Raw genomic sequence first — 449,673 nt, forward strand, 5'->3', positions numbered from 1 at the left:
TACCGCCGGGCGCGCGGCAAGCCCGCCGGCGGTGACAACGAGCAGGACCAGCTGGCCGCACTGCTGGGCGCGGTGCCGAAGTCGAAGACCGCGCAGAAGGTGATCGAGGAGACGGCCGGCTACCTCGGCGCCGGCATCGCCAACCTGATCAACCTGTTCAACCCGGAGCGCATCGTCGTCGGCGGCTGGGTCGGCCTGGCGCTGGGCGAGGACCTGCTGCCGCTGGTCCGCTCGACCGCGGCCGCCCACGCGCTGCGCCACCCCTTCGGCCAGACCACGATCCGGCTGGCCCAGCTCGGCCTGGACGCGGTGGCCACCGGCGCCGCCACCCTGCCGGTCGCCGATCTGCTGGAGCAGGGCGCCGACCCGCGGCTGCGGGCCAAGTCCGCGGACCGGACCGGCGTCGCCTGAGCCGCTCGTGAGTGTTCATGCCGGTTAGAACCGTCATCAACACTCACGAGCAGTGCCAGCGCGACGACCGGGGGTAACTCCCCAGCCTTAATTCGAGTTAAAAATTTTCGTCCAGCGGAGCATTGCCGCAAGTGGTCCGGACCATGCATACTTCTCTTACTTTGTTGGCCGCCACAACAAAGTAAGCCCTTGGTTGGTCCCCACCGACCGCCCGCCTGCGGTCCACCCCGAGTGGACACGAAGCGCCCGGCCGGAAACCGCCGCGGCCCGATCCCGGCCGCGAATCTCCTCCGCCCCGCCGCGTTTTCGTGCTGCGCGCGTGAAAGCGCGGTCCCCTCCTCAGACCGAGGTGACGATGATGTCCTTCACGCGCTCACTCAGACGTACCCGCTGGGCCGGGCTCTTCGCCGCGGCCGCCTTGCTGACCCTCGCGGTCCAAGTCGCGCCCGCCGCCATCGCCCCACCCGAAGCGTCGGCCGCGGCCAGCTTCACCGACGACTTCAACGGCCCGGCGGGCAGCCCCGCCGACCCCTCGAAGTGGAACTACGAAACCGGCGACAACGTCAACAACCACGAGCGGGAGTACTACACCTCCGGCACGAACAACGCCGCGCTCGACGGCCAGGGCCACCTGGTCATCACGGCCAAGAAAGAGAACCCCGGCAACTACAACTGCTGGTACGGCCGTTGCGAGTACACCTCCGCGCGCCTGAACACCTCGGGCAAGTTCAGCCAGGCCTACGGCCACTTCGAGACCCGCATGAAGCTGCCGCGCGGGCAGGGCATGTGGCCGGCGTTCTGGATGCTCGGCGGCGGGAACTGGCCGACCGACGGCGAGATCGACGTGATGGAGAACGTCGGCTTCGAGCCGAACACCGTGCACGGCACCATCCACGGCCCCGGCTACTCCGGCGCCAACGGCATCGGCGCGGCCTACAACGGCCCGAACTTCTCCGACGACTTCCACACCTACGCCGTGGACTGGTCGCCGAACAAGATCGTCTGGTCGGTCGACGGCAACGCCTACCAGACCCGCACCCCGGCCGATCTGAACGGCAACCGCTGGGTCTACGACCACAACTTCTTCGTCATCATGAACCTGGCGGTCGGCGGCTACTGGCCCGGCGACCCGAACAGCAGCACGCAGTTCCCGCAGCAGCTGGTCGTGGACTACGTGCACGTGACCACCGACAGCGGTGGCGGCACCCCGCCGTCCGGCCGCACCGGGACGATCACCGGCATCGGCGGCAAGTGCGTCGACGTCGCCGGCGCGAGCAGCGCCAACAACACGCCCATCCAGATCACCGACTGCAACGGCAACGCGGCCCAGAGCTGGACCGTCAGCACCGACGGCACCCTGCGCGCGCTGGGCAAGTGCATGGACGTCACGGGAGCGTCCACAGCGGACGGTGCACAGGTCCAGCTGTACGACTGCAACAACACCAGCGCCCAGCAATGGGTGGTCACCGCGGCCCACGACATCGTCAACCCGGCAGCCAACAAATGCTTGGACGCCACCGGAAACAGCTCCGCCAACGGCACCCGCCTCCAGATCTGGACCTGCGGCGGCGGGGCCAACCAGAAGTGGACCGCGCCCTGATCCCGCTTTGCCCGGCAAGGAGAACCTGATGAGACGAAGAGCCCTTCTGGCGATCGGCGGCCTGCTGGCCGCGACCGTCGTCACCCTGATCCCGGCCAGCGCGCAGGCCGCCACCGGCACGATCACCGGCATCGGCGGCAAGTGCGTCGACGTCGCCGGCGCCAGCAGCGCCAACGGCACCCCGATCCAGATCACCGACTGCAACGGCAATGCCGCGCAGCAGTGGAACGTCGGCAGCGACGGCACGATCCGCGCCCTCGGCAAGTGCATGGACGTCACGGGAGCGTCCACAGCGGACGGTGCACAAGTCCAGCTGTACGACTGCAACAACACCAGCGCCCAGCAATGGGTGGTCACCGCGGCCCACGACATCGTCAACCCGGCAGCCAACAAATGCTTGGACGCCACCGGAAACAGCTCCGCCAACGGCACCCGCCTCCAGATCTGGACCTGCGGCGGTGGCGCCAACCAGAAGTGGACCGCGCCCGGCGGCGGCACGACCCCGCCGCCGTCGTCCGGCGCCATGGCCGTCGCCCCGTACCTCTACAACGGCTGGGGCAGCCCGCCGAACCCGTCCACGATCACCAACGCGACCGGCGTCAAGTGGTTCACGCTCGCTTTTGTGCTGTCCAACGGTTACTGCAACCCGCAGTGGGACGGCGCGCGGGCGTTGACCGGCGGTGTGGACCAGGGCACGGTCAACACCGTGCGCGCCGGGGGCGGCGACATCATCCCGTCGTTCGGCGGTTACAGCGGCAACAAGCTGGAATCGTCCTGCGGCAGCGCGGGTGAGCTGGCCGGGGCGTACCAGAAGGTGATCAGCGCGTACGGCCTGAAGGCGATCGACATCGACATCGAGGCCGACGCCTACAGCAACCCGACCGTGCAGCAGCGCACCGTCGACGCGCTGAAGACCATCCGGGCCAGCAACTCCGGCATCAAGATCTACGTCACCTTCGGCACCGGGACCAACGGGCCGGACTCGAGCCTGGTCAACCGGGCCGCTTCATCCGGACTGACCGTGGACGGCTGGGTGATCATGCCGTTCGACTTCGGCGGCGCCGGGCAGAACATGGGCACGCTGACCACGCGCGCGGCGGAGGGGCTGAAGACGGTCGTCAAGAACGCCTACGGCTACACCGACGACAACGCGTACCGGCACATGGGCATCTCGTCCATGAACGGGGTCACGGACCAGAACGAAATCGTCACCGTGGCGGACTTCGGCACCATCCTGGGTTACGCGAACCAGCACCACCTGGCGCGCCTGACCTTCTGGTCCGCCAACCGCGACCGGCCCTGCACCGGCGGCCCGGCGGACAGCTGTTCCGGGGTGTCCCAGCAGGCTTGGGACTACACCAGGGCTTTCGCCTCGTACACCGGCTGAATCCCGAAGATCTGACTGTCCTGATCGGACGGTCGTAACGCAGACGGCGGACCGTGTGCTCCCCCCTGGCTCACGGTCCGCCGCTGCCCTCCACCATCTCCCTGGCCGCGAGGCGCCGGACCGCCCTGGGGCGACCAGGTGCGATCCGGCGCTTCGAGGTCCCGCGCCCCGGCTGGGGGCCCAGGGCCCGGGACGGCTTCGAATCACGCGACCTGCCGCCGACGGTAGCCAGCCCCGCCCCCCGCGGCAGGCACCCGGGCGCCGGACGACCCGATCGGACACCGGCGAATGCCCCTCCGTGCGGAGTTTCGCCAGGTGAAGCAACTTCACGCGGGGCCTCAGCGTTCCGCGTACGCCTCCACCAGCTGGGCCTCCGCGTCGGTGAGGTACTTCTCCAGCAGCTCCGCCGTGCGGGCCCCGTCCCCGGCCTCGAGCGGCACCAGGATCTCGTGGTTGCGCGGCAGGTAGCGCTCGTGGAACCGGCGCGGGTCGGCCATCACGTGGAAGACCAGCCGCAGCTCGGCGGCCAGGCCCTGCATCAGCTCGGCCACGCGCTCGCTGCCGGTGAGCGCCACCAGCTCGCGGTGGAACCGGATGTTGGCCGTGCCGAGGTCCTGCCAGCGCCCGTGCCGCGCGGCGAGGTCGCCGTCCGCCACGGTGCCCGCGATCTTGGCGTACGAGGCGGGCTTGGCCGTGATCCCGCGGACGGCGGCGCATTCGACGATCTTGCGCACCCGGTAGATGTCGCGCACGTCCTCGACCGTCGGCACACGGACGAACACCCCGCGGTTGAGCTCGTGGGTGAGCAGCCGCTCGTGGGTCAGCAGGCGGAACGCCTCGCGCAGCGTGTTGCGGGAGACGCCGAGCGCGTTGCCGATGTCCTGCTCGGAAAGCCGGCCGCCGGGCAGGAAGAAGCCCTCGGCGATGCGGGTGCGCAGCACTCCCGCGACCCGCTCCGCCGTGCTCGTGCGGCTGAGCAGTCCGCGGTCGGCTTCCAGGCCCAAGGGGGCGTCCTCGTTGACCACGGCACCAGCCTAGCCAGCTGGATGAGAACAATGCAATCAGAGTCTTGTGGGATTGTTGAACGATCCGTACGGTGGTGGCCATGTGACCCGTGCCACGATGAGTGCTCCCCTGCGAGGTTCCCCATGAACGTGACAGCCAGCTCCGCCACCACCCCGGCCCGGCCGTTCGACTGGTTCCATTCCCTTGGCCACAAGGGAAAACGCGCGTTCTTCGGCGCGTTCGGCGGCTACGGCCTCGACTCCTTCGACTACCAGACCCTGCCGTTCGGCCTGGCCGCGATCACCGCGTACTTCGGCATCTCCTCGGGCGAGGCCGGCCTGCTGGGCACGACCACACTGGTGGTGTCCGCGATCGGCGGCATCGGCGCCGGCGTGCTGGCCGACCGGATCGGCCGCGTCCGCACCCTTCAGCTGACGATCGCGATGTACACGATCTTCACCGTGCTCTGCGGCTTCGCGCCGAACTTCGAGACGCTGCTGGTCCTGCGCGGCCTGCAGGGCCTCGGCTTCGGCGGCGAGTGGGCGGTGGGCGCCGCGCTGGTCGCGGAGTACTGCCAGTCCCGTTACCGCGGCCGCACCGTCGCGTTCGTGCAGAGCGCTTGGGCCGTCGGCTGGGGCCTGCTGGTGATCGTCTACACGGTGCTGTTCAGCGTGCTCGACGAAGCCATCGCGTGGCGCGTGCTGTTCTGGGTCGGCGTGATCCCGGCACTGCTCGTGCTGTGGCTGAGGCGCAGCGTGGAGGACGCGCCGGCGGTCACGGAACGGCGGAAGAAGGCCCGGGTCCGCGGCTCGCTCGCCGGGATCTTCCGGCCGGGCCTGCTGCGCACGACGCTGTTCGCCGCGCTGCTCGCGACCGGCGTCCAGGGCGGCTACTACACGCTGTTCACCTGGATGCCGAACTACCTGAAGGTCAGCCGCGGCCTGTCCGTGGTCGGCACCGGCGGGTACTTCGCGCTGCTGATCCCGGGCGCGTTCGTCGGCTACGTCTGCGGTGGTTACCTCGCGGACCTGTTGGGGCGCAAGAAGACCTTCCTGCTCTTCTCGGTGCTCTCGGCGGTGCTGATCCTGCTGTTCGTGCAGCTGCCGTACGGCGCGAACGGGCTGATGCTGCTGATCAGCTTCCCGCTCGGCTTCTCGACGTCGGCGATCTTCAGTGGCTTCGGCGCCTACCTCGCGGAGCTGTACCCGAGCGAGCTGCGCGCCACCGGGCAGGGCTTCACGTACAACTTCGGCCGCGCGGTGGGCGCGGCGTTCCCGGCCGTGGTCGGGTTCATGGGGGCGGGCGGCGCGATCGCGCTCGGCGCCGTCGGCTACGTCATCGCGGCGCTCGCGCTGCTCGGGCTGCCCGAGACCCGCGGCACCGAACTGCCGGAAAGCGTTGTCGCACAGGAGGGATCATGACCACGTTCGAGAACCCGGCGACGCTCGCGCCGTCCGCCGCCCGCGCGCTGTTCCGCGCCGGCACCGAACAGCCGACCACCGGCTGGGCGTCCGGGTACACGCAGGCGAACCTGATCGCCGTCCCGCAGGACTGGGCCGAGGACGTGCAGCTGTTCTGCCACCGCAACCCGCAGGCCTGCCCGGTGCTCGACGTCAGCGCGCCCGGCGACCCGGCCACCCGGCTCGCGCCCGGCGCGGACCTGCGCACCGACCTGCCGCGTTACCGGATCTGGCACAACGGCGTGCTCACCGGCGAGGTGACGGACGCGACCGGCTTGTGGCGAAGCGACATGGTGGCGTTCTCGATCGGCTGCAGCTTCACGTTCGAGACGGCGCTGCGGGCCGGGGGTGTGCCGCTGCGGCACGTGGACCAGGGCCGCAACGTCGCGATGTACGTGACGAACCGGCAGTGCGAACCCGCGGGACGGCTGCACGGGCCGATGGTGGTGTCGATGCGGCAGATCCCGGCCGAGCGCGTGGCGGACGCGGTGCGGCTCACCGCCGTGATGCCCGCGGTGCACGGGGCGCCGGTGCACGTCGGGGATCCGGCGGAGCTGGGCATCGCGGACCTGCAGCGGCCGGACTTCGGTGAAAGTGTCACTGCTGCCCCTGGTGACGTGCCGGTGTTCTGGGCCTGCGGCGTCACCCCGCAGGCTGCGCTGATGGCCTCGCGGCCACCGTTCGCCATCACGCACGCGCCGGGGTACATGCTCGTGACGGACAAGTTGGACAGCGACTACCGGGTGGACTGACATGGATCTCAACAGCGACCTCGGAGAGGGCTTCGGCGCCTGGAAAATGGGCGACGACGAAGCCATGCTCGACATCGTGACCAGCGCGAACGTCGCGTGCGGCTTCCACGCGGGCGACCCGGGCGTGATGCGGCGGGTGTGCGAGCGCGCGGCCGAGCGCGGCGTGACGATCGGCGCGCACGTGGGCTACCGCGACCTGGCCGGCTTCGGCCGTCGCGCCCTCGACATCGCCCCGGAAGACCTGGCCGACGACGTGCTGTACCAAATCGGCGCCCTGGACGCGTTCGCGCGCGCCGTCGGAACCAGCGTCCGCTATGTGAAGGCGCACGGCGCGCTGTACAACACGGCCGCAGTGGACGCGGAGCAGGCGGCGGCGCTCGTCGAGGGCGTACGCCGGTACGGCTCGGACCTGGCGCTGCTGTGCCCACCGGACTCGGAGATGCTGCACGCAGCAGTGGCGGCAGGCGTGACCGGCCACGCCGAGGCTTTCGCCGACCGCGCGTACACCCCGTCCGGACGCCTGGTGTCCCGCAAGGAACCGGGCGCGGTCCTGCACGACGCGGCGGCGGTCGCCACGCGCGCCGTGACGATGGCGACGACGGGCGAGGTGCTCGACGCTGACGGCGGAAAGCTCACGATGCGCGCGGATTCCCTTTGTGTGCACGGGGATACACCCGGCGCGGTGGAGCTGGCGCGGCGGATCCGGGAGTCGCTGGAGGCGGCGGGCGTGACGCTGGCGCCGTTCGCATGACTGAGGTTCTGCGGTATGGCGCTTCCGCGGCGCTGGTGGAGACGTCGGACGTGCTGGGTTTCCAGGCGGCGCTGGAACTTTCGCATCCGGTGGGTGTGGTGGAGCTGGTTCCGGCGGCGGCAACCCTGCTGGTGCGTTACGACCCTTCTTTGACTTCGTGGGACGCTTTGGCTTCGTTCTTGGGTGCCGTGTCCTCTGTGGACTCTTCTGCTGGTTCTTCCGCTGTGGTGACACTGCCTGTGCGCTATGACGGCGCGGATCTGGACGCCGTGGCTGCTGCTTCTTCCCTGACCGCGGCGGAGGTGGTACGGCTTCATTCGTCGGCCACGTATGTTGCGGCTTTTTGTGGTTTCGCGCCGGGTTTCGCTTACTTGACGGGCTTGGACCCGGCGCTGTGTCTACCGCGCCGCTCCACCCCGCGCACCCGCGTCCCGGCCGGCGCCGTCGCCATCGCGGGCGAGTACACGGCGGTGTACCCCCACCCGTCACCCGGTGGGTGGCATCTGCTGGGGCGCACTGACGCCCGGGTCTGGGACGTCGAGCGAGCCCAGCCGAACCTGCTGGAGCCGGGGACCCGGGTGCGGTTCGAGGTGCGTCGCTGATGGCCGCGGTGACGGGGGCTGGTGTCGCAATGGACCCGTTGGCGACCACCGGCCACCCAGAACTCACGGCGACCGGACTCCTCGCGACACCTCGACCGCTCAGGACTGGTGGCGATCGGCGTCGGACCGGTTCACGAAGCCCTGTCATGAGCGGTGAAGCCGAAATCCTCACGACTGGACCCCTTGCGACCGTCCGACACCGCGATCGCCCAGGGCTCACGGCGATCGGCGTCGGACCGGGGCACGGAGTCACACCATGAGCGGCAAAGCCGAAATCGTCAGCACCGGCCCGTTCGCGACCGTCCAGGATCTCGGCCGCCCGGGGCTGGCGGCGATCGGGGTCGGGCGGTCGGGGGCGGCGGACCGGGGTTCGCTGCGGCTGGCGAACCGGCTCGTCGGGAATCCGGAGGGGCATGCGGTGCTGGAGGTGACGTTGGGCGGGTTGCAGCTGCGCGTGTCGGAGCACGCGACCGTCGCTGTCACCGGGGCGGAGGTTCACGTACGCGCGGGACGGCGAGCGGCCGCGCCGAACTCGCCGATCGCGTTACGTCCCGGCGAAGAGCTGACGCTGGGCACAGCCGACCGCGGCCTGCGCAGTTACGTGGCGGTGCGCGGCGGCTTCGACGTCCGGCCGGTGCTCGGCGCGCGGGCCACCGACACCATGGGCCGGCTCGGCCCGCCGATGCTGACGCCCGGCATGACGCTGCCCATCGGCGACGTCACCGGCCCGCCGCCCGCCGTCGACCTGGCGCCTCGGGGCCGTCTGCCCGAGGAGCCCACGCTCCGCGTCACCCCGGGCCCCCGGCTGGATTGGTTCACGGCGGCCGCACTGTCCACATTGGTCAGCACGCCGTACACGGTGACGGCCGAACTCGACCGCATCGGCATCCGCCTCGCCGGCACCGCCCTCACCCGCGCCCGCGCCAGCGAACTCCAGCCGGAGGCCTGTGTGCCGGGTGCCCTGCAGGTCCCCCCGTCGGGCGTGCCGATCCTGTTCCTGGCCGACCATCCCGTAACGGGCGGTTATCCCGTCCCCGCCGTCGTCGAGGAGCCGGACCTGGACCTCGCCGCCCAACTCCGACCAGGCCAACGCCTGCGATTCACCTTGGCTTGACCCACCCGGCGGCCGTTCACCCTCGCTTGTGCGCTGTGGCTGTGATTCGCCCTCATCTAAGGCCCGCAGCCAGAGCTCACCTCCGGCCGAGGCCCCGGCCCCCCGCTTCCCGACTGGGCTCGTGCGCCGCGACATCCCCACCTACCTGGGCAAACACGGGGAGGCCAACTCGACGAGCGTCGCGCAGGCGCTCGGCGAGAGCACCGGGACGACGAGTTACCACCTGCGTAAACTGGCGGAGCTCGGGCTGATCACGGAGGTCGCCGAGCGGTCGGCGGGGCGGGAGCGGTGGTGGCGGTCCCTGATGACCAACATCTACACCCCGCCGGGCATCCCGATGAGCCCCGACGAGCGCGAGGCCGCGCTGCAGATCGGCGTGCTGAAGATGAGCCACGACCTGAACCTCGTCGTGCGCGCGTACGCCGGGTACGACGAGGCCGAGGGCTGGAACCAGACCTACCGCAGCGGCCTCACCCTGACAAAGGAACAGGTCAAAGACTTCGTCGAGGACTACCGCGCACTGCTGTGGAAGTACCACAACTCCGACAGCCCCGACGCCCGCGACATGGCCATCCGCCTGGTCGTCCTGCCCGAGGAAGAACTCACAACCCAGAAACCCGCAAAGTCAGGTTGAGCCGCCCCGTCAGCCCCAGCTCCGGCTCGGCCGTGCCAGGCAGCGTCTTCGGCACGCCGTGGTACGCCAGCCGCGAAGGACCGCCGAAAACGAACAGATCGCCGGAGCGCAGTTCGATGTCGGTGTAAGGACGGTTGCGGTTCTCCGTGTTGCCGAAGCGGAACACACACGTGTCGCCGAGGCTGAGAGACACCACCGGGTCCAGCGCGCGCTCGTCCTTGTCCTGGTGCTGGCCCATTTTGGCGGCGGCGTCGTAGAAGTTCACCAGCGCGACGTCCGGGCGATAGTCGACGGCGGCGCCGTACGCGTCGGCCAGCGCGCGCTGGCCGAGGTCGGCCAGCCAGTCCGGGAACGGCAGCACGGGCGAGCCGTCGTCGACCGTGCGCGTGTACCGGTACGGGCTCCAATGCCAGCCGAGGCAGACCGTCCGCACCGACATCACGCCGCCGCCGGGCAGGCGCGTCGCGCGGTAACCGCGCCAGCCGCGGCAGGCCTCGACCAGCTCGCGCTGCGCTTCGGGGTCCAGCCAGTCCGGCACGTGGACCGCCCCCGGCGCGACCTCCCGCCGCGGGCGGGGCAGCAGCTCCATCAGGGGAACTCGACCACGGTGACGCCAGCCTGCGCCGGCACCGGATCGTTCATCGCCTCGAGCGCGGCGGGCACGTCGTCCAGCCCGATCCGCTTGCCGACGAGCGCCGCGAGGTTGATGCCCGAGGTCTCGACGACGCTCAGCAGCTCCGGGTACTCGTACGCCGGCAGCCCGTGGATCCCGACGATCTCCAGCTCCCCGCCGATCACCCGGTGCATCGGAATCGGCGCGACGCCCTGGCCCGGCGGCATCAGCCCCGCCTGCACGTGACGGCCGCGCTTGCGCAGGCTGCCGACCGACGCGGCGCACGTCTGCGGCGAGCCGAGACAATCGAGCGAAACGTGCACGCCACCGTCGGTCAGGGAGCGGACGTGCGCGGCCACCTCCTCCGGCCCGTCGAACGCGCCGGCGTCGACGCTCAGCACGGCGCCGGAGCGCTCGGCCAGCGCGCGGGCGTGCGGCGAGACGTCCACGGCGACGACCTTCGCGCCCGCAGCCGCCGCGAGCAGCACCGCGGAGATGCCGACGCCGCCGCAGCCGTACACCGCCACCCACTGCCCGGCGCGCACGCCACCCTGGCGCAGCACCGCGCGGAACGCCGTCCCGAAACGGCAGCCGAGCGCCGCCGCCTCCACCGCGGACAGGCCGTCCGGCAACGCCACCAGGTTCGCCTGCGCGTGCTCGATGGCGACCAGCTCGGCGAACGAGCCCCAATGCGTGGCGCCGGGCTGGAACTGGTCGTCGCAGATCTGCTGGTCACCGCGGGCACACTGGGCGCAACTGCCGCAAGCGCACACGAACGGGACGGTCACGCGCGCGCCGACCGCCCAGCCCCGCACCCCTTCGCCGACCGCCGCGATCCGTCCGGCCAGCTCGTGCCCGGCGACGTGCGGCAGCGAGACGTCCGGGTCGTGCCCCTGCCAGGTGTGCCAGTCACTGCGGCAGACGCCAGTCGCGTCCACCGCGATGACCACCCCGCCCGGCGGCGCCACCGGGTCCGGCACCTCGATCACCTGGGGCAGCTGCCCGAACTCCTCGATCACCACGGCACGCATGCGCCCGATCGTAAGTGCCCCGGCTCAATGCGCCCCAATGTGGCGTTGGTCGCGCTCAGCCGAGCGGCGGTGCCGGCTGGTGGTACTGCCCGCGGGACCGCGGCGGGCCCAGCAGTCTGCGCAGCGAACCCTCCGGTACGCGGAGGATCTCCTCCAGATATCCGAGCGCCTGCAACGATTCCGGTCGTTCCGGACGGCAGCGGCCGGACTGCCAATGGCTCAGCGTCGCCAGGCTCAACGAGGTCCCGCGGCCCCGTAAGCGGTATCTGATGCGCTCCAGGCCGAGGCCGCGGGCCCGGATGGCCGCCCGCAACGCCTCGGCGAACGGTCCCACTTCGAGCAGCCGCCCGAGTTCCCGCTCCGCTTGCTCCCCCCGGTCGACTGTCGGTGTCCGCTGACCGGTCATGGTTAACACGCTCCGAACCAAGTCGCTCGAAAACACAGGAGCGTAGGCCGGTTCCGGGCTTGATCGGAAGGGCACTCACCCAGGTGCACGCAGCGGCCGGGCGATCGCGGCGAAGGGTTCCGCATAGCCGGAATTGACCGTGACGTAGGAAATCCCCCACCGTTCGCGCCAGCGGAGAAGGGTTTCCCCTGCCGCAGCCACGTTTTCCGGCAGGACCGTGACCGCGCCGCCCGCGACCAGCTCGGGCACGTCCACCCCGGCGAAGCGCGCGATGTGCGGTGCCGGCCGGTCCCCGATGGCCATCAGGTTCATGGACAGTTCGATGTCCGACAATCGGTTACCGGCCAGTTCGCGAAATGTGTCCACAATGGAGTCCGCCTCGGCCTCGGTGGTCCGGGGCAGCCAGGAGAGGGTGACGATGTCCGCCTCGCGGGCGGCGAGCGCGAGCATCTTCGGCCCGCTGCCGGCCAGCAGCAGGCGCGGCCGGTCCGGGGTTTCCTTCAGGAACGCGACGGTGTCGGCCAGACGCGCGATCCGTTCCCCCGGCGAGCCGAACGCGCGGCCCAGCGCTTGGGCGCGCACACCGGCGTCGGGACGGCCGACGCCGAGGCCGAGTTCGAAGCGGCCGCCGGTGCTCTGGTGCAGCGTGCGCACCGCCCAGCCGAGCTGCCGGTGGTCGCGGAACGGGTCGGCCAGCACAAACGTGCCGAGCGTGAGCCCGCTGGTCACGGCCGCGGCGGCCGGCACGAGCGTGAGCGGGTCGAGGTCGCCGACGGGGTCGGTGGCGAGCATGGTGTCGAGGCCCAGCTCCTCGAACCGGCGGGCCTGGGCGGTCCAGGTGGCCAGATCGGGGGCGAACCCGGAGACGATGCCGAAGCGGAACGGCTTGGTGGTCATGGACATCATCCTGGGCCCGCGAGGGGTGCGCGCACATCCGTCCGGCGACGTCACCCCGGCGTACGTCCGGGAACGCAGTCTCAGCGCACTGCGACCGACAGCGCCTGCGCGATCTCCTTGCCGATGGCGTGGGTGGCGGCGTCCGGCGGCTGGCCGACCTTCACGACCATCGGGCCACCGAAGGGCTGGCGCTCGACCACCTCGATGCGCTCGCCGAGGCCGATCGCGTGCTCGGTCAGGTAGCGCAGCAGCTCGGGGTCGGTGTCCCAGACGCGCACGATCTCGCCGACGGCGCCCGGCGGGAGGTCGTCCAGGATGCGCATCGGCAGCTCCTCGACGCTGCCGTCCGGGGCCGGGATGGGGTCGCCGTGCGGGTCGCGGACGGGGTTGCCGAGCTTGGCCGCGATGCGCTCGACCAGGCAGTCGGAGACCGCGTGCTCGAGGGCGTCGGCCTCGGCGTGCACCTCGTCCCAGGTGTAGCCCAGCTCCGAGACCAGGTACGTCTCGATCAGCCGGTGCCGGCGCAGCACGGACCGCGCGAGCAGCCGCCCCTCGGCGGTCAGCTCGATGCCGCGGTACGGCACGTGCGCCACGAGGCCCAGCTGGGAAAGCTTCGTCACCATGCCCGAGGCCGACGACGGGCTGACCTCGAGCCGCCCCGCCAGCGACGCGTTCGTGACCGCTTCACCCCGCTCGACCAGCCCGTAGATCACCCGCACGTAGTCCTCGACCGACGACGACCTCCGGACGGAACCATCTCCCATGCCGCATACGATACGGGGCCGCCCCGACAGTCCTGCCGTGCGGCGCGAGGTGAGCGGCCCCGTCACGGCCGCCAGCGGTACCGGGTCCAGCCGGGCACGGGCTCGGCGCCCAGCTGCGCGTAGAAGGCCTCGGCCTTGGTGTTCCCGGCCTGCATCTCCCATTCGACGCGGCCGGTGGTGCGCTCGCGCAGTGCGTTCAGCAGCTCGCGGCCGAGGCCGTGGCGGCGGTGCTCCGGGCGGACGAACAGGTCGTCGAGCCAGATGCCGGGGCGGGCCTCCCAGGTGGAGAAGTTCCAGCTGCAGAAGGCGAAGCCCGCGACCAGGTCCGGCCGGCCGGGCGGGCTGGCGATCAGCACCCAGGCCTTCGGCTCCGGCCCGAACAGGTGCCCGCTCATCTCGGCGCGGTCCAGCTTCAGGTCGTGTTTGTCTTCGTAGACGGCGTGTTCTTCGATCAGCGCGCAGATTTCTTCGGCGTCTTCGAACACGGCTTCGCGGACGGGCATCGGTGAGCAGCCCCTTTCTGTCGGTGGTCGCGCGTTACTGATCCGACCGGAAGCAGGCGGATACGGTCTGCAGCCGGTCTGCTTGTAGGGACCCGTTTCCGCCGTAGCTGTAGTCGGATTGGTAACGAACGGCACAGTATCGTGCTGGCATGACTCCGCAGGAGCGGTTCGAGGACCTGATCGACGAGATGCTGGGCGCCGAAGGCGTCACCCCGCCCACGCCGGGGCGCGGGTTCGGTTCGCACGCCCTCCGGGTGGACAACCGGATCTTCGCCATGTTCGTCCGCGGGCACCTCGTGGTGAAACTGCCGCGGCACCGCGTCGACACGTTGGTCGGTGAGGGCCACGGGATCCGCTTCGACGCCAACAAAGGAACGCCGATGAAGGAGTGGTTCACCCTCGACACCGAATCTTCGTACCAGTGGGAAGCGCTCGCTCGCGAGGCGCTGACGTTTGTCGGCGGGAGGTGAGGAATGGCGGAGTGATTCATGGGGCGCCCAGTCATGAGGCCTCGTAACGCAGTTCGCCGTCGATTGCCGTGGCGAGGACGCGGAGATCGTCCATTCCGGACTCGTCCAGGGGATTGCCGGAGAGTACGGCGAAGTCGGCCAGCTTGCCGGGTTCCAGGGTGCCGAGGCGGTCTTCGGCGAAGGTCGCGTACGCCGAGCCGTACGTGTACGCGCGCAGGGCCTCCGCGGGGGTGATCGCTTCCTCCGGGGAGAACGGCGCGCCCGAAGAGGTCCGGCGGCGCACCATGTCGGCCAGGCCGAGCAGCGGGGCGCCGTTGACCACGGGGCGGTCGGAGCTGGCGGGCAGGACGACTCCGGCGTCGAGGACGCTGCGCAGCCGGTAGCACCACGGCACACGGTGCTCGCCGAGGGCTGCTCGCATGCCGTCGCCGAGTTCGTTCACGAAGCGGCCCTGAGGGGAGGCGATCAGGCCCAGGGAGGCCAGCCGCGTCAGCTCGGCGGGTTGAAGCACCGCGCAGTGCTCGATGCGGTGACGGTGGTCTGCGCGTGGCGAAGCGGCCAGGGCGGCTTCGTACGCGTCGAGCACCACTGTCACGGCGCGGTCGCCGATGGCGTGCGTCGCGATCTGCCAGCCGGCGTCGTGCGCGAGACGGATGGTGCGAGCCAGCTCGTCCTCGGGCACCTGGAAATAGCCGCGGTTCTGCGACTCGCCGACAGCCGAGCCAGCGCCCGCGGCAGCACCGGCAGCTGAGCCACCGCCCGAGGCAGCACCGGCAGCTGAGTCGGCACCGGCGAACGGCTCGTGCATCGCGCAGGTCCGCCCCACCAGCGACCCATCCGCGAAGAGCTTCATCGGCCCGACCCGCAGCCAGTCGTCGCCCAGACCGGTGCGCAGGCCCAGGTCCAGGCCGAAACCGGCGCCGTCAGGCAAGTCGTGCAGCACGCTCGCGGCCACCATCACCGTGCTCCGCACGCGCAGCACCCCACGCGAGCGCGCCAGCTGGTACGCCGCCAGCTCGGCCGGCGTCTCGCCGACCAGGCCGCCGCCGATTCCGGCCTCCTGCACGCTGGTGATGCCCTCGGACAGGTACTGCTGCCCCGCCCGGTCCAGGCCGCGGACCACGGACTCCACCGGCGTCGGATAGGTCAGCAGGCGCAGCAGCAGCTGGGCCTGCTCGCGCAGCAGCCCGGTCGGCGAGCCGGCGGGGTCCAGCACCACGTCGCCGCCCACCGGCACGTTCGCCAGGTCCAGCTGGTCGAGCACGGCCGAGTTGACCACGGTCATGTGCCCGGACGTGTGCTTGAGCCGGACCAGCATGCCGGGCGCGGCGCGGTCGAGGCCGTGCCGGTTGGGATGCCCGCCGGCCAGCTTGTTCTGGTCGTAGCCGCTGCCGATCACCCAGCTCCCGGCGGGCAGCCCGGCGGCCCGGCGCGCGACGGCGTCGTAGACCTCCTCGACGCTCCGGCAGTCGCTCAGCGGCACGTCGTCCAGGCCCATGCCGAACCAGGCCATGTGGTTGTGCGCGTCGTGGAAGCCGGGCACCACGTATGCGCCGCCGAGGTCGACCCGGCGGCGTGCGGAAAGCCCCTCGGCGTCCTCGCCCAGCGCCACCACCCGGCCGTTCAGCACGGCGAGCGCGCTTTCGCCGGTGATCAGGTGGGCGTTCTCGTAAACCGCGTCGACCCGCATGCGGCCGACACTATCGATCGATCGATCGAACGTCTAGGCTCGCCCTCATGAGCACCGTGGACCTGACCGTCGAAGGCGGCATCGCGCAGATCCGGCTGAACCGGCCCGAGCGGCTGAACGCCGTCGCCCCCGTGCTGGTGGACGACTTCCTCACCGCACTGGACGACGTCACGCGCAGCGACGCCCGGGTGGCCGTGCTGGCCGGCAACGGCCGGGCGTTCTGCGCCGGGCACGACCTCAAGGAGCCGGCGCCGGAAGGCGATTCGCGCGCCCGGCTCGACCGGCTCCAGGACGTCACCCGGCGGCTGCGCGCGCTGCCGCAGCCGGTGATCGCCGCCGTGCACGGCTACGCGATCGGCGCCGGCGCGGAGTTCGCACTGGGCTGCGACCTGGTGCTGGCCGCGGACGACGCCGTGTTCGCGTTCCCCGAGGTCTCGCTCGGGCTCAGCGTCACGGGCGCGGCCTCGCGGTTGCTGCCGCTGCTGGTCGGCCCGATGAAGGCGAAGGAGCTGCTGCTGCTCGGCGAGCGCTTCGACGGTCTTCGCGCCCACGACCTCGGCCTGGTCAACGCCGCCGTCCCGGCCGCCCAGCTGATGACGCTGGCCCAGGGCTGGGCCGAGAAGATCGCGCACCACCCCGCCGAAGCCGCCACCATGGCCAAGCGCGCGCTCGACGCCGGCATCGACCACGCCCTGGAATCGGCGCTGGAGCTGGAAGTCAGCCACGCGCTGGTGACCGAGCACTCGGCCGCCGTGCGCGCGTCCACCGAGGCGTTCCGGAGCCGATCGTGACGCCGCTCGCCCAGGCGGACACCCTCGTCAAGCTGGTCACTCGGGCCGCGCAGCTCTGGCCGGAGCGCACCGCGTGGGTCGTCGACGTGACCGGCGAGCGCTTCACCTTCGCGGACGTGGATTCCCGCAGCACCGCGTTCGCCGCCGCGCTGCAGGAGCTGGGCGTCCGCCCCGGCGACCGGGTCGCGGTGATGCTGCGCAACCAGCCCGAGTTCCCGTTGCTGTGGCTGGCGCTGGCGAAGCTCGGCGCGGTGCTTGTGCCGGTGAACACCAGCTATCGCGAGTTCGACGGCGCCCACGTGCTGCGTCACTCCGGCGCGCGGTTCGCCGTGGCGGCCGGGGAATTCGTCGAGCTGCTGCGGAAGATCGCGCCGGGCACCGCGCTGGAACGCGTGCTGACGCCGGACGAACTGCACGCGACCAATCCGTACGAGCCCGCGCCGGTGGTCGCCGAGCAGCCCGTGAACCTCCAGTACACCTCCGGCACCACCGGCGCACCGAAGGGCTGCGTGCTGCCGCACCGCTACTGGACCACGCTGGCGATCGGGCTGGCCGCGGACTTCCCGGCCGTCGGTGAGCAGGACGTGCTGCTCACGGCCCAGCCGTTCCACTACATCGATCCACAGTGGAACGTCGCGCTGGGGCTCGCGGGCGGCGCCACCCTCGTGGTGCTGGACCGGTTCCACCCGTCGACGTTCTGGGCGAAGGTCCGCGAGCACGGCGTCACCTGGTTCTACTGCCTCGGCCTGATGCCGACGCTCCTGCTGCGCCAGCCGCCGCACGAAGACGACCGGAACCACCGCGTGCGCGCGATCTGCGCGTCCGCCATCCCGCGCGAGCTGCACGCGGAGCTGGAAGAGCGCTGGGGTGCGCCGTGGTACGAGGCGTTCGGGATGACCGAGACCGGCGGCGACATCCGGGTGTCCGAAGCGGACCACGACGCCGCCGTCGGCACCGGCTGCATCGGCCGCCCGACCCACGACCGCGAGGTGATGATCGCCGGCGAGGACGGGAAGCCGCTGCCGCGTGGGGAAACCGGCGAGCTGCTCATCCGCGGCATCGGCCTGATGCACGGCTACCACGAAGATCCCGAAGCCACCGCGCGCGCGTTCGCGGGCGGCTGGTTCCACACCGGCGACCTGGCGAGCATGGACGCCGAAGGCCGGGTGTATTTCGTTGGCCGTACTAAGGACATGATCCGGCGCAGCGGCGAGAACGTCTCGGCCGACGAGGTGGAGCGCGCGTTGCTGCTCCATCCGGCGGTACGGCTCGCGGCCGTCATCGCGGTGCCGGACGAGCTGCGCGGCGAAGAGGTGAAGGCGTACGTCGTGTGCGAGGGCGAGCGACCGGAACCCGAAGCGCTGGCCGAGTTCTGCGCGGAGAAGCTGGCCTACTTCAAGGTGCCGCGCTTCTGGGCGTTCGCCGAAGACCTGCCGCTGACGCCTTCGGAGCGCGTCGCGAAGGGCGAGCTGCGCAAGACGTCGGACCTGCGCGCCGGAGCGTGGGACCGCAGCACCGGGGAGTGGTTGTGAGCAGTGGCGAGCGGGTGCGCGCGGCGGCGGTGAAACTGTTCGCCGCCAAGGGTTTCCACGGCACCGGCATCCGGGACCTGGCCCAGGAGGCGGAGCTGTCTTCGGCGAGCCTTTACCACTACATGGGCACGAAGGAGGACTTGCTCGTCGAGATCATGGCGACGTCGCTGCGGCGCCTGCTCGACGCCGCGGCGAAGGCCACCGCCGGGGCCGAAGATCCGGTGGCCCGGCTGCGCGCGCTGGTAGCGCTGCACGTGCTCGCGCACGCCGCCCAGCCGGCCGAAACCCGGGTGGTGGACAACGAAGTCGACGCGCTCTCGGACGCCGCCCGTGCCCGCGTCGTCGCGCTGCGGGACGAATACGAAGGGCTCTGGGCACAGGCCATCGAGGACGGTGCCGCCGCGGGCGTGTTCCACACCGCGCACCCGGCCGTGACCAGGCTGGCGCTGCTGGAGATGTGCAGTGGTGTCGCACGGTGGTATTCGCCCCGCGGCCCGCTGCCGCTGGACGGGCTCGCCGTGCATTACGCGGAATTGGCGCTGCGGGCGCTGGGGCACCCGGGCGAGGTGGCCGTGACCGATCTGCGACCCTGCCTCGAAGTGGTCGCCCAAGTGTGGGACGTGGGCGTTTAGCGGCGCTTTTAGGGGCGTACGCCTTGCTCGAACGGCGAACGTGGGGGACGCTCGAAGGGTGACTGAGCAAACGATCCAACTCGAACTGGACGACTCGGGTCTCGCACCAGGCCTGCCAGCCCCCACGCACCCCCGCGATCAGGTACAGGACGTGCCGTATCGCCCGGTCGAGTTTCGCGACGACGATCTGCCGACCGCACTGGAACGTTGTGCCGTGTGGCTACGTCAGGCTCAGGAGTGGCTCGGTGAACCGCTCGACGTGCTCGCGATCCACCTCGACTACGACGACCGCCAGGGCTCGCCTTACTACGACGTGAAGGTGCTCTGCAACGAGGAGGATCTGGCCGGCGTCCCGATCGCCATGCGCAACAAGACCGACTAGTGTTGTGTGATCCTGTTTCCTTGCGAGTTGCCGGGGAATCAGGTGGATGCATCGGGGTCGCGGCGGACCACCCGGTACCTCTGTTGTACCGGGTTGTTCGGCAAGGCCGCGAGGCGCCGCCTGAGCCCCGGCAAGCGCAAGACGAACAGGATCACGCGACACTAGCCCCCGAACCCGGAGCAGGCCCCCGTCGATGCGGACGGGGGCCTGTTTTCGTTCCGGGCCCCGGCTGGGGTTCCCCCCAGTACCTCGTAGGTCACCGTGACAACCGGCCCGCGGCCCGGGAGGATCAAAGCGTGGACGAGGAGGGTTCCTGGTGACGGAGATCGTGGTCCGCTGGTCGCGGCCGCTGCCCGAAGAAGACCGCTTCCTGCGGCTGCTCGACGACGTCGAACGCGGCCGGCACGAGGCGTACCGGCTGGAGCTGGACCAGCGCCGGTTCCTGACCGGCCGGGTGCTGGCGAAGACGCTCGCGGCCGAGCGGCTGGGGGTGCCGGTGGAGACCGTGGTCTTCGACGCCACCTGTGAGGACTGCGGCAAGCCCCACGGCCGCCCCCGGGTGCCGGGCGCGGACCTGGTGCTGTCGATCTCGCACTCGGGCGAGCTGATCGGCGTCGCCGCGACGGCCGGGGTGCCGGTGGGCCTCGACGTCGAGACCTCCAGCCGCCGCGCGGACGCGTCGCTGATCGAGTACGCGCTCAGCCCGGCCGAGCAGGCGGCGGTGGCGGGGCTGCCCGAAACCGAGCGTTCGGCGGCGTTTTTCGTCTACTGGACCCGGAAGGAGGCCGTCATGAAGGCCACCGGCAAGGGCCTGAAGATCCCGTTGCAGAGCATCACTTTCTCGCCGTACAACGAGCCCGCGGAGCTGGTCGCCTCGAGCGACCCGGCGCTGGACCCGGCCCGCACCCGGCTGGCGGACCTCAAGGCCGCCGACGGGCACCGCGCGGCCGTCGCCGCACTCACCTCGGACGACCTGGCCGTCACCGAGGAGAACTGGCTGCCTTGAACTGCTCGTGAGTGTTCATGACGGTTAGAACCGTCATAAACACTCACGAGTCAGTCGAGGCCCATCGCGCCCAGCAGGGTGCGGAGCTTGGCGACCGTCTCGTCGAACTCGGCCTGCGCGTCGGAGGCCGGCACGATGCCGCCGCCCGCGTAGAGCCGCATGGTCGACGACGCGATTTCGGCGCAGCGGACGGCGACGGCCCACTCGCCGTCGCCGGAGGCGTCGACCCAGCCGACGGTGCCGGCGTAGTAGCCGCGGTCGAACGGTTCCAGCTCCTGCACCAGATCGCGCGCGGCGGCGGTCGGCGTGCCGCAGATGGCGGGCGTCGGGTGCAGCGCGGCGGCGAGGTCCAGCGCCGTGACGTCGCGGTCGATGAGCCGGCCGGTGATGGCGGTGCGCAGGTGCCAGATGGCGGGCGTCGAGACCAGCTCGGGGGCGGCGGGCACGTCGAGCTGACGGCAGAACGGCCGCAGCGCCTCGACGACGTACTCGACCACCACCGCGTGCTCTTCCTGGTCCTTGCCCGACGCCAGCAGGGCCTCGCCGTTCGCGCGGTCGGCCTCGGGGTCGGCCGAGCGCGGCATGGACCCGGCGTGCGGGGTGGTGAAGACGGAATCGCCGGCGCGGGAGAGCAGCAGCTCCGGCGTCGCGCCGACGAGGGTGCGCCCGCCGGGCAATTCGGCGGCGTAGGTGAAGTGGCGTGGGTTGCCCGCAGCCAGGTTGCGCACGATCCGCTCGAGGAGGATGGGCTCGTCGAAATCGAGGTCCAAAGCCCGCGCGAGCACGGCTTTACGCAGGTCACGGTCACGCAGGGCGGCGACGGTGGCGAGCACGTTCGCCTTGTGGCCCGCCTCGGAGGGCACCTCGCGGGTGGCCGCGGGGGCGGGCAGGTCTTCCACGGGCGGTGACGCCGGCGTGGCCGCCTCGGCCTGGGCGCGGTGCACGGTCCGCGGCAGCACCAGGTGACCCGGCGTCGTGCTGTCCGGGCCGGTGTCGAAGGGCAGTGCGCCGACCGCCAGCGGCACGCCGGAGCGGTTCAGCTCCTCGGCCACCGAGCGGGCCAGCCGCCGCGGGTCGGTGTCCGTGACGGTCCCGACCGAGCCCTTGGCGAGCAGCGCGCGCCGGGCCGTCGCGAACAGGAAGTCGCCACGCTGGTAACGGGCGGTGGTTTCGACCGGGGTCGCCGGTGCGGTACTGGTCGTCACCACCCCAGCGTCCCAGGATCCGGGAGGTCCGCGGGGAAAGTGTTGCCAGAAGAACACCTTCGGTGCCCTGGGCGCACCTTCCCCGCGGTCGCCGGGATCGTGCTACTTGAGCGCGTCGATCAGCGCTTCCCGCTGACGCTCGCCGAGGCCCGCGGCCCGGCGGTCGGGGTCGATCCCCGCCTGCTCGAGCAGTGCGGCGACCTTGACCGCGCCAAGGCCGGGCACGGCCTTGAGCAGCTGGGTGACCTTCGTCTTCCCGATGGTCTTGTTCTCCTTGGCCTGCTTGAGCACCTTCTCGATGCTCTCCTTGCCGGACTTGATCGACGCGAGCAGCTCCGAACGCGCCTTACGTGCCTCTGCCGCCTTGGCGAGGGCGTCAGCGCGCTGCTCCGGAGTCAACGTGGGCAGAGCCAACGTAGTGTCCTTTCCTCTCAGGTCTCCGCTTGCGCGGCCGACGGCTTTTTCCCGTTGCTTGCAAGTGCAAGCGCTGGCCAGCCGTCTCTTACCACGGCCCCAGTAAACGCCACACCCTCGAAGAGCGCGCAACCGACACGCACTTATCACCCTCCGACCACCCGTGAGGCAAGCCACCGGAGCACCCCCGCGGCCTGCGGAAACGTCGGACGTCCCTCCTTTCCCGCCCCATTAGGTCACCCGAAAGTGCCACTATTTCGGCGCAGTTAACACAACACGTTTTGTTGCCCCGCAAGGAAAAGCGTTCCGCGAAGTTGATCTTGGGACGCCGGGGCCGCCACCCGATCGCGCGACGATCACGGGCGGCGGGCCGCCGAAGTTGACCATGCCCGCGCCACCCGATCCCGATTAGAGTCGGCCTCACCCCAGTTCACCGGCGAACGACCCCCGGGAGTACCCATGTTGAGCACGATGCAGGACGGGCAGCTGTCGTTGGCGAAGCTGCTGCGCCACGGGACCACGGTGCACGCGAAGTCCGAGGTGATCACCTGGACCGGTTCAGAAGGCCGTCGTGAGACCTACGCGGAACTCGGCAAGCACGCCGCGCGGCTCGCGAACGCGCTCCGGAGCCTGGGCATCACCGGCGACCAGCGCGTCGGCACGTTCATGTGGAACAACGCCGAGCACCTGGCCGCCTACCTCGCCGTCCCGGCGATGGGCGCGGTGCTGCACACCCTGAACATCCGGCTGTTCCCGGAGCAGCTGACGTTCGTGGCCAACCACGCCGAGGACCAGGTGGTGATCGTCGACGGCACCCTGGTCCCGCTGCTGGCGAAGCAGCTGCCCACCTTCACCACGGTCAAGCACGTGATCGTCGCGAACGGTGACGCCTCGACGCTGCAGGCTCCCGAGGGCATCACCGTGCACTCGTACGACGAGCTGCTGGCCGCCCAGTCCGACGAGTTCGACTGGCCGGAGGTGGACGAGCGCTGCGCGGCCGCGATGTGTTACACCTCGGGCACCACGGGTGACCCGAAGGGCGTCGTCTACTCGCACCGCTCCATCTGGCTGCACTCGATGCAGGTCTGCATGACCGACAGCATGCGGCTGGCGCAGGAGGACACCGCGCTGGCGATCGTGCCGATGTTCCACGCCATGTCGTGGGGCCTGCCGTACGCGGCGCTGATGGTCGGCGCGTCGCTGCTGATGCCGGACCGGTTCCTGCAGCCCGCCCCGATCGCCGCGCTGCTGGCCGCCGAGAAGCCGACCTTCGCCGCCGCGGTGCCGACCATCTGGCAGGGCCTGCTCGCCCACCTCGACGCGAACCCGCAGGACATCACCCACGTGCGGGAGGTCGTGGTCGGCGGCTCGGCGGCGCCGCCCTCGCTGATGCACGCGTTCGAAGAGCGTTACGGGGTGCCGATCCTGCACGCCTGGGGCATGACCGAGACCTCGCCGCTGGGCAGCGTGGCCCGCCCGCCGGGCTCGGCCACCGGCGAGGAGCGCTGGGCCTACCGCTACACCCAGGGCCGCTTCCCCGCGTCCGTCTCCGCCCGCCTGATCAGCGACGACGGCGAGGTGCTGCCGTGGGACAACGAGGCCGTCGGCGAGCTGGAGGTGCAGGGCCCGTGGATCGCCGGCGCCTACTACGGCGGTGAGGACGGCGCTCCCACCCCGGACCCGGAGAAGTTCCACGACGGCTGGCTGCGCACCGGTGACGTCGGCAAGATCAGCCCGGACGGGTTCCTCACCCTGACCGACCGCGCGAAGGACGTGATCAAGTCCGGCGGCGAGTGGATCTCCTCGGTCGACCTGGAGAACGCGGTGATGGGCCACCCCGCGGTGGCCGAGGCCGCCGTCGTCGGCATCCCCGACGAGAAGTGGGACGAGCGGCCACTGGTCGCGGTCGTGGTGAAGGAAGGCCAGAGCGTCACCGCCGAAGAGCTGCGGGAGTACCTCGCCGACAAGGTCGCGAAGTGGCAGCTGCCGGAGAACTGGACGTTCGTGGACGAAGTCCCCAAGACCAGCGTCGGCAAGTTCGACAAGAAGCGGATCCGCGCGTCCTACTCCGAGGGAAAGCTCGACATCTCCCAGTTCTAACGGGTAAATCTCCGGCGAGTCGTTCTCGCGGCGGGGGTCACCTTGAGAGAGCCTGTGGTTTCTCAAGGTGACCCCCAACGCACGTCGGAGGAGTTCTGGGGATGCAGCAGCGCAACAGGCGGTCGTTCCTGACGTTGGCGGGCATGGGCGCGGTCGGGGCCGTCGCGGCCGCGTGCGGGTCCAACACCGGGCGGGCGGGTGACCCGCCGCCGTCGACCGCGGCTTCGGCCGGGCCGCCGCCCACCACCAGCGCGCCGAAGGTGACGCTGCAGCAGTGGTACCACGCGTACGGCGAAGACGGCGTGCAGGACGCGGTGAAGAACTACGCCGCCTCGTACCCGAACTCGCTGGTCAAGGTCCAGTGGAACCCGGGCGACTACGACTCGAAGATCGTCACCGCGCTGCAGAACAGCGCCGTGCCGGACGTGTTCGAGGCGCAGGTGAAGATCGACTGGGTGCGGCAGAACCAGGTCGTCGCGCTGGACGACATCATCGCGCCGGTCAAGAACGACTTCAGCCCCGCCGTGCTCGCCGCGCAGACCGTGGAGGGCAAGGTCTACGGCATCCCGCAGGCCGTCGACACGCAGGTGCTGTTCTACCGCAAGAGCCTGCTGCAGGCGGCCGGCGTGCAGCCGCCGCAGACCGTCGACGAGCTGATCGACGCCGCCGGCAAGCTGTCCAAGGACGGCGTGAAGGGCCTGTTCGTCGGCAACGACGGCGGCGTCGCCACGCTGACCGGGCCGCTGCTGTGGTCGGCCGGGCTCGACTACCTGAAGAACAACAACCGCGAGGTCGGCTTCGACGACCCGCGCGCGGCCACCGCGTTCGGCAAGCTGCACACCTTGAACGCCAACGGTTCCCTGCTGCTCGGCGCGCCCGCGGACTGGTCCGATCCCGGCGCGTTCATCGACGGCCTCGCGGCCATGCAGTGGACCGGCCTGTGGAACGTGCCGAAGATCCGCGACGCGCTCGACGAGGACTTCGGCGTGCTCGCCTTCCCCAAGCTCGACAACGGCGGCGCGCCTTCGGTGCCGGTCGGCGCGTACGGCGCGATGGTGAACGCGAAGAGCGCCCACGTGGACGAGGCCAAGGCGTTCGTGAAGTGGCTCTGGATCGACCAGACGAACGACCAGCTGGAGTTCGCCACCCGCTTCGGCTTCCACCTGCCGGCCCGCCAGAGCCTGGTCGCCAAGGCCGGCAACCTGAGCTCCGGGGTGGGCGCCGACGTGGCGAGGTTCGTGCAGCAGAACAGCCACCTCGTCGGCGGTCCGGTGTGGACACAGCAGTCGAACACGGCGCTGTCCGACGCCGTCGCGAAGATCGCCAAGGAGGGCGCGGACCCGGTGGCGACCACGAAAACCGCGGTGGGCGTCGCGCAGGCCGAGCTGAAGCGCCTGTTCGGATGACGCTGTCCCGGAAGACCCGGGACACACTGTCGTTCTGGGGGTTCGTCGGCCCGTTCCTGATCGGGCTGGCCGTGTTCGCGTACCTGCCGATCGGCTGGAGCGTGTACCTGTCGTTCTTCGACGCGCGCAACACGGTGACGCCGAGTGTGTTCGTCGGGCTCGACAACTACGCGCACATGCTGACCGACGGGCCGTTCGTCAGCAGCCTGGGCACGTTCAGCGTGTTCGCGCTGTTCATCGTCCCGCTGACGTTCGTGCTGTCGCTGGCCCTGGCGGTCGGGGTGCACCAGCTGAAGTTCGCGCGCGCGTTCTTCCGCTCGGTGTTCTTCCTGCCGTTCGCCTGCTCGTACGTGGTGGCTTCGCTGATCTGGAAGACGTCGCTGTTCTCGGGTGTCCGATATGGACTGATGAACACCGTGCTCGGCCTGTTCGGCGTCGACCCGGTGGCCTGGACGGGCACGGTCCACCCGCCGCTGTACTGGATCGTGCTGGTGACCGCGCGGCTGTGGCTGCAGCTGGGCTTCTACATGATCCTGTTCCTGGCCGCGCTGCAGCGGATCCCGCAGCACCTCTACGAAGCCGCGTGGCTGGACGGCGCGAAACCCGGCTGGCCGGTGTTCCGGCACATCACGCTGCCGCAGCTGCGCGCGACGTCGGTGGCCGTGCTGCTGCTCAACCTGATCAACGCCTACCAGGCCTTCGACGAGTTCTACAACATCATGGGCGACTCGCGCGGCTACCCGCCGTTCGCGCGGCCGCCGCTGGTGTACCTCTACTACACGTCGCTGGGCTCGGGCGGGCAGGACCTGGGCCGCGGCAGCGCGGGCGCGGTGATCCTGGCGCTGATCATCGCCGTGGTGACTCTGGTGCAAGGCAGGCTGTTCCGCTTCGGCGGGAGCGAGGCATGAGGGCCGTGCTGCGCTGGACGGCGCTGATCGTCGCGGCGGTGCTGTTCCTGGTGCCGTTCTACCTGTTGCTGCGCAACGGCTTGGCGTCGCGCACGGAGATCACGTCGCCGAGCTGGACGCTGTTCCCGTCGAAGCTGCACTGGGAGAACTTCTCGAAGCTGTTCTCGCAGGAGGACGTCCCGTTCGCGCGCAGCCTGCTGAACTCGGTGATCGTGGCGGTGCTGCAGACCGTCGGCCTGCTGCTGGTCTGCTCGCTGGCCGGCTACGGCCTCGCGCGGATCCCGTACCGCCACTCGAAAGCCGTGCTGTACGCGGTGATCGCGACGCTGATGATCCCGACGTCGGTGACGTTCGTGCCGAGTTTTGTCGTCGTGTCGACCCTGGGCTGGCTCTCGGACTTCCGCGGGCTGGTGATCCCGGGCCTGTTCAGCGCGTTCAGCGTGTTCCTGTTCCGCCAGTACTTCCTGGACTTCCCGCGCGAGCTGGAGGAGGCGGGCCGGATCGACGGGTTGACCCGCTGGGGCGTGTTCCGGCGCATCGTGGTGCCCAACTCCCGCCCGTTCTTCGCGGCAATCGCGGTGATCACCGTGATCGGCAGCTGGAACGCGTTCCTGTGGCCGCTGATCATCGCGCAGTCCCCCGACTCGTGGACGGTGCAGGTCGCGCTGTCCGGTCTGCTGACCTCGCAGAACCCCCAGCTGAACCTGCTGTTCCTGGCCGCGGCGCTGTCGATCTTGCCGATTGTGCTGCTGTTCGCGTTCCTGCAGCGGTTCCTTGTGCGCGGGGTGACGGAATCGGGCTTGAAGGGCTGAGCCGGACGTAACGGCGCCCCCGCGCCCCGCGACCACCGGGGGGACCCCGCAGAACCAGGAGCTTCCCGATGACCGACCCGTACCAGCAGCAGCCCTACCCCGGCCAGGACCCGAACCAGCCCGGCCAAGCCTACCCGGGCTATCACCCTTCGGCGCCGCTTCCGGTGCCCTACAACGGAGGCCCGTACCCCTCGCCGTACCCGGGCTACGGCGTGCCGATGGTCCCGATGGTCCCGCTGCGCACGAGCGGGCTCGCGGTGGCCGGCATGGTGGTCGGGATCGTCGCGCTGATCAGCTTCTGGGTGCCGTTCTTCGACATCCTCGTGGCCGGCGCGGCGATCGGGCTGTCCTGGGCGGGAATGGTGCAGGGCCGCAAACCGGGCTGGACCGGCAGCGGCATGGGCATCGCGGGCCTGGTGTGCGGCATCCTCGCCGCCATCCCGGGGGTGATCGTGCTGGTGTTCTTCTTCGCCGCCGCGGCCGCCGGCACCACCAGTTGCGCCGCGTACTGCTGAGCCTCCGCCGGGAGAAGCGACCACGACCTTCGGCGGTATGCCGCTCCCGCCCGCCTGTGACAAAGTCCTCGACAATGTCACAATGAACATGAGTGGTCTTCACATTCAGCTCTTCCCTTGTTCATCGGGCCGCCACCGCCGTCCGGCAGCGTGCCGGGCGAGCCGACAACGGGGAGCGAAGATGGCCGAGCTGACCAGGCGGGCGTTCACTGCGGCGGGCGTCGCCGGCGCGGGACTGCTGCTGTGCACCCCGACCGCCAACGCGCTGGACCGGGCCCTGCGCCGCACCGCGACCCGGACCGTGCGCACGACAGGCACGACGCTGGAGCAGGTGGCGGCCCCCGTCAGCCCCGGGACCACGGCGTACACCCGGCTCACCGGCGGACCCGGCTGGCCGCTGGTCGTGCGCTCCGAGCTGGCCGCGCCACAGTCCGGCCGCGACGACCGGCGGCACGCGCTGGGCTCGTTCGTCCAGTTCACCGACCTGCACATCACCGACACCGAGTCGCCCGCGCGGTTCGAGTACCTGCACCCGTTCATCAGCTCGGCGCACCGGCCGCAGGAGGCGCTCGGCACGGTGGCCACGAGCGCGCTGGTGGAGCGGGTCAACAGCGTCGGCGCGGGGCCATTCACCGGGCGCCCGTTCGACTTCGTGGTCACCACCGGCGACAACAGCGACAACCACGAGCTGATCGAGCTGGACTGGTTCCTCACCACTCTCAACGGCGGCGCCGTCACCCCGAACTCCGGCGACCCGAGCCGTTACGAGGGCGTGCAGTCCTCCGGCAACAACGAGTTCTGGAACCCGGCCACGCCGCTCGACGACGACTATTCGAAGAAGGGCTTCCCGCAGCTGCCGGGCCTGCTGGACGCGGCCATCGCGCCGTTCACCGCGCCCGGGCTGGACGTGCCCTGGTACTGCACGTTCGGCAATCACGACGACAGCGTGGCCGGCACGCTGCCCGAGGGCACCCCGGGCATCGACGGCTGGTACACCGGCCGCTACAAGGTGATCGGCAAGGACGAGAGCACCCGCAAGAAGCTGGGCACGGCGATCGCGAACGGCTCCAGCGTCCCGCTCGGCGAGCTGTTCGGCGGCAGCGGCACGATCCGCGAGGTCACCCCGGACCCGCGCCGCCGCCCGTTCAGCACCGCGGAGTTCGTGCAGGCCCACCTCGCCGCGGCGAACACCGGCCCCGGCCCGCACGGGCACGGGTTCACCGACGACAACGCGGACGGCCGGAACGTCTACTACACCTTCCGCATCGCCCCCGGCGTCACCGGCATCAGCCTCGACACGACCACCCAGGGCGGCTTCGCGGACGGCTCGATCGGCCTCGGGCAGTTCACCTGGCTGGAGTCGACGCTCAAGCGCGGCACCTCGGTGTACTACGACTTCTTCGGCGGCAAGGTCACGCACTCGGTCACCGACGAGCTGTTCATCCTGTTCAGCCACCACACCAGCGACACCATGGGCAACCTCCTGCCCGACGGCCGGCACCTGCTGGAGCCGCGCCTGAACGGCGACGCGTTCGTCGGCCTGCTGCAGCGCTTCCCCAACGTGGTCGCCTGGGTGAACGGGCACACCCACCTGAACAAGATCACCCCGCACGTCGGCAAGACCCCGGCGCAGAGCTTCTGGGAGATCAACACCGCCTCCCACGTGGACTTCCCGCACCACGCGCGGATCATCGAACTCGCGGACAACGGCGACGGCACGCTGTCGCTGTTCACCACGCTGATCGAGGCCGATTCCCCTTATGCGGTGGACTATTCCGCGCGGACCCCGGCGGCGCTCGCGTCGCTGTACCGGGAGCTGGCGTACAACGACATCCACGTGAACCTGGGCCGGGTCGGCGCTGACGGGGACCACAACACGGAGCTGGTGCTCACCAACCCGCTCGGGTGAGTGGCTTGACCCTCGGGGTAATGGACCCCGAGCACCCGGACCGGGTTGACTGGGCCGCATGACCGACCCCGAGGGCACCCGCCTGTTCCACCAGACCATGCCGTTCAGCGAGCGGCTCGGCATCGAGGTGCTCGAGCACGGCAAGGAGCTCGTCCGCAGCCGCCTCGCCTGGGACGAGTCGCTCTGCACGATCGGCGGCGCGCTGCACGGCGGGGCGCTGATGGCGCTGGCCGACTCGACCGGCGCCGTCTGCGCGTTCCTCAACCTGCCCGAAGGCGCCCAGGCCACGAGCACGATCGAATCGAAGACGAACTTCCTGCGGAGCGTCCGTTCGGGCTACGCCGTTGCGTCGTCCAGACCACTGCACGCGGGGCGGCGGGTGGTCGTGGTCGAGACCGAGGTGACCGGCGACGACGGGAAGTTGGTCGCGAAAGTGACACGACCCAGGCCGTGCTCTAGCCACCTGTTTACTTAATCGCCGCGGCAGGCAAAAATCCCTGGCTAACAACCGAGCCTGGGGACGGAGCCGGAATGCGCGCACGCGGACTGGTCACGCTAATGTCGATCGCCATGTTGACCGCGGGGGCGACGCAGTACGCCGAAGCCGCGCCGGCACACCCGGCGAACGACGAAGCCATCAACTACCACGAGTGGTCCGGCCCGGCGTACGTCACCGGCCGCTTCGACGGGCTCGGGCTGGGCCCCGGCGGGCTGCGCATCACGCACCCGGCCGGCACGGTCGAGCACAGCGAGCCCGGCCTGGGCACCACGAAGACCTACGACTACGGCACCTGGACCTCCCCGGTTTTCCGGCCGGGCTTCGACGCCACGCAGCTGATCGCGTCGTGGAACGCGCAGACGCCGGCCAAGACCTGGCTGGAGGTCGAGGCCAAGGGCCGCACCTCCACCGGCGTCGAGACCACCTGGTACGTGATGGGCCGCTGGGCCAGCGGCGACAGCGACATCCAGCGCACCAGCGTCGACGGGCAGAGCGACGACAACGCGACGGTCGACGTCGACACGCTCGAGACCAAGACCGGCGTCACGCTGCGCTCGTACCAGCTGCGGGTCAGCCTCTACCGCGAGGCGGGCACCCGCGCCACCCCGACGCTGTCCACGCTCGGCGCGATGACCTCCAACGTGCCGGACCGGTTCGACGTGAAGACCACCAAGCCGGGCGTCGCCAGCGGCATCGAGCTGAAGGTCCCGGAGTACGCGCAGAACATCCACAAAGGACAGTTCCCGCAATACGGCGGGGGCGGCGAGGCCTGGTGCAGCCCGACCTCGACCGAGATGGTCGCCGAGTACTGGGGCAAGAAGCCGACCGCGCAGCAGATGAGCTGGATCCCGTCGGACTACGTCGACCCAGCGGTCGTGTACGCGGCCCGCAACACGTACGACTACGCCTACGACGGCACCGGCAACTGGCCGTTCAACACCGCGTACGCCGCTTCGCTCGGCCTGCGCGGCCACATCACCCGGCTGCACGACCTGAACGAGCTCGAAGGCTACATCGCGCGCGGCATCCCGGTGATCACCTCGCAGTCGTTCCTGTCCTCGGAGCTCGACGGCGCGGGTTACGGCACGTCCGGGCACATCATGGTGGTCGTCGGCTTCACCGCGGCCGGCGACGTGATCGTGAACGACCCGGCGTCCAGCTCCGACTCGCGGGTGCGCAACGTCTACAAGCGGGACCAGTTCGAAAAGATCTGGCAGCGCACCAAGCGCTACACCGACACCGGCAGTGTGGCGGGCGGGCCCGGAGGCGTGGTCTACATCGTCACCCCCGCCTGAAGGCTCGTGAGTGTTTATGACGGTTAGAACCGTCATAAACACTCACGAGTCCGATATGGCGACACGCGCATGATCCGTGATTAGCTGCCCGGGAGAGCAACGGTGCCGGGAAAGGGTGTGCGCATGCCGTACGAGGTCCAGGGAGTCGTGTCGCGGGCGAAGGGCGAGCCGGTCACGCTGGAGACTGTGGTGGTGCCCGACCCGGGCCCGGGCGAGGCGGTCGTTTCGGTCCAGGCGTGCGGGGTCTGCCACACCGACCTGCACTACCGCGAGGGCGGCATCAACGACGAGTTCCCGTTCCTGCTCGGCCACGAGGCCGCGGGCCGGGTGGACAAGGTCGGCGCGGGCGTCACCGACCTCGCGCCGGGCGACTACGTGATCCTGAACTGGCGCGCGGTCTGCGGCACCTGCCGGGCGTGCAAGCGCGGCAAGCCGTGGTACTGCTTCTCCACGTTCAACGCCGAGCAGCCGATGACGCTCACCGACGGCACCAAGCTTTCGCCGGCGCTGGGCATCGGCGCGTTCCTGGAGAAGACACTCGTCCACAGTGGACAATGCACGAAGGTGAACCCGGAGGCCGAGCCCGCGGTGGCCGGCCTGCTCGGCTGCGGCGTGATGGCCGGGCTGGGCGCGGCGATCAACACCGGCGCCGTCGGCCGCGGGGACTCGGTGGCCGTGATCGGCTGCGGCGGGGTCGGCGACGCCGCCATCGCGGGCGCCAGCCTGGCCGGCGCGACCACGATCATCGCGATCGACACCGACGACCGGAAACTGGAGTGGGCCAAGGGTTTCGGCGCCACGCACACCGTGAACAGCAAGGGCCTGAGCGAGGACGCGGTGGTCACCGCGATGCAGGACGCGACCCGCTCGTTCGGCCCGGACGTGGTGATCGACGCCGTCGGGCGGCCGGAGACCTGGCGCCAGGCGTTCTACGGCCGCGACCTGGCGGGCACCGTGGTGCTGGTCGGCGTCCCGACGCCGGAGATGCGGCTGAACGACCTGCCGCTGATCGACTTCTTCGCCCGCGGCGGCTCGCTCAAGTCGTCCTGGTACGGCGACTGCCTGCCCTCGCGCGACTTCCCCATGCTGGTGGACCTCTACCTGCAGGGCCGCCTGCCGCTGGACAAGTTCGTCACCGAGCGGATCGGCCTGGACGGCGTCGAGGCGGCCTTCGAGCACATGCACCACGGCGACGTCCTGCGCAGCGTGGTGGAGTTCTGAGCCTGTTCACCGACGCCGAGTACCCGGCCGACCCGTACCCCGGGACGCGGCCGGACTGCTCGTACGTCCACTTCGACGGCGCTGGCCACGACCTCGTGACGGCGCCGCCGGGGTGGCGCGAGCGCACGCCCGTGCTCGCGTACGGCTCCAACGCGTGCCCGTCGAAGATCACCTGGCTGCGCGAGCACCTCGGGCTGACCGGCCCGGTGGTCGTGCTGAAGGCGCGCAGCACCGGGCTCGCCGCGGTCTGGGCGGCGGGCCTGCGCAAACGTGACGGCCAGCGCCCGGCCACGCTCGCGGCGATGCCCGGCGTCGTCGAGGAGCACGCGGTCTGGTTCGCCACGCCGGACCAGCTCGCGGTCCTGGACGTCTGCGAGGGCCGCGGCAACCGCTACGACCTCGCGCGGCTGACCGCCGCCGACATCCGCCTCGAAGACGGCACCCGGCTCGACGGCGTGCACGCCTACGTTGCGAATTCCGACATCCGTCGCCCCCTGCTCGTCGACGGGCGGCCGGTGCGGGTCGCGGAGGTCGGGCAGGCCCGCGCTGCTGCGCTCACCGGTGTTCCGGCACCTGGCCACGGGGTGCCTTGCGAGGTACTGACGCCGACGCAGACGTTCAGCTGACGCGGGGATCCGGCACAACGCGTAAGGCGAGGAATCCCTTCGGCTGCTGGGTCACCCGCTCGTACCGGACCGGGTCGACGCGCTCGGCCTCGGGCAGCGGCCGCGGCTCGACCAGCCGCTCGATGAGGAATCCGGCCGCGCGCAGTTCCTCGCAGGTTTGCTCCAGCGGGGCCAGCCAGTAGCGGACCTGCCAGCCCTGGCGAAACGTCTCCTCGACCAGGCGCACGTCGAAGTAGTTGCCGCCGTGGCGCAGCCAGTCGCCGGTGGGGTGCAGGCGGGAAAGCACCAGCGCGCCGTCCGGGCGCAGCACCGGCGCAATTCACGCAGCACGGCCACGCGGTCGTCGGCGTACTCCAGCGCCGGCGCGAACAAGACCAGGTCCACCGACGCGTCCGGCAGCCAGTCGAGGCGCTCGGCCAGGTCGTGCACGCGGAACTCGCCTTCGGGGACGCGCTCCCGGGCCAGCTCGATCATGCGCGGGCTCTGGTCGAACCCGGTCACGCTCGCGCCCCGCGCCACCAGCTCCTCGGCGTAGAGGCCCGGGCCGCATGCCGCGTCGAGGACGCGGCGGCCATCGACGTCGCCGAGCAATTCCAGGCAGGCTGGACGGTCATAAAGCGCCTTGACTGTGCCAATAGATACCAAACCGACCGGACGCAAGCAGTCGGTGCAGGTCCGTCACCTTTCCCGGTCGGCTTGCTTCCGGCCTTTTTGGTATGGGCCTTCGCGCGCGTGGTCCAGGAACTCGTCGGCGAACGCGTCGTACTGCGGGGCCGGGCCAACGGTGTCGGTCATCGCCCCAGTTTGCCGCGCCGGCGCGGCTCAGCCGATCAGTTTTCCGGGGTTGAGGATGCCGGTCGGGTCGACCGCGTGTTTGGCCGCGCGCAGCACGTCCACGCCCAGCGCGCCGATCTCCGCCGGCAGGTACGGCGCGTGGTCGACGCCCACGGCGTGGTGGTGCGAGATCGTGCCGAGACCGACGATGGCCTCCGACGCGGCCCGCTTCGCGCGCTGCCACTGGCTGACCGGATCGGCGTCGTCGCGCGAGGTCAGCACGGTGAAGTACAGCGAAGCGCCCGTCTCGTACGCGTGCGAGACGTGGCACATCACGATCGCGCGGCCGAGCGAGGCGGTCAGCGCCGCGCGGACCGCGTCGTGCAGGTCGTCGAGCTTCGACCAGTACGCCGCCGTCTCCAGCGTCTCGACGCAGACGCCGAGGCCCATCAACGCGTCCCGCTGCCGGGGGCCGTTGAACCGGCCGTGGCGCCAGGTCTCGCCGAGCGCGCGGCCGATCCGGAGCGCGCCCGCGCGCCGCAGCACCGCGGCCGTCCGGCGCCGCTTTGCCTGGACGTCACCCTCCCAGCCGACGATCAGCAGGCACGGGTGCTTGATCCCGCGGGCGGCCAGATAACCGCGTAGCAGAGCCGTTTTCCACCCGCCACTCAGCGCGAAAGACACCGCCGTTTCGTCCACATCGGACAGCCGGGTGACGTCCGCCAGCACGTGCTGCTGCGCCAGTTGCCGGACGGCTTCGGCGCCGGCCGCCCAGCCGTCCACGACGTAACCCTCGTAACGGCGCTCCCGAGGCACTGGCCGGACGCGCAGCGCCACCTCGGTGATCACGCCGAGCGTGCCCTCACTGCCGACGGCGAGCTGGCGCAGGTCCGGCCCGGCCGCCGACGCGGGCGCGACCCCGAGCCGCCACTCGCCGCGCGGGGTCGCCAGCCGGACGCCGGCCACCATGTCCTCGAACCGGCCGTACCCGGACGACGCTTGCCCGGCCGAGCGCGTCGCCGCGAAGCCGCCGATGGTCGCCCGCTCGAACGACTGCGGCACGTGACCGAGGGTGAACCCGTGCTCACCCAGCAGCCGCTCGGCCTCGGGCCCGCGCACGCCGGCCTGCAGCACGGCGAGGTGCGAAACCGGGTCGAGCGAAACCAGCTGGTCGAGCCGGGCGAGATCGAGTGCGATCACCGCGGTTTTGTCCCCGCGCAGCGCGGCGACGCCGCCGACCACCGAGGTGCCACCGCCGAACGGGACCACGCCCACGTCGTGGCTCACGCAGGCCTCGAGCACGGCCTGGACCTGCTCCGGGTCGCCCGGCAGCACCACGGCGTCGGGCACCGGCAGGGAATCCTGGTTTTGCGGGTGCTGCCGCCGCAGCAGGTCCAGATAGGACAGACCACTGGCGCGGGCGAGCCGCTCCGGGCCGTCCACCAGCACGTTCTCCACCCCGACCACGGCCGCGAGCGCTTTCAGAGCGGGCTCGGCAAGCGTCGAATCGGTCAATTTCGGGACAGGGTGCTCGTTATGCCCTCGATCCGCCCCCACCCGGCCGATACGCTGGCCGAGCCACCGGACGGCCCGATCGGGCAGCGCGGCGGTGCCAGCGCCGTCGCCGGCCCACGAGTCCCGGATACGGTGGTTAATGAGATCGTTCACGACTATAGTGTGACACATGGACGTGAAACGTCACTCGCAGTCGGAAGACGCTTCTTCCGCGCTCGCGGGCACCCGCAGCCGCCAGACCTCGGCGCGCGTCTCCGACGACGTGCTGCTCGACGCCGCCCGGGAGTGCGTGCTCGCGGTCGGCGTCCGGCGGACCACGCTCGCCGAGATCGCCCGCACCGCGCACGTCAGCCGGATGACGGTGTACCGGCGGTTCCCCGACGTCCGCAGTGTGCTCGCCGCACTGATGACCCGCGAGTTCAGCGGCCTGCTGAAACAGGCGAACCACGCCGGCGACGAGGCGGTGCACGTCCGGGACCGCCTGGTGCGCATCGCTTCGGCCGCGGTCACCGCGCTGTCCGCCGACCCACTGTTCCGCACGCTGCTGGACGTCGACCCGGAGCTGGTGCTGCCGTACATCGTGGAGCGGCTCGGCGCCACGCAGAACTTCGCCGAGCAGGTGCTGCGGCACCTGCTGGAGTCCGGTCACCAGGACGGCTCCATCCGGCAAGCCGAGGTCGTCACGCAGGCGCGCTCGATCCTGCTTGTGGTGCAGTCGTTCGCGTTCTCGCTGCGGCCCGCCACAGCGGACGTCGACGAGCAGGCGCTGCTCGCAGAGTTCCGGCACGTGCTCGACGCTTCGCTGCGGCCGTGAGCAGCGGTTCGCTCAATGCCCGTCGTCGTGAACGTGAGCTGGACCGGCTGACCGGTGGTGAGCGGGTCGACGTGATCGTGGTCGGCGGTGGGGTCACCGGGGCCGGGATCGCGCTGGACGCGGCCGCGCGAGGGCTGTCGGTCGCGGTGGTCGAGGCGCACGACCTGGCGTTCGGCACGTCGCGGTGGTCGAGCAAGCTCGTGCACGGCGGCCTGCGGTACCTGGCCAAGGGCGAGCTGGGGCTGGCGCACGAGAGCGCTGTCGAGCGCGGCATCCTGATGATGCGCACCGCGCCGCACCTGACGCGGGCGATGCCGCAGCTGTTTCCCTTGTACCCCGGCACTTCCCGGGCTCAGCAGGCGGTGATCGCCGCCGGGTTGCACGCGGGTGACGCCCTGCGCCGGGTGGCGCGTACGCCCGCGTCGATCCTGCCCCGGCCGCGGCCGGTCCCGGTGGCCGAGGCGCTCGCGCTGTCCCCCGGGCTCGCGCCGAGCGGCCTGCGCGGCGGACTGCTGGCGTACGACGGCGCGCTGGTGGACGACGCCCGACTGGTGGTGAGCCTCGCGCGGACGGCCGCCTTGCTGGGCGCGCGAATCCTGACGGGGGTGGAGGCGCTTTCGCTGGCCGCGGATCGCGTTCGCGTCCGCGAGGGTTCGGTGGAGTACGACTTGCGCGCCCGCCAGGTGATCAACGCGACCGGAGTCTGGGCGGACACGCTCACGGACTCCGTGCGCCTGCGCCCTTCGCGCGGCTCGCACCTGGTGCTGGCGCCGGGCTCGGTGTCGGTCGGCGCGACTTCGGTGAACGTGCCGGTGCCCGGCGAGACCAACCGTTTTGTGTTCCTGCTGCCCCAGCCCGACGGCCGCGTCTACTTGGGACTGACGGACGAGCCGCTGGACGGCGAGGTCCCGCCCGTGCCGTCGGTGCCGGAGTCCGATGTGGACTTCCTGCTCACGGTCGCCTCCTCGGTGTTGGCGCGGCCACTGACCCGCGCGGACGTGATCGGCTCGTTCGCCGGCCTGCGCCCGCTGATCGCGGGCTCCGGCGGCCGCAGCGCGGACCTCTCGCGCAAGCACGCGGTGGTCACCGGCGCCGACGGGGTCCTGACCGTGGTCGGCGGCAAGCTCACCACGTACCGCCGAATGGCCGAAGACGCCGTCGACGCGGCCCTGACGCACGCGAACCTCCACGCCGGCCCGTCCCGCACCGCCCGCCTGCCCTTGCTGGGCGCCGCACCGCGCGATCGGCTGTCCCTTGTGGACGCCCCCGCGCGCCTGGTGGCCAAGTACGGCACGGAGGCCCCGCGCGTCGCCGCCCTGGGCCAGGTCGAGCCGGAGTTCGCCGCGCCCCTGTTCGACGGCACGGAAATCACCGCGGCCGAAGTGGTCTGGGCCGTCCGCCACGAGGGCGCCCTGACGGCCGAAGACGTCCTCGCCCGCCGCACCCGCCTCTCCCTGGTCCCCGCCGACGCGGCCGCGGCCCGGGCCCGAGTCCAGGAACTGGTCGCGAAAGCGCTCGCCGGGCTCTCCTGAGCGACGGCGCAGCCAGGCGGCACCGCCGGACCGTCCTGAGTGGGCACCGCCTCCGGCAGGCTCCGCGGACGCCTGTCCACGACCAGGTGGATCTTGGTACTCAGCCCGCCGCGGGACCGCCCGAGTCCTTCGCCGTCGAGCACGACGGGTAACGATCGGGCAGGTCCCGCCATCGCGCGCCGGTACGCAGTTTCACAGGGATCGCGTTGATCCCCTGACGGTGATCACGCCACCACCAGCCCTGCGGCACCCGGTCAGAGGTGACAGGTGTTGCGCCTGGGTCTTCGCAGGGGATCGCCGCCGCCGAGGAATACCCGTACGTCGCTTTCACTCCCTCCGACTCCACCTTCGTTATCGCAGCGCCGACCAGCGCGTCGCACTGGTTCGACACCTGGATCAGCAACCGCACCCACTCGGCAAGCTCCGCCCGATCGGCACGCCGGATGTCGGCGAGACCGGGGAGGTGGATCGCAGTAGTGGACACCCCTCAAGATTACCTCGAATTCGAACACATATTCGATACACGATCGGGCTAATCCCACCGCCACGAGACCCACCCAGTCACCCACGGCGTTCACCAGACTTGACGAGTCGTTGGGTTTTTGCAACAGTACGTTGCATGAGCCCGGTAAGACGTGGCAAGGAGCTGCCGATCCACAACCGGCTGCCTGTCCTTCGGGCCGAGCGGGGGCTGAGCCGGGCGGCGCTGGCCGAAGCGGTGGAAGTCAATCCGCAGACGATCGGGGCGCTGGAGCGCGGGGATCACTACCCGAGCCTCGACCTGGCGTTCCGCATTTGCGCGGTGTTCGACCTGCCGGTGGAGGCGGTGTTCAGCCGCGAGCCGTTCGCGCCGCTGTCCACGCAGGTTTATCGAGAGGGGGGAGCATGACGACGATACGGGGGCGCCTCGCCGCCTTCTGGGAACGACAGCTCGACAAGGCCGAGGAGCAGGAAGCCAAGCGGGCGCTGAAACTGCCCACCTGGCGCACCCAGCAGCGAAGGCGTCAGCTCGTCCGCGTGACCTTCGCCGGGGACCTGGTCCTGATCGGCGCGGCGGCGACGATCTCGTTCGTCCCGATCTGGTTGTTCCCGGTGCTGTGGGTCGTGGGGTTCGTGGTCATCGGGGCCGGCTTCGTGCCGCAGCGCATCGTCACCGGCAAGATGAGCGACAGCTTCTCGCGGGTGCTCGACGAGCGGGAGCGCGAATGGCGCCACCGCACCACTTTCCTCGCCTACCAGGTGATGGTCTACCTGATGCTGATCGCGCTGTTCTACGGGCTGGCCATGATGCGCCAGCCGGACGGCGCGGTCCGCGGCGTGACGATGCTGGCCGCGCTGCTGGTCACCGGCTCCACCCTGCCGTCGATGATCCTCGGCTGGACGCTGCCGGACGACGATCCCGAAGACTGGCTCGACGGACAGGGGGAACCGGCATGACCGGGCCGGCACTCGAGATCGACCGGATCTCCAAGCGGTACGGGAAAAAGGTCGCGCTCGACGAGGTCTCGTTCGACGTGCGCGCCGGTGAGCTGTTCGGGTTCGTCGGCGGCAACGGGGCGGGCAAGACCACCACCATGCGGATCGCGCTGGGGGTGCTGGCCGCCGACGCCGGGGAGGTCCGGTTCGGCGGGCAGCCGATCACGCACGAGACGCGCACGAGCATCGGCTACATGCCCGAGGAGCGCGGCCTGTACCCGAAGATGAAGGTGCTCGACCAGCTCGTCTACCTGGCCGAGCTGCACGGGCTCAGCACCAACGAAGCGCACCGCGGCGCCGAGCTGTGGCTGGCCCGGCTCGGCCTCGGCGAGCGGCGCAAGGACGAGGTGCAGAAGCTCAGCCTCGGCAACCAGCAGCGCGTGCAGCTCGCCGCCGCGCTGGTGCACGACCCGGCCGTGCTGGTGCTCGACGAGCCGTTCTCCGGCCTCGACCCGCTGGCGGTCGACGTGATGAGCGGGGTGCTGCGCGAGAAGGCCGCGAACGGCGTGCCCGTGGTGTTCTCCAGCCACCAGCTGGAACTCGTAGAGCGGCTGTGCGACCGCGTCGGGATCATCCGGAATGGACGGATGGCCGCCGTCGGCACGGTGCCCGAGCTGACCCGCGGCGCGAGCAGCCGGCTGCTCGTCACGGCGCCGGGCACCCGGCCCGGCTGGGCTTCGACGGTGCCGGGCGTGCGCGTCCTCGAAGAACGCGGGCCGACCACCGTGCTGGAGCTGACCGCGGGCGCGGACGATCAGGCCGTGCTGGCTGCCGCGCTGGCGACCGGGCCGGTCACGGAGTTCAGCCGGCAGCGCCGTTCGCTCACCGAGCTGTTCCGCGACGGCGACGCGACGAAGCAAGGAGACGCGGCATGAACCGCATCAGCCCCGCGCGCGCCGTCCGGCTGGTCGCCAAGCGGGAACTGAACATCCGGCTGCGGACGCGCTCGTTCGTCGTGAGCACCGCGGTGCTGCTGGTACTGCTGTGCGGTTACGTTGCGCTGCAAGCGTTCCTCGCCAGCTCCTCCAGCACGACGACGATCGCCCTCACCGGCCAGGCGCAGGGCATCGCCCAGGAATTGCAGGCGGCCGGCGCACAGGCCGGGGACAAGTTCGAGACCGTCACCGCGGCGTCCGAAGAGGACGGACAGGCCCAGGTCCGCTCCGGCGATGCGGACGCGCTCGTGTCCGGCAGCGCATCCCGGCTCCGGGTCACCGTCAAGTCCACACTGGACACCAAACTGCAGGCCGTGCTCGACGGAATCGTGCAGCAGCAAGTGCTCGACGCGCAGCTGTCCGCCGCCCACCTCGACCCGGTTCAGGTGCGTCAGACGGTCTCGGCAGCGCACGTCGACGTCGCGCCGCCGCTGGAGCCGCGCGACTCGGACCACGGGCAGCGGCTCGTGATCGGCATCGTCGTCGCGATCCTGCTGTACATGAGCATCATCACCTACGGGATGCTGGTCGCCCAGGGCGTGGTGGAGGAGAAGTCCAGCCGCGTGGTGGAGATCCTGCTGTCCACCGTGCGGCCGTGGCATCTGCTGCTGGGCAAGGTGATCGGGCTCGGCCTGGTCGGGCTGGCCCAGCTCGGCATCCTCGCCGTGGTGGGACTGGCCGTGGCCACCGGGACCGGCGTGCTGTCGTTGTCCGGCGTCGCGGCGGGGGCCGCCGTCTGGGGCCTCGTCTGGTACCTGCTGGGATTCCTGTTGTACGCCATGCTCTACGGCGCCGCGGGCTCGCTCGTCTCGCGGCAGGAGGACACCCAGACGGTGGTGGGGCCGGTGAACATCGCGCTGATCATCGGGTTCATCGTGGGGATCAACCTGCTCACGCAGTCGCCGGACGGCACGGCGACGCGGGTCGTCTCGCTGATCCCGCTGCTTTCGCCGGTCCTGATGCCGGCGCGGATCGCCACCGGCGCGGCGGCGCCGTGGGAGATCGTGACGTCGCTGGTGCTGACGATCGCCACGATCGCGCTGGTCACCTGGCTGGGCGCGCGGATCTACCAGAACGGCGTGCTGCGCGTCGGCAGCCGTGTGAAGCTGGCCGACGCCCTCCGCCGCTGACCCGGACTCGTGAGTGTTTATGACGGTTAGAACCGTCATAAACACTCACGAGTCCTTACCCCTAGGTGGCCGGCCCCGGGTATCTCCCCGATGGCGAACCGGACGGGAGCCGAAAGACTCGTTGGCATGAAAAGAAATCCGCTGATCCGCGGGCTCGCGGCGACGTTGGCCGCCGCCACCCTGCTGTCCGTCACGGCCGCGCCGGCCGCGTTCGCCGCCACCTCCGGGGCGGTGTCACAGCCCGCGACCGGCGCGAGGACCCCGCTCCCGCCGTTGAACCCCGCGGCCCTGCAAGCCGCCATCGCCGGGTTGCCGAACGCCGACGAGACCGGCGCGCTGTTGCAGGTCCGCGGCTCGGCGGGGGCCTGGACCGGGACCTCCGGGACGGCTGACCTGAAGACCGGGGCGCCCGTCCCGGCCGACGCGCACTTCCGGATCGGCAGCATCACCAAGACGTTCACCGCGGTACTGGTGCTGCAGCTGGCAGCGGAGCACCGCGTCGATCTCGACGCGCCGGTGCAGCGGTACCTGCCGGGGCTGCTGCCCGCGGGCTACCCGCCGATCACCGTCGCCCAGTTGCTGAACCACACCAGCGGGCTGCCCGGCGTCGACCTGCCGCCTGGCGATCCACAGTGGATGGTCGACCACCGGTACACCGTGTTCACGCCGGAGCAGGTGCTGGCCACGGCGTTCCGGCACGCGATCGTCTTCGCCCCGGGCAGCGCGCAGCAGTACACGAACACGAGCTACCTGGTCGCGGGCCTGCTGGTGGAGAAGCTCACCGGCCGCCCGTACGGCGAGGTGATGCGCGACCGCGTGATCCGGCCGCTGGGCCTGCGCGAGACCTCCGTGCCGGACAACAACCCGGACCTGCCCGCCCCGTACTCGCACGGCTACGTGACCGTGAACGGGCAGCTGGTCGACCTGACCCGGATGAACCAGTCGATCCCGTGGGCGGCGGGCTCGATGATCTCCACCGCGGGCGACCTGGACACCTTCCTCACCGCGCTCTTCCGCGGGCGGCTGGTGCCGCGGCCGGAGCTGGCGCGGATGTTCACCGTGCCGTCCGTGAAGATCTTCGGCTCCGACCAGGACGCCTACTACAGCCAGGGCCTGATGACCTCCACGCTCAACGGCGTCACCGTCTGGGGCAAGACCGGTACCCGTTACGGCTACACCAACGGCCTCTGGGCCACGCGCGACCTGAAGCGGCGCGCCGTCTATTCCGTCAACTCCACGACCAAGGACACCGACGGCCCGCCGCCGATCGTGCTGAAGATCGCGGACGCGATCACCCGGTGAGGCTCAGGAGCCGGTGATGGCCCCGTACCGCGACAACGCCACCTGGCGTTCGTGGGCGTGCTCCACCATCGGCTCCGGGTAGCCGGCCGGGCGCGGCTCCGGCCGGTGCACGGCCTTGCCCTCGATCCCGCGCAGCTCGGGCACGTACTTGCGCACGTAATCGCCCACGGGGTCGAACTTTTCGCCCTGGGTAAGGGGATTGAAGACGCGGAAGTACGGCGCGGCGTCGGTGCCGGAGCCCGCGACCCACTGCCAGTTGAGCTGGTTGGAGGCGAGGTCGCCGTCCACCAGGTGGCGCATGAAGTGCCGCGCGCCCCACAACCACGGCAGGTGCAGGTCCTTCACCAGGAAACTCGCGACGACCATCCGGATCCGGTTGTGCATCCAGCCCTCGGCGAGCAGCTGCCGCATGCCCGCGTCCACCACCGGGTAGCCGGTGCGGCCCTCGCACCACTGGTCAAACGCTTTCCGCGCCGCCGCACCGGTTTCGCACACCATCCGGTCGAAACGGGGGTCGTAGTTCTCGCGCGCGGTTTCGGGGCGGTGCCACAGGACGTCGGCGTGGAACTCGCGCCAGCACAGTTCCGCGCGCAGCGAATTCGCGCCCGCACGCTCGTCTCCGGCCAGGTCCGCGAGCATCGTGCGCGGGTGGATGACGCCCCAGCGCAGGTACGGCGAGAGCCGCGTGGTGCCCTCGCGATCGGGCCGGTCGCGGTCGGTGGCATAGGTCTCGATGCCGGTTTCGAGGAACGTGTGCCACGCGTCCAGCGCCGCTTCCTCACCCGGCGCGGGCAGTCGTTTGTCCCCCAGCGCGGACGATTTTGGCAGTTTCGCGGGCTTCCCCGGCTTCAGCCAGTCCACAAGGGACGGTCCGGTGTCCGCGGGCCGCGGCCAGCCGTGCCGTGCCCACGCGCGGTGGAACGGCGTGAAGACCCGGTACGGATCACCGTCCGGCTTCGTGACTCGCCCCGGCGTGACAGCGTACGGCGAGCCCGTCTCGACCCACTCGATGTTGTTGTCTGCCAACGCTTTCGCCACCGCGGCGTCCCGTCGGCGGCCGTACGGCCCGGCGTCGGAGCTGACGTGCACGGCCGAGGCGCCGATGTCACGGGCCGCCCGCACGACCTCGCGCACCGGGTCGCCGGTGACTACCATCAGCCGCCCGCCCACCGCGCTGTCCAGCTCCCGCAGGCAGCCCAGCAGGAAGGCCATCCGTGGCGCGCCCGAAGGCTTGATGAGCGCCTCGTCGAGAACGTACAGCGCCAGCACGTGTTTGCTGTGCTTCGCCGCCTCGTGCAGCGCGGCGTGGTCACCGAGCCGCAGATCCCGGCGGAACCAGAGCAGCACCGGCGCTTCCATCGTCATGGCACACAACGCTAAACGCCCCGCCGTGCGGCTGCACAGCGGGGCGTTCAACGGAAGCGAGGAGGCTCAGCGCTCCGACATCGGCACGTAGTCACGCGAGGCGTGGCCGGTGTAGATCTGCCGCGGGCGGCCGATCTTGGTCTGTGGGTCGCTGATCATCTCGCGCCAGTGCGCGATCCAGCCGGGGAGCCGGCCGAGCGCGAACAGCACGGTGAAGTACTTCGTCGGGAACCCGAGCGCCCGGTAGATCAGGCCGGTGTAGAAGTCCACGTTCGGGTACAGCTTGCGCTCGATGAAGTACTCGTCGGAAAGCGCGGTCTCTTCGAGCTTCTTGGCGATCTCGAGCAGCTGGTCGCCGCCCTTGAGCTTGCCCAGGATGTCGTCGGCGGTGGCCTTGACGAGCTTCGCGCGCGGGTCGTAGTTCTTGTAGACCCGGTGCCCGAAGCCCATGAGCTTCACACCCTTTTCCTTGTTCTTCACCCGGTTCACGAAGTGGGCGACGTCGCCGCCGTCATCGCGAATGCCCTCGAGCATGTCGAGGACCGCGGCGTTCGCGCCGCCGTGCAGCGGGCCGAACAGCGCGTTGATGCCCGCCGAGATGCTGGCGAACAGGTTCGCCTCCGAGGAGCCGACCAGGCGCACCGTCGAGGTCGAGCAGTTCTGCTCGTGGTCGGCGTGCAGGATGAACAGCAGGTCGAGCGCCTTGGCGACCTCGGGGTCGACCTCGTACGGCTCCGCGGGGAAGCCGAAGGTCATCCGGAGGAAGTTCTCCACCAGGCCGAGCGAGTTGTCCGGGTACAGCAGCGGCTGTCCGACGGACTTCTTGTACGCGTACGCCGCCAGCGTCGGGACCTTCGCCAGCAAGCGGATGGTCGAGAGCTCGACATTGGGTTCGTCGAACGGGTTCAGCGAGTCCTGGTAGAAGGTGGACAGCGCCGAGACCGCGCTGGAGAGCACCGGCATCGGGTGCGCGTCGCGCGGGAAGCCCGAGAAGAAGGCCTTCAGGTCCTCGTGCAGCAGGGTGTGCCGCTGGATCTTCTCGGTGAAGTCGGCCAGCTGGGCCTCGGTCGGCAGTTCCCCGTAGATCAGCAGGTAGGACACCTCGATGAAGGTGGACTTCCCGGCGAGCTGCTCGATCGGGTACCCGCGGTAGCGCAGGATGCCGGCGTCACCGTCGATGTAGGTGATGGCCGAAGACGCGGCACCGGTGTTGACGAATCCGGGGTCGTAGGTGATGTACCCGGTCGACGCCAGCAGCTTGCCCAGCTCGATTCCCGGTGCACCCTCCACCGGGCGGACAACCTTGAATTCGTGCTCGCCACTCGGCAGGCGCAGCGTCGCGGATTCGCCGCCGGACTGCCCCGCATCTGTCGCGTCGGACATGCAGGTCCCTCTCACGTTGGGCACGGGCCGGCGGCGCCTGTAGATCTCACAGGTAGCCACGTGTTCACGCGAGGAAACACGCGCCTCGCTGCACACCGCCCCGCTGGGGTATGAATTCGACCCCTACGTTAGTCGAGGTAAGGACCCCCGCGCACTCGATGCGTTGCCTTGAGTGGCCCCTTTGGGACCAGGTTCACACGGTGGATGCCATCTCCGCGGCCGTCGGCGGCTCCGCGCCACTGCGCGAAACGGTGATGGAAGCCGCTTTCGCCGCGAAGGAAAGGGCCTCGCGCCACGCGCCCGCGTCCAGTGCGGCCAGGTCACGCACCTCGTGCGTGTGCAGCCAGGCGAGCAGCGCGCCCTGGACGGTGTCGCCGGCGCCGATCGTGTCGACCACTTCCACCCGCCGCGAGGGCACGTGGGCCAGCTCACCTGCGGCGGTGATCACCGAGATGCCGTCGGCGCCACGGGTGAGCACCACGGCGTCCACTCCGGACTCGACCCACGCCTTCGCGGCGGCCACCGGCTCGGCGCCCTCGGTGAGCCACGCGGCGTCGTCGTCGGAGATCTTCAGCAACCGGACATCGGGCAGCCACGACGCGAACCGCTCCCGGTACGCGCCCGGCTCGGCGATCAGCGCTTCGCGGATGTTCGGGTCCAGCACGGTCATCGTGCCGCGCGCGGACTCGCGGCGCAGCATGGCTTCGTACGCGCTCGCGCCCGGTTCCAGCACCATGCCGAGCGTGCCGAGGGAGAGCGCGGTGGCTTCGTCGGGCAGGGTCCCGGGGTCGCGCACCAGCCTGTCGGCCGTGCCCTCGACGTAGAACGTGTACCGCGCGGCGCCCTTCTGGTCGAGCGCGACGACGGCGAGCGTGGTCGGCTCATCCCCGCGCTGTACCAGCGAAGTGTCAACACCGGAGTCCACCAGCCGCTCGACGAGCGCGCCGCCGAAGCGGTCGGTGGAAACCCGGGACAGGAACGACGTCGGCACGCCGAGCCGCCCGGCCGCCAGCGCGACGTTGTACGGCCCGCCGCCCAGGCGGGGCAGCAGCGCGCGCAGCCCACCGTCCACTGTGGAATTAGACACAGGGGAATCCAACGGTTCACCAGGAACGAGGTCGACCAGCGCCTCTCCACCCACCACGATCACGAGCGCGAGTGTAGAGGACGAGCCGCTGACAATTCGTGTCCACGACCGGACAACCGGCGTCAGTGGTCTTTCGTCAAGCCGCCGAGCAGCAATTCCCCCAGCGCCGTGAATGCCTCGGCGTCGGAAACGTCGGTGCGGCGGCCGAGCACGCCGGTCTGGATGCCCTCCACGATCAGCCCGGTCATCTCGGCGACCAGCCGGGCGTGCACGTCGCGGAAGACGCCGTCGGCCACGCCCTTGTCGATGAACGCGCGGATGCGGCGGGCGGCGGCGCGGCTGTTGAGCTGATAGGTGTCGCGGGCAGGCGCGAACTCGCCGATGTCGGTCATGAACGCGGCCGACGCGCGGTTCAGGTGGGCCGAGACACCGGCCAGGTACTCCCCGATCAGCTTGCGCGCATCGTCGATCCCGTCGATCCGCTCCTCGATCCGCTCGGCGGCGCCGCGGAAGAAGTGGGCCACGACCTTGACCGCGAGCTGCTCCTTGCTGGGGGCGAGCGCGTACAGCGTCGACTTGGAGCAGCGAAGGCGGGCGGCCAGGTCGTCGAGCGTGAAACCGGCGAAGCCCTCCGCGAGGAACAGCGTCTCGAGCTCGGCCAGCAGCACCTGCTGGCGAGCGGTCGGACGGCGGCGAGCTTCGAGTGCGGACATCGGACCACTATCTCTCACGAGTTGGGGACAACCCCGGCGTCCTTACGGTACTCTCATTCAGCCCACAGTACTGTTTTCAGTACAGCCTGGAGGAACGATGCCGGCCGAACGACTGCTGCCCACGCCCGAGGCGGAGGACCTGCTCGCGCTGGTCACCGAGATCGCCCGTGACGAGCTGAAGCCCCGGGCGTCCGCGGACGAGGAGGCCGAGAACTTCCCCCGCGACCTGTTCACCCTGATCGGCAAGTCGGGCCTGCTCGGGCTGCCGTACGCCGAGCGCTGGGGCGGCGCGGACCTGCCGTACGAGGTGTACCTGCAGGCGCTGGAGGAGATCGCGTCCGCGTGGATGACCGTCGGCGTCGGGCTGTCGGTGCACACGATGTCCTGTTACGCGCTGGCGCACTACGGCACGGACGAACAGCGCGACCGCTGGCTGCCGGACATGCTGGGCGGCGAGCTGCTGGGCGCGTACGCGCTGTCGGAAACGCAGGCGGGCTCCGACGCCGCCGCGCTGACCACCCGAGCCCGGCTGACCGGTGACGAGTACCAGGTCAACGGCACCAAGGCGTGGATCACGCACGCCGGCGTCGCGGATTTCTACACGACCATGGTCCGCACCGGCGAAGGCAGCCACGGCGTCTCGTGCCTGCTGGTCGACTCGTCGGCCCCGGGCCTTTCGGCAGCCCCCCGCGAACGCAAGATGGGCCTCACCGGCTCCCCGACCGCGCAGCTGATCTTCGACAACGCCGCGGTCCCGGCTGATCGTTTGATCGGCGAAGAGGGCGCGGGCCTGCGCATCGCCTTGTCGTCACTCAGCTCGGGCCGGCTGGGCATCGCGGCTTGCGCGGTAGGCCTGGCGCAGGCCGCCCTGGACGAGGCCGTCGAGTACGCGAAGGGCCGCACCCAGTTCGGCCGCCCGATCATCGAGTTCCAGGGCCTGGAATTCCTGCTCGCCGACATGGCCGCGACCGTCGAATCGGCCCGCGCGACCTACCTGGACGCCGCCCGCCGCCGCGACCGCGGCCTGGACTTCCAGCGCCAGTCGTCGATCGCGAAACTCATCGCGACGGACGGGGCGATGAAGGTGACCACGGACGCGGTCCAGGTGCTGGGTGGTGCCGGGTATACGCGCGACTTTCCGGTGGAGCGGTACATGCGGGAGGCGAAGGTGCCGCAGATCTTCGAGGGGACGAATCAGATCCAGCGGATGCTGATCGCCCGGTCGTTGAAGGGTGCCTGACAAGGACTCGTGAGTGTTCATGACGGTTAGAACCGGCATAAACACTCACGAGTCCTTGAAGGCGAGGCGTCAGCGGCCCTCGCGGTACCGCCGGTCCTCGACCACGCCCTCACCAGCCGCGTCGTCGAACCGGTAGACCTCGCGCCCCCGGACGAAAACGCGCGTCGCGCGGTTCATCACGTCCAGCGGGTCGCCCGACCAGAGCACCACGTCGGCGTCCAGGCCCGGGGTCAGGGTGCCCACGCGGTCGTCCAGGCCGAGCATCTGGGCCGGGTGCTGGGTCAGCGCCTTGAGCGCCGTCTCCGGGTCCAGGCCGTCCTTCACGGCGAGGGCGGCCTGGTAGACCAGGAAGTTGATCGGCACCACCGGGTGGTCGGTGGTGATCGCGATCTTCACGCCCGCGCGCGCCAGGATGCCGGGCGAGCGCAGGGAACGGTGGCGCAGCTCGACCTTCGACTTGGTGGTGAACAGCGGGCCCAGGATGACCGGGACGTCGCGCTCGGCCAGCAGGTCCGCGATCAGGTGGCCCTCGGTGCCGTGGTTGATCACCAGCTTGTAGCCGAACTCGTCGGCCAGCCGGATGGCCGTGACCATGTCGTCGGCGCGGTGCACGTGCTGGTCCCAGTACAGCTCGCCGTCCAGGACCTTCGCCAGCGTCTCGTTGGTCAGGTCGACCTCGAACGGCTTGCCCTCGCCGACGGTGTGCTCGCGCTTGGCCTGGTAGTTGCGGGCCTTCGTGAACGCCTCCCGCAGGATCGCGGCCACACCGAGCCGGGTGGACGGCGTCTGCTTCTTCTCGCCGTACACGCGCTTCGGGTTCTCGCCCAGCGCGCTCTTCACGCTGACGTGCTCGGCGAACACCATGTCCAGGATGCTGTGGCCCCAGGTCTTGACGCCGATCGTCTGCCCGCCGATCGGGTTGCCCGAGCCCGGCTTGATCACCACGCTCGTGACGCCGCCGGACAGCGCGTCGTCGAAGCCCGGCTCGTACGGGTCGATGCCGTCGATCGCGCGGAAGCGGGCGCCGTTCGGGTCGGTCATCTCGTTGGTGTCGTTGCCGGCCCAGCCCTCGCCGTCCTCGTGGACGCCCAGATGCGCGTGCGCGTCGATGAAGCCCGGCAGCACCCAGCTGCCGGACGCGTCGACCAGCTCGGCGTCCTCGGGGATGTCGATGTCGGCCTCGGGGCCGACCGCGATGATCTTGCCGTCTTCGATGAGCACGGTGCCGCCGTCGATGGGGGCAGCCCCGACGGGGACGACGTAGCCCCCCACAATCGCCTTATCAGCCATAGTTTGACACGCTAACGAATTGCCGCGCGGCCGTCAGCACGGGGCTTTTCCAAGTGGACGAGCTGGTAGTCCGCCTCCGGGCTGCGGTGGGTCTCGCGGTAGCCGAGTTTCGCGTACAGGTGCAGGGGCCCGGCCGAGCGTTCGCCTGTACAGAGCCGAAATCGCGTGACGCCCGCGGGCGCGGCCGCCTCGGCCGCGAGCAGCAGCGCCCGGCCGAGGCCTTCACCCTGGCGATCCGGGGCGACGGCCAGCCGGACGACCTCCCCGACGTCGCCGGCCACCCGGAGCCGCACCGTCGCCACGAGCCGCCCGGCGTCACGCACTCCCCACACCGGACACTCCGGGTCCGTCAGCGCCGCGCGCACCTGCTCCAGCGTCTCCATCAACGGCGGGAGCTCGAGGTTGCGGTGCGCGCGGGCTTCGACGAGGAACGCGGCGCGCTGCAGCGTCAGCAGCTCGCCGGCGGCGGACTCGTCCAGCAGCAACGGCGTCACGGGACGCGGATGCCCCAGCTGCCCGACCACGAGGTGGCCGGCTCCAGCTCGATCAGGTCGGTGCCGGTGTTGAGCGCGTCGGCCGGGCAGGTCATCGGCTCGATCGCGACGGCCCGGCCGCGGCCGACCAGCTCGTCCGGCGTGAACACCTGTGCCCAGTGGAAGTCCGGCCCGGTCCAGACCAGCAGCCGCTGCTCGCCGTGGGACAGCTCGAAGTGGTGGGTGCCATCCTCGGCCGGCGTCAGCCCGCCGAACGCGGTGTCCAGGTCGACGCCCTTGAGCAGCCGCCCGCCGCGGAAGTCGTACTCCGTGCCCTCGACGTCCTGCTCCTCGGCGTACGGCATCTGCTCGTCGGCGAGGTACGGGCGCACGCGCGCGGCCGGCAGCGTCAGGGTGAGCTCATCGGTGGGCGCGTCGCCGATCCGGAAGTACGGGTGCGTGCCGAGGCCGACGCCGATCGGCTGCTCGCCCTCGTTGCGGATCTCGTGGGTGATGGTCAGCTCGCGCGGCGCCAGCTCGTAGGTGATCGTGGCGCGCAGCGGCACCGGCCAGCCGGGCTGCACCTCGACGTCCACGGCGAGGGTGATCGACGATTCGGCGTGCTCCACCAGCTCCCACTCCAGGTGCCGGGTCAGGCCGTGGATCGCGTTGCCGCGCGCCTCTTCGGTGATCTCCAGCTGCTGCGGCTCGCCCTCGAACTCCCACAGCCCGCCCTTGGTCCGGTTCGGCCACGGGAGCAGCACCTGGCCGAGGCCCTTCGGCGACTCCTCGTCCGCCTCGAACTCCTCGACGTAGGGCACGCCGCCGACCTCGAACACACGCAGCCCGGCCCCGATTTCGGTGACGACGGCGCGGGCGTTGCCGCGGGTGATCTCGAACTGCTCTCCGGTGGGATTCGCCATGGCGCAGAGATTACCGGCGCCCCGGACCTGAGCCGAAACCGTAGCCGCGTGCCCTGAAGGCCACCATGAGGGTCGTAGACGCCCTCATGGTGGCCTTCAGGGCAGTTCGAAAATAACTAGACCGGTCGTCATAGTTTGAGCTAGGGTTCAGCCATGGTCCGACGCACCGACACCCGCCAGCGCCTGCTCGACTCGGCCGCCGAGCTGTTCCAGTCGCAGGGTTACCACGCCACCGGCCTCAACCAGCTCACCTCCGCCGGCGGCGCCCCGAAAGGCTCGCTGTACTTCCATTTCCCCGGCGGCAAAGAACAATTGGCCGCCGAAGCCGTGCGCCAGTCCGGCGAGCGGCTGTGCGAAGCCCTGCGCACGCTGGCCACCACCGCGCCGGACCCCGCGACGGCGGTCGACCGGGTCGTCGACGCGCTCGCGGCTTCGCTCACCGAATCGGACTTCGAGCGCGGGTGTCCACTCGCGACAATCGCGCTGGACGCCGCCGGCGAAAGCGACGTCATCCGCTCGGCCTGCGAAGACGGGTACGGCTCGTGGCAGGACGTGCTCGCCGGCTACTTCACGCAGCAGGGCTTGCCCACCGCCCGCGCTGCCTCACTCGCGACGGTGGTGCTCACCTCGATCGAGGGCGCGCTGCTGTTCGCCAAGATCCGCCGCGACGTCACGCCGTTGCGCGACATCGCCGCCCACCTCCGCACCACTGTCGAACGGGAGTTCTCCTGATGCGCGTCCACCACCTCAACTGCGGGACCATGCGGCCGGTCGGCGGCCGCCTCGTCGACGGCCGGCCGGGGTTGTTCCGGCGGGCCACGATGGTGTGCCACTGTCTGCTGCTGGAAACGGACACCGGCCTCGTGCTGATCGAAACGGGCATGGGCTCGCCCGCCGTCACCGATCCGGCGCGCTGGCTGGGCCCGTGGTTCCTGCGGCAGTCGAACCCGCTCAACCGCCCGGAGGAAACGGCGTCGGCGCAGATCCGGGCGCTGGGGCTGGACCCCGCCGACGTGCGCGACATCGTGCTCACCCACCTCGACCTGGACCACGCCGGCGGGCTGGTCGACTTCCCCGGCGCGCGGGTGCACGTCCACGCCACCGAGCTGGCCGCGCTCGAGGCCGGCAACCGGCGGTACCGGCCGGTGCAGTTCAGCCACGGTCCACAGTGGATCAGCCACGCCGACGCCGGCGACTCGTGGTTCGGCTTCCAGGCGGTGCGCGAGCTGCCCGGGGTGCCGGACGTCGCGCTGGTCCCGCTGGCCGGGCACACGCACGGGCACTCCGGGGTGGCCGTCGACACGGGCAGCGGCTGGCTGCTCAACGCGGGCGACTCGTACTTCTTCCACAGCGAGATCGACGAACCGCCGTCCATCCCGGCCGGATTGGCTATCTTCGAGAGGCACGTGCAGACCTTGCGCGGCCCGCGGCTGGAGAACCAGCGCCGGCTGCGCGAGCTGCGCGGTGAGCACGGCGGCGAGGTGACCATCTTCGCCGCGCACGACCTGACCGACTTCGAGCGGTTGAGCCAGAGGAGCAGGGCATGAAGGTGCACCATCTGAACTGCGGCCTGATGCGGCCCTGGGGCGGGCGGCTGTTCGACGAGCAGCCCGGCGTGGCCCGGCGCAGTTCGATGGTGGCGCACTGTCTGCTTGTGGAAACACCCGATTCACTGGTGCTGGTGGACACCGGCTTCGGCACGCGCGGCGCGACGGACCCGGACGGCTGGCTCGGCCGCGGCTTCCGGGCGATGGTGGGCGCGAAGCCCACACCCGACGAGTCGGCGGTCGCGCAGATCCGGGCGCTGGGCCTCGACCCGGCCGACGTGCGGCACATCGTGATGACACACCTGGACGTCGACCACGCGGGCGGGCTGGCGGACTTCCCGCAGGCGGTGGTGCACGTGAGTGAAGAGGAACGCAAGGCGGCGGCGGGACCGCGCGGCTTCGCGGAGAAGACGCGGTACCGGGCAGCGCAGTTCGCCCACAGTCCACTGTGGAGCAGCTACCCGGACGCGGGCGAGCAGTGGTTCGGCTTCGACGCGGTGCGCCCGCTGCGCGGGGTGGCGCCGGAGATCCTGCTCGTCCCGCTGGCCGGGCACACGGTCGGCCACTCCGGCGTCGCCGTCGACACCGGCGAGGGCTGGCTGCTGCACGCGGGCGACTCGTACTTCTTCCACGGCCAGCTCAACCCGGTCCGCCCGCACTGCCCGCCGGCCCTGCGGCTGCTCCAGCGCGTCAACGAGACGGACCGCCGCCTGCGACTGTCCAATGAGGACCGGCTGCGGACGCTGACCCGGGACCACCCCGACGAGGTGACCGTGTTCAGCGCGCACTGCCCGGTCGAGCTGCGGGCCCTGCTCCGGTGATTCGGCAGGTCAGGCGGCGGTGACCGCGGTCTTCACCAGCGGCACCATCATCTGCTGGGTCATCTTGACCGGGCCGGTGTAGTTGACCAGCGTCGGCACGCCGCCGGAGATCTTGGCGGCGGCCAGCGTCGCGGTCTTCTGCTCGTCGAGGTAGAAGACGGCGCCGTCCGGGAAACCGGGGACGTCGACCGCGCCGGGCTTGGCCTTCTTGATCGCCGCGATCATGTCCGCGGGCTTGGCCTCGCGGCCCTCGTAGCGGGTGACCGCGAGCGCGCCGGCCTGCTTGCCGCCCACCAGGTACTCACAGCTGGTCGCCGTGCCGCCGCTGGCCGCGTTGGTCTGGTCCGGGCCCTTCTGGGAGGTGACGCCCGGGATCTTGATCGCCTGGCCGACCTCGCTCGCGGACAGGAGTGTGCACGGCTCCTGCTTCTGCTTCGCTTGCGAGGACGGCGAAGCAGGCTTCGAAGGCGCGGAGGACGGCGCCGCGGCCTGCTGGTCTCCCGACGAGCAGGCAGTCAGCACAGCGGCGGCGGCGAGCAACAGGGCAACCGGGTAAGCACGCATGCCCGGCACACTAGTCCGAACGGCCTAACCGGTCGGCGCCCGGGCCTGGCTCCGATGCAGCGAATGACGCTTTCCCCTCGCTCAGAGCGGGGGAAGCGTCATTCGCCGCGTTCGAGGTGCGTCGGCGCCCGGTACCGCCAGAAGCCCGGGAGCAGCAGCATCGACGCCAGTACCAGCACGATCACCAGCAGGCCGCCGCCGGTCGCGGCGGCCTTGGTGCCCCACAGCGCGGCGGCCCAGCCGTGGGTCAGGTCGGCGATCCGCGGGCCGCCCGCGACGACCACGGTGAACACGCCCTGCAGGCGCCCGCGCATCTCGTCGGTGGTGGCCGTCTGCAGGATCGCCTGGCGGTACACGGAGCTGACCATGTCGGCGCCGCCGGCCACGGCCATGAAGATCACCGCGAGCCACAGGGAATGCGCGAGCCCGAACGCCGCGATGGCCGCGCCCCACGCGCAGATCGAGATCACCACGGCGAAGCCCTGCCGGTGCACCCGGTGCAGCCAGCCGGAGAACAGGCCGATCAGCATCGCGCCCGCGGGCAGCGCCGCATAGAGGAAGCCGAGCGCGGGGCCGCCGCCGGGCGGGTCGCCGAAAGTCCGCTCCGCCATCTCCGGGATCAGCGCGCGCGGCATGCCCGCGACCATCGCGATGATGTCCACCACGAACGACGCCAGCAGCACCTTCTGCTTGGCCAGGTACCGGAATCCGTCGACGACGTCACTGAACCCGGCGCGCCGCGAGGGCCCGTTCAACGGCGGGATCGAAGGCAGCCGCCAGACCGCGATCAGCGTGATCATCAGCGCGCAGACGTCCACCAGGTACAGCGTGGACAGGCCGATCACCGGGATCAGCGCGCCGCCGAACAGCGGCCCGAAGACCGCGCCGAAGGTGGACATCGTGGTGTTGAGCGCGTTCGCCGACGGCAGCAGCTCGGGAGGCACCAGCCGCGCGACGACGGCGCCGCGGGTGGGCATGTTGATCGCGAAGAACGCCTGGTTCGCCGCCAGCAGCACCAGCACCAGCCACACCGAGCGGAAGTTCGCGAAGGCCTGGAGCCACAACAGGGCCGAGGTGATGGCGACGCCGACGTTCGTGACCAGCAGCAGCTTGCGCCGGTCGACGGCGTCCGCGATCGCGCCGCCCCACAGGCCGAACACCAGCAGCGGCACGAGCGCGACGGCGCCGGTCAGTCCGACGTAACCGGAGGAGCCGGTGAGGTCGAAGATCTGCTTCGGCACCGCGACGGCGGTCAGCTGGGAGCCGACCGCGGTGACGGCGGTGGACATCCAGAGCCGGCGGAACGCCGGGATCTTGAGCGGCCGGGTGTCGACGACGATGCGGCCGAGGATCTTCCGTGCCCCAGTGCGGGGCGGCAGCGTCCCCGGGTCAGAACTCACAACGGACTACTTTAGCTGTGCTAACTATTCCGGCGCGCGTGATTTTGGTCGCCGGTCACCTTCCGTCCGATACGCCCCAATGTGGTGTTCGGTGCGTTGAACGCACCGAACGCCACATTGGGGCGCAAACGGCGGTCAGGGAGCGAGCCGCTCGACGTGCCAGCCGTCGTCGGTGCGGTGGAAGCGGAGCCGGTCGTGCATGCGGTCCTCGCGGCCCTGCCAGAACTCGACGAAGTCCGGCCGGATCCGCCAGCCGCCCCAGTGCGGGGGCGCCGGGATCTGCTCGACGTCCGCGAAGCGGCGCTCGATGCCGCGCAGCGCGTTGTCGAGGGCGCGCCGGCCGTCGACGATCCGCGACTGCGGTGACGCCCACGCGCCGAGCTGCGAGCCGCGCGGCCGCTGGGCCCAGTACGCGGCCGTCTCGGCCGAGCCGACCTTCTCCACCTCGCCACGGACAGTGACCTGCCGGTGGAGCCCGTACCAGGGGAAGGTGACCGACGCGTAGCGCGTGGCCGTGAGGTCGTGGCTCTTCTCCGAGGTGTAGTTCGTGTAGAAGACCACGCCGCGCTCGTCGAGCCCCTTGCACAGGACCGTGCGAGAGGACGGCCTGCCGTCGGTGTCCGCGGTGGCCAGCACCATCGCGTTGGGCTCGGCGATCCCCTCGGAAACCGCCTGGCCCAGCCAGTTCTGGAGCTGCTCGGTCCAGGTCCCGGCCAGCGCGGTCTCGTCGAACGGGGCGCCGTCGTAGGCCACCCGCATCCCGGGCAGCCGCACGACCGCGTCCGCTACGTCGGCCACCTCGTCGATCTCCGGCATCATGCGCCAACCTCCGTGCCCGCGGGCGTTCGACTTTCGGGGTGTTCCGCCGACGGTATTGGCTCTTCAGCTGCGGCGAAACCCACCGAACGGTGACTCCTGCCACGCCGCCGGCGCTCATCAACCCGTAACCGCCGGACCGCGAACCGTAACCCCCGGTTTACCTCGCGGACCCGAATCGATAAAGCCGGGTCCTACGGTCTGGCTGCCCCGGTGCCCGTTCCCCACCGACCACGGAGGCAGGCCATGACCGAAATCCTGTCCGATTCCGGCGAAGAGACCACCAATCCACCACAACGCCGGTACGCCGCGCTCGCGGCCAACGAGAACCGCGAAGACTATTCACTGCGCTACGCCGCCCAGTCGTTCCGCAAGTGGTCACCCTTCGTGGTCGCGACGACGGCGCTGGGCGGCATCGCCTACCTCGCCGACTTCGCGATCGGCGCGAGCATCGTGCTCTCGTACGGCTTCACTTCCGGCGTGCTGGCGATCCTCGCCGCGGCGGTCGTGATCTTCGTGACCGGCGTGCCCATCGCGCGCGCCTGCGCGACATACGGAGTGGACATGGACCTCCTGACCCGGGGCGCCGGCTTCGGCTACTTCGGGTCGACGCTGACTTCGCTCGTCTACGCGAGCTTCACCGTCATCTTCTTCTCGCTCGAGGGCTCGATCATGGGCCAGGCGTTCCAGCTCGCCCTCGGTATCCCGCTGCCGATCGGCTACCTGCTGGCGACGCTGATCGTGCTGCCCTTCGCGCTGTACGGCATGGGCGCGGTGGCGAAGATGCAGACCTGGACGCAGCCGCTGTGGATCGCGGGGCTGGTACTGCCGTTCATCGTCGTGCTGGTGCGCGAGCCGGGCCGGTTCGCCGACTTCGCCGCGTTCGGCGGCACCGAGGGTGCGGGGTCCGGATTCTCGGCCGTCGGGTTCGGCTTCGGCATGGGCGTCGCGCTGTCGTTGATCGGCCAGATCGGCGAGCAGGCCGACTACCTCCGGTTCATGCCGGAGAAGACGGCGTCGAACAAGCGCTCCTGGTGGGCCGCGGTGCTGGCGGCCGGTCCGGGCTGGGTGGTGCTCGGCGCGGCGAAGCAGATCGGCGGGGCGCTGCTGGCGTTCCTGGCGCTCGGCGCCGTCGGCAAGACGGCCGCGCTGGAGCCGATCGCGCCGTACCTGGATGCGGTGAAGCCCGCGCTGGGCCCGGTGGCGCTGACGTTCGCCGCGCTGTTCGTGGTCGTGTCGCAGATCAAGATCAACACCACCAACGCGTACTCCGGCTCGCTGTCGTTCGCCAACTTCTTCTCCCGTGTGCTGCACAAGCACCCGGGCCGCGCCTGGTACGTGCTGGTCAACTGCGGGATCGCGCTGGCGCTGATGGAGTTCGGCGCGTTCGCCTTCCTGAACAAGATCCTGGGCTTCTACTCGAACGTCGCCATCGCGTGGATCGGCGCGGTCTGCGCGGACCTGGTGATCGCCAAGCCGCTGGGCCTTTCGCCGCGGTACATCGAGTTCAAGCGCGCGTACCTGCACAAGGTCAACCCGGTGGGCTTCGGCTCGATGCTGATCGCCTCGGTGGTTTCGATCGTGGCGTACTTCGGCGCGTTCGGACCGGTGCTCGCCGCCTTCAGCCCGCTGCTGGCGGTGGTGATCGCGGTGGTGCTGGTGCCGACGCTCGCCATCGCCACCCGCGGCAAGTACTACCTGGTGCGCCCCAACACCGTCAGCGGGCCGGGGGTCGAGGCGGACCTGCGGGCCACGCACGTGTGCTCGGTCTGCGGCGACCCGTACGAGCTGCCGGACATCGCGGACTGCGCCAAGCAGGGCGGTGCGATCTGCTCCCTGTGCTGCACGCTCGACAGCACCTGCCACGACATGTGCCGCGAAGCCGGGCCGGTCGCGCTGCCGGAGCCGACGTTCCACACCAGCTGATCCGGACGGGGCCCCTCTCGATCACGGGAGGGGTCCCGGCGCGGGGCCCTACCTTCAGGCCGACCGAGCCGGAGGGGTGGGGACATGGGGTTCATCAGCGCGATCCGCAGTGTGTACCGAAACGTTCCAGAGGGCGTGAGCCGGGCGCCGCGCAGTGAGTACTGGTGGTTCGCGCTCTTCTCGTTCCTGGCCTACATCCCCGCCATCGTGCTGATCGGCCTCACTCAGACGGCGTGGCCGCTGCTGGGCTGGTTCCTGCTGGTGGGTCTGCCGACGGTGTCGGCGAGTGTGCGGCGGCTGCACGACACCGACCGCCGCGGCTGGTGGATGTTGCTCGGCTTCATCCCGTTCGGCGGCTTCGTGCTGATCGTTTTCTACTGCCTGCCCAGCCGGCCGGGTCCGAACCGCTTCGGCCCGCAGCCCGGCGTCCGGTACCAGGAGAGCTTCACTCGGCGCGCGTGATCGCCGACATCATCACGCCGCGGAGTTCCTTCCCGATGTCCTCCACCGGCAACGGCGGCTCGTGCGCCTGCCATTCGCGCAGCAGGCCGGTCGCGGCGCCGACGAGCGCGATCGCGGTGAGGCGGTAGTTCCGGTCGGGCGCGGCGCCCGCTTCGGCGGCGCGCCGGGCCTCCTCCTCGATGAAGGTGGCCCAGCGGTCGACCCAGACCTGGTGCTGCAGTTCCAGCTCCGGGCTGACGCCCACGGCCTCGACGTAGTTCAGCCGCGGCATCCGGGGGTCGAGGGTGACCGTGGAGACGAAGACGTCCAGCAGCCGCGCGATCCGGGTCATCGCGTCGGCCTCCCGGACCTCTTCGAGGGCGGCGGCGACGTGCCGGAGCGCGAGCGAGTTGATCTGGTCGTGCAGGGTGCGCAGGACCTCCTCCTTGCTGCCGAACTCCTCGTAGAAGTTCCGCGTGGAGACGCCCGCCCGGGTGCACAGCTGAGTGATCTTCGCCTGCCGGAAGCCGACCGAGGTGAAGAGCTCCAGCGCCGCCGTCAGCAGGCGCTCCCGGCGTTCAGCCCGTCTCTGCTCCGGCGGGACACCACCGTAGGTGCGGGCCACCGGCCCCTCCCTTCCCTACCTTGCGAAAAAGCCGATTACCGAATCAACGCCGGGCAAACGGTCCCACCGGGTCCCGATGGCACCGCGCTCGTCGATTTGCCTCCTCGCGCGGGCAGACATTAGCGAGAGCGGGAACACCACGTGCGCCCAGGCCCCTTTCCCTGCGGTGAACGGTTCTGCTCGGCGCGCCAAAGTCCTTGGCACGTCAGGGAAACACCGCAAATCGGTCGCGTTTTCCCGGCCCGGCGCGGTGTTCGGCAAACGCACGTGCAGCCGCACGCGTGCCGGTGTGGCACAGTCGCCGAACCGAGGGACGAAGTATTAGCAGTCCAGGCCTTTCAAGGCAACAACGGCGTCCGCGGCCAGCGAAGTCGTCATAGTCGCCCCGGCCGCCAGCGGCACCCTCGACCACCATTCGCCGGAAGCCGCGGGCCGCGGCTCGCCGCCGACCTCGAGATCAGTCGCGAGCACACGCCGTCCCGCGAGGACCGCAAGGCTCGCGTCGAGCGCCGGGTCCCCGATGGACTGGGTCTGGCGCAGCACCGGGAGGTCACCGCGAGTCACCGCGACGGTCGTGGTGAGCCGGCCCGGGCGTTCCCCGGCGCGGCCCAGCACCAGCACCTCGCGGGTGCGGAAATAGGAGTTCTCCGCGAGCGCCGCGCGCAGCACCGCGGTGTGGTTCGCCCGCGCGGTGACGACGGTCGGCTCCGGCCGGTACTCCAGCGAGCCGCCGTCCGCCACCTCGATGTCCACAATGGACGTACTCGGCTCGCCGTGGAGCCCGGGCAGCGCAAGCGTTGCCGCGACGCCGGAGAGGTGCAGCGTCGCACCGGGCCCGACCCGGATGTCCAGCAGCAGCTCGTCCCCGCCCAACGGCGCGGTGGCCGAGCTGACGAGGTGCACCACGGCGTCACGGCCGGTGTGGCGGCGGGGAAACAGCGTCAGCGGCGCCATCGAACGCAGCTCACGCAAGATCGTGCGCCCGCCTTCGAAACACGCGACGACCCGGGCGTGTGCCTTCACGCCCTCAGTGCCGCGGGCAGCAGCGAGCGGACCCAGTCCGCGACCGCGGGCGCGTCCGGAGTGTCCACAAGCGACTGCGTGATCACCGGCAGGTCGCCCCGCATCCGGTGCGCGTCCGAGGTCATCACGTCCAGGTCGGCGCCGACCAGGTGCGCGATGTCGATCTTGTTGATCACCAGCAGGTCCGCGGTGGTCACCCCGGGCCCGCCCTTGCGCGGCACTTTGTCGCCGCCCGCGACGTCGACCACGAACACCTGGCTGTCGGCCAGGCCCCGGCTGAACACCGCGGTCAGGTTGTCACCGCCGCTTTCGATGATCACCAGTTCCAGCCCGGGGAACCGCTCTTCGAGGCTTTCCACCGCGTCGAGGTTCGCCGTGATGTCGTCGCGGATCGCGGTGTGCGGGCAGGCGCCGGTCTGCACGGCCTCGATCCGCGCCGGGTCGAGCACCCCGGCCTTGCGCAGGAAGTCGGCGTCCTCGGTGGTGTAGATGTCGTTGGTGACCACGGCGAGGTTCACCTCGTCGCCGAGCGCGCGGCAGAGCGCGGCGGTCAGCGCGGTCTTGCCGCTGCCGACCGGGCCGCCGATGCCGATCCGGTACGCGCGCCCGGCCGTCGGGGCGGCGTCGTAGTGATCGGGCTCCGCGGCGGTCGGGTCGAAGTTGACCGGGTGGACGTGGCCGTGGCCATGGCCCTTCTGCTCAGCTGGCAAAGAGACGCACCTCTTCCTCGTGGTGCCGGGCGTGGGCCTCGGCGAACAGGTCCAGCGCGGGTGATCCCGGCGCCGGGAGCTCCGCCGGGTCGAGCCCTGCGACGCCGGCGGCGTGTTCGGACACCCGCCGCACTTCGTCACCGAGCCGCGCGACCACGGCGTTGACCGCGAAGGGATCCAGGCCCAGCAACCGGACGGCGGCACTGGCCGGACCGCTGACCGCCAGGTACGCGACCGCCATCGCGGCGTCGGACGGCGATCCCCCCGCCACCCCGACCAGCGCGCCGAGGACGATCGGGTGATGCGGCCGCGGTGTCTCGGCGAGCAGCGTGGTGAGCACCGGCGACGGCCACGCGACCCGGCCCGCACGGGCGGTGCCGCGGCCCTGCGCCCGTGACGCCTGACGCTGCGCGGGCGAGGGCGTGCGGGCGTCCAGCTCGACGTCCAGCCGTCGCCAGTGTCCACCTTGGACTCCACGGGCGGCGGCATGCGTTGCCGCGGCGGCGAAAACTGCCGCGATCAACCCTGCCGTACGCAATCGTCCGAAAAGGAATCCCGGCAGGTCCCGTTCGGAGGTCACGAGCTTGCGGCTCACGGCTTCCTCGAGCCCGCCCGAGTGAACGTGCCCGCCGCCGGGGAAGCGCGAGTCGGCGAGGATCAGCGTGGACAGGTCCATCAGAACAAGAAGTACCGTTGGGCCATCGGCAGTTCCGTGACCGGCTGCGGCTCGATCAGCTCGCCGTCCACGTGCACGGCGAAGCTGTCCGGCTCCACGCGCACGTCCGGCGTCGCGTCGTTGAGCACCATGTCCGCCTTGGTCCGCGCGCGGGTGTTGGCCACGGCGACCAGCGGGCGGCGGATGCCGAACCGCTCAGCCAGGCCCGAGCCCAGCGCCTCGGGCGCCACGAAGTGCAGGCTCGACGCGGCCGCCACGGGCGGGGCGGCGCCGAACATCGGACGCGCCAGCACCGGCTGCGGCGTGGGGATCGAGGCGTTCGCGTCGCCCATCGCCGCCCACGCCGGGAAGCCGCCCTTGAGCACGACGTGCGGCCGGACGCCGAAGAACTTCGGCTCCCACAGCACCAGGTCGGCGAGCTTGCCGACCTCCACCGAGCCGATCTCCGACTCCATCCCGTGCGCGATGGCCGGGTTGATCGTGTACTTCGCGACGTAACGGCGGGCGCGCAGGTTGTCGGCCGCGCCGTCGCCGGGCAGCGCGCCGCGGCGGCGTTTCATGACGTGCGCGGTCTGCCAGGTGCGGATGACCACCTCGCCGATCCGGCCCATCGCCTGCGCGTCCGAGCTCATCATCGAGATCGCGCCCAGGTCGTGCAGCACGTCCTCGGCGGCGATGGTGGTCGGCCGGATGCGGCTCTCGGCGAACGCGAGGTCCTCGGGCACCGACGGGTTCAGGTGGTGGCAGACCATCAGCATGTCGAGGTGCTCGTCGAGGGTGTTCGCGGTGTGCGGGCGGGTCGGGTTGGTCGAGGACGGCAGGATGTTCGGCAGCCCGACCACCTCGATGATGTCCGGCGCGTGCCCGCCGCCGGCCCCCTCGGTGTGGTACGCGTTGATCGACCGGCCGCCGATGGCGTCCACAGTGGACTCCAGGAAGCCGGCCTCGTTGAGCGTGTCGGTGTGGATCGCGACCTGGACGCCGGACTCGTCGGCCACGGTCAGGCAGGCGTCGATGGCGGCCGGGGTGGTGCCCCAGTCCTCGTGCAGCTTGAACCCGCCCGCGCCGGCGGCCAGCTGCTCGCGCAGCGCCTCGTGCCGGACGGTGTTCCCCTTGCCCAGCAACAGCACGTTCACCGGGTAACCGTCCATGGCGGACAGCATCCGGCCGAGGTTCCACGCGCCGGGCGTGACGGTGGTGGCCTTGGTGCCCTCGTTCGGGCCGGTGCCGCCGCCGACCAGCGTGGTCAGCCCGGCGGCCAGCGCGGTGTCCACCAGCTGCGGGCAGATGAAGTGCACGTGGCAGTCGATGCCGCCCGCGGTGAGGATCTTCCCGTTGCCGGACAGCACCTCCGTGGACGGGCCGATCACCAGCGCCGGGTCGACGCCGTCCATGGTGTCCGGGTTGCCCGCCTTGCCGATGCCGGCGATCCGGCCGTCGCGCACCCCGACGTCGGCCTTCACGATGCCCCAGTGGTCGAGGATCACGGCGCCGGTGATGACCAGGTCCGGCGCGCCCTCGGCCCGGGTGGCCATGCCCTGGCCCATCGACTCGCGGATCACTTTTCCGCCGCCGAAGAGCACCTCGTCGCCCGAGCCGTCCGGGCCCATCGAGCGGTCTTCGGTCACCTCGATCAGCAAGTCGGTGTCGGCGAGCCGGATGCGGTCGCCGGTGGTCGGCCCGAACAACTCGGCGTAACGGGCGCGGTCGATCTGCGGCATCGGCTAGAACTCCCCAGCGTGTTCGGAGCGTAATCCCGGCACCCGCCGGCTGCCCCGGAGCGGAACGAGGTCCACTTCGCGTTCGATGCCCGGTTCGAAGCGCACGGACGTGCCGGCGGGCACGTCGAGCCGGTGCCCTCGCGCGGCGTCGCGGTCGAACTCCAGGCCGGGGTTCACCGCCGCGAAGTGGTAGTGCGAACCGACCTGAACGGGCCGGTCGCCGAGGTTGCGCACGATCAGCCGGACCCGCTCGCGTCCCGGGTTCAGCTCCACCGGGCCGTCGCCGGGGATGATCTCTCCTGGCCGCACTCGCGCGCCTCCTAGACGATCGGGTCGTGCACGGTGACGAGCTTCGTGCCGTCCGGGAAAGTGGCCTCCACCTGCACGGAGTCGACCATCTCCGGCACCCCGCCGAGCACCTGCGCGCGAGCGAGCACAGTGCGCCCGCTCGCCACCAGCTCGCTCACCGTGCGGCCGTCGCGGGCGCCTTCGAGCACGTGGTCGGTGATCAGCGCGACGGCCTCGGGGTAGTTGAGGAGCACGCCGCGCTCGAGCCGCCGGCGGGCCACATCAGCCGCGACGTGGACCAACAGCTTGTCGCGCTCCTGGGGGCTGAGGTGCATGGGCTAGGTCTATCACCGGGCGGGCACACGCGCCCGTTTCCGAAACACAGGATTTACCTGCAGTCCACCCCGTCGATCACAGCCTGTTGCCGGAGAACTTCCCGCAAGCGGGCTGCCTGGACTGAATCGTTCTCGTAATCGTGACCGAAACCACCACATCTTTCATTGCCCGGGGGCCTTCGGAGGAGCAAGGTTTGTCCAACCGTGCGATGAGGCGCGCCACCGCCAGCGTGTATCCCGTCCGCGCGAGTACGACCAAGCCGGGGAAATGCGCATCGAAAGGTTTTGCGAGAGTGACAACCTCCACTATCAGCAAGACGGGTTCCGACCAAGCCGACGACGGGTTCCGACCGGGCCTTGAGGGCGTGGTCGCTTTCCGCACCGAAATCGCCGAACCGGACCGGGACGGCGGGGCGCTGCGTTATCGCGGCGTCGACATCGAGGACCTCGCCGGCAAGGTGACCTTCGGTGACGTATGGGCGCTTCTGGTCGACGGCCGCTTCGGCCACAGCCTCCCGCCGGCCGAGCCGTTCCCGCTGCCGGTGCACACCGGTGACGTGCGCGTCGACGTCCAGTCCGCGCTCGCCATGCTGGCCCCGATCTGGGGCTACCGCCCACTGCTCGACATCACCGACGCCGAAGCCCGCGAGCAGCTCGCGCGCGCTTCGGTGATGGCGCTGTCGTACGTCGCCCAGTCCGCGCGCGGCATCAGCCAGCCGGCCGTCCCGCAGGCGCGGGTCGACGAGGCCGCCTCCATCACCGAGCGGTTCATGATCCGCTGGCGCGGCGAGCCGGACCCGGCCCACGTCCGCGCGCTGGACGCCTACTGGGTTTCCGCCGCCGAGCACGGCCTCAACGCCTCCACCTTTACCGCGCGCGTGATCGCGTCGACCGGCGCGGACGTCGCGGCCGCGATGTCGGGCGCGATCGGCGCGATGTCCGGGCCGCTGCACGGCGGCGCCCCGGCGCGCGTGCTGCCGATGATCGAAGAGGTCGAGCGGACCGGTGACGCCCGTGGTCTGGTCAAGGGCATCCTCGACCGCAAGGAACGGCTGATGGGCTTCGGCCACCGCGTGTACCGCGCGGAGGACCCGCGGGCGCGCGTGCTTCGCCGTACCTGCAAGGAACTCGGCGCCGAGCGCTACGAGGTGGCGGCCTCGCTGGAGCAGGCGGCGCTGGCCGAGCTGCGCGAGCGGCGCCCGGATCACCCCATCGAGACCAACGTGGAGTTCTGGGCCGCGGTGATCCTGGACTTCGCCCAGGTGCCGCCGCACATGATGCCGGCGATGTTCTCCTCCGCCCGGACCGCGGGCTGGGCCGCGCACATCCTGGAGCAGAAGCAGACCGGGCGGCTCGTGCGCCCGTCCGCCAAGTACGTCGGCCCCGAGCCGCGCAAGCCCGAGGACGTCGAGGGCTGGGACAGCGTCACCAAGCACTGACCCCCGTTGGCCCTGAAGGCCACCATGAGGGTCGTTCATGCCCTCATGGTGGCCTTCAGGGCATCTCAGGCCTTCACGGCGTCAGGGCCACGGGCACGGTGGGGTCGTGGGCCGCGGTGGCCGAGAGCATCGCGGTGAGCTGGTCGACGAGCCAGCCGTCGAGCGATTCCCGGGGCACCGTGCGCTCCTGCAGCCAGCTCAGCAACGCGCCTTCGACGACCGCCGTCCAGCAGCGCAAGGTCAGCAGCAGCAAGGGCGACGGCTCGGTGACGGCGAGCGCGTCCAGGATCAGCTCCACCGCGCGGTTGCGGACCTCGTCGATCGCCGCGTCGGTCTCGGACGTCGCGATCACGGAACCGCTGCGCAGCAACGCGACGTAGCCCGCGCGGTAGTGGTCGGCGACGTCCACCAGCCCGCGCACCGCGGCGCGCAGCCGTTCCCGCGGCGGCCCCTCCTCCAGTCCGGCCAGGCCGTCGACGAGGCCGACGGTCACCGTCCGCAGCGCCTCGACCTGCAGCTCGCGCAGGCTGGAGAAGTACCGGTAGAACAACGGCCGCGACACCATGGCGCGCCCGATGATGTCGTCCACCGTCACCAGCTCCGGCGCGCGGCTGCCGAACAGGTCCAGCGCCGCCGCGATCAGCTCGTCGCGCCGGGCCTGCGGGGACATCCGGCGCGGCCGGCTCACGGGGTCAGGTCCAGCTTCGCCGCCGCGCGCAGCAAACCGGGCGTCAGCCGCGAAAGCACCAGCGCCGCCTTGGCTTCCGGAGTGGACGGCTGGATCGCGACGTCCTTCTCCACCGCGCGCAGGATGTCGCGCGCCACCTTCTCCGGCCCGAACCCGCGCCGTGCGTAAAGCTTCGTGGACGCCTTCTGCCGACGGCTTTCCTCCGCCGCGTCGACCCCGACGAACCGCGTGGTGTTGGTGATGTTCGTCTGCACCAGCCCCGGGCAGATCGCGGTGACCCCGATGCCATCGGCGGCCAGCTCGGCGCGCAGCCCGATGCTCAGGGTGAGCACCGCGGACTTCGTCGTGGCGTACGCGGTGAGGATCTTCGACGGCAGGTACGCCGCGGCCGAGGCGAGGTTGACGATCTGGCCGCCCTCCGCGCGCTCCTTCAGCATCGGCGCGAACGCGCGGCAGCCGTGGATCACGCCCCACAGGTTGACGTCGATCACCTTCTCCCAGTCGCGCAGCGAGGTGTCGAGGAACGGCCCGGACATGCCGATGCCCGCGTTGTTCACCACGATGTCCGGCACGCCGAACTCCGCGCGCACCTGCTCGGCGAACCGGGTGACGGCCTCGCCGTCCGAGGAGTCCACTGTGTACTCACCAGCGGTGACACCCTTGTCCCGCAGCAGCTTCGCCGTTTCCACGGCCGCGGCGGAGTTGATGTCGGTGACCACCACGTCCGCGCCCTCGTCGGCGAACGCCAGCGCGGTGGCACGGCCGATGCCACTGCCCGCCCCGGTGACCACCACCAGCTTGTGCGCGAACCGGCCGCGCTTCTCCCCGACGCGCGACCGCTTCAGCGCGCGGGATTCGTCGCCGCCCTCGGCGTACTCGATCAGCTCGGCCGCCGCGCCGGCGATCACGTCCGGCCGGCTGCGCGTGACCCAGTGCGAGCCGGTGATCCGCCGTACCCGCAGGTCCGGCGCCCAGCGTTCGACCTCGGTCTGCAACGGAGTGGTGACGTACGCGTCGCGGGTCGGGGCGAGCACCTGCACCGGGACTTCCGCGGGCCGCGGGACCGGGCGGGTCAGCCTGGTCATCATGTTGGCGCGGTAGAGCTTCAGCCCGTGGATGCCGTCGATGGTGGACGGCGGGGCCTCGGCCGGCTCGAGCCTGCCGATCATCGCCTTCATGAAACCGGTGCGCCACAACAGTTCCGGCACCACCGGAAGCTGGAAGAACAGGATGTAGCCGGAGTGCAGGAACTGGCGCGCGGCGTTGCCGAGCCGCTTCGGCGACGGCCGGCTCAGCTGCGCGCGGAACCACGCGCCGGCGTGGTCGAGGCTGGGACCGGAGATCGAGGTGAACGACGCGATGCGGCCGCGCAGCTCGTCGCCGGTGACCGCGTGCCAGGTCTGGATCGAGCCCCAGTCGTGCGCGAGCAGGTGCACCTTGCCGGTCGGCTGCACCGCGTCGACCACCGCGGCGAGGTCCGAGGCGAGCTGGTCGAGGCGGTACGCACTGCGGCTGCGCGGCTTGTCGGACTCACCCGCGCCGCGCACGTCGTAGACCACCACGCGGTGACGGCGGCCCAGCTCGGCGGCCACGCCGTCCCACATCGAGCCGTTGTCCGGATAGCCGTGCACGAGCACAACCGTGGGCCCGTCCGCGGCACCGGTCACGCGGACCGAGAGGCGGACACCGTCACTGGCGGTCACCTGCTTGTGAGACATCCTGTCATGTTAGACAACTTGTCAACAAGCTGGTTCACCTCAGTGGCGGTTCCGCTTCGCCGGATGTTCGTGCGTCACCGCCTTTTCGCTGTTCATGACGGTGTTTTCGCTGGTTCCACGGGAAACCATGACGCTGCTGGACCGTCGGCGCTGATCCTGGTAAGCCTTGTCCGTGACCATGGACACGATCGACTTGCACAGCGTCAATCCTTGGGAGCTTTCCTTTCTACGCCACGAGGTGGGTGGCTACTTCTCCCATGGCCTCGAACTCGCGCCGGGGGCGACCGTACTTGACGTCGGCGCCAACATCGGCGTCTTCTCGGCCGCCGTCTACGAACGGTTGGACGGCGATGTGCGGATCTACGCCTTCGAGCCGCTGCCGCCGCTGTATGAAACGCTCGACCGCAACGCTCGCGAGTTCTTCGACGGACGGCTGACCGCGTTGCCTTACGGACTGGCCGACCGTGACGAGGAGCTTGACTTCAGCTACTTTCCGGCCGCTACGATCTTCTCGTCGTCCTGGCGGGGTGAGGACACCGTCGAGGCCGAGCGGCAGCGGGTCACCGCCAGCATGGTCGAGGCGATCCGACAGGGCGGCCTGGGACCGGTCTTGCGCCGCGTGCCCGCTCCGGTCCTGCGCGGTCTGGTCAGTCGCAAGCTGCGGGTGTTGCGGAACCTCGAAACGCACCGGGTTCTGGTCAGGCCCCTGTCCGCGGTATTCGACGAGCGGGACATCGGTCACGTCGATCTGCTCAAGGTCGATGTCGAAGGTGCCGAGCTCGACGTGCTGCGGGGTATCGAGGACCGGCACTGGCCGTTGATCCGGCAGGTCGTCGTCGAGGTTGAAGGCTGGCGGCAGAACCGCGACGCAGTTCGCGAGATCCTTCTCGGGCGCGGCTTCGCCGTCGATGTGGAGCAGGATCCGGTACAGCTGGCCGCCGACATCGGCATGGTGTTCGCGGCCCGTTAGCGGCGGTGACCCGACGTTGACGCTCCTGTCCACCGTTCGGTGGACAGGCGGATTCCACTGGCCGGACGTCCCGCGAACCCGGTCCGTGACCGCAGGCTTGAGCCATGACCACAGCAGTGAGAGTGCGCGGACTGCGCAAGGAGTACCCGGGGCACCTCGCCGTCGCCGGGCTCGACCTGGACATCCACCAGGGCGAGGTGTTCGCGCTGCTCGGCCCGAACGGCGCGGGCAAGACGACCACCGTCGAGATCCTGGAGGGGCACCGGCAGCGCACGGCGGGCGAGGCCGACGTGCTCGGCGAGGACCCGGGCAAAGCCGGCCGCGCATGGCGTTCGCGCATCGGCATCGTGCTCCAGACGGCGACCGACGCCGCCAATCTGAGCGTGGCGGAAACCGTGCGGCACTTCGCGAAGTACTACCCGAACCCGCGAAACGTCGATGAGGTGATCGAGAAGGTCGGCCTCACCGAGAAGGCGGGGGCGCGGGTGAAGTCGCTTTCCGGCGGGCAGCGACGGCGGGTGGACGTCGCGCTCGGCATCATCGGCCGTCCCGAGCTGCTGTTCCTGGACGAGCCGACCACCGGCTTCGACCCCGAGGCGCGGCGCCAGTTCTGGGGGCTGATCAACGACCTCGCCGGTGAGGGCACCACCATCCTGCTCACCACGCACTACCTCGACGAGGTCGAGGCGCTGGCCGACCGGCTGGTGGTGATCGCGCGGGGCTCGATCGTCGCGCAGGGGTCCCCGGAAACGCTCGGGGGCCGCAGTCAAGCCGAGGCCACCGTGCGGTGGACCGACGAGCGCGGGGAGCACGTGGAGCGCACCGCGTTCCCGACCAAGGTCGTCAACGAGCTGTCCGGCGGGAGCAGGGAGCTCGCCGGACTGACCGTGACGCGGCCGAGCCTGGAGGACATCTACCTGGACCTGATCGGAGAGCAGCTGTGACCGCCACCCTCGCCCTGCCGGGCACGTTCACCCTCGGGCTCGCCCGGGGCGGCGCCGAGCTGCGCCAGTTCTTCCGCAACCGGGAGCAGGTGGTCTTCGCCTTCTCGCTGCCCGCCGTGCTGATGATCCTGCTCGGGTCCATTCTGGACGGTCCGACCGGGCAGGCCGGCGTCTCGTCCGGGCAGCTGCTCGCGGCCGGGATGATCGGCGCGGGCATCGTTTCGACGTCGTTCAACAGCGTCGGCATCGGCATCGCGGCCGACCGCGAAATGGGCGCGCTCAAACGGTTGCACGGCACGCCGATGCCGCCGGCCTCGTACTTCATCGGCAAGATGATCATGGTGGCCGTCACGAGCGTGGCGCAGACGGTGCTGATGGCGGCGGTCGCGATGCTGCTGTTCGGCCTGTCGCTGCCGACCGACCCGGTCAAGTGGCTGACGCTGGTGTGGGTGCTGCTGCTCGGGATCATCGCCTCGACACTGCTGGGCATCTCGATCAGCTCGCTCACCCGGACCGCGAACGGTACGGTGGCCGTGGTGCAGCTGGTGTACCTGGTGCTGCAGTTCATTTCCGGGGTGTTCGTCACGCCCATCACCCACCTGCCGAAGATCATGGTGGACATCGCGTCGTTCTTCCCGCTCAAATGGATCTGCCAGGGCTTCCGCTCGGTGTTCCTGCCGGCGGACGCCGCGACACAGGAGATGGCGGGGTCGTGGGAACTTCCGATGGTGGCGCTGGTGCTGGCGGCGTGGTGCGTGACCGGGCTGGTGCTGGCGAGGCTGACGTTCCGGTGGACGAACGAGAAGCCGTGACCGACGCCTGGCAGCGCTCGTTCTGGTTCTGGGAGGTGCTGTTCGCGGTCGCCTACGTGGCGACCGCGCTCCTGGTGCTGTTCGACGACGTGACCACCGCCCCGAAGGTGGTGGCGGAGACCGCGCTCGCGGTGCTCGCCCTCTCCTACCTGGTGGCCGGACGGCGGCTGGTGAAGCGCGAGGACAACAGCCTCCCGGCCCGGGTCTACACCGGGGTGCTGGTCGCCGCCGCCGGCACGGCGATCTTCGCGGACACCACTTCGAGCTTCGTGCTGTTCATGGTCTGCCCGCTGCTGTTCATGCTGCTGGACGTCCGCTCGGCTTCGGTGGTCACCACCGTGGTCATCGTGCTGGACCCGATCTCCGCCGTGGTGCGCGGCGGCTGGGGCAATCCGAGCCTGTCGATCCTGCTGCCGATGACCGCGATCCTGATCGTGTTCAGCGCGCTGGCCGGGAAGTTCACCACCGACATCATCAAGCAGAGCACCGAGCGGGCCGAGCTGATCCGGAAGCTGGAGGACAGTCAGGCCGAGGTTTCGCGGCTCTCCCGCGAGGCGGGCACCGCGGCGGAGCGGGAACGCCTCGCACGGGAAATCCACGACACGCTGGCGCAGGGGTTCACCAGCATCGTCACGCTGACCCAGGCGATGGAGTCCGAACTGGACACCGACCCGGACGCCGTGCGCCGCCACCTCGCACTCGCCGGGCGCACCGCGCGGGAGAACCTGGCCGAGGCGCGCGCCATGGTGGCCGCGCTGGCACCGTCCGAACTGTCCGCCGGCTCGCTGGCGGAAGCGGTGCAGCGTCAGGCTTCCCGGCTCTCGGACGAGACCGAGCTGACCGTCGAATGCGAAGTGGACAGTCCGATGCCGGTGCTCGCGACGGCCACCGAGGTGGTGTTGCTGCGAGCCACCCAGGAGGCGCTGACCAACGTCCGCAAGCACGCGAAGGCCACCACCGTGCTGATCCGGCTGTCCGCTGTGGACTGCGGCGTCCGCTTGCTCGTGCGCGACGACGGCGCGGGCTTCTCCCTCGCCAAGCCCACGGACGGCTTCGGCCTGCGCGGCATGCGCTCGCGCGTCGAGCAGGTGGGCGGGCGGCTGAACGTGCGCAGCGGCCTGGGCGACGGGACCGAGCTGGAGCTGGAGGTGCCCGCGTGATCACGATCATGCTGGTGGACGACCATCCCGTGGTGCGCGAGGGGCTGCGCGGCATGCTCGAGGCCGAGCCCGATCTCACCGTGGTCGGCGAGGCGGGCTCGGGCGCCGAGGCGGTGGCGCTGGACCGTGTGAAGCAGCCGGACGTGGTGCTGATGGACCTGCGCATGCCGGGTCTCGACGGCGTCGGCGCGATCCGCGAGATCCTCAAGGAAACCCCGGCGCGGCGGGTCGTCGTGCTCACCACGTACGAGACGGACGCCGACATCCTGCGCGCGGTCGAGGCCGGCGCGGCGGGCTACCTGCTGAAGGACGCGTCACGCGCCGAGCTGGCGGGCGCGATCCGGGCCGCGGCGCGCGGCGAAACCGTGCTGGCGCCGTCGGTGGCGGGGAAACTGGTCAACCGCGTGCGGAACCCGCCGCCCGCCTCCCCGCTGTCCGCCCGCGAGGTCGAGGTGCTGCGGCTGGTCGCGAAGGGGCGCACGAACGCCGAAATCGGCCGCGAGCTGCACATCGGCGAGGCGACCGTGAAGACGCATTTGCTGCGGGCGTTCGGGAAACTGGGCGTTTCGGACCGCACCGCGGCGGTCACCACGGCTTTGGACCGCCATCTGCTCGGCTGAGGAACGCGGCCAGGCAGAATGGCCGTCATGCTCGACGCCACCGAACTCGCCCTGTACCGCCGGCTCGCCCGCGAACAGGCGGTGTGCCGCGCCCCGTCGCTGGTCGCCGCCGTGGTGCGCGACGGACAGGTCGTCTGGTCGGGCGGCCGCGGCCGGGTCGGCGAGGCCCGCCCGGACGAGGACACCCAGTACCGGCTCGGCTCGATCACCAAGACCATGGTCGCCACCGCGGTCCTGCGGCTGCGCGACGAGGGCCGGCTGGACCTGACCGACCAGCTGGAGAAGCACGTCCCGGGCACGGCGTTCGGCGGGACGACGATCGCGCAGCTGCTCTCGCACACCTCGGGCCTGACCTCGGAGTCGCCGGGCCAGTGGTGGGAGCGCGCGCCGGGCGGCGACTGGGCCGCGCTGGTGGCGAGCCTCGACACCGGCGCGACGAAGCTGCGCCCGGGCTTCAAGTTCCACTACTCGAACGTCGGCTTCGGCGTGCTCGGCGAGCTGGTCGCGCGCCACCGCGGCCGGCCGTGGCTCGACGTGGTCACCGACGAGATCCTGACCCCGCTGGGCATGACGCGCACCACCCCGCACCCGCAGGCCCCGCACGCCGACGGCTTCGCCGTGCACCCGTTCGCGGACGTGCTGCACCCCGAGCCGGCGCCGGACGCGGGCGCGATGGCCCCGGCCGGCCAGCTGTGGTCCACGGTCACCGACCTCGGCCGCTGGACCGCGTTCCTCGGCGGCCACACCGGCGGCGTGCTGAGCGAGGACACCGTCGCCGAGATGCGCCTGATGAACACCGTCGACGACACCGAGGTGTGGACCACCGGCTTCGGCCTCGGCCTGATGGTGGTCCGCTACCAGGGCCGGCACCTGGCCGGCCACACCGGCTCGATGCCGGGATTCCTGGCCGCGACGCTGGTGGACGCGAACACCGGCACCGGCGCGCTGTGCATGGCGAACTCCACCGCGGGCGTCGGCATCGTCCAGCTGACCCTGGACCTGCTGACCATGGTGGAAGAGCTGGAGCCCGCGCTGCCCGACGAGTGGCTACCGTCCACTGTGGACCCGAAGCTGCTGGCCCTGACCGGCCTGTGGCACTGGGGCCCGACGCCGTACACCCTGCGCGTGCTGGCCGACGGGATGATCGCGCTCGAGCCGGTCAACGGGTCGGGCCGCGCGTCGCGGTTCCAGCCCACCGGCCCGGACACCTGGCTGGGCCTGGACGGGTACTACGCGGGCGAGACGCTGACCGTCGGCCGGACTGGCGACGGCGTGGCCAACCACCTGAACCTGGCCACGTTCATCTTCACCCGGACCCCCTACGACCCGTCGGCCCCGGTGCCCGGCGGCGTCGACGAGGCCGGCTGGCGCTGAGCGAAGCCCGCGCCCGCGAAGACGTCGCGGCCCGGCAGGCCGAGCCACACCGGGCCCGGCCGGGGCTCGCCGAAAACCCACACCCGGCCGTGCGCCAGCAGCTCGGCGGCGATCTCCGGCGGGCAGCCCACGATGTCCAGGCGCGCGGGACGGCCCGGCCCGAGCACCGCCCAGCCGCGGACCTCGGCAGCGGGCCAGACGTGGTCGTCGGCCAGCCGCACGTCGATCGGCGTCAGCGGCCCTTCGCCGGCGCCGCGGAGGCGGTAGCGCACGTCGGACACCCAGACGGCGGCGGCCACCGCCGCGACGAGCATCGGGATGAGCAGCACCCAGAGCCACGGGGCCCAGACGAGCGCGCCCACCGGCACGGCCACCAGCGCCGCCATCGCGAGGCCCGCCACGGACATCCGCAGCCGGTTGCGCCAGGCCAGCCCGGACAGTGAGTCCCACCAGCGGAGGAACCGGCTGACGGGCACGGCACCGGCCGGGTCCGTGGTGAGCAGGCCGGCGGTGGTGGCGGTGCCGAACTCGGCGGTGACCTCGCCGCCCTCGCTGCCGAGCCCCTTGCCGTGGAGCCAAAGCTTGCCGGTGCGCACGACGGCGAGGGCGAGCGGGCCGGGGCAGTCCGGCAGGGTCAGGTAACCGGGACGGCCGTCCGGCAGCGTGACGGTGACCCGGACCGGCCCGACCGTCGCCTGGCCGTTCCACTGACTGGTGTCCCCGTCGACCCGCGCGGTCACGGCGATCCCCCGCGGCGAGGCCGACGGGACGAGCGGCGCGCCGTTGGACGCCATTTCCTGGGGCCGCAAACGCTTACGCTCCATGGATTCCCCCGCCCGAGTCAGCCACCGGGGCAACCGGGGCACGAAAACCAGCGCCAGCGTCACCGCGAAGCCCAGCGGCAGCCCGATCGCGGCCGACGAGTCCCAGCCCCGGTGGAGGTGCACGGCGACGTTCAGGGCGAACAGCGCGAACCACCACCACCGCGGCCGGAAACGCCCGCTGTCCCGTTCGCCGGGATCGTGCCGGAAGCGCTCTGTGCTCAGAGTTCCACATGTCGGACACCGGCCCACCGCCGTTAGCAGGCGCGTCCCGACCTGAGAGACTGCCCACATGACCGACGCAGCGGAGTTGAGCATCCCCGACGACCTCAAGCCGGCCGACGGCCGCTTCGGCTGCGGACCCTCGAAGGTCCGCGCCGAGCAGCTCGCCAAGCTGGCCGAGTCCGGCTCCACCTACCTCGGCACGTCGCACCGCCAGAAGCCGGTGAAGTCACTGGTCGGCCGGGTGCGCGCGGGCCTGTCCGAGTTGTTCTCCCTGCCCGAGGGCTACGAAGTCATCCTGGGCAACGGCGGCACCACCGCGTTCTGGGACGCCGCGGCGTTCGGGCTGGTCCGCGAGCGCGCCCAGCACTTCACCTACGGCGAGTTCTCCTCGAAGTTCGCCACCGTGACCAACGGGGCGCCGTTCCTGGCCGACTCGATCGTCGTGAAGGCCGACGCGGGCAGCGCGCCCGAGATCGCCTACCAGTCCGGCGCCGACCTGGTCGGCTGGGCGCACAACGAGACCTCGACCGGCGTCGCGGTGCCGGTCCGCCGCCCCGAGAACAGCGAGGGCGCGCTGGTCGCGATCGACGCCACCTCCGGCGCCGGCGGCCTGCCGGTCAAGGCCGAGGACTTCGACGTCTACTACTTCGCCCCGCAGAAGTCGTTCGCCTCCGACGGCGGCCTGTGGATCGCGCTGGCCTCGCCCGCCGCGGTCGAGCGCATCGGCGAGATCGGCGGCGGCGACCGCTGGGTCCCGGAGTTCCTGTCGCTGACCACCGCGCTGGACAACTCGCGCAAGGACCAGACTTACAACACCCCCGCCGTGGCCACGCTGTTCCTGCTCGCCGAGCAGATCGAGTGGATGAACCGCGAGGGCGGCCTGGCCTGGACCACCGCGCGCACCAAGGAGTCCTCGACCCGGCTGTACGAGTGGGCCGAGAAGACCTCGTACACCACGCCGTTCGTCCAGGACCCGAGCCTGCGCTCGCAGGTGGTCGGCACCGTCGACTTCACCGACGAGGTGGACGCCGCCGCGGTGGCGAAGGCGTTGCGCGCCAACGGGATCGTCGACACCGAGCCGTACCGCAAGCTGGGCCGCAACCAGCTGCGCGTCGGCCTGTTCCCGGCGATCGACCCGGACGACATCACCAAGCTGACCCAGAGCATCGAGTACGTCGTCGAGCACCTGGGCTGAGCCCGCTCCCGGCCAACGCCGTCAAGGCCTCCTTACCTGCGTAGCACGCGGGTAAGGAGGCCTTGACGGACTTCAGGGCGCCCTTCCCCCCTGAAAGGGGCCCTTCCTCAGGCCAGCGCCTGAGTGGGCGGCAGCCGCGCCGCGCGGGCGGCCGGATAGGCCCCCGCGATCGCCCCGACCAGCGCGGCCACCGCGACCCCGCCGGCCAGCGCGAGCGGCGGCAGGATCGCCGGCCAGCCCTGGCTCAGCGCATACCCCGCGGTCACCAGCACCCCGACGAGCACCCCGACCAGCCCGCCGAGCCCGGACAGCAGCACCGATTCGGCGAGGAACTGCCCGCGCACCTGACGGCGGGTCGCGCCGAGTGCCCGGCGCAGGCCGATCTCGCGCCGCCGTTCCAGTACCGAGATCACCATCGTGTTCGCCACGCCGACGCCGCCGACCAGCAGCGCGACCCCGCCGAGCCCGAGGAACAACGCGCTGTAGCTGTTGTCGGTGATCTGTTGCGCCTCAAGCGCTTCCGACGGACGGCGGACGTTGACCTGGTCGGGCGAGGCCGGGTTGAGCGTCGCGCCGAGCACGCCCCGCACACTGTCCACTTGGGACTCGTCGGCGCGGGCGTACACGGTGCTGGCGTGGCCGTCGAAGCCCAGCAACGCCTTCGCCACGTCCCAGCCCACCAGCACCGACCGCTCCACCTCCGGCGCCAGCGGCATCGGGTCGAGGATGCCGACGACGGTGAACCAGTGCCCGCCGAGCCACACCTGCGGCGGCTTGGCCGGGTCGATGTGGTCGATCCCGAGGCGCGCGGCGGCCTCCGAGCCGAGCACCGTCACCGGGAACTTCTGGTTCGCCGCGTCCAGGAACGAGCCGGTGCGGACCTTCCCGCCGAGCACGCCGAGCAGGTCCGGCGTCGCCGCGAACACGGACAGCCCGGACGTCTCCTCGGCCGGGATGCGGTCGCTGCGCCGCACGGTCTGCGGGGTCAGCCCGAGCCCCGAAGCCGCAGTCACCGGGCCGATCCGCTTCGCCATCGCCACGGCCTCGTCCGGCAGCTTCGCCGGCTTGCCGAACAGCGTCTGGCCCGGGGCCGCGACCAGCAGGTTGGTGCCCAGCGCGGCCAGCCGGTCGTGCAGGGCCTGCGCGCTCGACGCCGGGATCGCCAGCACGGCGACCATCGCGGCGACGCCGATGGCGATGCCGAGCGCCGAGAGCACGGCGCGCACCGGGCGGGTCCGCATGCCGTGCGCGCCGAGCGTCAGCACGTCCCGCGGGCCGAGCCGAGCCGGGTCGGGCACCGGCGGCGGGGCGACGGTGATCATCGGACCACCAGCCCCGTGTCGTGGCCCGTGTCGAGCCGCAGCACACCGTCGAGCAGCTCGATCCGCCGGGGCAGCCCGGCCGCGATCTCGCGGTCGTGGGTGATCACGACGATCGTCGTGCCGTCCGCGCTCAGCTCCGCCAGCAGGCTGAGCACCGCCGCGCCGGTGCCGGTGTCGAGGTTCCCGGTCGGCTCGTCGGCGAGCAGGATCGACGGCCCGTTCACCACGGCCCGCGCGATCGCCACCCGCTGCCGCTCGCCGCCGGACAACTCGCCCGGCCGGTGCCACGCGCGGTGCCCGAGCCCGACCCGCTCCAGCGAGGCCAGCGCCCGGCGCCGCCGGTCCTTCCGCGGAACCCCGGCGTACAGCAGCCCGGTGCAGACGTTGTCGACCGCGCTGAGCCCGTCGTCGAGGAAGAACTGCTGGAACACGAACCCGATCCAGCGCGAGCGCAGGGCGGCCAGCTTCCGGTCGGGCAGGGTGGCGACGTCGTGGCCGCGCAGCTCGACCCGGCCCGCGGTCGGCCGGTCGAGCGTGCCCATCAGCTGCAGCAGCGTCGACTTCCCCGAGCCGGACGGGCCGACGATCGCCGCCAGCTCGCCCTCCTCGAGCGAAAGCGAGACGTCGCGCAGCGCGGCCACCCCGCCCGGGTAGGTGCGCGAAACCCCGTGCGCGGCGAGGACCGGGGTCACGAGGTCGTCACCACCCGCACACCGGGGGCGAGCCCGGCCCCGGAGACCTCCACCTTGCTGCCGCTGAACATCCCGGTCTTGACCGCGACCAGGTGCCGCTTCCCGTGGTCGTCGACCTCGACCGCGTAACCACCCTCGGCGAGCGCGAGCAACGCGCCGACCGGGACCGACAGGACGCCCTTGTGCACGTCCTTGGTGAACCGGACGGTCACCGGCGAGGAGTCGAGCGAGCCGGCCGCCTTCGGGTCGTCCAGGTTCACCGTGACGGTGATCGTCAACGTGCCGTTCGGCTGGCCCGAGGCGTCCTTGCCCTGCTCCGCGGTGTGCCCGACATCGGTGACCGTGCCGGTGGTCTCGGTGCCGTTGACGGTCAGGCCGACCTTGGCGCCGACCTGGGCCAGCGCCTGCTTGGCGGCGTCGAGCTTCACGGTCACCGACCGTCCGGTGCCGGTCGTCTTGAGCAGCTCGCCGGCGCCCGGCCCGCCGAGCTGGCCGGTGACCGAGGAGACGCGGATCTCGCCGGCCGCCAGCACGACGTCACCCTGCCCGAACGTGCCGGTCTGCTCGACGCCCAGCGACTTCTGCCACTTCTTCACCGCCGCCGCGGTGGCGGAGGTGAACTTCGTGTCCGGCGCGCCGAAGCCGCCGAAGCCCAGCGCCTGGAGGTTCTGCTCCAGCTCCTTGACGTCCGGGCCCTTGTCCACGCCGTCGGCCAGGTCGCGGTAGAACGGCAGGGTGCCGTAGAACAGCGGCACCGGCTTGGCGTCCACGCTGTAGACGGTCTTGCCCTGCGAGATAGTCGAGCCCGCCGCCGGCAGCGACGTGAGCGTGCCCGGTTTCCGGCCGGTGACCGAGGTTTCCGCGCCGTAGCCGAGCGTGCCGTCGACCTCCTCCGCGTCGCTCAGGTCGCTTTTGGTCACCTCGGCGGTCTCGACCTGCGGCGGCGCCGCGGCCGGACCGGAGGTGCCTTCGGCGACGCGCGTGAGGACCACGACCGAGGTCGTGCCCAGCACCACCACGGCCACGGCGACCGCGACGAACCAGCGGGCGCGACGGCGGCGTGGGCGGTCCGGTCCGGTCACTTCCCACCCGTCCCGGGTGCGGCGGGCGCGGCGGCGTCACCGAAGCCGCAGGCCTTCATCGCGGCCTCGGTCTTGGCCTGGTCCGAGCCGAGGTTGATCGTGCCGGCGTGGTTCGCGTCCGGGTCCGGCATGTCGATGCCGTGGTCACGCATGCACTGCGCCCGCTTGCGCGCCGCGTCCAGCTGCTGCGGGTCGAGCGGCTTCGGCTGGCCGCCGTTGGGCAGCAGCTTCTTGCAGGCGTCCTGCGCCTTGCTCATCTTGTCCGCGTCCGCGGCGCTGCCGGCGGGCAGTGCGATCGACATCCCGCCCGAGCCCGGTTTCGGGTCCGGCATGTCGATGCCGTTGTCCCGCATGCATTTCGCGAATTGCAACATCTGCTTTTCCTGCTCCGGGTCGGCTTTCTGCCCGCCGCCGCCCGCGTCCTTCGCCGCCGAAGTGCTCGGCGGGCCGGAAATCGACGCGACTTTGTCGTCCCCGCCGCCCCCGCCGCCACAGCCCGCCAGCAGCATCGCCGCCAGCCCCGCCACCACGACCACCTGTCGTTTCCGCATAGCTCCTCCTCCTGCCGGCCGGTCCCGGCTCCGGCCCGAAGTTCTACGGATCGGGCGATTCCGGCGGGCTAAGCGAATCCGCTTATGCGGCCCTTATCCCCCGGCCGGGCAGACTGGGCCGGTGCGCGTATTGGTAGTGGAGGACGAGCAGCTGCTGGCGGACTCGATTGCCGAGGGATTGCGCCGGTTTTCGATGGCCGTCGACGTCTGTTACGACGGCGGGCAGGCGCTGGAGCGGGTCGGCGTGCACGCCTACGACGTGGTCGTGCTGGACCGCGACCTGCCCGTGGTGCACGGCGACAAGGTGTGCTCCGCGGTGCTGGCGACCGGCGGCGAGGCGCGGGTGCTGATGCTGACCGCCGCCGCCGACATCACCGACCGCGTCGCCGGGCTCGGGCTGGGCGCCGACGACTACCTGACCAAGCCGTTCGCGTTCGCCGAGCTGGTCGCCCGCGTCCAGGCGCTGGGCCGCCGGGCGCGCCCCGCGCTGCCGCCGGTGCTGGAGCGCGGCGACGTCGTGCTCGACCTGCCCCGGCACCAGGCCGCCCGCGCGGGCCGGTTCCTGCCGTTGTCCCCGAAGGAGTTCGCCGTGCTGGAAGTGCTGATGCGGGCCGAAGGCACGGTGGTGAGCGCCGAGGACCTGCTGGAGAAGGCGTGGGACGAGCACGCCGACCCGTTCACCAACGCCGTGCGGGTGGCGGTGATGACGCTGCGCCGCAAGCTCGGCGAGCCGCCGGTGATCGAGACCGTGCCCGGGGCCGGCTACCGGTTCGGCGCGTGAGGCGCCCCCGGCTGTCGGTCCGCAACCGGCTCACCGCGATGTACGGCGGCCTGTTCCTGCTCGCCGGGCTCGTGCTGCTGCTGATCAACTACGCGCTGGTGAACGGCTCGCTGCCGGACGCCGGCCAGTTCGCCACGACGGCGGTCCAGGGGACCCGGGCCGAGGCCGCGGGTGTCGCCCTCGCGCCGGCCATCCCGGTGGAGCACACGCCGTCGAGCCTCAAGCTCGTGGCGGCCACGCAGGCGGCGATCACGGACTACCGCTCGGCGACGCTGTCCACCCTGCTCGTCGGGTCCGCCGTCGCGCTGCTCGTCGCGGCCGCGCTGGCCGTGTTCTTCGGCTGGGTGATGGCGAGCCGCACGCTGCGGCCGCTGCACACGATCACCTCGACCGCCCGCAAGCTCGAGGCCGGCCGGCTCGACCGGCGGATCAACCTCGACGGCCCCGAGGACGAGCTGAAGGAGCTGGCCGACACCTTCGACGGCATGCTCGACCGGCTCGGCGAGTCCTTCGACAGCCAGAAACGCTTTGTCGCCAACGCTTCCCACGAGCTGCGGACCCCGCTCGCCGTGCAGCGGACGCTGATCGAAGTGGCGTTGGCCGACCCCGAGGCCGGCCCCGAGCTGCGCAAGCTCGGCGAGCACCTGCTGCTGACCAACGAGCGCAGCGAGCGCATGATCGAGGGCCTGCTGGTGCTGGCGCGCAGCGACCGCGGGCTGCCCTCGCGCTCGCCGGTGCGGCTGGACAAGGTCGTCCGCACCGTGATCACCGCGACCGCCGCCCAGGCCGAGGAGGCCGGCGTCGTGGTCGAGGCGAACCTGCGCGCGCGGACCGTGGCCGGCGACCCGGTGCTGCTCGAACGCCTGGTGACGAACCTTGTGGTCAACGCGATCACGTACAACTCCCGCGGCGGCTGGGTGCACGTCGAGATCAGCGGCGACCCGGCGCTGACCGTCCGGAACTCGGGCCCGGTGGTGCCGGCGGACGCGGCGGCCACGCTGTTCGAACCGTTCCGGCGGCTCGCCGCCGAGCGGACCGGCAACTCGCGCAACGCCGGCCTCGGGCTGTCGATCGTGCGCTCGGTCGCCGAGGCGCACGACGGCGAAGCGTCGGCCAGGCCGGGCCCGCGGGGCGGGCTCGTGGTCGAGATCCGCTTGCCGCCCAGCGGGTTTTCCACTCATTCGTGACAGAACGTGGTCGGCGTGTCACGCGATCCGCCGACCCGGCCGGGCTGAGAGAATGTCGAAGATCAAATCGAAAAGACAGCAAGCGGGTGAAGCATCGGCGCGCCTCGCACGTCAAGTCGACGCGCCGATCTAACGTAAGCACCCACAAAGGTGAAGATCGGGGAGGCGAGAAATGCGGGCGCTACGGGTGATCGGGCTGCACGAGGACGGCAAGTCCATCGTGCTCGAAGACCCGGCGAGCCGTACGCGCTTCCTGCTCCCGGCCGATGAGAGACTGCGCGCGGCGGCGAGGGGTGACATCGCCCGGCTGGGCCAGATCGAAATCGAGTTGGAGAGCCAGATGCGGCCACGCGAGATCCAGGCGCGAATCCGCGCGGGAGAGTCCGTCGAGCAGGTGGCGGGCGGTTCCGGCGTTTCGGCGCAGCGCGTCGAGCGCTTCGCCTACCCCGTGCTGCTCGAGCGCTCCCGCACCGCGGAGCTGGCGCAGAGCGCGCACCCCGTCCGCGAGGACGGCCCCGACGTGCAGACCCTCGGCGAGGTGATCGCGTACGCGTTCGGCGTCCGCGGCCACGACTACACCCAGGCCAAGTGGGACTCCTGGCGCGGCGACGACGGCAAGTGGGTCGTCGTGCTGCGGTGGAAGGCCGGCCGCTCGGACAACCGCGCGCACTGGTCGTTCGCCCCCGGCGCGCACGGCGGCACCGTGCAGGCGCTGGACGAAAACGCCGAAGTCCTGCTGAACCCCAACGCCTACCGCGCCCCGCGCACGGTCCGCGCGCTGGAGCCGGCCCGCGACACCGCGGTCCAGCCGACGCTCGACTCCGCCTCGGCCGACGAGGTGCGCGTGATCGAAGCGCCCACCCGCCCGGACGAGGGCGAAGAGGACGACACGCGCGAGATCCCGCGCGTTCCGCCGTCCGATGACTCTGACGACGCTGCCGGCGCCGAGTCCGACGAGGGCCAGCGCACGAAGGCCAAGAAGAACCACCCGATCGTGCCGTCGTGGGAGGACGTCCTGCTGGGCGTCCGCTCGCAGCGCGGTTAGTCCCCGACCAGCGCGGCCAGGGCTTTCGGCGCGGCCAGGCGGTAGGCGTCGCGGACGATCCGGTCCACCTCGGCCCAGTCGACGTCCACGTCCAGCCGCACCCCGAGCCAGCCGTGGTGCCCCACGTACGGCGGCCGGAAGAACCGGTCCGGCTCGGTGCGCACGAGTTCCTCCTGCGCGCCGGGCGGGGCCGGGCACCAGAACGCGAGCCGCCCGTCCCCGTGGTGGTTGTCGGCGAACCGGACGAACGCCTTCTTCTCGCGGACGAACCAGGTCGGCTCGCCGTGGCTGATTCGCTCGGAAGCCTCGGGCAGGGCGAGGCAGCGTTTCCGGAGTTCGTCCACGGGCGCCATCGCGTCAGTATCGGCCGGGCCGCGGTCTTCGGCCACCGTTTCAGAAGACGATCACCAGCACGCCGACCCAGGCCGCCACGAGCCCGACCCCGGCGCCGAGCACCGCCCAGCGCAGGATCGGCAGGTTGCGGCCCAGCCAGAGCGACGGCGTGATCCCGCCGGTGACCACGAGGGCGGCCAGCACGGCGAGCCATCCGCTGGTCTCGCGCGCGAGCGTGCCCGCCAGCGCGAGCATCGCGACCACCACGAGCACGGTGGCGAACGCGGACACCGTCAGTCCCGTGAACCACGGCACCGGTTCGCGGCGGTGCCGGGCGCGCCGCGGCTCGCGTTCGCCGGGCGCCGGCGGCGGGGGCTCCACCACCGTTTCCACTCCCGAAACCGGGTCGACGAACCGCACCTGGGTCCCCATCACCGCGGCCAGCCGTCCGGCGAGCTGACGGCCGCGCTGCGAAACCACCGAGCCCGCGACCTCAGTCTCCGGCCCGGTGCGCGACACCGCCGAGGCGACGCGCGCCCATTCGTGCAGCGCCTGCGCCAGGTCGGCACCGATCGCGAGCCGGCGCGGGTCGACCTCGCGCGCGTGCTCGCCGCCCGGACCGGCGAGCACCGCGCGCTCGCCGCGGATCCGCAGCTCCATAGTGTCCTTCCGCGCCGGTGAATCACTATCAGCGTGTGCCACCTTAGTAGTGGGCGTGCCCACGGCGTGGCACCTCGTCAGCTGGTGGCGGCCACCTCGTGGAACGCGACGGCGGCCGCGGTGGCGACGTTCAGCGAGTCGACCCCCGGCACCATCTCGATCCGCACGGCCAGATCGGCGGCCGCGATCGCGTCGGCCGACAGCCCCGGCCCCTCGGCGCCGAGCAGCAGCGCGATGCGGCCCGGCACCCGGGCGCGCAAACCTCGCAACGGCACCGAATCGGCCCGCGGGGTGAGCGCGGCGACCCGGAACCCGTTTTCCCGCAGCATATCCAGCCCGCCGGGCCAGTTGTCGAAGGTCGCGAACGGCACTCGCAGCACGTGCCCCATCGAGACGCGGACGCTTCGCCGGTACAGCGGATCGGAGCAGCCGGGCGCGAGCAGCACCCCGTCGACGCCGAGCGCGGCGGCGTTGCGGAACAGCGCGCCGAGGTTCTCGTGGTCCCCGACCCCTTCCAGCACGGCGAGCACGCCCGCGCCCGCGACCACCTCGTCCACCGTCGGCGGCACGGGACGATCGGCGACGGCCAGCACCCCGCGGTTGAGGTGGAAGCCGACGACTTCGGCCATCGTCTCCGCGGATGTGACATATGCCGGCGCGTCGACTCCCTCGAGCTCGTCCGCCAATTCGCGGAATCGCCGTTCCACGCCGAGCAATGCTCGCACCGGATAACGCGAAGCGAGCATCCGCCCGACCACCACGGTCCCCTCGGCGATCACCAGTCCCCGCCCACCGGGACGGTCCGGGCGCCGGTCCGCTGTGGACAAGTCACGGAAGTCGTCGAGCCCCGGATTCGCCCGGTCCTCGGTGAAGATCAGTTCGGCCACCCGCACAGTCTGACATCCGCCCTCAGCCCGCCCGGCTGGTCCGAACGACGGGCATTCCCTGGTACGAACGGGGGGTTTTTGCAGTGAGTTAACCCGCCGTGACAGAGAGCACCAGTTTGGCCGCTAGCCCGCCGTGGCCCGCTGTGCAACGGTGGGCGCCCTGGCAGTCCCCGCCCGGACACCCGCGGATCGCAGCCAAGGAGCGCGTCACACATGGGTACGGATCTCTCGGCCGCACCGTCGGTTCACCTCGACCGCGGACGGTATCGCCGTAAGGTCCAGCGTTGTCTCGACACGTTGGCCCGAATGCTCACGGATGGGAGCTTTTCCTTTCCCCGCAAGAACATCGGGCTCGAAGTGGAGTTGAACCTGGTCGACGGCCGGCTGCGCCCCTCGATGACCAACACCGCGGTGCTGGAGGCGATCGACGATCCGTCCTTCACCACCGAGCTGGGCCAGCACAACCTCGAGCTGAACGTGCCGCCGCGGCCGCTGGCCGGGGATTCGGCTCTACAGCTGGAAGACGACCTTCAGGCGTACCTCGGCAAAGCGGCGGAGAAGGCCACCGACACGGGCTCGACGCTGGCCATGATCGGCATCCTGCCCACCCTGCGCCAAGAGCACTTCGATCAAAAATGGCTCACCAACAAAACGCGGTATTCGTCACTCAACGACCAGATTTTCGCCGCCCGCGGCGAGCGGATCTCGCTTTCCATGGAGGGCGCGGCGCTTCCCGGCGCGCAGCCGGAAAGGCTCCGCAGCTATTCGGAATCCATTCTTCCGGAAGCCGCGTGCACCTCGGTTCAGCTGCACCTGCAGGTCGCGCCCGAGGAATTCGCGGCGCACTGGAACGCGGCGCAGTGCCTGGCCGGCGTGCAGATCGCGCTCGCCGCGAATTCGCCGTTCCTGCTCGGCAAGGCGCTCTGGCACGAGACGCGCATCCCGCTGTTCCAGCAGGCCACCGACACGCGGCCGGAGGAGCTGAAGAACCAGGGCGTGCGCCCGCGGGTGTGGTTCGGCGAGCGGTGGATCACGTCGATCTTCGATCTGTTCGAGGAAAACGTCCGGTACTTCCCCGGGCTGCTGCCCGAGACCGACGGTGAGGACCCGATCGAAACGCTGGAGGCGGGCCAGGCGCCGAAGCTCACCGAGCTGCGGATGCACAACGGCACCATCTGGCGCTGGAACCGGCCGGTGTACGACGTGGTCGACGGCCTGCCGCACCTCCGGGTGGAGAACCGCGTGCTGCCGGCCGGGCCGACCGTGGTGGACATCGTTGCCAATGCGGCGTTTTTCTACGGCGCGCAACGGGCGCTGGCCGAGCAGGAGCGGCCGGTGTGGACGCAGATGTCGTTCCAGGCCGCGGAGGAGAACCTGTACGCGGGCGCGCGCAAGAGCTTCGACGCGCAGCTGTACTGGCCGGGCATCGGCTGGATCCCGCCGGACGAGCTGGCGTTGCGCGTGTTGCTGCCGCTGGCGCACGAGGGCCTGCGCCGTTCCGAAGTCTCCGATGAGGCCCGGGTGAAGTACCTCGGCATCATCGAGCGCCGGTGCCTGGCGCGGCGCAGCGGCTCGACCTGGCAACGGGATTACGTGCAGCGCGCGCAGAACCGCGGCGACGACCGGGAGACGGCGCTGAACCGGATGCTGGGCCGCTACCTGGAGCTGTCCGCGAACGGCGACCCCGTGCACACCTGGCCGCTCGCCGACTGAGCGGCGCCGTGAAAGACTCGTGAGTGTCTACGACGGTTCTAACCGTCATAGACACTCACGAGTCTTGGGGTGAAGCGGATGCCGAAGGTGCTCGGCGGCTCGATCGAGGCGCACCGGCGCGAGGTCCGCGCCCGGGTGTTCGACGTGCTGCGCGCGCAGCTCTACGAGCGCGGCTTCGACGCGATCACGCTGTCCGGCATCGCGGCGGAGGCCGGGCTCGGCCGCACCGCGCTGTACAACCACTTCCCGGACAAGGAAAGCCTGCTCGTCGCCTTCGTGGAGGACGAGGCCGCGCGGTACGTCACGCGGCTGCGCGAGGCGGTCGAGGCGGAGGCCGACCCGGTCCGGCAGCTCGCCACGTTCGTCCGGCTTCAGCTGCGTGTGCTCGCCGAATACCACCTGCCGCCGGGCGGGGCGCTGGAGTCGGCGCTCGCGCCCTCGGCGTACCGGCGGATCAGCGCGCACGCCGACCCGATCACCGGGCAGCTGCGCGCGGTGCTGCTCGCGGGCGTCGACGCCGGCTGCTGGCCGGCCCAGGACGTGGACGTCGTCATCCCGATGGTGACCGCCGCGCTGGGCAGCCGGCAGGTGATCGACGTGCCCGCCGACCAGCTGGACGCCGCGATCGAGGCGGCCGTCGGCTTCGTCCTGCGGGCCCTCGGGACGAGTGAAGTTCCGGATCCACGTCCGATTTAGGGTAGCCTAAGCCGCGTTCGTGCCCTACGATCTTTCTGACAGGCTGTCAGATCGATCGCTGGAGGCGTCTTCATGTCGGTGACCACGGACCTCGACACCCGCCCGTTCTCCGCGACGCTGCGCGCCTCGACCAGGGTGCTGCACGACCGGGCCAACCACTCCGGCTACATGAACGCGCTGCTGGGCGGCGAGCTGTCCCTGGCCGGGTACACCCGGCTGGCGATCCAGTACTACTTCATCTACCAGGCGATCGAGCAGGCCAGCGACCGGATGGCGGCCGACTCCGTCGGCGGCGAGTTCGTGTTCGACGAGCTGCGCCGGCTGCCCGCGCTGGAGACCGACCTGGCCCACCTCGTCGGCCCGGGCTGGCGGACCGAGATCCGGCCGCTCGCGAGCACGGAGGCGTACGCGGCGCGCGTCGGCGAAGCGGCTTCGTGGGGCGGCGGCTACGTCGCGCACCACTACACGCGCTACCTCGGCGACATCGCCGGCGGGCAGGTCATCCGCCGTCTGCTGGAGAAGAAGTTCGGCCTCGACCAAGCGGGGACGATGTTCTACCACTTCGACGAGATCGGCAGCGCCCCCGCGTTCCGCGACCGCTACCGCGCGAAGCTGGACACCGCCCCGTGGAGCGAAGAAGAGCGCGCTCGGGTGATCAACGAGACGGCCGTGGCGTTCGAGTGCAACGTCGCCGTTTTCGACGAGCTGGCCACGGACCTCGACCGTTACCGGGTCGCCTGACGCCCCGGCGGATGAGCCCGGTCACAGCCGGTTGACCTCCAGTTTGGTCGAGGTACAAGGCTTGGTTTCACAGGGGATGCCCCCGGGTAGGCCCCTGACGAACGAGTGGTCCCACCCTGTGGTGACGACACCGCCCCCGCTCGCCGGGGAGGTGGGTGTGCTACTAGGTTCGGTAGTAGAAACTTGTGTCGAAGACAGAAGGAGGGCCAATGGCCCGGTACGAGCTGCCCGATCTCGACTACGACTACAGCGCGCTCGCGCCGCACATCTCGGGCGAGATCAACGAGCTGCACCACAGCAAGCACCACGCGACCTACGTCAAGGGCGCGAACGACACGCTGGACAAGATCGCCGAGGCGCGTGAAGCCGGCGACTTCGGCAACATCGTCGGCCTGGAGACCACGCTGGCCTTCAACCTGGCCGGCCACGCCAACCACGTCGTGTGGTGGAAGATCCTCTCGCCCGAAGGCGGCGACAAGCCGACCGGCGAGCTGGCCGCCGCGATCGACGAGGCGTTCGGGTCCTTCGACAAGTTCAAGGCCCAGTTCACCGCGGTCTCGACCACGATCCAGGGCAACGGCTGGGGCGCGCTGTCCTGGGACCCGATCGGCAAGACGCTGATCACCCAGCAGCTGCGCGACCACCACAACAACCTGATCCTGCCGACCACGCCGATCCTGCTGGTCGACGTGTGGGAGCACGCGTTCTACCTGGACTACAAGAACGTGAAGCCGGACTACGTCAAGGCCCTGTGGAACATCTTCAACTGGGCCGAGATCAGCAAGCGCTTCGACAACGCGGTGGCCGGCGGCAACGGCCTGCTGCTCGGCTGAGTTCTCGCTGCTGACGCCGACCGGGGTCCTCCCTTCAGTGGGAGGGCCCCGGTTTTCGCTTGACCTGGAGTGCACTGGAGGTGTGAGAGTGGGGGCATGGACGTCGATGCCTACCTGGCCCGCCTCGATCTTGCCCTGCCGGTGGCCGCGGATCTGGCCGCCCTGCGCGTGCTGCAAGCGCGCCACCTCGAGCGGGTGCCGTTCGAGAACCTGAGTGTGCACCTGGGTGAGCCGATCGAGCTCACCCAGGACGCGCTGTTCGACAAGATCGTCCGCCGCCGCCGCGGTGGCTTCTGCTACGAGCTGAACGGCCTTTTCGCCGCGCTGCTGCGTGAACTCGGCTTCGCCGCCACCTTGCACGGCACCCAGGTCTTCCACGCCGACGGCACCCCCGGCGTCCCGCTGGACCACGCCGCGATCATCGTGCAGCTGGACGAGCCGTGGCTGGTGGACGTCGGCTTCGGCAGCTTCAGCCAGGCGCCGCTGGCCCTCTCGGCCGTCGCGCCGCAGCCGGACGCCGAGGGCGAGTTCCTCATGCTCGACGCCCCGCACGGCGACATCGACGTGCTGCGCGACGGCAAACCGGTCTACCGCCTGGAACGCCGCCCCCGGACGCTGCCCGACTTCGTCCCGATGGCGTGGTGGCACTCGACCTCGCCGGCTTCGCACTTCACCCGGACGCTGACCTGCTCGCGCCCCACCTCGCAGGGCCGTGTGACCCTCTCGGGCGACCGCCTGATCGAAACCGTGGACGGCGTGCGCCACGAGGTCCTGCTGCCCTCGGAATCCGCCGTGCGCCTGGCCTACCGCGTGTACTTCGGCATGTCCCTGCCGCGGCTGCCCCTGCAGCCGGGTGACCACCCCTTGACGACACCGGTCCCGGACCCGACCATGAACCGGACTTGAGGAGCTCTTGGGGTTTCTCGATGAGCAGCTCGTCAAATGAACGGAGCCCCACCCCCGGGGTTCCCGGTTGTGAGGCTCCGTCCGTTCCCGAACTGACTGCCGCTCCCACCACGAAGCGGACGTGTATGAGGTTAGCCTAACCTCAGCAAGATCCGCAACCCCGTCCTGCCGGAGACCCGGGTCTCACTCGTTCGGGTGTGGATCATTTCCGCGCACCGAGCAGCAAAAGGCCCCCTCACCTGCGGCAAGGGGGCCATGACGCGCTCCAGGATCAGACGCGTTCGCGTTTCAGCACCCGCAGCCCGTTGCCGAACCGGCGAACCGGCAGGCTCACGCCGCCGCGGCGGATGAGGACCAGGGCGCAGACCACGGCGGCCACCAGCGAGACCGCGCCGCCGATGTAGAACGGCGAGCGGCCGCCGAAGGCGTCGGCCATCCAGCCCGTCATGGGGCCGCCGATGGGGTTGCCGCCGATCAGGACGAGCACGTAGATGCCCATCACGCGGCCGCGCATCTCCGGCGAGACCGACGTCTGCACCAGTGCGTTCGCGGTGTTCAGGAAGGTGATCGTGGCGAAGCCGAGCGGGATCAGGCCCAGGCCGAACGCCAGGTAGGTCGGCATGAACGCGGTGATGAATTCGAACAGGCCCAGCAGCGCGCCGGAGATCAGCATCAGCCGGACCCGCGGGCGGCTCTTGATCCCGCGCCGCGCGGAGGCCAGCGCGCCCGTGAAAGTCCCCACCGCGACGAGCGTGGACAACAGCCCGTAACCGTCGGCCTGGGTGTGGAAGACGTTCGCCGCCACGATCGGCAACGAGGTGAAGTAGGTGATCCCGAACGTGCTGACGAAGAACATCAGCACCATCACCGTCACCAGGTCGGAGCGGTGGCGCACGTAGCGCAGGCCCTCCATCAGCTGGCCCTTCGCGCGCGGGACCACCGGGCCGCGGAACAGCTTGGCCGGGTTCATCAGCGCCAGCCCGGCGACCACGGCGACCGTGCTCACCGCGTTCGCGATGAACAGCCAGCCGGTGCCCACCCAGGTGATCGCGAAGCCGGCGATCGCCGGGCCCACGATGCGCGCCATGTTGAAGATCGAGGAGTTCAGCGCGACGGCGTTGGTGATCTGGCTGCGGCCCACCATCTCGGCGACGAACGACTGCCGGGTCGGCACCTCGATCGCGGAGGTCACGCCGAGCAGCACACACAGCAGGTAAACGTGCCAGAGCGCGACCACCCCGGTCAGGTCGAGCAAGCCGAGCGACGCGGCCAGCACGGTGTTCACGACCTGGATGACGATCAGCATCCGCCGCTTGTCGACGCGGTCGGCGAGCACGCCGGCCCACAGCGAGAGCAGTACCGTCGGGGTGAACTGCAGCGCGACCGCGATGCCGAGCGCGAGCGGGTTGTTGCCGCTGAGGGTGAACACCAGCCAGTCCTGCGCGATGCGCTGCATCCAGGTGCCGATGTTCGAGATCACCTGGCCGCTGAAGAACAGCCGGTAGTTGCGCACCCCGAGCGAGGAGAACATCCCCCGCGTCTTGGACTTCGCCGGAGCGGGCGCCGATTCCGCCGGCGGCGCCCCGGCGCCAGCTGGCAGTTCCGGTATCCCGGGGTGGTCTGGACCAGGTGGGGAGGAGGTCGGCGGGCACGACGGCGCCGGTGCCGTTTCCCGGGTAGCAGTGGTATCGGCCGTACTGTCTGTTTCGCTACCCGTGGTGGTCACCGGTGTTAGTTCCCCGCCATCCTGTCGATGATCTCAGCGGCGCGGGAGAGCACGTCCAGCTCTTCCTCGCCGAGTTCGGCCAATTGCCGGTCCAGCCACGCCTCCCGCACCAAGATGGCTTTGCGCACGTACGCGAGCCCGTCCTCGGACAGCTCGACGATGGCCTGCCTGCCATCGGTCGGGTGCGGACGCCGCTCGACGAACCCCATCTCCTCGAGCGCGGCGATCACCCTCGTCATCGAGGGCGGCTGGACGCCTTCCTTCGCGGCGAGCTGGCCCGGGGTCAGCGCACCGCACTTGTGCAAGGTGGACAGCGCGGCGACCTGCGTCAACGTGACGTCGTCGCCCACTCGCTGGGCCCGGAGCCGGCGGTTGAGCCGGACCACCGCGAGACGCAGGCGGCTCGCGAGGGAGCGCTCGTGCGTGTCGCCGGACATATAGTTAGCATACCTTACGAAAATGGCGCGCCAGGGTGAACCCCGCCACCCGGCATGATCACCGTCAGTTCAACACGGACTGGATCGGCCCGACGGCGAAGTACGCGACGAAGGCCACCGCGATGATCCACATCAGCGGGTGGACCTGCCGGGCCTTGCCCGTCGCCGCGCGGATCACCACGTAGCTCACGAAGCCGGCGCCGATGCCGTTGGCGATCGAGTACGTGAACGGCATGACCACGATCGTCAGGAACGCCGGCAGCGCGATCGAGAAGTCGGTGAAGTCGATTTCCTTGACCTGCGTCATCATCAGCGCGCCCACGACCACCAGCGCCGGCGCGGCGGCCTCCACCGGCACCACCTGGTACAGCGGCGTCAGGAACATCGCGGCCAGGAACAGCACGCCCGTGACGACGTTCGCCAGGCCCGTGCGCGCGCCCTCCGCGATACCGGACGCGGACTCCACGAACACCGTGTTCGAGCTGGCCGAGCCGAAGCCGCCGGCCGCGCCCGCGAGGCCCTCGACGAACAGCGCCTTGCCGACGTTCGGCAGCTGGCCGTCCTTGCCGATCAGGCCGGCTTCCTTGCCCAGCCCGGTCATCGTGCCCATGGCGTCGAAGAAGTCGGCCAGCACCAGCGTGAACACGAGCAGCACCACGGTGATGATCGGCAGCCGGCTCCAGGCGCCGAACGAGACGTCGCCGACCAGCGACAGGTTCGGCAGGCCGACCACCTGGCCGGGCAGCGCCGGGTAGCCGAGGTTCCAGCCCTTCGGGTCGGTGCCGTTCGACGGCCCGGCCTTCACGATCGCCTCGACCACGATCGCCAGCACGGTCGAGGTCAGCACCCCGATGAGGATCGCGCCCTTGACCTTCTTGGCCACCAGGATGGCGGTGAGCAACAGGCCGACCACGAACACGGCCGTCGGCCACGACGCGATCGAGCCGTTGATGCCGAGGCCCACCGGGACCGTGGTGTGCGCGTCGTCCGGCAGCCGGCGCACGAACCCGGCGTCGACCAGGCCGATCAGGCAGATGAACAGGCCGATGCCCACCGCGATCGCCGACTTCAGCGCCGGCGGCACCGCGCGGAACACCGCCGTCCGGAAGCCGGTGAGCACGAGCAGCACGATGATCACGCCCTCGATCACCACCAGGCCCATGGCCTCGGGCCAGGTCATCTGCGGGGCGATGGTGACCGCGAGCAGGCTGTTGATGCCGAGGCCGGTGGCGATGGCGAACGGGTAGTTCGCGACCAGTCCCATCAGGATCGTCAGCACGCCGGCGACCAGCGCCGTGACGGCCGCGACCTGCGGCACCGGCAGGATGTTGCCCAGCACGTCCTTGTGTGCGGACGGGGTACTGGCCGAGAAACTGCCGATGATCAACGGGTTCAGCACCACGATGTAGGCCATGGTCACGAACGTGACGACGCCGCCGCGGATCTCGCGGCCCGCGCTCGAACCCCGTTCGGTGATCTTGAAGAACCGGTCCAGAGTGGACACGCCGCGCTCTTCCGGCCGCTGCGACTGCTCCGACATCCGCCTGCCTATCTCTGTGCTGTGTGCCCGGCCGGCCGCCGCGGGAGAAGCTTCGCGGGCGTGGCCCCGGGGGTACCCTTCACCATGTGGATGAACCGATCAATTCCCCGGAGGTTACGGGCTCGTTGCGGCACACGCCGGACCTGCCGAAGCGGCTGACCGACCTGACCCCGGTCGTGATCGTAGGCACCTCGGCGTGGCTGGTCGCGCTGGTGGTCCTGTTCTTCGTGGCCCAGGGCGTGTGGGTGTGGACCGCGTTCGCGGGAATCGTGCTCGGCTTCATCGGCTTCGGCATCATCTTCTGGCAGCGCGCGGCCGCCCGGCGCGGCTCGAAGTCGGCTCAGCGGGTCTGAGGCCCGGCGGAAGTTCCCAGTGCCGGACGCAGGTTGATCTTCGTATCATCGAGGTATGACCGAACTCCGTGCCCTCGGCTCGTCCTCCCTCCGTGTTTCGTCGTTCTGCCTGGGCGGCAACGTCTTCGGCTGGACCGCCGACGAGAAACAGTCGGCCGCGGTCCTGGACGCCTACACCGGGTCGGGCGGCAATTTCGTCGACACGTCCGACTCGTACATGAACTACTTCCCCGAGCAGGGCAACCAGCCGGGCCAGTCCGAGACCATCATCGGCGACTGGCTCGCCCGCCGCGATCGCGACAGCGTGGTCGTCGCGACCAAGGTCGGCGACCACCCGGACTATCTGGGCCTGGAGCCCGCCACCATCAAGGCCGCCGCCGACGAGTCCCTGCGGCGCCTGCGCACCGATCACATCGACCTCTACTACACCCACTTCGACCGGGACGAGTCCATCCCGGTCGAAGACATCATCACCGCGCTCGACGAGCTCGTGCGGTCCGGCAAGGTGCGTGCCATCGCGGCGTCCAACATCAGCCCCGAACGGCTCTCGGCATCGCTGGCCTTCTCCGACCGCGAGGGCTTGGCCCGTTACGTGGCGCTGCAGCCGCAGTACAACCTCGTCTCGCGTGACACCTACGAAGGCCCGAAGCGGGACATCGTGCAGCGTGAAGGGCTGGCCTGCGTTCCGTACTTCGCGCTCGCCTCCGGGTTCCTCACCGGCAAGTACCGTCCCGGCAGGACGATCGAGAACGTGCGGGCCATCCCGGGCATGGCCGGCGGCTACGCCGACACCGAGCGCGGCGTGAAGGTGCTCCAGGCTCTGGAGAACGTCGCGACAGCGCACGGCGTCGAGATGGCCACGGTGGCCATGGCCTGGCTCGCGCGGCAGCCGACGGTCACCTCGCCGATCGCGTCCGCCCGCACCGTCGAGCAGCTGCCGGCTCTGTTCGCGATGGACGAGGTGCAGCTGTCGGACGCGGAGCTGGCGGCTCTGACCACCGCCTCGGCCTGACCGCTGAAGACTCGTGAGTGGCTATGACGGTTAGAACCGTCATAGCCACTCACGAGTCCTTCTAGTTCAGCAGGGTGCGGGGCGAAGGGTCGTCGAGCAGCGCGGTGATGCGGTAACGCTCCGCCCAGTGCCCGGTGGCCCAGGCGAACGCCCGCGCCAGTCCCTCCGAGGTGTCCGCCGCGTGCAGCCGCCCGTCCGTCCACCACGGAACGTCGTGGTCCGAGCCGTCCAGCGTGACGGTCAGCGAATCGTGCAGCAGCGGGCCGCCGTCCGGCAGCACCAGGCCGAGCTGGTCGGCGACCAGCCGCAACGCGGGCAGGTCGGACCACAGCACGTACTCGCCGTCGCTGGTGACCTCGGCCGTCAGGCTGGAGGCCAGCGGCAGGTCGAGCAGTTCGGCCAGGCGCTCGGGCTCCTCGGTCGCGGCGACGATCCGGGCGGCGTCCAGCGCCGCGGCGGGCCAGGGCACGTCGAGGACCACGGCCTGCTCGGCCTCGGCCACGGACCCGTCGGCGACGCGGACCCGGACCGGCGCGCCCAGCTCCTCGACGTCCACATCGGACTCCACGAGCGCGCGGTGCGCCCGGGCGGCCAGGCCCGGCGCGAGCGTGCGGCCGGCGTCACCCAGCCGGTCGAGCAGATCGGCCGCGTCCTCCACAGTAGACAGACCCAGTCCGGTCCGGACGCCGGCGGCGAGCAGAAGGTCTTCACTGAGGCCCAGATCGGGCACCTCGTCGTACAGCCCGGTCAGCTCGGCGGCCTCGGGCAGCCGCCACGAGCCCGGTGCCTCACCGGCCAGCAGCGCGTACCGGGCGAGCCACCAGCGGGCGTGCCCGTCGGGGGTGTGCAGCGCCTGCCAGGTCTCGGGCCGGGCGGCCAGCAGCCGGAGCGCGGCGGGCCACGCGTCGTCGGCGACCAGGTCGAGGTCGCGGATCGCCGCGACGGTCAGCGGCGGCCGTTCCAGCGAGTCCCACCAGGACTCCTCGTCGGGCAGGCCGTGGTCGGGCTCGTGCGGATCCTCGTCGCGGACCACGGCGAACGAGTCCAGCACCCCGGTGGCGACCAAAGTGGACTGGGGCCAGTCCTCGGCGAACTCGTCGTCGAGGACGGACATCGCCCCGTCCTCTTCGAACACCTCCGGGTCGAAGACGTCCAGCAGCGGTGATTCGGGGAGCACGAGCTCGTCGGCGCGCCGCCAGCCGTCCTCGGCGGGCAGCGCGAGCGCGCCCGCCCAGTCCGGGGCCTGGTCCCCGCACTCGGCGATCAGCCGGAGCACGGCGCCGGCGAGGTTCATCCCGTCCATTCCGGACCGGACGTCCTCGACACTGCGCTCCACTGCGAACTGCACCTGGTCGGCTTCGAGCAGCTGCTGGGCGTCGGCATGCTTGGCACCAAGGCGTTCCAGCAACGGGTGCGCGGCCGTCGGGTGCACCAGGCGCAGGCCCGGTACGTCCACATCGGACAGAAGCGCGAGCAGCTCGTTCGAGCCGTCCACGAGCAGCGCGCCCCGCGCACCGGGCAGGGTGCGGCCGTCGGAGAGCGGGACGGGCAGGCCGTCGAGCTGGGCCGGCGAGACGTCGTGCGTGTCGACCGCGATCGCCAGCGCCGCGTAGAGCCGGTGCCACCACTCGGGTTCACGACTGATCCCGGTCAGCAGCTCCAGCACGTCCTCGATGGTGAGCGGCTGAGCCGAGACCGGCTTGAGCACGCGGGCCGCGCCCGGCGGGGCGGGCACCAGCCCGGGCACGAGGTCGGCCAGCAGCGGCGGCAGCCCGGGCACGTCCACGTCGAGCACCCGCGCCTGCCGCCCGCTGATCTCCGCGCCGTCCTCGGTGGACAGCCAAGGCTCTTCGGACAGCACGGCGAAAACCAGGTCGCGCAGCTGAGCGTCCACTGTGGAGCGAGGGAACCCGGCGGCGGGGACGAGCGCGAAACGGTGCTCCGCCGGGATCGCGCGGACGAGGCCGACGTAGTCCTTCGCGGCCGCCTCCAGCGCCGCGGTCAGGGCCGCGCCGGGCAGCACGCGCCGCCGTGACGGCTCGACGGGCACCGGCGCGATGAGCCGCGCGGGCAGCGAAAGCGCGTCGTCGGTGGGGGTCGGGGCGTGGAGGACGTCCTCCTCCAGCGGCAGCGGCACGCCATCGGAGTCGACCGGGATGGCCCAGCCCTCGTGCGTCAGCCAGCTACGGTCGCCGCCCGGGCCGCGGATCTCGACGAGCTGGTCGCCGCTGCGCGTCCAGACCCGGCCGTCGACGTCGACCTCCGCCAGCCACGGCAGCGCCAGCAGCAGGTCCGGGATCTCGGCGGCGAGGCCGTCGAGCAGGGCTTTGCCGGATTCCGGGTCGCGCAGCGGCAGCCGGACCTCGGTGTCGTACCCGGCGGGCGGTTGCTCGTCGGTCGGCCAGAGCAGGCGCAGCACCGGGACTTCGCCGTCCCGCCGCGCTTCCCGCCGCGTGCGCCCGGCGGAGAACGCGACCCCGCCGGTGGTCGAAACCACCCGCGGCTCGTCGGTGACGGTCAGCACTGCGGCGAACCCGACACCGAATCGTCCGACCGTGTCCTGCTGTTCCTTCGCCGAAGCCCGCAGCGAAGCCAGCGACTCGACCCCGCGGGTGTCCAGCGGGGCGCCGGTGTTCGCCACCCGCAACTCACCGTCCACAACAGACACCCGGACCCGCCCGGGCGTCTTGGCCGCGAACGCCGCGTCGGCCGCGTTCTGCGCCAGCTCGACGAACAGCCGATCCCGATACGCCCCGACCCGCAGGTCCCGCTCGGCGTTGGTGTCCTCGGTGAACCGTGTCGGGGAGTCCAGCCACGCGCGCAGCATCGCCGCGCGCAACCGCTCAGTCCCGAACGGATCCCGCTCAGCCGCGCTCGTCACCGGCGTTTTCGGAACTCTCGACGTTGTTTTCGGTCACGACAGCCTCTTCGGCGACGGGAGACTCCTCGACTGCCGCAGGCTCCTCCGCGACAGCGGGCTCCTCCACCACGGCGACCTCTTCCACCACGGCAGGCTCCTCGACCACGGCAGCCTCTTCAGCTACAACGGGCTCCTCCGCGACAGCGGGTTCTTCCTCCGCGGCGACCTCTTCCGCAGCAGCAGGCTCTTCCGCGACAGCCGTCTCCTCGACGACCTCTTCCACGGCGACCGCCGCAGCGGCTTCCGGTTCAACCGTCTCAGCGGCGACCGTCTCCTCGGCCACCGCTTCTTCGGCCTCCGCGACCGTCTCGGCCGGAGCCGAGTCCGAAGGCGCCTCAGCCTCCGAAGCAGCGACAGCCGGTACCGGTACCGCAGCGAAGTCCAGCAGCGAGTCGTCGTACACGAGTTCCGCGACGGGGATCGAAGACGTGATCTCGACCTCGACCTCGGAGTGCGCGCCGCAGCCGTACTCGACGTCGACGATGTGGCCGTCGGCCGGGGAGATGTCGTTGGTGCAGCCGCCGAAGGAACCGCGCAGGGAGCCCGCGAGCGGCACGAAGAAGCCGCACGCGCCGCAGGTCCCGGGGGCGCTGCGGGCCATGTCCGAGCGGGGGCCGAACTCGCCGTCGTGCCAGCGGGCCGCGGCGTCCTGCCGGCCGAAGCGCGACAGCACGTGGACGCGGCCGAGGCCGGCCTCGTGCGCCACCTCCTCGACGGCCGGGTCGTCGGACTGGAGGTACGCGGGCACCAGGCGCGCGTCGTCCTTGTCCACCGGGAAGATGTCGCCGACGCCGAGGTCGCCCGCGCGGACCCGCCGCTCCCACGGCACCCAGGCCGGCGCCACCAGCGCGTCCGGGCCGGGGACGAGCGCGAGCTCGCTGACCGTCACCGGCTCGTCCGGGCCGGCCAGCGCGACCGTCACCGACCAGTGCCAGCCGAGATAGCCGGGCACCGACGCCTTGAACAGGTGACTCGCCGAGACGGCGTCCTCCCGTTCGACGCCGGCGTGCTCGCCGACCTGGTCAGCGGGGGCGTCCGCCAGCACGGCGGCGCGCGCCACGTCGGCGGCGTCGGCGAGTTTGCGGTGGATCGAGCCGTCGTCCAGGGTCAACAGCAGCGTCATGCCCCCAATTGTGCCGCACGCATCCGCGCCGCCCGTGCCAGGCTGTTCTAGTGCGAAACCCGATCATCTGGCCGCTGCTGGCGCTCGCCCTCGCCGGCGGCTGCGCGGGCACCCAGGCGGCGCCGGCCGCGCAGCCCGAGCAGCTGACCGTCCAAGTGCTGGGGACGCTGCCCCACGACACCTCCGCGTTCACCGAAGGGCTCGAGTTCTCCGGCACCACGCTGTACGAGAGCCGCGGCCTCGAAGGGCAGTCGGCGCTCACCGCGGGCCCGGCCGGGCAGGCGCCGACCGCCCGCGTGGCGCTGCCGTCGCCGCTGTTCGGCGAGGGCGTCACCGTGCTCGGGCCGAAGCTGTGGCAGCTGACCTGGCAGGACGGCTTCGCCATCGAGCGTGATTCGAAGACCCTCGCCGAGCTGCGCCGGGTCCCGTTCGAGGGTGAGGGCTGGGGCCTGTGCCACCAGCCCGACGGCCGGCTGGTGATGAGCAACGGGTCGTCGACGCTCACCTTCCGTGACCCGCAGACGTTTGCGGTCACCGGCAGTGTGGACGTCGGCGTGGACCAGCTGAACGAGCTCGAATGCGTCGGCGACACGGTGTACGCGAACGTGTGGAAAACCGGCACCATCCTGCGCATCGACGCGAAGACCGGCCAGGTCACCGGCAGCATCGACGCGGGCGGCCTGCGCACCCCGGCCGAGCCCGGCGAGGACGTGCTCAACGGCATCGCCGCGATCCCGGGCACCGACGAATTCCTGGTCACGGGGAAGCTGTGGCCGACGATGTTCTGGGTGAGGTTCGTCCCCGAATCCGCACCAAAAGGCCCGTGATCGGGCGGAACGCCGCCCGGATGAGGCAGGATTGACAGGTGGCACTCTTCGGTTCCCGCTCCGAACCCGACGGCACGCGCTCCGGCCGGCCGGGCCAGGGACGCGGCCGGAAGTCCAAGCGCCGGTGGACGCCGGAGCCCGGCGCCGCGCAGGCCCGCTCCTGGCGGGAGTCCCCGCCGCCGGACCAGCAGGCCCCGAAGATGCAGCCCACGAGGGTCGAGTACCCGGTCGAGCCGCCGCGCGTGCGGCCTGAGCACGTGCCCGCCGCCCCGCGCACCGAGCACCTCCCGCCCGAGGCCCCGAGAGCGCGACCCGAACGCATCCCCGCGGACCCGCCGCGGGCACGGCCGGACCACATTCCCGCGGACCGGACCCGCGTGCGACCGGATCCGTTCGCCGCGGACCCGGCCCGGGCCCGTCCCCAGCCCGTCCCGGCCGACGCGCCACGGCCGGAGCGCTTCGCCGCCGACGGCCCGCAGGCGCGCGTCTCCCCGGACGCCCGCCGCGCCGCAGACCCGCCGCGCGGCAGCCGGTTCTACGACGACGCGCACCCCGCGGCCGAGCCCCCGACCACCGCCGTCCCCGGCGGGCGACGGCCGCCGCCACCGCGGGGAGCCCGGCCGTTCCCGCCGCAGGACCACCGCACCGAGCCCGTGCGCCCGCGCGGCCACTACGACGATCGGCCCCGCAGCGACGAGTACGAGCACTACGACACCGGCGGTTACGCGGGTGAGCCCCGCGTCGACCCGGACGCCGATCGCGAAGAGGACCTTCGCACCACGGCGGTGCCCGGCGCGGGCTCGATCCCGCGGCTGCCGAAGAAGCTGACCGTCACGCGGGTCGCCGCGCTGCGCAGCCGTCAGCTCAGCGGCCAGGCCATCGGCATGTTCCAGCGCGCCACCAAGGCCGACGGCGCGGACAAGTCCGGCCTGACGTCGCTGATGTACGCGGTGATGCTGAACTACGCCAGCGACGCGGCCATGGCCATCGCGCTGGCGAACACCCTGTTCTTCGCCGCCACCAGCGGTGAGAGCAAGGGCAAGGTGGCGCTCTACCTGCTGATCACCATCGCGCCGTTCGCGCTCGTGGCGCCCGTGATCGGGCCGGCGCTGGACAAGATCCAGCACGGCCGCCGGCTCGCCATGTGCGTGGCGTCGATCGGCCAGGGCCTGATGGCCGTGGTGATGGCACTGCACTTCGACGACTGGCTGCTCTACCCCGCCGCGCTCGGCATGATGGTGCTGTCCAAGTCGTTCACCGTGCTCAAGGCCGCGATCACCCCGCGGGTGGTGCCGCCGGAGATCACGCTGTCGAAGACCAACGCCCGGATCACCGTGTTCGGCCTGGTCGCCGCTGGTGTGTTCGGCGCGCTGGCCAGCGGCGTCAACGGCCTCTGGGGCGCTTCGGGCGCGCTGTGGTTCACGGCGCTGATCTGCGGGGCCGCGGCCGTGCAGTCGATGCGGATCCCGTCGTGGGTCGAGGTGACCGAGGGCGAGGTGCCGACGTCGCTGTCCGCCCGGCCGGAGCCCAAGGCGCGCAAACAGCGCCAGCCGATGGGCCGGCACATCGTGGTTGCCTTGTGGGCCAACGGTTCCGTGCGCGTGCTGACCGGCTTCCTGATGATGTTCGCCGCGTTCGCGGTCAAGGCGCAGACCGAGGGCGCCGGGCACAGCCCGTTCATGCAGCTGCTGCTGCTCGGCATCATCGGCGCCGCCGCCGGGGCCGGCGGCTTCATCGGCAACGCGCTGGGCTCGCGCCTGCACTTCGGCTCGCCGGATCAGGTGGTCGTGCTCTGCGTGGCGGCCTGTGTGGTGACCACGCTCGTGGCGACGCTGCTGCCCGGGCTCGCGACGGCGGCCATCGTCGGCCTGGTCGGCTCGACGGCGAGCGCGCTGGCGAAGATCAGCCTCGACGCGGTGATCCAGGAGGACCTGCCGGAGCAGTCGCGCGCGTCGGCGTTCGGCCGGTCGGAAACCGTGCTGCAGCTGGCGTGGTGCTTCGGCGGCGCGGTCGGGCTGCTGCTGCCCCCGACGTACTGGATCGGCTTCATGGTGGTCACCGTGGTGCTGGCGGTCGGGCTGGTCCAGACGTACCTGGTGCGCCGCGGCAGCTCCCTGATCCCGGGCCTCGGCGGCGACCGGCCGCTGCGCCCGGAGCCGACGGGCAGCTTCCCCGCGCAGGGCGTGCCGGGGACCCGCCGGTAACCTTCGAATCATGCGACGTTCCCGTGTGGTGGCCGTGCTCGCGGCCGGTGGTCTCGCCGTGGCCGGCTGCTCCGCGCCCGGACCCGCCGAGGTGACCTTCTACGCCGACGGGCACACGATCCGCGTCGGCCCGATCGGCAACTGCGACATCACCACCGGCGTCTGCGCGGCCGACCCGGGCGCGGCGGGCACGCTGAAGGTGCGGCCGGGCCGCCCGGTCCAGGTCTCGGTGCCCAAGGAGGTCGCCGAGACGCCGTGGAAGATCACCGTGCAGTACGTCAACGGCAAGGGCCAGCCGCTGCCGTTGAAGGAGGACATCATCACCTCCCGCGACCGGTACGCGTACACCGCGGCGCCCCCGGCCAAGGACGACCAGATCGTGGTGGTCGAGATCGCGCAGGCCACCGTCATCAGCCGCACCGGCGACCCGAACGACGCGGAGCCGATCACCACCGCGCTGTGGTCGCTGCAGGTGCGCCCCGCCTGAGCGCGGTGCGCAGGAAAACGGGCCCTCTCGCTGAGCGAGCGGGCCCGTTTTCGGTCTGTGTGGCGGTTCAGGGATCCAGGTCCCGGGCGACCGCGCGCATGATCTCGCCGATCTGCTTGGTGTGCTTGCGATCCGGGTAGCGGTTGCGCCGCAGGTCCGGCTGCACCTTCAGCTCGAGCAGCTTGATCATGTCCTCGATGAGCCCGTGCAGCTCCTCGGCGGGACGGCGGCGCGCCTCGACCACGGACGGCGGCGGGTCCAGCAGCCGGACGGAGAGCGCCTGCGGCCCACGACGGCCGTCGGCGACGCCGAACTCCAGCCGCTGCCCGGCTTTGAGCCCCTCGACGCCCTGCGGCAGCGCGGCCTTGCGGATGTAGACGTCGGCTCCGCCGTCCTGCGTGACGAACCCGAACCCCTTCTCCGCGTCGTACCACTTGACCTTGCCGGTCGGCACTTCCCTCACCAGTCCTTCTGCTGTCCTGCTCACGACGAACGCGCCCCGGGCGTACCCAGGGCGCGCGTGCCGCCTAGCGTATCTCGCCACATGCTCTGGGGAGAAGCGGATACGGCGGATACGCTCAGCGCCATGGACAGCGTTACGAAGGAGACCGCCGTGGCCGCTACCGGCAAACCGATCCTGATGCGGATCGGCATCGGCCTCTTCGCCATCGGCATGCTCGCCGTGCTGGCGGTGTTCGTGATGTTCGCCGCCGGCCTGGAGAACCTGCCGGTGTGGCTGAGCGCGGTCGCCGGGGTGGTCACCCCGCTCGGCCTGTTGCTCGGCCTGATCGCCCTGGTCCGCGAAGCCCGCGCCGGCAAACACGGCTGAGGTTCGCGACTGGGCTGACGTGGCTCGCTGCCGCGACTGGGCTGCCGCGACCGGCCGTCGCGGCTGGCTGTCACGGCTAGCTGTCGCAGCTGGGCTGCCGTGACCGGCGGTCGCAGCTCACTGTCGCAGCTGGGCTGCCGTGACTGGCCGTCGCGGCTAGCCGTCGCGACTGCGCTGCCATGACCGGCCGACGCGGCTAGCTGTCGCGACCGGCCGTGCGGCATCGAGACCCGGCCGCCGCTCGTGTTCGGTACCGGCCTGGTTTCCCCGCCGCCAAAGGTGATCGTCGACACGCCCGCTTTCGCCCAGCGGCGATCCCGTCTGCCCGGCGACGCGCGCTGACCGACCCCGTCCGCCCGGCGATCACCCGCGCCAGCCAGTCGGCCCCAGGCCATCAACCGCGTCAGCGAGGCACGCCTCAACGGCCCAGGCGCCCAGACCGTCAGGCGAGCCCGCGCCTCACCGTCGGCCTCGGCTAAGCGGCAGTCCCGGCGAACGTCCGCGCAAACCAGTCCGGGAATTCCTCCAGCGACTCGAACACCACCGCCGCCCCCTCCGCGGCCAGTTCCTCCCGCGTGCACGGCCCGGTGGCGACCGCCACCGCGATCGCGTCGGCCGCGCGGGCGCCGCGGATGTCGCCGAGGTGGTCGCCGACGTAGGCCTGGGCGCCGTGGGCCAGCAGGGCCTCCGCCTTCCCGGTCGACCACAGCTCGCCGACGAGGTCGTCGACCTCCAGGCCCAGCGCGTCGACGTGCAGCTGTGCGTTCGGCCCGTACTTGCCCGTGACGACCAGCGTGCGCCCGCCCGCCGCGCGCACCGCCCGAAGCGCTTCCGCCGCGCCCGGCAGCGCGACGGTGATCGGCACGACCATCTCCGGGTACAGCGCGCGGAACCGGTCGACCAGCCCCGGGATCCGCTCCTCCGGCGCCTCGAAACCGCGCAGGATGTCGTCGAGCGGCGGGCCGAGGTTGGCGGCGAAGCTGTCGCCGTCCAGCCGCAGGCCGGACTCCGCGCCGAGCGCGTTCATCGCCGCGGCCATGCCCGGCCGCGGATCGATCAGTGTCATGTCGAGGTCGAACCCCACCGTGATGCCCACACCCGCCACGGTAGCCGGACCCACCGACAGGTTTTGACCACCGCTGTACATCCGATCGGGAGCGGTAAAGGTTCTTGACACCAGGACGTTCTATGTCAAGCTGGCACTGTGACCAGCTTCACCGAGCGCACCAAGGCTTCCTTGCGGGAGGCCTTGCTCGACGCGGCCGCGGACCTGCTCCCCGACCGCGGTCACGCGGCGCTGCGCATGGCCGACGTGGCGGCGCGCGCGGGGGTGAGCAGGCAGACCGTCTACAACGAGTTCGGCAACAAGGCGGCGCTCACCCAGGCTGTCGCGCTGCGCACGACTTCGGAGTTCCTCGACGGCATCCGGCAGCGCTTCGCCGACGCCGGCGACCTGCTGGACGGCATCCACTTCGCCGTGGTCTACACAGTCGAGCACGCCCGGGAAAACCGTCTCGTCGCCGCCGCGCTCGGCACCGACGCGGCGGAAGACCTGTTGCCCCTGCTGACCAGCCGGGGCGAGCCGATCCTCAGCGCCGCGACCGACCTGGCCACCGAGCAGTACCTCGAACTCGAGCCCGCGCTCTCGCCCGAATCCGCCGCGCTGCTGGCGGAGACGGTCGTGCGCCTTTCGCTGAGCCACCTGGTGCTGCCCACCCATACCGCGGTGGAGGCCGCCGACGCCGTGCTCGCGGTGCTGGCCCCCGCCGTCGACCGGTTCGTCCACACCACCGATTCGTCCACAACGGAGTGACACGAAGGGGCCAGTCATGACCGAGACACTGCCCGAGCTCCGCACGGGGTTCTCCTCGCTGCGCGAGGGCGGGCTCAACTGGGACTCGTTCCCGTTGCGCCTGTTCGTCAAGGGCAACAAGAAGTTCTGGAACCCGGCCGACCTCGACTTCAGCCGGGAGCGCGAGGGCTGGGAGAGCCTGACCGAGCAGCAGCGCCGGTCCACCACGTACCTGGTGGCGCAGTTCATCGCGGGCGAGGAGGCCGTCACCGAGGACATCCAGCCGTTCATGCGGGCGATGTCGTCCACCGGCCGGTTCGGCGACGAGATGTACCTCACGCAGTTCTGCTTCGAGGAGGCCAAGCACGTCGAGGTGTTCCGGCGCTGGATGGACGCCGTGGGCCTGGACGCCGACCTGCACCCGTACGTCGCGGAGAACCCGCACTACCGCAAGCTTTTCTACGAGGAGCTGCCGAATTCGCTGCGCGCGCTCGAGGACGATCCCAGTCCCCTCAACCAGATCCGCGCGAGCGTCACGTACAACCACGTGATCGAGGGCAGCCTGGCGCTCACCGGTTATTACTCGTGGCAGCTGATCTGCACGCAGCACCAGATCCTGCCCGGCATGCAGGAGCTGGTCCGCCGCATCGGCGACGACGAGCGGCGGCACATGGCGTGGGGCACCTTCACCTGCCGCCGCCACGTCGCGGCGGACGACTCGCTGTGGGACGCCGTCCAGCAGCGCATGGGCGAGCTGCTGCCGCACGCGCTCAACATGATCCAGTGGGTCACCGACCAGTTCGAAGAGGAGCCGTTCGAAAACGACCCGCAGGAGCTGATCACCTACGCCGCCGACCGCGCGCAGCGCCGGCTGGGCGCCATCGAGTCGGCCCGCGGTACCCCCGTCGAGCAGATCGACCTGGACTACTCGCCGGAGCGCCTCGAGGACACCTTCGGCGAGGAGGACGAGAAGGCGCTGGCCGAGGCCGCCGCGGCCGCCACCGCTTCCTGACGAGGAGGAACGGCCCCCGTCCGCTGGCCGAGCAGCGGATGGGGCCGTCCGAGCCGGTTCAGGCGTGCTTCGCCGCCGCGGCCGCTTCCAGGCCGAGCAGGGTGACGGACTGCTCGCGCATCTCGACCTTGCGCACCTTGCCCGTCACCGTCATCGGGAACTCGTCCACGATGTGCACGTAACGCGGGATCTTGTAACGCGCGAGCTTGCCGGTGCAGAACTCGCGCACGGCCTCCGCGGTGAGCGGCTCGGCGCCTTCGCGCACGCGGATCCAGGCCATCAGCTCCTCGCCATACTTCTGGTCCGGGACGCCGATCACCTGCGCGTCGAGGACGTCCGGGTGGGTGTAGAGGAACTCCTCGATCTCGCGCGGGTACACGTTTTCGCCGCCGCGGATGACCATGTCCTTGATCCGGCCGGTGATGTTGAGGTACCCCTCGTCGTCCATCACGGCCAGGTCGCCGGTGTGCATCCAGCGCGCGGCGTCGATGGCCTCGGCCGTCTTGTCGGGCTGCTCCCAGTAGCCGAGCATCACCGAGTAGCCGCGCGTGCAGAGCTCGCCGGGCTCGCCGCGGGGCAGCGTCAGCCCGGTGTCCGGATCGACCACTTTGGACTCCAGGTGCGGCCCGACGCGGCCGACGGTGGACACGCGGCGCTCCACCGAATCGTCCACCCGGGTCTGCGTGGACACCGGGGACGTCTCGGTCATGCCGTAGCAGATGGACACCTCGGTCATGCCCATCCGGTCGATCACCTGCTTCATCACCTCGACCGGGCAGGGCGAGCCGGCCATGATGCCGGTGCGCAGGGAGGACAGGTCGTGGTCGGCGAAGCCCGGGTCGTTCAGCTCGGCGATGAACATCGTCGGCACGCCGTAGAGCGAGGTGCACTGCTCGGCGGCGACCGCTTCGAGCGTCGCCTTCGGCTCGAACGCCGGCGCCGGGATCACCATGCACGCGCCGTGGCTGGTGCACGCGAGATTGCCCATCACCATGCCGAAGCAGTGGTAGAAGGGCACCGGGATGCAGACCTTGTCCTGCTCGGTGTAGCCGACCAGCTCACCGACGAAGTAGCCGTTGTTGAGGATGTTGTGGTGCGAAAGCGTGGCGCCCTTGGGAAAGCCCGTGGTGCCGGAGGTGTACTGGATGTTGATCGGGTCGTCGGCGGACTGGGCGGCCTGCAGCTTGGCCAGCACGGCCGGGTCGCCGCCGCGGCCGGCGTCCATCAGCGAGGTCCAGGAGTCCGTGCCGAGCAGCACGACGTGCTCCAGGCCCGGGCAGTCCGGGCGGACCTGCTCGATCATGCCGGCGTAGTCGGAGGTCTTGAACACCTCGGCGGCGACCAGCATCCGGACGCCCGCCTGCTTCAGCACGTACGCCAGCTCGTGTGAGCGGTAGGCGGGGTTGATGTTGACCAGGATGGCGCCGACCTTGGCGGTCGCGTACTGCAGCAGCGTCCACTCCGCGCGGTTCGGCGACCAGATGCCGACGCGGTCGCCCTTGCCGATGCCGGTGGCGACCAGGCCGTGGGCGAGGGAGTTGACGTCGTCGGCCAGCTCGCGGTACGTCCAGCGCAGGCCGGCCGCGCGGTCCACGAGCGCGTCGCGGTCGCCGAACGCGGCGACGGTGCGGTCGAAGTTGTCGCCGATGGTGTCGCCCAGGAGCGGGACTTCGGAGGTCCCGGAGGCATAGCTGGGCAGGGCGGGCGCGTCGGGCATGGGTGCCTCCGGTGGCGGGTCTTCGTCGACCTGCCGAGTCTAGGAAGCCGCGGGCCACACGACCAGCGGGCGGGGGCGCCGGTTCCGCTACCCTCGGTTCCGGGTTCGTCGTTCACGAGGGGATCAGTGACGTGCCGGAGGAATTCTCCCTGGGCTGGACCGAGGTCGACGTCGCGGTGCGGCGCACGGGGCTGCCCGCTTCGTGGCACCCCTTCGAGGTCCGCAGCGCGGGCTACACGCTCGACGAGCACGAGCGCCTGTCGAACGCCGCCTGGGACGCCATGCGCTCCCGCGGCCTCGCCGACGCGGACAAGCTGGACCACGAGGTCGCGGCCACCCTGCGGGCCTGGACGCGCCCGGAGGTCCTGATCATCGTCCGCGCGGCGGAGCTGGCCGGCGGGACGGTGCTGTATCGAGCCTGCGCGGGCGAGGGCTTGGGCGTCTTCTCGGAGGCCCTGCCCGACGGCATCCGCTTCCTGCAGGTCCGCCCCGAGCGTCTGGTGGAGACGGTGCTGAGCATGTTCCCGCCGTACGCCCCCCTGCCGGTCGCCCCGGTGACGATCACCCAGCACAACCGCCCCACCCGCCGCTCGGACCTCCCGGACAACTCCGACCGCGACTTCACCAGCGACACCCCCGGCCCCAGCCGCCGAGACCGCGACGCGCTGGCGCCGTACTCGAACTGGGCGCTGCATCGTCATGGCACGGTGGAACTCTCGCTGCGCCATGGCCAGGGCACTTTGCGTGCGGCCGGGACTACCACGTTCGTCGATACGGACGGCGGACGGTATTTGACGTTCATGGACACGCTGCCGGACGGGGATGTACGGCTGCGGTTCACCCCTTCTGACGGCTCTCACCTGCGACGGTGGTTGTTGGAGACGATTGAAGAGGGTGGGCGTTGAGGGGAGTTGGGCAATAGCCTGCTCTCGCTTCACCCGTGGCCCGATTTACCGCGAGGCCGAGAAAGCACACAACGGCCCGTTCCCGACGCGGAACAAGGAACCTGGCTGATGGAACCCAAGCGCTTCAAGGTCTTGGCCGCGGCCGCACTGGCCGGCGCAGCGCTGACCGCCTGCACCGCCGACGTCCGCGGGACAGCGCAGGCATCGTCCGCGTCTGCCACCTCACCAGCCGACGCGTCGAACCCCCTCAAAACCTGCCTCCCTGCCCAACCTTGGACCAGGTGGTGAGCGGGCAGCGGTTCGCAGCGGCAGTGCCGACCGTCGCGGACGCGCGGCACAGTTGCCGGGCGCACAAGGACACGCAAGGCAGTACCGAAGGCGTCGACATCAGCCTGTCCCTTCAAGACGGCCGAAGCTACAAGGACAACATTCAGAATCCCGGTCAGGCAAGGGCGGGAACGTGGGCCCCAGAGCCGCGATCGAAGAAGCCGAGCCGATCGGCGCCAAAGGAGATTGCGACATCGCAATCGAGGTGAAGCCGAACTCACGCGCCGTTATCGGCGTCTCGTCCGACGACACTGAGTAGGCTTGCAAGCTGGCCGAAAGCCTGGCCGATAAACTCGAACCGCTGCTTCCCAAGAGCACGTAGCGTCCGCACCAGAGATGCAACCCAGGGTGTGCCGCCCAGGAGGGCGCCGTGTCAGATCTGAATCGGCAGACAGTGATCATCCGGTGTTTGACGATCATGGCCGCTGTCGTGGGATCGGCAGCGTTTCTGACGGCATGTGGCACCAACGTCGGGGGCCAGGCTCAGCCGTCGAGCGTCTCGCCTGCTCTTCCGGCACCGGCGTCCTCGACCGGCCTCGGCGCGCTCAATCCGTGCAAGACCCTCGACGAAGTACTCGCCGGTCAAGGGATGCAGCCGGCCGCGACTGTCGCCGATCCGCAGCGAAGCTGCCACGCCGCCAAACCCTCGACTGGGACAGAGGACAACCTCGACATCGGGCTGTCACTGCAGGACGGGCAGAGCTATAAGGACAACATCAGCAACCCCAGCCAGGCCAGCCCCGGCACAGTCGGCCCCCGCGCCGCCGTCGAATAGCGCGAACCCGTCGGCGCCAAGGGCCAGTGTTCGATCGCCATCGAGGTGAAGCCCAACTCACGCGCACTGATCTCGGTCAGCGTCAACTCCGACACCGACAAAGCCTGCAAAACAGCCGAAGGTCTAGCCGACAAGCTCGAACCACTGCTCCCGAAGAACACCTGAGGGCTCCGCTCCGGGCGCTTCCCTCCGGAGACCGCACCGAGGCCGAGAAGGGGTGCTACTGCCGAGACTCAAAAGCAGCCTCCGCCTCATCAGTCCTTTAAGACAACTATCTGCTCCGAGGCCAGAACACTTGCAGCGCAGGCTGCGGGAGGGGACTAAGGAGAGAGTGTTAAGGGGTGTTGCGCGGTGTTCGGCCAAGGCGGCCGGCCACTGAGGCCCGGACGGCATCCAAGTCGGAGCACGGTCATAGCCCTGCACTGCGGTACACCACAGGGCAGGGTTTGCCCGTAGTGTTCATACCGTGACCGGATCGATCCGCAGCCTCTCGGCCATCATCTCCGTCGTGGCACTCGCGTGCGCCTTGACGGCCTGCAGCGACAAACTCGGCGGCCAGCCCGCTCCTGTGTCCAGCGACCCGAGCAGCCAGCCATCGGCGACCAGCGATACTCCATTGGCAGGTCTGAGCCCGTGCGCGACGCTCGACAAGGCACTGACCGGGCAGGGGTTCCCCGCAGCGGCACCCACGGCTGCCGATCCCGAACACAGTTGCGCGACAACCAAGCCACAGGTGGGCACCGTCGGCCTGATGCTCCAGGACGGCCGAACCATCAATGAGGACCTCGGCGACCCATCCAAAACAAAAACAGGAACGGTGCATGAGCGAGCGGCGATCCTCGAGCCCGGCTACCTCGGTACCAGCAGCGGCTGCGCAGTGGACATGGAGGTAAAACCGAAGTCACGCGTGACCGTCTCCGGCACCCTCTCCACTGGGACGACTGATCAGGCCTGCGATTTCGCGCGGTCAGCAGCGGAAGCCGTCGAGCTGCTGCTCCCCAAGAACAGCTGAGCAGCGGGCCACCAGTTAGTTGAAACCCCCTGACAGGCCCAGAGAGTCGAACTAGAGTGACAGGCAAGCACTCAGCGTGTACAGAAGGGTGAGGTGAGTCACGATGAGTACAGGGTCCGAGTTCGACGGCCCACCGGCGGCCGCCCCCAGCGGCGACGCCGGGCAAAACTTTCTCTCGAACTTGCTCTATAACCCTATGGACAGCGCTGGGGCACAAAAACTCAATGAAGGTGCGCAGCAGTTCAAAGCACTGGCAGAGAACGGTAGTTTTGCCATAAACGAAGAGGGTTTTGCCGCCTACCAAAAAGTATGCGATAAATTCCTCGACGGCTACAGCGACATGAGCACAGAGTTGCTGTTCCTTCTCAGGCGCGCAAAAATGGGTTCGAGCGACTACGCCAAACAAGTTTCCGATTTCAATGTCAAAGTCGCTGCCGGCGACGAGCAGTCCTTGATCCCCAATTTCGAGCTGCTGAAAACCGGCTTCGAGCAGGTGAAGGAAGCACTGGCGATCGCCCGTAAGAACTACAACGCCACCGAAGACTCGCATCAGCAGGCCCTGTCCAAGCTGCACGGAGAGCACTAGCCATGGTAGAAGCGGCAGAGCATCGCCAGTACGAGGCCGATTACTACACGGACACCCAGCGCAAGCAGCAACAGAGCCTCAAGAACTTCGGCGCGGAGGACAAGGCGGATGTCAGTAAGGGCATCCAGGGGCGGACCGAGCAGGCTGCGTCCCAGTATTCGGTCTCCCAAGGCGATCAGCTGCTGCAAGGCCAGACAACGCGTGGCGACGCGCCTACGCCGAACGCGAACTACGCGGCCCATGACCATCAGGCGCTCTACGACATGGTCCACAACGACTTGGACGCCGGCGACATCGACGCCAAAGGCCGGGTCTCCAACAAGCTGGGAAACTGGCTCGCCGATATCTCAGACGCCGCGAATGAAGCGACCACCGCGAGTGGTGCACAGTGGCAAGGTGCCGGCGCTTCGCAAGCGCACGGATTCTTTCAAAACACGGCCACTTACACCGCGCAAACCGCGAGCGCCGCGCAGCTGAGTTCCAACCGCTACTCCCAGCAGGCTGCGGCCGCGGACCACGCGCAGAAGAGCATGCCGAAGCCCAGTGGCTTCAATCAAGACGCCGAAATCGAAAAGGCGACCGTGCAGTACGCGACCGGTAATCCGGCTGCGGGAGCACAGACGATGAACGCCGTCGCGGCCAAGCAGCAGCAGGCGCAAGCCGACCACGCCCAAGCGGTGCAGGTCCTGCAAGGGCTGGACAACACGTACCACGGAACGGCCACCACACAGCCCTCCTTCACACCGCCTCCGCAGATCGGCGCGCCGGACAGCAGCACCCACATCAGCAGCGCCGATTCCGGCGGCGGTGTCGGCACGCACGGGTCCGGGGTCGGGGCGCCCGGGGGCAGCAGTTACAACCCGGCGGGCGGCCAGCCTGGTGGCGGGCAGCCCGGAGTGGGCACCGGCGGGGCCGGGTCGTCGTACACGCCTGGGTCCGGTGCCAGTACCGGAGCAGGCAACATCGGTGGGCCACCCGGGGGTGGCGGCGGGTTCCGCGGCCCCGGCGGTGGCGGCGGTTTCGGCCGGGTCACCCCCGACGCGCTGGCGATGGGCGGTCCGCCCGGTGGCGGCGGCAGCGGGGGTGGCGACATCACCCGCAGCCGGCCGGGGATCGGGACCGGGCGGTCCGGCGGTGGGTTCGCGGGCAGCCGCGTGTCCGGTGGCGGGTACAAGCCCGGCGAGGTCGAAGAGCCCGGCAAAGGCACCGGCAAGGGTGCTGCCGGCGAGCGGCTCGAACGCGGGGGCACCGCCGCGGCGAACGCAGGCAAAGCCGGCAAAGCGGGCGAGGGCGGAGCCGCGGGCAACGCCGCCGGCAAGAAGAAGGAAGAAGACAAGGAACACAAGAACAAAATCCCGACCCAGGTCGACCCCGACGAGGTCTTCGAGGTCCGACCCGAACGCGGCCCCGACGGCGAGAAGATCACCCCACCGGTGATCGGCGGCTGACAGCACGAAAGACGCGGGCCACCAGCTGTTCGAAGACTGGACAGCTGGTGGGCGCGCCAGTGCTCGGGGCGATCGGCGGCCACGGCCCGAGCCGCTCGGCCAGCTGACATGAGTCGACAAGACTGCACGGCGCGGCACCGGGAAGCGCCAGGCCACCCCGGACCCAGGCAGTCATCAAGACCGCACGACCTGGCGCTGGGAAGGACGACGACAGCCCCGACCCCAGGTGGTCGACAAAGCCACACGGCCCGGCGCTGGGAAGCGCGAGCAATAGTCAAGACCTGTGGATGAAGATCTTTTAGGCGGCTGCGGGTGGGATGTGTTCGGTGGGGCGTTCGACGAGTTTGCCTGCCTCGAACCGTGCGCCGGCACGGACGAGGGCGACCAGGTGGGGCGCGTTGACCGCGCGCCAGCGAGCCTGGGCCGCTTCGATGAGCTTGAATGCCATCGCCAACCCCGCCGCGCGGGAGCCAGGACCCTTGGTGACCTTGGTGCGGTGCCGCACGGTGGCGAAGGTTGACTCGATCGGGTTCGTGGTCCGCAGGTGGATCCAGTGCTCGGCCGGATAGTCGTAGAACGCCAGCAGCACGTCAATGTCGTCGGTGATCTTGGCGGCGGCCTTGGGGAACTTCGCGCCGTAGGCGGCATCGAACGCCTTCACCGCGTCCAGGGCGTGCCGGCGGTCTTCGGCGTTCCAGATCTGCGCGAGGGCCTTCTTCGCCCCGGGATGCGCGGACTTGGGCAGCGCCGCCAGCACGTTGGCGATCTTGTGGAACCAGCAGCGCTGCTCCCGGGTCTCGGGAAACACCTCCCGCAGCGCGCCCCAGAACCCCAGTGCCCCGTCGCCCGCGGCCAGCACCGGGGCACGCATCCCGCGGCGGCGGGCATCGCGCAGCAGATCCGCCCAGGACTCGGCCGACTCGCGGTACCCGTCAGCCAGCGCGACGAGCTCCTTGCGGCCGTCGGCGCGCACCCCGATCATCACCAGCAGGCACAGTTTCTGCTCTTCCAGGCGGATGTTGACGTGGATCCCGTCCGCCCACAGATAAACAAAGTCCACAGTGGACAGATCACGTTCGGCGAAGGCGCGTTGTTCGGCCTTCCACTGCTCGGTCAGCTTCGTGATCACCGGACCCGACAGGCCCTTCGCCGACCCGAGGAACTGACCCAGCGCTGGCACGAAGTCCCCCGAGGACAGGCCGTGCAGGTACAGCAAGGGCAGCACCTCGGTGATCTTCGGGGTCTTGCGTGCCCACGGCGGCAGGATCGCCGAGGAGAACCGCTCGCGTTCGCCGGTGTCGGGGTCGATGCGCTTGTCGTTGACCCGCGGCGCGGTCACCTCGACCGCGCCCGCGCTGGTCAGCACCTCGCGCGGTTCGTGGTGACCGTTGCGCACCACCAGGCGATGCCCGTTCTCGTCACGCTCGCCGGCGAACCGGGCAATGTAGGCCTCGACCTCGGCCTGCAACGCCTCGGCCAGCATCCGCCGCGCGCCTTCACGCACCAGCTCATCGATCATCGACGACGCGGACGAGCCGCCCGCCGCACCGTCATCACCAGCAGCAGGATCAGGGACTACGCTCAGCATCGGGTCGTGCCTTCCCGGCCGACGTTGGCGCGTCGGCCATGCTTGGAAACCTCATCCGGTCACCGGGAAGGTACGCCCCCTTCCCAGCCATCCACAGGTTTCAAGCATTGCTCGGAAGCGCCAGCGCAACCCGGAATCCAGCAGCCGACAAGACTGCACGGCACGACACCGCGGAGTGCCCAGGGCAACCGTGGCCACCAAGTCGACAAGACTGCACGGCCCGACATCGGGAAACGCGAGGGCAGCCAGGCGGTCGACTAAGCCACACGGCCGGGCACTGGAAAGCGCACGGGCAACTCCAGCCCCAGACAACCCGCCCCCAGAACCACCACAACAACCCCGACCCCAACATCAGGGGCCAACCCCGATGTGCGGCCCACATCTGTCCGGCATCCTTACCCGTATGCGTTTCTACCTCGTCGACGCCTTCACCGATCGGCCGTTCGCCGGGAACCCGGCCGGGGTCGTGGTGCTGGACGAACCGGCCGACGCGCGGTGGATGCAAGACGTGGCCGCCGAGATGAAGCATCCGGAGACCGCGTTCGTCGTCACGGCACAAGCGGCACAAGCCGCACGAGAGCCCAAGTCGCTCAGGTGGTTCACGCCCATGACGGAAGTCGACCTCTGTGGGCACGCCACCGTTGCCACCACGCACGTGCTCGGCGGACGCCAGCGCTTCGCAACCCGCAGCGGCATCCTCACCTGCGAGGCCCGCGACGGCTGGGTCGAGCTGGACTTTCCCGCCGATCCGCCCCAGCCGACCGACGACGACCTCCACACGGTCCTGCGCGGCACCAAGATCACCTTCACCGGGCGGGGGCGCGAGAACCTGTTCGCCGTGCTGAAAGACGCCGACGCCGTGCGGAACGCGCAGCCTGACCTCAACGCCCTGCGCGCCCTCTGGAAAGGCCGGCTCGTGATCACCGCCGAGGGCCACCACACGGACTTCGTCAGCCGGTTCTTCGGGCCTGGCGTCGGGGTGGACGAGGATCCGGTCACCGGGTCCGCGCACTGCACGCTGGCGCCGTACTGGGCCGGGCGGATCGGGCGCACCGAGCTGACCGGCGAGCAGGCCTCCGCGCGGGGCGGGATCGTCAAAACCGAACTCAAGGGCGACCGCGTGCTCCTGCGCGGTCAGGCCGTCACCATCGTGAGCGGGGAGCTGCACGTCTGATGCGTCTGCTGCTGAACATCATCTGGCTCGTGCTCTGCGGCTTCTGGATGGCCCTGGGCTATCTGCTCGCGGGCGTCGTCTGCTGCATCCTGATCGTCACGATCCCGTTCGGGCTCGCGTCGTTCCGGATCGCGAACTACGCGCTGTGGCCGTTCGGGCGGACGGTGGTCGAACGGGGCGACGCCGGGGCCGGGTCGGCCATCGGCAACGTCATCTGGTTCATCTTCGCCGGGCTGTGGCTCGCCATCGGGCACATCCTGACCGGGGTGGCGCTGTGCGTCACGATCATCGGCATCCCGCTGGGCCTGGCGAACTTCAAGCTCGTCCCGGTCTCACTGATGCCACTGGGCAAGGAGATCGTGGACCTGCCCTAGTCCTCCGGCTCGAACGGCAGCTTCACCACCAGGCACGGGCCGCCGACGAACAGGCCGCCGTCGATGCCCAGCGCTTTGCCGCCGGCGTAGAGGTACGGGCGCTCGATCTGCGCCGGGTGGATGCCCAGCTGGTCGGCGATCACGCTGTGCCCGTGCACGATCCGCTTGCCGCCCAGCGCGTCCAACAGCTTCTGCGCGTTCTCCTCGCCGGACGGTCCGCGGAAGGCGTAACGCGTGGTCATCCGGCGCCACACCTCCCACCAGGACTCGATGTCGCTGCCGGACAGGATCTCGTGCGCGGCGGCGTTGATCGCCTCGATGTCCTCGCCCCAGTCGAGGTATTCGAGGGTGTCGGAGTGCAGCAGCAGGTGGTCGTCGGCGAGCGCGACCAGCGGACGCTCGCTCAGCCACTCGATGTGCTCCGGGGTCAGCCGGTCCTGATCGGACAGCAGGCCGCCGTTGATCTCCCAGCTGCGCGCGAAGCTGCGCGGGCCGAAGTCGGACGGCACCTGCCGGTCGCCGAAGTGGTACATCCCCAGCAGCAGGATCTCGTGGTTGCCCAGCAGCATCTGCACCGAGCCGCCCGCCTCGGGCGCTTGCCCGTGCAGCTCACGGACGAGATCGATCACGCCGACGCCGTCCGGACCGCGGTCCACGAAGTCCCCCAGGAACCACAGCTGGTCCTCCGCACCGGCCCAGTTGCCCTCGTCGTCGACGAGACCCTCGGCGCGGAGCGCGTCGGCCAGGGCATCACGGTGCCCGTGGACGTCGCCCACCACATAGACGCTCATCATTCGACGATATGCCCCGCTCCCGGGCCGGTGTCGGTCAGCCTTCGCCGAACGGGTCCATGGTTCGCCCGATCAGGTCGGCCACCGAGTCGATCACCATGGTGGGCCGGTACGGATAGCGCTCGGCCGACTCCGGAGTGGAGATGCCGGTGAGCACCAGGATCGTCTGCAGCCCCGCTTCGATGCCCGAGTGGACGTCGGTGTCCATCCGGTCGCCGATCATCAGCGTCGACTCCGAGTGCGCGCCGAGCCGCCGCAGCGCCGAGCGCATCATCAGCGGGTTCGGCTTGCCGACGTAGTACGGCGAGCGCCCGGTGGCCTTCTCGATCAGCGCCGCGACGGAGCCGGTGGCGGGCATCGAGCCGTCGATGCTCGGGCCGGTGGCGTCCGGGTTGGTGGCGATGAACTTCGCGCCGCCCTCGATCAGCCGGATGGCGCGGGTGATCGCGCTGAAGCTGTACGTGCGGGTCTCGCCCAGCACCACGTAGTCCGGGTCGCGGTCGGTCAGCACGTAACCGACCTCGTGCAACGCCGTGGTCAGGCCGGCCTCGCCGATCACGAACGCCGAGCCGCCCGGCCGCTGCGAGTCCAGGAACTTCGCGGTGGCCAGCGCCGAGGTCCAGATCGACTCCTCGGGGATGTCCAGCCCGGTGCGCTCGAGCCGCGCCCGCAGGTCCCGCGGGGTGTAGATCGAATTGTTGGTCAGCACCAGGAACTTGATCCCGTTGTCCCGCAGCTCGGCGAGGAACTCGTCCGCCCGGGGCACGAGGTGCTCCTCGCGAACCAGGACGCCGTCCATGTCGGTCAGGTAGGTCCAGCGGCCTTCGGTCACCGTCACCCGTCCTCGTTTCTTGATCACGGAGCAGAGCAACCGAACCGTATCACCGAAAACCGTGCCGACCGCGGCTTCAGCCCGTCGCCGCAGGGTGCACCGCCACCGCCGCGGCCTTCACCGAGAGCGTCACCGCGGTCTCCGGCTCCAACGCCAGCTCCGCGACCGCCGCCGGGGTCAGATCGGCGGAGAGGCCGTCGGCCCAGCCCGCGGCGGACAGCCGGACCCGGATCACCGGGCCGTGCGGCTCGAGGGCGGCGACCACAGCTCCGGCAGTGTTGCGCGGACTCCCCCGGTGCTCGTCGCCGGGCGGGAGGATGGCCACCGAGCTGGGCTCGAACACGGCGACGGCCGGCTCGCCCACCACCGCGTCCGGCGAGAGCAGACCGGCGACGACCTGGCCGGACGCGGTGCGCAGGCCGTTGTCCTCGGCCACCCCGGCCACCAGGTTCAGCCCGGCGATCCGGGCGGTGAACGGCGTCCGCGGCGCGGCCAGCACCTCCCGGGTCGGCCCGCGCTCGACGATCCGCCCGTCGGCCAGCACGGCGACGTGGTCGGCCAGCGCGAGCGCGTCCAGTGGGTCGTGCGTGACCAGCACTGTGGTCGGGCCCGTGCGCAGCACCCGTCGCAGCAGGCCGCGGATGGCCGGGGCCGAGTCCACGTCCAGCGCGGCGAACGGCTCGTCCAGCAGCAGCAACGACGGCGAGGCGGCCAGCGCCCGCGCGATCGCCACCCGCTGCTGCTGTCCGCCGGAGAGCCGGCTGGGGCGGCGGCCGGCGAACTCCGCCGCGTCCACCTCCGAAAGCCACCGCGTCGCGACCTCTCGCGAACGCGCGCGCCCGGACCCGGCCGAGCGCGGCGCGAAGGCGACATTGTCCAAAGCGGACAGATGCGGGAACAGCAGCGCGTCCTGGGAAAGCAGCCCGATGCCGCGGGCGTGCGGCGGCAGGTCGACGCCGTCGCCGGCCAGCACCCGGCCGTCGAGCCTGATGTCCGCGGTGCCCGCCTGCACCAGCCCGGCCAGGCAGCCGAGCACGGTCGACTTGCCCGAGCCGTTCGGCCCGAGCAGGGCGAGCACACTGCCGTCGGGCACGGTGAAGTCGACGTCGAGGTCGAACGAGCCGCGAGAAAGCGAAAGCCGCACCGAGAGCGTCACCGGAGCCCGCCTTCCCAAGAGCGCGGCCGGGCCACCGCGATCACCACGATCGCGACCACGATGAGCAGCAGCGCGAGCGCGACGGCACTGTCGATGTCCACTTCGGCCTGCGTGTAGACCTCCAGCGGCAGCGTCCGCGTGACGCCCTCCAGGCTGCCGGCGAAGGTGATCGTCGCGCCGAACTCCCCCAGCGCGCGGGCGAAACTGAGCACCACACCGGAGCCCAGCGCCGGCAGCAGCAACGGGAGCGTCACGCGGCGGAACACCGTCCACGGGCGCGCGCCGAGCGTCGAGGCCACCTGCTCGTACCGGTCGCCGGAGCCGCGCAGCGCGCCCTCCAGGCTGACCACCAGGAACGGCATGGCCACGAAGGTCTGCGCGATCACCACGGCCGCGGTGGTGAACGGCACCTGCTGCCCGGTCAGCGTCATGATCAGCATGCCGAGAAAACCCTTGCGGCCCAACAGGTACAGCAGCGCGAGGCCACCGACCACCGGCGGCAGCACCAGCGGGAGCAGCACGATCGAGCGCAGCAGCCGGACGCCGGGCACCCGCGAGCGCGCCAGCACCACGGCCAGCGGCACGCCGAGGACCACACAGGCCACTGTGGACAGCGCGGCCGTCACGACGGACAGCTTCAGCGCGTTCAGTGACGAGGAAGTGACCAGGAGCGACGGGAAGCGGGTGACGTCCGAGCGCACCAGGAGCCCGATGACGGGCAGCACGACCAGCGCCAGCGCGACGATGGCCGGCAGCCAGAGCACGAGGGGGACACGCGCGTGCGGCGGCCGCAGAGCAGCCGCCGCACGTCGCCGTCCCTTACTGGGCCGGGCCAAACCCGATCTTGGTCAGCTCGTCCTTGCCCGGCGCGCCGAGCACGAAGTCGGTGAACTCCTTGGCCAGCGCGGCCTGCGGAGCGTTCTTCACGACGGCGATCGGGTAGTTGTTGATCGCGCCCGCGGCGTCCGGGAAGTCCACCTTGTCGACCTTGCCCGCGGCCGAGGTCGCGTCGGTCACGTAGACCAGGCCGGCGTCGGCGTCACCCGACTGCACCTTGGCCAGCACCTGCTTGACGTCCTGCTCCTCGCTCGCCGGCTTGAGCGTGACGCCGGTGTTCTTCTCCACCTTCTGCGTCGCCGAGCCGCACGGCACCTGCTGCGCGCAGACGACCACGGTCAGCCCGCTCTTGGCCAGGTCGGCGAACGACTTGATGCCCTTGGGGTTGCCCTTGGCCACGGCGATGGTCAGCTTGTTCGTGGCGAAGACCGTGGGCTGGCCGTCGATCACGCCGCCCTGCACGGCCTTGTCCATGTTGGCCTGGTCGGCCGAGGCGAAGACGTCGGCCTTCGCGCCGTTGTCGAGCTTCTGCACCAGCGCCGACGAGCCCTCGAAGTCGAACTTCACGGTGACGCCCGGGTGCGCGCTCTCGAACTGCTTGCCCAGCGCGTTGAACGATTCGGTCAGCGACGCCGCCGCGTACACCGTGAGGGTGCCCCCGCCGCTGCCCCCAGGCGCCGGCGCGGGCGCGCTGCTCGCGTTGGGGTTGCTGCTGGCCTGGTCGTTCGAGCTGCACGCGCCGGCGAACAACGCGACCGCCGCCACGGCGATGGCGAGCTTCTTCATCTGTTTCCTTCCGGGGTCTCCACCACGACGGTGGTCGCCTTCACAACGGCGACCGCGAGGACGCCCGGGCGCAACCCGAGCTCGCGGACGGCTTCGGTACTCATCAATGACACCACGCGGTGCGCCCCGCACTGCAGCTCGACCTGCGCCATCACTTTGTCGGCGATGACCTCTGTGACGAGCCCCACGAAGCGGTTGCGGGCGGAGCGCCCGACCGCCGACGGGTCCTCGAGGCCGACGGCCTGCGCGCGGGCGAACCCGGCGAGCTGGGCGCCGTCCACGACCTTGCGGCCGGCGGCGTCGTCGGTCGCGGTCAGCTGACCGGCCCGGACCCAGCGCCGGACGGTGTCGTCACTGACGCCGAGGAGCCGAGCGGCCTCGGACAACCGAAATTGCGGCATGGCGGGAAGATTATCGCCGCAGTTGAGGAAAAGCTATGTCAAACGGGAATTGTCGAGGATCTCATCGCGTAACTCGCCGAGTATTGCATTCTGATAACGCTCGAGAACTTTCCGCTCACTGGGCGAGAACTGCTCCAGGATCCCCTTCATCCCGTCGAAGGCCGACGCGAAGAGCCCGGCGAACCGGTCCGTGCCGCCGGGGACGACCTCCACGAGCACCTTCCGGCGGTCCTCCAGATCCCGCACGCGGCGCACCAGACCGGCCTTCTCGAGCCGGTCTATGACCCCCGTCACCGCTCCCGTGGACAGTCCGGTGAGCTCGGCGATCCGGCCTGCGGTAAGGGGTCCGCCGGATTGTCCGACCAGGTCCAGGGCCTTGTGATCGCTTCCGGACAGGCCCATCCGCTCGGCGATCCGGGCGTGCCGCAGCACGGTCATCGTGCTCGTCTCGCGGCCGAGCCGGGCGAAGCGCGCGAGCTCTTCGGCCGGCACCGGGTAGGACCCCTGCGCGGTACTCACGAGTGCCTCCACCGACGTCGCCGAGATCTTTCGGCCGCTGAGCGGCTCGCTGCGTCAAGGATTTTAGCGAGCCCGTTATTCGGTTCCGCGACCGACGGCGGCGACCGGCCCGGGGTTACCCTGACAGTAATGACGGCAGTAGATCTCGGGTTTCCTCGCGTCCCCGGTACACGAGGTCCGTCAAGCACGCCCTCGGCGCCCCGCCCGGATCACCCCGGGCTGATCGACACCTTCGGCCGGGTGGCGACCGACCTGCGCGTGTCATTGACGGACCGGTGCAACCTCCGCTGTACCTATTGCATGCCGGCCGAGGGTCTCGACTGGCTGCCCGGCGAGCAGGTGCTCACCGACGACGAGCTGGTGCGGCTGATGCGCATCGCCGTCGAGCTGCTCGGCGTCACCGACATCCGGCTGACCGGCGGCGAGCCGCTGCTGCGGGCCGGCCTCGAGGACATCGTCGGGCGGGTCAAGGCACTCACCCCGCGGCCGCGGATTTCCATGACCACCAACGGGATCGGGCTCGCCAAGCGCGCCACCGGGCTGGCCGCGGCCGGGCTGGACCGGATCAACGTCTCGCTCGACACCGTCGACCGCGCGCGGTTCGAAGAGATCACCCGGCGCGACCGGCTGCCGCACGTGCTGGCCGGCCTCGCCGCCGCGCGCGACGCCGGGCTGAACCCGGTGAAGATCAACTCTGTGCTGATGCGCGGGCTGAACGAGCGCGACGCGCTGCCGCTGCTGCGGTTCTGCTTGGCCGAGGGCTACCACCTGCGGTTCATCGAGCAGATGCCGCTGGACGCGCAGCACGGCTGGAACCGCGGCGACATGATCACCGCGGCGGAGATCCTGACCATGCTGGGCGAGGAATTCGAGCTGTCGCCGTTCCCGGTGGCCCGCGGGGGCGCGCCCGCCGAGCGCTGGCTGGTCGACGGCGGACCAGGCGACGTCGGCGTGATCGCGTCGGTGACCCGGCCGTTCTGCTCTTCCTGCGAGCGCACCCGGCTGACCGCCGACGGCGCCGTCCGCTCCTGCCTGTTCTCGAACGACGAAACGGACCTGCGCGCCCTCGTGCGCGCGGGCGCGCGCGATGAAGAGGTGGCGGACGCCTGGCGGGCGACCATGTGGGGCAAGCTCGCGGGCCACGAGATCAACGAAGCCGGGTTCGCGCAGCCGATCCGGCCCATGAGCGCGATCGGCGGATGACGAGATGGCACCCCAGTCACTGGAACCGATGACTCTTCTCGTGCGCTACTTCGCCTCCGCGCGCGCCGCGGCCGGCGTAGAAGAGGAGAAGGTGAAGCTGCCCGAGGGGGCGACTGTCGCGGACGCAGCCCGCGTGTTGCGCGAGCTGCATCCCGAGAAGCTGCCCCGCATCCTCGACGCGGCGAGCTTCCTGTTGAACGAGGTTGCCGTCCGTGATCAGACTCGCGCCCTGAGTGACGGCGCGCAACTGGACGTGCTCCCGCCGTTCGCCGGCGGCTGAATCCTGCCACTGTTCCCTTCCGGGCCGTCCCATTGCGGGGCGGCCCGATCCGTGTCCGCGACCGGTGGGCGCGCCGCTCGGCGCACGGCCGCGCGAGGCCCGTCTGCGCTGTTCAGCGGCCTGCAGGGCGCCGGGAACATCCCCTTCGGGTGATTCGTCCATACCACGCTCAGCGGCCACTCCGACGCTTTGAGTGGCTTTCTTTGTTTATAACCACCCTCTGAAGTGGTTCGCTCACGGCGTATTCAAGTGACTACACAGAACCACTCCAAGTGCAGTGGCGGACTTTGCCGACAGTGGTTTAGAGTGCCCGCCTCAATGACGGTACGAATGGCCCCTTGACGCCTTATCGACGTGACCCAAGCCTCACGATCCGTGAAATATCTCGGCCAGAAAACGGACAGATAACGGCGCTCTGACCTGCTGAAACAACCCCGTCGCGACAGGTTGCGTGCCGTTACTGTGACGTAGGTCACAGGCCGATTGATTTCCGATCACGGCCGTCGTTACGTACCGTCGCTTTTCGGTTGGCCCCGAACCGACCGAGCAAGACCGGGAATCCGTAGCGCCTAGCCCTGTCCACCGGATCCCCGGACCCATACCCCGAGCGAAAGCATTCCAGGACAGGGACGAGGGGACGAAGACGACGCACTGAGCGTCATCCGCGTCTGCCGCCCGGCAACGGGCGGACGGGCTCCCAACCCGGCCCTCAGCCTTCTGGCTCGTAGGCGCAGGAAGCCGAGAAGCATTCAAATGTCTTACCGAGGCAAGCACCGCAAGATGTCCGCTGCCACCCGCACGATCGCCCGCGTCGCTGTCGCTGGCATCGCGGTCGGCGCGCCCCTCGCAATCGCCGCGACCCCCGCGTCGGCGACCAACTGGGACGCCATCGCACAGTGCGAGAGCGGCGGCAACTGGGGCACGTCGACCGGTAACGGTTACTACGGCGGCCTGCAGTTCACCCAGAGCACCTGGAAGGCCTACGGCGGCACCGGCAGCCCGCAGGGCGCGTCCCGTGAGCAGCAGATCGCGGTGGCCGAGCGGGTCCTGCAGGGCCAGGGCATCCACGCCTGGCCGGTCTGTGGCGCCAAGGGCGGCAGCGGCTCGACCGCGTCGTCGACGCACAAGTCCACGCCCAAGGCCACCAAGAAGGTCACCCCGAAGCAGAGCACCCCGAAGCAGGCCACCCCGGCCCCGGCGGCCGGTGTCGCGAGCTCGAACCCGAACGGTGACTACACCGTCGTGGCCGGTGACACGCTGTCCAAGATCGCCAAGCAGTTCAACGTCCAGGGCGGCTTCCAGAAGCTGCAGGACCTGAACAAGCAGTACGTGCCGAACGCCGACTTCATCGTCGTCGGCCAGAAGCTCGCCACCAAGTGATCCAGGCCCGTTAGGGCTCTGCGGCACCTGGCGCAGCTTCGACTGTGACCCGACAGGGCCCCACCGCGACTTTCCCCCGGCGGTGGGGCCCTTCGTGGTCACTGGACCGTTGAACCCGGCTCAGGCCGGCGGGGGCGCGCTGAGACCCGTCCGTACGAGTTCCGGGCGGTCTGGACCACTGAGAGGCCGTCAGCGGCGCGCTCAGGCGGGTGGAACGGGCTCGGCCGAAGCGGTCAGGGCGAGTTGACCCATTCGTCGCTGCCGTCGGTGAAGTGCTGGTGCTTCCAGATCGGCAGCCGGGCCTTCACCTCGTCGACCAGTTCGGCGCAGGCCGCGAAGGCCTGACCTCGGTGTTCGGCGGCGACCGCGCAGGCCAGCGCCACGTCCCCGATCGTCAGCGCGCCGACCCGGTGGCTCACCGCCACGGCGCGCACCCCCGTCCAGCGCGCCGAAAGGTCGGCCACGACCTCGGCGAGCACCTCGCTGGCGGTCGGGTGGCCCTCGTAGGTGAGATCGCGGACGCCCTTGCCGCCGTCGTGGTCGCGCACCACCCCGGCGAACGTGACCACGGCTCCCGCCGCGTCGTCCTCCACCAGCCGCGCGTGCTCTTCGACCGACAGCAGCTGGTCGCTCACCTCCGCCCGCAGGACCCGGACCGCCGGGCCGCCCGACCCGGACGCGGCCGGACGCGGGTGGTCGCCGCCGGCGAGCTGGTCGACGGCGTGGTCCAGGATCTGCTCGAGCACGCCGAGGCCGTCCTTCACCCCGCCGCTCGAACCGGGCAGGTTCACCACCAGCATCCGCCCCGCGACTCCCGCGATCCCGCGGGACAGCACGGCCGTCGGCACCTTCGGCAGGCCCGCGGCGCGGATCGCGTCCGCGACACCCGGCAGCTCGTAATCGAGGACCTCCCCGGTGACGTCCGGGGTCCGGTCCGTGGGCGAGATCCCCGTGCCGCCCGTGGTCAAAACCACCGCGACCCCGTCGGAAACGGCTGTGCGCAAGGCTTTCCCGACCGGCTCGCCGTCCTCGACGACCACCGGCGCGGGCACTTCGTACCCGTGCTCGGCCAGCCAGGCGACGAGCACCGGCCCGGTTTTGTCCTCGTAGACGCCCTTCGCGGCGCGGTTGGACGCCACGATCACGCGTGCGGTCTTCATGACTGCCGCTCCCAGGTGCCGGTCTTGCCGCCGTCCTTGCGGATGAGCCGGACGTTGTCGAGGGTCGCGGCGGGGTCCACGGCCTTGATCATGTCGTGCAGCGTCAGCGCGGCGACCGCGACGGCGGTGAGCGCCTCCATCTCGACGCCGGTGACGTCGGTGGTCTTGGCGGTCGCGCTGATGTGCACGGCGGTTTCGCCGAGTTCGAACTCCACCTTCACCCCGGACAGGGCGATCTGGTGGCACAACGGGATCAGCTCCGGCACCCGCTTGGCGCCCATGATCCCGGCGATCCGGGCGGTCGCCAGCGCGTCGCCCTTGGGCAGCCCGTTGGCCGAAAGCAGGCCGAGGACCTCCGCGGTGGTGTGCACGGTCCCCCCGGCGAGCGCGGTGCGTGCGGTCGCCGTTTTCGCGGAGACGTCGACCATCCGCGCGGCGCCGGCGGAATCGACGTGGCTGAGTTCACTCACCCTCAGGAGGCTACTGCGCCACCGCGGCCGCGCACCCGGTGAGTGGCACGGAAAAAGGGACCCGCGGGCCGCGGGTCCCTTTTCGCAGAACGGAAAAACTTAGTTGGCTTCGGCGCGCGCGGTGGCGCGCACGGCCTCCGCGACCGCCGGGGCGACCGCGGTGTCGAACACGCTCGGGACGATGAACGAGGCGTTCAGCTTGCCGTTGTCCACCACGTCCGCGATCGCGTCGGCGGCGGCGAGCAGCATGTTGTCGTCGATGTTGCGCGCGGCGGCGTCGAGCAGGCCGCGGAACACGCCGGGGAACGCGAGCACGTTGTTGATCTGGTTCGGGAAGTCGCTGCGGCCGGTGGCGACCACGGCGGCGTGCTGCTGCGCCTCCAGCGGGTCGATCTCCGGGTCCGGGTTGGCCAGGGCGAACACCACCGCGTTGTCCGCCATGGTGGCGACCTGCTCGGCGCCGAACAGGTTCGGGGCCGAGACGCCGATGAACACGTCCGCGCCGACCAGCGCCTCGTGCAGCGTGCCCGCCTGCTTCTCGCGGTTGGTGTGGCCCGCGATCCAGGTCAGGTTGTCGTCGAGGCTGCCGCGGTCGGGGTGGACGATGCCGTCGATGTCGGCGGCCACGATGTCGGCCGGGTTCTTGCGCAGCAGCAGCCGGATGATCGCCGAGCCGGCCGCGCCGACGCCGCTGACCACGATCTTGCAGTCCTCGATGTTCTTGCCGACCACCCGCAGCGCGTTGCGCAGCGCCGCGACGACCACGATCGCCGTGCCGTGCTGGTCGTCGTGGAACACCGGGATGTCGAGCTGCTCGCGCAGCCGCGCCTCGATCTCGAAGCAGCGCGGCGCGGCGATGTCCTCGAGGTTGATGCCCGCGTACACCGGCGCGATCGCCTTGACGATCTTGATGATCTCCTCGGTGTCCTGGGTGTCCAGGCACACCGGCCAGGCGTCGACGCCGGCGAACTTCTTGAACAGCGCCGCCTTGCCCTCCATCACCGGCAGCGCGGCGGCCGGGCCGATGTTGCCCAGCCCCAGCACGGCGGAGCCGTCGGTGACCACGGCGACGGTGTTGCGCTTGATGGTCAGCCGGCGCGCGTCCTCGGGGTTCGCCGCGATCGCCTGGCAGACGCGGGCGACGCCCGGGGTGTACGCGCGGGAGAGGTCGTCACGGTTGCGGAGCGCGACCTTGGGGGTGACCTCGATCTTGCCGCCGAGGTGGATCAGGAACGTCCGGTCGGAGACCTTGCGGACCTTCACCCCGGGCAGCGAGTCCAGCGTCTGGGTGATGTCCTGCGCGTGGTTCTCCGACAACGCGTTCGCGCTGATGTCGACCACGATGGACTCGGGGTGCGATTCCACGACGTCGAACGCGGTGAGCACCCCGCCCACGCGGCCGACCGCGGTGGTGAGGTCACCGGCGGCCGTGGACGAAGCCGGGGCCTCGACCCGGACGGTGATGGAATACCCGGGACCGGGAACCGGCATGGCACTAACTCCCCGCTGGAAAACCTGTGACTTGGGACGTTCCGAACCCTAGCCCCGTGACCGCCGACACCCGACCCCAGTCGGGTGACTCACGGGTAACAAGGGGCAGGTCCCAGCCCGGTTCCCGGCGCGTGGCGCGTCAGCGGTTGATTTCGGTCTCCGGGTGCACGTACGGCACGGTGTCGAGCGGGAACGTCAGGTCGCCGAACGGCGACAGCGCGCCCTGGCGGTCGGCCGCCAGCTCCGACACGGGGTGCTCGCCGTCCTCCGCCGGCCAGGTGGGGTCGACGCCCTTCTTCTTGCCGTTCTCGGCCTTCGCCACAACACCCTCCACTGGCCGGTCCAACCGATTCGCACACAGTGTGCCCGAACACCCCCCGGGCCCGCTCACCCGCCCGGTGCCGCTTGCCCGCCCGGTACCCTGGACGTCTATGCCCGCGACCTCATTGGCGGACTGGCTGCGTGCGGAATCCGACGACGCACTGGCCGAGCTCCTGCGCACGCGTCGCGACCTGTCGACCCCGCCGCCGTCCGACAGCACGGTGCTGGCCACCCGGGCCGGCACGCCGGGTTCCGTCGCGCGGGCCTGCGAAGACCTGGACACCCGGACCCTCGCGGTGCTCGACGCGCTGCTGGTGGCGGGGGCCGACGCCGTGCCCGCGCCGCTGGCCGAGGTGCGCGCGCTGGTCGGCGCCGACATCTCGGACGCGCTGAAGCGGCTACGCGCCCGCGTGCTGGTGTGGGGCGCGGACGACGAGCTGCGGGTGCCGCCGTCGGCGCGTGACGCGCTGGGGCCGTTCCCGGCCGGGCTGGGCTCGCCGTCGCCGGTGCTGGCCGCCACGGACGTCGCCGCGCGGCTGGCCGAGGTCGGCGAAGACGAGCGGGCGGTGCTGGCCAAGCTGGCGGCGGGACCGCCCATCGGCCGCACCCGCGACGCGAGCTTCGACGTCGCGCTCGACGAGGCCGCCACCCCCGTGCAGAAGCTGCTGGCCCGCGGCCTGCTGCTGCGCCGCGACGACCAGACGGTGGAGCTGCCGCGTGAGCTGGGACTGCGGCTGCGCGGCGGCGTCGCGTTCGACCCCGCGACGCTGGCCGAGCCCGAGCTGCCCGTCCATCCACACCGGACGGCCACTGTGGACGAGACCGCGGCCGGCGAGGCGATGGAGTTCCTGCGCCAGACCGAGGCGCTGCTGCGCTCGTGGTCGGCGGTGCCCGCGCCGGTGCTGAAGGCCGGCGGCCTCGGCGTGCGTGAGCTGCGGAAGCTGGCCAAGGACCTGGACGTCGACGAGGCGCGCGCGATGCTGGTGGCCGAGCTGGCCGTCGGCGCCGGGCTGGTCGCCGACAGCGAGACGACGGCGCCGGAGTGGGTGCCGACCACGCTCACCGACTCCTGGCTCGCGTCGCCGACCGTGCAGCGCTGGATGACGCTGGCCCAGGCGTGGCTCGAGCTGCCGCGGCTGCCCGGGCTCGCCGGCGGCCGGGACGCGAAGGACAAGCCGATCGCGCCGCTGTCCGAAGAGCCGCGGCGGCCGCTGGCGCCGGTGGCCCGGCGACGGGTGCTGATGGCGCTCGCGCAGCTGCCGTCCGGCGCCGGGGTGAAGAGCGTGGACGAGCTGGTGGCCGTGCTCGCGTGGCGCGCGCCGCGGCGGGGCGGACGGCTGCGCGACGAGACCGTGCGCTGGACGATGGCCGAGGCGACGGCGCTCGGCCTCGTCGGGCTGGGCGGGCTGACCTCGGCCGCCCGGCTGCTGCTGGAGGACGACCGCCCGGGCGCCGTCGAGGCGATGCACGACGCGCTGCCGGCGCCGGTCGACCACGTGCTGGTGCAGGCCGATCTGACGGTGGTCGCGCCGGGTCCGCTGGAGCCCGAGCTGGCGGCGGACATGGCGGCGGTGGCGGACGTCGAGTCGGCCGGGCACGCGACGGTCTACCGCGTCACCGAGACCTCCGTGCGCCGCGCGCTCGACACCGGCCGCACGGCCGACGAGCTGCACGCGATGTTCCGCGCGAAGTCCGCGACCCCCGTGCCGCAGGGCCTGACCTACCTGATCGACGACGTCGCCCGCCGCCACGGCCGGCTCCGCGGCGGCGCGGCGGGCTCCTTCCTGCGCTGCGACGACGAGGCCCTGCTCGCCGAGGTGCTCGCCAACCCGGTCGCGGCGGAGTACGACCTGCGGATGATCGCGTCGACCGTGCTGATCAGCTCCGCGCCGCTCGGCGAGGTGCTGGAAGGCTTGCGGGCAGCGGGTTTCGCGCCGGCCGCGGAGGGGCCGGACGGGCGCGTGGTCGACATCCGCCCGAGCGGCCGCCGTCTCCCCGCGCGAGCCCGCGCCGCCCGCGCCCGGCCGGGCGAGCAGGCGGTGCTGTCGGAGGATCAAGCCTCGCGCATCGTCTCGAACCTGCGAGCCGGCGACGCGGCTTCGGCCCGGCGCCGCGGCTCCTCGGTGAGCGCCCCAACCGGCGGCGGCGCGGACACTTCGGCAACGCTGGAACTGCTCTCCCGCGCGACCCTGGAACGCCGCGAGGTGTGGATCGGCTTCGTCGACTCGCGCGGGACGGCCAGCCAGCGCGTGGTGCGGCCGGTTCGTGTCGGGGGCGGGGTGCTGGAGGGCACGGATCACGAGCGGTATCCCTTGCACCGCATCACTTCCGCCGCACTCGTCGAAGACTGAGCCGGCCTCCGGCCAGCGGGAAGCGCCCCAATGTGGCGTTGGTTGCGCATCGGAGGGGGCCCGGGCCGGGAGCGGGGCGGGGGGTCAGAGGGCGCGCAGGCCCTGCAGGACGCGTTCCATGAACTCGCGCGACGAACGGTCGCCGAGGATCAGTTCCGTCTGGTGGATCAGCACGAGCCCCAGGTCGGCCATGTCGCCGACCAGGACCTTCACCACGCCGAGCGGCAGGCGCAGGTGCGCGGCGATCTCGGCGACCGAGCGGGTGTCCAGGCAGAGGTCGCAGATCCGGCGGTGCTCGATCGACCGGACGCCCCGGTAGCGGCGGCCGTCGTCGCTGGTGGAGACGAGTGCTTCGAGCGCCAGGTTGTGGTCGGAGTGGGTGCGGCCGCCGGTTCGGGCGTACGGGCGGACGCGGGAGCGGGCCGGTTTGGCCGGTGCGTCCACGGCGGGTTCGTAGGCCGGTTCCGCGGCGGGTGCATACGCAGACTCGTAGGCGGGCTCCGCCGCGGGTGCGTACGCAGGTTCAGCAGCGGGTGCATAGGCGGATTCCGCGGCGGGTGTGTACGCCGACTCGCGGGACCAATCCTGTTCCGCAGCCGGCGAGTACGCGGCGTGAGAGCTGCGCCCGGCGGGCTCAGGGGCCCAATCCTGGTGCGCGGCAAGGTATTCCGGCTGCCTGGGGTCCGGTTCGGACTGCCACTCGGGCTCGTCGTCGGCGTAGGAATGCCGGCCGCCGCGGGGCTGGCGGTCCTCGGCCGCGTGGGTGCTCCGGCGGGTCGGCTCCGGCTGCTGCCAGTCTTGGTCGGCGGCGTCGGTTTCGGACCAGTCGCGGGCCGCGGCGGCTTCGGATCGGCCGGGCGCCTGGTATTCGGGCTCGGCCAAGCGGTGTTGCGCGTAACGGCTGGGCTCGGGCGCGGGCCGGTAGGCCGAGTCGAGCGGGGCCGAGTGGTAGTCCGTCTCGGCCGCGGTCTGCTGGTGGCCCGAGTCGTACGGGGACCGCTCGTAACGGGTGTCGTACGCCGGTTGCTCGTACCCGGTGTCGTAAGCGGCCGGACGGTGACCGGCAGCAGCCGGCTCCTCGGCGTAGTAATCCGCGCCGTAATAACCGGTTTCCTGCGCTGCCGGACCGGCGGTGTCCTCGGCCCAGTGGCCGGATTCCCCGTCGTCCTGCCAGGTGCGGCCCTCGTCGTCGTAGTAGTCCGAGGCTCCGGCCCACTCGTCGGCTTCCGGGGCCTGGTGAGGCTCGGGCGACGGGGGTGGCGGCGGCGGGGTGCTCGGACGACGGTGCGGCAGCATCGTCTTCAAGGTGCTCAGCTCGTAGTGGCTGGGCGAGTCGAACGCCTCCCGGTCGGTGCCGCGGTGGAGCGCGTCCCAGGCCCCTGTGTCGCTCTCGCCGAATCCGGAGATCTTCATCTACTAACCACGCACCCCGCCCTGGAGCTGGGCGCGCAGTTCCGGCGTCAGCTGCTGGCCGACGCGTTCCACGAGCAGCGTCATCTCGTACGCGACCGTGCCGATGTCACAGGTCGGCGCGGCCAGCACCGCCAGCGACGAGCCGTCGGAGACCGACATGAGGAACAGGTACCCGCGCTCCATCTCGACCACGGTCTGGTTCACCCCGCCCGCCTCGAAACAGCGGGCGGCGCCCTGGGTCAGGCTGATCAGGCCCGAGGCGACCGCCGAGAGCTGCTCGGCCCGTTCCTGCGGCAGGCCCTCGGAAGGCGCGAGCAGCAGACCGTCGGCCGACACCAGCACCCCGTGCGCGGCACCGGGCACCCGGCGCACGAAGTCCGTGATCAGCCAACCGAACGTGCGCTGGCCCTCTTCCTGGCCGGACACGGTCACTGTCCCTCCTCGCTGCCGCTGCTGCCGAACCCGAAACTCACCGCTCGCCATGATCGCGGGCGCCCCGTGAAGATGCCGTTCCCAGCGTATTCACCTGGCCGACGGTGTCGAGTCCCACTGATCGAAGTGCTGGGCACCGTACGTACTCAGGCGAGTGCGCACCGCGTGGACCCCACCCGGACCACGCCTTCGTGGGTCACTCGGTGGTGGCATCGGCAACCTGGAGCGGAGGGGTGTCCGCGCAGGTCATCGACGTGCCGGCCGGCCGGTCCGGCTTGGTCGGCCCCGGCCGTGGCGAGCCGGGTCCAGTCGACCCGGCGCCGGCCGGATACACCACTCCCCGAAGCGGGTGAAGCCCGTCGAGTTCACTCCAACGGCCGCATCCGACTGGCGGGGGTATTTCGGTCCTAGCCGGCCCGCAGCGCCGAGTCGTGGGCGATGGCGTGCTGCACCACGGAGATCAGCACCTGCTTGGCCGAATCCCGCTCCCGCGCGTCGCACGCCATGATCGGCACCGACGGCGAGATCGTCAGCGCGTGCCGGACATCCTCGATCTGGTGATGCAGCAACCGGTCGAAACAGTTGATCGCGACGACGTACGGCAGCTTCCGGTTCTCGAAGAAGTCGATCGAGGGGAACGCGTCGGCCAGCCGCCGCGTGTCCACCAGGACCACCGCCCCGATCGCGCCGACCGCGAGGTCGTCCCACATGAACCAGAACCGGTGCTGGCCCGGCGTGCCGAACACGTACAGGACGAGGTCCGAGTCGAGGGAGATCCGGCCGAAGTCCATGGCGACCGTGGTGGTCGTCTTGTTCGGCGTGGCGGTCGTGTCGTCGTGGCCGACACTCGCCTCGGTCATCATGGCCTCGGTGGTCAGCGGGTCGATCTCCGAGATCGCCCCGACCATCGTCGTCTTGCCCGAACCGAACCCGCCGGCGACCACGATCTTGGCCGACGAGGTCGGACCGGTCACCTGCGGCGCGTTCGCGTCGGAGTCAAATTCTCCGAAGCCCACTGAGCACCCTTTCCATGAACTCGATACTCGGGCGGTCGCCCACGGACGTGTCGCTGGTCGAGTGCACCAGCACCAGGCCGAGGCCGGCCACGTCACCAATCAGAACTCGCACTACGCCGAGCGGCAGCCGCAGCAGCGCCGCCACCTCGGCCACGGAGCGGGTGTCGAGGCACAGATCGCAGATCGACCGGTGCTCGGGCACGCGCACGCGGTCGAGCACGCGCCCCTGCTCGCTGGTCGAGATCAGCGCCTCGATCGCGAGGTCGTACGTCGGCTTGGTCCGGCCACGGGTCCGGAAGTAGGGCCGGACCAGACCGGACGTCTCGACCTCGGTGACCGGCGGCTCGGCCGAGGCCTGCATCGGCAGCGCCGCGGCCAGCTCGTTCGACGACGGCCCGGGCGAGCCGTCCTGCTCCGCGCTGAACGCGGCGAACTCGGCCGAGTCGTACAGCGGCCCGCTGGCCCCGCCGAACAGCTCGGCCCCCGGCCCGCCGAGCAGGCGGTCGCGGTAGCCGGGCACGCCCGTGACGTCCGGTCCCTGGCCGGCATTGCTGTCGGTCAGCCAGTTCGGCGGCTCCCGCACCGGGTCCGCGTCCGACCCCTGGACGCGGCGGGCGCGCCATTCGCGGTCGACCCGGTCGCGGAAGGACTTCCAGTCCTCCCGCCCGTCGTCTCGCTCTGCCCACCCGCCGGTGTAGTCGTCACCGAGCCGGCCATCGCCCCTCAAGCGCCCGTCGTCCACGGTCAGCTCCTGAAGTTCCCGGCCCGCCTAGCGGCGGACCGCCGAGCCCTGCAGTTGCGCACGCATCTCCGGGGTCAGCTGCTGGCCGACCCGTTCGACGAGCAGGGTCATCTCGTACACCACCAAACCGATGTCGCTCTCCGGCGAGCCCAGCACCGCGAGGCACGAACCGTCGGAAACCGACATCAGGAAGAGGAAGCCGTTGGCCATTTCGACCACGGTCTGCGCGACCGGGCCGCCTTCGAACACTTTCGCCGCTCCGCGCGCCAGGCTGGTCAGCCCGGACGCGACCGCCGCCAGCTGGTCGGCCCGGTCCTTCGGCAGGCCGCGCGAGGCGGCCAGCAGGAGCCCGTCCGCCGAGACCACGACCGCGTGGGCCGCACCCGGCACCCGGTGCACGAAGTCCGTGATCAGCCACGCGAAGCTACCCGCCGCGCCGCCTGCCGCCCTGCCGTTCGGCTGCGCCGAGCCGCCTCCCGGCTGCACTGCACCCGCCCGTGTCACTGTCGCTCCTCACTGCTGTCGCTCAAGTACCCGGATCCACTCACCGGAACGCCGTCCTCGCCGAGCCTGTCGTCGGCCGGTCGGTCCTTCAATGCGTGCCTCCCGGAGGTGTACCCACGCTGGAAGCTTGCCATCCTGCTGCGCGCCGCGGAGGCCGAGCGGGTCATCGCACCCGTTCCGGGCAGCCCGGAGGTCGCGTCGGTGAAGGAATTGTGCGGCTCGGAGGATTCCGAGGGACTGCCGATCGAGCCCGGGACCAGGTACGCGTTCGGGACGCGCTTGGGCAGCCCGGCCGTCGTCACCTCCTCGTTCTTGGTCTCGAGCAACGACTGCGCGGCCTGCCAGCCCTCGTCGGAGGCGCTGCTCCAGCTGTCGTCCGAGCCGTCGTCGGAACCAGGGTAGAGCGGCGTCGCTTCGATCGGTTCCTCCTGACGGGGCTCGTGCGTGCCGTTGCTGCTCTCCGCCGCGGCCGGGGCGGCGGACGCGGTGTGCGGCTCCGCCTTCTCGGGCGCCTCGGCCTTCGCCGGCGTGGCCGTCAGGTCCTCGGCCAAGCCGGGCTCGCCGTCGCCACCGTCACTGCCTTCGCTGAACCACCGCGAAAGCACCGACTGGTAGATCGGCAGCCGCCGGGTCGGCACATCGTCCTCGAGGGCCGAAGCACCGTCGTCGGTGACGGGCTCCGCGCGCTGGGGCTCCTCCGGCGCGAGGTACTTGGGCTCGCGCTTGGGCAGCACCAGCGGCGGGAACTCCGTCTCCGCCAGGCTCGCACCGTCGCCGTTGGGCTGCTGGGTGAGCGGCGCCAGGTCTTCCGCGGTCGGCCACGCCGGGCTCTCCGGGACCGGCATCTCCGGGCTGAGGAACGGCCCGGCGGCGCGGTTGCCCGCGACCAGGTCGTCGAGGCTGATCGGCTGGTCGAGCGGGACCAGCCCGCCGTTCGACGGGGCCGCCGCGGGCGGTGGCGGGGCCGACGGGGGCGGCGGGGTGGGTTCCGGTCCGCGGTCCAGCGGCCCGCGGTCCATCGTCCGCTCGACCGGCCGGTTCACCGGCGGGAAGCTCGGGTGCGAGACCTCGTTGCGGTTGACCGGCGGCGGCGTGTGCCGCGGCGGCGGGCTGGCCACCCGGATGTGGGTGAGCAGCTCGGCCGGCACCACTACCCGGGCGATGACGCCGCCCTCGATGTCCTCGTTCTCGCGCAGCCGCACCTCGATGCCGTGGCGCTGGGCCAGGCGGGCGACCACGTACAGGCCCATCCGCCGGGTCACCGAGACGTCCAGGTCCGGCGGGTCGGCCAGCCGCTGGTTGATCTCGGCGAGCCGGTCGTCGCCCATGCCCACGCCGTGGTCGGTGACCTGGATGGCCAGCGCCTTCTTGCGGGTGATCACGGCGCGGACGGTGACCTTCGTCTCCGGCTCGGAGAAGTAGGTCGCGTTGTCCAGCAGCTCCGCGAGCACGTGCACGAGGTCGTGGATGGCCAGGCCCTGCACCGCGACCTCGGGCACGATCCCGACCTCGATGCGCGCGTACTGCTCGATCTCCGAGACCGCGGCACCGATCACGTCCGCGGCCGGCACGGGCTTGGGCACGGACTTCGCCAGGCCGGCGCCCGAGAGCACCAGCAGCGACTCGCCGTTGCGGCGGAGCCGGGTGGCGAGGTGGTCGAGCTCGAACAGGCTGGCCAAGTGGTCCGGGTCCTGCTCGTCGGCCTCCAGCCGGTCGATCACGCCCAGCTGGCGCTCCACCAGCCGCTGCGAGCGGCGGGAGAGGTTCACGAAGATGCCGTTGACGTTCTCACGCAGCAGGGCCTGTTCGGCTGCCATCTTGACGGCCTGCTCGTGGACCACGTCGAACGAGCGCGCCACCTCGCCGATCTCGTCGCGGGAGGTGACCGGGACCGGGGCGACCGCCTTCTTCGAGGCGTTGACCGGGTCCGGGTCGTCCAGGATGGACTGCACCGTCTCGGGCAGCCGGGTGTACGCGACGTCCAGCGCCGTGGTCCGCAGCACCCGGAGCGGGCGCAGCATCAGGCGGGCGATCACGAGCATCAGGATCAGGGCCGCGATCAGCGCGGCGAGCACGACCGCGCCGCCGATCCAGGCCGAGCGCACGGCGTTGGAGGCCAGCCCGTCGGCCTGCGAGCGCAGCTGGGACAGCAGGCTGCTCTCCACCGCGTGCAGCTTGTCCGCCGCGACGGTGCTGTCCTGGCCGAGCTCGGTGGGGTTGATGTTGAGCGGCGCGCCCTGCTGCGCGAAGGAGAAGGACGAGGTCTGGATCCGGCGCCGGTCGTCGACCTCCGGGCCCGAAACGGTGTCGTTGTACAGCTGGACCTGGTCGTCGGTGGCGTTCGCGAGGAACGCCGCGACCGACGCGTCACCGCTGGCCTCCGAGGCCCGCGCCTCGTCGAGCAGGTCGCCGGGGAAGCCGTCGCGGAAGGCCGCGATCTGCAGCGCCGCGTCACCACGGACGATGAACTCCTTGGCCTCGCTGATCGACTGCGTGCTGTTGCCCAGCCGCAGCAGGTCCCGGTCGGTGACCGCGGTGGTCACCTCGCGGCCCAGCTGGATGAGCGAGTCGAGGATGGACGAATAGGTGTCGAGCACCGCAACATCCGAATAAGAAGAGGTGCTGATCGCCGCGCGCAGCGGCTGGAGCGCGTCGAGGCGCTGGAGGCCGCGCGCATAGCGGTCGCTGGTGGCCTGGGTGTCGGTGTTCAGCGTCACCACGGCGTTGCGCAGGTCGTCGACGTCACGGTCGACCTTCGCCATCTGCGCGTCCAGGCCGGTCTGGCGGAGCGAGTCGCCGGAGGAGAGCCGGGCGACGGCGAGCGCGCGCTCGCCCTGCAGGTCGTGGACCACGGTGGTGACCTTGACCGCGAAGGCGACCTGGTCGGCCGTGTGGCTGAACTGCACCGTCTGCTGGATGTCGTCCACCACGCGCAGCGAGCCCAGCACCAGCGCGGTCAGCGTCGGGATGATCAGGATCAGGGCGAGCTTCGACCTCAGCCGCCAGTTGCCCAGCGCAAAGACCGAGCCCTTCCGCGCGGGAGCCACTGCCCCGCCTTCGCTCGCGGAGGCCCCTCCCGACCCCGCGGTGTCTTCGTCCGGCACCGCCGCACCACCATCGTTGTCCGGCCCCGAAGGACCCTGTGAATTGAAGCCTGCCGAGCCCGGGACCACTATCCGCACGCTCCCGGCAGGCGGCCCGGCTCTCCGAGGAGCGCCGGACATGACCGCGTCATTACACCCTTACGAGTGAGAAGATCGACTTTCAAATGCGGTTGACCGCACCTCCCGGCGCGGAATCGGTTCAGCACTTGCATGACGTTCGTTCCCCGCACTGGTCGATCACTGGTCCGTTCGGCCTAAGCCACAAGGTCGCCGACAAGCAACGGCCCGCGCATAATGCCTCTTGACGAGGCAAACTCTCACTACATCGGTGGTCCATACCTCACCCTGCCGGAGCAGAGGGTAGCGAACGGCTGGCCGATTTGTAACCCTCTTGACAGCCGCATGGGAGCACCCGTACAGCCGATCAAGGCCAACCGGGCACCACCACAATGCCCCAGATCGGGGGACGCGCAGGGGCCTTCGCTCACCTGTACGAGTGGCTGAAGCCACTCAGGCGACGTTTTTGACCACCCGTTGTGATCGCAAGATCGCTTCTCTACAGTAGCCGCGTGACTCCGGACAATGAGCCACACTCCAACCCACTGGTCAGCCACACGTGACCTCATTTCCAAGGAGCGGCCTTGTTTGATTCAGCCGGGAGCAGCCAGCCGAGACTCGGGCGGCGCGGCTTTCTCTCGCTTGCCATGGCCGGCGGCGTCGCACTGACCGCGAGCGGCTGCGGCCTGCTCGGCGGCTCGGACGACTCGGGCAGCACGAACAGCGGCTCCGGTCTGGAGAAGCCGAAGATCAAGGTGTCGATCATGCCGACGATCGACGTGGCCCCGTTCCACCTCGCGGTGCAGAACGGCTACTTCAAGGCCGAGGGCCTCGAGGTCGAGACCGTCGACGCCGCCAGCGGTGACGCCTCCCTGCAGAAGCTGCAGTCCGGCGAGGTCGACATCGCCTACTCCAGCTACACCCCGTTCTTCGTCGCGAAGAGCAAGGCCAACGCGGACATCAAGTTCGTGTCGGACGCCTCTTCGGCCGGCCCGAAGAGCACCGAGATCGTCGCGATGCCGGGCGGCATCGTGAAGAACGTGCACGACCTGGCGGGCAAGAAGATCGCCATCACCGCGCAGAACACGATCTGCGACACGCTGACCAAGTCGGTCATGCGTGACAACGGGGTGGACTACACCGGCGTCAAGTGGGTCCCGATGGGCTTCCCGCTGATCGGCGGCGCGGTCAAGCGCGGCGACGTGGACGCGGGATTCCTGACCGAGCCGTTCATCACGAGTTCGGCCAAGACCAACGGCACGGTGCCGATCGTCGACACCGCTTCCGGCGCTACTCAGGACTTCCCGACCGCGGGGTACGGCTCGCTGGGCAAGTTCACTTCGGCGAACCCGAAGACCGTGGCGGCCTTCCAGCGCGCGATGCTCCGCGCCACCAAGGAATCAGCGGACCGCTCGAAGATCGAGCCGCTGATGGTGCAGTTCTCCAAGGTCGACCAGGCCACCGCCTCGCTGACCGCGCTGCTCACCTTCCAGTCCACTTTGGACGCCCGGCGGCTGCAGCGCGTCCCGGACCTGATGCAGCAGTTCGGCACCATCCCCAGCAAGATCGACGTGGCTTCGATGATCGTGCCGCAGGCGAGCGCATCCTGACGTGAGGATCGTCCGCAATCTGGTCGGCCTGCTCGGCTTCCTCCTGCTCTGGGAGGTCGTCGTGCGGGCCGGCCTGGTCGACCAGAACGACCTGCCGCCGCCGACCGTCGTGTTCGCCCGCCTCGGCGAGCTGCTGGGCGACACCGAGTTCGTCCGTGACGTCATCGCTTCGGTGCTGGCCTGGATGATCGCGCTGGTCATCTCCATCGCCATCGCCGTCCCCGCGGGCCTGCTGCTGGGCAGCATCGGCTGGCTGCGCGACGCGACGAAGGCGATCGTCGAGTTCCTCCGGCCGATCCCGTCCGTGGCGCTGATCCCGCTGGTGCTGATCCTGATCGGCGGCGGCCCCGAGTCGAAGATCACGCTCGCGGTGTACGCGGCGGTGTGGCCCATCCTGTTCAACACCGTCTACGCACTGTCCGAAATGGACCCGCTGCTGACCGAGACCGCGCGGACGTACGGCACGCCGAAGTCGCGGATCCTCACGTCCGTCGCGCTGCCGCACGCGGCGCCGTTCGTGTTCACCGGCATCCGGATGTCCGCGGCGATCTCGCTGATCCTGGTGATCAGCACCGAGTTCCTGGCCGGCGCGAAGCTCGGCATCGGGCAGTTCATCCTCGAGGCGTCCTCCGGCGAGAACCGGATGGACCTGGTGCTCGCGGGCACCGTGGTCGCCGGCGTGCTGGGCTTCCTGGTGAACGAGGGCCTGGAGCGGCTGGGCCGCCGGCTCTTCCGCTGGAGCACCGCCGACGAGGGGGCCGCCGCATGACCGTCGTCGAAAAGCCTTCGGTGCTCACCACCCGGGGCCGCGTCGGCCGCGGGCTGAGCGGGTTCGCCCGCAAGTGGCTGTTGTTCGTGGTGCTCGTGGTGCTCTGGGAGATCGCGACCCGGCTGAGCCAGAGCGTGTTCTTCCCGCCGCCCAGCAAGATCGCGGTCGCGGCGGCCAAGCTGTGGTTCTCGGGCCCGGCCTCGCACGTCTTCCTCGGCGACGCGGTGTTCGACCACATCCTGCCCAGCCTCGCGCGGGTGCTCGGCGGCTGGCTGATCTCGGTGGTGATCGGCGTGGCGCTCGGGCTCGCGCTCGGCCGCTCGCGCACCGGGATGGACTACGTGGGGCCGCTGTTCGCGTTCTTCCGCGCGATCCCGCCGCCCGCGCTGGTGCCGGTGTTCATCGTGCTGTTCCACATCGGACCGGGCATGCAGGTCGCCACCATCATCTTCGGCTCCCTGTGGCCGATCGTGCTCAACACGGTCGACGGCGCGCGCTCGGTGGACAAGGTGAAGGCCGAGACCGCCCGCGCGTTCCGCACTCCGCGCCGGTACTGGATCGGGCTGGTCGTGCTGCCCGCGGCGCTGCCGAAGATCTTCGCCGGGCTGCGGCTGTCGCTGTCGATCGCGCTGATCCTGATGGCGATCTCCGAGCTGGTGGGCGCGATCAACGGCATCGGCTACGCGCTGCTGTTCGCCCAGCGGGCCTACGACTTCGACCAGATGTGGGCGTGGATCGTGCTGCTGGGCATCCTGGGTTACGGGTTCAACGCGGCCCTGCTCGCCGTCGAGCGGCGGGTGCTCGCGTGGCAGCCCGGCCGTCACTAGGTTCCGGAAGGTAGTTGCAGAAATGTCGACCATGCTCGAGGTCTCCGGCCTCAGCCACCGCTACGGCACCGGCGAGAAGGCGCACACCGCCGTGAACGAGCTGTCGTTCACCGTCGAGGCCGGCCAGCTGGCGTGCATCGTGGGCCCGTCGGGCTGCGGCAAGTCGACGCTGCTGCGGGCGATCGCCGGGCTGCTGCCGCCGACGTCCGGCACCGTGAGCCTGCACGGCGACCGGGTGGACGGCGTGCCCGACGACCTGGCCGTGGTGTTCCAGGACTACAGCCGCTCGCTCTTCCCGTGGCTGACCGTGGCGAAGAACGTCGAATTCCCGCTGCGCTGGGGAAAGCTGAGCAAGGCGGAGCGACGCGCCCAGGCCGCGTCGGCGCTGGAGGCCGTCGGGCTCTCCGGAGTCGGCGGCAAGTTCCCCTGGCAGCTCTCGGGCGGCATGCAACAGCGGGTGTCCATCGCCCGCGCACTGGCCAGCCGCCCGGCGCTGCTGATCATGGACGAGCCGTTCGCGTCCGTCGACGCGCAGACCCGGTTCGAGCTGGAGGACCTGCTGCGCCGCGTGCAGGCCCAGCAGGGAACCACCGTCCTGCTGGTCACGCACGACATCGACGAGAGCGTTTACCTGGGCGACCGGGTGCTGGTGCTGTCGAAGTCGCCGGCGCGGATCGTCGCGGACCTGCCGGTCGGGCTGCCCGCCCAGCGCGACCAGATCACCACGCGCGAGTCGGCCGAGTTCGTCACCCTGCGCGGCGAGGTGGCCCGCCTGCTGCACGGCAGCCCGGCGCAGGCCGCGGCCGCGGACGCCGCCGAGTGGGAGCTGGCTTCGGCCGCCGAGAAGGCCGAGAAGGCCGTCACCGAGGACGCGCAAAGCTCGTGAGTGTTTGTGCCGGTTCTAACCGGCACAAACACTCACGAGTCCTTCAGGCCTTGGCCCGCGAGTCGTGGCCAGTCTCGTCCGGGCTGATCTCCGGCAGCGTCCGCACGCCGAGCACGTTGGCGCCGACCAGCTTGCGCGTGGCCATGTTGCCCATGGGCATGAACGTGCTCGCCTGCACGTCACGCCACATCCGCTCGAACGGCAGCGCCTTGGTGTACGACATGCCGCCCAGCACGTCCACGAGGCGCTGCATCACCTGCACCGCGTTGTTGGCGGCCACGTACTTCACCATCGAGCAGCGCGCGACGCCGTCCTGCACGTCGCCGGTGAACAGGCGGCGGCTGGTCACCTCTTCGGCGTGGCGGTGGATCAGCGCGCGGGAGGCCTCGATCAGGATCTGGCACTCCCCGATCGCGTCCTGCAACACCGGGTCACCGGTCTTTCCGCGCTGCCGCAACGACTTCACGGTCCAGTCGAGCGCGCCCGCCGCGATTCCCGTGTAGACGGCCGAGAACGCCGGCATCGCCCACGCCCACACGGTTTCCAGCACCCGCGCGTCGAGGTGCTTGACCGGCAGCGAGTGCACCACGGCGGCGTCCTCGACGAACACCTTGTCCAGCTCGACGTCGTTGCTCTGGGTGCCGCGCATGCCCATCGTGTTCCACGTCGGGTGGATCGTGACGCCGGGCTGGTCCAGCGCGATCTGGCAGAGCAGCAGCCGCGGGCCGCCGTCCGCGTCCTCGTAGCGCGCGGTGGTGGAGCAGTGCGTGGCGACGGCCGAGTTGGTCGCGAAGCTCTTGCGCCCGGTCAGCTCGAAACCGCCGTCGACCTTCACCGCGGACGTCTTCGAGTCCGTCATGTCGTTGCGCAGACCGGTTTCGCTGGTGATCGACGCCCAGACGAGGTTGCCCTCACGCGCCTTCGTCAGCAGCTCGGCCAGCCGCGGCGCCTTCGTCCGGCGCCAGACGCTGGCCCACTGGCCCAGCGGCGAGAGGTGCATGGTGAACGCCAGCGCGGTGGCGCCGTCGCCCATCGCCAGCCGCTCCAGCACCGGCAGGATCTCCGGCAGCCCGGCGCCGGAGCCGCCCAGCTCCTCGGGTACCGAAAGGCGCAGGAAACCCGCTTCCCTCAGGTCTTCGTAGTTCTCGTGGGGGAAGGTGTTCTCGCGGTCGTGGAGGGCGGCGCGCTCGGCGAACACGTCCGCGAGCTTTCCGGCCTGGTCGACGAGTTCCTGCTGTCCGGGAGTGAGTAGAGGCTGCACCCGGACATCCAAACAGCGTCACCCGGTCGGGTCAATGCGGCCGTGGCCGCACCGGAAAGCGCGTCAGTAGATGGTCCGGGGATTCGGGTCCACCTTGACGTGCACCAGGCTCGGCCCGGCCGTCGCCAAGGCGGCGGCGAGCGCGGGACGCAGGTCTTCGGCGTGTTCGACGGTGCTGGCCGGGCAGCCCATGCTGAGCGCCAGCTGCGCGAAGTCGATGCCGCCCAGCTCCGTGCCCGGCATCTTCCGGCCGCCCGCGTCCTCGCCGAGGATGCGCACTGCGGCGTACTGCGCGTTGTCCAGGATCACGAACGTCACCGGCACGTGCTCGCGCGCGGCCGTCCACAGTGCCTGGACGCAGTACATGCTGGAGCCGTCGCCCAGCACCGCGACCACCTTGCGGTCCGGCCGTCCCATGGCCGCGCCGACGGCCGCCGGCAGGCCGTAGCCGAGCGTCCCGCTCGCGACGGTGAGGAAGCCGGTGTCGGTGGCGGTGATCGGCAGGTGGTTGTGCAGGCCGGTGCGGTGGCTCGGCGTCTCCTCGACCACGATCGCGTTGCCCGGCAACAGATCCGCGACGACCGAGTAGGCGAAGTCCGGCGAGATCGGCGTGGTCTCGGCCGGCTTGGCGGGCTTCGCGGGCTTGGCGGCGACGGGCCGGTCGGCCGCCTGGACCTGCTCGGCCAGCGCGCGGATGGCGAGCTTCGGCGTCGAGCGGATCCCGGTGCCGTTGCCGGCCCGCGCGAGGATCTGGTCGTCGTCGCTGATCAGGTACAGCGGCGGCAGCGAGATCTCGGGCTCGCCGCGGTAGACGTGGTAGGTGAACGCGGGCGCGCCCAGCACCACCACCAGGTCGTGGGGCTGCAGCGCGTCGGCCACCGCGCGGCGCTCGGGCTGCAGGAAGCCGAGGAACAGCTCGTGGTCCTCGGGGAACGAGCAGCGCGACGACATCGGCGCGGCCCACACGCCGGCGCCGAGTTTTTCGGCCAGCGCCACGACATCCGGCACCGCGCCGTCGCCGTCCACGCTCGCGCCGACCACCAGCGCGGGCCGCTCGGCGCCGTCGAGCGCGGCGGCGAGGGCGGTCAGCGCGTCCGGGTCGGGCGCGAAGCCGGGCACCCGGTGCCCGGTCGGCAGCGGCATGGTCGCCTCGCGGTCCCAGTCGTCGACCGGGACCGAGACGAACACCGGACCCTGCGGCGCCTGCGTCGCGACGTGGTAGGCGTGCGCGATCGCGGCGGGCACGTCCTCGGCCCGCGCGGGCTCGATGCTCCACTTCACGTACGGCCGGGGGAAGTTCGCCGCTTCGACGGCCCCGAGGAACGGCTCGTCCGGCATCAGCGAGCGCGTCTGCTGCCCGGCCAGCACGATCAGCGGCGCCCGGTTGCGGAACGCGGTGAACACGTGCCCGAGCGAATGCCCGACCCCGCCCGCCGAGTGCAGGTTGACCAGCACCGGCTTGCGGGTGGCCTGCGCGTAGCCGTCCGCCATCGCGACCACGGCCGACTCCTGCAGCCCGAGCACGTAGGTGAAGTCGTCCGGCCAGTCGGTGAGGAACGCGACCTCGGTGGTGCCGGGGTTGCCGAACACGGTGGTCAGGCCGAGGTTCCGGAGCAGCTCGCGCGTGGCGTCCCGGACGGTGCGATTTCCCATGGGGCCCACGCTATCCCGCCTCTTGCCCGCGGTGGGCCACGCCCGGCGAAACGGACCGAGGGCCCCTCTCCCGGCAGGGAAAGGGGCCCTCGGCACAAGCGGTGGCGCGTCAGCCGATCAGGCCCGAAAGCCCGGTGCCCTTGAAGGAGCCCCAGCCGGTGACCTGGTCGTAGCCCGTGCCGGCGGTGAAGCCGGTGGTGCCGTTGAACGTGTTGTTGCCGGTGGTCACGTCGTGGAAGCCGGTGCCGTACGAGCTGCCGTTGCCGATGCCGTAGAAGGTCGGGTTCAGGTTGCCGAGGCCGCCGCCGTGGACCTGGTTCTGCAGCGTGGCGAAGCCGGCCCACAGCGGGGCCGCGCCCGAGGTGCCCCAGACGTTGCCGGTGGTCCCGCCGCTGACGATCGTGTAGGCCGAGCCCTCGGCCGCGTCACCCGCGACGTCCGGGACCTTGCGCTTCGTGGTGCTCTGCTTCGACTGCCAGGACGGGGCGTTGAACAGCGTCGAGATGCCGCCGCCGCCCGCGCCGCCCGAGGCACCGTCGTTCCAGGCCTTCTCGCTGCTGTAGCCGTTGGACGAGGTGACGGTCAGCTGCGTGCCGCCGACGCCGGAGACGTTCGGGCTGGACGCCGGGAAGTCGACCGCCTTCGAGTAGCTGCCGGTCTGGCGGGCGCAGTCGGTGGTGCCGTCGTCACCCGCGGCGGCGAAGTAGCTGATGCCCTCCGCGGTGCCGGTCGAGATCGCGCTGTTCACGCTGTTGGCCGCAGAGGAGCCCTCGGCCGCCTCGCAGGAGCCCCACGAGATGGAGACGACCTTGACCTTCGCGTCGGAGGCGATCTTCTGGTACATCGCCAGCTCGCCGGCGTTGCTGTTCGGGGCCTCGTACACGTAGTCGTTGGCCGCGGCGGCCAGCGCGTGCACGACCTCGATGTCGAGGTCGACCTCGGTCTCGCCCTGGCCGGGGCTCGAGTCGTAGTTGGCGCCGCTCACCGAGACCGTCGAGACGCTGCCGGCCTGCAGGCCGTACTTCGAGTCGTAGCTGGTGATGTCGGCCTTCTTGTAGCCGTCGAACTCGACGAAGCCGACGTTCACGCCCGCGCCGGTGGCCGAGAGGCCGCTGGTGCCGTAGGCGCTCTTGAGGATCGGCGGGGTCACGGCCTTGACCACGTGCGGCGCGGCCTTGGTGTCGGAGTGCTGCTTCACCGCGTGGTTGTCGAGGCCGACGACCGCGCCGACCACCGACGAGACGGAGGCAGGTAACGAAGGCGCCGAGTCGTTGGCAAAAAACTTACGGCCGGTGACTTTGTCCAGATAATTGCCGATGCCGGTGTGGAACGTGGATTCCAGCTGTGCGGCCGAACCGGTGAACGTGACCGCCTGACGGTTGCCGGAAACTTCGATTCCGGACGCGCCGTTTTGTTTCAGAAATGCAACGGCCTTGTTCACATCCGCCTGCGTTGGGCCGAATGCAGCATTGAACTGAGCGGGCGTGAGGAAGTGGTGGTATTGCGGCGACGCGGGGTTCTGGACGTCGGAGAGGAACTGGTCCAGCGCCTGCTGGTTGTGGAGCTTCAGCGACAGCGCCGCGGGGATCTGCTGCTCGGCGCCGACGTCGCCGGTGCGGTCGCTCTGGGTCAGCGGGGCGGCGTTGGCAGCCATCGTGACCAGCGGGTCCGCGTTGGCGGCGGGGGCCAGGGAAAGGCACAGCAAGGCCGGCAGCGGTACCGCTGCGGCGACGAGCTTGCGCAAGCGCATGGCAATTCCTCTCAAACGGTGGGGGACCGCGCCGGAACACACTCAGGGCCCCGTGCTCCGACAGCAGAGGGAGCATAAGAAATTCGTAAGCCGTCGAGGAACCTACTTTTGGCTGGCCTTTTCTTGTTCCGTTTTTGTGCCACCGCCACAATTTCCGGCGTTTTTGACCACTACCGTGGCATAGCTCCGGAATACGCCTTGGGTTCGGATATGCCGGACTTGCCGGACTTGCTGCGCCGTCCGGCGTCACCCCCGCCGGGGTGCCGACATGGACATCCCGGGCTGGAAGGAGGACTCTTGCTGAAGGCTCGCGAAGCTCCCCAAGACCCCGGCTGTCGAGCGCGCACTCCGCCCGGGGGCAGCCGTTCCTGCGGCGATCACCGAATCGACCCCGGGGCGGCATGGGATGTCCACTGACGAGCGCGCGCCCGCGCACCGTCTGGATGCCCGTGTGGTCGCGGCCGCGATCGAGGGCGACCGGACGGCCGTCGACAAATTGCTCGCCGAGCTGCGGCCGCTTGTGCTGCGCTATTGCCGCGGACGGCTCGGCAGCAGTTTCGGCGCCGAGGACTGCGCGCAGGAGACGTTGGTGGCGGTGCTGCTCGCGTTGCCGCGCTACCGCTACGAGACGGACAGCTTCCTGTCATTCGTCTTCGGCATCGCGGCGCACAAGGTCGCCGACACCTACCGGCGCCACAGCCGTGACCTGTCCGAGCCGGTCGCCGACCCCGGCGAGACCCGCGCCGGGAGCTCGCTGGCCGCACCGGACGAATACGCGCGCACCGACGTGCGGCTCCAGATCGGGGAGCTGCTCAGCCATCTGCCGCCGCTGCACCGGGATCTGCTGACGCTGCGGGTGATCCTCGGCTTCACCGCCGAGGAGACCGCGGAGGCACTGGGCCTGCCGAGCGCCGTCGCCGTGCGCGTCGCCCAGCACCGGTCGCTGTCCAAGCTGCGGCAGCTGATGAACGCCAAGGCGGCGAATCAGTCCGAGTGAACGGCTTTGGGCCCGGGCCCGCCCGGGGCCGGTCGCGGCTCCCGCTTGGCCAGCAGGGCGCGCACGCCGGTCAGCTGACGCTTGACGGGCGTTGCCGGATCACGACGCCCGGTCCCGGCCGGGAGCCCGAAATGAATGCGCACGCCCATGGCGCGCCTCCTGCACCTGCGATCGGACGATGACGCCGCCGGGGTCAGGGACGGGAGACTTCGAACGATAGCCGCGCGCGGGCCCCCGGGAGGCCCTCGATCGGGGTGTGGTGGTGAAGACCAGCCCACCGGGCGAACCCGTTCCGCCGGATGGACAACCCGGCCCTCAGCGTCCGGCCGGTGGCTCGAACAGCTCGTGCACCGTCGCCGACCGCGCGACGACCTCGCCGGACACCTCGCTCAGCTTCCGGTTGTGGCTGCGCGCGTAGCGGCGCAGCACGGCGAACGCCTGGTCCATCTCCAGCGAGAGCCGCTCGGCGACGAACCCCTTGGCCTGCTCGATGATCACCCGGCTGGACAGCGCCGTCTGCAGCTGCTCGACCAGAACTTCGTGATGCCGGATCGTGCGTGCCTGCAACAGCCCGATCGTCGCGACGTCGACCATCGCGCGGGCGGCCCGCAGGTCCTCGGCGCCCAGTTCGCCGGGCACCGCGGAGAACAGGTTCAGCACCCCGATCACCTCGGTCCGCAAGCGCATCGGCAGCGCGTGCATGGCGCGGAAGCCGTGGTCCGTGGCGGCCGCGGCGAAACTCGGCCACTCGTCCGCCGGTTCCGCGAGATCGGCTTTCGTCACCTCCCGGCCGAGCCGGTAGGCGTCCAGGCACGGCCCCTCGTCCCCCTGCAGCTGGAACAGCTCCAGCAGCCGGACCTCCTCGTCCGAGCTGGCCACCAGCTGCAGCTCCCCCGCCGGGTTCGCCAGCAGCAGCCCGGCCGCGTCGACACTCAGCAATTCGACGCAGCGGCCGGACAACAGGTGCAGGAACTCGATGACGTCGAAGTCGTCGATCAACGTGTCGGCCAGTTCGACGAACGTCTCCACGAGCCGCCCTTCGGTCAAGCCGGCCACCTCCCATGACTTGTTCGCCTGCAGTGACAGGTTCAGCTGGGACAGGTGTCCTCCGGTCAGGAGACCTCGCCGATGACTGTAGAGCAATCGGGCCGTTATCAGGTCACGCTTTGACCAGGTCAGCCCATTGGCGCACCGCGCCGACGTCCACAGTGGACTGCCAGCCGCCGGGACGGACCGCGCTGCCCACGTGGAACCCGCGCACGCCGCCCGCGCGCAGCAAGTGGACCTGCTGCGCACGCAGGCCGCCGCCGACCAGCAGCGCCGGGCCGTCTTCGCGGCGCGCGAGCTGCTGCAGCACGGACAGGCCGCTGCCCACCCCGGCCGGGTGGCCCGCCGCCAGCACGGTGTCGCAGCCCAGCTCGGCCAGCACGCCGAACGCCGCGATCGGGTCGCGCGAACGGTCGATCGCGCGGTGGAAGGTCCAGGCCAGGCCGTCCAGCTCCTTCAGCAGCGAGCGGCAGGCGTCGGCGTCGACCTCGTGCTCCTCGGTCAGGAAGCCGAACACGAACTCGCGCGCGCCGGCGTCGACCAGCTTCGCGGCGTCCGCCCGCAGCGCGTCGAGGTCTCCGGCGGCGAAGGAATTGGTGCCCCGCAGCATGACCCGCACGGGCAGGTCGGTGGCCGCGAGGACTTCGCGCACCGTCGCCACCGAGGGGGTGAGCCCGTCACTCGCCATGTCGGCGACCAGTTCGAGACGGTCCGCCCCGCCCTCCTGCGCGCGCTGCGCGTCCTCGGCGCCCAGCGCGATCACTTCCAGCAGGGCGGTCTTCGAGCTCATGCCTCATCCGTTCAATCAGGGTGCGGGGTGTCGTCCCCCCGCGCGTGGCGACCGCGGCGGAACCCGCCTTGAAGGCTCGTCATCCGCTCGCGCACCGCTTCGGGGGAAAGCGAGAGTATCGGCCGCTGCTCCGGCACCAGCCCGGGGCCGTCCTCCACGTCGGAAACCCGCAGGAAGGGCCAGGTATCCTCCGCGCCGTCCTCCTGCTCCAGTTCCTCGGAGGTCGGCCACTGCGGGTCCGGCGCCGGCGCGCCGTCCGGCTCCTCCGTCGGGTACTCCGGCTCCTCGGCCGGGTACGCGGGGTACTCGGCTTCCTGGTACTCCGCTGCGGGGTACTGGGCGTCGGGATATTGCGCTTCGGGGTAATCGGCTTCGGCGTATTGCGGCTCGGGATATTCGGACCGGGGGTATTCGGGCTCGGGGTATTCCGGCTCGGCGATGCGGTGGTCCGGCTCCGGGTCCGGCTCGGCGACCGGGAAGGCCAGCTGCTCCGGCACCGCCATGGCGTGCCGCGGCGGCTCGGCCTCGGCGCGGGGCGTGTCGTGGCCCGGGGTGACCGGGAGCGGCTCCGGGGGCGCGGGCGGCGGGGCGTCCGGGGACGACGACACGGCGTCGAACCAGCGCGAAAGCACGTCGCGGTAAGCCGGCATCCGCTCGGTGGGCGCGTCGAATTCCAGGTGCGAGCGCTGTTCCGCGGCCGGCGGCCACGGCTGGCTGCTCTCCACCACCGGCGCGCGCCGGGGCGGCCCCGGCTCCAGCACCGGCGTCAGCAACACGTCCTCCCCCGATTCCGAGTCCGGCTCCGGCACCGGCTCGGCCACGGGGGTCAGTGGCGCGAGCGGGGCCAGCAGTTCCGGCGCGGGCTCCGGTTCCGGCGACGGCTCGGGTTCCACCGGCGCAGGCGGGACCGGGGCCGGGGCGGGCGCCGGGACTTCGGCGATCAGCGCGGCCGGCACCAGCACCGTCGCGCGCAGGCCGGTGCCCTCGGCGGGATGCAGGCGGACGTCGATGTCGTGGCGCACGGCCAGCGTCGCCACCACGTACAGGCCCATCCGGCGGGAGACCTCGACGTCGACGTCCGGCGGGTTGGCCAGCCGCGCGTTCGTGCGGTCGATCTCGGCCTGCGGCATGCCGGCGCCGCGGTCGGTGATGTCGATCCGCCAGGCCCCGTCCGCCGTCCGGGCGCTTTCGACGGTGACGGTGGTGCGCTCGTCGGAGTAGCGCGTCGCGTTCTCGAGCAGCTCCGAAACCACGTGCACGAGGTCGTTGACGGCCTCGCCGCGCACCGCGAGCGCCGGGCCGGGGCCCAGCTCGATCCGCTGGTAGTGCTCGACCTCGCTGAGCGCGGCGCCGATGATCTCGTCGGCGACCACCGCGCCGGTGTCCTCGCGCTCCAGGTCGGTGCCCGAGAGCACCAGCAGGTTCTCGCTGTTGCGCCGCATCCGCGTGGCCAGGTGGTCGAGTTCGAACAGGCCCGCGAGCGTGTCCGGATCCTGCTCGTCGGCCTCCATCCGGTCGAGCACCGACAGTTGCCGCTCGACGAGATCCTGGCTCCGCTGCGAGAGGTTGACGAACATCGCGTTGACGTTTTCGCGCAGCAGCGCCTGCTCGGCGGCGAGCCGCACCGCCTCGCCGTGCACCTGGTCGAAGGCCCGCGCGACCTGGCCGACCTCCTCGCGCGTGAACACCGGCACGGGCGCGACGGCCGCGCGGTGCCGCATCTTCTCCGGCGCCGGGTCCGGGTCGGTGAGCAGCCGCTGCACGGCCTCGGGCAGCCGGTGGTCGGCGACCTCCAGCGCGGTCCGCCGCAGCACGCGCAGCGGCCGCAGCAGCGAGCGGGCGATGATCACCGACAGCACGCCGGCCACCAGCAGCACGGCCAGCACGATGCCGCCGTCCCAGATCGTCGACGTGCGGGCGCGAGCGGCCATCGCGTCGGTCTGCTGCTGCAGCTGGAACAGCAGCGCCTCCTGCACCTGGTGCGTGAGGTTGACCGTGTAGGTGGCCGCGGTGTCCCACTGGTCCGGGTCGAGCCCGGCGAGCGACTGGCCGTTCTCGGTGCGGGTCAGCGCCGACTCGACCAGGTCGTTGCCGATGTCGACGACCAGGCCGATCACCGTGTCGTCGTACATCCGCTGCTGGTCGGGGGTGGCGAAGGTGCGGTAGTCGTTGCGCGCGGCGGCCAGCTCGGCTTCCGCGCCCAGCAATGCGCGCGTGCGGTCGCGGTTCAGGCTGCCTTCGGCGAGCGCCTCGGCCATGATCGCGCGCTTGACCGACATCTGGTCTTTGATCCGCGCCAGTGCGTTGCCGGCCAGGCGCAGCCGCGCGAGCTGCGGGTCCGAGACATCGGCGGCGGCGGTGTCGCTGATGTCGAGCAGGCCGGAGATCAGCTCGCTGTACGACCGCAGCACGGCGTCGGCCGGGTAGGCGGAGTGCTCGGCGGAGAACCGCAGGCCGCCGAGCACTCGGAGCCGGTCGTCGCTCTGCTGCAGGCTGCTGGCGGCGGAGGCGGCGAGCCGCGGCTTGCTGTCGGCCAGCGTCCGCTCGAAGGCGCCGATGGCCTGGTCCACGCGGGTGCGCTGGCCGGCCAGGTCGGCCGGGTTGCCCTGCCGGTTGCCGGCCACGAACCGGACCGTGACGTCGCGCTCGCGCTGAAGCTGGTGCAGCACCTCGGCCACGGCGCTGTCCACCCGGCCGCGCGCGGCGAACTCGGCGAGCTGCTGGGCGTCACGCAGATCGCTGCTGACACGGAGGCCGACCAGGCCGACCACGGCCAGCGCCGGGATCAGCAGGACGACGAAGAGTTTGGTGCGCAGCCGCCAGTTGCGTAGCCGCCAGCGACCCCCGACGTGCTGCTGGGCGACGGAATCCGTCGCGTCCTTCTGCCGGGCAGCGGAATCCGTCGCGTCGCCCTTGCGGGGACGCTTGTCGCGACGGGTCACCTGGGCTTCCTTTTCACCGCGGGACCTCACCCACGGACGGCATCGGGTTTTGCAGCTCGAACCTACTGAAGAGTAGGTCACCTCGGGCAGATCGGGAAGCCATTCTGGCGGGGCCACGGCCCTGTCCGCGATGGTATGGGCAGCGGACCATAAGCTCCAGCATGATGAGCAGATTCTCTCGGTAGGTGAGAGCGGATGAACGTACGCGGACTGGCGTTGCCACTGGTGGCGGTCTTGCTGGCCACCAGCGGCTGCTCCCTGTTCTCTTCCGGTGACTCAGCGCCGCCGCCGGCGCTGGAGCGGACCACCCTGCGCGTCGGCGTCGCGAACCCGATCGACACGGCGCCGCTGCGGATCGCCGTGGCCGCCGGGAAGTTCCGCGAAGCCGGGCTGAACGTAGACCTGGTGGAGCTGGGCGCGAACGACGGGCTGGCCAAATTGACCTCCGGTCAACTGGACGTGACCTTCGGCAGCGACGTGTCGCTGTTCCGCGCCGCGAGCTCCGGCACCACCCTCCAGCTCCAGGGCGAGGCCTACACGTCCGGCGACAACACCATCGCGCTGGTCACCCTCCCCGGCTCCGGCTACACCGAGGCCACGGCCAAGAAATCGCCGAAGATCGCGGTGGACACCCCGGACGACATCGGCGCGCTGACCGCGGGCTCGGTGCTCTCGACCGCCGGCGTCGACCGGGCCAAGATCCGTTACGTGGCACGGCCGTTCGACCAGATGCCGCAGGCGCTGCAGTCCGGCGACGCCGACGCGGCGCTGATGGTCGAGCCGTACATCACCCGCGCGGAGAAGGAGCTGGGCGCGCAGATCCTCGCCGACGGCTCCAGCGGCGCCACCCTGGACTTCCCGGCCTCGGGTTACGCCGCCACCGGCGCGTTCGCCCAGGCCGCCCCGCACTCGCTCGCCGCCTTCCGCCGGGTGCTCATGCAGGCCCAGCTGACCGCGGGCGACTCGGCGATCGTGCGCGACGCGCTGCCGACGTTCTCCGACATCGACGCGACCACGGCGGCGCTGATCTCGCTCGGCACCTACCCGACGACGCTGTCGGCGACCCGGCTGCAGCGGGTCGCCGACCTGATGCACACCGCGGGACAGCTGGCGAACCGGCTGGACGTGCAGGCGATGCTGCCGGAGGAAGACCAGCCGTAGCTAGTTGTTCTCCCGGGCCGGGCTAGATGTTCTCGCCGGCCGGGACCAGGCAGACGGTCCGCGCCGGCGGCCCCGAGTACGCCAGCGCAGTGGCCGCGGCGTCGCACTGGCTGTCGTCGCCGTCGTGCACGCTGACGCGGGCCTCCGCGGCCGGATCGGTGCAGGTGACCTTGCGCACGGACGTCTCGTCGTCGACGTTGCGCAGGCAGTCGCCCGAGGAGACGTTGAGGGCCAGGCAGAGCGTCTCGTCCGGGGTGGAGCCGGAGCTGCGGGACGAGCCGCTGAAGACCTGGAACCGCACGTAGTCGCTGCCGTGACAGGTCGAGGAGCCGTGCACGACGTTGTCCACCCGGTAGGTCGCGCGCTGATCCGAGCAGCCGACCCCGTGGTACGACTGGGTGCCGAGGCTCTCCTGGCTCAGGTAGAGGCAGCTGCCGGCCAACGGCGGGCCGGCCGAGCGGGCGATCGCGGCCACGCCGAACGCGCCCAGCGAGCCGAGCCCCAGCGCGACCACGACGGCGCCGCCGAGCAGCGCCTTCGTCCTTGCGCTGAGCGGCCCCGGCCGGCCCGGCTGCGGTGGCGGCGGCGGCGCGTAGCCCGGGGGCTGGAACGGATTCGCTGCCGACGGGACGCCGAACGGTGGTGTGCTCAAGGGGCCCCTCCCAATGGTCCTGCCGATCATCTTGGCACCCGCGGGCCCGCGGCGGGAGGACGGCCGCCGCGGGAACGTATAAAGGACAGGTGACTGATGGCCCCCTGATCGTCCAGTCCGACAAGACCGTGCTGCTCGAGGTCGACCACGCGCAGGCCGACGACGCGCGGATCGCGATCGCGCCGTTCGCCGAGCTGGAGCGCGCCCCCGAACACGTCCACACCTACCGGATCACGCCTTTGGCGCTGTGGAACGCGCGAGCCGCCGGGCACGACGCGGAGCAGGTCGTCGACGCGCTGACCACCTACTCCCGCTTCCCGGTGCCGCAGCCGCTGCTGATCGACGTCGTCGACGTGATGGGCCGGTTCGGCCGGCTGCAGATCGCCAACCACCCGGCGCACGGGCTGGTGATGTCCACCACCGACCGCGCGGTGCTGGAGGAGGTCTCGCGGCACAAGAAGATCAGCCCGATGCTGGGCGCGCGCGTCGACCCGGACACCGTGGTCGTGCACCCGTCCGAACGCGGGCGGCTCAAGCAGGCGCTGCTGAAGGTCGGCTGGCCGGCCGAGGACCTCGCGGGCTACGTCGACGGCGAGGCACACCCGATCGACCTCGACGAGAAGGACTGGGAGCTGCGCGACTACCAGCGGCGCGCGGCCGAGGCGTTCTGGGCGGGCGGCTCCGGCGTCGTCGTGCTGCCGTGCGGCGCGGGCAAGACGCTGGTCGGCGCGGCCGCGATGGCGCAGGCCAAGGCGACCACGCTGATCCTGGTGACCAACACCGTCGCGGGACGGCAGTGGAAGCGCGAGCTGGTGGCGCGCACTTCGCTGACCGAGGAGGAGATCGGCGAGTACTCCGGGGAGAAGAAGGAGATCCGGCCGGTCACCATCGCGACCTACCAGGTGGTCACGCGCAAGACCAAGGGCGAGTACCGCCACCTGGAGCTGTTCGACTCCCGCGACTGGGGCCTGGTCGTCTACGACGAGGTCCACCTGCTGCCCGCCCCGGTCTTCCGGATGACGGCGGACCTCCAGTCGCGCCGCCGCCTCGGGCTGACGGCCACGCTGGTGCGTGAGGACGGCCGTGAGGGTGACGTGTTCTCCCTGATCGGCCCGAAGCGTTACGACGTGCCGTGGCGCGACATCGAGGCGCAGGGCTGGATCGCGCCCGCGGAGTGCACCGAAGTGCGGGTGACCCTCACCGACGCCGAGCGCCTCGCGTACGCCACGGCGGAGGCGGAGGAACGCTACAAGCTCGCCGCCACGGCCATGACCAAGACCCCGGTGATCCGGTCCATTGTGGAGCGTCATGCCGGGGAGCCGACCCTGGTCATCGGCGCGTACCTCGACCAGCTGGAGATGCTGGGCGACGAGCTGGACGCCCCGGTGATCCAGGGCTCGACGCGGAACAAGGAGCGCGAGGAGCTGTTCGACCGCTTCCGCCGCGGCGAGCTGCGGACGCTGGTGGTGTCCAAGGTGGCGAACTTCTCGATCGACCTGCCGGAGGCCTCGGTGGCGATCCAGATCTCCGGCACGTTCGGCTCGCGCCAGGAGGAGGCCCAGCGGCTCGGCCGGCTGCTGCGCCCCAAGGCGGACGGCCGTCAGGCGCACTTCTACTCGATCGTCTCGCGGGACACCGTCGACACCGAGTACGCCGCCCACCGCCAGCGTTTCCTGGCCGAACAGGGTTACGCCTACCACATCGTGGACGCCGAGGACCTGCGGCGACCGCTGTAGTTTTTCGTTGGGCTATAAGGGTTTCCGGTCCTCCGCGGCGCCACGCATGCGGAGGATCGCCCACCCGACGAGCGCCGCGGCCACCACGGTGACCACCAGGCCGGAGAGGGTGGCGGCGGCCTGGAACTGCGCGGTCTGGCGCGCGGTCCAGTTCGACGTGGCGATGCTGCCGGTGAACAGCGCGGCGAGGATAGTGCCGGTGACGGCGATCCCGACGGCCGAGGTGACCTCGGTGGCGGTGTCGACCAACGCCGCGCCGATCGTGCTGCGGTTCTTCGGCAGGCCGCGGAGCACATTGACCCCGGCGACCGCGCCGACCACGCGCATCCCGGCGGCCTCGATCACCAGCGCGACGGCCACCCACACGTAGCCGAAGCTGTTCATCAGGGCGTAGACGGCGAGCCCGAGGACCACCGCCGACGCGCTGAGCCAGGCGGCCCGGTCCAGGCCGACCCGTTCCACGAACGGAGTGACGAACCGGCCGCCCGCGAGGAGCACCACCACCTGCGGCAGCATCCCGATGGCCGCGAGCGTGGGCGACCACCCCCACGCGAGCTGCAGCTGCAGCGTCACCAGGTAGCCGAGACCGGCCGTCGCGAGCCCGGACGCGGCCTTGTAGGCCAGGCCGCTGGAGACCAGCGGGCGGGCGACGAGCTTCAGGTCGAGCAGCGGGTGACGCGCCGAAAGCTGGCGCCGCACAAAGAGAATCGCCGCCACGACGGCCGCGGCGGCGGCCAGCCACGGCATCCACGAGCCGGTGCCCTCGTTCACGAACAATGTGGGCGCGGCGAGGGCGAGCAGCACCGTCGCGGTGCCCAGCACGGCGCCGAGGACGTCCACCGGGTCGCGGTGCAGGTCCGCCGGATCGTCCTCGGCGATGCCGGCCCGGATGCCGAGGATCGCGAGCCCGGCGATCGGCACGTTCACCAGCAGCAGCACCTGCCACGGCGCGATGGCGAGCACGAGCCCGCCCGCCGTCGGGCCGAGTGCGAGCCCGGCCATGCCCACGGTGGAGATCACGGTCATCGCCCGCACGCGCAGGCTGTCCGCCTCGAACAGCCGGAAGGCCAGCGCCATCGAGCCCGGCGTGGTCATCGCCGCGGCGACACCCATCACCACCCGCACGGCGATCAGCTGCTCAGCGGTGGTGACGAAGGCCGTCGCCAGGCTCGCGACGCCCAGCAGCACCAGGCCGACGAGCATGACCCGCCGCCGGCCGAACCGGTCGGCGATCGCGCCGAACGCGAGCATCAGCCCACCGAACACGACCGCGTAGGCGCCGGTCACCCACTGCAGCGCGACGGTCGAGGCGTGCAGGCTGTGGCCGATCGTGGGCAGCGCGACGTTCAGGATCGAGTTGTCCAGCATCTCGAACAGGAACACCGCGGACAGCCCGGCCAGCGCCATCCAGGCCTCGCGCAGGGACTGGGGCGAGGCGTGGGCCAGGGGGCTTCGGACGCTCATGGGCGCTCCTTTCCGCGTATGTCGTACGAACACCGTTCTATGTTAGAACAGTGTTCGAGTCAAGTGCTATAGTCGGCCCCATGGCTGACAGGAGCGCTTCGCGCGGCACCGTTTCCCGTGACCAGTGGGCGGCCCAGATCGCGGCCCTGGACGACACGCGGGCCACGTCGCGGTCACGCAAGGCGCCCATCACGGTCGGCCGGATCGTGGACACCGCGTTCCAGCTCGTCGAGGCCGAGGGGTTCGAGGCGCTGACCATGCGCCGGGTCGCCGCAGCGCTGCAGACCGGCCCGTCTTCGCTCTACGCGCACGTGCGCAACAAGGCGGAGCTGGACGACCTGCTGATCGGCGAGCTGTGCGCCAAGGTGACCCTTCCCACGCCGGACCCGGCGCGGTGGCAGGAGCAGGTGCTCGACGTCTGCCGGCAGCTGCGCGACCAGTACCTGCGGTACCCGGGGATCTCGCGCGCGGCGCTGGCGGGCACGCCGAACAGCCTGGACACGCTGCGCATCGGCGAGGGACTGCTCACGATCCTGCTGACCGGAGGGGTCTCGCCGCAGTCCGCCGCTTGGGCCAGCGATGCCGCGTTCCTGTATGTGAGCGCGCATAGCTTCGAGGCTTCATTGCGGCAGCGGCCCGAGGAGGACGGCGACGGGGTCGATCGGGCCGAGCTGATCGAGCGGTTCAAGATGCTGCCGGAGAGCCGGTTTCCGAACACGGTCGCGTACGCGCGGGAGCTGACCCACGGCGACGAGCACGACCGGTTCGACTTCACGCTGGGGGTTCTGCTGCGGGGGCTGGTTCCGGGCACGTCGTAGGGGTCGTCGTGGGGCCGGTCATCGAGTTGGTCGCAGGGCTGGCCGTGGGCTGGTCGTCACCCGCTTGCCGCATCGTTCACAGCAGTCACAGCAGCCCCGTCCGACACTGATTTCTTGGCTCACTGCGGTCTTCTGACGCTCTGACCTGCCAGTTTTCCGATTCACTCGAACGGATGAGCGACCAAAACCCTGGAAATTGTCAGACCCTCGAACTACTGTTCGACATGCACTACCGAACACCAGTTCGAGGGGAAGCCATGACGATCGCACCGTTCCGCCCCGGCCTCGGGGCACCGCCGGTCCAGACCCTGCCGCCCGGGCGGTGGCACGGGCGCATCTGGGTGTCCGACGAGCCGCTCACCCGGCCCGAGCGGTATCTCAGCTGCGTCGCGGAGTTCGACCGGTCCGGCCTCTGGCCGGTGCTGATCCCGCACGACCAGCGTTTCGCCGCCCGCGGTGAAGACTGGCTGGACGACCGCGGCCACCTCGCGCCGGCCGCGCACCGCGTCGGCTCCGCCGATCCGGCCGAAGTGCTGGCGCGCTGGTGGGACACCTCCTGCTGCGACGGCGCCTGCCTGCGCCCGTTCGGCGCGCGGTTCCCCGGCCTGGCCCGCCGCTCCCACCGCCGTTCGGACCCGTTGGCCGAGGCGGGCAACACCGGCTCCATCCTGTCCACCCGCACCTCGCACCGCCTGGGCTTGGTCCAGACCAGCCGCCCGGCCGACATCCCGGCCCACCTCGGCTGGACGGGCATGATCAAGCTGACCGACCAGGTCGCCGAACTCTCCGCTGTCCTGCGCAGCTGGGAGGACCGCTTCGGCGCCACCCTGCTCAGCCTGGGCTTCGACTCGCTGGTCCTGTCCGTCTCCGCCCCACCCCGCAACCAGGCCCGAGCCCTTACCGTCGCCGCCGAACACCGCGCCTTCAGCCTGCCCACCTACCTAGCCCAGCCCGGCAACCTCCGGGAGTACGCAGCCGAACTGGTCCAGTCCCGCCTGTGGCGGTTCTCGTGGGCCTGAAGCCGCCGGGCCTCCGCGGTCACGAACCCGTCCAGCTGCGGGATCGCGGCGCACTTGGATTCGCCCCGAGCCCGTCGGCGCGACGGCGGGAATCAACACCGCCATCCCCTCCGGAGGCGCGATGGCGATGAGACGGGCGTCCCCACAGTTGGGTCGGATGTCCCGGAACGTGGTGCGGGTGTCCGGGCGTGAGCCGCGCGGACGGGTCTACCGGAACCGGCCACGGGGAAACACCCGACGCAGCGAGACGGGGCGCGGCGTGCCGGGGCGCGCGGTCGGCAAGATTCCAGGCGGTCTGTCGAGTCGGCGATATCCGCTGTGGCGTAAGGACTTCTGCCCCGCGGGACTGATGCAGCGAGGCGAGCTGGAGTGCCTCTCACATCGGCTGAACGCCGTGGGGAGCAACGGGTCCTTCTGCCCACGGCAACGGCCGGAGCAGGCCTGGTTCGACGGAACACCGTCGGACTTCGTGTTCGCAGCGAAGGGCGGGCGGTTCGTCACGCAGCTCAAGCAATGACGCGACGCTGAGACTGCGCCGCCCAGCTTCGACCCGTCCAGCGCGCCCGCGTCCAGCGCGCCCGAATCCGGTGTGCCCGCGTCCAGCGTGCCGGTCCGGTGTGGCTGGGTCCGATGTGGCTGAGTCCTGCGTGCATGGGTCCGGTGTGCTCGCTTCTGGTCCGCGTAGGTCCGGCGTGCTCGCGTCACGCCAATCACCGGATGACCAGACCGTCGGGCCTCTGCCCCACCCACAGTGAGCGAACAGTGAGCGGCTTCCGGTTGAGTGAAGCGTACGGATGCCGGTGGTCTGCCTGCTGTCTCTGGGGGTCGGCACGCAGACCGCCGCACCGCCTTCTTCCGGCCCACCGGCCCCAGCCCCAGCCCCGGCCCAGGCCTCGGCCGAGCACAGCGCCTCAATAGCGCGGCGCGGCACCGCAACTTGCCACCACGCCAACCACCTCGGTGCAGCACCCCGGCCCTGGCCGCCAACCCCCGGCACAACACCCCAAGCGCCTCAGCGTGGCCACCCAACGGCACAGCCGCCCCAGCGCATCAACCCGGCCACCACCAGCGCATCAGCGCAGTCACCCACCAGCGCAGCGCCCCAGCGCAGCAACCCGGCCACCACCAACGCAGCAACCCAGCACATCAGAGCAGCGCATCAGCCCGGCCACCCAACAGCGCAACACCCCAACGCCTCAGCGCAGCCACCCGCCAGTCCTCAATGGACAGAAACCAGCGCAGCCAGCTTCGCCCGCACGTCATCAACATCAGGGTGCCCGATCTCCGTCAACAACCGTACCGAGCGGAGCCAGCAGTCGCGGGCGGCGGCGATGTGGCCCAGTCGGAGGTGGGCCGAGCCGAGTTGGGACAGGACGTCCGCGGCTTCGTATTGCTCGCCCATGGCGAAGAACATGTCGACGGCGTCGGACATGCACTCGATGCCCTCGCTGTGCCGGCCGAGGCCGAGCAGGGCCCGGCCGCGGGTGTGCAGGGAATACCGGCCCTCGCGCGGATCGCCGTCGGGTGGGGTCAGGGCCAGGGCCTCGTCGGCCAGGGAGAGGGCGCGTGGGTGGTCGCCCATGGTGGTGCAGAGGTCGCCCAGGGCGCGCAGCACGTTGGCCTCGAAACCGCCGAGCCGCAGATCGCGGACGATCTGCAGGGCTTGCGTGCCGTGCTCGTACGCGCTGGGGAAATCCTCGAGGTTGTTCGCCGCCATCGCGAGGTTGTACTGCGCCCGCGCCTCCCCCTCGCGCGAGCCGAGTTCACGCTGGATCGCCAGCGCCTGCTCCAGATAGTTCCGCGAAGACGCGTAATCGCGCATCACCCCGTCGATCACGCCGAGACCGTTGAGGATGCCCGCCTCGCCGTCGCGGTCACCGGAAATCCGGGTGGCCCGCAGCGCCAGCTGGTACACCGCGCGCCAGTCGTTGATCCGCGCGCGGCCGGCGAAATACGTCTGCAACAGCCAGGTCAGCTTCCAGCAGTGCGCATACCGCCGTTGCCGGAACGCGAGGTGCACGGCCGAGACGAGGTTGCCGTACTCGGCGGCGAACCACCCGAGAGCTGCGTGGTAATCCGCGAACTCCACGCCGTTGGTCCAGCCCTCCAGGCCGAGCGAGCGATAGAACCGGTCCGGCCGCATCGCGCGCGACGCGTTCAGCGCCGAACCGAGGTACCAGTCCAGCAGGCGGTCCAGCGCGGCGGCGCGGCACTCGTCGTCGTCCACGTAGTGCGCGAGTTCCGCCGCGTACACGCGGATCAGATCGTGGAACTGGTACCGCCCGGGCTGCGGCTGCGAAAGCAGGTGCGCCGAGACGAGCGCGTCGAGCGCCGCCCGCGTGCTCACCGGGTCCCGGCCGCCGAGCGCCACCGCGGCCCCGGCCGTGAAGTCCGGGCCGGTGGGCAGGCCGAGCAGCCGCAGCAGCCGCGCGGCCGGCGGCGTCAGCGCGCGGTAGGAGTACGAGAACACCGAGCGGATGTTCGTCTCCTCGCCGTCGCCGAGGTCGAACGAGCCCAGCCGGTCCGGCTCCCGGTCCAGCGCCGAGACGAACTCGCCGAGCGGGAAGTCCGGGAACTGCGCCGCGCGCACGGCGAGGATCCGGATCGCCAGCGGCAGCCCGCCGCAGTAGCGCACGAACCGCTCGGTCGCCGCCGGGTCGGCGTTCACGCGGTCCACGCCGATCGTCGACGCCAGCAGCTCCACCGCGTCTTCCTCGCCGAGCTGCTCCAGCGCGATCCGCCGAGCGCCGTGCGTCGCCACGAGCGCGCGCAGCTGCCAGCGGCTGGTGACCACCACCAGGCAGCCGGGGCCGGGCAGCAGCGGGCGCACCTGCTCGGTGCTGTTCGCGTTGTCCAGCAACAACAACAGCCGACGGCCGGCGGTGTGGGTGCGCCAGGTGGCCGCCCGCCCGTCGAGGTCCGCGGGGATCTGGTCACACGGCACGCCGAGCGCCAGGATCATCGTTTCCAGTGCCGCGAGCGGCTCGACCGGGTCACCCGGCCCGTACCCGCGCAGGTTGAGATACACCTGCCCGCCGCGGAACTTCTCCGCGATCGCGTGGGCGAAGTGCACCGCCAGGGTCGTCTTTCCGATGCCCCCCATGCCTTCCACGGACGCGATGGGGGTCGAGGTGCCGTCGTCCAGCGCCTCGGGCAGGAGCGCGTGCAACGCCTTGAGGTCGGCTTCACGCCCGGCGAACGCGCCGAGGTCGGCCGGCAGCTGCCGCGGCACCTGCGGCTGGGCGGCCGGGTGGCGGAGCGCGAGGTCGTCCGGCTCCGCGCCGTTGAGCACCAGCCGGTGCACCAGCTGCAGGCCCGCGCCGGGGTCGAGCCCCAGCTCGTCGGCCAGCACGTCGCGGATCCGCCGGTAGACCTCCAGCGCCTCGGCCTGGCGGCCGGAGTGGAACAGCGCCAGCACCAGCTGCTCGTGCAGCCGCTCCCGCAGCGGGTTCTCCTTGGTCAGCCGGGTCAGCACCGGGATGACGGCAGCGTGTTCACCGATCGCCAGCAGCGCGTCGGCCCACTGCTCGCGCACGCGGGTCCGCTCCTCGGCGAGCTGCCCGGCCTCGTCCCGGTGCAGGGCCTCGGATTCGACGTTCTGCAGCGCCGGCCCCCGCCACTCGCCCAGCGCCTCGGCGAACAGCTCGGCGGCGGCCCGATGCTCCCCGCGCTCGGCGGCCTCGCGCCCACGAGCGGCAAGAGCCCGGAAACGGCCGAGGTCGACCAGCGCCTCGTCGACCTCCAGCAGATAGCCGCCGCGCTCGGTGCGGATCACCACCCCGTCGCCGAGCGCCCGGCGCAGCCGCAGCACGTACGTCTGGAGCGCGCCCTTGGACCGGCGCCGGTCGTCGTCCCACAGCCAGCGGCCCAGCTCGTCGACGGACACCACGCGGTTGGCCCGCAGCAGCAGGCCGGCCAGCACGATCAGCGGACGGCTGCCGCCCAGCGGCACGGCTCGGCCCCCGGCCACGACCTCAGCCGGGCCGAGTACGCGAAAGTCCAGGCCGTCCACCTCTCCCATTCTGGTGGGTACCCGGCCGATCGGCATCCGAGTTCCGCACGTTGCGGCGATGGCATGATCAGGGGCGATGAAGGTCTACGCGCTGCCGCTGCACAACCAGTTCCGGGGGATCACCGTCCGTGAGGGCCTGCTGCTGAACGGGCCCGCCGGCTGGGGTGAGTTCTGCCCGTTCGCGGACTATTCGGACGCCGAGAGCGCGCCGTGGCTCGCCGCCGCGCTGGAGGCGAGCGAAACGGGCTGGCCCGCCGCGGTCCGCGACCGCGTCGAGGTGAACACCACAGTCCCGGTCGTTACCCCCGAACGCGCGTACGAGCTGGTCCGGGCCTCCGGCTGCCGGACGGCGAAGGTCAAGGTCGCCGACAAGCGCTCGACGCTGGCCGAAGACTGCGCGCGCGTCGAGGCGGTCCGAGACGCGCTCGGCCCCGACGGCGCCATCCGCGTGGACGCGAACACCGCCTGGGACGTCGACACCGCCGTGCGCTCGATCACCGAGCTGGACCGCGCCGCGGGCAGCCTGGAGTACGCCGAACAGCCCTGCCCGACGATCGAAGACCTCGCCGCCGTGCGCCGCCGGGTCTCCGTGCGCATCGCGGCCGACGAGTCGATCCGCCGAGCCGAGGACCCGCTGAAGGTCGCCGTCGCCGGGGCCGCGGACATCGCCGTGCTGAAGGTCGCGCCGCTGGGCGGGGTCCGCCGCGCGCTGGAGGTGGCCGAGGCCTGCGGGCTGCCGTGTGTGGTGTCGTCCGCGGTGGAGACGAGCGTCGGCCTGGCCGCCGGGCTCGCCCTCGCCGGGGCGCTGCCGGAACTCGATTTCGCCTGCGGCCTTGGCACGATCTCCTTGCTGACCGGCGACGTCTGTAGTAATTCACTGTCCCCTGTGGACGGTTATCTGCCGGTTCTCCCGCAGGCGCCGGAACCGGACCGCTTCACGGAGTTTTCCGCCTCGCCGGACGTCACCGCGGCGTGGGAAGACCGGCTGTCCCGCGTCCGCGCCCTGCGCTGAAAACGGCTCAACCGAGCCAAGGCCGGGTGACCCGCGCGTACGTGCCGTCCTCGCGCACCTCCAGCAGCCACCGGTCCACGAACTGCCGGAAGGCCTCCTCGCCGCGGGGCAGGAGGTAGGCCTTCTCGTCCTGGGTGAACGGCTGATCCGGGTGCACGGCGCACAGCTGCGGGTGCTGCCGCGCCTGCCAGCGCGTCTCGGACGCGTCGGTGATCATCAGATCCGCGCGGCCGGCCAGGAGCTGGTCGAAGATCGTGTTGTTGTCCGGGTAGCGCACGATGGTCGCGTGGTGCAGGTTCGCCGTCGCGAACTGGTCGTTGGTGCCACCGTGGTTGACGATCGCGCGCACGCCGGCGCGGTCGATCTGCGCCAGCGTGGCGTACTTCGCGACGTCCGCGCAGCGCGTGATCGGCGTCTTGCCGTCGCGAAGGTACGGGGTGGTGAACAGCGCCGCCCGGGCGCGAGCCGGGGTCACGGACACGCCGCCCATCACCAGGTCACAACGGTTCCCGACGTCGACGGCCACCTTCGCCCAGGTGGTCCGGACCAGCGCGAGCCGGGTGCCGAGCCGCCGCGCGAGGTCCGCGGCCAGGTCGACGTCGATGCCGCTCCACCGGCCGTCCGGGCCGAGGTAGGTGAACGGCCGGTAGTCGCCGGTGCTGCACACCCGCAGCTCGCCGCGGGCGACGATCTCGCCCAGCCGTCCAGCGCCGAGCTGTCCATCGCCTAGCCGCCCAGCACCGTTGGGCCCGGGAGCCGCTGCCGCCGTGCCGACGCCCAGCACGACCAGCAGGACCACCCCGAGCGCGAGCACCCTCGTTTTGATCATCCGGCCATCTTCCCCGCCGCGGCGGACCGGCGGGTATCCGGTTTTCCCTGAGGCGGGCTCAGGGTCGGAGTCCAGGGTCGGCCTCCGGGCCGTTCCCCGATGTGCCGGAATCGCCGACGCCGCAGGATGAAGACATGACGAACAGCGTGTACACCCCGGAAACCAAGAAGCTCTTCCGCAGCAGCACCGACCGCAAGCTGACCGGCGTCTGCGCCGGCTGGGCCGACTACCTGGGCGTCGACCCGTCGATGGTGCGCATCGCCGCGGTCGCCGGCGCGGTGCTCTCGGCCGGCGTGGTCCTCCCGGTCTACGCCGCGGCCGCCTTGCTGACGCCCGACTCCGCCGACGCCAAGGCACCGGCCGACCCGGCTGAACCGGCGGCCTGACCTACCCGGGCGCCGGCCGCAGGGGGTCCGGCGCCCGCCCCCTCACCGCGAGCGGGGGTTCGCGGTGAGGGACAAGGGGAAACGGGGTGCACGCCCCAAGGGGGAGGACGGAAGGACCCGGATGCCAGGGGAGGCGTCCGGGTCCTTCCTCATGCGCGGGCCGACGCCGTGAAGGACTCCATACCCGCCTCCGCACGCCGTCAAGGACTCCTTACCCGCATCGCACGCCGCCAAGGACTCCATACCCGCATCGCACGCCGCCAAGGACTCCATACCCGCATCGCACGCCGTCACGGACTCCTTACCCGCGTCGCACGCCGTCACGGACTCCTTGACGGACTTGCCGGCACCGGAACGGGGACCGCCGTGCCCGCGTCCGACCGTCATGACCTACTCGCCGGCTCCGGCTTCCGTCGTCACCGCTCGGGCGGTGGTGGGCACGCTCGGCGGGCTGCTCATCCTCGGGGCCGGCGCGGTTTCGCTGCTGCTGCTGGGATTCAGCGCGATGTGCACCGACGACGGCGACACCAGCGATTGCGCGGGCGCCGTCGCGTTCGCGCTCAGCCCGATCGGGGCCGTGCTGCCGACGGCCGTCGCCGCGATCGTGGTGGTCTGCCGGACGCGGCGGACCGGGGTGGCCTGGGGCTGGGGCCTCGGCCTGCTCGCCGCCGGGCTGCTGGTCCCGGCCGTGGCCTTCGCCTTCCTGACCGCCTGAAAACTGACCGCGTGAAAACCGTCCGCCTGAACACCGTCCGGGCAAAGGAAAAGCCCGGCCCGCCGAAGCGGACCGGGCTTTCCCGGTGAAGCAGTAGCCGAACTCAGAAGTCCATGCCACCCATGCCACCGGACGGGTCGGCCGGGGCGGCCGAAGCCTTCTCCGGCTTGTCCGCGATGACGGCCTCGGTGGTCAGGAACAGCGCCGCGATGGAGGCGGCGTTCTGCAGCGCGGAGCGGGTGACCTTGGTCGGGTCCGGCACGCCGGCGGCGAGCAGGTCCTCGTAGACACCCGTGGCGGCGTTCAGGCCATGACCCTGCGGGAGGGACCGGACCTTCTCCGCCACAACGCCGCCCTCGAGGCCGGCGTTGATCGCGATCTGCTTGAGCGGCGCCTCGACGGCGACCTTGACGATGTTGGCGCCAGTGGCCTCGTCGCCCTCGAGCTTCAGGCCCGCGAACGCGACCTCGGCGGCCTGGATCAGGGCCACGCCACCACCGGCGACGATGCCCTCTTCCACGGCGGCCTTGGCGTTGCGCACCGCGTCCTCGATGCGGTGCTTGCGCTCCTTGAGCTCGACCTCGGTCGCGGCACCGGCCTTGATGACGGCGACGCCGCCGGCCAGCTTCGCGAGCCGCTCCTGCAGCTTCTCACGGTCGTAGTCGGAGTCCGAGTTCTCGATCTCCGCGCGGATCTGGTTGACGCGGCCCTGGATCTGGTCGGCGTCACCCGCACCCTCGACGATCGTGGTCTCGTCGCGCGTGATCACGGCCTTGCGGGCGCGGCCCAGCAGCGACAGGTCCGCGTTCTCCAGCTTGAGGCCGACGTCCTCCGAGATCACCTGGCCACCGGTCAGGATCGCGATGTCCTGCAGGATGGCCTTGCGGCGGTCACCGAAGCCCGGCGCCTTGACGGCGACGGACTTGAAGGTGCCGCGGATCTTGTTGACGACCAGGGTGGCCAGGGCCTCGCCCTCGACGTCCTCGGCGATGATCAGCAGCGGCTTGCCGGACTGGATGACCTTCTCCAGCAGCGGCAGGACGTCCTTGACGTTCGAGATCTTGGAGCCGAAGAGCAGGACGTACGGGTCCTCCAGCTCGGCTTCCTGGCGCTCCGGGTCGGTCACGAAGTAACCGGACACGTAGCCCTTGTCGAAGCGCATGCCCTCGGTGAGCTCGAGCTCCAGGCCGAAGGTGTTCGACTCCTCGACGGTGACGACGCCTTCCTTGCCGACCTTGTCCAGCGCCTCGGCGATCAGCTCGCCGATGGTGCGGTCAGCGGCCGAGATCGAGGCGGTAGCAGCGATCTGCTCCTTGGTCTCGATCTGGACGGCGGCCTTGTGCAGCTGCTCGGTGATGGCCTCGACGGCCGCCTCGATGCCCCGCTTGAGGCTGATCGGGTCGGCACCCGCGGCGACGTTGCGCAGACCCTCGCGCACGAGCGCCTGGGCGAGCACGGTGGCGGTGGTGGTGCCGTCACCCGCGACGTCGTCGGTCTTCTTGGCAACTTCCTTGACGAGCTCGGCCCCGATCTTCTCCCACGGGTCTTCGAGCTCGATCTCCTTGGCGATGGAGACACCGTCGTTGGTGATGGTCGGCGCGCCCCACTTCTTTTCGAGCACGACATTCCGGCCACGCGGGCCGAGCGTCACCTTGACGGCATCGGCGAGGATGTTCAGGCCGCGCTCAAGACCGCGGCGGGCGTCCTCGTCGAACGCGATCAATTTGGCCATAACGGTGTGGTCCTCCGGTATTGGGCGCCACCGCCGCGCTGCGCTCTGTGGTGCCAGCAGCGGCGGCAGCAGGACTCTTCCTCGGCCAGGCTCGGTGCCCGCGACGGACGACCGGCCACTGGGGCCAGCCTCACCGTCCCGACCTTCAGGCGAGCAGTCGGTGACCGCCCACCTGGCACTCAACGGCGTCGAGTGCCAATGCCGTGTTTAGCACTCGCGGGGTGAGAGTGCAAGAAGTGCAGGTCAGCGTCAGCGGCTCGGCTGGATCGAGATCGACGTCGGCGGCGCCTTGAGCGAGGTCGACGGCGCGTTGGACTGCGAGCCGCCCGGGCCGACCGGGATGTTGGGCGCGGTCGTGGGATTCGTCTCCCCACCGCCGCCGCTGCCGCCGAACAGGAAGATCGCGCCGACGACCAGCCCGGCGAGCACCAGCACGCCCAGCCCGATCCACAGCCACTTCAGCCCGCCGCCGCTCTTCGACTGCTGGAACGCGCTGGGCCCGCCCGCGGGGGACGGCGGCCGCAACCGCATCGGCTCCCCCGGCGGGCCGTAACCCGGGTGCGGCATGCCGCCGTACGCCGGCTGGCCCGGGTGAGCTTGCTGACCCGGGTAGCCGTAACCCGGCTGCTGGGGTCCTGGCGGGAATCCCTGCGGCGGCTGGCCGGGCTGGCCGGGGTAACCGCCGTAGCCGGGAGGGGGACCTTGGGGAGGGCCGACGGGGCCGTTCGGCGCGCCGGGAGCGCCCCAGCCGGGACCAGGCCCACCAGGGCCTGCGCCGGGGCCACCAGGCCCGCCGGGTCCGGCGCCGGGGCCGCCGAGCCCGCCCTGGCCGCCTTGTCCGGACCACGCGGCGTTCGGGCCGCCCTGGCCGCTCGCGTCCGGGCCTGGTCCGGACCACGCGGTCATCGCGCCGCTCTGGCTGCTCGCGCCGTCCATGCCGCCCGGCCCCGGAGCGCCATGACCGGGCCCCTGGCCGTATCCCGGCGGCTGCTGCTGTCCGCCGTACGGCGGCATGGCGGCCGGTTCCGCGCCGGCGGCGGGAAGCGTGCCCGGCGGACCGGGCGGAGTGTCCGAAGTGGCCAGCGGCCCGAGCGCGGTCCGCGCGGCGGCGACCATCGCGACGCAGTTCGGGTAGCGGTCGGCCGGGCTCTTGGCCATGCCCTTGCGGACGACGTCGTCGACCGCGGCGGGCAGCGCCACCACTCGCGAAACCGACGGGGGCTCGCCGTTGAGGTGGCCCTTGATCACCGTCGGCACGTCGCCCTTGAACGGCGGGCTGCCGGTGAGGCAGGCGAAGAGCACGCAGGTCAGCGCGTACTGGTCGGTGCGCCCGTCCAGCGGCTCCCCGCGCAGGTGCTCGGGCGCGGCGTAGGTGGGCGAGCCCAGGAAGTCGCCGCCGCGGGTGCGGTGGCCGGTGGCGCCGCGGCGGGTCAGGCCGAAGTCGGCGACGTACACGTGCTCGCGTGAGGTCTCGCGGCTGGTGACCAGGACGTTGGCGGGCTTGACGTCGAGGTGGACCAGACCACGGTTGTGCAGGGTGTCGAGGGCGTCCGCGACCTGGTCGAGCAGGGACAGCGCCCGCGCTGGCGCGATCGGGCCGCCGGAGATCAGGCCGGCCAGGTCGCCGCCGTCGACCATGCGCATGGCGATGTAGAGCATGCCGTCGAGCTCGCCGAAGTCGTACAGCGGCACGATGTTGGCGTGGTCGATGGCGGAGGTGTTGCGGGCTTCGTCGACGAAGCGCTCGCGGAATTCGGCGTCGGCGCCGAGGTGGTCACCGATGATCTTCAGCGCCACCTTGCGGCCCAGGCGCACGTCCGTGGCCTTGTAGGTCACGCTCATGCCGCCCTTGCCGAGCACCGAGTCGATGCGGTAGTTGCCCAGCCGTCGACCGGTGAGGTCCCCCGACACGTCGCCTGTCACGCTGCGCAGCTTAACGCCCGGGAATCCGCAGCCACTGCCGGTTCGCCCAACTGGTCAGGCGCCCGGCGCCGGCACCTTCCGGACGTCCGCGGCCTGACTGCGGCCGTCACGGCCGGACTGGACCTCGAACTCCACGCGATCACCTTCGTCGAGCGTGCGGAAACCATCGGCCTGGATCGCCGAGTAGTGCACGAAGACGTCCGGGCCTTCGGTGGATTCGATGAACCCGTAGCCCTTTTCCGAGTTGAACCATTTGACGGTGCCGACAGCCACGGCGCCCTCCCTGGGGACAAGATCCGCTGCCCGGCAGCGGCTGGAAGTGCAGTTCACGCTACCGGAATCACGGTCTTCGGCAATGGGCAATCCGGCGGTTCGTCAGGCGTGTGAAACCCGCCGGTTCCTGGCTTGCACGAGCACGATGCCGGGTCCCGCGAAGTCCAGGACCAGCCCTTCCCCGGTCTTCAGCGACTGCGGCCCGCTCGGGTCGACCGCGCGCAGCCGGCACTGCAGCGTGTCCGGGTACGCCAGCACGTAGTCGGGCCGGACGGTGACCATCTCGCCCGCGGCCAGCTTGAACGAGTCCACCGGGCCGGGCGCGGTGAGCACGAGCGGGCCGGTGCCGCTGTAGTGGTCGAGGAATCCCGAGTCGGCGCCGAAGAGCTGCTGCAACGGCGCCCAGGTCTGGTCGTGGCGCACCGAAGCGGGGCGCGCGAGCACGGCGCCGCGGTGCACCGACCAGCCGGTGGTGCCGGTCAGCTCGATCGGGTAGACGTCGCCGGGGCCGATCGGCGCGAGGTCGACCCAGCCGCCCTCCGCGGGTGCGGTGAACAGCGAGAGGCCCGGTTTGCGCGTGCCGCCGCGCGAGGGCGCGGACTCGGTCACGCCGAAGCTGGTCGCCAGCATCGTGTCGCCCGCCGACTGCACGGCTTCGCCCGGCGCCAGCATGACGCGGGCGACGCCGAAGTTGGGCGTGTGCCTGGTGTGGACGCGCATGTCAGGAGCGCGAGGGAACGTGGGAGACGAGCCAGCTGATCAGCGCCGAGGGATTGCGCGTCTGGACCATGACCTGGCCGGGCCCGGCGAAGTCGAACACGAGGCCCTCCCCGCTCTTCATGGACTGGATGGCGCCCTGCGCCGCCTTGCGGATCTGGTACTGCACGGTGTCGGCGTACGCGACGACGTGCCCGGTGTCGATCGTGATCGTCTCCCCCGGCTGCAGCGTCACGGTCTCCATCGCGCCGTAACAGGCGACGAGCAGCTGGCCCTGTCCGGTGGCGTGGCTGAGGAAGCCGCCTTCGCCGCCCATCAGGTTCTTCATGCCGCCCCAGCGGGTCTCGGTCTGCACGCCGTGGGAAGAGGCGAGCCAGCAGCCGCGCGTGACGCACCAGCCGGTGGCGCCGTCGAGGTTCACGATCTGGACGTCGCCGGGCAGGTTCGCGGCGACGTCGACCCAGCCGCCGTTCTGCGGGGCGGTGAAGGTGGAGATGAAAAACGACTCGCCGCCGAGGAAGGCGCGGCCGAGGCCCTTCATGATCCCGCCCTGGGCCTGCGACTGGACGGTCACGCCGGAGCTGGTCGCCATCATCGCGCCGGACTCGACCTGCACCGGCTCCCCTGGCGCCAGCGCCAATCGCGCCACCGCGAACGCGGGCTGGTGGCGGACCGAAACCTGCATGATCACTCCCCTGATCCCTGACTCCTGCCGCGGGAGAGTGTTGCACGGCGGCCCCGGGGAGGGAGGATGGTCCGTGTGATCTCCGTCGACTCCTATCGCGGCACCGTGTCCGACCTGCTCGGACGCACGCCTGTGACCATCGTCCCGCTGGCCGGGGCGGCCGGTCTCGTCCTGGCCGAAGACGTGCACGCGGGGGTGTCGCTGCCGCCGTTCGACAACTCCGCGATGGACGGCTACGCGGTGCGCGCGGCCGACGTCGCCGGGGCGAGCGCGGCGCAACCCGTAACCCTTCCGGTGGCCGACGACATCCCGGCCGGCCGGGTGGACGTCGCCGCGCTGGAGCCGGGCACGGCGCACCGGATCATGACCGGCGCGCCGATGCCGCCCGGCGCGGACGCGGTGGTGATGGTGGAGGACACCGACGGCGGCACGTCGTCGGTGGTGATCTCGGCGGCGCCGGCCGCGGGCACGCACGTGCGGCGCACCGGCGAGGACGTCGTGAAGGGGACTCTCGCGCTGCACGCGGGGACGGTGCTCGGCCACTCGCAGCTGGGCCTGGCCGCGGCCGTGGGACTGGCCGAGCTGGCGGTGTACCGGCCGCTTTCGGTGCTGGTGGTGTCGACCGGCACCGAGCTGGTCGAGGCGCCGAACCCGTTGCGGCACGGGCAGATCTACGAGTCCAACAGCGTGATGCTGGCCGCCGCCCTGCGCGGGCTGGGCTGCCGGGTGGACGTGGTGCGCAGCGTGGTGGACGACGTGACCGAGTTCCGCGCGGTGATCGAGCCGAAGCTGGCCGAGGTCGACCTGCTGGTGACGTCCGGTGGCGTGTCCGCGGGCGCGTACGAAGTGGTGAAGGACGCGCTGACGGGCCAGGGCGTGGAATTCCGGAAGGTCGCGATGCAGCCCGGCGGGCCGCAGGGCAACGGGCGCTGGAACGGCGTGCCGGTCGTGACGCTGCCCGGGAACCCGGTGAGCGTGCTGGTGTCGTTCGAGGCGTTCCTCCGCCCGGCCCTGCTCTCGGCGATGGGCCACACCGACGTCGATCGCCGCCGGGTCCGCGCGCGGCTCACCGAGCCGATGTCCTCGCCCACCGCCCGCCGCCAGTTCCGCCGCGGCTTCTACACCCCGGCCGAAGGCGAGGTCACCGGCCAGGTCGGCCCCCGCGGCGGCCCCGGCTCACACCTGCTGGCGGCGTTCACCCAGGCGAACTGCCTGATCGTGCTGCCGGAGGACGTCACCGGGGTCGCCGAGGGGGACGAAGTGGACGTGCTGCTGCTCTAGCGCCTACACCAGATCGCGTTCTCCTTGGCGCTGCGGGAAATCCCGCAACGGGCGCAACGGGCTGAAGACCGGGATCGCGAGCGCGGCCAGCTGCACAGCGCCCATCACGAGCATCGTCTCCCGCACGCCGAGGGTCTGCCCGAGGATGCCGCCGAGCAGGCCGCCCAGCGGGATCGTGCCGTAGTTGACCACGGCGGAGCACGCGGTGATCCGGCCGAACAGCTCGGGCGGGCAGTAGCCCTGGCGGAACGCGCCGGCGACCACATTGGACCCGACGAGCCCGGCGCTGACCGCGACTCCGGCGATCACGAAGCAGACGAGGCCGTCCGCTGGGCCGATCAGCATCGCGGGGGCGGCGAAGGCCTCGCAGAGCAGAAACGTCCGCGCCGTACCGAATCGCGTGGCCAGCCGCCCGATCAGCAGCGCCCCGACGACGCCGCCCACCTCGGACACCGCCAGCACCAAGCCGATGGTGCCCGGCCCGGCATGGAGGTCACGCGCGAGGAAAACGACCTGGATCGAGGCGTACCCGTTGAGCGCGAGATTGGACACCGCGCCGAACGCCACGAGCGTCCACAGGTACCGATCCCCGGCGACGAACCGCAGCCCGTCGGCGACCTGGGTCCGCAGCCGGACCCGTTGCGTGACAGCGGGTTTCGGCTCCCGCTGCCGGATCGCCCGCAGGCACAGCGCGGACACCCCGAAGCTGACGGCGTCGGCCAGAATCCCGCTCACCGGCCCGAAAACCGCCGCCAGCACCCCGGCCAGCCCGGGCCCGCCGACCTGCGCGGCCGACTCGCTGCCCTGCAACCGGGTGTTGGCCGCGAGCAACTGCTCCCGCTCGACCAGCACCGGCAGATAACTGCGGTAGGCGAGGGAGAAGAAGACCTTCGCGGTCCCCGCGGCCAGCGCGACCCCGAGCAGATACGGCACCGAGAGCACCCCGGCCAGCTGCGCGAGCGGGACACTCGCGAACACGGCCATGGAGACGGTGTTGCAGACCGCCATCACCGGCCGCTTCGGCAGCCGGTCCACCCACGCCCCGGCCGGAAGTCCCACCAGCAGCCACGGCAGCCACGCGACGGCGGCCAGCAGCGCCACCTCGAACGTCGAGGCCTGCAACCCCACCAAAGCGACCAGCGGCAACGCAGTCCCGCCCACGGCACTGCCCACCGTGCTGATCGTTTCGCCGGCCCACAACAGCCGGAAGTCCCGTCCGAGCCGACGGCCCGTCACGGCTGGGCGGGAAAGCCGCGGGCGAAAAGGAATGCCGGGCGACGTTCAACACCGTCGTCAGGCAGGTCGCGTTCGGAGTATTCCGAGAAGAGCGCGATGACCCGCGAGTTCAGCTCGTCCAGCTCCGCCGCGGACAGCCGGGCCCAGGTTTCGTTGTCGAACCACGAATCGCGCCACTGCGGGGACTCGGTCTCCATGGCGGCGAGCCACGTGCGCGCGAGCGAGGCCTGCCGGTCGAGGCTCAGCATCTCCGCGGCGTCGGCGACGGGATCGCCCACGAAGTCCTCCGACGACCACGACAGCGAGCGCGAACACCGCCGCCACCAACGCTCCCGGCGGTCACGCGCCAGCTCGGGCGCCTCCTCCACCAGCGACGCGCCCGCCAGCACCTTCAAGTGGTGGCTGATGTTCCCCACGGCCTGGCCGGTCTTCTCCGCGAGCACGGACGCCGTCGCCGGGCCGTCGAGCTTCAGCACGTCGAGCAGGCGGCGGCGCAGCGGGTGCGACATCGCCGCCAGCACCTGGGAGTCACGGATCTCGTGGACTTCGCGTTCGGTCATAAACACAAGACTAGTTGCACAATCTCTCTTGTACAACACCTCTTGAGCAATCCGGGCCCCGGTATTCTGGCCGACATGGGCTTCTTCACCTGGATCATCTTCGGCGCGCTGGTCGGCTGGATCGCGAACATCGTGGTCGGCGGCGCGGACCGGCAGCGTCAGGGCTGCCTGGTCAGCGTGTTGGTCGGGGTGCTCGGCGCGGCCCTGGGCGGCTTCATCTACCAGCTCGCCACCGGCGAGCACCAGCGGTTCGGGTTCGACTTCCCCAGCTTCGGCGTCGCCATCCTGGGCGCGATCGTGCTGCTGGCGATCCTGCGACTGGTCCGGTCCGCGGGCCGGAACCGCGACCGTGACCGTTTGTAACGGTTTGCCGACGATCGGTCAGCAACGGCCGTGAGCAACTAAGCTGAGTCGTTCCGCACGCGGGTGCATGCGTCGTCGGGGGATGCATGCACCCGCGCTGCGTGGCGCAGGACCAGCACCGCCCGGGCCGGGTCGACGAGCATCGGCAGCGGCACCGAGGTGACGTCCCGGCGCCAGGCGCACAACAGCTCCGTCAGCGAATCCGGAACGCTCATCGTCACCTCGGCAGGTCGGCCCGGGTACCAGCCCCGAGCGGCGTCAACTACCGAGAGTTATCGAGAATTTCGACTGAACGTTAACGGATTGTGGCCGTTCCCACCCGTGCCGGGGAAACCCTTGCGGGGGGTCCGGCACCCCGCCCACCAGGGGCGGGCGTGTCCGCCCGCCGACGAGCGGTAGCGTGGTGAAGCCCGAATCGGACGTATCCCGTCCCTTCCATCCCTCCGATGACGAACAGCGGGGAAACCGACCCATGAGCGGCAAGCCCACCGGCAACCCCCTCGCGCACGCCGTCCAGCTGGCCCGGGAAACCGTGCCGCCGATACACCCGGCAGGCCGCCCGTTCGTGTTCGGCGGCCTCGCCGCGACGCTCCTGCTGCGCCGGTTCTCCAAGCGCCTCGGCGTCGTCGGCGCGCTCGCCACCGCGGCCACCGCCGCGTTCTTCCGCGAGCCGAAGCGGGTGCCGCCCACGCGTGACAACGTCGCGGTGGCCTCCGCCGACGGCCTGGTCTCGTTGCTCGAGGAGGCCGTGCCGCCGCCCGAGCTGGGCCTGCCCGCCGTGCCGCGGATGCGCGTGAGCGTGTTCCTCTCGGTGTTCGACGTGCACGTCCAGCGCGCGCCGGCCACCGGGGTGATCGAGAAGGTGGCCTACCGGCCGGGCAAGTTCCTGTCCGCGGACCTGGACAAGGCGAGCGAGGACAACGAGCGCAACTCCGTGCTGATGCGCACCGTCGAGGGCCACGAGCTCGTCGTCGTGCAGATCGCCGGGCTCGTCGCGCGCCGCATCCTGTGCGAGATCCGCGAGGGTGACAAGGTGGCCGCCGCCGACACCTACGGCATCATCCGGTTCGGCTCCCGCGTCGACCTGTACCTGCCGCCCGGCAGCCGCGTCCTGGTCTCCAAGGGCCAGCGCACGGTCGGCGGCGAGACAGTGATCGCCGAACTCCCCGCGCTTGGAGAAGGCTGACCATGGTCCGCGTGACCACCCCGGGCATCCGGCTGCTGCCGAACGCCATCACCGTGCTGGCCCTGTGCGCCGGGCTTTCCTCGGTGCAGTTCGCGCTCACGAACAACTACGGCATGGCGATCGCCTCGATCGGCATCGCCGCCGTGCTCGACAGCCTCGACGGCCGCATCGCGCGGCTGCTCGACGCCACGTCGAAGATGGGCGCGGAGCTCGACTCGCTGTCCGACGGCATCTCGTTCGGCGTCGCGCCCGCGCTCGTGCTGTACGTGTGGCAGTCCGGCGGCGACCGCATCGGCTGGGTCGCGTCGCTGATCTTCGCGGTCTGCATGATCCTGCGGCTGGCGCGCTTCAACACGCTGCTCGACGACACCGACCAGCCGGCCTACGCGGGCGAGTTCTTCGTCGGCGTGCCCGCCCCGGCCGGCGGGCTGGTCGCGATGCTGCCGCTGATCCTGACGCTGCAGTGGGGCCACGGCTGGTGGTCGCAGCAGTACGTGGTGCTGGCGTGGACGATCGCCGTCGCCGTGCTGCTGATCAGCCGCATCCCGACGCTGTCGCTGAAGACCGTGAAGGCGCCCGCCAAGGCGATCGCGCCGCTGCTGGTCGGCGTCGGGCTGCTGGCCGCCGCGATCATCCAGTTCCCGTTGGTGGCGCTGGCCGCCGCGCTGGTGCTGTACCTGCTGCACATCCCGTACGCGGTCTACCGGAACCGCTGGCTGGCCGCGCACCCCGAGGCCTGGACGGTCCCGCCGCGCGAACGCCGCGCCATCCGCCGCGCCCGCAGCCAGCGTCGGCTCCGGCTGCGCCCGGCCTCCCGCCGCGTCGCGGGGGCCGCCATGCGCGCGGTTCGCCTGCCCCGCAACGGTTCCGACCTCGTCCGGGCCACCCGGGCGCACCGCGATCGCGACCACGGCGCCAACCCCGGCCCGGCGTCGGGTCCCACCCAGCGCCGCCGGAGCTGGCGGCGGATCGGAATCCGCCGCAAGTAAGGACTCGTGAGTGTTCATGCCGGTTAGAACCGTCATGAACACTCACGAGCGGGCGGCGGACACCCGCAATCCGGCCAGCAGCAAGTTCAGCTGTTCCTGGAAGTCCTGCACACAGTCCACCGAAGCCAGGGCGGGCAGGACCCGGACCAGGTTCGGGTGCTCACGCGGGTTGACCATGCGCGCGAACCAGTCGTCGACCGGTTCCTCGCGCTCGGCCGGGGTGCCGGCCAGCCCGACGGAGTCCGCCAGAGCCGCGCCGAACGTCAGGCCCATCAGCGAGCGGTAGCCGCGGGCGGCGGCGGCCTCGTCCAGCCCGCCGTCGAGCAGGGCGCCCACCAGTGCGTCCATCATCCGCAGCGCGCCCGGTGAACGCGGGTTCGCCTCCTCCGCGGCCAGTGTCCGCACCACGGCCGGATGCCGCGTGAACACCGTGTACAGCCCGTCGGTGAGGTGCCGGACGCGGGTCTCCCAGCCCCAGCCCTCGTCCGGCAGCGGCACAGATTCGAAGACGTGTGCGGTGATCCCGTCGAGCAGGTCGCCCTTGTTCTTGACGTGGTTGTACAGCGACATCGCCTCGACGCCCAGCTCCGCCGCCAGCTTGCGCATCGACAGCGCGCTCATGCCGTGCTCGTCCACCAGGCGCAGGGCCGCTTCCAGCACCTTCTCGCGTGTCAGCGTCTCCCGGACCACGTCGTCCAGCGTAGCTTACGTCGTAAGTACTTACGGTGTACGCTTACGCCGTAAGCATCAGCTCTGGAGGGACTCCCATGGACACCGAGACGCTGCTCACCACCACCCGCTCCGTCCGGCGGAAGCTGGACCTCGACCGGCCCGTGCCACCGAAGGTCATCGCGGACTGCCTGCGCGTCGCCCAGCAGGCGCCGGCCGCGGGCAGCATGCTCACCGCCCAGCGCTGGATCGCCGTCACCGACCCGGCGATCCGGGCCGGGATCGCGCCGTTCGTCCAGCAGTCCGCGCACACCTCCTGGGCGCGCTACGCCGACCAGGTCGAGAGCCGCATGTTCGCCTCGGCCCGGCACCTGGTCGAGCACATCGGCGAGGTGCCCGCGCTGGTGATCCCGTGCATGCCCGGCCCGCCGCCGTCGACCCCGGTCGAGCAGTCGGCGTACTACGGCTCGATCTACCCGGCGATCTGGAGCTTCCAGCTCGCCCTGCGCACCCGTGGCCTGGCCAGCTCGCTGTGCTCGTACCACGTCGTGGACCACGAGGAGGACGTCGCGAAGCTGCTCGGCATCCCGGAGGGCTTCACGCAGATCGGGCTGATCGCGGTGGCCTACTCGAAGCAGGCCGAGTTCTCGCCCGCGCCCCGGCCGCCGGTCGAAGAGATCCTGTCGTTCGACGCCTGGGCGGGCCCGCGTCGCTAGGGTGAGCAGCGTGAGCGACCCGCAGATCACGCTGACCGTCCGGCACACCCCGTCCGCGCTCGACTCCCGGCGAGGGGTGGTGCGGCTGCACCCGGAGGTGCTCGACGCGCTGGGCCTGCGGGCCTGGGACGCCGTGCACCTCACCGGGGCCCGCCGGAGCGTCGCGCTGGCGGCGCCGTCCGACGAGGCGGGCACCCCCGGCGTGGTGCTGACCGACGACGTCACGATGTCGAACCTCGGCGTCACCGAGGGCTCCGAGATCGTCGTCGCGCCAGCCGACGTGGCCGCGGCGAAGACGGTGACGGTCGCCGGCTCGCGGCTGGCCAGCGCGTCGGTGCCGCCGCAGACCCTGCGGCTGGCGCTGACCGGCAAGGTGGTCACCCTCGGCGACGCGGTTTCCCTGCTGCCACAAGACCTTTCCCCGGTCCCGGGCTCGGACGTGATCGCCGTGCGCGGCCAGCTCTCCCGCGCGATCGGCACCACCTGGACCAACGAGCTGCTCACCGTCACGGCCATCGAGCCAGCCGGCGTGGTCGCGATCGGACCGTCCACTGTGGTCAGCTGGCGGGGCGGCGCGCGCACCGGCGAGCCGGCCGGCGGCGAGCCTTCGACGCGCAGCGCGACGGCACTGGTCCGCAGCACGGCCGTGACCGCCGCCGAGGACTACATCGACGCGGAGGTCATCGAGGAGGTCGTGGTCACCGAATCGGCGGAGACGGCCGAGCCGGTACCGCCGGTGACCGATCTGGTCGGCGCGGAGAGCGCGGCCCGCAAGCTCGCCGAGTGGTTCGACCTGGCGTTCCACCGCCCGGACCTGCTCGCGCGGCTCGGCACCACGGCCCACCTCGGCGTGCTGCTGTCCGGGCCGGAAGGCGTGGGGAAGGCGACGCTCGTACGGTCCGTGGCCAAGGCCGAGAAGGTGCGCGTGGTGTCGCTGGCCGCGCCGAACATCGCCGTGCTGGAGCCGAATGCCGCGCACGCCCGGCTGAAAGAGGCGATCACCCGCGCGACCGACGGCGACGGTCCGGCGGTGCTGCTGATCAACGACGTCGACGCGCTGCTGCCCGCCACCCAGCCGCCGCCCGTGGCCACCGTCCTGCTGGAGGAGCTGCGCGCGGCGTTGCGGCACGAGGGCCTGGCCCTGGTGGCGACGACCCAGCGCGCCGAGTCCGCCGACCCCCGGCTGCGCACCACCGAGCTGCTCGACCGCGAGCTGGGCCTGCCGCTGCCGGACGCGAAGACCCGCACCGAGCTGCTGCGGATCCTGCTGCGCGACGTGCCGGTGGAACCGGGCGCCGACCTGGGCTTGCTCGCCGAGCGGACGCCCGGGTTCGTCGCCGCGGACCTGATCGCGCTGCGCCGGGACGCGGCCTTGCGGGCCGCGCTGCGCCAGCGTGAGGCCGAGGAGCCGCGCATCGCCCAGCAGGACCTGCTCGACGCGCTGGCCACCGTCCGGCCGATCTCACTGTCCACTTCGGACAACCTAGCCACCGGCGGGCTGACGCTGGACGACGTCGGCAACATGGTCGAGGTCAAGCAGTCGCTGACCGAAACGGTGCTGTGGCCGCTGCGCTACCCGGACTCGTTCGCCCGGCTGGGCGTCGACCCGCCGCGCGGCGTGCTGCTCTACGGCCCGCCCGGCGGCGGCAAGACGTTCCTGGTGCGCGCGCTGGCCGGCACCGGCGCGCTGAACGTGTTCGCGATCAAGGGCGCCGAGCTGCTGGACAAGTGGGTCGGCGAGTCGGAGCGCGCGGTGCGCGACCTGTTCCGCCGCGCCGCCGACGCCGCGCCGTCGCTGATCTTCCTGGACGAGATCGATGCGCTCGCGCCGCGGCGCGGCCAGTCCTCGGACTCCGGCGTGGCCGACCGCGTGGTCGCCGCCCTGCTCACCGAGCTGGACGGGGTGGAGCCGATGCGCGAGGTCGTGGTGCTGGGCGCCACCAACCGGCCCGAGCTGGTCGACCCCGCGCTGCTGCGACCCGGGCGGCTGGAACGGCGCGTCTACGTGCCGCCGCCGGACGCCGAGTCCAGGGCCGCCATCCTCATCGCCAGCTCCAAGAACACCCCGCTGGCGTCCGATGTGGACCTGAAGGAGCTGGCGTCCACCCTGGACGGTTACTCCGCGGCCGACTGCGCCGCCCTGATCCGCGAGGCCGCGCTCACCGCGATGCGCGAGTCGCTGGAGGCCCGTGAGGTGACGTCCGCCCACCTGGCCAAGGCCCGCCAGGCCGTGCGGCCGTCACTGGACCCGGCGCAGCTGGCCACGCTTGAGGCCTACGCCCAGGCGCAGCAGGAACGCTGAAAAAGGGGGGCCACCCGGCTGGGTGGCCCCCCTTTTCTACGTTCGCGCTGGTCAGCTGCCCTTGTGGCCGCTCTGGTAGTCCTTGGTGATGATCACTATCACGCCGGGGCTCGAGTTCTGGATGCCGTCGAACCGCGGCTGCGCCTGGAAGCCGAACTCGGTGGCCAGCTGCTTCGCGGCCGCCTCCTCGTCGGTGCCGGGGCGGAAGTAGGCCGTGGTGTGGTCGATCACGCCCTGGGAGTAGTTGCCGACCTCGGGCACGTTCCAGCCCGCGGCGCGGAAGTCGTCCGCGGCCTGCTCGGCGAGGCCCTTGATCAGGGAGTTGTTGTAGACCCGCACGGTGACCCACTTGTTGGACGCCTGCTGGTTCGGCCCCGGCTGGCCAGGCTGCCCCGGCTGGCCGGTGGGCTGGCCGCCCGGCGGGACGGCCGACGACGAGCCCGGCGCGGCCGAGGAGGACGGCGGCACGCTGGATGACGAAGGCGCGCTCGACGAACCCGGCGCCGAGGACGACGGGCCACCGGACGAAGGCTGTGAGGAAGGACCGGCCGAGTTGCTGGGCCCGGCGGTGTTGTTGCTCGACCCGCCGCTGGTCGCCAAGGTGACGCCGCCGATCACCGCGGCGACCACGGCCACCCCGATCAGGGCGACGGCCGCGGCCCGCAACGGCCGGGACAGTCCCGAGAAGAAGCTCATGACAGCTCGATCCCCAGCCGCCGGGCGCCGCGTTTACGCTGCCGCGCGGCCCGCGTCTTGCGGAGCCGCTTCACCAGCATCGGATCGGCCTCCACTGCTTCGGGTTTCTCCAGCAGCGTGTTCAGCAGCTGGTAATAGCGGGTCGAGGACAGCGAGAAACGCTCACGGATGGCGTTCTCCTTGGCGCCGGCATGCCGCCACCACTGACGCTCGAAGGCGAGAATCTCCAGCTCGCGCTCGGTCAGGCCACCCACGGTCTCCGGCCCATTCTCCGGCGGCGACGGCTGGTCCTCAGCCATCGACTCCGCGGCGTCCATGCGGCTCCTCGTGCTCGGTTTCGGCTGTCCTTCCGCGGGCGCCATTCAACCACGGAACCCAGGCTCGACATGGGCATCCGACCCGGCGCGTCACGGTCCGATCCAGGTGTACCAGAGGGGTCCGACTAAACTCGCCGCTCGTGACCGTCCACGCCATCCGCATCGCGGGCGACCCGGTGCTGCACCAGCCGACCCGCGAGATCACGCAGTTCGACGACGAGCTGCGCACCCTCGTCGAGGACATGTTCGAAACGATGTACGCCGCCGAGGGGGTCGGCCTCGCGGCCAACCAGATCGGCCTCGACCTGCGGCTGTTCGTCTACGACTGCCCGGACGACGACGGGGTCGAGCACCGCGGCGCGGTGGTCAACCCGAAGCTGGAGACCTCCGAGATCCCCGAGACCATGCCGGACCCGGACGACGACTGGGAGGGCTGCCTGTCGGCCCCCGGCGAGTCGTACCCGACCGGCCGCGCCTCGTGGGCCAAGGTGACCGGCTTCGACGTCGACGGCAACCCGATCGAGGTCGAGGGCACCGGGTACTTCGCCCGCTGCCTCCAGCACGAGACCGACCACCTCGACGGCTACCTCTACCTCGACCGCCTGGTCGGCCGCCACGCCCGCGCGGCGAAGAAGATGCTGAAGAAGAACAAGTGGGGCGTGCCCGGCCTGAGCTGGACCCCGCCCAAGGAACCCGCCGACGCCTGAACAGACTCGTGAGTGTTTATGACGGTTCTAACCGTCATAAACACTCACGAGCGGTCAGCAGCCGAGGAAGTGGCAGCGCACCACCGCGGGCTGTTCGATCACCGAGCCATCCTTCACCGCCCAGGCCAAGCGGACGTACTGCGCGTGCGTCCAGGCCAGCGGCGTCGCCGAGCCGGTCGGGGTGCCGGTCGCGAAACCGGGCTCGCCCGACGGCGGGTTCTCGTCCCAGACCTGCTCCGGCATGGTGTCCGCGGAGCTCGCCACCCGGCCGAGGTCGCGCAGCCGCCCGGCCGCGGCGGCGCGGTCGCCGGCGGCCAGCTCGTACTCGCCGCGCTCGCCGGCCAGCAGCGGCCAGAGCCGGCCGAACGTCGTGCGGCTCTCGGACGGGTACGTGTAGTCCCACGGTGAGCCGTCGGCCAGCTCGCCGTAGCCGTCCTTGGTGTAGCGGTGCCAGAACTGGCCGTTCGGCGTGGTGTACGAGATATCCGCGTCGGTGACCTTGATGCTGTTGCGGATCACCGGGTCGTCCGGCGCGTAGACGCCGAGCCGCACCAGCTCGAGGAAGCCCGCGTCCGTGACCGCCCGCTGGTCCATGGTGACCGACGAGTTGCCGAGGTTGTACTTCGTCCCGGCGTTCGCGTCGCCGTCCTTGGTCAGCCGCACGAAGTACGGGTCCTTCGACAGCGGCCCGTTCGTGGTGATGGTCTCCTTCGCCAGCCCGGCCTTGAACGCGTCCGCCGCGGCGAGGTACCGCTGGGCGTCGGCCGCGGCGCCGTTGGCCGACGCCAGATCGGCCGCGCAGACCAAGCCCGCGATCACCGCCGCGATCGTCGACGGCGAGTACCCGTCCTGCTCCTCCCAGCGTTCCTGCTGGGTGTACGGCGAGGCTTTTCCGTTGTCCGCGCGGTAATCCAGCAGGAAATCCGCCGCCTTCTTCACGCCGGGCCACATGTCGGCGCGCCCCAGCTGCTGCGCCAGCACGATCGGGAACGCCGTCTCGTCGAGCTGCACGGACGTCCAGTACGGCTTGCCGTCGACGTTGCTGTTCTGCGGCAGGTGCCCGTCCGGCAGCTGCTGGGTGCCGAACATGTAGTCGACGGACCGGTTCGCGGCCGCGCGGTCGCCGGCGGCCAGCAGCCCGGTGGCGATCTGGTAGAGGTCACGCGGCCAGACCAGGTGATACGTGCCCGACGGCGAGTACGCCGGATCGTTGTTCCCGAACCGCCACGGCATGCTCGGCGACGCGATGAAGGCACCCGGGTGGTGCTTGTCCTCGCTCGCCGCCAGCGTCAGCACGGACGCGGTGTAAAGGTCCCGCTCGCTCCCGGTCTTCAGCGACGACGGCGGCCGGCTCACCGTTCGCAGATAGCCCGACCAGCCGCGGTCGTACGCGCGTTCGGCGTCACGGAAGCCGCGCCGTTGCGACGCTTGGGCATTGGTGACCGCGGCGGCGCTGTTCGCGCCCATCCCGAGCGCGAGCGTGACGTGCCGCGACCGCACGCCGTCGGCGGCCGTCTGCCCGGTGAGGACCACATTTCCCTTGCCGGCGCTGGCATACGGCGTCAGCCGGCGGGTCTTGGCCAGCTGCGTGATGCCGTCGGACGCGCCGTCGTACCCCACGCTCGTGCTGGTGAACGACGGCGTCGCGGTCAGCGCGGCCGCGGTCTTCACGTCGCTCGCGGTGAGCAGCGGGCCGGACGCGCGGGCCGAGTCGTCGGAGCCGTCGTTCGTCAGGTCCGGGTCGGCGACGGCGTACAGCTGGTACAGCCGCCCGGTCAGCGACGTGAAGTCGACGTCCACCAGCACACTCGCGCGGGCCGGGTCGGTCACGTAGGTCTTGCGCAGGCGCCAGCGGTGCTGGTCGTCGGTGATGGTCTGCTCGTAGGTCAGGCTGTCCGAGTCGACGCGGCGCACCTGCTGCGCGCGGGCGGACGAGTCGACGGTCGCGAAGCTCCGCCCGTCGCTGACCACCAGCTCCAGCGAACGGACGCTCGGCGTGGACAGATCGGGGTAGTAGACCTCCGACATCCGCCCGGCCTGCAGGGTGAACCAGATGTCGCTGCCGGCCTCGCGGGCGGTGCCGAAGCCGGTTTTGTTCGCGGGCAGCCAGCTCGGGTGCGTGCCCGGCGCGCCGGGTGCGTCACCCCCGCTGCTGCCGGCGGCGGTCGCGGCGGCGGGGACCAGGCTGGTCACCAGCAGCGTCGCCAGCGCCGGGAGTAAGACTTTTCGCATATCGACCCCAGGTGAGACGTAGCGCGCACAGTTGCGCAAAGCCCTGCGATTGTTACGTCGATCCCTGGCGCTCGCATGGTCCGATCCGGTGAAGAAGCCACCGGCCGCCAAAGTGGCGGGCTTGTGCCGCGCGCCCCCGCCGTGGCATGGTCGGTGGCGCAACCCCAACTCAAAAAACGCGGGAGCTCGCGCCTTGGCGGGCTGAGAGGGTGACTGGTGTCTGTCTGTGGACACCCGGCGTCACCGACCGCATGAACCTGACCGGGTAATGCCGGCGTAGGGAGTGAACGTCGTTGACGACGCTGGAGAACAAGGCCGCCATCACGCCGACCGTGACCACGGGGCCGATCACCGGTTCGCACAAGGTCTACCACCGGACGGAATCCGGCCTCCGGGTGCCGGCCCGGCGGGTCGACCTGTCGAACGGTGAGCATTTCGACGTGTACGACACCTCCGGCCCGTACACCGAGCCGGACGCCAAGATCGACGTCCACAATGGACTACACCCGCTGCGCACCGGCTGGGCCGACGGGCGCACGCACAACACCCAGCTGGGCTGGGCGAAAGCCGGCGTGATCACCCGCGAGATGGAGTTCGTCGCCGCGCGCGAGCGCTGTTCCCCCGAGCTGGTGCGCGACGAGGTGGCGCGCGGGCGCGCGGTGATCCCGGTCAACCGCAAGCACCCGGAGTCCGAGCCGATGATCATCGGCAAGAACTTCCTGGTGAAGATCAACGCCAACATGGGGAACTCGGCCGTCTGGTCCTCTGTGGAGGAAGAGGTCGACAAGATGGTGTGGGCCACCCGCTGGGGCGCCGACACGATCATGGACCTGTCCACCGGCAAGCGCATCCACGAGACGCGCGAGTGGATCATCCGCAACTCGCCCGTGCCGGTCGGCACCGTGCCGATCTACCAGGCGCTGGAGAAGGTCGACGGGGACCCGGAAAAGCTTTCCTGGGAGGTGTACCGCGACACCATCGTCGAGCAGTGCGAGCAGGGGGTCGACTACGTCACCGTGCACGCCGGCGTGCTGCTGCGGTACATCCCGCTGACCGCGCGCCGGGTCACCGGCATCGTCAGCCGAGGCGGCTCGATCATGGCCGCGTGGTGCCTGGCGCACCACCAGGAGTCCTTTTTGTACACGCACTTCGAGGAGCTCTGCGAGATCCTGCGGAAGTACGACGTCACGTTCTCCCTCGGCGACGGCCTGCGGCCCGGCTCCATCGCCGACGCGAACGACCGCGCGCAGTTCGCGGAGCTGGAGACGCTCGGCGAGCTGACGCACCTCGCGCGCGAGCACGACGTGCAGGTGATGATCGAAGGCCCCGGCCACGTGCCGATGCACAAGATCAAGGAGAACGTCGAGCTCGAGGAGCAGCTGACCGGCGAGGCGCCGTTCTACACCCTCGGCCCGCTCACCACCGACATCGCGCCGGCGTACGACCACATCACCTCGGCCATCGGCGCGGCGCAGATCGGCTGGTACGGCACGGCGATGCTGTGTTACGTCACGCCGAAGGAGCACCTCGGGCTGCCCAACCGAGACGACGTGAAGACCGGCGTGATCACGTACAAGATCGCCGCGCACGCCGCCGACCTCGCCAAGGGCCACCCGCACGCGCAGGAGTGGGACGACGAATTGTCCAAGGCGCGCTTCGAGTTCCGCTGGAACGACCAGTTCAACCTGTCGCTCGACCCGGACACCGCCCGCTCGTTCCACGACGAGACGCTGCCCGCGGAGCCGGCCAAGACGGCGCACTTCTGCTCGATGTGCGGCCCGAAGTTCTGCTCGATGCGGATCACCCAGGACGTGCGCAAGTACGCCGAGGAGCACGGTCTGTCCACTGTGGAGGCCATCGAGGCCGGCATGGCGGAGAAGTCGGCCGAGTTCGGCGAGCACGGCAACAAGGTCTACCTGCCCGTGGTCGGTCAATGACCCGCCCCGACGTGTTCTTTCCCGCGGAGGGGCCATGAACACAGCACCGCGCACCGCCCTCACCATCGCCGGATCCGACTCCGGCGGTGGTGCGGGCGTGCAGGCCGACCTGCGCACCTTCTTCGCGAACGGGGTGCACGGGCTGGTCGCGCTGACCGCCGTCACGGTGCAGAACTCGTTGGGCGTGCAGGGTTTCACCGAGATCCCGGTGGACGTGGTCACCGCGCAGATCAAGGCCGTCGCGTCGGACATGGGCGTGCACGCGGCGAAAACCGGCATGCTCGCGACCGCCGAGATCATCCAGGCAGTGGCGAAAACGCTCGACGAAGTCCACATCGGACGGGGCACGGACACGCCGTTTGTGGTCGACCCGGTGGCCGCGTCGATGACCGGGCACGCGCTGCTGCGCGAGGAGGCGCTCGAGGCGATCCGCACCGAGCTGTTCCCACGCGCCACCCTGATCACGCCGAACCTCGACGAGGTGCGGCTGCTCACCGGCATCACGGTCACCGACCCGGCCACCCAGCGCGCGGCGGCCGAGGCCCTGCTGGAATTCGGCTCGCGGTGGGTGCTCGTGAAGGGCGGCCACATGCGCGACACGGACACCTGCGTGGACTTGCTGTACGACGGCACCGAGCCGATCGAGCTGACCGGCGCCCGCATCAACACGGAAAACACCCACGGCGGCGGCGACACGATGGCTTCGGCCATCACGTCTTCGCTCGCGAAGGGCGCGGACGTGCCAACGGCCGTCACGGAGGCGAAGCGTTTCATCGAACGGTGCGTCGCGGAGGCGTACCCGCTCGGCGCGGGGGTGGGCCCGGTCTCGCCGTTCTGGCGGCTCGCGGACTGACCGGCGTGGTGGCAGCTCGCCGGCTGAGCGGCCAGACTGGTGGCCGTGACCGACGAAACCAGCACCCGCGCCCTGTGGAACAGCCTGCCCGAAGACCTGCGCACCGAGGTCGACCGGCTGGTCACCGCGCACCAGCCGGCGTCCGTGATCAAGCTGCTCCGCAAAGCGGGCCTCACCCCGTCCCCGGGCATCGCCGAAAGCCGTGACCTCGCGGACCTGCGAGCCCGCGAACTGAACATCGGCCCGCGGTTCAGCTGACCCTGAAACGCCCCAATGTGGCGTTGGTTGCGTTGAGCGCACCCAATGTGGCGTTCGGTGCGTCCAGCGCACCGAACGCCACATTGGGGCGCATTCGACGAACGAGACCGGCCTGACCTGCAGATGCTGGTGCCCGGGTAGGGCCGCTGGGCGGCGAGCGCTATTACCTGCGCGTCCGGCAGCTCGCCGAGCAAGGACCGGCCGCCGAACCCGTCACACTGTCCGAAAAGGACACTTGAGCGCTAGGTGACCGGCTCCAGCGTCCGGTTGTCGTAGGTCGAGCGGGCGTCGCGGATGCGGTCGAAGTTGGCCTGGGACCACGAGCTGAGGGCGATGAGGTGCGCGCCGACCTCGGCGCCCATCTTGGTGAGCGCGTACTCCACCGTCGGCGGAGTGGTCGGGTACACCGTGCGCGTGATGAAGCCGTCGCGCTCCAGGGTGCGGAGGTTTTGCGTCAGCATCTTCTGGCTGATGCCGTCGACGGCCCAGCGCAGCTCGCCGAAACGGTGCGGGCTCCGCGCGAGCGCACCGAGCACCAGCGCCGTCCACTTGTTCGCGAGCAGGTCGAGCACGTCGCGGCAGGGGCAGCTCTTGAGGTAGACGTCCCAGGGTCCGTCCTGGTCGCAGCTAGTTTCCATCAGGTACCTACTTTACCGGGAAGTGCCTTCTAGCGAAAAGTGACGAACAGTCCGAGCATAGGAGAGCGGTTCACGAACGACAACAAGAAGGAGAGACCCGAGATGCGCGTGGTGACCCAGCGGGAGTTCGGCGGCCCGGAGGTGCTGCAGGTGATCGAGGCCGCCCGCCCGGTGCCCGGCCCGACCGAGGTGCTGGTGCGCGTGCACGCCGCCGGCATCAACCCGGTCGACTGGAAGTCGCGCGCCCACGCGGTGTTCCTCGGCGAGCCGCCGTACACGCTCGGCTGGGACGTCTCCGGTGTCGTCGAGGAGGCGGGCTTCGGCGCGACCGGCGTGCGCGAAGGTGACGAAGTCCTTGGCATGCCGTGGTTTCCGCGCGAGGCGGCGGCGTACGCGGAGTACGTGACGGCGCCGTCACGGCACTTCGTGCGCAAGCCGGCCGGGATCTCGCACGCCGAGGCCGCCGGGCTGCCGCTGGCCGGATTGACCGCGTGGCAGGCGCTGGTGGACGTCGCGGGAGTCCAGAGTGGACAGCGGGTGCTCGTGGACGCGGCCGCGGGCGGCGTCGGCCACCTCGCCGTGCAGATCGCCAAGGCGCGCGGCGCATACGTGCTCGGCACGGCCAGCGCGGCGAAGCACGATTTCCTGCGGTCGATCGGCGTCGACGAGCCGATCGACTACCGCGACGAGAGCGCGACGGCCGCCGACGTCGACATCGTCCTCGGGCTGGTCGGCGAGGACAGCGACCTGCGCTGGCTGCCGTCGTTGGCCAAGGGCGGCCTGCTGGTCGCCGTGCCCGGCGGCGTCGGCGAAAAAGCCGCGGCCGAAGCGTCGCAGCGAGGCGTGCGCGCGGAGGGGATCCTGGTGGAGCCCGACCAGATCGGCCTGCTCGGCCTCGTCGAGCTGATCGAGGCGGGCAAGCTCGCCGTGCACGTCGACCAGGCTTTCCCGCTCGAAGACGTGGCGAAGGCTCACGAAGTCGGCGAATCCGGGCGGGTGACCGGCAAGCTGGTTCTCACCACCATCTGACCGAGACGGCTGAGGCCACCGCGGGGAGCGGTGGCCTCAGCCGTACATCAGAACGTCAGCCGCGGGTGAGCACCTGCGGCAGCACCGTGGTCAGGCCCGTCCAGTCGGACGTGACCACGGAGGCGTGCTGCTTGGCCAGATCCGCCACGCGCTGGTTGGCCTGGTCGACGGTCGGGTTGTGGTCGTCGATCGCGGGTGCCACGTTCTGCCCGTCGGTCATCACCAGGTAGTAGTGGTTGCTGTCGTACCAGCCGGGCCCGGTCTGCGTGACCCACGCGCTGGCGTCACCGTCGAAGACCACGAACCACGGCTTGAGTTCCGCGGTGTACTTGTCCCGCGGGTCGCCGGGGGCCGCGTTGTGCACGGTCGGGAAGATCTGGACGTCGCCCAGCTTGCCGGCGGCCTTCTGCGCCAGCAGGTAGTTCCCGTACTCGACGTCGGTGTGCAGCGTGTCGGTCGGGTTCCCCTCCTCCACCGTGCCCGGGATGATCTCCGTCAGCACCTTGCCGCGCAAGGAGTCCACGCTCGGCCAATTGTCCGCTTTGGACGCGTCGTCGAGGGTCGCGTAGCTGCCGAGCAGGTCCGCGGGCTTGAAGACGGCGCCGCCGAGGTGCGCGCGGAAGGCGGCGTCGATCGAGTCCGGGCCGAGACCGGTGTTGGTGGAGAAGCCCGTTTTCATCTCCAGCTTCAGCGTGAGCGGCGTGTGCCCGGGGTGCGCGGCGAGCCAGATCCGGATGTCGTCGAGGCAGTACTCGAGATCCTTGTTGGTGCCGCCGGAGTACAGGTCGGCCGCCGAGGACGCGGCGACGCAGTTGTTCGAGTTGCCCAGCGGGTTGGAGTGGCTCACCTTCCACTCGTGCGTGATGATGTCCGGCCACACGTCCAGCTCGATCAGCGACGAGCCGTTGTCCAGCGCCTGCGCCAGATACGGGTACGCCGCGGGGTCGTAGGTGTTGTGCACGCCGACCGTCGTCACGTGCGAGATCTTCGGGCTGTCCGCGCTCGCCGCGGTCGCCCCGGTCAGTGCCGCCGCGACCAGCGCGCCGACCACCACGACCACTGAGGAAATCTTCATCCTGGCCCCTTCGCCCACCGGTAGTGCAATGGCTTTCACACTGTGCCACCGTGATGGACTGTGGATGAAGGACAGCTGACCAAATGGACTAGACCAGAAGTCGGAACGTGCCATGACTGAAAACCCGGCCCCGCCCTCCGCGCTGACCATCGCCGGCTCCGACTCGGGCGGCGCCGCCGGGCTCCAGGCGGACCTGCGCACGTTCCTCACCTGCGGGGTGCACGGGCTGGTCGCCGTGACCGCCGTGACGGTGCAGAACACGCTCGGCGTGCACGATCGCACCGACATCCCGCCGCACATCGTGGCCGGGCAGATCGAGGCCGTCGCGACGGACATGGGTGTGGGCGCGGCGAAAACGGGCATGCTGGCGTCGGCCGAGATCATCCACGCCGTGGCCGCCGCGTGCGACCGCGCGGAGATCGGGCGCGACGCGAAAGTCCCCTTCGTGGTCGACCCGGTGGCCGCGTCGATGCACGGCCAGCCGCTGTTCGACGACGCGGGGCTGGCGGCGGTGCGCGACGAGCTGCTGCCGCGCGCCACCGTGCTGACCCCGAACCTCGACGAGGTGCGGCTGCTCACCGGCCTGACCGTCACCGACCGCGAGGGCATGCACGCCGCCGCCGTGGTGCTGCACCGGCTGGGCCCGAAGTACGTCCTGGTCAAGAGCGGCCACCTGCGGTCCGACCCGGAGTGCGTCGACCTGCTCTTCGACGGCTCGACGTTCGTGGAGCTGCCCGGCCGCCGCTACGAGACGCCCCACACCCACGGCGCGGGCGACACGATGGCGTCCGCGCTGACGGCCGGCCTCGCCAAGGGCATGTCCGTGGTGGAGGCGGCCCGGTACGGCAAGTGGTTCGTCTCGCAGGCGGTCGAGCACGCGTACCCGATGGGCGCGAAAATCGGGCCGGTGTCGGCTTTCTGGCGGCTGGCCCCGGAAGAGCGTTAGACCTCGTCGGAGAGCAGGGCCTCCAGCGCGGGCAGCGCGGCGGTGATGGCCTCACGGTCCTCGGGGGCCAGCCGGTCGAGCCGCCGGTTCAGCTCCTGCACCCGGGTGGACCGGACGCCGGAGACGAGCCGCTCGCCCTCTTCCGTCGCGCGGGCGAGCCAGGCGCGGCGGTCGACCGGGTCGGACTCGCGCGTCACGTACCCGGACTCGACGAGCGTGGCGATGATGCGCGACATGGTGGCCGCCGCGACGCCCTCCTTCGCCGCGAGGTCGCCGAGGCGCAGCTGCCCGGAGTGCACCAGCGTGGCGAGCGCCGAGATGGCGCCGTGCCCGGGCCCGGGGACCCCCGCCTGCCGCAGCGATCGCGAAAGCCGGCCGACGGCGAGGTACAACCGGCCCGCGACATCCTGGACCGAAGTGAGGGTCACGGCTGGCTCCTTCTGCCGCTTTGCCCGCCGCTGGTGCGCCGGAAAGGTGCCGTCAACCATACGGCCTGACCGTGCTCGATCCGCGTTAAACGCGGACTAAATCACCACTCTCCACACTCGACGCGGTCCGAACGCACCCATCGGCCTACCCCTTTGCGCCCGGGGCCGTTGATCCCGGGCCCTTGATCCCCGGCCCTTGATCACAGTGGACTCCCGCTCACCGGGGCGGGCTGGACGCGTGGGCCCAGAACCGCTGCGGCACCCGCCCGGCACCGTGGGCCAGCCGGCCGGCGACCACGGCGGAGCGCATCGCCGACGCCATGCGCTCCGGGTCGGACGCGCGAGTGACCGCCGTCGACAACAACACGGCGTCGCAGCCCAGCTCCATGGCCAAGGCGGCGTCGGAGGCGGTGCCGATGCCCGCGTCCAGCACCACGGGGACCGAGGCGCGCGAGACGATCAGCTCGATGTTGTGCGGGTTCCGGATGCCCAGCGCGGTGCCGATCGGCGCGCCCAGCGGCATCACGGCCGCGCAGCCGGCCTCCTCCAGGCGCAGCGCGAGCACCGGGTCGTCGTTCGTGTAGACGAGCACGGTGAACCCGTCGGCGGCGAGCTGCTCGGCGGCGTCCAGCGTCTCGACCGGGTCGGGCAGCAGGGTGCGGTCGTCGGCGTGGACCTCCAGCTTGATCAGGTCCGTCTCCAGCGCCTCGCGCGCCAGCCGCGCGGTCAGCACGGCTTCGGCGGCCGTCCGGCAGCCCGCGGTGTTCGGCAGCAGCCCGATGCCCAGGCGCCGCAGCAACGCGAGCACCCCGGAGCCGCCGCCGGTGTCCGCCTTGCGCATCGCGACCGTCGTCAGCTCCGTGCCGGACGCGACCAGCGCCCGCTCCAGCACGGCGAGGTTCGCCGCGCCCCCGGTGCCGATGATCAGCCGCGAAGACAGCTTGTGCGCGCCGATGACCAGCTGGTCCCCGTCCGTCATGCTCAACCTCCCTGGACCGCGGTCAGCACGTCGATGCTCGCGCCCTTCGGCACCACCGAGTCCGCCCACGCGCCGCGCGGGACGACCTCGCCGTTCACCGCGACGGCCACGCCCTGGCGCGCGGCCCCCTTCGCGTCGAGGACGTCGGCGACCGTGGTGTCGTCCGGGAACTCGCACCAGCTGCCGTTGACCTTGATCTCCATCAGACTCGCTCCTTCTCCAACAGGCGGGCGGGCGTGGCCGCGCCGATCTCGTCCGGCGGCGGCTCCCCGGCCAGCCAGGCGACCACGGCGTCCGCGGTCACCGGGGCCATCAGCAGCCCGTTGCGGTGGTGCCCGGTCGCCGCGAAGACGCCTTCGCCCAGTTCCCCGACGTACGGGAGGGCGTCGTGGCTCGCGGCCCGCAGCCCGGCGGCGATCTCGACCAGCTCGTACTCGGTGATGCCGGGCAGGATCCGTTCCGCGCCTTCCAGCAGCTCACGCACCCCACGCGCGGTGACGGCCTGGTCGAAGCCCGCCTCGTACTGCGTCGCGCCCAGCACCAGCTCGCCGTCGGCGCGCGGGACGAGGTAGATCGGCCGGCCCTCGACCATCGCGCGCACGGTGTATGGCGGGGGCGGCAGGCAGCCGCGGCGCGGGCGCAGCCGCAGGATCTCGCCCTTCAACGGCCGGACAGCGGACTCCAGCAGCGGGTGCAGCCGCCCGGTCCAGGCCCCGGCGGCGAGCACCACCGGCGCGACGCCGTCGAGGCCCTCCACCCGTTCCCGGCGGAATTCCACCCCGCGCCGGACGCACGCGTCGAACAGCGCGGTGAGCAGTTTCCGGTTGTCCACGGCCAGGTCACCGGGCACGTGCAGGCCACCGCGGACGGCGCCGACGCCGGGCGCGAGCCGCCGCGCCTCCCGGCCGGTGAGCTGCTCGACGTCGCGGCCCAGCGAGCGCAGGTAACCGGCCAGGATGTCCAGGTGCCCGGCGTCTGCGCTGTCGAACGCGACGACGATCGTCCCGTGCTCGGCCAGGCCCGGGTCAGTGCCCTCGGCGGCCAGCTCGCGGGCGAACAACGGCCAGCGCCGCAGCGACTCCTCGCCGAGGCTCAGCACGTGCTCCTCACCGGGCCACGCCTCGGTCACCGGCGCCAGCATCCCGCCGGCCAGCCAGGACGCCCCGCCGCGGGCGGGCTCGGGGTCGAAGACCGTGACGTGGTGGCCGCGCCGGGCCGCGCGCCAGGCCGCGGACAGCCCGATCACACCGCCGCCGACGACGGTCAGGTTCTCGCTCAAGGGAATCACGCTCCCTGCGCCGGCATGACCCGGATCAGGTTCCACGGTCGGAGCGGCAGCTCCCTCTCAGCCCGTGTCCCGGGCTCCCGTGCGGACGAGTCCACCGTAGCGCGCGGGTAACGTCGCCGCCATGCCCGCCTTGACCGGAGACCGGATCCGCGCGCGTCTGGCCGACGCCCGGCTGTACCTGTGCACCGACGCCCGCACTGCCCGCGGCGACCTGGCCGAGTTCGTCGACGCCGCGCTGGCCGGCGGCGTCGACATCGTCCAGCTGCGCGACAAGACCGGCGGCGCGCCGCTCGAAGCGAAGCAGGAGATCGCGGCACTGGAAGTGCTCGCGGAAGCCTGTGCCCGCCACGGTGCGCTGCTGGCCGTGAACGACCGCGCAGACGTCGCCCTGGCTGTCGGCGCCGACGTGTTCCACCTGGGCCAGGACGACATCCCGGTGCCGCTGGCGCGCCGGATCCTCGGCGAGGACGTGGTGATCGGCCGTTCGACGCATTCGGCCGAACAGGCCCAGGCCGCCGAGGCCGAGGACGGCGTGGACTACTTCTGCACCGGCCCGTGCTGGCCGACGCCGACCAAGCCCGGCCGGTTCGCCCCCGGCCTCGACCTGGTGCGCGCGACCGCTGCGGCCGGGCCGGCGCGGCCGTGGTTCGCCATCGGCGGGATCGACCTGGAGCGGCTGCCCGAGGTCCTCGACGCCGGCGCGTCGCGGATCGTGGTGGTCCGCGCGATCACCGAGGCCGAGGACCCCAAGGCTGCCGCCCGGACGTTGAAGAGCCGGCTGGGCTGACCGTCAGGGGTTCGCGTTCGTCGGCACGGCGGCCTTCGACTGGGGCTGGCTCGTCTGCGGCTGCGAGGTCCCGGTGCTCGGCACCGAGCTCGACGGCGGGTTGCTGTCCGTCGACGGCGAGGTCGACGGGGTGGACGAGGAGGTCGGCGCCTGCGAGGACGTCGGCGTGCTGGACGACGTCTCGGTCGGCGGCGCGGTGTTCTGCGACGTCGTCGGTGCGGTGTCCTGGCGGTTCTGCTGCTGGCTGGTGCCCGGGTTGCTGTGGTAGAAACCCGCGCCGGCCTTGCCGTTCGTGGCGCCTTCCAGGCCGAGCATGAACACGATCGCGATGGCCGTGGCGACCACGCTGGTGCCGATGATCAAGGGCCAGCGCAGCTTCCGGAGCTTGTCGACGAACGAACCGGCCGGCTCGGGCTCGGTCTCCCCGGCGCTGGTGTCCTGCGGACCGGTGAGCTTCGAGATCCGCACCGTCGGCATTTCGGACGGGTCGGCCGGGATGCGAGTCGACATGTACATGGTCGGCATCTGCGCCGGGTCTTCCACCGGTTCCAGGCCGCCGCCGTTGGTGCCACGGCGCTGCCCGGCCGTGGCCAGCACGGAGCGGGCCTTCAGCGCGGCGTCGCGCGTGCGCTGCAGCGAGCGCAGGTACAGCTCGCCGCCGACGGTGGTGACGATGCTCGCCACCCCGGCGCCGACCACGGTCCCGGCCACGCCGAGCGTCGAGCCCAGCAGTGCCGCCGTCACCGCGGCCAGCGCGGCGGCAAGCACCGGCGTCAGCCGCAAACCCTTCTTGGCATCCTGCCCGGACGTCTTCTCTTGCTCCTCGCTCATGATCCCGATCTGCTTGTCCCCGCCCAGTTTCCCTTGTTGGTTCCAACGTGTAAGTCGTCTGGGGAACTCCCTTCGTTGCCCATTGGTGAGCGACGCCACGTTGACTATCCATAATGGACGGACTAGAGCTCACATTCTCCTGACATAATCGGCACATGCGACTCGTGACGATCTCCGATATTGAGGCGGCCGCCCAGCGGGTGACGGGCACCGCCGTGCGCACGCCGCTGCTTCGCCAGCCCTGGGTTTCCGGTGAGCTGTGGTTGAAACCCGAGAGCCTGCAACAGATCGGCGCGTTCAAGATCCGCGGCGCGTACAACGCGATCGCCGCACTCGAAGACACGGACCGCGCTCGCGGCGTCGTCGCGTATTCGAGCGGTAACCACGCGCAGGCGGTGGCGTACTCGGCGCACACCTTCGGGATCCCGGCCGTGATCGTGGTCCCGGACGTGGCGCCGCGGCTCAAAGTGGACGCCACCCGCCGCTGGGGCGCGGAGGTCGTGGAGGTGCCCATCGCCGAGCAGGCGCCGGCCGCGCTGGCCATCGCGCAGGAGCGCGGGCTGACGCTGATCCCGCCGTTCGATCACCTCGACGTGATCGCCGGGCAGGGCACCATCGGCCTGGAAATCGCCGCCGACCTGCCGGACGTCGACACCGTGCTGGTGCCGGTGAGCGGCGGCGGACTCGCCGCGGGCATCGGCACGGCGATCAAGGCGCTGTGCCCGGAAGCGAAGGTCTACGGCGTAGAGCCGGAGCTGGCCGCGGACTCGGCCGAGAGCCTCCGGGCCGGCCACCGCGTCGAGTGGCCGATGGAGCGGCGCGCCCGGACGATCGCCGACGGCCTGCGCGCGCAGCCCTCCGAGCTCACGTTCGCGCACCTGCGGACGGTGCTCGACGGCATCGTCACGGTGACCGAAGACGAGATCCGCGACACCGTGCGCGCCCTCGCCCGGCAGGCCCGGCTGATCGCCGAGCCGAGCGGGGCGACCGCCGCCGCCGCGTTCCTGCACCACGCCGGCGAGCTGCCGGGCGGGCGCACGGTGGCCGTGGTCTCCGGCGGGAACATCGACCCCGCGCTGCTGGCGGAGCTGCTCGCGTAACCAGGCTCGTGAGTGTTCATGCCGGTTCTAACCGTCATGAACACTCACGAGCTCTTCACCGGGCGGATGTAGGTCGGCGGGCCTTCGACGCCGCAGTGGAAGCAGTCGCCCGGGTGCGGCGACTCCTCGGCCGGATGGGCCGTGGCCGGCCCGGTGTCCTCGGCGACCGCGGTGTCGGCGTCGGCAGAGCCGGTCTCGCCGGCCCCGGCGCCGAGCACGCCGTTGTGAATCCCCAACGCGATGAGGCCGCCCGCTACCGCCAGCACGGCGCAGATGAGCAGGGCCATCCGCCAGCCCGCGGTCAGCGCGACCGGGTCGCGGTAGGCGGAACCCGTCAGCCCGGCCGCGGCGGGCAGCACGGCCACTGCCAGAAGTCCACCCGATCGGGCGATCGCGTTGTTGACCCCCGAGGCGACGCCGGCGTAGCGGTCCGGGGCCGCCGCGAGCACCGTCGCGGTCACCGGGGCCACCACCGTCGCCAGGCCGAGGCCGAACACGACCACGGCGGGCAGCACCGAGCCGAGGTAGGACGAGCCGGGTTCGACGCGCATCAGCAGCAGCATCCCGGCCCCCACCACGATCGGGCCGACGACCAGCTGCAGCCGCGGCCCGATGCGCTGCGCGAGCGCGCCGGAGCGGCCCGAGAGCAGCAGCATGATGATCGTGATCGGCAGCCCGGCGAGCCCGGCCGCGGTCGGCGAGTAGCCCAGCGAGACCTGCAGCTGCATCACCATCAGCATCAGCACGCCGCCGAGCCCGGCGTAGACCACGAACGTCAGCGCGTTGGACAGCGTGAACGTGCGGTCGCGGAACAGCGAAGGCGGCACCAGCGGCTCGCGCGAGCGGTGCTGGAGCCAGACGAACGCGCCGAGCCCGAGCACGCCGACGACCAGCGCGACCAGCACGATCGGGTCGCCGATGCCGCGGCCGGGCGCCTCCACCAGCGCGCCGGTCACCCCGGCGAGCCCGAGGGCGCCGATCGCGGCGGCGCCGAAGTCCGGGTGGCCGGTGGCCGCGGTGTCCCGCGACTCCGGCACGTAACGGCGCGCCATCAGCACCACGATCACCGCCACCGGCAGGTTGATCAGGAACGCCAGCCGCCACGACCAGACCTGTACCAGCAGGCCGCCGACCAGCGGGCCGACCGCCGCGGCGATGCCGCCGAGCCCGGACCACGCGCCGATCGCGCGGGCCCGGTCGTCGTGCGCGAACGAGGACTGCAGGATCGCCAGCGAGCCGGGGGTGAGCAGCGCGCCGCCGATGCCCTGCAGGATCCGGAACGCCACCAGCATCTCGGTGGACGTCGCGGCGGCGCACAGCCCGGAGGCGACGCCGAACCACACCACGCCCACGAGGTACACGCGACGCCGCCCGTAGCGGTCGCCGAGGGAGCCCGCGACCAGGATCAGGGCGGCCAGCGCGAGCAGGTAGCCGTCGAGGATCCACTGCAGGCCCGCGACGGAGGCTTGCAGCTCCTCGCCGATCCGCGGCAGCGCGACGTTGACCACGCTGCCGTCGAGCATCGCCATGCCCGAGCCGAGGATCGTCGTCCAGAGCACGCCCCTGGCCATCGGCGTGCCCCAGCGGATCCCGGTGGCTTCGGCCGCGGTCACCGGGCGCATTTCAGGTTCATGCGCACACGGTGGCCCGGCGGCGGTTCGGGCGCAAGCACCCGAACCGGGCCTACGGAAGCAGTGTCGTGACGAACTTGTAGCGGTCGCCGCGGTAGATCGCCCTGGCGAACTCCACCGGCTTGCCGTCGGTGGCGAACGAGTGCCGGGTCAGCATCAGCACCGGCATGCCGACGTCCGCGCCGAGCATCTCGGCCTCCTGCGGGCCGGCGAGCGAGGTCTCGATCGTCTCCTCCGCGCGCTCCAGCTCGACTCCGTAGTGCTCGCGCAGCACCGCGTACAGCGAGCCGCCCGCCGTGATGTGCTTGCGCAGCCCACGGAACCGGCCTAGCGGCAGGTGCGTGGTCTCCAGTGCCATCGGCTGGGAATCGGCCAGCCGCAGCCGCCGGAGGCGGAGGATCTTCGCGCCCGCGCGGATCGCCAGCAGCTTCGACAGCTCGCCCTCGACCGCCAGCTCCTCGAGCTCGATCAGTTTCGACGACGGCTTCAGGCCCTGCTTGCGCATGTCCTCGGTGTACGACGAGAGCTGGAGCCGCTGCGCGAGCTTCGGCTCCGCGGCGAAAGTGCCCTTGCCCTGGACGCGGTGCAGCCGGCCCTCGGCGGTCAGGTCCGCCAGCGCCTGGCGCACCGTCGTGCGGGACACGGTGAACTCGCCCGCCAGCGCCCGTTCCGTCGGGATCGGCGAACCCGGCGGCAGGGCGTCGAGCAGATCCAGCAGATGCTGCTTCAGCGCCCAGTACTTGGGTTCGCGCTGCCCGCGCACACCCGCGGCAGTCCCCGCCTCACCCGCGGGGGATGTCTCCAACATGAACGGCTCCCTCACTAACGCGCCACTTCCCCATCAGGAAACGTACCCTTCACCACAAACGCTCCGCCCGGCTAGCATTGGTCTAGACCTGACCGCACGCCGCTCAGCACACCCGGGGCCCGGAGTCCCGGCGGAGAGGAAAGTGATGACCCAACAACATCCCGGCGAGCACATGGCCGCGGAAATCTCGGAGCAGCCTGCCGTACTGGCCGGGCTCGTCGAGCGGCAGGCCGGAATTGCGGAAGTAGCTGAAAGGATTTCACAAAACCCCCCGCGTTTCGCTCTGCTCGCCGCCCGTGGTTCCAGTGATCACGCTGCGTTGTACGCGAAGTACCTGATCGAGGTACTCCTCGGCCTGCCCGCCGGTCTAGTGTCGCCGTCCACCGCAACCCTTTACGGCGCACGCCCGGATCTGCGTGACGTGCTCTTCGTCACCGTAAGCCAGAGCGGCGGCTCGCCGGACCTGATCGAGGTAACCGAGGCGGCGCGTCGGCAGGGCGCGCTGACCGTCTCCGTCACGAACACACTCGACTCGCCGTTGCGCGCGGCGGCGGAGCTGGGCGTGGACATCGGCGCGGGCGTCGAGAAAGCCGTCGCGGCGACCAAGACGTACTCCGCGACGTTGCTCGCGCTGTACCTGTTCATCGACGCCATCCGCGGCGGCAAGGGTGCCGACGCGGAGAAGCTGGGCGAGCTGGCGCAGCAGACGCTCGACGGTGCGGCCGAAGGCGTTCAGCGCGCCGTGGACCGTTACCGCTTCGTCGACCGAGTGCTCACCACCGGCCGCGGCTACTCGTACGCGACCGCGTTGGAGGGCTCGCTGAAGCTGGCCGAGACGAGTTACCTCGCGGCCCGGGCGTACAGCGGCGCGGACCTGCTTCACGGTCCCGTCGCGGCGGTCGACGGCGAGACCGCGGTGCTCGCGGTCACCAGCGCCGGGCAGGGCGGCCACGCGATGGCCGAGGTGCTCGACGCCGTCAGCAAGCGCGGCGCCGACGTGCTCGCGGTGGGCTCGGCGTCCGCGGAGGTGCCGGCCGCGCTGCGGATCCCGGTGGCGCCGTCGGCCGAAGAACTCGCGCCGATCTTGGAAATCCTGCCCATCCAGCGGATCGCGCTGGGCCTCTCGCTGGCCCGCGGCGGCGACCCCGACAGCCCGCGCGGGCTGCTGAAGGTCACCAAGACCCGGTGAGCTTCGTCGTAGGCGTGGACGCCGGCGGCACGTCGACCCGGGCGATCGTGGTCGACGCCGCCGGCGTTGTGCTGGGCTCGGCCTCGGGCGAAGGCGCGAACCCGAACGCCCATTCGCCCGAGGTCGCGGCCGGCCGGATCGCGGACGCCATCGCGGCCGCGCTCGACGGGCGGACCGGCGTGGTCGCCGCCGTGGTCGGCATGGCCGGGGTGAGCAAGCTCTCCGACCCGGGCGTCGCGGCGGTGTTCGACGCGGCGTGGCAGCGGATCGGGCTCGGCGGCGTGGTCCGCACGGTGGCCGATGCCGAGGTCGCGTACGCGTCGGCGACCTCGGCCCCGGACGGCACCGTGCTCGTCGCCGGCACCGGCTCCATCGCCTGCCGCATCCGCAAACGCCGCACTGCGGCCAGGGCGGGCGGCTACGGCTGGCTGCTGGGCGACGAGGGCTCGGCGTACTGGCTCGGCCGCGAAGCGGTTCGGTCCACTTTGGCGGCACTGCGCGGCGGCGCCGACCTCACCGGGCTGCCGGCCGCCGTGCTCGCGGCTGCGGCCGGACCGTCCGCTGTGGACTCTCTCGCTTCCGGTCAGCCGACTTTCCACATCGGACCCGTCGAGACGGAGGCGGACCGGGCCGCCACCGCGAACGCGCTCATCACCAAGGCCAACGCCGAACCGCCCGTGCGGCTGGCCCGGTTCGCCCCGCTCGTGAGCGCCGCGGCGACCGCCGGGGAGCCCGCCGCGGTGGAGATCGTCGCCCGGGCAGCCGATTTCCTGGTCTCACTGGCGCTCGCCACGCGCGAGCCTGGCGAGTCGACCCCCCTGGTTCTGGTGGGCAGTGTGCTCGCCGAGGGCAGTCCGGTCGGCGCCGCCGTGCGCTCCGGCCTGGCCGGCCTCGACGTGCTGACCAGCTCCGACGGGGTGCTGGGGGCCACCTGGCTGGCCGCGGTCGACGCGTGGGGCGAGACGGCCCCGCGGCCCGCCCCCTAGTGAATACGACCGAAAATTCGTTCAAAGAGCCGAAAGCGTCGACTCAGGCCCGGTGATCCGGGTACCGTAGGCACCGGCCCCCGGACCCTCCCCCCTCGCCGGGGGCCGCCTTATGTCCCGGGCCGGTCGTCCGCCCCGGATTCCTGGGCCACTCGCAGGCCCGGATGCTCCGGCGGCAGGGACTTGTACAGCACCCAGCCGCTCACCGCGACCGTCGCCGCCACCAGCGGCCAGGAGAGCACGGTGCGCGCGATGCCGAGCACGACCACCTGCCCGGCCCACCACAGCAGGCCGTAGACCACCACGCGCAGCAGGTACTGCAGCACCCACACCCAGCTCGCCCACGAGTAGGCGCGCAGCAGCGCAGGGTCACGGCGCCAGCGGGTCTTCTGGCCGACCAGCAGTCCGACGATCACGCCGAGCAACGGCCAGCGCACCACGATGCTGGCCGCGAAGAGCAGCGCGCTCGCCGCGTTGGACAGCAGCTGAAGCAGGAAGAAGTCCTCCGCGCGCCCGGTGTGCAGCGCGATCAGCGCGGCGATCACCACCGCGGTGAGGCTCACCACCACCGCGCGCGCCTTGCCGCCGCGCACCACGCGATAGCCGCCCAGCAGCACCGCGACGCCGATCGCGACGCCGGCGCCCCACGCGATCGAACGCCCGGAAGCGAGCCAGCCGACCACGAAGGCGGCCGGCGGGATGCTCGCGTCGATCGCCCCGCGCCGGCCGCCCAGGATCTGCGTGAGCGATTCACGCGCTGGCGTCGTCTCGTCGGTCACATTCACAGCCTGCCGGATCTCGGCCGGAGCCTCCCGGCCGGGAGACCTTCACCACATCAGGTGTCCGATTCAGCCCCGTGCGAGCAGTTCACCGGGCTACCGAGTGGTGAAGTTCGCGTAATACGGGGGCGAATCGGACCGACAAAGGAAGAGACTGTGACTTCCAGCTGAATCAGGGGTGGCTTCCGGGAAGGATACGGGGACGTCCGACTGTTAGTTGGGGTGTACAACTACATGTCGGGGGCAGGCGCGGCATGACGGGAAGGGGAACCCAGCGTGTACGGAATCGACAGTTACGTGGCTATCGGTGACAGCTTCACCGAAGGCCTCAACGACGGACTGCCGGACGGCTCCTTCAGGGGCTGGGCGGATCGGCTCGCGGATGTCCTCTCCGGAGGTGAGCCGGGTTTCCAGTACGCCAACCTGGCCCTGCGCGGCAAGATGCTCGACGAGATCATCGACGAGCAGCTGCCGATCGCGCTGGAGCTGAAGCCCGACCTGGTCACCCTGTGCGCCGGCGGCAACGACATCATCGTGCCGGGCGCGGACGTCGACGCCGTGGCCGCCCGCCTCGAAGCCGGCGTGGCGAGGCTGCGCGCGGCCGGCATCCCGGTGGTCATCTTCAACGGCCCCGACACCAAGTCCCTGTCCGTGATGAGCGTGCTCCGCGGCAAGGTCGGCATCTACAACGCGCACCTGTGGGCGATCGCGGAGCGCCACGGCGCGAAGATGGTCGACCTGTGGGCGATGGAGCCGCTGCACGACCGCCGTGCCTGGAGCGACGACCGGCTGCACTTCACGCCCGATGCGCACCGCCGCATCGCGCTGCACACCGCCGAGGTGCTGGGCGTGCCCGTGGACGAGGACTGGCGCGTGCCGTACCCGGCGAGCACCGAGCCGGCCACCTGGATCACCTCCCGCCGGTCCGACCTCACCTGGACCAAGATGCACCTGCTGCCGTGGATCCGCCGCCAGCTCAAGGGCGAGTCCATGGGTGACGGACTGTCACCGAAGCGGCCGCAGCTGTCGCCGCTGGTGCAAGCGGAGGCCGCCGCGCTGGAAATCGAGGTCCACAACTTCCGCGACAACGCCGCCGCGTCCTGACGCTGCGTTCCCTGCTCCCGCCCCAGCACCTCGGCTTGAAGCGGAGCCACCCGAACGGCGGCCACGACCAGGTCGCCAAGGTGCGTCCACCGGCCTATGGTCCCTTTATGTCCGGTGCACGCGGCTGGCTCCGCCTGATCCCCCTCGCGGTGGTCGTGACGGCCCTGCTCGCGGGGCTGGCGACGTGGGTGAGCGGGTCCGGCATCGAGTCCGGCCTGGGCGAGCGGTCACGCTCCGCGCTCACCGCGGCCGGGATCACCGGCGGTGACGTGACGTTCTCCGGCCGCGAAGCGACGTTGTCCGGCTTCCCCGCGGAGCAGGCCGGCCGCGCGCTCGGCATCGTCCAGGGAGTGGACGGGGTCCAGTCGGCGCAGGTTTCCGGCGGCGGCACACCGTCCACGCCCGCGCCGTCGCCGAGCAGCGCGCCGTCCACCACCGCCCCGCCGCCGAGCCCGTCCACGCCGCCGACCACACCGTCCGCGCCGCCGACGGACCGCGCCGGTGTGCAGGACGAGCTGGACAAGCAGCTGGCCAGCACCCCCGTGACGTTCAAGCCGGACAGCGCGCAGCTCACCGACGACGGTCAGCAGGCCGCGCGCGGAATCGCGAAGCTGCTTTCGGCCGCGCCGGACAACCTTCGCTACCGCATCACCGGGCACGTCGCCGACGGCCCGGGCGGGCGAGCCGCCGCGCTCCGGCTCGCCCAGAGCCGCGCGCGGACCGTCGTGCGGCTGCTCACGGACGAGGGCGTCCCGGCGGACCGGCTCCTCGCCCACGGCACCAGCGTGACCGCGCCGGGCGCCGGCGGCTCCGGCGACAGCGACCGGCGCGTCGAGATCACAGTCGAAGAGAGGTGACGGCGGATGCTCTGGCTCTTCGGGCAGATCTGGCTCTGGTTGCTCGTCGCGTTCCTGCTCGGGGCCGCGGTGATGTGGCTGCTGATGCGCGCGACGCGGCCGAAACCGTTGGCGGAGCACGAATTCGACGAGTACGACGAGGCGGATGAGGAACCGCTCGACGTGCCGGCGCCGCTGGAGGCCGAGCGGACGCAGTACATCCCGGTCGGCCGTTACGAGCACGAGGACCACCCGCAGCCCGAGCGCGTTTACAACGACTACCCCGAGGTCGACCCGGACGAGCCCTACGAGCCGGAGGACCACGCCGAGGGCCGGCTACCGGAGCCCGAAGCGCGGCTGTCGGGTGATCTCGGCTGGCCCGCCGCGGCGGAGACCGACGCCGAGACGACCGGCGAGTGGCTGCGGACGGACCAGCCCTCACCACGGCAGCCTGGGCGCGGTGGCTGACACCCACCTGGTAAGTTCGGCTACGCACTGTGAGCGGGAGCCGGCGAGCCCCGGACGAGGTCAGGAGGTCCGATGGCGCTCCCGCACTGGACGCCGCAGAACCTGCTGCCGCCGGGCCGTCACCCCGCGGACCTGGCCGATGTCTACGAGCGGCTGGTCTTCGACGCGCCGTACCAGAACGAGCGCGAGATCCTGTTCAGCGCGCTCAACAGCTACCTCGGTGTCGCCCGTCGGGTGATCTCGTCCGGGCGCGCGTGGGTCAGCGGCGCGTTCGTGACGCGGACGACGCCGCACCCGCCGCAGGGCCTCGACGTGGTGCTGATCCCGGACGAGTGGGGCGCGCTCAAGCGGCTCGACGACCACGGGCGCACCGCGTTGTACGGCCTGCTCACCCTGCGCGGCATCATCGTCGGGCAGCCCGCGATGTACCTCGACCAGGTGCAGCCGGTCGGCGGCATGCTCGACGGCTTCCTGTGCCGCCCGGGCGACGAGGACGTGTGGGAGGCCGTGTGGGCCGACGGCGGCAAGGGGTTCCCGGAGATGGTCTGGTGAGGAACGAGTTCCGCCGCATCGCCGACGAGGTCCCCGGCGGCACCTGGCTCGACGACCTGGCGCGTGCGTCCGCGATGGCGGCCAACGCGAAGTTCGAGCGGACCTCGCGCTCGCCGCTGCTGCACGTCTCGGTGATCGGCGAGACGCACATAGACGCGTACACCTTTTCCGACATCAGCCGCGCATTGCAGGACGCGACGGCGAAGATCGGCCACATCATCCGCAATCCGTCCAATGAGGTCACCTTCGTCCAGCAGGCCGACCGGGACAAGGCGCCGCTGATCCAGCGCGGCCAGGCGGGCAACGCGATCTTCTTCGGCTTCCCCGAGCCGGCGCTCGACGACGCGTTGATCCACGACGGGATCGAGACGCTGTCCGAGCGCGCGGTCAAGGAGCTGTGCGACTTCCTCCCGGCGAACGGCTCCGACGATGGCGCGCTCGACGCCGTGCTGCTGCAGCGCGACACGGTCCGCAACGCGGTGAGCGACGTGGTCAACGCGGTCAGCAAACACGCGGGCATCGGCATGGCGCTCACGCCGACGGCGGGCGAGCAGCTGACGCGCAGCATGACCACGGAACAGGCGCGGGTACTGCAAGGCAGCCTGCGTGAATCACGCGAGGCCGTCGGCTACGAGACGGTGAGCGGACGGCTCGACGGCGTCCGCACGCGGCGGCGGATCTTCTACCTGGAGCGCGAGTCCGGCGGGACGATCCAGGGCGCGGTGGCGCCGGACCTGCTGGACCAGATCAAGGAGAACCTCGACCGCCCGGTGACGGCGCGGCTGCGCGTGGTCCGCACGACCACCATCGACGGCCGGCGCGGGCGCCCCGTGCACGAGCTGCTGGAGATCACGCCGGAAGTGAACCTCTTCGATCATTGATTGGCCCCGCCGCCATTCACCACCGTGAATTCCGCGGGGATTTCGCCTGCCCTGCGTGCACCCTATTTTGATCATGGCGGAATATCCTTTTCGGACAGGTTCCAGCAGGTCATCGCGGGCTCGCGGCGCCAGTAAATGACCGGAGTCCGGCCAAAGCGGTGAAATGCTGACGTTTTCCAGTATGTAACGATTTCGTCTACCGCCACACTTTTGGGTTAACGTCGTCGCACTTCAACCCGAAGGGCCCCACGCATGACGTCCGACCCCCGGTACCCGCCTGCCCCCGCACGCCACGGCCGCCCGCCCGCGCCCGTCTCCGTCACGCAGCGCCGCGCGCCGGCCAGACCCAAGCTGAACTTCTACGCCGTGATCGCGCTGGTGTGCGGTCTCGCGGCGATTCTTGTGGCCTTCATGCCGGACTACAGCTACCTCGTGTGGCCGCTGGCCGGTGTCGGACTGATCCTCTCGATCGTCGGCCTGGTGCTGGCCGGCCGCGACGTCGTGCGGGGCCGCGGTCTCGCCGTGCTCGGCCTGCTGGTGTCGGTGGCCGCGGCCCTGCTGTCCGGCGTGATGCTGCTGTTCCCGTCGGCCTTCGGCGCGGTCGGCGCGAGCGAGCTGCACCTGCCGCCGGTCTCCGGCGACAGGCATTCGGTCGACTACGTGGTCACTTCGGCGGGCGGCGCGACCGTCCGCTACGGCACGCTGAACGACCAGCGCACCGACGAGGCTCCCCCGAGCACCGACCAGTGGCACGGCAAGGCCTCCTACAACGGTGGCGCGCCGATCCTGTCCCTCACCGCCGACAGCTCGAACGCGGGCGTCAGCAACCAGATCAGCTGCGCCATCGTGGTCGACGGGAAAACCGTCGCGGAGAACAGCGGCACGACCATCGCGCTGTGCACGGCCAACGTGGGCTGAAACCCTGTCCGAGACGAACACCCGCGGCCTGGCGGCCGGCCGGCCTACCCCCATTTCGGCCGGCCAACCGCCACCGAACCGCTCCTGGCGGCTCTTCCGGCCCCGGCCGCGGACGGTCGCGGGGCCGCGGTGCCGGCTTCTCTGTCTGCCCCTCCCCTAGGGCTCCGCCGGCACCGGACGGACCCTACGCGGGCCCGTTCCGATCACGCTAAGAAACCACTAAGGATGCCCAGCCAGGGTATGGACCACCTGCGCAAACACACGTGAAACTGATTCAACCACCTCTTGCGCAGACCGTGCCTCGGGGCTAAACCGCGGCCACGGCGAAGTAGTGGTCGAGCTCGAGGTCGGCGAGCAGGCCGGGCAATTCCGGCGTCCAGTCCAGCAGCTTCCGGGTGCGGGCACTGGACGTGGGGTTGTCGGCCCCGACCACCGCGGCGAGGAAGCCGAAGTGCTCCGGCGCGGTCTCGTCGGCGATGGGGGCGACGGGCACGCCGAGACGACGTCCGATGACCTCGGCGATCTGCCGCAGCGGGACGCCCTCGTCGTCCACCGCGTGCAGCCGCGAGCCGGCCGGGGCCGATTCCAGCGCCAGCCGGTAAAGCCGGGCGGCGTCCGTGGTCTGGACGGCGGGCCAGCGGTTGGCGCCGTCGCCGAGGTAGCCGGAAATGCCCTTCGCGCGGGCGGTTTCGACCAGCATCTTGACGAAGCCGTGGTGGTCCAGCGGGCCGTGCACGGTCGGCGGGAGCCGGACGATCGAGGACCGGACGCCGCGCTCAGCCAGCCCGATCACGGTGTTCTCCGACTCGATCCTCGGCCCCGACTCGAGCGTGTCCTCCTCCGTGATGGCCCGCCCCAGCCCGGCAGCGGCGAGCATGGCCGTGCCCGATGTGGTCACCAACGGCTTTCCGGTGCCGGCCAGTGCTTCGCCCAAGACCTGCACCACGGTCAGGTCGTCTTTGATCGCGGTCTCGTAGTCGCCGCTCATCATGGCTTCGTGTTTGAAGGCGAGGTGGACGACGCCGTCGGCCGCCGAAGCGGCTTCGCGCAAGCCTTCGAGGTCGTCCAGGTCGCCGCGGCGCACCTCGGCGCCGAGCGCCTTGACCTTGGCCGCAGACGCGTCCGACCGCGCCAGGCCCACGACCTCGTGCCCGGCCGAGACGAGTTCGGCGACCACGGCCGAGCCGACGTGACCGGACGAGCCGGTGATGAAAACCCGCATGAGAACTCCTCCTGGGAAACCGGGCCGCCGGTGGAGCGGCCCAGCCAGATGATGACACCTGGTGCCATGACTATAACACCGGACGACACCGGGTGCCATCACCTAGAATGAGGACATGGGCCGATGGGAACCGAACGCACGTGAGCGACTGGAGCTGGCCGCGCTCGAGCTGTTCCGCGAGCGCGGTTACGACGGCACCACCGTCGCGGAGATCGCCGAGCGCGCGGGCCTGACCAAGCGGAGCTTCTTCCGGCACTTCGCCGACAAGCGGGAGCTGCTGTTCAGCGGCCAGGAGCAGCTCACCCGGTTGATCGCCGACACGATCGCCGGCGCACCCGCGTCCGCGACCCCGCTCGAAGCGATCACCGCCGCGCTGATGGCCCTCGACCCGGTCTTCGACGACGAGCGGCGCCCGCTGGCCCGGGAGCGCCAGGCGATCATCGTGGACAACCTCGAGCTGCGGGAACGGGAGCTGCTCAAGAGCACCGTGCTGACCACGGCCATGGCCGAAGCCCTCCGCGAACGCGGCGACTCGGAACCCGTCGCGAACCTCGCCGCCGAATTCGGCGGCCTCGCCCTGCACATCGCCTTCACCCGCTGGGTCGAGCCGGACGCCAAGCAGGACTACGCGAAACTCGCCCAGCAGGCCGTCGACGAGCTGCGCGCCACCGCCGCCGAACTCGGCTGAACCCCTAGGCCCTCGTGAGTGTTCATGCCGGTTAGAACCGTCATAGGCACTCACGAGGCCTAGTCCAGCTCGGCGGCCTCCGCCCGCAGGTCCGAGACCCGGCCCGGGTTCGTCCACTCGTACAGCCCCAAAGCGAGCGCGTACTGCTCCCGCGCCGCGTCCACATCGCCCCCGGCCCGCAGGATCCGCGCGAGCGTGACGCGCAGGACGCCTTCCTGCAGTTCGAGTTGACGCGCCGTCGCCAGCTCGACGCCTTCGCGCGTGTAGCGCTCGGCCGCCTCCCGATCACCGGCGCGCAGGTGCAGTTCGGCGAGATTGTTCAACGACACCACGGCATAACTGTCGTCGCCCAGCTCGCGGTCGATCTCCAGCGAGCCCAGCTGGTGGGTGATCGCGTCCTGGACGCGGCCGGCCCGCTTCTCCGTCTCGGCGCAGTTCGCCAGCGCCTGCCCGCGCAGCTCGAGGTCGCCGGTCCGCTCGGTCTCCGCGACCGCCTCGCGCAGCCGCTCGATGGCCTCATCATGGTGCGACAGCAGGGAAAGCGCGCTGCCGAGGTGGATGTTCGCCGACGTCACCAGCCGCTTGTCGCCCAGCCCGCCGGCCAGGTCTAGGGCGCGCTCGGCGTCGGCGAGGCAGCCCTGCGGCAGCTCGAACGTCAACGCGATGGCACAGCGGGAGATCAGCATCCAGCACTGCCCGAGCACCTCGCCCGCGGCCTCGGCGGCGGCCAGCCCGAGGTCGACCAGGCGGTTCCAGTCGTCGAACAGCGGGTGCACCACGCGGTAGGTGTGCGCGACCCGCGCCAGCCGCCAGACGTCGGAGTACCGCGCGGCGGTGTACGCGGCGTCGAGCACCGCCAGCAGGTTCGGCCACTCGGCGGCAAACCAGTCCTGCGCCTCGTCGTAGGTCCGCAACGGCGGCAGCGCCTCGGCCGGCAGCGCGCCGGTGAAGTCGAGCGAGTCGACGATCCGCAGCATCCGGCGCCGGGCCGTGTCCGACGCGACCTGGTAGTAGCGCACGGCATTGGCCAGCACGCCCGCGTGCTCCTCAGTGTCCAATTCGGACTGCGCCAGCTCCCACAGGTACAGCCGGACGAGATCGTGCGGGACGAAGACGTCGCGCGCGGTCTCGGCGAGCAGGTTGTGCGTCGCGAGCGTCCGCAGCGCGCGCCGCGCCTGCGCGACGGGGATCCCGGCCACCGCGGCCATCAGGTGCGGGCCCACCGCCTCGCCCGGCAGGGCGCCGAGCCACAGCAGCAGCCGGGCCAGGTCCGGGGGCAGGCCGCGGAACGAGACGTCGAACGCCGCCCGCACGCCGTCGTCCGCACCGTCCACCTGGAGCGCGGCGAGGCGGGTGCGCTCGTTGAACAGCTCGTCGACCAGGTCCTTGCGGGTCCACTGTGGACTGGACGACAGCCGAGCGCCGGCGATCCGCAACGCCAGCGGCAGGTAACCGCAGAGCCGGGCGAGCGCGTGGTTCAGGTCGAAGTCGCCTGGGCCGGCCAGCTCCTCGATCACGCGCACGGCGTCCTCGGGCGCGAGCGTGCCCAGCACCCGCAGCCGCGCGGCGTTCGAAACGGCCAGGCCCTCCAGCCGCGAGCGGCTCGTCACCACGGTCATCGACCGCGAGCTGGGCGGCAGCAGCGGGCGGACCTGCTCGGCCGTGCGCGCGTCGTCGAGCAGCACGAGCATCCGCCGTCCGGCGATCAGCGACCGGTACAGCGCGACGCGTTCGTGCAGTTGCTCCGGCACCTCACTCGCCGCCACGCCGAGGCCGAGCAGGAACTGGGTCAGCAGGTCCGCGGGTGCCAGCGGCGCTTCGTGCGGGTCGAAACCGCGCAGCGACGCGAACAGCACGCCGTCCGGAAAGCGCTTCGCCACGCGGTGCGCCCACCACACGACCAGCGCGCTCTTGCCTACCCCGGCCGTCCCGGAGACGACGGCGACGGTGCTCTCGGTGGTCTCGGCCAGCCGGTCGAGCCAGGCCAGCTCCTCGTCGCGGCCGGCCAGCGCCGGCAGTGCGGCGGGCAGCTGTGAAGGCGCTTTCCCTGGCTCGGCCGGGCCCGGCGCGGCGACGCTGGGCGCACCCAGATCGTCGTTCAGCACCCGTTCGTGCAGCCAGCGCAGCTCGCTGCCGGGCTCGACGCCGAGCGTGCGCAGGGTGGCCCGGGAGACGGTGCGGTACAGCTCGAGCGCGTCGCCGCGGCGGCCCGCGAGGTAGAGCGCGCGCATGAGCTGGCCCGCGGTGCGCTCGGCCAGCGGGTCGGCGCGGACGATCGGGCTCAGCTCGACGATCAGCTCGTTGTGCCGGCTCAGCTCCAGGTCGGCGTCGACCCGGGCGCCGTGCACGGCCAGGCGGAGGTCCTCGAGTTCGGGCGCCAGCACGGAATCCGGCACACCGGACAACGCGGGCCCTTGCCACAGCGCGAGCGCCTCCGCGAGCAGCGCCGAGGCCCGCTCCGGCGGCTCCAGCGTGGCGCGATCCAGCAGCATCCGCGCTCGCTGCGCGTCGATCCGCTCCGGCTCGATCGCGAGCCGGTACCCGGGCGGGCTGGTGAGGATCTCCGCGACCGGGCCGTCCGGCATGTCACGCAGCACGCGGCGCAGGTGCGAGACGTTGCCGTGCACGATGGTCCGCGCAGTGGCCGGCGGGTCGTGGCCCCACAGCGCGTCGATGATCTCTTCCAGCGGCACGACCTTGCCGACCTTCAGCGCCAGCAGCGCGAGCAGGCCCCGGACCCCGGGACCGCCGATGGCCACGGCCTGGGCGCCGTCCAGCAGGCGCACCGGCCCGAGCAGCTCGACGCGCGCGCCGGCTCCGTTTTCGGCCATGCTCCCGCGCACCTCCCCGGGCTGATCCGGCGCCTGTCGGCCAAAAACGTCAACCTACCGTGATCACGAGCTGACAGATACAGCTCTTTAGTGAACGATCGCCGCCCGGCAACCGCTGATTGGCCGCTGTTTCACCGTCGGTACGCCAAGTTCGGCAGCTCGACTTGGGGATTACCCCGAATGTCGTAACGCGGGACGGGATTCGGCGCAGGAACCCGTAATCCGGAAACGCCGGAAAAGTCCGGGAAAAACGAATCCGGCCCCGCACCATCAGTCCCGAACTGATGGTGCGGGGCCGGACTCGGTGACGTCGGCCAGGCCGCCAGGGGGCGCGGTCCACCCGACTTCGCGCTGTCCCGGCCAGGCGGGGGGCTCACCCCGAGCTTGAATCCCGGACGGCCGTGGACAACTGCTCCGCGGCGGCCTTCCAGGGCCGCTGCGGAGTGGCAAGACGGTAACAGGGCGCGTTTCCCCGGCTACTGCCGACCCGCCGCGGCGCGGTGGTAAGAAGCATCACCGTTTGAGCGGCGTGCTGTCCCGGCCCGCGATGAACGCCGGCCGGGGCGCGCTCGCCGCGAACGGCTCCTGCAGCTCGTTCTCGACACTGTTGAAGACCAGGAAGATGTTCGACCGCGGATACGGCGTGATGTTGTTCGACGAGCCGTGCATGATGTTCGAGTCGAACCAGAGTGCCGAACCCGCCGCGCCGGTGAACTGCTCGATGCCGTATTCGGCCGCCATCTTCATGATGTCGTCCTCGGCCGGCACCCCGACGCGCTGGTCCTTCAGCGAAGCCTTGTAGTTGTTCTCCGGCGTCTCGCCCGCGCATTGCACGAATGTGCGCTGCGAGCCCGGCATGACCATGAGACCACCGTTGTACGGGTAATTGTCGGTCAGCGCGATGGAGCAGCTGACCGCGCGCGGCGACGGCATGCCGTCCTCCGCGTGCCACGTCTCGAAGTCCGAGTGCCAGTAGAACCCCGTGCCCTTGAACCCGGGCATGTAGTTCACCCGGCTCTGGTGGATGTACACCTCGGACCCGAGGATCTGCCGCGCGCGGTCCAGCACCCGGGGGTCGTGGACCAGCTCGCGGATCAGGTCGGACAGCACGTGCACGTCGAAGACCGACCGGACCTCGCCGGTCCTGGCCTCGGTGATCACCCGCTCGTCGTCGCGCAGCTCCTCGTCGGAGGAGAGGCGCACGAGCTCCTGCCAGTACGTCTGGACCTCACCGGGCGAGAGCAGGCCTTCGTCGACGGTGTAGCCCGTGACCTCGTGATGGGCCAGCGTGGCGGCGTCGATCGGGCCGTCTGCCTCGGTACCCCACACCGTGGGGTGTACGCGCGGAAGCTGCTCCGGCGTACCGGTGATCCGGGTCGGGTAGCCGTCCTCGACCCGGGTGTCCATCAGCGTCACAGTGGCTCGCCTCCTGATCTTCTGTCGTTATCTCTCTGAAGTGGTGGTGGTGACGGCAGTCGCGCCCGGGAAGGCTCAGGCGGGGTCTTCGGTGACCAGCGGGTACACGCCGTTCTCGTCGTGCACCTCCCGGCCGGTCACCGGCGGGTTGAACACGCACACGCACTTGATCTCGGTCTTCGGCCGGACCTGGTGCTTGTCGTGGTCGTTCAGGAGGTAGAGGGTGCCCGGCTTGAGCGGGTAGACCTCACCGGTCGCCAGGTCCTCGATCTCGCCCTCACCGGAGGTGATGAACACGGCCTCGATGTGGTTGGCGTACCAGAAGTCGTTCACGGTGCCCGCGTAGAGCGTGGTCTCGTGCACCGAGAACCCCACGCCCTCCTTGGCCAGGATGATGCGCTTGCTGCGCCAGTTCGGGGTCTTGATGTCGGCGTCGGTGTCGGTGACCTCGTCGAGGGTGCGGACCAGCACTGGCGGCTCCTATCTTGTTCCGTCCTGCTTGTTACTTGTTCAGGACCGTGGCGATGGACTCGTCGATGATCGACAGCCCCTGGGTCAGCTCATCGTCGGTCAGGGTCAGCGGCGGCAGCAACTTCATCACTTCGCCGTTCGGGCCGGAGGTCTCCATCAGCAGGCCGCGCTCGAACGCGGCCTTGCACACCGCGCCGGCCAGGTCGCCGTCGGCGAACTCGATGCCGCGGGCCAGGCCGCGGCCCTTGGCGAACAGGTCCGCCTCCGGGTACGCCTCGACGATGTCCTTGAAGGCGGCGGCAATGCGCTCACCCTTGGCCTTGGTCGACTTCTCCAGCTCGTCGTCGCTCCAGTAGGTGCGCAGCGACTCGGTGGCGGTGACGAACGCGGGGCTGATGCCGCGGAAGGTGCCGTTGTGCTCGCCCGGCTCCCAGACGTCCAGCTCTGGCTTGATCAGCGTCAGCGCCATCGGGATGCCGTAGCCGCTGATGGACTTCGACAGGCAGACCATGTCCGGCTTGATCCCGGCGTCCTCGAAGCTGAAGAACGCGCCGGTGCGGCCGCAGCCCATCTGCACGTCGTCGAGGATCAGCAGGATGCCGTGGCGCTCGCACAGCTCGGACAGCCCGCGCAGCCAGTCGAGGCGCGCGGCGTTGATGCCGCCCTCGCCCTGCACCCCCTCGACGATCACCGCGGCGGGCTCGTTCAGGCCGCTGCCGGAGTCTTCGAGCAGCTTCTCGAAGTACATGAAGTCCGGCATCGCGCCGTCGAAGTAGCGGTCGTACGGCATCGGCGTGGCGTGCACGAGCGGGACCCCCGCGCCGCCGCGCTTCATCGAGTTGCCGGTCACCGAAAGCGCGCCCAGGGTCATGCCGTGGAACGCGTTGGTGAAGTTGATGACCGACTCCTTGCCGGTCACCTTGCGGGCCAGCTTCAGCGCGGCCTCCACGGCGTTCGCGCCGCCGGGGCCGGGGAAGACGACCTTGTAGTCCAGTGCCCGGGGACCGAGGATCTTCTCCTTGAAGGTCTCCAGGAAGTCCCGCTTCGCCACGGTGAACATGTCCAGCGCGTGCGTGACGCCGTCGCGCTGGATGTAGTCGATCAGCGCGGCCTTGAGCTTCGGGTTGTTGTGCCCGTAGTTCAGCGCGCCGGCGCCGGCGAAGAAGTCGAGGTACGGCTTGCCGTCCTCGTCGTACAGCCAGCTTCCCTGGGCGCGGTCGAAGACCACCGGCCAGCCGCGACTGTAACTGCGTACTTCCGATTCGAGCTCTTCGAAGATGCTCATGACGTTTCCTTGCTCCTACTCGCCCCGAAAAATACGGATTATTGGCGGGTCAGCGGTCCGATGCGGTAAAGGTCCTCGGGCTCGTGCCCGCCTTCACCGTCTTCCGGGAAATCTCCGGCCTCGAACAAGCGGCTGCTCTCCAGGTCCGTGTTCCACCGCTTCGCAAAGGAAGCGAACAGCCGGATGGAGGCCTCGTTGTCGGGTGTGATCGTGGTTTCCAGGTAGCGGACCCCGTTGTCCACCAAACGCTCGAAGAGCCGGTCGAGCAGCTGCCCGGCCAGGCCCTTCCCGCGCTGAGACGAGTCGACGGCCACCTGCCACACGAGTGCGGCCTCGGGTTCCGCCGGCTTCCGGTAGGCGATGACAAATCCCACCGCCTCGCCATCGACGCGGGCGACCACCGAACTCTGCGCGAAATCGCGGCACCAGACGAGGTACGCGTACGGCGAGTTGAGATCGAGCTTCTGCGAATCGCGTGCGATTCGCCAGAGGGCGGCGCCATCGGCCTTGGTCGGGGATTCGATCAAGTGCTTTCCGGACATACCAAGGAAACGTAACAGAGAATTTTCTTGCCGCCAGCGACGCGACTCACGCCCACCCCTGTTACCAGGGGGAACGCGAGTACCCCGGTGAGGAGCCCCACAAACACGTTTGTCCCGGAGCCGGTCGGGGTATGACGTGCGACTGGACCGCTCACCGAGGTGGGCGGCCTCGAGCGGCTCCGCTTGTTCCCGACCATGAACCCAAAAGCGCCACACCGCAAGGCGAGTGACGGACCGGGCTGGTCACACGGCGCGTCGGCAATGCCACGGCCTGCAAGATTCCCCAGTAGAAACCGGCTTTTTCAGTTCAGCGGCGACGACGGCGCCAGGCGGCGACCGGGGTCCAGAGCGCGGGCAGCAGGAGCAGCAGGACCACGGCGAGCCACCACACCGGCGCCTCGCCGCGGCGCCAGCCCGCGACGACGTCGCCGAGCCAGCCGAACAGCGGGTGCGCGAGCGGCGGGAGGAACGCGGCGAACAGCAACGCGGCCACCACCAGCACACCCAGCAGCGTCAGCACCATCCGCCACGTGCGGCGCAGCGAGAGCAGGCTCACCACCAGGAACACGAGTGCGCCCGCGGCCAGCGGCAGGCCCACCCACTGGAGCACGGCACCGCCCTTGCCGCCGAGGACCAGCCCGGCCAGCACGGTGACCACGGCCGCCAGCAGGTTCCACGGGCGGCCGAGCCGGGTCGCGCCCAGCGTGACCCACCACGCGCTGCGGCCGGTGAGCTGGGCGAACTTCGCCGCCGGCTGCAAGGACGACGGCACCCGCGTGGCCCCCGCCGCGGCGTTGAGGCCTGCCGCGCCCGCCTTGACCAGCGTCTTCGTCAGCAGCGTCGTACCGCGCTCCTGCTCGAACCGCTCGGCGGAAACCTGGCAGGCCTGGAAAACCCGCTGGGTCACGACGTCGTCGGCTGGTTGGGCCTGGTCCGGGAACGCGGTGGCGACCACGGTGCGGAAGTTCTCGGACGGCTTCCCATTACCCTCCACGGCGTCCGCCTCGGCCTGCTCGCCGACGACCGGCAGCTCCTCCCGTGCGATCTGCGCCTGCCGCGCCCGCGCCAGCACCATCGACGTCACCGGAAGGCTGGCGGGCAGCCGATCTGCGAACGCGACGTCGCCCAGCTGCGCGTCAAGGCCCAGGAACGCCAGCTCCTCACCGAGCTGGGTGAGCAGCGACGACAGCTCGTCGGCGGGCCCGTTGTCCGCGGCGTCCGGCAGCCGCCAGCCGATCGCCTTGAACGTGTCGCGCACCTGCCCGCGGAACGCTTCGGCGCCGATGACGCCCTGCAACGACTTCAGCCGCCTGGGATCCAGCAGACACTGCATCAGCCAGCCCGCGCCGTCGACCCGGCCCCACATCCAGTCGCTGGCCCGCCACGACGATTTGTAGAACGCGCCGAAGTAGTCGGCCTGCATCCCGGTGAGCTTGTCCCAGCTGCGCTGCCGGCCCAGGTCGAGCAGCGTGCGGGTGTCCGCGCTGACCTGCACCAGGTCCACCCGCTGGTCCACCGACGGCGGCTGGGCGAGCAGCCCGCGGGTCGCCATGTGCAGCAGGAGCAGGCGGGATCGCAACAGGCCGTCGTCTGCCGGAGCTGTCGGCTCGCCGGCCTCCGGGACTTCGGCCAGTCCGAACCAGCCGAGCAGCGTGGTGACGATCTCGGACGCGTCCTTCGCCGGGTCGGTGGCGAGCGATCGCAGCACCGGTGCGGCGGCGCGCAAGGCGGCCGTCACCATCGGCCACGCCTGCAACAACGCTTCCGTGGCGCCCAGTTTCGCCCATTCCTGCGCCAGCCCGCCGATCCACGGTGACAGCGACGTGCCCCGCGCGGGCGGCTCGTGCCGGGCCACCCAAGCCGAGATCCGCACGCCACGGGCGGCGGTGCGGCGGGCCTTGTGCAGGTGCGCGCGGGCCTCGTTGAGCTGCGCCGCCCGCGCCGCGTCCGGTCCCAGCCGGAAACCGGCGTTGACCAGCTGCAACCCGGTGGCGACGGCGTCGTCGAGCGCCGTCGAACGGTAGGCCGCGAGCTGTTCGACGGTGCACGAGCCCGGCGGCGGGTCCACCGCCATGCCGTTCTTCAGCCCGGCCGCGGCAATGTCCCGCAATCCCTCGGACATGCCGGACGCCCACTCCGCGGTACCGGCATCCACACTGTCCATATCGGACAGTGCGTACCGTCGTACGGCCGAGCGCACCAGCTCCGCCGCGTCGTCGGCGACCCGACGGTCGAGGTACGCGGCCATCACCCGGTGGTCCACCAGGTCGCCGCCCCGAAGTCCCAGCGCGGCAAGGGAAACCCGGGTGTCGCGGGCGCGGGAGACGGCGTCGTTGTGCCGGGTCAGCTCGTCCAGCTCGGAGCTGATCGTCTGGTTCATCACCGTCGAGACGACCTTGGCCAGCGCCGCGCCGAACAGAGGCGGGTTCGCCGGGTCGCACGGGAGCGCGGTGGTCTCGACCTCCGTCGTCGGCACGACGTAGAGCAGCAGCCGCCGGACGTCGGACGCGGACGGGCGCTCGAAGATCTCCTGCAACGCCGGCCGCAGCGGCTTGTTGACCAGCACCCCGCCGTCGGTGAGCCAGTGCGAGCGGGTCAGCTCGGTGTAGTCGGTCATGTCCGGGTGCAGCCGGTCGGTGCCAGCGGTACCGATCGGCATCCGCGACAGCTCGAACGCGCCGGGGAACGACGCGGTGGACCGCGCCGCCAGGGCCAGCGGGCCGTGCACCCGGTTGTTCCACAGTGGACCGTCGAAGCGGAACAGCATGCGGTGCTCGCTGTCGCGGATCATGTTGCCGAGCGCGTCGTCGTACCGCGTGGTCTCGCCGTCGATCATGGTCCCGGTGAGCAGCACGGTGACGTCCGGCGGCTCCGTGGGCACCACGCCGCAGTCGGTGATGCTGTGCAGCGCGCGCTCCAGGTCGCCGAGCAGCACGCGGTCGCCGTCGAGCAGCGAGCGCGGCTGCTGTTCAGCAGGGTCGCGGATGAGGTTGTCCATCGAGCCGGTGCTGATCCAGGTGTCCCGCAGCACCGCGGGGGTCGCGCGGTAGGCCTCCGCCAGGCCGAGGCACGCCGCGTTGATGCCGCCCGCGCTGGTTCCGGTGAGCACGTCGAGGCAGACGCTCGCGTGCAGCAGGTCGAGCAGTTTCCGGTAGCCGCCTTCGGCATCCGGCGTGCGTGACGCGTGCAGCAGCGCCGAAACCTCGGTCGCCACCCCGCCCATCCAGACGGCCAGGCTCGCGCCGCCGACCATCGTCATCGCCAGCCGGATCTCCTGCGGCCATGCCGAGGGCACCCTGGTCATGCCGGGGATTGTCCCGGCCGGGCCGGGGCCGCCACAAGGCTCAGGTAGCCAGTTGTTCCAGGATCAACACCTGGGCTTCACCGACGGCGAAGCCCAGCACCGCGCCGGTCGCGATCAGAATCCACTCGTCCTGCTGGAAAGCCGGGCGCAGCAGCTGCTCGAACTCCTCCGGCGAGAGCTCCTTCATCTTGTCCACCAGCACGTTGCGGATGTCCATCGCGTCGGTGGCGTAGTCCTCGATGTAGCGCATCGTCTCCGGCAGCCGGGTCATGATCTGCCCGGCGATGGAGAGTTTCATGTCCTGGTAACGACGGCTGCCGATGGCGAACACCAGCAGCGGCTTGGCGACGTTCGCCGCGCGGCCGAGTTCGGCGTCCAGCTGCCGTTGGATCAGCGCGAGCACGCGGTCGGAAAGCGGGCCGCGCAAAACGGCCTCGATGACGTTGTGCGGCGTGATGATCTCCTTCGCGATCAGCTCGCCGTACGCCTCGGCCACCTCCGCGCGCCGCTTGAGGAACAGGCCCTGCCACTGCACGCCGAAGTACCGCTTCGGCTCCAGCGGGTAGAAGATCATCCGCAGCGCCAGCCAATCGGTGAACCAGCCGGTGAACAGGCCGAACACCGGCATGATCGGCGGGAACTTGAACAGCACCCAGGCGATCATCTGGATCACGCCGATCACCCCGCCGAAGACCAGCCCGGCCCGCGCGATGAACTTGAACTCCTCCGCGCCCGCCTCCTGGAAGATGCGGTTGAGCAGGCGCTTGTCCTTCACCAGGCTGGTGACGACCATGCCCTTGAGGTCGAACACACTGTCCACATCGGACTTGATCAGCTCCAGCACGGCCTTGACCATGTGCGGCGACTCGGCCTGCACGCGCTGGATCACCAGCCGCTGCACGCCCACCGGCAGCGACTCCCACAGCCCCGGCTGGTAGTGCCCGGCGACCTCGCGCACGATGTCCTCGACGGCCGCGAGCAGCGGTTTCTCGATCTCGCGGGCGATCCGGCCCGCGTCCAGCCGGGCCACCACCTCGGACGGCTGCAGCAGCTGCTCGGTCATCGTGTCGCAGGCGATGCTCGCCATCCGCGCGGCGCGCTTGGGCACGATGCCCTGCCAGCCGAGGAACGGCTTGATGCCGATGAACTCCACCGGCTGGAACATCATCCGGATGGCCACGAGCTTGGTGCCGTAACCGATCAGCGCGGCGACCACCGGGATCGAGACGTACAGCGGCCAGTGCCGGGCGAAGTCGTCGAAGATGCCGGTGAGGAAGGCGCCCATCTAGCCGAGGCTCGGGTCGCAGGCCTGCCAGAACTGCGCGCCGAGGCGGGAGATGTGCACGGTCCGGCGGATCACCTTGATCCGCTTGGCCTGCTTCTCCACCTCGCGCACGGCCTCGTCGGTCAGCAGGATCTCGTACTGCGTCTCGAGCGAGGGCACCTCCTCGTCCAGCTCGACCAGGCCGAGCCCGATCAGCCGGGTCAGGTACCCGGGCACCTGATCGGGCAGCGAGACCCCGGCCGACTTGCCGACGGTGGAGGCGTTGCGCAGCAGGATCCGCCCGGTGCCGCCGATGGACGTGCGCTCCGCGACGTCGACGGCCGGGAACGGCGAGCCGTCCGACAGCGCGGAAAGGATGCGCGCCTCGTCGGGCGTCAGCTGGCGCAGGATGATCGCGTACAGGTACTCGCGGGCCCGGTCGCGCCCGAAGCCGATGGAGTGGTTCAGCAGCTCGGCCATCGCAGCGCGCAGCGGCTCGACGTGATCGCGCGCGGGCACCAGCGTCACGCTCGCTTCGACCACCCGCGGGTTGCCGTCGTTGCGGTTCATCGCGGACGCCGCGGCGAGCGCCGCGTGGTACGGGTCGTCGACCTCGTCGAGTCGGCGTCGCAGCTCGCCCAGCAGGGTCCGCTCGACCTGGCGGATGCCGCGCTCGGCGGTGTCGATCCCCGGCAGCTTCCGGCTGAACTGGAAGCCGGTGCGCGCGGCCCAGCCGGCCAGCTGCCCGGCCCGGCGCGCCAGGTCCGCGACGTCGTTCGGTCGCTGGTTGTCCACGGGCGGCCTCCCCTCTGTGCTCGCGCTGATGCTACCTGCGAGTAGGCCGAACAGCCCTGTGACGGTTGGCTCCCGCGTGCTGTTTGGATGGCGCCCATGACCGCGACGCACTGGGGACCGCCGATCGACGTCCTGCCGCTGCTCGCGCGGGAGGAGCAGGCCCTGGTCGGCCTGCTCACCGGGCTCGACGGCGGGCAGTGGTCCGCGCCCACGGCGTGCGCCGGCTGGACCGTGCACGACCTCGTCGCCCACATCCTCGGCGACAAGCTCGGCCGCCTCTCCCGCGACCGCGACGGCTACCACGTCGACGAGCCGCGTCCGGGCGAGGCTTTCCCGGCTTTTCTGGACCGCATCAACGGCGAGTGGGTGCTGGCTCTGCGCCGGCTTTCGCCCGAGGTGCTGTTCGCGATGCTGGTGGACAGCACCTCGCAGCTGACCGATCTGTGGAAGCGGCTCGATCTGGACGAGCTGGGCGGGCCGGTGAGCTGGGCGGGCCCCGGGCCGGCGCCGATCTGGCTGGACGCGGCGCGGGAGTACACGGAGTACTGGGTGCATCAGCAGCAGATCCGCGAGGCCGTGGGTGCGGCGCCGCTCGACGAGCCGGAGTTCCGCGCGCCGGTGATGGACACGTTCATGCGCGCCCTGCCGTTCACCCTGCGCTCAGTGACCGCCCGCGCCGGCCGCCAGGTGGGCTACACCCTGACCGGCCCGTCCGGCGGCCGCTGGACCGCGCGTTCGACCGGCACCGGCTGGACCGTGGACCGCGGCGCGCCCACTTCACGCTCGCCGCTCGCGTCGGTGACCACGGACCCGGACACGTTCTGGCGGCTCTGCACCCGCGCGGTGAAGCCCGCGGACGTCGCGTCGAAGATCGAGGTCAGCGGCGACGAAAGCGTTTGCGCGACGGTGCTCGGGATGGTGTCGATCATCGTCTCCTGACCCCGCCCCAATGTGGCGTTGGTTGCGCTCAACGCACGCCACATTGGGGCGCTTGGGGCGAGCGGTCAGCGGCGACGCGGGTGCCGAGCCTGCTTGCGCAGCTGCAGGATCCGCGCGCCGCCGATCAGGGCGACCAGCGCGGCGCCGGCGATCACGGCGAACAGCATCGCCACGGCGAGCGGCATGCTGCCCTGGGCGCCGAGGAAGTGCACCGTCGCCGTGTCGAGGTTCTGCAGGATGAAGATCAGCAGGAACGCCAGCACGACGATCGCCACGATCACCGCGATCCAGGTGCCGCTGACCCGCGTCCGTTTGATCTTCGCGGGTTTGGCGGCGGACGGCCGGGACGGCACCGGGCGCACTTCCTCCGGACCGGGGCGGACGTCGCCGGCCCGGCCTTCGGCGGGCTCGAGCGCACCCGGAACCTCGACCGGCGGTGCTTCGGGGACTTCGGGACTCGCGGCACCAGTGGGATTGTCGCCTCGCGCGTGGGACATGGGTCGATTGTCCGCCTCCACGAGCACATACGCTGCCGCTAGACCCCTAATGGGTGAGTTCGGTGTCCCGCAGAACCCGCAGCGTGTTGCGGCCCGCGAGCTTCGCGCACTCCTCGTCGCTCCAGCCGCGCTCCATCAGCGCGGCGAACAGCACCGGGTACTTCGAAACGTCCTCGAGCCCATCGGGCAGCGTGCCGACCCCGTCGTAGTCGCCGCCGAGGCCGATGTGGTCGATGCCCGCGACCTCACGCGCGTGCTCGACGTGCGCGACGACGTCCGCCACGGTCGCGGCCGGCTTCGGCGGCGCGTCCCAGGTCTCGGCGAACCGGCCGCGCTGGCCGAGGTCGAGGAAGTTCTGGCCGGCCGCGGCCATGGCGGCCTTGAGCTGGTCGTCCCACGCCGTCACCGCGGCGGAGATGAAGCCGGGCACGAAGGTGATCATCGCGACGCCGCCGTTCGCGGGCAGCTGCGAAAGCACGTCGTCGGGGATGTTGCGCGGGTGGTCGTTGATCGCGATACACGAGGAGTGGCTGAAGATCACCGGCGCGCTGGACACCTTCAGTGCGTCCCGCATCGTGCTCGGCGCGACGTGCGAAAGGTCCACGAGCATGCCGATCCGGTTCATCTCCCGCACGACCTCGCGACCGAACTCGGTGAGCCCGCCGTGCACCGGCTCGTCGGTCCCCGAGTCGGCCCAGGTGGTGTTGAGGTTGTGCGTCAACGTCATGTACCGGACGCCGAGCCGGCGCAGGCTCCGCAGCACGCCGAGCGATTCCGCGATGCTGTGACCGCCCTCCGCGCCGAGCAGCGACGCGATTCGCCCGTCGGCGAAGGCGGCCTCGGCCTCGGCCGCCGTGTCCACCAGCCGCAGCCGGTCCGGGTACCGCTCGGCCAGCTGGTGCACCAGCTCGACCTGCTCCAGCACGGCCGTCACGGCACTGTCGCCCTCGAACTGGCACGGCACGTACACCGACCAGAACTGCAGCCCGAGCTTCCCCTCCGCCAGCTTGGGAAAGTCGGTCTGCAACGACGGCTGCCGCACGGCCAGGTCGAGCGCCGCAGCCGCCTCGACCGGGTTCGGCCCGGCCTGGCTCCGCAGCTCCCAGGCCAGGTCGTTGTGACCGTCGGCCAGGATCGTGGTGTCCAGCAGGTTTGTCGCACGCTCGAGCGCCCCGGAAGTCATGCCTTTGACCCTAGACGTCCGGGCTGCAGGAGATTGTGCTGCGGCCGGGCATTGGGCTTGAGCATCCGCACGCCGTCTTCCAGCCAGTACGCGGTGAATCCGGCGACCGCCGCGGCGAACCCGACGGCGGCCGCGAACGCCGACAGCACGGCCAGACCGGCGGTGCCGAGCAGGACCGGATCCGGACCGAACGCGCCGAACACGGCCAGCCCGAGGACCACGAGCCCGGCACCGCAGAGTCCCAGCCAGCGACGCCGCAGCCGGACGGTGTGCGTGACGCTGTACAGGCGGACCCGGACACGCTGCCCGCACAGCTCGCAAGCCACGGTGTGCGCGCTGCTGCCGCTGTCCGGGCGCTGCAGGGGAAGCCGGAAAGTGCGGTAGGTGAATTTGGCGACCGAACCGGTGAGGCGTTGCTCGCTGGTCCGGTCGATCAGGTGCCCCAGCATCCGATCGGGCCGGGCGGTGAGTGTTCTGGCCACGTACGGCTCCTCAATCGGCTTCGACCCGGCCGAGCTTATGAGCAAGGCCCGGGAGCCCTCCCAGCCTCTCTCGCGCGCAAGAAATATTCCGGTGAGACGGTGCGGTACCGTGGCCGCGTGACCCCTGATCCGAACACGGACGACGACGAGGTCGTGACCTGGTGGGGCCTGGTGATCGAGGGCTATCTCGCCACGCAGGACAAGCTCATGGGCGAGATCGCGGACCGGTTCGGGCTGGCGCCGGCGTCGTTCGACATCCTGTTGCGCCTGGTGCGCTCCCCCGAGCACCGGATGCCGATGACCCGCCTGGCCACCGAGGCCGCCCTGTCCAGCGGCGGCTTCACGAAGGTGGCCGACCGCCTGGTCGCCGCGGACCTGATCTGCCGCGTGCCCAGCCCGGACGACCGCCGCGTCACGTTCGCCTCGCTCACCGACCACGGCCTCGACGTCGCCGATCGCGCGCGGACCGCCTGCGCGGAAATCCTGCGGCGCATCGTCCTGACCCCGCTCGGCGACGACGCGCCGGCACTCGCGGAAGCCATGCGCACGCTGCGCTCGGTCAACAGCTGAACCAGCTCGTGAGTGTTCATGACGGTTAGAACCGGCATAAACACTCACGAGTCCTTGGGTGCTCACGGATAACTGAAGCCTTCCGACGTCAACCGCCGGCGAAGGGCAGCCAAGCAGCGGCGCCGGAGCACCGAAAGGCTGCCCGGCGCGATCCCCAGCGCGGCGGCCAGCTCGCACGGCGAGAGTTCCGGCCGGAAGGCCAGCAGAACCAGCAGGTGACGGTGGCGTGCCGGCAGGCAATCGACCGCACGCCACAGCGCCGTGTCCCGTTCCGCCGCCAAAAACGCCGCTTCCGGCGACGCCACGGGCGGGCGGTCCAACGCCGCGGCCCGCGCCCGGCGGGCGACGGCACGGGCCGCATGACGGCGGGCGACCGTGGTCAGCCAGCCACCGATACGGGTCTGGTCACGCAGCGGCGGCGGCCGTCGCAGGAAGTCGACCCACGCGGACTGGCAGGCGTCCTCCGCGTCGCCCCGCAGACCCGGATCGGCGGCGAGTACCCGGACGACCAGCGCCGAGAGTCTTCGGTGATCGGTCACGGAGCGGTCCCTTCGTTGCCGTGTCACCGGATGCAGACGCCACCCATCCCGCCGCCGATCCCGGTAAAAGGGACAAACGCCAGAATGGGTGAATTACCGGATTCCCGGTATCAACCGCATCGCATTGCCCGACAGCACGCCCTCCAGCACGTCCTCGGGCAGCCCCAGATCGGCCACCGCGCGCACGTTCACCGCGGTACCGGGAACGCCCGGCCAGTCCGTGCCGAAGATCCACTTGCGCGCGAGCCGCACCAGGTCGAAGCGGGCGTAGTACTCCGGGAGCTTTTTCGGCGGCAGCCCGGCCAGGTCCAGCCACACGTTCGGCCGGGACTGGGCCATGAAGGCGGCGACGTCGTACCACCAGCCACGGCCGCCGTGCGCGAAGACGAAGTTCACCGTCGGGAAGTCCTCCACGACGTCCGAAAGCAGCAGTGGATCGCCGAAACTCGCCCGGGCGCCCGGAAACACCGAGAGTCCGGAGTGGAGGATCACCGGCACGCCACGCGCCGCGCACAGCTCGTACACCGGGTAAAGCTCTTTGTCCGCCGGGGAAAACGCACCGTGCACCGGGTGGATCTTCAACGCCACCGCGCCGAGGTCGAGCTGGCGCGCCACTTCGTCGCGCAACGGGTGGTGCAGGTGCGGGTTCACGTTCGCCACCAGGCGGAAGCGCTCGGGATTGTGCGCCACCAGCGGGAGGTTGTCCTCGATCGGCTGAATGCCGGTCGCGCGCGGGCTGTACTCGCAGAACAGCAGCACGCGGTCGACGCCCTCGGCCTCCATCAGCTCGTCCATGGCCGCGGGGATCACCGCGCCGTCCTCGTCGTAGACCGTGCGCCACGGGTACGAGCCGGCGAAGTCGCGGGCCCAGTCCAGCCAGGCCGGTTTCAGCGTGGGCAGGCGCGGGGTGTGGACGTGGGCGTCGACCACGAAACGACCGTCGATCATGCCGGCCAGTCGATCACGGCTGGGGCTCCGGCACGAGCAGCGACTCGCGGACCAGCTCGCGGATCACGTTCCGGCGGACCTTGCCGGTGGCCGTTTTCGGCAGCTCGGCCAGCTCCACCACGCCGCGCGGCCGTTTGAACGCCGCCAGCCCGGCCCGGCAGAACTCGATCAGCTCTTCCGCGTCCACTTTCTGTTGCGGCGCCGCGACCACGCACGCCACCGGCTTGTCCAGTCCGTCGGCATCCGGCGCCGAAACCACCGCCACCTCGGCGACGGCGGGGTGCTCCAGCAGCCGTTCCTCCACTTCGGACGGTGACACCCAGATCCCGCCCGCCTTCAGCATGTCGCCGAAGCGGCCGAGGCAGGTGTACGTGCCGTCCTCGTTGCGCACGTAGCTGTCGCCGGTGCGCAGCCATTCGCCCTGGAACACGTACTTCGTGGCCTCGTAACGCGTCCAGTAGCCGGTCGCCGTGGACGGGCCGGAGACGAACAGCTCACCCGGCTGCCCGGCGGCCTCGATCAGCTCCCCCGCCTCGTCACGCAGCTGCACCTGGTACCCGGGCACGGCGGTGCCCGTGCTGCCCGGCCGGATCGCGCCGGGGCGGTTGGACAGGAAGATGTGCAACGCCTCGGTGGACCCGATCCCGTCCAGGATCTCCACGCCGAAGCGGTCGCGGAACCGCGTGAAAATGGCCGCCGGCAACGGTTCCCCGGCCGAAACGGCGTACCGCACCGAGGCGAACGAGTCGTCCGGGACATCGCTGGCCAGCAGCGCGGCGAAGAACGTCGGGACCCCGAAGAACAACGTCGGCTTGTCGGCTTTCGCGCGGGCCGAGAACAAGGCGGGCGTCGGACGCGAGGGCTCCAGCAGCGTCGTCGCGCCGGCGGCGAGCGGGAAGAACGCCGAATTCCCCAGCCCGTACGCGAAAAACAGCTTCGGCACGGACAGGAACCGGTCGTCCGACGTGGTCGCGAGGATGTCCTTGGCGTAGGTCTCGCACACCGCGCGGATGCTCGCGTGCCGGTGCATCGCGCCCTTCGGCTGCCCGGTGGTGCCCGAGGTGTACAGCCACAGCGCCGGCGAATCTTCCGACGTGCGTACGGGAGCGAGCCCACCATCGTCCACAGTGGTCACTTCGGTCCAGTGGTGCGCGCGGACGCCCGCCGGGAACTGCCCCGGGGCCGCCCGGTCGAGCAGCACGTCGGTCACCTCGGGCGCGATCCCCAGCGCCGCCACCGCCTGCCCGGCGAACTCGCCGGACACCGCGAGCACCCGCGCCCGCGAGTCGGCCAGCACCCGGCCCAGCTCCAGCCCGGTGACCATGGTGGACACCGGCACCGCGACGGCGCCCGCGAGCATCGCGCCGAGGATCCCGGTGAGCAGCTCGACGTCGTCGACCATGCAGAGCATCACCCGCTCCTCCGGCCGCACGCCCAGCGACCGCAGCCCGGACGCGACCCGGTGGGCCTCCGCCGTCAGCTCGGCGTAACTGAGCGTCCGCCGCGCGGAGACGACCGCGGGCGCCTCGGGCCGGCCCGCGCCCAGCAGGTACTCGGCGGCGTTGAACCCGCCGCTCGACGGAACCGTCATGGGCCCCCCTCAGGTGAGGTGCACGTACTCGTAGTCGAACGGCTTGCCGTTGATGCCCTGCCGCGGCGGCGCGACCCAGCTGGCGATCTTCCCCCGCTCGTACACCGGGTGCATGAGCGAGCGGACGAAAGTCAGGTCCTCGGTCGTGGGCAGCCACTGGTGTTTCGCGGCCTGCCATGTCGCCTCGTCGACAATGGTGCCGTCGGGAGTGACGTGGTGGCCGGAGTTTATGCCGACCTCGCGGTTGAAGCCAGGGTGCGGCAGCTTGAACCGGAACCCGATGCCGGCGTCGTCGAGGATCTTGTTCCAGCGCTTGACGCCGGTCTGGCAGTCGGCCACGTACTCGCCGCGCAGGTCGAGGTTCAGCAACAGGATCGCCTGCAGCTCCTCCGAGGTCCACGTGCCGTCGTCGCGCGGGCGGTCCAGCGTGCGGGCGTCGTCGGTGAGCTTGTGGTCGTCCTTGCGCCGGCCTTCCTGCCAACGGCCCTTGAGCCCCGCGGTGTAGTAGTTCGCCGCGTTCGTCGAGGTCTCGCTGCCGAACAGGTCGAGCGAAACGGTGTAGTGGAAGTTGATGTACTTCTGGATGATGTCCAGCGGGATGCCGCCGTGCGAGCCGATGTCGAGGGTGTCGTGCTCGCGCACCAGGTCCGCGCTGCGCTGCACCACGCGGTCGACCCCGGTGGTGCCGACGAACATGTGGTGCGCTTCCTCCTTCAGCATGAACTCGCAGGTGCGCGAAAGCGGGTCGAACGAGCTTTCTTTGAGCGTGCCCAGCTGGTACTTGCCGTCGCGGTCGGTGAAGTAGGTGAACATGTAGAAGGCCAGCCAGTCGGCCGTCTCCTCGTTGAACGCGCCGAGGATGCGCGGTGCGTCCGGGCTGCCGGAGTTGCGCAGCAGCAGGCCTTCCGCCTCGTCCCGGCCCTCGCGGCCGAAGTAGGCGTGCAGCAGGTAGACCATCGCCCACAGGTGACGGCCCTCCTCGACGTTCACCTGGAACAGGTTCCGCAGGTCGTACAGGCTCGGCGCGGTCAGCCCGAGCAGCCGCTGCTGCTCGACCGACGCGGGCTCGGTGTCGCCCTGGATCACGATCAGCCGTTGCAGATCGGCGCGGTACTCGCCCGGCACCTGCTGCCACACCGGCTCGCCCGCGTGCTCGCCGAAGGCGATGCGGCGGTCCGGCTCGCGCTCGGCGAGGAAGATGCCCCAGCGGTAGTCCGGCACGTTCACGTGGTCGAAGTGCGCCCAGCCCTCCCGCCCGACGCTGACGGCGGTGCGCAGGTAGACGCCCTGGGTCTCGAGCGTCGGGCCCATCTCGCCCCACCAGTTCATGAACTTCGGCTGCCAGCCCTCCAGGGCCCGCTGCAGCCGCCGGTCGTCGGCCAGGCTGACGTTGTTCGGGATCTTGGCGTCGTAGTCGATCCGCTCGGGCATCTGCTCAGACCCGCTTCCTGTCGAAGACCGCCTTCTGACCGGTGCCGTAGCGGCGCAGCGCGCCCTCGGGACCGGAGGCGTTCGGTCGGGTGAAGATCCAGTTCTGCCAGGCGGTGAGCCGGCCGAAGATCTTGGTTTCGATGGTTTCCGGGCCGACGAACCGGTGGTTCGCCTCCATCCCGGTGAGCGCGTCGGGGCTCAGTGAGGCGCGGCCCTCCAGCGCGATCCGGATCTCGTCCTCCCAGTCGAGGTCGTCCGGGGCGTCGGTGACCAGGCCCAGCTCGACGGTCTCGGCGGGGGTCAGCGCGTGGCCGCGCTCGCGGGCCAGCCACGCGACGTGGTCGTCGTCGCCGTAGAAGCGCGACTGGAGCCGGGTGAGGCCGTTGCCCATCGGGAACGGGCCGAAGTTGGCTTCCGACAAGGTGATCGACGCTCGTTCGTCGCTGTCCTCGTCGTCGATCGGCGGACCGTCCAAAATGTACTGGCGGTCCGCGGCCAGCGCCAGCTCCAGCAGCACTCCGGCGAAGCAGCTGCCCGGTTCGATCAACGCGATGAGCGTGCGGCTGGTGACGTCGAGCCGTTTCAGCGTGCGCTTGTAGTAGTGCAGGATCTCGTTGCCCAGCCAGTCCTTCGCGCCGAACACGGCCTGTTCGCAGGCGAGCACCTTCGCCGAGTCTCCCTCGGTGCGCAACACCCAGGTGCCCAGCTCGTTTTCGTTGGTGCGCAAGCGAAGGATGGCGTCGTCCAGCTCGCGGGTCATCGCGAGCAGCCAGCCGTCGGCGCCCTCTTCGTGCAGGTCACCGGGGTCGTCCTGGGGGCCGTGGACGGTGAGCGTGGCCAGTCCGTTGGCACGGTCGTAAGTGACGTCGACAAACCGGTATTCGAGGCCGTCGTCAGTGACCTCGCAGTTCAGCGGCGTCAGCTCGACCCCGGCCTCCGCGGGCAGGCGGTCGGACTCGTCGGCCAGGTCCCGCGCCCGGGCCAGCACGGTCTCACGGAACTCCTGGCGCGGCACCAGCTCGTCGACCAGGCGCCAGTCCACGGCGGTCTTGCCCTTGATGCCGTCGGGACGCGTCGCGAACACGTCCGCCCGGTCGCGGCGCACGCGGCGCTTGTCGACCACCCGGGTCAGGCCGCCGGTGCCGGGCAGGACGCCGAGCAGCGGCACCTCCGGCAGCGCGACCGTCGACGAGTTGTCGTCCACGAGCAGGATCTTCTCGCACGCCAGGGCGATTTCGTAACCGCCGCCCGCGCAGCTCCCGTTCACCGCGGCCAGGTACCGCTGACCGGAGTGCTCGGTGGCGTCCTCGATGCCGTTGCGGGTCTCGTTGGTGAACTTGCAGAAGTTCACCTTCCAGTGGTGCTCCGACGCGGCGAGCATGCGGATGTTCGCGCCGGCGCAGAACACCTTCTCCTTCGCGCTGGTCAGGATGACCGTGCGCACCCCGGGGTGTTCGAACCGCAGCCGCTGGGTCGCGTCGTACAGCTCGATGTCGACGCCGAGGTCGTACGAGTTCAGCTTCAGCTCGTACCCGGGCACGATGCCGCCCTGCTCGTCGACGTCCATCTCCAGCCACGCGACGTCGTCGTCCACGGTCAGGCGCCAGTGCCGGTAGCGGTCCGGGTGGCGTTCGAAGGTCACCGATGTGGGGGTGGTCACCCCATCGATTGTCTACACATCAGTGACCAACGTCAATGTTATGTAGGACTTGATCGACGGCACTCACCCGGTTGAGCTGGATGGCCGCCCAGCAGACGAAGATCCACAGGGCCAGCGCGGACAGCGCGTCGGTGAAGACCGTGGCGTACCAGAACGCCGGGATCTGCAGCGTGCCGACCAGGAAGTGACCGGCGCTGGCCAGCCCCGAAAGCGAGTAGACCAGCAGGAACGCCAGCGCACGCCAATACCGGCCGTTCCGGTAATCGCGGTAGCCGAGCACGCCGAACGCCGTGAACAGCACCCAGCCGAACGCGACCAGCACCTGCGTCGCCAGGATGCTGATGCCCTGGATCTGCGGGTAGTCCTGCGCGCGGACGACGTTGTGCGTGTAGTGCAGAACCGTGCTGAGCAGCGTGAACCCCAGGATCACCCGGAGCGGGACCAGGCCCTTTTCCTTGAGAACGTCCACTTTTCTCCACCCCCTGCGGATTAGATAGATCGCTCTAGCGAGGAGGGTACACGCTGCTCACGCGGTCAGACCAGATCTATCCGATGGGCCCGCACGGGATAACCGGCCTTGGCGAACGCGGCCGCCATGGGGACGTTCGCGACGTCGGTGCCCGCCACGATCCGCCCGGCCCCGTGACCGGTCAGCTCGTGGGTCGCCTCCACCAGCAGGTCGTAGGCGTAACCGTGGCCCCGGTGCTCGGGCACGACGGCGACATAACCGACCACGTGGGCGTGCGGGTTCTTGGTGGGCGCGATGAGTCCGACGAGGTCGCCTTCGCGCGTGTACGCGAGCCGCCACCAGTCCCGTGGGCCCGGCATCCCGCTCAGGATGTCCAGATCCTCTTGTGCGGCGGCGTCCAGGCCGTGCGCTTCGACGGTGCGGCGGACATGGGCGTCGAGGCTGCCCACGTGGATGCGCCGGAAGACGTCGAGGACCACGGTGTCGTCCGGCTCGGGCCGGAAGGTGAGGCGGCCGGGTTTCGGCGGGAGGCCGTTGACGGGCGTCCAGTCGTAGTAATAACGCTCGACCAGGAACTCGAGCCCGACGGCTTCGACCGCGCGGATCCGCTCGGTGACCTCGTTGAGGACATCGGGGCGGTCGCGCCAGCCCGGCGGCACGACCAGGGAGAACTCGGCCCGCCACGGCGCGGTGCGGAGCAGGTGGACGCCGGCGTCGAAGTCGGTGAAGTCGAACCAGTCGAGCACGACCGGGACTTCGGCGTCCGGCCCGCCCCACCAGACGGCGCGGGCCACGACCACGCCTTCACGCAGCGCGACCCAGGTCCACTCCGGGCGGTACTGGCCGCGGGCGGCTTGTTCGGCGTAGTCCTGCCCGAGCAGTCCGCGGCCGACGAGACCGGTGGCAGGCAGGGAAGTGAAGAGGTGTTCTTCGCCCGCGGCGAGCGGGCGCACGACCAGATCGGTCATGGAGGTCCTTCCGGGAAAGCGCGCTCCCGTCAGGTCTTGGGCACCCTCGGAGTCTTCGGCCTGAGGTGGGAGCGCGTGCACGAGTTACCGGACACCGGGCCCACCTCCTTTCTGATCTTCACGAGGGTGCTGACGCGTACTCAAGCGCGTCCGGTCTGTGCGGTCAACGGGTTTTCCCGAGCGTCGCCGTGGTGCTGAGCCGCGGATCGACGCTGGAATGGGAGGCCTCGAAGACGTACTCGCCGCCGTTGTGCCGCCAGGCGCCGGCCCGCCAGGTCTCCGCGGCGCGCGGCTCGACGTGGATCAGCGCGGTGACGCCGTCGCCGGGTCCCGCTTCGATCGACGCGAAGCCCGCGAGCCACCGGACCGGTCGCTCCGCGTCGGGCTGCGCCGGGGAGAGGTATACCTGGACGACTTCACGGCCGACGCGGTCACCGGTGTTGCGCAACCGCACGCGAACCGCGGCGCCGCCTTCGGGCGTCGGGGCGACGGCGAGGTCGTCGTAACTCCAGGTGGTGTAGCCGAGTCCGTGGCCGAAGCGGTACGCGGCGTCCGGCTGGGCGGCGCGGTAGCCGATGAAAACGCCCTCGTCGTACTCGAGGATTCCTTGGTGCGGCTGGACATTCGTGACCGGGCTCTGCGCGAGCGTCGCGGGCCAGGTGGTCGGCAGCCGTCCGCCGGGCTCCTCGTGTCCGAAGAGGACACTCGCGAGCGCGGCCCCGCCTTCCTGGCCGGGGAACCAGGTGAGCAGGATCGCGGCGACGTCCTCACGCCACGGCAGCTCGACGGGCGAACCCGCGTTGACCACCACGATGGTGTTCGGGTTGGCCGCGGCGACCTTCGCCACCAGCTCGTCCTGACGTCCGGGCAGCCGCAGGGAAGCGCGGTCGAAGCCCTCGCTCTCGACCTCCGCGGTGGTGCCGACGACAACCACCGCGACCTCGGACTGCCCGGCCAGCCGGACCGCCTCCTTGAGCGCGACGTCCGGGTCCGGCGACGGTTCCTGGTGGCCGAGGCCGAAAACGAGCCAGGCGAACGAGCCCTGCGCGAACGCACGCAGTTCCTTGGGCACGCGGTAGGTGAGCCGGACGTCGACCGGTTTCCCGGCCTCCAGCTCGATTTCGCGGCGATGCTCCCGCACCTTCATGAGCGCGGTGAAGATGTCGCCGGACGGGATGCTGGGGCCGTCGAACAGTGTCTGCCGGCCGACCCGCAGGGTGAGGTGGCCGAGGCCGGTGATGCCGAAGGTGTGCACGCCGGAGACGGCCGGGGTGAACGTGCCCGCGATGTCCACCGAGTCGAGCGTGGTCAGGTCCAGGCCGCGCGGCAGCTCGCCGATCCAGTCGATTTTCCCTTCCCTGAGGGCGAAAGTGGCGAGTTCGGAGCCGCCGATGTCGTGCACCATCGCGCGGAGCCGGAAATTGTCGGTGGCCGGCGGTAGCGTCGTTCTCGGGTCGGCGCCGACTGCGTAACGCAGCTCGGTGCCGTGAGGCAGGGCGGCCCGCAGGCCGTCCAGAGGGGAGACGATGTGATCGGGGAACACGGTGGCACTGCCGCCGCCGAGGATCTTGGGCTCAGCCGCCAGGGCGCCGATGAGCGCGATGCTTTTCGGCTCGTCAAGGGGAAGCGCGGCTCTTTCCTTGCGCGACGGTTCATTGCGCAGCAGCACAAAAGACCGTTGCGCGACTTCCTGCGCGAGCGCACTACCGTCCACTTCGGACGGATTCGGCGGCTTCTGGTCGGTGAACGCGTGCGTGCGCTCGGCCAGCCTCAGGACCCGGCGGACCATGGCGTCCACCCGTTTCGGGCTGACCTTGCCGGCGCGCACGGCCTCGGCGAGGCGGTCGCCGTAAACGCTGTTCGGCCCGGGCATCGCGATGTCGAGCCCACCCCGGGCCGCGCCGACGGTGTCGCGCGCGGCAAGCCAATCGGAGACCACCACCCCGTCAAAGCCCCACTCGCGGCGGAGCACGCCGTTGACAAGTGCGTCGTGCTCGGTCATGGTGCGGCCGTTCACGCTGTTGTAGGCCGCCATCACACCCCAGGGCTTCGCTTGGCGCACAATGGTTTCGAAGGGCGCGAGGTAGAGTTCGCGCAGGGTCCGCTCGGCGACGTGCACGTCCACCGTGAGCCGCTCGGTCTCGGAATCGTTGGCCACGAAGTGCTTCACCGCCACCCCGACCCCAACCGCCTGAACCCCGATCACGTACCCGGCGCCAATCAGCCCGCTCAGCAGCGGATCCTCGGAGTAACACTCGAAGTGCCGCCCACCCAACGGCGACCGATGCAGGTTGACAGTCGGCGCGAGCAACACGTGCACCCCTTTGCGCCGCGCCTCGCCCGCAAGCAGCCCACCCACCCGTCGCGCCAATGCGGGATCCCAGGTGGCAGCCAACGCCGTAGGACTGGGCAAGGTCACCGAGGGATCGTCAGCACTCCAGCGCCCCCCACGCACCCCGACCGGCCCGTCCGAGAAAACCACCGCCCCCAGCCCGATCTCCGGCACCGGCGGCAACGACCAGACCGAGCCCCCGGCAAGCAGGCGCGTTTTGGTCTCGAGGTCCAGCTCGTTCAACAGGGCGTCCAGGTCACGAGTCACCAGCCGGACACTAGCCCAAGTTACCGCCCTGTTACTACGATCGACATCTTGGACTCTGGTGGCGCTAACCTCGCGCGACCTTGCGGTTGTGCGTGGTCAGGTCTTTTCTGCGCTGGGATTCCGGGCTTTCTCGCCGGGCTCGGTGAATCTCTTTGCCTTGCCAACGAAACCCACCTGTCGCCTTACCAGGCGCTGTGGCAGCACGCGCCTTGCCGAACGACTCACTCGCGCGCGTCGAGATTCCGATACGCGGCACGCAATTCACCAACCACTCAACCCACTGCCACTGCTGCCACCGCGGCTGCGACTGCGACTGCGACCACACGCCTTCACGTCCGCCGCCGCAAGTCACTCCCCTCCATCGCAACCGCCCACATTTCACGCCCGCCGCCTGAGCCAGCCCGTCATCGCAACCGCCCGTCTCCACGGCAGCCGCGCAAGCCAGTCCCTAAGAGGGCGTCTGAATACTGAGGTCACTGGTCTGCGGTGCGGGCGAGTCGGCGGGACATCGTCATGATCATGGCGATGTAGACCATGGCTTCGTGGTGGTCGGGCAGGGTCTCGTAGTCGCGGACGCAGCGGCGGTGTTTGGTGATCCATCCGAACGTTCGCTCGACGACCCAGCGGCGGGGCAGGACCACGAATCCGGTGATCTTGTCGGTGCGTTTGACGACCTCGACGGTGAGCGACAGTACGGTTTTCGCCCAGCTCAGCAGGCGTCCGGCGTATCCACCGTCGGCCCAGACGTGGGCGATGGTGCTGAAGCGGGCGCGTAGGTCGACCAGCAACCGGTGCGCGCCGTCGCGGTCTTGTATCGACGCGGCAGTCACTACGACGGTGAGTAGCAGGCCCAGGGTGTCAGTGGCGATGTGCCGCTTGCGGCCCTTGGTCTTCTTCCCGGCGTCGTAGCCGGCGCTGGCTGTTGCCACGGTGTCGGCGCCGCGCACGGTCTGGGAGTCGATGATCGCGGCGGTGGGCAGCGGGTCACGTCCGGCGCGGAGGCGAACCAGATCACGTAGTGCGTCGTGAACTTGGTGCCACACACCGGTTTTGGACCATCGGCGGAAGATGTCGTAGACGGTCATCGCGGGCGGGAAGTCGCTGGGCATCTGTCGCCAGGCGATCCCGCCGCGGGCCACGTAGAAGATGGCGTCCAGCACGATACGGCGTGGATGCTTCTCCGGTCGACCACCCTTGCCGGCGGTGTTACCCGCAGGTGGCAGCAACGACGCGATGAGTGCCCACTGAGAGTCAGACATCGACGAGGACGGGTAGAACGGACACGGCACCGGTGCGGTCAGCGGCCCACCATGGGCTGGGCATGACAAACATCGGCAGGTAGGCGACACTGACACGCGAGCTCCTGGCGGACCGGTTGGCGTAGAGAACCACCAGTCCTACCGGGAGCTCGCCCCATTCCCGAGCACTACACGCAGACACCCACCGAAGTTCTCAGACGCCCTCTAAGACCACAAATCAGTCCCCGTGGCCACACACCTGCACACCCGTCGCCGCAAGCCAATCCCGCCACCGCGGGCCAGCCACCGTGAGACCACCAGCCCTGCGAACCTCGCCACCGCAGGCCAGTCACCGCTCCCTCACGCCTGCACACCCGCTGCGGCCGTCCCGCAGCACCGTGACCGCAAGCCAGCCAGCGGATCCGTGCCGCCTGCACAACCACCGAAGCACTCCAGCTACCGCCGCCGCATCCGGTCACCGTGTCTGGGAACCGAATCCCCGGGGCATCCGACTGCCGCCACCGCAAGCCCGTCGCCCGGTCGCCGCGTCCCCGCGCACTGCCAGCCGCCGCACCTCGGCCACCGCCGTCGCAAGCCAGTCACCGTGTCCACCAACCGACCTCCCCATCGCCGCCCGGCCACCGCCACTAGCCCGCCTCTACTCAGCCGCCCCATCAGCCAGTCGCTCCCGGAGCACTTGCAAGGTCCGCAACGTCACCGCCAGATCGTCCGGCGCAATCCCGGACGCCACCCCATCCGCCCACTTCGCCTGGCGGCGCCCCAACGTCGCCAGAGCGGCGCGGGCCGCCGGGGTCAAGTGCAGCAGTGGCGCGCGGCCGTCGGCAGGATTGTCGGCCCGGGTCAGCACTCCGTTGCGCAGCAAGCGGTTCACCGTCTCCTGCACGCTCTGCCGTCGCAACCCGCGGCGGCGGGCCAGTTCGGCGGCAGACACCGGGCCGTCCTCGAGGAAGCCGACCACCTGCCATTGCGCCGCGGTCAGCCCGACCTCGTCCGCCAGCACGTCACCGGCCGCCAGCAGCGCACCGTTCGAGCGGAAGACCTCGTTGACGAGCTTGGTGAGCGTCTCGGCTCGGGTGGACCTCCGTGTCATACCTGCTAGCCTCGCACATCGACAGGCGCCTGTCGAAATGAACGGAGTCGACCGATGAACAACCCCACCCGAGGCGAAGCGCACCAAGCCCTCACCGCGCTCGTCGGCGACTGGGCCGGCACCGAGGAGCTCGCCGCGTCACCGTGGGCGCCCGCCGCCACCGCGACGGCCACCTGCCAGTACTGGCTGGCCCTCGACGGTTTCGCCGTGCTGCAGGACTACGCGCAAACCCGCGAAGACGGTTCAAACCTGTTGGGCCACAACGTCTTCACCGTCGACCCTGAGACCGGCGAGACCCTCTGGTACGGCTTCGACAGCTACGGTTTCCCACCCGACGCACCCGGCCGCGGCGGCTGGACGGAAGGCACACTGCACCTGGAGAAGAAGACTCCACGCGGCGTCGCCCGTCATCGGCTGACCCCGAACGGCGACGTCCTCATCCACGAGATCGACGTGAAACTCGGCCAGGCCACCGAGTTCACCCCGTTCCTGCGCGCCCGCTACACCCGCGAAACCACACAGCCCGCCGCGGACGAGAAATGAAAGACTGAAGCCATGACCGAGTCCATGATCGAAGCCAACGGCGTGACGCTCTGTCACGAAACGTTCGGCGACCCGTCAGGGCGGCCCCTGCTGCTCATCATGGGCCTGGCCTCGCCGATGATCTGGTGGGACGACGTGTTCTGCGAAGGCCTGGCCGCCCGCGGTTTCCACGTCATCCGCTTCGACAACCGGGACGCCGGCCGGTCGTCACGCATGGCCGGCCGCGCGAACCTGCCGCGCGCCTACCTCCTTCGATCCGCCCCGTACACAATCGCCGACCTCGCCGACGACGCCGCCGGCCTGCTCGACGCGCTCGGCATCAAGCAAGCGCACGTGGCCGGTGCGTCGATGGGCGGCATGATCGCGCAAACGCTCGCCATCCGACACCCGGAGCGCGTGCTGTCGTTGACGTCGATCATGTCCACCACCGGAAATCGCCTGGTGGGCCGCCCCAGCCTCCGCGCCGCGACGATGATGCTGGCGACGCAACCACGCACACGCGAGGAGTACGTCGCGTTGCTGCTCAAGACGTTCCGTCTGATCGGCTCGCCGGGCTTCCCCTTCGACGAGGACCGAATGCGCGACCGCGCGGAACGAACCTTCGACCGCGGCGTGCACCCCGGCGGCGCCATCCGCCAACTGGCCGCCATCGTCTCAACCCGCGACCGCACCTCCGCCCTCCGCCGGCTCACCGTCCCGTCCCTCGTAGTCCACGGCACGCACGACCCTCTGGTCCACGTCTCCGGCGGCCGCGCCACGGCCCGCGCCCTCCGTGCCGACCTGGACCTCATCCCCGGCATGGGCCACGACCTCCCCCGCGAAGCCTGGCCCCGAGTCATCGACGGCATCACCCGCATCGCCGACCGCCCCGCCCCCAACCCCTGACCCGAACCCCACCGACCAACCCACCGCCCGACCCGGCCACCACCTTCGCTGCCAGGGCACCGGGTGACCGCGCACCGACCAGTGCCGGTCACCCGGCGAGTGTCACCGATCCCAAGTGGGAGAAGTGCGCGGCCACGCGCGAACCCGGGCGCAGGTCCACCGCGTCGGTGAGGCCGCCGGTCAGGACCAGCCAGCCTGGTTCCAGGGCGAGGCCGCGGGCGCCCAGGGCGTTCGCCGCCAGGGCGAGGGCTTCGGCGGGATGGCCTTGGACGGCGGCGCCCGTTGCGGTGTCGACGATCTGGCCGTCGACCTCCAGGAGCGCCGCCTCCAATGAAAGGTCCATTGAGGACGGTGGCAGGCCGACCGGGCCGAGGCTGAAGGACGCGGACGAACCGTTGTCCGCCACCACGTCCGGCAGCGTGAAACGGTAGTCGGTGTAACGGCTGTCGATGATTTCGATTCCGCCGTAGACGTGGGAGACCGCGGCCAGCGCCGTCGCCGCCGTCACGCCTGGGCCGGCGAGGCGGCGGTCCAGCACGAAGACCAGCTCCGGCTCGGCGCGCGGGTGGATCAGCCGCGGGACGGGCTGGCCGGCGGGCAGCACCATCGTGTCGGTCAGCCAGCCCAGCAAAGGCTCGTTGATACCCATGCGCTGCTGCTTCGCGCGCGAAGTCAGGCCGAGCTTCACACCCACCAACGTTTCGCCGCGCTCTCGGCGCAGGCGCAGGGCCTCGTCCTGGATGGCGTACGCCGTCGCGACGTCCAGCTCAGGCCAGGAATCGGTCAACGGTGCGCGCGCTTCCGTCGCGGAGAGCAGCTCCGCCGCCGCCTCGCGGATGCCGAGACTCATGCGTCCTCCCCGGAAAACACGGCAGTCACGCTGCCAAGGCCGGCCATCGTCGCGACAACCGTGTCGCCCGGACGCACCGGATGCGCCCGGGTCATCGAGCCCGGCAGCACCACATGCCCCGGCTCCAGGGTCACGCCGAGCGGGCCGACGGTGTTGGCCAGCCAGACCAGCGCGTTGATCGGCGAGCCCAGCACGGCGCCGCCCGCGCCGGTCGCGACCAGCTCGCCGTTCACGTGCAGGGTGCAGCCCGCCAGCCGGAGGTCGACGTCGCCGAGCGCGGTCGGGCGGCTGCCCAGCACCACGCCGCCCGACGAAGCGTTGTCGGCGATCGTGTCGAAGAGCGCGATGCGCCAGTCCTTGATGCGTGAGTCGACGATTTCCAGCGACGGCAGCACGAAGTCGACCGCGCGCACGGCGTCGGCGACCGTGACCCCGGGCCCGCGCAGCGGCGCGCCGAGCACAAACGCCACCTCCGGCTCGATCCGCGGCTGCAGGAATCTCGTGGTCGGGATCGGCTGGTGCTCCAGGTGGAACATCGACCCGGTCAGGTGCCCGTAATCGGGCTGGTCAACGCCCATCTGCCGCTGCATCGCGGCCGAGGCGAGGCCCACCTTGTGCCCGCGAACCGGGTCGCCCGCGTCGACCCAGCGGCGCACCAGCTCCTGCTGGATCCGGTAGGCGTCCTCGGTGGTCGCGGCCGGGAAGGCCTCGACGAGGGGATCGATCGGCTCGCGCGTCTCGTGCGCGCGCTCCAGCCGGGCGACGGCTTCCTTCAGTTCGCTGGCGTCCATGGGCCCCTTCCGACACGACGGACTCTGCCGCGCCGGCCCCGCGCGGACAACACCACCGTTCCACTGGGCGGTACGAGAATTTCTCTCGCCCTACAATCTCTTGCACGCGAGATATTTCAGGCGTACCGTTCGGAGCACAGGCCCCAGAGAGGACGTGACCCCGATGGCACCCACCGAGTCCGAAGTCGCGAAGCTCGCCGAAGTCCGCGACCGGTTGCGGGACAAGCACCTTCACCCCGCCGCCGAGCGGCCCGCCACCAGCGGCCGCGGCATCCACCACACGGCGCTGATCTCCAGCGACGTCGAGCGGACCATCGCGTTCTACCAGGACATCCTCGGCTTCCCGCTCACCGAGCTGTTCGAGAACCGCGACTACCCGGGGTCCAGCCACTTCTTCTTCGACGTCGGCAACGGCAACGCGCTCGCCTTCTTCGACCTGCCGGGCCTGGACCTCGGCCCGTACGCGGAAGTGCTCGGCGGGCTGCACCACCTCGCGCTGTCCGTGCCGCCGGAGCGCTGGGCGGAACTGCGCGGCCGGCTGGACGACGCGGGCGTCGCCTACCAGCTGGAAAGCAAGACGTCGATCTACTTCCCCGACCCGGACGGCGCCCGCATCGAGCTGATCGCCGACGACCTCGGGGAGATGTACGGCTCGAAGATCGGCTGAAGCCGTGGTCGGCGCGGCCTTCCTCGCCTACCCTGTGGCGCGAGAAGAGGGAGAGCCATGTCCGATTGGTCTTCATCCCGGGCGAAGGCGCGAGTGGACCACCGCGAGCACCTGGACGAATTGGTCGCCCGCATCCGCTTCGAGGTGCGGCTGCACCTGAACGAACCCGCGGCGCTGAGCGCGTACGACGATCTCGCCGACGTCTTCACCACCGGCCACGGCGAGTGCGCGGCCCTGCTCAGCCACCGGCGGGTGCTGCCGTGGTGGGAGCGGCGGCTGCTCGCCCGTTTCGCCCGCCGTTTGCACGGGCGGGCCATCGTGGGCAGCGTCTCCGACGTGCCGGCCGGCGCGGCAGGCGAGGCCGTCCGCGGGTTCCGCACCGAGATCGCCCGCCTGGCCCCGGATTCCGGCGACACGGGCGCCCGCTACGACCTGCAGGGCCGCGGCCTCGCCACGGTGTTCCGCCTCGCCCTCGGCGCCCGCGGCGAGGTGTGGCCGGACCGTCATGACGTCGCCACCACCTCGGCCCGCAACATCCTGACCTGCAGCAGCGCGTTCCTGCGGCGCAAGCCCTGGCACCTCGTCTGGCCGGTTTACCGGGTCCGCGGGCTGCGGCTGTGGAAGCTGTGACCGACCCGCGGAATCCCCGTCCGGCCGGCAGCGTTCCACTGGCATGAACCCCGAAGAGATCCTGGCGAGCGCGACCACGATCGCGGTCGTGGGCCTGAGCCGCGACCCGGCGAAGGCGGCCCACGGGGTGCCCGCGACCCTGCAGGCACACGGCTTCCGCATCATCCCGGTCCACCCGTCGGCGACGGAACTGCTCGGTGAGAAGGTCTACCGGTCCTTGAAGGACATCCCGGAGCCGGTGGACCTCGTCGACGTCTTCCGCCCGTCCGCCGAAGCCGCCGGGATCGCCGCGGACGCCGTGGCCATCGGCGCGAAAGCACTGTGGCTGCAGCAAGGCATCGTCTCCGCCGAGGCCCGCCGCATCGCCGAGGACGCGGGCCTCGAGTACGTGGAGGACCGCTGCACCGCCGTGGTCCGGGCAGTCGGTGCGATCTCGAAGAACTGACCGCGACTTCGGCTACGGGAGCCGGGCCGCTTCTTGTCATGGCCCGGCAACGCGCCGGTGCTCTGTTGCCGGCGCGTGCTCTGTCCCCGGCTGGGCGCGCTCGACGCGCCGCCTGGACCCGTTCATGGCCGGGCTGCGCCGCGGTCAGGTGACGAGTCGATAGCCAACCCCCCGGACCGTCTCGATGGTGTGCGTCCCGAACGGCGCGTCGATCTTGCGCCGCAGGTAGCCCACGTAGACCTCGACCACGTTCTCGTCGCCTTCGTAGTGCGCGTCCCAGACGTGGCCGAGGATCTCGTTCTTGGTCAGCGCCGCGCCTTGGCGCCGCAGCAGGAACTCCAGCAGGCCGAACTCGCGCGCCGTCAGCTCGATCCGCTTCTCTCCTCTGTGGACAGTCCGCGCCGCCGGGTCAAGCCGGAGGTCGCCGGCTTCGAGCACGGCGGGACGGGCCGGCGCGCCACGGCGGAGCAACGCGCGCAGGCGGGCGACGAGCACGACGAACGAGAACGGCTTGGACAGGTAGTCGTCGGCGCCGAGGTCGAACGCGTCGGCCTCGTCGTACTCGCCGTCCTTGGCGGTGAGCATCAGCACCGGTGTCCAGTTCTGCGCCGCGCGAAGGCGTTTGAGCACGTCGTAGCCGGACAGCTCGGGCAGCATGATGTCCAGCACCACGGCGTCGTAGTCGTGCTCGGTGGCCGACCACAGCCCGTCCGGGCCGGTGTGCGCGACGGACACGGTGAAGCCCTCCGCGACCAGGCCGCGGCGCAGGGTCTCCGCGAGTTCACGCTCGTCCTCGACGATCAGCAACCGCATGGTCAGTCCTCCTCCGACAGGTCGAACCGGGGCAGCTCGATGCGGAAGTGCGCGCCGGGGTAAGTGGGGTCGTGGACGTCTGCGTACCGCGCGTGGCCGCCGTGGCGCACGGCGATGCCGGCGACGATCGGCAGGCCCAGGCCGGTGCCGCCGTGCCCGCGTTGCCGCGACGCGTCCAGGCGGACGAACCGCTCGAAAATCCGTTCGCGGTCGGCCTCCGCGACGCCGGGGCCGTCGTCGCTGACCTCGACCACCACCTTGTCGCCGTGCACCGAGCTGGCGACGCGGATCCGTTCGCGGGCGTGGCCGCGGGCGTTGTCCACCAGGTTGCGCACCGCCCGGCGCAGCTGCGCCTCGCTGCCGTGCACTTTCGCGGGACCGGCGCGCACCTCGATCTCGACCGGCCCCTCCGCCCGCACGCGCTCGGCCTCGGCGCGGACGATGTCGTCGAGATCCACTTCGGTGCGCGACGGGCGGTCGGTGGTGTCGTCGGTGCGGGCGAGCACCAGCAGGTCGTCGACGAGTTCGCGCAGCCGCGCCGTCTCGCGGGTGATCACCGGGACCAGCTCGCCGGTGGTCTCGGGGTGCTGGGTCGAGACATCGAGCGCGGTGCTGATGGTCGAGAGCGGCGAGCGCAGTTCGTGGCTGGCGTCGGCGACGAAACGGCGTTGCGCGGCCTGCGCGGACGCGAGGCGGCCGAGCATTCCGTTGAGCGTCACGGCCAGGCGGTACACCTCGTCGCCGCCGGGTGGCAGCGGCACGCGCGACGCGAGGTCCCGGGTGGAGATCTCCGCGACGGTGCGGCGCATCTGCTCGACCGGCCGCAGCGCCGAGCCGACCGCGCGGTACACCGCGAAGCCCGCGATGCCCAGCAGTGGCAAGGAAATCAGCGCGAGCAGGAGGGTCAGCCGGGTGGACGCCTCGGTGACGGGTTCCAGCGAGCGCGCCGAGATGACCGTGAACGGCCCGCCCGGCCCGCTCACCTCCTGCGAGACGACGCGGTATTCGCTGCCGTCGCCGTTGAGCCCGAGCGGCAGGGTCTCGACGGTTTCGTGCCCCAGCGCCGGCCGCGCCGTGGTGAGCGGCGGCTGCCCGGTGATGGCGGGGTCGCTGGCGATGGGCGTGCCGCGCGCGTTGAGCACCTGGGTGACGGCCTCGGTGTCGCCGGTGCTGGCGACGTCGCTGGCGGACAGGTCGCGCGTGCCTTCCCGGACGAGCTGGATCGCCACCTGACGGCCCGTGCTGCGCGCGCTCTCGGTGACGCTGCGGTCGAGCGACTCCTCGAGCAGCAGCACCACCACGACGCACGCGGTCGCGATGGCGAGCGCCAGCGCCACCACGGCCACCGCGGTGGTGCGCATCCGGACGCCGGTAGCGGCGAGCACCTTCACATACGCAGCGTAACGGCCCCAGCCCGTCGGATCGGCAGGCAGCGGCTCAGTCATCCACATCCGGCCACCCCTGTGGACAACTCCGGCCGACCCCGGTTTCCGTCGGGGGGCGGCGGTAGGCTGGGTGTGGGACGCCCCCCGAGGAGGGCGGGGGTGTCTCTGGGGGTCGTTTTGGGGGTGCCTTCGGGGCCTCGGCGGGGGCTGGGCAGAGTCTGTTCGCTCGCGGGGTCGGGTGGGGGTTGTTGCGGGTCGGGCTGGGGTTTCGTGCGCCGAACGGGTCGTCGGTCAGTTTTGAGCTTTGGTTTGGCTTGATGCGGTGGTTGGACGGGTCGGATGCCGTGGTGGGGGCGTTGGGGCGAGGCGGCGCAGCACGTCGGTGCTTCGCTCGCCGTCGATGCTGCCGTTGGGGGACCGCTCGTGCCGCAAGTGCAACTGGCCTCTCGTTGGGGACGTTGAGCGTGACCGGCGCCGTGGTGGGGCGTATTGGCCGTGGTTGTCGGCAGAGGTGGTTGCGCCGCAGTGGGCAGAGCCGTCGCGGACAGAGCCGCTGTCGACAGGAGCGCCGTCGACAGCGCCGCCGTGGACAGAGCGGCAGTAGACAGAGCGGCAGTGGACAAGGCTGCCCTCGATCCAGCTGACGGTCCCAAACCCACCGCCGACCCGGCTGTCATCGGATTCGGCGGGGCAGGGCGGCCAGGCGTTCGGAGCGGAGGACGTCGACTTCCGAGATGTCCAGGTGGGGCAGGTCCTGGCCGAGGACCCACGAAAGCAGCAGGTCCGCCAGCTCCGGGTTGCGGGCCAGGGCCGGGCCGTGGAGGTAAGTGCCCACGACGTGGCCGGTGACGGCGCCCTCCGTGCCGTCGCCGTTGCCGGTGCCGCGCACGACGCGACCCAGCGGGACGCTGCCCTCACCCAGGGTGCTGGCGCCCTGGTGGTTTTCGAAGCCGGTGAGGGGCGTGTCGATCAGGCCGCCGACCACCGCGAGTTCCGCGACGGCGCGGCGAGGGGCCGGGGCCGTGACCAGGTCCAGCAAGCCGACGCCGGGGTGGTCGGCGCCGTCGAGGCCGCGGAAGCGGGTGCCCAGGATCTGCAGGCCGGCGCACACGCCGAAGACCGTCGCGCCCGACTCCGCGGCGCGCGATAGGCCGGGTGAGGCCAAAAGGCGGCGCGCGGCCAGCACCTGCGCCGTGTCCTCACCGCCGCCGAGCAGATATACGTCCAATGTGGACGGCACCGCGCTGTCCAGCGCCACGGGCACGACCTCCGCCTCGTGGCCGCGCCACTGCAACCGCTTGCACAGCACCTGCGCGTTACCGGAATCCCCATAGGTGCCAAGGACCTCGGGCAGCAGCAGTCCGATCCGGACGGTCGAGTCAGCCACCGGGGAGCCGGTCCACCAGGTCGCGGAAGGCGGTGTAGTTCGCGACGATCTCGACACCACCCGGCGGCAGGGAGTCGATGGCGCGCACCGGATCCGCGGCAGTCCAGTGCGCCACCTCCGCGTAACACAGCCGCACGGCGAGGTCCGCCGAGCGCTCGCCGGTGACCACGACCTGGCGGCCGCGCAACCGCTCGAAATGGACGTCCCACAGCCAGGACAGGTCCCGCCCGTCGGCCTCCTGCGCGTTGACCGCGACGACCACCGGGGTGTCCTCGTCCAGCACTCGCAGCGTTTCCGCCCAGCCGGCCGGGTTCTTGGCCAGCATGAGCCGCACCGAATGGCGCGTGCGGCGCACGGTCCGGTAGCGGCCGCCGATGTCGGTGATCGTCCGCAGCCGGGCCGCGGCGGTGTGCGGCGGCACGCCGACGCAGTGCGCGGCCGCCAGCGCCAGCGCCGCGTTGGCCCGGTTCGCCTCGCCGGGCAGCCGCAGGTCCAGGTCGACCTCCCGGCCGCCGGGGGTCGTCACCAGCTCGCCCTCCAGCACCCAAGACGGCTGCGGGCGCGCGAAACCGCACTCGCAATGCCAGGTCGCCGCCGCGTGTTTCACCGCGCTGCCACAGCGCGGGCACGTCGTCGAGTCCCCCGACCAGCGACGGCCCGTGCCCACCCACACCGGACGCGCGGCGGCCGACGCGGCGGACGTCACGAGCACGTCGTCACAGTTCGCGACCACCGCGGTCCGCGGCAGCAACGCGATCGCCGCCCGCAGGTCACGCTCGATGCCGCGGACCTCGCCGACGCGGTCGAGCTGGTCCCGGCTCAGGTTCAGCAGCACGAGCACCGCGGGCCGCACCTGCGCGGCCACCCACGGCACGTACGTCTCGTCGACCTCCAGCACCGCATACGGCGCGTCCGGCCGCGCGGCCAGTGCCGCGACGACGCCGTCCGGCATGTTCGCGCCGTCGCCGTTCGACGCGACGTCGGCGAGCGCCTCGAGCGCCCGGGTGAGCATCAGCGCCGTGGTCGTCTTGCCGTTGGTGCCGGTGACGAGCACGACGGTGCGTTCACGGCCGAGCCGGCTCAGCACGTCCGGATCGAGCTTCAAGGTCACCCGGCCGCCGATCACCCCGCCGCGGCCGAGGCCGGTGGCGCGGGAGAGCCGGGCAGTCAGCCGCCCGGTGGCGACGGACATGCGGGTACGCAAGTGGGTGGAGGGCATCAGAGCCAGACCATGACTCCCAAGCGTTGTGATTTCCCTGAGAGCGTGACTCCAGTCTCACCGCCGAGTTTGTTAGTTTCCCTAACGATCGGAGGTTGAACCATTCAGGGCAACTCTCAGCGTTGTTCAAGAGAGGAATGTGAAAGATCTTCCGCCCATACATCGGAGGTGTTACCGTCCAACCCCGCCTAGCGGAAACACGTACCGCTGAACGGGAAGACGATCTGGTGGAGGCCGACGTGGACACGGAACGCGGGCTGGAGCAGAGCGGCACGCTGGAGCGCGGACTCGCCGTGCTCGAGCACGTCGGGCAGCACCAGGAGATTTCCACCAACGCGATCGCGCGGCAACTGGGACTTTCCCGCAGCGCCGCGTACCGCATCGTCGGGACCCTGAAAAAGCTCGAATACCTCGAGGCGGACAGCGTCACCGGGCGCGTGCGCCTGGGCACCCGGCTGGTCGAGCTGGGCGCCCGCGCGATGGCCGCGACCGACCTGCACCGCTGCGCGCCGCGCTACCTCGCGTCGCTGGCCGAGCGCTCCGGTGAGACGACCTACCTCGCGGTGCCGGACAACGACGCCATGGTCTACGTGGCCACCGAGCGCAGCGCCAGCGCCGTCACGCTCGCCTGCCGCCTCGGCACCCGGCGCCCGCAGCACGCGACGTCGCTGGGAAAGGCCTGGCTCTCCGCGCTGCCCGAGCCCGACCGGCTCGAGCGCATCCGCCGGATGAAGCTGGACAGCCTGACGCTCAAGACGATCATCGATCCCGGCCGGCTCCTGGACGACCTGGCGAAGGCGAGCCGCCGCGGCTGGGCGATCGACGACGTCGAGAACGAGCCCGACGTCGGCTGCGTCGCGGCCGCCGTGCGCGACCACTCCGGCCGTCCGATCGCCGCCATCAGCATCGCGGGCCCGGCGCAACGGGTTCTGCGACGCGTCGAGGAACTGGGCGCGACCGTCGCGGGCACCGCCGCGGCGCTCTCGCTCCGGCTCGGTTACGTCCGCAGCCGCTGAGCCCGTTTTCGGCCAAGGAGCAGCGAAGGAGCTGACCCGTGACCTGGATCCAGGACTATCAGCCGGCGGGCGGGCTGTGGTTCTCCGCCCTGCTGGCCGCGCTCCCGATCATCGTGCTGCTGGTCTCGCTGGGCGTGGTCAAGCTGTCCGCGCACCTTTCGGCGGCGCTCGCGCTGGTCACCGCACTGCTGGTCGCGCTGCTGCTGTACCGGATGCCCGCCGGGCTCGCGTTCGACTCGGCGGCCATGGGCGTGCTGTTCGGCGTGTGGTCGGTCGCCTGGATCGCGTTCCACGCCGTGTACTTCCACAACGTCACGGTCACCACCGGCCGGTTCACCCACATCAAACGGGTGCTCGCGGGCTTCAGCGAGGACCGGCGGCTGCAGGCGCTGCTGATCGCGTTCAGCTTCGGGGCGCTGCTGGAAGGCGTCGCGGGAGGCGGCTCGCCGATCGCGATCACCGCCGCGATGATGGCCGCGCTCGGCTTCCCGCCGGTGAAGGCCGTGGTGCTGGCCCTGCTCGCGAACACCGCGCCGGTGGCGTTCGGCGGGCTCGGCAACCCGCTGATCGTGCTCGGCCGGATCACCGCGCCGATCATGCACCTCAAGCCGGACGAGGCGACCGCGGCGTTCTCGTCGATGGTCGGGCGCCAGGTGCCGTTCCTGGCCGTGATCATCCCCGCGTTCCTGGTCGTGGTGCTGGCCGGCTGGAAGAAGATGCTGGAAGTCTGGCCCGCCGTCGTGACGGCCGGGCTCGCGTTCGCGCTGATGCAGTTCGCGGCGTCGAACTACATCAGCGCCAGCCTCGTGGACGTGCTCGCCGCGCTCACCGCGATGGCCGCGCTGTGGGTCCTCACGCGGTTCTGGCAGCCGAAGGCAGTGTGGCGCTTCGACGGCGAGGAACCGGCGAAGCCCGCCGACAGCGCGGAGAAGTCCGAACGCGGCGCTCTCTACGCGTGGACGCCGTACATCATCCTGATCGTGGCGATCTTCGCCTCGCGCATCGGCACGATCTTCGCGCACCTGCCGTCGTGGCTGGACCTGACGAAGCTGCTGCACCGGGCGGACTGGGTGTTCGCCTGGCCGGGCCTGCACAACCAGGTGATCCAGCACGCGCCGATCACGCCCAAGGACACGCCGTACGCGGCCACGTTCACCGTCGACTTCCTGTTCTCACCCGGCACCGTGGCCCTGATCGCGGCGGTGATCGCCGGGTTCGTGCTGGCCGCGAAGCCGAAGCAGCTCATCAGCGCGTATCGCGCCACGCTGTTCCAGATGCGCTGGGCGATGGCCACGATCTTCATGATCCTGGCCATCGCGTTCGTGATGAACTACTCCGGCGCCACGCAGACGCTCGGCCTCGCCCTCGCCACCACCGGCGCCGCTTTCCCGCTGTTCTCCGCCTACATCGGCTGGCTCGGCGTGTTCCTCACCGGTTCGGACGCCTCGACCAACAGCCTGTTCGGCCCCATGCAGGTGATCTCCGCGCAGCAGCTGCACCTGAACCCGGTGCTGGCCGGCGCGACGAACACCTCCGGCGGGGTGATGGGCAAGATGATCTCACCGCAGAACCTGTCCATCGGCGCGACCGCGATCGGTCAGAGCGGCAAGGAGGGATCCCTGCTGCGCCAGACGTTCCTGTGGTCGATCGCGCTCACCGCCGTGGTCGGCGTGATCTCGCTGCTGCAGGCGAGCGTGCTGGAGTTCATGATCCCCTGACGCGGTCCAGGAAAGCCAGCGTGCGCTCGGTCAGCAGGGCGGCCGCGGGCCCGTCGTAGTCGGGCAGGCTGCGGTCGGCGAACAGGTGTTTGTCTCCGGGGTAAAGGAAAAGCTCGGCGTCCGCGACGTCCGCCAGTAACTCGCGGGCCGCTTCGAGGTCACCGCCGTCGACGAAAAGCTCGTCCGCGTCCATGCCGTGGACCTGCACCGGCACGCTCGACGGCCAGGCGTCGCCGAACTCCGAAGCCGGGACGCACGCGTGGAACAGCAGCGCGCCCACCGCGCCGGGACGGGTCTGGGCCAGCTGCTGCGCGGGCATCGCGCCGAGCGAGAACCCGGCGTAGACCAGCTCGCCCGGCAGGCCCTCGACGGCCTCCTTCCCGCGTTCGCGGACCGTGCCGAACCCGATCTTCTGCGCGTACGCCAGCCCTTCGTCGAACGTCTCGAAGACGTGCCCGTCGTAGAGGTCCGGGGTGTGCACGGTGTGACCGGCCTTCTCCAGCGTCCCGGCGAAATCGCGGACGCCGGGCGTCAACCCGTACAGGTGGTGGAACAGGACTGCTTCGGCCATCATTTCCTCCCAGTTTTCAACAGGACGCCGCGCGGTCCAGCAGCAGCGTGCGTTCCCGCGCGTTGCCGGTGAGCCCGGCGGCGCGTTCGAATTCGGTCTTGGCCTCGGCGGAACGGCCCAGCTTCACCAGCAGATCGCCGCGCACGCTGGGCAGCAGGTGGTAGGCCTTCAACGCCGGCTCGTCGAGCAGCCGGTCGACCAGCTCGAGCCCGGCCGCGGGCCCGGAAGCCATCGAAACGGCGACGGCGCGGTTCAGTTCGATCACCGGCGACGGCGTGATCTGGGCCAGACCTGCATACAGGGCAGCGATTCTGCCCCAGTCCGTCTCGTCCGGGGTGCGGGCGCGCGCGTGGCAGGCGGCGATCGCGGCCTGCGCCGAATACGGGCCGTACGCGCCGCCGGCCAGCTCTTCCGAGCGGGCCAGCGCGGCGAGACCACGGCGGATGAGCAGCTGGTCCCAGCGCCCGCGGTCCTGCTCCATCAGCAGCACCGGCTCGCCGTTCGGCCCGGTGCGCGCGGCCGAGCGCGACGCCTGGATCTCCAGCAGCGCGACGAGCCCGTGCACCTCCGGCTCCGCCGGCATCAGCCCGGCGAGCACCCGGCCGAGGCGCAGCGCGTCCTCGCACAGCGCCGGGCGCATCCAGTCGTCACCGCGAGTGGCGGAGTAACCCTCGTTGAAGACCAGGTAGATCACTTCCAGCACCGACGAAAGCCGCGCGACGCGTTCTTCGCCGACCGGCACCTCGAACGGGACGCATCCGTCGGCGAGCGACTTTTTCGCGCGCACAATCCGCTGCGCGATCGTCGACTCCTTGACGAGGAACGCGCGCGCTATCTCGTCCGTGGTCAGGCCGCCGAGCATCCGGAGGGTGAGGGCCACGCGGGCCTGGGTGGACAGCACGGGGTGGCAGGCCGTGAACACCAGGCGCAGCAGGTCGTCCTCGATGTGCTCCTCGTCGAGCACGGCGTCGAAGTCCGGCAGCACGCCTTCGCCGACGCGCTGTTCGCGGCCCAGCTCGTCGAGCTTGCGGCCGAGGTTCTCGTTGCGCCGGAAGTGGTCGATCGCGCGCCGCTTCGCCGTGGTCGTCAGCCAGGCGCCGGGGTTGCGCGGGACGCCGGTCTCCGGCCACTGCTCCAGGGCGGCGACCAGCGCATCCTGCGCCAGCTCCTCGGCGAGCCCGACGTCGCGCACCATCCGCGCGAGCCCCGCGATCACGCGTGCGGACTCGATCCGCCACACCGCCTCGACGGCGCCGCGCGTCCCCTGCGTTTCCACCGGCCCATCACACAGGCCCGCCCGCCCGAGGGCAACCCTCGGGCGGGCGCGCCGTCACCCGGCCCGGGTGAGCTGCGCGGCGGCGGACCGGATCAGTTCTTCGCGCTCTCCGCCCGCAGCTTCTCCTCGGCCTCACGCAGCTCGGGGGTCATGTTCTCGCCGAAGTCCTCGGCCTCGAAGATGCGCCGGATCTCGATCTCGTGGTGGGCGCCGTCGGTGTTCGGCACGCGCTTGACCCACTCGATGACCTCCTCCTTCGAGCGGACCTGCAGGATCCAGAAGCCGGCGATCAGCTCCTTGCTCTCCGCGAACGGCCCGTCGACCACCTTGGGCTCGGCCGTACCGCCGAATTTGACGCGCACGCCCTCGGCGCTGGCGGTGAGGCCCTCGCCGGCCAGCATGACCCCGGCGCGGACCAGCTCCTCGTTGAACTTGCCCATCTCCGTGAGCAACTCGGTGCTCGGGAGCTGGCCGGCTTCGCTCTCTTCACTGGCCTTCATGATCACCATGAACCGCATCGGAAGATCCTCTCTCTCGGTTGGCTTCACTGACGCGTCGATCGGCCGGCCCCTGAATCGACACGGTGGCCGAACTTTTTTCCCGGAGCCGAAACTAGCAGGTCAGACGGCTGCTTGAGGGGTGGAGCGGGCGTGGGAGAATTCCCGCTCGTGGCGCAACTCCCCGACGACCTCCGCTCGTCCCTCGACGGCGAACTGGGCCGGTTCCCCGAAGCACGGCTCGCTCAGGCGGTCGACAAACTCAGCACGCGCTACCGGCAGGGCGACGCCGCGACGTCGCCGATCCTGTCCTCGGAGATCGACGTCGCCGCGTACGCCGGCTACCGCATGCCGGCCACGTACGCAGCTGTCGCCGCGGCGTTCGGCGAAGCAGCGGCTGCCGCTCCGGGCTTCGCGCCGCGGACGCAGATCGACATCGGCGGCGGCACGGGCGCGGCGGTCTGGGCGGCGGCGCAGGTGTGGCCGTCACTTTCGAAGTGCACGGTGATCGAGCAGGTCGCCGGGGCACTCACGCTGGGCCAGAAACTCGCGTCGACGGCGGTTTCCCCTGCCGTCCGGGGCACGACCTGGCAGCGCGGGCTGGTGGACCCGGCGTCGGCCGCGCCGGAGGCCGACCTGGTGACGATGTCGTACGTCCTGGGCGAACTCCCGGAACGCGGCCGGGACGACGTCGTCCGCTGGCTGGCCGCGAAGGCCGGCACCGTGGCGCTGATCGAACCGGGCACGCCCGCGGGCTTCGCACGGATCCGCGCGGCTCGGGACGTACTGCGCGGGATGGGCCGTCGTCTGGTGGCGCCGTGCCCGCACGACGGGGAATGCCCGATCCAGCCGGGCGAGGACTGGTGCCATTTCGCCGCGCGGCTGCCGCGTTCGGGGCTGCACCGTCGGATCAAGGCGAGCACGCTGGGTTTTGAGGACGAGAAGTTCTCGTACGTTGTCGCTTCTGCTGTTCCTGCGGTTTCGGCTGGTCCTACGGTTCCGGCTGGTTCGGCTGGTGTTGCGGACCTGGCCCGCCCGGCTGCGCGAATCCTGCGCCACCCCCGCAAGCACAAGGGCTGGGTACAACTCGACCTGTGCACTGTGGACGGCCTAGCCCCCGGCGTCACAGTCTCCAAACGCCAAGGCCCCCACTACCGCGCCGCCCGCGCCGCCGAATGGGGCGACGCCTGGCACACGGAGGACTAGCCCGACAAACGAGCCGCCGAGCCCTCTCCCGACCCTGGACCCACCCCCGCCCTCCTCTGGGGGGCGTCCCATGCCCAGTCTACCGGCGAGGTCCGACGGGACCCGGGAAAAGCGGGCCTGGAGCTGGAGTTGTCCACAACGGAGGGCGGCTGTGGACAACAGCGGCGGCAGGCAACGGCGGCCGTGGACGGCGGGAACAGGGGCGGGCCACGACGGCGGTGGCGACAGGAGACGGCGGGGGCGGGAGCAGGCAACGGCGACGTCGGCGGCGGCGGGCAACGACGACGGCGGCGGCGTGGAGCGGCGGCGGCAGCAGCGGACCACGACGGCGGCGGACAGCGGCGGTGGCATGCGGTGGCGGCAGGCGGGAGCCGCAGCGACGGGCGGCGGCGGTGGACCACGACGGCGGTTGCGGCAGGCGGCGGCGATGGCGGCGGCCGTGGACAACGGCGGCGGCAAGCAACGGCGGTGGTGGTGATGGCGGTGGCGGCGGTGGTGGCGGCGGCAGGCAGTGGCGGCCGTGGACAACGGCGGCGGTGGCGGCGGCGGCAGACAAGATCGGCTGAAAATCGGCCCGCAGGCCGTGTCCGGATGACCAAAGTGGCTCCGACCAAGCCGTGAATCAGGGGATCACGGAAAGGACACCGGAGTGATGGACTTCCAGAGTCAGTGCGCGGCCATCGTCGGGCAGACCGAGTTGTTGCAGGCCACCGTTGCGGGGGCGGACCTGGGCACGATCGTTCCCTCCTGCCCGGAGTGGACGTTGGGGCAGTTGCTCAACCACGTCGGCGCCGCGCATCGGTGGGCGGAGGAGATCGTTCGCACTCGGGCGGAGCAGTTGCCGCCCGATCAGGAGCTGCGGCAGCTTGGCTCGACCCAGCGACCGGCGTCTTGGTTGCCGGACGGCGCCCGAGAGCTGGCTGACACTCTGCGCGAAGCCGGGCCCGACGCTCGGGTGGTCACACCCGTTCCTGCAGGGCCGCCCCGGGCTGCCTCCTACGCACGGCGCTTCATGAACGAGACGGCCATTCACCGGGCGGACGCGACGTTGGCCGTCGGCGCCGAGTTCACGCTGGAGCACGACGTCGCGGTGGACGCCATGGAGGAGTGGCTGGAACTCGGCTCGCTGCCTGTCATGCTCGATTACTTTCCCGAGCGACGGGCTCTGCTTGGGGACGGCCGCAGCGTCCATCTGTTGCCGACCGACGGTGGGGAGAAGAGCGAGGGCTGGACTGTCGACCTCACCGGCGAACTCCTCGCCTGGCACCACGGCGCACCCACCAAACCCGCCAAACCCGCCGAGCCCACCGAGCCCACCGAGCCCACCGAGGTCAACAAGCACCGCGAGCCCACCAACCCCACCGCAACCATCCAAGCCCCGCTCACCGACCTCCTCCTCATCATCTACGGCCGCCAGCCCGCCAAAACCGCGCACCTCACCGGCGACACCGACTTCCTCGACTTCTACCTCTCCCAAGTCAGCTTCGGCTGAACCTCGTACCCGCGACCGACCCGGCTTCGGTCCCACGCAGGAGGCAGCCGGCCGGCAAAGCAGGCACGATCGACACCATGACCACGCCCGGAGCGCCATGATCGGCCCACTCCCCTGGACCGGCCGCCGTGGGCCGCTCGTCGCCGAGGCCGTCACGCTCGGCGTGCTGGTGGTGCTCGATTCGGTCCTGACTCTCCGAGCCGGGCCGGCCGTGGGCGCACTGGCCGGAGTCGCCATGGTGTTCGTGCCCGGGCTGGCGCCGGTGGTCGCCGTGCTGGCCGTGTTGCGCCGGCGGTTTCCGGACCACACCGCGGCGGTCGCCACCGCCGTCTCGGCGCTTTCCTTGCTCGGCACGGCAATCACGGCGGTGATCGCGGCGCTGGGCGAGCGCCTGCCGCCCCAGCCGAGCACGGCCGAGGCGCTCGCCATAGCGCTGGTCGTGGGCGCGGCCTGTCACCGGCTCGCGCCCAAACCGGCGTTCGTCCAGGCCGCGCTGGGCGGGGTGGCCACCGTGACGGCGCCGATCCTCCGTTACGGGGTCGGCTCGCCCGAGGCGCTCTTCGCCGCGGCCGCCGCGCTGGCCTGGGGCGCCGCGCTGGCCGTGGGCCTGATCCTGCGTGACGCCGACGCCCGTGCCCGCTCCGAGGTCGTCGAGGTCCGCACCGCCGAACGCCTCCGGCTGGCCCGCGAGCTGCACGACCTGGTCGCCCACCAGATCACCGGCATCGTCGTGCGGGTCCAGGCCGCCCACCGCGTCACCGAACGCCAGGGCGGCGACACCACGGCGTTCGACGAGATCGAGACGGCCGGCGCGGAGGCCCTGTCGTCCATGCGACGGCTCGTCGGCACGCTTCGCACGGACGAGGAAAACCTGTTCGCGCCACCGTCCGGGCTCGCTTCGGCCGTGGACCGGGCGGTGCCCGACGACGGCAGCGTCCGCCTCGAGGTCCCCGACGGCCTCGCGGACCTCACCGCCGCGCCCGAGGTGGTCACCACCGTGCACCGGCTGATCACCGAATCGCTCACGAACGTCCGGCGGCACGCGCCGCGCGCGACCGAAGTGCGCGTGAGCGTGGGCCACGACCAGCGGAACAGCCTCACCGTCGAGGTGGTCAACGACGGCGCCGCCCGCCCCGCGCGCCCCGGCGGCTACGGGCTGATCGGCATGTCCGAACGGGTCAGCGCGGTCGGCGGTACGGTTCAGGCCGGGCCGGAGGCCGGGCACCGCTGGCGCGTGGCCGCGCGGCTCCCGCTCGGACCCGCATGACCCCGTCTCCGAGGAGCCCCCAGTGCCGGTTCGCGTCCTGATCGCCGACGACCAGGCGATGGTCCGGACCGGCTTCCGGCTGATCCTGGAGGGCGAGCCGGACATCGAGGTGGTCGGCGAGGCCGCCGACGGCCAGGACGCCGTGCGCCTGGCCCGCGAGCTGCGCCCGGACGTCACGCTGATGGACATCCGGATGCCCGGCATCGACGGGCTTCAGGCCACGAAGCTGCTGGCCGGGCCGGATGTCGCGGACCCGATGCACGTGGTCATGGTGACCACGTTCGGCTTGGACGAGAACGTGCACGCGGCCCTTCGCGCCGGCGCGTGCGGCTTCCTCCTGAAGGACGCCGGCGCGACGCTGCTCATCGAAGCCGTGCACGCCGCTTCACACGGCGAAGCGCTGGTGTCGCCCGCCATCACAACGCGGCTGCTGTCCCACTTCGTCGGCAGCGCCCCGCGTCAACAGTCCGAACCGGACAGTCCGCTGACGCAGCGCGAAGTGGACGTCGTCAAGGCCGTCGCGCGCGGTCAGACAAACGCCGAGATCTGCGAATCGCTGGTGGTCTCCCTGTCAACGGTCAAAACGCACCTCGCCGCGGCCCAGCGCAAGCTCCGGGCGCGCAACCGCACCGAGATGGCCATCTGGGCTTGGGAAAGCGGCCTCGTCCGCTGACTCCGGCCCGGTTTCGCGCGCCCGCGCCACTTTCACCACCACGGTCCCGGCGACGAGGTCGCCCATCCGCTGGCGCCGGGGAGTGAACAGCATCAGCCCGATTCCTGCCAGGCCCCAGGCGAACCCGTCCACCAGCATGAGCACCGTCCGGATCACGAACGCCCGCAACGGGGGCTGCTCGCCCTCCAGCGTGACGATGCGCAGGCGCAGCAAACGCATCGCCGGGGTCTGCCCGTGGTGGCGGTGCGGCCACCAGATCGCGAAGAACCAGAGGCCGGCGAAGTCCAGCACCATCGCCGTGATCGCGACAACCGTGACGAACGGGACCAGCGCGGCCGGCCCCGCCGGGCGGAACAGCAGCACCACCAGCGTCGCGAGCACCAGCAGCGGGACGGCGACGATCAGCTGGTCCAGCACGTATTGGACGATCCGCCGGCCCACCACGCCGAGCCCGCGGCCCTCAGAAGGCCGGGAAGTGGTCATGACCCCATCATCACCGCTGCCGCCGCCGGGCGCGCGCCGGTCCTCGTTCTCAGGGCTGATGGGGCAACGGAAGTTCGTCCTTCGGGCCGATAATCCGCGCCCGCCCGCCCACGAGACTCGGGACCCGATCCGACGGACGAAAGGAACTCCGGTGCGAACTTCCAGAGCAGGACTGGTCGCGGTCACCGCGGCCGTGATGGCGGCCGCGCTGCCCGCCGCGGCGTCCGCGGCCGGTGACCCGCCGGCGCCCTACACCGGCCAGCAGGTCACCTGGGGCACTTGCGCGTTCAAGCCCGCGAACGGCGCGAAACCCGCCCAGTGCGCGGAAATCACCGTCCCGCGGGACTGGGCCAACCCGACGGCGGGCGTCGACCTGAAGGTGTCGATCAGCCGGGTCGCGGCCAGCGGCGAGCGGCAGGGCTCGCTGCTGGTGAACCCCGGCGGCCCCGGCGGGCAGGGCACCTCGCTCGCGGGCGCGCTGGCCGGGCTGGAGCCGTCGGTCAACCAGTTGTACGACCTGATCGGCATGGACCCGCGCGGCACCGGCCAGGAAGGCAGCGCTGACAAGGGTTTCGTGTGCAACGTGCCCAACGGGCGGCTGCCGCAGGGACCCCTGGACGCGCGCGACCGCTCAGCGTCCAGCATCGCGAACCACCAGCAGACGGCGCGCGCCATCGCCGAGTCCTGCCAGAGCGACGCGCTCGCGCCGTACATCACCACCTGGCAGACCACGCACGACATGGACCTGATCCGCACGCTGCTGGGCGACAAGCAGCTGAACTACCTCGGCTACTCCTACGGCACCTGGCTCGGCGCGAAGTACGCGTCGATGTTCCCCGAGCACGCGGGCAAGGTCGTGCTCGACTCCAGCATGAACTTCCAGGGCCGGCTGCAGGCCGACTTCGAGGCGTTCCCGGTGATCGACCAGCGCCAGTTCGACGACGTCTACCTGCCCTGGCTGTCCCGGCAGTTCCCGGCGCAGCTGGGCAAGACCCCCGCCGAGGTCAAGCAGACCTGGGAGCGGATTCGCGCCTACTACAAGACAAAGGGCCTGGCGGCGGACAGCTTCGACCACCTCTTCATCGGCAACGGCAGCCGGATCCAGTGGCTGCTCGGCGTGCTGGTGCTGACGAAGGGCGCGGCCGCGCTCAACGGCACCGCGGCCACACCTCCGGCCACGCTGGCGGACCCACTGGACACGCAGTCCCGGACGACGTTCGGCGTCCCGGCCGCCGATCTGACGGTGGCGAAGGTCGTCGCCGGCACGCCCGCGCCGGACTACTCGCAGGTGGGCGGAACCCGCTTCGCCGTGGCGTGCGGTGACCAGCCGACGCGCTCGTCGAGCTGGTACAAGCACCTCAGCGACCAGCAGGGCCCGGTGGACCCGCTGTACGGCTGGTCCTACGGCATCACCGAGCCGTGCGGCTTCTGGTCCGACGCGCCGCAGCACGAGCTGCCCGGCCTGCCGGCCCAGGTCCGGTCGAATGTCCTGGTGGTGCAAGGGGAATTCGACCCGCAGACCGGGTACGAGCAGGCGAAGGCGGGCGCGCGCTCGGCCGGGGTTCCGCTGGTGTCGGTGGACAATTCGCCGTTCCACGGGCAGTACGCGCTCAGCGGCAACCCGTGTGTCGACGGCTTGGTGAACACCTTCCTCACCAAGAACTCCCGCCCGGACAGCACCACCTGCCCCGGCGTCCCGCTGCCCGCGGAGAACCAGGTGTACCCGGTGCCCGGACCCGTCGACGGCTCGTCGCACGGCCTCGTCACGCAGTTGCAGGACACGCTTTCCACGCTGCGGCAAGACGTTCAGGACGTGGTCAGCAAGCTCAACGAACAGCGTTGACAGGGGCCGCGCTGCTCGACAGCACCTACACCCCGGACTACGCGACGGGGCCGCGGTATTGACAGACCTACCGCACGGTCGGCGGCAAGCTCGTCAGCACGGGCTGCACCACGCCGTCGACCTCGCCGACGCCCGCGCCGGCGGTCCCCGTCACCGGGGTGTGCCCGGCGCCGTAGGCCCGGTCAGTCCCACCGGATCGGCAGGCTCTTCAGGCCGTTCTGGAAGTTCGATCGCAGCCGGACGGGGTCCGCGGCCAGGCGGACCTCGCCCAGCTGGTCGAGCACGGCGGTGAACAGCGCCCGCATCTGGACGCGCGCCAGCTGCGCGCCGAGGCAGAAATGCGGCCCGTGGCCGAAAGTCAGGTGATCGCCGGGGGCGCGCGTGACGTCGAAGGCGTCCGGGTCGGCGAACACCGTCTCGTCGCGGTTCGCCGCGGAGAACCAGACCACCACCTTGTCCCCGGCCTTGATGTCCACATCGGACAGACGGGTGCCGGTGAGCGCGGTGCGGCGGAAGTGCATCACCGGCGTCCACCAGCGCAGCATCTCCTCGACGGCGCCCGGCAGCAGCGAGCGGTCCGCTCGCAACGCGCGGTACTGCTCCGGGTGCGAAAGCAGCGCGAACATCCCGCCAGGCAGGCCGTTGCGCAGGGTTTCGTTGCCTGCCACGGAAAACAGCCAGAACAGGTTCTCGAACTCGTCGATCGAGACGCGGCCGCCCTCGTCGTCGACGTGGCGCATCAGGTTGCTCATCACGTCGTCACCCGGGTGGGCGCGCTTGTGCTCGCCGAGGGCGTTCGCGTACGCGTAGAGATCCGGCATCCCCGCGCGCGTGCGCGGGTCCGGCATCGCGCCGTCCGGCCCGGGCGACGGGCGCACGGCGAGCGCGGCGCGGGCCAGGTCCGTGACCTCCTCGGACCGCACGGTCGCGCTCACCGCGTACTCGGGGTCCTGGTGGCCGATCACGCGGTTGCTCCAGTCGAACATCAGCCGGCGGTCGCGCTCGGGCACGCCGAACACCTCGGCCAGCGTGAGCAACGGCAGGTCGGCGGCGATGTCCTTCGCGAAGTCGCACTCGCCGCGGTCCGCGACGGCGGCGACCAGCCCGTGTGCCCAGCCCTCGATCCGCTCGGTCAGCCTGCCGATCGCGCGCGGGGTGAACGCCTTGGTCAGCAGCCCGCGCAGGCGGCCGTGGTCCGGCGCGTCCATGTTCAGCATCATCCGGCGCACGTACCGCAGGTCTTCGGCGGTGGCCGGGTCCCGGATCTGCGTTCCGCCCAGCTGTGAGGAGAAGGTCTGCGGGTTACGCAGCACGTGCCGGACGTCGGCGTGGCGCAGCACCGCCCAGAAGTCGCCGATCCTGGTCACCGGCGTTTCCCGGCGCAGCTGGGCGAGCAGTTCGTACGGCACACCCGAGACGTACGTGTCCGGGTCGGCGATCGCGGCACTCGACACACTTCGACCCTAGCTCGTCAGGTACTTGCTCCGGGTAGCTGCGGGGGCCGCCTCAGTGCAGCGGATGACGCTTTCCCTGCGCTCACCGTGGGGAAAGCGTCATCCGCTGCCTCCGGCAGCCGCGAAACCCAGCCTTTCCGGACCCGACCTAGCCGCCGAAGGCCGGGTTCGGGCAGGATCCGACTGGTGGACAAGCTGAAGCTCCGTACCGGCGGATCCGGCGAACCGCCCGTGCTGCTGCTCCACGGCCTCGGCGCCACCGGCGCGGTCTGGGACCGGCTCGGGGAGCTGCTGCGGCGTCGTCTGCTGGTCCCCGACCTGCCGGGCCACGGCGGGTCGGCGCCGCTGCCGGGGTACTCGTTCGAGGCGCTGGCGGCCGGGGTCGCCGAGGGCCTGGACGAGGCCGGTCCCGTGGTCGTCGCCGGGCATTCGCTCGGTGGCGTCGTCGCGCTGGAGCTGGCGAACGGGCGGTACGGGCTCGACGTCGCCGGAGTGCTCGCGCTCGGGGTGAAGGTCGAGTGGAGCGCCGAAGAGCTGGCGAAAGCCGCGGCGATGGCGGCGCGCCCGCCGCGGGTGTTCGAAACCAGGGCGGACGCCGAGGTCGCGTACCTCAAAGTCGCGGGCCTGACCGGACTTGCGCCCGCCGACCCCGGCGGCGTCACCGAGGCCGACGGCTGGCGGCTGGCACTGGACCAGGCCGCGTTCGGCGTCGGCGCGCCCGATCTGCCCCGGCTGCTGGCCGGCGCCCGCTGCCCGGTGATCCTCGCCGCGGGCGCGGACGACCCGATGTCCCGGCCGGAGCAGCTGCGCGCGCTGGCCGCCGATTCCGTCACCCTGCCCGGCCTCGGCCACAACGCCCACGTCGAGGACCCTGCCGCCCTGCTCACGCTGCTGGAACGGCTCTCCCCGAGCGAAGACTGAGCGGGCGCTTAGGATGGGGCGCGTGAAAACGGACCCCGCAAGCCTCGGCATGGCCCAGCTGCTCCAGCTGGAACGACTCGAGGAGAACCTGTTCCGCGGCTCGTGCCACCAGGGCTCGCCGCAGCGGGCGTTCGGCGGCCAGGTCGCGGCGCAGGCGCTCACCGCGGCCGGCGCGACGGTGCCGGCCGAGCGCGGCGTCCACTCGCTGCACGGCTACTTCATCCGCGGCGGCCGCACGGACATGCCGATCATCTACGAGGTCGAGCGCACCCGTGACGGCGGCTCGTTCACCACCCGGCGCGTGGTGGCGATCCAGAACGGCGAGAGCATCTTCAGCCTGTCCGCCTCCTTCCAGAAGGCGGCCGAGAGCAGCGAGCACCAGGCGCGCATGCCGGAAGTGCCCGCCCCGGACGAGATCGCCACGATCGAGACCGAGGAGGAGCCGATCGTGCTGTCCGCGATCGAGGCCCGCTTCATCTCCGATCCGCGCCAGGGGCTGCCGGACGTCGGGCGCGGCCCGCGCCAGCGCATGTGGGTGCGAGCGAAGGACTCCCTGCCGGACACCCCGCTGGCGCACGTTTGCGCGCTCACCTACATCTCCGACATCCGGCTGGCCGGCACGGCCTGGCTCCCGCACCGCGACGACCCGGGCACGCCGCAGCTGGCGTCGCTGGACCACGCGGTGTGGTTCCACCGCCCGTTCCGCGCGGACGAGTGGCTGCTGTTCGACATGGAGAGCCCCAGCTACGCGAGCACCCGCGGCCTGGCGCACGGCGAGTTCTTCACCACCGACGGCCGGCTCGTCGCGTCCGTGACGCAGGAAGTCCTGATCCGGCACCGAATCTGAGCCGTCCGTCCACAGAGGACTTCAGTTGCCGAGGCGCACCCGCGGCGCCGGAGACGGTGCGAGCTCCGGGGTCTTGGGCGCCGTGCTGGCGAGGACCCGCGAAACCTTCAGCGTCTCGACGCCCGCGAGAACGGTGTTGGCCAGCCCCAGCACGAGGTAAACGCCGGCCGGCAGAGAGAACGTGAACGGCCGGACGCCGGACGCCCCCGTGAGCAGCGAAACGTGGCAGACCACGAAAACCACCCAGGACGCCGCCGAGAGCACGGCCATCAGGAAGAGCACCGCGCGCAGGAACCGGGTGCGACGCCAGCGCAGCCGTCCCGTTTTCACCAGATCGGGCTGGCTGACCATGACCAGGCCGCAGACGTACCCGCAGAACCCGCCCGCGGCACCGGCGCCGGCGACCAGCGCCGTGGTCGTCTGGTACGCCACCGGAATCCGGTAGGCGGCCAGGATCGCGGCCACGCAGACCAGCAGCCCGAGCGGCAGGTGCGGCCAGCCGAGCCAGGGCAGTTTGCGCTCCATGCGCAGGATCGTCGGCAGGTCGATATCTCGGTACGACCCGGAGTCGGGCAGGGGCATCGCGCCGTTCCTGTTCTTCCGGTTCTTCCGGTGACCGGCGCAGCCTAGGCCAGTGGCGCGCGGGCCGCAAAAACCAGTGACCGTGAAGCGAAGCGGTGGGCGAATACCCGGGCGCGGGAGGTGGCCGCCGTCACCCTCGCCCGCTGGACCACGGGACCGGCCGAGGCCCTGATCAGCCGCTTGATCGCCGCGGGGCCACCGGCGCCGTTTTCTGTCGGTGGTGCTGGATAGGCTCCGGGGTATGAACACCGAAGAAACCACCGTGGCCGCCGAGGAGCTCACGCGGGGCCAGTGGTTCTGGCACGAGCCGGCGCCGGGCCTGAAGTCCTGGCAGCTGCAGGTCGCCGAAGCGGAGCTGACCGCCGACGCCGTCCGCATCATCACCACCGACGACGTCCGCGAGCTGGTCTCCTACCGGCGCACCCGCCGCGTCCGCCTCGCCATGGCCTCCTGACCGCTTTTCCTTACCCGGCTTGGGGAGCCGGATCACTACGACAAAGCGCCTCGGACCGCGATCGCGGTCCGAGGCGCTGGGGGATCTGGGGAAGATTTCCGGTGAGCGGTCACCCGGCGACGGGCCGGCGGCGGTCTGCGGACGGTTCGGTGCTGAACTGGGGCTGGGCGGCGAGGTTCTGCACGGTCCGGGACCGCCGGGCCAGGATGATCATGACTGCCGGGATGAGGACGTCGTAGGCGAGGACGCCACCGACGTTGCCCGGTGCGTTGTCACCGTTGGCGATCCACTGGTACAGGTGGCCGATCGTGGCGCCCCAGAGGAACAACCCGGCACTGATGCCGGCCGTCATCCGCTCGCGGTAGGAGCCCGAAGCGGCCCGCAGGCCCAGGAACGCCAAGCCGAGGTTGGCGAAGGCGATCTCGAACGCGAACGGGGTGCGGGTGAAGCCGATCGCTTCCGCCATGACGTCCGGGATGGTCAGGAACGAAACAGTCATCCACAGGCTGCCGCAGCCGAGTGCGGCGATGGCCCACCACCGCTGCCAGGTTTCCAGCCGGGCGGCGCGGTCCTGGACGCCGCGGGTGCGCACCAGCGCTCCGACGCAGGCGATGACCAGCCAGATGAGAGGGACGGCGGCTTGGGCGAGGTAGCTCGTTGTGCTCATGGGATCGAGTCTTGTATGGTTAATATTAACTCGTCAACACTGAGGTAGGCTGACGTCGTGGACGATGGACTTTCAGATCTGCTGCACCGGGTGGTCTCCCTGATCGGCGACGCCGCCCGCCGGCACTCCGGGCAGGACGCCGAACTCACGTACAGCCAGCTGAGGCTGCTAGGCGCGCTCGAGGACGTCGAGCCGGCCACCCAGCACCGGCTCGCCCAATCGCTGGGGGTCTCCGACCCGGCGATCAGCCGGGCGCTGCGGCCGCTCGAGCAGGAGGGGCTGGTCCGGATCACCCAGGACCCGCTGCATGCGCGGCGGCGGCTCGTCGAGCTGACCGCCACCGGGCGGGAGGCCTACCACGCCAACGGAAAGCCGCTCGCCGAAGCGTTTCGGGTCGCGTTGCTGAAGCAGGGTTTCCCGTACGACCGGTACCTGGCCGACACCGCCCGGCTGGCCGAAATCCTCGAATCCGACTAGCGGCCGCGTTCGCCGCTCACAGGTCCCGGTCGCCGATCATCGACCGCAGTTTCGTCAGCGCGCGGTACTGCGAAATCCGCACGTTCCCCGGCGAAATGCCGAGCGCGACCGCCGTCTCGGCCGAGGACAGGCCCACCACGATCCGCATCACCAGGATCTCCTGCTGCAATCGCGGCAGGACCGACATCAAGCGGCCCAATTGGGCACCGAGGTCCTCGTGCAACGCGTGTGCCTCCGGTTCGTTGAAGACCAGCGGGCGGTCCGGCAGCTCCGGCACCGGGTTCGACCTGTCCCGCGCCACCGCGCGGAACGCGTCGGCCACCTTGTTCGCGGCGATCGCCCGCACCAGGTAGAGGAACGAGCCCCCGCGATCCTGGTACGAAGGCAGCACCTTCAGCACCGCCAGGCACACTTCCTGCGCGACGTCGTCGGCCGACAGGTAGGACAGGTCCCGCCCGCCGATCCGCGCGCGGCAGTACCGCACCACCGTCGGTTTGATCAAGCGCAGCAACGCTTGCACGGCCTCCGGGTCGCCCGTGCGGGCCGCGGTCACGGCGGCCGTGAGATCCCGGTCCAGCGCCTCGGGGCGCGAGGCGGACCCCAGCGCGACGTAGCCGTCGACCGCCCCGTCCGACCCACGAAGCACTAGGGCCGGCGCGCTGCTGACGATTTCCATACTCACTCCCCGACGATTTCCGCCACTGATGAACCGGTAATCGGTGCGCACCGCGGCGCCGTAACACAAACAATGCCGGTGTCACGTTTCTGTCCATTAACCGACGAGTTCACCCGCCGGGAAAGCACCGAGAATGGGAACACACAGGTGCTGATTCACCTACGGGCCGAGGGGAAATCACGTTGGCGGGCGACAGCGGGTGGCGCACTATGCAGGACGGCACACGGGTCAAGTTGCCCCGTAAAGGCGGCACGGTCGCCGTTGTGGCCGCGCTGGCCATCGCGGGCGGTGGCGCCGGGATCGGCACGCTGGGCGGCGCCGGGGCCGGAGCCGGAGCGGACGCACTCGCCGGAAACACCGCGGGCGACGTCGTCGACTCGCTGCCCGGCCGTTCGCTCAAGACGCGCAAGGCCGAAGCGCGGAAGTCGGCGAAGCAGGGGAAGACCGACGAGGCGCTGGGCCGCTTCAAGCTCAAACGGCTCAAGAAGCAGGCCGAGCACGAATTCGACTGCCTCGCGGCGTCGGACGGGAAAGTGCGGGAGTTCCTGGCGCGCACGCCGTGCACCTCGCTGGACCGGATGCTGCTGGCGGTCGGCGACGGGCACGGTGACGCGGCCGTGATCTCGGTCGTGCGAGTGGGGTTCCGCAGCGCGAAACAGGCGACGGCGTTCGAGAAGGTCGAGCGGGTCCAAGGCAGCGGAGACGTGCGGCCGCTTGAGATCGCCGCCGTGCTGGGGCTGACCGGGGTCCGCATCAGCGGCCACCATTACCAATCGCGCCAAGACAAGAGCGGGATGATCGTCGCCGAGACCGAGGCTGCGACCGGCCACGTCGACAACGCCACACTGGACGCACTCGCCGACGTCGCCGTGTACTTCTTGTGATGTCTCAGCCCCGTCAGATAAAGAGAGAGCCGACAAGGGGGCTCGAACCCCTGACCTGCAGTTTACAAGACTGCTGCTCTACCAGCTGAGCTATGTCGGCCTGCGCCGCGAGGCGCGGGGCGAAGTATATCGACCCCCGCGCGCCCGGCCGCGTCAGGAGCGTCGGCTGCCGCGTCAGAACGGCGAAAACAGCGCGCCCGGAGCCCCTGCGGCACGATCGTCGCAGAACGTGGTGGACGCCACTTCCGGATCCGTGCAACGGTCGGGGCCGGACTGCCGATGGTCCTGGCGGACACGACGAGGAGGTGGGATCGATCATGAAGATCAACGAGCACGCCGACCAGGGGGCTCACCGCAGACGATGGCCGATCCTGGAGCCTCCGCACCCCCGCTCCAGCCAGCGCCATCGGCCGAATCTGCTGCGCCGCCGCGCGTGGCACATCCTGGAGGCGCCGACCGCCGAACAGCCCGTCGTCGACGTCGGGGAAACGCTCGGCCCGCAGCCGCCGGACGACGCGACCGTCAACTTCGTCCTCGACCTCGCCCTCCGCATCGGCGAGGTGCAGATGGCCAGCGGCGCCGGCGCGTCCGACGTCACCGCCACGATCCTCGCGCTCACCTCCGCGCTCGGGCTGCCGCACTGCGAGGTCGACGTCATCTTCACGTCGATCACCGTCACCTGCCACCGCGGCACCGACCTCGCCCCCGTCACGGCGCTGCGCGTGGTGCGCTCCCGCAGCCTCGACTACACGCGGCTGACCGAGGCCGAAATCCTGGTCCGCAAGATCGTCCGCGGCAACATGGGCGCGGAGGAGGCGCACACCGAGCTGCAGCGCGTCACCTCCGCACCGCACCCGTACCCGCGCTGGGTCGCGACCGTCGCCTGGGGCGGGCTGGCCGCGTTCATCACGCTGCTGCTCGGCGGCGGGCCGGACATCGCCGCGGTGGCGTTCGTGATCTCCTCGGTGATCGACCGGCTCGGTCGCTACCTCAACCGCTTCAACCTCCCGTTCTTCTTCCAGCAGGTGGTCGGCGGCCTGGTCGCGACGCTGTCCGCGATGGTGATCGTGAACAGCGGGATCCTCACCACGGACAAACCGACACTGGTCGTCGCCGCGGCGGTCACCGTGCTGCTCTCCGGGCTTTCCACCGTCTCGGCGGTGCAGGACGCGATCACCGGCTACTACGTCACGGCCGCCGGCCGCACCATGGAAACGGCGCTGATGAGTGCCGGGCTGATCGCCGGCGTCGTGCTGGCGCTGAAGATCGCGGTGTTCTTCAAGCTGCCCAGCACTCCGCTGCCGGAAGTCAGCAACTCGACCCTGCAGCAGCTGCCGGTCGTAGTGCTCGGCGGCGCCGGCGCGGCCGCCTGCTTCGCGTTCGCCTCGTATTCGACGCTGCGCGCGCTGCTCGTCGGCGCGGCCGCCGGGGCCATCGGCGCGTTCGTCTACGGCGGGCTGGTGCTCCTGCACTTCCAGGCCGTGAGCGCTTCGGCCATCGCGGCGACGCTCGTCGGCTTCTGCGGCGGCGTGCTCTCGCGGCGGCTCCGGGTTACGCCGCTCGTCGTAGCCGTGTCCGGGATCACTCCGCTACTCCCCGGCCTTTCCACCTATCGTGGTCTATACCAATTGGGGGTCGAGCCGGGCGGCAACATCTCCACCCTGATGACGGCCGTCGCCGTCGGGCTGGCGCTCGCCGCCGGTGTTGTCCTGGGCGAATACCTCGCGCAGCCGGTCCGGACGGGGCTCGGCCGGCTGGAGCGGAAGCTGGCCGGACCGCGGATGGCCGGGCCGATGGAGCCGTCGGACCGGCGTTTGGAGTAATCGGTTGGTCACTGTCCGGTCATCCCGTGCGCGATAGGGTTCGGCTGGGGCCGCGACCCGAGGAGAACGAGGGAGCAGCTGTAGTGACCGAAGCGATTGCAGAGCAGAAGAGCACCCCGTCGGCCGATTTCGTCGTGGTGGCCAACCGGCTGCCGGTCGACCTGGAACGCACTTCGGAGGGCGGCCAGCGCTGGACGGCCAGCCCCGGCGGGCTGGTGTCCGCGCTGGAGCCGTTCCTGAGATCGCGCAAGGGCGCGTGGGTCGGCTGGCCCGGCGTGCCCGATGTGGACGTCGACGAGTTCGACGACGACGGGCTGGTGCTGCACCCGGTCTCGCTCTCCTCGGCGGAGGTCCGGGACTACTACGAAGGCTTCTCCAACGCCACGCTCTGGCCGCTCTACCACGATGTGGTCGAGAGCCCGGTGTTCGACCGGGCCTGGTGGGACAGCTACGTGAAGGTGAACCGCCGCTTCGCCGAGGCGAGCGCGGAGGTCGCCGCCACCGGCGCCACCGTGTGGATCCAGGACTACCAGCTGCAGCTGGTCCCCACGATGCTGCGCGAGCTGCGGCCCGACCTGCGCATCGGCTTCTTCCTGCACATCCCGTTCCCGCCGGTGGAGCTGTTCATGCAGCTGCCGTGGCGCGCCGAGATCGTGCGCGGCCTGATCGGCGCGGACCTGATCGGCTTCCACCGTCCGGGCGGCGCGCAGAACTTCCTCTGGCTGGCCCGCCAGCTGGTCGGCCTCGAGCCGACCCGCGGCGCCGTCGGCGTCCGGTCCCGGCCCGGCATGGTGCAGGTCGGCGACCGCACCGTGCGCGTCGGCGCGTTCCCGATCTCCATCGATGCCGCGGGCCTGGACAGCCTGGCGCGCACGAAGGGCGTGATCGAGCGCGCCAAGGAGATCCGCCGCGACCTCGGCAACCCGAAAACTGTGATGCTCGGCGTTGACCGCCTCGACTACACCAAGGGCATCGACCTGCGCCTGCAGGCGATGCACGAGCTGCTGCACGAGGAGCGGCTGCGGCCGGAGGACGTCGCGTTCGTGCAGCTGGCCACCCCGAGCCGCGAGCGCGTGGAGCACTACCAGCGGATGCGCGGCGAGATCGAGCAGATGGTCGGCCGGATCAACGGCGAGTTCGCCCGCGTGGGTCACCCGGTCGTGCACTACCTGCACCAATCGGTCGACCGCACCGAGCTGGCCGCGTTCTTCTCCGCCGCGGACGTCATGGTGGTGACTCCGCTGCGCGACGGGATGAACCTCGTCTGCAAGGAGTACGTGGCCTGCCGCCACGATCTCGGCGGCGCGCTGGTGCTCAGCGAGTTCGCCGGCGCGGCGTCCGAACTGACCAGTGCGTTCCTGGTCAATCCCCATGATCTGGACGGGGTGAAGAACGCGTTGGAGGCTGCCATTACGCTCGACCCCGCCGAGGGCCGACGCAGGATGCGCGCCATGCGTCGCCAGGTCCTCACCCACGACGTCGACCGGTGGGCGCGCTCGTTCCTGCAGGCGCTGGGTGCGGAGCCGGTCGACTGACCCTCCCCCCGTACCGCGCTGGACCTCCTTAGGAGGAGTGTTGACCGCCGAGGCGTTGCCTGCGGAGTTACGGCGCACGATCGTGCAGATCGCCCGTACCCCGCGCCTGCTGGTCGCCTGCGACTACGACGGCACATTGGCTCCGATCACCGCGAACCCGGACGAAGCCCGGCCGCTGCCCGAGTCGGTCGGGGCGCTCAGATCGCTGGCCGGCCTGCACGAGACGACGACCGCGGTCATCTCGGGCCGGGCGCTGCGCGACCTGGCGACATTGTCGCGGCTGCCGTCCGAGGTGAACCTCGTCGGCAGCCACGGGTCCGAGTTCGACATCGGCTTCATCCACGCCCTCGACGACGAGGCCCGCGCGTTGCACCGCCGGCTCGAGTCGGAGCTCGAGACGCTGGTGCTCGACGTGCCGGGTGTGTCGCTCGAGGTGAAGCCCGCGAGCATCGCGGTGCACGTCCGCCGGGCCGAGCACGAGGCCGGCCGCCGGGTGCTCGCCGACGTGCACGACGGCCCGTGCACCTGGCCGGGCGTGTCCACCACCGACGGCAAGGAGGTGGTGGAGCTCGCGGTCGTCCAGACGGACAAGGGCAACGCGCTCGACACCCTCCGCCACCAGGTCGGCGCGACCGCCGCGATCTTCCTCGGCGACGACGTGACCGACGAGAAGGCGTTCGCCCGGCTGTCCGGGCCCGACCTCGGCATCAAGGTGGGCGACGGCGAGACGCTGGCCGGCTACCGCGTGCCGGACACGGTCGACGTCGCGCTCGTGCTCGCGTTTGTGCTGGAAGAGCGGCGGAACTGGCTCTACGGCGAGTCGGCGCCGCCGATCGAGCGGCTTTCGATGCTGGCCAACGAGCGCTCGGTCGCGCTCGTCACGCCGGACGCGAAGCTGACCTGGCTCTGCCACCCGGGCCCGGACGCCCCCGCGGTGTTCGCCGACCTGCTCGGCGGGCCGGGGGCCGGGGTCTTCTCGATCAAGCCGCACCGCAACGGCCTGCCGCTGGGCCAGCGCTACCTGCCGAACACGATGACGGTGGAGACGCGCTGGTCGCGCCTGCTCGTCACGGACTACCTGGAGCCGGAAAGCCCTTCGCACCGCACGGACATCGTGCGCGTGATCTCGGGCGAGGCGGCGGCGCAGGTGGTCTTCGCGCCGCGGCCGGAGTTCGGCGGTGTGCCGGTGAAGCTGGTTTCGGAGGGCGAGGGCCTGCGGGTGCTGGGCACGTCGGAGCCGTTCGTGCTCCGTGCGCCGGGCGTCGAGTGGACCATCACCTCCGACGGCCTGCACGACACCGCGACCGCGCTGGTCCAGCCGAAGCCCGACAACCCGGTGGTGCTGGAACTCCGTTGCGGCACCACGGACCTGGCCGCCCACGAACTGTCCGAAATGGACCGACGGGACCGCGCGGGCCGCTACTGGAGCGACTGGGCGGCCAAGCTGAAGCTGCCGACGGTGCAGACCGACCTGGTCCGGCGCTCCGCGCTGACCCTGCGCGGCCTGGTCAACACCGACTCCGGCGGCGTGCTGGCGGCCGCGACCTCCTCGCTGCCGGAGGAGATCGGCGGCGTCCGCAACTGGGACTACCGCTACTGCTGGGTCCGTGACGCCGCGATGACCGTGCGCGAGCTGGTGCACCTCGGCTCCACCGAGGAGGCCGAGGGCTACCTGAAGTGGCTGCACGGCGTGCTGTCCACTTTGGCCGGTCCGGAGCGGCTGCACCCGCTGTACACCTTGTCCGGCAGCGTGATCGGCGCCGAGGCGGTGATCGAGTCGCTGCCCGGGTACGCCGGCTCTCGGCCGGTCCGCGTCGGCAACCTGGCCAACCACCAGGTGCAGCTGGACGTGTTCGGCCCAGTGGTCGAGCTCGTCGCCACGCTGGCCGAGGTCCGCGGCGAGCTGCGTGACGAGGACTGGCAGATGGTGCGCGCGATGGCCGAGGCCGTCACGCGGCGCTGGAACGAGCCGGACCACGGCATCTGGGAGGAGCGGCACGTGCCGCGCCACCGGGTGTACTCGCGGGTGATGTGCTGGGTGACGATCGACCGCGCGGTGAAGCTCGGCAACGAGTACGGCCGCGACGTGCCGGGGGCCTGGCCCGAGCTGCGCGACCGGATCAAGGCCGACGTGCTGGAGCACGGCTGGAACGACGAGGTCCAGGCGTTCACCACCGCCTACGACGGCACGGACCTCGACGCGGCGTCGCTGTTCGTCGGACTCACCGGCCTGATCGACCCGGCCGACGAGCGCTTCCAGTCCACGGTGACGGCGATCGAGGCCGAGCTGCGCAGCGGCTCGACCGTGTACCGCTACCGCCGCGACGACGGCCTGCCCGGCGGCGAGGGCGGCTTCCACATCTGCGCGGCCTGGCTGATCGAGGCGTACCTGCACACCGGCCGCCGCAACGAGGCCGAGGAGCTGTTCAGCCAGATCGTCAGCTCGGCCGGCCCCACCGGCCTGCTGCCGGAGCAGTTCGACCCGATCGCGGAGCGCTCGCTGGGCAACCACCCGCAGGCGTACTCGCACCTCGGGTTGATCCGCTGCGCGAACCTGCTGGCGGAGAAGGGCTGACGCCGTTTTCCACTTCGAGGGGCCCGTTCCGCCGGTTGGCGGTACGGGCCCTTCGCCGTTAGCACAGCCCGGTGACATGGCCGACGAGCGGTGAGCCGCTCACGTCATGGTCGCTTAAGCTGGGATTCACGGGCATCTGCACGTTCGTTTCGTCTCGGTTCGGAGGTGGGCGGTGAAGCAGTACTACGGCCAGCAGGCCGAGGGGTACGCGCCGCTGCCGCCGCTGTTCGCCGCCCGGGTCCGCGGAGGATCGCTGGTCACGGGGGTCGCGCTGGCCGTCGGCACGATTCTCGTGCTGGCGCTGACGGTGTTCGTGAACGGTCCTTTGCACGGGCACGCGCTGCCGGACGCCTTCGTCGGACGGGTCGCCCTGCTGCTGCCGGCGCTGTCCGTGCTGGCCACTGCCGCGGTGGTGCTGAGTGCCCGCCGCTGCCTGCTGGGCGACTACCTCGTCGTCCCCCGCGCCCGGTTCACCCGCACCCTGCTGCGCGCCTGTTTCACGGCGCTGGTCGTGACCTGCCTGCTGGCCCTCACCGCGTCGGCGCTGGTGGACCTCTGGCACGACCACAACCGCCTCGGCGCCAGCGACCTGCTGGCCACCTGCGCGAACTTCGCGCTGGGCGTGCTCGGTTACGGTGCGGGCCTGTTCTACGTCCGCCCCTCGGTCGCGACGCTGCAACGCTTCAGCGATCACCCGATCTGGTAATCCTGGGCGAAACATCCCCGGTGTCGCGATTCCGACGAAAGCAGGAACGCCCGTGAACGCTCCGGGCCGCTGCGGGCGATACGGGGTATGCAGGTGATCCACGAGGGTCGAGAGCCGGCCGGGCCGGACTCGTCCGACCGGCCCGACCTGGGCGTTCCCGATCCGGGGCCGGTGTTCGGGCAGCTCTTCGACGCGCACGCGCGGTCGATGCACCGTTATCTCGCACGGCGGATCGGCGACGAGTCGGCCCACGACCTCGTCGGGGAGACGTTCCTGGTCGCGTTGCGGCGGCGCGACTCGTACCGGCCCGAGCTGGGCACGGCCCGGTCGTGGCTGTACGGCATCGCGACGAACCTGCTGCGCCACCACGTCCGGAGCGAGACCCGGGCACTGCGGGCGACCGCGCGGCTCGCGCGGGTCGGCGATCGCACCACCGCCGGGCACGACGGCCGCGTCGCGGAGCAGGTCGACGCCCAGACGCGCGCCGCGCAACTGGCGGGGGCGCTGGCCAAGCTCAGCGTGGCCGACCGCGACACGCTGCTGCTCGTCGCGTGGGCCGGGCTCGAACCGTCGGAGGTCGCCGAAGCGCTCGGCGTGCCACCCGGCACGATCCGCTCCCAGCTGCACCGGCTGAGGCGGTGGCTGCGCGCGAACGCGGCCGAAACGACGAAAAACGAGGAGGCGATCGACCTGTGAGCGACGACGAAAACATCCGGCACCTGTGGTCCGAAGCCGAACTCGACGACGCGTTCGCCGCGCTGCACCCCCACGTCCGGACCGACGACAGCGAACTCGACCGTGCCCGTGCGACCCTGCTGCGCGCCGCGGCCGACGCGAGCACCGATAGCGGCGAACCGGCTTCCCGGCCGTCGAAGAAGCGCGCGGGCTCCTGGCGCTGGATCGCCGTGGCCGCCGCGGTCGCCGTGCTGACCGGCGGAGTGGTCGTGGTGAGCAACCTGCCCGGCAAATCAGCGGAGGTCCGGCCCGCGAGCACCCCGACGTCGGACAACCGGCCCGTCGGGGGCCAGTACACCCGCGTCACCAACGACTACACGGTGCTCGAATGGGTCAATCACCGCAGCGTGTTCGCCGTGCGGGAGCGCCTCGAGGTGTGGATCCCGCCCGACCCGGGTCAGGTCTGGAAACGCCGGTGGACGCGGACCGATCAGGTGACGATCCTCAGCGGGATGCCGGCCGACCAGGCGGCGCTGCCCAGCCCCGCGTCGGAGGTCCAGACCGCGGTGGGCGGCGAGTTCACCGAGGCGGTTCCCGGTTCCGTCGGCTGGACCGCCGCCCCCCAGGGCTGGCATCAGCCGAGCGCGGGGTTCGTCGCCGGGCTGCCCGCGAATCCGGGGCCGCTGCTGGCGCAGATCAACCAGGACGCCAAGGACCACCCGTTCCCCGGCTGCCCGGTCCCCTTGTTCCAGCCGATCACCATCGATGCGCCGGCCTCCATCTCGTCCATGTCGAACAGCGCCTCCCCACCGAACACGTCGGACACGTCGAACCAGCCCATCCCGCCGGCCGGCGAGTTCCCGATCGAGGCGCCGACCGGCGCCACGACCACGCTCAATCCGCCCCCGGCGGGGTCCAGCTCCGAGAGATCGGCCGGGCTTGCCCTGTCGGTGCTCACCAGCGGCCTGGCCTCACGGCCGCTGCGCATGGCGCTGGTCGCGACCCTGACGCAGCTGCCCGGGGTGAAGACCTCCCGCACGGGCGGGAACCTGAACCTCGCCCTTTCCGCCGGCGACCACGAGCTGATCATCAACATCGACGTGGAGACGTCCACGGTGCTGCGCGCTTCGACCGTCGCGACGAAGAACGTCAGCGGCCTCTCCGCCGGGCGGGCCATCAGCACTTCGGCCTACCGCTACGACATCACCGACGACGCCGGGAACTGAGCCGCCGGGATCCGGCAATCGGACCCGGGCTACTGGGCGTGGTTGGCGGCGTTCAGCGCACTCGCGACGTCGCCGACCTCCAGCACCCGGATGCCGTCCGGGAGCTTGCCCGAGTCGGGCGGCACCAGCGCGTGGGTGAAGCCCAGCCGGGACGCCTCGGCGAGGCGGCGGGCGACGTTCGGCACCCTCCGGACCTCGCCGGCCAGCCCGACCTCGCCCAGCGAAACCAGCCGCGGCGACAGCGCGACCTCGTGCAGCGAAGAAGTCAGTGCGAGCACCAGCGCGAGGTCGATGGCCGGCTCGGTGATCTTCATGCCGCCGACCGTGGCGACGTACACGTCCTTGTCGCCGAGCTTGAGTTTTCCGCGTTTTTCCAGCACGGCCAGCACCATCGCGACCCGCGCCGAGTCCAGCCCGCTCACCGCGCGCCGGGGCTGCGGCATGCTCGTGCTCGAAACCAGCGCCTGCACCTCGCCCAGCAGCGGCCGCTTCCCCTCGACCGCCACGGTGATCGCCGTGCCCGGCACCGGCTCGGCGGTGCGGCTCATGAACAGCCCGGACGGATCCGGCACGCCGACGATGCCGCCCTCGGTCAGCTCGAAGCAACCGACCTCGTCCGCCGCGCCGAAGCGGTTTTTCACCCCGCGCACCATCCGCAGCGTCGAGTGCTTGTCGCCCTCGAACTGCAGGACGACGTCGACCAGGTGCTCCAGCACCCGCGGCCCGGCCACCGAGCCGTCCTTCGTGACATGTCCCACGAGCACCACCGGCAGCCCGCGCTCCTTGGCCAGCGCGACCAGCCCCGCGGTGACCGCGCGGACCTGCGTGACCCCGCCCGGCGAGCCCTCCACCTGCGGTGACGCCATGGTCTGGACCGAGTCGACGATCAGCACCCCGGGCTTCACGGCGTCGACGTGCCCGAGGATCGCGGCCAGGTCGCTCTCGGCGGCGAGGAACATCTCGCCGTGCACATTGCCCGTGCGCTCGGCGCGCAGCCGGACCTGCCCGGCCGACTCCTCACCGGTGACATACAGGGACCGCCCGGCCGTGGCCGCCCATTGATAGGCCATCTCGAGCAGCAGGGTCGACTTGCCGACGCCCGGCTCACCGGCCAGCAGGACCACCGCGCCCGGCACCAGCCCGCCGCCGAGCACCCGGTCGAACTCGGGCACCCCGGTGGACTTGGCGCGCGCCGATTCGACGTCGACCTCGGCGATCGGCCGCGCGGGCGCGCTCGGCGCCCCGGCCGCGACCCGCGCGATCGCCGGATTGGCCCCGCCACGCTCCTCGAGCGTGCCCCAGGCCTGGCATTCGGGACAGCGCCCGACCCACTTGGCGGCCTCGTGCCCGCACTCGGCGCACCGGTAGACAGTGCTGCTCTTCTTCACCACGCGCCGAGGCTAGCGGTGGGCACCGACAGAAATCAGTGACCCGCCGCGGCGTTGCCCTGGGCCTGGTCGTGGGCCGGTGCGGCGACCGGCAGCGCGACGACCACCGGGCCGGCGTTCTGGAAGGTGAAGGTGACCTTGATCGTCTGGCCCGGCCACAGCGGCTGCTTGAGGTTCTGCAGCACCACCGAGCCGACGCCCAGCTGGGTCGGCGCGGAGGACGTGGGCGCCGCGGCGTCACTGCTCGAGGACGGCGGCGCGGTGTCGGACGGCGGGGCGGTGTCGGACGAGGAGCTGGAACCGCTCGTCGGCACCGAGGAAGAGGACGGCGCGTCCTGCTGGTTGGTGGCCTCGACGGGGTCCGAGGGGCCGATCACCAGCGAGTGGCCGGCGACGATGGCCGTCGAGCCGCTGATCGTGGCCGGGCCGTCGGTCGCGTCGGAGGTGACCGAAACGAGCTTGTCGTCCTGCGCGCCCTGGTTGACCAGCGTCAGCGTGAGCGGCGCGGACTGGCCGGCCGAGTAGGCGGCGCCCTGCACCGGGTACTGCACCGCGGCGTCGCGCAGGACCAGCGTCTTCACTTGCGCGTAGGTGCCGTTGACCGCGGGCTGCTGAGTGTCGGTCTGGGTGATCTGACCGGCTCCGCAGCCGGCGAGCACGAGCGCGGCGCCGAGCGCCGACACACCTGCGCCGAACACGCGGCGATTCTGCAGCCTCACGTCGGAGTCCTTCCATCTCACGGCCTCGTCACGACGAAGACTAGCCGGGGACCCTCGCGTGCGCGGAACCGGTCCGCCTTGCGGGCGCGCCGCCATCGAAGATCAACCGTCCAATTAGGAATTCGCTGGTGTCGATCAGCGCATTCCCGTCACCTGCATGAGCACGGGGCCGGAAGATTTGTCAACCCCCGCCCAGGCCGCTGACCTGCGACGACGATCCCGGGGCACTAGGTGGGCTTCGGAGGACCGTGCTAAGATGGCATTAGCGAAAGGGGCAGAGGACACATGGTTTTCAAGGTCGGAGAGACCGTCGTCTACCCGCACCACGGTGCCGCACTCATCGAAGCCATCGAAACCCGCGTGATCAAGGGCGAGGAGAAGAAGTACCTCGTCCTCAAAGTCGCGCAAGGGGATCTTACGGTTCGCGTGCCTGCTGACAACGCCGAGATCGTCGGTGTGCGTGACGTCGTCGGGCAAGAAGGACTGGACAAGGTTTTCGACGTACTGCGTGCTCCGCACACCGAAGAGCCCACGAACTGGTCTCGTCGGTACAAGGCCAACCTCGAGAAGCTCGCCTCCGGCGATGTGAACAAGGTGGCCGAAGTGGTGCGCGACCTCTGGCGGCGAGAGAAGGACCGCGGACTTTCAGCCGGTGAAAAGCGGATGCTGGCGAAGGCGCGGCAAATTCTGGTCAGCGAGCTCGCGCTCGCGGAGGGCACCGACGAGGACAAAGCGGAAGTCCTCCTCGACGAGGTTCTGGAAACCGCGACGGTCTGACCCCCTGGGTCATCCGGCTCGCCCGGCGGAGGCTCCGGGCAGTCGCCTCTCTACGATCACGACCTGATGAGCCAGCTGGTGCAGAGCGTCGTGTTCGTGACTGTCGCACACCGGACCGCGGATCCAGAGGCAGCTCTGGCCGTGGTGAACGGTGAAGTTCTCCTCGCGCACACCGTGCGGGGGCTGCTCGGCACACCGGAGATCGATCTGGTGGCCGTGGTGGCCCCCGAGCGGTGTGCCGCTGCGTTTTCGGGGGCTCTCGGGGATCTGCCGGCCCGCTGCCGGATCGTCCCCGGCCCCTCGCTCCGGCCGGCTTTCGCCGCCGTTGAGCCAGAACTTTCCCCGGACGCGGTTGTGCTGGTGCACGACGCGCTCCGGTCGTTCACTCCGCAAGGGACGATCCGTGACGTACTGGGCGCGGCCCGGGCCGGCCGCGTCGTCGTCGTCCCCGTTCTGCCCATGGCGGACACCGTGAAGTCCACCGATGAGGCGCGGCTGATCACCGGCACCGTCGACCGCGACGGGCTCCGCACCGCGCAGACCCCGGTCGGCTTCCCGCTGCCGGAGTTCCGGGCCGCGCTCGGGACGGACGACATCTTCGACGCCGCCGTCCTGGCCGGCGCCGCCACCGTCCCCGGCCATCCCGACGCGATGCGCGTCGCGAGTGCTTTCGAACTCACCCTCGCCGAGGCCCTGGTGGCCCTGCACGGTCACGAGGAGCCCCTGTGAACGACCTGCGCGTCGGCAACGGCGTCGACGTCCACCCGATCGAACCCGGCCGCGAGTGCTGGATGGCCGGGCTGTTGTGGCCGGGCGTCGACGGCTGCGCGGGCCACTCCGACGGCGACGTCGCGGCCCACGCGCTGTGCGACGCGCTGCTGTCCGCCGCCGGGCTCGGCGACCTCGGCGCGGTCTTCGGCACCGGCGACCCGCGGATGGACGGCGCGCACGGCGCCGACATGCTCGCGGAGGTCCGCGCGCTCGTCGAAGCGGACGGGTGGCGCGTGGCGAACGCGACGGTGCAGATCATCGGCAACCGCCCGCGCGTCGGGAAACGGCGTGACGAGGCGCAGAAGGTGCTCGGCGAGGCCGTCGGCGGTCCGGTGAGCGTCGCCGGCACGACGTCCGACGGGCTGGGCCTCACCGGCCGCGGCGAGGGCGTCGCGGCGGTGGCGACGGCACTCCTGGTCCGGCCTTGATCGCTTAGGCTGCGAGCCATGGCACTGACTTTCAACGACGCCACGAAGGCGTTGCTCGACGGGAACAACTTCCCCGTGGTCGCGACCATCAACAAGGACGGCTCCGCGCAGACGTCCGTGCTGTGGGCCAAGCGCGAAGGCGACACCCTGGTCTTCGCGACCGTCCGCGGGCGCCTCAAGGAACGCAACATGGTGCGTGACCCGCGGGTGTCCGTCTCGGTCTTCGACACCGGGAACCCGTACAACTACGTCGAAATCCGCGGCCGCGTCGAGATGACCGACGAGGGCGGGCGCGAGCTGATCAACGAGCTGGCGCACAAGTACACCGGCAAGGACTACCCGGCCGAGCCGCCGGAGAACATCCGCGTGCTGGTGCGCGTGATCCCGGAGAAGATCACCGGCAACGCCGCCTGAAGCGAGTTCGCCGCCGGGGGTGAGCCGGACGCCACATCCCGGCGGCGAAACGCCCGGTTTTCTGGCTAGGCTTGGCGCGTGGCCATCAACGCGGTGTTGTTCGACTTCTCAGGCACGCTCTTCCGGCTCGAGCAGAACGCCTTCTGGCTCGACGGGCTCGCCGACGCCGACGGCACGGCGCTCGACGTCGAGGCGCAGACCGAGCTGATGCGGCGGATGACCGCGCCGGTCGGGCAGGTCGTGGAGCTCGACGAGGAGCACCAGCACGCGTGGCACCAGCGCGACCGCGACCCGGAGCTGCACCGGAAGGTGTACCTCGAGGTGCTGCGCCGCTCCGGCGTCCCCCGCCCCGAGCAGGCCGAGGCGCTGTACCAGCGGCTGATCACGCCGGGCGAATGGACGCCGTACCCGGACACCGAGGCGGCGCTGAAGGCCGTCTCGGGCCAGGGCCGCAAGGTCGGGGTGCTGAGCAACATCGCGTTCGACATCCGGCCGGCGTTCTCGCAGCGCGGCTGGGACGCGTACGTGGACGAGTTCATCCTGTCGTTCGAGGTCGGGGCCATCAAGCCGGAGCTGGAGATCTTCCGGACCGCGCTGGACCGGCTCGGCGTGCGCGCCGAGGAGACCCTGATGGTCGGCGACAGCGAGGAGGCCGACGGCGGCGCCCGCGCGCTGGGCTGCGAGTTCGCCCTGGTCGACCCGCTGCCCACGACCGAGCGGCCGGACGCGCTGCTCGGCGCGCTGCGGGCGCACGGCCTGCTCTGACCGGCTCGTGAGTGGCTATGACGGTTCTAACCGTCATGAACACTCACGAGCCCTGCGACCTCGCCCACACCCACCCCGTACCCTCTGGGGGTGGCCCTACACCTCTTCGACACCGCGACCCGTGCCCCCCGGGAGTTCGTTCCCGTCCGCAGCGGAACGGCGTCCATCTACCTGTGCGGGGCCACCGTGCAGGGCGTGCCCCACATCGGGCACGTGCGGGGGGTGCTGAACTACGACGTGCTGCGCCGCTGGCTGCTCCACAGTGGACTCGACGTGCTGCTGGTGCGCAACGTCACCGACATCGACGACAAGATCCTCACCAAGGCCGCCGAGGCGGAGCGGCCCTGGTGGGAGTGGGCGACCAAGCACGAGCGCGAGTTCGAGCAGGCCTACGACGCGCTCGGCTGCCTCCCGCCGTCGGTCAACCCGCGCGCGACCGGGCACATCACGCAGATGGTCGAGCTGATCCAGCGCCTGATCGACAGCGACCACGCCTACGCGGCGGACGGCGACGTCTACTTCTCGGTGAAGTCCTTCGACGGCTACGGGTCGCTTTCCGGCCAGCAGCTCGACGAGGTCCAGCAGGGCGAAACGCCGACGCGCGGCAAGCGTGACTCGCGCGACTTCACGCTGTGGAAGAGCGCGAAGCCGGGCGAGCCCTCGTGGCCGACGCCGTGGGGCGACGGCCGTCCGGGCTGGCACCTGGAGTGCTCCGCGATGGCGACGAACTACCTCGGCGCCGAGTTCGACATCCACGGCGGCGGCGTCGACCTGGTGTTCCCGCACCACGAGAACGAGCGCGCGCAGTCGAACGCGGCGGGCGACGGCTTCGCGCGGTACTGGCTGCACAACGCGTGGGTGACCATGTCCGGCGAGAAGATGTCCAAGTCGCTGGGCAACACTGTGTCGATCCCGGCGATGCTGGAGCGCTACCGGGCGCCCGAGCTGCGGTACTACCTGGTGCAGCCGCACTACCGGTCGACGGTCGAGTACTCCGACGGCGCGGTCGCGGAGGCGGCGCAGGGCTACCGGCGGATCGAGGGCTTCCTGCGGCGCGCGGCCTCGGCCGGCGAGGTGCCGCTGGGCCAGGTGGCGCCGGAGTTCGCCGCCGCGCTGGACGACGACCTCGCGACCCCCGCCGCGTTCGCCGTGGTGCACAACACGGTGCGTGACGGTAACGCCGCCCTCGACGAGGGCGACACCCCCAAGGCGCTTGAACTCGCCGCCTCGGTGCGCGCGATGACCGACGTGCTCGGCCTCGACCCGTTGTCCGCGCGCTGGTCCGAGGGCGGCTCGGACACCCCGGTCCGCGAGGCGCTGGCCGAGCTGGTCGAAAGCCTGCTCGCCGAACGGCAGCAGGCCCGCGCGGCGAAGGACTTCGCGCGCGCGGACGCCGCCCGTGACCGCCTGGTGCAGGCGGGCATCGTGGTGGAGGACACCCCGAACGGTCCGCAGTGGACGGTCAGGAACTCCTGATCGCCGCTGCGGCGGATTAAGGACTCGTTACATGGCAGGCAACTCACGGCGTCAGGGCGCCATCCGCAAGACCGGCACCAAGAAGGGCCAGGTCGTCGGCTCCGGCGGGCAGCGGCGCAAGGCGCTGGAGGGCAAGGGCCCCACGCCCAAGGCCGAGGACCGGCCCGGGCACAAGGCGTACCGCGCCGCGAACGCCGCGAAGACGCGTGAGCAGTCGCGGCAGAAGAAGGCCGACAAGCCGGAGCTGATCGCGGGCCGCAACCCGGTCGTCGAGGCGCTGCGGGCGGACGTCCCGGGTGTCGCGCTGTACGTCGCGCTGAACATCGAGATCGACGACCGCGTCAACGAGGCCGTCCGGCTGGCCGGCGACAAGGGCATCTCGATCCTGGAGATCCCGCGCGAGGAGCTCGACCGCAAGACGAACCGCGCGATGCACCAGGGCCTGGGCTTGCAGGTGCCGCCGTTCGAGTACGCGCACCCGGACGACCTGATGACCGCCGCGCGCGATTCGGGCAACACCCCGCTGTTCGTCGCGCTCGACGGCGTGACGGACCCGCGCAACCTCGGCGCCGTCATCCGCTCGGCCGCCGCGTTCGGCGCGCATGGCGTGCTGCTGCCGGAGCGCCGCAGCGCCGGCATGACGGCCGTGGCGTGGCGCACAAGCGCGGGCACGGCGGCGAAGCTGCCCATCGCGGTCGCCACGAACCTGACGCGCCAACTGAAGTCGTGGGCGTCGAGCGGCCTGATGATCGTCGGCCTCGACGCGGACGGCACCGTGGACATCGACGCGCTGGACCTGGCGTCGGAACCGCTGGTCGTCGTGCTGGGCTCGGAGGGCCGCGGCCTCTCCCGCCTGGTCCGCGAAACCTGCGACGCCACCGTCTCGATCCCGATGGCGGCCGGCGTGGAATCCCTGAACGCCTCGGTCGCTGCCGGTGTGCTGCTCGCGGAGGTCGCCCGTCGGCGCCGTTTGGCCGGGCGCATCTGACCCCTGTTCCACCTTCTGGCCTGTCCCCCTGATCCAGGGCGACGGGCCAGATCTCTCTCCGCTCCCCACCGCCCCATCCACAGCCCGCTCCGATTGTGGACAACTCCGCCCTCCATCCCGCTCTCGGCAGTTCCCGTCGGCCCCCGCCGATAAACTGGACTGGGGACGCCCCCCGGAGAGGGTGGGGGCTGCGTTCCAGGCCGGGGCAGGCGCAGGGGCAAGGACTGCGGTCCACGGCCGAAGCCGGGACAGCGTTCGCGACGGGGTGGCGTTCGGGAGTCGACCGACGCTGGTGGACACGCTCCGTGATTCGCGCGTGATACTCCGGGCTTCGCTCCACCGCGACACCCACTCGGGCTAAGGTCAGCTCCGGAACCGAGGGGGTCCGCTACCGATGTCGTTCGTTTCGCCGCTGTTCTTGTGGTACTTCATGCCCACGGTGCTGGTCGCCGTGCTGGTGTGCCCGCGGAGCTGGCGCAACGGCATCGTCGCGGTGGCGAGCCTGCTGTTCTACGTGATCGGCGCCGGACCGTACATTTTCCTGCTGCTGCTGTGCATGGCGGTCAACTTCTTCGCCGGGCCCGCGCTCGAGCCGAGCCCGTGGGACCTGCGGGGGACGCGGCGCCGGCGGATCCTGATCGGCGTCGTCACGCTCGACGTGCTGGTGCTGGTGATCTGGAAGTACGCGGGGTTCGCGACGCAGCAGATCGCGGCCGTCTCGCACTGGTTCGGCGGGGACCTCGGCGTCGCCAACATCGTGGTGCCGATCGGGATCTCCTTCTACACCTTCCACCACATCTCGTACGTCGTGGACATTTACCGCGGCGAGCGGCGCGCGCTGCGCAACCCGGTGGCGTTCGCGGCGTACATCGCGATGTTCCCGCAGTTGGTGGCCGGGCCGATCGTGCGGTACCGCGAGATCGCGGACCAGCTGCCGCAGCAGCGTTCGCACCGGCTCGACGACATCGCGGCCGGCTTCCCGCGGTTCGCGCTGGGGCTGTGCAAGAAGTCCATCGTCGCCGACTCGCTCAGCCCGATGGTCGAAGCGTGCTTCGCGACGCCGCCGGACCAGATGACGTTCGCGACGGCCTGGCTCGGCGCCATCGGCTACACCCTCCAGCTGTTCTTCGACTTCTCCGGCTACTCCGACATGGCCATCGGCCTCGGCCGGATGCTGGGCTTCCGGCTGCCGGAAAACTTCGCCCGCCCGTACTCGTCGGTGACGATCACGGAGTTCTGGCGCCGCTGGCACATGTCGCTGTCCCGCTGGTTCCGCGACTACGTCTACATCCCGCTGGGCGGCAACCGCGCCGGCGCCGGGCGCACGTACCGCAACCTGTGCATCGTGTTCGTGCTGACGGGTTTCTGGCACGGCGCGCAGTGGACGTTCCTGATCTGGGGCTGTTACCACGGCGCGCTGCTGGTGATCGAACGCCGCTTCAACCTCGCCGAGACGCCGGCGGGCCCGGTCGCCCGGATCGCGCGCCGCGCGCTGACCCTGCTGCTCGTGGTGTTCGGCTGGGTATTCTTCCGCTCGGCCGACCTCGGCCATGCGCTCGCCATGATCGGCCACATGCTGCTGCCGGACTTCGGCGGCCTCGGCGACGTCGTCGAAAGCGCGCTGACCAACCAGCGGCTGGTCATCCTCCTCGCCGCGCTCGCCGTTTTCTTCCTCCCGGCGCACCCGGTCACCGGCCCACTGCTGGAATCCTCGCGCAGCCGCGGCGCGACGGCCCTGCGCGTCGGCGTGATGACCGTCGGCCTCGTCTACGCCGCCATCCTGGTCGCGACGGGGACGTTCAGCCCATTCCTCTACTACCAATTCTGACCGCAAAGCCGCGGTGACTGTCTGCATTCGGTGACACGGGGGCACCGGCTGCGCGGGGAGGTCCGCCCGCGTCCCTCCGACGGGGTTTTCGGCGTTTCGGAGAAAACCGCAAAACGTGAAAATCCTTGCCCAGAGTCACCTCGAACCTGGAATATTGTCCCCCGAATTTCTTATTTCGCCGGTCACCCCAAGCGCGTAAAGTAACTCCCCGCGCTCGAACCGATACGCAACGCACTCGTCCGTTCGAGTGGTTCAAGGAGGTGAACCGTGGTCGCGGAAGCCGGCCGTCCTCACCGAAGCTCACTACAGGAGATCTTCTGGACCCGCACCACGTTGTTACTGACCGTGCTCGTCGTGATCGCGGTATTGAGCCTGTGGATCTCCAGCATGATGGACGCCGGCACGGGTAAAACGCTCGTCACCTCCCTGGGCACCGGCACGCTGATCTCCGCGCTGGTCGGCTTTGGACAGACCTTGATCACCGCCAGCGCGTCGCAGCGCGCGATGGTGACTCCGCTGATCGAGGAGAGCCGGCGCGCGCTCGAAGACCTCAGCGCCGAATACCGGTCGCTCAACAAGGAGTTCTTCCCCACGCACGTGTTCGACGCGACGACGGACCCCGACCCCGCGTTCAACCGGATGCTGATGTCGGACCTGGACAACACGCGCCAGTACTTCTTCCGCGGCTTCTCCGGACGGCACGCGGCCGCCCGGCTTCTGTTGACCCGCACCGATCGTGAGCTGCACGCCGTGATCGCCGACCCGCGCGACGCCGGTTCCATCAGCGGCCGCGCGCGTTACCTGCTGCGGCGCGAGGCGGCGGAAGTCGACTACGAGGCGATCCAGAGCGGCCTGCACGAGGAGATCCACATTGGACTCGTCGGGCTGTTCCTGGCCCGCAGCCGGTGCGCGCAGGTCGACATCACCGTGGTCGCCGACCCGCCGCTGGACCGGCTGGAGATGTTCGACGCCAGCGTGTGGGTCACGCTGTACAGCGACGTGCGCGGCGCGACCAAGCTGTACCCGCGGTCGCTGCGGTTCACCGAGGGCTCCTTCATCTACAACATGGAACGCGCCGAGTTCCTGCGCCTCTCCCAATCGCGGACCGGCCGCCACTTCCGCATCACCTCCGCGACGACGCGGGCCGATTTCCTTGTCCTGTTCGAAAAGATCACCGGATCCGACTTGTCCGAGGAGAACTTCCGTGACTTGGAGGGAAGGTTCCACGCCTTCCGCGCGGAGTTCTCCGCACGAGCCGAGCTAGGGAGCTGAGCCGTCTTGCTCACTCGCTTGTCCCCACTGAACCACCTGGCCACACGGCTGCGCTCGGCGGGTTTCCCGCTGTCCCAGGACTGGCGCACCGTGGACGTCTGGTTCCGAAAATGGGCTTCGCAAACGGCGTTGCGCGATGAGCTGCGCGCGCTGCTACGCGCACCGACCCCGGAGAACGCCGCGGCCATCGCCGCCGGCTCGCGCGAGACGACAACCCATTTCGCTTGGTGCCTAAGGGATAATCCGGACGATCCGTTCTCCTTCTGGCTGCACGAATACAAACCGCAGGAAGACTGGCGCGAGGGCTACGCCGATTCCGTGCACAACCACAGGTATCACTTCTGCACCACCATTCTCCGCGGCAACTACCTGCACGAGCGATACTCCACGACCTGCGACGGGGAAAGCGGCCTGATCACGTCCGCGCAACTCCGGCGCCGGACGCTGTGCCAGGCGGGCGCTTGCTCGATCATGCTCGCCGACGAGTTCCACCGGATTCCCGAAGCGGCCGAAGGAACCATGACTTTCCTCGTGAAATCACGCCCCGTGAGCATTTCCAGTCTCTCGTACGACCCGGCCACAGGAATCGGGCATCGTCACGTTCCGGTGGAGGTCCGATTGGGGGACCTGGCCGACCGACTCTAGCTACACCCCGCCGTCACGGGCGCATACCATTGCTCCACCCGCTTGAATGCCGAAGCCGGGATCGGAGAGATGTATGCGCGCGCAAAAGAACACCGTTCAGCCGACCGTCGCCGCAACGGCCATCGCCGCGGCCACGATCGCCCCCGCGACCGTCAGCGCGGTGGAGCACCGGGTCCAGCAGCTGTGCTGGCGGTACGCCGAACGGCTGCCGTTCCACGGCTGGCACCACGTCAGCTTCGTCCGCGCCAAGGCGGTCAGCTTCGCCACGGCCAACGGCGCCGACGCGGCCGTGGTCGAGGTGGCCGCCCTGGTACACGACGTGAACTACCTCGTCCTGCGCAACTCGCCCGCCGCCGCCGGCAGCGACCTGCGGCTCGGCCTGCTGGCCGACTGCGGCGTGCCCGACGACGTCGCCGGCTGGATCGACGACCTGATCGACGAGGCCGAGATGGCCAACCGCGGCCGGGACATCTCGCTGGAAGCGCAGGCATTGAGCGACGCCGACACGCTGTTCAAGGCGCTGCCCGTGACTCCCGTGGTGCTCGCGCACCGCTACCTCGAAGAGAACGACATCAGCCTGCGGGACCTGGCCCACAAGATCGTCGGCGAGCAGTGCGACGTCCACGACAGCGGCTACTACTTCTACAACCCGGAGGCCAGCGCCACGTACTCCCGCTGGGCCACCGCGAACCTCCAGTTGTGGCGCTGCATCAAGGAAGCCGTGGACGACCCGACGGTGGTCGAGCTGCTCGACGCCGTGCACGCCGTGGACAGCACCCTCGCGGCGTCCTGACCCGGTTCGTTCAGCCCTGGCCGTATCCCCTCAGCTTCTCGACGACGTGCTCGACCTCCGCGGGCGGCAGCAGCGTCGGGCTGCCCGCGGACCGGGCCAGCAGCCACAGCCGGCAGACCCACTCGAGCTGCTGCACCCGGTGGTACGCCGCGCCGAGGCTGTCGCCGTACGCCACGGTGCCGTGGTTCGCGAGCAGGCAGCCGCGGCGGCCGTCGAGGGCCTTGAGCATCGACGACGCCAGCTCCTCCGTGCCGTACGTCGCGTACTCGGCGACCCGCGCGGTCGGCCCGATCGTCGCCAGGATGTAGTGGATCGGCGGCACCTCGTCGAGCAGCGTCGAGACCGCGGTGGCGTGCACCGAGTGCGTGTGCACCACGGCCGTCACCGAAGCGCCGTCCGGGTCCACTGCGCGGTTGTAGACGGCCAGGTGCATCGGCAGCTCGCTGGTCGGCTTCAGCTCCCCCTCGACGATCTCGCCGTCCAGCCCGACCACGGGGATGTCGGCCGGCTCGAGCCCGGCGTAGTCGACCCCCGTGGGCGTGACGGCGACCAAAGCCCCGTCTCGCGCCGACACATTGCCGGACGTCCCGACCACCAGCCCGTCGGCCGTCATCCGGCGGGCATACTCACAGACCGCCGCCCGTTCCTCCGCCAGGATCATTCACAGCCTCCAGAGACCACGCGCGGCGGACAGGGACGCTTGGTAGTCGGCGTAACCGCGCTCGTACGCAGCCACATTCTCGGGCCGGAACTCGACCACGCGCGAGTTCGCCGCCCACCGCTCGCGGTCGAACGGCGTGCCGAGCGCCGCCGCGGCGGTGAGCACGGCGCCGCGCGCCCCCACCCCGGGATCGCTCGGGATGACGATCGGCCGGCCGAGCACGTCCGCGAAGATGCGGATCCACTCCGGTGACCGCACTCCGCCACCACAGGCGTACAACCGCCCCGACAGCCCAGCCGCCTCGAAACAATGCCGCGCCGCATAAGCGATCGACTCGCACAGCGACCGCACCAGGTCCGCCCGCCCGGTCTCGAGGCTGATCCCGGCGAACTGCGCCCGCGCGCCGGCGTCGACAAACGGCGCGCGTTCCCCGGACACCGAAAGGAATGGCAACGCCCGGGCCCCGCGCGCACCCGGCTCACTGCTCGCCAGCAGCGGGTCGATCTCGGCGACATCGATGCCCAGCAGCGCGCACACCCAGTCGATGCCCGCGGTGCCGACCATCGCCGGCATCGCGCGCAGGTACTCGGCCTCGTCCGGGGTGCACAGGAACATCCCGGCCGGCTCGCCCTCGGCGTCGAACGTGGTGTCGGCGGTGAGCACCTGGCACGCCAGCGTGGTGCCCGCGGTGAGGATGCCGTCGCCGGGTTCCCGCACGCCGGCCCCGATCGCGCTGGCCGGCAGGTCGAACGGCCCGGCGGTGACCGGCAGCCCTGCGGGCAGGCCGAGCAGGGCCGCGCCGCGCGCGTCGAGCCGGAACACCGATTTGGCCGGCGCCGGCTCGGCGAACAGGGCCCGCCGGTGGCCGAGCCCGCAGGCCTCGATGGCCGCCTCGTCGTACCGCCGGGTGACCGGGTCGAGGAACGGCAGCGACGCGTCGGACACGTCGACGGTGATCTCGCCGGTGAGCCGCTGCAGCACCGCGTCCACGCAGTAGCCGGCCACGACGGCCCGGTCGAGCGCCTCGGGCTCGTGGGTGTCCAAATAGGACATGATCGCGGCGGCGCAGCCCGGGAACATGCCGGATCCGGTGCGGCGGAAGACTTCCCGGGTCACTCCCTCGGCCTGCCACCGCGCCAGCAGGCTGTTCGCCCGGCCGTCGAGCCAGGAGATCGCGGGCCGCACCGCGGCTCCGGACTCGTCGCGCAGCCACATGCCGTCGCCCTGCCCGGTGAGCGCCAGCGCGGTGACCGGGCCCGGCAGCCCGGCGGCGACCTCCCGCACCACTGTGACGACCGTGGCCACCACCTGGTCGAGGTCCTGCTCGACCAGGCCGCCGGCGAGGTGGTGCACCTCGGACGGCGTGCACGCGCTCGCGACGGACGTCCCGTCCTCGTCGAACACCACGGCCTTGGTGAGCGACGTGCCGATGTCGACCCCGACGATCACGGCTGCCGCCCGAGCACCTCGGGGTTGGCGAGGTTCGCCAGTCGCTCGCCGCGGGCGTACCGGCCGACCTCGGCCGCCACGATCGCGGCCGCCCGCTCCGCCGTCTGCCGGCTCGCCCCGGCCAGGTGCGGGGTGGCGATCACGTTCGGCGCCTCGCGCAGCGCCCAGTCGGCGGGCGGCGGCTCGACGTCGTACACGTCCAGCGCCAGCGCGCCGAGCTTGCCCGAGCGCAGGGCTTCCGGCAGCGGCGCGTAGTCCAGCAGGCCGCCGCGGGCGGTGTTGACCAGCACGGCGCCGTCGGGCAGCAGGGCCAGCTTGCTCGCGTCGATGAGGTGCCGCGTCTGCTCGGTGAGCCGCGCATGCAGGCTGACGACGAAGCTGCGGCGCAACAGCTCGTCCAGCTCCACGACTTGAGCGCCGTCGGCCGCGATCGCCGCCGGGTCCGCGAACGGGTCGGCGACCAGTACCTCGGCGCCGAACGCGAGCAGCACCTTGGCGACGCGGGAGCCGATGGCCCCGTAGCCGACGAGCCCGACCGTCGTGCCGCCCAGTTCGAGCCCGGCCTGGTCGTACGCGTAGTAGTCGCCGCGCCAGGCCCCGCGCAGCAGCTCGGCCGACGAGGTCGCGATCCGCCGCATCGCGGCGAGGATCATGCCGACCGCGAACTCGGCCGCCGCACCGGCATTACGACCCGGCGCGTACGTCACCGCGACACCGGCCTCCGTCGCCGCGGCGAGGTCGACGTTCACCGGCCCGCCCCGGCACACCGAAACCAGTTTGAGCCCCGGCGCGGCCGTGAAAACCTGCTTGGTGAACGGCGCCATCTGCGTCACCGCGACCTCGGCGCCCGCGAGCGCCTCGATCACCTGCTCCTCGGTGCCACTGGCTTCGAGCACCGTGCCGACCGGGCCGAACGGCTCCACCGGCCACGGCAGGGCCAGCTCGGTGATCTCATGCCCGTCGCCGAGCTCGGCGCGGACGGCGCCGGCCAGCAGGCCGGGGCCGACGAAATGGTCTCCCGCAGCGAGAATGTGCAACTCTGCTCCCTCACTCGCTCTGCAATGATTATGCGGCGTGGCCCCGGTCAGCGGGCGTTCTCGTAGTTGGTGATCTGCTCGACCTTGCTCGCGCTGGCCGAGGCGGGGTCGAAGCGGTAGCCGACCCACTCGGCGACGATCTTCTTCGCCACCTCGGGCCCGATCGCCCGGGCGCCGAAGGTGATCACCTGGCAGTTGTTGGACTTGATCGAGCGCTCGGCGGAATAGGAGTCGTGCGCGACGGTCGCCCGCACCCCCGGCACCTTGTTCGCCGAGATGGCCATGCCGATCCCGGTGCCGCACACCAGCACCCCGCGGTCGGCCTCGCCGCCGGCGATCGCCTCGGCCGCGGCGAGCCCCAGCAGCGGATAGGCCCGGTCGTCGCCGGCGTCCGCGACGCCGAGGTCGGTCACCGACTCGACCCGGTCGTCGGCCAGCAGCAGGTCGCGCAGCTGGTTCTTGAGGTCCACCCCGGCGTTGTCCGCCGCCACCACGATCCGCATCAGCCCTCGTTCCTTCCCAGCTCTTCGCCGACGGCCGTGACCAGCAGGGAGAACGAGACCGCGCCGGGATCCGGGTGGCCCTTGCTCCGCTGCGCCAGCCGGGCAGCGCGTCCCTTGGCCGGCAACAGGTGCGCGGTCTCCCCGGCCGCGGTCACCGCCGCCCGCGCCGCCTTCCGCCACGCCTCGACGACGTCTGCCCCGGCCTGCTCGCGCAGCTCGGCGCGGAACGGCTCGATGGCGTCGAGCATCGTCTTGTCCCCCGGCTCGGCTTTGCCCAGCTCGGTGAATGCCCGGACGGCACCGTCGACGGCGTCGGCGAGCACGACGGTGGTGATCTCGTCCGCGGCGAGCCCTTTCAGGCCCGCGCCCGTCTCGGCGAGCAGCACGCCATAAAGGGCGCCGGAGGCACCGCCCGCGGCGTCGGCAAAGGCGGTTCCCGCGGCGAGCAGCGCGCCGGACACCGTTTTTTCGTTACGCCGCGCGGCAACTACGGCCGCGCGCATCCCACGCGTCATCCCGAGCCCGTGGTCACCGTCCGCGGCCACCGCGTCGAGCCGTCCCAGCTCCGCTTCGTTTTCCTCGATGCTCCGCAGCGCGGCGGTGAGGATCCGGTCCACGAGCCCGGTGCCCGGCTGTGTCTCCGCAAGCAATTCGTCCACTGTGGACTCCAGTGGTACCTGCGCCAGCTCCGCGCCGGCGGTGCGGTAACCCGGGGTGTCGCACGGCGCCGCGTACAGCTCGGCCAGTTCGTCGTCGAGCACCAGGATCGACAACGAGACCCCGGCCATGTCGAGCGAGGTGACGAATTCGCCGACCTCGGTGTGCACGGGGCTGAGGCCCGCTTCGGCCAGCCGCTCGTGCACCCGGGTGTACGTGACGAACATTTCCTCGTACTTGGTGCGGCCCAGCCCGTTCAGCAACGCCACCACCCGGCCGCCTTCCGGCAGCTCCGGCAGCAGGCCGTCGACGAGTTCGTCGGCCAGCTCGGCCGCGGAGAGCCGGCCGACGGTGCGGACTCCGGGCTCGCCGTGGATGCCGAGCCCGACCTCCATCTCGCGGTCGGCGACCGTGAAGAGCGGCTCCGCGGCGCCGGGCAGCGTGCAGCCGCCGAACGCGACGCCGAACGTGCGAGTGCGCGCGTTCGCCTTCTCCGCGACCGCGTGCACCGCTTCGAGGTCGTAGCCGCGTTCCGCCGCCGCTCCGGCGATCTTGAAGACGAGGAAGTCGCCCGCCACCCCGCGACGACGTTCGGGCTCGGCCGCCGGGCCGCTCGCGATGTCGTCGGTGACCAGGATCGTGCGGCTGCTGATGCCTTCGGCGGCCAGCCTTCGCGCGGCGAGGCCGAAGTGCAGCACATCCCCTTGGTAGTTCCCGAAACCGAACAGCACACCCGCACCGGTGTCGGCGGCGCGCGCGGTGCGGTAGACCTGCTCGGCGCTGGGGCTGGTGAAGACGTCCCCCACCACCGCGCCGTCGGCGAGGCCCGGCCCGACCAGGCCGGCGAACGCGGGGTAATGCCCGCAGCCGCCGCCGATCACGACCGCGACCTTGCCCGGCCGCGTGCCGCCCTCCCGCCGGATCACGCCGTACGCGTCCGGCACCTTGCGGACCGTGCGGCCGTACGCGGTGACGAACCCGTCCAGCCACTGCCGTTTGAACGTGTCCGCGGTGCCCAAGGTGGTCATGGTCAGTTCCCCGCCGCCACCGGCTCGCCGGCCAGGTAGGCCAGCAGCTTCCGGCGAACGTCGTGGTTGTCCTCGGCCACCGCGCTGGCCAGCGCCAGCGCTTCCGGCTTCGGCGGGTAAGTGGGGTTCGGCAGCGCGACGACGGTGAGCCCGGCCGCGGCCGCCGCCCGGATGCCGTTGCCGGAGTCCTCCACCCCGAGGCAGTCCTCGCCGGAGCGGCCCAGCCGTGCGGCCGCTTCGAGGTAGACATCCGGGCTCGGCTTGCCGCGCGCGACCTCGGCGCTGGAGACGGTGGCGGTGAACTCGGCGGCGAGCTGGTGCTTGTCCAGCACGGCGTCGATCACCCGCCGCGCCGCCGAGGACGCGAGCGCCACCGGCACCCGCGCGCTGACCTCGCGCACCATCTCGCCGGCACCCGGCAGCAGCGGGGCCTCACCCGCCTCGATGGCGGCGATCATGCCGTCGACCACCGCGCGCTCCACCTCTTCGGCCTGCTCCGGCACCCCGCAGCGGCGGGCGAGGTAGGCGGCCCACTCGGGCGCGCTCATGCCCTGCACCGAAGCGGTGTCCTCGGCCGTCCACTCGACCTGGTGGCGGGCGGCGTACGCGACCCAGTTCTCCTCCCAGAGGTGTTCACTGTCGACCAGCACACCGTCGAGGTCGAACACCACCGCTTCGAGCGTCATCCAGCAGATCCCTTCGCAAGAGCCGACCGTTTCACACGGACCATGTTAAATTAACATCACCGATGAGAAGTTCGCAAGGGCGGTTCACACGAAAAGGAGCAACCCCGTGAGCGCACGAGTGCTGCTGGCCAGGCACGGACAGACTGAATGGCACGCCGAGAACCGGTACGCCGGCAGCAGCGAGGTGGAGTTGACGGCGGAAGGGCTTCGCCAGGCCGAAGCGCTCGGGCGATACGCCGCCGAGGTGAAGCCGGCCGCGCTGTTCTGCTCGCCGCAAGACCGGGCGCGCCGCACGATCGCGCCCGCCGCGGAAGCACTCGGGCTGGCCCCGGAAATCGTCGGCGACCTGCGGGAAACCCATTTCGGCATCGCCGAAGGACGCACCCGGGACGAGGTGCGGGCCAGCGACCCCGGCGTGGTCGAGCGGTTCCTGGCCGATCCCGTCGCGGGCTCGTTCCCCGGCGCCGAGAACCCGCTCGCGGCCGCGGAGCGCGGGGCGCGCGCGGTCCGCGAGATCGCGCGGCGCGGCCACGGGCTCGCGCTGGTGGTCGCGCACAACACGCTGCTGCGCCTAACTTTCTGCCACCTGCTCGGCATTCCGCTCGCCACTTACCGCACCGTGTTCCCCCAGCTGGGCAATGCCGCGGTGACCGAACTGGAGATCACCGGCGACCGCACGGCCCTGCTGCGCTTCAACCTGCCACTCGGCACGCGATAATCACGTCATGTCGAGTGAGAAACCGGTCGCGCACACGCGCGAGACCCGTCAGCAAACGGTGGTCGACTACGTGTTCCGCCAGGGCTCGGCGTCGATCAACGCCCTGGTGGACCTCACCGGGGTCAGCAACATGACGGTGCACCGCGACGTCGACGAGCTCGCCCGCCGCGGCCTGCTGCGGAAGTACCGCGGCGGCGTTTCCGCCATGCCGTCGACAGTCTTCGAAAGCAACGCCGAGTACCGCATGAACGCCAACGCCACCGCGAAGCGCCTGATCGCGCTCCAGGCGCTGGACCACGTCGAGCCCGGCATGTCCGTGCTGCTCGACGATTCGACGAGCGCGCTCGCGCTGGCCCGGCTGCTGCACAACGTCACGCCGCTGACCGTGGCCACCAACTACCTCGGCGCGATCGACGAGCTGAAAGAGGTCGACGAGCTGCGGCTGATCTGCATCGGCGGGGACTACTCGAGCACCCACGACTCGTTCCTCGGCATGCAGAGCCTGGAGGCGATCGAACGGCTCTCGGTGGACATCGCGTTCGTCTCCACCTCGGCGATGACCGCGCAGATGACCTATCACCAAGAGCCCGAGATCGTGATGATCAAGCGCGCGATGCTGGCCAGCGCGCGCAAGAAGGTCCTGCTGATGGATGGCACCAAGCTGGAGCGCTCGGCCCTGCACCGGCTCGCGCCACTGGAGGATTTCGACCTGCTGATCATCGACTACGACATCCAGGCGCATCTGGTCGATGAGCTGCGCAGCCGCGTCCGGGTGCAGGTCGCCTCCGAGCGCAAGTGAAGAGCGGGTTTCGCTAACACTCTTGCGTGCGAAGTTAACACGGTCCATGATACGTTGGATTCGACGTCATGGAGGCGTGTATGAACCAGTCGGCAACAGCGGGGTTGTCCCGGCCAGAGGGCGGCTTCACCCGCCTGCTCACGCGATGGGGGCTGCCCGCCCCCTTGTTCCTCGGCTACGTCGGCCTGTTGCTGTTCATGATCGGCGACGGGGTCGAGTCCGGCTTCATCGCGCCGTACATGACGGACAACGGCGCGGGCACGGAGATCAAGGCCTCGTATGTGATCACGGTGTACGGCGTCGCGGTGATGCTGGCGTCGTGGCTGTCCGGCGCGCTGTCGGAGCTGTGGGGACCGCGCCGGGTGATGCTGATCGGGCTGGCCATCTGGCTGGTGTTCGACGTGCTGTTCCTGACCATCGGGCTCGGCGGCGAGAACTACACCCTGATGCTGATCTGCTACGGGATCAGGGGTTTCGGCTATCCGATGTTCGCGTTCGGCTTCCTGGTGTGGATCACGGCGGTGGCGCCCGTGGCGCGGCTGGGCGCGGCGGTGGGCTGGTTCTACTTCGCGTTCACCGGCGGCCTGCCGACGCTGGGCGCGCTGGTCGCGAGCTTCACCAATCCGCTGTTCGGACACTTCGGCACGTTGTGGGTGGCGGTCGGGCTGCTCACGGTGGGCGGGCTGATCGCGGTGCTCGGCGTGCGGCAGCGCACCGGCTTCCAGCGCCTCGCGCCGCCGGACGTGAAACCCGTGCAGAGCCTCGTTTCCAGCGTCTCGATCGCCTGGAAGAACCCGCGGGTCGGCGTCGGCATGCTGGTGCGGGTGATCAACACCGCGCCCGAGTTCGGCATGCTGGTGTTCTTCCCGACGATCTTCATCAGCCAGATCGGGTTCGGCGAGAACCGCTGGCTGCTGCTGGTGTCGGTGATCTACGGGACGAACATCTTCTTCAACCTGATCTTCGGCGTGCTGAGCGACCGGATCGGCTGGCGCACCACGATTTTCTGGTTCGGCGCGATCGGCTGCGCGATCTCGATCCTGCTGCTGTACTTCGTCCCGGTCGCGATGGGCGCGCAGTACTACTGGCTGGCGCTGCTCGTCGGCGCGCTCTACGGGGCGACGCTCGCCGGGTTCGTGCCGATCTCCGCGCTGCTTCCCTCGCTCGCGCCTGAGCACAAGGGCGGGGCGATGGCGTTGCTGAACCTGGGCGCGGGCGCGGCGGCGTTTGTCGGCCCGGCGATCGTGTCGCTGTTCCTCGGCCCGGCCGGGGCCGCCGGAGTGGTGATCATCTTCGCGGCGCTGTACCTCGTCGCCGCCGTGCTGGTGCGATTCCTCAAGCTGCCGAAGGAAACCGAGCAGGCGCTCACGCGTGACGTCAGCCTGCAGGAAGCCGGGGAGCAGGTCAGCACCGCGTGAACGAGCTGATCACCATCGGCATCGACGTCGCCACCGCGGGGGTCCGGGCCTTCGCGGTGGGCGGCGGCGCGGTGCTGGCGACGGCCGCGGCCGAGCTGCCGGCACCGGTGCGTTCCGGGTCCGGCCACAGCGAGCAGGACGCGAGGGCCTGGTGGCCGGCCGTCGAATCGGCGCTGTCGCGGGTGACCGCGGCGTTGCCGGGCGGCGGTGCCGAAGTCGCGGCTGTCGCGGTGGCCGGCACCTCGGGCACGATCGTCGGGGTCGACGCCGAGGGTGAGCCGGTCACGCCGGCGCTGATGTACGACGACCGCCGCGGCGCGGACCACAACGCCAAAGCGGCCGAGCTGGGCGCCGAACGCTGGCGGGCACTGGGATCCGGCGTCGCGCCGACCGCCGCGCTCGGCCGGATCGCCTGGCTGGCCGAGCACACCGGCGCGGTCGCGGTCCGGCACACGGCGGACGTCATCGCGGCGAAGCTGGTCGGCGGCCCCGTCGCCGCGGACTGGTCCCACGCGCTCAAAAGCGGCTACGACCCGCTGGCCCGCGAGTGGCCCGGCGAGGTGCTCGACGGCCTGGGGGTGCCGTCCGCGATGCTGCCGCCGGTGGTCGCGCCGACGACCGTGCTCGGCCTCGTGTCCCGGCCGGTCGGGGGCCTGCCCGTGGGATGCGCGGTGGTGGCCGGAATGACCGACGGGTGCGCGGGCCAGCTGGCGGCGGGCGCGGTGGCACCGGGCCGGTTCGTCGGGATTCTCGGGACCACGTACGTGCTGAAGGGGGTCACCGAGTCACTGGTTCCTGATCCCACCGGTGTCATGTACAGCCACCGGCATCCGGACGGCTGGTGGCTGCCGGGCGGGGCGTCCAACACGGGTGGCGAGGCGGTGTCCGGCAGCGCTGGATTAGCCGCGCTGGATGCGGCCGCGGAGGCGCGTGGACCGGCCGGGGTGGTCGCATTTCCGTTGCGGCGCAAGGGAGAGCGATTCCCTTTCGCCAGCGCGGACGCGACCGGCTTTGTGCTCGGCGACCCCGCCGACGAAGTCGAGCTGCACCGCGCACGGCTGGAGGGCGTGGCCTTCGTCGAACGGCTGGCACTGGACCACCTGCGACGGCTCGGCATCTCCGTGGACGGCCCGCTGCTGGCCGCGGGCGGCGGCAGCCGGAGTCCACTGTGGACGCGGATTCGCGCGACCACGACCGGGCTCGGCATCAGCGTCGCACCCCACGCGGAAACCGGTTACGGCGCCGCATTGCTCGCCGCCGCGGGGATGCTGCCGGGCGGTCTCACCGAGGCCTCCGTGGCACCGTCGGAGGACACGCTGGTCGAACCGGTGGCGGCGGAGCGGGAGGCGCTTTCGGCGTCTTACCGCCGTTTCTGCACTGCCCTCCACCAAAGGGGGTGGATCGACGACGAACTGCACGCGACGGCCATGGGCTGATTCCGCGGCTGGAGGACTGAGCGCAGAAAAGCGCGGGCCCCGGAAGAAGCGGGCCCGCGCGAGGTGGTCAGAGAGGGTCGGAGTCAGTTGGCTGTAGCGGTCGGCTTGGCGGTCGGCCTCGACGACTTGGACTGCGGAGCGGACTGGGGCGGTGAGGCCGCGGAGTCCTTCGGGGAATCAGCGGAGTCAGCCGAGTCAGCAGTCGAGGCGGTGTCGGCGGCTGAGCTGTCCGTCGAGGAAGCGTCAGCCGCCGGGGAGTCGGCTGTGTCGTCGGCGGGGGTCAGGAGGCGGATGGCTTCCTGGACGGCCGCGTCGGTGGCAGCCAGGCGGTCGGCGACCTTCGTGCGGAGGGTCAGGACGAGCGTGCGCTGCTCGGTGGCCTCGGTCTGCTTCTGCAGGGCGTCGGCGAGAGCGGTGTCGGCCTGGGACTTCTTGGTCGTGATCTCCTCGGACGCCACGCGGTCGGCCTCGGCGCGCTGGGCGGCGGCTGCGGCTTCCGCGGCTTGGTCGGCCGAAGCGCGGGCTTCGGCGGCGGCCGCGTCGGCTTCGGCACGCGCGGTGGCCGCGGCTTCGTCGGCCTCGGTGCGGGCGCGGTCGGCAGCGGCGGTGCGCGACTCGATGTCGGCGTTCGCCGCAGCCGTCCGGGTCTCGATGTCCTCATCAGCAGCAGCCGTGCGCGACTCGATGTCCGCCTTGGCTTCGGCCAGCAGACGTTCGCGTTCGGCTTCGGCGTCTTTTGCCAGCTTCTCGGTTGTGCGCTGGGATTCGTGGGCGTACTTGTCGGCCTCGGCGCGGGTCGAGGCGGCGTCGGCTTCGGCGGCCTTGCGGAGGTCGTCGATCTCCTCCTCCGCGAGCTGCATCATCATCCGGACCCGCTCGGCCATCGCGCCGGCGCCGGACGGGCTCGAGCTCAGCCGCACGAGCGCGGCCTTCGTCTCGCCCAGCTCGTTCTGCGCGTAGCTGAGGGCCTTCGACAGCTCGCCGGACGTCGCGATCGCCTCGTCGCGACTGCGGGCAGCCTCCCTGAGCTCCTTGGTGATCTCGTTGAGCCGCTCATCCACCTGGCGCTTGTCGTAGCCCCTGACGGTGACGGCGAAGGGGGCGCTCTTCGGGGTGGGCTCGGACTTCTCGGGCGCGACCATCGGGCCACCTTAGTGAGCCGGGGTCCTTCAGCGCGTACCGCCAAACGGCTGCATTACGAAACGCCTAACCCCTCGTCACGCATGGCATCCTTGGCCGAGGCGCAAGCGCGGGTGAACGGGCGGGAGACCTGAATGGACGGTACGGGGATCCTCGCCGACATCGCGACGCACTGGCACGTGTACCTGACCATGCCGTTCATCGCGGCGCTGATCGGCTACCTGACCAAACGGGTCGCGATCGAGATGATGTTCCGGCCGCTGGAGTTCGTCGGGATCAAACCGGTCTTCGGCTGGCAGGGCGTGATCCCGGCGAACGCCCGGCGGATGGCGACCACGGCCGTCGACCTGCTGACCAAGAACCTGCTTGATCCCCGCGAGGTCTTCGCCCGGCTCGACCCGGAGGAAATGCTCAAGGAACTCGAAACGCCCTTGCTCAAGGCCGTCGACGACGTCACCCGCGAAGTTATGGAGACCTACCAGCCACGGCTGTGGGAGCTGCTCCCGACGCGAGCCCAGCAACTGCTCGTCGACCAGGTCCGCGCGCAGGCGCCCGAGGTCGTGAAGCGGCTGCTGCGTGAGGTCTCGGCCAACATCGACGACGTGCTCGACGTCAACGAGATGCTGATCAACGCCATGGTCCGCGACAAAACGCTCACCTGCCGGCTGATCCGCGACGTCGCCACACCCGAGTTCCGCTTCATCGCGCGGTCCGGGATCTGGTTCGGGTTCCTGATCGGGCTGGTCCAGTTCGTCGCGTGGGCGCTGACGAAGGAGCCGCTGATCATGCCGATCTTCGGTTTCGTCACCGGCTTCGTCACGGACTGGCTGGCGCTCAAGATGATCTTCTACCCGCGTGAGCCGCGCCGGTTCGGCTTCTTCACCTGGCAGGGCATGTTCCAGAAACGCCGGATGCAGGTGGCCGCCGACTACGGCGCCCTGATCGCCGACGAGGTCCTCACCGTGCGGAACGTGATGGAGGCCGTGCTCACCGGGTCGCGCGCCGACCGGCTGTTCGCGCTCATCACCCGCGAGGTGCAGCGGACCATCGACGCGCAGGCGAGCATCGCGAAACCGCTCGTGGCACTGACCGTCGGCGGGCGGCAGTACCAGGAGATGAAAAAGGCCGCCGCCGCGAAAGCCATCGAGTACTTGCCCGAAACGGTGAAATACGTCGAGGGTTACGCCACCGACGCGCTCGACATCCGCAACACCGTCGTCACGAAGATGCGGCAGCTGACGCCGATCGAGTTCGAAGGAATCCTGCGCCCGGCCTTCAAGCAGGACGAATGGAAGCTCATCGCGGTCGGCGCGATCATCGGCGGACTGGTCGGCGAACTGCAGGTCCTGCTCCTGCTGCACTGAACCGTGCCGGCTGCCGTGCCGGGCGTGCTGCCGGCGAACGCCGAGCGGATGGAGACCTATCAAGCACATGGTCGTGACGAACCTGGTGCGGGACAGGGCATTGCTGAACCGGCTGATCACGAAATCGCCGATCGTGCTGCCGCTGTTCGGCCTCGTCACGATTGCCGTCGGCACGAAACGATTCCAGGAAATGAAACAGGCCGCCGCCTGAAAAGCGGCCGAACGCGTTCGGTGAGACCATCCGGCACGCCGAGCACTACGCGGTCAACGCGTTCGGCGTGCGCAACACGATCGTCGAGGCGGACGCGCCGGCTGAACGCGCTGGAATTCGACCAGCTGTTGCGGCCGGCGTTCCGGCAGGACGAGTGGAAGCTGATCGCCGTCGGCGCGGTGATCGGCGGCCTGGCCGGCGAGCTGCAGGCGTTGCTGCTGCTGCACTGAACCCGCCTTCGTGCGATACGGTTCGTCCGGCGAATGCGGGGAGGAGGCCGGGTGGACGCGGTCCTGGACGACCTCGCGCGGCACTGGCCGGTGTACGCCACGATGCCGTTCATCGCCGCGCTGATCGGTTACGTCACCAAGCGCGTCGCGATCGAGATGATGTTCCGCCCGCTGGAGTTCGTCGGCATCAAGCCGTTCCTGGGCTGGCAGGGCGTGGTCCCCAAGCACGGCGGGCGGATGGCGGCGGTCGCCACCGAGCTGCTCACCGCGAACCTGCTGGACATCAACGAGGTGTTCGGCAAGATCGACCCGGTCATCATCACCCGCGAGCTGGAACAGCCGTTGCTGCGCGCCGTCGACGGCATCGCGCGCGACGTACTCGAGGAGCACCACCCCCGGCTGTGGGAGGTGCTGCCGACGCTGGCGCAGGAGATGCTGATCAAGCAGGTGCAGGCGTCGGCGCCGCGGCTGGTGCAGGAGTTCCTGGACGAGGTGCGCGACAACCTGGACGAGGTGCTCGACGTCCGGCACATGACCGTCGAGCGGCTGACGCGGGACAAAGCGCTGCTGGTCCGGCTGATCCGCGAGACCTCGCGGCCGGAGATGACGTTCATCGCGCGCGCCGGGATCTTCTTCGGCTTCGGGCTCGGAGTGGTCCAGGCCATGGTCTGGGCGCTCACCCGCCAGCCGCTCGTGCTGCCGGTCTTCGGCGGCTGCATCGGCCTGTTCACCGACTGGCTGGCGATCAAGCTGATCTTCGTGCCGCGGGAGCCGGTGCGCGTCGGCCGCGTGATCCTGCAGGGCAAGTTCCAGCGCCGGCGCGCCGAGGTCGCCCGGCAGTACGGCGAGCTGATCGCCAACGAGGTGCTCACCGTGCCGAACCTGCTCGACGCGCTGCTGCGCGGGCCGAAGTCCGACCGGCTGGTGGCGATGGTCGAGCGGACCGTCGGGCACGCCGTGGACGAGCAGGCCAGCGTCGCGAAGCCGATGCTCGCGCTGGCCGTCGGCGGGCGGCGGCTGCAGGAGATGAAACACGCGGCGGCGACGCGGGCGCTGACCGACCTGCCGCAGACCGCCCGGTACGCCGAGGGCTACCTGACCGAGGCGATGGACGTCGCGAAAATGGTGGAGCAGCGGATGCTCGCGCTGACCCCGCTGGAGTTCGAAGGGCTGCTGCGCCCGGCGTTCCGGCAGGACGAGTGGAAGCTGATCGCGGTCGGCGGCGTGATCGGCTTCCTGGTCGGCGAACTGCAGGTCCTGCTGATGCTCGGCTGAGTTCGGCGGTTGCCCACACCCGGCTCACCCCGAGTGGCTACCGTGAACGCGTGCCGCCCGAACCCCAGCAGCAGCTGCCCGCCGTCCACGAGGCCTACCTGCCTCGCGAGCACGCGCTCCACCGGCCGCGGCACGGCAAGCGGCAGATGACGGCGCTGGTCGCCGCGCTGCTGTTCTTCACCACGCCGACGCTGCTGTGGGTGTTCGGGGTCCGGCCCGGCGAGATCGAGAACCACAAGCTCGCTAGCTTCCCGAGCCTGGCCGGCGGGTTCAACTTCTTCACCGACCTGCCGACCTGGGCCACCGACCAGCTTTCGTTCCGGGCCGGCGCGATCGCGGCCGCCGACGGCATCAGCCGCAGCCTCTTCGGCGAGGACGCGCCGCTCGACCAGGGCCCGGCCGCCAACGCGGGCCCGATCCCCGCGCCGCCGCTGCAGCAGCCGAGCGCGCCGAACACCGGCCCGACGGCGCCGAGCCTGCCCGGCAGCAGCCAGGCCGGCTACCGCAAAGTGGTGCAGGGCCTGGACGGCTGGCTGTACTACGGCTACGACGCCGAGGCCAAGTGCACGCCGACGCAGGACATCGACACCACGCTGAAGAAGGTCAACGAGCTGCGGGCCGCAGTGGAGGCGTCGGGGCGGAAGTTCGAATTCGTGGTGACGCCGGACAAGTCGACGATGGTGCCGCAGTTCCTGCCCGGCAGCTACCCGGGCAAGGAGTGCTCGCAGGCCGCGGCGCCGAACGACTGGTACAAGATGACCACCGTCGGCCGCTCGCTGGACCTGCGCCCGGCGCTGGCGGCGTCCGCGGCGCGCGTCGGCCGCCCGATCTACGCGCCGAACGACACGCACTGGCGGGACGAGGGCGGGCTGGTCCTCACCCGCGCGCTGGCGGAGGCGATCCAGCCCGGCAGCACCAGTTCGTGGATGTCCACCCCGGACGGCCAGTACGACGCCATCGCCGATCTGCCGCTGCTGCTCGGTAAGTCGGGCGTGAAGACGAACACGCAGTACAGCCTGCTCCCGGACGGCGTCACCGATCGCGCCACGGGCTTCATCGGCAGCATCGACCAGCCGGTGCAGCGCAAGTCCGGCCCCCTCGACGGCACCGTGAACAAACCGACCCTGATCTACGGCGACTCGTTCAGCCTGGCGTCTTCGCGGTACCTGGACGCGGCGTTCACGAACCTGACCTACCTCGCCTACTCCACCGACAAGACCACGCAGGCCGGCGCGGTGGACCAGTTCGTGAACTCGCAGGTGGTCGTGCTGGAAGCGGTGGAGCGCAACGTCGCCGGCGGGCTGGTGCCATTCACCGACGACGGGTTCATTTCGGCGGTCAAGACGGCGCTGGCCGCACACCCGGTGCGGTGAGTAGTGCTACTCAATCCGGGCTAAAACGCCCACCCGAAGATCATCAGGATGTGATGATCGATTTCATGAAAAAGCCGAACATTCTCGCATCCACGCTGGTCATCGCCGCTGCCTTCCTCGGCGGAGCCGCCCTTACCGCGCCCGCAGCCTCGGCCGTCCAGGGCTGCACCGACCACGGCGACTACCGCAACTGCCGCACCGACGCCAACGGCGGATTCGTCAGCGTCACCGCCTACCCGGCCGGCATCGTCAAGGCGGCCAAGAGCTCCCCGCAGGACGTCTGGATCGACAGCAACCAGGCCAACCACCTCGCCGTCGGCCAGGGCTACACCCAGTTCACGCCGCGTCAGGGCGGGCTGCGCTACCGCGCCTGCGCGTGGTTCCAGAACCCGATCACGTACAACCAGGAAGTCGTCTGCACGGCTTGGGTGCAGGGGTACTGACCCGGCTCCGCTCAGCCGACCGGGACCGGTGCCGTTTCAACGGCATCGGCCGGTCGGGAGCGGACGCCGGTGCGGCGGTCGCGGGCCCAGGCGATCAAGCGGCAGACCAGATAGATCAGGAACGAGATCGCCGTGACGAAGGCGCTCACCGGTTTCCCCGGAGCCAGCGACAGCACGATCCCTCCCAGCGCAGCGACCTCCGCGAAGACCACCGAAAGCACCGTGGCACGCAGGGGGCTCGCCGTCACGCGGGCGGCGGCCGCGGCTGGGGTCACCATCAGGGCGACCACCAGCAGGGAGCCGACGATCTGCACGCTCAGCGCCGTCGAAACGCCCACCAGCAGGGCGAAAACCACGGTCAACGTCTTCACCGGCACGCCGCGCGCGACGGCGACGTTGCGGTCCACGCTGGCGAACAGCAGCGGCCGGTACACGCACGCGAGCACCAGCAGCACGGCCGCCGCCGAGATGACCAGCGCCGTCAGATTGGTGCTGTCCACGGTGATGATCTGGCCGGTCAGGATGCCGAACTTGTTCGCCGACCGTCCTTTGTAGAACGACAGCAGCAGCACACCCATGCCGAGGCCGAAGGACAGGATCACGCCGATCACGGAGTCGCGGTCGGCGTCGCGGGTGCCGAGGATGCCGAGCAGCAGGGCGGCGGCCACGGCGCCGGCCAGTGCGCCGTACTCCACGCCGACGCCGATCAGCAGGGCGCCGGCCGCGCCGGTGAACGCCAGCTCCGACGTGCCGTGCACGGCGAACGACATCCGGCGCATCACGATCAGCGGGCCGAGGATCCCGGCGACCAGGCCGAGCACAGCGGCCGCGATCAGCGCCGTCTGCACGCTCGGCAGTGCGGTGATCAGCTGCCAGGTCTTGGCGAAGTCGAACATGCCGTCCACAACTCAGCCTGCAACTTCCTGTTCGTGGTGGTGCGGTTCGTCCTCGCACAACGCGCTCTGCGCGCCGGCGATGTGGATCTGCCCGCCGACGCGCAGCACCTCGATCCGCGTCCCGTACAGCTCGGACAGCGCCTCGGTGTTCATCACCTCGTCGGGCTTGCCGATGCGGAACTGCCCGTTCACCAGGTAGAGCACGCGGTCGACGAACGACAGCACCGGGTTGATCTCGTGCGTCACGAACAACACGGCGGTGTCCGCTTCCCGGCGGCGGCGGTCGATCAATTCGCTCACCGCGCGCTGGTGCGCCAGGTCGAGCGAGAGCAACGGCTCGTCGCACAGCAGCACGGACGGGTCGCCGACCAGTGCTTGCGCCACCCGCAGCCGCTGCTGCTCGCCGCCGGAAAGCCGGCCGACGGGCTGCCTCGCGTACGCCGTGGCGCCGACGGCCTCGATCGCTTCGGCGACCCGGCGCCGCCGGGCCCCGTGACCGAACAGGCCCGGTCCCCAGCGGTGCCCGTCGAGGCCGAGGCCGACGAGGTCGACGCCGCGCAGCGTCAGCGCGTCGTCGATCGCGCGCTGCTGCGGGATGTAGCCGACCTTGCGGTTGGCGCCGCCCGGGCGGCCGCCCGCGATCTCGACGCTGCCCGACGACAAGCTCTGCATGCCCAGCAACGCCTTCAGCAGGCTGCTCTTGCCGGAGCCGTTGGGGCCCAGGACCGCCAGGAACTCGCCCGGCTCGACGTCGAGGTCCAGGCCGGACCAGAGGGTGCGGCGGCCGAACGCCAGTCCCGCCCCGCGGACGCGGACCGCGGGGCGGACCGGCGAAAGCGCGGCGGACATCAGCTGTTCAGCGCCCCGGACAGCGAGTCCACTTCCTTGGTCATCCAGTCAATGTAGCCCGTGACATTCGCCGGCAGCGTCTCGGCCACATCGACCACGGCGACCCCGGACGACTTCGCCTCGGCGACGACCTGCTGGGTCAGCGGGGTGACCGTCTGGACGTTGTTGACCAGCGCCTTCACCTGCTTGCCCTTGATCAGCTGGGTGAACTGGCTGACCGCGGCGGCGGGCACGTCGGTCTCGTTCTCCACCGCGTCGGAGAACGCCTTCGGCGTCGCGTCGGTGATCTTGGCGCTCTCCAGCAGGTAGTGCGCCACCGGCTCGGTGACCACGACCTTGGTGCCCGGGTGCGCGGCGCCGACGTCGACGGCCTTCTTCAACAGCCCCGCGACCTGGCCGTTGAACGCCTTCGCGTTGTCCAGGAACAGCTGCTTGGACGCGGGCTGGATCTCGCCGAGCGCGTTCGCGACCTGGTCGGCGACCTTCTCGACGCCGGGCAGGTCGTACCAGATGTGCTCGTTCTCGTCGCCGGTCGCGGCGATGTCGTAGGCGACGAGCTTCTTGGCACCACTGGCCTGCGCGGTCAGCTTGCCGAAGAAGTCGTCGTAACCGCCGCCGTTGGCGAGCGTGAGCTGGGCGGTCTGCGCGGCGAGCGCGTCGTCCGCCGTCGACTCGTACGAGTGCGGGTCGGCCGAAGGGTCGTGGATGATCGACTTGACCTGGACCTTGTCGCCCCCGACGGCCGACACGACGCTGCCCCACACGTCGGTGGCGGCGACGGCCTTGATCTGGCCGCCCGAGCCCGAGCCGGGGCCGGAGCCCGAGCCGCCCGAGGAGCCGGTGCTGGAGCAGGCGCCGAGCGCGAACAAGGTCAGAGCCGAAGCGGCGGCGAGCACGCTCCTGGTGCGGCGGGAACTCATCGAGCACTCTCCTGGTTCGGGACTGAACAGCTAATGGAAACCGTTGTCAGATTCACTTTACCCCATCCGGATGACAACGCCGCTCGACCGGGTGCGGGATCCCCGTCTCGTCACTGTGCGGATCGAGACCCTCACCACAGGGGTGTCGCTTCTGGAAAACGATCTGAACCGTTACGGTTTGCTGATGGGACGTCCTATTCGCACCCGGAGGCAGGCGACACTGGCGTCGCTCGCGGCGGAACTCGGGGTGTCCAGGACCACCGTTTCCAATGCTTACAACCGGCCGGACCAGCTTTCCCCGGAACTACGCCGGCGCGTCCTCGAGACCGCGCGGCGGCTCGGTTATCCCGGTCCCGACCCGGTGGCCCGTTCGCTGCGCACGCGCAAAGCGGGCGCCGTCGGGCTGCTGCTGACCGAGAACCTCTCCTACGCGTTCCGCGACCCGGCCGCCGTCGGCGTGCTGGAAGGGCTCGCCCTCGCCTGCGAGGACGCCGGGGTCGGCCTGCACCTGGTGCCCGCGAGCCCGGGGCGCGAGGACGTCGCGGCCGTGCACCGCGCCGGGGTCGACGGTTTTGTCGTCTACTCCGTGCCGGACGACGACCCGCACCTGGCCGCGGTGCTGGAACGCCCGGTGCCGACGGTGATCATCGACCAGCCCCGCGTCGAGGGTGTGGACCGCGTCGGCCCGGACGACGCCGCCGCCGTCACCAAGCTCGCCGGGCACCTCGTGTCACTGGGCCACCGCCAGGTCGGGGTGCTCTGCATGCGCCTCGGCCGCGAGCGCAACGACGACTTCGTCGACCCGCAGCGCCAGAGCAGCGCCCACTTCCACGTGCAGCGCACCCGGCTGGAGGCGCTGGCCGCGGCCTTCTCCGAGGCCGGGGTCGATTGGGCGAGCGTGCCAGTGGTCGAGCGCTTCGACCACACGGTGGACGACGGCGCGTCCGGCGCCCGCCAGCTGCTCGACGCGTACCCGCAGGTCACGGCCCTGATCTGCACCTCCGACATCCTCGCGCTCGGCGCGCTGGCCGAGGCCGAGCGACGCGGCCTGCGCGTGCCGCTGGACCTGACCGTCACCGGCTTCGACGGCATCTCCGAGGCCGAGCGCTCCGGCCTCACCACCGTCCACCAGCCGGTGCTGGAGAAGGGCAAGGTGGCCGGGCGGCTGCTGCTCGGCTCGGCCGAGCGGGTCGGCCCGAAGGTGATCACCCTGCCCACCGAGCTGCGGATCGGCCGCACCTCGGCGCCGCCGCGCACAGTCGAGGAGCCCTGGTTCGGCGGCTGAGACCGCGCGCCAGGCCCCCTGATTCACCGTGACTTCGCACCTATCGCATTGTGTCCGGGGCCTCGGCCGGGTTCCATGAGAGGGACCGCCCGCGTAGTCGGGGAAGTGTGGCCGGAAGGTGACCATGACCTCCATCGACGTCCTGCTCAAGCGCAACCAGGAACTCGGCAACGTCGTGCCCGGCGACCGTTCCTCGCCGAAGCCCTCGTTGCAGGTAGCCATCCTGACCTGCATGGACGCCCGGGTTCGGGTGTTCGAGATCTTCGGCCTGATCCAGGGTGAGTCCCACGTGCTGCGCAACGCCGGCGGCGTGGTGACCGACGACATGATCCGCTCGCTCGCGCTGTCCCAGCGCAAGCTCGGCACCCGCGAGGTGCTGATCGTGCAGCACACCGACTGCGGCCTCTCGATGGTGACCGAGGACGACTTCAAGGACGAGCTGGAGCAGGCCACCGGACTGCGCCCGACCTGGTCGGTCGAGGCGTTCCGCAAGGTCGAGGACAGCGTGCGGGTGTCGATCGAACGGGTGCGGCGCAGCGACTTCCTGGCCCACACCGACAACGTGCGCGGCTTCGTCTACGACGTGAAGACCGGGAGCCTGACCGAGGTGGAGTGAACCGCATCGGCTTCAATGTCCGGGTGGCTGTGGACGCGGATGTGCTGCTCGACTGGTTCGCCGAACACGGGCGGGACCTGCCTTGGCGGGACCCGGACTGCACGGCGTGGGGTGTGCTGGTCAGCGAAATCATGCTTCAGCAGACGCCGGTCGCGCGCGTGCAGCCGATCTGGCTGGAGTGGATGGCGCGCTGGCCGGTGCCCTCGGCGCTGGCCGCGGAGACCACCGGCGAGGTGGTGCGCGCGTGGGGCAAGCTCGGCTACCCGCGCCGCGCGCTGCGGCTGCACGCGGCGGCCACCGTGGTCGCGGCCGAGCACGGCGACGTCGTACCGTCCGATGTGGACACTCTGCTCGCGTTGCCGGGCATCGGCGCTTACACCGCACGCGCCGTCGCGGCCTTCGCGTACGGCAAGCGCGCGCCAGTGGTGGACACCAACGTGCGACGCGTGGTCGCGCGGGCCGTGCACGGCGCCGGTGACGCCGGGCCGGCGTCCAACACCCGCGACATGGCCGACGTCGAGGTGCTGCTGCCGGCCGAGGACGCGCCCGCGGCGAAGATGTCGGCCGCGCTGATGGAGCTCGGCGCGCTGATCTGCACCGCGCGTTCGCCGCGCTGCGCCGACTGCCCGATTTACGAAGACTGCGCGTGGCAGCGCGCCGGCAAGCCCGCATACGCCGGGCCGGCCAAGCCCGTGCAGAAGTTCGCGGGCACCGACCGGCAGGTGCGCGGGCTGCTGCTCGACGTGCTGCGCGGCAGCGAGGGCCCGGTGGACAAGGGGCGCCTCGACCTGGTCTGGCACGAGGCCGGGCAACGCGACCGGTGCCTCGACTCGTTGCTGGTCGACGGCCTGCTGGAGCAGACGGCCGGCGGCCTGTTCGCCCTGCCTGGCGAACACTAACGCGGTACGACGAAAGTCGGTAAGAAGTTGTCATGATCTTGCCCCCGGGTTAGTTTCCCCCCGACGCAGTTCCGGCGAAGGGAATTCGCAATGGGGGAACCGACTCGCCGTGCCGTGCTCCGGGGCGGGCTCACGATCACCGCGGCCGGCGCGCTGGGGCTGGCCGCCGCGCGCGCCGCGAGCGCCAGCGAGCAGGCCGTGCCGGACATCCACCCGACGTCGGAGTGGAACGCCCGGCCCGCGTCCGGCGCGATCGTGGTGGAGAACCACAAGCCGACCTACATCGTCGTGCACCACACCGTCGACCCCGGCAACAACACCGACTACTCGCTGGCGCACGCGCTCCAGATCTCCCGCGACATCCAGAACTTCCACATGGACACCCGCGGCTGGATCGACACCGGCCAGCAGTTCACGAACAGCCGCGGCGGCTACGTCACCGAGGGCCGGCACCGCAGCCTGGAGATCCTGCGCGGCGGCACGCAGCACGTGCAGGGCGCGAACGTCGCCGACCACAACAGCGAGTGCCTCGGCATCGAGAACGAGGGCCTGTACACCAGCGTCGACGTGCCGGGGGCGCTGTGGAACTCGCTGGTCAGGCTGATCGCCTACATCGCCGACCAGTACGGCATCACCCCCGACTTCATCAAGGGCCACCGCGACTTCAACTCCACCGAATGCTGCGGCCAGGTGCTCTACAACCGGCTCCCGGAGCTGCGCACGGCGGTCGGCGGCGTGCTGGGCGTGGCCGTCACGCGGGCGGACGCCCCGGAGTGGCCGCTGCTCAAACCCGGCGATACCGGACCGAACGTGCGTACCGCGCAGACGTTCCTGCGCGCCGCCGGGTTCGGCGTGCCGGCCGACGGGGTGTTCGGCCAGTCCACAAAGGACGCCGTGGCCGCGCTGGCCGCCGCGCACGGGCTCTCCCGGGACAGCTGCACGGCGGCGATCGCGGCCGACGAATCGGGTTTCCTCGGCTCGGACGTCTGGCCGCTCATCGTGCCGTCCGGCCGCTCGACAGCGGCGTGGCGGGCCGAGCTGGCCTCGTCACGCTGATCCGGCGGTCACGTGTGCCAGCGAGGGCGGCACACGTGGCCGACCGGACCCCCAGCTGAAGTCCGTCAAGGCCTCCTTACCCGCGTGGCACGCAGGTAAGGAGGCCTTGACGGCGGTTCTAGAGCCCGGCCAGGAACGCCTCCACCGCCCCGCGGTAGGTCTCCGGCGCCTCGTCGTGCGGCAGGTGCGCCGAACCGGGCACGACGAAGTGCTGTGCGCCGGGCACCCGCTCGGCGACCGCGGCCTGCTGACCGGCCGGCATGGCCGTGTCCTCGCCCTCCACGACCAGCAGCGGGCACCGGATTCCGTCCACAATGGACCAGTAGCTGCGGCGGCCCCACTCGGCGGCGATCTCGTAGAGGTCCGGCAGGTCGGCGATCAGGTGGTACCCGTCGTCCCGCTCCTCGACGCACTCGGCGAAGTAGTCGCCGGCCGAGCCGAAGAACTCGCGGACGTGCGCGAGGGATTCGAACGCCTTCGGCCAGCTTTCGAAGTAGCCCCGCCAAGTCTCCACAGTGCGGCCGCGCTGGTCCGGCGCGAAGTCCTCGCTGACCACGGCGCGCACCAGCTCCGGGTGCGCCGCCGCCGTCGCCCACGCGTGCAGCCCGCCCATCGAGTGCCCGATCAGCACGCTCGGGCCGATCTCGCGCAGCACTTCGGCGACGTCGGCGGTGAACTGCTCGGTGGTCCACGGCCCGGTGTGCGGCGCGCGGCCGTGGCCCCGCGCGTCGAGGCCGTACACCTCGCCGTACGGCTTGAGCCATTGCGCGACCCGCCACCACGTCCGGGCCCGGCCCATCAGCCCGTGCAGCAACAACACCGACACGCCCGTGCCGGAGTCGCCGCCGAACCGGATCAGCCCTGGTCGCATCGCATCTCCCCGCTGTTGCCGGCCAGCCAATCACATCGCACCACTTAGGGTGGAACGATGCGCAGCCGCCGCCTCGTCGCCATCGCCCTCGCCGGCGTGCTCGCGCTTTCCGCGTGCAGTACGGACGAACCGCCACCGATGCACCCCTCGGCGGGCGCCGCCAGCGCAGGCGATCCGTATTACCCGGGCGACGGCAACGGCGGTTACGACGCACTCGATTACCACGTCGGCGTCGGCTACGACCCGGCGAGCGGGCACCTCGACGGCGACACCACAGTGACCGCGAAAGCCACCCAAGACCTCAGCCGCTTCGACTTCGACCTGCGCGGCCTCGACGTGCAATCGGTCGAGATCGACGGCCAGCCCGCGAAATTCAGCCGGGACAAGGCGCTCAAGCTGGTGGTCACGCCGCCTTCGCCGCTGCGCGCGGGAACGACGTTCCACACCCGCCTCCGCTACGGCGGCGACCCGTCGAAGACCGCTCGCGAAGGCGGCAGCGAAAACGGCTGGAGCCACTCGGCGGACGGCGGCGCGTACATGGTGGGCGAGCCCCATTCGGCGGCGTTCTGGTTCCCGGTCAACGAAACCCCGCGTGACAAGGCGACCTTCAGCCTCACCGCGCACGTGCCGGCCGGCTGGACGGTGATCTCCAACGGCCGTGAACAGGGCAGCTCGACCGCGGCCGGGCAGACCACCAGCACCTGGACCGAGCCGAACCCGATCGCCAGCTACCTCACCACGATCGCGATCGACAAGTTCACCGTGGAGCGTTCGAAGCTGCCGGACGGGACGCCCGTGGTGTCCGCGTACGCGCCGGGCGCCGAGGCCCTCGAAGGCACCGGGAGCCAACTGCCCGACGTGCTCGCCTTCCTGGCCGGCAAGTTCGGCCCGTACCCGCAGAGCGCGGCCGGCGGGATCTACCTCGACGAGGACATCCACTTCTCGCTGGAGACGCAGACCCGCCCGACGTACGCGAAGTGGGCCGAGCTGCTCACCTTGGTGCACGAGAACGCGCACCAGTGGTTCGGCGATTCGGTTTCGCTGGATTCCTGGTCGGACATCTGCCTGAACGAATGCTTCGCGTCGTACGCGCAGTGGCTCTGGTCCGAGCGCGAGGGCGAGAACCTGGACGACCGGTACCGCGCGGCCGTCGAGATCACCCATGACAGCACGGACTTCTGGGGCCAGAAGCTCACCGGGATGGGTGCCGGCCACGAGTTCGAAGGCGTGTACGACAAGGGAATCCTCGCCATGCACGCGCTGCGGCGGCGGATGGGCGAGACGGCGTTCGACCGGCTGCTGCACGAGTGGCCCGCCGAGCACCGCCACGGCAACGCGACCTGGGACCAGTTCGAGCAGCTGGTGTCGAAGATCAGCGGGCAGAACCTGACCGCGTTCGTCGACGACTGGTTCCGCGGCGCGAAACGGCCGGACGACGCCGACCTCTACCCCGGCTCCCTGCGTTCCTGATCGGAGCTGCCGAGCAGGGACCGCGTCAGTGCGCCGCGCGCGTCCTTCATCTCGGCCAGCGCCTCGGCCAGATCGGCGTCGACGATCGTGACCTGCGGGTCCTCCGGCCGGGCGGTGATGGCGCGGAGAGTGGCGCGGCGCAGCAATTCCTTCACGAACGACGCCGTGACGCCCTCGGTGGCCTCGACGACCGGCGCCAGGTCCGCGGTCACATTCAGGCCGCGGGAGTAGAGCTCCAGCAGCGCGGCGCGGCCGGCGGCGTCGGGCAGCGGGATCTCGACGGCCAGGTCCACCCGGCCGGGCCGGTCGGCCAGCGCCTTCTCCAGCTGGCTCGCGCGGTTGGTGGTGAGCAGGAACGTGACGTCGGCGTCGCCGCCCACGCCGTCCATCGCGTCGAGCAGGCTGAACAGCAGCGGCCCGCCGCCCATGTGGTGGCTGCGGTCCTCGGCGATGAGGTCGACGTCCTCGACCACGACCACACTCGGCTGAAGCCGGCGCGCGAGCGTGGCCGCCTTGGCGACGAAACGCATGGCCGAGCCGGTCAGGACCACCACCGTGCTGCCGGGCAGCCGCCCCATCAAATACCGGACGGTGTGAGTTTTTCCGGTGCCGGGCGGGCCGTGCAAGAGCAGGCCGCGCTTCCCCCATACCTCCCAGAGTGGCACGGTCAGGGCACGAGTGTCATTCGGCGTCGTAGTGGTGGCGCGCGCTTTCGACCTCGCCGTGGTGGTCGGTGACCCATTGGGCGAGCGCGTGGACGATGGTGCGCAGGCTCTCGCCCAGTGGCGTCAGCTGGTACTCGACGCGCGGGGGCACCTCGGCGTACGCGGTGCGGGAGACGACCCCGTCGCGTTCCAGGTGGCGCAGGGTGCGGGTGAGCATCCGCTGGGAGACGCCGGGAACGTGGTGCTGGAGGGCGCTGAACCGCAACGGGCCGCGGCTGAGGATGCCGATGACCAGGACCGACCACTTGTCGCCGATCCGGTCGAGGGTCTCCCGGAACGCCCGGCCGTCGTCCGGCCAGCTCTCGCACGGGTGCGGGACCGCGGCGAGGTCAGGATCAGCAGTGTGCTTTACGGACATCAAAGTGCCTTTTGTGAGGTCATCGCCACATCCCTATGGTGGGGTTACGTACTGATCGTAACCAACCAAGGAGTGTCATGCCGGTCCAGCGCCTCAACCACGCCGTGCTCTACGTCCGCGATGTCGAGCGCAGCGTCGCCTTCTACACCGACCTGCTGAACTTCCGCACCGTCTTCCGCGTCCACGCCGACGGCGGCAAGGTGCCCGAGGGCGCGTTCCTGCAGGCCGCGGAATCGACCAACGACCACGACCTGGCCTTCCTCCAGGTCGACGCCCCTTCCCCCGAGAGCTCAGGCCGGCGCCCCGGGCTCGCGCACCTGGCGTGGGAAGTGGACACCCTCGCCGAACTCCGGCAGATCCGCGGCAAGCTGGTGGAAACCGGCGCACTGGCCGACGAAATCGACCACGGCACCACCAAATCGCTGTACGTCAATGACCCGGACGGCCTGGAGTTCGAGGTGTGCTGGCTGGTGCCCGCCGACCGCAGCGACGGGGTGGAGCGCGAGGCCTTCGCACCGCTCGACCTGGACGCGGTCATCGCCGAATACGGCGCCGACCTCCCCGGCGGGATCGGCGTCTCGGCTCCGGCTCACTGAACCGGCAACCGTCGTTTTCCCCGGCAGGCCGTCAGGCCCGGCCCGTCGGTCACCACGGACCGGGAAAGATCACTTTCCGTACCTCAACTACGCACGCCGGGATCAGTAGGCTGGGGGCATGGCAGTGGTCAAGATCAACGCAATCGAGGTCCCCGAAGGCGCCGGCCCCGAGCTGGAGAAGCGCTTCGCCGCGCGGCTGCACGCCGTCGACAACCAGGAGGGCTTCCTCGGCTTCGAGCTGCTCCGCCCGATTTCCGGCGAGTCGCGCTACTTCGTCTACACGAAGTGGGAGTCGGAAGAGGCTTACCAGGCCTGGGCGGCCGGCCCGGCGCGCGAGGCCCACGCGGGCGAGCGGGCGAAGCCGGTTTCCTCCGGCGCGAGCCTGCTGGAGTTCGAGGTGGTCCAGGCGTCCAAGCCGGGTGAGTGACGAACTCATCCGCGCGGCCGAGCTGATCCACGGCGCCGGCGCGCTGCTGGTCTGCGCCGGCGCCGGCATGGGCGTGGACTCCGGGCTGCCCGATTTCCGCGGCGGCGAGGGGTTCTGGCGGGCCTACCCGCCGTACGCCCAGCTCGGCCTGCGCTTCGAAGAGCTGGCCGACCCGCGGCACTTCGCCGACGACCCCGAGCTGGCGTGGGGCTTCTACGGGCACCGGCTGGCCCTGTACCGCCGGACCGTGCCGCACCACGGGTTCGCGCTGCTGCGCGCGTGGGGCGAGGCGAAACCCGGTGGCGTTCGCGTGTTCACGTCCAATGTGGACGGCCAGTTCCAGGCCGCCGGCTTCGCGCACGTCGCCGAGGCGCACGGCTCGATCCACCACCTCCAGTGCGTGGACGGCTGCACGGACCAGATCTGGCCGGCGTCCGATGTGGACATCGACCTCGACGAGGCGACCATGCGCGCCCGCCCGCCGCTCCCGTCGTGCCCGCACTGCGGCGGCCTGGCCCGGCCCAACATCCTGATGTTCGGCGATTTCTCCTGGGTGCCCCACCGTACCGAGGCGCAGCTCGACGAGCTGACCACGTGGCGGCGCGAGAACCGGGACCTGGTGGTGGTCGAGCTGGGCGCCGGGCAGGCCGTGCCCACCGTCCGCCGTTACGCCGAGCTGGCCAGCGCCGCGAACGGCGCGCTGGTCCGGATCAACCCCCGCGAGCCCGAGGTCCGGCATGGCCGCGGCGTCTCGATTGCAGCCGGGGCGCTGGAGACGTTGCTCAGTCTTGGCCTCGGTTGAGGTGCAGGAGCGGGAACGGGCGGCCCTCGCCGTCCGTCTCGGACCGGCCCACGACCACAAACCCTTGCCGCGCATAAAAACCGGCCGCCTGCGGGTTCTGCTCGTTGACGTCCAGGGTCAACGCCGGATAGCGGCCCAAAGCCTCACGTAACAACGCCGTGCCGACCCCGCGGCCACGGAAGTCGTTGTGCACGAAGAGCATGTGCAACTCGCCACCCCCGGTCCCGGAGAAGCCGGCCACCCGCCCGTCCACCACGGCCACGGTCAGCTCCACTTCCGGCAGGTAACCCGGGACCAGCGCCGCGTAGTACTCGACATCCTCGGGTGTAAGGAAGTCGTGCGTGGCCTCGACGGCGCTGCGCCAGACCTCCAGCAGTCTCGGGAATTCCGGCGGTCCTCGAGCAGCCCGCAGCTCGACGGTCACGGCAGCCGCACCTCCGCGTACACCGCGCGATGGTCGGTACCCGGCACGTCCAGCACGCGGTAGTCCTGCACCGCCGCCCGCTTGTCGACCAGCACGTGGTCCAAGGTGACCAGCGGGACCCGGTCGGCGGGCCAAGTCGGCTGTAAGCCGTCGCCACGCTGATCGGCCGCGTCCTGGTAGCCGCGGGTGAGGACGGTCTGCAGGGCGGCGTGGTCGAGGGTCGCGTTGAAGTCGCCGGCCAGGATTCGCAGGCCGTGTTCGCCGGCGGCGCGGGAGAGGTCCTTGATCTCGGCTTCCCATTGGTCCGCGCCGCTGTCCGGGGACAGCGGGTGCACCGCGACCAACTCCACCGTCGTGCCCCCGCCGAGGTCGGCCAGCGCGCCGGGCTGCTTCGCGGCGGAATCGCCCGTGTAATTCTCCTCGGTGAGCGGGAAACGCGAGACGATGCCGGAGCCGTTCGCGCCGGAAGCGGGGTGCAGCACGCGGTTCGGCAGCAACGTGAACAGGCCCGCCTGGGTCAGCCCGGCGACGGCGGCCGGCGTCATCTCGAGCAGGTTGAGCACGTCGACGTGGTTGTCCCGGACCAGGTTCACGATCGCCTGCGGATCGGCCCGGCCGAGGTAGAGGTTCGACGACATCACCCGCAGCGTCTGGCCGGCGACGGCGGTCTGCTCGTCGGCCAGCACCCGCGGGCTCACGAAAACCGCCAGCAGCACCGCCATCGCGAGCGCGATCCCACCCGTCCACCAGCGGCGCAAGACGAGCGCCAGCCCGCCGAGCACCACTCCGTACACCACCGCGTACGGCGTGAGGGACAGCAGCGCCAGCGTGTACCAGCCACCGTCGTAGCCGACCGTGCGCAGGGCCGTGAGCAGCGCAAACGGCACCCCGGCGAGCAGCAGCAGGCCCGTGACCAGCCGGTTTCGCGGCCGGCGCACCCGCACCTCGTCGTCGATCACCATGGCCTTGAGTATGCCGACTCCCGCTCGCCACGAGCGGGACAGCACCGTTCCTCCACCAGACCTTCACAGCGGCTGACAGCGCGCTGTGCGCGTGCTGACAGCGCCCGCCTCCACAGTGATGCCAACGCGACAGCGCAGTCTGGGGCCGAGCCCCAGACCCCAGCCGGGGGAGCCCCCTGGACCCCCAAAAGATCGTGGAGGAGGAGGCACAAAATGTCGCATGCGATCCGGGCGGAAGGCCTGGTCAAGCATTTCGGGGAGACGAAGGCGCTGGACGGGGTGGACCTGGAGGTCCCGTTCGGCAAGGTGGTGGGGGTGCTCGGGCCCAACGGCGCGGGCAAGACGACGGCGGTGCGCATCCTGGCCACGCTGCTCAAGCCGGATTCCGGGCACGCCACGGTCGGGGGCTACGACGTGGTGAAGGACCCCGTCCGGGTGCGCGGCCTGATCGGGCTCACCGGGCAGTACGCGTCGGTGGACGAGGACCTCAACGGCACCGAGAACCTGATGCTGATCGGCCGGCTGCTGGACTATTCGAGGGCCGACGCGCGGGCGCGAGCCCGGGAGCTGCTGGAGCGGTTCGAGCTGACCGACGCGGCGAAGCGCCCGGTCCGCACCTACTCCGGCGGCATGCGGCGCCGGATCGACCTGGCGGCGAGTCTGGTCGGCCGGCCCGAGGTGCTCTACCTCGACGAGCCGACCACGGGGCTCGACCCGCACGCCCGCAACGAGGTCTGGGCGGTGGTGCGCAACCTCGTCGCCGAGGGCGCGACGGTGCTGCTCACCACGCAGTACCTCGAAGAGGCCGATCAGCTGGCCGACAAGATCACCGTCATCGACCACGGGCGCGTGGTCGCCGACGGCCGCGCGGACGAGCTGAAGCGCCGCGTCGGCGGCCAGACGTTGCAGGTCCGGCCCACGTCCATGGCCGACCTGGACGCGGTGTTCCGCATCCTGGCCACCCTCACCGGCGTGCGCCCGACCCGCGACGACGACACCGGCCTGCTCACCGCCCCGGTGTCCGACCCGGTGCTGCTGTCCACCCTCGTCCGCAAGCTGGACGAGGCCGGCATCACCTCCGACGAGCTGGCCCTGCGCCTGCCGAGCCTCGACGAGGTGTTCCTGGCGCTGACCGGCCGTACCGCCGAAGAGTCCACTTCGGACCGTTCGCTGGAAAGGACCCTGTCGTGACGACGCTGGCACTGGAGCCGCCGCGGCACATCAGCCCGGCGAAGGGGGCGCAGCACGCGCTTTCCCTGGCGTGGCGCGGAATCCTGAAGATCCGCAAGAACCCGGAGCAGCTGGCCGACGTCACCCTGATGCCGATCATCTTCCTGCTCATCTTCACCTACCTGTTCGGCAACGCCCTCGGCGGCACGATCACGAACTACCTGCAGACGCTGGTGCCCGGCGTGATCGTGATGAACATCCTGCAGGCCAGCCTGAGCGTCGGCGTCCAGCTGAACACCGACGTGAACAAGGGGGTGTTCGACCGCTTCCGCAGCATGCCGATCGCGCGGTCGGCGCCGCTGATCGGGGCGGTGCTGGCGGACGTCGTGCGCTACCTGGTCTGCCTGGCCGTGCTGATGATCGTCGCGACGGCGATGGGCTACCGCCTGGGCACCGACCCCGGCCAGTTCGTCGTGGCGATCCTGCTGGTGGTGGCCTTCGGCCTGTCGTTCTGCTGGGCCTCGGTGTTCGTCGGGATGCTGATGAAGACCCCGGGCGCCGCGCAGGGCCTGATGTTCGTGTTCGTCATGCCGCTGACCTTCGGCAGCAACGTGTTCGTGTCCACCGCCACGATGCCCGGTTGGCTGGCGGCCTGGGCGGACATCAGCCCGGTCAGCCTGATGGCGAACGCCCTGCGCGGCCTGATGAACGGCGGCCCGGTCGCCGGCCCGCTGAGCGGCGCGCTGGCCTGGATGGTCGGCCTGATCCTGGTCTTCTTCCCGCTGGCCACCTGGGCCTACCGCCGGCGGGTGTGAAGGGGGCGGCACGGGGGTGCCGAAACGGGCGGTCTTCCTGGCGCGGGGGTGTCGGGAAGACCGCCCGTTTTCACGTGCCAGCATGCTCTGAAGGCCACCTTCAGGGCATGTACGACTCTCATGGTGGCCTTCAGAGCACCAGCGCGCTGACCGGGGCCGCCACTCAGATGGCAACGTCCACTTCGGACATCAGCCAAGCGATCCCGTCCACACGAGGCAACGCCCGCACCTCCGCCACGATCTCGCCATACCGCGGCCCCAACGCCGCCTCCAACTCGCCGATCAGCATGACCACCTCGGGGTTGCCGAGATCGAACCGCCCGCGGGCCGAGGCCGACAAGCCGAGCAGGCGGGCGGCGGCCTCGGTCCGGCCCTGCTGGAAGCGGATCTGCGCGAACAGCTCGACCACCTGGGCCAGGTCCGGCATGTCCGAACGGCGGGCGATGGACCGGACGGCCGCCGCCGCGCCGATTTCCGCGAGGTCCGGATTACCCTCGGTCAGGTGGATCGCCGCGGTGTAGAGGCCCAGCCACTCCGTTTCGAAGTCGCTGGGGAACGGCCAGTTCCCGGCCATCGACTCGATCTCGCGCACCATGGCCCAGGCCTCGGGCACCCGCTTCTCGCGCAGCAGGATCTCGGCCCGGCCGAAGGACAGGATCATCAGCAGCTGACGATTCCCCGCCGCGTAACGCTCGGCGGCCTCCAGCTCCCGCCAGGCCCCGGCGTGGTCCCCGGCGCGGGACCGCTCGATGGCCAGCCGCCACCACTGCTGCACCGCGTCGTCGTCCGAGCGCAGTTCCAGGGCCAGCCGCAGACCCTCGGTGTAGGCCGCGATGGCGCCTTCACGATCGCCGCGCTGCGAAAGGCTGCTCGCGCGGAAGCTCAGCGTCATGGCCAGGCCCCACCGGTCCCCGACCGCCGCGAACCCCGCGTGCGCCTCCTCGCGTGAGCGTTCCGCCGCGTCCAGCTCGCCGAGGTCGCTGAGCAGGAAGCTCTCCGCCCAGCGGCCCGCCGCCTTGCCCCACTCGTCCGACGTGCCCAGCGCCCGCTCGATCTCCCGGCGGGCCAGGTCCCGATGTCCACTGAGGAACGCCACCATCGGCAGCGCGACGCACAGCCAGGGGTTCCGGTCCACCGCGCCGGCGCGGACGCACTCGTCGATCAGCTCCGCCGCGCCCTCCAGCTGCTGCGGCCCCATCACCGCCTGCATCATCATCCGGATCAGCCGCAGCCCGGCCGAGGTGTCCGCGGGCAGCCGGTCGCCGAAGGCCAGCACCTCCTCGGAGTAGGCCCGCGCCCGCTCGCTCTGGCCGAGAATCGTGAGGTACCAGACCAGACCGAAGAGCAGCCGGCCGGACGAATCGGCGTCGGAGGTCTCGATGGCCGCGCGCAGCGCACCGGTCAGGTTGTCGTTCTCCCGCTCGTAGATGTCGATCGCCTCGAGCTGGGCGGACGAGCGCAGCATCGGGTCGAGGCGCTCGGCCAGGTCGAGGTAGTAGCGCACCATCGAGGCCTGCAGCGCCGCCCGCTCGCCCGAGTCGACGAGCCGCTCGGTCGCGTAGACCCGCAGCGTTTCGAGCATCCGGTACCGCTGCTCGCCGCCGACGTCGATCGTGTCCACAATGGACTTCTCCAGCAGTGAGCCCAGCACGTAGCCGATCTCCCCGGCGGGCAGCTGCTCGTCGGCGCAGACCTGCTCCACGGCGGTCTCGTCGAACGTCGCCGCGAACACCGCGAGCCGGCGGGCGAGCATCACCTCGGCGTCGGTGAGCAGGTCCCAGCTCCACTCGACGACGGCGCGCAGCGTCCGCTGGCGCGGCAAGGCGGTGCGGCTACCGGAGGTGAGCAGGCGGAACCGGTCGTCGAGGCGCTCGGCGATCCGGGCCACGGGCATGGACCGCAGCCGCGCCGCGGCCAGCTCCAGCGCGAGCGGCATCCCGTCGAGCCGGCGGCAGATCTGCGTCACGGCGTCCACTGTGGACTCGTTCAGGGTGAAATCCGGCCGGACGGCGACGGCGCGGTCCAGGAACAGCCGGGCCGAGTCCAGCACCCCCACCTCGCCCGGCGACGCCGATTCCGCCGGCACCGCCAGCGGGCCGAGCGGGCACAGCGCCTCCCCGGTGATCGCGAGCGGCTCCCGGCTGGTGGCGAGGATGCGCAGCCCAGGCACGCGGCGCAGCAGATCGTCGGCCAGCTGCGCGGCGACCTCCACCACGTGCTCGCAATTGTCCAGCACCAGCAACGAATCCCCGCCGGCGAGCGCCTCCACGGCATGGTCCATCAGGTCCACCGGCCGGCGCAGCACCTCGGACTCGCCGGCCCGGATGTCGCGGACCTCGAGCGCGGTGAGCAACGCGCCCAGCACGTCGTGCGAATCGCGGACGCCGGCCAGTGGCACGAACCAGACGCGGCCACGGCCGTGCGCGGGATGCCGCGAGGCCGCCTCGGTCGCCAGCCGGGTCTTGCCCGCGCCGCCGGGCCCGACCAGCGTCACCAGCCGCGATCCCGCCAGCAGCTCGGCCAGCAGCTTGAGCTCGTCGTCACGGCCGACGAAGCTGGTGAGCCGCATCGGCAGCCGGTCCGCGGCCGGGGCGGCGGGAGCGAACTCGCCGCGCAACGCCTGGAGGTGCACCTCCTGCAGCTCCGCCGACGGGTCGACGCCCAGCTCGTCGGCAAGCGTCGTCCGCAGCGCGGCGTAAACGGCGAGCGCGTCGGCCTGCCGCCCGGCCGCGCACAGCGCCCGGATCCGCAGGCCCGCCAAGCGCTCTCGCAACGGGTGCGCCTCGGCCGCCGTGGTGAGGTCGGCGAGCACCTCGGCGTGCCCACCCAGGCGCAGTTCGGCCTCGAACCGGTCTTCGGCGACCTCCGTGCGCAGCTCCTCCAGCCGCGTCGCGGGCGCGGCCGCGAAGGGCGCGTCGAGGACGTCGGCCAATGCGTCGCCGTGCCACAGGCCGAGGGCTTCACGCAGCAGCTCGGCCGCGCGGGTGTCGTGGCCCGCGGAAAGCTCGCGCCGTCCTTCGGCCGCCAGGCGTTCGAACCGGTGCACGTCCACGGCCCGCGCTTCGAGTGCCAGCCGGTAACCGCCGGAGCCGGACTCCAGCTCGGCGCCGGCCGGCCGCAGCGCCCGGCGCAGCCGCGAGACCAGCGATTGCAGCGCGTTCGCGGCGTCCGAGGGCGGCTCGTCACCCCAGAGGCCGTCGATCAGCGCCTCCGCGGAAACGGCCCGGCCGACGTCCAGCGCGAGCCGGGCCAGGAGCATGCGAAGGCGGGCCCCGCCGATGTCGATCGGGGTGCCGTCTTCACCGACCGCGCGCAGCGGTCCCAGCAGCGCCAGGCGCATGACACCAGCTTTCCAGACGCTCGCCCGGACGGAGCAGGAACGGCCGGGCGGGAACCGACGGAAGTGTGGACTTTTACGACAAACCACCCTAACCAGCTCAGGAAGGCCCGGGCCGGGCGATAAGTTGCAGCCGGGTTCCACGCAGCAGATGTGCAGACAGGAGCGTCCATGACTTTGCAGCACCGCTGGCGTCGTCCGGCCGTGATGGCGGCGGCCACGCTGGCCGCGCTCAGCCTGAGCAGCGGGGTCGCCTCGGCAGGCCAGGACGGCTGGGGCGCGCCGACGCCCGGGTCCGACGGCGCCGGCGACAGCTACTACCCGCAGGACGGCAACGGCGGCTACGACGTCGCCGACTACGACCTCAAGGTCGGTTACGCGCCGGACACCCACCAGCTGACCGGCCTGCAGACGATCTCCGCCCGCGCCACGCAGTCGCTCAGCTCGTTCGACCTCGACCTGAACGGCCTCACCGTCGACTCGGTGAAGGTCGACGGGCGCTCCGCGGAGTTCAGCCGCACCGGCGTCCACGAGCTGGTGATCAAGCCGTCCCGGCCGCTGTACCGCGGCCAGCAGTTCCGGACCGTCATCGCCTACCACGGTGTGCCGGCGCCGATCCAGGACCCGTCGCTGGGCGCGAACGGCTGGCAGTTCGGCAAGTCCGGCGGCGCGTTCGTCGCGGGCGAGCCGAAGTCGGCCGCCACCTGGTACCCGGTCAACGACACCCCGCGCGACAAGGCGACGTTCCACCTCGCCATCACCGTCCCGGACGAGTGGGGCGTGATCGCGAACGGCCGTGAGCTCGGCTCGCACAAGACGGCGAACGGCACCACCCACACCTGGGCCGAGTCGACGCCCGTGGCGCCGTACATGACCACCGTCGCCATCGACAAGTGGACGTTCGACCGGCAGCAGCGCCAGGACGGCACCCCGATCGTCAGCGCGTTCGCGCCCGGCACGCCCGATGCCACCAAGCAGGCCGAGGCGAAGCTGCCGGAGATCCTCGACTTCCTGGAGTCGAAGTTCGGCAAGTACCCGGTGGACGCCGCGGGCGGCATCTTCCTGGCCGAGCCCATCGGATTCTCGCTGGAGACGCTGAGCCGGCCGATCTACTCGGGCCGCGCGGGCAACGTCGACACGATCGTCCACGAGAACGCGCACCAGTGGTACGGCGACACCGTGGCCGTGGACCACTGGAAGGACGTCTGCCTCAACGAGTGCTTCGCCTCGTACGCGGAGTGGCTGTGGTCGCAGGCCAAGGACGGGGTCGACCTCGACGCCCAGTACCTCAACCAGGTCAAGACCGCGAGCACCGCGTTCTGGAACGGCAAGCTGTACGACATGGGCCCGGGCAACGAGTTCACCTACGTGTACTCGAAGGGCCCGCTCGCGCTGCACGCGCTGTCCAAGTACATGGGCCAGGCCGCGTTCGACCGCGTGCTGAAGACCTGGAACAGCTTGCACCACAACGGAAACGCGAGCATGCAGGAGTTCCAGCACTACGCGGAGTCGGTGTCGCACAAGAACCTGCAGGGGTTCTTCGACGCGTGGATCTACGGCAACGGCAAGCCGGCCGACCAGTACCTCTACCCGGGCGACCTCAAGCCCACCGCCTGATCCCGCCCGAGGAGTTGCCGTCAAGGACTCCTTACCCGCGTCCTACGCTGGTAAGGAGTCCTTGACGGCGTTCAGAGGGAGGGCACGGATGACGGTGCTGCTGACGGGGTTCGAACCGTTCGGTGGTTCGGGGACCAACCCGTCCTGGGAGGCGGTCTCCCTGGTGGCCGCGCGGCGTGACGACGTGGTGGCCGTGGAGCTGCCCTGTGCCTTCGACGCGTCGCTGCCCGCGCTCCGGGCGGCGATCGAGCGGCACCGGCCGGAGGTCGTCGTCTGCGTCGGCCAGGCCGGCGGCCGCGCGGACGTGACGCCGGAGCGCGTCGCGATCAACCTCGTCGACGCCCGCATCCCGGACAACGCCGGCGCGCAGCCGGTGGACGTGCCCGTGGTCGAAGGCGGCCCGGCGGCGTACTTCACGTCGCTGCCGGTGAAGGCCGCGGTGGCGGCGATCCGCGCGGCGGACGTGCCCGGCTCGGTTTCGCACACCGCCGGGACGTACGTGTGCAACCAGGTCTTCTACGGCCTGATGCACCTGCTGGCCACGGACTTCCCCGGGCTGCGCGGCGGTTTTGTGCACGTGCCGTCCTCACCGGACCAGGTCGCCGACGGCGAGCCGAGCCTGCCGGTCGAGCAGTCGGCCACGGCGCTGAACGCGGTGGTCGACACGGTCCTGTCCGTACGCGAAGACCTCACGGTGTCCGCCGGGACGCTGAACTAAGTCGTGCCGGCTCGGTGTAGCGGATGACGCTTTCACCGCGCTCAGCGCAGGTAAAGCGTCATCCGCTGCCCGCGGCAGCTGTGAGACCAGCGTCCTGGAGACCCGCCCTAGACCCCCGGCTTGAGCTGTTCGGTGAAGAACCGGACCAGGTCTTCCGGCGTCTCCTTGGCCTTGGCGGCGTCGACGCTCACCAGCATCCCGCACACCGGACGGCCGTCGGCCTCGAAGATCAGCAGGCCGGCGAGCTGGCCGATGCCAGCGACGTACCGGCCCTGCATCCCGCCGCCCGACCAGGTGCCGCGGACGATCTTGCTGCCGCCGCCCATCTGCGTCTGCGCGCCGGCTTCGAGCACGTCGAGGGTGAGGCCCTGGTAGTACGTCACGGATTTGCCCGCCCCGGTCCCCGAGCCGAACTCGCAGGTCACGGCGCTCTGCGCGGAGACCGTCCGGGCGAGCACGTCCGCGGGCGCGCACGAGGACCGGCTGGCGACGGTGCCCGCGAGCGGGCGGACGCACGGCGTGAACCCCAGGCTGTCCGGCGAGCCGGGCTGATCGCAGCCACTCGCCACCGGCGGGGTGCCGGAGCCACCGTTCAGCGTCAACACCAGTACCACCGCCACGATCGCGACGAGCACCAGCGCACCGGCTCCGATCAGGATCGGCTTCTTCGCGCTCTTCTTCGGCGGCTGCCACAGCTTCACCGGCGGCCCTTGCTGCGTGAACTGGGGCTGCTGCGCCATCGGCTGGGACGGCGGAAACTGGTGCGGCGCAACAGGTTGACTCTGGTGCGCGGCCACCGGCTGACTCTGATGCGCAGGGACCGGCTGACTCTGATGCGGCGCCGCCCCCGCGCCGAAGCGCGAGTCCGGGGCCGCGGGCGGGTGGACCGGGGCGAAGGCGGGCACGGTGAGGCTCGGCCCGCCGTCGCCGAGCGGCACGTGGTGCAGCCCGAACGCGACCGCGGTCTCCGGCTGGTCCTGGGTGGTCGGGACGACGCCGAGGGTCGAGCCGAGCAGCCCGGCCAGCAGCGGCATCCGGCTCGGGCCGCCGACCAGGTACACGCCGCCGAGCTGCCCGGGGGCCAGGCCGGCGCGGCGGATCGTGGCGGCCAGCAGCTCCGCGCTGCGCAGCAGGCTCGGCCGCACCAGCGCTTCCAGCTCGGCGCGCGTGACGAGCACGTCGCCGAACGGGTCGGGCATCGGCACCTCGGTCTGCTGGTGGCGCGAAAGGCTTTCCTTGGCGTCGCGGACATCCTGCAGCAGGGCGCGGCGACGGCGCCGGTCGCCGGTGTTCTCCGGGCGCAGCAGCTGCTGCCACTGCGCGGGGTCGGCGTGCGACACCGACCGTCCGACGTGGACGAGCAGCGCCTGGTCGATCTCGAGGCTGCCGAGGTCGGGCAGGCCGTCCTCGGCGAGCACCGAGAAGCCCTGGGGGCCGATGCCGACCACCGCGCAGTCGAACGTCCCGGCGCCGAGGTCGTACACCGCGAGCGGGCCGTGGTGCGGGGTCTGGGTGCGCAGCGTCGCGTAATGGGCGGCCGCGGCGACCGGTTCCGGCACGAGGTGGACGTTCGTGAACCCGGCCCGCGTCGCAGCGTCACGCAGCGTCTGCTGGCGGCTGGCGCCCCAGCCCGCGGGATGGGAGATGCGAACCTGCCCCGGCCCGCGCGAGAGCTGACGCTCGGTCTCCTCGCCCATCCGCCGGAGCACGGCGGCGAACGCGTCGGCCACGTCGTAGGTGCGCTCGCCCAGCAGCAGCTTGCCGTCGTCGATGCGGCGCTTGGGGTTCGGCTCGAACCGGCTGGGGTCCAGGCGCGCGCGGCGCTCGGCGTCCTGGCCGACGACCAGCAGCCCGTCGTCCCCGGCGTACACCGCGGACGACATGGTGACGGAGCCGTCGACCTCGATCGCCCGCGGCCCGCGGCCGAACGCCGAAAGCACACCGACCGTGCTGGAAGTGCCGAAATCGATCGACAGGACGTCCACTCGCTCCCCTCCCGAAGGCCTCGGGCATCGTCTCACGAACGGGTGAGCGCCCCGTCCGGGAAGGGAGTTTCGCGGCTTTCGAAGAACAGCGAGCTGTAGAAGTCGTTCAGCACCACGGCGGCCGGCGCGTGCCGGGCGACCACCGAGGCGGCGGGTTCCGGCAGGTCAGCGTGGCCGGCGGCGGCCCGGCGGACGTACTCGACGCGGTCGGCCCGCTCCGTCGTGCCCGCGATCTCGGTGACCAGCCAGCTGACCAGCTGAGTGGTGATGTACGCGCGGTCGTGCCCGGCGTTGAGCTTCGCGAACGCGCGCTCTTCGTCGGTCAGGTCGAAGCGGTCGGACAGCGCGAGCCCGAAATCGGCGAGGTACACCTGCTCGCCGTCGGTGAGCACATTGCCGAAATGCGCGTCGAAGTGCAGCAGCCCCTGGGCGTTCATGAACTCGACGGCCTCGATCAGCTGCCGCTCGACGCGCTCGCTCTCCCCGATGTGGCCCGAAAGCCAGTGGTGCAGGTTGTCGGGGAAGTACTCGCAGAACAGCACGATGCTCGACGTCGCGCCGTCCAGCTCGGCCAGCCGCCGCCGTACTGCCGGGGAGCCGCCCCAGAACTCGACGGAACGCTCGCGCTCGGCCGCGTCGCCGGGCTCGGGCCGGGTCATCGGCAGCTCCCGCCAGTGGTGCAGCAGCGGGAAGCTCGCGCACTGTCCACTGAGGACCCACCCGGTCGCCATCATGTGCACCGCCAGCTCACGCCACACTCCGGCGCCGGCCGAACCCAGGCCGTAGTGGAAAAAGACGGGCAGCTCGAACACATTCGCGGTGGACCGCACGTTCCCGGGCGCCCGCTCGAGATCGGTCAGCGGCACCCGCTTGGCGAACACGGGCACCCCCTCGACGTCCAGCCGCACGGCCGTCCCGCCGATCCCGGTGCTGATCACCGGTGCCGCGTCCAGCAACGCGCCGAGCTGCCGGTCGCTCAGCAGCGAGAGGGCGGTGGAAACGGTGGTTTGCCGGGCCAGGCGCGGGTTCCCCATCGGCCCGACCCTACGCGGAAACGCCAGGAGGGCGGCTCCCCGATGGGGAACCGCCCTCCTGGTGAACTACTCGGCCGAGACGTCAGTCCGTTTCGGACTCCCGGTTCTCCTCGTGGCCCGCGGCCCCGATGGAAACCGGCGGCGCGTCCGGGACGGACGACGGGCGCTTCTCACCACGGAAGGTGAAGTGGGCTTCGTCGTCGCGGTCCTCGGGGTTGCCGCTCCAGCCTTCGACGTCGACCAGGATGATCTGGCCGGCCTCGATCTCGCCGAAGAGGATCTTCTCCGAGAGCTGGTCCTCGATCTCGCGCTGGATCGTGCGACGCAGCGGCCGCGCGCCCAGCACCGGGTCGAACCCGCGCTTGGCCAGCAGCGACTTCGCCTTCCCGGTCAGCTCGATCTCCATGTCCTTGGCCTTGAGCTGCTTCTCCACCCGCCCGATCATCAGGTCGACCATCTGGATGATCTGGTCCTGGGTCAGCTGGTGGAACACGATGATGTCATCGATCCGGTTCAGGAACTCCGGCCGGAAATGCTTCTTCATTTCCTCGTTGACCTTCTGCTTCATCTTCTCGTAGCGGTTCGAAACGTCCGCTCCGGAAGAGAAGCCGAGGCTGACGGACTTGGAGATGTCCGACGTGCCCAGGTTCGAGGTGAAGATCAGCACCGTGTTCTTGAAGTCGACGGTCCGGCCCTGGCCATCGGTCAGGCGGCCGTCTTCCAGCACCTGCAGGAGCGTGTTGTAGATCTCCTGGTGCGCCTTCTCGATCTCGTCGAACAGCACCACCGAGAACGGCTTGCGCCGCACCTTCTCGGTCAGCTGGCCGCCCTCTTCGTAGCCGACGTACCCGGGAGGGGCACCGAAGAGCCGCGAGGCGGTGTAGCGGTCGTGGAACTCGCCCATGTCGATCTGGATGAGCGCGTCGTCCTCGCCGAACAGGAACGCCGCGAGCGCCTTCGACAGCTCGGTCTTACCGACACCGGACGGGCCGGCGAAGATGAACGAGCCCGACGGCCGCTTCGGGTCCTTCAACCCGGCGCGGGTACGGCGGATCGCCTGGGACACGGCCTTGACCGCGTCCTCCTGCCCGATGATGCGCTTGTGGAGCTCTTCCTCCATGCGCAGCAGCCGGGTGGTCTCCTCCTCGGTCAGCTTGAACACCGGGATGCCGGTCCAGTTGGCCAGCACCTCCGCGATCTGCTCGTCGTCGACCTCGGCGACGACGTCGAGGTCGCCGTCCTTCCACTGCTTCTCCCGCTCGCCCTTCTGGCCGAGGAGCGTCTTCTCCTCGTCACGCAGGCGGGCGGCCCGCTCGAAGTCCTGCGCGTCTATCGCGGACTCCTTGTCCCGGCGGACGTCGGCGATCTTCTCGTCGAACTCGCGCAGGTCCGGCGGCGCGGTCATGCGGCGGATGCGCATCCGGGCGCCGGCCTCGTCGATCAGGTCGATCGCCTTGTCCGGCAGGAACCGGTCGTTGATGTACCGGTCGGCCAGCGTGGCGGCCGCGACCAGCGCCGAGTCGGTGATCGAGACGCGGTGGTGCGCCTCGTACCGGTCCCGCAGTCCCTTGAGGATCTCGATCGTGTGCTCGAGCGACGGCTCGCCGACCTGGATCGGCTGGAAGCGGCGCTCCAGCGCGGCGTCCTTCTCGATGTACTTGCGGTACTCCTCGAGCGTGGTCGCGCCGATCGTCTGCAGCTCACCGCGGGCCAGCATCGGCTTCAGGATCGAAGCCGCGTCGATGGCACCCTCGGCGGCACCCGCGCCGACGAGCGTGTGCAGCTCGTCGATGAACAGGATGATGTCGCCGCGGGTCTTGATCTCCTTGAGCACCTTCTTCAGGCGCTCTTCGAAGTCACCGCGGTACCGCGAGCCGGCGACCAGCGAGCCCAGGTCCAGCGTGTAGAGCTGCTTGTCCTTCAGCGTCTCGGGCACCTCGCCCTTGACGATGGACTGCGCCAGCCCCTCGACGACGGCGGTCTTGCCGACGCCGGGCTCGCCGATCAGGACCGGGTTGTTCTTGGTCCGGCGGGACAGCACCTGCATGACCCGCTCGATCTCCTTGCCGCGCCCGATGACCGGGTCGAGCTTGCCCTCGCGGGCGAGCACGGTCATGTTGCGGCCGAACTGGTCGAGCACCAGCGACGACGACGGCGTGCCCTCGCCGCGGCCGGAGCCGGACTCGGTCGACTTCTCGCCGGTCTGGTAGCCCGACAGGAGCTGCAGCACCTGCTGGCGCACCCGGTTCAGGTCCGCGCCGAGCTTGACGAGCACCTGTGCGGCGACGCCCTCGCCCTCGCGGATCAGCCCGAGCAGGATGTGCTCCGTGCCGATGTAGTTGTGGCCGAGCTGCAGCGCTTCGCGCAGCGACAGCTCCAGCACCTTCTTCGCCCGCGGCGTGAACGGGATGTGCCCGCTCGGCGCCTGCTGACCCTGGCCGATGATCTCTTCGACCTGCTGGCGCACTCCCTCGAGGGCAATGCCCAGCGACTCGAGCGCCTTGGCGGCGACACCCTCACCCTCGTGGATCAGACCCAGGAGGATGTGCTCGGTGCCGATGTAGTTGTGGTTGAGCATCCGGGCCTCTTCTTGGGCCAGGACGACCACCCGCCTCGCGCGGTCGGTGAACCTCTCAAACATGCGCACTCCCTCGACTGCTGCGTCGGCGGCCCGTTTCCTTCGTGGAACGCACCCACGACGGACAGCACCGTGCAGACCACTGTAGTAGCCGCGCGGTCGCGCTGACGTACCACTACTGCCCTCGGTGGTCCTTTCGCACCCGGCCGGTGACCGTGCGGTCACCCCTCATCATCCGGTTGCCCTGCACCTTTACGTCAAGCAGAACGTGCGAACCGCCACCCGGATTCCGCCAGGGGCCCCCTGTCCGCTCACCGCGAACACATCGCGTGTGCTGCGAGTTCCACCAATTGGGCACCCGATTGGCGTAGCGGGCGATCGTCTGTAAGGTTAGGCAGGCCTAATGAGGTGGGCGGACAGGAGGGCCGCGGTGAACCAGCAGCGGTCCTTCCGCGATGCCCGCGATGTCGGTGACGGCCTCGCCTCCTCGTTGCTGCGGGTCGGGGGGCTGCAGGAGCGCGGGGAGCTGCGACGCGACGTGCCGGCCGGCTGGTTCCGCTGCGCCGACCTGCTCGCGCGGCCGGTGCTGTTCGACGAATGGCGCGAGGTGCTGTCGACGTGGCTGACCGGCGAGCACGGGTCGGCGCCGTCGCAGACCACCGCCAGCTACGTCATGTCCTGGTACCTCCACGTGCCCGCGTACGTCGGCGCGCTGCTGCTGCACCACGAGCGCCGGGTTCCTTCCCTGAAACCGGAACGCCTCGCGTTCGGCCTCGGCGAAGACCGCCCGCACCCGGAGGGGATGGCGGTGCTGGGCGACGACTTCTACTGCCTGCCCACCGATCCGGGTTCGGCGCGGCCGGAGGCCACGGTGGTGCGTGACGAGCGCGCGCTGGCCGGCGTGCTGCGGGCCCAGTACGTGGCCCACGCCGCCCAGTTCGTCCGCGCGTACGCGCCGGGCACCCGGCTCGGCCGCCGCATGCTGTGGGCCGCCGCGACGGACGCGCTGGACAACTCGCTCTGGTGGGCCGGCCGCCAAGGCGGCACCCCGGACGCGGAAGGCGCGGGCGTCGCCGACGCGGCCCTGGTCCTCGACAAGCGTCACCGTCCGTTGACCTCGGCGTCGACCCTGCGGCTGACCGACGGCCCGGACGGGCACCGCGAGTGGGCTCGCCGTCGCGAGAGCTGCTGCTTCTCCTACCTGCTGCCCGGCGAGGCCGAGTGCGGAGAGTGCCCGCGGGTCTGCTCCCGCTGACGGATTAGCCCGGCCGGGTGGACTTTCCGCAGGTCCGGACTCGATCACCGGAGACGGGGCCCGGCACGGTCGGTGAATAAGCGGAATCCGTGCGGGAATGGGGGCACCGGCGCGGAAATGATCGCTGCAATCGACAAGTTGCCGATGGCAAAGTGGTGGGCACTCGCGTCCGCCGCGCAGCCGGTCGCCGACACGGTGTAAACAATGGCTGCTGATCCGGGAATCAGCGGACCGCTTGCCGGAGGCATGCACGTGCAACGCGAAGGCGGTTCACGGAACAGCTCGCGTGCACGCGCAGGCGATCCGGATATACCGGCCGAACGAGACGGCCCGAGTCATGGCCGGAGTGATGGCCGACACGTCGCCGTCGATAACGCCGCAGTCAGCGGTCCGCGCGCCGCTGAGCCGGACAGGAAACGGACAACAAAAACGGCCGCCGGAGATAACCCGGCGGCCGCCTCGAAGCGTCGGAGCCCCTCAGTTCTTCTTGTGGTAAGCCTCCACGACCTCGGACGGGATGCGTCCGCGATCGGAAACCTGGTAGCCGTTCTTCCGCGCCCAGGAGCGAATCGCCTGGTTCTGCTCGCGGTCGACGGTGGCCGGCCGCGCCGCCGCCTTCCCGCCCGCGACCGGACGAAGGGCCGCGCGCTTACGGCCACCGGCGCGGCGCGCGTGCTCGACGTACTGGGCGAGCGCGTCGCGCAACTCCTCGGCGTTTTCCGAGGACAAGTCGATCTGGTAGCTCACGCCATCCAAACCGAACTCGAGAGTCTCTTCGGCCTCACTGCCGTCGAGGTCATCAACCAGCGAGACCAGCACCTTCTGTGCCATCTGTTTCCTCCTGCGGGGGGCTTACGCGAATGATCTGGGTACGGGGCGAGCCCCGGGACAGAAGTCTTTGACTCCTGTATTAATACCCGCTCATCCCGGCCTGTGCAAATCTCGATTGAGATAAACCTCGCCGGTTCTGCGCGACGGCTATTCGGGCCGGACGAGCGGGAAGAGGATCGTCTCCCGGATACCGAGCCCGGTCAGCGCCATCAGCAGCCGGTCGACACCCATTCCGACACCGCCGCTCGGGGGCATTCCGTACTCGAGCGCCCGGAGGAAATCTTCGTCGAGAGGCATGGCTTCGCTATCGCCCCCGGCGGCCAGCCGGGACTGTTCCGTGAGCCGCTGGCGTTCCACCACCGGGTCCACCAGTTCGGAGTAACCGGTCGCGAGTTCGAAACCGCGTATGTAGAGGTCCCACTTCTCCGCGACCCCCGCACGGGTGCGGTGCTGCCTGGTCAGCGGGGAGGTCTCCAGCGGAAAATCACGGACAAAAGTGGGAGCCTGAAGATCGTCGCCGACGAGGTGTTCCCACAGTTCTTCCACGAGTTTGCCGTGCGCGAGCTTCGGATCGACCTCGATAGCCCGCGCTTCGGCGAACTTGTGCAGTGCCTCGGCCGGCGTCTCCGGCGTCACTTCTTCACCAAGCGCGGCGGAGAGCGACTCGTACATCCCGAGCGTCGTCCATTCGCCGGAAAGGTCGTACTCCGTACCATCCGCGAGCGTGACGATCTGGGTGCCGAGGACGTTCTCCGCGGCCTCCTGGATCAGCTCGCGCGTCATCACCGCATTGGTGTCGTACGTGGCGTAGGCCTCGTAGTACTCCAGCATCGCGAACTCGGGCGAGTGCGAGGAGTCGCTGCCCTCGTTGCGGAAGTTCCGGTTGATCTCGAAAACCTTCTCGATCCCGCCGACCACACAGCGCTTGAGGTACAGCTCGGGCGCGATCCGGAGGTACAGGTCGAGGTCGAACGCATTCGAATGCGTGACGAAAGGCCGGGCCGCGGCGCCGCCGTGCAAGGTCTGCAACATCGGCGTCTCGACCTCGGTGAATCCACGCCGGTGGAACGACTCGCGCAACGAGCGCACGACGCCGGCGCGGGTGCGCACCACATCACGGGCGCGGTCGCGCAGAATCAGGTCGACATAACGCTGCCGGATTCGCGTTTCCTCGGCCAGCTCCTTGTGCGCGACGGGCAGCGGGCGCAACGCCTTGGACGTGAGCTGCCACTTGTCCGCCATCACGGAAAGCTCACCGCGCTTGGAAGTGATCACCTCGCCCTCGACGAATACGTGGTCACCGAGATCGACATCGGACTTCCACGCCGCGAGCGCCTGCTCGCCGACCTTCGCGAGGCTGATCATCGCCTGCAGTTCCGTGCCCCCGCCCTCACGAAGAGTGGCGAAACACAGTTTGCCCGTATTGCGGAGAAACATCACCCTGCCGGTGACGCCGACCGTCTGACCAGTGCTGGTGTCGGCCGGGAGATCCGAATGCGCCGCCCGGATCTCGGCCAGCGAGTGGGTGCGGGGAACCTCGACGGGGTAAGGATCGGCACCCTCCGCGATTATCCGGTCGCGCTTGTCCCGGCGGACCCGCATCTGTTCGGGCAGGTCGTCATCGGGCAGCGCGTCGGACGCGGGGAATTCGGTCATGGCGCATAGCGTACGAAGCCGATGACCGCCTACGCCAACCGGATTACCCTTGGCGTCGCGAGGCCCCGGCCTTTCGCGTATTAGGCTGAGATCTTGTGACCGAACCCACGCATGACCCGGAACTGCACTCCCGGCGCGCCTCGTCGTTCGGCGAAGAGGCGGCCGCGTACGCCGAGCACCGGCCCGATTACCCGCGGGCGGCGCTGGCCTGGGCCCTGGAAGGCGTGGCCCATCCGGCGAAAGACGCGCTGGACCTGGCGGCGGGCACGGGAAAGCTCACCCAGGGGCTGGTGGAGCTGGGCGTTTCCGTGACGGCGGTGGAGCCGGACCCGGGCATGCTGGCCGAGCTGACCCGGCTGCTGCCGGACGTCACCGCGCTGCTCGGCAAGGCCGAGGAGATCCCGCTGCCCGACGCGTCGGTGGACGCGGTGTTCATCGGCCAGGCGCTGCACTGGTTCGACCTGGAGCCGGCGTTCGCCGAGATAGCGCGGGTGCTGCGGCCGGGCGGGATCGTGCTGCCGCTGTGGAACCACGACGACGTGAGCGTGTCGTGGGTCGCCGAGTTCTCCGCCATCGTGCGCAGTGGCGTCAGCCAGGCTTGGGCCAGCGGTGAGCGGACGCTGGACACGCCGCCGGGTTTCGCGCCGTTCGAGGAGAACCGGTTCAACCACGCGCAACGGCGGACCGTCGACTCGCTGCTGGCCACGGTTTCCACCCATTCGCACCTGCTGGTCGCCGAGCCGGCCGAGCGCGACCGCGTTCTCACCGCGGCACGCGAGTACCTGCTCTCCAACCCGGCCACCGGAAACGGCGAGTTCGACCTGCCGCTGCTGACCACCGCGTTCCGCGCCCGGCGGCTCTGACCCCCGGCGACGAAGGTCACCAGCCACGGCGGCGGGGCGGTGCTAATTTCATAGGTGACGCCGCAAGCGTCCCGGACGAGAGCGTCGTACCCGGTCAGGACAAGACGACGCAGTGCCCCTGAAAAAGTCACTGCGAAAGGCTCCGCTCATGTCCTGGCTCGTGCTCATCGTCTCCGGCGTACTCGAAACCGTCTGGGCCGCCGCACTCGGCGCCGCCAAGGGTTTCAGCCGCCCCATCCCGATCATCACCTTCGCCGTCGCGCTGCTGCTCAGCATGAGCGGCCTGGCGTACGCACTGCGCACCATCCCGCTCGGCACCGGTTACGCGGTGTGGGTCGGGATCGGCGCGGTGGGGACCGCCGTCTACGGCATCGTGGCCCAGCACGACCCGGCGTCGTTCGGCCGGATCGCCTGCCTGGTGCTGATCGTCGCCGGCGTGGTCGGGCTGAAGGTGCTGCACTGAAAGCGCCCCAATGATGCTCCTATGGTTGGTCAAGGGGTGAGGTGTTGGAGGGCGGCGAGGTCTGCTGTGAGGTGTGGGTAGATGTTGCGGGCGATGTAGCGTTTGAGTTTGCGGATGATGTGTTTTCCGTTGCTGCGGTTGGGTGTTCGGTGTGTGGTGACGTAGTCGCGGGTGGGTTGGTGGGTGGCCATGCGGGTGATGGTGATGCGGTAGAGGGCGGCGTTGGCGTGGCGGTCGCCGCCGCGGTTGAGTCGGTGCCGGTCGGTGAGGCCTGAGCTGGCTTGGTGGGGTGCGGTGCCGGTGAGCATGGCGAAGGCGGGTTCGCTGCGGAGGCGGTCGGGGTTGTTGCCGGCGGTGATGAGCAGTTGGCCGGTGGTGTCGGGGCCGAGGCCGTGCTGGGCGAGGGTGCGGGGCGCGATGAGGGTGATCAGGGCGGTGAGCTGGGTGTTGAGCCGGGTGACGGCCTGGTCGTAGTGGCTGATCATGGTGGCGAGATCGTGCAGCGCGATGCGGGTGGCGGTGCCGGCGTCGAGCAGGGCGTGGGCGAGGCCGGTGCCGGTGTTGTCGGTGCCGGGCAGGGCCAGGCAGGCTGCCAGCAGCCGTGCCGGGGTGAGTCCGGTGAGCTGTTCGCGCAGATCGTCGGGTGCGGTGACGAGCAGGGCGCGCAGGGTGTTCCAGGCGGCGGTGCGGGCTTTGATCCAGGTGTCGCGGGTGCCGCGCAGCACCCGCACCGACTCGATCGGGCCGGTGCGGAGTTTAGGGGCGGCGGTGGCGTCGCCGGACTGCGTCGCCGCGGCGGCGCTGATCGCGTCCAGCGGGTCTGTCTTGCCTTGCCGGCGTCGTTTCTGCCGGTTCGGCCGGTTGACCTCCACCACCCGGACGTGCTCACCGGTCAGGTAGCGGGTCAGCCCGGCCCCGTAGGAGCCGGTGCCCTCCACCCCGACCGCGGTGACCGTGCCGAAGCCACGCAACCAGGCCAGCAGTGCCTGGTAGCCGGCACCGGTCGCGGCGAACCGGCGGGTGCCCAGCACCTGCCCGAGCGTGTTCTTCACCGCGGCCCAGTGGAAGTCACGATGGGTGTCCACCCCCGCCGTGATCACCTGCCCGGTGGCCGCGGCATCGGCTGTGACAGGGGCGGGCTGGGTTTTACCGGGGAGTTTTGCCATGCTGGTCGTGTCGTTCCTTCTCGGATGGTTCTGGGCGGGCAACGGCACCCCACCGAACCGCGGTGAGCGGACAACACTGTGATCAGCGGCCTGCGGCTACAGGCTCCTATCAGGTCACACACCCCGCACCCGGTGAGGCAAGCGGGACCACCGGGCCGGCCGACAGATCATTGGACAGACACCAACGGTCAGTGGCATACAGAGTCACACCGGCCCGGTGACCCCACCCCCACATCCTCACAGTGGCATTGGGGCGCTCAGCGCACATTGCGCTCGTACACCAGCCGTAGGCCCATCAGGGTCAGGTCCGGCACGTGCTCCTTGATCGTCTCGGACTCGCCGAGCACCAGCGGCGCGAGGCCGCCGGTCGCGATCACCGCGACCGGCCGGTCGCCGTCGGGCTCCAGCTCGCGCACGATCCGGCGGACGAGGCCGTCGACCTGGCCCGCGAAGCCGTAGAGGATGCCGGATTGCAGGCACTCCACGGTGTTCTTGCCGATCACCGACCGCGGCGGCACCAGCTCCACCTTGCGCAGCGCCGCGGCGCGCGCGGCCAGCGCGTCCACCGAGATCTCGATGCCGGGCGCGAACGCGCCGCCGAGGAACTCGCCCTTGGCGGAGATCGCGTCGACGTTCGTGGACGTGCCGAAGTCGACCACCACACAAGCCGTGGCGTGCAGGTGGTGGGCGGCGAGCGTGTTCACCAGCCGGTCGGCGCCGACCTCCTTGGGATTGTCGACGAGCAGGGGCACGCCCGTGCGCACCCCCGGCTCGACGACGATCTTCGGCAGCCGCGCGTAATAACGGCCCAGCATCACGCGCAGTTCGCGCAGCACCGCCGGGACCGTGGACAGCGCGCTGATGCCCGTGACCGCGTCGGCGTGCGCGCCGAGCAGGCCGCGCATGGTCAGCGCGAGCTCGTCGGCGGTGATGCGCGCGTCGGTGCGCATGCGCCAGTCGCCGACGAGCGTCTGCCCCTCGTACAGGCCGAGCACGATGTTGGTGTTGCCGACGTCGACGGTGAGCAGCACGCGTTTTCCTTTACTGCTTTCCCGCCGGCGGCGGTGGGTTGATTCAGCTTTCCGCGTGCAGCAGCGCGTCGAGGCGGCGCGCGTCGGCCGTCTCCGCCACCGGGAACGCGATGATGTCCTCGTCCGGCAGCAGCACGGTGCCCGACAGCAGCCCGGACCCCTCCGGCACGTGCGCCGGGTCCGCGCCCCGTTCGACGATCCGGTTGTCCTCGGAGACGAACACCACCCGCGGCTCGTACCCGGCCGCCTCGGCGTTGTCCATCTGCCCGTAGGAGATGAGGATGACCAGGTCGCCCGGGTGCACCAGGTGCGCGGCGGCGCCGTTGATGCCGAGCACGCCGCTGCCCCGCTCGCCCTTGATCACGTACGTCTCGAGGCGGGCCCCGTTGGTGACGTCCACAATGGACACCTGCTCGCCGGGCAGCAGGTCGGCGGCCTCCATCAGGTCCTCGTCGACGGTCACCGACCCCACGTAGTGCAGATCCGCCTGGGTCACCGTGGCCCGGTGGATCTTGGATTTCAGCATCGTGCGGTACATCGTGGACTCTCCCTTATTCCCCTGCGTCCAGCTCCACGCTCGGATGCTCCACCGCGTTTCCGAGCAGCAGTCCCACGTTGTCGATCAGCCGGGTGCTCCCCACCCGGGCGGCGATCAGCAGCCGTGCCTCACCGTCGACGAGCGCCGGCCCGAGATCGGTTCCCCTCAATTCCAGGTAGTCCACCGCCACCTGGGGACGCGCGGCCAGAGTCCGGCAGGCCACGTCCAAAACCGCTTCCGCCCCGTCGCGCCCGACGTGCGCCCCCGCGGACAGCGCCGCGGAAAGCACCACGGCGTCCTCCCGCTGCTCCGGCGTCAGGTAGACGTTGCGTGAAGAAAGCGCGAGCCCGTCCCGCTCGCGCACTGTCGGCACCCCGATCACGTGGGTGGGGATGTTCAGGTCCCGCACCATCCGCTTGATCAGCACCAGCTGCTGGTAGTCCTTCTCCCCGAAGAACGCGTAGTCCGGGCGCAGCAGGTTGAGCAGCTTCGCCACGACGGTCAGCACACCGGAGAAGTGGCCGGGCCGCGCGGCGCCCTCCAGCTCGTCGCCGAGCGGGCCGGGGTGCACGGTGACGGCCGCGCCCTCGACGTACAGGTCCGACGCCTTGGGCGTGAAGGCCAGCTCGACGCCGGCGTCGGCGAGAGTGGCGAGGTCGACGTCCAGCGGGCGCGGGTAGGCCTCGAAGTCCTCGCCCTCGCCGAACTGCAGCGGGTTCACGAAGATCGACGCGGCGACGATCGTGTTCGGCAGCCGCTTCGCGCGGCGCAGCAGCTCGCGGTGCCCGTCGTGCAGGGCGCCCATCGTCGGCACGAGCGCGACCTTGCGGCCGACAGCGCGCAGCGCCTGGCTCACCTGGCTGATGTGCTCGGGCGGCTGGAACGTGTTCAACGTGCCGCGCTGGAACTTCGGTGTGGTCACGGGTTCTGTCCTTCGGCGGGGTCGTCGAGAAGTTCGGTGAGCTCGGTGGCGGCCGCCGGGTCGAGCTGTCCGGCGGCCCGGGACCGCTCCGCCGTGCGCCGGGCCAGTGCCCGGTAGGCGGGGGCGATCTCCGGCGACGCCTCCGTCAGCACCGCGAGGTGCTTGCGGACGGTGCCGAGGTCACCACGCGCGACCGGACCGGTGAAGGCCCGATCGCCGTGTCGAAGGACATTATCCAGGGCCGCCGACAGCAGCGGTGCGACGAGTCGTTCCGCTTGCCCGATTCCGGCCTGACGGAGGAGTTCCGTGCAATCCGCGACGAGGGTCATCAGGTGGTTCGAGCCGTGGGCCAGCGCCGCGTGGTAGAGCGCGCGGGCCGCCTCGGGGATGCGCACCGGCTCGGCGCCCATCTCGACCGCGAGCGCCTCGCCGACGTTCCACGCCGCCTCGTCCTCGGCCGTCGCGGTGACGCCGATGCTGGCGGTGGCCAGCCGTTCGAGGTCCTCCGGGCGGCCGGTGAAGGTCATCACCGGGTGCAGCGCCAGCGGCAGCGCGCCAGCCTCCGCGGCGGGCGCGAGGACGTCCACGCCATGCGCGCCGGAGGTGTGCACGACGATCTGGCCCGCCCGCAGCGACTCCGTGGCCACCAGGCCGCGCAGCATGCCCGCGAGGGTGTCGTCGGGCAGCGCCAGCAGCACCAGGTCCGCGCGCCGGACGACCTCGTCGGGCGGCAGCAGGGGGACGCCGGGGAGCAGCCGCTCGGCCCGGGCGACGGACGCCGCGGACAGCCCGGACGCGGCGACCACGGTGTGGCCCGCGCGGGCCAGCGCCGCGCCGAGCACGCTGCCGACCCGGCCGGTCGACACGACGCCCACGGCGAGGCGGGCGGGCCGGTTCACCGGCCCACTTCGCAAACGCTCGGCGTGCCCGGTGCTTGACTCGCCGGCTCGATCATGGCGTGCGCCTGTGGACGCTCATGGCTCGTTGACTCCCTTGGCTCGTTCCAGTCCCGCTCACGTCGCGGGTACCAGACGACGGCGCGAGAGTAGCCCCGATCCGTCCGGCGGACCGAGTTGAAGGTGACCAGCTTCACCCGGTCTGGTCTGTCGCCAAGCGCACAGCCTCGGCGCGCGCCGTTCTCAGTGTGTGCAGCAGCTCGTCCTGGCGCTGCCGGTCGTCGTCGGTCCGGAGCCGCTGCCGCCGCAGGAAGGCCAGCTCGGTGACGCTCGCCTGGTACTGGCCCACGGCCTTCGCCGCGGCCTTGCCGGACTCGCGCCGGGCCTGGCGCCGCCAGGCGCGCCGTCCGGACAAGCTGCCCAGCAGCTCGACCTCCGACGGCGCGATCCACCTCGCCGCGGCCATCTTCGGCAGCGCGGCGGCGACTATCCGCTGCTCCCGGCGCCGCTGCAGCACGATCACGTACGAGACGCCGATGAACAGCGGCACCATGATCAGGAAGTACACGGTCAGGAACGCCTTGGAGCCGCCGAGGATGGCCGAGCTGTTCCACAGCGCGTGCAGGCAGACGGCCACGATGTAACCGCCGAGCGGCGCGAGGATCCGCACCGCCTTCTGCGTGGTCCGCGCCGCCACGCCGAACCCGATGCCCGTCATCACGCCGAACAGCGGGTGTGTGAACGGCGAAAGCACCCCGCGTAGGAAGAAGGCGGCGAGCACGCCGGAGTTGGCGCCGTTGCCGAAGCCGTAATCCGCGAACGCGCGGCCGAAGTAGTAGATGTTCTCGGTGAACGCGAAACCGGCGGCGCTGAAGCCCGCGTACACGATGCCGTCGACGATCCCGTCGAACTCGGAACTGCGGCGCCAGAAGATAAACAGGACAAAGGCGCCCTTCGCGGCCTCCTCGACCAGAGGCGCGGAAACGAGCGCACTGACCTTGCTGCCGGCGCCGCTGCCGAGCAGCAGGTCGCCCACGGCTTCGGCGCCGCTGTTGATGAGAAGCGCGGTGATCGTCGCGATGCACGCACCCCACGCGAAGGCGGCCAGAAGCAGCTTCGCGGGCTCCGGCTCCCACCGGTCCACCCACAGGAATCCCGCCACGACCACCCCGACCGGCACCAGCGCCGCGACGACCCCGATGGCCACCGCGAGCCAGCCGACCCGCGCCGTCGCCAGGCCGAACAGGAACAGGCCGCAGAGGGCCACCACGAGCAGCCCGAGCACGGGCAGCAGGACGGTGACCCGGCGGGGCAGCCGGCTCCGGACGGCGTCCGGTGCGCTGGACAGGGATCCGCTCACGGGCAGTCACCCTACGGGGGCGCGGAGGTGCTGTCTTGTCTGGTCGCCCGAGGAGTCGGAATCGCCCCGCCAGCAGCGAAAAAACCACCGGGCGACCCGGCAGTGGCGAAACTGCCCGGTCGCCCGGTGTAGGCGAACAGCCGAGAACGGCGTCAGTCCTCCGCACGGCGGCGACGCCGCGGACTCGGGGCGTCGGCTCCGTTGGCGGCCAGCAGCTCCGTCACAGAGCGGCCCGCGGTGTGGGAACCGCTCTGCGGGGCGTCCTCCGCGGAACGGCGGCCACGCGACGACCGCGGCTCCTGCGCTTCGGGCGTGGCCTCGCGGTGGCTCGGCGAAGACCCCCTGCCCTCCCACGACGGGGGCTCGCCGTCCGCGCGGCGACGGCGGCCGCCACCGGTGGGCTCGGGCGCCGGAGTGGCCTCGTCTTCGGAGCGGCGGCGACGGCCACCGCCCTTGTTCGCGACGCTGCTGCGGACGGCCTCCGGGAGCGTCGGGTTCACCGGCGACTCGGCGGGCTCCTCGTCCGACGAGCGGTGCGCACCGTGCCGCGACGCGGGCGCCGGGGCCGGGGTCGGCTCGGACGACAGCGGCGAAAGGTCCGCACGCGAGAACTGCTCCAGCCGGGAAGGCTTGCGCGGCGCCGGGTCCGGCACGTGCACCGGCGCGTCGAGCGAAGGCAGGTCCGTACGCGGCTTCGGCGGGTTCGCCGACGGGCGCTGCCGATCCGCGAGATCGTCCCGCTTCTGGAACGCGGCGCTGAGGCTTTCGCCCGGCTTGCGGCCGCCGTCCCAAGCCGGCTTCCAGGTGGCCGTGGCCTCACCGGCGGCAGGCGACACCCGCGGCAGGTCCGGCCGCGAGACCTCGGACCGGGAAACGGGCGGCTCGACCCGGCGCATGCTCGGCTGCGACGCCTCGGCGCGCGAAACCGGCGGCTCGACGCGGCGCATCCCGGACTGCGACGCCTCGGCGGAGCGTGGCTCCACCCAGCGCATCTCCGACTGCGACGCCTCGCCGCGCTGTTCCACCCGGCGCATCCCGGACTGTGACGCTTCGGCGGGACGCGCCTCGACCCGTCGCATCTCCGGCCGGGACATCTCCGCGCGGTAAGCGGGACGCATCGCGGGCCGGGACTCCTCGGCGGACCGCTCCTCTTGACGCGGCTGCGGGCGCGGCACGTGCCGCGTCGCCTCGGCGGGCGAGGACTCGGGCTTCGAGACCGGCGCGACGGTGCGCGTCGGCTGCTGTTCGGACGCCTCCCGGCGCGAGGCCTCGGCCCGCAGCTCGGCGGCCTTGACCGCCCGCGCCGCGGCCGACTCCTGCTGCTCCGGCTGCGGCCGATTGCCCGGCTTCGGCCGGGAGAGCTGCTGCGTGCGCTGGGTGTTGACGGTGGACGGCGGTTTGCCGTTCGGCCCTTGCTGACCGCCGGGCCCGTGCGGGCCCACGCCGTTCGACGGCTTGCGCCGCCGCTCGACGGACGCGGAATCGAGCACCCGGTCCATCAGCTCGGTCGGCCGCTCGTTGACCTCGACCGCCGGCTTCTTCGGCGCCATCAGCTGGGCCGGCTTCTTGCCGTTGCCGTTCTTGGTCTCCGAGCCCGCGGAGACGAGCCGCTGCTCGTCGTTCAGCGCGCGCATGCGCGTGGCCTGCGCGGTCAGCGCGACCCGCTCGAGCAGCACCTCGCCGCCGAACAGCGACTGCAGGCTGTCCCGCAGGGCTGACACCTCGGCGCGCAGCGCATCGAGCTCCTCGCGCGATTGGGCCTGTGCGGCCTCCCTCGTTTCGGCTTCGATCTCCAGCTCGTACTCACGCCGAGCCGCGATCTCGCGTTCCAGTTCCAACTCGTATACCGCCTGCGCCTCGGCGACCGTGTCCTCGCTGTGTGCCGCGTGCTTGCGATACCTCACGGCCAGGAAGGCGCCGATCAGGGCGGCCCAGAGGGCGGCGACGATGCCGAGCCGGAGGAACCGGAGGTCGTCGCTGAGCACCAGTGCGAGAGTGGCTCCGATGACGAGGAGGAATCCGACAACAAGCCACGGCCTACCCAGAAGGCGGCCGCGCGAGTCGTCACCCACGCCGGTCATGCCTGACACCGTACCTTCCAGTGACCCGAACGAGACCTAGTCGGTACTTCGAGCGGCCGATTTCGATCGTTAACCGGTCGTCCCGCGGGTGCCGCCCCGATCGGTCTCCGAGGGGGTCCGGCAGCAGTGCTCGAGCCATAAAGCCGCAGCTACCAGCAGCGCGGAGCACACCACGCCGGCCACCGCCGAGCGGCTGTCCGAGACAGCCGCGACGAGTTCGTCACGTCGGGGAAAAACATAGGCGAACGCGGCCAGCCAGGCCCCCGTCATGAAGGCCCCGGCCAACGAGGACGCCTTGGCGAGCGCTACCGAGCGTGCAATCCCGATCGCGCCGACCACTCGTCCGGCCCGGATTCTTGACCGAATCGAGTAAGCCAGGATCACCTCGATCACAGCGAGTACCGCAAACGTGACCCCGGCCAGCAGCGGGAGCTGCGGCAGGTTGCCGTACGCGAACTGGAACACCACGTAGATCAGGACGAGGCCGAGTACCGCGGCCACCACCAGGTCGCGGGGCCGGGTGAAGTGCATGGCCCCACCGTACCGAGGGGCCCCGGGCGTGCGGCTTGCCGCGCCGTCGCCCGAAACGGGAGTCCGGCGTCAGGCCAGGGAGAGGTCCGGCCGCCGGACGACTCCCGCGCGATCGGACTCCGGCCGCAGCGCCAGCAGCTCCACGAGGGAGCCGTGGCCGGGCAGGACCACGGCCGGCTCGATCTCCAGCCAGGGGACGAGCACGCTCGCGCGGTCCGGGGTGCCCGGGTGCGGCAGCAGCAGTTCGGGATCGTCCGAGCGGACGCCGTCGACGGTCACTATGTCGACATCCAGCGTGCGCGGGCCCCAGCGCTGCTCGCGCACCCGGCCGGCCGCCCGCTCGGCGGCCTGCCCCGCGCGCAGCCAGGCCCAGTGGTCACGCGCGGGGTCGTCGACGATGCAGACGGCGTTCAGGAAGTCCGGCTGCTCCTCGACCCCCCACGGCTTCGTCTCGTAGACGCCCGAAACCGCGACCAGCCACGGCCGCACGGCGTCGACCGCGCCGCGCAGGTACCCGAGCCGGTCGCCGAGGTTCGAGCCGAGCGAGAGGACGGCGCGGCTCACCGCTCCCGCCGGACGGTGACGGCGACGTCGTCGAACGTCAGCGGGATCGGCGCGGACGGCTTGTGCACGGTGACCTCCACGGCCTTCGGCCTCGTGTCCAGCAGCACCTCGTCGGCGATCCGGCCCGCGACGCTCTCGATCAGGTCGTACGGCTCGCCCGCGACGATGCCCGCCGCCAGCTCGGCCAGCTCGCCGTAGTGCAGGGTCTTGGTCAGGTCGTCGGACGCCGCGGCCGGGCCGAGGTCGAGCCACACCGTGATGTCGACGACGAACTCCTGCCCGTCGCGCTTCTCGTGCTCGAAGACGCCGTGGCGGCCGAACACCCGCAGCCCGGTGAGTGTGATGCGGTCAGCCATCGGCCCGTCCTCGTGACCAGGCGGCCGCGACAGCGACCGCGTCCAGCGAAGCACCCACCTCGTGCACACGCACCCCCCAAGCGCCCGCCGTCGCGGCGAGCGTCGAAATGGCGGCGGTGGCGTCCTCGCGACCGGACGGCGACCGTGGCTCACCGTCCTTTCCGGACAGCAGACGGCCGAGGAACCGCTTGCGCGAGGCCCCGACGAGCACCGGGAAACCCAGCTCCAGCAAGGAGTCCAGCCCGTGCAGCAGCGCCCAGTCGTGCTCGGCCTGCTTGGCGAAGCCGAGGCCGGGGTCGAGCACGATGGCGTCCGGCTTCACCCCGGCCGCCAGGGCTTCGTCCACTCGGGACAGCAGCTCGGCGCGCACCTCGGCGACGACGTCGGTGTAGCTGGCGAGCGCGTTCATGTCCTTGCTGTGCCCGCGCCAGTGCATCAGCACCCACGGTGCCCCGGAGTCCGCGGCGACGTGCGCCATGCCCGGGTCGGCGAGGCCGCCGGAGACGTCGTTGATCACCCGCGCGCCGGCGTCCAGCGCGGCCTCCGCGACCGCGGCCCGCGTGGTGTCGACCGACAGCGCCACGCCCTCGCCGGCCAGCTGCCGGATCACGGGCAGCACCCGCGCCACCTCCGTCTCGGCGTCGACGCGCAACGCGCCGGGCCGGGTGGACTCGCCGCCGACGTCGATCAGGTCCGCGCCGCGCGCCCACATCCGGCGGGCGTGGTCGAGCGCCTGGTCCGTGTCGAGGTAACGGCCACCGTCGGAGAACGAATCGGGCGTCACGTTGAGGATCCCCATCACCGCGCAACGCCCGGGCGCGGGCAGCGAGCTCACCGTCGCCCCTTGATCAGCTCGATCGCCTCGGCTCGCGAGGACGCCGAAGTCCGCAGCAACCCGCGCACGGCCGAGGTGATGGTGCGCGCGCCGGGCTTGCGGATCCCGCGCATCGACATGCAGAGGTGCTCGGCCTCCATCACCACGATCACCCCGCGCGGCTCGAGCTTGCGCACCAGCGCGTCGGCCACCTGCGAGGTCAGCCGCTCCTGGACCTGCGGCCGCTTCGCGTAGAGGTCGACCAGGCGGGCCAGCTTGGACAGGCCGGTGACCTTGCCGTTGGCATTCGGGATGTAGCCGACGTGCGCGACCCCGTGGAAGGAGAGCAGGTGGTGCTCGCAGGTGGAGAACATCGGGATGTCGGTGACGACCACGAGCTCCTCGTGGGATTCGTCGAAGGTCTTGTCCAGCACCTCGGCCGGATCGAGGTACAGCCCGCTGAACATCTCCTGGTAAGCGCGAGCGACCCGGGCCGGGGTGTCCTTGAGGCCATCCCGGTCCGGGTCTTCGCCGCAGGCGAGCAAGAGCTCGCGGATGGCGTTCTCCGCCCGGTCCTGATCGAAGGCCGGGCGGGCCACGCCGTTGCTACTGCTTGTCTGGTCCGTCCACGTCACGCCGCTGCTGCCCCTCGTCCGGCTGCTGGCCGTTCGCCCCATCGGCGAACCAGCCCTGCTCAGACGGACGGTCTTCGGCGGGACGCCACGACTGCTGGCCGGGGTTGCCGCCCGGCGAGGTCGCCGGGGTCCACCCCGGGGGGGCACCGTAGTTCGGCGGCCCGCTCTGCGCACCGCCCGGGCCACCCGGGTAGTAGCCGCCCGCCGGACCGCCCGGCTGCTGACCACCATACGACTGGGGCCAGTAACCGGTGCCGTTCGGCCCACCGTTGGGACGGCCGCCGTTGGGGTGCGCGCCCGGCTGCGGCGGCGCGTACGGGTTGGCGTTCGGATCCGGGGCCGGGTACGGCGGCCCGCCGGGCAGGTCGCCGGCTCCCGGCGCGGTGCCGACCGGGGTCGGCTCCGGCTGGCGGACCGGCTTCTTCTCCTTCTCCGGCGGAGGCCACGGCTCGCCGCGCTCCATCGCCAGCTCGCCCGGGGTCTTGATCGGCGGCTTGTCCGACGGCGTCCGCTCACCGAACTCGTTGAACACGGTGATGTGCGGGCGCTTCTCGACCGTCGCGAAGATCCGCTCCAGGTCCTTGCGGGTCAGCGTCTCCTTCTCCAGGAGCTCGATGACCAGCTCGTCCAGCACGTCGCGGTAGGTGTTGAGCACGTGCCACGCCTCGGTGTGCGCGGTCTCGATGAGCTTGCGCACCTCCTCGTCGATCTCGTGCGCCACCTCGAGCGAGTAGTCGGCCTGGCGGCCGGCCGAACGGCCCAGGAACGGGTCGCCCTGCTCCTGGCCGTACTTGACCGCGCCGAGCCGCGCGCTCATGCCGTACTCGGTGACCATCGAGCGCGCGATCTTCGTCGCCTGCTCGATGTCGGCCGACGCGCCGGTGGTGGGCTCGTGGAAGACCAGCTCCTCCGCCGTGCGCCCGCCCATGGCGAACACCAGCCGGCCGATCATCTCCGAGCGGGTCATCAGCTCCTTGTCGTCCTCCGGGACGAGCAGAGCGTGCCCACCGGTGCGACCGCGCGGCAGGATCGTCAGCTTGTACACCGGCTCGATGTCCGGCATCGCCCACGCGGCGAGCGCGTGCCCGCCCTCGTGGTAGGCCGTGATCTTCTTCTCCTTCTCGGAGATGATCCGGCTCTTGCGAGCGGGCCCGCCGACCACGCGGTCGACCGACTCCTCCAGCTCGACGTCGCCGATCACGTGCCCGTTCTTGCGGGCGGTGAGCAGCGCGGCCTCGTTCAGCACGTTGGCCAGGTCGGCGCCGGACATGCCGACGGTCCGCTTGGCCAGGCTGCCCAGGTCGGTGCCCTGCGCGATCGGCTTGCCCTTGGCGTGCACCTCGAGGATCGCGCGGCGGCCGCGCATGTCGGGCGCCGACACCGGGATCTGCCGGTCGAACCGGCCCGGGCGCAGCAGCGCCGGGTCCAGGATGTCCGGCCGGTTGGTGGCCGCGATCAGGATGATGCCGCCGCGGGCGTCGAAGCCGTCCATCTCGACCAGCAGCTGGTTCAGCGTCTGCTCGCGCTCGTCGTGCCCGCCGCCGAGGCCGGCGCCGCGCTGGCGGCCGACCGCGTCGATCTCGTCGACGAAGATGATGCACGGCGCGTTCTGCTTGGCCTGTTCGAACAGGTCACGCACTCGCGAAGCACCGACACCGACGAACATCTCGACGAAGTCCGAGCCGGAGATCGTGTAGAACGGCACGCCCGCTTCACCGGCGACGGCTCGCGCGAGCAGCGTTTTACCGGTGCCTGGCGGCCCGTACAGGAGCACGCCCTTCGGGATTTTCGCGCCGAGCGCCTGATATCGCGCCGGGTTCTGCAGGAAGTCCTTGATCTCGTACAGCTCTTCGACGGCCTCGTCCGCACCCGCGACATCGCCGAAGGTGGTCTTGGGCATGTCCTTGTTCAGCTGTTTCGCCTTGGACTTGCCGAAGTTGAGGACGCGGTTGCCGCCGCCCTGCGCGTTGTTCATCATCCACATCAGCAGGCCGAGTACCAGCGCCAGCGGGATCGCGAAGATGAGGATCTGCGTCAGGATGCTCTGCTGCGTCACCTTGGTGGTGAACTTGATCGGCTGGCCGTTGTTCTGCGCCGCGATCAGCTTGTCGTAGATCTCCTGCGAAGCGTTCGCCGGGTACTGCGCGACGATCTGGTCGGTCTGCGTCCCGTCGACGTCGATCTTCTGCGTGAGCAGCAGTTTGACCTGCTGCTCCTTGTCCTCGAGGCTTGCTTCCTTGACGTGGTTCTGCTTGATCTGCTGATCAGCCACTGAGATGGGAGCCTGGGTGTATCCACGATCGCTGTCGAAGATCGTGTTGTAGGCGAACAACGCCAGCAACCCCGCGACGATCCACAGCAGTGGGTTCCTGAGCACGCTCTTCCGGTTCATACGACTCGGCCCTGCTGGCCTCGACCCTCCCTGGTTGGGCGGCTCCTGTGATACCCGCCATCACGATCTTGACAACCCATGGTGCTCCCGCACCGGTTACATCAGGGTACCGTCCGGGCGGACGCTGGACCCCGATGAGCCTCACGCAGGTCAACGGGCGATACCGCACCAGGGTTCCCGGATCGTTCCGGACCCGGTCACCCTAGCGTGTGTCAACCGCCACAGACGCCACCATCTCACCAAGCCGCGTACGCAGTGTCTTGGGATCCGCCGGAGCCACCGTCACCCATTCGCGGCCGTCCGAACCCGCACGTGAGAGGCTCAGATAACGCCCTGTGGCGGTGTCGAACCAGCCCAGCACGCGGGACCGCTGCCGGGTCCCGAGCGAGGAGCGGCTGTTCGCTGCCAGCTGACCGCCGCGTTGCCGGGGCTGGCCCGAGATCAGCCCGTAAGTCTCCTTCGGGTCGACCGTCACGCGCTCGCTGAGTGACTGACGCCTCCCCCGGCGACCCTTCTCCTCGGCCTCGGCGGGCCCGCTCGAAGCCGAAACGGGCACCCGGATCGGGCGCGTGTTCAATGCCTCGTCGAGCGGCAGTGTGACGGACGCCTCGCTGCCGCGGGGTCCCGCCGGCAGCAGGTCGATCACCGCGGACGCCAAACCGTCCGACGGGATGCCGCGCAGCCAGATGCCGTCGCCGTCCTGGATCGCCACCACGCCGGTGCGGTCGTCGCCCGCGGCGAGGATCGCGATGGGGTGTGCCTGGAACTGCGGGATGTGCACCGCGTCGATGGAAACCGGGCCCCGGGCGAGCAGGCCGAGCCAGTCGTCGAGGCGCGGCTCGACGTAACCGCGGGCATCGCGGACGCCGCGCGCCTTCAGCTCGACGTCGACCCGGTGCCGCAGCGACACCCGCTCGTCCTCGGTGGCGCCGTGCGAGCGCACCCGCAGCGGGTACGGCAGCTCGCCCAGCTCCATGGACTCCCAGAGGAAGTCGAACGCCAGCGGGGTGAAGAACTCTTGCTGCATGCGGTGCTGCTCACTCTCCAGGATCGAACTCTGGCTCAGCGTAGCGCGGAAAGCCCGGCCCAGGTCAACGCTTCAGCGCGAACCGGAACTCCTCGTCCGCGAGCCGGGCCGTCAGAAGGCGGCGGTGCTCGCCTGCGCCGCGCCGGACAACATCTCGCCGAGGCGGTGGCGCAGCGTGGCGGCGTCGGCCGGGGCGATGGTGATCCAGTCCCGGCCGTCGCGGCCGCTGGTGGCCTGCGTGAAGTACCGGCCGCTCTCGGTGTCGAACCAGCTGAGCACCGGGGAGCGGCTCCGGCCGCCCATGCGGTTGCGGGCGTTGGCGCCGACCTGGCCGCCGCGCAGCCGGGGCTGGGCGTGCAGCCGTGCGAGGGCCTTGCGGTCCTCGTCCACGCTGGCCCGGCCCGACGCGTCCACCTGGTTGCCGCGCCGCTGCATGAAGTCGACGCCCGAGGCGCCCACGAGCTGCTCCAGCGGCACCGTGATCGACTTCTCCGTGCCGCGCGGAGCGCCCGGCAGCAGCGAGACGATCGCGGTCGCGAGGCCGTCCACCGGGCAGGGCTGCAGGTGCAGCCCCCGGGTGTCCTGGACGGCCAGCAGCCCCTGGCCGCCGAGAGCGCCCGCGACCGCCAGCAGCGGCTCCGCGTTCGGGTCGATCAGCTGGACCGAGTCGAGGCTGAGGTCAGGTGAGGCGAGGATGCCGAAGAAGTCCTCGACGTGCGGTTCCGGCCGCCCGCGCCCGTCGGCCAGCCCGCGTTGCGCCAGCCCGTTGAGCGCCTGCCCGCGCAGCGCGGCCCGTTCGTCCACGGTGCTCCCGTGCGAGCGCGCCCGCAGCGGGTACGGCAGCTCCCCCATCCCGGCCGACTCCCACAGGAAGTCCAGCTCGAGCGGGGTGAGCAGCTCCGCGTTCGGCATCGACCAACCCCTTGTCACACAAGCGTTTCAGGAAAAACACGGGCGCGCGGCCGGGAAGGCCGCGCGCCCGTGGGAAAGGAATCAGTCGTCGTCTTCGTCCGACCACGCGCCGATGACCGGCGGCGGGGTGGCCTCGTTGGCGCCGAAGGCGTCGTCCGGGTCCGGCTCGATGAGGAACGACGCGTGCGTGTGCTCCTCGTCCTCCTGGCCCTGGCCGCCACCCATGCCGCCGCCCATACCGCCCATGCCGCCGCTCATGCCGGGCGCCGGGGCCTGGCCGCCGATGGTGCCGCCCGCGGGGACCACACCACCCTGCTGCGGAACCGCCGAAGCGGCGCTCTGGCCGTTCTGGTGCTCGGCCGCCGCGGCCGTGCTCTCCTCGTTGTTGCGAGAGCCGCTGCGGGTGCCCTGGCCCAGCTTCGCGCCGGCGAAGCCGAGGCCGCCGCCGACCGCGCCCAGCCCGAGCGCCGAGCCGACACCGCCGGCGCCGCCACCGCCGGCCGGAGCCGACGGGGTGATCGCGGCCGCGCCACTCACCGCACCGGTCCCGGCACCAACGCCGGGGCCCGCCGCGGGCAGAGCGGTCGGGGCCGCGCCGGAAGCGCCGTACGTGCCCGAATCACCGGTGACGTGCGGGCCGCCGGCACCGACGACGCTGCCGTGGCCGCCCGCGCCGAACCCGATCGGGCCGCCCAGCGCGGGGGTGCCCACGCCGCCCACAGCCCCGACGTTGCCGGAGTGCGAGCCGCCGTTGAGCGAGTTGAACGAGTTGCCGTTGAAGTGCGAGGCAGTGGGCTTCATGCCGAGCGAGTCGGGGCCGAAGCTCGGGGTCGAGCCGTCGACCTCGCTCATCGACTGCGTGTACGCGTTGAAGAACGCGACCTGCTGCGCCTTGACGTCGTTCGCGGCGTCGGCCTGGACCTTCTGGTCCGCGGCCATCGCGGCGGGGCCGCCGGCCAGCGCGGCGGCCATCGCCTGCTTCGGGTCGAAGTCGCGCGGGGCCGGCATCTTCTTGACCTCGGCGGCGGCCGCGGCCTGCTTGCCGAGGCGGTCGGCCATCGTGTGCGCGGCGTCCGAGGCCTGCTGGCCGGAGTTGGCGATGGACACGAGCGCGCCCTGCGCACCCGCGGCGCCATGGCCGACCCAGGCGTTGCCCAGCTCGGAGATCGCGTTGTAGAGGTGGTCCGACGCCTGCTTCAGCTCGGTGCCGTGCTTCGTCCACTGCTGGCCGGTGGCCTCGGCGGTGCCGGGGTCGTTGTCGGTGACCGCGCCGTTGTAGAGCTCCTGGCTCTGCTGCGAGTTCCAGTTCGGCGGGTTCGCGATCGCGCGGTCGCCGCCCATCTCGAAGCCGCCGGAGCTGGAGCGCGCGGACGCGACGATGCTCTGCGACTCGCTGTTGTCGCCCATCGGCACGAGCGGCGTGCCGGACGTCCCCTGAGTGCCCGGCGAGAGCGGCGTCGGCTGCTGCCCGGTGCCGCTGGTGTCGTGATTCGGTGCCATGACTGGTGATCCCCCTCGGACGTCAGGCCTTGCGGAACGGGTCGGCGGCAGACTGGTCGATCTCGTGGTACTTCGACATCGCCGTGACGATGCCCTGCTCGGCCGCCTCGTACTGGTCGAGCAGGTTCTTCAGCGCGGAGGCGTAGGAGTCCCCGCCGCCGTCGGCGCGCTGGACGAACTTCGCCGCCATCGCCTGGCCGACCGGGTTGGCCCCCAGCTTCGGCGGCTGCGCCAGCGAGCCCGAGCTGTTGAGCAGGGCCTCGATCGCGTCCTTGCCGGTGCGGATCTTGTTCAGCACGGTCTGTGCCGCGTCAGGATCGATGCCGACCTGACCGTTGGCGGCGGCGTTCTTGAACGCGTTGGCGTCGGCCAAGCTGCTGTTGCCCATCTGCCCTCTCTCCGTTCCCCCGCGCGAGCTCGCCCCGCCCGCATGGCAATAGGTCTTCGCATAGGTTAACGCACCTGGTCGGCACGTATGACGCGATCGCCCGACCCAGGGTTCCGTACCGGAGGTGATCGCCGCAACAAGGTTCGGCGAACCTGTGGACAAACGTTCTCCGCCATCCACACGCGCGAACGCCCGGTGAGGTTCACCGGGCGTTCGTCACGACGTGTAGACGCGCGGGTCCAGCGTGCCGATGTAGGGCAGGTCGCGGTAGCGCTCGGCGTAGTCGAGGCCGTAGCCGACCACGAATTCGTTCGGGATGTCGAAGCCGATGTACTTCACCGGCACCTCCACCTTCACGGCGTCGGGCTTGCGCAGCAGCGAGACGACCTCGAGCGAGGCCGGATTCCGGCTCGCCAGGTTCTTCAGCAGCCACGACAGCGTCAGCCCGGAGTCGACGATGTCCTCGACGATCAGGACGTGCCGCCCCGCGATGTCGCGGTCGAGGTCCTTGAGGATGCGCACCACCCCGGAAGACGACGTGGACGAGCCGTACGACGACACAGCCATGAACTCCAGCTGGGTCGGCAACGGCAGCGCCCGCGCGAAGTCCGTCATGAACATGACGGCGCCCTTGAGGACGCCGACCAGCAGGAGTTCGCCCTGCCCGTTCTCGGGGTAATCCGCGGCGATCTTGGCCGCCAGCTCCGCGATCTTTTCGTTGATCTGCTGCTCGGTGATGAGCACGGAGGCGATCTCGCCCTCGTACACGGGTCATTCCCCTCGGGTGGTGGGTTCGGGTCCGTTCAGCGAGAGCCTGCCATGGCCCCGTCGCGCCTCCAACTTGCCCGGCAGCCAAACGCCGCCCTGCCCGCGCCAGCGGACGATGAGCGCGTCCACCGACCGCAGGTGCGCGTCGGTCAGTTCACGCACCCCGGAGTCCAGCAGCCACCTGCGGAGAACCCGCCGCCGCAGTGCCGCGGGCTCGGCGGCCAGCACGGCCACGTCCAGACCTTCGGCGCCGCCCGCGCGGGTGAGGATCCGGTCGGCCACTGTGTCCAACGCCTCGGTGTCGTCGCGCAGTTGCGCGGCCGTGCGGGCCAGCGCGGGGGCGACCCCGCCGGCGAGGACGTCCTCCAGCAGCGGCAAAACTTCGGCGCGGAGGCGGACGCGGGTGAAGCGAGGGTCGGCGTTGTGCGGGTCCTGCCACGGTTCGACGCCGAGTTCGGCGCAGGCCAGCCGCGTCTGCTCGCGGGTGATGCCGAGCAGCGGCCGTCCCCACGGCGGGTCGTGCGGCCGCATCCCTGCGAGCGACCGCGGACCGGAGCCGCGGCCGAGGCCCAGCAGGACGGTCTCGGCCTGGTCGTCGAGGGTGTGACCGAGCAACACGAGAGCCTCGCCACGGGCTTCGCGGAGCGCGCCGTACCTCGCGGTGCGCGCGGCCGCTTCGGGGCCGCCGCGTCCGTCTACGCGGACGGTGAGGACTTCGGCGCTCTCGACGCCGAGCTGCTTCGCGCGCGCCGCAGCCTCTTCGGCCACCTTCGCGGAGCCCGGCTGCAGGCCGTGGTCGACGACGAGGGCGCGCGTCGGGATCTGCCGCAGCCGTCCGGCGTTCGCGGTCGCCTCGGCCAGCGCCAGTGAGTCCGCGCCGCCGGAGACGGCGACGCACAGCTCGGCGGGAAGCTCGACGGTGCCGAGGAAATCCCGCACCGCCTTGCGAACCGCCGCGACCGCGCTCACCCGTGCAGACGCCGTACCCAAGCCGCGGGATCGGTGATTTCGGCCCGGGTCGGGAGGGTGTTCGGCGAGCGCCAGACCGCGTTGAAGCCGTCCATGCCGACAGCGTCGACAACGTGCTTCGTGAACTTCGCGCCTTCTTCGTACTGCCGGATCTTCGCGTCCATGCCCAGCAACGCGCGCAGCATCCGGTCGAAGAGGCCTCCGCCCTTGCGACGCGCGGTGAAGCGCGAGCGGATCGTGTCGACGCTGGGCACGACCTGCGGGCCGACGGCGTCCATCACGTAGTCGGCGTGGCCCTCCAGCAGCGTCGAGAGCGCGAGAAGGCGATCGAAGACGGCGCGCTCTTTCGGCGACTGAAGGAGTTCGGCGATGCCGACGCACTTGCCCCGCTGCTTGAGCGCCTCCGGCAGCCGTCCGACCAGGTCGGACAGGCCGTCGGCGGAGTTGCCGGCGATGCCGGTGACCAGGCGCTCGACCTCGTCGGCGAAGTAGTCGCGCAGCCATCGCACGGCGGTGAACTGGAGGCGGTGCGTGCACTCGTGGAGGCAGACCCACAGCCGGAAGTCGCGTCCCGGCACCTGCATCGCCCGCTCCGCGGCCACGACGTTGGGCGCGACGAGCAGCAGCTCCCCTTCGCGCTCGGGGCCGCCGAAGGGGTCGTACTGGCCGAGCACGCGCGAAGCGAGGAAGGAAAGGACCAGCCCGGTCTGTACGCCGGCGCCGCCCGCGAGGATCGGGCCCAGTGGTCCGCCCTGCGCCTCGGGCAGCGCGCGCCCGGTGAGCGCGTCGAGCCCGGACGCGGCCGCCCGCACCCACCCGGCCCGGTCGACCACGGTGCCGGGCAGCAACGGCAGGTCCTGGCCGAGCCCGGTGAGCCCCCGCACGTGCCCTTCGGCCTCCGCAGTCAACTCCCGCAGGTCGACAACCGCCTGCTCGGCCACGTCCCGGGGCACCTGCGGCCCACCCCGCACGAGCAACGCCCCGGTGGACGCCGCGAGGTCCCAGTCGACCATCGGCCGCCGGTGGGTCTCGGTTTCCTGGCTCACCCCTCTGACGCTACCCGGCCCGAGCGCCTTTTCCCGCCTGAGCGCGGGGTTCGGAGCGTGGTTGTGGTCATTTCGGATCCTCCGGCGCCGGAAAATGTCGTACCCGGGTGGTGCACTGGTTCCCGTGATGGAGACGAGGGGGTACCAGGTGTCGAGGTTCGCGGGGAGAACGTGTGTGGAAGGTGAGGTGGTGACCGGCTGAGTCGAGTGGGGAGGTGCGATGACGGCTGTGGCGGCTGTCGCGGTGTGGGTGCGCGGGCCGGGCGCGTAGGCCGGGCGCGTGGGGAGCGGGCTCGGCTGAGGCGGGGCGTTCGACTTTGCCTACTTTCCTTATGCGGCAACGGAAGTAGGCGCATGGCGAGCTGAGGTCGCATGCGGTGCGTGCGCCCGGTCGAAACCCGGGCACGCCGAGGTGGATGCGCTCGGGCCTTGCCTGGTAGCTCGGCCGACGGCGGCGCTCTGCGTCGGTTGTTCCGGTCAGTTTTGGCGGCGCTCTGCCCGGGTCGCTCCGGCCGGTCGCAGCGCCCTGCGCTGGCAGCTCCGGTCGACGGCAAAGCTCGGCGCCGGTCGCTCCGGCCGGCAGCAGCACCCTGCCCAGGCATTCCAGCCAGCCGCAGCGCGCAGCTCGGTCTGGCGCAGCGTGCTACCCAGGTGGCGCCGGTTCGACGCAGCTCTCTGCCTTGGCAACTCCAGCCGCGGCAAACGCGGCCCAGCCAACGGCAGCGCGCGACCCCATTCAGGCACAGCGCGCTGCCCACTGGCTCCGGTCAGTGGCAGCCGCAGTTGCGCAGCGTCGTCGCCAGGACGTCGAGGGCCGCTTGGCCCGGGTTTTTGTCCGAGCCGTTCGACATGAAGGCGAAGACCAGGACCCGGTTGTCCTTGTCCAGTACGTAGCCGGCGAGGGTGTTCACCGACGTCAGGGTGCCCGTCTTGGCGCGGACCCAGCCCTTGCCCGCCGCGGAGTCGCCGGACTGGTAGCGCGGGCCGAGGGTGCCGGCCGGGCTGCCCGCGACCGGCAGGCCCGCGAGCAGCGGACGGAGCTTGGCCGTGTCCGCGGACTTGCCGTCCGGCGCGGCCGCCGCCGCCAGGATCTGCGCGAGCAGCCGCGCGGGCACTCGGTTCTGGTTGGACAGCCCGCTGGTGTCGAACAGCTGCAGGTTGCTCACGTCGAACCCGTGGTCCTGCAGCACCTTCTTCACGGAAGCGCCCGCGCCCGCGAACGACGGGTCGGCGCCGGCCGTGATGGCGACCTGGCGGCCGAGTGCGTCGGCGAGGACGTTGTCGGAGATCTGCAGCAGCGCGTAGGCCAGGTCCGGCAACGGCGCGGACTGGACCTGGCCGAGGACCTTCGCGCCGTCCGGCGCCTTGGCCGTGCCGCCCGCCTGCGCGCCGAGTTTGCCGGCGATCAGCTGGGCCAGCGCGGTGGCGGGCGTGCCCGAGCGCGGCGTCTCGTCGACCTTCGGGTTGATGCGGCCGCCGTCGGTCATCGCGGGGACGATCGGCGCGCCGTAGGTCGACGGCGCGTCACCGGGTTCCCAGCCGGGGGCGGTCTGGGGGCCGGTGTAGGCGCTGAGGTCGAGCTGCACCTTGCTGACGTCACCGCCGGTGGCCTTCTTGACCTGCGCGACGAGGTCGTCGACGTGCGCGTCACCCGGGTACAGCGGCGAGTCCGTGCCGATCGGCAGCGTGGTCAGCGTCGGGTCGCCGCCGCCGACGATGATCACCGTGCCGGGCTGCGCGCCCTGGACGATCTTCGTGGTCAGCCGCTTGGTCGGCTCCATCGAAAGCAGCGCGGCCGAAACGGTGAGGATCTTCGTGGTCGACGCCGGCGTCAGCGCCGTCGTGGACCCGTGGTCCCACAGCACATCGCCGGTGGCCGGGTCGATCACGCTGCCGGTGAGCTGGGCGAGCGCCTTGTTGGCAGCCGGGCCCGACAGCGCGGACCCCACCCCGCCCGCCGACGGTCCCTGCCCCGTCGTATCCGGACCGTGCAACGCGAGGCTGACCGACGCGGCATCCGGGATGTCGCTCTTGGGCGCGTTCGCCGGCGCCCACGGCAGGCCGAGCTTCGTGGACACCTTCGGCATCGCCGCCGCGACGCCCACCGCCGCGAGCAGCAGCACCACAACGGCGCCGATGACCACCAGTTTCTTGCCACGCCTACGTTTCCGCGGCGGCTCGGCAGGCGAGTACGGCTCGTACGGGGGGTCTTGGGGCGGCTCGTCGGCGTACCCGCGGTCGTCGGCCGGGTCGTGGTCCTGGGGCGCGTACTGGCCCTGCTGACTCTGCTGACCGGGCTGACCGGGCTGACCGGGTAGGCCGGGCTGACCGGAAAGCAGCGGAAAGCCCTCGCTGGGCCGCTCGATCCCGACGGTCGCCTCCGCCGGGAACTGCTCCCCAGACGGCTCGATCCGCATCGGCCGAGCCTGGTTCACCGAAGACGACGCCGAAGGCACCATCCCCCGCGGCGGCTCGGGCGGCAGGCCCCGCCGGTCCCCGGGCTCGTCGCCGCGCCCCTCCCGCACGTCGATCTGCTGCGACCAGCCGCCGGGCCGCTGACCCGGTGGGCCGTCATTGCGGAATTGGTCCGGCCCCTCGCTGCGGAAGCTGTTCCACCGCTGCTCTTCGCGGCTCCCGTCGCGCCGGGCGTCGCCAGGTCGCTGGTTGTCCGGCCGCTGGCCCTCGGGCCGCTGGTTATCGGGCCGCTGATTGTCGGCACGCTGGCCATCGGGCCGTTGGCTGTCGGGCCACTGGCCGTCGGGTCGCTGGCCCGCGGACCGCTGGCTGTCAGAGCGCTGGCCATCGGGTCGCTGATTGTCGGCGCGTTGGCCATCAGGTCGTTGATTGTCGGGCCACTGGCCCTCAGGGCGTTGACCCTCGGAGCGTTGGCTGTCAGGTCGCTGGTCGTCCGGGTTCTGCCCGGCGGAGCGCTGACCCTCGGGGTACTGGCCGGCGGGGCGCTGGCTGCCGGGTCCGTCCGGGCGCGGACCGGCAGGGCCACCGTCCTGGCGCTGGCCGACGCCCTCGCTACGGGAGCTGTCCGACCGCTCGTCGGCGGGTTTGGTGTGGTGATCGATCCAGAGGGAGTCCGGACGGCGCTGGGCTTCCTGGTCCGGCTGGCCGCTGTGCCGGTCCGTCCACAGTGACTCCGCCGGCTGGTCGCCACGGCCCTGTGGCGCCTGCTGATCGCCGCGGCTTTGCGGCTCGCCGGTCAGCTCCTCGCGACGATCAGTCCAGATCGACAGCGGACGAGCCCCCTCGCCCTGCGCCTCGCCCTTCCGCGCCGGACGCTCGACCGGAACCCACGGCACCTGCTGCGGACGGACCGGCAACTGCTGCGTCGACTGGTCCGGCCGCTCCGCCTGAGACTCCGCCTGGGACGGCCGGTTCTGCTGCTTCGCCTGGCTCTGCTGGTTTTGCTGATTCGCCTGGCCCTGCTGGTTCGCCTGGCTCTGTTGGTTTTGTTGGTTCGCCTGGCTCTGTTGGTTTTGTTGGGGCGCCTGGCTCTGTTGGTTTTGTTGGGGCGCCTGGCCCTGCTGCTCCGGCTGGTTCGATTGAGACGGCTGGTTCTGCTGGGACGACCGCCCCTGGTCCCCCTGCGATGACTGCGCCACCCCAGGGCCTTGCCCCTGAGCCTGCTGCGGCTGCTGCGGCCTCCAGATCTGCTGGGGCTGCTGGGGCTGCTGGGGCTGAGATTGAGCACCTTGCTGATCGCCAGCGCGGCTGGAGTCGGCTGCGCGCGAGTCGCTGCCCGAACGATCGGCGCCCTCCTGCCGCGGCGACTGAGGTGACGGCTGGGGCTGCTGAGCCTGCGGCCCCTGAGACGGCGGCGGCCACGACTGCGACTGCGCCGAACCCTGCCCCGGTGAAACCCGCCCCGGCTGACCGCCGGAACCCCGCGGGCCGCCCTGCCCCAGCGAGCCCGCCCCGGGCTGTCCCCCGGAACCCGACTGGCCTCCCGGCCCGGACGAACCCGAACCTGACTGGCTCCCGGAACCCTGCTGACTGCCCGACCCCGGCTGCCCACCAGCGCCCTGCACACCAACGCCCTGGCCACCAGCCCCCGGCGAACCAGGCGCCGACGACCCACCCCCACCAGACCCACCCGAACCAGGCCCGCCCGAACCAGCCGAACCCGAGCCCTGCTCCAACCCGTCATCAGGTGTGTTCACCCCCGGAATCAGGTCCGGTGGCACGTTCGGCTTGAACCAGGAGCCGGGCGGGCCGGGTGTGACGTTCGGCACGGCGAGCCGGTCGGTGACGGTCTGGCCGGGCTTCGGGATCGGGAGGCGAGCCGTCGCGCCGCCGCCGCGTGACGACGTGTCCTCGTCACCATCGGGCCACATCGGCTGGTCGTTGTCCGGCACCCACCACTCCTTCTCACCTGCCCCGGGAGGGGCCAAGCTCACATGCCGCCTAGCCGACATCCATGGGACCGACCGGCGGGGCGTAGTCCACACTAGTGACGTCAATGAGGTGATTACGGTTGCCGCCCACGACGCGTGGGATACCGAGATTCGAGAAGTAGCGAGGACGGCCGTGGAGTTCGACGTCACGATCGAGATCCCCAAAGGGGAACGCAACAAGTACGAGGTCGACCACAAGACCGGGCGCATCAAACTGGACCGGACCCTGTTCACCGCGACCCAGTACCCGGCCGACTACGGCTTCATCGACGACACCCTCGGCCAGGACGGCGACCCGCTGGACGTGCTCGTGCTGGTCCAGGAGCCGACCTTCCCGGGCTGCCTGATCCGCTGCCGCGCGATCGGCATGTTCCGGATGACCGACGAGAAGGGCCCGGACGACAAGGTCCTCGCCATCCCGACGAACGACCCGCGCCTCGAGCACCTGCGCGACATCCACCACCTCAACGAGTTCCACAAGCTCGAGATCCAGCACTTCTTCGAGGTCTACAAGGACCTCGAGCCGGGCAAGAGCGTCGAGGGCTCGTCGTGGGTCGGGCGGGCCGAGGCCGAGGCCGAGATCAAGCGCTCCTACGAGCGTGAGGTCGACCGCCTCGCCAAGCTCGAGGTCGACGGCGCCGAGCACTGACAGCCGACGCAAGAAGGGCCGTTCACTCAACCGAGTGAACGGCCCTTCGGCGTTTTAGTGGAACCGGCTCAGTGCGCCAGCGCCAGCTGGGCCGCGTCTTCCTCCGAGCGCTGCTCCATCGCCGACTTGTCCGACAGCGGCTTCTCCTTCAGCAGCCAGACCAGCGCGAAGCCGATCGTCAGCACGATCCCGCCGGCCACGAACACCGTGCTCATCGAGCTGGCGAACCCTTCCAGGATCGGCCGTGCGAGCACCGGGTCGAGCGAGGAGAGGAACGACGTGTCGTTGACGTCGAGGCCGCCCGCCATCTGCTTCGCGAACTCCGGGTGCTGCGCCAGGGCCGCCACGTAGGACGGGGTGGCCAGCGCCGAGCGAACGGCCGCCGCGATCCGGTCGCCGACCGTGGCGAACAGGATCGAGAGGAACACCGCGGTGCCCGCCGTGCCGCCGATCTGCCGGAAGAACGTGGCCGAGGAGGTCGCCACGCCGATGTCCCGGGGCGAGACGTCGTTGGTGGCCGCCAGCTGCAGCGTCTGCATCGAGGACCCGAGGCCGAGCCCCATCACGAACGCGATCGCCATGACCACGCCGAGCGGGGTGTCGACGCCGATCGTGGCGAGCCCGAACAGGGCCGCCGCCATCAGGCCGAGCCCGGTCACGGCGAACGCCTTGTACCGGCCGGTCCGCGAGATCAGCGCGCCGCTGCCGAGGCTGGCGACCATGATCCCGAGCGTCAGCGGCAGCATCTGCAGTCCGGCCTGGGTCGGCGAAGCGCCCTTGACGATCTGCAGGTACAGCGGCAGCGACATCATCGCGCCGAACATCCCGATGCCCTGGATCACCGTGACCATCGTCGCCACCCGGAACACCGGCCGGCTGAACAGCCGCAACGGCAGCAGGGCGGCGTCGCCCATGCGGCGTTCCTGCAGGATGAACAGCACCACGCCGATCAGGCCGACCGCGTACATCGCCAGCGACGTGGGCGAGCCCCAGCCCCACTCACGGCCCTGTTCGGCGACGACCAGCAGCGGCACCAGGCCGAGCGCCAGCGCACCGGCGCCGAGGAAGTCGACACGCTGCTTGACGCGCACGTGCGGGAGGTTCAGCACCTTGCTGACCACGACCAGCGCGGCCAGCGCGATCGGCACGTTCACCAGGAACACCCAGCGCCAGCCGGTGAGACCGGCGAACGAGTCGAGGCCGGCGAAGAAGCCGCCGACGACCGGGCCCGCGACGCTCGAGATGCCGAAGACCGCCATGAAGTAGCCCTGGTACTTGCTGCGCTCACGCGGCGCGGTGATGTCGGTGATGATCGCCAGCGCGAGCGACATCAGGCCGCCGGCGCCGAGGCCCTGGAACGCGCGGAACGCGGCCAGCTCGTACATCGAGCTCGCCATGCCGCTGGCCAGTGAGCCGACGAGGAACAGCGAGATCGCCGTCAGGTACATCGGCTTGCGGCCGAAGAGGTCGGACAGCTTGCCGTACAGCGGCGTCGAAAGCGTCGCGGTGATCAGGTAGGCCGTGGTGGCCCAGGCCTGGAGGCTCTGCCCGTGCAGTTCGTCGGCGATCGTCTTCATCGCCGACGAGACGATGGTCTGGTCGAGTGCGGCCAGGAACATGCCGAGCATCAGCCCGGACAGCACGGTGAGGATCTGGCGGTGCGAAAGCCGGCCGTTCGTCGCGGCGCCCCCTTCCGCGGTGATGGTGTCGCTCATCGGGTCTCCCTGAGGTTCCGGAGTAGTTGCTTGTACCCCTCAACTACTTGCCGGATGCAAGTGTTCCCGAAAAGCTTGTATTGGGCAAGCAAATTACCCTGTGACGCTCGTCTCCGGCCGCTGACCAGCAAAAAGGGCCGTCCGCGGGAAGCGGACGGCCCTCTCGGCGGTGAGCGTCAGGCGGAGTAACCCGGGATGGGGAACGGCGCCAGGAACTCGCGGATCTCGGCCGCGATGGTGCCGAGGGCGGCCTCGTCCTGGGCGGCCGCGGCCGTCACGGTGCGGTCGATCCACTCCGCGACCTGCGGCTGGTGCTCGGGCCGGAGCCCACGCGTGGTGATGGCCGAGGTGCCCAGCCGGATGCCCGAGGGGTCGAACGGCTTGCGCGGGTCGAACGGCACCGTGTTGTAGTTCAGCTCGATGCCCGCCCGGTCCAGCGCCTGCGCGGCCGGCTTGCCGGGGACGGCCTTGTTCGTCAGGTCGATCAGCAGCAGGTGGTTGTCGGTGCCGCCGGAGACGAGGTCGTAGCCGCGCTCGATCAGGGCGTCGGCCAGCGCCTTGGCGTTCGCGACGATGGCGTGCGCGTATTCGGCGAACGAGGGCTGCTGCGCCTCGCCGAGCGCGACCGCGATGGCCGCGGTCGTGTGGTTGTGCGGACCGCCCTGCAGGCCGGGGAAAACCGCCTTGTCGACGGCCTTGGCGTGGTCGGCGTCGGACAGGATCATCGCGCCGCGCGGGCCGCGCAGGGTCTTGTGCGTGGTCGTGGTGATCACCTGCGCGTGGCCGACCGGCGACGGGTGCGCGCCGCCCGCGACCAGCCCGGCGATGTGCGCGATGTCGGCGACCAGCACGGCGTCGACCTCACGCGCGATCTCCGCGAACTGCGGGAAGTCGATGGTGCGCGGGATTGCCGTGCCACCGCAGAAGATCAGCTTCGGCCGGTGCTGCCGGGCGAGGTCGCGCACCTGGTCGAAGTCGACGCGCCCGGTCTCCTTGCGCACGCCGTAGCGCACCGGGTTGAACCACTTGCCGGTCGCGGACACGCTCCAGCCGTGGGTCAGGTGGCCGCCGTCGGGCAGCGCCATGCCGAGCACGGTGTCGCCGGGCTGGGCGAACGCGAGGTACGCGGCCAGGTTCGCCGGGGAGCCGGAGTACGGCTGGACGTTCGCGTGGTCGACGCCGAACACGGCCTTGGCGCGCTCGATGGCGAGCGTCTCGATCGGGTCGACGAACTGCTGGCCCTCGTAGTAACGACGGCCGGCGTACCCCTCGGAGTACTTGTTGGTGAGCACCGTGCCGGTGGCCTCGAGCACGGCCTGCGAGACGTAGTTCTCCGACGCGATCAGGCGGATCTTGTCGTGCTGTCGCTGGGCCTCGTCCTCGACGAGCTCCGCGATCCTCGGGTCCGTCGCGGCGAGTGCGGACAGGGCAGGCTGATGGGTCATGGCGTACTCCGGCTCTGCAGTGGCCCTCACCCAGGCGCGCGGTGCCGGCCTCGTCGTCGCTTCCCGGTGGTGCTCCACCTCTGATGGCGCCAGTCGCAGCTGCGTGCCGGAGTTTAGTCGACGCCGGGCCCTGCCCGGGCAGAACCGGCCACGAGGTCGACCGGCTCCGCCCGGGATCGGCTAGACGGGCTCGGAGCCGTCGCGGTGGCGCCGCGCGAGGTCCTGGTAGATGCCGGCGTTGTGCTCCACCCACATCCGCGCGGAATCGGTGAGCGGCACGAACTTCTTGGCCGGGCTGCCCATCGCGATCGTCTCGGCGGGCACCTCGGTCCCCGGCGTCACGGTCGCGCCGGCGGCGACCAGCGAGCGCGGGCCGATCACGGACTTGTCCAGCACCGTCGAGCCGTTGCCGATCAGCGCCTGCTCGCCGACGGTGCAGTCGTGCACCAGGCACTGGTGCCCGACGGTGACGTTCTTCCCGACCTCGGTCGGGGTCCCGCCGCCGGAGTGGATCACGGAGTTGTCCTGGACGTTCGCGCCCTCGCGGATCACGATCGGGCCGAAGTCGGCGCGGATCACGGCGCCGTACCAGACGGAGGCGCCCTTCTCGACCGTCACGTCGCCGATGAGGGTGGCGGTGGGGGCGATCCACGCGTCCGGGTGAACCTGCGGGCTGGCGCCCTCGAAGGAGAACAGAGGCATGCCCGCACCCTAAGCGGCGTCAGCGATAGTTCGCGAAGCAGAGCGCCTCGACGTCCGCGCGCAGGCTCTCGACGGGCCGCGGCCGCACGCGCTGCTGCACCACCGCGCCGAGCAGGTACGAAAGCAGCGCGCGGGCGCGGGCCCGCGGGTCGTCGACGTCCAGCGGGGACAGCAGTTCGGTGAGCAGCTCGGTGATCGACGTCAGCATCGCGTCGATGGCCTGTGGGTGCTGCGCGCGGCCGGCGGCGATCCAGTACTCGAACCAGAGGAACGCGCCGTTGGGCCGCTCGGCGAACTCCGCGAGGTACGCCTCGGTGACGGCGAACAGCCGCTCGCGCGGGTCCTCGTACTTCTCCGCGACGGTGCGCAAGCCGGCCGCGAAGGTGTTGATGTGCGCGGCCATCGCGCGGTCGATGAGCACGTCGATGTCGGCGAAGTAGTAGTGGACCGCGCTCTTGGTGAGCGGGCCGGCGTCGGCGATGGCGCGGACCGTGCACCCGGCGAGCCCGTCTCTGGCCAGCACCACGCGCGCGGCCTCGACGATCTGCTCCTGCTTCTGCAGCTGGTTGGGCGACAGCTCTGCGCTGCGACCGGGTACGGCGCTCACGGTGATCCTCGTTACGTTATTCAGGACGATAGGCCCGAATCCTAGGGCAGATGTCCCAGCCTGCTCCCCCGGGTGAAAAACCGGATTGGCCACCCCGGTCCGTAACGCGGACAATGCGCGGCATGGTGATCTCAGGGGACAAGGGGCTCAGCCCGGCAGCGCGCCGGCAGCTGGAGAAGGAAATAGCCGACCTGCGCGCTCAACGGGCGGCGCTCGCGCCGCAGCCGGGAGAGCAGGAACGCACGGGGGACGCGGCGGACCAGGCGGACGTGATCGACCGCGCGGAGTCCGCCGCCCGGTTGGAACGACAGATCGCCGACGTGTCCGCGAAGCTGGAGCACGGCGCGTACGACAGCAATTTGCTCCCCGACGGCACTCGGGTGTCCCTCCGCTACGCCGATGGCGACGAGGAGGTGCTCAACGTGGTGACCATCCCGGGTGAGGACGTGGACTCCCTGACCTCGGACAGCCCGCTGGGCTTGGCCCTGGTCGGCGCCAAGGCGGGCGACGAGATCACCTACCGCACGCCGCGCGGCCAGGCGAAGGCCACCGTGCTCGAGCTGACCCCGCCGAAGGACTGACCCCGCTGGACTGACCACAGTGGACCAGAAGGCCGGAGTCGCCCGCAGTGGGCGGCCCCGGCCTTCGTTGTCCCGACGAGCTTTTGACGGCTTTCGTCAGTTGGCGCCGCGCTGATCGATCGTCTCCGGCTTGTAGGCGTAGACCGTGGTGCCGTCGCTGGAAACGTGCCAGACCGCGTCGCAGAGCTTGTCGGTCTTGGTCTCCTGGCCGTTCGGCCACCAGTCCGCGGTCAGCGTGGGCGCGGTCTTCGGGGCGGGGCCCGGCAGGCAGGTGGCGGGCAGCTTGGCGCCGGCGGCGGTGTAGCGCAGGATCCGCTCCGAACCGGTCGTCCGGATGACCTCCGAAACCGACTGGGCCTGGTCCGGCACCCAGCCCGGCAGCTGGACGTCCCGGCTGGCCTTGCCCTCCGTGCCGGTCTGGTACTCGACGGTCTTGACGTGGCCGTTCGCCTTCTCGGTCACGGCCTCGCTGAGGCTGCACCCCGCCAGGGCACTCGCCACCGCGACCCCGGCGACCGCCACGCCGGCCCGGACCGCCCTCTTCCCGATGAGATTCATGGGACCGAGTCAACCGCCCCGCGGACCCGGCCACATCGGTCTTCCGGCCGGTCGTCCCCGGCCATCCGACCGACCCGGGCGCCGCTGCCCCGGCCAGTCGGCGGGCCCTGTTACGGAACGGTCGAACGGCGATCGAGCTACGCGGACATGGGCCGAACATCCTGCCGGGTATGCGAATTCGATCTCTGTTCCTACCGGTCGGCGCCGCGCTCGCGCTGACCACAACCGTGCTGGGCGCCCCGGCGCAGGCCGTCGTCGGCGGCACCGAGTCGACCCAGGCGTACTCGTTCATGGGCTCGTTCCAGCCGGCCTATCCCGCGCCACCGCGCGCGGACGGTCACGGCTGCGGAGTGGAAGTCCTTGCGCCGCAATGGGTTCTGACCGCCAGCCATTGCGCGAGGACCCCGACCCTGGCGAAAGTGGGCGTCCCCCGTGATTGGAAGGTCCGCATCGGGTCGTTGGACACCACGTCCGGCGGCGAGGTCGCCAAGGTCGACCATTTCTACCGGCTGTCGAATTTCCAGGACGAGGGCGGGATTTGGGGCAAGGACCTCACGCTGATGCACCTGAGCACCCCGGTGCAGGCCAAGCCCATCCGGATCGCGTCGGCCACGCCGCGGGACAACACGCCCGCCCGCATCCTGGGCTGGGGCATGACCTGCGACGACATGAACAATCCCGCGTGTTTCCCGACGCGATTGCGGGAAGCCGACACCGCCGTGCAGCCGATCTCGACCTGCCCGTCGGCCAACGCCGGGGAGCTGTGTGTCGGCAGCCGTGACGGCAGCGTCGCCGCGACCAACATGGATTCCGGCGGGCCCGCGCTGGTCCGCGAAGGCGGCCAGTGGAAGTTGGCCGGCGTGGTCAGCGGCCCCGGCGGCACGAACGCGCCCACGCTCTTCACCGACGTCACCAAACACGTCGACTGGATCAAGGGCATCATGAGCGGCACCGACGTGCCCCCGGACGACCCGATCCCGAACGTCGAGGGCTCGGTGGACCTGTCCGGCTGCATGGGCTCGGTGGTCCGCACTGCGACTTCCGCGCCGGACGACCCGGCGTTGCTGCTCACCAACGGCCACTGCGTGCAGGGGCAGCGCCCCGCGCCGGGAGCCGCGCTGGTGGACCAGCCCGCCGACCGCAAGATCGCCGTCGACGACCGTGAGGGCTACCCCGGGGCCACCGCCCACGCGAACCGCCTGGAGTACGCGACGATGACCGGCACCGACGTCGCGCTCTACCGCCTGGACAAGACGTACGCGCAGCTCACGGCCGAGGGCGCGAAGATCTTCCAGCTCAGTTCCACTCCTGCCGGGCCGGGCGACGCACTGTCCATGGCCAACAGCGGCCGCCGTTTCGCCTGCACCGCCGAGGCCGTGGTCCCGCACCTGCGCGAGGGCGGCTACCAGCAGGACAACTCGATCCGCTACGCCACCAGCCCGGACTGCATGCCTTGGCACGGCACGTCCGGCTCCGCGCTACTGGCCGCCGACAACACGACGATCATCGGAATCCACAACACCCACAACGAAGCCGGCGACCAGTGCACGGACAACAACCCCTGCGAGGTGGCCGCGGACGGGACCGTGACTTCGGTGCAGGGCCGCGGTTATGGCCAGCAGGTCAACGTTCTCACCGCTTGTCTGACCACCGGTTCGAAGCTGGACCTTTCCCGGCCTGGCTGCGCTCTCACCGGCGCGACGAGGTGATCAGTCCAGCGGGTTCCGTTCCGCCCACCGGGTGAAATCGACGACGAGACTCCGTAGTCCCCGCTTTGCCTTCCGCTGAACGAGTCAGGCCCCATCCGATGATCTTCGGATGGGGCCTGACCTGCGGAGCCGCCTAGGGGAATCGAACCCCTGACCTATTCATTACGAGTTCCCCATACATGGCATAATATGTCCTCGACCAGGCACTTCAGTTCACAGTCCATGGACCGAGCTGCCTTGAACTGCCCTGATGCACCCTGGTTCGGGCCACCGTCCGGGCCACGCGACATGTGTCCGAACTCACTCATCTCGCCTTTGACGCGCCTGTCGGACCCGTCACCGACAGTCGCCGCCCTGAGCACCCTCGAACCAGCCTAGGTCGGCGCAGCCGAAGCTCGCCTCAGGCGAGGCGTACAACTGGGCCGCCATTGCGCGAGCCCCGAACCCGTGCACCGACTCGCCGACGTCATCGCTGGACAGTCGCATAAAGGGCGACATTGTTGGATTATTTCATCCTTCAAATAGGGATCTATTCAATCTAACTCTGGTGACCTTCCTCGATTCGACTCCACTCGGGGTAACTAGTCCGCTACGGTTGTCAATGCAGAATCGGCGAGCTCGGCCAGCCGACTACGCCGAAGCGATGACGGGGTGCGAGGGGAGCATCGTATGGGAACAGCGGGTGGCAGCTCGCCGCCGGATCGACACGCGCAGACGCCCGAGGACATCGACCAAGCGATGGGGAACGCGCGCCTGGCAGCCATGCAACACACACCAGGCCAGCCCGGCTCCCCATGGACTCCAGACGTCTTCGCCGGCGCAGGTGTGTCCGCCGATGCGACGAACTCCGCGAGCCAGAGTGGATACCGATTCGATCCTGGGAATATCACCAAATTGATATCCCGGTGGGAGAATGTGCTCCAAGGGTTGCAGGATGACCAGAAAATTCAGGAAATGGCGTTGGCTGCCGCGCAACCGCCGTCGCCCGACCAACCCGCAGTTCAGCAGGCACGACTAGCGCAAGCGTCGATACAGGAAATGATCGACCATAATGTTTCGATGCAGCGCAGCGCTTTCGCATACATCAATGCATTAAAAAAAGCAAACGGCAGCTACACTCAACACGATGCCGAAGTCGCAGAAGCTCTCGGAAAAGTCAATCCGAGCAATCCCCCCACCAGTGGAATGTATCAATAGGACGGCCGTGAATCGCTATCAAATTCGCCTTACAGTAGCCAGCGCGGCAAGCGTCGGGGTTGTTCTCGTCGGCGGATGCTCCGGCTCGACTCCGGGGACGGCAAATCCGGCACCTCCAGGAGTCAGCCAAAGTGGTCCGTCCACCTCGACTGGAAGCCAGAACGTCGAGGCCCCTAAGGTTTCCACTCCGCTGACCGTGGACAAGTTCCTTGCGGATCCGTGCAGCATGCTGACACCGACACAGCTGTCCACGATGCAGCTCAGCCAGCCGAAGGCTGATTCGGCTTCCAGCGGGATTGGCTGCGGGTGGCGGTTCGGCGATGGATACACAGCCGTCAGCGCATCGTTTCTGACCACCGTCAAGGACGGTCTGACAAATGCCTACAGGCAAAAAGGCACCGGATATTACAAAGATGGCTACTTCGAACCGACCGTCGTGAGTGGATTTCCGGCAGTACTGGCGAACACCGCAGATCGCCGCGATCAAGGGCAGGTCACCATGCTGGTTGGCCTTTCGGATCAAACTGAAATGCTGGTGCTGATTCAGGGCACGCCCGGCAGCAATGCCACGACAGCAGCCACGAATGTGACAAAAGCTATCCTTTCCACCGTCCAGGGGGCGCAGTAACATGGCGGGACAGTCGATGTCCGGGCAGCAGATCTACGACAACTTCGCCAATGCCGTAGGGCCAGACGGGCTGGCACATGCGGCCGATTGCGTCACTGAAATCCAAGGCCGATACGACGACCGCGCGACAGAAATTCGGTCGTTGGCTACCGCCATGGAGGAAGGGTGGGTCGGCGACGCGGCTGGCGCGGCTTCGCGGGGTGCAGGTCCTTTAGCTGTCGAGCATGCTCATGCTGCGGGAGCTGCAACCCTGGCGCAGGCGGGTCTGACGACACAGGCATCTGCGTGGCATTCCGTCAAGGCCAAGGTTCAACCGGTTCCGCCGGTACCGCAAGCTCCGCCGCCGATGTCGGGTTTCTTCGGTCTGCAGAGCGCGATCGACGCCGACATCGAAGGCAAAACCCAGCAGAGCAACAATGTTGCGACGGCGAACGTGGCGGCGATGAAGTCCTGGTCAGCGGCGTCGGACGAGACCGGGCGGCTCATGCCCACCAGCTACGGCCAAATCGACCCGAACGCGATGAACATCAGCACCACGCAGGCGCCCGCGGTTCACGGCCCAACCGGACACAGCGGCAGCACGGGTGGGGCAATACAGTCCGGCCATGTCGCGGGCTCGACTGCGTCGCACGGCGGTGATGCCTTCGCACCGAGCAATAGTCAAGACCTGTGGATGAAGATCTTTTAGGCGGCTGCGGGTGGGATGTGTTCGGTGGGGCGTTCGACGAGTTTGCCTGCCTCGAACCGTGCGCCGGCACGGACGAGGGCGACCAGGTGGGGCGCGTTGACCGCGCGCCAGCGAGCCTGGGCCGCTTCGATGAGCTTGAATGCCATCGCCAACCCCGCCGCGCGGGAGCCAGGACCCTTGGTGACCTTGGTGCGGTGCCGCACGGTGGCGAAGGTTGACTCGATCGGGTTCGTGGTCCGCAGGTGGATCCAGTGCTCGGCCGGATAGTCGTAGAACGCCAGCAGCACGTCAATGTCGTCGGTGATCTTGGCGGCGGCCTTGGGGAACTTCGCGCCGTAGGCGGCATCGAACGCCTTCACCGCGTCCAGGGCGTGCCGGCGGTCTTCGGCGTTCCAGATCTGCGCGAGGGCCTTCTTCGCCCCGGGATGCGCGGACTTGGGCAGCGCCGCCAGCACGTTGGCGATCTTGTGGAACCAGCAGCGCTGCTCCCGGGTCTCGGGAAACACCTCCCGCAGCGCGCCCCAGAACCCCAGTGCCCCGTCGCCCGCGGCCAGCACCGGGGCACGCATCCCGCGGCGGCGGGCATCGCGCAGCAGATCCGCCCAGGACTCGGCCGACTCGCGGTACCCGTCAGCCAGCGCGACGAGCTCCTTGCGGCCGTCGGCGCGCACCCCGATCATCACCAGCAGGCACAGTTTCTGCTCTTCCAGGCGGATGTTGACGTGGATCCCGTCCGCCCACAGATAAACAAAGTCCACAGTGGACAGATCACGTTCGGCGAAGGCGCGTTGTTCGGCCTTCCACTGCTCGGTCAGCTTCGTGATCACCGGACCCGACAGGCCCTTCGCCGACCCGAGGAACTGACCCAGCGCTGGCACGAAGTCCCCCGAGGACAGGCCGTGCAGGTACAGCAAGGGCAGCACCTCGGTGATCTTCGGGGTCTTGCGTGCCCACGGCGGCAGGATCGCCGAGGAGAACCGCTCGCGTTCGCCGGTGTCGGGGTCGATGCGCTTGTCGTTGACCCGCGGCGCGGTCACCTCGACCGCGCCCGCGCTGGTCAGCACCTCGCGCGGTTCGTGGTGACCGTTGCGCACCACCAGGCGATGCCCGTTCTCGTCACGCTCGCCGGCGAACCGGGCAATGTAGGCCTCGACCTCGGCCTGCAACGCCTCGGCCAGCATCCGCCGCGCGCCTTCACGCACCAGCTCATCGATCATCGACGACGCGGACGAGCCGCCCGCCGCACCGTCATCACCAGCAGCAGGATCAGGGACTACGCTCAGCATCGGGTCGTGCCTTCCCGGCCGACGTTGGCGCGTCGGCCATGCTTGGAAACCTCATCCGGTCACCGGGAAGGTACGCCCCCTTCCCAGCCATCCACAGGTTTCAAGCATTGCTCCTTCGCACCAGGTGCCGGGACCACCACCTCTGGACCGTCGTCCGTGCACGGCAGTGCAGCCTCGCCGAGCACAGCCGGTTCCGGCGGGGACCAGTCAACGGTGCCGAACAGCTACGTTGCGCCAAGTGCGCAGACCGGGCTAGATCCTGGCGGCGCGTCGAACACCCCTGGTCTATACCGCAGCGGCATTCTGGATCCGAATCCTCAAGGGAGCCAGGGCAGCAGTGGCTCGTGGAACCCGAGCGGGCTTGCCGTCGGCGGCGCGGGCGGCACCGGTTCATTCGACGCCGGCACCGGCTCAGGTGGCCGCCCCGGCGACAACGCGCTGGGCGGCGGCCGTGGCAGCGGGATCGGCGCATCGTCGGAAACGGCGGCATCTCGCGGGCCTGGCGGTGCCACAAGCTCGCAGTCGGGTCGCCCGGGCAGCGGAGGTGTCGGCGGGATGGGCGCAGGCCGCAAGGCCGAAGAGGACGAGGAACACGAGCGGAAATACATACAGTCCGACGATGAGCTGTTCCTGGCAGCGGACGACGGCCAGCGGCTAGTGGATCCGCAGACCGGGATGGCTGCAAGCCCGGCAGTGATCGGCGAAGCTCCCAAGAAACGGGTGTAGCGCCGATGTGGTTTCCCGAACCGGTCGGCTTCGCCGCAACGGACCTCGCGGCGTTAGTGACCGGTGAGACGGGCGCTGATCTGCACGTTGTGCTGGCTCCGCAGGCGGAGTGGCATGACTCGGAGGCGCAGACGGACGCAGACAAGCGGCTCGCGGAACTGCGAAGCCGATACGACGGGCCGACGCGCAGCGTGGACGATCCAGAACTGGCCGACGTGGCCGAGCTGTTGAGTCAGCCGCCGCACGCCTGCTACGGCTGGTTCAGTGACGGCTCGCAGCACTTGTCTGCGTTGGCCGCCGGATCGTCGTGGTTCGGATTGATCGCAATCCGGGACGGCGACGAGATCTGGGTGCGGACGTTCCGGCCCCAACGGCTCAGCACCGTCTTGGCGGATGTGCTGCCGCACGATCACGTGCGGTCCAACGCGCAACCGGTCACGGTGCTGCGCAGCGAACTGCTCGAAGCCCGGAAAACCGGCTTCGCGCGCAACAGTGCGGTACGGCAGGCTGAACGGATCATCGCCGACCCGCCGTTGGTCAGCGCCGAGCTCTATGCCGAGCAACGCGATCGAAACGGCCGTCACCGCTGTGAGTTCCCTCTACGGGTCTACGACACCGCTGCAGGGCGGTGGGCGTTACAGATCAGCAAGCATTACGACGAGGAGCGGTGGGACCTCTCAGCAGCTACTACGGCGCGAGTCGCTGACCTTCTCGACGGGCTTCACTCACGACAGGACGCTTGATGACCGTGGATATATTGAAAGCTCTTGGGATCAGCAACGGCCAAGATGTCGTCAAACGGCAGCAGCGCCTTGCCGAGGTCGACGCAGAACTCGCCACGCAACGGTTCCGCGGAGCCTCCCGTGACAACACCGCGACCGCCATCGTCACCGGTCGTGGGGACATCTTCGAAATTGTCATTCGCGACGACGCATTGCGTTCATCTCATCCGGAACTGGTCGGCCCCGCCGTCGTCGAAGCGCTCACTCAGGCTCGGATCGCGGCCGGGCAGCACGCGCGCGCTGAAGTGTTGGCGGTGACTCACCCTGACACGCCCGTGCCGGATCCTTCGCCCGCCGCGCAAGCCGCGCCGCCAACGGCCTCGGCCCCGTCGACCGTGGACACGCGGAGGCCACGAATCCAGGACGACGACGATTTCAGCGATTACGACTTTCTGGATCCGGGAGAGTAACAATCCATGTCGATTTACAACCAACTTTACGCCCTCACCCAGGAAATCGAAGCAAACCTGCACCGGACAGAAGCGGCGGCCGCAGCGGCCGCCGAGGTTGCGATCAACCGCCGGATCCCCGGCGGCGCGGGGGCCGTCACAGTGTCAGGAAGAGGGACCCTCGTGTCGGTCACCATCGATCCGCACGGCCTGACCTCCACTAATGGCCGTGCGCTCGGTGCCCAGATCGCCCAGACGATCCGCGAAGCAGAGGTCCAAGCGCGCGCGCAAATGAACCAAGCGCTGCAGAACGCGTCAGCAGCGAGCGACTCCGCCAGGAGGGAAACTAGTGACTGATAAAGGATTCGAAGTCGTCCCGGGAGCGCTCCGGAAAACACAGGCTGCCTTTGTTGATGCCGCAGAACGTCACATTCAGCTCATTAATCAAGATCTTCCAAACTTCAGGATGAGCCAACTAGACCTTGGCCTCATCGGGAAATTGGCGGGAATCATCCCCGAGTACAACGCTGCGCTCGACCAGATCAGTCAGAAAGTTACCGCAAGCTGCAGCAGTCTCACCAGTGCCGCCTACAACCTCGACTCCGCCGCGAAGGCTTACGAAGCACAGGACGAGGAGTACTACAAGAAGTTCGGCTGGCTGGCCGAAAAGGTCAACGAGGGCGGCATCTACCAGCCAGACCAGAAAGGCGACCACTGATGGCCGACCCGTCCCAGAATTCGTCTCCAGGCCCGACGGGCAGCACTCCGCCGTCATGGTCGAACCCACTCTCGGACAGCCCTGCTCCAGCAGCTCCAAAAGCGAACCCGATACCGAATTTCCCCAGCATTCCGTATCCCAGCGATTCTGACAAGAAGATCCGGGAAGTCGCAGAGAAAGTCAACCATCCGGACGTAATCCAGATGCTTGACAACATCAAGAACAATCTCTTCGGAAATGCCGAGAAGATCGAGCTCATAGCTCAAGGCTGGGCGTCGAACACCTCGATGGTCGACTCTCGCACCGAAATCCAACACGCAACTGAGAAACTCTCCGGATACTGGTCCGGTCCAGCGTATAATCAGTACTCGGCATACGCCGCCGATGTGACTGGTGCGTTCGACACTGATCAATCCGCCATTGCAGCCATGGGGACAACACTCGGCAACTGCGTTTCAATCGTATACAACACGTACGCAGCCATAGTCAGGTTTATCGGAAACACGGCAGCGGATCTTGTTAATGCTGCAGCAAATGTCTTGATTACCTTGATTCCAGGAGTTGGAGAACTAGAGGCGTCGAACGCCCTCCAAGCAACGATAGACATTCTGACCGGATTTATACGAAACTGCACCGACCTACTTTCCAGCGCGGTCGAGCAGTTCGGACAATACAAGGGCACCGCCATCGGGTTCACCGCCAGCGCGGCCGGCTTCAAACAATTGACTCCCCTGCCTGACCAGATCGGAAACCCTGGCAGTTGGCATGTCAACCCCGCAGGCTAGAGCGTCAAGAGAAAAGCTGGCGGAATGAACAACCCGCTAGCGAGAGGTCCGCGACCAGTTTCGCAAGGCACGGAGGAGACCCTACATTGCGTTCGACTGTTGCTGGCCCAAGTCAATAAACTCACTCCTTCTTGGTTTCGACAGGCTGCTCAAGCTGCTGCTGACGCTTAGCCTGCTCGTCTCGGATCATCTCCACTTGCTGGCAAAAAAACCGATACGCATCTGCTTCATCCGAGCAGTGCGCATACTTACCTACACGAAGTTGTACCGAGTTGTACTCACGCTCAACCGAATCGGACGCTTGTTGTAAATTGAACGATCGCTCACGGAACTTGTAATAACCATTAATGCCCGTAGCTATACCGACCACAAGACTGATGACAATCGCCGCAACCCTAAACAAGGAGAACGATACCGAGGCGGTGGTAATAGCCGATGTTACTACGGATCCAATGATAGTAATAGTCTGAAATCTGTCGTGCCTGCGCTTGTATTTGGCTGCCTGTTGCCGATAATCCTCTATTACAACAGATGCACTTTCCCTGTACTGATGGCGAACTTTTAGCAGCTTTAGCTCGTCGTCTTCCTGCTCTGCTACCCCTAGCTCATCTGCGACTCTCTCATTGTAGAACTCGCGCATCAAAGCCAGGTTTTCACGAATGGTAGCGCAGTTCCACGAGAATATCAGCGCGAGAAGTACAGCGCCTAGAATCGCCGCGGCGGCTACACTAACTAGCAATAAGTGTAACCAGCTATCCAAGGTCAGCAATTTAAGATTCTCAAGTAAAATGAGCGCCACTAATGCCACAGCGAACGCGATGGCAATCCACAGGGCAGCGACACGGCCGGCGTGCGCCTTTTTCAAGTCGATCTCTGTACGTATAACTACCCGACGAACAGAGCGAGATGGCTCATCATCTGAAATATTCCTATACGTCGGCGCTTTGAGCGTCCTTTTCAGCCACGAAACAAAGCTCTCTCCCCGATAGGATTCCGCAGCCACCGATCCCCCGCTATACCTAGACAAGCAAGTACGAAGACTACAATCGCATTGTACCGGCGCCGAGGTCAAGACTCTATTCGAGCGAATCGAAGAGGAACTCGGCCGTGGCTACCTCCAATTCCGACGGACTTTGCGGCCAATACCACAGAATCTGAGTACCGGAATTGCCGCTCGCGATCTTGGAAATGTCTTCCCGCACAGCGGCCATTGCATTTGCGGGATGCCAGCGCACCGCCGCCTATCCGGAAGACCTTCGCACAGCGAGTAGGTTACGATCCGTGCACTACCAACGACGAAAGGAAGTAGCCATGACTGACTCGTCAGACCTTGGCGTTGAGCGGTCCCTGGTCCTACTCAAACCGGACACCCTTGTTCGCGGGCTGGCGGGCCGTATTCTCGCGCGCTTCGAGGAGGCCGCGCTCAAGATCGTCGGTGTCAAGATGAGGCAGATGGACGCGGAGTTCACTCGCAAACACTACTTCGACCTTGAAGAGCGCGCCGGAGCAGAGGTCTATAATTGCACTGCTCAGTTCATGCAGTCCGGACCGGTGATCGCGCTCGCGCTCGAAGGTGTCGACGCGGTAGCAAAGGTTCGGAAGATCATTGGTGGCACCTTTCCGAGCGACGCGGCGCCGGGCACTATCCGAGGCGACTACGCGCACCAGACGAAGACGTCCTCCGAAGTGAGCGGCAAGGCAGTGATGAACCTCGTGCATGCGTCGGGAAATTCTGAAGAAGCAAAGTACGAAGTAGGGCTTTGGTTCGATGCGGCCGAGCAGTTTGATTACGAAACACTCGCCGAAAAACTCGCCTACTAAGGTCCTAAATGACCGAAAGTGCCGCACGCCGAGTCTCAATTGACGAGCTCCAGAAAATGTTTACTGCGGAAAAGAAAATAGATAAGCGAGCCGCGGCGGAAACCGCGTACGCCTTGGCATTCCGGTACCGCGACGAGGATGTTCATGATGCGCGCCGATTCGACCTCGCAGGAGAATGGGCTCGCAGGGCGATCACGTTACTCGATGAATTGCCCGCGAATTCTCCATCTGACGTCGCCAGTACCCGTGTTTCTGTCGGTGGGGTCCCGATCCCGGGTCTGCTCCACTCTGGAGTAGTCCGCGAGCGGCTTGGAGACGTGCTGTACTAAGTCCACCGTCGGAGCGGCCCGCCAAGCTGGAAATCCAGTCGCGGGCCGCTCAGTCGGTTCGCTTAGTTGGACAAGTTCTCATTCAGGTACTCCTGAACTGGCCCGTAGAATGGATACGGAACATAATCGGTCAGCGTCGCGCTGTCTGACCAGGCGAATTCTGCAAGCTCGTCGTCGTCAACCACGGAGGCAGTTCCGCCGGCGACCTGGCAAGCCACATAGATCATGGTCCGCCCAGTGTTCGGGTGGACACGCTCACCAAGGATCGCATCGTCCTTGACCTCAAGGCCGGTCTCCTCTCGCGTTTCCCGAACCGCAGCTTCGTTCGCGGACTCGCCATCCTCGATCTCTCCGCCCGGGAACTGCCACGACAAGCTGCCTTCCTTCACCCGGCGGCGCACGAGAAGTACCTGACCCTCATGCACGATGACGGCGGACGCGATCGACTTTTCTTTGTCGGCTGACGCGTTTTCAGTCATTCCGACACCTCCAAGGCTTCCAATATGGGCGGAAAAATCTGCTCCGCCGGGATAAACTTCACCAACTTGGTCTTTTCAACCCAGGCAACGTTAACATTCTCCAGGACATCCATGTTTTGCGCCTCCCCGGTCAAGTACTCGCACAGCAGGTACTCCGCCTGTACGTGTGTAATCGGGTGAAGCCGCTCGCCGAGCTTGCGAGTCACAGCGCAATGCACGCCGGTTTCACCAAGGGTCTCCCGGATGGCCACGGTTTCCGCCGCATGCCCGGGCTTCACCATCCCTGCCGGGAACTGCCACGAGATGCCATCGCCGTTCTCATCGCGCCGACACACGATGAGGACTCTCGACCCATCGGTTACGACGGCGATTGCGACCCGCAGAGCCTGGACCGGCCCGCCGCCCGCCGCAGGCCTCTGTGGCTCGTCGCTCTGCTCAGTCAGCCGCTTGAATCGCGCCTTGCCTGGACCTGACGCCCGGCCGAAGGCGGTGTCCAGCAGTTCTTGCATCTCCTGCCTTGGCGTGACGTCCGGCTTGGTATGCCACGAGGCAACTGTTCGCACCGCGATGCCCAGATGCTTCGCGAAGGCCTCATTGCTCATACGGAGAGAAGCCTGCAGAGCGGTCGCCGTCCGTCCGGTCCACTCGCTCACGAAATCCACGCGCGGCACCCCCAGACGCCGCGGGGTGCACTGCTGGTGCACTGGTGATGCACCGTGATTGCACTGGTCATGCATCGTTTGCGACGACGGTCCGGCGTTGACTGAGGTGCATGAAAACAAGTCATCCGAGCCCCCAGTCAGCGGCGCTGTTGCCGGCCATTCGAGATGGAGCCGAGCACAGTTTCAACACTCGCGCTGATCTCGTCCAGACGCTCGTTCACTGTGCCCAGATCACGGAGCCGGTCCGTAATTTCGCGCAACTGGTGTTCGATGACCGCAAGTCGGCCGGGGATGTCGTCATCCCCGCGCGGCGTCGGCTCCCCTACCTCCGGTGGTCGGCGACCCGCAAGCACCGCCGCCAAGTAGCCGGCATGCAGGTCGAGCGCGACGGACAGAGCTTCAAGCGTGCGGTCACTGCGTCGCCGCTGCGCCGTGTTGTGCTGGATTTCGCGAACCGTGGCCTTGGAGACTTGCGAGCGCGCAATGAACTCGCGCTGGCTGAGACCGAGTTCGGCCATGCGCTGATTGATCGCTCTTGCGACTGCCACCCAGTCTTCCGACACGTATCCCTCCGCGCTCCGCCTCGACGCCGAGACTAGCGCGGCTCGCGATTCCGCGGCCCACTCTCCGCGCCCACGCGGACACATTCGGCCTTGTTGCGCCTTCGAGGGATCAAATCATCCCAAAATTCTGGATTAAATAAGTCTTTCGATCAAAGGGTCTTCTCTCATGGATACCAATCAGAACGTCGGACCGACGTTCTACACAGTCGGGGAAGTGGCGCGCATCCTGCGCGTCAACCCGGTGACGCTCTACCGCGCCATCCGGGACGACGCTTTCCCCGCAGTTCGCATCCGCACCCGTTATGTCGTGCCTGCAGCCGCCCTGAACGAACTGATTGCCGAGGTCACGGCTTCGGGCGGCTGCATTGATCTCGCCGAGCTGATCGCCAAGCGCCGAATGGAGCGCGAGGCCGACCGCACCGCAGGGGGTGCGTCGTGGTGAACCGAGACGGCTTCAAGGAGATTGCCGCTTATCTGGATCGGTACGCCGTCGTGCCGGGCGACGTGCTGGCCGAGGTGGTAACGCGGGACGGCTTGTGTTTCTGGGCGTTCGATCGCTCGGAGATACCGGAGCTGTCCGGCGAGGACGACCCGGACCGGGAGTTGGCCGCTCGGCTGTGTGCCGGGTGCCCGGTCATGAGTGAGTGCCTGGAACTCGAACTGCGGTCTGCCGGTGCAGACACAGTCGGAGTCTGGGGCGCGCTGCCCGAGTCCGACCGGCGGGCCGTCTACCAGGCTTGGCGGGAGCGTCGGGCCGGTCGCGGACGAGGTGAGCGGCGATGACTGTCAACCTGACGCCGGCGCAGATCCTCGCGGGGATCGGCATCTTGCTCGCTTTGTTCGTGGTGTGGCGGTTCGGAGCGCGCAAGGCGCGCCGAGCAGCCGATGCGGCTCGCGCTTCGGCAAGAGCCGTATCGCTGATCGGACGCGTCCTGTTCACGGGAGCAGCGTTCACGGGCGTTCAGTGGCTGGTGATCACGCATCCCGGAAACCCGACGCTGCTGCTCGTCGTGCTCGGCGTGCCGGACCTGATCGCCGCTCACGTGCTCACCCGGGCTCTGACGGTCACGTCGATGGACACCACCAAGCACCACGGTGGTGGTCGGCGATGACGGAGCCTGCGAAGGAACTCCAAGGGTTGAAAGGGGTGGCCGCCTCCGGGCGGCCACCCGCCCCGACCCGCGCACAGCGGCTTGCCACCGAGGCAGCCGACGCGGCGGAGGTACGCCGGTGGCAAGACCACCCGGACGTGGTCGCACTGCGAGTCGAGCGTGTCCGGTCTCAGGTGGACCGGCTGTGCTGGGCCGGGATCGTGCTCGGGCTGGCCTTCACGATGGCCAATGTGCAGTGGTTCGCCGCCGCCGGATCGGTGCCGTGGTCTCTGCCATGGCTGGCCGCATGGCTGCTCGACCCGACGGTGTCACTCGTGCTGCTGGCGATCCTGCGCGCCGAACAGATGACCTCGCGGTACCAGGTCCACACGGGCCGGTGGGTTCGCACGGCAAAGTGGTTTGCGCTCGGGGCCACGTACGTCATGAACACGTGGGCATCGTTCGCCGCCGGTTCGCTGTCCGGTGTCGTGCTGCACTCGGTGCCGCCGCTGATCGTGTTCGCCGCAGCCGAGGCGATCACGGATCTCCGGGACAAGCTCACCGAGGCCGTGAAGGTGGCGTTTACGGACGCGGCCGACCACACCGAACCGGCGGTGGAGCGGCCGGAGGTTCACGAGCCAACGTCATCCCCGGTGCGTCACGAGCCGCGCCGGACGACGAGTGCTCGACGCAAGTTGTTCGCTGATTACCTCGCCGACGCGCGGGCCGCTTGGTCGGCCGGCGTCGTCATCACACCGGCGTGGATTCGCGAGGTCACGGGCTGTTCGCGCGGCCTGTCCCCTCGGCTCGCCAGTGCTCTCACGGCGGAACTCACGGACACGACCCCGGAAGGGAGCGCAAGTCATGAACTCTGACGAGAACGCGACGGCCGAGTCCGTGAACAGTGCCACGCTCCTCACCCAGGCCGGTTCCGGCGCGGTCGAGCACGTAGGGCCGGTCCTGGACGGTGAGCTGATCGACGACACGTTGCCGCAACCGCGCCGCCGGACCATGCGACGCCGGTTCGTGCGGTGGTGGCAGCACTCGCCCCGGGTGCCGCTGTGGCTGAAGAGCAAGCCACAAGCGGTTCAAGCCGCAAAGGACGCGGTCGTGGCGGTGTTGCGGGCGCCGTGGCGCTACCTCGGTGCCGTGATTCGCGGTGGTGTGGTCGGGGTCCGGTGGTGGCGGCAGTGGGTTCGCGTAGCCGACTACCGCACGGCTGCCGAGGAATCGGAGAAGCTGGCCGACAAGTTCACGGAGATTCGTGAACTCACCTTGTTCCGTTGGAAAGTGACTGGCGTCGTGCTCGCCGTCGTCGCACTGGTGGTCGCGGTGGTGGACCTCGTGTACGGCACCGATCCACTGTGGATTGCCGGAGCCGTCACGTCAGTGGCACTGGCGATCCTCGGACGAAGGAAGGACGGCAGCCCTGGCCGGAAACCCGCACTTGCCGGTCCCCGCACGCTGACCTGGACCATGGACCCACAAGTCCTGGTGGACGCGTTCCGGGACGCGAAGCTGATCGGCAAAGACGAGTCCCTTCGGCTGGTCGAACGCGCCGCACGGGTCGGCGACGGATGGGCCGTCACGGTCGATCTCCCGGCGACCCGCAAAGCCGCCGACGTCGTGAAGAACCGGGACGCGCTCGCCTCAGCGCTCGCGGTAGATGAAGTTCAGCTCATTGTGGAACGGGTCCGGGGCAACGGCGGCCATGCCGGGCGGGTCTCGATGTGGGTGGCCGACGAGGATCCCTACAGCAAGCCGCCCGTGCGGACACCGCTGCTCGGAGTGTCCCGATGGGACGCGTGGCGGCCGGTGCCGTTCGGCCGGGATGCCCGAGACCGGCGGATTGATCTGCCTCTCGTGTGGACGTCGCTCCTCGTGGGAGCGATACCCAGGCAGGGGAAGACTTTTTCCGCCCGGCTCGCGGCCGCCGGCCTGATCCTGGACGCGTGGGTCCGGCTCTATGTGGCGGACTTCAAGGCGGGGAAGGACTGGGACGCCGCCGCGCAGGTGGCGCACCGGTTCATGTCCGGAGACGAGCCCGAACACATCCTGACCCTCGTGGACTGGCTCGCCGAGCTGGTGAGCGAGGTCCAGGGCAGGTTCCGTCGAATGCGAGACCTGGACGACCTGACCTGCCCGGAGTCGAAGGTCACGCCGGAGATGTCCCGCGACTCCACGTTGAACATGCCGATCACAGCAGTGTTCGTCGATGAGGTTCAGGTGCCGTTGGAAGATCGGACACCCGTTGTGGTGCAGGGGAAGAAAGTCCCGGCAGGCGAGTACGTGGGCGAACTGCTGACGTGGCTGGCCAAGAAGGGACCAGCGGCCGGGATCGTGCTTGTGCTGGCCACCCAACGGCCGGACTCGAAGACCATCCCGTCCGGGCTCCGGGCGGTACTCGGGTCCAGGTTCGCACTGCGGGTGATGGACTGGCGCGACTCGAACATCGTGCTCGGCGAGCAGATGAACACGCGCGGGTTCGATTCGTCCCGGTTGCTTCCCTCGCACAAAGGCGTCGGCATCCTTCGCCCGGATGGAGACACTGCCGCCGGGGCTGACGTCCTGGCAACCACGGTCCGGACCTACTACATGCCGAACGAGGACTGGCAAGCCATCTGTCAGCAAGGCCGTGCTCTGCGCGAAGCGGCCGGAACACTCACTGGGCATGCGGCCGGGCAGGACACTCGGCCCGCGCTCGACCACGCCGCCGTCGCGCGCGCCATCGGGTCCGGCAGCACGGAATCGGCGACGGTAGCGGCTGAGCGGATCGAGCTGCCCGAGCCATTGGCGGCCGTCGTCGAGTATCTGGGCGATGACCTCGACGAGGGCAGGCGGGAGTTCGTGCCGACCGCAGAACTGGTCGAGGCACTTGACGTCGAGCCGACCGCGTTCGGGCGGCAGATGGGTGACTACGGGTGCCGCTCCGAGCGGTTCCGGGTGCCCAGCGACGACGGCCGAACGAAGCAAGTACGCGGTTACGCGACGGCAGAAATCCGGGCCGCCGTGGATGCGGTTGCAGCGGGAACGTTGGACCCCGGAGACGGGGAGGACGACCCGTAACCCGTCACAACCCGTCTCAAGTACCCGTCACGCCGTCTCAGGCGGTGTGACGGGTACAAACCCTCGTCGGCCAGGGGATACAAACACGTGGGACGGGCGAGACGGGTTCAGCGAAACCCGTCTCACCCGTCCCAAACCCGCCCTCAGCGGCCAGGTTCACGACCTGGCTGAGGCCGGGGACAGCTGGTCGACGTTCGGGGCCGAGGGGTACCGCCGCCGCCGACCAACTTGGTCACCTTGGACAAGACGATCTGCAGTGCCGCGAGGTGCGCGGCGAGGCGATCGCTGCCAGTCGAAGTCAGGCGCCACGTCGTACGCGCAGCATCACGCTTCCGCTCCACGTACCTCGCTCGGTGAAGGGGAGCGAGCCGACTCGACAACAGGTCCGGCCCCATCTCCAACACATCGCGGATCTCCTCGGACTTGTGCCATCGCTTGTCTGCCAGAGCCGCCGCGATGAGAAGCCGGTCAGGATGCGTAAGCCACCTGTCCAGATCACCGAACCGAGAGCTATCGGCCACCGTAGGCGCTCCGGTCGATCAGCTCAGGGTCGGTCGGCGTCCGACGCAAGCACGACTCGCACGGCATCCCCCGTAGCCGGTCGAGCAGCTCAAGCTGCCCAGGACCGAACGCCGACCCGCACAGCGCGATCAACTGCTCCGGCGTCGTGTTCTCCGGCGGCACCTCGAAGACGTGCACCACCCGGCGCGTCTCACCGACAGTGCCCGGCAACGGACGCGCGAGAAGAAGTCGCACTGTCACGGGGCGCCCCGCAGTCCGTGGTCTCCGGCGGGAACGGGTGCGATCGGGGCGCTACCCGCTCCCGCCGGAACCTTGGTCCGGCCGACACTGGCCGGAGTACACGAGCGCGCGAACAGTCGCCGCCACAGACCGGGCTTGCTATGCCGATGCTTCGCTGCCTGATCAGTCACGTCCCCCAGAGCGGCCCGCGCGGCCAGGAACGAATGGCACCGAGTACACGGAGCACCCGGCGCGGACAGCGCCGACATGACGTTCACCACGTGGCCGCACACCGCCCCGTACCGGCCCTGCCGCGCCCGCATCCCGGCCAAGAACTGTTCATCGGTGACCGCGTGGTCGCGCCCGTCGACGGCGCACCGGTACCAGCTCAGATACAACCCGGCGACCTTCCCCGGCCGTTCGTAGCTCACCCGCAAGCCTTCCATTCTGGGTCTAAATCGACCTCCGTGAGAGAATGAAATAAGTCTCTGGTCGGTGCGGGTCACAGACCAGGACAGGCACAGGACTTGTAGGCGCCACACGGACGACTCGGGATCGGAGATGGGGGACATGGACGAGGACCAGCCGGCACCGCGGACACTGCTCGAACAACTGATCTGGGAGCGGCGGCAGACCTTCGAAGAATTCGCCGAGTTCGCCGAGAAGTTCGCTCGCGAACACGATGAGCCGGGCACGCTCAGCGTTCGGCACCTCGGGCGACTCGTCGCCGGTGCTCATCCGGATGGAAGGCCGCTCGGCGCGGTCCGCCCGGCTACGGCCCGACTCTTGGAACGCATTTTCGGCTTGAGCATTGACGAGTTGCTCGCGCCGCTCGATCGGCCGACCGCGATGGCATTTCAGCCCCTGCGTGTCGCAGTGGCCGTGGTCGTCCGGGGCTCCGAAGTGCTGATCGTCTGCCGTCGCGCTGAGGACGCAGGCGGCATTTCATGGCAGTTTCCCGCCGGAGTGGTCAAGCCAGGCGGACGTCCGGCCGTGGTGGCGGTCCGCGAGACGCTGGCCGAAACGGACGTCCATTGCGTCGTGACGCGTAAGCTCGGCACCCGGCTGCATCCGACGACCGGCGTGCTCTGCGAGTACGTCCTATGCGACTACGTGGCGGGGGAAGCACGCAATGTCGACGTCGTCGAGAACGTCGCGGCGATCTGGGTGGACCGGGCCGACCTCAAACGGTTCGTTCCGGCCGCGCAGGTCTACGGACCGGTTCTCCGCGCGCTCGACGCGGCGAACGCCGGTTCGTAGAGCTACTTCCGCTTCCGGCGTGCCGTGTCGAGCCCGACCACCTTGGCAGGCTCAGCGTCGGCGTGGGGATCGGCGACCACGGCGCGCCTGCCACGGCTCACGCTGACCAGCCCCGCGGCCCTAAGTTGGGCTATCGCGCGCTGAGCGGTTCCAAAGGACACGGAGTAGCGCGTGGCCAAGTCGACGACGGTAGGAAGCTGTTGACCGGGCACAAGCACGCCGGACACGATGGCGCCGCGAAGATCCTGCGCGATGCGCTGGTATGGGCTCGCTTCTTCGGGAGCCACTTCCGGCTTGACCGGGGCGAGCTTCCCACCCTGGCTAAGGGCGGCAGGCAACTCCGGCAAGTGTCCGGCGAGCGTTCCCGCCGCGCGCTGGTCCGTTTCGGCAACCCACGCGCTGTAGACGCGAAGAGTCGTCGTCCCGCCGCCACCGTGGCCAAGCCGCCCGGCGACTGTCCGGACGTCGACACCAGCCGTGATCAGCTCCGTTGCCGAGTAGTGGCGGAGCTGGTGAATGTTCATGTCCCAGCCGAGACGGGCGCACATCCGGGCATAGCGCTGGCTCACCGAGTCCGGCTTAAGCCACTCGCTACCGTCTGGCTTCAATGAGAAGACGCGCGCCTTACCAGGCATTTTGTCGAGTCCGGCGAGTTCGGCACGCTCCTCGCGATACGACCGGAGCAGCGCGGTCGTCTGAGCGTCAAGCGTGATGCGCCGTTGCTGGTGAGTCTTGGTCTCCTTCTCCCACGTCTTGCGGCCCTTCTGCGCGATGCTGGTCCGAATGGTCACCACGGCTTCTGGCTTGCCGAAGTCGAAGCGGTCCCACGCCAACGCGCACAACTCGCCACGTCGGGCGCCAGTCGTGAAGGCGAGCCAGACCACCATGCCCCAGTCGACATCACGCCAGGCCTCGTTGGCGATCTTCGCGGCCTGCTCAGTCGTGGGCGGCTTCGGGTTCGGGCGCGCCGCCGGGAGCGAGTCGGCAAGGTCGAAGTGGTTCGTCCCGAGCCACTTCCAGCGCACGGCACGCTTACCGGCGCCGGACAGGATCGCCTGAATCTTGCGGAGGGAGCCGTCACCGAGTCCCTTGCATTTGTGCGGGCCACAGCGGTCGTCGCATTCGTGCGGCCTGGCCGTCCGATGCTGGATGAACTTCTCACCCCGGCAGTGCGCGCGGCACGTACGGAGCTGCTTGTAGAACGAGTCCAGAACTTCGCCATCGATCCGGCCGACCTGAATCTCTCCGAGCAGCGGACGAATGTGGTTCCGGGCCAGGGACTCATAGCCGTCGAGGGTGTTCGACTCGACCTTCAACAACTCGAAGTGCTTCGTGAGGAGCTGGTTCACGGTCGCACGCGTCTTGGGGGCGCGGCGCTCGTCGAGCTGGTTGAGGAGTTTCGTCCGGACCTTCTCAGCCTCATCCGCCGCATGAGGTCCGGCCGGGACCACCTCGGTCAGGTGGTATTCCTTCTTCGTCACCGGATCGATACCGGCGTAGACCTTCACCCTGAGTGACCCGCTGGGCAGCGTCTCGACCTTGCCGCGAACACGGCGTTTGCGCTGCTGAGGCTTCGAGGAAGTGGCCATGGGCCGAATTTTACGCCCGTTCGGGCCACGTTTCGGGCCATGCGGAAGCTCCGGAGAGTACCGGAGCCCCCGCTGGCCTGGGAGCCGCCTGGGGGAATCGAACCCCCGACCTATTCATTACGAGTGAATCGCTCTGGCCGACTGAGCTAAGGCGGCATGTCGCGCAGCTCGCGCCGTGCGACGTCGACAAGTGTAGCGGAGGCGCTGGGCGTCACCTTGCGGGGGCGGCGTCGTTAGGGTCCTATGACCCCGGTCTCACTTCACGATCGGCCTACCACCTGGAGGACTCGGCATATGCGGCGAAGACTGCCCCGCGCGGTGGCCCTCCCGGCGGCCGCGGCGTTGCTGCTGCTCACTGCGGGGCCGGCGGCCGCGCAGGAGATCCCCACGACGCCGATCCCCCAGCCGGGGAACCCGAACCAGCCCCCGGCGTCGGCGCCGATCGGGCCACAGCCGCTCGGGCACGCGGTCGGCGACGCGGGCACCGCGCTCGGCGTCCTGCGGCTCCTGCCCAACGCGGTGACCACCCAGACGATCCTGCCCGGCTTCGGCCAGACGCTGCCCAAGCAGTCGGCGTTCGAGGCCGGGATGGGCCTGTCCAGCGCGTCGGCGAACTCGGAGTCGTACCTGAGCTACGAGCGGTCGATCGCGCAGGCGTCGCCGTTCGGGATCGCGGTCGGGGGCCAGGCGCCGCAGACGCCGGGCAGCATCGTGCAGACCGCGCTGCCCGACAACCCGAAGGAGACCAGCGGCGGCATCAACGCGCCGTCCAACCCGCTGCTCAACATCGGCCTGCTGAACGGCACCGCGCACGCCCGGTGGAGCGACTCCCTCGGCCCGTGCGTCGACACGATCGCCGACGCGAGCACGTCGGTCGCGAACCTCTCGCTGCTGAACGTGATCCCGTCGCTGCCCCAGATCCCGTTGCTCGGCAACGGCGGGCTGAATCTGCCGCAGAACACCAAACTCGCGCAGGGCTTCGATCCGGCCAGCGGGTTGCAGAGCCTCGGCGGCCTGCTGTCGGGCGGCGGCCAGACCGCGGCCGGGGGCGCGGGCTCCCTGCTGAGCCTGCCGAACACCCTGTCGTCACGCTCGCAGGTGCGGCTGGTGGACATGCCGGGGTCGAAGAACAAGGCCGTGGAGTCGACCTCGACGCTGCAGGCCGCGGACATCGACATCCTCAAGGGCACGCCGCTGGAGCTGAGCATCAAGGTCGCCAGCCAGCCGACGCTGAAGGTGACCTCGACCGGCGACGAGAAAACGTCGAAGGTCGACTACACCGCGCCCGTGCTGACCATCGCGGCCGGGGGCAAGACGCTGTACACGCTCGACGCGGCGCACCCGACCAAGGACATCCCGATCGGGCTGCCGCTGTCCGGGCTGAGCGACCAATTCGGGGCGCTGAACAACATCCCGGTGGTCGGCGGCCTGGTGTCCACGGCGACCAAGGGCATCCAGCAGGTCGGCACCACCGCCGGCACCGTGCTGGACCTGGGCGTGCTGCGGCTGAGCATCGCGGGCCTCGAGCAGAAGGGCGCGGAGGCGACCACGCCGTTCAAGGGCTACCAGCTGGGCGCCTCGGCGCGGCTGTTCGACCTTCAGGTGCTGCCGACGAAGAACCTCAAGGACCTGCTCCCGGCCGGCGCCGGGGACAACCTGCCGTCTTCGCTCGCGCAGCTCTCGCTGGGCGAGACGATCGCCCGCGCGTACGCCCCGACGGGCGGCGTGGTCTGCGGCAGCACCAGCCCCGGCCCTCCGGCCGGCGGCGCGCAGCCGCAGGGCCCGACGAAGAACCTGGCCTACACGGGCGCGTACGACACCGTCCCGCTGTTCTGGGTCGGCACGGCGATGCTGCTGATGGGCGTGGTCATGGTCGCGGCGTTCCCGAGCCGTCGCCGGCTGCCCGCCATGCTGACGCTCCACCCGGCCCCGGGCACCAGCCCCGAGCCGGACGAGCCGAAGCCGTTCAAGCCGTCACCGCGGCCGCGCGAGTGAGCTGAGTTTCCCGGAAGTCGAACGGCCCGTGCGAAGTTCGCGCGGGCCGTTCGGCGTTCAGCCTTGGCGGAGCGTGGTCACCATGGCCTCGACGGCGATGCGCGGCTTGACGTTCAGCCCGATCGCCTCGCGGCATTCCAGGACGGCCTCGAGCCGGCGAAGCGTCGACTCCGGCGTCCACGCCGACGCGGCGGACTCGATCTCCGACGCGTGGTCCGGGTGGTTCAGGGTCGCGCCCGAGCGCGCGGTGGTGACCAGGACGTCGCGGTAGAAGGCGGCCAGGTCGACCAGTGAGAGGTCGAGCGTGTCGCGCTGGGTCCGGGTGGAGCGGGACTTCTGGCGCTTCTCCAGCTGCTTCACGGCGGCCTCGGCGGCGCGCTTGGCCCCCGCGACGCCCTTGCCGATGCCGTCACCGCCCATCGCGGTACGCAGCTCGGAACGCTCGGACTCGTCGCGGACCTTGCTCTCCTCGCCCGCGTCCGCCTCCGCGGCGCTGATCAGCTGATCGGCGCAGGTGAAGACGTCGCTCGGCCGCCGCAGGCCGGTCGGGATGCGCAGCACGGTGGCACGACGCTGGCGCGTGGCCTCGTCCGTGGCGAGCCGTCGCGCGCGGCCGACGTGGCCGCCGCACACCGAAGCCGCCCAGCGCGCGCGTTCCTCGTCGATGCCGTCGCGGGTCATCAGGACCTGCGCGATCGCCTCGGGCGGCGGGGTCCGCAACGGCACCAGCCGGCACCGCGAGCGAATCGTCACCGACACGTCGTCCGGGTGGTCCGAAGGCGCGCACAGCAGGAACACAGTCCGTTCCGGCGGCTCTTCGACGGCCTTCAGCAGCGCGTTCGACGCGCCTTCGGTGAGCCGGTCGGCGTCCTCGATGACCACGACCTGCCAGTCCCCTGTGGACGGTCGGCGAGCGGCGGCCTGCACCAGCGCGCGCATCTCCGCGACCGAGATCGACAGGCCCTCCGGAGCGACGAGCCGGACGTCGGCGTGAGTGCCCGCCATCGTGGTGCGGCAGCCGGGGCAGGCGCCACAACCGGTGCCAGTGCTGCATTGCAGCGCCGCGGCGAACGTCCGCGCCGCCACCGAACGGCCCGAGCCCGGCGGCCCGGTGAGCAGCCACGCGTGGGTCATCGCGCCCGGCGCGACGGGCTCGCCCGCGACGATCTTCGCCGCCGCCCTGGCGGCCGACGACAGCGTCTCCAACGCCGGCTCCTGGCCGACGAGTTCCGCCCAGACGCCGATCGGCGCGCTCACTTCGCCTCCACTTCGGACACTTCCGGCGCCTGCCCGGACGCCGCGGCCTCCGCCTCGGCGGTGTCCGCCTTGGCCTCCGCCTCGGTTTCGGTCGCTTCAGTGCCCGCGGGGGGCTCGGTCGGGGCCAGCCCCGAGAGCCGGCCGACGAACACCGCGCGCACGGCCGTGCGGACGCGCTCGGCCACCTCGTCGTCGGTGCCATCGGCGTCGACGACCACATAACGGTCCGGGTCGGCCGCGGCCATCTCGGCGAGCAGGACCTGCACCCGCCACTGGTCGTTCAGCGAAGCCTGCGCCTGGCCCGGATCGCGCGCGCCGGGGTCGGCGTCGAGCAGCACGGTCAGGTCCGGCCGCAGCTTGCCCGTCGCCCAGTCCGCCAGGCCGTCCAGTTCAGCGGTCTCGAGCCCGGCGACGGCCGAGAGGTGCGCGAGCGGCGAGTCGACGAACCGCTCCATCACCACCACCGAGCCCTTGGCCAGCGCCGGCTCGATCTCGCGTTCCACCAGATCGGCGCGGACGGCCGCGGCGAGCAGCGCCTTCGCCCGTACGCCGGAGATGGCGGAGGACGAGACGAGCGAAGCGAACTGCTGGTCGTCGGACACCGAGCCCTTGGCCAGCACCACCGGGCGGGTCCCCCGGTCGAGCCAGTGGGAAAGCCGCGCGGCCTGACTGGCGGTGTTGATGGCCGTGGTGCCCTCGAGGGCGATCAGGAAGCCGTTGACGCGGCGCGGGCTGCGGCGCAGCGCGTTGCGCACGTCGGTGAGGATCTTCTCGGTGCGGCGGTCGTCCATCTGCCGGTACGCGATGATGCCCAGCAGCACGGCCAGCGCGCCGCCGCCGATCATCACCGGGCGCGTGCCGTCGACGGTGACCGGGCTGCCCCAGACGTTGACCGTCCGCGGCTGCACGAGGCCGATCAGCAGCGGCGCCGCGATCGTCGAGCCGAACAGGACGATCTTGAGCATCGACTGGTAGATCGCGTTGATCCGGCCGCGGATGGCGTCCTCGACCCGGGAGCCGATGATCGTCACGCCGGTCAGGAACGCGGTGCCGGCCCAGATCCCGACCGACGCCACGGCGATCAGCGAGACCGCCAGGTGCGGCGACAGGGCCACGACCACCAGCGACAGCCCGGCCGCGATGATCGAGATCCCGAACAGCCGGTCGTGCGCCAGCCGTCGCGCGAGCTTCGGCGCGACGGCCATGCCGGTCGCCAGGCCGAGGAACACGGCGAGCACCAGCAGGTTGAACGCCGCGTCGCCCGCGAGCAGGGAGGAGGAGTACGGCTTGGCGGAGCCGATCACCGCCCCGCCGGCCGCGAACGCGCCGAACGCGCCGATCAGCAGCCCTCTGACCAGAGGGGTGCTGCGGACGAACTTGGCGCCGTCGCGGACCATCGCGCCGAAGCCGAACTTCTCCTCGTCCGCCGGTTTGACCTTCGGCTGGGCCACCGTGTGGACGTTGCGCAGCGAGAGCTCGGGGATCCGGGTGGCGATCAGGATGCCGCTGGTCAGGTACAGCAGGCCGGTGACGACCACGACCAGCTTGGCGATGTAGAGGTCCGCGGTCTGGCCGGGGAAGAGGTGGAACGTCGAGTTCACGCTGAGGATCAGCGCGTTGGCGCCGGCCGCGGTGATCACCGAAAGGCCGTACGTCATCACCATGCCGAGCTGGTTGGCCGTCTCGACCTGGTCCGGCCGGCGCAGCAGGTTCGGCACCGCCGCGTCCTTCGACGGGATCCACATGATCGAGCAGCAGCCGACGAAGAAGTTGCCGACGAAGATCCACCACGGCGCCCCGACGATCGCGATCGAGAGCAGGAAGCCGCAGCGCAGGAAGTCGCAGATCACCATGACCTTGCGCCGGTCGAACCGGTCGGCCAGCAGGCCGCCCAGCGGGGCGAACAGCAGCCCGGGCAGCAGGTTGGTGAGCACGACGCCGACGAACGCGAAGTTCTGCGCCGTGTAGTTGTTGAGCAGCTTGGTGCTCAGGCTGGTCAAGGCCAGCAGGTTCAGCCAGTCGGCGGCGCTGCACAGGTAGGTGACGCCCCAGAGCCGACGGAATGGCCGGATCGCCAGTACCCGGCGGACCCGGTGGATCGTGGACGCCTCGGCGCCCGCCGACCCGCCCGGATCGGCTCCGGGCATGGACCGTACGCCCTCGCTGATACGCCCACCCCACTCGTCACGGCGGCGCCGGGGGCCCCATCGGATCCCCCGACCGTGTCGTCAGGGTAGACCGGCCGCCGATTCGGGCGCGGCACCGGCCCGGGTGTGCGGCGGCGCGCCGGAGGTCAGTCGAACAACCCGGCCACACTGCTGACCAGGCTCGACACCATGGTGATCGCGACGACGCCGAAGACGACGAGCAGCACCACGGCGATGACCACGCCCGCCGCGTTCGTCGACGGCCGGCCGAAGCTGGGCATGCTCATGGAGGGCAGCCCGCGCTTGCGCACCTGCCGTTCGGCAAGCTCCGCCTCGATGTCGTCGTCGGCGATGTCGGCCCGTGGCTTCGGCCGGGGCCGCGGCACCTTCCTCAGCAGCTCGGGCGCGCGGGTCGGCCAGGTCCGCTGCCGTGGCAGCAGTCCGAGCGGCACGCCGTCGGGCCGGATCCCCGCGGGCTGCGCAGCCTCGGGAGGACGGGGCCCTGGCTGCACGTCTTCCCGCAGCGCCTCTTCGACCATCCGCTTCACGACCTCGGGATCGTGCTTGACCGGCCGCGCAGTCGGCAGCCGACCGGCTTCGTCCGCAGCCGTCGCCGGCGGCGCTTCGGCCGCCGTGACCAGCCCGGAAAGCGGATCGGCGAACGTCTCGCCGCGGATCGGCCCGGCCAGCGTCCCGTCACGCTCCGGATCGGGGGCATTGAAGAAAGGAGCCCCACCGTTCATGCCCATGGTGACCACCTCACTACGGAATGTCCTCGCCTTCCAGTGTCAACGACAGCTGTCGTTCCCGCATCCGCCCAATGGCCGCAGAAAACCACCCGGCCGTGGCGCCCGCACGCCGACTTCCGCAGCAGTCTCCCAACCGCCGCCCTCCGCGGTCGACCGCCGGACGGGACTTCGCGAGGTGAGCCCACTCACACAACAGTGACCCAGGGTGACGGTGGACTGGTCCGCTTCGGTCGTGGCGCCGCCCGGCCAGAGCAAGGCTGCGGCTTGGCGGGGGCGATAAGTCGACTCGCCGCACACGACAGGATGGGGGTACGGGTTCGCCCGAATGCGTTTGACCGGGCTCTCCCGATTCCAGCCGACTCCGCGACTCCGGCCGACCCTGCGACTCCAGCCAGCCGGTCTCGCGGCTGCCGCGGGCAGCGGATGACGCTTCCCCTGCGCTGAGTGCAGTGAAAGCGTCATCCGCCACGCCGAGCCAGCCCACACAACAACCCACAACCTTTGCTGGGCACGCCCTGGTTCCGGCTTGCCCCAGTCGCTCGCGGTCTCCCTCCGCGGATCCGGCGGCCGGATCGCCCACCGCGCTCAGCCGGCCCTCATCTCCACAACCCCCGACACCTGGCCGAGCCCACCAGCCACCCCTCAAGCATGACTGCGCACCGCCTTCACGATCCAAGCCTCAGCAGTGCCGCGCGTAGCCGGAGCCCACGTGATCGCCCAGCCGCCCTCAGGCCGGGGGGCGGCGCTGAACTGGTAGCGGCCCAGGTCGTTGTCCACCAGGCCGAAGGCGCCGTGCGGGTATTCCGCCAGTACGGCGTCGCGGACGGCGAGGTCGACCAGGACGGTGCCGAGGCGGGGGCGGGCGACGGCGGTGCGGATCACGTCCAGGTTGCCCCAGGCCTGGCTCGGGATCAGGCCGCTGTCGTCGGTCTCGATGCGGACGGCGGGGCCCGGGCCGGGCGGGCGGTCCGGCAGGCCGTCGAAGACCCAGCCCGGCAGCGCGCTCAGCAAGCCGGACCGCAGCCGCGCGCGACGGCCCAGCTTGCTCATCACCGTGGTGTAGTCGGCGTCGCCGAAGAAGCGGACCTCCCACGGCTCCGGGCGCGCCGGGAACACGCCGGTCACGACGCCGCGGATGAAACCGCCGCGCAGCACGCGGTAGAGCCCGACCGCCTCGGGCGTCACCTGGCCCTCCGGCACCAGCCCGAGCGCGGCCATGCCGGCCACGAACCGCGTGTACTGCTCGACCTCCTCGGCCAGCCCGGCGCCGATCGCGGGCCCGAAGGACTGCCGCACCTCGTCGGCCAGGGTCAGCTCGGCCGGCCCGGCCCCCTCCGGCGAGTCAGGCCCCGCGTCCGGCACCAGCACCGGCGGGACCTTGAAGTGCGGGTCGTAGAACTCCATCACCGAAGGCCGCTCCGGCACTTCGGCCCGGAGCGGCGCGATGACCTCGTCGATGACGTCGAAGACGACTGGCGCTGAGCTACTCACCCCTGCATTGAACACCCAGGCACCGACAATTTCTCGAACTTGTGTTCGAGTGTCGCCTCTCGTGCGCCGAACGGTCGACTCAGCGCCCGACCCGGTCGGATCGTTGAACAATCCGCATCGTCGGCGCGAGGAAGTAGACGCTCACCAGCAGCAACCCGACCACGGCGAACGTCCAGTGCAGCCCGATCCCGCCGATCAGCCCGCCCATCAGCACCGGCCCGGCCAGGAACCCGAGGTACCCGCACGCGGCGACGGCGGCGATCGCCCGCCCCGGCGCGTCCGGCTGCTTGCGCCCCGCCGCGCTCCACGCCAGCGGCACGATCCCGGACACGCCCAGCCCGACGACGGCGAACCCCACGATGCCCGCCCCCGGCACCGGAACGGCCACCACCAGCAGGAAGCCCAGCACCGACACCGCCGCCGCGCAGCGCATGAACGGCACGACCCCGAACCGTTCCACCAGCCGGTCCGCCACCGTCCGCACGCCGATCATCGTGATCGAGAACGCGAAGTACCCCAGCGACGCGAAGGCGGCCGAAGCGAGGGTGACGTCGCGCAGGTACACGGCACTCCAGTCGTTCACCGTGCCCTCGGCGAGGAAGCCGCAAAAAGCGATCACCCCCAGCGGGATCAACGCCTTGCCCGGCAACGCGAACGCCGCCTCTCCCTGCCCGCGGTCCGCGCCGGGCAGGAACCTCGTCGACGCCCACAGCAAGGTCAACAACAGCGCCGCACCGGCCGCCGTGAAGTGCGCCTGGACCGGCACGTGCCACGTCTCCATCAGCGCCCCGACGCCGGAGCCCGCCAGCCCGCCGACGTTCCAGAACGCGTGAAAACCCGCAAAAATCGGCCGCCCGTATGCCTCTTCGACGCGCGCGGCGTGGGCGTTCATCGACACGTCGAGCAAGCTGTTCCCGACACCCAGCACCGCCAGCGCCGCCACGAACAACGGGAAACCCGGCGCGAACGCGGCCAGCGGCAGCCCCGCACACAGCACCGCCCCGCCGAACACCACGCCGCGCCGGCTGCCGATCTTCGTCAGCAGCGGTCCGGCCGCGACCAGCGCGACCACGGAGCCCGCCGCGAGGCCGAACAGCCCGACAGCCAGCTCACCAGCGCTCAGCCCCAGCTTCGCCTGCACCGCCGGAACCCGCGCGGCCCACGTCGCGAATCCCGCGCCGCACACCGCGAAAACCACCGACACCCCGGCACGCGCCCGCCGTGCGGAAGCCTGTTCCCCAGCCAAAATCCCGCCCCCAGACATGAAAAACGGGGCCACCCGAGCGAACCCGGGTGGCCCCGACGGAACCGTCCTACTTGGCCTTGGCGGTACTCGCCTTCTTGGCCGGCGCCTTCTTGGCCACAGTCGACTTGGTGGCAGCCGACTTGGTGGCAGCCGACTTCGTCGCCGTCGACTTGGCGGCCGCGGGCTTGCGCGCCGGCGCCTTTCGCTTCGGCGCCGGCCCCTTCGCCCGCTTCTCCGCCAGCAGCTCGGCGCCGCGTTCGGCCGTCAGCTCGTCGATGCTGTCGGTCTTCCGCAGCGTCGCGTTGTACTCGCCGTCGGTGACGTACGGGCCGAAGCGGCCGTCCTTGACCACCATCGGCTTGCCCGAAACCGGGTCGTCGCCGAGTTCCTTGAGCGGCGGCTTCGCGGTCGCGGAACGGCCACGCTGCTTCGGCTCCGCGTAGATCTTCAGCGCTTCTTCCACCGTGATCGAGAACAGCTGGTCCTCAGTGGACAGTGAACGCGAGTCCGTGCCCTTCTTCAGGTACGGCCCGTAGCGCCCGTTCTGCGCGGTGATCTCGTCGCCCGATTCCGGGTCCTTGCCGACCACGCGCGGCAGCGAAAGCAGCTTCAGCGCGTCTTCGAGGGTCATGGAGTCGATCGCCATCGACTTGAACAGCGAGCCCGTACGCGGCTTCGGCTGCTTCGCCTTGGCAGCCTTCTTCTGCGCGGGCGTCGCGTCCTCGGGCAGCGGCTCGCCTTCCGGCAGCAGCTCGGTGACGTACGGGCCGAAGCGGCCTTCCTTGGCCACGATCTCGTGCCCGCTCACCGGGTCGGTGCCCAGCACGCGGCCCTCCTGCGGCGTCGCGAACAGCTTCTCCGCGATCTCCGGCGTCAGCTCGTCCGGCGGCTGGTCCTCGGGCAGGTTCGCGCGCTGTGACTGGCCGTCCACCTCACGCTCGAGGTATGGCCCGTAGCGCCCGACCCGGACGACGACCTTGTGCCCGTCGGCGTCGTTGAACAGCGGGATCGAGTTGATCTCGCGCGCGTCGATGTCCTCGACGCTGCCGTCGACCAGCTTCTTCAGCCCGCCGAGCCGGCCGATCGAGCCGTCGACGCCCATGTCGCCGCCGAAGTAGAACTTCGACAGCCACTGCGCGCGCTGCTCGTCGCCGTTGGCGATGCGGTCGAGCTCGTCCTCCATGCCGGCGGTGAAGTCGTAGTCCACCAGCCGCTCGAAGTGCCGCTCCATCAGGCCGATCACGGCGAACGCGACCCAGGAGGGGACCAGCGCAGACCCCTTCTTCCACACGTAGCCGCGGTCCTGGATGGTCTTGATGATCGACGCGTACGTGGACGGCCGGCCGATGCCCAGCTCTTCCAGCTTGCTGACCAGGCTGGGCTCGGAGTAACGCGCCGGCGGCGACGTGGTGTGCCCGTCCGCCGACAGGTCGGCCGCGGTCAGGCCCTGGTCCTTGACCAGCACCGGCAGGCGGCTCTGCTTGTCGTCGGCCTCGCCGCCGGCCTCGGTGTCGACCGCCTCGACGTACGCCTTCAGGAAGCCGGAGAAGGTGATCGTGCGGCCGGAAGCGGCGAACGTGCACTCCTCGCCGGAGGTCGCGGTGCCCACGATGCGCACCGACATGGTGGTGCCCTTCGCGTCCGCCATCTGCGACGCGATCGTGCGCTGCCAGATCATCTCGTACAGCCGGAACTCGTCGGAGTCCAGCTCGCTCGCCACCTGGCCGGGGGTCCGGAAGACCTCGCCCGACGGCCGGATCGCCTCGTGGGCCTCCTGCGCGTTCTTGACCTTGCGCGTGTACTGGCGCGGCGACGGCGAGACGTATTCCTTGCCGTACAGCTGCGTCGCCTGGCTGCGCGCGGCCGTGATCGCCGACTCCGAAAGCGTCGTGGAGTCGGTACGCATATAGGTGATGTAACCGTTCTCGTACAGCTTCTGCGCGATCCGCATCGTGCGCTCGGAGGTGAACCGCAGCTTGCGGCCCGCCTCCTGCTGCAGCGTCGAGGTCATGAACGGCGCGTACGGCTTTCGCGTGTACGGCTTCTCCTCGACGCTGGAGACCTTGAAGTCACGCTTGTCCAGCGCCTGGGCCAGCGCCTGCGCGTCGGCCTCGGCCAGCACGCGGATCTCGGCGGACGAGCCCTTCAGCTGGCCGGTCGAGTCGAAGTCGCGGCCGGTCGCCAGGCGCGCGCCGTCGACGGCGACGAGGCGGGCCGGGAAGTTCCGCGGCGCCGCGTCCTCGCCTGCGTCCATGGTCGCCGAGATGTCCCAGTACGAAGCCGAAGTGAAGCGCATCCGCTCGCGCTCGCGCTCCACCACGATCCGGGTCGCCACCGACTGCACGCGGCCCGCCGAGAGCTTCGGCATGACCTTCTTCCACAGCACCGGCGAGACCTCGTAGCCGTAGAGGCGGTCGAGGATCCGGCGGGTCTCCTGCGCGTCGACGAGGTCGACGTCCAGCTCCCGGGTGGCGTTCGCGGCGGCCAGGATCGCCTGCTCGGTGACCTCGTGGAACACCATGCGGCGGACGGGCACCTTGGGCTTGAGCGTCTCGAGCAGGTGCCAGGCGATGGCCTCGCCCTCGCGGTCGGGGTCCGTCGCGAGGTAGAGCTCGTCGACGTCCTTCAGCAGCCCCTTCAGCTCGGTGACCTTGGACTTCTTGTCCGGGGTGACCACGTACAGCGCCTTGAAGCCGTTGTCGACGTCGACGCCGAGCCGCGCCCACGACTCGCCCTTGTACTGGGCCGGGACGTCGGCGGCACCGCGGGGCAGGTCGCGGATGTGCCCGACGGACGACTCGACGACGTAGTCGCGCCCCAGGTATGGGGCGATCTTGCGGGCCTTCGTGGGCGACTCGACGATCACCAGCCGCCGACGCCCGGCGGCGTCCGACCCGGTGCCGTTCTTCTTGGTCCGTGCTGCTGCCACGCTGCCCTGCTCTCCGCTCATCTCCGCGCCGTCGCCTCGGTGGCGACGACACCATCCCTACCCCTCGACGAGGGGTGCTGCGCCCGCGTCTCGACCTGTCAGTGTGCACGCTCCGGAGAGCGTCACCACGGCTAGGTGGCCTGACACGCCGTTCGATCCCTGTTCACCGGATCGCCGCTGACCTCGGTGATGTTTCCTTTCCACACCTAGCACGTGACGTCCGACACGTGCCGCGCAGGGTATCGCGTAAGCGCCTGGATACCCTCCGTTCGACGGTGGTGGGCCCGAGGTCGGCAACGCTTCACTTACTACCTCCTCGAGCCGAAAGGAACCACCATGACCCGACGCCTCCTCGGCGGCGTGCTTGCCGCGATGGCCGCGTTCGCCCTGGTCACCGCACCTGAGGCGAGTGCCGCGACCACCACGTTCTCCGGCACGGTGGCCCTGTCCAACTGCTCCGGCTCGGTGGTCAAACCGGCCGACACCCCGGACACCGCGCCGGCTTTGGTGATGTCGAACGGGCACTGCCTCGAGTCCGGCTTCCCGAGTCCCGGCGAAGTCATCACCGGACAGGACTCCAGCCGTACCTTCGACCTACTGTCCTCCGACGGCCAGAGCACACTCGGCACCCTCCAGGCGAAGAAGATCATCTACGCCACGATGACCGACACCGACGTGTCGCTCTACCAGCTGACCTCGACCTACGCCCAGATCAAGCAGCAGTACGGCGTCTCGCCGCTCGAGCTCGTCACCACGCACCCGACCGCGAGCACGCACATCGACGTGGTCTCCGGGTACTGGAAGAAGATCTACTCCTGCTCGATCGACGGGTTCGTGCACGAGCTGCACGAGAACGGCTGGGTCTGGAAGGACTCGATCCGCTACACGCCGGAGTGCAAGACCATCGGCGGCACCTCGGGCTCGCCGATCGTCGAGACCGCGACCGGCAAGGTCATCGGCATCAACAACACGTCGAACGAGAACGGCGAACGCTGCACGCTGAACAACCCGTGCGAGGTCGACGAGTCCGGCAACGTCACCGTCCACCCCGACACCAAGTACGGCGAGGAGACCTACGGTATTCCCGCCTGTCTGAGCCCGGCGAACGAAATCGCGCTCGACCAGGCCGGCTGCACCCTGCCCAAGCCCTAGCCGGCCACCCCCAGCAAGTACTGAAGGGGACTCTCGTCGCTCTGGTCGCGACGCGGGTCCCCTTCGGCGCGTCCGGCGGCCCGGCCCCGGCGGGAGCCCTCGCCGCGCCTGTTCCGACGACGGTCGCCTTCGGCCGGCGAGCCGTTGCGGGCGGTCTTCTGAACGCCGTCCTCGGCCTCGGACTCGGACAAGACGCCACGCACGCCGCGAGTCTGGCCGTCATCGGCACCCTCGTCCGGCGCGCGACGACCGCGCGCGGCGACACCACGACGGCTCTCCCCGGCCCTGCTGTCCTTCTCCCCACTCTCCCCGTCGCCGTCCGGGGCTCCTTCGCGCACGGCCTCCTCAGCGCGGTCCTCGGACCCGCTCAGGCCGCTTTCCCGCTCGGGGTTCGGATCGCGGCTGAGGTCGGGCCACGCGGCCTCGGCCCCGGCGGGCGGCTCGCCGATCAGCTCGACCAGGCTGTCCAGCCGGCGCCGCCCGTTCACGCGGACCGCGGGCGCCTCCGCCTTCGGCCCCAGCAATCGGGCATGGACACCCAGCGGGGCCAACGCGGCGAGCAGTCCCTCGTGCATCCGCGGCGCCAGCGGGTCGACGCCCAGCAGGTAGCCCGACGGGCCCGGCCGTCCGCTCGCCAGCGCCCACATCCTCAGCATCGCGCCGCTCAGGCGGAAACCGTCCGGGACCGCCTTGCCCGAGTCGTCTTCCGCCGGGCCGGTGCAGCCCGCGCGCAGCCACCGCAGCGCGAGCGGCAGGAGGTCGACGCGGAAGGACGTGCGCACCTGCGGGCTGCCGCATTCGGCCACGGCGACCTGCGCGTCTGCCCCCCGGCGACGGCACTCCCGCGCCAGCACGTGCGCGCGCCACGGCTCCTCGACCACCACGGACAGCCGCGCCGCCGTGCGCCCGAAGCCGGTGATCTGCCCCTGGCCGCACAGCAGCCCGGCCAGGTCCGGGAGCCCCGGGCCGATGGCCTCGGCCGAGAACAGCGAGATCGTCCGATCCACGCCGATCATGATAGAACACAAGTTCGATTGGACGCGAGTGCTGCGCGCCGGTTTTTCGCCGGAAGAGTGACTTACTGGGGCGCCGGCGGCACCACGAGCTGCTGACAGCCGGGCGCGCGCTTGCCCGCCGCGCTCAGCTCCGGCGTCGCGTCAAGGGCCTTGAGGAGGTCGAGCTTCGCGACTTCGTCCAGGGTGCTGCGGGCTTCGCCGAGCGCGGCCCTGGTCGCGTCCGTGTCCCGCGCCGAGTCGATCTGCCGGCGCGCCCGATCGGCCCGCTGGCGCACGGAACTGAAGTCGTGCAACAACTCCCCGCGTGCTTGCTCGTCGCCGGCGAGCGGCGGCGGCCCGAGCCGGTCGAGCCCGGCGACAGTCTCGTCGATCCCGCCGACCACGGACTCGAGCAGCCGGCTGGACGTCAGCGACGCCTGCTGCGGGGAGGTGGGGTCGACGGTCGGCAGGTTCGAAAGCGTCCGCACCAGGTGCGTCACCGCTCCGCAGTAGCCGTCCGCCCAAGTGGCGGCCGGATCGGCCTGGCTCGAGGTGCCGGACTGGCTCGAGGTGTCCGATTGCCCGCCCTGGCGAGCCTGCGGGGACGCCGGCGGCTGCTGCCCGCAGCCGGCGAGTCCGATCCCGATACCCGTTGCCAGCGCGGCAAGAACGCTCAACCGCGGCCGCACCCGCACACCTCCTGCCCGTCGACGTCTCGGCCCCGACCGTACCGATCCGAGAATTATTCGCAAGCCTCCGACCATAGTTCGGGAAGAAGTTTCCGCCGACGCGAACGGGCCCGGCACGCTGTTGTGCGTGCCGGGCCCGTTCGGGTTCTGCCTTGGCAGGTCAGGCTTTCGCCTCTGCCGGGGTGTCGGCGATCACCGTGCCGCGGCGCTTGGACACCACGACCGCGGCGACGATCACCGCGAGCGCGACCAGCGCGATCACGATGCGCCACGTGGTGTTGGCGCCGCCGCCGAGGGTCAGGCTGACGACCGCGGGCGCGATCAGCACCGAGACCAGGTTCATCACCTTGATCAGCGGGTTGATCGCCGGGCCGGCGGTGTCCTTGAACGGGTCACCGACGGTGTCACCGATGATGGTGGCCTCGTGCGCGTCCGAGCCCTTGCCGCCGTGGTTGCCGTCCTCGACGAGCTTCTTGGCGTTGTCCCAGGCCCCACCGGAGTTGGCCAGGAAGATCGCCATCAGCGTGCCGGTCGCGATCGCGCCGGCCAGGTAGCCGGCCAGCGCGCCGGTGCCGAGGCCGAAGCCCACGGCGATCGGGGCGAACACCGCGAGCAGGCCCGGGGTGGCGAGCTCACGCAGCGAGTCGCGCGTGACGATGTCCACGACCTTGCCGTACTCCGGCCGCGTGGTGCCCTCCATGATGCCCGCGATCTCGCGGAACTGGCGGCGCACCTCCTGCACCACCGCGCCGGCCGCGCGCGAAACCGCGTTGACGGCCAGGCCCGAGAACAGGAACACCACGGCCGCGCCGACGATGACGCCGACCAGCGTGGACGGGTTGACCACGTTCGCGATGAACTCGCCGGTGCCGCCGACCGCCTTCGTGATCGCGTCCGAATAGGACCCGAACAGCGCCGTGGCCGCGAGGACCGCCGTGGCGATCGCGATGCCCTTGGTGATGGCCTTGGTGGTGTTGCCCACCGCGTCCAGCTCCGTGAGGATCTGCGCGGCCTTCTCGTCGACGTCGCCCGACATCTCGGCGATGCCCTGCGCGTTGTCGGAGACCGGGCCGAAGGTGTCCATCGCGACGATGACACCGACGGTGGTCAGCAGGCCGGTGCCGGCGAGCGCGACGGCGAACAGCGCGATGCCACCGCCCAGCAGGTACGCGCCGAAGACCGCCGCGGCGATCACCAGAGCGGTGTACACAGCGGACTCGAAGCCGACCGAGATGCCGGACAGGATGACCGTGGCCGCACCGGTTTCCGACGTCTTGCCGACGTCCTGGACCGGCTTGTACTCGGTGCCCGTGTAGTAACCGGTGATCTTCAGGATGATCGCGGCGAGCACGATGCCGATGATCACGGCGACGGTGGCGATGACCGCGGGGTTGCCGGACGTGCCGGCGAAGTCCGCGCCGAAGTCGGAGAAGCTGCTCGGCAGGTACACGAACGCGGCGATCGCCGACAGCACCGCGGAGATCACCGCGGAGATGTAGAACGAGCGGTTGATCGTGACCAGGCCGCCCTCGCCGACGCGCGCCCTCGTGATGTAAATGCCGATCACCGCGGTGATCACGCCGATGGCGGGCACGATCAGCGGGAAGATCAGGCCGTGCGCCCCGAACGCGGAGCTGCCCAGGATCAGGGCGGCGACGAGCATCACGGCGTAGGACTCGAACAGGTCCGCGGCCATGCCGGCGCAGTCACCGACGTTGTCGCCCACGTTGTCCGCGATGGTCGCGGCGTTGCGCGGGTCGTCTTCCGGGATGCCCTGCTCGACCTTGCCGACCAGGTCCGCGCCGACGTCGGCGGCCTTGGTGAAGATACCGCCGCCGACACGCATGAACATGGCGATCAGCGCGGCACCGAAGCCGAAGCCCTCCAGCACCTTCGGGGCCTGGCCGGTGTAGACGAGCACGACGACCGCGGCACCGAACAGGCCGAGGCCGACGGTGATCATGCCGACCACGCCGCCGGTGCGGAACGCCACGCGCATCGCGATCTCGCGCCCGCCTTCCTCGCGCGACGCGGCCGCGACGCGCAGGTTCGCCTGCGTCGCCAGCCACATGCCGAGGTAGCCGATGGTGAACGAGAACACCGCGCCGATGAGGAAGAAGATGGAGCGCCCGATGCGCTCGTTCCAGTCGTCAGCGGGGAGCGCGAACAGCAGCAGGAACACGATCACGCCGAAAACGGCCAGCGTGTTTCGCTGCCGTTTGAGGTAAGCGGCCGCACCTTCCTGCACTGCCTTGGCGATGTCCTGCATCTTGGCGGTGCCCTGGCCCGCGGCCAGCACCTCCTTGAGCAGCACGTAACCGATGGCGAGTGCGGCAAGGGCGACCACGGCGACCACACCGACGATGGTGTAGCCACCCCCGGTGAGCGTGATGCCGCCCTCCGCGAGGAACTGCCGGGACATTCGTCCTCCTGGGAACGCCGTTGGCCAGCGCGGACTCGTCGTCCCCGGCGTGCCTGCGCTGGCATTGGATCTGTACCGAGCGACACGCTATCCGTGCGGCAATGCACGTCTCACATGACTCTCGCCACAGACGGTGTGGATTGCGGGAGTGTATTGGTAGTGCTCAGCGGCCCGGCAGGGCGTCCCGGACACAGCACATTCCGTAACCTTGTGTGATTGGTCACTGGATCGATCTCGTTTCCGCCGAACCGGTTCTGTCGGTGCCCTGTGCGAAGCTCTGCTCGTGGTGGGAGAGCGAGGACGGAGGCTGCTGAGCCGGGTCACAGCCGGGATTCCGGAAAGCGAGAACCCGGTGACGCACGTGGCCGAGCTGCCGACGCGCGCGGCGGTTTTCGCGCCGTGGCCGGAGTGGGCCGCGGGCGAGGTGGTGTCCGCGTTCGCGGAGGCCGGGGTGAGCACGCCGTGGGCGCATCAGGCGGAGGCGGCCGAGCTGGCGAAAGCGGGCCGGCACGTGGTGGTGTCGACCGGCACGGCGTCCGGGAAGTCGCTGGCCTACCAGCTGCCGGTCCTGTCCGAGCTGGCCGCCGGCGCGGAAACGACCACGCTGTATCTCGCGCCCACCAAGGCACTCGGCGCCGACCAGCTGCGGTCGGTGTCCTCTTTGGACATACCGGGCGTGCGCGCGGCGTCGTTCGACGGCGACACCCCGATGGCCGAGCGCGACTGGGTCCGCGCGCACGCGAACTGGGTGTTCACCAACCCCGACATGCTGCACCGCGGCATCCTCTCCGCGCACGGCCGGTGGGCGCAGTTCTTCCGCCGGCTGTCGTACGTCGTGGTCGACGAATGCCACAGCTACCGCGGGGTGTTCGGCTCCCACGTCGCGCTGCTGCTCCGGCGGCTGCGGCGGGTGGCGGAGCATTACGGGGCCGATCCGGTGTTCGTGCTGGCGTCGGCGACCACGGCGGATCCGGCGGCGTTCGCGTCGCGGCTGACCGGCGTCGGCTGTCAAGCGGTCACCGACGACGCGTCACCCCGGGGTGCACGCACGGTAGCGCTGTGGGAGCCGCCGCTGCTCGATGAGCTGACCGGCGAAAACGGCGCGCCGGTGCGGCGTTCGGCCGGCTCGGAGGCGTCGCGGATCCTCACGGAGCTGGTCGTGGAGGGCGCTCGTTCGCTGGCGTTCGTCCGCTCGCGGCGCGGGGCGGAGCTCACGGCGCTGGGCGCGCGGCGTCTGTTGTCCGAAGTGGACCCGGCGCTGGCGGAAACCGTGGCGGCGTACCGGTCGGGCTTCCTGCCGGAGGAGCGTCGCGCGTTGGAAGCGGCGCTGTTGTCCGGACGGCTGCTGGGCGTGGCGACCACCAACGCGCTGGAGCTGGGCGTCGACATCGCGGGCCTGGACGCCGTCGTGCTCGCCGGCTACCCGGGCACGCTGGCGTCGTTCTGGCAGCAGGCGGGGCGCGCGGGCCGTTCGGGCGACGAGGCGCTGGTGCTGTTCGTGGCCAGGGACGATCCGCTCGACACGTACCTGGTGCACCACCCGGCGGCGCTGCTGGACCGTCCGGTCGAGACGGCAGTGCTGGACCCGACGAACCCGTACGTGCTGGGCCCGCAGCTGGCGTGCGCCGTCGCCGAGCTGCCGCTCACCGAGCCGGAGCTGGCAACCTTCGGCGGCGACGCGGCGCGCGCGGTGCTCGCGGACCTGGCGGAGGAGAAGCTGCTGCGCCGCCGCTCGAGCGGCTGGTACTGGACGTCCCGCGACCGCCCCCACGCCGAAGTCGGCATCCGCGGCTCCGGCGGCGACGAGATCGCGGTGGTGGAAGCGGACTCCGGCCGCATGCTCGGCACCGTCGACCCGGGCTCGGCGTGCTTCGCCGTCCACCCGGGCGCCGTCTACCTCCACCAGGGCTCGTCGTACGTCGTCGACGAGCTGGACCTGGAAACCGGGCTGGCGCTGGTGCACGCCGAGGACCCGGACTGGAACACCTCGCCGCGCGAGATCGTGGACATCTCCGTGCTGAACACCCAATCGCAGTGCACGCACGCCGGCGTCACGGTCGCGCTCGGCGAGGTCGCAGTGACGTCCCAGGTCGTGGGCTACCTCCGCCGCCGCCCGTCCGGCGAGGTGCTGGACCACACGCCCCTGGACCTGCCTGAGCAAAGCCTCCACACGAGGGCAGTCTGGTACACGGTGTCGAGTGACCTGCTGGGCCCGGCGGAGGTGACGGGCGGAAGAGCTGGTTGGGGATCCCGCTCTGCGGCTGGGGCTGTTGCCGGTGCTGGGCCGTCTGACCCGCTGCTTCCGGCGGGGGCCGTTGCTGCGCCCTTGGCTGCCGAGGCCAGACCTTCGGCGGGGACTGGAGTTGCAGCGCCCACCGCGACCGAGGCCAAGTCTTGGGTGGAGACCTCGTCGCCGCTCACAACCGACGCCGGTCCGCCGACGGAAACCAGCGCGGCGACGCCGGACTCGCCCGCTGCCGCACCTCCGGCAGGGACCGGAGAATCCGTGACCGCGCCACCGATGGAGACCATGCCCCTCGCTGAGACCGGACCCGAGCCGGTGGCGGGGACCGGCGAGGCTGCAACGCCAGCTGCGACCGGAGCCAAGCTGCCGGGGCGGACCGGCAAGACCGCGGCTCCGGCCACGGTCAGAACCGAGGTGTCAGCGGGAACCGGGAAACCCGTGCCGCCGACTACGGCGGGGGCCGAACTATCGGTGGGGACCGAGGAGACCGTGGCACCCGTTGTGGCCAGGCCCGAGCCGTCGGTGGGGACCGAAGAGACAGCGACGCCCGTTGCAGCCGGGCCCGAGCCGTCGGTGGGGACCGAAGAAGCCGTTGGAGTCAGGGCCGAGCCTTTGGTGGAGACCGTGGCGCCCGTTGCCGCTGGGGCTGAGCCGTCGGTGGGGACCACGGAGGCTACGGCGCCCATTGCGACCGGGAGCGAACCTCCGGTGGGGACCGAGGAGACCAGTGCAGCCGGGGCCGAGCCATTGGTGGGGACCGAGGAGACCGTGGCACCCGTTGTGGCCGGGGCCGAGCCGTCGGTGGAGACCGAAGTTGTGGCGCCGGTGGGGACCGGGGGCGCCGGCAAGGCACCGGGGGGTGCCGGGTTGATCCCGGCACGCGTCCCCGGTGCCCTGCATGCCGCCGAGCACGCGGCGATCGGCCTGCTACCGCTGTTCGCTACGTGCGACCGCTGGGACATCGGCGGGGTGTCTACCGCGTGGCACGAAGACACCGGGGAGGCAACGGTGTTCGTGCACGATGGGCATCCCGGGGGTGCGGGATTTGCCGACCGCGGTTATGCCGCGATTGTCCCGTGGCTGGCCGCTACGCGGGAGGCGATCGTCTCCTGCGAGTGCCCGACGGGCTGCCCGTCCTGCGTTCAGTCGCCGAAGTGCGGGAACGGCAACGATCCGCTGGACAAGGCAGGGGCAGTGGCCGTACTGGATACCGTGCTCGGGGCGTTGCGTCAGCACGGGGACCAGTGTGGCCACGGTGGTGCGTGAAACTTCGGGTGGTGCGGGCTGTCTGCCGGGTTGGGACCGGTCAGGCGGCCGAGGGCTCCACGAGCAGCAGAGCCTGCTCGTCGGCCAGTGCGCGCACGAGGACGTCGTGAACCTCGTCCGCGTCCGGCAGCTGCCAGCCGCAGACCTCGGGCTTGACCCGCCAGTGCACAACCCCGTGCTGGAACGGCGAAGGCGGCAGCGGGATGTAGCTGCCGGCGCTGTGCCACTGCACGGTTGCGTGCTCGGCGAGCTCGGCCGGAATGCGGTCGGCCGCGGTGGTGAGGAACAGCCAGCGGCCGTTCGGCATCGCGACGATCGGGGCGGGGTGCCCGAGCGTGCGGAGGAGGCGAGCGGCGCGCTTGCCCAGCTCGTCGTCCACCTCGATGGCGTCCAGCACGGTGCCGGTGGCCACAAGGAGGCTGTGGGTACGGTCGGAGAACCAGGTGGCGACCTCGTGGGCGTGCGTGCCGATCAGCTCGCGCCAGTTTTCGCGCACGGGCGCCGGGCGCTGCCAGGTCAGGTCGTCCCCCTCACCGGTGATCGGCGCCGGGGTCGCCCCCGGGAGCACCGGCCAGCCACGCCAAGCGAGGCCGATCGCCTCCGCCCGCAGTTCGATGCGGAAGGCGCTCCGCCAGCTGTCCGGCCAATTCGCGTCCAACATTGCTTTCCTGCCTTCAAGTTCGGTATCTCGCGCCGTCCGGGTCGGGGCCGTGGTGGCGCATGTCTCACTAAACGGCAACTTGCACATTGCGCGGAAGGCCCACGCGACAACCGGTGGTTACTGGGCGATGAACGCCCGGTAGTCCACCGCCCGGCCGATACCGACCAGCCGATCACCGTCCGCCGATGACCGGTTCGGCCACCGCTCACCGTCCTCACCACCGGGTTCGACACTTTCGGCCCCCACCGCTCGCGGGTTGGGGCACACGCGCCGTTCCTGGCCGTGACCTGGTCTTTCGACCGCTCGCCGTACACCACCGACCGCTGCTCGCGACCGTCCGCCGCTCGTCGCCGGCCTCCCTTCTCATCAGCCCGGCGATGATCAACTCGACGTTCCACTCACCGGCGCAACCACTCCCATCCCCACGACGACGAACGGCCGACGACGCGCTCACGCCTGGACATCCCCGCCCGATCCGACCTGGTCAACCCAGCTCTGCGGGCCAAACCCGCCGCGGGCCGCACGGTCCCGGGTTGAGACCGGACGACTGGAGGGCGGTCCGGACCTGACCGGATGGGGAGGCCCGCCTGACGGGGAGACCCGGTCGGCGGCACGGTCTGGCCGGTTCGGAGACGGTCGGCTTCGGCGGCCCAGCCCGTCGGTCGGCCCAGCCGATCGGTCGGCCAGGTCGGTCGGCCCAGCCGGTCGGTCGGCCAGGTCGGTCGGCCCAGCCGGTCGGTCGGCCAGGTCGGTCGGCCCAGCCGGTCGGTCGGTCGGCCAGGTCGGTCGGCCCAGCCAGTCGGTCGGTCGGCCAGGTCGGTCGGCCCGGCCGGGTGACCCAGTCGGGCGGTCCTGCCGGTGGCGGCCCGGCCGGTCGGGTGGCCCGGCCAGCCTGGTCGGTTCGGCGGCCCGGTCGGCGGTGAGGCTTGGTCGGTTCGGAGCCCGGTCGGCCTGATCGGCCCAGCCGGTCGAGAGGCCAGCCGGTCGAAAGGCCAACCGGTCGGTCGGCTTGGTCGGTCGACAGGCCCCACCAGTCGGGAGCCCAGTCGGCTTGGTTGGCCTCTCCTGGTCCGAATCGCCCTGGCGAGAACGACTTTGGGCCCGTCCGCCCCTGCCGAGCCGGTCCGAGATCACCCGGCCTTCCGGGTCTGAGCAAGATCCGGACCGCTCAATTGGGCAGACCGACAGGACCGGCGCGGGCCCGCGCCGTGGGTGGTGGCAGTCCGGGGACGGGAGTGCGGGCAGCGCGGACCTCGACCAAGGCGTCGCGCTGGTCCCAATGGCAGTTGGTCACTTCGGCACCTTGGTGATCAGCTACCTCCCGAGCACGTTCGCAAGCCTTCGCGGGCCCGTCGGCAGAGTGGGCCGCGGCTGCGAGCGCGCCGAGGTCGGCCGCCGCCTCGACCCGATGCCTCGCGGCAACCGCCGCACCGAGCCAACAAGCGGCAGCCCCCAACCAAACGACCGCGGCAACCGCGAGGGCAGTCCAGACGGTCGCCACCCCTCCATCGCCCCGGAACATCGACCGCCTCACCTCGTCACGTCCGCGGGACACCGTCGGTCCCGCCCCTTGACCTCGCCGCAGCTCCAGCCGGCTCACCTCTTCACTTCGCCGCTGCGCGGGCTGGCCCGCCTCCTCGCTCCGGTGCAGCGGCTGGCTCGCCTCGTGACTTCGGCGTAGCGGCCGGTCTGGCTCGTTCGTTTGGCGCAGTGGGTAGCACTGCCGGACGGAAGCCGGCGTCGACCCAAGGCTCTGTGGTTCGTGTGATCGGCGTGATTTCTCAAGCGCTGCAAGCAAAATCGCCTCGCCAACCGGCACAGCGACGGGCATCGCTGGAGTTGCCCGGGCTGGGCGCAAGGTCGTTTCGATGGGTCGGGACATCAGGTTGGCCCACCTTGTCCAGTGGATCCGTCGCTCGGCGGTGTCGCGCGCGAGTTGCTTGGCGGCGTGGCGGGCGGATCGGTCGGCGGCGTGAGTGGGGAAGGCGGGGGCACCGACACCGGTTGATCAGCAGGGTCGGTTCCCGGCTCTGCGATGGCGAAGGCCGTGCCGCCTAGGTGAATGCCCGGAAGGAAACCGGCGAGGGCGTCGGTGGTTACTTCGGCGGTTATGCCGTCGCTGGAGCGGCGGAGTGACAGCTTTGCGCCGTGCGGGGCGATCGTCTGCACTACGGCGTCGGCGGCGCCCGGTTGGCCGGCGGCAGTCAGCCGGGCTGCCTCGCGGGCAGCGTCGAGACAGCGGATGTGCCCGCTCAGCGCGCCGATGCCCGCCATCAGCATCGCCAGCACAGCCGTCAGCGCGCCCAACGAGATGGCGGCTTCGACCGTGACGAAACCACCGTCCCGGCGACGGCCGGGCATCAGGTGGCCACCGTCAGGGCCCGCTGGATCAAGCCCGACAACGCGGTCGAGATCGAGTCCCCGGTCAGCAGTGCGTAGAGGGCGAGGGCGAACGCCGCGGCCGCCACCGTGCCGATGGCGTACTCGGCCGTGGTCGTTCCCTCGTCTCCGCGGAGGAGGTGCATCGTCGTGGGTCCTTTCTGTCCATTGTGGATTTCTCATAACTGGCTGCCGATCCGCTCGGCCAGGCCGAGCACCACGGGCAGCACGCCGAGGCAGAAGAACGCGGGCAGGAAACAGAGGCCGACGGGCAGCGCCAGCGCGACCCCCGCCCGTTCCGCACGCTCCTCTGCCTCGACACCGAGGCCATCGCGCAGGCGACGGGCAAGTTCGTCCGCAGTCGTGGCGAGGGTGGTGCCCGCCCGAGCGGTGCGGGTTGCGGCGATGGCCAGTTCGTCCAGGCCGGGCCGCGCGCGCGTCGGCGCCCAGGCCTGCGCTGGGTCGGCGCCGAGCGCGAGGAGGCTCGCCGTGGAGTGGAGCGCCTTCGCTGTCTCCGGCGGAGCACCCCGGCCGACGGCATCGAGTGCGGTCGGCACGGGCAAGCCGGTGCGCAGGCAAGCGGCGAGAAGGTCGAGGGTCGCCGCGGATCGGAGCCGTTCGCTGATGTCGGCGTCAGGATCCTTGCGACGGCGGGAACGACGCAACGCCCACCAGCCACCGAAGCCGACGATCACACCGGCCGGCACACCCGCGACGAACATCGCGGAGGCGCCCGCGACCACAGCGGTCGCGACGTGCATGACGGCCGGGCTGGGCAGGCGCAGTCTGACCGCGGGCGTCGGGGCCAGGTGACGCGGGCGGACCGCGCTCGGCCAGATCACGAGCGCGACGGCGGCGAGCATCATTGCCGCTCCGGTGGTCCAGGTCATTCCGGCACCGCCTCTGGGCTGGTGGCAGAGATGTTTGGCTGGGCGGCTCCTGGCTGTTGCATGGAGTGCGGCGCGAGTCGCCGGTGGACCTGGCTGGGCGGCATCGGGGTGACTCGACGATGCGGTCGGTACCTCGTCACGGCAGTGCTGTGGTCGCGCTGGACGCGATCCATCACGACGGCGACCGCGCGGCGAGGTACGCAGATCGTCACGGCAGCGCGGTGGGAACGCTGGACGCGATCCATCACGACGGTGACCTCGTGGCGGGATGGGTGCTTCGTCACGGCTGCGCGGTGGGAGCGCTTCATCACGGCGGTGGCCTCGTCGTGGGATGGGCACGTTGTCACGGCGGCGTGGCGGGGGCGCTGGACGCGGTCCGTCACGACGGCGACTTTGTGGAGGTGTGGGCTGGTGTCTCCGTCGGCTGGGAGGAAGGCGGAGTGCAGTGAGGTGGATTGGGCGGTCATCGCGGGGCCGTCCGGGTGGTGAGGGTGCGGGACCAGGCCGTGCCGGCCCAGAGGAGGGCGGCGCCGGCGATCAGGAAGGCCTGGCCCAGGAGCGTGCGCGTCAGGACCCGCAGCGGATCGGCGCCGATGGCCTGGCCCAGGAGTAGGCAGAGCGGCGGTAGCCCGGTTAGCACCGTGGCGCTCATGCGCGGGCCGGCCATTTTCGCGTGCAGGCGGCGGGCGAAAGTCGTTGTCGCGTCTACGTCTCGGCGGGCGGCGTCCAGGACGTCGGCCATCGGGAGGCCGTGGCGGCGGGCGAGGGTCCAAGCCGTGGCCAGTTCTGGGAGCGCCGTCGATTCGAGGGCGCCGTCGAGACGGGCGGCGGTTGTGAGGTTGCGCAGTTCACCGGCCAGCTCGGGGACAGCGTCGGCCGCCGCCTCGGCCGCGTGGATGGGGTGGGCGCCGGCGCGAAGCTCCGCGACCATCGTGCGGAGGACGGTCGACGTTCGCTCCGCGCGGGCCAACGCGTGCGCCGTTTCCCTTCTGCTGCAACATTCCTGGCGGAACGCGATGGTGACCAGCACCGTAGCGACGGCACCTCCCATGCCGATGAGAGGCAGGGCGACGAACGTCGGCAGCAGCCAGCGCCAGCGACGGGCCAACTCCGGGAGCGCACGCGCGTTGATGCGGAACCGGGACGGTGGTTGCAGCCGGCTCGGGATCTCGGGCCAGCAGAGCAGCCCGACGCCGAAACAGAGCAGGGGCCACGCGGTGATCATGGCGTCTCCTCTTGGAAGAGGGCGCGGTCGAGCGTCCAGCGGCCGGCGCGCCAGACCGGGACGACCTGGACCTCGCCGTCGACCGAGCGAAGGACAGCCACTTCGGTGAGCTTGCGGCGTCCACCGGGAGCGCGACGCATATGCAGAACGACGCGGACGGCCGCGGCCAGTTGGCTGTGCAGCGCCTCGCGGCCCAGCCCACCGAGAGCTGCCAGCGCTTCGAGACGGGCGGGGACTTCGGCCGGTGAATTGGCGTGGAGCGTGCAGGCACCGCCTTCGTGGCCGGTGTTGAGCGCGTTCAGGAGTGAGCAGACCTCCGCGCCGCGAACCTCGCCGACGACCAGGCGGTCCGGGCGCATGCGCAGCGCCTGACGGACCAGCTCGGGCAGCTCGACGGCACCGGCACCCTCCACATTGGCCGGTCGAGCGACCAGGCTGACGAACTGCGGGTGCCCCGGACGCAGCTCACCCGCGTCCTCGACACAGACGATGCGCTCCGACGGGGACACCGCGCCCAGGAGCGCGCCGAGCAGGGTCGTCTTGCCGGCGCCGGTGCCGCCCGTGACGAGGAAGGCCAGCCGTCGCGAAAGAACGGAGCGCAGGATGCGGGCTCCGGACGCGTCGAAAACGCCGAGTGCGCGGAGGGCGTCGAGGTCGTGCGTCGCGGGGCGGAGAACGCGCAAGGAGAGGCAGGTGCCGTTGGCGGCGATCGGGGGCAGAACCGCGTGGAGGCGGATGCGGCCGCCCACGCCGGAGCCGGGGAGCCAGCCGTCGACGTACGGCTGGGCGTCGTCGAGCCTGCGGCCCGCCGCGAGCGCGAGTCGTTGCGCGAGACGGCGGACGGCCTCCTCGTCGGCGAAACGGACCGCCGTGCGAGTGAGCCCCGCGGGGCCGTCGGACCAGACCTGGTCGGGTGCGGTGACGAGGACATCCGTGACAGCCGGGTCATCGAGCAGCGTCGCGAGGGGGCCGGCGCCGACGAACTCGTCTCGGGCCTGGCGGACGGCGTCCAGGACGGCGTCGTGACTGAGCGCACCGCCAGCTTCCGCACGCACCGCTTCGGCGACGGCCACGGGATCGGCCGGACGGCTGTCGCCCGCCAGTCGATGACGGACCCGCTCGACGAAGTCGGTGGTCATGCCGCGACCGCGAATCGGTTGTGGGCGGCGCCGACCGATTTCGCGAGACTGTCGCAAGTGGACGACGGGTGGCGGCGCTCCGGTGCGTTCTGGAGAAGGGGTGTGGGGGCGGGCATGGCGGGCTCCGGAGGTCGGGGTTGGCGGCTGCGGGGTGGAGCTGACGGCAGGCGGGGTGGCGGGCGCTCGGGCATGAGTGGTGGGGCTGACACGGGGCGCTGGGTGACGGGCGCTCGGACGTGAGTGATGGGGCGGGGCTGGGCTGGGCTCAGGCGAGATGAGGAGTGCGTGGATGAGGTGAGCGGCATGGGCGGAGCGGCGAGGATGCGGGCAGGGTCAGTGACAGGGCGGCGCAGCGGGATGTGTGGGCGTGCGAGGCCGGAGGGGGTTCGGTGGCCGATCCGCGTCCGGCAGTCACGCGGCGGCGTAACCGGGTGGGGCTGGAGTCGCGTGGTCCTGTGCGGCGGCGAGGATCGCGCGGGCCGTGGTGGTCAGAGGGCCTCGGGAGTGGAGGGTGAACTCGCCGGTCTCCAGGGACTCGGCCAGGCGGCGTTCGGGCGGCAGGGTGGCCAGCAGGGGCGGGCCGAGGAGCGCGGTAGTGCTCGACGGGGATGCGCCGGTGATCGAGCGTCCACTTGCGACTACCGACAGTCGGTCGGTGTGGGCGGACAGGATGCGGAGAACCTGTTTCGCCGCCATGCACGCGCGGAACTCCTGCGGGACGAGCAGCACGACCAGGTCGGCGATGGCGCTTACGGCCAGTGCGCCGTCGTCCAGGGAGCGGGACAGGTCGCAGACGACGGTCCGGCCCGCGCGACGGCCGGCGGTCACGACTGCGGACAAGGCGTCCGGAGTCGGGCCCGGGCCTTCGCGGCCGCAGGACAGCACCGGGAGCGCACCGCGGGACGGCAAGGCCTCGACGAGGCTCGGGATCGAGACGCGGCCTGACAGGCGCACCTCCGGCCAGCGAAGACCTTCCTCTTTCTCCAGGCCCAGCAGCAGGTCCACGCCACCGCCGAGGGGGTCACAGTCAACTAGGAGCGCAGGTGACAAGCGGCTGGCTTCGAGCGCGACGGCGGCGGCCAACACCGAGGCACCCGCACCGCCACGGCCGCCGACCACGGCGATCACCGGGCCGGGCGAGCCGGGTGGGCCGTCGACCACGTCGGCGAACGCGACTGTCAAGCCCTCCTCGTCGTCGGGCAGGCAGAGGACCTGGTCGGCGCCGACGGCGAACGCGCGGCGCCACGTCTCCTCGCCTGGCGTGCCCTTGCACACCAGCACCACGCCGGCCCGGCGGGCCAGGCCGACGCGGACGGCCGCGGCTTCCTCGTCCAGCACCACGAGTGGCGCGCGGGTCCAGCGGCCGCGGGCGGCCAGCAGATCGGGCTCGCGGTCGAGTTCGCAGCCCGCGGCGGCGGCCACGCGCAGGATCTCGTCGAGCACCGTCTCGTCGGTGGCGACGACAAGCGGACGTTCCGTGGCCATGGTCCCTCCCCGGGAGTAGTGGGCCGGACCACCACCGTCGCCGGACCGGCGGGCCCGCCGCAACGGCCGCCGTCCCGGCCTGTGGATAACCGGGGTCCTGTGGACAACCCGGCCGACGAAATCGATTCAGCCCGCCGAACTGTCGGAGGAATGCGGCAGAATTCGCCCCAGGGGGGCGCGGGAATTCCGGCGCGGCCATGGTGGTGGCGGAAGACGTCCCGGACTTCTGCCGATACGGCGGAAAAACCACACGAACGTCCCGGAAATGGCGTCATGAGAGGCTGGGAGGCTCGCGGGAGCGGAAATCGGAGGCAGCAACCTGGGGAGGGCGGATATCCGGGCTGGATCGAGACAGACGTGAAAGTTTGGATAGGGCGGTGATTCTGGCGAGAATTCCCGGGAGGCGGGGATTAGGCAGCCCGGGCTCAGGGAACGTTGGCGCGAGCGGCACGGCAACCCAGTCGTAGCAACCGTGACAGGGCGCCCGGGCGTTGGCACGGGCAGGGCAGCAAACTGGGTGTGTTGAGCCAAGAGGGCGTGCTCAGCCAGGCGGAAACTGGGCGGGGTTGAAGCCGGGGAAAAGGCAGAAAACAAGGAAACGTTGGGTGAGCGGAACCGCAGAAACGGAAACCTGAGCAGAATAGAGGGCGGCCCTCGCCAGGGGGGAGGGACGAGGGCCGCCAGGGGTTCAGCCCCGGGGGGTCGGACTGAACCGGGCCCGGTTGGACACCGGGCTCCTCCACTGTAGCTCCGCCGGGCACCGGTTGGCCTGCCAGTCGACACCTACGATTCGGTAACGGCATCCGAAGCCGGAAGTTCTGTCCTGTCATGGATTTTCGCACCGGGCAGGCGCGCCGGTGTTCGATCAACGCGAGATCCTGTCGGTCCCTTCTCCTATCCTGATCACGTGGCCGAACCCAGCAGCGCACCGCCGCGCGAAACCCGCCCCGACGCTCCCCCGCGCGCCGTCGCGGCGTTCTTCGATCTCGACAAGACGATCATCGCTTCTTCCAGCGCACTGGCGTTCAGCAAACCATTACTCAGAGAAGGTCTCATCAACCGTCGCGCGGCATTGCGGAGCGCGTACGCGCAACTCGTCTTCTCGCTCGCCGGGGCCGACGCGGACAAGACCGAGCGGATGCGCGCCGAGGTCTCGGCGCTCTGCGCGGGCTGGGACGTCGCGCAGGTTTCCGCGATCGTGCGGGAGACGTTGCACGACGTCGTCGACCCACTTGTTTACGTCGAGGCCGCCGAGCTCATCGGGCAGCACCTCGCCGACTGTTACGACGTGGTGGTCCTGTCGGCCACCGGCGAGGAGGTGGCGGCACCCGTCGCGGCGATGCTCGGCGCCACCCGCTGCGTCGCCACGCGCATGCAGATCGCCGAAGGCCGCTACACCGGCGAGGTCGACTTCTACTGTTACGGCGACAACAAAGCTGTCGCCGCGAAGCAGCAAGCCGCGACGTACGGGTACAACCTCGCCGACTGTTACGCCTACACCGACTCGAGCACCGACGTCCCGCTGCTGGAAGTCGTCGGGCACCCGCACGCGGTGAACCCGGACAAGCTGCTGCGCCGGGAGGCGGGCGAGCGCGGCTGGCCGATCCTCACGTTCGAGCGCCCGATGTCGCTGCGCAGCCGGATCCCGGCGCGCTCGGCGGGGATGGTGGCGCTCGGTGTGGGCGCCGTCGCGGCCGGCGCGACCTGGTACAGCCTGAGCCGTCGCCGTCGGTCCCGCGGCCCTCGGCCATGAGCACCCGCCCGGCGGTACCGGACGGTAGTTTTCCTTGTCCAGCCAACGATTATCCGTCGCGCAGGGTGGCCGTGTCACTAGATCGAGCCTCTGTACCGGTGCACCCGTACGCGCACTTGAAGTGACCGGGCTCACGGCGTAGAAAGAAGGTGCGGACGTTGAGCCGGCCAGGACAGAGGTAGAAGAGAAGCCTCTGTCACCCCGGGAAACCTCCGTGCGCGGACTCCGGGTACCCACGCGCAGCACGCCGCGGGAGGCTCGTCGTCTAGGGACTGCGTACCGGGACGCCGGACGCCGAGTCCATGAAGGTACGACCAGAGTTGCACGCTTGGTCGCCCGAGATGTTTCGCGCTTGCAGGCGGCGCCCGTTGGCCATCGGCCGACGGGCGCCGCCAGTGTTGGGGGGGGTAAAACCGGCGCGGCTCCGGTGAGGTTGAAATGCTTCCGGCCGAACTGCCGGTGTTCTGCGGGCCGAACCGGTCGGTTTCTTGGGGGCGAGCCGCCGGAGACACCTGCGAAGTCACTACTGCCTCCGGCCTAGCCCGCTCGTGTGGCGAGCTCCCAGTGACCGCCGGCCAAACCACCAGCCGACGAAACCGCCGGCGCTTCCGGCGAATCGCCAGTCCGGCGAGCCACGAGCTGCGTCCGGTCAAGCCGCCAGGCCGGCAATGTCACCGGTACTTCCAGCCGAGTCGCCGGCCCGGCGAGCCGCCAGTGTTTCCGGCCCGGTCGCCAGTCCAGCGAATCCGCTTGTGACGTTCGGCCGGGTCGCCAGCGCGGGCGAGACCGCCAGTGACCTCCGGCCGGGTCGTTGGTCCGGGCGAGGCACGCCTCGCACCAAGCCACAAAAGAACCCCTGATCAGCGCGGTAGTTCCTGCGCTCGGCCGATGGACAACGCCGGGTCCGGTGAGTAGCTTCCCGATACCGGCGCCTCCGAGTGGACTTCTGACCACCCGAGGGCGCACGACACTGGGAGGCCATTTTGACGACCCGACTCGCGCGCTCGCGCCCGCGCCCGCGGAGGATTCATGCGCTCGCCGTGCCCCTCGCCGGTTTGCTCGCGTTTGGCGGGGTCGGGGCTGCGTCCGGCACGACAGCCGCGCCGGGGCAGCCGATGAGTGCTGACGCGCAGCTCGACGCCGCTGCGAATCAGGCTTTGCGCGGGCTGAGCCTCGAGGAGAAGGTCGGGCAGCTGTTCGTCACCTGGGTCAACGGGAAGTCCGCCGACGAGGTCAACCCCAAGAACCAGGCTGACTTCGGCGTCGACACCGCGGCGCAGGCGGTCGCGAAGTACCACCTCGGCGGGGTCATCTACTTCAACAACGACAGCCGCGACAACTTCGACAACCCCACTCAGGTCGCGAAGCTCTCCAATGGGCTCCAGCAGGCCGCCGTGACCAGCGGGGCGCACATTCCGCTGCAGATCGGCACCGATCAGGAGGGCGGCACCGTCACCCGGATGGGCGCGCCGGCCACCGAGTTCCCCAACTCGATGGCGATCGCGGCCGGGCGGAGCACCGACAGCGCGCACCAGGCCGCCACGATCATCGGCCACGAGCTGCGCGCGGTCGGCATCAACCAGGACTTCGCGCCCGACTCCGACGTCAACTCCAACCCGGCCAACCCGGTGATCGGCGTCCGCTCGTTCGCCGGGCAGCCGGGGCTGGCGAGCCAGTTCGTGACCGCCGAGGTGAAGGGCTACCAGGAGTCGGGGCTGCCGTCGGCCACCGTTTCGTCCACCGCGAAGCACTTCCCCGGCCACGGCGACGCCGCCACCGACAGCCACACCGGCCTGCCGCGCATCGACCGCACCGAGGAGCAGTGGCGTGCGATCGACGTGCCGCCGTTCAAGGCCGCGATCGCCGCGGGCATCGACTCGATCATGAGCGCGCACATCCAGTTCCCGAGCCTCGACCCGTCCGGCGAGCCCGCGACGCTGTCGAAGCCGATCATCACCGGCAAGCTCCGGAACGAGCTGGGCTACAACGGCGTCGTGATCACCGACTCACTGGAGATGCAGGGCGTGCGCGAGCTGCACAGCGACGCCGAAATCCCCGTGCTGGCGCTGAAAGCGGGCATCGACCAGCTGCTGATGCCGGTGCACCTGGACGTCGCGATCAACGCCGTGCTGGCCGCCGTGAAGTCGGGCGACCTGCCGATGCAGCGGATCGACCAGAGCGTGCTGCGCGTGCTCAAGCTGAAGCTCAAGCGCGGGATCCTCTACGCGCCGTTCACCAACCCGGCGCAGGTCCCGCAGAAGGTCGGCACGCCCGCCCACCTCGCCACCGCGCAGGGCATCGCGGACCGCTCCGTCACCGCGATCGCCAACGACGCCGGCTTGCTGCCGCTCAAGCAGAAGCCCGCGACCGCGCTGGTCACCGGCTGGGGCGTGGCCAGCACGCAGACGCTCGCCGACAAGCTGACCGCCCACGGCACCAAAGCCTCCGTGCTCCAGACCGGCCAGACGCCGTCCGACGCGCTCATCACGCAGGCCGCGACAGCCGCGAAGAGCACCGACCTGGTTGTGGTGCTGACCAACAACCTCGGCGGTTTTCCCTTGCAGAACAAGCTGTTGCAGGCGCTGATGGACACCGGCAAGCCCGTGGTCGCGGTCGCCGCGCAGATCCCGTACGACGCCGGTTACGCCAACCCGGTGCCGACCTGGCTCGCCACCTACGGCTACATCGGGCCGTCGCTGGAGGCGCTCGCCAAGGTGATCCTCGGCGAGACGAAGCCGGCCGGGAAGCTGCCGGTGGACGTCCCGGCGGGCGCCGACGTGCAGACCGTCAAGTACCCCTTCGGACATGGGCTGACCTGGTGACCATCAACCGCAGGCGCTTCCTGGCCGTCCCGGCGCTGGCCGTGCCCGTCCTCGCGAGCGGATCGGCCGTCGCCCAAGCCCAACCACCGGCCCAACCCCAACCCGAACCGCAGGCCGAAGCGCACGTCCTCACCGGCGCCGAGCAGCTGGCAGCACAAGGCTGGAAGCCCCTCGCCGGACGCAAGCTCGGCGTCCTGTCCAACCCGACCGGCGTGCTCGCGAACGGCGACCACATCGTCGATTCGATGGTCGCCGCGGGCGTGCGCCCTGTGGCGGCTTTCGGGCCGGAGCACGGGTTCCGCGGCAGCGCGCAGGCCGGCGGCTCCGAAGGCGACTACACCGACCCGCGCACGGGCATCCCGGTGTACGACGCGTACGGCGCCAACCCCGCGAAGCTCGCGACGATGTTCACGAAGGCCGGCCTCGACACCGTCGTCTTCGACATCGCCGACGTCGGCGCGCGCTTCTACACCTACATCTGGTCGCTTTACACGGCGATGGTCGCGGCGGCGAAGGTCGGCGCGGCGTTTGTCGTGCTGGACCGGCCGAATCCGATCGGCGGACGGCTGGCCGGGCCGGTGCTCGACCCGAAGTTCGCGTCCGGGGTCGGCCTCAAGCCGATCGCTCAGCAGCACGGAATGACGGTCGGCGAGCTGGCCCGGTTCTTCGCCGCCGAGTTCCTGCCCGGCGAGGGGGTGCGGCTGGACCACCTCGAAATCGTCCAGGTGCGCGGGTGGCGGCGCGACACGTTCTTCGCCGGCACGGGCCAGCGCTGGGTCATGCCGAGCCCGAACATGCCGACGCCGGACACCGCGCTCGTCTACCCCGGCACCGGGATGTTCGAAGGCACCCTGTTCACCGAGGGCCGCGGCACCACGCGCCCGTTCGAGATCGTCGGCGCGCCCGGCGTCGACTGGCATTGGCGTGACGCGCTCGAGGAGCAGCAGCTGCCCGGCGCCGCGTTCCGCGAGACCTACTTCGTGCCCACGTTCGGCAAGTTCGTGAACGAGACCTGCGGCGGCGTCCAGCTCACGGTCACCGACCCGCGCTCGTTCGACGCGATCCGCACCGCCGTGACGATGTTCGTCACCGCCAAGCAGATCGCGCCGAAGCAGTTCGGCTGGCGGCCCGACCTCGCCATCGACAAGCTGTCCGGCTCCGACCGGCTGCGGACCATGGTCGACGCGGGCGCGGGCGTCGAGGAGATCACCGGCGCCTGGCGCGCCGAGCTCGCCGAGTTCGACCGGACCCGCCGTCGCTACCTGATCTACCGCTGAGGAGACCGCCATGCGTGCTAGGAAAGTGCTCGTCGCGACCCTCGGCGCCCTGGTCGCGGCCGCGACACTGACCAGTGCAGGAGCCGCCGCCATCACCACCGACAGCCACGACCCGCTGGCCGGGCGCTTCGACCGGCCGCGCCACGGGTTCGCCTCGCCCACCACGACGCTGCGCGAGGGGCGGCCGTCCGACGTCGGCCTCACCGACCAGCCGATCCGCGACGCCGAGCAGTTCCTGTCGGACTGGACCAAGCCGGACGCGACCGGGCACCCGCACTTCTCCGGCGCCGTGGGCCTGCTCGCGCACGACGGCGTGGTCGTGGACCGCTACGCCGTCGGCGGGGCCCTGCGCTACGCCGACGTGAACGGCACCGAGCTGCCGCCGGACCAGCAGGTCCCGATGCGCGACGACACGATCTTCGACATGGCGTCGATCTCGAAGCTGTTCACCTCGATCGCCGCGCTGCAGCTGATCGAGCAGGGCAAGGTGGACGTCAACGCGCCGGTCGCGCGCTACCTGCCGGAGTTCGCGGTGAACGGCAAGGGGGCGGTGACCGTCGAGCAGCTGCTGACGCACACGTCCGGCTTCGACGCCGACCCCGTGCCGTCGCTGTGGCAGGGCTATCCCGACATCCCGTCGCGCCGCAAGGCCGTGCTGGACAGCCCGCTGAAGAACGCGCCGGGCACCACCTACCTGTACTCCGACCTGAACATGCTCAACCTCGGCTTCCTGGTCGAGAAGCTCACTGGCGAACCGCTGGACAAGGTGGTCCACGACCGGATCACGGCGCCGCTGGGCATGGTCGACACGGGCTACAACCCGCCCGCTTCGAAGCTGAACCGGATCGCCGCCACCGAGTACGAGTCGAACCCGCCGCGCGGCCTGGTGCGCGGCCAGGTGCACGACGAAAACGCGTGGTCCCTCGGCGGGGTCGCCGGCCACGCGGGCGTCTTCTCCACGGCGAGCGACATGGCCGTGCTCAGCCAGGCCATCCTCAACGGCGGCGCCTACCGCGGCCACCGCATCCTCTCCCCGGACACGGTCGAGAAGATGCTGACGAACTACAACCAGAAGTTCCCCGACGACTCCCACGGCCTCGGCTTCGAGCTGGACCAGCCTTGGTACATGGGCGCGTTGTCCTCGCCGGTCACCGCGGGCCACACCGGCTTCACCGGGACGACGCTGGTGATCGACCCCGAGTCGCGCTCGTTCGCGCTGCTGCTGACCAACCGCGTGCACCCGACGCGCAACTGGGGCTCCATCAACACCGCGCGCCAGGTCTGGGCGACGTCGCTGGCGAAGGCGATGGCCGTGAAGCCCGTCGAAGGCCGCGACGCGTGGTACGCGGGCCTCGGCAACAGCAGCACGGCTACGCTGAGTACACAGCCTCTGACGCCGCGAGCCGGCGGGCCCCTTCAGGTGTCCTTCGCTGCCTTCGTGGACACGGAGGGGCCGACTGATCCATTACAGCTGGAATCGACCACCGACGGGGTTTCTTGGCAACCAGTCAAGCTCCGGGCGACCGGGCCGGGCGCACCGGCCGGGGAGGTGACGTCGCTCTCCGGGCACGGGCACCGCGCCTGGTGGCGCGTTACGGCCGAGGTGCCGGCGACGGGCGTTACAACGCTGCGCTGGCGTTACAGCACCGATCCGAAATACACCGGCCGCGGAGTTTCCCTGGACGGTGTGAAAGTCACCGAGCGCGGCCGGACGGTACTCGATGGTGAGCGGAATCCGTCGGCCCTGACCGCTTCCGGCTGGATTTTGACCGGTCGGTGACCGGCCGGTCACCAGGAGCCCACCATCGCGGCCCGCTCAGCGGGCCACCCACCCTGATGCAGCGACACTAAGTTGCCAAGTCGTTAGCTTGACCTCGTTAACAACCTCGACCTGGTTAGCGACTTTCTGGACAACGATTAATCGCAAATCGAAGTCCGCAGACACGGACGGGTTGCGATCCTGCCGAAGGATGTGGGTAGCCTTGTCGCAAATGCCAACGGTTAGTAACTTTCCGACGGTGGACGATGCCGAATCTGTAGTCATCACGGCACCGTCCGAGCACATCGCAGCTCAGCCGACTGTGCGTGACGCGGACTCGAGCCCGCTGGTCCGCATCCGGTCGCTGCTGCCGGGCCTCGCGCGAGCCGAGCAACGGGTCGCGAAGGTCGTGCTGGAGAACCCGGCCTCGGTCGCCAGACGCAGCATCACCGAGGTCGCGCTGTCGGCGAGCACCAGCGAGACCACGGTGACGCGCTTCTGCAAGGCGGTCGGCGTCGGCGGCTACCCGCAGCTGCGCATCGCGCTGGCCGCGGACACCGCCCGCACTGAGGCGCGCACCACGCGCAACCTCGGCGGCGAGATCGGCCCGGAGGATGACCTGGCCGCCGTGATCGGCAAGGTCAGCTTCGCCGACGCGCGCGCGGTCGAGGAGACCGCCGAGCAGCTCGACGTGGCGACCATGCAGCAGGTCATCGACCTGGTCGCGGGCGCCGGCCGCGTGGACGTGTACGGCGTGGGCGCGAGCGCCTTCGTCGCCGCCGACCTGCAGCAGAAGCTGCACCGCATCGGCCGCGTCTGCTTCGCGTGGTCCGACACGCACATCATGCTGACCTCGGCCGCGGTGCTGAGCCCGGGCGACGTCGCGATCGGCGTCTCGCACACTGGCGCGACCACCGACACCGTCGAGGCGCTGCGGGTCGCGCGCGAGCACGGCGCCGTCACCGTCGCGGTGACGAACTTCCCGCGCTCCCCGATCACCGAAGTGGCCGACCACGTGCTGACCACGGCGGCGCGCGAGACCACGTTCCGCTCCGGGGCCACGGCGAGCCGGATCGCCCAGCTCACCGTCATCGACTGCCTGTTCATCGGTGTCGCCCAGCGGCACATGGACGCCTCGGTCAGCGCACTGGACGCGACGAGGGACGCGGTCGGCTCGCACCGGCTCGGGGTCAGGCCCGACGGTCGCCGCCGTCCGCGGGAAACCGGTAAGTGAACCGAGAAGTGAGGCGCATGATGTCCGTCCCCTGCCAGGCGGTGCACGTCGATTCGCCGACCGAACAACGGAATCCCCGCACCACGGACATCGACCTGATGTCCACGATGGGGATCCTCGGCGCCATCAACGCCGAGGACCGCCGGGTGCCCGACGCGGTGGCCGCGGTGCTGCCGCAGCTGGCGCGCGCCGTGGACTACGCGGTGGAGGCCCTGCACGGCGGCGGGCGGGTGCACTACGTCGGGGCCGGCACGTCCGGCCGGCTGGCGACGCTGGACGCGGCCGAGCTGGTGCCGACGTTCAACGTGCCGCCGGACTGGTTCGTCGCGCACCACGCGGGCGGCGAGAAGGCCCTGCGCCAGGCCGTGGAGAACGCCGAGGACGACGAGGAGGCGGGCGCGGCCGAGCTGGCCGCGGTCGTCCGCCCCGGCGACTTCGTGCTCGGCCTGGCCGCGTCCGGCCGCACGCCGTTCGTCCTCGGCGCGCTCAAGGCAGCCAACCGGGCCGGCGCGCACACCGGGCTGGTCTCGGCCAACCCGAGCGCGGCCAAGCCGGCCGGGGTCGACGTGCTGATCGCCGTGGCCACCGGGGCCGAGGTGATCGCGGGCTCCACCCGGATGAAGGCGGGCACCGCGCAGAAGCTGATCCTCACCGCCTTCTCCACGGCGACGATGATCAAGCTGGGCAAGACCTATTCGAACCTGATGGTCAGCATGCGCGCCACCAACGCGAAGCTGCGCGGCCGCACGATCCGCATCCTGCAGGAGGCCACCGGCATGACCATGGCCGACTGCTCGGACGCGCTGACCGAGGCGGGCGGCGACCTCAAGACCGCGCTGGTGCACCTGCTGTCGGGCTCCGACGTCGGCCGCTCCGCCGAGGCACTGGAGGCCACCGGCGGGCACGTCCGCAAGGCACTGGACACCCTCCGGCTGCGAGCCGGCTGACCACTACCTGAACCGGCACGCGCGGGGGCAGCGCGCTGGTGCCGTCAAGGCCTCCTTACCCGCGTCCCACGCCGGTAAGGAGGCCTTAACCGCGTCTGGCGCCGGCAAGGGCGTCCGGGGGCCTATTGCGGTTCATCTGTTCACCTGCCTAACCTCTCAGGTGTTGTCGGCGAGAGGCGTGAGCGGCGATGGACGAGTCGGACAGCGGCGCACAGCCGGGCCTGTCCCGGGCGGAATGGGCGTCGATCGCCGGGATGGCCGGGGTCGTGCTGCTGTTGAACCTGGTCGGCTGGGGCCTGCTCGTGCTGGTCGTCGCGCCGCAGCACTACGCGCTCGGGGCGTCCGGCGCGTTCGGGATCGGGCTCGGCGTCACGGCCTTCACGCTCGGCATGCGGCACGCGTTCGACGCCGACCACATCGCCGCCATCGACAACACCACCCGCAAGCTGATGTCCGACGGCCAGCGCCCGCTGTCGGTCGGGTTCTGGTTCTCGCTCGGCCATTCGACGATCGTGTTCGCGCTGTGCCTGCTGCTTTCGCTGGGCGTGCGCGCGCTGGCCGGCCAGCTGGAGGACGACTCGTCGACGCTGCACGAGACGACGGGCCTGATCGGCACGTCCGTCTCGGGGGTTTTCCTCTACCTCATCGCGATCATGAACCTGGTGGTGCTGATCGGGATCATCCGCGTCTTCGCGAAGATGCGCCGCGGCGAGCTGGACGAGGCCGCGCTGGAGCGCCACCTCGACAACCGCGGCTTCATGAACCGCTTGCTGCGCGGTGCGACGAAGGCCGTGCGCAAGCCGTGGCACATCTACCCCGTGGGCCTGCTGTTCGGGCTCGGCTTCGACACCGCCACCGAGATCGGGCTGCTCGTGCTCGCGGCGGGCGCGGCGGCGTTCGCGCTGCCCTGGTACGCGATTCTCGTGCTGCCGATCCTGTTCGCCGCCGGGATGAGCCTGTTCGACGCCGCCGACGGGGTGTTCATGAACTTCGCCTACGGCTGGGCGTTCGCCCGGCCGATCCGCAAGATCTACTACAACATCACCGTGACGGCGCTGTCCGTGGCCGTCGCGCTGGTGATCGGGACCGTCGAGCTGGTCTCGATCCTGGCCGAGAAGCTCGACATCACCCACGGCCCGCTCGCCGCGATCGCCGCGGTGAACCTGGACTACGTCGGCTTCGCCATCATCGGCCTGTTCGTGGTGACCTGGCTGCTGGCGCTGGCGGTCTGGCGGTTCGGCCGGATCGAGGAGAAATGGTCCGCGCGGCTGAGCACCACCACCGAGCCCGCGCAGCCGTAACGGCTATCCGGCCGCCGAAGAGATGCTGCGGGCTTCACTGGCCCCGGTTTCGAAGGCCTCGCAACAGAACAGCAGCCAGTCGCGCACGCCGTCCGGGCTGCCGCCGGCGAACCCTGCGGCCAGCTCGACGTACTTCGGCACCCGCCGGAAGAACGCCACCTCGGGCACAGTCAGCGCCTTCGGGTCGAGGCCGGTCGCGATCATCGACAGCCGGGCCGCCGCGCGGGCGACCACCCCGTCCGCGGAGCCGAACGGTTGCAGCGCAAGCAATTCCCCGTGCACCACGGCCGTGAGGACCGGGCCGGGCACCGTCGTCGCGCCGGTGATCAGCTGGGCCAGCAGCTCCAGCCGCGAGCCGCCGGCGCGCGGGCGGCCGAGCGCGTCGGGATCGTCGACGAGGTCCGAAGCGGCGAGGACGTGCAGCCGGGCCAGCGCCTGCAACGGCGCCCGCCGCCACGTCGGCAGCAGTGCTTCCAGCGACTCGGCAACGCGCAGGGAACCGGCCAGCAGCGGGTCCGTCACCGCGCCGTCAGCAGGCAGCTCCGGGTTCGCGCCGTCGATGCCGGCCGACGCGCGCGCCGCCCGGACCGACGCCTCGGCCGCCGTCTCCGCGCCACCACGCAGGTTCGCGGGCAGCCGGTGGACGGCGAACACCGCGTCCTGCGCCGACTTCGCCGCCGCCGCAACGCCTTCGAGCGCCAGCAACGGCTTCAGCGGATCGGTCATGCGTCGAGCACCTGACCCTCGCGCTTGACCACGGGCGGCAGCACCGACCACGGGAAGTTGATCCACCGGTCGGTCTTGCGCCACACGTACTCGGCCTTGACCGTCGAGGTCGGCTTCTCGTAGATCACCGCGCACCGGACGTCGGCCACGTGGTCGGCGCAGAAGTCGCGGACCAGCTTGAGCGTGGCGCCGGTGTCGGCCACGTCGTCGGTGACGAGCACCTTCTTGCGCGTGAGGTCCACGACGTTCGGCACCGGCGGCAGCATCACCGGCAGGTCGAGGCGCTGGTCGATGCCGGTGTAGAACTCGACGTTCATCACGTGCAGGTTCTTCACGTCCAGCGCGTAACCGAGCGCGCCGGCGACGAAGAGACCGCCGCGCGCGATGGAGAGGATGAGGTCGGGCGCGAACCCGTCCGCCGCCACCTCCTCGGCCAGCTCCCTGCTGGCCGAGCCGAACAACTCCCAGGTGAGCTCTTCCCGCTCTTCGGCCATGTCCCCGCCCTCTCGCTCGATCGTTCCCGCGAGCATAAGCATCGGCCAAGTGGACTGTTGAAACGAGCTGAAAATGGCTCTTATGAGGAGCCACATGCAGGTCGTAGCTTGAGTCCATGAGCGACTGGAGCGAGCACCCGACCCTGTCCGGCCGTCACGTGCGCCTCGAGCCGCTTTCGCCGGACCACGCGAAGGGCCTCTTCGAAGCCGCGCAGGATCCCGGCATCTGGTCCTGGATGAGCCAGCGGATGCCCGAGGACGTGGCCGCGGCGGAGCTGATGGTCGAGACCGCGCTGGCCGAGCCGGGACGATTCGCGTGGGCCCAGATCGACGTCGCGTCCGGCCGGGTCGCGGGCTCCACGTCGTACTACCAGATCGTGGCCAAACACCGGATCCTGTCGATCGGGCACACCTGGCTCGGACCGGACTGGCAGCGGACCGCGCTCAACACCGAGGCGAAGTTCCTGTTGCTGCGCAACGCTTTCGAGGTGCTCGGCGCCCAGCGCGTCGCGTGGGAGACCGACAGCCGGAACCTCCGTTCGCAGCGCGCGATCGAACGGCTCGGCGCGCTGCGCGAGGGCCTGCTGCGCGCGCACCGCATCCGCCCGGACGGCAGTTCGCGCGACACGGTGCTGTATTCGATGACCGACGCTGAATGGCCCGGGGTCCGCGCCCGACTGCTGGCCCGGCTCGGCTGACCGGCTTGTGAGTGTTTATGACGGTTAGAACCGTCATAAACACTCACGAGCAACGCTGCTGCAACCTTGTCCTGGGCGGACTAACGTCGCTAGCGTGCCGTGAGCCGCGGGTTCGCACTACAGGAGGCCTTGCACCATGACCGAGCAGTCCCCAGCGTTGGACAATCTGCTCAACGAGAGCCGTACGTTTCCCCCGAGCGACGAATTCGCTGCTCAGGCCAACGCCAAGGCCGAGCTGTACGCGAAAGCGGACGCCGACCGGGAGCAGTTCTGGGCCGAGCAGGCTGAACGGCTGACCTGGGACACGAAGTGGTCCCAGGTATTGGACTGGACCAATGCCCCGTTCGCGAAGTGGTTCGTCGGCGGGAAGCTGAACGTCGCATACAACTGTGTCGACCGCCACGTCGAGGCCGGCCACGGCGAGCAGGTGGCGATCCACTGGGTCGGCGAGCCCGGCGACACCCGCGACATCACGTACGCGCAGTTGCAGGACGAGGTGTCCAAGGCCGCGAACGCCCTGACGTCACTGGGCGTGAAGGCCGGCGACGTGATCGCGATCCAGTTGCAGATGATCCCCGAGGCCATCTTCGCGATGCTCGCCTGCGCCCGGATCGGCGCGCTGCACAGCGTGGTCTTCGGCGGCTTCTCCCCGACCGCGCTGCGGGCCCGGGTGGACGACGCCGCGGCGAAGATCGTGATCACCTCCGACGGCCAGTACCGCCGCGGCAAGGCCGCGCCGATGAAGGCCAATGTGGACGAGGCGCTCGAGGGCGCCGAGACCGTGGAGAAGGTCATCGTGGTCCGCCGCACCGGCTCGGACCTCGAGGGCGAGGTGCCGTGGACCGACGAGCGCGACCTGTGGTGGCACGAGCTCGTGGACGGCCAGTCCGCCGAGCACACGCCCGAGGCGTTCGACGCCGAGCACCCGCTGTTCATCCTGTACACCTCGGGCACCACCGGGCGGCCGAAGGGCATCCTGCACACCTCCGGCGGCTACCTCACCCAGACCGCGTACACGCACCACAACGTGTTCGACCACAAGCCGGGCGAGGACGTCTACTGGTGCACCGCCGACATCGGCTGGATCACCGGGCACAGCTACATCGTCTACGGCCCGCTAGCGAACCGCGTCACGCAGGTCGTCTACGAAGGCACGCCGAACACCCCGCACGAGGGCCGGCACTGGGAGATCATCCAGAAGTACAAGGTCTCCATCTACTACACCGCGCCGACGCTGATCCGCACGTTCATGAAGTGGGGCGCGCAGATCCCGGCCGAGTACGACCTGTCGTCGCTGCGCGTGCTGGGCTCGGTCGGCGAGCCGATCAACCCCGAGGCGTGGATCTGGTACCGCGAGACCATCGGCGCGAACTCCGCGCCGATCGTCGACACCTGGTGGCAGACCGAGACCGGCGCGATCATGATCTCGCCGCTGCCGGGCGTCACGTCAACGAAGCCGGGCTCGGCGCAGCGGGCGCTGCCGGGCATCTCCGCGAAGGTCGTCGACGACCAGGCCCAGGAGGTCGGCAAGGGGGGCGGCGGGTACCTGGTGCTGGACCAGCCGTGGCCGTCGATGCTGCGCGGGATCTGGGGCGACAACGAGCGTTACCGGGAGACGTACTGGTCGCGGTTCGCCGAGCAGGGCTTCTACTTCGCCGGCGACGGCGCGAAGTACGACGCCGACGGTGACATCTGGCTGCTCGGCCGGGTCGACGACGTGATGAACGTGTCCGGCCACCGCATCTCGACCACCGAGGTCGAGTCCGCCCTGGTCTCGCACCCGACGGTGGCCGAGGCGGCCGTGGTCGGCGCTTCCGACCCGACCACCGGGCAGGGCATCGTGGCGTTCGTGATCCTGCGCGGCAACGCGGTGGACGGCGGCGACGAGGCGATCCAGGCCCTGCGCAACCACGTGGCCAAGGAGATCGGCCCGATCGCGAAGCCGCGGCAGATCATGGTGGTGCCGGAGCTGCCGAAGACCCGCTCGGGCAAGATCATGCGGCGCCTGCTCCGTGACGTCGCGGAGAACCGGCAGGTCGGCGACGTCACCACGCTGGCCGACTCGTCGGTGATGGACCTCATCTCCTCCGGCCTGCAGTCGGGCAAGGAGGAGTAAGTTCTTCGCGGTTGGCAGGGGCGCACCCGCTCGGGGGCGCCCCTGCCCGCATGATTACCCCGAATGGCGGCCATCGAACGCTTGTTCTAAGATGTGCCGCTGTACCCCACCCCAGATCCGGGCAAGGAGACGACACGTATGACCGTGGAAGCCTTGACGCACGACGAGGACACTGCGGCCGAAGCGGTGACGGCGTCAGCGCCGCAGGCCGCGGACGCCCCGGCAGTCACCGAGCCCACGTCCTCGACTTCGTCACCGGAGCCGTCCGCGGACTCGGCCTCGACCTCCGCTTCGGCTGAGGAGAAGCCGGCCGAGGAGGCGCCGAAGCCGAAGCGCGGGCGTCCCAAGGCCACCGCCGCGTCGGCGGCGAAGAAGACCCGCACGGTGGAGCTGATCCTCACCGTCACCGGCACGGCCGACGGCGAGTGGCAGGCCGAGCTGAAGAACGGCAGCAAGTGGGTCGCGAAGGGCCTGGAGATCCCGGCCGCCGCCGTCTCGCGCGCGGCGAAGGAGCTGCACTCCGACCTGTCCGGCCCGATCGACGAGGTCATCAACCAGGCCCGTGACGCGCAGGCCGCGAAGGTCGCGCAGCTCGAGGCCGAGCTCGAGGCCGCCAAGCAGGCTTTGGCGGACCTCGACGTCTGACGTTCTGTGTTGCGCGGGAAGGCCCGGCGTCCCTTCAAGGGGTGCCGGGCTTTCTCATCTCCGCCTCGACGAAGCCGAGCCGCCGGTTCATCCCGATCGCGGCCGTGTTCCGCGGGTGGTGGAACGTCCGGAGCCACTGGTGCCCGGACGCGCGGACGAACCCGATGGCCGGCAGTTTCAGCGCCAGCGACAGGCCTCGCCTGCGGCACGGGGCGAGGACACCCGTCATCTCGGTGAAGCACTCCGCGGGGTGCTTCGACGTCGCGGACATGCCAACCCACCCGCCGCCGTCGATCGCGAGTACGACCCCCTCCGGCACGAAGCCGGGGACTTCGATGTACTCGTCATAGCTGTAGAACTCGCCGTGGAATCCCGTCACGTCCAGTTCGAGCCGCCTCAGGCGAGTGGCGGCTGTTCCGGCAGCGGTGACTTGAACTCGACCCACGTACTGTCCACAATGGCCTCAACGTGGTGCGTCACCCCGCGCGGGTGCAGGATCGACTCCCCCGGCCGCAGCGAAGCTTCGACGCCGCCGACCATGCCCGTCAGGTGGCCTTCGAGCAGGTAGACGATGCTGTCGTGGTCGTGGCTGTGCGGGGGCGAGGCCACGCCGGCCGGGTAGTGGATCTCGTAGGCCAGGCCGCTCGGCGCGCGTTGCAGCTCGCGCACGCGGCCGGTGCCGCCGAGCAGCGGGCGACCCTCCACTGTAGACAGAGCGTGCCACTCGCTCACTCCGGATCCCTGCCGCCCCTGGCGATCAGCACCCCGACGAGGCTCACGACGGCGGTGACGGCGAGGTAGCACGCCACCGCGACCCAGGTGTCGTAACCCGCGAGCAGGGCGGTGAACAACAGCGGCGCCGGAGCTCCGCCGATTACGCCGGCGAGAGTGTAGGCCAGCGAGCTGCCGGTGTAGCGCAGCCGTTCCGAGAACTGCTCGGTGACGAGGGCGGCCTGCGGGCCGTAAAGCGCCGAGTGGATGACCAGCGCCAGCAGCACGCCGATGATCAACGCGGCGAACGAGCCGGCGCCCACCATCGGGAAGAACACAAACGGCCAGATCCCCGCCGCGATCACCGCCACCAGGGTCAGCCCACGCCGTGAAACCCGGTCCGAAAGCGCGCCGAACGCCGGGATCAGCACGAGCTGCAGCGCCGAGCCGATCATCACCGCCGCGAGGCCCTGGCCGCGGGAAAGCGTTGTGTGCGAAGTGATGTACGTGAGGACGAAGACGGTGAAGAGCGCGTACAGCACGTCCGGGCACACCCGCACCAGCACGGCGGCGGCGAGCGCGCGGCGCTCCTCGCGGAAGACCTCCGAGATCGGCGCGGACGGGCGTTCGCCGAGTTCCGCGATGCGGCGGAACACCGGCGTCTCCTCCAGCTTCAGCCGGATCCATAGGCCGAACCCGACCAGCGCGCCGGACAGCAGGAACGCCACGCGCCAGCCCCACGACGTGAACTGCGCGTCGGTGAGCAGGGCGGCGAGCAGCGCCAGGACGCCGTTGGCCAGCAGGTTTCCGGCCGGCGGGCCGATCTGCGCGGCGGACGCCCAGAACCCGCGTTTCGCCGGATCACCGAACTCACTGGACAGCAGCACGGCGCCGCCCCACTCGCCGCCGATTCCCACGCCCTGCGCGAACCGCAGCGCGACGAGCAGGATGGCCGCGAAGCCGCCGACAGCCGCGTACGTGGGCAGCAAGCCGATGAGGAACGTGCTCACGCCTGTGAGGATCAGCGTCACGACGAGCACGCGCTTGCGCCCCAGCCGGTCGCCGAGCCGGCCGAACACGAAGCCGCCGAGCGGACGTGCGAGATAGCCGACCGCGTACGTCGAGAACGCGGCCATGGTGCCCGCGAGCGCGTCGCCGGAGGGGAAGAAGAGGTGGCCGAAGATGGTCGCCGACGCCACCGAGTAGGCCGCGAAGTCGTACCACTCGAGGGCAGTGCCGGACAGGCTGGCCGCGAACGCGCGGCGGAGGGAGCGGCGGTCAGCGCCCGGCGCCGTGGTGACGTCTGGTGTCATAGTGCGGATATACTCCATGTATACACGACCTGACGCAAGACTCCCGGAGGTATTCGGATGCTGCGCTTCACCCTGCCCGACGGCACGGAGGCGGAAACGCCCGTACACACGCTGCTGAACGCCGGCTACGCGGGCCGCAGCCAGGACGACGTGGCGGCGCACGTGAAAGAGCTGGCTGAGCTGGGCGTTCCCGCGCCGAAGGTGACTCCCGCGCTGTACCCGGTGGCGCCGTACCTGGCGATGCAGACGGACTCCGTGCCGGCCCAACACGCCCGCACCTCCGGCGAGGCGGAGTGGGCGCTGGTCGTCACGCCGTCCGACGTGCTGCTGACCGCGGCCTGCGACCACACCGACCGGGCACTGGAGGTGCACGGGGTGGCGTGGAGCAAAAACGCGGGCCCGGACGTGCTGGCCCGCCGAGCGTGGCGCCTCTCGGATGTCGCCGACCACCTGGACACCCTCCGCCTCACCGCGCACGTCGACGGCGCCCTCCTGCAGGACGGCACCCTGGCCGAGCTGCTGACCCCCGCGTACTGGCTCGACGAGCTGCGCGCCCGCGGCCTGGCCACCCCGGGCACCGTGCTGCTGTCCGGCACCATCCCGATGGACCCGGCCGTCGACCAGTTCGGCACCCACTGGCAGGTCACCCTCACCGACCCCGAGACCGACGCGGTGATCGACCTCGCCTACGACGTGCGGCTGCTGCCGGAGCCGACGGAGTAAACCGGGGCTGCCAGGGAACGGGTTACCCGGATAAGGCAAGGCAAAAATAACCGAGGACACCCTTCCTTAACCGGATCAACGCCACAAAACCAGGATCTCGCAAACCTCCCCATTCCGTGTTTCACTATTCATCGTGACCGAGACGATGGACGCCGCTGAGGCGCATGCGCATGAGCCGCACGAGGGGATCGGGGGGAAGCTGAACTGGTTGCGGGCCGGGGTTCTCGGGGCGAACGACGGGATCGTGTCCGTCGCCGGGATCGTGGTGGGGGTCGCGGGGGCGACGGTGAACAGCACGGCGATCCTCACTGCCGGAATTGCCGGACTGGTGGCCGGCGCGTTTTCGATGGCCGGTGGGGAATACGTCAGCGTCAGCACCCAGCGCGACACCGAACAGGCGTTGCTGCAGCTCGAGAAGCAAGAGCTGAAATCAATGCCCGAGGCCGAGGAACGGGAACTCGCGCAAATCTACGAAGGCAAGGGCCTTTCGCCCGAGCTGGCCGCGCAGGTGGCGCGTGAGCTGACCGCGAAGGACGCGTTCCAGGCGCACGCCGAGGCCGAGCTGGGCATCGACCCGGACAACCTCACCAGCCCGTGGCAGGCGGCGTGGGCCTCGCTGCTCGCGTTCTCCGTCGGGGCGCTGCTGCCGTTGCTGGCGATCGCCTGGGCGAGCGTGTCGGTCCGGGTCTGGGCCTGCGCGGCGGCCGTGGTCGTCGGCCTCACCCTGACCGGGTTCGTCAGCGCGAAGCTCGGTGACGCGAAGGTGGGGCGCGCGATCCTGCGCAACGTCGGCGTCGGCGCCCTGACCATGCTCGTCACGTATTTCGTCGGGGTGCTGTTCGGTACCACCGTCGGCTGAGGGAACAGCCCGGACGGCGAGGGTGTTGCGCGTTACATGCCGAAGCCATTCAGTGATGCCGACCGAGACGAATTCCTCGCCGGCGCGCACATCGCCGTGCTGTCCGTCGCCGCCGATGACGGCCGCCCGCCGGCGAGCGTGCCGATTTGGTACGACTACACCCCGGGCGGCGATTTCGTGATCAACACCGGCGCCAGACACCGCAAGTCCCGGCTCATCCGGAAGGCCGGCGTGGTGACGCTGGTCGTGCAGCGCGAGGAACCGCCCTACCAGTACGTCATCGTCGAGGGCACCGTGGTCGACGCCGCCACGCCGTCGCCGTTGTCCGCCCGGGAGGCCATCGCCATCCGCTACTTCGGCGAGGAAGGCGGGCGCGAGTTCGCCGACCGCATGGACGGCACCGCCAGCGTGCTGTTCACCATCCGCCCCGACCGCTGGACCACCGCGGACTACTCCGGCGACTTCTGACCGGCACGCGAGTGGCGGCCCGGCCGGGGCCGCCACTCGCGCACGGACCTAGTGCACGCCCTTCATCAACCGCCGGATGAACGGGATGAGCGCGAACAGCGCCAGCCCGATCACGATCGCGACCCCGCCGATGATGCTGAAGTACGGCGTCTCGTTGTCCACCGAGTACGACTCGGCGAGCTTGCCCGACATTGCCGTGCCCAGTGAGACGGACAGGAAGTTCAGCGCCACCATCTGCGTCCGGAACGCCTCCGGTGCGAGCTTCGTCGACAGCGACAGCCCGACCGGCGAAAGCATCAGCTCCGCAATCGTGAACACCAGCAGGATGCCGGCCAGCGCGATCAATGGGCTGCCGTTCTTCCCGGTGTTCACCATCGGCAGGAACAGCAGGAACGCCGCGCCCATCAGCACGGTGCCGAGCACGAACTTCATCGGCGTCGACGGCTGCTTCGGGCCGAGCTTGACCCAGATCGCGGCGATCACCGGGGCGAACACGATGATGAACACCGGGTTGATCGAGTTGACCCAGGACACCGGCATCGTCCAGCCGAACAGGCCGCGGTCGAGCCGCTGGTCCGCGTAGGCCGCGACCACAGTGGACTGCTGCTGGTACAGCGAGAAGAACGCCGCGCTGGCGATGTACATCGGGATGAACGAGAACACCCGGCTGCGCTCTTCCGAGGTGATCTTCCGGCTGGTAAGGATCATCACGAAGTAGCCGATCGAAATGGCCACCACGACGTAGACGACCACGTCCGCGAGGTTGTCCGGCGTGATCACCCCCGAGATGATGAGCACCGCGATCACGGCGACGATCAGCACGGCGCCGGCGATGGTCATCAGGCGCTTCGAGGCGGGCAGCGGGTTCGGGATCTCCGACGCCCGCGCGCCCAGGTTCTTGCGGCCGATCGTGTACTGGGTCAGGCCCAGCGCCATGCCGATCGCGGCCAGGCCGAAGCCGAGGTGGAAGCCGACCTCCTGCTGCGCGAGGCCGGTGAGCAGCGGGCCGATGAACCCGCCGAGGTTGATGCCCATGTAGAAGATCGTGAAGCCGGCGTCGCGGCGCTCGTCACCCTCGGCGTAGAGCGTGCCGACGACGGCGGTCGCGTTGGCCTTCAGCCCGCCCGAGCCGATGGCGACGAGCGCGAGGCCGACGCCGATGCCGGTCAGCCCCGGCAGCAGCGCCAGGCTGATGTGGCCGAGCATGATCAGGATCGCGCTGTAGAACAGCGTCCGCTCGGAGCCCAGCAGCCGGTCGGCCACCCACGCCCCGATCACGGAGCACAGGTAGACCGTGCCGCCGTACGCGCCGACGATGCCCAGCGCGGCGCTCTGGTCGATGCCGAGCCCGCCCTGGTCGACCTTGTAATAAAGGTAGATCGCGAGAATGCCGAGCATCCCGTAGTACGAGAACCGCTCCCACATCTCGACGCCGAAGAGGTTCGCCAGCCCTCGTGGGTGCCCGAAGAACCTCGTGTCCTGCTGGACCTCGTTGGAGGTACTCACAACTTTTCGTCCCTGCTCTAGACAACGCTGTCGTGCTCGATTCGCATGCTAGAAGGCGAACTGGTGAACGGGACACCAGCACCGGGTGTGGGGAGGGTCATGATGATCACGGGACACGCCCGATCGTGCGTTAAAATGTCGTCAATGGTGCGCCGGGAAGTCTGGTCGGCAACGGTGTTCGTGTTGCCCGCCCGCTTCTCGGAGGTTCTTGCCTGTGATCGCTTCCCGCCCGGCCCGGATGGCCACTGAATTCGCCCGTTACCTGCGCACCGAGACCACCGGCGGGATCATCCTGCTGGTGGCCACCGCGGTCGCGCTGATCTGGGCGAACTCGCCGCTCGGTGACGTTTACCAGTCGGTGCGCGACTTCCGCATCGGTCCCGGCTTCCTGCACCTGAACCTGTCGATCGGAGACTGGGCGAAGGACGGCTTGCTCGCCCTGTTCTTCTTCGTCGCCGGGCTGGAGCTCAAGCGCGAACTCGTGGTCGGCGAGCTGTCCCGGTTCAAGCAGGCGGTGCTGCCGGTGATCGCGGCGGTCGGCGGCATGGTCGTGCCCGCGGTCTTCGCGCTGGCCGTGGTCTGGGGCTCGCCGGGCGCCGACCGCGCGTGGGCCATCCCGGTGGCCACGGACATCGCGTTCGCCCTCGGGGTGCTGGCGCTGACGGCGTCGAACCTGCCGAGCAGCGCGCGCGTCTTCCTGCTGTCCCTGGCGGTGGTCGACGACCTGGGCGCGATCCTGGTGATCGCCATCGTGTTCACCACGGGGTTCAATTTCGTCGCGGCGGGCATCGCGGTTGTCGCGCTCGCGCTGTACGCATTCCTTCAGCACAAGCGCGTGCGCACGGCGTGGCTGTACGTGCCGCTCGCGCTGATCGTGTGGGTCGCGGTGCACTCGGCGGGCATCCACGCGACGATCGCCGGCGTCGCGCTCGGCCTGCTCACACGAGTGCGGCCGGACGAGGGCGAAGCCGAATCACCCGCGCTGCGCCTGGAACACCGGCTTCAGCCGTGGTCGGCTGCCGTCGCGGTGCCGCTCTTCGCGCTCTTCGCCGCGGGTATCTCGGTGAGCGTTCACGCGCTGGGCGAAGTCTTCACCACGGCGTTGCCGCTGGCCGTCCTGATCGGACTGATCGGCGGGAAGTTCGTCGGCATCCTCGGCGCGAGCCTGCTGGCCGTCCGGCTCCGCATCGCCGAAAAACCCAGCGGCACGGGCTGGCGCGACATCGCCGCGCTGGCTCTGCTCGGCGGCGTCGGGTTCACCGTGAGCCTGCTGATCGCCGATCTGGCGCTTGAAGGCGAGGCTGCAGAACTCGCGAAGGCGGCCGTGCTGATCGCCTCGGCGATCGCCTCGCTGGCCGCCGCGGCGCTGCTGGTCCGGCGCAGCCGGGCCCACGCACGGGCTGACACCGGCGAAGACTGACGCAGCCGATCCCGACACTCCCGGCAGTCCGTCGCGCCCGGGGATCGGGTCCGTGGCACGATGACCCGGTGAGCAGCCCCAAACACGAGCGAACCGGCCCCGACGGCGTGGGGGCCGTGCCCTACCTGCCCCTCTCCAGCGATGAGGAGGCCGCGGCGGGCGAGCAGTCCATCGGCAAGCTGGTCGGCGACGCCACACAGCACATTTCGACGCTGGTCCGGGCCGAGGTCGAGCTGGCGAAGTCGGAGCTGATCGGCGAGGTGAAGAAGGCGCTGAAGGGCGCTGTCTTCTTCCTGATCGCGCTGGCCGTGCTGCTCTACAGCACGTACTTCCTCTTCCTCTTCGTGGCGGAGATCCTGTCCGACTGGTGGGGCGTGCGCTGGCCGGCGTTCCTCACCGTGTTCGGCCTGATGCTGATCACCACGCTGGTCACGGCGTTCATCGGCTGGCGCAAGGTGAAGAAGCTGAAGGCGCCGGAGCGCACCATCGGCAGCGTCAAGGAGACGGCCGCGGCGCTGAAGCCGCGCCGCGCCGCCGAAGACGACCTGCCCGCGACCAGCGCCTGACCCGGCGCCGGCGTTCCCTCGCTGAGGCGGTGCACGCGGTGTCGTCCAAGCCCGATCCGTCGATCGTCCGCACCGACGGCCCGTGGACGCACCGTGACGTCTCCGCCAACGGCATCCGGCTGCACGTCGCCGAGGCGGGCGACGGGCCGCTGGTCCTTTTCCTGCACGGGTTCGGCGAGTTCTGGTGGGCCTGGCACCACCAGCTGCCCGCGCTGGCCGAGGCGGGCTACCGCGCCGTCGCCGTCGACCTGCGCGGCTACGGCGACTCCGACAAACCCCCGCGCGGCTACGACGCGTGGACGCTCGCCGGTGACGTCGGTGGCCTGATCAAAGCCCTCGGCGCCCGTCGCGCCCATCTCGTCGGCCACGCCTGGGGCGGGATGCTCGCCTGGACGGTGGCCGCCCTGCACCCCCGGCTCGTCGCCTCCGTGACGGCCGTCGGCGCGGCGCACCCGCTGGCGCTGAAGTCCGCGGTCAAGCGCTCCGCGTGGCACGTCCGCCGCAGCCAGGCCCGCGCCGTCGGGCACCTGTTCCGCTTCCAGGTGCCGATGGCGCCGGAGAAGTGGCTGGTGCGCGACAGCGCCGCGGCGGTCGAGGGGCTCTTCCACTCCTGGTCCGGCCCCGGCTGGCGGTCCTCACCGGACTTCGCCGTGAGCGCCGGCCGGTTCCGCCAGGCGATGCTGGTGCCGGGCGTCGCGCACTCCGCGCTGGAGTACTACCGCTGGGCCTTCCGCGCCCAGTTCCGCGGCGAGGGCAGGCGGTTCACCGACGCGGTGGACAAACGCGTGGCCGCGCCCCTGCTGCAGCTGCACGGCGCCGTGGACACCTGCATCGTCCCGGAGACCGCGCTGGAATCCGTGCACTGGGCCGGGCCGCACACCGAGCCCCGGATCTGGAACGGCATCGGGCACTTCCCGCACCTCGAAGACCCGGACCGCGTGACGAAGTCCATTGTGGACTTCATCGGCTGACCGGTCGCCCGCGCTGGTCGCGTCCCGCTTTCAGCTCGCGCAGGCGCCGGTGCTCACGTTCGTCGTCTGCGACGGGGCGGCGTCGACCTCCGAGCGGACCTGTTCGGCGGTCAGTGTGAAGCCCGTGTCCGGGTCCTCCACCGCCGCGCCGAAGACCACGCCGATCACGTCGCCGTCCGGCGTGAGCATCGGGCCGCCGGAGTTGCCGCTGCGGATGCTCGCGCGGACGGTGAACACGTCCCGCTGCACGGTGTTCGCCTCGTAGATGTCCGGGCCACGCAGGTTGATCCGGCCGCGCACGCGGGCGGCCGTCGCCTTGTACGGGCCGTCGAGCGGGTAGCCCAGCACGATCGCGCTGTCGCCCGCGCCCGCGGTCTGGGCGGCGAACGGCAGAGCGGGCGCGCGCAGGCCCGGCACCGCGAGCACGGCGATGTCGACCTCCGGGTTGAAGTACACGACCCGCGCCCGGTAGTCGCCCGAGGTGGACTCGATGCCGACCTCGTCGGTGCCCGCGACCACGTGCGCGTTGGTCATCACGCGCTGCGGCGCGATCACGAAACCGCTGCCCTCCAGCGCCCGCGAGCACGACGGCGCGGTGCCGCGGATCTTCACGACGCTCGGGTGCACGCGGGTGACGACCGCACTGGCGTCCAGCGACGAGTCCGGCGGCGAGGTGTCCGCCGAAGGCGCCTTCTCGAACGGCGACACCGCGGACGGGAAGCCCGACGCGTCGAGCAGCTTGCGCAGGTCGGTCGGGAAGCCCTGGGCCGCGGCCGGCATCGCGTCGTTGACCTTGCCCAGCACCACCGAGGAGTTGATCGCCTTGGCCAGCCCCGGCACGGCGGAGACGGTGGTCAGCGGGTTCGCCACCAGCCACGCGACCACGAACACCGCGGCCGCCTGCACGATCGCGCCCAGCGTTTTGTCCACTCCGGACAGCTTGTCGGGATTGATCTTCTGGCGCAGCCGCCGCCCGACCCAGACCCCGATCGTCTCGCCGAGCACCACGAGGAACACCACGGTGCCGAACGCGAATGCCACCTTCGCGACCTGGTTGTCGAACAGCTCCACCACGTACGGCGCGAGCTTCACCCCGAGCACGGCGCCGATGCCGACGCCGATCAGCGCGGGCAGGGCCACGATCACGCCTTGGAACGCGCCGGAGACCGCGGCGAGGACCGCGAGCAGCAGTACCAGGACATCAACCCAGTTCACCTGGTCACCCCCGCTCTTCGGCCGCGTTCCGGGCCTGGTGTTCGGCCAACGCTACGTCAAGGTCCCGCACGTCGCCGGTGTCCCACTCCCGTTCCCAGCCGCCCAGTGACAACAGCGTGGACAGCAGGCCGGCGGTGAAGCCCCAGACGAACAGGCCGTCGACGTCGAACGCCGGGCCCTTCCACGGCGCGCCGGACTTCTGCACCTGGAACCGGCGGGCCGGGTCGGTCAGGTCGGCCAGCGAGACGCGCGCGACCGCGGCCGTCTCGCCGGGATCGACGGCGTGCACCGGCGACGGCGTCTGCCAATACGCGAGCACGGGCGTCACCGCGAAGCGCGAGACGGGCACGAACAGCTCCGGCAGCACCGCGATCGGCAGCACGCCGGACGGGTCGACGCCGGTCTCCTCCTCGGCCTCGCGCAGGGCCGTGCCGACCGGGCCGCCGTCGCCGTCCTCGGCGCCGCCGCCCGGGAACGAGACCTGGCCGGCGTGCGAGCCGAGGGTGTCGGCGCGGCGCTGGAGCAGCACGTCCGGGCCGTCGGCGCGCTCGCCGAACAGGATCAGCACGGCGGCCGAGCGCGTCAGCAGGTCCTCCGGCGGGGCGAACCGGGTGAACGCCCGGCTGTCGACCTCGGCGGACACCTTGACCAGCGGCCGCAGCCACTCGGGCACGGCTTCGGGTGCGACGAGCGGTCCGGTCATGAATTGTCCTTCACAGCGGTACGCACCTGATCAGTGTTGTCGAACAAGCGTGGACTCCCGATGAACCGGACCTGCCCGCCCGCGGTGACCAGGTAGGAGGCCGGGAGGGAGGACGGCACCTTCAGCGCCGTGCGGATCGGCCCGGTCTGGCCGTCGCCGTCGAAAACCGAGGGCAGGTGGACGCCGAGCTGGGCCAGCAGCCCGAGGCCGTCCTTGGCGGGGCTGGCCACCTGCACGCCGAGCACGCGCGCCGCGCCGGGCTCCGCGGCGTACCGGTCCAGCACCGGCAGCTCGGTGCGGCACGGCACGCACCACGACGCCCACACGTTCACCAGCACCGGGCCGCCGCCCAGCGCCTTGCCGACGTCCACGCGGGAGCCGTCGCCGAGGCAGTCGGCCTGGATTCCGGCCAGGTCCTGGACACCCGCGCCGGCGGACGGCGCCGGGCACGGCCGCAGCGCCGCCTGCGCGCGGACCGCGGCGAGGTCGCCGGTGGCCGGCGCGGCGCTCTTCGCATCGCCGCCGCGCGTGGTCAGCAGGGCCACGAGCAGCGCGACCACCAGGACCGCGCCGCCGAGGGCCCATTTGGTGACTGCCGTCACCCGCGCGCCGCCAGCTCGAGGATGTGCTCACGCTCCTGCCCCTTGACCAGCTTCGCGGCCGCTTCGAACTCGGTCGGCCCGGCGCCGAACGACGGGCAGTCCTTCTTCAGCGGGCAGGCGCCGCAGGCGGGCTTGCGGGCGTGGCAGACGCGGCGGCCGTGGAAGATCACGCGGTGGGACAGCATCGTCCACTCCTTGCGCGGGATCAGCTCGCCGACCGCGTGCTCGACCTTGACCGGGTCCTCCTCCGCGGTCCAGCCCCAGCGACGGACGAGCCGGCCGAAGTGGGTGTCCACGGTGATCCCCGGCACGTCGAAGGCGTTGCCGAGCACGACGTTCGCGGTCTTGCGGCCGACCCCGGGCAGCGTGACCAGGTCCTCCAGCCGGCCGGGCACCTCGCCGCCGAAGCGCTCGGTCAGCGCGGCGCCGAGGCCCATCACCGAGTTGGCCTTCGCGCGGAAGAACCCGGTGGTGCGGAGGAATTCCTCCAGCTCGGCCCGGTCCGCGCCGGCGTAATCGGCGGCGGTGCGGTAGCGCTTGAACAGCGCGGGCGTGACCAGGTTCACCCGCACGTCCGTGGTCTGTGCCGAAAGGACGACCGCGACCAGCAGTTCCAGCGGAGTGGTGAAATCCAGCTCGGCCTTCGCGTCGGGATAAACCTCGTCGAGGCAACGCTTCATACGCCGGGCGCGTCTCACCAAGGCGAGCCGGCTTTCACCGGCGCCCTCGCGGGGGGCGTTCGTGGCGGCAGGTGGCACCCCGATAGCCTACGGGCGAGTCGGACGAGCCGGGCGGGAGCACCCACCGGTGGGCGGCCGACACGCCAGAGCACCACCTCGGCGCACGCGTGTCCGCCATGAGCGAGGATCTGGAGTCCATGCTTACTTTTGTCACCGACAGTAGTGGATGTGTGTCATGACCGTCTGGTTCGTGATCCTGGTCCCGCTGGTGATCATGTTCTTCGCGCTCTTCATGGAGCGTGTGGAGAGCCGGCTCAAGCACGTCGCCGTGCAGGAGAACGAGGTCGAAGAATTCCTGGAGCAGGCCCAGCCCAACGAGGTCAGGGCCCTGTACGGGCACGGAATCGGCCGCGCGCTCGAGCTGTTCCGGCTGCGCCGGCTCGGCGGAAGGGCAGCCAGGCTTCGCGCGCGGCGCGTGCGGAGTTAGGCTCCACGTTCGTGCGAGATCGTCTCCGGCCGCCGCGGGCAACGCGGCGAGCCGACGGGCGATCTCGCCGACACGCCCTAGACTGACGCGAAAGTGATCGGCGACACGGGCCTCCACCAGCGGAGGAGCGTGATCGTTTCTCGACGAGGAGGCACCCGAGGTGGACGAAACCCTGGCCCGTGCGGGCATTTTCCAGGGTGTTGAGCCGGCGGCCGCGGAGGCTCTGGCCCAGACCTTGGAATCCGTGGAGTTCCCCCGCGGCCATGTCATCTTCAACGAGGGCGAGCCCGGCGACAAGCTGTACATCATCCAGTCCGGCAAGGTGAAGATCGGCCGCAAGTCCCCGGACGGCCGCGAGAACCTGCTGGGCATCTTCGGCCCGTCCGACATGTTCGGCGAGCTGTCCATCTTCGACCCCGGCCCCCGCACGTCCAGCGCGACGACGGTGACCGAGGTCCGCGCGGTCACCATGGACCGCCCGGCGCTGCGCCAGTGGATCTCCACCCGGCCGGAGATCGCCGAGCAGCTGCTGCGCGTGGTCGCCAGGAGGCTGCGCCGGACGAACAACATGGTCGCCGAGCTGATCTTCACCGACGTCCCCGGCCGCGTGGCCCGGGCGCTGCTGCAGCTCGCGCAGCGCTTCGGCAGCCAGGAAGCCGGCCTGCTGCGGGTCACGCACGACCTCACGCAGGAAGAGATCGCGCAGTACGTCGGCGCTTCCCGCGAGACCGTGAACAAGGCGCTGGCCGACTTCGCGCACCGCGGCTGGCTGCGGCTCGAAGGCAAGAGCGTGCTGATCCTCGACCCGGAGCGGCTGGCGCGGCGCGCCCGTTGATCCCCTGCGCGGGGTAACCCCCGCGGTTTTCCCGAAGGCCACCCCCGTTTCGCGCGGCGGGTGGCCTTCGTGTTTTTCTTTGTCAGGCAAGGAAGTTCTGGCAAAAACAAACGAGGAGCCGGGCGCCACCCCCGACGTGGCGCACCGGCTCCTCGCTCGCGCGCGGACCATCCCCCGACGACCCGCGCTCCCGCCCTCCGGACCAGGCCCCGACCCGTATGCCAGAGGGAGCTGGGAGTTGTGCTGTTGTACAACCATCATGGCCCATACCCACGAATTCAAGGCCATTCACTCTCAAGGACGCCACTTCTGCGGTTTCGTTGCACGAGTTCACCGAGAATCCATACAGCGTTACGGGATCGAGACCTCAGGCACTGAACCCATCCTTCCATGCCGGCAGTGACGCACCTGACCGTCAAATAATTGGTACTCACGTACCACTCTGTTGCATACTGGTACGCGTGTCCCACTCTGCCCAGTCCGAAGGCCGGACCACGCTAGCCGACTACCGCACCGCCCTGACCGCTCCCGGCTCGCGCCGCGCGGTTCTGGCGTCCGTGCTCGCCCGGCTGCCGATCGCGATGATCGGCATCTCGGCGCTGCTCTACGTCCAGCGTGAGACGGGTTCGTTCGCCACCGCGGGCTTGGTCTCGGCCAGCTCGCTGGCCGGCGTCTCGGTGGGCGCGGTGATCCAGGGGCGGCTGATCGACCGCTTCGGCCCGACGCGCCCGCTGCTCGTCACGGCGCTGGTGCTCACGCTGTCGATGACCATGCTCGCCCTCGCGATCGAGGCCCACGCGGCGACGATCCTGCTGGTCGCGCTGGCGGCGCTGACCGGGCTTTCGGAGCCGATGGTGGGCTCGGCCTCGCGGGCGCTGTGGACCCGGCTGCTGCCCGCGGGGAGCGCGCGCAACGCCGCGTTCTCCTATGAAGCGATCAGCATGGAGATGTTCTTCATCCTCGGCCCCGGTATCGCGGGCCTGCTGGTGACGGCCCCCTGGCCGGGCACCGGCATGGTCGCGGGCACGGCGGCGATGGTCGTCGGCGCGACGCTGTTCGCGCTGAGCCCGGCCGTCCGCGCGTGGGGCCCGGCGCCGCGAACGAAGAAGCCCCTGCTGGGCGCCCTCGCCGGCCCGGGCATGCGCACGCTGGCACTCGCAGCGCTCGGCTTCGGCATGGTGATCGGTTTCGTCGAGGTCGCCGTGCCGGCTGCGGCAACGGAGTCCGGCCACGCTTCGTTGAGCGGTCTGCTGCTTTCGGCGTGGTCGCTGAGCTCTGTGGCGTTCGGCGTGGCGTACAGCCTCCACCCGTGGCCGCGCCGGCTGGGCCTGCGCCTGCCGGTGCTGCTCGGTGGTTTCGGCGCGCTGGTCGCGCTGCTGGCGCTGCCGTCGTCCCTGTGGGCCTTGGCGATCCTGATGCTCCTGGCCGGCGCCATGATCACCCCGCAGTCGACCACCCACTCGGCGGCGATCGAGCTGGTCGCGCCCCGCGGCACGGCCGCGGAGGCCTTCGGCTGGGTGCTGACGGCGGTCACGCTGGGGCTCGCCGCGGGCCAGTCGGTGAGCGGTTACCTGGTGGAGCACGCGGGCACGAGCGCGGCATTTCTGGCGGCGGGGGTGGCTGGGGTTGTGATGGCCGTTGTGGTTTGGACGCTGCGCGGCACGGTTCGGCCGGTGGTTTCGGCTGCGCCTGCGGAACTGGTCGGCGTGGGACGGTAGTCCCCTCGCTGCTGCCGCGGGCAGCGGATGACGCTTCCCCTGCACTGAGCGCGGCGAAAGCGTCATCCGCCGCTTCCCAGATCAGCAGCCATTTCCGGCTTCGACCGCCGGAATTGTCGGTGGGCGGGGCTAGCTTTGCGGGCATGGATCTGACGTCCCCAGTGCGGCCGCTGTCGGCGGCTGCTAGTGCCGCGGTCCGGCTGCTGCCGCGGCAGGCTTTGCTGCGGCTGCGCGCCGACGAAAGCGGAGTCGTGGTCGCGGGCAGCGACCGTGACCTCGCCGTGCGGTTCGCGTGCGCGGCCACCACGCACACCGACGGCGAAGTGCTCGTTCCCGCGACGCCGCTCGCCGAGACGCTGCGCATGCTAGACAGCGAGCTGGTCCGGCTGGTCGTCGAGGGCAGCCGGCTCGCGGTGCGGGTCGAGGGTGCCCGGTTCGCCCTGCCGCTGCTGGACCGCGACCTGCGGTCAGAGCCACCCTCGCCGCCTCTGGTGTCCGAAGTAGACGGTGCACTCCTGGCAACGGCTCTGCGCACCGTGGCGGGCACGGCGGCGAAGGACGACCCGCTACCCGTCTTCACCGGGGTCCGGATCCAGGCCGGCGGCGAGGGCCTGCGGCTGACCGCGTCGGACCGGTACCGGATGGCGGTCGCGCGGCTGCCGGTGCGGCGTGCCGAGGGGCCGCTCGACGTGCTCGTCCCGGCCGTCCTGCTCACCGAGGCCGCGCGGCACGCCCACGGCGTCCTCGGCCTGCACGGCGACGGCAGCCGGTTCGGCCTGAGCTGGGCCGGCGGCGCGGTCACCACCGCGGTCCTGGACGCGGGTTTCCTGTCGGAGGACGCGATCCCGTCCGACGCCGTCGATACCGAAGTGGAGATCGACGCGGACGCGCTCGCCGCCGCGGTTCGGCGGGTTGGCGTTTACTCCGAGGACCGACGCATCCTCACCCTGGAGGTCGGCGACGCGCACGTTCGCCTCGCCAGCTCTCGCCAAGACACCGGCGAAGCGGAGGAAACGCTGAAGGCAAACGTTTGCGGCGGCCGCACCTCACCGTCCTTCCAGGCGAAGTACCTCCTGGAAGCCCTGGCTCCGTTCTCCGGCGGCGACGTCCGGCTCACCATCCAGCCCGGGATGCGCGCGTGTGTCCTGCGTTCCGTCGAGGCGAAGGAGGTCGAGCTGACGTACTACCTGATGCCCATGCTGCCCCGCTGACGGCAAAAAAGGCCGCTCGCATCCGAACACCCGAACACCCGGAAGCGAGCGACCCGACTCAGCAAGAGAACTCAGGCGAAAGAACTCAGGCGGCGGACTCGGCCCGCACGGCCGCTTCCACCTCGTCGAAGCTCGGGTTCACCAAGGCGGTCGAGCCGATGATCACGGTCGGCACGGTCTCGTTGCCGTTGGCCACCGCGCGCACTCGCTCGGCCGCGCCCGGGTCTTCCCAGATGTTGATCTCCTTGACGTTCAGGCCGCTCGCCATCAACGGGCGCCGCAGCGCCGCGCAGAAGCCGCAGCCCGGCCGCCAGTAGAACTCGACCTCGACGTCACTCATCGCGCGTCCTCCGAAGAACGTAGGTAGTCCAGCTGCGCCTGCACGCTCAGCTCGGCAGGCGCCCACAGTGCCTGGTCGACGTCGGCGTAGACGACCTCGACCACCTGGCGCGGAGTCGCGTCCGCGCCGAGCACCCCCAAGGCGGAACGCACCTGGTCCAGCCGCTGTTCCCGGTGCGACAGGTACTCGCGCGCGGTCGCGGGCAGATCGGCCAGCTCGGGGCCGTGCCCGGGCAGGCCGGGGGTGCCGCCGGGCAGCTCGATCAGCCGACGCAGGGAGCGCAGGTAGTCGCCGAGATCGTGCAGCACAGTGGTGCCGCGGCCCAGGATCGTGTCGCCGGTCAGGATCTGGCCCGCGACGTGCAATGACACGGAATCGTCCGTATGCCCGGGGGTGTGCAGCACCTCGAAGCTCAGGCCGCCGGCGGTCAGCACGTCGCCGTCCGCGAACGGCTCCGCGCCCAGGCACAGCGACGCGTCGAACGCCCGCACCGGCGCCCCGACCTTCTCTGCCAGCCAAGGCGCGCCCTCGGCGTGGTCCGGATGGTGGTGGGTCAGCACGATCAGCTCGACCGGTCCGACGGCCGCGAGCAGCTCCAAATGCTCCAGGTCGCGGTAGCCCGGGTCGACGACCACGGCGGCGGGCGCGTCCGGCGCGCGCAGCACCCAGCTGTTCGTGCCCTCCAGCGTCATCATCGACGGGTTGTTCTCCAACAGCACCGAAGCTGTCTCGGAAACACGGCGCAGCTCGCCGTACGCGGGCGCGGTCACTTCAGGCCTCCGTCGGATTCAGCACAACGCGGATGTGGTCGCCATCCCGGATCAGCGTCGGAGTGGTCCGGACGATCTCCCGGTGCGACGCGAGCGCCTCGTCCGCCGTGGCGAACGCCTCCAGCTCGCTGAGCATCAGCCAGGTGGGCGGCATCAGCATGCGGCGGCCTTCGCGGGCGTCGGCGATCGCGTCCCGCGGGAGTTGCCAGCCGACGGCGTCGGCTTCGGAGGTCGCGCCGTCCGCGCGCTGGCCTTCGGGGAGCTTCGCGGCGAAGAACCGCGTGTCGTAACGGCGCGGCTCCTGCTCGGGCGTAACCCAGTGCGCCCACGGCAGCAGCAGGTCGGCGCGCAGCGTCAGACCGGCGTCGGCGAGGAAGCCGGCGAGCGAGATTTCCTTGCTCTCCAAGGCTTTCCGGGCGTCGCGGTACGGCGAGACGTCGGCGACCACGCCGTCCTCCGCGCCCGCGAGCAAAACGCCGGATTCCTCGAACGTCTCGCGCACCGCGCCGCACACCAGCGCACGGGCGAGGCCATCGTCACAGGTGAACTGCCCGGCCCACCAGCTCGGCGGCGGCCCGGCCCAGCTCACGGACGCGTCGGCGTCGCGCGGGTCCACCCCGCCGCCGGGGAAAACGGTCATCCCGCCCGCGAACGGCATGCCCTTGACGCGGTGCTGGAGGAAGACCTCGAGGCCGGCCGCGCCGTCGCGCAGGAGGATCACCGTCGCCGCGTCCCTGGGCCGGGCGGGCGGCCCGTCGGCGTTCCCCCTCGTCGCGATGCCGGGATTCACGGGGATGTCGAAGACGAACTCACGGGGCCGATCCACCCGGGCAACATACCTCGCATCCCGGGCGGACGGCCGGACACTTGTGGCATCTCATACGACAACGGCGGACCGGGATGCCCGGTCCGCCGTTGTCACAAGCACCAAACGCGTCAGGAGTTGGACCAGCGCTGGTCGCCGCCGCTGCGGGACGCGCCGTTGAGGCGCAGCTTCGCCGCCTCGGCCCGTTCCCGTTCGGCCAGCTCCGCGTGCAGCTCACGCAGCAGCGCGCGGTCCCGCTCGGACAGGCTCGGGTCTTCCAGGTCAAGCGCGGGCAGGTCGACGACCTCGTGCATGCTCGGCTTGCCCGCGGCGATCTCGCGGCCCTTCTCCGGGTCTTCGGCCAGCGCCTGCCGCAGCTGCGCGACCTCGGCCGGCGTCAGGTCGGCAGTGCGTTCCGCGCGGGTCTCCGAATCGGACCGCGACCCACGCGAGTTGTCCTGCGGCAACGGAGGCGGCGGCGTGGGAGGCGCCGGCGGCGGGCTCGGCTGGCTCCGCTCGATCGGCACCACGGGCGCGATCGGCTCGGCGGCCTGCGCGCGCATGCTGTGCCGGCTCGGCGACTCGACGACCGGCTCCGGCACGGCGGCCGGGACAGGCGGCGGGGGCGGCGTCACCGGCTCGGGCGCGCGGTACTCCGCGGGCGACGAGTGCGTGCTGCCCGTGACCCACACCGGCGTCGCGACGGCACCGGCCGACTGGTGGTACGAGGACCGGGCGACCCCGGGGCCGCTGACCTCGACGACCGACCGGATGCCCGCGCGGCGCAGCGCCGTGTCGACGCGGAACGCGACCGCGGGCGGGTTGCCTTCGGGGCCCAGCTCGACGAGCACCACCCGCTGCGGCAGCGCGCCCGGCACACTGCCCGCCGGGGTGTTGCGCCACACCGCGTGCACGGACCGGACGTCCGGCAGCACCTGCAGCGTGCGGTCCAGCGCCTCGGCCAGCCCGAACTCCGGCTGGTTGTCGCCGGTGAACCGGTGGCTGTGCACCTGCTCGGCTTCGTCGACCAGCAGGTCGTTGGCCAGTGTGGCGTCCGACCGGCTCATCTCGAGCACCAGCGCCAGCTCACGCTGCTCCGTCGAGCTCACCGGGATCCGGCCCGCGATCAGCGTGCCGGTGGTCAGCTCGACCGCCTCGTCGATGTGCGCGCGGGCGATCAGCTCGCGCGCCTCGGTGAGTGCGCTGTCATCGATCCGGCCCGCCAAGGCCAGTAACAGGTTGTGCAGGCGCAGTGGCACCGAAAACCCGTCCATGGGCGGGCCATCGTGGACCTCCACCATTGCTCTGCTCCCTCCCAGCTCGCCTGGCGGCACGAGCGTTAAGCGGCGACGAGTCGATTGCCCGAGCCCGCGGCGCCGACGCAGACCAGCTCGGAATTGGCGAGCGCGGCCCGGTGGTACCCGGGAAGGTCGAAGCGCGGCGGGATGACCTCGACGCTGGGCTCCTCGTCTCCCAGGACCCGCAGCACGCGCTGCAGTTCCCCGGTGAGCCTCGGCTGCCCGGTCGTCGCCGTCACCAGCAGGACCCGCTTGGCCCCGCCTTCACCGACCACACCGAGGTGCCGCCAGCTTTGCCGCACTTCCCCCACATCCACGCGCCCACGCAACGTTGCGTGGAGCAAGACGGACACAGAGTCGACGGAGTTCACCCATTCGGGCGCACTCTGCGTGAATGTGTACCTGGTCTCGGTGACGTCGTCTACCCCCAGGGTGGAACTCACCTGGTGCCAGTCGGCGCCGTGCGGGATCAGACCCGCGACGAGCAGGCGGTACTCGGTCTGGTCCAGATCGATCCTGTGCTTAAGCAAAGACCTGGGGAGGGTGCGCGCGAGCGTGCCCATCGCGCCCTCGCCGAGCCAGTCCCGGAATCGCCACAGCAGCTGGTCGGGCGTGCGGCCCGCCAGCCGGATCAGCAGCTCGTGCAGGGACTGTTCGATGTCGGGATCCACTACCGCACCTCCACGATGAGTTCGACCTCCACGGGCGCCCCGATCGGCAGCTCCGCGACGCCGACGGCCGAGCGGGCGTGCACGCCCGCGTCGCCGAAGACCTCGCCCAGCAGCTCGGAGGCGCCGTTGACCACAGCGGGCTGGCCGGTGAAGCCGTCCGCGGACGCGACGAAGCCGACCACCTTCACGATGCGCACCACCGAGTCGATGCCGACGAGCGCGTGCACCGCGGCGAGGGCGTTCAGCGCCGCCGTGCGGGCGTGCCCCTTCGCCTCCTCGGGGCTGACTTCCGCGCCGACCTTGCCGGTCGCGGCGAGCACGCCGTCGACGAACGGCAGCTGGCCGGACGTGTAGACGTGCGAGCCGCTCTGCACGGCCGGCACGTACGCGGCCAGCGGCGCGGCGACGCCGGGCAGCTCGATGCCGAGCTCGGTGAGCCGGGAGCTCCAAGTCATGACGGTCCCCCTCAGCCCTTCGCGCGCTTGAGGTAGGCGACGTGCTGCTCGCCGCTCGGGTTGGGCAGCACCGTCACCAGTTCCCAGCCGTCCTCGCCCCACTGGTCGAGGATCTGCTTCGTCGCGTGGATCAGCAGGGGGACGGTGGCGTACTCGAATTTCACACCGGTGGCGCTCATGCGAGGGAGCGTAACCAAGGCGGCAAGGGCGTCCGTGAGGCGTCCGCCTAACAGGTCGCCACCCGAACAGGTGAACGACTCACCGACCGTAGTTCGATGTGGCTTACTTCACACTCGGTCGCGAGCAGCCGGGCCGGTTCTCGCCGAACCGGACACACACGACGGCCCGGGCCGCTAGCGTGCCGGCTGTGGAGACCTGGCGGATCGTCGCGACGGCGCTGCTCGCGGCCGCCGGACTGCCGCTGGTTCTGGTCGTGATGGCGAAAGTGCGCGACCGGGTGGACAGCTCGGCCCAGGTCGCGATCGGCGGGGCGGTGACGCTCACCGCACTGGTCGTGGTGGCCGTGCTCACCCTGACCGTGCTCCCGGGGGCGC

At 70.5% G+C, this 449,673-nt stretch carries 438 protein-coding genes, 2 tRNA genes, 3 pseudogenes and 4 riboswitches (2 of these 447 cut by a window edge); of the genes and pseudogenes, 216 read left to right on the forward strand and 227 right to left on the reverse strand.

Features of this window, described 5'->3' with window-relative positions:
• The 3 genes from OG371_RS10410 to OG371_RS10420 form a co-directional block, all read left to right on the forward strand.
• A protein-coding gene (locus OG371_RS10410; RefSeq protein WP_329067973.1) for an ROK family transcriptional regulator crosses the window boundary here: on the forward strand, positions 1–411 show its 3' end. 828 nt of this gene lie to the left of the window's left edge; only the last 411 of its 1,239 coding nucleotides appear in the window; its start codon lies off the left edge, out of view; its stop codon occupies positions 409–411.
• Positions 412–769: 358 nt separating this feature from the next.
• A complete protein-coding gene (locus tag OG371_RS10415; RefSeq protein ID WP_442876096.1) occupies positions 770–2,011 on the forward strand; it encodes a family 16 glycosylhydrolase in 1,242 nt (413 codons plus the stop codon).
• Positions 2,012–2,039: 28 nt separating this feature from the next.
• A complete protein-coding gene (locus OG371_RS10420; protein WP_329067978.1) occupies positions 2,040–3,398 on the forward strand; it encodes a ricin-type beta-trefoil lectin domain protein in 1,359 nt (452 codons plus the stop codon).
• A gap of 338 nt (positions 3,399–3,736) precedes the next feature.
• On the opposite strand, the gene OG371_RS10425 is transcribed toward OG371_RS10420, so the two are convergent.
• Entirely contained in the window at positions 3,737–4,423 is a 687-nt protein-coding gene (locus tag OG371_RS10425; RefSeq protein WP_329067980.1) for a GntR family transcriptional regulator, read from the reverse strand.
• Between the two features lie 123 nt (positions 4,424–4,546).
• Between OG371_RS10425 and OG371_RS10430 the strand changes: the two genes are divergently transcribed.
• The 6 genes from OG371_RS10430 (at position 4,547) to OG371_RS10455 (ending at position 9,716) form a co-directional block, all read left to right on the forward strand.
• Positions 4,547–5,824 (forward strand): MFS transporter, encoded by a 1,278-nt coding sequence (locus tag OG371_RS10430; protein ID WP_329067981.1) that lies wholly within the window; start codon positions 4,547–4,549, stop codon positions 5,822–5,824.
• The gene (locus OG371_RS10435) at positions 5,821–6,615 is read left to right on the forward strand and encodes a putative hydro-lyase (RefSeq protein ID WP_329067983.1); all 795 of its coding nucleotides are present in this window, start codon (positions 5,821–5,823) and stop codon (positions 6,613–6,615) included. Before OG371_RS10430 ends, OG371_RS10435 begins: the two co-directional genes overlap by 4 nt.
• A gap of 1 nt (position 6,616) precedes the next feature.
• A complete protein-coding gene (locus tag OG371_RS10440; RefSeq protein ID WP_329067985.1) occupies positions 6,617–7,366 on the forward strand; it encodes a LamB/YcsF family protein in 750 nt (249 codons plus the stop codon).
• Positions 7,363–7,968: a 5-oxoprolinase subunit B family protein gene (locus tag OG371_RS10445; protein WP_329067987.1), complete on the forward strand. Its 606-nt coding sequence runs from the start codon at positions 7,363–7,365 to the stop codon at positions 7,966–7,968. Before OG371_RS10440 ends, OG371_RS10445 begins: the two co-directional genes overlap by 4 nt.
• Before the next feature lie 256 nt (positions 7,969–8,224).
• A complete protein-coding gene (locus OG371_RS10450) occupies positions 8,225–9,082 on the forward strand; it encodes a biotin-dependent carboxyltransferase family protein (protein WP_329067989.1) in 858 nt (285 codons plus the stop codon).
• 121 nt (positions 9,083–9,203) lie between these two features.
• On the forward strand, positions 9,204–9,716 hold the full coding sequence (locus OG371_RS10455; protein ID WP_329067991.1) for a winged helix-turn-helix domain-containing protein: 513 nt from the start codon (positions 9,204–9,206) through the stop codon (positions 9,714–9,716).
• On the opposite strand, the gene OG371_RS10460 is transcribed toward OG371_RS10455, so the two are convergent.
• The 6 genes from OG371_RS10460 to OG371_RS10485 all read right to left on the reverse strand — a co-directional run bounded on the left by OG371_RS10460 (position 9,685) and on the right by OG371_RS10485 (position 13,930).
• Positions 9,685–10,308 carry an alpha-ketoglutarate-dependent dioxygenase AlkB family protein gene (locus OG371_RS10460; protein WP_329072990.1) on the reverse strand — a complete coding sequence of 208 codons (624 nt, stop codon included), beginning with the start codon at positions 10,306–10,308 and terminating at the stop codon, positions 9,685–9,687. The genes OG371_RS10455 and OG371_RS10460 overlap by 32 nt on opposite strands.
• Positions 10,305–11,360: an alcohol dehydrogenase catalytic domain-containing protein gene (locus tag OG371_RS10465; protein ID WP_329067993.1), complete on the reverse strand. Its 1,056-nt coding sequence runs from the start codon at positions 11,358–11,360 to the stop codon at positions 10,305–10,307. Before OG371_RS10465 ends, OG371_RS10460 begins: the two co-directional genes overlap by 4 nt.
• A gap of 55 nt (positions 11,361–11,415) precedes the next feature.
• Positions 11,416–11,766 carry a transcriptional regulator gene (locus OG371_RS10470; RefSeq protein WP_329067995.1) on the reverse strand — a complete coding sequence of 117 codons (351 nt, stop codon included), beginning with the start codon at positions 11,764–11,766 and terminating at the stop codon, positions 11,416–11,418.
• 75 nt (positions 11,767–11,841) lie between these two features.
• On the reverse strand, positions 11,842–12,663 hold the full coding sequence (locus tag OG371_RS10475; RefSeq protein WP_329067997.1) for an LLM class flavin-dependent oxidoreductase: 822 nt from the start codon (positions 12,661–12,663) through the stop codon (positions 11,842–11,844).
• An 80-nt stretch (positions 12,664–12,743) separates the two neighbouring features.
• The gene (locus OG371_RS10480; protein ID WP_091617404.1) at positions 12,744–13,427 is read right to left on the reverse strand and encodes a metal-dependent transcriptional regulator; all 684 of its coding nucleotides are present in this window, start codon (positions 13,425–13,427) and stop codon (positions 12,744–12,746) included.
• Between the two features lie 62 nt (positions 13,428–13,489).
• Positions 13,490–13,930 carry a GNAT family N-acetyltransferase gene (locus tag OG371_RS10485; RefSeq protein ID WP_329068000.1) on the reverse strand — a complete coding sequence of 147 codons (441 nt, stop codon included), beginning with the start codon at positions 13,928–13,930 and terminating at the stop codon, positions 13,490–13,492.
• 149 nt (positions 13,931–14,079) lie between these two features.
• Here OG371_RS10485 and OG371_RS10490 point away from each other — a divergent pair, with 149 nt between their 5' ends.
• Positions 14,080–14,400, forward strand: coding sequence for a hypothetical protein (locus tag OG371_RS10490; protein ID WP_329068002.1), 321 nt, complete (start codon positions 14,080–14,082; stop codon positions 14,398–14,400).
• Between the two features lie 31 nt (positions 14,401–14,431).
• Here the strand turns inward: OG371_RS10490 and OG371_RS10495 are convergent, their stop codons facing one another.
• Positions 14,432–16,090 carry an amidohydrolase gene (locus tag OG371_RS10495; RefSeq protein ID WP_329068004.1) on the reverse strand — a complete coding sequence of 553 codons (1,659 nt, stop codon included), beginning with the start codon at positions 16,088–16,090 and terminating at the stop codon, positions 14,432–14,434.
• A 47-nt stretch (positions 16,091–16,137) separates the two neighbouring features.
• Here OG371_RS10495 and OG371_RS10500 point away from each other — a divergent pair, with 47 nt between their 5' ends.
• From OG371_RS10500 to OG371_RS10520, 5 genes are all read left to right on the forward strand, one after another.
• Positions 16,138–16,881 (forward strand): enoyl-CoA hydratase/isomerase family protein, encoded by a 744-nt coding sequence (locus OG371_RS10500; protein WP_329068006.1) that lies wholly within the window; start codon positions 16,138–16,140, stop codon positions 16,879–16,881.
• Positions 16,878–18,413, forward strand: a complete 1,536-nt coding sequence (locus tag OG371_RS10505; RefSeq protein ID WP_329068007.1) for an ATP-dependent acyl-CoA ligase — start codon at positions 16,878–16,880, stop codon at positions 18,411–18,413. Before OG371_RS10500 ends, OG371_RS10505 begins: the two co-directional genes overlap by 4 nt.
• The gene (locus tag OG371_RS10510; protein ID WP_329068008.1) at positions 18,410–19,045 is read left to right on the forward strand and encodes a TetR/AcrR family transcriptional regulator; all 636 of its coding nucleotides are present in this window, start codon (positions 18,410–18,412) and stop codon (positions 19,043–19,045) included. The genes OG371_RS10505 and OG371_RS10510 overlap by 4 nt, the downstream gene beginning before the upstream one ends.
• 58 nt (positions 19,046–19,103) lie before the next feature.
• Positions 19,104–19,427: a hypothetical protein gene (locus OG371_RS10515; RefSeq protein ID WP_091617397.1), complete on the forward strand. Its 324-nt coding sequence runs from the start codon at positions 19,104–19,106 to the stop codon at positions 19,425–19,427.
• A 316-nt stretch (positions 19,428–19,743) separates the two neighbouring features.
• Positions 19,744–20,433, forward strand: a complete 690-nt coding sequence (locus OG371_RS10520) for a 4'-phosphopantetheinyl transferase family protein (RefSeq protein WP_329068014.1) — start codon at positions 19,744–19,746, stop codon at positions 20,431–20,433.
• A gap of 50 nt (positions 20,434–20,483) precedes the next feature.
• On the opposite strand, the gene OG371_RS10525 is transcribed toward OG371_RS10520, so the two are convergent.
• Together OG371_RS10525 and mihF are read right to left on the reverse strand one after the other, a co-directional pair.
• A complete protein-coding gene (locus tag OG371_RS10525; protein ID WP_329068016.1) occupies positions 20,484–21,638 on the reverse strand; it encodes an isochorismate synthase in 1,155 nt (384 codons plus the stop codon).
• A gap of 102 nt (positions 21,639–21,740) precedes the next feature.
• Positions 21,741–22,052 (reverse strand): integration host factor, actinobacterial type, encoded by a 312-nt coding sequence (gene mihF / locus OG371_RS10530; RefSeq protein ID WP_026468624.1) that lies wholly within the window; start codon positions 22,050–22,052, stop codon positions 21,741–21,743.
• Positions 22,053–22,511: 459 nt separating this feature from the next.
• On the opposite strand from mihF, the gene OG371_RS10535 reads away from it, so the two are divergent.
• The 10 genes from OG371_RS10535 (at position 22,512) to OG371_RS10580 (ending at position 33,343) form a co-directional block, all read left to right on the forward strand.
• Positions 22,512–24,152, forward strand: a complete 1,641-nt coding sequence (locus OG371_RS10535) for a long-chain fatty acid--CoA ligase (RefSeq protein ID WP_329068018.1) — start codon at positions 22,512–22,514, stop codon at positions 24,150–24,152.
• A 101-nt stretch (positions 24,153–24,253) separates the two neighbouring features.
• Positions 24,254–25,558 (forward strand): ABC transporter substrate-binding protein, encoded by a 1,305-nt coding sequence (locus OG371_RS10540; protein ID WP_329068020.1) that lies wholly within the window; start codon positions 24,254–24,256, stop codon positions 25,556–25,558.
• The gene (locus OG371_RS10545; protein ID WP_329068022.1) at positions 25,555–26,466 is read left to right on the forward strand and encodes a carbohydrate ABC transporter permease; all 912 of its coding nucleotides are present in this window, start codon (positions 25,555–25,557) and stop codon (positions 26,464–26,466) included. The genes OG371_RS10540 and OG371_RS10545 overlap by 4 nt, the downstream gene beginning before the upstream one ends.
• On the forward strand, positions 26,463–27,278 hold the full coding sequence (locus OG371_RS10550; RefSeq protein ID WP_329068024.1) for a carbohydrate ABC transporter permease: 816 nt from the start codon (positions 26,463–26,465) through the stop codon (positions 27,276–27,278). The genes OG371_RS10545 and OG371_RS10550 overlap by 4 nt, the downstream gene beginning before the upstream one ends.
• Before the next feature lie 68 nt (positions 27,279–27,346).
• Positions 27,347–27,793 carry a DUF4190 domain-containing protein gene (locus OG371_RS10555; protein WP_329068026.1) on the forward strand — a complete coding sequence of 149 codons (447 nt, stop codon included), beginning with the start codon at positions 27,347–27,349 and terminating at the stop codon, positions 27,791–27,793.
• Positions 27,794–27,974: 181 nt separating this feature from the next.
• Complete coding sequence (locus OG371_RS10560) at positions 27,975–29,702, forward strand: TIGR03767 family metallophosphoesterase (RefSeq protein ID WP_329068028.1); 1,728 nt, start codon at positions 27,975–27,977, stop codon at positions 29,700–29,702.
• A gap of 58 nt (positions 29,703–29,760) precedes the next feature.
• A complete protein-coding gene (locus tag OG371_RS10565) occupies positions 29,761–30,177 on the forward strand; it encodes a PaaI family thioesterase (RefSeq protein ID WP_329068030.1) in 417 nt (138 codons plus the stop codon).
• Between the two features lie 56 nt (positions 30,178–30,233).
• Complete coding sequence (locus tag OG371_RS10570) at positions 30,234–31,496, forward strand: peptidase C39 family protein (RefSeq protein ID WP_329068031.1); 1,263 nt, start codon at positions 30,234–30,236, stop codon at positions 31,494–31,496.
• A gap of 123 nt (positions 31,497–31,619) precedes the next feature.
• Positions 31,620–32,717, forward strand: coding sequence for an S-(hydroxymethyl)mycothiol dehydrogenase (locus tag OG371_RS10575; protein ID WP_329068033.1), 1,098 nt, complete (start codon positions 31,620–31,622; stop codon positions 32,715–32,717).
• A 95-nt stretch (positions 32,718–32,812) separates the two neighbouring features.
• The gene (locus OG371_RS10580; protein ID WP_329068035.1) at positions 32,813–33,343 is read left to right on the forward strand and encodes a gamma-glutamylcyclotransferase; all 531 of its coding nucleotides are present in this window, start codon (positions 32,813–32,815) and stop codon (positions 33,341–33,343) included.
• Here the strand turns inward: OG371_RS10580 and OG371_RS10585 are convergent.
• The 3 genes and pseudogenes from OG371_RS10585 to OG371_RS10595 all read right to left on the reverse strand — a co-directional run bounded on the left by OG371_RS10585 (position 33,336) and on the right by OG371_RS10595 (position 35,785).
• The gene (locus OG371_RS10585; RefSeq protein WP_329073472.1) at positions 33,336–33,653 is read right to left on the reverse strand and encodes a hypothetical protein; all 318 of its coding nucleotides are present in this window, start codon (positions 33,651–33,653) and stop codon (positions 33,336–33,338) included. The two genes, OG371_RS10580 and OG371_RS10585, sit on opposite strands and share 8 nt — an antisense overlap.
• 47 nt (positions 33,654–33,700) lie before the next feature.
• Positions 33,701–34,003: pseudogene (locus tag OG371_RS10590) on the reverse strand (class I SAM-dependent methyltransferase); the annotation flags it as partial.
• Between the two features lie 162 nt (positions 34,004–34,165).
• Complete coding sequence (locus tag OG371_RS10595; RefSeq protein WP_442876097.1) at positions 34,166–35,785, reverse strand: FAD-binding oxidoreductase; 1,620 nt, start codon at positions 35,783–35,785, stop codon at positions 34,166–34,168.
• 16 nt (positions 35,786–35,801) lie between these two features.
• On the opposite strand from OG371_RS10595, the gene OG371_RS10600 reads away from it, so the two are divergent.
• Positions 35,802–36,446, forward strand: coding sequence for a TetR/AcrR family transcriptional regulator (locus OG371_RS10600; protein WP_329068037.1), 645 nt, complete (start codon positions 35,802–35,804; stop codon positions 36,444–36,446).
• A complete protein-coding gene (locus OG371_RS10605; protein ID WP_329068039.1) occupies positions 36,443–37,978 on the forward strand; it encodes a glycerol-3-phosphate dehydrogenase/oxidase in 1,536 nt (511 codons plus the stop codon). Before OG371_RS10600 ends, OG371_RS10605 begins: the two co-directional genes overlap by 4 nt.
• Before the next feature lie 83 nt (positions 37,979–38,061).
• On the opposite strand, the pseudogene OG371_RS47385 reads toward OG371_RS10605, so the two are convergent.
• A pseudogene (locus OG371_RS47385) lies at positions 38,062–38,222 on the reverse strand (transposase); the annotation flags it as partial.
• 375 nt (positions 38,223–38,597) lie between these two features.
• On the opposite strand from OG371_RS47385, the gene OG371_RS10615 reads away from it, so the two are divergent.
• The 5 genes from OG371_RS10615 to OG371_RS10635 all read left to right on the forward strand — a co-directional run bounded on the left by OG371_RS10615 (position 38,598) and on the right by OG371_RS10635 (position 42,821).
• Positions 38,598–38,867: a helix-turn-helix transcriptional regulator gene (locus OG371_RS10615; protein ID WP_329068043.1), complete on the forward strand. Its 270-nt coding sequence runs from the start codon at positions 38,598–38,600 to the stop codon at positions 38,865–38,867.
• Positions 38,864–39,415 (forward strand): hypothetical protein, encoded by a 552-nt coding sequence (locus OG371_RS10620; protein ID WP_329068045.1) that lies wholly within the window; start codon positions 38,864–38,866, stop codon positions 39,413–39,415. The genes OG371_RS10615 and OG371_RS10620 overlap by 4 nt, the downstream gene beginning before the upstream one ends.
• A complete protein-coding gene (locus OG371_RS10625) occupies positions 39,412–40,329 on the forward strand; it encodes an ABC transporter ATP-binding protein (RefSeq protein WP_329068047.1) in 918 nt (305 codons plus the stop codon). Before OG371_RS10620 ends, OG371_RS10625 begins: the two co-directional genes overlap by 4 nt.
• Entirely contained in the window at positions 40,326–41,519 is a 1,194-nt protein-coding gene (locus OG371_RS10630; protein WP_329068049.1) for an ABC transporter permease, read from the forward strand. Before OG371_RS10625 ends, OG371_RS10630 begins: the two co-directional genes overlap by 4 nt.
• A gap of 126 nt (positions 41,520–41,645) precedes the next feature.
• The gene (locus tag OG371_RS10635; RefSeq protein ID WP_329068051.1) at positions 41,646–42,821 is read left to right on the forward strand and encodes a serine hydrolase domain-containing protein; all 1,176 of its coding nucleotides are present in this window, start codon (positions 41,646–41,648) and stop codon (positions 42,819–42,821) included.
• A gap of 3 nt (positions 42,822–42,824) precedes the next feature.
• On the opposite strand, the gene OG371_RS10640 is transcribed toward OG371_RS10635, so the two are convergent.
• The 4 genes from OG371_RS10640 to OG371_RS10655 all read right to left on the reverse strand — a co-directional run bounded on the left by OG371_RS10640 (position 42,825) and on the right by OG371_RS10655 (position 47,369).
• Positions 42,825–44,186 carry a cryptochrome/photolyase family protein gene (locus tag OG371_RS10640; RefSeq protein ID WP_329068053.1) on the reverse strand — a complete coding sequence of 454 codons (1,362 nt, stop codon included), beginning with the start codon at positions 44,184–44,186 and terminating at the stop codon, positions 42,825–42,827.
• Positions 44,187–44,252: 66 nt separating this feature from the next.
• Positions 44,253–45,569 carry a citrate synthase gene (locus OG371_RS10645; protein WP_091617380.1) on the reverse strand — a complete coding sequence of 439 codons (1,317 nt, stop codon included), beginning with the start codon at positions 45,567–45,569 and terminating at the stop codon, positions 44,253–44,255.
• Between the two features lie 193 nt (positions 45,570–45,762).
• A complete protein-coding gene (locus OG371_RS10650) occupies positions 45,763–46,719 on the reverse strand; it encodes a carbohydrate kinase family protein (RefSeq protein ID WP_329068056.1) in 957 nt (318 codons plus the stop codon).
• 59 nt (positions 46,720–46,778) lie between these two features.
• Positions 46,779–47,369 carry a TetR/AcrR family transcriptional regulator gene (locus OG371_RS10655; protein ID WP_329068058.1) on the reverse strand — a complete coding sequence of 197 codons (591 nt, stop codon included), beginning with the start codon at positions 47,367–47,369 and terminating at the stop codon, positions 46,779–46,781.
• A 97-nt stretch (positions 47,370–47,466) separates the two neighbouring features.
• Between OG371_RS10655 and OG371_RS10660 the strand changes: the two genes are divergently transcribed.
• Complete coding sequence (locus OG371_RS10660; protein WP_329068060.1) at positions 47,467–48,609, forward strand: acyl-CoA dehydrogenase family protein; 1,143 nt, start codon at positions 47,467–47,469, stop codon at positions 48,607–48,609.
• 69 nt (positions 48,610–48,678) lie between these two features.
• Here OG371_RS10660 and OG371_RS10665 read toward each other — a convergent pair whose 3' ends face one another.
• The 3 genes from OG371_RS10665 to OG371_RS10675 are packed head-to-tail and all read right to left on the reverse strand — an operon-like array spanning position 48,679 to position 51,295.
• Positions 48,679–49,899 carry an amidohydrolase gene (locus OG371_RS10665; protein ID WP_329068062.1) on the reverse strand — a complete coding sequence of 407 codons (1,221 nt, stop codon included), beginning with the start codon at positions 49,897–49,899 and terminating at the stop codon, positions 48,679–48,681.
• 11 nt (positions 49,900–49,910) lie between these two features.
• Positions 49,911–50,423, reverse strand: a complete 513-nt coding sequence (locus OG371_RS10670) for a GNAT family N-acetyltransferase (protein ID WP_329068064.1) — start codon at positions 50,421–50,423, stop codon at positions 49,911–49,913.
• Positions 50,390–51,295 carry an aldose 1-epimerase family protein gene (locus OG371_RS10675; RefSeq protein ID WP_329068066.1) on the reverse strand — a complete coding sequence of 302 codons (906 nt, stop codon included), beginning with the start codon at positions 51,293–51,295 and terminating at the stop codon, positions 50,390–50,392. Before OG371_RS10675 ends, OG371_RS10670 begins: the two co-directional genes overlap by 34 nt.
• Before the next feature lie 153 nt (positions 51,296–51,448).
• Between OG371_RS10675 and OG371_RS10680 the strand changes: the two genes are divergently transcribed.
• From OG371_RS10680 to OG371_RS10690, 3 genes are read left to right on the forward strand one after another with little or no spacing between them, the layout of a single operon-like run.
• Positions 51,449–52,027, forward strand: a complete 579-nt coding sequence (locus OG371_RS10680) for a TetR/AcrR family transcriptional regulator (protein ID WP_329068068.1) — start codon at positions 51,449–51,451, stop codon at positions 52,025–52,027.
• On the forward strand, positions 52,027–52,842 hold the full coding sequence (locus OG371_RS10685) for an MBL fold metallo-hydrolase (protein ID WP_329068070.1): 816 nt from the start codon (positions 52,027–52,029) through the stop codon (positions 52,840–52,842). The genes OG371_RS10680 and OG371_RS10685 overlap by 1 nt, the downstream gene beginning before the upstream one ends.
• Positions 52,839–53,663: an MBL fold metallo-hydrolase gene (locus OG371_RS10690; protein WP_329068072.1), complete on the forward strand. Its 825-nt coding sequence runs from the start codon at positions 52,839–52,841 to the stop codon at positions 53,661–53,663. The genes OG371_RS10685 and OG371_RS10690 overlap by 4 nt, the downstream gene beginning before the upstream one ends.
• 9 nt (positions 53,664–53,672) lie before the next feature.
• Here OG371_RS10690 and OG371_RS10695 read toward each other — a convergent pair whose 3' ends face one another.
• From OG371_RS10695 to pdxH, 3 genes are all read right to left on the reverse strand, one after another.
• On the reverse strand, positions 53,673–54,227 hold the full coding sequence (locus OG371_RS10695; RefSeq protein ID WP_329068074.1) for a DUF3558 family protein: 555 nt from the start codon (positions 54,225–54,227) through the stop codon (positions 53,673–53,675).
• A 98-nt stretch (positions 54,228–54,325) separates the two neighbouring features.
• Positions 54,326–55,606, reverse strand: a complete 1,281-nt coding sequence (locus tag OG371_RS10700) for an MFS transporter (protein ID WP_329072994.1) — start codon at positions 55,604–55,606, stop codon at positions 54,326–54,328.
• Between the two features lie 156 nt (positions 55,607–55,762).
• Entirely contained in the window at positions 55,763–56,446 is a 684-nt protein-coding gene (pdxH, locus tag OG371_RS10705; protein WP_329068076.1) for a pyridoxamine 5'-phosphate oxidase, read from the reverse strand.
• A 243-nt stretch (positions 56,447–56,689) separates the two neighbouring features.
• On the opposite strand from pdxH, the gene OG371_RS10710 reads away from it, so the two are divergent.
• Both OG371_RS10710 and OG371_RS10715 read left to right on the forward strand, forming a co-directional pair.
• Positions 56,690–58,369 (forward strand): purine-cytosine permease family protein, encoded by a 1,680-nt coding sequence (locus OG371_RS10710; RefSeq protein WP_329068078.1) that lies wholly within the window; start codon positions 56,690–56,692, stop codon positions 58,367–58,369.
• Positions 58,370–58,453: 84 nt separating this feature from the next.
• Positions 58,454–58,831, forward strand: a complete 378-nt coding sequence (locus OG371_RS10715; RefSeq protein WP_329068080.1) for a DUF805 domain-containing protein — start codon at positions 58,454–58,456, stop codon at positions 58,829–58,831.
• On the opposite strand, the gene OG371_RS10720 is transcribed toward OG371_RS10715, so the two are convergent.
• The 7 genes from OG371_RS10720 to OG371_RS10750 form a co-directional block, all read right to left on the reverse strand.
• Complete coding sequence (locus OG371_RS10720; RefSeq protein WP_329068082.1) at positions 58,815–59,435, reverse strand: TetR/AcrR family transcriptional regulator; 621 nt, start codon at positions 59,433–59,435, stop codon at positions 58,815–58,817. The two genes, OG371_RS10715 and OG371_RS10720, sit on opposite strands and share 17 nt — an antisense overlap.
• A gap of 321 nt (positions 59,436–59,756) precedes the next feature.
• Positions 59,757–60,458, reverse strand: a complete 702-nt coding sequence (locus OG371_RS10725; RefSeq protein ID WP_329068084.1) for an urease accessory protein UreD — start codon at positions 60,456–60,458, stop codon at positions 59,757–59,759.
• The gene (gene ureG / locus OG371_RS10730) at positions 60,455–61,168 is read right to left on the reverse strand and encodes an urease accessory protein UreG (protein ID WP_329068086.1); all 714 of its coding nucleotides are present in this window, start codon (positions 61,166–61,168) and stop codon (positions 60,455–60,457) included. Before ureG ends, OG371_RS10725 begins: the two co-directional genes overlap by 4 nt.
• Positions 61,158–61,844 carry an urease accessory protein UreF gene (locus OG371_RS10735; protein ID WP_329068088.1) on the reverse strand — a complete coding sequence of 229 codons (687 nt, stop codon included), beginning with the start codon at positions 61,842–61,844 and terminating at the stop codon, positions 61,158–61,160. Before OG371_RS10735 ends, ureG begins: the two co-directional genes overlap by 11 nt.
• The gene (locus OG371_RS10740) at positions 61,844–63,565 is read right to left on the reverse strand and encodes an urease subunit alpha (protein WP_329068090.1); all 1,722 of its coding nucleotides are present in this window, start codon (positions 63,563–63,565) and stop codon (positions 61,844–61,846) included. The genes OG371_RS10735 and OG371_RS10740 overlap by 1 nt, the downstream gene beginning before the upstream one ends.
• 3 nt (positions 63,566–63,568) lie before the next feature.
• On the reverse strand, positions 63,569–63,874 hold the full coding sequence (locus tag OG371_RS10745; protein WP_329068092.1) for an urease subunit beta: 306 nt from the start codon (positions 63,872–63,874) through the stop codon (positions 63,569–63,571).
• Positions 63,875–63,885: 11 nt separating this feature from the next.
• The gene (locus OG371_RS10750; protein ID WP_329068095.1) at positions 63,886–64,188 is read right to left on the reverse strand and encodes an urease subunit gamma; all 303 of its coding nucleotides are present in this window, start codon (positions 64,186–64,188) and stop codon (positions 63,886–63,888) included.
• A gap of 293 nt (positions 64,189–64,481) precedes the next feature.
• Here OG371_RS10750 and OG371_RS10755 point away from each other — a divergent pair, with 293 nt between their 5' ends.
• Complete coding sequence (locus OG371_RS10755; protein WP_329068097.1) at positions 64,482–65,627, forward strand: citrate synthase 2; 1,146 nt, start codon at positions 64,482–64,484, stop codon at positions 65,625–65,627.
• A gap of 73 nt (positions 65,628–65,700) precedes the next feature.
• Here OG371_RS10755 and OG371_RS10760 read toward each other — a convergent pair whose 3' ends face one another.
• The gene (locus OG371_RS10760; protein WP_329072996.1) at positions 65,701–66,297 is read right to left on the reverse strand and encodes a TetR/AcrR family transcriptional regulator; all 597 of its coding nucleotides are present in this window, start codon (positions 66,295–66,297) and stop codon (positions 65,701–65,703) included.
• A 14-nt stretch (positions 66,298–66,311) separates the two neighbouring features.
• Positions 66,312–68,018 carry an SDR family oxidoreductase gene (locus OG371_RS10765; protein ID WP_329072997.1) on the reverse strand — a complete coding sequence of 569 codons (1,707 nt, stop codon included), beginning with the start codon at positions 68,016–68,018 and terminating at the stop codon, positions 66,312–66,314.
• A 193-nt stretch (positions 68,019–68,211) separates the two neighbouring features.
• Here OG371_RS10765 and OG371_RS10770 point away from each other — a divergent pair, with 193 nt between their 5' ends.
• The 6 genes from OG371_RS10770 to OG371_RS10795 all read left to right on the forward strand — a co-directional run bounded on the left by OG371_RS10770 (position 68,212) and on the right by OG371_RS10795 (position 73,913).
• Positions 68,212–69,003: an FkbM family methyltransferase gene (locus tag OG371_RS10770; protein WP_329072999.1), complete on the forward strand. Its 792-nt coding sequence runs from the start codon at positions 68,212–68,214 to the stop codon at positions 69,001–69,003.
• A gap of 104 nt (positions 69,004–69,107) precedes the next feature.
• On the forward strand, positions 69,108–69,947 hold the full coding sequence (locus tag OG371_RS10775) for an ABC transporter ATP-binding protein (protein ID WP_329068099.1): 840 nt from the start codon (positions 69,108–69,110) through the stop codon (positions 69,945–69,947).
• Complete coding sequence (locus OG371_RS10780; RefSeq protein ID WP_329068100.1) at positions 69,944–70,759, forward strand: ABC transporter permease; 816 nt, start codon at positions 69,944–69,946, stop codon at positions 70,757–70,759. The genes OG371_RS10775 and OG371_RS10780 overlap by 4 nt, the downstream gene beginning before the upstream one ends.
• Positions 70,756–71,919 (forward strand): sensor histidine kinase, encoded by a 1,164-nt coding sequence (locus tag OG371_RS10785; RefSeq protein ID WP_329068102.1) that lies wholly within the window; start codon positions 70,756–70,758, stop codon positions 71,917–71,919. Before OG371_RS10780 ends, OG371_RS10785 begins: the two co-directional genes overlap by 4 nt.
• Complete coding sequence (locus OG371_RS10790; protein WP_329068104.1) at positions 71,916–72,539, forward strand: response regulator transcription factor; 624 nt, start codon at positions 71,916–71,918, stop codon at positions 72,537–72,539. Before OG371_RS10785 ends, OG371_RS10790 begins: the two co-directional genes overlap by 4 nt.
• Before the next feature lie 27 nt (positions 72,540–72,566).
• Positions 72,567–73,913 (forward strand): serine hydrolase domain-containing protein, encoded by a 1,347-nt coding sequence (locus OG371_RS10795; RefSeq protein WP_329068107.1) that lies wholly within the window; start codon positions 72,567–72,569, stop codon positions 73,911–73,913.
• Here OG371_RS10795 and OG371_RS10800 read toward each other — a convergent pair.
• Complete coding sequence (locus tag OG371_RS10800; protein ID WP_329068109.1) at positions 73,859–74,860, reverse strand: hypothetical protein; 1,002 nt, start codon at positions 74,858–74,860, stop codon at positions 73,859–73,861. The genes OG371_RS10795 and OG371_RS10800 overlap by 55 nt on opposite strands.
• A 166-nt stretch (positions 74,861–75,026) precedes the next feature.
• Here OG371_RS10800 and serC point away from each other — a divergent pair, with 166 nt between their 5' ends.
• Entirely contained in the window at positions 75,027–76,154 is a 1,128-nt protein-coding gene (gene serC, locus OG371_RS10805) for a phosphoserine transaminase (RefSeq protein ID WP_329068111.1), read from the forward strand.
• Between the two features lie 107 nt (positions 76,155–76,261).
• Here serC and OG371_RS10810 read toward each other — a convergent pair whose 3' ends face one another.
• The 4 genes from OG371_RS10810 to OG371_RS10825 are packed head-to-tail and all read right to left on the reverse strand — an operon-like array spanning position 76,262 to position 79,801.
• Positions 76,262–77,476 carry an ABC transporter permease gene (locus OG371_RS10810; protein ID WP_329068113.1) on the reverse strand — a complete coding sequence of 405 codons (1,215 nt, stop codon included), beginning with the start codon at positions 77,474–77,476 and terminating at the stop codon, positions 76,262–76,264.
• A complete protein-coding gene (locus OG371_RS10815; protein WP_329068115.1) occupies positions 77,473–78,168 on the reverse strand; it encodes an ABC transporter ATP-binding protein in 696 nt (231 codons plus the stop codon). Before OG371_RS10815 ends, OG371_RS10810 begins: the two co-directional genes overlap by 4 nt.
• Positions 78,165–79,250: a peptidoglycan-binding protein gene (locus tag OG371_RS10820; protein ID WP_329068118.1), complete on the reverse strand. Its 1,086-nt coding sequence runs from the start codon at positions 79,248–79,250 to the stop codon at positions 78,165–78,167. The genes OG371_RS10815 and OG371_RS10820 overlap by 4 nt, the downstream gene beginning before the upstream one ends.
• Positions 79,247–79,801, reverse strand: coding sequence for a hypothetical protein (locus OG371_RS10825; RefSeq protein WP_329068120.1), 555 nt, complete (start codon positions 79,799–79,801; stop codon positions 79,247–79,249). The genes OG371_RS10820 and OG371_RS10825 overlap by 4 nt, the downstream gene beginning before the upstream one ends.
• 121 nt (positions 79,802–79,922) lie before the next feature.
• On the opposite strand from OG371_RS10825, the gene OG371_RS10830 reads away from it, so the two are divergent.
• The 3 genes from OG371_RS10830 (at position 79,923) to sepH (ending at position 82,814) form a co-directional block, all read left to right on the forward strand.
• On the forward strand, positions 79,923–80,582 hold the full coding sequence (locus tag OG371_RS10830) for a response regulator transcription factor (RefSeq protein ID WP_329068122.1): 660 nt from the start codon (positions 79,923–79,925) through the stop codon (positions 80,580–80,582).
• Positions 80,579–81,769: a sensor histidine kinase gene (locus tag OG371_RS10835; RefSeq protein WP_329068124.1), complete on the forward strand. Its 1,191-nt coding sequence runs from the start codon at positions 80,579–80,581 to the stop codon at positions 81,767–81,769. Before OG371_RS10830 ends, OG371_RS10835 begins: the two co-directional genes overlap by 4 nt.
• 172 nt (positions 81,770–81,941) lie before the next feature.
• Positions 81,942–82,814 (forward strand): septation protein SepH, encoded by an 873-nt coding sequence (gene sepH / locus OG371_RS10840; RefSeq protein ID WP_329068125.1) that lies wholly within the window; start codon positions 81,942–81,944, stop codon positions 82,812–82,814.
• Here sepH and OG371_RS10845 read toward each other — a convergent pair.
• From OG371_RS10845 to OG371_RS10855, 3 genes are all read right to left on the reverse strand, one after another.
• Positions 82,811–83,167, reverse strand: coding sequence for an MmcQ/YjbR family DNA-binding protein (locus tag OG371_RS10845; RefSeq protein ID WP_329068127.1), 357 nt, complete (start codon positions 83,165–83,167; stop codon positions 82,811–82,813). The genes sepH and OG371_RS10845 overlap by 4 nt on opposite strands.
• A gap of 40 nt (positions 83,168–83,207) precedes the next feature.
• Entirely contained in the window at positions 83,208–83,807 is a 600-nt protein-coding gene (locus OG371_RS10850) for a DUF2537 domain-containing protein (protein ID WP_329068130.1), read from the reverse strand.
• A 77-nt stretch (positions 83,808–83,884) separates the two neighbouring features.
• Entirely contained in the window at positions 83,885–84,694 is an 810-nt protein-coding gene (locus OG371_RS10855) for a TrmH family RNA methyltransferase (protein ID WP_329068132.1), read from the reverse strand.
• Between the two features lie 213 nt (positions 84,695–84,907).
• Here OG371_RS10855 and OG371_RS10860 point away from each other — a divergent pair, with 213 nt between their 5' ends.
• The 5 genes from OG371_RS10860 to OG371_RS10880 all read left to right on the forward strand — a co-directional run bounded on the left by OG371_RS10860 (position 84,908) and on the right by OG371_RS10880 (position 89,583).
• A complete protein-coding gene (locus OG371_RS10860; RefSeq protein WP_329068134.1) occupies positions 84,908–86,407 on the forward strand; it encodes a glutamate-cysteine ligase family protein in 1,500 nt (499 codons plus the stop codon).
• 78 nt (positions 86,408–86,485) lie between these two features.
• On the forward strand, positions 86,486–87,103 hold the full coding sequence (locus OG371_RS10865; RefSeq protein ID WP_329068136.1) for a TetR/AcrR family transcriptional regulator: 618 nt from the start codon (positions 86,486–86,488) through the stop codon (positions 87,101–87,103).
• A 72-nt stretch (positions 87,104–87,175) separates the two neighbouring features.
• Complete coding sequence (locus OG371_RS10870) at positions 87,176–87,844, forward strand: biliverdin-producing heme oxygenase (RefSeq protein ID WP_329068138.1); 669 nt, start codon at positions 87,176–87,178, stop codon at positions 87,842–87,844.
• 209 nt (positions 87,845–88,053) lie between these two features.
• Positions 88,054–88,677, forward strand: coding sequence for a superoxide dismutase (locus OG371_RS10875; RefSeq protein ID WP_091617339.1), 624 nt, complete (start codon positions 88,054–88,056; stop codon positions 88,675–88,677).
• A 96-nt stretch (positions 88,678–88,773) separates the two neighbouring features.
• Positions 88,774–89,583, forward strand: coding sequence for an arylamine N-acetyltransferase family protein (locus OG371_RS10880; protein ID WP_329068141.1), 810 nt, complete (start codon positions 88,774–88,776; stop codon positions 89,581–89,583).
• A 271-nt stretch (positions 89,584–89,854) separates the two neighbouring features.
• Here OG371_RS10880 and OG371_RS10885 read toward each other — a convergent pair whose 3' ends face one another.
• From OG371_RS10885 to OG371_RS10895, 3 genes are all read right to left on the reverse strand, one after another.
• Positions 89,855–91,114 carry an MFS transporter gene (locus OG371_RS10885; protein ID WP_329068143.1) on the reverse strand — a complete coding sequence of 420 codons (1,260 nt, stop codon included), beginning with the start codon at positions 91,112–91,114 and terminating at the stop codon, positions 89,855–89,857.
• A 200-nt stretch (positions 91,115–91,314) separates the two neighbouring features.
• Positions 91,315–91,746 (reverse strand): MarR family winged helix-turn-helix transcriptional regulator, encoded by a 432-nt coding sequence (locus OG371_RS10890; protein ID WP_329068145.1) that lies wholly within the window; start codon positions 91,744–91,746, stop codon positions 91,315–91,317.
• Between the two features lie 64 nt (positions 91,747–91,810).
• Positions 91,811–93,286: an NCS2 family permease gene (locus OG371_RS10895; RefSeq protein ID WP_329068147.1), complete on the reverse strand. Its 1,476-nt coding sequence runs from the start codon at positions 93,284–93,286 to the stop codon at positions 91,811–91,813.
• Between the two features lie 125 nt (positions 93,287–93,411).
• Here OG371_RS10895 and OG371_RS10900 point away from each other — a divergent pair, with 125 nt between their 5' ends.
• Entirely contained in the window at positions 93,412–93,639 is a 228-nt protein-coding gene (locus OG371_RS10900; RefSeq protein ID WP_329073001.1) for a DUF2530 domain-containing protein, read from the forward strand.
• Between the two features lie 55 nt (positions 93,640–93,694).
• The gene (locus OG371_RS10905) at positions 93,695–94,651 is read left to right on the forward strand and encodes an aldo/keto reductase (protein WP_329068149.1); all 957 of its coding nucleotides are present in this window, start codon (positions 93,695–93,697) and stop codon (positions 94,649–94,651) included.
• A 61-nt stretch (positions 94,652–94,712) separates the two neighbouring features.
• On the opposite strand, the gene OG371_RS10910 is transcribed toward OG371_RS10905, so the two are convergent.
• A complete protein-coding gene (locus OG371_RS10910) occupies positions 94,713–97,478 on the reverse strand; it encodes a sacsin N-terminal ATP-binding-like domain-containing protein (protein WP_329073002.1) in 2,766 nt (921 codons plus the stop codon).
• A 37-nt stretch (positions 97,479–97,515) separates the two neighbouring features.
• On the reverse strand, positions 97,516–98,694 hold the full coding sequence (locus OG371_RS10915; RefSeq protein WP_329068151.1) for a DUF3027 domain-containing protein: 1,179 nt from the start codon (positions 98,692–98,694) through the stop codon (positions 97,516–97,518).
• Positions 98,695–98,744: 50 nt separating this feature from the next.
• On the opposite strand from OG371_RS10915, the gene OG371_RS10920 reads away from it, so the two are divergent.
• The 3 genes from OG371_RS10920 to OG371_RS10930 are packed head-to-tail and all read left to right on the forward strand — an operon-like array spanning position 98,745 to position 102,212.
• Entirely contained in the window at positions 98,745–99,521 is a 777-nt protein-coding gene (locus tag OG371_RS10920; protein WP_329068153.1) for a glutaminyl-peptide cyclotransferase, read from the forward strand.
• A 38-nt stretch (positions 99,522–99,559) separates the two neighbouring features.
• A complete protein-coding gene (locus OG371_RS10925) occupies positions 99,560–101,725 on the forward strand; it encodes an MFS transporter (protein WP_329068155.1) in 2,166 nt (721 codons plus the stop codon).
• Positions 101,726–101,735: 10 nt separating this feature from the next.
• Positions 101,736–102,212, forward strand: a complete 477-nt coding sequence (locus OG371_RS10930) for a DUF2771 family protein (protein ID WP_329068157.1) — start codon at positions 101,736–101,738, stop codon at positions 102,210–102,212.
• A gap of 67 nt (positions 102,213–102,279) precedes the next feature.
• Here OG371_RS10930 and OG371_RS10935 read toward each other — a convergent pair whose 3' ends face one another.
• Positions 102,280–102,666 (reverse strand): cold-shock protein, encoded by a 387-nt coding sequence (locus OG371_RS10935; protein ID WP_247025487.1) that lies wholly within the window; start codon positions 102,664–102,666, stop codon positions 102,280–102,282.
• A gap of 132 nt (positions 102,667–102,798) precedes the next feature.
• Between OG371_RS10935 and OG371_RS10940 the strand changes: the two genes are divergently transcribed.
• Positions 102,799–103,041 (forward strand): hypothetical protein, encoded by a 243-nt coding sequence (locus OG371_RS10940; protein WP_329068159.1) that lies wholly within the window; start codon positions 102,799–102,801, stop codon positions 103,039–103,041.
• A 475-nt stretch (positions 103,042–103,516) separates the two neighbouring features.
• Here OG371_RS10940 and OG371_RS10945 read toward each other — a convergent pair whose 3' ends face one another.
• Positions 103,517–104,137 (reverse strand): HAD family hydrolase, encoded by a 621-nt coding sequence (locus OG371_RS10945; protein ID WP_329068161.1) that lies wholly within the window; start codon positions 104,135–104,137, stop codon positions 103,517–103,519.
• Positions 104,138–104,245: 108 nt separating this feature from the next.
• Here OG371_RS10945 and OG371_RS10950 point away from each other — a divergent pair, with 108 nt between their 5' ends.
• Together OG371_RS10950 and OG371_RS10955 are read left to right on the forward strand one after the other, a co-directional pair.
• A complete protein-coding gene (locus tag OG371_RS10950) occupies positions 104,246–104,854 on the forward strand; it encodes a TetR/AcrR family transcriptional regulator (RefSeq protein ID WP_329068163.1) in 609 nt (202 codons plus the stop codon).
• A 16-nt stretch (positions 104,855–104,870) separates the two neighbouring features.
• Entirely contained in the window at positions 104,871–105,845 is a 975-nt protein-coding gene (locus OG371_RS10955) for a R2-like ligand-binding oxidase (RefSeq protein ID WP_329068165.1), read from the forward strand.
• 58 nt (positions 105,846–105,903) lie between these two features.
• Here OG371_RS10955 and OG371_RS10960 read toward each other — a convergent pair whose 3' ends face one another.
• Positions 105,904–107,562 carry an AMP-binding protein gene (locus tag OG371_RS10960; protein ID WP_329068167.1) on the reverse strand — a complete coding sequence of 553 codons (1,659 nt, stop codon included), beginning with the start codon at positions 107,560–107,562 and terminating at the stop codon, positions 105,904–105,906.
• 131 nt (positions 107,563–107,693) lie between these two features.
• Here OG371_RS10960 and OG371_RS10965 point away from each other — a divergent pair, with 131 nt between their 5' ends.
• From OG371_RS10965 to OG371_RS10985, 5 genes are all read left to right on the forward strand, one after another.
• Positions 107,694–108,467: an ESX secretion-associated protein EspG gene (locus tag OG371_RS10965; protein WP_329068169.1), complete on the forward strand. Its 774-nt coding sequence runs from the start codon at positions 107,694–107,696 to the stop codon at positions 108,465–108,467.
• A gap of 697 nt (positions 108,468–109,164) precedes the next feature.
• Positions 109,165–109,569, forward strand: a complete 405-nt coding sequence (locus OG371_RS10970) for a hypothetical protein (RefSeq protein ID WP_329068171.1) — start codon at positions 109,165–109,167, stop codon at positions 109,567–109,569.
• Positions 109,570–110,035: 466 nt separating this feature from the next.
• Positions 110,036–110,581 carry a hypothetical protein gene (locus OG371_RS10975; protein ID WP_329068173.1) on the forward strand — a complete coding sequence of 182 codons (546 nt, stop codon included), beginning with the start codon at positions 110,036–110,038 and terminating at the stop codon, positions 110,579–110,581.
• Positions 110,582–110,684: 103 nt separating this feature from the next.
• Complete coding sequence (locus OG371_RS10980) at positions 110,685–111,167, forward strand: hypothetical protein (RefSeq protein WP_329068175.1); 483 nt, start codon at positions 110,685–110,687, stop codon at positions 111,165–111,167.
• A 2-nt stretch (positions 111,168–111,169) separates the two neighbouring features.
• Entirely contained in the window at positions 111,170–112,615 is a 1,446-nt protein-coding gene (locus OG371_RS10985) for a hypothetical protein (RefSeq protein WP_329068177.1), read from the forward strand.
• Positions 112,616–112,913: 298 nt separating this feature from the next.
• Here OG371_RS10985 and OG371_RS10990 read toward each other — a convergent pair whose 3' ends face one another.
• Entirely contained in the window at positions 112,914–114,203 is a 1,290-nt protein-coding gene (locus tag OG371_RS10990) for an IS256 family transposase (protein ID WP_329068180.1), read from the reverse strand.
• Between the two features lie 403 nt (positions 114,204–114,606).
• Between OG371_RS10990 and OG371_RS10995 the strand changes: the two genes are divergently transcribed.
• Together OG371_RS10995 and OG371_RS11000 are read left to right on the forward strand one after the other, a co-directional pair.
• Positions 114,607–115,377, forward strand: coding sequence for a PhzF family phenazine biosynthesis protein (locus OG371_RS10995; RefSeq protein WP_329068182.1), 771 nt, complete (start codon positions 114,607–114,609; stop codon positions 115,375–115,377).
• A complete protein-coding gene (locus OG371_RS11000) occupies positions 115,377–115,751 on the forward strand; it encodes a YccF domain-containing protein (protein WP_329068183.1) in 375 nt (124 codons plus the stop codon). The genes OG371_RS10995 and OG371_RS11000 overlap by 1 nt, the downstream gene beginning before the upstream one ends.
• Here OG371_RS11000 and OG371_RS11005 read toward each other — a convergent pair.
• The 7 genes from OG371_RS11005 to OG371_RS11035 form a co-directional block, all read right to left on the reverse strand.
• Complete coding sequence (locus OG371_RS11005) at positions 115,748–116,542, reverse strand: metallophosphoesterase family protein (RefSeq protein WP_329068185.1); 795 nt, start codon at positions 116,540–116,542, stop codon at positions 115,748–115,750. The genes OG371_RS11000 and OG371_RS11005 overlap by 4 nt on opposite strands.
• A gap of 37 nt (positions 116,543–116,579) precedes the next feature.
• Positions 116,580–117,374, reverse strand: coding sequence for an HAD-IIA family hydrolase (locus tag OG371_RS11010; RefSeq protein ID WP_329073004.1), 795 nt, complete (start codon positions 117,372–117,374; stop codon positions 116,580–116,582).
• Between the two features lie 76 nt (positions 117,375–117,450).
• Complete coding sequence (locus OG371_RS11015; protein WP_329068187.1) at positions 117,451–118,530, reverse strand: sulfate/molybdate ABC transporter ATP-binding protein; 1,080 nt, start codon at positions 118,528–118,530, stop codon at positions 117,451–117,453.
• Complete coding sequence (locus tag OG371_RS11020; protein WP_329068188.1) at positions 118,527–119,294, reverse strand: ABC transporter permease; 768 nt, start codon at positions 119,292–119,294, stop codon at positions 118,527–118,529. Before OG371_RS11020 ends, OG371_RS11015 begins: the two co-directional genes overlap by 4 nt.
• Positions 119,295–119,349: 55 nt before the next feature.
• Positions 119,350–120,153 (reverse strand): molybdate ABC transporter substrate-binding protein, encoded by an 804-nt coding sequence (gene modA / locus OG371_RS11025; RefSeq protein ID WP_329068190.1) that lies wholly within the window; start codon positions 120,151–120,153, stop codon positions 119,350–119,352.
• A complete protein-coding gene (locus tag OG371_RS11030; protein ID WP_091617316.1) occupies positions 120,150–120,554 on the reverse strand; it encodes a TOBE domain-containing protein in 405 nt (134 codons plus the stop codon). The genes modA and OG371_RS11030 overlap by 4 nt, the downstream gene beginning before the upstream one ends.
• A gap of 33 nt (positions 120,555–120,587) precedes the next feature.
• Positions 120,588–121,046, reverse strand: a complete 459-nt coding sequence (locus tag OG371_RS11035) for a MarR family winged helix-turn-helix transcriptional regulator (protein WP_329068193.1) — start codon at positions 121,044–121,046, stop codon at positions 120,588–120,590.
• A 156-nt stretch (positions 121,047–121,202) separates the two neighbouring features.
• Between OG371_RS11035 and moaA the strand changes: the two genes are divergently transcribed.
• From moaA to OG371_RS11050, 3 genes are all read left to right on the forward strand, one after another.
• Complete coding sequence (moaA, locus tag OG371_RS11040; RefSeq protein ID WP_329068195.1) at positions 121,203–122,276, forward strand: GTP 3',8-cyclase MoaA; 1,074 nt, start codon at positions 121,203–121,205, stop codon at positions 122,274–122,276.
• Between the two features lie 28 nt (positions 122,277–122,304).
• Positions 122,305–122,556, forward strand: a complete 252-nt coding sequence (locus OG371_RS11045; protein ID WP_329068196.1) for a MoaD/ThiS family protein — start codon at positions 122,305–122,307, stop codon at positions 122,554–122,556.
• Positions 122,557–123,309: 753 nt separating this feature from the next.
• The gene (locus OG371_RS11050; RefSeq protein WP_329068198.1) at positions 123,310–123,936 is read left to right on the forward strand and encodes a transglycosylase family protein; all 627 of its coding nucleotides are present in this window, start codon (positions 123,310–123,312) and stop codon (positions 123,934–123,936) included.
• 233 nt (positions 123,937–124,169) lie between these two features.
• Here OG371_RS11050 and OG371_RS11055 read toward each other — a convergent pair whose 3' ends face one another.
• The 4 genes from OG371_RS11055 to OG371_RS11070 all read right to left on the reverse strand — a co-directional run bounded on the left by OG371_RS11055 (position 124,170) and on the right by OG371_RS11070 (position 127,379).
• Complete coding sequence (locus OG371_RS11055; RefSeq protein WP_329068200.1) at positions 124,170–125,096, reverse strand: molybdenum cofactor biosynthesis protein MoaE; 927 nt, start codon at positions 125,094–125,096, stop codon at positions 124,170–124,172.
• Positions 125,093–125,566: a cyclic pyranopterin monophosphate synthase MoaC gene (moaC, locus tag OG371_RS11060; protein WP_329068202.1), complete on the reverse strand. Its 474-nt coding sequence runs from the start codon at positions 125,564–125,566 to the stop codon at positions 125,093–125,095. Before moaC ends, OG371_RS11055 begins: the two co-directional genes overlap by 4 nt.
• A 99-nt stretch (positions 125,567–125,665) precedes the next feature.
• Positions 125,666–127,057, reverse strand: coding sequence for an NAD-dependent malic enzyme (locus tag OG371_RS11065; protein WP_329068204.1), 1,392 nt, complete (start codon positions 127,055–127,057; stop codon positions 125,666–125,668).
• Between the two features lie 139 nt (positions 127,058–127,196).
• Positions 127,197–127,379 (reverse strand): hypothetical protein, encoded by a 183-nt coding sequence (locus OG371_RS11070; protein WP_329068206.1) that lies wholly within the window; start codon positions 127,377–127,379, stop codon positions 127,197–127,199.
• Positions 127,380–127,488: 109 nt separating this feature from the next.
• Between OG371_RS11070 and OG371_RS11075 the strand changes: the two genes are divergently transcribed.
• On the forward strand, positions 127,489–129,729 hold the full coding sequence (locus OG371_RS11075; protein WP_329068208.1) for a helicase-associated domain-containing protein: 2,241 nt from the start codon (positions 127,489–127,491) through the stop codon (positions 129,727–129,729).
• Between the two features lie 84 nt (positions 129,730–129,813).
• Here OG371_RS11075 and OG371_RS47390 read toward each other — a convergent pair whose 3' ends face one another.
• From OG371_RS47390 to OG371_RS11105, 6 genes are all read right to left on the reverse strand, one after another.
• Positions 129,814–131,142, reverse strand: a complete 1,329-nt coding sequence (locus OG371_RS47390) for a DUF742 domain-containing protein (RefSeq protein ID WP_442876098.1) — start codon at positions 131,140–131,142, stop codon at positions 129,814–129,816.
• 3 nt (positions 131,143–131,145) lie between these two features.
• Entirely contained in the window at positions 131,146–131,574 is a 429-nt protein-coding gene (locus OG371_RS11085; RefSeq protein WP_329068210.1) for a roadblock/LC7 domain-containing protein, read from the reverse strand.
• Between the two features lie 407 nt (positions 131,575–131,981).
• Positions 131,982–132,590: a GTP-binding protein gene (locus OG371_RS11090; RefSeq protein WP_091617305.1), complete on the reverse strand. Its 609-nt coding sequence runs from the start codon at positions 132,588–132,590 to the stop codon at positions 131,982–131,984.
• On the reverse strand, positions 132,571–133,332 hold the full coding sequence (locus tag OG371_RS11095) for a DUF742 domain-containing protein (RefSeq protein ID WP_329068212.1): 762 nt from the start codon (positions 133,330–133,332) through the stop codon (positions 132,571–132,573). Before OG371_RS11095 ends, OG371_RS11090 begins: the two co-directional genes overlap by 20 nt.
• 27 nt (positions 133,333–133,359) lie before the next feature.
• Positions 133,360–133,836: a roadblock/LC7 domain-containing protein gene (locus OG371_RS11100; RefSeq protein WP_396286839.1), complete on the reverse strand. Its 477-nt coding sequence runs from the start codon at positions 133,834–133,836 to the stop codon at positions 133,360–133,362.
• Positions 133,833–136,883, reverse strand: coding sequence for a sensor histidine kinase (locus OG371_RS11105; RefSeq protein ID WP_442876099.1), 3,051 nt, complete (start codon positions 136,881–136,883; stop codon positions 133,833–133,835). The genes OG371_RS11100 and OG371_RS11105 overlap by 4 nt, the downstream gene beginning before the upstream one ends.
• Before the next feature lie 761 nt (positions 136,884–137,644).
• Between OG371_RS11105 and OG371_RS11110 the strand changes: the two genes are divergently transcribed.
• The 4 genes from OG371_RS11110 to OG371_RS11125 are packed head-to-tail and all read left to right on the forward strand — an operon-like array spanning position 137,645 to position 141,089.
• A complete protein-coding gene (locus tag OG371_RS11110; protein WP_329068216.1) occupies positions 137,645–138,607 on the forward strand; it encodes an ABC transporter substrate-binding protein in 963 nt (320 codons plus the stop codon).
• Between the two features lies 1 nt (position 138,608).
• On the forward strand, positions 138,609–139,376 hold the full coding sequence (locus OG371_RS11115) for an ABC transporter permease (RefSeq protein ID WP_329068218.1): 768 nt from the start codon (positions 138,609–138,611) through the stop codon (positions 139,374–139,376).
• Positions 139,373–140,203: an ABC transporter permease gene (locus tag OG371_RS11120; RefSeq protein ID WP_329068220.1), complete on the forward strand. Its 831-nt coding sequence runs from the start codon at positions 139,373–139,375 to the stop codon at positions 140,201–140,203. The genes OG371_RS11115 and OG371_RS11120 overlap by 4 nt, the downstream gene beginning before the upstream one ends.
• Before the next feature lie 22 nt (positions 140,204–140,225).
• Complete coding sequence (locus OG371_RS11125; RefSeq protein WP_329068222.1) at positions 140,226–141,089, forward strand: ABC transporter ATP-binding protein; 864 nt, start codon at positions 140,226–140,228, stop codon at positions 141,087–141,089.
• 43 nt (positions 141,090–141,132) lie between these two features.
• Here the strand turns inward: OG371_RS11125 and OG371_RS11130 are convergent, their stop codons facing one another.
• From OG371_RS11130 to OG371_RS11140, 3 genes are all read right to left on the reverse strand, one after another.
• On the reverse strand, positions 141,133–142,350 hold the full coding sequence (locus tag OG371_RS11130) for an acyl-CoA dehydrogenase family protein (RefSeq protein WP_329068224.1): 1,218 nt from the start codon (positions 142,348–142,350) through the stop codon (positions 141,133–141,135).
• A 63-nt stretch (positions 142,351–142,413) separates the two neighbouring features.
• Positions 142,414–144,003 (reverse strand): benzoylformate decarboxylase, encoded by a 1,590-nt coding sequence (gene mdlC / locus OG371_RS11135; RefSeq protein ID WP_329068226.1) that lies wholly within the window; start codon positions 144,001–144,003, stop codon positions 142,414–142,416.
• Between the two features lie 109 nt (positions 144,004–144,112).
• Complete coding sequence (locus OG371_RS11140; RefSeq protein ID WP_329068228.1) at positions 144,113–145,753, reverse strand: S53 family peptidase; 1,641 nt, start codon at positions 145,751–145,753, stop codon at positions 144,113–144,115.
• 406 nt (positions 145,754–146,159) lie between these two features.
• On the opposite strand from OG371_RS11140, the gene OG371_RS11145 reads away from it, so the two are divergent.
• Positions 146,160–146,750 (forward strand): sigma-70 family RNA polymerase sigma factor, encoded by a 591-nt coding sequence (locus OG371_RS11145; RefSeq protein ID WP_329068230.1) that lies wholly within the window; start codon positions 146,160–146,162, stop codon positions 146,748–146,750.
• Positions 146,751–147,065: 315 nt separating this feature from the next.
• On the opposite strand, the gene OG371_RS11150 is transcribed toward OG371_RS11145, so the two are convergent.
• From OG371_RS11150 to OG371_RS11160, 3 genes are all read right to left on the reverse strand, one after another.
• Entirely contained in the window at positions 147,066–147,797 is a 732-nt protein-coding gene (locus tag OG371_RS11150) for a GAF and ANTAR domain-containing protein (RefSeq protein ID WP_329068232.1), read from the reverse strand.
• 112 nt (positions 147,798–147,909) lie between these two features.
• Positions 147,910–148,587: a copper homeostasis protein CutC gene (locus OG371_RS11155; protein WP_329068234.1), complete on the reverse strand. Its 678-nt coding sequence runs from the start codon at positions 148,585–148,587 to the stop codon at positions 147,910–147,912.
• An 11-nt stretch (positions 148,588–148,598) separates the two neighbouring features.
• The gene (locus OG371_RS11160; RefSeq protein WP_329068236.1) at positions 148,599–151,529 is read right to left on the reverse strand and encodes a sensor histidine kinase; all 2,931 of its coding nucleotides are present in this window, start codon (positions 151,527–151,529) and stop codon (positions 148,599–148,601) included.
• Between the two features lie 195 nt (positions 151,530–151,724).
• On the opposite strand from OG371_RS11160, the gene OG371_RS11165 reads away from it, so the two are divergent.
• On the forward strand, positions 151,725–152,690 hold the full coding sequence (locus OG371_RS11165; RefSeq protein WP_329068238.1) for an ABC transporter substrate-binding protein: 966 nt from the start codon (positions 151,725–151,727) through the stop codon (positions 152,688–152,690).
• A gap of 22 nt (positions 152,691–152,712) precedes the next feature.
• Here the strand turns inward: OG371_RS11165 and OG371_RS11170 are convergent, their stop codons facing one another.
• Positions 152,713–153,342 (reverse strand): LppU/SCO3897 family protein, encoded by a 630-nt coding sequence (locus tag OG371_RS11170; protein WP_329068240.1) that lies wholly within the window; start codon positions 153,340–153,342, stop codon positions 152,713–152,715.
• An 89-nt stretch (positions 153,343–153,431) separates the two neighbouring features.
• On the opposite strand from OG371_RS11170, the gene OG371_RS11175 reads away from it, so the two are divergent.
• Entirely contained in the window at positions 153,432–155,078 is a 1,647-nt protein-coding gene (locus tag OG371_RS11175; RefSeq protein ID WP_091617289.1) for a DNA repair helicase XPB, read from the forward strand.
• A gap of 12 nt (positions 155,079–155,090) precedes the next feature.
• Here OG371_RS11175 and OG371_RS11180 read toward each other — a convergent pair whose 3' ends face one another.
• Positions 155,091–156,542: an MFS transporter gene (locus OG371_RS11180; RefSeq protein WP_329068244.1), complete on the reverse strand. Its 1,452-nt coding sequence runs from the start codon at positions 156,540–156,542 to the stop codon at positions 155,091–155,093.
• A gap of 80 nt (positions 156,543–156,622) precedes the next feature.
• Between OG371_RS11180 and OG371_RS11185 the strand changes: the two genes are divergently transcribed.
• The 3 genes from OG371_RS11185 to OG371_RS11195 all read left to right on the forward strand — a co-directional run bounded on the left by OG371_RS11185 (position 156,623) and on the right by OG371_RS11195 (position 158,896).
• Entirely contained in the window at positions 156,623–157,360 is a 738-nt protein-coding gene (locus OG371_RS11185) for a TetR/AcrR family transcriptional regulator (RefSeq protein WP_329068245.1), read from the forward strand.
• A 257-nt stretch (positions 157,361–157,617) separates the two neighbouring features.
• Positions 157,618–158,379 (forward strand): DUF4253 domain-containing protein, encoded by a 762-nt coding sequence (locus tag OG371_RS11190; protein ID WP_329068247.1) that lies wholly within the window; start codon positions 157,618–157,620, stop codon positions 158,377–158,379.
• A 349-nt stretch (positions 158,380–158,728) separates the two neighbouring features.
• Entirely contained in the window at positions 158,729–158,896 is a 168-nt protein-coding gene (locus OG371_RS11195) for a DUF72 domain-containing protein (protein ID WP_329068249.1), read from the forward strand.
• A gap of 702 nt (positions 158,897–159,598) precedes the next feature.
• Here OG371_RS11195 and OG371_RS11200 read toward each other — a convergent pair.
• Positions 159,599–162,400, reverse strand: coding sequence for an AfsR/SARP family transcriptional regulator (locus tag OG371_RS11200; RefSeq protein ID WP_329068251.1), 2,802 nt, complete (start codon positions 162,398–162,400; stop codon positions 159,599–159,601).
• 67 nt (positions 162,401–162,467) lie between these two features.
• On the opposite strand from OG371_RS11200, the gene OG371_RS11205 reads away from it, so the two are divergent.
• Complete coding sequence (locus tag OG371_RS11205; protein WP_329068253.1) at positions 162,468–163,403, forward strand: o-succinylbenzoate synthase; 936 nt, start codon at positions 162,468–162,470, stop codon at positions 163,401–163,403.
• Positions 163,404–163,410: 7 nt separating this feature from the next.
• On the opposite strand, the gene OG371_RS11210 is transcribed toward OG371_RS11205, so the two are convergent.
• On the reverse strand, positions 163,411–164,232 hold the full coding sequence (locus tag OG371_RS11210; RefSeq protein ID WP_329068255.1) for a transporter substrate-binding domain-containing protein: 822 nt from the start codon (positions 164,230–164,232) through the stop codon (positions 163,411–163,413).
• Between the two features lie 134 nt (positions 164,233–164,366).
• On the opposite strand from OG371_RS11210, the gene OG371_RS11215 reads away from it, so the two are divergent.
• Positions 164,367–164,618 (forward strand): PspC domain-containing protein, encoded by a 252-nt coding sequence (locus tag OG371_RS11215; protein ID WP_329068257.1) that lies wholly within the window; start codon positions 164,367–164,369, stop codon positions 164,616–164,618.
• A gap of 385 nt (positions 164,619–165,003) precedes the next feature.
• Positions 165,004–165,333 (forward strand): hypothetical protein, encoded by a 330-nt coding sequence (locus tag OG371_RS11220; RefSeq protein WP_329068258.1) that lies wholly within the window; start codon positions 165,004–165,006, stop codon positions 165,331–165,333.
• A 103-nt stretch (positions 165,334–165,436) separates the two neighbouring features.
• On the opposite strand, the gene groL is transcribed toward OG371_RS11220, so the two are convergent.
• The 5 genes from groL to OG371_RS11245 all read right to left on the reverse strand — a co-directional run bounded on the left by groL (position 165,437) and on the right by OG371_RS11245 (position 170,663).
• Complete coding sequence (gene groL, locus OG371_RS11225; RefSeq protein WP_091617282.1) at positions 165,437–167,065, reverse strand: chaperonin GroEL; 1,629 nt, start codon at positions 167,063–167,065, stop codon at positions 165,437–165,439.
• Positions 167,066–167,314: 249 nt separating this feature from the next.
• Complete coding sequence (locus tag OG371_RS11230) at positions 167,315–168,988, reverse strand: serine/threonine-protein kinase (RefSeq protein ID WP_329068262.1); 1,674 nt, start codon at positions 168,986–168,988, stop codon at positions 167,315–167,317.
• Positions 168,989–169,042: 54 nt separating this feature from the next.
• Positions 169,043–169,261, reverse strand: a complete 219-nt coding sequence (locus OG371_RS11235; protein WP_329068264.1) for a cold-shock protein — start codon at positions 169,259–169,261, stop codon at positions 169,043–169,045.
• Between the two features lie 102 nt (positions 169,262–169,363).
• Positions 169,364–169,981 carry an AIM24 family protein gene (locus OG371_RS11240; RefSeq protein WP_329068266.1) on the reverse strand — a complete coding sequence of 206 codons (618 nt, stop codon included), beginning with the start codon at positions 169,979–169,981 and terminating at the stop codon, positions 169,364–169,366.
• A 1-nt stretch (position 169,982) separates the two neighbouring features.
• The gene (locus tag OG371_RS11245; RefSeq protein ID WP_329068268.1) at positions 169,983–170,663 is read right to left on the reverse strand and encodes a TIGR00266 family protein; all 681 of its coding nucleotides are present in this window, start codon (positions 170,661–170,663) and stop codon (positions 169,983–169,985) included.
• A 75-nt stretch (positions 170,664–170,738) separates the two neighbouring features.
• On the opposite strand from OG371_RS11245, the gene moeA reads away from it, so the two are divergent.
• On the forward strand, positions 170,739–171,944 hold the full coding sequence (gene moeA / locus OG371_RS11250; RefSeq protein ID WP_329073007.1) for a molybdopterin molybdotransferase MoeA: 1,206 nt from the start codon (positions 170,739–170,741) through the stop codon (positions 171,942–171,944).
• 3 nt (positions 171,945–171,947) lie between these two features.
• Here moeA and OG371_RS11255 read toward each other — a convergent pair whose 3' ends face one another.
• The gene (locus OG371_RS11255; RefSeq protein WP_442876100.1) at positions 171,948–173,180 is read right to left on the reverse strand and encodes an MFS transporter; all 1,233 of its coding nucleotides are present in this window, start codon (positions 173,178–173,180) and stop codon (positions 171,948–171,950) included.
• The gene (locus OG371_RS11260; RefSeq protein WP_329068272.1) at positions 173,177–173,740 is read right to left on the reverse strand and encodes an ArsR/SmtB family transcription factor; all 564 of its coding nucleotides are present in this window, start codon (positions 173,738–173,740) and stop codon (positions 173,177–173,179) included. Before OG371_RS11260 ends, OG371_RS11255 begins: the two co-directional genes overlap by 4 nt.
• 75 nt (positions 173,741–173,815) lie before the next feature.
• Between OG371_RS11260 and OG371_RS11265 the strand changes: the two genes are divergently transcribed.
• Positions 173,816–174,103 (forward strand): GlsB/YeaQ/YmgE family stress response membrane protein, encoded by a 288-nt coding sequence (locus OG371_RS11265; protein WP_329068274.1) that lies wholly within the window; start codon positions 173,816–173,818, stop codon positions 174,101–174,103.
• Between the two features lie 38 nt (positions 174,104–174,141).
• Here the strand turns inward: OG371_RS11265 and OG371_RS11270 are convergent, their stop codons facing one another.
• On the reverse strand, positions 174,142–174,318 hold the full coding sequence (locus tag OG371_RS11270; protein ID WP_329068277.1) for a hypothetical protein: 177 nt from the start codon (positions 174,316–174,318) through the stop codon (positions 174,142–174,144).
• A 257-nt stretch (positions 174,319–174,575) separates the two neighbouring features.
• Here OG371_RS11270 and OG371_RS11275 point away from each other — a divergent pair, with 257 nt between their 5' ends.
• Both OG371_RS11275 and pssA read left to right on the forward strand, forming a co-directional pair.
• Positions 174,576–175,289: a phosphatidylserine decarboxylase gene (locus OG371_RS11275; RefSeq protein WP_329068278.1), complete on the forward strand. Its 714-nt coding sequence runs from the start codon at positions 174,576–174,578 to the stop codon at positions 175,287–175,289.
• A gap of 2 nt (positions 175,290–175,291) precedes the next feature.
• On the forward strand, positions 175,292–176,278 hold the full coding sequence (gene pssA, locus OG371_RS11280; RefSeq protein ID WP_329068279.1) for a CDP-diacylglycerol--serine O-phosphatidyltransferase: 987 nt from the start codon (positions 175,292–175,294) through the stop codon (positions 176,276–176,278).
• Between the two features lie 42 nt (positions 176,279–176,320).
• Here the strand turns inward: pssA and OG371_RS11285 are convergent, their stop codons facing one another.
• Positions 176,321–176,968, reverse strand: coding sequence for a TetR/AcrR family transcriptional regulator (locus tag OG371_RS11285; protein WP_329068281.1), 648 nt, complete (start codon positions 176,966–176,968; stop codon positions 176,321–176,323).
• Between the two features lie 77 nt (positions 176,969–177,045).
• On the opposite strand from OG371_RS11285, the gene OG371_RS11290 reads away from it, so the two are divergent.
• Complete coding sequence (locus OG371_RS11290; protein ID WP_329068282.1) at positions 177,046–177,663, forward strand: nitroreductase family protein; 618 nt, start codon at positions 177,046–177,048, stop codon at positions 177,661–177,663.
• Positions 177,664–177,673: 10 nt separating this feature from the next.
• A complete protein-coding gene (locus tag OG371_RS11295; RefSeq protein ID WP_329068285.1) occupies positions 177,674–179,965 on the forward strand; it encodes an AAA family ATPase in 2,292 nt (763 codons plus the stop codon).
• Positions 179,966–180,016: 51 nt separating this feature from the next.
• Here OG371_RS11295 and OG371_RS11300 read toward each other — a convergent pair whose 3' ends face one another.
• Both OG371_RS11300 and OG371_RS11305 read right to left on the reverse strand, forming a co-directional pair.
• Positions 180,017–180,661 carry a LytR C-terminal domain-containing protein gene (locus tag OG371_RS11300; protein ID WP_329068287.1) on the reverse strand — a complete coding sequence of 215 codons (645 nt, stop codon included), beginning with the start codon at positions 180,659–180,661 and terminating at the stop codon, positions 180,017–180,019.
• Positions 180,658–180,978 (reverse strand): DUF3263 domain-containing protein, encoded by a 321-nt coding sequence (locus tag OG371_RS11305; RefSeq protein WP_329068289.1) that lies wholly within the window; start codon positions 180,976–180,978, stop codon positions 180,658–180,660. The genes OG371_RS11300 and OG371_RS11305 overlap by 4 nt, the downstream gene beginning before the upstream one ends.
• 140 nt (positions 180,979–181,118) lie before the next feature.
• On the opposite strand from OG371_RS11305, the gene OG371_RS11310 reads away from it, so the two are divergent.
• On the forward strand, positions 181,119–181,685 hold the full coding sequence (locus tag OG371_RS11310; RefSeq protein ID WP_329068291.1) for a peptide deformylase: 567 nt from the start codon (positions 181,119–181,121) through the stop codon (positions 181,683–181,685).
• A 54-nt stretch (positions 181,686–181,739) separates the two neighbouring features.
• Here the strand turns inward: OG371_RS11310 and OG371_RS11315 are convergent, their stop codons facing one another.
• Positions 181,740–183,917: a glycoside hydrolase family 15 protein gene (locus tag OG371_RS11315; protein ID WP_329068293.1), complete on the reverse strand. Its 2,178-nt coding sequence runs from the start codon at positions 183,915–183,917 to the stop codon at positions 181,740–181,742.
• A gap of 168 nt (positions 183,918–184,085) precedes the next feature.
• Positions 184,086–184,217, forward strand: a riboswitch (TPP riboswitch).
• Here OG371_RS11315 and thiC point away from each other — a divergent pair.
• The 3 genes from thiC to OG371_RS11330 all read left to right on the forward strand — a co-directional run bounded on the left by thiC (position 184,211) and on the right by OG371_RS11330 (position 186,965).
• On the forward strand, positions 184,211–185,854 hold the full coding sequence (gene thiC / locus OG371_RS11320) for a phosphomethylpyrimidine synthase ThiC (RefSeq protein WP_329068295.1): 1,644 nt from the start codon (positions 184,211–184,213) through the stop codon (positions 185,852–185,854). Its footprint overlaps the riboswitch before it by 7 nt.
• A 34-nt stretch (positions 185,855–185,888) precedes the next feature.
• The gene (gene thiD, locus OG371_RS11325) at positions 185,889–186,707 is read left to right on the forward strand and encodes a bifunctional hydroxymethylpyrimidine kinase/phosphomethylpyrimidine kinase (protein WP_329068297.1); all 819 of its coding nucleotides are present in this window, start codon (positions 185,889–185,891) and stop codon (positions 186,705–186,707) included.
• 45 nt (positions 186,708–186,752) lie between these two features.
• The gene (locus tag OG371_RS11330) at positions 186,753–186,965 is read left to right on the forward strand and encodes a hypothetical protein (RefSeq protein WP_329068299.1); all 213 of its coding nucleotides are present in this window, start codon (positions 186,753–186,755) and stop codon (positions 186,963–186,965) included.
• A gap of 242 nt (positions 186,966–187,207) precedes the next feature.
• Here OG371_RS11330 and OG371_RS11335 read toward each other — a convergent pair whose 3' ends face one another.
• Positions 187,208–187,603, reverse strand: a complete 396-nt coding sequence (locus OG371_RS11335) for a winged helix-turn-helix transcriptional regulator (RefSeq protein WP_329068301.1) — start codon at positions 187,601–187,603, stop codon at positions 187,208–187,210.
• 102 nt (positions 187,604–187,705) lie between these two features.
• On the opposite strand from OG371_RS11335, the gene OG371_RS11340 reads away from it, so the two are divergent.
• Positions 187,706–188,632: an NADP-dependent oxidoreductase gene (locus OG371_RS11340; protein ID WP_329068303.1), complete on the forward strand. Its 927-nt coding sequence runs from the start codon at positions 187,706–187,708 to the stop codon at positions 188,630–188,632.
• 55 nt (positions 188,633–188,687) lie between these two features.
• On the opposite strand, the gene OG371_RS11345 is transcribed toward OG371_RS11340, so the two are convergent.
• On the reverse strand, positions 188,688–189,707 hold the full coding sequence (locus OG371_RS11345) for a phosphatidylinositol-specific phospholipase C domain-containing protein (protein WP_329068305.1): 1,020 nt from the start codon (positions 189,705–189,707) through the stop codon (positions 188,688–188,690).
• A gap of 112 nt (positions 189,708–189,819) precedes the next feature.
• On the opposite strand from OG371_RS11345, the gene thiD (OG371_RS11350) reads away from it, so the two are divergent.
• Positions 189,820–190,653, forward strand: coding sequence for a bifunctional hydroxymethylpyrimidine kinase/phosphomethylpyrimidine kinase (thiD, locus tag OG371_RS11350; protein ID WP_329068307.1), 834 nt, complete (start codon positions 189,820–189,822; stop codon positions 190,651–190,653).
• On the opposite strand, the gene OG371_RS11355 is transcribed toward thiD (OG371_RS11350), so the two are convergent.
• From OG371_RS11355 to thiO, 4 genes are all read right to left on the reverse strand, one after another.
• Positions 190,650–191,081, reverse strand: a complete 432-nt coding sequence (locus OG371_RS11355) for a MarR family winged helix-turn-helix transcriptional regulator (RefSeq protein WP_329068309.1) — start codon at positions 191,079–191,081, stop codon at positions 190,650–190,652. The two genes, thiD (OG371_RS11350) and OG371_RS11355, sit on opposite strands and share 4 nt — an antisense overlap.
• 217 nt (positions 191,082–191,298) lie before the next feature.
• Entirely contained in the window at positions 191,299–192,060 is a 762-nt protein-coding gene (locus OG371_RS11360) for a thiazole synthase (RefSeq protein WP_329068311.1), read from the reverse strand.
• A 2-nt stretch (positions 192,061–192,062) separates the two neighbouring features.
• A complete protein-coding gene (gene thiS, locus OG371_RS11365) occupies positions 192,063–192,263 on the reverse strand; it encodes a sulfur carrier protein ThiS (protein ID WP_329068313.1) in 201 nt (66 codons plus the stop codon).
• Positions 192,263–193,339 carry a glycine oxidase ThiO gene (gene thiO, locus OG371_RS11370; protein WP_442876101.1) on the reverse strand — a complete coding sequence of 359 codons (1,077 nt, stop codon included), beginning with the start codon at positions 193,337–193,339 and terminating at the stop codon, positions 192,263–192,265. Before thiO ends, thiS begins: the two co-directional genes overlap by 1 nt.
• Positions 193,334–193,439: riboswitch (TPP riboswitch) on the reverse strand. It overlaps the preceding gene by 6 nt.
• A 30-nt stretch (positions 193,440–193,469) precedes the next feature.
• On the opposite strand from thiO, the gene thiE reads away from it, so the two are divergent.
• Complete coding sequence (gene thiE / locus OG371_RS11375) at positions 193,470–194,135, forward strand: thiamine phosphate synthase (protein ID WP_329068318.1); 666 nt, start codon at positions 193,470–193,472, stop codon at positions 194,133–194,135.
• 3 nt (positions 194,136–194,138) lie between these two features.
• Here thiE and OG371_RS11380 read toward each other — a convergent pair whose 3' ends face one another.
• A complete protein-coding gene (locus OG371_RS11380) occupies positions 194,139–194,966 on the reverse strand; it encodes a hypothetical protein (protein ID WP_329068320.1) in 828 nt (275 codons plus the stop codon).
• A gap of 155 nt (positions 194,967–195,121) precedes the next feature.
• Between OG371_RS11380 and OG371_RS11385 the strand changes: the two genes are divergently transcribed.
• Positions 195,122–196,066, forward strand: a complete 945-nt coding sequence (locus tag OG371_RS11385) for a threonine ammonia-lyase (RefSeq protein WP_329068321.1) — start codon at positions 195,122–195,124, stop codon at positions 196,064–196,066.
• Between the two features lie 44 nt (positions 196,067–196,110).
• On the opposite strand, the gene OG371_RS11390 is transcribed toward OG371_RS11385, so the two are convergent.
• A complete protein-coding gene (locus tag OG371_RS11390) occupies positions 196,111–197,637 on the reverse strand; it encodes an MFS transporter (protein WP_329073009.1) in 1,527 nt (508 codons plus the stop codon).
• Between the two features lie 112 nt (positions 197,638–197,749).
• Complete coding sequence (locus OG371_RS11395; RefSeq protein ID WP_329068322.1) at positions 197,750–198,505, reverse strand: GntR family transcriptional regulator; 756 nt, start codon at positions 198,503–198,505, stop codon at positions 197,750–197,752.
• Between the two features lie 145 nt (positions 198,506–198,650).
• Here OG371_RS11395 and OG371_RS11400 point away from each other — a divergent pair, with 145 nt between their 5' ends.
• Positions 198,651–199,694: an SIS domain-containing protein gene (locus OG371_RS11400; RefSeq protein ID WP_329068323.1), complete on the forward strand. Its 1,044-nt coding sequence runs from the start codon at positions 198,651–198,653 to the stop codon at positions 199,692–199,694.
• Complete coding sequence (locus OG371_RS11405) at positions 199,691–200,680, forward strand: N-acetylglucosamine kinase (protein ID WP_329068325.1); 990 nt, start codon at positions 199,691–199,693, stop codon at positions 200,678–200,680. The genes OG371_RS11400 and OG371_RS11405 overlap by 4 nt, the downstream gene beginning before the upstream one ends.
• Positions 200,681–200,790: 110 nt before the next feature.
• On the opposite strand, the gene OG371_RS11410 is transcribed toward OG371_RS11405, so the two are convergent.
• Positions 200,791–201,459 (reverse strand): DUF3159 domain-containing protein, encoded by a 669-nt coding sequence (locus OG371_RS11410; RefSeq protein WP_329068327.1) that lies wholly within the window; start codon positions 201,457–201,459, stop codon positions 200,791–200,793.
• A gap of 276 nt (positions 201,460–201,735) precedes the next feature.
• Here OG371_RS11410 and OG371_RS11415 point away from each other — a divergent pair, with 276 nt between their 5' ends.
• The 6 genes from OG371_RS11415 to OG371_RS11440 all read left to right on the forward strand — a co-directional run bounded on the left by OG371_RS11415 (position 201,736) and on the right by OG371_RS11440 (position 206,218).
• On the forward strand, positions 201,736–202,563 hold the full coding sequence (locus OG371_RS11415) for an SGNH/GDSL hydrolase family protein (protein ID WP_329068329.1): 828 nt from the start codon (positions 201,736–201,738) through the stop codon (positions 202,561–202,563).
• Between the two features lie 107 nt (positions 202,564–202,670).
• Positions 202,671–203,420, forward strand: a complete 750-nt coding sequence (locus OG371_RS11420) for an OmpA family protein (protein ID WP_329068331.1) — start codon at positions 202,671–202,673, stop codon at positions 203,418–203,420.
• Between the two features lie 6 nt (positions 203,421–203,426).
• Positions 203,427–203,867 (forward strand): LapA family protein, encoded by a 441-nt coding sequence (locus OG371_RS11425; protein WP_329068333.1) that lies wholly within the window; start codon positions 203,427–203,429, stop codon positions 203,865–203,867.
• 72 nt (positions 203,868–203,939) lie between these two features.
• Positions 203,940–204,419 (forward strand): DUF6932 family protein, encoded by a 480-nt coding sequence (locus OG371_RS11430; protein WP_091617251.1) that lies wholly within the window; start codon positions 203,940–203,942, stop codon positions 204,417–204,419.
• The gene (locus OG371_RS11435; protein ID WP_328604759.1) at positions 204,416–205,300 is read left to right on the forward strand and encodes a hypothetical protein; all 885 of its coding nucleotides are present in this window, start codon (positions 204,416–204,418) and stop codon (positions 205,298–205,300) included. Before OG371_RS11430 ends, OG371_RS11435 begins: the two co-directional genes overlap by 4 nt.
• 252 nt (positions 205,301–205,552) lie before the next feature.
• Complete coding sequence (locus tag OG371_RS11440) at positions 205,553–206,218, forward strand: DUF4190 domain-containing protein (protein ID WP_329068338.1); 666 nt, start codon at positions 205,553–205,555, stop codon at positions 206,216–206,218.
• Positions 206,219–206,525: 307 nt separating this feature from the next.
• On the opposite strand, the gene OG371_RS11445 is transcribed toward OG371_RS11440, so the two are convergent.
• A complete protein-coding gene (locus OG371_RS11445) occupies positions 206,526–207,440 on the reverse strand; it encodes an SDR family oxidoreductase (protein WP_329068340.1) in 915 nt (304 codons plus the stop codon).
• A 115-nt stretch (positions 207,441–207,555) separates the two neighbouring features.
• Here OG371_RS11445 and OG371_RS11450 point away from each other — a divergent pair, with 115 nt between their 5' ends.
• On the forward strand, positions 207,556–208,128 hold the full coding sequence (locus OG371_RS11450; protein ID WP_329068341.1) for a TetR/AcrR family transcriptional regulator: 573 nt from the start codon (positions 207,556–207,558) through the stop codon (positions 208,126–208,128).
• A gap of 59 nt (positions 208,129–208,187) precedes the next feature.
• Here the strand turns inward: OG371_RS11450 and OG371_RS11455 are convergent, their stop codons facing one another.
• The 8 genes from OG371_RS11455 to OG371_RS11490 form a co-directional block, all read right to left on the reverse strand.
• Positions 208,188–210,959, reverse strand: a complete 2,772-nt coding sequence (locus OG371_RS11455; RefSeq protein ID WP_329068343.1) for an AfsR/SARP family transcriptional regulator — start codon at positions 210,957–210,959, stop codon at positions 208,188–208,190.
• Positions 210,960–211,472: 513 nt separating this feature from the next.
• Entirely contained in the window at positions 211,473–212,375 is a 903-nt protein-coding gene (gene thpD, locus OG371_RS11460; protein WP_329068346.1) for an ectoine hydroxylase, read from the reverse strand.
• A 75-nt stretch (positions 212,376–212,450) separates the two neighbouring features.
• Positions 212,451–212,846 (reverse strand): ectoine synthase, encoded by a 396-nt coding sequence (locus OG371_RS11465; RefSeq protein ID WP_329068348.1) that lies wholly within the window; start codon positions 212,844–212,846, stop codon positions 212,451–212,453.
• 31 nt (positions 212,847–212,877) lie between these two features.
• On the reverse strand, positions 212,878–214,131 hold the full coding sequence (gene ectB, locus OG371_RS11470) for a diaminobutyrate--2-oxoglutarate transaminase (protein WP_329068350.1): 1,254 nt from the start codon (positions 214,129–214,131) through the stop codon (positions 212,878–212,880).
• A 38-nt stretch (positions 214,132–214,169) separates the two neighbouring features.
• Positions 214,170–214,673, reverse strand: a complete 504-nt coding sequence (gene ectA, locus OG371_RS11475) for a diaminobutyrate acetyltransferase (protein ID WP_329068352.1) — start codon at positions 214,671–214,673, stop codon at positions 214,170–214,172.
• A 307-nt stretch (positions 214,674–214,980) separates the two neighbouring features.
• Entirely contained in the window at positions 214,981–217,977 is a 2,997-nt protein-coding gene (locus OG371_RS11480; protein WP_329068354.1) for a patatin-like protein, read from the reverse strand.
• A 40-nt stretch (positions 217,978–218,017) separates the two neighbouring features.
• Positions 218,018–219,262, reverse strand: coding sequence for a DUF445 domain-containing protein (locus OG371_RS11485; RefSeq protein ID WP_329068356.1), 1,245 nt, complete (start codon positions 219,260–219,262; stop codon positions 218,018–218,020).
• Positions 219,263–220,036: an Abi-alpha family protein gene (locus OG371_RS11490; RefSeq protein WP_329068357.1), complete on the reverse strand. Its 774-nt coding sequence runs from the start codon at positions 220,034–220,036 to the stop codon at positions 219,263–219,265. It abuts the gene before it with no gap.
• A gap of 87 nt (positions 220,037–220,123) precedes the next feature.
• Between OG371_RS11490 and OG371_RS11495 the strand changes: the two genes are divergently transcribed.
• Complete coding sequence (locus OG371_RS11495; protein WP_329068359.1) at positions 220,124–220,975, forward strand: maleylpyruvate isomerase family mycothiol-dependent enzyme; 852 nt, start codon at positions 220,124–220,126, stop codon at positions 220,973–220,975.
• Positions 220,976–221,040: 65 nt separating this feature from the next.
• On the opposite strand, the gene OG371_RS11500 is transcribed toward OG371_RS11495, so the two are convergent.
• Genes OG371_RS11500 through OG371_RS11510 form a run of 3 tightly spaced genes read right to left on the reverse strand, consistent with a single transcriptional unit; the run spans position 221,041 to position 223,137 of the window.
• Entirely contained in the window at positions 221,041–221,472 is a 432-nt protein-coding gene (locus OG371_RS11500; protein ID WP_329068361.1) for a LapA family protein, read from the reverse strand.
• A gap of 46 nt (positions 221,473–221,518) precedes the next feature.
• Positions 221,519–222,655, reverse strand: coding sequence for a dipeptidase (locus tag OG371_RS11505; protein ID WP_329068363.1), 1,137 nt, complete (start codon positions 222,653–222,655; stop codon positions 221,519–221,521).
• Positions 222,652–223,137 (reverse strand): hypothetical protein, encoded by a 486-nt coding sequence (locus tag OG371_RS11510; RefSeq protein WP_329068365.1) that lies wholly within the window; start codon positions 223,135–223,137, stop codon positions 222,652–222,654. Before OG371_RS11510 ends, OG371_RS11505 begins: the two co-directional genes overlap by 4 nt.
• A 117-nt stretch (positions 223,138–223,254) precedes the next feature.
• On the opposite strand from OG371_RS11510, the gene OG371_RS11515 reads away from it, so the two are divergent.
• The gene (locus OG371_RS11515; RefSeq protein ID WP_329068367.1) at positions 223,255–223,707 is read left to right on the forward strand and encodes a MarR family winged helix-turn-helix transcriptional regulator; all 453 of its coding nucleotides are present in this window, start codon (positions 223,255–223,257) and stop codon (positions 223,705–223,707) included.
• Between the two features lie 62 nt (positions 223,708–223,769).
• On the opposite strand, the gene OG371_RS11520 is transcribed toward OG371_RS11515, so the two are convergent.
• The 10 genes from OG371_RS11520 to OG371_RS11565 all read right to left on the reverse strand — a co-directional run bounded on the left by OG371_RS11520 (position 223,770) and on the right by OG371_RS11565 (position 236,261).
• The gene (locus OG371_RS11520; protein WP_329068369.1) at positions 223,770–224,246 is read right to left on the reverse strand and encodes an RNA polymerase sigma factor; all 477 of its coding nucleotides are present in this window, start codon (positions 224,244–224,246) and stop codon (positions 223,770–223,772) included.
• A 93-nt stretch (positions 224,247–224,339) separates the two neighbouring features.
• On the reverse strand, positions 224,340–225,194 hold the full coding sequence (locus tag OG371_RS11525) for an amidohydrolase family protein (protein ID WP_329068372.1): 855 nt from the start codon (positions 225,192–225,194) through the stop codon (positions 224,340–224,342).
• Between the two features lie 13 nt (positions 225,195–225,207).
• Positions 225,208–226,785 carry a benzoate-CoA ligase family protein gene (locus OG371_RS11530; RefSeq protein WP_329068374.1) on the reverse strand — a complete coding sequence of 526 codons (1,578 nt, stop codon included), beginning with the start codon at positions 226,783–226,785 and terminating at the stop codon, positions 225,208–225,210.
• Positions 226,786–226,794: 9 nt separating this feature from the next.
• The gene (gene boxB / locus OG371_RS11535; RefSeq protein ID WP_329068376.1) at positions 226,795–228,216 is read right to left on the reverse strand and encodes a benzoyl-CoA 2,3-epoxidase subunit BoxB; all 1,422 of its coding nucleotides are present in this window, start codon (positions 228,214–228,216) and stop codon (positions 226,795–226,797) included.
• Positions 228,217–228,220: 4 nt separating this feature from the next.
• A complete protein-coding gene (gene boxC, locus OG371_RS11540; RefSeq protein WP_329068378.1) occupies positions 228,221–229,876 on the reverse strand; it encodes a 2,3-epoxybenzoyl-CoA dihydrolase in 1,656 nt (551 codons plus the stop codon).
• Between the two features lie 19 nt (positions 229,877–229,895).
• Positions 229,896–230,345, reverse strand: coding sequence for a hypothetical protein (locus OG371_RS11545; protein WP_329068380.1), 450 nt, complete (start codon positions 230,343–230,345; stop codon positions 229,896–229,898).
• A 65-nt stretch (positions 230,346–230,410) separates the two neighbouring features.
• Positions 230,411–231,313, reverse strand: a complete 903-nt coding sequence (locus OG371_RS11550; RefSeq protein ID WP_329068382.1) for a GNAT family N-acetyltransferase — start codon at positions 231,311–231,313, stop codon at positions 230,411–230,413.
• Positions 231,314–231,476: 163 nt separating this feature from the next.
• Positions 231,477–233,912 (reverse strand): glycoside hydrolase family 3 protein, encoded by a 2,436-nt coding sequence (locus OG371_RS11555; protein ID WP_329068384.1) that lies wholly within the window; start codon positions 233,910–233,912, stop codon positions 231,477–231,479.
• A 473-nt stretch (positions 233,913–234,385) separates the two neighbouring features.
• Positions 234,386–235,171, reverse strand: a complete 786-nt coding sequence (locus OG371_RS11560; protein ID WP_329062211.1) for an IS5 family transposase — start codon at positions 235,169–235,171, stop codon at positions 234,386–234,388.
• 637 nt (positions 235,172–235,808) lie between these two features.
• The gene (locus OG371_RS11565; protein ID WP_329068386.1) at positions 235,809–236,261 is read right to left on the reverse strand and encodes a MarR family winged helix-turn-helix transcriptional regulator; all 453 of its coding nucleotides are present in this window, start codon (positions 236,259–236,261) and stop codon (positions 235,809–235,811) included.
• A 54-nt stretch (positions 236,262–236,315) separates the two neighbouring features.
• On the opposite strand from OG371_RS11565, the gene OG371_RS11570 reads away from it, so the two are divergent.
• Positions 236,316–236,804, forward strand: a complete 489-nt coding sequence (locus OG371_RS11570) for a DUF1579 family protein (RefSeq protein ID WP_329068389.1) — start codon at positions 236,316–236,318, stop codon at positions 236,802–236,804.
• 12 nt (positions 236,805–236,816) lie between these two features.
• Positions 236,817–237,689: an alpha/beta fold hydrolase gene (locus OG371_RS11575; RefSeq protein ID WP_329068390.1), complete on the forward strand. Its 873-nt coding sequence runs from the start codon at positions 236,817–236,819 to the stop codon at positions 237,687–237,689.
• A gap of 88 nt (positions 237,690–237,777) precedes the next feature.
• Here OG371_RS11575 and OG371_RS11580 read toward each other — a convergent pair whose 3' ends face one another.
• The gene (locus OG371_RS11580) at positions 237,778–238,539 is read right to left on the reverse strand and encodes a 2-keto-4-pentenoate hydratase (protein WP_329068392.1); all 762 of its coding nucleotides are present in this window, start codon (positions 238,537–238,539) and stop codon (positions 237,778–237,780) included.
• The gene (locus tag OG371_RS11585) at positions 238,536–239,330 is read right to left on the reverse strand and encodes a 2-keto-4-pentenoate hydratase (RefSeq protein ID WP_329068394.1); all 795 of its coding nucleotides are present in this window, start codon (positions 239,328–239,330) and stop codon (positions 238,536–238,538) included. Before OG371_RS11585 ends, OG371_RS11580 begins: the two co-directional genes overlap by 4 nt.
• Before the next feature lie 163 nt (positions 239,331–239,493).
• Between OG371_RS11585 and OG371_RS11590 the strand changes: the two genes are divergently transcribed.
• From OG371_RS11590 to OG371_RS11600, 3 genes are read left to right on the forward strand one after another with little or no spacing between them, the layout of a single operon-like run.
• Positions 239,494–239,997, forward strand: coding sequence for a VOC family protein (locus tag OG371_RS11590; protein WP_329068396.1), 504 nt, complete (start codon positions 239,494–239,496; stop codon positions 239,995–239,997).
• Between the two features lie 57 nt (positions 239,998–240,054).
• Positions 240,055–240,627, forward strand: coding sequence for a hypothetical protein (locus tag OG371_RS11595; protein WP_329068397.1), 573 nt, complete (start codon positions 240,055–240,057; stop codon positions 240,625–240,627).
• 43 nt (positions 240,628–240,670) lie between these two features.
• Positions 240,671–241,072: a CoA-binding protein gene (locus OG371_RS11600; RefSeq protein WP_329068398.1), complete on the forward strand. Its 402-nt coding sequence runs from the start codon at positions 240,671–240,673 to the stop codon at positions 241,070–241,072.
• Between the two features lie 144 nt (positions 241,073–241,216).
• Here the strand turns inward: OG371_RS11600 and OG371_RS11605 are convergent, their stop codons facing one another.
• From OG371_RS11605 to OG371_RS11620, 4 genes are all read right to left on the reverse strand, one after another.
• Positions 241,217–241,885 (reverse strand): response regulator transcription factor, encoded by a 669-nt coding sequence (locus OG371_RS11605; RefSeq protein WP_329068399.1) that lies wholly within the window; start codon positions 241,883–241,885, stop codon positions 241,217–241,219.
• Between the two features lie 2 nt (positions 241,886–241,887).
• Positions 241,888–243,330 (reverse strand): HAMP domain-containing sensor histidine kinase, encoded by a 1,443-nt coding sequence (locus OG371_RS11610; protein ID WP_329068401.1) that lies wholly within the window; start codon positions 243,328–243,330, stop codon positions 241,888–241,890.
• A gap of 613 nt (positions 243,331–243,943) precedes the next feature.
• Entirely contained in the window at positions 243,944–244,657 is a 714-nt protein-coding gene (locus tag OG371_RS11615; RefSeq protein ID WP_329068403.1) for a type 1 glutamine amidotransferase, read from the reverse strand.
• Entirely contained in the window at positions 244,650–245,849 is a 1,200-nt protein-coding gene (locus tag OG371_RS11620) for a MurT ligase domain-containing protein (protein ID WP_329068405.1), read from the reverse strand. The genes OG371_RS11615 and OG371_RS11620 overlap by 8 nt, the downstream gene beginning before the upstream one ends.
• 266 nt (positions 245,850–246,115) lie before the next feature.
• Here OG371_RS11620 and OG371_RS11625 point away from each other — a divergent pair, with 266 nt between their 5' ends.
• A complete protein-coding gene (locus tag OG371_RS11625; RefSeq protein ID WP_329068407.1) occupies positions 246,116–246,892 on the forward strand; it encodes an IclR family transcriptional regulator in 777 nt (258 codons plus the stop codon).
• Positions 246,893–246,930: 38 nt separating this feature from the next.
• Complete coding sequence (locus tag OG371_RS11630) at positions 246,931–248,610, forward strand: L-lactate permease (RefSeq protein ID WP_329068409.1); 1,680 nt, start codon at positions 246,931–246,933, stop codon at positions 248,608–248,610.
• Here OG371_RS11630 and OG371_RS11635 read toward each other — a convergent pair.
• The 3 genes from OG371_RS11635 to OG371_RS11645 form a co-directional block, all read right to left on the reverse strand.
• A complete protein-coding gene (locus OG371_RS11635; RefSeq protein ID WP_329068411.1) occupies positions 248,597–249,181 on the reverse strand; it encodes a dienelactone hydrolase family protein in 585 nt (194 codons plus the stop codon). The genes OG371_RS11630 and OG371_RS11635 overlap by 14 nt on opposite strands.
• A gap of 16 nt (positions 249,182–249,197) precedes the next feature.
• Positions 249,198–250,376 (reverse strand): RNA polymerase sigma factor, encoded by a 1,179-nt coding sequence (locus OG371_RS11640; protein WP_442876154.1) that lies wholly within the window; start codon positions 250,374–250,376, stop codon positions 249,198–249,200.
• 173 nt (positions 250,377–250,549) lie between these two features.
• Positions 250,550–250,975 carry a YciI family protein gene (locus OG371_RS11645; protein WP_329068414.1) on the reverse strand — a complete coding sequence of 142 codons (426 nt, stop codon included), beginning with the start codon at positions 250,973–250,975 and terminating at the stop codon, positions 250,550–250,552.
• A gap of 132 nt (positions 250,976–251,107) precedes the next feature.
• Here OG371_RS11645 and OG371_RS11650 point away from each other — a divergent pair, with 132 nt between their 5' ends.
• From OG371_RS11650 to OG371_RS11670, 5 genes are all read left to right on the forward strand, one after another.
• The gene (locus OG371_RS11650) at positions 251,108–252,160 is read left to right on the forward strand and encodes a small ribosomal subunit Rsm22 family protein (protein WP_329068416.1); all 1,053 of its coding nucleotides are present in this window, start codon (positions 251,108–251,110) and stop codon (positions 252,158–252,160) included.
• 151 nt (positions 252,161–252,311) lie between these two features.
• The gene (locus OG371_RS11655; protein WP_329068418.1) at positions 252,312–252,638 is read left to right on the forward strand and encodes a hypothetical protein; all 327 of its coding nucleotides are present in this window, start codon (positions 252,312–252,314) and stop codon (positions 252,636–252,638) included.
• Between the two features lie 174 nt (positions 252,639–252,812).
• Positions 252,813–253,652: a maleylpyruvate isomerase family mycothiol-dependent enzyme gene (locus tag OG371_RS11660; protein ID WP_329073011.1), complete on the forward strand. Its 840-nt coding sequence runs from the start codon at positions 252,813–252,815 to the stop codon at positions 253,650–253,652.
• 97 nt (positions 253,653–253,749) lie between these two features.
• Positions 253,750–254,919 (forward strand): sensor histidine kinase, encoded by a 1,170-nt coding sequence (locus OG371_RS11665; protein WP_329068421.1) that lies wholly within the window; start codon positions 253,750–253,752, stop codon positions 254,917–254,919.
• Between the two features lie 22 nt (positions 254,920–254,941).
• Positions 254,942–255,592, forward strand: a complete 651-nt coding sequence (locus OG371_RS11670) for a response regulator transcription factor (RefSeq protein WP_329068423.1) — start codon at positions 254,942–254,944, stop codon at positions 255,590–255,592.
• Here the strand turns inward: OG371_RS11670 and OG371_RS11675 are convergent.
• A complete protein-coding gene (locus OG371_RS11675) occupies positions 255,491–256,075 on the reverse strand; it encodes an RDD family protein (RefSeq protein ID WP_329068425.1) in 585 nt (194 codons plus the stop codon). The two genes, OG371_RS11670 and OG371_RS11675, sit on opposite strands and share 102 nt — an antisense overlap.
• 151 nt (positions 256,076–256,226) lie before the next feature.
• On the opposite strand from OG371_RS11675, the gene OG371_RS11680 reads away from it, so the two are divergent.
• A complete protein-coding gene (locus OG371_RS11680) occupies positions 256,227–257,918 on the forward strand; it encodes an alpha/beta fold hydrolase (RefSeq protein WP_329068427.1) in 1,692 nt (563 codons plus the stop codon).
• A gap of 182 nt (positions 257,919–258,100) precedes the next feature.
• Here the strand turns inward: OG371_RS11680 and OG371_RS11685 are convergent, their stop codons facing one another.
• Entirely contained in the window at positions 258,101–259,372 is a 1,272-nt protein-coding gene (locus OG371_RS11685; protein WP_329068429.1) for a cytochrome P450, read from the reverse strand.
• 186 nt (positions 259,373–259,558) lie between these two features.
• Here OG371_RS11685 and OG371_RS11690 point away from each other — a divergent pair, with 186 nt between their 5' ends.
• Entirely contained in the window at positions 259,559–260,293 is a 735-nt protein-coding gene (locus tag OG371_RS11690; RefSeq protein ID WP_329068431.1) for an alpha/beta fold hydrolase, read from the forward strand.
• Positions 260,294–260,306: 13 nt separating this feature from the next.
• A complete protein-coding gene (locus tag OG371_RS11695; protein ID WP_442876102.1) occupies positions 260,307–261,140 on the forward strand; it encodes an acyl-CoA thioesterase in 834 nt (277 codons plus the stop codon).
• Between the two features lie 21 nt (positions 261,141–261,161).
• Here the strand turns inward: OG371_RS11695 and OG371_RS11700 are convergent, their stop codons facing one another.
• Positions 261,162–261,722 (reverse strand): hypothetical protein, encoded by a 561-nt coding sequence (locus tag OG371_RS11700; RefSeq protein WP_329068435.1) that lies wholly within the window; start codon positions 261,720–261,722, stop codon positions 261,162–261,164.
• Positions 261,723–261,963: 241 nt separating this feature from the next.
• On the opposite strand from OG371_RS11700, the gene OG371_RS11705 reads away from it, so the two are divergent.
• Positions 261,964–262,176 carry a hypothetical protein gene (locus OG371_RS11705; protein WP_091617206.1) on the forward strand — a complete coding sequence of 71 codons (213 nt, stop codon included), beginning with the start codon at positions 261,964–261,966 and terminating at the stop codon, positions 262,174–262,176.
• A 109-nt stretch (positions 262,177–262,285) separates the two neighbouring features.
• Here the strand turns inward: OG371_RS11705 and OG371_RS11710 are convergent, their stop codons facing one another.
• The gene (locus tag OG371_RS11710; protein ID WP_329068438.1) at positions 262,286–262,843 is read right to left on the reverse strand and encodes a DUF6790 family protein; all 558 of its coding nucleotides are present in this window, start codon (positions 262,841–262,843) and stop codon (positions 262,286–262,288) included.
• 57 nt (positions 262,844–262,900) lie between these two features.
• Between OG371_RS11710 and OG371_RS11715 the strand changes: the two genes are divergently transcribed.
• The gene (locus OG371_RS11715) at positions 262,901–263,320 is read left to right on the forward strand and encodes a MarR family winged helix-turn-helix transcriptional regulator (RefSeq protein ID WP_329068440.1); all 420 of its coding nucleotides are present in this window, start codon (positions 262,901–262,903) and stop codon (positions 263,318–263,320) included.
• 16 nt (positions 263,321–263,336) lie between these two features.
• Here the strand turns inward: OG371_RS11715 and shbA are convergent, their stop codons facing one another.
• Positions 263,337–263,996 (reverse strand): RNA polymerase sigma factor ShbA, encoded by a 660-nt coding sequence (shbA, locus tag OG371_RS11720; protein WP_329068443.1) that lies wholly within the window; start codon positions 263,994–263,996, stop codon positions 263,337–263,339.
• Positions 263,997–264,205: 209 nt separating this feature from the next.
• Between shbA and OG371_RS11725 the strand changes: the two genes are divergently transcribed.
• Positions 264,206–264,880, forward strand: coding sequence for a hypothetical protein (locus tag OG371_RS11725; RefSeq protein ID WP_329068445.1), 675 nt, complete (start codon positions 264,206–264,208; stop codon positions 264,878–264,880).
• 27 nt (positions 264,881–264,907) lie between these two features.
• Here the strand turns inward: OG371_RS11725 and OG371_RS11730 are convergent.
• Positions 264,908–264,980: transfer RNA gene (locus OG371_RS11730), tRNA-Thr, on the reverse strand.
• A 217-nt stretch (positions 264,981–265,197) separates the two neighbouring features.
• Between OG371_RS11730 and OG371_RS11735 the strand changes: the two genes are divergently transcribed.
• The 6 genes from OG371_RS11735 (at position 265,198) to OG371_RS11760 (ending at position 273,420) form a co-directional block, all read left to right on the forward strand.
• Positions 265,198–266,703 carry a threonine/serine ThrE exporter family protein gene (locus tag OG371_RS11735; RefSeq protein WP_329068447.1) on the forward strand — a complete coding sequence of 502 codons (1,506 nt, stop codon included), beginning with the start codon at positions 265,198–265,200 and terminating at the stop codon, positions 266,701–266,703.
• 83 nt (positions 266,704–266,786) lie between these two features.
• Entirely contained in the window at positions 266,787–268,238 is a 1,452-nt protein-coding gene (locus OG371_RS11740; RefSeq protein ID WP_329068449.1) for an alpha,alpha-trehalose-phosphate synthase (UDP-forming), read from the forward strand.
• Between the two features lie 40 nt (positions 268,239–268,278).
• Positions 268,279–270,813, forward strand: a complete 2,535-nt coding sequence (otsB, locus tag OG371_RS11745) for a trehalose-phosphatase (protein WP_329068451.1) — start codon at positions 268,279–268,281, stop codon at positions 270,811–270,813.
• 172 nt (positions 270,814–270,985) lie between these two features.
• The gene (locus OG371_RS11750; RefSeq protein WP_329068453.1) at positions 270,986–271,519 is read left to right on the forward strand and encodes a hypothetical protein; all 534 of its coding nucleotides are present in this window, start codon (positions 270,986–270,988) and stop codon (positions 271,517–271,519) included.
• Positions 271,520–271,606: 87 nt separating this feature from the next.
• The gene (locus OG371_RS11755; RefSeq protein WP_329068455.1) at positions 271,607–272,215 is read left to right on the forward strand and encodes an RNA polymerase sigma factor; all 609 of its coding nucleotides are present in this window, start codon (positions 271,607–271,609) and stop codon (positions 272,213–272,215) included.
• Positions 272,212–273,420, forward strand: a complete 1,209-nt coding sequence (locus OG371_RS11760; RefSeq protein ID WP_329068457.1) for a hypothetical protein — start codon at positions 272,212–272,214, stop codon at positions 273,418–273,420. Before OG371_RS11755 ends, OG371_RS11760 begins: the two co-directional genes overlap by 4 nt.
• 29 nt (positions 273,421–273,449) lie before the next feature.
• On the opposite strand, the gene radA is transcribed toward OG371_RS11760, so the two are convergent.
• A complete protein-coding gene (radA, locus tag OG371_RS11765; RefSeq protein WP_329068459.1) occupies positions 273,450–274,811 on the reverse strand; it encodes a DNA repair protein RadA in 1,362 nt (453 codons plus the stop codon).
• A gap of 32 nt (positions 274,812–274,843) precedes the next feature.
• Positions 274,844–275,527 (reverse strand): hypothetical protein, encoded by a 684-nt coding sequence (locus OG371_RS11770; RefSeq protein WP_329068461.1) that lies wholly within the window; start codon positions 275,525–275,527, stop codon positions 274,844–274,846.
• Between the two features lie 285 nt (positions 275,528–275,812).
• On the opposite strand from OG371_RS11770, the gene OG371_RS11775 reads away from it, so the two are divergent.
• From OG371_RS11775 to OG371_RS11825, 11 genes are all read left to right on the forward strand, one after another.
• Entirely contained in the window at positions 275,813–276,304 is a 492-nt protein-coding gene (locus OG371_RS11775; protein WP_004559016.1) for a CarD family transcriptional regulator, read from the forward strand.
• Positions 276,305–276,370: 66 nt separating this feature from the next.
• Positions 276,371–277,033, forward strand: a complete 663-nt coding sequence (locus tag OG371_RS11780) for an IspD/TarI family cytidylyltransferase (RefSeq protein WP_329068462.1) — start codon at positions 276,371–276,373, stop codon at positions 277,031–277,033.
• Between the two features lie 5 nt (positions 277,034–277,038).
• Positions 277,039–277,503, forward strand: coding sequence for a 2-C-methyl-D-erythritol 2,4-cyclodiphosphate synthase (ispF, locus tag OG371_RS11785; RefSeq protein ID WP_329073013.1), 465 nt, complete (start codon positions 277,039–277,041; stop codon positions 277,501–277,503).
• Between the two features lie 18 nt (positions 277,504–277,521).
• Positions 277,522–277,917 carry a PPOX class F420-dependent oxidoreductase gene (locus tag OG371_RS11790; protein WP_329068464.1) on the forward strand — a complete coding sequence of 132 codons (396 nt, stop codon included), beginning with the start codon at positions 277,522–277,524 and terminating at the stop codon, positions 277,915–277,917.
• 78 nt (positions 277,918–277,995) lie between these two features.
• On the forward strand, positions 277,996–278,682 hold the full coding sequence (locus tag OG371_RS11795) for an HAD family hydrolase (protein ID WP_329068466.1): 687 nt from the start codon (positions 277,996–277,998) through the stop codon (positions 278,680–278,682).
• Between the two features lie 90 nt (positions 278,683–278,772).
• The gene (cysS, locus tag OG371_RS11800) at positions 278,773–280,158 is read left to right on the forward strand and encodes a cysteine--tRNA ligase (RefSeq protein ID WP_329068468.1); all 1,386 of its coding nucleotides are present in this window, start codon (positions 278,773–278,775) and stop codon (positions 280,156–280,158) included.
• Positions 280,159–280,189: 31 nt separating this feature from the next.
• Positions 280,190–281,146, forward strand: coding sequence for a 23S rRNA (guanosine(2251)-2'-O)-methyltransferase RlmB (gene rlmB / locus OG371_RS11805; RefSeq protein WP_091617192.1), 957 nt, complete (start codon positions 280,190–280,192; stop codon positions 281,144–281,146).
• Positions 281,147–281,540: 394 nt separating this feature from the next.
• Positions 281,541–282,974, forward strand: a complete 1,434-nt coding sequence (locus tag OG371_RS11810) for an MBOAT family O-acyltransferase (RefSeq protein ID WP_329068471.1) — start codon at positions 281,541–281,543, stop codon at positions 282,972–282,974.
• A gap of 333 nt (positions 282,975–283,307) precedes the next feature.
• Complete coding sequence (locus OG371_RS11815) at positions 283,308–284,246, forward strand: hypothetical protein (protein WP_329073015.1); 939 nt, start codon at positions 283,308–283,310, stop codon at positions 284,244–284,246.
• A 6-nt stretch (positions 284,247–284,252) separates the two neighbouring features.
• Positions 284,253–284,891 (forward strand): hypothetical protein, encoded by a 639-nt coding sequence (locus OG371_RS11820; RefSeq protein ID WP_329068473.1) that lies wholly within the window; start codon positions 284,253–284,255, stop codon positions 284,889–284,891.
• A 73-nt stretch (positions 284,892–284,964) separates the two neighbouring features.
• Positions 284,965–285,684 (forward strand): HD family phosphohydrolase, encoded by a 720-nt coding sequence (locus OG371_RS11825; protein WP_329068475.1) that lies wholly within the window; start codon positions 284,965–284,967, stop codon positions 285,682–285,684.
• A gap of 10 nt (positions 285,685–285,694) precedes the next feature.
• On the opposite strand, the gene OG371_RS11830 is transcribed toward OG371_RS11825, so the two are convergent.
• From OG371_RS11830 to OG371_RS11855, 6 genes are read right to left on the reverse strand one after another with little or no spacing between them, the layout of a single operon-like run.
• Entirely contained in the window at positions 285,695–286,345 is a 651-nt protein-coding gene (locus OG371_RS11830) for a class II aldolase/adducin family protein (protein WP_329068477.1), read from the reverse strand.
• Positions 286,346–287,794 carry an FGGY-family carbohydrate kinase gene (locus tag OG371_RS11835; RefSeq protein ID WP_329068479.1) on the reverse strand — a complete coding sequence of 483 codons (1,449 nt, stop codon included), beginning with the start codon at positions 287,792–287,794 and terminating at the stop codon, positions 286,346–286,348.
• Positions 287,791–288,831 (reverse strand): 2-hydroxyacid dehydrogenase, encoded by a 1,041-nt coding sequence (locus OG371_RS11840; RefSeq protein WP_329068481.1) that lies wholly within the window; start codon positions 288,829–288,831, stop codon positions 287,791–287,793. Before OG371_RS11840 ends, OG371_RS11835 begins: the two co-directional genes overlap by 4 nt.
• Positions 288,832–288,878: 47 nt before the next feature.
• The gene (locus tag OG371_RS11845) at positions 288,879–289,334 is read right to left on the reverse strand and encodes a ribose-5-phosphate isomerase (protein WP_329068482.1); all 456 of its coding nucleotides are present in this window, start codon (positions 289,332–289,334) and stop codon (positions 288,879–288,881) included.
• Entirely contained in the window at positions 289,334–291,019 is a 1,686-nt protein-coding gene (locus OG371_RS11850; protein ID WP_329068484.1) for a dihydroxyacetone kinase family protein, read from the reverse strand. Before OG371_RS11850 ends, OG371_RS11845 begins: the two co-directional genes overlap by 1 nt.
• Before the next feature lie 2 nt (positions 291,020–291,021).
• The gene (locus OG371_RS11855; protein ID WP_329068486.1) at positions 291,022–291,705 is read right to left on the reverse strand and encodes an HAD family hydrolase; all 684 of its coding nucleotides are present in this window, start codon (positions 291,703–291,705) and stop codon (positions 291,022–291,024) included.
• A 106-nt stretch (positions 291,706–291,811) separates the two neighbouring features.
• On the opposite strand from OG371_RS11855, the gene OG371_RS11860 reads away from it, so the two are divergent.
• The 4 genes from OG371_RS11860 to OG371_RS11875 all read left to right on the forward strand — a co-directional run bounded on the left by OG371_RS11860 (position 291,812) and on the right by OG371_RS11875 (position 296,076).
• On the forward strand, positions 291,812–292,423 hold the full coding sequence (locus tag OG371_RS11860) for a histidine phosphatase family protein (protein ID WP_329068488.1): 612 nt from the start codon (positions 291,812–291,814) through the stop codon (positions 292,421–292,423).
• A 7-nt stretch (positions 292,424–292,430) separates the two neighbouring features.
• Entirely contained in the window at positions 292,431–293,222 is a 792-nt protein-coding gene (locus OG371_RS11865; RefSeq protein WP_329068490.1) for a DeoR/GlpR family DNA-binding transcription regulator, read from the forward strand.
• An 80-nt stretch (positions 293,223–293,302) separates the two neighbouring features.
• Positions 293,303–294,640 (forward strand): MFS transporter, encoded by a 1,338-nt coding sequence (locus OG371_RS11870; protein WP_329068492.1) that lies wholly within the window; start codon positions 293,303–293,305, stop codon positions 294,638–294,640.
• The gene (locus OG371_RS11875) at positions 294,637–296,076 is read left to right on the forward strand and encodes an FGGY-family carbohydrate kinase (RefSeq protein WP_329068495.1); all 1,440 of its coding nucleotides are present in this window, start codon (positions 294,637–294,639) and stop codon (positions 296,074–296,076) included. Before OG371_RS11870 ends, OG371_RS11875 begins: the two co-directional genes overlap by 4 nt.
• 83 nt (positions 296,077–296,159) lie before the next feature.
• On the opposite strand, the gene OG371_RS11880 is transcribed toward OG371_RS11875, so the two are convergent.
• Entirely contained in the window at positions 296,160–297,218 is a 1,059-nt protein-coding gene (locus OG371_RS11880; protein ID WP_329068496.1) for a hypothetical protein, read from the reverse strand.
• Positions 297,219–297,350: 132 nt separating this feature from the next.
• Here OG371_RS11880 and OG371_RS11885 point away from each other — a divergent pair, with 132 nt between their 5' ends.
• The 5 genes from OG371_RS11885 to OG371_RS11905 all read left to right on the forward strand — a co-directional run bounded on the left by OG371_RS11885 (position 297,351) and on the right by OG371_RS11905 (position 302,112).
• Positions 297,351–298,580: a DUF445 domain-containing protein gene (locus tag OG371_RS11885; RefSeq protein ID WP_329068499.1), complete on the forward strand. Its 1,230-nt coding sequence runs from the start codon at positions 297,351–297,353 to the stop codon at positions 298,578–298,580.
• A gap of 73 nt (positions 298,581–298,653) precedes the next feature.
• Positions 298,654–298,791, forward strand: coding sequence for a hypothetical protein (locus OG371_RS47395; protein WP_442876103.1), 138 nt, complete (start codon positions 298,654–298,656; stop codon positions 298,789–298,791).
• Between the two features lie 281 nt (positions 298,792–299,072).
• Positions 299,073–300,296 carry a DUF445 domain-containing protein gene (locus OG371_RS11895; RefSeq protein ID WP_329068501.1) on the forward strand — a complete coding sequence of 408 codons (1,224 nt, stop codon included), beginning with the start codon at positions 299,073–299,075 and terminating at the stop codon, positions 300,294–300,296.
• 50 nt (positions 300,297–300,346) lie between these two features.
• A complete protein-coding gene (locus OG371_RS11900; RefSeq protein ID WP_329068503.1) occupies positions 300,347–301,669 on the forward strand; it encodes an alginate O-acetyltransferase AlgX-related protein in 1,323 nt (440 codons plus the stop codon).
• Between the two features lie 65 nt (positions 301,670–301,734).
• Positions 301,735–302,112 carry a hypothetical protein gene (locus OG371_RS11905; protein WP_329068505.1) on the forward strand — a complete coding sequence of 126 codons (378 nt, stop codon included), beginning with the start codon at positions 301,735–301,737 and terminating at the stop codon, positions 302,110–302,112.
• Positions 302,113–302,123: 11 nt separating this feature from the next.
• On the opposite strand, the gene OG371_RS11910 is transcribed toward OG371_RS11905, so the two are convergent.
• Genes OG371_RS11910 through OG371_RS11920 form a run of 3 tightly spaced genes read right to left on the reverse strand, consistent with a single transcriptional unit; the run spans position 302,124 to position 304,777 of the window.
• Positions 302,124–303,017 carry a metal ABC transporter permease gene (locus OG371_RS11910; RefSeq protein WP_329068506.1) on the reverse strand — a complete coding sequence of 298 codons (894 nt, stop codon included), beginning with the start codon at positions 303,015–303,017 and terminating at the stop codon, positions 302,124–302,126.
• Positions 303,018–303,020: 3 nt separating this feature from the next.
• Positions 303,021–303,857: a metal ABC transporter ATP-binding protein gene (locus tag OG371_RS11915; RefSeq protein ID WP_329068508.1), complete on the reverse strand. Its 837-nt coding sequence runs from the start codon at positions 303,855–303,857 to the stop codon at positions 303,021–303,023.
• Complete coding sequence (locus OG371_RS11920) at positions 303,857–304,777, reverse strand: metal ABC transporter solute-binding protein, Zn/Mn family (protein ID WP_329068510.1); 921 nt, start codon at positions 304,775–304,777, stop codon at positions 303,857–303,859. The genes OG371_RS11915 and OG371_RS11920 overlap by 1 nt, the downstream gene beginning before the upstream one ends.
• Positions 304,778–304,961: 184 nt before the next feature.
• Between OG371_RS11920 and OG371_RS11925 the strand changes: the two genes are divergently transcribed.
• The 4 genes from OG371_RS11925 (at position 304,962) to OG371_RS11940 (ending at position 308,633) form a co-directional block, all read left to right on the forward strand.
• Positions 304,962–306,062 (forward strand): LacI family DNA-binding transcriptional regulator, encoded by a 1,101-nt coding sequence (locus tag OG371_RS11925; RefSeq protein WP_329068512.1) that lies wholly within the window; start codon positions 304,962–304,964, stop codon positions 306,060–306,062.
• Between the two features lie 124 nt (positions 306,063–306,186).
• Positions 306,187–306,678, forward strand: coding sequence for a beta-class carbonic anhydrase (locus tag OG371_RS11930; RefSeq protein ID WP_329068514.1), 492 nt, complete (start codon positions 306,187–306,189; stop codon positions 306,676–306,678).
• A 23-nt stretch (positions 306,679–306,701) separates the two neighbouring features.
• Positions 306,702–307,577, forward strand: a complete 876-nt coding sequence (locus OG371_RS11935) for an A/G-specific adenine glycosylase (protein ID WP_329068516.1) — start codon at positions 306,702–306,704, stop codon at positions 307,575–307,577.
• Between the two features lie 90 nt (positions 307,578–307,667).
• Positions 307,668–308,633: a peptidoglycan recognition protein family protein gene (locus tag OG371_RS11940; RefSeq protein WP_329068519.1), complete on the forward strand. Its 966-nt coding sequence runs from the start codon at positions 307,668–307,670 to the stop codon at positions 308,631–308,633.
• Between the two features lie 118 nt (positions 308,634–308,751).
• On the opposite strand, the gene OG371_RS11945 is transcribed toward OG371_RS11940, so the two are convergent.
• Entirely contained in the window at positions 308,752–309,504 is a 753-nt protein-coding gene (locus OG371_RS11945; RefSeq protein WP_329068521.1) for an alpha/beta fold hydrolase, read from the reverse strand.
• Positions 309,505–309,561: 57 nt separating this feature from the next.
• Between OG371_RS11945 and OG371_RS11950 the strand changes: the two genes are divergently transcribed.
• Positions 309,562–310,974 (forward strand): M1 family aminopeptidase, encoded by a 1,413-nt coding sequence (locus OG371_RS11950; protein ID WP_329068523.1) that lies wholly within the window; start codon positions 309,562–309,564, stop codon positions 310,972–310,974.
• Here the strand turns inward: OG371_RS11950 and OG371_RS11955 are convergent.
• Both OG371_RS11955 and OG371_RS11960 read right to left on the reverse strand, forming a co-directional pair.
• Complete coding sequence (locus OG371_RS11955) at positions 310,950–311,639, reverse strand: ATP-binding protein (protein ID WP_329068525.1); 690 nt, start codon at positions 311,637–311,639, stop codon at positions 310,950–310,952. The two genes, OG371_RS11950 and OG371_RS11955, sit on opposite strands and share 25 nt — an antisense overlap.
• Before the next feature lie 16 nt (positions 311,640–311,655).
• The gene (locus OG371_RS11960) at positions 311,656–312,057 is read right to left on the reverse strand and encodes a winged helix-turn-helix transcriptional regulator (protein WP_329068527.1); all 402 of its coding nucleotides are present in this window, start codon (positions 312,055–312,057) and stop codon (positions 311,656–311,658) included.
• Between the two features lie 77 nt (positions 312,058–312,134).
• Between OG371_RS11960 and OG371_RS11965 the strand changes: the two genes are divergently transcribed.
• From OG371_RS11965 to OG371_RS11975, 3 genes are all read left to right on the forward strand, one after another.
• Positions 312,135–312,653, forward strand: coding sequence for a VOC family protein (locus tag OG371_RS11965; protein ID WP_329068529.1), 519 nt, complete (start codon positions 312,135–312,137; stop codon positions 312,651–312,653).
• Between the two features lie 118 nt (positions 312,654–312,771).
• Entirely contained in the window at positions 312,772–313,080 is a 309-nt protein-coding gene (locus OG371_RS11970; protein ID WP_329068532.1) for an antibiotic biosynthesis monooxygenase family protein, read from the forward strand.
• Positions 313,073–313,882, forward strand: a complete 810-nt coding sequence (locus OG371_RS11975; RefSeq protein ID WP_329068534.1) for an SIR2 family NAD-dependent protein deacylase — start codon at positions 313,073–313,075, stop codon at positions 313,880–313,882. Before OG371_RS11970 ends, OG371_RS11975 begins: the two co-directional genes overlap by 8 nt.
• Here the strand turns inward: OG371_RS11975 and OG371_RS11980 are convergent.
• Together OG371_RS11980 and OG371_RS11985 are read right to left on the reverse strand one after the other, a co-directional pair.
• Complete coding sequence (locus tag OG371_RS11980) at positions 313,863–314,306, reverse strand: acetyltransferase (protein ID WP_329068535.1); 444 nt, start codon at positions 314,304–314,306, stop codon at positions 313,863–313,865. The two genes, OG371_RS11975 and OG371_RS11980, sit on opposite strands and share 20 nt — an antisense overlap.
• On the reverse strand, positions 314,303–315,268 hold the full coding sequence (locus OG371_RS11985; protein ID WP_329068537.1) for an endonuclease/exonuclease/phosphatase family protein: 966 nt from the start codon (positions 315,266–315,268) through the stop codon (positions 314,303–314,305). Before OG371_RS11985 ends, OG371_RS11980 begins: the two co-directional genes overlap by 4 nt.
• A gap of 213 nt (positions 315,269–315,481) precedes the next feature.
• Between OG371_RS11985 and OG371_RS11990 the strand changes: the two genes are divergently transcribed.
• A complete protein-coding gene (locus OG371_RS11990) occupies positions 315,482–316,459 on the forward strand; it encodes an ATP-binding cassette domain-containing protein (RefSeq protein WP_329068540.1) in 978 nt (325 codons plus the stop codon).
• Positions 316,456–317,253 carry an ABC transporter permease gene (locus tag OG371_RS11995; RefSeq protein WP_329068542.1) on the forward strand — a complete coding sequence of 266 codons (798 nt, stop codon included), beginning with the start codon at positions 316,456–316,458 and terminating at the stop codon, positions 317,251–317,253. Before OG371_RS11990 ends, OG371_RS11995 begins: the two co-directional genes overlap by 4 nt.
• Positions 317,254–317,416: 163 nt before the next feature.
• Here OG371_RS11995 and OG371_RS12000 read toward each other — a convergent pair whose 3' ends face one another.
• The gene (locus OG371_RS12000; RefSeq protein WP_329068544.1) at positions 317,417–320,593 is read right to left on the reverse strand and encodes a BTAD domain-containing putative transcriptional regulator; all 3,177 of its coding nucleotides are present in this window, start codon (positions 320,591–320,593) and stop codon (positions 317,417–317,419) included.
• Positions 320,594–320,761: 168 nt separating this feature from the next.
• Between OG371_RS12000 and OG371_RS12005 the strand changes: the two genes are divergently transcribed.
• Together OG371_RS12005 and pcp are read left to right on the forward strand one after the other, a co-directional pair.
• On the forward strand, positions 320,762–322,207 hold the full coding sequence (locus OG371_RS12005) for a M1 family metallopeptidase (RefSeq protein WP_329068546.1): 1,446 nt from the start codon (positions 320,762–320,764) through the stop codon (positions 322,205–322,207).
• Positions 322,208–322,295: 88 nt separating this feature from the next.
• On the forward strand, positions 322,296–322,925 hold the full coding sequence (pcp, locus tag OG371_RS12010) for a pyroglutamyl-peptidase I (protein WP_329068548.1): 630 nt from the start codon (positions 322,296–322,298) through the stop codon (positions 322,923–322,925).
• A 107-nt stretch (positions 322,926–323,032) separates the two neighbouring features.
• On the opposite strand, the gene OG371_RS12015 is transcribed toward pcp, so the two are convergent.
• From OG371_RS12015 to OG371_RS12025, 3 genes are all read right to left on the reverse strand, one after another.
• Positions 323,033–324,910, reverse strand: a complete 1,878-nt coding sequence (locus tag OG371_RS12015) for an Hsp70 family protein (protein WP_329068550.1) — start codon at positions 324,908–324,910, stop codon at positions 323,033–323,035.
• Positions 324,911–324,942: 32 nt separating this feature from the next.
• A complete protein-coding gene (locus OG371_RS12020) occupies positions 324,943–325,944 on the reverse strand; it encodes a hypothetical protein (RefSeq protein ID WP_329068552.1) in 1,002 nt (333 codons plus the stop codon).
• Between the two features lie 82 nt (positions 325,945–326,026).
• Entirely contained in the window at positions 326,027–328,585 is a 2,559-nt protein-coding gene (locus OG371_RS12025) for an ATP-dependent Clp protease ATP-binding subunit (RefSeq protein WP_329068554.1), read from the reverse strand.
• Positions 328,586–328,952: 367 nt separating this feature from the next.
• On the opposite strand from OG371_RS12025, the gene OG371_RS12030 reads away from it, so the two are divergent.
• The gene (locus tag OG371_RS12030) at positions 328,953–329,777 is read left to right on the forward strand and encodes a (2Fe-2S)-binding protein (protein WP_329068555.1); all 825 of its coding nucleotides are present in this window, start codon (positions 328,953–328,955) and stop codon (positions 329,775–329,777) included.
• Between the two features lie 477 nt (positions 329,778–330,254).
• On the opposite strand, the gene OG371_RS12035 is transcribed toward OG371_RS12030, so the two are convergent.
• Positions 330,255–330,608 carry a histone-like nucleoid-structuring protein Lsr2 gene (locus tag OG371_RS12035; RefSeq protein ID WP_091617158.1) on the reverse strand — a complete coding sequence of 118 codons (354 nt, stop codon included), beginning with the start codon at positions 330,606–330,608 and terminating at the stop codon, positions 330,255–330,257.
• A 147-nt stretch (positions 330,609–330,755) separates the two neighbouring features.
• Positions 330,756–332,264, reverse strand: a complete 1,509-nt coding sequence (gene lysS / locus OG371_RS12040) for a lysine--tRNA ligase (RefSeq protein WP_329068557.1) — start codon at positions 332,262–332,264, stop codon at positions 330,756–330,758.
• A gap of 95 nt (positions 332,265–332,359) precedes the next feature.
• Between lysS and OG371_RS12045 the strand changes: the two genes are divergently transcribed.
• Together OG371_RS12045 and OG371_RS12050 are read left to right on the forward strand one after the other, a co-directional pair.
• A complete protein-coding gene (locus OG371_RS12045; protein ID WP_329068559.1) occupies positions 332,360–333,127 on the forward strand; it encodes a class I SAM-dependent methyltransferase in 768 nt (255 codons plus the stop codon).
• 51 nt (positions 333,128–333,178) lie between these two features.
• A riboswitch (guanidine-III (ykkC-III) riboswitch) is annotated at positions 333,179–333,241 on the forward strand.
• A 34-nt stretch (positions 333,242–333,275) separates the two neighbouring features.
• Entirely contained in the window at positions 333,276–333,590 is a 315-nt protein-coding gene (locus tag OG371_RS12050) for a DMT family transporter (RefSeq protein WP_329068561.1), read from the forward strand.
• Positions 333,591–333,619: 29 nt separating this feature from the next.
• Here OG371_RS12050 and OG371_RS12055 read toward each other — a convergent pair whose 3' ends face one another.
• From OG371_RS12055 to dacB, 21 genes are all read right to left on the reverse strand, one after another.
• Positions 333,620–334,756, reverse strand: a complete 1,137-nt coding sequence (locus OG371_RS12055) for an IS110 family transposase (RefSeq protein ID WP_329067310.1) — start codon at positions 334,754–334,756, stop codon at positions 333,620–333,622.
• Positions 334,757–335,013: 257 nt separating this feature from the next.
• On the reverse strand, positions 335,014–335,787 hold the full coding sequence (locus tag OG371_RS12060; protein ID WP_329068563.1) for a type III pantothenate kinase: 774 nt from the start codon (positions 335,785–335,787) through the stop codon (positions 335,014–335,016).
• A 43-nt stretch (positions 335,788–335,830) separates the two neighbouring features.
• Positions 335,831–336,325, reverse strand: a complete 495-nt coding sequence (gene panD, locus OG371_RS12065) for an aspartate 1-decarboxylase (RefSeq protein ID WP_329068566.1) — start codon at positions 336,323–336,325, stop codon at positions 335,831–335,833.
• A gap of 13 nt (positions 336,326–336,338) precedes the next feature.
• The gene (gene panC / locus OG371_RS12070; protein WP_329068568.1) at positions 336,339–337,247 is read right to left on the reverse strand and encodes a pantoate--beta-alanine ligase; all 909 of its coding nucleotides are present in this window, start codon (positions 337,245–337,247) and stop codon (positions 336,339–336,341) included.
• Complete coding sequence (locus tag OG371_RS12075) at positions 337,244–338,146, reverse strand: Rossmann-like and DUF2520 domain-containing protein (protein ID WP_329068571.1); 903 nt, start codon at positions 338,144–338,146, stop codon at positions 337,244–337,246. The genes panC and OG371_RS12075 overlap by 4 nt, the downstream gene beginning before the upstream one ends.
• A 190-nt stretch (positions 338,147–338,336) precedes the next feature.
• Positions 338,337–339,491, reverse strand: a complete 1,155-nt coding sequence (locus OG371_RS12080; RefSeq protein WP_329073017.1) for a PrsW family intramembrane metalloprotease — start codon at positions 339,489–339,491, stop codon at positions 338,337–338,339.
• A 164-nt stretch (positions 339,492–339,655) separates the two neighbouring features.
• Positions 339,656–341,584: a DUF6779 domain-containing protein gene (locus OG371_RS12085; RefSeq protein ID WP_329068573.1), complete on the reverse strand. Its 1,929-nt coding sequence runs from the start codon at positions 341,582–341,584 to the stop codon at positions 339,656–339,658.
• Positions 341,585–341,653: 69 nt separating this feature from the next.
• A complete protein-coding gene (locus OG371_RS12090) occupies positions 341,654–342,115 on the reverse strand; it encodes a DUF3180 domain-containing protein (protein WP_329068575.1) in 462 nt (153 codons plus the stop codon).
• A gap of 69 nt (positions 342,116–342,184) precedes the next feature.
• Complete coding sequence (gene folK / locus OG371_RS12095; RefSeq protein ID WP_329068577.1) at positions 342,185–342,679, reverse strand: 2-amino-4-hydroxy-6-hydroxymethyldihydropteridine diphosphokinase; 495 nt, start codon at positions 342,677–342,679, stop codon at positions 342,185–342,187.
• Positions 342,676–343,035 (reverse strand): dihydroneopterin aldolase, encoded by a 360-nt coding sequence (folB, locus tag OG371_RS12100; RefSeq protein WP_328604933.1) that lies wholly within the window; start codon positions 343,033–343,035, stop codon positions 342,676–342,678. Before folB ends, folK begins: the two co-directional genes overlap by 4 nt.
• Positions 343,028–343,870, reverse strand: coding sequence for a dihydropteroate synthase (gene folP / locus OG371_RS12105; protein WP_442876104.1), 843 nt, complete (start codon positions 343,868–343,870; stop codon positions 343,028–343,030). The genes folB and folP overlap by 8 nt, the downstream gene beginning before the upstream one ends.
• On the reverse strand, positions 343,867–344,484 hold the full coding sequence (gene folE, locus OG371_RS12110) for a GTP cyclohydrolase I FolE (RefSeq protein WP_329068579.1): 618 nt from the start codon (positions 344,482–344,484) through the stop codon (positions 343,867–343,869). The genes folP and folE overlap by 4 nt, the downstream gene beginning before the upstream one ends.
• Positions 344,456–346,876, reverse strand: coding sequence for an ATP-dependent zinc metalloprotease FtsH (ftsH, locus tag OG371_RS12115; RefSeq protein ID WP_329068581.1), 2,421 nt, complete (start codon positions 346,874–346,876; stop codon positions 344,456–344,458). Before ftsH ends, folE begins: the two co-directional genes overlap by 29 nt.
• 202 nt (positions 346,877–347,078) lie before the next feature.
• A complete protein-coding gene (locus OG371_RS12120) occupies positions 347,079–347,903 on the reverse strand; it encodes an ESX secretion-associated protein EspG (protein ID WP_329068583.1) in 825 nt (274 codons plus the stop codon).
• Positions 347,904–348,014: 111 nt separating this feature from the next.
• Complete coding sequence (locus OG371_RS12125; protein ID WP_329068585.1) at positions 348,015–348,815, reverse strand: ESX secretion-associated protein EspG; 801 nt, start codon at positions 348,813–348,815, stop codon at positions 348,015–348,017.
• An 81-nt stretch (positions 348,816–348,896) separates the two neighbouring features.
• A complete protein-coding gene (locus tag OG371_RS12130) occupies positions 348,897–350,315 on the reverse strand; it encodes a hypothetical protein (protein ID WP_442876105.1) in 1,419 nt (472 codons plus the stop codon).
• Between the two features lie 22 nt (positions 350,316–350,337).
• Complete coding sequence (locus OG371_RS12135; protein ID WP_091617140.1) at positions 350,338–350,703, reverse strand: hypothetical protein; 366 nt, start codon at positions 350,701–350,703, stop codon at positions 350,338–350,340.
• A 216-nt stretch (positions 350,704–350,919) separates the two neighbouring features.
• Positions 350,920–351,471 carry a hypoxanthine phosphoribosyltransferase gene (hpt, locus tag OG371_RS12140; RefSeq protein WP_091617139.1) on the reverse strand — a complete coding sequence of 184 codons (552 nt, stop codon included), beginning with the start codon at positions 351,469–351,471 and terminating at the stop codon, positions 350,920–350,922.
• A gap of 3 nt (positions 351,472–351,474) precedes the next feature.
• A complete protein-coding gene (gene tilS / locus OG371_RS12145; RefSeq protein WP_329068589.1) occupies positions 351,475–352,440 on the reverse strand; it encodes a tRNA lysidine(34) synthetase TilS in 966 nt (321 codons plus the stop codon).
• Positions 352,437–353,453 carry a zinc-dependent metalloprotease gene (locus tag OG371_RS12150; RefSeq protein ID WP_329073024.1) on the reverse strand — a complete coding sequence of 339 codons (1,017 nt, stop codon included), beginning with the start codon at positions 353,451–353,453 and terminating at the stop codon, positions 352,437–352,439. Before OG371_RS12150 ends, tilS begins: the two co-directional genes overlap by 4 nt.
• An 800-nt stretch (positions 353,454–354,253) precedes the next feature.
• Positions 354,254–356,011, reverse strand: a complete 1,758-nt coding sequence (gene dacB, locus OG371_RS12155) for a D-alanyl-D-alanine carboxypeptidase/D-alanyl-D-alanine endopeptidase (RefSeq protein ID WP_329068591.1) — start codon at positions 356,009–356,011, stop codon at positions 354,254–354,256.
• Between the two features lie 57 nt (positions 356,012–356,068).
• On the opposite strand from dacB, the gene OG371_RS12160 reads away from it, so the two are divergent.
• Both OG371_RS12160 and OG371_RS12165 read left to right on the forward strand, forming a co-directional pair.
• Positions 356,069–356,632: a hypothetical protein gene (locus OG371_RS12160; protein WP_329068593.1), complete on the forward strand. Its 564-nt coding sequence runs from the start codon at positions 356,069–356,071 to the stop codon at positions 356,630–356,632.
• 1,393 nt (positions 356,633–358,025) lie between these two features.
• Positions 358,026–358,541, forward strand: coding sequence for an inorganic diphosphatase (locus OG371_RS12165; RefSeq protein WP_329068595.1), 516 nt, complete (start codon positions 358,026–358,028; stop codon positions 358,539–358,541).
• Between the two features lie 68 nt (positions 358,542–358,609).
• On the opposite strand, the gene OG371_RS12170 is transcribed toward OG371_RS12165, so the two are convergent.
• From OG371_RS12170 to OG371_RS12185, 4 genes are all read right to left on the reverse strand, one after another.
• Positions 358,610–360,256: an MDR family MFS transporter gene (locus OG371_RS12170; RefSeq protein ID WP_329068597.1), complete on the reverse strand. Its 1,647-nt coding sequence runs from the start codon at positions 360,254–360,256 to the stop codon at positions 358,610–358,612.
• A 176-nt stretch (positions 360,257–360,432) separates the two neighbouring features.
• A complete protein-coding gene (glyA, locus tag OG371_RS12175) occupies positions 360,433–361,701 on the reverse strand; it encodes a serine hydroxymethyltransferase (RefSeq protein WP_329068599.1) in 1,269 nt (422 codons plus the stop codon).
• A 21-nt stretch (positions 361,702–361,722) separates the two neighbouring features.
• Positions 361,723–361,808: riboswitch (ZMP/ZTP riboswitch) on the reverse strand.
• Between the two features lie 73 nt (positions 361,809–361,881).
• Entirely contained in the window at positions 361,882–362,403 is a 522-nt protein-coding gene (locus OG371_RS12180) for a gamma carbonic anhydrase family protein (protein WP_329068601.1), read from the reverse strand.
• A gap of 19 nt (positions 362,404–362,422) precedes the next feature.
• On the reverse strand, positions 362,423–363,010 hold the full coding sequence (locus OG371_RS12185) for a TetR/AcrR family transcriptional regulator (protein WP_329068603.1): 588 nt from the start codon (positions 363,008–363,010) through the stop codon (positions 362,423–362,425).
• A gap of 122 nt (positions 363,011–363,132) precedes the next feature.
• Here OG371_RS12185 and OG371_RS12190 point away from each other — a divergent pair, with 122 nt between their 5' ends.
• On the forward strand, positions 363,133–363,591 hold the full coding sequence (locus tag OG371_RS12190; protein WP_091617488.1) for a GreA/GreB family elongation factor: 459 nt from the start codon (positions 363,133–363,135) through the stop codon (positions 363,589–363,591).
• A 96-nt stretch (positions 363,592–363,687) separates the two neighbouring features.
• On the opposite strand, the gene OG371_RS12195 is transcribed toward OG371_RS12190, so the two are convergent.
• Positions 363,688–364,149, reverse strand: coding sequence for a hypothetical protein (locus OG371_RS12195; RefSeq protein WP_329068605.1), 462 nt, complete (start codon positions 364,147–364,149; stop codon positions 363,688–363,690).
• 170 nt (positions 364,150–364,319) lie between these two features.
• Here OG371_RS12195 and OG371_RS12200 point away from each other — a divergent pair, with 170 nt between their 5' ends.
• From OG371_RS12200 to OG371_RS12215, 4 genes are all read left to right on the forward strand, one after another.
• Entirely contained in the window at positions 364,320–365,858 is a 1,539-nt protein-coding gene (locus OG371_RS12200) for a trypsin-like serine protease (protein ID WP_329068607.1), read from the forward strand.
• A 669-nt stretch (positions 365,859–366,527) separates the two neighbouring features.
• Positions 366,528–367,055 carry a hypothetical protein gene (locus tag OG371_RS12205; RefSeq protein WP_329068608.1) on the forward strand — a complete coding sequence of 176 codons (528 nt, stop codon included), beginning with the start codon at positions 366,528–366,530 and terminating at the stop codon, positions 367,053–367,055.
• Positions 366,985–367,683, forward strand: coding sequence for a DUF3558 domain-containing protein (locus tag OG371_RS12210; protein WP_329068611.1), 699 nt, complete (start codon positions 366,985–366,987; stop codon positions 367,681–367,683). The genes OG371_RS12205 and OG371_RS12210 overlap by 71 nt, the downstream gene beginning before the upstream one ends.
• A gap of 16 nt (positions 367,684–367,699) precedes the next feature.
• On the forward strand, positions 367,700–368,371 hold the full coding sequence (locus OG371_RS12215) for a hypothetical protein (protein WP_329068613.1): 672 nt from the start codon (positions 367,700–367,702) through the stop codon (positions 368,369–368,371).
• Here OG371_RS12215 and OG371_RS12220 read toward each other — a convergent pair.
• Positions 368,368–369,657, reverse strand: coding sequence for an IS256 family transposase (locus tag OG371_RS12220; RefSeq protein ID WP_329068180.1), 1,290 nt, complete (start codon positions 369,655–369,657; stop codon positions 368,368–368,370). The two genes, OG371_RS12215 and OG371_RS12220, sit on opposite strands and share 4 nt — an antisense overlap.
• Before the next feature lie 213 nt (positions 369,658–369,870).
• On the opposite strand from OG371_RS12220, the gene OG371_RS12225 reads away from it, so the two are divergent.
• Genes OG371_RS12225 through OG371_RS12250 form a run of 6 tightly spaced genes read left to right on the forward strand, consistent with a single transcriptional unit; the run spans position 369,871 to position 373,057 of the window.
• Positions 369,871–370,383 (forward strand): hypothetical protein, encoded by a 513-nt coding sequence (locus OG371_RS12225; protein WP_329068615.1) that lies wholly within the window; start codon positions 369,871–369,873, stop codon positions 370,381–370,383.
• A 5-nt stretch (positions 370,384–370,388) separates the two neighbouring features.
• Complete coding sequence (locus OG371_RS12230; protein WP_329068617.1) at positions 370,389–371,126, forward strand: ESX secretion-associated protein EspG; 738 nt, start codon at positions 370,389–370,391, stop codon at positions 371,124–371,126.
• A complete protein-coding gene (locus OG371_RS12235; protein ID WP_328604954.1) occupies positions 371,126–371,575 on the forward strand; it encodes a YbaB/EbfC family nucleoid-associated protein in 450 nt (149 codons plus the stop codon). Before OG371_RS12230 ends, OG371_RS12235 begins: the two co-directional genes overlap by 1 nt.
• A 6-nt stretch (positions 371,576–371,581) precedes the next feature.
• On the forward strand, positions 371,582–371,911 hold the full coding sequence (locus OG371_RS12240; RefSeq protein WP_329068620.1) for a YbaB/EbfC family nucleoid-associated protein: 330 nt from the start codon (positions 371,582–371,584) through the stop codon (positions 371,909–371,911).
• Positions 371,904–372,272 (forward strand): type VII secretion target, encoded by a 369-nt coding sequence (locus OG371_RS12245; protein WP_329068622.1) that lies wholly within the window; start codon positions 371,904–371,906, stop codon positions 372,270–372,272. Before OG371_RS12240 ends, OG371_RS12245 begins: the two co-directional genes overlap by 8 nt.
• A complete protein-coding gene (locus OG371_RS12250; protein ID WP_329068624.1) occupies positions 372,272–373,057 on the forward strand; it encodes a hypothetical protein in 786 nt (261 codons plus the stop codon). Before OG371_RS12245 ends, OG371_RS12250 begins: the two co-directional genes overlap by 1 nt.
• Before the next feature lie 121 nt (positions 373,058–373,178).
• On the opposite strand, the gene OG371_RS12255 is transcribed toward OG371_RS12250, so the two are convergent.
• Positions 373,179–374,060, reverse strand: a complete 882-nt coding sequence (locus tag OG371_RS12255) for a DUF4231 domain-containing protein (RefSeq protein ID WP_329068626.1) — start codon at positions 374,058–374,060, stop codon at positions 373,179–373,181.
• A gap of 308 nt (positions 374,061–374,368) precedes the next feature.
• On the opposite strand from OG371_RS12255, the gene OG371_RS12260 reads away from it, so the two are divergent.
• Positions 374,369–374,878, forward strand: coding sequence for a nucleoside-diphosphate kinase (locus OG371_RS12260; RefSeq protein ID WP_329068628.1), 510 nt, complete (start codon positions 374,369–374,371; stop codon positions 374,876–374,878).
• Positions 374,879–375,269: 391 nt separating this feature from the next.
• On the opposite strand, the gene OG371_RS12265 is transcribed toward OG371_RS12260, so the two are convergent.
• From OG371_RS12265 to OG371_RS12275, 3 genes are all read right to left on the reverse strand, one after another.
• Complete coding sequence (locus tag OG371_RS12265) at positions 375,270–375,686, reverse strand: NUDIX hydrolase (protein WP_328604960.1); 417 nt, start codon at positions 375,684–375,686, stop codon at positions 375,270–375,272.
• Positions 375,683–376,348 carry an NUDIX hydrolase gene (locus tag OG371_RS12270; RefSeq protein WP_329068629.1) on the reverse strand — a complete coding sequence of 222 codons (666 nt, stop codon included), beginning with the start codon at positions 376,346–376,348 and terminating at the stop codon, positions 375,683–375,685. Before OG371_RS12270 ends, OG371_RS12265 begins: the two co-directional genes overlap by 4 nt.
• 137 nt (positions 376,349–376,485) lie before the next feature.
• Positions 376,486–376,911 (reverse strand): helix-turn-helix domain-containing protein, encoded by a 426-nt coding sequence (locus OG371_RS12275; protein ID WP_329068631.1) that lies wholly within the window; start codon positions 376,909–376,911, stop codon positions 376,486–376,488.
• A gap of 166 nt (positions 376,912–377,077) precedes the next feature.
• Here OG371_RS12275 and OG371_RS12280 point away from each other — a divergent pair, with 166 nt between their 5' ends.
• The 5 genes from OG371_RS12280 to OG371_RS12300 are packed head-to-tail and all read left to right on the forward strand — an operon-like array spanning position 377,078 to position 381,068.
• Positions 377,078–377,353, forward strand: a complete 276-nt coding sequence (locus OG371_RS12280) for a helix-turn-helix domain-containing protein (protein WP_329068633.1) — start codon at positions 377,078–377,080, stop codon at positions 377,351–377,353.
• Positions 377,347–377,694 (forward strand): WhiB family transcriptional regulator, encoded by a 348-nt coding sequence (locus tag OG371_RS12285; protein WP_329068635.1) that lies wholly within the window; start codon positions 377,347–377,349, stop codon positions 377,692–377,694. The genes OG371_RS12280 and OG371_RS12285 overlap by 7 nt, the downstream gene beginning before the upstream one ends.
• Complete coding sequence (locus OG371_RS12290; protein ID WP_329068637.1) at positions 377,691–378,023, forward strand: hypothetical protein; 333 nt, start codon at positions 377,691–377,693, stop codon at positions 378,021–378,023. The genes OG371_RS12285 and OG371_RS12290 overlap by 4 nt, the downstream gene beginning before the upstream one ends.
• The gene (locus OG371_RS12295; protein WP_329068639.1) at positions 378,020–378,877 is read left to right on the forward strand and encodes a hypothetical protein; all 858 of its coding nucleotides are present in this window, start codon (positions 378,020–378,022) and stop codon (positions 378,875–378,877) included. The genes OG371_RS12290 and OG371_RS12295 overlap by 4 nt, the downstream gene beginning before the upstream one ends.
• Positions 378,867–381,068 carry a cell division protein FtsK gene (locus OG371_RS12300; RefSeq protein ID WP_329068642.1) on the forward strand — a complete coding sequence of 734 codons (2,202 nt, stop codon included), beginning with the start codon at positions 378,867–378,869 and terminating at the stop codon, positions 381,066–381,068. The genes OG371_RS12295 and OG371_RS12300 overlap by 11 nt, the downstream gene beginning before the upstream one ends.
• Before the next feature lie 143 nt (positions 381,069–381,211).
• On the opposite strand, the gene OG371_RS47400 is transcribed toward OG371_RS12300, so the two are convergent.
• On the reverse strand, positions 381,212–381,589 hold the full coding sequence (locus tag OG371_RS47400; RefSeq protein WP_442876106.1) for a transcriptional regulator: 378 nt from the start codon (positions 381,587–381,589) through the stop codon (positions 381,212–381,214).
• A 487-nt stretch (positions 381,590–382,076) separates the two neighbouring features.
• Here OG371_RS47400 and OG371_RS12305 point away from each other — a divergent pair, with 487 nt between their 5' ends.
• Together OG371_RS12305 and OG371_RS12310 are read left to right on the forward strand one after the other, a co-directional pair.
• Positions 382,077–382,235, forward strand: coding sequence for a hypothetical protein (locus OG371_RS12305; RefSeq protein ID WP_329068644.1), 159 nt, complete (start codon positions 382,077–382,079; stop codon positions 382,233–382,235).
• A gap of 144 nt (positions 382,236–382,379) precedes the next feature.
• A complete protein-coding gene (locus OG371_RS12310; RefSeq protein WP_329068646.1) occupies positions 382,380–383,069 on the forward strand; it encodes an NUDIX hydrolase in 690 nt (229 codons plus the stop codon).
• Positions 383,070–383,071: 2 nt separating this feature from the next.
• Here OG371_RS12310 and OG371_RS12315 read toward each other — a convergent pair whose 3' ends face one another.
• Both OG371_RS12315 and OG371_RS12320 read right to left on the reverse strand, forming a co-directional pair.
• Positions 383,072–384,658, reverse strand: coding sequence for a tyrosine-type recombinase/integrase (locus OG371_RS12315; protein WP_329068650.1), 1,587 nt, complete (start codon positions 384,656–384,658; stop codon positions 383,072–383,074).
• A gap of 82 nt (positions 384,659–384,740) precedes the next feature.
• Positions 384,741–384,814, reverse strand: a tRNA-Thr gene (locus OG371_RS12320).
• A 138-nt stretch (positions 384,815–384,952) separates the two neighbouring features.
• Between OG371_RS12320 and OG371_RS12325 the strand changes: the two genes are divergently transcribed.
• Positions 384,953–386,653 (forward strand): hypothetical protein, encoded by a 1,701-nt coding sequence (locus tag OG371_RS12325; protein WP_329068652.1) that lies wholly within the window; start codon positions 384,953–384,955, stop codon positions 386,651–386,653.
• A 57-nt stretch (positions 386,654–386,710) separates the two neighbouring features.
• Here the strand turns inward: OG371_RS12325 and OG371_RS12330 are convergent, their stop codons facing one another.
• From OG371_RS12330 to topA, 6 genes are all read right to left on the reverse strand, one after another.
• A complete protein-coding gene (locus OG371_RS12330) occupies positions 386,711–387,910 on the reverse strand; it encodes a DNA polymerase III subunit delta' (RefSeq protein ID WP_329068655.1) in 1,200 nt (399 codons plus the stop codon).
• A complete protein-coding gene (locus OG371_RS12335) occupies positions 387,907–390,057 on the reverse strand; it encodes a bifunctional MFS transporter/dTMP kinase (RefSeq protein ID WP_329068657.1) in 2,151 nt (716 codons plus the stop codon). Before OG371_RS12335 ends, OG371_RS12330 begins: the two co-directional genes overlap by 4 nt.
• Before the next feature lie 146 nt (positions 390,058–390,203).
• A complete protein-coding gene (locus OG371_RS12340) occupies positions 390,204–390,806 on the reverse strand; it encodes a hypothetical protein (protein ID WP_329068659.1) in 603 nt (200 codons plus the stop codon).
• A 642-nt stretch (positions 390,807–391,448) separates the two neighbouring features.
• Positions 391,449–392,312, reverse strand: a complete 864-nt coding sequence (locus OG371_RS12345; protein ID WP_329068661.1) for an ESX secretion-associated protein EspG — start codon at positions 392,310–392,312, stop codon at positions 391,449–391,451.
• Positions 392,313–392,376: 64 nt separating this feature from the next.
• Entirely contained in the window at positions 392,377–393,495 is a 1,119-nt protein-coding gene (locus tag OG371_RS12350) for an MFS transporter (protein WP_329068663.1), read from the reverse strand.
• 115 nt (positions 393,496–393,610) lie between these two features.
• Complete coding sequence (topA, locus tag OG371_RS12355; RefSeq protein WP_329068665.1) at positions 393,611–396,493, reverse strand: type I DNA topoisomerase; 2,883 nt, start codon at positions 396,491–396,493, stop codon at positions 393,611–393,613.
• 315 nt (positions 396,494–396,808) lie between these two features.
• Between topA and OG371_RS12360 the strand changes: the two genes are divergently transcribed.
• Positions 396,809–397,624 (forward strand): S1 family peptidase, encoded by an 816-nt coding sequence (locus OG371_RS12360; RefSeq protein ID WP_329068667.1) that lies wholly within the window; start codon positions 396,809–396,811, stop codon positions 397,622–397,624.
• A 383-nt stretch (positions 397,625–398,007) separates the two neighbouring features.
• Here the strand turns inward: OG371_RS12360 and OG371_RS12365 are convergent.
• From OG371_RS12365 to OG371_RS12375, 3 genes and pseudogenes are all read right to left on the reverse strand, one after another.
• Positions 398,008–398,631, reverse strand: a pseudogene (locus tag OG371_RS12365) (hypothetical protein); the annotation flags it as partial.
• A 71-nt stretch (positions 398,632–398,702) separates the two neighbouring features.
• Positions 398,703–399,308 carry a hypothetical protein gene (locus tag OG371_RS12370; protein ID WP_329068669.1) on the reverse strand — a complete coding sequence of 202 codons (606 nt, stop codon included), beginning with the start codon at positions 399,306–399,308 and terminating at the stop codon, positions 398,703–398,705.
• 160 nt (positions 399,309–399,468) lie between these two features.
• Positions 399,469–401,730 carry a sodium-translocating pyrophosphatase gene (locus OG371_RS12375; RefSeq protein WP_329068671.1) on the reverse strand — a complete coding sequence of 754 codons (2,262 nt, stop codon included), beginning with the start codon at positions 401,728–401,730 and terminating at the stop codon, positions 399,469–399,471.
• A gap of 283 nt (positions 401,731–402,013) precedes the next feature.
• Here OG371_RS12375 and OG371_RS12380 point away from each other — a divergent pair, with 283 nt between their 5' ends.
• The gene (locus OG371_RS12380) at positions 402,014–405,241 is read left to right on the forward strand and encodes a DEAD/DEAH box helicase (RefSeq protein WP_329068673.1); all 3,228 of its coding nucleotides are present in this window, start codon (positions 402,014–402,016) and stop codon (positions 405,239–405,241) included.
• A 40-nt stretch (positions 405,242–405,281) separates the two neighbouring features.
• Here OG371_RS12380 and OG371_RS12385 read toward each other — a convergent pair whose 3' ends face one another.
• The 5 genes from OG371_RS12385 to OG371_RS12405 form a co-directional block, all read right to left on the reverse strand.
• Positions 405,282–405,902 (reverse strand): bifunctional DNA primase/polymerase, encoded by a 621-nt coding sequence (locus tag OG371_RS12385; RefSeq protein ID WP_329068675.1) that lies wholly within the window; start codon positions 405,900–405,902, stop codon positions 405,282–405,284.
• A 1,168-nt stretch (positions 405,903–407,070) separates the two neighbouring features.
• A complete protein-coding gene (locus OG371_RS12390; RefSeq protein ID WP_329068677.1) occupies positions 407,071–407,784 on the reverse strand; it encodes an Rv3654c family TadE-like protein in 714 nt (237 codons plus the stop codon).
• The gene (locus OG371_RS12395; RefSeq protein WP_329068679.1) at positions 407,784–408,263 is read right to left on the reverse strand and encodes a TadE family type IV pilus minor pilin; all 480 of its coding nucleotides are present in this window, start codon (positions 408,261–408,263) and stop codon (positions 407,784–407,786) included. Before OG371_RS12395 ends, OG371_RS12390 begins: the two co-directional genes overlap by 1 nt.
• On the reverse strand, positions 408,263–408,427 hold the full coding sequence (locus OG371_RS12400; RefSeq protein WP_091626899.1) for a DUF4244 domain-containing protein: 165 nt from the start codon (positions 408,425–408,427) through the stop codon (positions 408,263–408,265). The genes OG371_RS12395 and OG371_RS12400 overlap by 1 nt, the downstream gene beginning before the upstream one ends.
• Positions 408,428–408,460: 33 nt before the next feature.
• Positions 408,461–409,171, reverse strand: a complete 711-nt coding sequence (locus tag OG371_RS12405) for a type II secretion system F family protein (RefSeq protein WP_329068682.1) — start codon at positions 409,169–409,171, stop codon at positions 408,461–408,463.
• 149 nt (positions 409,172–409,320) lie between these two features.
• On the opposite strand from OG371_RS12405, the gene OG371_RS12410 reads away from it, so the two are divergent.
• On the forward strand, positions 409,321–409,620 hold the full coding sequence (locus OG371_RS12410; protein WP_329068684.1) for a hypothetical protein: 300 nt from the start codon (positions 409,321–409,323) through the stop codon (positions 409,618–409,620).
• Positions 409,621–409,634: 14 nt separating this feature from the next.
• Here OG371_RS12410 and OG371_RS12415 read toward each other — a convergent pair whose 3' ends face one another.
• The 3 genes from OG371_RS12415 to ssd all read right to left on the reverse strand — a co-directional run bounded on the left by OG371_RS12415 (position 409,635) and on the right by ssd (position 413,020).
• Positions 409,635–410,396: a type II secretion system F family protein gene (locus OG371_RS12415; protein ID WP_329068686.1), complete on the reverse strand. Its 762-nt coding sequence runs from the start codon at positions 410,394–410,396 to the stop codon at positions 409,635–409,637.
• Positions 410,393–411,535 carry a TadA family conjugal transfer-associated ATPase gene (locus OG371_RS12420; protein WP_329068688.1) on the reverse strand — a complete coding sequence of 381 codons (1,143 nt, stop codon included), beginning with the start codon at positions 411,533–411,535 and terminating at the stop codon, positions 410,393–410,395. Before OG371_RS12420 ends, OG371_RS12415 begins: the two co-directional genes overlap by 4 nt.
• A gap of 411 nt (positions 411,536–411,946) precedes the next feature.
• Positions 411,947–413,020 (reverse strand): septum site-determining protein Ssd, encoded by a 1,074-nt coding sequence (gene ssd / locus OG371_RS12425; protein ID WP_329068690.1) that lies wholly within the window; start codon positions 413,018–413,020, stop codon positions 411,947–411,949.
• A 907-nt stretch (positions 413,021–413,927) separates the two neighbouring features.
• Between ssd and OG371_RS12430 the strand changes: the two genes are divergently transcribed.
• The 7 genes from OG371_RS12430 to OG371_RS12460 all read left to right on the forward strand — a co-directional run bounded on the left by OG371_RS12430 (position 413,928) and on the right by OG371_RS12460 (position 424,113).
• A complete protein-coding gene (locus tag OG371_RS12430; protein ID WP_329068692.1) occupies positions 413,928–414,773 on the forward strand; it encodes an HAD family hydrolase in 846 nt (281 codons plus the stop codon).
• Positions 414,774–415,888: 1,115 nt separating this feature from the next.
• Positions 415,889–417,595, forward strand: coding sequence for a glycoside hydrolase family 3 protein (locus OG371_RS12435; RefSeq protein WP_329068694.1), 1,707 nt, complete (start codon positions 415,889–415,891; stop codon positions 417,593–417,595).
• Positions 417,592–418,872 (forward strand): exo-beta-N-acetylmuramidase NamZ family protein, encoded by a 1,281-nt coding sequence (locus OG371_RS12440; RefSeq protein ID WP_329068696.1) that lies wholly within the window; start codon positions 417,592–417,594, stop codon positions 418,870–418,872. Before OG371_RS12435 ends, OG371_RS12440 begins: the two co-directional genes overlap by 4 nt.
• Before the next feature lie 10 nt (positions 418,873–418,882).
• A complete protein-coding gene (locus OG371_RS12445; protein WP_329068697.1) occupies positions 418,883–420,652 on the forward strand; it encodes a serine hydrolase in 1,770 nt (589 codons plus the stop codon).
• A gap of 211 nt (positions 420,653–420,863) precedes the next feature.
• Complete coding sequence (locus OG371_RS12450; protein WP_329068699.1) at positions 420,864–421,865, forward strand: MurR/RpiR family transcriptional regulator; 1,002 nt, start codon at positions 420,864–420,866, stop codon at positions 421,863–421,865.
• Between the two features lie 17 nt (positions 421,866–421,882).
• Complete coding sequence (gene murQ, locus OG371_RS12455; protein WP_329068701.1) at positions 421,883–422,812, forward strand: N-acetylmuramic acid 6-phosphate etherase; 930 nt, start codon at positions 421,883–421,885, stop codon at positions 422,810–422,812.
• A 188-nt stretch (positions 422,813–423,000) separates the two neighbouring features.
• Complete coding sequence (locus OG371_RS12460) at positions 423,001–424,113, forward strand: HoxN/HupN/NixA family nickel/cobalt transporter (RefSeq protein WP_329068703.1); 1,113 nt, start codon at positions 423,001–423,003, stop codon at positions 424,111–424,113.
• A 3-nt stretch (positions 424,114–424,116) separates the two neighbouring features.
• Here OG371_RS12460 and OG371_RS12465 read toward each other — a convergent pair whose 3' ends face one another.
• Both OG371_RS12465 and OG371_RS12470 read right to left on the reverse strand, forming a co-directional pair.
• Positions 424,117–424,839, reverse strand: coding sequence for an oxidoreductase (locus OG371_RS12465; protein ID WP_329068705.1), 723 nt, complete (start codon positions 424,837–424,839; stop codon positions 424,117–424,119).
• On the reverse strand, positions 424,836–425,333 hold the full coding sequence (locus OG371_RS12470) for a phosphoribosyltransferase (RefSeq protein ID WP_329073026.1): 498 nt from the start codon (positions 425,331–425,333) through the stop codon (positions 424,836–424,838). Before OG371_RS12470 ends, OG371_RS12465 begins: the two co-directional genes overlap by 4 nt.
• Positions 425,334–425,449: 116 nt before the next feature.
• Here OG371_RS12470 and OG371_RS12475 point away from each other — a divergent pair, with 116 nt between their 5' ends.
• The 3 genes from OG371_RS12475 (at position 425,450) to OG371_RS12485 (ending at position 428,792) form a co-directional block, all read left to right on the forward strand.
• Complete coding sequence (locus tag OG371_RS12475; RefSeq protein ID WP_329068707.1) at positions 425,450–426,031, forward strand: GNAT family N-acetyltransferase; 582 nt, start codon at positions 425,450–425,452, stop codon at positions 426,029–426,031.
• A 136-nt stretch (positions 426,032–426,167) separates the two neighbouring features.
• Entirely contained in the window at positions 426,168–428,147 is a 1,980-nt protein-coding gene (gene acs, locus OG371_RS12480; protein ID WP_329068709.1) for an acetate--CoA ligase, read from the forward strand.
• Between the two features lie 138 nt (positions 428,148–428,285).
• On the forward strand, positions 428,286–428,792 hold the full coding sequence (locus OG371_RS12485; protein ID WP_329068711.1) for a DUF6319 family protein: 507 nt from the start codon (positions 428,286–428,288) through the stop codon (positions 428,790–428,792).
• A gap of 34 nt (positions 428,793–428,826) precedes the next feature.
• On the opposite strand, the gene OG371_RS12490 is transcribed toward OG371_RS12485, so the two are convergent.
• The 3 genes from OG371_RS12490 to OG371_RS12500 are packed head-to-tail and all read right to left on the reverse strand — an operon-like array spanning position 428,827 to position 430,816.
• On the reverse strand, positions 428,827–429,171 hold the full coding sequence (locus OG371_RS12490; protein WP_329068713.1) for a hypothetical protein: 345 nt from the start codon (positions 429,169–429,171) through the stop codon (positions 428,827–428,829).
• A gap of 17 nt (positions 429,172–429,188) precedes the next feature.
• Positions 429,189–429,524, reverse strand: a complete 336-nt coding sequence (locus tag OG371_RS12495) for a cupin domain-containing protein (protein ID WP_329068715.1) — start codon at positions 429,522–429,524, stop codon at positions 429,189–429,191.
• Entirely contained in the window at positions 429,521–430,816 is a 1,296-nt protein-coding gene (locus OG371_RS12500) for an MFS transporter (protein ID WP_329068717.1), read from the reverse strand. The genes OG371_RS12495 and OG371_RS12500 overlap by 4 nt, the downstream gene beginning before the upstream one ends.
• Before the next feature lie 57 nt (positions 430,817–430,873).
• Here OG371_RS12500 and OG371_RS12505 point away from each other — a divergent pair, with 57 nt between their 5' ends.
• The 3 genes from OG371_RS12505 to OG371_RS12515 all read left to right on the forward strand — a co-directional run bounded on the left by OG371_RS12505 (position 430,874) and on the right by OG371_RS12515 (position 432,866).
• Complete coding sequence (locus OG371_RS12505) at positions 430,874–431,539, forward strand: DUF2848 domain-containing protein (RefSeq protein WP_442876107.1); 666 nt, start codon at positions 430,874–430,876, stop codon at positions 431,537–431,539.
• Positions 431,540–431,672: 133 nt separating this feature from the next.
• Positions 431,673–432,398, forward strand: coding sequence for a VIT1/CCC1 transporter family protein (locus tag OG371_RS12510; protein WP_329068719.1), 726 nt, complete (start codon positions 431,673–431,675; stop codon positions 432,396–432,398).
• 36 nt (positions 432,399–432,434) lie between these two features.
• Positions 432,435–432,866 carry a pyridoxamine 5'-phosphate oxidase family protein gene (locus OG371_RS12515; RefSeq protein ID WP_329068721.1) on the forward strand — a complete coding sequence of 144 codons (432 nt, stop codon included), beginning with the start codon at positions 432,435–432,437 and terminating at the stop codon, positions 432,864–432,866.
• A gap of 48 nt (positions 432,867–432,914) precedes the next feature.
• On the opposite strand, the gene OG371_RS12520 is transcribed toward OG371_RS12515, so the two are convergent.
• The gene (locus tag OG371_RS12520; RefSeq protein WP_329068724.1) at positions 432,915–434,372 is read right to left on the reverse strand and encodes a peptide MFS transporter; all 1,458 of its coding nucleotides are present in this window, start codon (positions 434,370–434,372) and stop codon (positions 432,915–432,917) included.
• A 238-nt stretch (positions 434,373–434,610) separates the two neighbouring features.
• On the opposite strand from OG371_RS12520, the gene nhaA reads away from it, so the two are divergent.
• From nhaA to OG371_RS12535, 3 genes are all read left to right on the forward strand, one after another.
• The gene (nhaA, locus tag OG371_RS12525) at positions 434,611–435,792 is read left to right on the forward strand and encodes a Na+/H+ antiporter NhaA (protein ID WP_329073030.1); all 1,182 of its coding nucleotides are present in this window, start codon (positions 434,611–434,613) and stop codon (positions 435,790–435,792) included.
• A 68-nt stretch (positions 435,793–435,860) separates the two neighbouring features.
• Positions 435,861–436,358: a phage holin family protein gene (locus tag OG371_RS12530; RefSeq protein WP_329068727.1), complete on the forward strand. Its 498-nt coding sequence runs from the start codon at positions 435,861–435,863 to the stop codon at positions 436,356–436,358.
• Between the two features lie 38 nt (positions 436,359–436,396).
• A complete protein-coding gene (locus tag OG371_RS12535) occupies positions 436,397–437,329 on the forward strand; it encodes an alpha/beta fold hydrolase (RefSeq protein ID WP_329068729.1) in 933 nt (310 codons plus the stop codon).
• Positions 437,330–437,359: 30 nt separating this feature from the next.
• Here OG371_RS12535 and OG371_RS12540 read toward each other — a convergent pair whose 3' ends face one another.
• The 4 genes from OG371_RS12540 to nth are packed head-to-tail and all read right to left on the reverse strand — an operon-like array spanning position 437,360 to position 440,529.
• Positions 437,360–438,544, reverse strand: a complete 1,185-nt coding sequence (locus tag OG371_RS12540) for a MarP family serine protease (protein WP_329068731.1) — start codon at positions 438,542–438,544, stop codon at positions 437,360–437,362.
• 4 nt (positions 438,545–438,548) lie between these two features.
• Positions 438,549–439,247, reverse strand: a complete 699-nt coding sequence (locus OG371_RS12545; RefSeq protein ID WP_329068733.1) for an NUDIX hydrolase — start codon at positions 439,245–439,247, stop codon at positions 438,549–438,551.
• Positions 439,244–439,849, reverse strand: a complete 606-nt coding sequence (locus OG371_RS12550; protein ID WP_329068735.1) for a TlpA family protein disulfide reductase — start codon at positions 439,847–439,849, stop codon at positions 439,244–439,246. Before OG371_RS12550 ends, OG371_RS12545 begins: the two co-directional genes overlap by 4 nt.
• Complete coding sequence (gene nth / locus OG371_RS12555) at positions 439,846–440,529, reverse strand: endonuclease III (RefSeq protein ID WP_329068737.1); 684 nt, start codon at positions 440,527–440,529, stop codon at positions 439,846–439,848. Before nth ends, OG371_RS12550 begins: the two co-directional genes overlap by 4 nt.
• A 235-nt stretch (positions 440,530–440,764) precedes the next feature.
• On the opposite strand from nth, the gene OG371_RS12560 reads away from it, so the two are divergent.
• From OG371_RS12560 to OG371_RS12575, 4 genes are all read left to right on the forward strand, one after another.
• Positions 440,765–441,016: a hypothetical protein gene (locus tag OG371_RS12560; protein WP_013230551.1), complete on the forward strand. Its 252-nt coding sequence runs from the start codon at positions 440,765–440,767 to the stop codon at positions 441,014–441,016.
• Positions 441,017–441,176: 160 nt separating this feature from the next.
• Positions 441,177–441,851, forward strand: a complete 675-nt coding sequence (locus OG371_RS12565; protein WP_003081747.1) for a Crp/Fnr family transcriptional regulator — start codon at positions 441,177–441,179, stop codon at positions 441,849–441,851.
• Between the two features lie 461 nt (positions 441,852–442,312).
• A complete protein-coding gene (locus tag OG371_RS12570) occupies positions 442,313–443,569 on the forward strand; it encodes an MFS transporter (RefSeq protein WP_329068738.1) in 1,257 nt (418 codons plus the stop codon).
• A gap of 143 nt (positions 443,570–443,712) precedes the next feature.
• Positions 443,713–444,780: a DNA polymerase III subunit beta gene (locus OG371_RS12575; RefSeq protein ID WP_329068740.1), complete on the forward strand. Its 1,068-nt coding sequence runs from the start codon at positions 443,713–443,715 to the stop codon at positions 444,778–444,780.
• 85 nt (positions 444,781–444,865) lie between these two features.
• Here the strand turns inward: OG371_RS12575 and OG371_RS12580 are convergent, their stop codons facing one another.
• The 7 genes from OG371_RS12580 to OG371_RS12610 form a co-directional block, all read right to left on the reverse strand.
• Complete coding sequence (locus OG371_RS12580; RefSeq protein WP_329068742.1) at positions 444,866–445,120, reverse strand: glutaredoxin family protein; 255 nt, start codon at positions 445,118–445,120, stop codon at positions 444,866–444,868.
• Entirely contained in the window at positions 445,117–445,890 is a 774-nt protein-coding gene (locus OG371_RS12585; RefSeq protein WP_329068743.1) for an MBL fold metallo-hydrolase, read from the reverse strand. Before OG371_RS12585 ends, OG371_RS12580 begins: the two co-directional genes overlap by 4 nt.
• 1 nt (position 445,891) lies before the next feature.
• Entirely contained in the window at positions 445,892–446,716 is an 825-nt protein-coding gene (locus tag OG371_RS12590; RefSeq protein ID WP_329068745.1) for an NUDIX hydrolase, read from the reverse strand.
• Positions 446,717–446,826: 110 nt separating this feature from the next.
• Positions 446,827–447,996 (reverse strand): hypothetical protein, encoded by a 1,170-nt coding sequence (locus OG371_RS12595; protein ID WP_329068747.1) that lies wholly within the window; start codon positions 447,994–447,996, stop codon positions 446,827–446,829.
• 38 nt (positions 447,997–448,034) lie between these two features.
• On the reverse strand, positions 448,035–448,664 hold the full coding sequence (locus tag OG371_RS12600) for a hypothetical protein (RefSeq protein ID WP_091626980.1): 630 nt from the start codon (positions 448,662–448,664) through the stop codon (positions 448,035–448,037).
• Complete coding sequence (locus tag OG371_RS12605) at positions 448,664–449,119, reverse strand: RidA family protein (RefSeq protein ID WP_329068750.1); 456 nt, start codon at positions 449,117–449,119, stop codon at positions 448,664–448,666. The genes OG371_RS12600 and OG371_RS12605 overlap by 1 nt, the downstream gene beginning before the upstream one ends.
• A gap of 11 nt (positions 449,120–449,130) precedes the next feature.
• Positions 449,131–449,298: a DUF4177 domain-containing protein gene (locus tag OG371_RS12610; protein WP_091626985.1), complete on the reverse strand. Its 168-nt coding sequence runs from the start codon at positions 449,296–449,298 to the stop codon at positions 449,131–449,133.
• A 188-nt stretch (positions 449,299–449,486) separates the two neighbouring features.
• Here OG371_RS12610 and OG371_RS12615 point away from each other — a divergent pair, with 188 nt between their 5' ends.
• Positions 449,487–449,673, forward strand: partial view of a hypothetical protein gene (locus tag OG371_RS12615; RefSeq protein WP_329068753.1) — the 5' portion only. The gene runs 62 nt beyond the window's last position; only the first 187 of its 249 coding nucleotides appear in the window; its start codon is at positions 449,487–449,489; the stop codon falls past the right edge of the window.

Origin of the sequence: Amycolatopsis sp. NBC_01480 (assembly GCF_036227205.1) — a bacterium.
Classification (GTDB): domain Bacteria; phylum Actinomycetota; class Actinomycetes; order Mycobacteriales; family Pseudonocardiaceae; genus Amycolatopsis.

What these genes read in the sequence shown, in the direction of transcription:
- OG371_RS11920 (WP_329068510.1), bottom strand. Translation starts at nt 304,777, where the DNA reads ATGAGTTCCCGCCGCACCAGGAGCGTGCTCGCCGCCGCTTCGGCTCTG.
- OG371_RS12120 (WP_329068583.1), bottom strand. Translation starts at nt 347,903, where the DNA reads ATGCAGCAAGAGTTCTTCACCCCGCTGGCGTTCGACTTCCTCTGGGAG.
- OG371_RS10695 (WP_329068074.1), bottom strand. Translation starts at nt 54,227, where the DNA reads ATGCGTGCTTACCCGGTTGCCCTGTTGCTCGCCGCCGCCGCTGTGCTG.
- OG371_RS11925 (WP_329068512.1), top strand. Translation starts at nt 304,962, where the DNA reads ATGGGACGTCCTATTCGCACCCGGAGGCAGGCGACACTGGCGTCGCTC.
- OG371_RS12385 (WP_329068675.1), bottom strand. Translation starts at nt 405,902, where the DNA reads ATGTTGGACGCGAATTGGCCGGACAGCTGGCGGAGCGCCTTCCGCATC.
- OG371_RS12235 (WP_328604954.1), top strand. Translation starts at nt 371,126, where the DNA reads ATGACCGTGGATATATTGAAAGCTCTTGGGATCAGCAACGGCCAAGAT.
- OG371_RS12375 (WP_329068671.1), bottom strand. Translation starts at nt 401,730, where the DNA reads ATGTCCCGGCAGTTCCTCGCGGAGGGCGGCATCACGCTCACCGGGGGT.
- OG371_RS10470 (WP_329067995.1), bottom strand. Translation starts at nt 11,766, where the DNA reads ATGACCGGTCAGCGGACACCGACAGTCGACCGGGGGGAGCAAGCGGAG.
- OG371_RS10500 (WP_329068006.1), top strand. Translation starts at nt 16,138, where the DNA reads ATGAGCACCGTGGACCTGACCGTCGAAGGCGGCATCGCGCAGATCCGG.
- OG371_RS11735 (WP_329068447.1), top strand. Translation starts at nt 265,198, where the DNA reads ATGAAGATCAACGAGCACGCCGACCAGGGGGCTCACCGCAGACGATGG.
- OG371_RS12595 (WP_329068747.1), bottom strand. Translation starts at nt 447,996, where the DNA reads ATGGTGGAGGTCCACGATGGCCCGCCCATGGACGGGTTTTCGGTGCCA.
- OG371_RS11640 (WP_442876154.1), bottom strand. Translation starts at nt 250,376, where the DNA reads ATGGTGCGCGACGTCGGGCTCGCCGAGGAGCTGGCGCAGGATGCGCTG.
- OG371_RS11645 (WP_329068414.1), bottom strand. Translation starts at nt 250,975, where the DNA reads ATGCGGTTCATGGTGATCATGAAGGCCAGTGAAGAGAGCGAAGCCGGC.
- OG371_RS12460 (WP_329068703.1), top strand. Translation starts at nt 423,001, where the DNA reads ATGGACGAGTCGGACAGCGGCGCACAGCCGGGCCTGTCCCGGGCGGAA.
- OG371_RS12035 (WP_091617158.1), bottom strand. Translation starts at nt 330,608, where the DNA reads ATGGCACAGAAGGTGCTGGTCTCGCTGGTTGATGACCTCGACGGCAGT.
- OG371_RS12290 (WP_329068637.1), top strand. Translation starts at nt 377,691, where the DNA reads ATGACTGTCAACCTGACGCCGGCGCAGATCCTCGCGGGGATCGGCATC.
- OG371_RS10980 (WP_329068175.1), top strand. Translation starts at nt 110,685, where the DNA reads ATGAGTACAGGGTCCGAGTTCGACGGCCCACCGGCGGCCGCCCCCAGC.
- OG371_RS11155 (WP_329068234.1), bottom strand. Translation starts at nt 148,587, where the DNA reads ATGAGCTCGAAGACCGCCCTGCTGGAAGTGATCGCGCTGGGCGCCGAG.
- OG371_RS12390 (WP_329068677.1), bottom strand. Translation starts at nt 407,784, where the DNA reads ATGTCCCGACCCATCGAAACGACCTTGCGCCCAGCCCGGGCAACTCCA.
- thiD (WP_329068297.1), top strand. Translation starts at nt 185,889, where the DNA reads ATGAACACAGCACCGCGCACCGCCCTCACCATCGCCGGATCCGACTCC.
- OG371_RS11945 (WP_329068521.1), bottom strand. Translation starts at nt 309,504, where the DNA reads ATGCGACCAGGGCTGATCCGGTTCGGCGGCGACTCCGGCACGGGCGTG.
- OG371_RS10940 (WP_329068159.1), top strand. Translation starts at nt 102,799, where the DNA reads ATGGACAGCGTTACGAAGGAGACCGCCGTGGCCGCTACCGGCAAACCG.
- thiE (WP_329068318.1), top strand. Translation starts at nt 193,470, where the DNA reads ATGCCCGCCTTGACCGGAGACCGGATCCGCGCGCGTCTGGCCGACGCC.
- OG371_RS10715 (WP_329068080.1), top strand. Translation starts at nt 58,454, where the DNA reads ATGGGGTTCATCAGCGCGATCCGCAGTGTGTACCGAAACGTTCCAGAG.
- OG371_RS11260 (WP_329068272.1), bottom strand. Translation starts at nt 173,740, where the DNA reads ATGACCGAACGCGAAGTCCACGAGATCCGTGACTCCCAGGTGCTGGCG.
- OG371_RS10480 (WP_091617404.1), bottom strand. Translation starts at nt 13,427, where the DNA reads ATGGGAGATGGTTCCGTCCGGAGGTCGTCGTCGGTCGAGGACTACGTG.
- acs (WP_329068709.1), top strand. Translation starts at nt 426,168, where the DNA reads ATGACCGAGCAGTCCCCAGCGTTGGACAATCTGCTCAACGAGAGCCGT.
- OG371_RS12360 (WP_329068667.1), top strand. Translation starts at nt 396,809, where the DNA reads ATGACCCGACGCCTCCTCGGCGGCGTGCTTGCCGCGATGGCCGCGTTC.
- OG371_RS10685 (WP_329068070.1), top strand. Translation starts at nt 52,027, where the DNA reads ATGCGCGTCCACCACCTCAACTGCGGGACCATGCGGCCGGTCGGCGGC.
- OG371_RS11120 (WP_329068220.1), top strand. Translation starts at nt 139,373, where the DNA reads ATGACCGTCGTCGAAAAGCCTTCGGTGCTCACCACCCGGGGCCGCGTC.
- OG371_RS11315 (WP_329068293.1), bottom strand. Translation starts at nt 183,917, where the DNA reads ATGCGAAAAGTCTTACTCCCGGCGCTGGCGACGCTGCTGGTGACCAGC.
- groL (WP_091617282.1), bottom strand. Translation starts at nt 167,065, where the DNA reads ATGGCCAAATTGATCGCGTTCGACGAGGACGCCCGCCGCGGTCTTGAG.
- OG371_RS11810 (WP_329068471.1), top strand. Translation starts at nt 281,541, where the DNA reads ATGTCGTTCGTTTCGCCGCTGTTCTTGTGGTACTTCATGCCCACGGTG.
- mdlC (WP_329068226.1), bottom strand. Translation starts at nt 144,003, where the DNA reads ATGGGAAATCGCACCGTCCGGGACGCCACGCGCGAGCTGCTCCGGAAC.
- OG371_RS10550 (WP_329068024.1), top strand. Translation starts at nt 26,463, where the DNA reads ATGAGGGCCGTGCTGCGCTGGACGGCGCTGATCGTCGCGGCGGTGCTG.
- OG371_RS12260 (WP_329068628.1), top strand. Translation starts at nt 374,369, where the DNA reads ATGACTGACTCGTCAGACCTTGGCGTTGAGCGGTCCCTGGTCCTACTC.
- OG371_RS11400 (WP_329068323.1), top strand. Translation starts at nt 198,651, where the DNA reads ATGACCCAACAACATCCCGGCGAGCACATGGCCGCGGAAATCTCGGAG.
- OG371_RS11695 (WP_442876102.1), top strand. Translation starts at nt 260,307, where the DNA reads ATGGGGCGCGTGAAAACGGACCCCGCAAGCCTCGGCATGGCCCAGCTG.
- OG371_RS10415 (WP_442876096.1), top strand. Translation starts at nt 770, where the DNA reads ATGTCCTTCACGCGCTCACTCAGACGTACCCGCTGGGCCGGGCTCTTC.
- OG371_RS10760 (WP_329072996.1), bottom strand. Translation starts at nt 66,297, where the DNA reads ATGTCCCCGCAGGCCCGGCGCGACGAGCTGATCGCGGCGGCGCTGGAC.
- OG371_RS12250 (WP_329068624.1), top strand. Translation starts at nt 372,272, where the DNA reads ATGGCCGACCCGTCCCAGAATTCGTCTCCAGGCCCGACGGGCAGCACT.
- OG371_RS12295 (WP_329068639.1), top strand. Translation starts at nt 378,020, where the DNA reads ATGACGGAGCCTGCGAAGGAACTCCAAGGGTTGAAAGGGGTGGCCGCC.
- OG371_RS11245 (WP_329068268.1), bottom strand. Translation starts at nt 170,663, where the DNA reads ATGCAGGTTTCGGTCCGCCACCAGCCCGCGTTCGCGGTGGCGCGATTG.
- OG371_RS10825 (WP_329068120.1), bottom strand. Translation starts at nt 79,801, where the DNA reads ATGCGGAAACGACAGGTGGTCGTGGTGGCGGGGCTGGCGGCGATGCTG.
- OG371_RS11180 (WP_329068244.1), bottom strand. Translation starts at nt 156,542, where the DNA reads ATGAGCGTCCGAAGCCCCCTGGCCCACGCCTCGCCCCAGTCCCTGCGC.
- OG371_RS11240 (WP_329068266.1), bottom strand. Translation starts at nt 169,981, where the DNA reads ATGCGCGTCCACACCAGGCACACGCCCAACTTCGGCGTCGCCCGCGTC.
- OG371_RS12335 (WP_329068657.1), bottom strand. Translation starts at nt 390,057, where the DNA reads ATGCCCGGAGCCGATCCGGGCGGGTCGGCGGGCGCCGAGGCGTCCACG.
- OG371_RS11265 (WP_329068274.1), top strand. Translation starts at nt 173,816, where the DNA reads ATGGGCTTCTTCACCTGGATCATCTTCGGCGCGCTGGTCGGCTGGATC.
- OG371_RS12210 (WP_329068611.1), top strand. Translation starts at nt 366,985, where the DNA reads ATGCCGAAGTCGCAGAAGCTCTCGGAAAAGTCAATCCGAGCAATCCCC.
- OG371_RS12265 (WP_328604960.1), bottom strand. Translation starts at nt 375,686, where the DNA reads ATGACTGAAAACGCGTCAGCCGACAAAGAAAAGTCGATCGCGTCCGCC.
- OG371_RS11665 (WP_329068421.1), top strand. Translation starts at nt 253,750, where the DNA reads ATGATCGGCCCACTCCCCTGGACCGGCCGCCGTGGGCCGCTCGTCGCC.
- OG371_RS11300 (WP_329068287.1), bottom strand. Translation starts at nt 180,661, where the DNA reads ATGAGCTTCTTCTCGGGACTGTCCCGGCCGTTGCGGGCCGCGGCCGTC.
- OG371_RS11550 (WP_329068382.1), bottom strand. Translation starts at nt 231,313, where the DNA reads ATGACCGATCTGGTCGTGCGCCCGCTCGCCGCGGGCGAAGAACACCTC.
- OG371_RS12050 (WP_329068561.1), top strand. Translation starts at nt 333,276, where the DNA reads ATGTCCTGGCTCGTGCTCATCGTCTCCGGCGTACTCGAAACCGTCTGG.
- OG371_RS11530 (WP_329068374.1), bottom strand. Translation starts at nt 226,785, where the DNA reads ATGACGGTTCCGTCGAGCGGCGGGTTCAACGCCGCCGAGTACCTGCTG.
- OG371_RS10930 (WP_329068157.1), top strand. Translation starts at nt 101,736, where the DNA reads ATGCGACGTTCCCGTGTGGTGGCCGTGCTCGCGGCCGGTGGTCTCGCC.
- OG371_RS12055 (WP_329067310.1), bottom strand. Translation starts at nt 334,756, where the DNA reads ATGGCAAAACTCCCCGGTAAAACCCAGCCCGCCCCTGTCACAGCCGAT.
- murQ (WP_329068701.1), top strand. Translation starts at nt 421,883, where the DNA reads ATGATGTCCGTCCCCTGCCAGGCGGTGCACGTCGATTCGCCGACCGAA.
- OG371_RS11495 (WP_329068359.1), top strand. Translation starts at nt 220,124, where the DNA reads ATGGCGCCCATGACCGCGACGCACTGGGGACCGCCGATCGACGTCCTG.
- OG371_RS11165 (WP_329068238.1), top strand. Translation starts at nt 151,725, where the DNA reads ATGAACGTACGCGGACTGGCGTTGCCACTGGTGGCGGTCTTGCTGGCC.
- OG371_RS11660 (WP_329073011.1), top strand. Translation starts at nt 252,813, where the DNA reads ATGGACTTCCAGAGTCAGTGCGCGGCCATCGTCGGGCAGACCGAGTTG.
- OG371_RS12195 (WP_329068605.1), bottom strand. Translation starts at nt 364,149, where the DNA reads ATGAATCTCATCGGGAAGAGGGCGGTCCGGGCCGGCGTGGCGGTCGCC.
- OG371_RS11705 (WP_091617206.1), top strand. Translation starts at nt 261,964, where the DNA reads ATGAACACCGAAGAAACCACCGTGGCCGCCGAGGAGCTCACGCGGGGC.
- OG371_RS11960 (WP_329068527.1), bottom strand. Translation starts at nt 312,057, where the DNA reads ATGTCCGTAAAGCACACTGCTGATCCTGACCTCGCCGCGGTCCCGCAC.
- OG371_RS12025 (WP_329068554.1), bottom strand. Translation starts at nt 328,585, where the DNA reads ATGTTTGAGAGGTTCACCGACCGCGCGAGGCGGGTGGTCGTCCTGGCC.
- modA (WP_329068190.1), bottom strand. Translation starts at nt 120,153, where the DNA reads ATGAAGAAGCTCGCCATCGCCGTGGCGGCGGTCGCGTTGTTCGCCGGC.
- OG371_RS10645 (WP_091617380.1), bottom strand. Translation starts at nt 45,569, where the DNA reads ATGTCCGACGCGACAGATGCGGGGCAGTCCGGCGGCGAATCCGCGACG.
- shbA (WP_329068443.1), bottom strand. Translation starts at nt 263,996, where the DNA reads ATGGAAATCGTCAGCAGCGCGCCGGCCCTAGTGCTTCGTGGGTCGGAC.
- OG371_RS11075 (WP_329068208.1), top strand. Translation starts at nt 127,489, where the DNA reads ATGCCCGCGACCTCATTGGCGGACTGGCTGCGTGCGGAATCCGACGAC.
- OG371_RS12445 (WP_329068697.1), top strand. Translation starts at nt 418,883, where the DNA reads ATGCGTGCTAGGAAAGTGCTCGTCGCGACCCTCGGCGCCCTGGTCGCG.
- OG371_RS11725 (WP_329068445.1), top strand. Translation starts at nt 264,206, where the DNA reads ATGCAGGACGGCACACGGGTCAAGTTGCCCCGTAAAGGCGGCACGGTC.
- OG371_RS12485 (WP_329068711.1), top strand. Translation starts at nt 428,286, where the DNA reads ATGACCGTGGAAGCCTTGACGCACGACGAGGACACTGCGGCCGAAGCG.
- OG371_RS10990 (WP_329068180.1), bottom strand. Translation starts at nt 114,203, where the DNA reads ATGCTGAGCGTAGTCCCTGATCCTGCTGCTGGTGATGACGGTGCGGCG.
- OG371_RS12545 (WP_329068733.1), bottom strand. Translation starts at nt 439,247, where the DNA reads ATGACCGGACCGCTCGTCGCACCCGAAGCCGTGCCCGAGTGGCTGCGG.
- OG371_RS11790 (WP_329068464.1), top strand. Translation starts at nt 277,522, where the DNA reads ATGGCACTGACTTTCAACGACGCCACGAAGGCGTTGCTCGACGGGAAC.
- OG371_RS11290 (WP_329068282.1), top strand. Translation starts at nt 177,046, where the DNA reads ATGGACACCGAGACGCTGCTCACCACCACCCGCTCCGTCCGGCGGAAG.
- OG371_RS11430 (WP_091617251.1), top strand. Translation starts at nt 203,940, where the DNA reads ATGGCGCTCCCGCACTGGACGCCGCAGAACCTGCTGCCGCCGGGCCGT.
- OG371_RS11145 (WP_329068230.1), top strand. Translation starts at nt 146,160, where the DNA reads ATGTCCACTGACGAGCGCGCGCCCGCGCACCGTCTGGATGCCCGTGTG.
- OG371_RS11385 (WP_329068321.1), top strand. Translation starts at nt 195,122, where the DNA reads ATGCGACTCGTGACGATCTCCGATATTGAGGCGGCCGCCCAGCGGGTG.
- OG371_RS11390 (WP_329073009.1), bottom strand. Translation starts at nt 197,637, where the DNA reads ATGGCCAGGGGCGTGCTCTGGACGACGATCCTCGGCTCGGGCATGGCG.
- OG371_RS11950 (WP_329068523.1), top strand. Translation starts at nt 309,562, where the DNA reads ATGCGCAGCCGCCGCCTCGTCGCCATCGCCCTCGCCGGCGTGCTCGCG.
- OG371_RS11605 (WP_329068399.1), bottom strand. Translation starts at nt 241,885, where the DNA reads ATGCGGTTGCTGATCGTCGAGGACGAGCGTGAACTCGCGGAGACCCTG.
- ectB (WP_329068350.1), bottom strand. Translation starts at nt 214,131, where the DNA reads ATGAGCATCTTCGAAGAGCTCGAATCGGAAGTACGCAGTTACAGTCGC.
- OG371_RS11220 (WP_329068258.1), top strand. Translation starts at nt 165,004, where the DNA reads ATGACCTACTCGCCGGCTCCGGCTTCCGTCGTCACCGCTCGGGCGGTG.
- serC (WP_329068111.1), top strand. Translation starts at nt 75,027, where the DNA reads ATGACCGACGCAGCGGAGTTGAGCATCCCCGACGACCTCAAGCCGGCC.
- OG371_RS12240 (WP_329068620.1), top strand. Translation starts at nt 371,582, where the DNA reads ATGTCGATTTACAACCAACTTTACGCCCTCACCCAGGAAATCGAAGCA.
- OG371_RS12305 (WP_329068644.1), top strand. Translation starts at nt 382,077, where the DNA reads ATGACGTTCACCACGTGGCCGCACACCGCCCCGTACCGGCCCTGCCGC.
- OG371_RS11455 (WP_329068343.1), bottom strand. Translation starts at nt 210,959, where the DNA reads ATGGCCGAAAACGGAGCCGGCGCGCGCGTCGAGCTGCTCGGGCCGGTG.
- OG371_RS11505 (WP_329068363.1), bottom strand. Translation starts at nt 222,655, where the DNA reads ATGACTTCCGGGGCGCTCGAGCGTGCGACAAACCTGCTGGACACCACG.
- moaA (WP_329068195.1), top strand. Translation starts at nt 121,203, where the DNA reads ATGACGGCAGTAGATCTCGGGTTTCCTCGCGTCCCCGGTACACGAGGT.
- OG371_RS10490 (WP_329068002.1), top strand. Translation starts at nt 14,080, where the DNA reads ATGACTCCGCAGGAGCGGTTCGAGGACCTGATCGACGAGATGCTGGGC.
- OG371_RS11030 (WP_091617316.1), bottom strand. Translation starts at nt 120,554, where the DNA reads ATGCCGCAATTTCGGTTGTCCGAGGCCGCTCGGCTCCTCGGCGTCAGT.
- OG371_RS11885 (WP_329068499.1), top strand. Translation starts at nt 297,351, where the DNA reads ATGGACGGTACGGGGATCCTCGCCGACATCGCGACGCACTGGCACGTG.
- OG371_RS11870 (WP_329068492.1), top strand. Translation starts at nt 293,303, where the DNA reads ATGAACCAGTCGGCAACAGCGGGGTTGTCCCGGCCAGAGGGCGGCTTC.
- OG371_RS11500 (WP_329068361.1), bottom strand. Translation starts at nt 221,472, where the DNA reads ATGTCCCACGCGCGAGGCGACAATCCCACTGGTGCCGCGAGTCCCGAA.
- OG371_RS11580 (WP_329068392.1), bottom strand. Translation starts at nt 238,539, where the DNA reads ATGAGTCTCGGCATCCGCGAGGCGGCGGCGGAGCTGCTCTCCGCGACG.
- OG371_RS10870 (WP_329068138.1), top strand. Translation starts at nt 87,176, where the DNA reads ATGTCGGTGACCACGGACCTCGACACCCGCCCGTTCTCCGCGACGCTG.
- OG371_RS10485 (WP_329068000.1), bottom strand. Translation starts at nt 13,930, where the DNA reads ATGCCCGTCCGCGAAGCCGTGTTCGAAGACGCCGAAGAAATCTGCGCG.
- OG371_RS12200 (WP_329068607.1), top strand. Translation starts at nt 364,320, where the DNA reads ATGCGAATTCGATCTCTGTTCCTACCGGTCGGCGCCGCGCTCGCGCTG.
- OG371_RS10625 (WP_329068047.1), top strand. Translation starts at nt 39,412, where the DNA reads ATGACCGGGCCGGCACTCGAGATCGACCGGATCTCCAAGCGGTACGGG.
- OG371_RS10440 (WP_329067985.1), top strand. Translation starts at nt 6,617, where the DNA reads ATGGATCTCAACAGCGACCTCGGAGAGGGCTTCGGCGCCTGGAAAATG.
- OG371_RS10450 (WP_329067989.1), top strand. Translation starts at nt 8,225, where the DNA reads ATGAGCGGCAAAGCCGAAATCGTCAGCACCGGCCCGTTCGCGACCGTC.
- OG371_RS11305 (WP_329068289.1), bottom strand. Translation starts at nt 180,978, where the DNA reads ATGGACGCCGCGGAGTCGATGGCTGAGGACCAGCCGTCGCCGCCGGAG.
- OG371_RS12300 (WP_329068642.1), top strand. Translation starts at nt 378,867, where the DNA reads ATGAACTCTGACGAGAACGCGACGGCCGAGTCCGTGAACAGTGCCACG.
- OG371_RS10775 (WP_329068099.1), top strand. Translation starts at nt 69,108, where the DNA reads ATGACCACAGCAGTGAGAGTGCGCGGACTGCGCAAGGAGTACCCGGGG.
- OG371_RS10560 (WP_329068028.1), top strand. Translation starts at nt 27,975, where the DNA reads ATGGCCGAGCTGACCAGGCGGGCGTTCACTGCGGCGGGCGTCGCCGGC.
- OG371_RS11985 (WP_329068537.1), bottom strand. Translation starts at nt 315,268, where the DNA reads ATGGTGATCGACGACGAGGTGCGGGTGCGCCGGCCGCGAAACCGGCTG.
- OG371_RS11775 (WP_004559016.1), top strand. Translation starts at nt 275,813, where the DNA reads ATGGTTTTCAAGGTCGGAGAGACCGTCGTCTACCCGCACCACGGTGCC.
- OG371_RS12020 (WP_329068552.1), bottom strand. Translation starts at nt 325,944, where the DNA reads ATGGGGAACCCGCGCCTGGCCCGGCAAACCACCGTTTCCACCGCCCTC.
- OG371_RS11930 (WP_329068514.1), top strand. Translation starts at nt 306,187, where the DNA reads ATGACCTCCATCGACGTCCTGCTCAAGCGCAACCAGGAACTCGGCAAC.
- OG371_RS12315 (WP_329068650.1), bottom strand. Translation starts at nt 384,658, where the DNA reads ATGGCCACTTCCTCGAAGCCTCAGCAGCGCAAACGCCGTGTTCGCGGC.
- OG371_RS11755 (WP_329068455.1), top strand. Translation starts at nt 271,607, where the DNA reads ATGCAGGTGATCCACGAGGGTCGAGAGCCGGCCGGGCCGGACTCGTCC.
- OG371_RS12215 (WP_329068613.1), top strand. Translation starts at nt 367,700, where the DNA reads ATGTCCGGGCAGCAGATCTACGACAACTTCGCCAATGCCGTAGGGCCA.
- OG371_RS11965 (WP_329068529.1), top strand. Translation starts at nt 312,135, where the DNA reads ATGCCGGTCCAGCGCCTCAACCACGCCGTGCTCTACGTCCGCGATGTC.
- OG371_RS12085 (WP_329068573.1), bottom strand. Translation starts at nt 341,584, where the DNA reads ATGACCGGCGTGGGTGACGACTCGCGCGGCCGCCTTCTGGGTAGGCCG.
- OG371_RS10665 (WP_329068062.1), bottom strand. Translation starts at nt 49,899, where the DNA reads ATGGCTGATAAGGCGATTGTGGGGGGCTACGTCGTCCCCGTCGGGGCT.
- OG371_RS10710 (WP_329068078.1), top strand. Translation starts at nt 56,690, where the DNA reads ATGACCGAAATCCTGTCCGATTCCGGCGAAGAGACCACCAATCCACCA.
- OG371_RS11780 (WP_329068462.1), top strand. Translation starts at nt 276,371, where the DNA reads ATGAGCCAGCTGGTGCAGAGCGTCGTGTTCGTGACTGTCGCACACCGG.
- OG371_RS10955 (WP_329068165.1), top strand. Translation starts at nt 104,871, where the DNA reads ATGACCGAGACACTGCCCGAGCTCCGCACGGGGTTCTCCTCGCTGCGC.
- OG371_RS12475 (WP_329068707.1), top strand. Translation starts at nt 425,450, where the DNA reads ATGAGCGACTGGAGCGAGCACCCGACCCTGTCCGGCCGTCACGTGCGC.
- folB (WP_328604933.1), bottom strand. Translation starts at nt 343,035, where the DNA reads ATGGCTGACCGCATCACACTCACCGGGCTGCGGGTGTTCGGCCGCCAC.
- OG371_RS12415 (WP_329068686.1), bottom strand. Translation starts at nt 410,396, where the DNA reads ATGATCACCGCGTGGCCCCTGCTCTGTTTCGGCGTCGGGCTGCTCTGC.
- OG371_RS10910 (WP_329073002.1), bottom strand. Translation starts at nt 97,478, where the DNA reads ATGCTGCGCGCGTGGCTGGACTCCCCGACACGGTTCACCGAGGACACC.
- OG371_RS10435 (WP_329067983.1), top strand. Translation starts at nt 5,821, where the DNA reads ATGACCACGTTCGAGAACCCGGCGACGCTCGCGCCGTCCGCCGCCCGC.
- OG371_RS10810 (WP_329068113.1), bottom strand. Translation starts at nt 77,476, where the DNA reads ATGATCACCGTCGCCCCGCCGCCGGTGCCCGACCCGGCTCGGCTCGGC.
- OG371_RS12005 (WP_329068546.1), top strand. Translation starts at nt 320,762, where the DNA reads ATGACTTTGCAGCACCGCTGGCGTCGTCCGGCCGTGATGGCGGCGGCC.
- OG371_RS10860 (WP_329068134.1), top strand. Translation starts at nt 84,908, where the DNA reads ATGGGTACGGATCTCTCGGCCGCACCGTCGGTTCACCTCGACCGCGGA.
- OG371_RS11610 (WP_329068401.1), bottom strand. Translation starts at nt 243,330, where the DNA reads ATGACTGAGCCGCTGCCTGCCGATCCGACGGGCTGGGGCCGTTACGCT.
- OG371_RS11360 (WP_329068311.1), bottom strand. Translation starts at nt 192,060, where the DNA reads ATGACGGACGGGGACCAGCTGGTCATCGGCGCGCACAAGCTGTCTTCG.
- OG371_RS11830 (WP_329068477.1), bottom strand. Translation starts at nt 286,345, where the DNA reads ATGATCCTGGCGGAGGAACGGGCGGCGGTCTGTGAGTATGCCCGCCGG.
- OG371_RS11270 (WP_329068277.1), bottom strand. Translation starts at nt 174,318, where the DNA reads ATGAGCGTTCCGGATTCGCTGACGGAGCTGTTGTGCGCCTGGCGCCGG.
- OG371_RS11990 (WP_329068540.1), top strand. Translation starts at nt 315,482, where the DNA reads ATGTCGCATGCGATCCGGGCGGAAGGCCTGGTCAAGCATTTCGGGGAG.
- OG371_RS11590 (WP_329068396.1), top strand. Translation starts at nt 239,494, where the DNA reads ATGGCACCCACCGAGTCCGAAGTCGCGAAGCTCGCCGAAGTCCGCGAC.
- OG371_RS11675 (WP_329068425.1), bottom strand. Translation starts at nt 256,075, where the DNA reads ATGACCACTTCCCGGCCTTCTGAGGGCCGCGGGCTCGGCGTGGTGGGC.
- OG371_RS11825 (WP_329068475.1), top strand. Translation starts at nt 284,965, where the DNA reads ATGCGCGCGCAAAAGAACACCGTTCAGCCGACCGTCGCCGCAACGGCC.
- OG371_RS10995 (WP_329068182.1), top strand. Translation starts at nt 114,607, where the DNA reads ATGCGTTTCTACCTCGTCGACGCCTTCACCGATCGGCCGTTCGCCGGG.
- OG371_RS11050 (WP_329068198.1), top strand. Translation starts at nt 123,310, where the DNA reads ATGTCTTACCGAGGCAAGCACCGCAAGATGTCCGCTGCCACCCGCACG.
- OG371_RS12220 (WP_329068180.1), bottom strand. Translation starts at nt 369,657, where the DNA reads ATGCTGAGCGTAGTCCCTGATCCTGCTGCTGGTGATGACGGTGCGGCG.
- OG371_RS11340 (WP_329068303.1), top strand. Translation starts at nt 187,706, where the DNA reads ATGCGCGTGGTGACCCAGCGGGAGTTCGGCGGCCCGGAGGTGCTGCAG.
- OG371_RS11560 (WP_329062211.1), bottom strand. Translation starts at nt 235,171, where the DNA reads ATGTCTGACTCTCAGTGGGCACTCATCGCGTCGTTGCTGCCACCTGCG.
- OG371_RS12170 (WP_329068597.1), bottom strand. Translation starts at nt 360,256, where the DNA reads ATGAGCGACACCATCACCGCGGAAGGGGGCGCCGCGACGAACGGCCGG.
- OG371_RS12205 (WP_329068608.1), top strand. Translation starts at nt 366,528, where the DNA reads ATGGGAACAGCGGGTGGCAGCTCGCCGCCGGATCGACACGCGCAGACG.
- OG371_RS10555 (WP_329068026.1), top strand. Translation starts at nt 27,347, where the DNA reads ATGACCGACCCGTACCAGCAGCAGCCCTACCCCGGCCAGGACCCGAAC.
- OG371_RS10880 (WP_329068141.1), top strand. Translation starts at nt 88,774, where the DNA reads ATGGACGTCGATGCCTACCTGGCCCGCCTCGATCTTGCCCTGCCGGTG.
- pssA (WP_329068279.1), top strand. Translation starts at nt 175,292, where the DNA reads ATGGTCCGCGTGACCACCCCGGGCATCCGGCTGCTGCCGAACGCCATC.
- ectA (WP_329068352.1), bottom strand. Translation starts at nt 214,673, where the DNA reads ATGTCCGGAAAGCACTTGATCGAATCCCCGACCAAGGCCGATGGCGCC.
- thiS (WP_329068313.1), bottom strand. Translation starts at nt 192,263, where the DNA reads ATGGAGATCAAGGTCAACGGCAGCTGGTGCGAGTTCCCGGACGACACC.
- OG371_RS11275 (WP_329068278.1), top strand. Translation starts at nt 174,576, where the DNA reads ATGAGCGGCAAGCCCACCGGCAACCCCCTCGCGCACGCCGTCCAGCTG.
- nhaA (WP_329073030.1), top strand. Translation starts at nt 434,611, where the DNA reads ATGGCCACTGAATTCGCCCGTTACCTGCGCACCGAGACCACCGGCGGG.
- OG371_RS10545 (WP_329068022.1), top strand. Translation starts at nt 25,555, where the DNA reads ATGACGCTGTCCCGGAAGACCCGGGACACACTGTCGTTCTGGGGGTTC.
- pcp (WP_329068548.1), top strand. Translation starts at nt 322,296, where the DNA reads ATGACGGTGCTGCTGACGGGGTTCGAACCGTTCGGTGGTTCGGGGACC.
- ftsH (WP_329068581.1), bottom strand. Translation starts at nt 346,876, where the DNA reads ATGAACCGGAAGAGCGTGCTCAGGAACCCACTGCTGTGGATCGTCGCG.
- OG371_RS10865 (WP_329068136.1), top strand. Translation starts at nt 86,486, where the DNA reads ATGCCGAAGGTGCTCGGCGGCTCGATCGAGGCGCACCGGCGCGAGGTC.
- OG371_RS11425 (WP_329068333.1), top strand. Translation starts at nt 203,427, where the DNA reads ATGCTCTGGCTCTTCGGGCAGATCTGGCTCTGGTTGCTCGTCGCGTTC.
- OG371_RS10445 (WP_329067987.1), top strand. Translation starts at nt 7,363, where the DNA reads ATGACTGAGGTTCTGCGGTATGGCGCTTCCGCGGCGCTGGTGGAGACG.
- OG371_RS12150 (WP_329073024.1), bottom strand. Translation starts at nt 353,453, where the DNA reads ATGGTCGACTGGGACCTCGCGGCGTCCACCGGGGCGTTGCTCGTGCGG.
- OG371_RS12000 (WP_329068544.1), bottom strand. Translation starts at nt 320,593, where the DNA reads ATGCGCCTGGCGCTGCTGGGACCGCTGCGCGCGGTCGGTGAAGACGGC.
- OG371_RS11700 (WP_329068435.1), bottom strand. Translation starts at nt 261,722, where the DNA reads ATGCCCCTGCCCGACTCCGGGTCGTACCGAGATATCGACCTGCCGACG.
- ssd (WP_329068690.1), bottom strand. Translation starts at nt 413,020, where the DNA reads ATGGCCACGGAACGTCCGCTTGTCGTCGCCACCGACGAGACGGTGCTC.
- OG371_RS11190 (WP_329068247.1), top strand. Translation starts at nt 157,618, where the DNA reads ATGACGATCGCACCGTTCCGCCCCGGCCTCGGGGCACCGCCGGTCCAG.
- OG371_RS11570 (WP_329068389.1), top strand. Translation starts at nt 236,316, where the DNA reads ATGAACAACCCCACCCGAGGCGAAGCGCACCAAGCCCTCACCGCGCTC.
- OG371_RS10875 (WP_091617339.1), top strand. Translation starts at nt 88,054, where the DNA reads ATGGCCCGGTACGAGCTGCCCGATCTCGACTACGACTACAGCGCGCTC.
- OG371_RS11905 (WP_329068505.1), top strand. Translation starts at nt 301,735, where the DNA reads ATGAAAAAGCCGAACATTCTCGCATCCACGCTGGTCATCGCCGCTGCC.
- OG371_RS10690 (WP_329068072.1), top strand. Translation starts at nt 52,839, where the DNA reads ATGAAGGTGCACCATCTGAACTGCGGCCTGATGCGGCCCTGGGGCGGG.
- OG371_RS11210 (WP_329068255.1), bottom strand. Translation starts at nt 164,232, where the DNA reads ATGATCAAAACGAGGGTGCTCGCGCTCGGGGTGGTCCTGCTGGTCGTG.
- OG371_RS11445 (WP_329068340.1), bottom strand. Translation starts at nt 207,440, where the DNA reads ATGCGGGTTTTCATCACCGGCTCGTCCGGTCACGTCGGCTCGGCCGTG.
- OG371_RS11000 (WP_329068183.1), top strand. Translation starts at nt 115,377, where the DNA reads ATGCGTCTGCTGCTGAACATCATCTGGCTCGTGCTCTGCGGCTTCTGG.
- OG371_RS11055 (WP_329068200.1), bottom strand. Translation starts at nt 125,096, where the DNA reads ATGAAGACCGCACGCGTGATCGTGGCGTCCAACCGCGCCGCGAAGGGC.
- OG371_RS10845 (WP_329068127.1), bottom strand. Translation starts at nt 83,167, where the DNA reads ATGGCGCCCGTGGACGAACTCCGGAAACGCTGCCTCGCCCTGCCCGAG.
- OG371_RS11865 (WP_329068490.1), top strand. Translation starts at nt 292,431, where the DNA reads ATGTCGAGTGAGAAACCGGTCGCGCACACGCGCGAGACCCGTCAGCAA.
- OG371_RS12500 (WP_329068717.1), bottom strand. Translation starts at nt 430,816, where the DNA reads ATGACACCAGACGTCACCACGGCGCCGGGCGCTGACCGCCGCTCCCTC.
- OG371_RS11065 (WP_329068204.1), bottom strand. Translation starts at nt 127,057, where the DNA reads ATGCCGGTTCCCGGTCCCGGGTATTCCATCACCGTCCGGGTCGAGGCC.
- OG371_RS10420 (WP_329067978.1), top strand. Translation starts at nt 2,040, where the DNA reads ATGAGACGAAGAGCCCTTCTGGCGATCGGCGGCCTGCTGGCCGCGACC.
- OG371_RS10565 (WP_329068030.1), top strand. Translation starts at nt 29,761, where the DNA reads ATGACCGACCCCGAGGGCACCCGCCTGTTCCACCAGACCATGCCGTTC.
- OG371_RS10655 (WP_329068058.1), bottom strand. Translation starts at nt 47,369, where the DNA reads ATGTCCGCACTCGAAGCTCGCCGCCGTCCGACCGCTCGCCAGCAGGTG.
- OG371_RS11440 (WP_329068338.1), top strand. Translation starts at nt 205,553, where the DNA reads ATGACGTCCGACCCCCGGTACCCGCCTGCCCCCGCACGCCACGGCCGC.
- OG371_RS11185 (WP_329068245.1), top strand. Translation starts at nt 156,623, where the DNA reads ATGGCTGACAGGAGCGCTTCGCGCGGCACCGTTTCCCGTGACCAGTGG.
- sepH (WP_329068125.1), top strand. Translation starts at nt 81,942, where the DNA reads ATGCGGGCGCTACGGGTGATCGGGCTGCACGAGGACGGCAAGTCCATC.
- nth (WP_329068737.1), bottom strand. Translation starts at nt 440,529, where the DNA reads ATGAAGCGTTGCCTCGACGAGGTTTATCCCGACGCGAAGGCCGAGCTG.
- OG371_RS11420 (WP_329068331.1), top strand. Translation starts at nt 202,671, where the DNA reads ATGTCCGGTGCACGCGGCTGGCTCCGCCTGATCCCCCTCGCGGTGGTC.
- thiD (WP_329068307.1), top strand. Translation starts at nt 189,820, where the DNA reads ATGACTGAAAACCCGGCCCCGCCCTCCGCGCTGACCATCGCCGGCTCC.
- OG371_RS11205 (WP_329068253.1), top strand. Translation starts at nt 162,468, where the DNA reads ATGAAGGTCTACGCGCTGCCGCTGCACAACCAGTTCCGGGGGATCACC.
- OG371_RS11855 (WP_329068486.1), bottom strand. Translation starts at nt 291,705, where the DNA reads ATGACGCTCGAAGCGGTGGTGTTCGACCTCGACGGTGTGCTGGTCGAC.
- OG371_RS12090 (WP_329068575.1), bottom strand. Translation starts at nt 342,115, where the DNA reads ATGCACTTCACCCGGCCCCGCGACCTGGTGGTGGCCGCGGTACTCGGC.
- OG371_RS11880 (WP_329068496.1), bottom strand. Translation starts at nt 297,218, where the DNA reads ATGGTCGCGCCCGAGAAGTCCGAGCCCACCCCGAAGAGCGCCCCCTTC.
- OG371_RS10630 (WP_329068049.1), top strand. Translation starts at nt 40,326, where the DNA reads ATGAACCGCATCAGCCCCGCGCGCGCCGTCCGGCTGGTCGCCAAGCGG.
- OG371_RS11575 (WP_329068390.1), top strand. Translation starts at nt 236,817, where the DNA reads ATGACCGAGTCCATGATCGAAGCCAACGGCGTGACGCTCTGTCACGAA.
- OG371_RS10675 (WP_329068066.1), bottom strand. Translation starts at nt 51,295, where the DNA reads ATGGCGAATCCCACCGGAGAGCAGTTCGAGATCACCCGCGGCAACGCC.
- OG371_RS12395 (WP_329068679.1), bottom strand. Translation starts at nt 408,263, where the DNA reads ATGCCCGGCCGTCGCCGGGACGGTGGTTTCGTCACGGTCGAAGCCGCC.
- OG371_RS10620 (WP_329068045.1), top strand. Translation starts at nt 38,864, where the DNA reads ATGACGACGATACGGGGGCGCCTCGCCGCCTTCTGGGAACGACAGCTC.
- OG371_RS10570 (WP_329068031.1), top strand. Translation starts at nt 30,234, where the DNA reads ATGCGCGCACGCGGACTGGTCACGCTAATGTCGATCGCCATGTTGACC.
- OG371_RS11845 (WP_329068482.1), bottom strand. Translation starts at nt 289,334, where the DNA reads ATGCGGATCGTGGTGGCGGCGGACAACGCCGGGGTGGACCTCAAGAAC.
- OG371_RS11485 (WP_329068356.1), bottom strand. Translation starts at nt 219,262, where the DNA reads ATGGGCGCCTTCCTCACCGGCATCTTCGACGACTTCGCCCGGCACTGG.
- OG371_RS12610 (WP_091626985.1), bottom strand. Translation starts at nt 449,298, where the DNA reads ATGAGCGCCACCGGTGTGAAATTCGAGTACGCCACCGTCCCCCTGCTG.
- OG371_RS11480 (WP_329068354.1), bottom strand. Translation starts at nt 217,977, where the DNA reads ATGACCAGGGTGCCCTCGGCATGGCCGCAGGAGATCCGGCTGGCGATG.
- OG371_RS12505 (WP_442876107.1), top strand. Translation starts at nt 430,874, where the DNA reads ATGCTGCGCTTCACCCTGCCCGACGGCACGGAGGCGGAAACGCCCGTA.
- OG371_RS10885 (WP_329068143.1), bottom strand. Translation starts at nt 91,114, where the DNA reads ATGTTCTCCTCGCTCGGGGTGCGCAACTACCGGCTGTTCTTCAGCGGC.
- OG371_RS12405 (WP_329068682.1), bottom strand. Translation starts at nt 409,171, where the DNA reads ATGACCTGGACCACCGGAGCGGCAATGATGCTCGCCGCCGTCGCGCTC.
- OG371_RS12190 (WP_091617488.1), top strand. Translation starts at nt 363,133, where the DNA reads ATGGTGATCTCAGGGGACAAGGGGCTCAGCCCGGCAGCGCGCCGGCAG.
- OG371_RS10985 (WP_329068177.1), top strand. Translation starts at nt 111,170, where the DNA reads ATGGTAGAAGCGGCAGAGCATCGCCAGTACGAGGCCGATTACTACACG.
- OG371_RS10850 (WP_329068130.1), bottom strand. Translation starts at nt 83,807, where the DNA reads ATGGAGCTGCGGATCCGCGGCGAGCGCGCGGTGCTCGCCGGTCCGGGC.
- OG371_RS11140 (WP_329068228.1), bottom strand. Translation starts at nt 145,753, where the DNA reads ATGCGCTTGCGCAAGCTCGTCGCCGCAGCGGTACCGCTGCCGGCCTTG.
- topA (WP_329068665.1), bottom strand. Translation starts at nt 396,493, where the DNA reads ATGAGCGGAGAGCAGGGCAGCGTGGCAGCAGCACGGACCAAGAAGAAC.
- OG371_RS12450 (WP_329068699.1), top strand. Translation starts at nt 420,864, where the DNA reads ATGCCAACGGTTAGTAACTTTCCGACGGTGGACGATGCCGAATCTGTA.
- OG371_RS12605 (WP_329068750.1), bottom strand. Translation starts at nt 449,119, where the DNA reads ATGACTTGGAGCTCCCGGCTCACCGAGCTCGGCATCGAGCTGCCCGGC.
- boxB (WP_329068376.1), bottom strand. Translation starts at nt 228,216, where the DNA reads ATGCCCGAGCGGATCGACTACGACGCCAAGATCCCGAACAACGTCAGC.
- OG371_RS10905 (WP_329068149.1), top strand. Translation starts at nt 93,695, where the DNA reads ATGACCGAACTCCGTGCCCTCGGCTCGTCCTCCCTCCGTGTTTCGTCG.
- OG371_RS11915 (WP_329068508.1), bottom strand. Translation starts at nt 303,857, where the DNA reads ATGTCCGCCGCGCTTTCGCCGGTCCGCCCCGCGGTCCGCGTCCGCGGG.
- OG371_RS10915 (WP_329068151.1), bottom strand. Translation starts at nt 98,694, where the DNA reads ATGACGCTGCTGTTGACCCTGGACGACGGCTCGATCCACCGCAAACTC.
- OG371_RS11450 (WP_329068341.1), top strand. Translation starts at nt 207,556, where the DNA reads ATGGGCCGATGGGAACCGAACGCACGTGAGCGACTGGAGCTGGCCGCG.
- OG371_RS11600 (WP_329068398.1), top strand. Translation starts at nt 240,671, where the DNA reads ATGAACCCCGAAGAGATCCTGGCGAGCGCGACCACGATCGCGGTCGTG.
- OG371_RS10795 (WP_329068107.1), top strand. Translation starts at nt 72,567, where the DNA reads ATGCTCGACGCCACCGAACTCGCCCTGTACCGCCGGCTCGCCCGCGAA.
- OG371_RS11380 (WP_329068320.1), bottom strand. Translation starts at nt 194,966, where the DNA reads ATGAGCGAGGAGCAAGAGAAGACGTCCGGGCAGGATGCCAAGAAGGGT.
- OG371_RS11585 (WP_329068394.1), bottom strand. Translation starts at nt 239,330, where the DNA reads ATGGACGCCAGCGAACTGAAGGAAGCCGTCGCCCGGCTGGAGCGCGCG.
- OG371_RS10890 (WP_329068145.1), bottom strand. Translation starts at nt 91,746, where the DNA reads ATGTCCGGCGACACGCACGAGCGCTCCCTCGCGAGCCGCCTGCGTCTC.
- OG371_RS10770 (WP_329072999.1), top strand. Translation starts at nt 68,212, where the DNA reads ATGGACACGATCGACTTGCACAGCGTCAATCCTTGGGAGCTTTCCTTT.
- OG371_RS12435 (WP_329068694.1), top strand. Translation starts at nt 415,889, where the DNA reads ATGAGTGCTGACGCGCAGCTCGACGCCGCTGCGAATCAGGCTTTGCGC.
- OG371_RS11200 (WP_329068251.1), bottom strand. Translation starts at nt 162,400, where the DNA reads ATGGGAGAGGTGGACGGCCTGGACTTTCGCGTACTCGGCCCGGCTGAG.
- OG371_RS11525 (WP_329068372.1), bottom strand. Translation starts at nt 225,194, where the DNA reads ATGATCGACGGTCGTTTCGTGGTCGACGCCCACGTCCACACCCCGCGC.
- OG371_RS10740 (WP_329068090.1), bottom strand. Translation starts at nt 63,565, where the DNA reads ATGCCGCAGATCGACCGCGCCCGTTACGCCGAGTTGTTCGGGCCGACC.
- OG371_RS12280 (WP_329068633.1), top strand. Translation starts at nt 377,078, where the DNA reads ATGGATACCAATCAGAACGTCGGACCGACGTTCTACACAGTCGGGGAA.
- OG371_RS11850 (WP_329068484.1), bottom strand. Translation starts at nt 291,019, where the DNA reads ATGACCACCTTGGGCACCGCGGACACGTTCAAACGGCAGTGGCTGGAC.
- OG371_RS11620 (WP_329068405.1), bottom strand. Translation starts at nt 245,849, where the DNA reads ATGTCCGTCGCCACCGGGCGGCTGACTGCCCGGCTCTCCCGCGCCACC.
- OG371_RS11970 (WP_329068532.1), top strand. Translation starts at nt 312,772, where the DNA reads ATGGCAGTGGTCAAGATCAACGCAATCGAGGTCCCCGAAGGCGCCGGC.
- OG371_RS12135 (WP_091617140.1), bottom strand. Translation starts at nt 350,703, where the DNA reads ATGGGCAACAGCAGCTTGGCCGACGCCAACGCGTTCAAGAACGCCGCC.
- pdxH (WP_329068076.1), bottom strand. Translation starts at nt 56,446, where the DNA reads ATGATGCCGGAGATCGACGAGGTGGCCGACGTAGCGGACGCGGTCGTG.
- OG371_RS11565 (WP_329068386.1), bottom strand. Translation starts at nt 236,261, where the DNA reads ATGACACGGAGGTCCACCCGAGCCGAGACGCTCACCAAGCTCGTCAAC.
- OG371_RS47390 (WP_442876098.1), bottom strand. Translation starts at nt 131,142, where the DNA reads ATGAAGATCTCCGGATTCGGCGAGAGCGACACAGGGGCCTGGGACGCG.
- OG371_RS10535 (WP_329068018.1), top strand. Translation starts at nt 22,512, where the DNA reads ATGTTGAGCACGATGCAGGACGGGCAGCTGTCGTTGGCGAAGCTGCTG.
- OG371_RS10615 (WP_329068043.1), top strand. Translation starts at nt 38,598, where the DNA reads ATGAGCCCGGTAAGACGTGGCAAGGAGCTGCCGATCCACAACCGGCTG.
- OG371_RS10540 (WP_329068020.1), top strand. Translation starts at nt 24,254, where the DNA reads ATGCAGCAGCGCAACAGGCGGTCGTTCCTGACGTTGGCGGGCATGGGC.
- rlmB (WP_091617192.1), top strand. Translation starts at nt 280,190, where the DNA reads ATGGCAGGCAACTCACGGCGTCAGGGCGCCATCCGCAAGACCGGCACC.
- OG371_RS12470 (WP_329073026.1), bottom strand. Translation starts at nt 425,333, where the DNA reads ATGGCCGAAGAGCGGGAAGAGCTCACCTGGGAGTTGTTCGGCTCGGCC.
- OG371_RS11215 (WP_329068257.1), top strand. Translation starts at nt 164,367, where the DNA reads ATGACGAACAGCGTGTACACCCCGGAAACCAAGAAGCTCTTCCGCAGC.
- OG371_RS12310 (WP_329068646.1), top strand. Translation starts at nt 382,380, where the DNA reads ATGGACGAGGACCAGCCGGCACCGCGGACACTGCTCGAACAACTGATC.
- OG371_RS10960 (WP_329068167.1), bottom strand. Translation starts at nt 107,562, where the DNA reads ATGCCCGACGCGCCCGCCCTGCCCAGCTATGCCTCCGGGACCTCCGAA.
- OG371_RS12420 (WP_329068688.1), bottom strand. Translation starts at nt 411,535, where the DNA reads ATGACCACCGACTTCGTCGAGCGGGTCCGTCATCGACTGGCGGGCGAC.
- OG371_RS10660 (WP_329068060.1), top strand. Translation starts at nt 47,467, where the DNA reads ATGCCGGCCGAACGACTGCTGCCCACGCCCGAGGCGGAGGACCTGCTC.
- OG371_RS10895 (WP_329068147.1), bottom strand. Translation starts at nt 93,286, where the DNA reads ATGTCGGAGCAGTCGCAGCGGCCGGAAGAGCGCGGCGTGTCCACTCTG.
- OG371_RS10635 (WP_329068051.1), top strand. Translation starts at nt 41,646, where the DNA reads ATGAAAAGAAATCCGCTGATCCGCGGGCTCGCGGCGACGTTGGCCGCC.
- OG371_RS12125 (WP_329068585.1), bottom strand. Translation starts at nt 348,815, where the DNA reads ATGCCGAACGCGGAGCTGCTCACCCCGCTCGAGCTGGACTTCCTGTGG.
- OG371_RS11635 (WP_329068411.1), bottom strand. Translation starts at nt 249,181, where the DNA reads ATGGCCGAAGCAGTCCTGTTCCACCACCTGTACGGGTTGACGCCCGGC.
- OG371_RS11335 (WP_329068301.1), bottom strand. Translation starts at nt 187,603, where the DNA reads ATGGAAACTAGCTGCGACCAGGACGGACCCTGGGACGTCTACCTCAAG.
- lysS (WP_329068557.1), bottom strand. Translation starts at nt 332,264, where the DNA reads ATGACCGAATTCCCCGCGTCCGACGCGCTGCCCGATGACGACCTGCCC.
- OG371_RS12580 (WP_329068742.1), bottom strand. Translation starts at nt 445,120, where the DNA reads ATGAGTGACGTCGAGGTCGAGTTCTACTGGCGGCCGGGCTGCGGCTTC.
- OG371_RS10575 (WP_329068033.1), top strand. Translation starts at nt 31,620, where the DNA reads ATGCCGTACGAGGTCCAGGGAGTCGTGTCGCGGGCGAAGGGCGAGCCG.
- OG371_RS10750 (WP_329068095.1), bottom strand. Translation starts at nt 64,188, where the DNA reads ATGCACCTCAGCCCCCAGGAGCGCGACAAGCTGTTGGTCCACGTCGCG.
- panD (WP_329068566.1), bottom strand. Translation starts at nt 336,325, where the DNA reads ATGTACCGCACGATGCTGAAATCCAAGATCCACCGGGCCACGGTGACC.
- OG371_RS11110 (WP_329068216.1), top strand. Translation starts at nt 137,645, where the DNA reads ATGGCCGGCGGCGTCGCACTGACCGCGAGCGGCTGCGGCCTGCTCGGC.
- OG371_RS11005 (WP_329068185.1), bottom strand. Translation starts at nt 116,542, where the DNA reads ATGAGCGTCTATGTGGTGGGCGACGTCCACGGGCACCGTGATGCCCTG.
- OG371_RS12515 (WP_329068721.1), top strand. Translation starts at nt 432,435, where the DNA reads ATGCCGAAGCCATTCAGTGATGCCGACCGAGACGAATTCCTCGCCGGC.
- OG371_RS12180 (WP_329068601.1), bottom strand. Translation starts at nt 362,403, where the DNA reads ATGCCTCTGTTCTCCTTCGAGGGCGCCAGCCCGCAGGTTCACCCGGAC.
- OG371_RS10735 (WP_329068088.1), bottom strand. Translation starts at nt 61,844, where the DNA reads ATGGACCTGTCCACGCTGATCCTCGCCGACTCGCGCTTCCCCGGCGGC.
- OG371_RS12465 (WP_329068705.1), bottom strand. Translation starts at nt 424,839, where the DNA reads ATGACCGATCCGCTGAAGCCGTTGCTGGCGCTCGAAGGCGTTGCGGCG.
- OG371_RS10430 (WP_329067981.1), top strand. Translation starts at nt 4,547, where the DNA reads ATGAACGTGACAGCCAGCTCCGCCACCACCCCGGCCCGGCCGTTCGAC.
- OG371_RS12325 (WP_329068652.1), top strand. Translation starts at nt 384,953, where the DNA reads ATGCGGCGAAGACTGCCCCGCGCGGTGGCCCTCCCGGCGGCCGCGGCG.
- OG371_RS11345 (WP_329068305.1), bottom strand. Translation starts at nt 189,707, where the DNA reads ATGAAGATTTCCTCAGTGGTCGTGGTGGTCGGCGCGCTGGTCGCGGCG.
- glyA (WP_329068599.1), bottom strand. Translation starts at nt 361,701, where the DNA reads ATGACCCATCAGCCTGCCCTGTCCGCACTCGCCGCGACGGACCCGAGG.
- OG371_RS11710 (WP_329068438.1), bottom strand. Translation starts at nt 262,843, where the DNA reads ATGAGCACAACGAGCTACCTCGCCCAAGCCGCCGTCCCTCTCATCTGG.
- OG371_RS11395 (WP_329068322.1), bottom strand. Translation starts at nt 198,505, where the DNA reads ATGTTGGAGACATCCCCCGCGGGTGAGGCGGGGACTGCCGCGGGTGTG.
- OG371_RS12230 (WP_329068617.1), top strand. Translation starts at nt 370,389, where the DNA reads ATGTGGTTTCCCGAACCGGTCGGCTTCGCCGCAACGGACCTCGCGGCG.
- OG371_RS12130 (WP_442876105.1), bottom strand. Translation starts at nt 350,315, where the DNA reads ATGGCACCGAATCACGACACCAGCGGCACCGGGCAGCAGCCGACGCCG.
- OG371_RS11045 (WP_329068196.1), top strand. Translation starts at nt 122,305, where the DNA reads ATGACTCTTCTCGTGCGCTACTTCGCCTCCGCGCGCGCCGCGGCCGGC.
- OG371_RS12560 (WP_013230551.1), top strand. Translation starts at nt 440,765, where the DNA reads ATGACCGTCTGGTTCGTGATCCTGGTCCCGCTGGTGATCATGTTCTTC.
- OG371_RS11195 (WP_329068249.1), top strand. Translation starts at nt 158,729, where the DNA reads ATGCAGCGAGGCGAGCTGGAGTGCCTCTCACATCGGCTGAACGCCGTG.
- OG371_RS10640 (WP_329068053.1), bottom strand. Translation starts at nt 44,186, where the DNA reads ATGACGATGGAAGCGCCGGTGCTGCTCTGGTTCCGCCGGGATCTGCGG.
- OG371_RS10495 (WP_329068004.1), bottom strand. Translation starts at nt 16,090, where the DNA reads ATGCGGGTCGACGCGGTTTACGAGAACGCCCACCTGATCACCGGCGAA.
- OG371_RS12340 (WP_329068659.1), bottom strand. Translation starts at nt 390,806, where the DNA reads ATGGGCATGAACGGTGGGGCTCCTTTCTTCAATGCCCCCGATCCGGAG.
- OG371_RS12575 (WP_329068740.1), top strand. Translation starts at nt 443,713, where the DNA reads ATGGATCTGACGTCCCCAGTGCGGCCGCTGTCGGCGGCTGCTAGTGCC.
- OG371_RS10465 (WP_329067993.1), bottom strand. Translation starts at nt 11,360, where the DNA reads ATGCGTGCCGTGGTGATCGAGGAGTTCGGGCAGCTGCCCCAGGTGATC.
- OG371_RS11595 (WP_329068397.1), top strand. Translation starts at nt 240,055, where the DNA reads ATGTCCGATTGGTCTTCATCCCGGGCGAAGGCGCGAGTGGACCACCGC.
- OG371_RS12400 (WP_091626899.1), bottom strand. Translation starts at nt 408,427, where the DNA reads ATGCACCTCCTCCGCGGAGACGAGGGAACGACCACGGCCGAGTACGCC.
- OG371_RS11125 (WP_329068222.1), top strand. Translation starts at nt 140,226, where the DNA reads ATGTCGACCATGCTCGAGGTCTCCGGCCTCAGCCACCGCTACGGCACC.
- OG371_RS11940 (WP_329068519.1), top strand. Translation starts at nt 307,668, where the DNA reads ATGGGGGAACCGACTCGCCGTGCCGTGCTCCGGGGCGGGCTCACGATC.
- OG371_RS10600 (WP_329068037.1), top strand. Translation starts at nt 35,802, where the DNA reads ATGGACGTGAAACGTCACTCGCAGTCGGAAGACGCTTCTTCCGCGCTC.
- OG371_RS10475 (WP_329067997.1), bottom strand. Translation starts at nt 12,663, where the DNA reads ATGACCACCAAGCCGTTCCGCTTCGGCATCGTCTCCGGGTTCGCCCCC.
- OG371_RS10680 (WP_329068068.1), top strand. Translation starts at nt 51,449, where the DNA reads ATGGTCCGACGCACCGACACCCGCCAGCGCCTGCTCGACTCGGCCGCC.